Here is a 456,817-nt window from a genome sequence, read left to right as displayed (position 1 = left end):
CAGAACTGGGGCGCCGGCGACACCATCAAGTCGGTGGCGCCGAGCCAGGCCGCGAACACTGAAGCGATCGCCCAGATCGCGAAGTTCGAGCGGCTGTCGAGCAGTCCGGGCGCAATCCGCACCCTGCTGACCCTCAACCGCGAGATCGACGTCACGACGATCCTGCCGATGCTGCAGGTGCCGACCCTGGTCCTGCATCGCACCGGCGATGGCCGCGTTCCCATCGCGCTTGGCCGCACTGTCGCGGATCTCATCCCCGGCGCCAAATGGCAGGAATATCCCGGCCGCGATCACTACTACTGGGTCGGCGAGAACGAGACGATGCTGGGCGATATCGAGGAGTTCGTCACCGGTCATCGCGACGATGCGCAGGGCGAACTCGAGCGCGTGCTCGCGACCGTGCTGTTCACCGATATCGTCGATTCCACCCGCAACGCCGCCGCGATGGGCGATCAGCGCTGGCGGCGGCTGCTCGATGATCACGACGAGCTCGCCCAGCAGATGGTCGACCGGCATCGCGGCCATCTGGTGAAAAGCACCGGCGACGGCATTTTGGCGACCTTCGACGGTCCCGGCCGCGCTGTGCGCTGTGCGCTGGCGTTCGGCTCCGCCGCGCAGCAGATCGGCCTGCCGGTGCGCGCCGGCCTGCACACCGGCGAGATCGAGGTGCGGGGAACTGACATCGGCGGCATTGCCGTGCATGCTGCGGCGCGCGTGATGTCGCGCTGCGGCTCCAACGAGGTGCTGGTGTCGCGGGTGGTGACCGACCTGGTCGCCGGCGCCGGCCTGAAATTCGCCGAGCGCGGCGCGTTTGAACTGAAGGGCCTGCCGGGCAAGTGGGAACTGTTCGCGGCGAGCGGCTAGTAAGTGCTATCCGTCATTCCGGGGCGGCGCAACGCGCCGAACCCGGAATCTCGAGATGAGATGCGACCGTGCCCGCCCGATCGAGATTCCGGATCGACGCGCGATGCGCGTCGTCCGGAATGACGGAGAGGGGCTACAGCAAATCCCCGCCCGCCGCACTCGCCGTGGTGCCGTGCTCGCGGAACGCCTTGATGACGTTCTTGCCGATCTTCCACTTGTGCACCTCGTCGGGCCCGTCGACCAGCCGCTGCGAGCGCACCTGGGTGTACCATTTCGCCAGCGGCGTATCCTGGCTGAAGCCGAGCGCGCCGTGCAGCTGGATCGCGGTGTCGATCACCTTGTGCACCATGTGGGCGTGGAAGATCTTTGCGATCGAGTTCTCCTGGCGGATGTCGAGGCCCTTCTCGGCCTTGTAGGCGATGTGCAGCAGCATCAGGCGGCCGATATAGAGCTCGCTGGCGCAGTCCGCGAGCATGAACTGCACCGCCTGGCGGTCGGCCAGCAGCTGGCCGAAGGTCGAGCGTTTTGTCACGTGGGCGACCGCCATGTCGAGCGCGCGCTGCGCCTTGGCGACGTTGTGCATGCCGTGGCGCAGCCGGCCGTAGGCGAGGCGGTGCTGGCCCATGTTGAAGCCGTTGCCCTCGCCGCCGAGCAGATTGTCGGCCGGCACCTTCAGATCCCTGATCTCGATCTCGGAGTGGCCGCCATGGATCACGTCGTCATGCGGTCCCTCGATCGCCATGTTGGCGACGTTGCGCTTGATCTTGTAGCCGGGGTTCGGCAGCTCGACGATGAAGGTCGAATACTGCTTGTGGCGCGGCGCGTTCGGGTCGGTCTTGGCCATCACCAGCGCGAGATCGGCGACGCTCGCCGACGACGAGAACCATTTCTCGCCGTTGAGGATGTAGTTCTCGTTGCCGTCCTTCACCGCCGTGGTCTGCATGCCGGTGGCGTCGGCGCCGGCGGCCTTTTCGGTCATCGAGAAGCAGATCCGCTTCTCGCCGTTCAGCAGGGGTTTAAGGAACTTCTCCTTCTGGTACTCGGTGCCGTGCGCGAGGATCGTCATCATCGAGGCGTCATCCGGCCCCTGCGTGTTCAGCGCCAGCGCGCCGAGCATGCTCTCGCCGAGCTCCATCTGCACCAGCGCGTTGGCGAGCGGGCCGAGCCCCATGCCGCCATATTCCTTCGGCACGAACGGACACCACAGCCCCTGCGCGCGGGCCTTCTTCCGCAAGGGGCCGAGCACCTCGGGCAGCGGCTTGGTATCCAGTTCCTTCTCGGCGGGAATGCACTCGTCGTGGACGAATTTGCGGACTTTTTCGCGGATCGCCTTGGCCTCGGCCGGAATCTCGAAATCGATCGACATGGCACTTCCTCGTTTCATGTTGTTGTTGGCAGGACTTGAGGATGGCATAAACCTCGCCCAAGCCTGCGGCAACGCCGAACAAAGTTTGAAGCAGGGGCAGGGAAGGAGCCATCGATGCCTGATCTCGCCGATCTTTTTCCCGGCTATGCGTCGGAATGGATCAACACCGCGCAGGGCCGCATCTTCGCCCGCGTCGGCGGCAAGGGCCCGCCGCTATTGCTGCTGCACGGCTTCTCGTCGACGCATGTGATGTGGCACACCGTGGCGCCGAAGCTCGACGACGCCTTCACGCTGATCATCCCCGATCTGCCCGGCTACGGCTGGTCCGACATGCCGCGCAGCGATGCGAACCACACGCCCTACACCAAGCGCGCCTGGGCGAAGACCATGGTCGAGGCGATGGAGCAGCTCGGCCATGTCCATTTCGCGCTCGCCGGCCATGACCGCGGCGGCCGCGTCTCGTACCGGCTGGCGCTCGATCATCCCGGCCGGCTGTCGAAGCTCGCGGTGCTCGATATCGCGCCGACCTATGACTACTGGCAGAAGCTGAACCGGCTGTCGGCGCTGAAAATCTATCACTGGGCATTCCTGGCACAGCCCGCGCCGCTGCCGGAGACGCTGATCTCCGCGCAGGGCGAATTCTTCCTAAGAGAGAAGATGGCGAGCCAGACCAAGAGCGGGACGCTGGAGGCCATCGATCCGCGCGCGCTGGACCATTATCTCGCGCCGTTCCGCGATCCCGCCCGCATCCACGCGATGTGCGAGGACTACCGCGCCGGCGCCTATGCCGACTACGAGATCGACAAGGCCGACGTCGACGCCGGCAACAAGATCACGATCCCGATGCTCGCGCTGTGGGGCGATGCCGGTGTCGCCAGCGCCGCGACCACGCCGCTCGATACCTGGAAGAAATGGGCCACCAACGTCAGCGGCGCACCGGTGGATTCCGGGCACTTCCTCCCAGAGGAAGCGCCGGATGCGACGGCGAAATTGCTGCGGGAGTTTTTCCTGGCGGGGTGACTCGGCTCTCGTACCGTCATCCTGAGGTGCGAGCCTCTTCGGCGAGCCTCGAAGGATGAATCGGCCCGGCTCGTGGCCGTCGACCCTTCGAGGGCCGCTGAAGAAGCGGCCACCTCAGGGTGACGGGGATAGACTTATTACGCAGCGAGGCTTTTCCCGGATATCGCTGCGCTTCATCCGGGCCCGGCCTCACCGCCGCTCCCTGAAAAATTCGCGCAGCAGCCGCGCGGCCTCGGTCTCGCCCACCGCGCCGTAGATCTCCGGCACGTGGTGGCAGGTCGGCTGTGCGAAAAACCGCACGCCGGATTCCACCGCGCCGCCCTTGGGGTCGGCGGCGCCGTAATAGAGCCGGCGGATGCGGGCAAAGGAGATCGCGCCGGCGCACATGGTGCAGGGCTCAAGGGTGACGTAGAGGTCGCAATCGACCAGCCGTTCGGTGCCGATGGCGTCGGCGGCCTGCCGGATCGCGAGGATTTCCGCATGCGCCGTCGGGTCGCGGTCGGTCAGGGTGCGGTTGCTGGCCGTGGCGATCACCTCGTAACCCCGCACAATCACGCATCCGATCGGAACTTCGCCCGATTTTCCGGCATTTTCGGCGGTTTTCAGCGCCAAATCCATGAAAGAAGGGGCTGACATGCCTCGTATCATCCCAAGAAACCTGCTACTAGCGTCGCCTTCAGCACAAGTGGATGCCGGTTTTGTGCCAGCGCGCCTCGCATGGCGCGCGGATCGCCGGTTGCCCTGCACCCTCAATTGAACGCCCAGGCGAGAAATATTCATGCCCCGCGACAGCGACAAAAACAACGATTCCCGGCGCGGCCGGGGTGACCGGGGTGGCCCCGGCAAGGGCCGCCCTGGTGGCGCGCGCGGGGACAAGCCGTTCGGCAAACGCAGCTTCGGTAGCAAGGATCGCGATAAGGGCGATCGCGACAAGCGCTCCTTCGCCGGCAAGAGCGAGGGCCGCGCGTTCCGTCGTCGCGAAGATACAGATAGCCCGCGTCGGGATGGCGACCGGCCGCGCTTCAAGCGCGACGACCGCGAGGGCGGCGACAAGCGCCCGTTCAAGCCGCGCGGCGAGCGGCGCGATTTCGACAAGGGCGACCGGGCTCCGCGCGGCGACCGCGGCGATGCGCGTCCGGCGGGCCGGTTCTCGGACCGCAAGTTCGGCGAAAAGCGTTCGTACGGCGATCGAGAGAAGCGCACCTATGCGCCGCGCGGCGAACGCGCCGAGCGCAAGTTCGACGACCGCAAGTTTTCCCGTGGCGATCGCGACAAGGGTTCGTTCCGCGACAAAGGCGAGGGCCGTTCGTTCCGCCGCCGCGAGGATGGCGACGCACCGCGACGCGATTTCGGCGATCGTCCGCGTTTCAAGCGCGATGATCGCGGCCGCGATCGGGATTTCGGCGGCCGCGACCGCGGCGACGAAAAACCGTGGCAGAAGCGCGAGCGCACGCCGCGCGGCGACTACAAGTCGCGCGACGACCGCGAGGGCGGCGACCGTCCGCGGTTTTCGCGGCCGCGCGAGGATCGCGAGCAGGGCGATCGTCCGTTCCGCGAGCGGCCGAAATTCAGCCGGCCACGCTGGGAGAAGAACGAGGACGGCGATCGCCGCGACACCCGCCGGCGCGAGCGCCCCGAGGGACGCACCGACTGGCAGGAGCATCCGCGCAGCGAGGGCCGCTTCTCTGACCGGCCGCGCCGCGACAACGAGGACGACAGCCAGATCTTCGCCAAGCGACCGGCGTTCGGCGGCCGCGGCGCCTATCGCGAGCGATCCTACGATGAGAAGCGGACGCGCCCCGAGCCCGCGGCGCCGAAGAAGTCCGGCGAGCGCATCGCAAAGGTGCTGGCGCGCGCCGGCCTCGCCTCGCGCCGCGATGCCGAGGAGATGGTGACGCAGGGCCGCGTCACCGTGAACGGGCGCGTGATCAATTCGCCGGCGCTCGACGTCACCGCCAGTGACGTGGTGGCGGTGGACGGCACGCCGTTGCCGCCGCGCGAGCGCACGCGGCTGTTCCTGTATCACAAGCCGCGCGGGCTGATGACGACGCATGCCGATCCCGAGGGGCGGCCGACCGTGTTCGACAATCTGCCCGAGGGCCTGCCGCGGCTGATCTCGATCGGCCGGCTCGACTTCAACACCGAGGGCCTGCTGCTGCTGACCAATGACGGCGGGCTCGCGCGCACCCTGGAATTGCCCGACACCGGCTGGCTGCGCCGCTACCGCGTGCGCGCGCATGGCGAGGTGACGCAAGGACAGCTCGACGAGCTGAAGAAGGGTGTCGAGGTCGACGGCGTCAAATACGGCCCGATCGATGCGACGCTGGAGCGCGACCAGGGCGCCAATGTCTGGGTCGAGTTCGCGATCCGCGAGGGCAAGAACCGCGAGGTGCGCAACGTGATGGCGCATCTCGGCCTCGAGGTGAACCGGCTGATCCGGATTTCCTACGGCCCGTTCCAGCTCCGCGAGCTCGAGGAGGGCAAGGTCGAGGAGGTCAAGACGCGGGTGCTGCGCGAGCAACTCGGCGAAAAGGTCGCGAAGCTGGCCGGCGCCGATTTCGCGCCGCCGGAACAGCGCGACGCCGGCGACGGCGACGGTGCGCCCAGCAAGAAGCCGTTCAAGGCCAAGCGCGAAACCATCAACGACCGCAAGGGCCGCCGCGTGCTGGTGCAGCGCACCGGCAGCGAGGAGGCGCGCGAGCGCAACGAGGACGAAGCCAGCGGCTACGGCCCGCCGCGCCGCCCCAAGCGCGGCTATCACGGCAAGCGCGATCTCAAGCCGCGGGATGAGTAACGATCGATGCGTGTCGTCGGGGGCAGGCTGAAGGGCCGCAATCTCGCCTCGCCATCGGGGCGCGAGATCCGGCCGACCGCGGACCGCTTGCGCGAGTCCGTGTTCAACATCCTGATTCATGCCTACGACAATCCGATTGAGGATGCGCGGGTGCTCGATCTGTTTGCCGGCACCGGCGCGCTCGGCATCGAGGCGGTCTCGCGCGGCGCAAAATTCACGCTGTTCGTCGACAATGGTGCCGAGGCGCGGGCATTGTTGCGCAACAATGTCGAATCGCTCGGGCTCGGCGGCGTGACAAAGGTCTATCGCCGCGATGCCACCGATCTCGGACCTGCGCATCCGGTCGAGCCCTTCGCCCTGGTGTTTCTCGATCCGCCCTACGGCAAGGGTCTCGCCGACAAGGCGCTCGCCTCGCTGCGCGATGGCGGCTGGCTGACACCGGGCGCATTGCTGGTGGTGGAGGAGGCGAAGGCCGCAGCATTCGCGGCGCCCGAGGGTTTCGAGGAGCTCGAGCGCCGCGCCTATGACGACACCGAGTTCGTGTTTCTGCGGAGCGCGTGACATCGTCACTCGCCCGGCCGAGCCGGGCGATGACGGGTGGATGTGCATACGCGCGCTGCGATAAGTCCCGTCATCCTGAGGTGCAAGCTCTTGCGAGCCTCGAAGGATCGACGGCCACCGGCCGGGCCGTGCATCCTTCGAGGCTCGCCGAAGAGGCTCGCACCTCAGGATGACGGGTTGGTCTGATTCAAGTGCCAAACAGCTTATTCGCTGTCATCGCCCGCGCAGGCGGGTGATCCGGTATTCCAGAGGCAGTAGTTATTGAGCCGAGAGGCCGCGACGTACTGGATCGCCCGGTCGAGCCGGGCGATGACACTGAGTTTGCGGAGTTACCGCCGCCCGAACAGCTTCTCGATATCGCTCAGCTTCAACTCGACATAGGTCGGGCGGCCGTGGTTGCACTGGCCGGAATTCGGGGTGTCTTCCATCTCGCGCAGCAGCGCGTTCATCTCTTCCGGCTTGAGGCGGCGGCCGGCGCGGACCGAGCCGTGGCAGGCCATGGTGGCGGCGACGTGCATCAGGCGGCGCTCCAGCGGCAGCGCCTCGTCCCACTCCGCCATGTGCTCGGCGAGGTCGCGCAGCAGGCCGGCGGCATTGGCCTTGCCGAGCAGCGACGGCGTCTCGCGCACCGCGATCGCGCCGGGGCCGAAGGAATCGATCGCGAGCCCGAACGACGCCAGCTCCTCGGCGCGATCGTGCAGTTTTTCCACGGTGGCTTCGTCGAGCTCGACGATCTCGGGGATCAGGAGGATCTGCCGCTGCACGCCGTTCTTCGCCAGCGAGGCCTTCAGCTTCTCGTAGACGATGCGCTCATGCGCGGCGTGCTGGTCGACCACGATCAGCCCGTCGCGGGTCTGCGCGACGATGTAGGTCTCGTGAATCTGCGTGCGCGCGGCGCCGAGCGGACGGTCGAGCAGGTCGGGCGACGGCGCCGCCTCGAAGCGCACGTCGGCGGTCGGCGCGCCGACATCGAACGCGGCCTGGCCGGGTTCGGCGAACGCGGTTGCCGCACCGTCGAACGCGCGCGCCGGATTGACCGGGAAGGTCGGCGAGCTGCGCCAGTCCCAATTGCCCGGGCGCGGCGGCGGCGTGAAGGCAGGGCGGAAGGCCGACAGCGTCGCGCCGTCGGCGGTGTTGGCCGCGGTGCGCCGGCCTTCGCGGGCGAGGCCCTCCTTCAGGGCGTGCACGATCAGCGCGCGCACCAGGCCGGCGTTGCGGAAGCGCACCTCGGTCTTGGCCGGATGCACATTGGCGTCGACCTCCTGCGGCGGACAGCTCACGAACAGCGCCACGACCGGATGGCGGTCGCGCGGCAGATAGTCGGAATAGGCCGCGCGCACCGCCCCGAGGATCAGCTTGTCGCGCACCGGGCGGCCGTTGACGAACAGATATTGCCCAAGCGCGTTGGCGCGGGTCAGCGACGGCGCGGCGGCAAAGCCCTCGACCACGACGCCTTCCCGCTCCGAACGCACCTCGATCGCCGAGCCGCGGAAATCGGCGCCGAGGATGTCGCCGAGCCGGGTCAGCCGGCCGGCGGCGCCGGGCAGCGCCGCGGCCCAGGTCACCGGCGCGCGCTCCTCGCCGGCCAGGGTGAAGGCGACGTCGGGCCGCGCCATCGCCAGCCGCCGCACCACCTCGCGGATCGCCTCGGCCTCGGTGCGGTCGGTCTTCAGAAATTTCAGCCGCGCCGGCGTGGCGTAGAAGAGATCGTTGACCTCGACGCGGGTGCCCTGGCCGAGCGCGGCCGGCATGATGTCGGATTTGGTGCCGCCTTCGACCGACAGCGACCAGGCATGCGGCTCGCTGGCGTGGCGCGTGGTGATGCCGAGCTTGGCCACCGCGCCGATCGAGGGCAGCGCCTCGCCACGGAAACCGAGCGTCCTGATGCGCAGCAGATCCTCGTCGTCGAGCTTCGAGGTGGCATGGCGGTCGACCGCGAGCGCGAGGTCGGCGCGCGTCATGCCGCTGCCGTCATCGGTGATGCCGATCCGGCGCCGGCCGCCGCCGTCGGTGAAGATGTCGATCCGGCTGGCCCCGGCGTCGATCGCATTCTCGACCAGCTCCTTGACCACGCTGGCAGGACGTTCGACCACCTCGCCGGCGGCGATGCGGTTGACGACCTGTTCGGGAAGCTGGCGGACGGGCATGGACACGTGTCGGGGCGATGATTCGGAACGGAACGTCATTCTAGAGGGCCAAGCGGGCAAATGCATGGGCTGGGACGTGGGTCCGCGCCCGGCTGGGGATTGCAGGCCTATCGCCTTGAAGATGCTGGGGCTTCGGCGGCGGGCCACTGGCGCCGTGCTATTGTGGGGCTGCACGCGGCGGTATATCGTTTAGAAAAACTATAAGTTCTCGCCGGAGGAGCCCCATGTGCCATTTGTTCGCGCATCAGCCGCAACGCGATTATGAATCGCAAACCAGATCGCTGCGGATCGACGGCCATTGCACCTCGATCCGGCTGGAAATGTCGTTCTGGGATACGCTGGAGGAGATCGCGGCCAAGGAAGGCATGACCCTGGCCAAGTTCCTCACCACTCTGCACAACGAGGTGCTGGACCATCATGGCGAGGTCAACAATTTCGCCTCGCTGCTGCGCTGCTCCTGTTTGATCTATCGCGCCAAGGCGAATGCGCCGGCGAGCGTGCCGGAGTATCGCGACAGCGCCGCCGCGATCATGGACGCGGCCGAGTAGGATCGGTCAATCCCGCAAGGAATAGCTGTCTCAAGCGGAATTCCCGTCATTGCGAGCGAAGCGAAGCAATCCATCTCACCGCCTATGCGGACCGATGGATTGCTTCGTCGCTATCGCTCCTCGCAATGACGGAGCCAGGTTCGGCGGCCCTGCCACACCGAAAGATCAGATCTCCTTGCGCTGCATCGCGCCGGCGATGTGGTCGGCCTGGCGGATCGCCAGCGACACGATGGTCAAGGTCGGATTGCAGGCCGCGCCCGAGGTGAACTGGCTGCCGTCCGAGATGAACAGGTTCTTGATGTCGTGGGTCTGACCGAACTTGTTGCAGACGCCGTCGCGCGGCTTCTCGCTCATCCGGTTGGTGCCCATGTTGTGGGTGCTCGGATAGGGCGGCGTCGGATAGGTGACGGTGGCGCCGACCGCCTCATACACCGCGGCGCCCTGTCTGTAGGCGTGATCGCGCATCGCGACGTCGTTCGGATGATCGTCGAAATGCACGCTGGCGACCGCCATGCCGAACTTGTCCTTGATCTTCGGGTCGAGCGTGATCCGGTTGGTCTCCTGCGGCATGTCCTCGCCGACCAGCCACATGCCGGCCATTCGCGGATAGCCTTCCATCGCGCTGGTGAAGGAGCGGCCCCAGGCGCCGGGATTGAGAAACGCCGCCATGAACGGCAGGCCGAGCGACAGCGTCTCCATCTCGTAGCCGCCGACGAAGCCGCGCTTCGGATCGTTCCGCGCCTCGTCGCGGATGATGCCGGCCATGGTGGTGCCGCGATACATGTGCACCGACTTCTCGAAGGTCGCATACACGCTGCCGGTCATGTGCCGCATGTAGTTGCGGCCGACCTGGCCGGACGAGTTGGCGAGGCCATCCGGGAACATGCTGGAGGCGCTGTTGAGCAGCAGCCGCGGGCTCTCGATCGAATTGCCGGCGACCGCGACCACGCGCGCCTTCTGGCGCTGCATCGCGCCGGTCGCGTCGGCATAGACCACGCCGGTGACCTTACCGGATGGATCATGCTCGATCTTGATCACCATGCTGCCCGGGCGCACTTCGAGATTGCCGGTGGCTTCGCCCTTCGGGATCTCGCTGTAGAGCGTCGACCATTTGGCGCCGGACTTGCAGCCCTGGAAGCAGAAGCCGATCTGCTGGCAGGAGCCGCGGCCGTCGCGCGGCTCGCTGTTGATCGCCATCCGTCCGGTGTGGACTTCCTTGTAGCCGAGCTTCCTGGCGCCGGCCTCCATGACCTTGAAGTTGTTGTTGCCGGGCAGGCCGGGGATGCCGTTGGTGCGGGTGACGCCCATCTTGTCCTCGGCCTTGGCGTACCACGGCTCCATCTCGGCGAGCGTGATCGGCCAGTCAATCAGATTGGCACCGGGGATGCCGCCATAGGCCGACTTGATCTTGAACTCGTGCTCGTCGAAGCGCAGCGAGGCGCCGGCCCAGTGCACGGTGGAGCCGCCGACCGCCTTGACGATCCAGGCCGGAATGCTCGGAAAGTCATGGGCGACGCGCCAGCTTCCCGAGGTGGTGCGCATGTCCGACCAGGCGAGCTGGCTAAAGCTGTCCCATTCGTCGTTGATGAAATCCTGGTTCTCGATGCGCGGGCCGGCTTCCAGGATCACGACCTTGACGCCCTTCTGTGCCAGCTCGTTGCCGAGCGTTCCGCCGCCGGCGCCGGAGCCGACGATCACGACAACGCCGCTGTCATTCAGATCGAATTTTGCCATTGTGTCCTCCCGACGTTGTCCGCTTCAGACCTTCGACAGCCAGTCGATGTCGGCAAAGCCGCGCTTGATGTAGCCGCCATGCTCGGCGGAGGAGCCCTCGTAGCCGAACCGCGGCCAGACCTCCTTGTTGTTGTAGAGCGAGACGATGAGGTCGCCGCGGACCTGCTGGAAGAACGCGCTTGCCTCGATCTTCTGCAGCAGCGCGACGCGGTCGTTCTCCCAGGCGACCTGGACGTAGGGCATCTTGTGGCGGTCGTTGGCCTCCTGGTCGAGCCGCGCGACGCCGTCGACGATCAGCGTCTTGACCGCCGGATCCTTCGCCGCCTTGCCGTCCCACGGCGTCACCGCCGCGATGTAGTAGCTGTCGCCGAGGAAATCGTGCGGATAGATGTCGCGCGCCATCTTGAGCAGCGTCTTCATCGTCGCCGGCGTCAAGGTCTTGGCATCCTCAGCCCAGGCGTCGGTGATGCCGAGCCCGGTCGAGGTCGCGATCGCGACCGCCGGTGCGGTTGCGGCTGCGCCTTTGAGAAACACGCGCCGGTCATACTTGCTGCGTCGATCGATTTCTCTCATGGGTTTCCTCCGTAGATTATTTTTGCAATTGAATTAGCCGAAGCGCCCGCCGCGCTGGATCACCTCGATCTTGTAGCCGTCGGGATCGGAGACGAAGAAGAAGCGCGCCAGCGTCTTGCCGTCATGCTTGAAGTCGCGCAGCGGCCCCGGCGACAGCTTCTCCGCCTCGAAGCGCGCGTGCTCGGCATCGACATCGTCGACCACGACGGCGAGATGGCCGTAGCCGTCGCCGAGCGCATAGGGCTCCTTGCGATCGAAATTGACCGTGAGCTCGACCTCGAACGGCGAGGACGGATGGCGCAGATAGATCAGCGCGAAATCGCCAAATCGCAGATTGTCCGCGATCTCAAGGCCGAACGCGCGGTGATAGAAGTCGAGCGCCTTGGCCTCATCGAGCACGCGGATCATCGAATGCACGAGTTTCGCCATTTCAGTTCAGCTCCTTCAGATAGGCGATGATCAGCGCGCGGGTTTCCGCCTTGCCCTGCCGGTAGGCCATCACGGCGCCGGGGATCACCGCTTGCGGATCGGCGAGCCACGCATCGAGATGCGCGTCGTCCCAGACGAAATCGGCCGTGGCGAAGCCCGCGGAATATTTGAAGCCGCTGGCCTTGCCGGCGTGGCGGCCGGCGATTTGATAGAGCGACGGTCCCTGCCGGACCGGATCGGATGTGTTGGTGGTGTGGCAGGTTCCGCATTGCTGCTTGAACAGCGTCGCGCCGTCGGGCGGCTTGGCGGCGGGCAAGGGCATCTGCGCCGCCGTCATGTGCACCGCGAGCATCGCGCTGCAACATCCCAGCCCGATGCTCCATCCTGCGCGCCGCATCGCCATGCTCGCTCCCCGTCGTGAACGGACTGTAGGGCGCGGCTATCAGGCGGTGGTAGTAGCCGGCTGTTTCACGAGAACAAACCGCAAGCCGCCTTGTCGATGGGACGACAAGAAGATGGCAGCCGGACATCATGACGCGATCGCTCAAGATCGCGTCGCGATCTCATCTCGTTGTTTGCATGTGAGCTTTCCGGAAAACCTGCTCGCGCCTGTGCGGGTCATGCGCGCGATCGTGCCGCATATGTGCAACGCAATTCCGCGAAATGGCCGCGAAAACCCTGCACGATCTCCACACGACGCAGCTTGCATGACGCAGGCGCCGTTTGCGACATCATCAATCCGCGCACGGGGCAGGTCCGGAGCAGGCGGCGCCGGGAACCCCGAACCGTCCCGCGCAAATCATATCCAGGAGCAATGGATGAAATTAGCGAAGACTTTCGCGATCGCGTTTGCTGCGTCGGCACTGCTCGCCGGCCCGGTGCTGGCACAGGGCACGTCGACCCAGAGCCAGACCGGCGCCGGCATGCAAGGCCGCGGCACGATGCAACAGGGCGCGCCGGCGGGCGGTGCCGACGAGGAACTCAACGCGCAGGGCGGCGCGGCGACCGGCAAGGGCGGCGTCGCCGCCAAGAGCGGTGCCAAGGGCACGGTCGGTGCCGGCAGCAGCACGCGCAAATCGACCGGGTCCGAGTCGGCGCCCGGTATGAAGAAGTATTGATCGCGATAGCCGGATGCAGCGCTCGCGCGCTGCATCCGTTTCCCGGATTCAATCGTCGAAGCGGCGGGCGCCGCGCCCCGCCTTGATGTCGCTGCGGCGCTTCTTGCCCTCGAGCCGGCGCTGCTTGGAGCCGAAGGTCGGCTTGGTCGGCCGCCGCGGCGTCGGCCGCACCAGCGAGGCTCGCAGCAATTCGAGCAAGCGCTCGATCCCGTCCGCCTTGTTGCGTTCCTGGGTGCGGAAGCGAAACGCCTGGATCACGATCACGCCGTCCTTGGTCATGCGGCTGCCGGCGAGGCGGACCAGCCGCTCGGCGGCATCCGGCGGCAGGGCGATCTTGCGCGTGTCGAAGCGCAGCTGCGCCGCGGTCGAGACCTTGTTGACATTCTGCCCGCCCGGACCCGAGGCGCGCACAAAGACGATCTCGATGTCGTTCTCGTCGATCGTGAGGTCGCGGGACACCCGCAGCATGGCAGCACCGGCGTGAGGAGGAATCGGCGGGGGCAATGTAGCGGGTTTGCGTGATGCGTGCTGCGTTGATGCAGCGTTGGATTACGTCTGCGGCCGGTGTGCGCGGCCACCCCTCTCCCCAACCCTCCCCCGCAAGGGGGGAGGGAGCCCATCCGCCGGTGCGTCCATTACTAATTCCGCCCACAATGAGCGTCGGAGTTGTTGACGATGTGAGGTGAGTACGCCTCTCAATTCTCAATGCGACGTGAGGTGAGCACGCCACTCAGGCTCCCTCCCCCCTTGCGGGGGAGGGTTGGGGAGAGGGGTGGCCACAGCGGCGGTGCGAGTAGGATGCGCAACAAACTGCGTTGAGCAGCGCCCCGCCTCAGTTCGCCTTCGGCGGGGCCGAGACCGGCTGCGCGGCGGCTTGCGGGGTGCGGCCGACGATGGCGGTGAGCAGGCCGTCGCCCCACAGCTTCCTGGCGACCCGCTTGGCATCGTCGAGCGTCACCGCGTCGACGATGGCGTTGCGCTTCTCGATGTAGTCGATCGGCAGCCTGTCGAGCTGGTACTGCAGCATCGCCTGCGCCAGCTTCGAGGAGGTATCGAGCGCCAGCATCTGCGAGCCCTTCAGATACGACTTCGCCTCGTCGAGCTCCTTCTGGGTCGGGCCTTCGTCGGCGATGCGGCGGATTTCCGCGTTGATCGCGTCAACCGTCTCGCCGGCGCGGTCGGCGCGGGTGCCGGTGTTGCCGATGAACAGCGCGGAGTGATCCATCCAGAGCAGCGCCTCATAGATCGAGTAGGCGAGGCCGCGCTTCTCGCGCACTTCCTTGTAGAGCCGCGACGACAGCCCGCCGCCGCCGACGATGTGGTTCACCACATAGGCCGCCATGAAGTCGGGATCGTGCCTGTTGATGCCGGGGCCGCCGAAGGTGACGACGGTCTGCGGCACGTCGAGCGGGATGAAGGCGCGCTGCGGCGGCTTGGCCGCGACGATATCGGGGACCGGCGTCAGCTCGGCCTTGGCCGGCAGGTCGCCAAAGGTCTTGTCGAGCAGCTTGCCGAGCGTATCGGGGTCGACGTCGCCGACCACGGCGATGCGCAGCGTGTCCCTGGCGATGTTGCGGCGGGCATAGTCCTTGAGGTCCGCGATCTCGATCTTCGGCACGCTGTCGAGCGTGCCGGTCGCGGGGCGGCCATAGGGATGATCGCCGAATGCGAGCTCGAGGAACTTGCGGCCGGCCAGCGACGACGGATTGGTCGATTCGCGGCGCAGATTCGCGATCACCTGGGCGCGGATGCGCTCGACGTCCTTGGGCTCGAATCGCGGCGAGGTCAGCGCCATGCGCAGCAGGTCGTAGGCTTCGTCCTTGTTGTCCTTGAGCATGCGCAGCGAGCCGCGGAATTGATCGCGGGTCGACTGGAACGAGAGCTCGATGGCGCGACGCTCCAACCGCTCATGGTAGGATTTGGAATCGAGATCGCCGGAGCCTTCGTCGAGCAGGTCGGCGACCATATTGCCGACGCCGGGCTTGCCGGGCGGATCCTGGCTGGCGCCGCCGCCGAAGGCATATTCCATCGCGATCAATGGCACGGTCGCATCCTGCACGAACCAGGCCTCGATGCCGCCGGGCGACACCAGCCGCTGGATCTTGGCCGCGGCCTGCGAGGGCGCGGTGGACAGCGCCAGCAGCGTGGCGCAGGCGCCGCCGATCAGCATTGTGCGACGCGTGAGAGTGCGGCGGGTGAGGGAATAGATCACGAGCGCTTCTCCTCGCGTTTCGGCGCAGTATCCTTGATCAAATAACCGGTCACCGACCGCTTCTTGTCCAGCCAGGTCGCCGCGGCGGATCGCACCTGCTCGGCGGTGACGGCGCGGATTCGATCGGGCCAGCTCCGGATGTCTTCGATGCTGAGCCCGGTGGTCAGCGCGCCGCCGTACCAGCGCGCCAGCGTCGCCTGGTTGTCCTGGGCGTAGATCGCTTCGGCAATCAGCTGGGTCTTGACCCGTTCGAGGTCCTCGGCGCGCGCGGTGTTCTGCGCGAGGTCGGCGATCACCTTGTCGATCGCATCCTCGATCTGCGCGAACTCGACGCCGGGCTTCGGCGTCACCGAGATCGAGAATTGCGACGGATCGAGCGCGGTGCCCTGATAGCCGGCGCCGGCCGAGATCGCGAGACCCTTGTCGATCACCAGCGAGCGGTAGAGATAGGAGTTGGCGCCGCCGCCCATCAATTGCGCGAGCACGTCGAGCGCCTGGCTCTCGCCTGCCGCCGCCGTGGTCGCCGAGGGCACCAGATAATAGCGGCGCAGCCCGGGCTGCTCGACGCGCGGATCCGACAGCGTCACGGTGCGCGGCGCGGCCGGCGTCGGCTCCTGCGGCCGCACGCGCTTCTCGGGGATCGCGCGCTGCGCCGGGATCGGGCTGAAATTCTTCTCCACCAGCGGCTGGACATCCTTGAGCTCGACGTCGCCGGCGATCACCAGGATCGCGTTGTTCGGCGCGTAGAAGCGCTTGTAGAAGGCGAGCGCGTCCTCGCGGTCGAGCTTCTCGATCTCCTGGTGCCAGCCGATCACCGGGCGGCCGTAGGGGTGGTTGAGATAGAGCGCGGCCATGATCTGCTCGGTCAGCCGAGCGTCCGGATTGTTTGCAACGCGCATGTTGAACTCTTCGAGCACGACGTCGCGCTCGGGCAGCACGTTCTCGTCCTTGAGGATCAGGCCGGTCATGCGGTCGGCCTCGAACTCCATCATGGTGGCGAGCTGCTCGCGCGGCACGCGCTGGAAATAGCCGGTGTAGTCGACCGAGGTGAACGCGTTCTCGTTGCCGCCGACCCGCAGCACGGTCTGCGAGAACTCGCCGGCCGGGTGCCTGGCGGTGCCCTTGAACATCAGGTGCTCGAGGAAATGCGCCAGCCCGGACTTGCCGGGCGTCTCGTCGGCGGAGCCGACCTTGTACCAGATCATCTGGGTGACGACCGGCGTGCGGTGATCGGGGATCACCACGACCTGCAGGCCGTTGTCGAGCGTGAAGCTGGCGGGGCGTTCCGAGGTGACGGTGGTCTGGGCGCGGAGGCTGCCGGCCGACAGCGGGATCGTGGAAACAAATGCGGCAATGAAAAGTGCGATCGATCGGCGTGCGGACATCACTATCCTTATGAAAGCCCGGACATGGCCGGGGCAGGAGACGCGGCATCGTACACGGTCGTTCCCGTGCCGGAGGTCACGAAGCGGAGAGACGTGAGCCGCCCCGCATTAAGCTTTGCTCATGTAGTTCTTTGTTCGAGCATGGTGTTTTCGGAACACCGCGTCGCGCTTGGCGTCAACGCGGCCCTCCGGGTTCCGGACCATGCGCGGCGGCCGACCCTACTGCACCGGCTTGCCGGTCTGGATGTCGTATTCGCCTTCCCTGACCAGCGGCTTCATCGGGCCCGTGCCATAGGCAAAATTCGACGACGGCGTCTGGTAGCCGGGGGGCGGCTCGGTCAGGGTTGCACGCGGCGGCTCACCCTTGAACGGCGAGGACTCGCTGCTGTTGCCCTTGAACATGCCGAGCAGGCCGCCGCTGTAGCCGAGCTGGTTCGGCATCAGCGAGGGATTGGTGGTGACGCCGGGCTCGATCGGGTCCTTGCTGTTGGTCGCGGTCTGCTGCTTGCGGCCGGCCTCGATCTCGGCCGGGGTCAGCGGCATGGCCTGCTGCCAGTGCTCCTTCTTGACTTCCTTCTTGCGCGCCTCGATTGCAGCCTTGCGCTTGGCGACATCGGGATCCTTCGGCCAGTTCGGTGCGTCGGCCTTGGCGGCGGAAGCCGGCGGCGGCAGGTCGAGCTTCGGCGGCACCACCAGCGGCGAGCGCTCGCGGTAATCGATGCCCTTGCTGGCCGCGCTCTTGGCGCCGAGGCCGGTCATCAAATTGTCGACGATCCGCTCTTCGAAGGTCAGGCCGTCGTCGTCATCGTCGTCGCCGGCACGCACCGGGCCCGCCGTCATGACGAGGCCGATACCGGCCGCGACAAACGCCAGGCGCAGGCCGCGCTGCAGCGCCGGTCGGGACGTCTCGATCAGGTAAAAGCGGGCTTTGGTAGTGCGCATCGCGCCATCCCCATTTCAGAAATTCCGCAAGGCGGTCACTGGCTTAGGCACAGTTCCGCCGGACGCAGGTCGACCGCCGACCGGCTCCTATCGGCCGGGATCAGGGCGCTTTTGCGGCGGGTGCCCCCAAGAGGGAATCATACAGGAGCGCCGCCACACCGGCAACGATGGCCACGTCGGCAAGGTTAAACACGTACCAGCTGAAGGTTTTTTCGCCGATCTCGATATGAAACAGGGCAAAATCGACCACCGCGCCGTAGGCGAAGCGGTCGATCCCGTTGCCGATGGCGCCGCCGATGATCAGGCCGAGCGACACCGTGGCGAGCCAGGTCCGCGACCGCGCCATCCAGATCGCGAGCGCGATCACGGCGGCCGCCTTGATCACCATCAGGGCGATCTGGGCCGCCGGGCTCTCGCTCTGGAACCAGCCAAAGCTGATCCCGGGGTTCCAGGCCAGCACCAGGTCGAAGAACGGCGTCACCCGTACGGGGGCGTGGCGAGCGATTTCCAGCACGTAGAGCAGCCAGAGTTTCGAGGCCTGGTCGGCGATCAGGGTGACGACCGCCGCCAGTACGCCGGCGCGCACGGGAGAGCTCAAGCCGTGACCCCCAGCGCCTTCCACTCCCGCAGCGCTTGTGCGTCACGCGGCGAGACATCGGGATACTCGGGGTCCTCGCCGACCGTGGGCAGGATCTTCCACGAGCGCGCGCATTTGATGCCGACCGCCTTCTCGACCACCACGGCAACGCCGGGCACGCCATCGAGACGGAACGCGCCCGCCGGCGCCTCGCCCTCGCGCACCTCGTAGCTCGAGGTGATGCAGATCTCGGCGAGATCGACGTCGAACAGCGTCGCCAGCATGGCCCGGTCGGCGATGTAGATCACCGGCGAGGCCTCCAGCGACGAGCCGATATTCTTGGCGGCGCGTTCCGGCTCCAGCGCGCCGGTGACGACGCGGCGGACATCGCGGATCCTCTCCCACTTCGCGGCGAGGGCATCATCGCGGAACTGCGCGAGACCCTCGGGGAACAAAGTGAGGTGCACCGAGGGCTCGGCGCCCGGCCGGTACATCCGCCAGGCTTCGTCTGACGTGAAGCTCAGGATCGGCGCCAGCCATTTCAGGATCGAATCGCACAGCAAGTCGATCGTGGTCAGCGCCGCCTTGCGCGCCACCGAGGACGGCGGATCGCAATACAGCGTGTCCTTGCGGATGTCGAAATAGAACGCCGACAGCTCGGAGTTCATGAATGCCGCAAGGCTCGCGACCACGGTCTTGTAGTCGAAATCGGCATAGGCCTTGCGGATGGTCTCGGCATGGCCGGCCAGTTCGTGCAGCATCAGCCGCTCGAGCTCGGGCATCTCGGCAGCGGCAACCTTCTCGGCTTGCTTGAAGTGATGCAGCGTGCCGAGCATCCAGCGGATCGAGTTGCGCAGCTTGCGATAGGTCTCGATGGTGTTCTTGAGGATTTCGGGCCCGATGCGCTGGTCGTCGGCATAGTCGGTGGCGCAGACCCACAGCCGCAGGATGTCGGCGCCGGAATCCTTGATCACCTTCTGCGGCTCGACGGTGTTGCCGAGCGACTTCGACATCTTGCGGCCGTTCTCGTCGAGCGTGAAGCCGTGGGTCAGCACGATGTCGTAGGGCGCGCGGCCGCGGGTGCCGGCGCTCTCCAGCAGCGAGGAGTGGAACCAGCCGCGGTGCTGGTCGCTGCCCTCAAGATACATCACGGTGTCGTCGCCGCCATCGATCTTGCGGACGATGTTGCCGAGCTGCGGAAAGTTCTGGCGGTCTTCCAGCACGAAGGCATGCGTGGAGCCGGAATCGAACCAGACGTCGCAGATGTCGTCGACCTTCTTCCAGTCCTCGGACGCGCGCTCGCCGAGGAAGCGCTCGCGGGCGCCGTCCATGTACCAGGCGTCGGCGCCTTCCTCCATGAAGGCTTCGGTGATGCGCTGGTTGACCACCTCGTCCTGCAGGATCTCGGCCGAGCCGTCGCCCTTCTCGCGCACGAACACGGCGATCGGCACGCCCCAGGCGCGCTGGCGCGAGATCACCCAGTCGGGACGATTGGCGATCATGCCGTTGATGCGGTTTTCGCCGGCCGGCGGCACCCATCGCGTCACCGAGATCGCGTGCAGCGCGCGGGCGCGCAGCGTGTCGCCCTTCTTGGCATGACCGTTATCCGCGATGGGCTTGTCCATCGCGATGAACCATTGCGGCGTGTTGCGGAAGATCACCGGCTTCTTGGAGCGCCAGGAATGCGGGTACTGGTGCTTGAGCCGGCCGCGCGCCAGCAGCATGCCTTTCTCGATCAGCGCCTTGATCACGGCCTCGTTGGCGTCGCCCTTCTCGCCCTTGTCGGTGATCACGCGCCTGCCGGTGAAGCCGGGGGCGTGGATTGTGAAGGCGCCGTTTTCGTCCACCGTGTAGGGGATCGCGGTCGGGATGCCGCGCGCGTCAAGCTCGCGCGCATTGGTCATCCAGACGTCGAAGTCCTCGCGGCCGTGGCCGGGCGCGGTGTGCACGAAGCCGGTGCCGGTGTCGTCGGTGACGTGGTCGCCCGCGAGCAGCGGCACGGTGAATTCGTAGCCGCCACTGAGGCCGCGCAGCGGATGGGCGCACTCGACGGCGTCCAGCGTGTCGCCGGGGATGTCGCGCACCTTCTCGAAAGCCGTGACGCGCGCCTGCTTGAACACTTCGGCGGCGAGCGCATCGGCGAGGATCAGCAGGTCGCCGGTTTTCGCCCAATTGTCCGCCGGCGCATCCGTCACCTTGTAGAGGCCGTAGGCGATCTTCGGCGAGAACGAGATGGCGCGGTTGCCGGGCAGCGTCCACGGGGTGGTGGTCCAGATCACGACCGAGGCATTGGCGAGCGCGCCATGCGCAGGCGAGGTGACCGGGAATTTCACCCACACCATGTCCGAGGTGTAATCCTCGTACTCGACCTCGGCCTCGGCGAGCGCGGTCTTCTCGACCACGCTCCACATCACCGGCTTGGAGCCGCGATACAGCGTGCCGTTGGCGGCGAACTTCATCAGTTCGCGCGCGATCGCGGCTTCCGCCGGATAGGTCATGGTCTCGTAGGGATGGTCCCAGTCGCCGATGATGCCGAGCCGCTTGAACTCCTCGCGCTGCACGTTGATCCAGTGCGTCGCATAGGCGCGGCATTCCTTGCGGAACGCCACCATCGCGGCGGAGTCGCGGAAGTCGGGCTTCTGCTTGCCCTTGGAGCGGTAGTTCTCCTCCTCGATCTTCCATTCGATCGGCAGGCCGTGGCAGTCCCAGCCCGGCACGTAGTTGGAGTCGAAGCCGAGCATCTGCTGGCTCTTGGTCACGACGTCCTTGAGGATCTTGTTCAGTGCATGCCCGATATGGATGTTGCCGTTGGCATAGGGCGGGCCGTCATGCAGCACGAACTTGGCGCGGCCCTCGGCGCTCTGGCGCAGCTTGGTGTAGAGGCCGATCTCGTTCCAGTATTTCAGGATTTCCGGCTCGCGCTGCGGCAGGCCGGCGCGCATCGGGAAATCCGTCTGCGGCAGGTAAAGGGTCTTGGAATAGTCCCTAAGGTCAGTCTTTTGGGCGTCGGTCTTTTGCGGCTTGTCGGACATGAAGGCTCTGATTTTGGCAGGTGCGGGCGCGGATACGCGATCAATCGCGGGTGAAACGGCAAGGTCCCGGTCTTGCGCCGAGCCTTGAGCTCAGGCGGAAGCCGGGCCGCTAATCCGTATGATGCGCCGCGAAAACATGGGGTTTCCCATAGCAGCCAGGCGGCGAAATCGCAAAGCCCCGATTGCCGGCGGACCGTGGGACCGTTCCCTGGAGCGCGATTAAGCCAGCTTGAAGCGGTTTACCGCGGGTTCGGTCCACCTCGCCCCGACGGGGAGAAGTCGACTTGAGCAGCAAGTCGGGTGAGGGCCGCGGCTCCAACGACAGACCGTAACCCCTGCACCGGGCGCATAGCTGAAACTTCGCTTCGGCGTCGCAACGTGTTCGCAACTACCGGAGTAATCCCGGGTGTTTCTGGAAAGGGTGATGGAATTCCGAAGGACTCGCAGCCAAATTAGGGAGCTTAGTCGGTTTGGGCGACAGGAGGTCGCCAAATGCGTGATTATCAGGCCTACATCATCGGCGATGATGGCCATATCGAACAGCGGATTGATCTTTGCTGCGCTGACGAAAACGCTGCCAAGGAACGGGCCAAATCCTTAGTAGACCGCAATTCCATTGAGTTATGGCAATCCGATCGCTTGATCGCGACGATTCATCCCGATCCGATCAAGACCAGCAGCGCCGCTGGCTGGATCAAGAGCTGGCTGCGGCCAGCGAACTAAGCGCCCGCTCTCCCGGCAACTTTTGCTGGAACATGGTGTTGAATCGCTATGCCTAGAGCTATCGTTATGCCTAGACCTATTGCCATTACGCTCATGAGTTTGGCCGCAGCCTGCCTGTCTGCGTTCGCAATCGCGGTAGCTCTTATGATCCATTGAGGGGCCGCCGGATTCCACCGGCGGCCCATCGGCTTGTTGAGGAGGTTGATGAACGCTGGATGAACGCCCGGCCGGCGTAATGGTTGCTGCGCCGCTGACGGGCGGCTGGTAGGCAATAATAATCAGAGCTAAAGTTTAGCGGTCGGCCAGATCCGACGTTCCGAGAGACAGGGAGTTTGCAATGGCAAGACCATCGACACTTCCACCTCAAGTCTTTGATCATGCGCCCGACCAGGCGCTGGCCCATCTTCCGACTGAGCTGCCTCCATCACCGACCAGTCCCGACGTAACCCTGCCCCAGCACGCGCTAGATGCGGTCGAGCACATAAATACGCTGGGCGTGAACCATCTGCCTGATTTCTTCTCCTGAATTTCGGCGACGGCTACGATCGAGGCCGCTCAGTTGATGACCTCTTTCATGTGGATGGCTTGCCGATGCGCGCTAAAGCGCGATGAGATTGGGTTGAATCGTCATCGCGCTTTAGCTCTTGTTTGAGCATGATCTTTTCGGAAAACCGCTTCACACTTTTCCGGATCATGCTCTAGGCAGCCCGTGGCCGAGCCGGGTTTCCCGCCACGGTCGCGCCGGGGGCGACGTCCCGCGTGACCACGCTGCCGGCCGCGACCAGGGCGCCATCGCCGATGGTGACGCCGGGTAGGATGATCGCACCGCCGCCGATCCAGACGTCGCTGCCGATCCGGATCGGGCGGCCGAATTCCAGCCCGGTGCGCCTTGTCTCGGCGTCGCGCGGATGGTCGGCGGTATAGATCTGCACCGCCGGCCCGATCTGGGTGCGGTCGCCGATCACGACCTCGACGACGTCGAGGATCACGCAATTGAAGTTGAGGAACACGCCGTCGCCGAGGCTGATATTGGTGCCGTAATCGCAGAAGAACGGCGGCCGGATCACCGCACCCTTGCCGACCTGCTTGAGACGTTCGCAGAGCAGGGCGTGCCGTTCGGCGATCGGCGATGCCAGCGCCGCGTTGTAGCGCGCCATCCATGCCTTGGCCGCGGCCTGATCGGCGGCGAGCTCATCGTCGGTGTAATAGAGCTCGCCCGCCAGCATTTTTTGCTTTTCGGTTTTCAATCAATCACTCCGAGCCGTGGGAACGCGCCAGGTGCTGCGGCGAGGGCCGCGCGCGCCCGCGCGCTGTCGTCATCCATCTGGCGTATCAACGCCTCGATGGTGTCGAATTTCAGCTCGTCGCGAATGAAACCGATGAAGGCGACGTCGAGCACCTTGCCGTAGAGGTCGCCCTTGAAGTCGAACAGGAACACTTCGAGCAGCGGCGCGCCGTTGTCGAAGGTCGGGCGGCGGCCGAAGCTCGCGACACCGTCGAACCGCTCCGAACCCAAGCCGACCCGCACCGCATAGATGCCGTGCTTCAACCCGCAATGCTTGTCGAGGCGGAGATTGGCGGTGGGATAGCCGAGATCGCGGCCGCGCTTCTCGCCGTGGATCACGGGGCCGGTGACGAACCAGGGACCGCCGAGCATCGCGGTGGCATCGGCGATTTCGCCCTCGGCGAGCGCCATGCGGATCGCGCTCGAGGACACCGGGCGCTCCGCGATGTCGACATGGGCCTGCACGTCGACCTCGATGCCGAGCCGCGGCGCCTCGCTGACCAAGAGGCTCGGCGAGCCGACCCGGCCCTTGCCGAAATGGAAATCGTAGCCGACCGCGATGCCGCTGATGCCGAGCCGGCCGATCAGGTCATGGTGAATGAAGTCCTGCGCCGTGGTGCCGGCGCGCGCCTTGTCGAAGGTCATGACCACGGCGCCGGCGAGCCCGGTGGCCGCCAGCAGGCGCAGCTTGTTGGTCTCGTCCGTGAGGCGGAATTGCGGGGTGTTCGGGCTGAAGAATTTGCGCGGATGCGGCTCGAACGTCACCGCCAGCGCCGGCACGCCGTGCGCCTTGCCCATCGCCAGCGCCGCGCCGATCACGGCGCGGTGACCGAGATGGACGCCGTCGAAATTGCCCATTGCGACCACGGCGCCCTTCGGAATGACGCTTGCGGGGGTGTTGTCGCGGATAACAGTAAAGCCAGTGCTCATTTCAGGCATTCTTCAAGGATTCTTAAGCATGATTGTCGCGCCGGACGGTGACGCGGCGGCGGATGATAAGTCAAGCGCGGCGAATATCGCGTCAAATCCGTAACAATCCGGCTCTTGCCGGTTAACGCGCTGTTTAACGCCAGCTGTTAGTGCTCTGCGGGAAAGCTGCGGCTCGCGCAGAAGCGTAATTGCAAGTGTGGTTTGGGGGAAAAGATGGCGGTTGATTTGTCCATGCCGGTTCTGGTGGTTGATGACTACAGCACCATGATCCGCATCATCCGGAATCTTCTCAAGCAGCTTGGATTCGAGAACATCGACGACGCCTCCGACGGTTCGGCTGCGCTGAACAAGATGCGCGGCAAGAAGTACGGCCTGGTGATTTCCGACTGGAACATGGAGCCGATGACCGGCTACGACCTGCTCAAGGAAGTCCGCGCCGATCCCAACCTCGCCACCACGCCCTTCATCATGATCACGGCGGAATCCAAGACCGAGAACGTGATCGCGGCCAAGAAGGCCGGCGTCAACAATTACATCGTCAAGCCGTTCAACGCCGCCACGCTGAAGACCAAGATCGAGGCGGTGTTCCCGGACATGGCGACGGCGTAAGACGCCCGTCCATCGCATCAGCTAGAGATCTCGTCATGCCCGGCCTGTCCCGGGCATTTGCGTTTGATCGCCCTTTCCGCTTGCGGCAGCGCTATCGCATGATGGAACTGGGTTGGGGAGAACGACGCTGCCATCACCGTCACCCTGAGAGATTGTGAAGCTTTGTCCTCATCTACCGTTGTCATCGCCCGGCCTGTGCGCAATTGCGCACATGGACCGGGCGATCCAGTACGCCGCGGCCTCTCGCTTCTATCACTGGCGTCTCTGGAATACTGGATCACCCGGTCAAGCCGGGTGATGACACCGAGCAAGCTGAGCAAACCATCACCGTCACCCTGAGGTGGCCGCTTCTTCAGCGGCCCTCGAAGGGTTGACGGCCCGGCTGGTGGTCGATTCATCCTTCGAGGCTCGCCCGGCAGCGCAGCTGCGCTGCAAGGCTCACACCTCCGGCGACAAAGGCAAAGCCTTTGCGCGGGGATGACGGGACGACGCTCCAGCGGTCTGCGCGATTTCGGAATATTGGAAGATTATCCCTGAGTTGCCCGACGTGTCAAGCGGCCTGATCGACCATGTCAGTAGCTCGTGATCTGTCGCCTGTTTGTAGCTCGTGAAGTGTCGTGTTTTTGGTGCCCCGGGACAAAGGGGGCACGATGGGCACGGCATCCATTCACGAGGGTGTACGACGGATGCGGTTTTCAGATTTGCTGGAACGGACGGAGGCGAGGGAACTGACGCAGGAGGGCGCTGCGGAGCTTCTCGGGGTCAGTGTTCGGACCTTCCAACGCTGGGCGGAGCGTTACGAGGCGGAGGGCGATGACGGGCTGGTCGACCGACGCATGGGACGGCGATCGCCACGGCGGGCGCCGGAGGAAGAGCTGGAGCGGATGCTGGGACTGTTCCGCGACAAATACGCGGACTTCACGGTGAAGCACTTCCACGAGCAGCTGCAAAAGCGGCATGACTATGTGCTGGGCTATACGGTGACGAAGCTCGCCCTGCAGGCGGCGGGCCTGGTACGGAAGGCGCCGAAGCGTTCGGCGCACCGTAAGAAACGCCCACGCCGGCCGCTGCCGGGGATGCTGCTGCACCAGGACGGGTCGCGCCACGTCTGGATCGAGGATCTGCCGGCGATGGACCTGATCGTGACGATGGACGATGCGACCAGCGAAGTCTACTCGATGCTGCTGGTCGAGGAAGAAGGCACGGCCTCGACGTTCCTGGCCCTGCGCGAGGTGATTGGCGAGCGTGGCTTGTTCTGTGCGCTCTACACCGATCGCGGCAGCCATTATTTCCTTACCCCGAAGGCTGGCGAGAAGGTCTCGAAGACGCAACAAACCCAGGTGGGACGGGCTTTGTCGCATCTTGGGATCGAGCATATCGCGGCCTATTCGCCGCAGGCGCGGGGACGCTCCGAGCGGCTGTTTGGCACGCTGCAGGACCGCCTGCCAAAGGAGCTGCGGCTCGCCGGGATCAAGACGGTCGAAGCCGCCAATGCGTGGTTGAAGGCGCATTACATCGCCGAACACAACGCCGCATTTGCGATCAAGGCCGAACAGCAAGGCACCGCCTTCGTTGCCGACCGCCACGAGGCCTGGCGCGAGGCGCTGTGCGTGATCGAGGAGCGAACCGTCGCCAACGACAATACCGTCGCATGGAAAGGTCGCCGGCTGCAGTTGCCGGAGAGCCGGCTGAGGCCTCACTTCGTCAGGGCCCTGGTGCGGGTGCATGAGTATCCCGATGGCACCGTCAGCGTGTTCCTCGGCCCGCATCGATTGGCGAGGTTTAGCGCCAACGGACAGCAGATCAGCCCCGACGCGCCTCAGCCTGGCAGCGTGCTCGGAGCCGTCAAGGACAAGCCCTGGCGGGCGCGCAAGCGCGCGTCCTTGACCGCTCCTGCGCGCGCCGCCGTCGAGAAAGCGCGGGTCGGGACGGAGAAACGGGCTTCAAATCGAACAAAGAAACCCGCCCGCAGGGCTGACCAGACCGCTCTATCCATGGCATGACAAACCCGGCGCTCCCGTCCACGCCTTCCGCGGGCGCCCAAAACTCCATAACGAAGGCGACAGATTACGAGCTACAAAAACACGACATCTTCACCCGCTACGGACAGCCGCCATGTCGAACGCCGGCAGCCGCGGCTACTTTGCATGGGTTGTTTTTCGGCATTTTGACAGGACGCCCCTGCGGCGGGGCGTTCTGCTAGGCGGATCGCATGCGACGGCGCCGCCGCCAGCGCCACAACAACGCAACGAGGACGACGACCACGAGACCCGCGGCGACCGCCTTGACGGTGAACCGCCCGCCGGGACGGTCGATGATGCGCGACCACAGCGAGGCGCCCTCGCCCGCGCGCGGCAGGCGGAATGCCACCACGCTGTCGCCGATCGAGGTGCCGGCCTCGGAATGGCCGCCGGCGCCGATCGCGACATACTGCTCGCCCTTCCAGAGATAGGTCATGGGGTTGGCGACGCCCGGCACCGGCAGCCGGCCGAGCCACAGCTCGCGGCCGGATCTGGCATCGAACGCGCGCAGATAGGCGTCCATCGCGCCGGTGAACACCAGCCCGCCCGCGGTGATCGCAACGCCATTGACCAGCGGCGTGCCGGTGCGGAGCGCGATGCCGAGCGGCGCCAGATCCTCGCTGGTGCCGACGGTCGAATGCCAGAGGATCTTGCCGGCCTTCAGGTCGACCGCCACCGTCTCGCCCCAGGGCGGCTGGTTGCAAAGCGAGCCGAGCGGCGACTTCGCCACTGCCCGCGTCATCGCAAACGGCGTGCCCTCCTGGCGGCCGAAATCATGGCCCGGCGGCGGATTGAAGCCCTTGGCCTGGTCGCGCGGGATCAGCGTGACGATCTGCACGGCGTGGCTGACATTGGCGTAGAGGATCTGGTTGACCGGATCGAACGCCGCGCTGCCCCAGTTCACGCCGCCGCCGGTCATCGGATAGATCACGGTGCCGCGCGTCGACGGCGGCGTGTAGAGGCCGTCATTGCTAGACTGTCCGAACAGCGTCTCGCAGGCCGGGCGCTCGAAGCCCGGCATGCCGGCCGCATCAGTCGCGCGGATGCGCTGCGTCAGCAGCGGCGGCACATGGGTCGGAAACGGCTGCGTCGGCGACAGCTTTTCGCCCTCGGCGCCGCTCTGCGGCACCGCGCGCTCCTCGACCGGCCACACCGGCTTGCCGGTGTCGCGGTCGAGCACGAACACAAAGCCTTGCTTGGTCGGCTGGATCACGACGTCGCGCATGCCCGCGCCGGTGTCGATCCGCGCCAAGGTCGGCTGCGCCGGCAGGTCGTAGTCCCAGACGTCGTGATGCACGGTCTGGAACGCCCACGCCAGCGCGCCGCTCTCGATCCGCAGCGCCACCACGGAATTGGCGTGCTCGTTGTTGCCGGGGCGCTGGCCGCCCCAGAAGTCCGGGCTCGGCGATGTCGTCGGCAAGAACACCAGCCCGCGCGCCTCGTCCACCGACATCGGCGCCCAGACATTGCTGTGGCCGGCGCTGATCCCGTCATGCACGAGCGGATCGAAGCTCCAGCGCTTTTCGCCGGTCCGCGCATCATAGGCGCGCACCGCGCCGAGCGGCGCATCGACCCTGCGATTGTCGGCGATTGCCGAGCCCACCACCACGACGCCGCGGCCGGTCACCGGCGCCGAGGTGATCTGGAATTCGCCGGGCCATTCCAGCTTCATCCCCGCGTCGATCCGGATCTCGCCGCCGTTGCCGAAATCGGCGCATGGCTTTCCGGTCCTGGCATCGAGCGCGATCAGGCGCACGTCGTTAGTGCCGGTGAAGATCCGCGAGCGGCACGCGGCGCCTTCCGCCGCGCGATCGTCGACCCAATAAGCGACGCCGCGGCAGACATAGCGGTTCGCCGGGCGCTGCGCGGTCGAGATTTTGGGATCGTAGCGCCATTTCTGCGCGCCGGTGCCGGGATCGAGCGCGATCACCTCGTTGAACGGCGTGCAGAAGATCAGGCTGTCCTCGACGAACAGCGGCGTCGCCTCGAACTTGGTGCGCTTCATAAGCTCGGGGGCGCGCGCATCGAGATCGCCGGTGCGGAAATCCCAGGCACGCACCAGCGTGCCGACATTGTCAGGGGTGATCTGATTCAGCGGCGAGAAGCGCGTGCCTTCGCGGTCGCCGCCCCAATATTCCCAGGCGAGCGCGGGCTCCGCGCACAGCAGCAGCACAGCGAGCAGGCGAACCAGCGATCGCATCGCATCCTCCACCCGATGCGATCATTCCAGCTGCACCGCATCACGAGTGAAGGATTTACGCGATCGCAGCCCTAGTATCTACCCCCGCGATAATTGTCGCCGCCATGATGGCCGCCGCGAAAACCGCCGCCGCCGAGGCCAATGCCGATCCCGATGCCGATCGGCGGTCCCACCGGCTCGTAGACCACGCGCGGCGGCGGACGGCGCTCGACCACGACCTCGTCCTCGACCACGACACGCGGCGGACGCCGCGTGGCGGTGCGGCGCGGCGGCGGATCAGGCTCGACCACGCGCTTCTTGGCGGGCGCATCAACCTTCTTCGGCTGCGGCGGCGCGGCGTTGCAGGGACAGGTCGGCCCAGCCAGCGCGACATTGGTCGGCGGCACGCTGGCAATAACCGGCCGGGTCTCGGGACGATAGCGCAGCCGCTCGACCAGCTTGCGCGCGGTCGCGGTGAGATCGCTGTCGGGATATTGCGCGAGGAAGAGATTGTAGGCCGCCGCGGTGTTGGCGAGCACGGCGTTATTCCACGCCACCATGCGGCGATGCCGGTCAAGCCAGTCGCGTGCCTGCAACCCGCGCTTGGTGCCGGCAAACAGGGTGGCGAAGGCCTCATAGGATTCATCGCTGCCGTCGGCCACCATCAGCTCGTTGGCGTCCTCGATCGGCTTGCCCTGCATTTCGCGTTTCCAGTCGTCGACACTGCGCCTGGCCGCGGCCGGCTTCGGCTCGGCCGCGGATGCCTGCGCCTGCGCCGGCGCCGCTGCCGGGCCGGCGATGAAGCGAAAATCCTCGGTCAGCGAAGAAGAATCCCACGGCGTCTGGCGGCCGTCGGTCGCCTTGTTCACGGCAAGGCGGACCCGCTTGAAGGTGTCCTCGATCGCAATGCCCGGCTGCTTCGCCGTGGCGAGCAGGGCCGTGGTGTATGGGCTATTGGAGCCGCTGCCATCCTCGGCTTCGGCGCCCGGCGAGGTCGAGAACGACACGAAGGTGCCGGGCGAGCCGACCTTGGCATCGACGATGGCAAGGCCGTGGCCCGCGGTCTTGTTGAGCTCGGGGAACGGGTTGTTGCGGCAGGCATCGAGCAAGAGGATGCGCATCCGGCTCGGCACCGAGGTCAGCGTGTTCAGAATATCGTTGAGGCGGACCGCCTGGATCGGAATGTCGGCCTCGCGCTTCGGGTCGACATCGACCGGCACCAGATAGTTCTCGCCGTCGATCTGCAAGCCGTGGCCGGCGTAAAACACCAGCGCCACGGTGTCGGCGCCCTTGGCGGCGACCTGGCCGGCGAAGTCGCTGATCCTGGCCCGCATCTCGTCCTGCGACAGGTCCGACGCCGAGGTCACCGCAAACCCGGCGTCGGTCAGCAATTGTGACATCGCCTTGGCATCATTGGCGGGATTGGGCAGCGCCGGCACCGACTTGTAGGCCGATTGCCCGATCACCAGCGCCAAGCGGCTCTCGGCGAGGGCCGGGCCGCCACCGAGCAGAATTGCGGCCGGAAGGATCAGACTGAGCAGCGAGCGAGCAAGCATGGCGACCTCCGGCAGTGATGTCGGAGATGGGTCTGATGGCTCGGGGCGCAGGTTCAGGCGGACGCCGCAAATCTGTGGCGCTGGTCACACAGGGTCAGCGGTCGAATTGTCGCAGGGATGACAGCGCCGCTCACTTCGGCTTCTTGGCGGCATCGGCCGGCTTGGTCACGCCCCAGGGATCGTATTTTTCCTTCGGCTCGGGAATCCGGTCGAGCGCGGCCTTATAGGCCTTCTCGTCGACCTTCGGCTTGGTGTCGGCCGCCTTGTCCTGTCCCCCACCCCCGCCGCGGCGCCCCTGGGCCAGCACAGGCGTCGCGATCAGCGCCAGAACCACGGCCGCCACCGTCATGCTGTTCTTCATCTCAGTCCCCTCTCCCCGCCCGGCCGCAGCAACATCCGGCAACACGCCGCTGATGCTAGCGCGTCCCGACATCATTGATCACGCAAATTCAATCCCACCAGGGGGGCGCAATCTGGGCGGCGGCATATTAAATCAATTCCATGGGACAGGGACTTATTTCAACCGCAGCGTTGCTGGCGGGCGCGACGCTTGTGCTGGGCGGCTGCGGGCTGGCCGACAGCCACGCGGTGTGGCCGGAGATCTTGAAGGTCAAGGCGACCGAGCCGGCGCCGCTCGAAGCACCTCCCAACGTCAAGCAACTGGTCGCGGGCAAGCTCGATTCGGTGTTCACCGCCGGCTCGCAGCCGACCCATGTGCGGGTCTCCGCGCCGGTGCACGATCCGCGCAGCACCGGCTGGACCGCCTGCGTCCGCGCCGAGCTGACCTCGGTGATCGGCAAGCCGCTCGGCACCCAGACCTATCGCGTGTTCTTCAACACCACCACGATCTTCGACCGCCGCCTCGCCGGCGAAGATGACAATTGCCTGACGGAAACTTTCGAGCCGGTCTAGCTGCGGCAAGTTTGGAGCACGGCGGATACAACAACGCGGATGCGCAGAGCGCACAACGTGCCATCCGTTTGCAACCGGTCCGCGCTCTCATGCGCTTCAAACGGTCATCCAACGACTGATTTGCAATTGCCGTGGCCGGCATTTGCGCGGCCGTGGCTTCGATACAATTCACGCGCTTCGCACGGAACCCAGGGAACTCTCGGAACCAATGCGCTCGCGCTGATTTGTCCCGCGCGGGCAGCATCGCTACGAGGAGGAAACATGAGGACGATTGCAATCGCAATTCTCGCAGGTGTCGGCGCACTGTCCGTCGGCAGCGCGGCCAAGGCATCCGACATCATCAGCTCGACGGAATATGCCAACCCCGATCTGGTGCAACAGGTTCGCATGATCTGCGACGAGGACGGACGCTGCTATCGCAGCCGCGGCGGCCGCACCATCGTGCGCGAGTCCTACGGCTACCAGCCGCGCGAACGCTACATCGAACGCCGCGTCTATCGCGATCGCGACTGGGATGACGGTCCGCGCGGCGGCGTCGGCATTCGCGCGCCCGGCGTCAGTGTTGGTGTCGGCGTCGGCAACGATCGCTGGTAACGCATCCGGCCACACGACGAGGCCGCCCGCCGCTGCGGCGGCCTCGTGATGCGCGGGAACGCCGCGCCGCCACGTTGAACGCATCGTTAACATTACCGCTCAAATTGCCTGATGGCCCCAACGGCATTCTCCATTTCTTTCCGTTAGCGTGACGGTGACGAACGCAGGCCGGCCGGGAAACGGCCCTGCACGGGGAAACTGTGACGTGGCCGATATTGCTGATCGGGCGATGATCCGCGGAGCATCTGATCGCGATGCCGCGGATGCGCGCGCGCTGCCGCCGCTGGCCGGCGCTCCGGTCGGCCCGTGGCGGGCGCTGGTCGAGCGCGCGATCGAGCCGAACGGCTACTACCAGCCCGATTGGGAATTGGCGGTGGATGCCTCCGCCCGCGGTCGCACCGACGCGTCGGTACTGAGCGCCAGCAATGATGCGGGCCAATTGATCGGCCTGCTGCCGGTCATCCCGATGCGGCGGATCTACAAGATTCCCCTGCCCGCGCTGGTCGGGGCCGAGCCCTATGGCACGCTATGCACGCCGCTGCTCGATCGCGACGCGGCCGAACATGCCATCGCAAAAATGTTCCAGCAGGCCCGCGATGCCGGCGCGCATGCGCTGATCCTGCGCACCATGTCGCTCGAAGGCGCTGCGATGGCGGCGATCCGCGCGGTGCTGGCGCGCGACGGGCTGCGGCCGCGCCTGCTGAGCGCCTATCAGCGCGCCGAGCTCGACGCGACGCGCGATGCCGACGCATTGCTGCGCGATGCGCTCGGCGCCAAGCGGCTGAAGGAGCTGCGGCGGCAGCGCAACCGCCTTGCCGAGCACGGCGTGGTGCGCTTCGACGTCGCGCGCACGCCGCACGAGGTCGCGGCCGCGCTGGAGACCTTCCTTGCGCTGGAAGCCGGCGGCTGGAAGGGCAAGCGCGGCACCGCGCTCGGCCAGCATCCCGGCGACGCCGCCTTCATCCGCCGCGCCACGGTGGCGATGGCAGAGGCCGGCCGCTGCGAGATCATCACGCTTTATGCGGGCGACACGCCGGTCGCCGGCGGCATCGTGCTGCGCCACCAGGACCGCGCCTTCTTTTTCAAGATCGGCATCGACGAGCGCTTCGCAAAATCCTCGCCCGGCGCGCAATTGACGCTGGAGCTGACGCGCCATCTCTGCGCCGATGGCGCGATCGCCTCGGCCGATTCCACGGCAGCGCCCGGCCATCCCATGATCGATCCGATCTGGCGCGGCCGCTTTGCGATCGGCGACGTGCTGCTGCCGCTGCGCCGGCACGATCCGCTGGTGCCTGTGATTCACGCAGCCGTGACGATGCGCGGCCTCGCCTACGAGGCCGCGCGTCGTGCCGTCGGGTTCATCCGCAACCGGCGCGGAAAGTCGGCTTGATCTCTCACTGCAATGGCGAGTGCGGCGCCGGCAGCATAATGGTGGAGTGCATCTCCTCGAGCAGCTGCGTGCCCTTGCCCAGAAATTCCTGCCAGGCCGGATCCTTCATCGCAGCGCCGCGTGCGGCGGCGCGGGCGTTGAGATCGGGATAGGCCCAGATGTGGCAAACCTCGTTCGGCTGCCCGGCGTCGGTGTACCAGAGGCCGACGATTTTCGAATATTTCTCGCGCGTCGGCATCACTCCGGTGAACAGCTCCTGCCATTGTTTGGAGGCGCCAAGCGGCTTGGCGCGGTAGTTGCGGAATTCGTAGACGTTGCCCGAGGTGGCCGGCGCGACCGGCGGGATGATCGCATTGAGCAAGCGAACCTCCTGGCGCACCAGGAACGGACGGATCGCCGGAATGTACTCGCCGGTCCAGCGCGAATTCTTCGCCAGCTCGGCACGCAGCCGGGTCCGTTCGTTGAGATCGGCGTAGCTCCACATGTGCATCACCTGGTTGAGCGGACCGATCTCGGTGATCCAGTAGCCCTCGAGCTTGCCAAAGTTGTCGCCGCGGATGTCGCGCGACAGCGTGCTCGCCGCCTTGACCACCTCGCCGACGGTGCCCGGGCGGGCGGTGTAAGTTCGCAGCTCATAGATCATGGTGGTTCCCCAAGTTTTTTGCTGGAGGTTTCAGAGTATCTGGTGCAGATCACGACGTCCTAGAGATCTTCATCCGGAATTTCGGCAAGCTTCGCCAGATGTCGCAAAAGACCCGTCTTTAGTGGCTTGTTGCCGTGGATCGGGACCAATGCTGCCTGGCTTTCCGTAGATGTGATGAATCCCGCTTACGCGTAGCAATGTCCAACCGTGGCGCTCGATGATCCGGGCAAACTCTCGGCCGGAGCAGGATTTCATGCCGGCAATTCCAGCATCCGTTCTACACCGCCCGGCTCCGGCGCCGCGACCTCGATGGACAAGCAGCCCTCGATCGCCTCCTGCAGGTTCTGCATGAGCTCGTCCATGCTCTCGCCCTGGCTGGCGCAGCCGGGGATCGCGGGGACTTCGGCCCAGAATCCCCCTTCTTCAGCCTCATGCACAACGATCTTGATCTTCATTGATGTCTCCGAAACGGATAGTCGCGCGTGCGTTCGACAATTACAAGCCGGCTACTCCGCCGCCTCGGCGTTAATCTCGGCGGAGACCCCGCGGATAGCGCGAGCAAGCTGCTCGGCCGGCTGGGCGCCGGAGACGGCGTATTTCTGCGCGAACACGAAGGTCGGCACGCCCGAAATGCCCTTGTCGGCGGCTTCCTGGGCCTGCGCCGAAACGAGGGCGACGTCTTCATCAGTGGCGAGGCGCCTGCGCACGTCGTCGGCGTCGAGCCCGACATCTTCAGCCGCCTGCACCAGCACATTGCTGTCGGTGAGATCGCCGCCGTCGCGGAAATACAATTCCATCAGCCGCTGCTTCATCTCGGCGGCCTTGCCCTCGGCCTCGGCCCAGTGGATCAGGCGGTGGCAATCGATGGTGTTGGGCTGGCGCTTGACCAACTCGGGGCGATAGCTGAGCCCCTCCTCATTGGCAGCCGCGACCACGCGGCCCGCGATACCCTTGTAGGCATCGACCGAGCCGAACTTGGCGGTGAGATATTCCTCCCGGCTAATGCCCTCGCGCGGCACCCAATTGTTGAGGAAGAACGGCCGCCAATGCACCTCGACCGGCACGTCAGGCACGAGCTTCAGCGCGTCCTCGATGCGGTGCTTGCCGATATAGCACCAGGGGCAGACGACGTCGGAGACGATGTCGAGGCGAAGCGGTTTCAGCGTGCTCATGAGACGTCCTCCCGGAATGAGGCCTGAAGTTAAGCCCCTCACCGGCCAAGACAAGGCCAGCGGCCGCATGTCACGCATCACATAACCTCGGCGGTTATTGTGGGACGACCGCCGGCTTTCTAGACATCGGCTTGCCCCAAGCCCAATGGAGACGCCGATGGCCGCCATTTTCCAGCCCGAAGGACCGCTGTTTCGCGCCACCGAGCACGCCGGCGGGCCATGGTCGCCGGACATGCTGCAGGGCAGCGCGACCACCGCGCTGATGACGCGCGAGGTCGAGCGGCTAGCTGACACCTCGGGGTTCGCGGTCCGCCGCCTCACCTTCGACCTGTCGCGGCCGGCGGGCCTGCGCGCCTTCGCCCTTGACACCGCCGTGCTGCGAGATGGCCGCAAGGCCAAGACGGTCCAGGTTCGCCTGCTCGACGGCGAGACCGTGATCGGCCGCTGCACCGCGCTGCTGGCGGCGCAAGGCCAGGACACGCCGCTCGATCCGTTCGCGCCTGCGGCAGGTGCGGACAAGGCACCCGAGGCGGGAACGCCGCCGCCGGCCTTTGCGCAGAAATGGAGCCGCTATTTTCAGAACGTCTCGGTGCGGCTGATCGAAGGCGCGTTGGAAAAGCCCGGACCCGCTGCCGCCTGGATGCGGCTCGACGTGCCGCTGGTTGCCGGCGAGGCCAACACGCCGCTGCTGCAGGCGGTGCAGGCCGCGGATTTCTCCAGCGGCGTCGCGCAGATCGTCGACATGCGCGAATGGACCTTCATCAATCCCGAGATCGGCCTCTACTTCTTCCGCCCGCCCGAGGGCGACTGGATCCTGATCCGCTCGCGCACCCGGGTCGGGGCCGGCGGCGCCGGGCTCACCATGGCGACGTTGAGCGATCGTGCCGGCCCGTTCGCCGAGGTGATGCAGGCGATGAGTTTTGAGCGCCGCGCGGCGCAGGCTCAGGCGTCCTGAGCGGCCAGCGCCGACAGCGTCGCCTCGGTGGCGCTGTCGGCCGGCATGAACATCTCGATGCGCAGCTCCTGCAGCGTGACGTCCTGCGGCGTGCCGAGCGTCAGCACGGTGCCGATCAGGCCGATGCCGACATCGCCCTTGCGCAGCCGCACCTCACACAGCGGCCCCGGCGTCTCGCTCTCGATCAATTGCGGCGCGGATACATCAGGCAGCTTCAAGAGCTCGCGCCAGGTCGATTGCAGCGCAAGGTCGAGCGGCGCGGCCATCGCCTCGTGCCGCGCCCGCAGCAGCAGCGCCGCGGCGAGCTGCGGCCAGTTCTCGACGAACGGCCTGAGTTCATCCGGCGCCAGGAACATCCGCATGTGGTTGAGCGGGCGCTGCATCCGCACCGGGCCCAGCAGCATCGTCATCAGCCGCGTCGCCGCGCGGTTCGCCTCGATCACATTCCATTGCCGGTCGGTGACGATGGCGGGGAATGGCTCGTGCCGGCGCAGCAGCAGGTCGATCGCCCGCCGCGCGCCGGCGATGTCGGGCGCCGACAAATCCCGCTCGCCATATTGTCGCGCAAAGCCGCCGGCCTCGAGCAGCGCGTTGCGATCGCGCAAGGATAGGCCGAGCGCAGCAGCGAGCTGCAGCAGGATCTCGCGGCTTGCGACCGCCTTGCCGGTTTCGACGAAACTGAGATGCTTGATGGAGATGCCGGCATCGAAGGCAAGATCGGCCTGACTCATGGCGCGCCGCCCGCGCCAATCGCGCAGGAGGGTGCCGACGGGATGCGGTCGTGTGCCGCGGCTAGGTGCCGTGTCCATGGCCGGATTATGCAGCGATGCCGCCTCCGCTGCAAAGGCTTCGCCGCTCAGCCCATGCTGGCGGCCATCTGCCGCATTCGCTCCGCGGTCAGTTCGTCGGCCGGAAAGAAGGTCTCCAGCGCCAGTTCCTGCAGCGTGATGTCGACCGGCGTGCCGAACACCATCGTGGTCGAAATGAAGCTCAGCACCTCGCCGTTAAGCCGCAGCTTGAACGGAAGCGCGACATTGTTGTCGGGAGTGAGCGGGGCCGATCGGGCCGGGATCGGATAGGATTTCAGGTCCTGGTACAGTTTCAGCAATTCCGGATCGGCGGTGGCCTCGCATTGCCGGTGCAGCCGCTCCAACAGATGCGCGGCCCATTCCGGCAGATTGACGGTGCGCGGCGCCAGGCCCTCCGGATGGAAGGCCAGCCGCAGGATGTTGAAGGGTTGGCCGAGCAGCCGCTCCGGCACGCCCTCCAGCAGCGGTGCCACCATGCGGTTGGCGGAGACCAGATTGTAGTGCCGGTCATAGGCCAGCGCCGGATGCGGCTCGTGCGCTTTCAGCACCAGGTTGATCGCCTCGCGTGCCGATTTCAGCGCGGGATCCTCCAGCGGGCGTTGCGGGAATGCGGGCGCGAAACCCGCGGCGACCAGCAGCACGTTGCGTTCGCGCAGGGGCACGTCTAATCGCTCCGCCAGTTTGAGGACCATATCGCGCGACGGCGCCGAGCGGCCGGTCTCGACGAAGCTCAAATGCCGCGCCGAGATCTCGGCCTCGACCGCGAGGTCGAGCTGGCTGAGATGGCGGCGCTGCCGCCATTCGCGCAGATGCGCGCCGATATGGACGGGTTTTGCGGGCTCGGCCCGCGCCGTGGATGCATGTGCGTTCATGCTGCAAAACCTACCACGCGAATTTCGCCCGTTCCATTACGCCTGAGGTAATCGAATTGGTGCGCGCGGCCGGTCCGTGGCTGATCCATCTGGCCACCTGGCTGGTCGCACGTTCGCTGAACATGCCCCAGCCGCTCGTGCACGACACCGTGTGTTCGTGTTCGCGCAGGTCTACGTGGTGGAGATGCGGATCGGCAGGGCGCTGTGTCCGCTCCGCACATTCCCGCGGGTTATCGTCTCCTGAAAACTTGCAATTGGACGCAAGGTCGGCGGCCAAGCTACGCCCACCGCGAAGCACGGCTGCAAAACCGTGATGGCCCGATCCATCGCCGCATGCTTCGACAGGGAGAAACACGTGTCAACTCACGCCCATGCGGAGGCCGCCGCGCATGCGCCCCGATCGCTGGAGGCGACGCTGAAGGCGATCGGCCTTCCCCTCGCCGTCGTCGTCGCCGCCGCCATCTGGCTCAGCCCGACCCCGGAGACGCTGTCCCTGCAGGGACACAAGGCGCTGGCGCTGTTTGGCGGCATTTTCGTGCTCTACCTGACCGAGGCGATCCCGCTCGCGATCGCCAGCCTGATGGTGGTGCCGCTCGCGGTGCTGACCGGAACGGCTCCGCTCCGGACCGCGCTCGACGGCTTCTCCGCCTCGCCCGTCTATCTCATCGTCGGCGCCTTCATCCTCGCGACCGCCATGGTGAAGACCCGGCTGGCCGAGCGCATCACCTACATCATCCTGGCGCGCTTCGGCAGCGCGCCGACGCGGATCACGCTCGGCGTGACGCTGGTCAATATCGCCCTTGCCTTCCTGGTTCCGTCGTCGACCGCGCGTACGGCAATCCTGCTGCCGGAATGCCTCAGCATCCTGACGATCTTCGGAGCCGGCGCCCGCTCGCCATTCGCGATCAACCTGCTGCTCACGCTGACGATGACCAACGCGACCATCGGCGCCGGCGTGCTGACGGCGACGGTGCCGAACCCCGTGACGGTCGAGTTCGTCGCCAAGACCAGCGGCCATACCATCACCTATGCCGAATGGCTGCTCTACGGATTCCCGCCGGCGCTGGCGATGACCATGTTCACCTGGTGGATCATCCAGCGCGTGTTCCCGCCGGAATTCGCGGCCGGCCATGAGCAGGCTACCGCGCGGATCGCGCAAAATCTCGCGGCGATGGGCCCGACGTCTTCCGCCGAATGGCGCGCCCTGAGCGTGTTCGTCCTGGTCACCTGCCTGTGGGCGACGCAGGGCCTCACCGGACTCGACACGACGGTGGTTTGCCTGACGGGAGCGTGCCTGCTGTTCCTGCCGCGCTTCGGCGTGATGGACTGGAGCGATGCCAACAAGGGCGTCTCCTGGCAGGTGCTGCTGATCGCCGGCGGCGGCGTTTCGCTCGGCGACATCCTGCTGAAGACCGGCGCCGCCAACTGGATGGCGAATTCGATCTTCCACGCCCTTGGCCTCGCCGGGGCCTCGGCGCTGGTCGTCATCGTGGTCGTGATGTTCATCGTGCAGTTCATGCACGTGATGTTCGTCGGCACGACCGCGATGGCGACCGCGCTGCTGCCGATCATCCTGGCGATGGCGACGACCGCGGGCGTCAACCCGGTCGCGCTGGCGCTGCCGGCCGGAATGATCATCGGCGGCTACCCGCTGCTGATGTTCTACAACACGCTGCCGAACATCCTCGTCTATGGCACCGGCCGGCTCCGCGTCGAGGATTTCCCCAAGGTCGGCGTGATCGTCTGCATCGTCGCCTGTCTGCTCTATGCCCTGTGTGCCGCGACCTGGTGGCACTGGCTCGGCCTGGTCTGATCTCACGCACACGTCATCCGGAGAACACCACATGACATTGCCCCTCGCCGGCATTCGCATCCTCGACCTGTCCAACGTGCTGGCCGGTCCCTTCTGCGGCTATCAGCTCGCGCGGCTCGGCGCCGAGGTCATCAAGATCGAGAATCCCAAGGGCGGCGACCTCGCGCGCCGGCTCGGCGCCGATCCGGCGATGGCGAAGAACCTCATGGGCCTGTCGTTCGTCGCGGTGAACGCGGACAAGCAATCCGTCGCGATCGACTTCAAGGCCGACGAAGGCAAGGAGATCTTCCTGCGCCTCGTCGAGACCGCCGACGTGGTGCTGGAGAATTTCCGCCCGAAAGTCATGGAACGGCTGGGGCTCGGCTACGAGGTGCTGGCCAAGCGCAATCCGCGCATCGTCTATTGCGCGATCTCGGGCTTCGGACAGGACGGCCCCTGGGCGGGCCGGCCCGCTTACGACCAGATCGTTCAGGGCCTTTCTGGCGTCATGAGCGTCACGGGCGATGCCGAAAGCGCGCCGCTGCGGACCGGCTTTCCGATCGCCGACACGATCGCGGGCCTCACCGCATCGTTTGCGATCGCGGCCGCCCTCGTCGAGCAGCGGCAGACCGGGCGCGGCCGGCAGATCGACGTCTCGTTGCTCGAATCGACCCTGGCCGCGATGGGCTGGGTCGTTTCCAACCACCTCAACGGCAATGTCGATCCGCAGCCGATCGGCAACGAGAATTTCACGGCGGCTCCATCCGGCACGTTCGCGACGGGCTGCGGACCGCTCAACATCGCGGCCAACGAACAGAAGCAGTTCGAAGCGCTTTGCGACATCGTCGGACGGCCGGAGCTGAAGACCGATCCGCTGTTTCGAGAGCGGCAGTCGCGCAAGGATTACCGCGTCGCGCTGAAGCGCGAGCTCGAGGCCGCCCTCGCCGCCAAATCCGCCGCCGAATGGGAGACGCTGTTCAACGCCAAGGGCGTTCCGGCGGGATGCGTTCTGAGCGTGCCGCAGGTGCTGAACGAGGCGCAGATCACCGGCCGCAAATTCGTCGAAAGCCTGAACGCGACGGTGACGGGGGGCCAGACGATGCGCGTCACCCGCCCGGGCTTCCGGCTCGAGAGCGATTATCCGGAGCCCCTGCCGCCACCCAGCCTCGGCCAGCACACCGAGAAATGGCTCCGACGACTCGGCTTCGCCGAAGGCGAGATCGAGGCCCTCGGCGCGCGCGGCGTCGTCGCCTTCGACAACCGGCCGACGGTGAAGGAGACCGTCAAGATGCCGGACCTGAAGGCGCGGGCCGAGACCTCAAGCACCTGACGGACAATCGAGGACGGATGCCATGACCGATCAAGCCACAGAGCTGTTGCACAAGGCCACCCAATGGTGGTCCACCGACATCATCGACATGAAGCCGGGCGTGATCCGCTTCCGCGGCTTCCCGATCGAGCAACTGATCGGCGTTGTGTCGTTCCCGCAAATGATATGGCTGATGCTGAAGGGCGATCTGCCAAGCGCCGAGCAGGGCGCGCTGCTGGAGGCCGCGCTGGTCGCGGCCGTCGACCACGGTCCGCAGGCGCCGTCGATCGCGATCGGACGGATGGCCGTGACCTGCGGCCTTCCCCTCAATGGCGCGATGGCTTCGGCCATCAACGTGCTCGACGACATTCACGGCGGCGCCGGCGAGCAATGCATGGAGCTGTACGCCGACATCGCGCGCGGTCAGGATGCGGGCATCGCGCTGAAGACCGCCGTCGAGCAGGGCCTCGACGCTTTCATCGCCGCGCACGGCAAGATCGTGCCGGGGTTCGGGCACCGCTTTCACCCGATCGATCCCCGCTCGCCCCGGCTGCTCGCGCTCGTCGACGCGGCGCGCAACAACGGCGTGGTCTCCGGTCGCTTCGCCGAGATCGGCCGCGGCATCGAACAGGTGATGGAAGAGCGCAAGGGCCGCAAGATCCCGATGAACATCGACGGCGCCACCGCCGTGATCTATTCGGAGCTGGGCTTTGCGCCGGCGCTGGGACGCGGCCTATTCATTCTCTCGCGCTCGGTCGGCATCCTGGCCCATGCGTGGGAGCAATCGCAGCAGGGCGGCCGGATCAAGGGCCCGATGCCGCCGGGCATCCCCTATCGCTACAGCGGCCCCGCGCCGCGGGATTTCGCCAAGTGACGTCCCAAGCCGCGAGCGCTGGCAACTATCTCGCCGTGCGGCCGGACTGGCTGGCGCGCGGCGTCGAAGCGGCACTCGATCCCGAGCTGCCGATCATCGATGCCCATCATCATCTCTGGGACCGGCCGAACTGGCGATACCTGTTCGACGAGTATCGCGCCGATATCGACGCCAGCGGCCATCACGTCACCGCGAGCGTCTTCATGCAGTGCCAAGCGATGTACCGCTCCGACGGGCCGGCCGCGATGCGCGTCGTCGGCGAGACCGAGTTCGTCAATGGTGTCGGGGCGATGAGCGCGAGCGGCCATTACGGCCCGCGGCGCCTCTGCGCCGGGATCGTCGGTCATGCCGATCTGCGTCTCGGCGACGCGGTGGCGCCGGTGCTAGAGGCCCACATCGCCGCCGCGCCCGGCCGCTTCCGCGGCATCCGGCACATCACCGTGTGGGATGCCGACCGAAGCTTGATGAATCCGCTGAGCGCCGGCCCGCCCGGCCTGCTCGGCGACGGCGCGTTTCGCGCCGGCTTTGCGCGGCTGGCGCCATTGGGACTCGTGTTCGACGCCTGGCTGTTCCACCCGCAAATCGGCGAGCTGACCGAACTCGCCCGCGCATTCCCGCAGACGACGATCGTGCTCGATCATCTCGGCGGAATCGTTGGGATCGGCGCCTACCGGGATCGGCGCGACGACATCTTCGCGGAATGGTCGCGCGCGATCCGCGCTCTCGCGCGGTGCGAGAATGTCTGCATCAAGCTCGGCGGTCTCGGCATGCGCATCAACGGATTCGGCTTCGAGACGCGGGACGTCCCGCCGCCATCGGCAGTCCTCGCCGCGGCCTGGCGTCCCTACATCGAGCTTTGCATCGAGGCCTTCGGCACGCAGCGCTGCATGTTCGAGAGCAATTTTCCGGTCGACAAGGGGTCCTATGGCTACGGCTCGGTGTGGAACGCGTTCAAGCGCCTGACGCGCCACGCCAGCACCAGCGACCGCATGAACCTGTTCAGTGGGACTGCCGCGCGCGTTTATGCGCTCGCTCTGCCCGGTTGACCACGATGGAGGGCATGGCTGCCGCGCCATCCGTCATGCCCGGCAGCGCGACCTGTTCGAAGAAATCGCGCCCCCTGGCTTTGAGCAGGCCAACGACCCGCTGCGCGGCGGGCGACAAATAGCCGTCGCGGCGGGTGACGAAGCCGAGCGGCCGCCGCATCGTGGTGGTGTCGATCATCAGCCGGTCGAGCTGGCTGCCCAATCGAAGCGGATGCAGGTTGCGCGTCGACGTGAAGCTGAGCAGCGCCGTATCGGCAATCAGCTTCGGCAACGTCGTGATCGAATTGGTCTCGATCTGGACATTGGGCGGCGGCAGGCCGTGCGCCTCGAAGACATTGTCGAGCCACTGGCGCATCGCGACGGTGCGGGCCGGCAGCACCCATTTCGAAGCGACCAGATCCTCGATGGCGAGCCGCCGGCCGCAAAGCGGATGGTCCTTGGCCGCGACCACGACGACGTCGTCGATGCCGAAGACCTCGTGAGTGAACTCCTGCTCGTCGGACGGCAGGATCGGGCCGATCGCAAGGTCGAGGGTCCGCTCGCGAAGCGCCGCCCTGACGACGCCGCTCATTCCGATCTGCACCTCGATCGCAAGGCCGGGCGCGTCGGCGATGATGGCGCGGCAGATCTGGGGCAGCAGGTACTCGCCCATCGTCGCGCCGCAGCCGATGCCGACCCGGCCGGCGGTGCCGGCGGCAAAATCGGTGACCTCGCGCAGCGATTCCTCCATCGCCTCGCGCATGCGCCGCGCGCGCGCCAACAGCACCTCGCCGACACGCGTGAGAGCGATCCCGCGCCCCGTCCGTTCGAACAGATCCGCCCCCACCGCTTCCTCGAGACGCTGGATGCATTTGGTCAGGGCGGGCTGGGTGCGGCCAAGCTTGTCGGCGGCCCGGCCCATATGCCCCAGATCGGCAATCACCTCGAAATAAGTGAGGTCGCGAAGGTCCACTTCTTCCTCCCGGTTATCGGTTCTTGAACATTAGCGATTGGACCGTTGTCCATCCGGTCTGGCATGTCTGAACCTAACACAGCCGGAACCCGTCGCGGAAACCGGCCAAAAAGCAAGGGGAGGATCGGCGTATGACCGAGATCACGGCCAACGGATCGTTGACGGAAGGCAGCCCGGATGCCGGGCTCGTCGCACGCGCCATTTCCAAGAATACCTGGCGCCTGGTCCCGCTTCTCGGCCTCGCCTATCTCTTCAACTACCTCGACCGCACCAGCGTCGGCTTTGCTGCGCTGCAAATGAACAAGGACATTGGCCTCAGCGCCACGCAATTCGGCTGGGGCGCCGGCATCCTGTTCTTCAGCTACTGCCTGCTGGAGGTTCCCAGCAACATGATGATGTACCGGTTCGGCGCGCGGCGCTGGCTGGCCCGCATCATGATCACCTGGGGGGTCGCCGCCGCGGCGACCGCATTCGCGACGGGACCGTACAGCTTCTACCTGATCCGTTTCCTCCTCGGTGTTTTCGAGGCCGGATTCTTCCCCGGCGTGATCTGGTACATCTCGATCTGGTTTCCCGAAAGGCACCGCACCAGCGTGCTGGCCCTGTTCATGGCCGCGACGCCGCTCTCCTCGCTGCTCGGCGGTCCGATCTCGGCCGCCCTGCTCGGGATGGACGGCTTCTGGGGACTCGCTGGCTGGCAATGGATGTTTCTGATCGAAGGCCTTCCGGCCTGCGTGCTCGGGGTTCTCTGTCTCGTCCTGCTCGCTGACACCCCGGAGCAGGCCCGGTGGCTCACGCCACCGGAGCGCCATGCGCTGCTGTCCGCGCTTGCCGGCGACAAGCATGACAAGCCCAAGAAGGACCTGTGGGCCGCCATGAAGGACACCCGGGTGCTGATGCTCACCGCGATCACCTTCGCCTTCACGATCGGCTCCTACGGCATCGGCATCTGGCTGCCTCTGATTCTCAAGGGCCATGGGCTCTCCAACATGGAAGTCGGGTGGCTTTCGGCCGTTCCGTACCTGTTCGCGACAATCGGCATGCTGCTATGGGCGCGCCTGGTCGATCGGAACGGGCAGAAGATCTACAACCTCATGGCCGCGCTGATCCTCGGCGCGCTGGGCCTTGCGCTCTCCGTCGCGTTCACCTCGCTGGTTCCGGCGCTGGCCTGCCTGACGCTGGCGCTGGTGGGCACGATCTCGGCGCGAACGGTGTTCTATACGATCCCGCAAAGCTTCCTGACCGGAGCCGCGGCCGCCGGAGGCATCGCGTTCATCAACTCCGTCGGCGCATTCGGCGGCTTCGTCGGCCCCTACATGGTCGGCTTCCTCAAGGACGCGACAGGCTCCTTCAACGCCGGCATGATCGGCATGACCGTGATCCTCGTCATCGCGACAGGAATTGCCGCCGCGCTTAAACTGGTTGTCGGAAAGAATTGAACCGTAGCGGGCGGCACGGAACGGTCACAGAGTGGCGCGCTGTTGCAACCGGGCCTGCTCGGGGCGCTTTTTCTTACGCCTGAGGTAATCGAATTGGTGCGCGCGGCCGGTCATCTTCAGCGGCACAGGAGATGACCATGCTGATGCTGACCCTCGTCCGAAGCTTCGCCGTCCTGATCCCGTGGCTGACCCATCTGGCCACCTGGCTGGTCGCACGTTCGCTGAACATGCCCCAGCCGCTCGTGCACGCGACCAGCGTGTTCGTGTTCGCGCAGGTCTACGCGGTGGAGATGCGGGTCGGCCGGGCACTGTGTCCGCTCCGCCTGCAGCGCCTGCTGCAGTCCTGGTTCCGCTGACAACCCATCCCCTAGGAGACCCTGCCATGATCCACTCATCCCAGCTGCTGCGCCGCGCTTTCATTGCCGACGCTGTCTTCAGCGGCGTGTCCGCTGCTGCCATGGTGCTCGACGCCGGCCCGCTGGCATCGTTCCTCAACCTGCCGGAGGCGCTGTTGCGCGAGACCGGCCTGTTCCTGGTTGCCTACGCCGCGCTGGTCGGCTGGCTCGGCGCGCGCGCCGCGGTGCCGAAGCCGCTGGTGCTGCTCGTGATCGTGGGCAACGCGGCCTGGACGCTTGCCAGCATCGCACTGCTGTTCTCGGGCGCGGTGTCGCCGAATCTGCTCGGCATCATCGTGATCATGGCGCAGGCGATCGCCACCGGCGTGTTGGCCGAGCTGCAATATGCCGGCATGCGCCGGAGCGAGGGTGTGGTGACGGCGTAACGCTCTCACAACGTCATTGCGAGCGAAGCGAAGCAATCCATTCCTCGACTCGGGGAGAGATGGATTGCTTCGTCGCGGAGCCTGTCATCGGGCGCGCGTTCGCGCGACCCGTTGGCTCCTCGCAATGACGGGGATAGAGCATTACCCTGTCGCCCCGCTCGCGTTCCTCCGAAACCTCTCGCCCACGCCCAGCATCACGCCCTGCCCGGTGGCGACGCCCATTTCGAGGCTTGAGGCGATGCGGCGGGCGCGCTCGACGAAATGCGTGGCAGCTACCGGCGAGCACAGCTCTTGCGCGGTCGCCTCGAACAGCGCGAGCCAGCGGTCGAAATGAGCGGCGTCGATCGGCAGCTTCATATGCTTGACCATCGGCGTGCCGTGATAGCGCCCGGTCATCAGCGCGACCGACGACCAGAACGCGCACATTTGCGCCAGATGCGGCGCCCAATCGCTGATCCTGGCCTCGAACACCGGCGCGAGGATCGGGTCGCTGCGGACTTTTGCGTAGAAGCCGTGCACCAGGCGCTCGATGACATCCTCGGTGATGCCGGTCCGCTCGATGATGCCGGCCGTGATCTGCTCGCGGCGCTCTGCCTCCGCCATCGTGGTCTCCATAAATAGGTATTTCAAATACCTATTTAGCACGCTATAGCAGATCCGCCAAGTTCGAATTGCGAGGGGCTACCATGCGCCTGACGTCGTTCACCGATTTTGCCCTGCGCGCGCTGATGCGGCTGGCCGGCGAGCCGGACCGATCGTTTGCCACCAGCGAGATCGCGGCCGAGTTCGGCATTTCCCGCAATCACCTCGCCAAGGTGGTGCGCGACCTCGCCGATGCCGGCTTCATCACGACCCAGCGCGGTGTCGGCGGCGGTTTCGCGCTGGCGCGGCGGCCCGAGGCGATCACGCTGGGCGCGGTGGTGCGCGCGCTGGAAGGCGACAGCGCGCTGGTCGAATGCTTCAGGAGCGATGGCGGCGACTGCGTGCTGTTGCCGCGCTGCCGGCTCAAGGCAAGGCTCGCGGCGGCGCGCGAGGCGTTCATGCGCGAGCTCGACGGAACGACGCTCGCCGAATGTGCCTACCTGCCGCGGCCCGCGCGCCCGGCGCGAGCGTTGTGACTGGGGTCGATCCGTGGAATTCGGCTGCGCAAGGCGCCACGCCCGCCCGACGAGATCGGGCTTGATTAGGCGTGCAGCGTCCGCGCCGACGCCCGCTTCGAAGCCTTGCCTGATGCCTTGGTCAGGCTGTAGCCGTTGAGGTGCTTGCCGTTCAGCATCTTGCCATTGGCCTTGACGCCGTTGGTCTTGACGCCATTGGTTTTGGCACCGTTGCTCTTCGCCTTTGCCCGTGCCTTGGCGCGCTCCTTGGCCCGTTCCTTGGCGAGCTTCTCGGCCTTCCGCTGCGCCTTGCGCTCGGCCTTCTCCTTCAGCCGCTGCCGCTCTGCCCGCGCCTCGGCGCGCTGCTTCTTGCGCTTCCGCTCGCAGGAATCGCACTTGCAGCCGATCGGCTTCAGATAGGCTTTGAAATAATCGGTGCCGTAGTCGTAGTTGATCTCGTCGCCCGGCTCGATGTTCTTGATGGCGCGGATGAACACCTTGCGCTTGCGCGGGCGAACGTCGGACTCCGCGTTCGGCCGGCACGAATGGTTGATGTAGCGGGCGATGTTCTCGCGGATCGAGCCGTCGATGGTCCAGCGGTTGGTGAGCTCGAACAGATACTTGTTCTCGATCTCGTCCTCATCCTTCTTTTTCGAGTCCAGGATCGGGCCGAAATAGCGGATGATCTTGTCACCCTTCTTGATCGGCTTGGTGGCGAAGAGGCCGAGGCCGGTGCGGGAACGGCCGACGCGATAGGGCTTGTTGGATGATATCGTGGGCATGATGATCGAGGCTACGGCACGCGGAAGCGCACGCGACAAAGTTGCGAAGCCGCCCTTCTAGGACGATTCCGCGCGCCTGTCAGGTGTTTCCGGCATGTCAGTTGAACCTTCCCCAGATTGCATATGTCAGACACAAAGTAACGTCCGGATCGCAGGTTTTCCCGATGAAATATCTCACAATTGCAACAACCGTTGCAGCGCTGGCCGGCGCAGGCCCCGGTCAGGCCGGCGCCGAGACGATCAGCAGCAGCTATTCATCGACGGCGCCGAAGGCCTGCCGCATGATCGGCAAGCCCAACGATGAGGACGGCAGCGCCACGCGGGTCTGCCCGGGGAAATACGGCCTCGTGGTGCTGATCAATGAGGGCGACCTGCGCGAAGTGGTATCGGTAGGCCGAAACCGCGAGGCCGCGGCCAAGGAACCGGCGGCGCAGGCCTGGTTCGGCCCGTTCAGCTCGACCGGCGATACCGTCGAATGGCGCGCGGCCGACAACAAGCCCTTCGCCATCATCCAGCGCTGGCTGATCGCCGACAACAGCGAGCAGGACAAAAGAGGCGGTCCGGTTTCGCGGGCGATGCTCGCGGTGACCCGGCTGCCGCCGGGCGCAGTGTGTCACATCGCCTATGTCGACGTCGCGGCCAATCCCAATGCCAACGCGCTGGCACGGCAGGCCGCCGACGAGTTCGCCCGCGATTTCAACTGCGGCAAGGATTCCGTGAAGACGATCGGCCAGAGCGGCCGCAGCACCGCGCTGGTCAAGCGGTAGGTCGCTCTCCCTCTCCCCGTTCTTACGGGGCCGCGACGAGCAAAGCTCGCGCTGAGAGGGCTGGGGGGCTGCCACCACATAACGTGGCGACCATTGGACTCGCGGAAGCTCCCCCTCACCCGGAACGCATCTCACGATGCGTTCCGACCTCTCCCCGCAAGCGGGGCGAGGTGGAGAGACCCAAGGCCGTTACGGCCGCGGCGGGCGGCCTGCGCTCAGCCGCAGCATCGCGGTCAGCAGCATTTCCGGCGTCGTGCCCTCGGGCAGCAGCTTCAGGATCTTGGAGAGACGTCCGTCGAGCAGCAGCATGGTGAAACCATGCACCAGCGACCAGGCCGATGCGATCGCGGCGGCCTGGTCCAGCGACAGCGATTCCTTGGAAATCTGCTCGCGCCGGCTTGCGCCGACGCCGCGGGCCAGCCCCGCGAACGAGGCTTCGGACGCCTCGTGCAGCGACGGCCGCGAATAATCCAGCCGCTCGCTGCGGAACATCAGCCCATACATGCCGGGATGCGCCTCGGCATACGCGACATAGGCCTTGGCGCTCGCCACGCCCTTCTCGGACGGCGTCGCCGCGGATGCATCTGCGGCCGCCATCGCCACGCCGAACTGCCGAAAGCCGATCGCCGCGAGTTCGCTCACCAGCCCGGTGAGATCGCCGAAATGATGCGTCGGCGCGGCGTGCGACACGCCGGCCTCACGCGCCACCGCGCGCAAGGTCAGCCCCGGCAACCCGTCACGCTCGAGCACCTGCTCGGCCGCCTTCAGCAGCGCCTCATGCAGATCGCCGTGATGATACGGCGCGTCGCTGCTGCGCCGCTTCGGCGCCGGACGATCGGCCGCAGCTCGCTTAACCCTGCGACTTCGCGCCGGTGCCGCGCGAGCAGCTTTGTTTTCGCGGGATAATCTTGCCATGGGTCACCTTATATGACGCAATTTTTACACTGTAAAGATTTTGCTTGACGATCGCCGGCAGCATCTCTACTGATATCTTTACGATGTAAAGATCAAAATGGAGGAGACGCGGAATGCTCGATCAGGTGACCATCAACGCCAAGCGGCCCAATCTGGCGCCGATACCTTTCGAGGCCGATGCGCCGTTCCTGAAGATTTCGGGCGAGCTGCCGCGCGAATTGAACGGCACGCTGTATCGCAACGGTCCCAATCCGCAGTTCGACGTGCCGGGCGCGCACTGGTTCGTCGGCGACGGCATGCTGCACGCCTTCCATCTCGAGGGTGGCCGCGCCAGTTATCGCAACCGCTGGATCCGCACCCCCAAATGGCAGGCCGAGCACGACGCCGGCCGCGCGCTGTTCGGCGGCTTCGGCCGCAAGCTGCCCAACACGCCGGAGACGATCACGACCGACGGCGGCGTCGCCAACACCAACATCATCTTCCATGCCGGCCGCCTGCTCGCGCTCGAGGAAGGCCATCTGCCGACCGAGATCGAGCCCGGCACGCTGAAGCGAACAGGCTATTGCGACTACAAGGGCGCGATCTCGGGCCCCTTCACCGCCCATCCCAAGATCGATCCGCTCACCGGCGAGATGCTGTTCTTCGGCTACAACGCCGCGGGCCCGCTGACGCCGCAGATCTCGTTCGGCGCGGTCAATGCATCCGGCGCGGTGACGCGGTTCGAGCGGTTCGAGGCGCCCTATGCCAGCATGGTGCACGACTTCATCGTCACCGAAAACCACGTACTGTTTCCTGTGCTGCCGATCACCGGCAGCATGCAGCGCGCGATGCGCGGCCAGGCGCCCTACGCCTGGGAGCCGGACAAGGGCGCCTATGTCGGCGTGATGAAGCGCAGCGGTTCGTCCAACGACATCGTCTGGTTCCGCGCCGAGTCCTGTTACGTCTTCCACGTCATGAACGCCTGGGAGGACGGCAACCGCATCATCGCCGACGTGATGCAGGCCGAGGAAGCGCCGCTGTTCAACCACCCGGACGGCTCGCCGACCGATCCGAACAAGAGCCAGGCGCGCTACTGCCGCTGGACCTTCGACCTTTCCGGCAATACCGACCGTTTCACGCAGACCTATCTCGACGATCTCTGGGGTGAATTCCCGCGCGTCGATGACCGCCGGGCGGGACTGAAGAGCAATCACGGCTGGTACGCCTGCGCCAATCCCGCGCTGCCGATGTTCGCGCTGTCGGGCATCGTGCATGTCGACGGCAAGGGCAAGCGGCTCGGCCACTATCTGCTGCCGGCCGGCGACACCATCTCCGAGCCGGTGTTCGTCGAACGCGGCAGCGATGCCGCCGAGGGCGACGGCTGGCTGGTCGCGGTGGTCTGGCGCGCCCGCGAGAACCGCAGCGACCTCGCCGTCTTCAACGCGCAGGATGTCGAGGCCGGCCCGACCGCGCTGGTGCATCTTGGCCACCGCGTCCCGGACGGATTTCACGGCAATTGGGTGGGCGCGGAGTAGCGGTCGGCGCCAACTCCGGCGCCAATGCCTCCCCATCGTCATGCCCGGCCTCGTGCCGGGCATCCACGTCTTTGCCGTTGGAAAGACGCGGATGGCCGGGACAAGCCCGGCCATGACGGCGGCGAGAAGGAGCACCCGCCCCGGCGCCTTGAAATCAAGCAATTGAAACTACTCGTATTTTCTCATTCGCTTCACGATTTTGACACTGTAAAGATTTCGCTTGACGACTCCACGCCTCACCCTTAGGGTATCTTTACGGTGTAAAGATTGGCTGATGAGGCTTCCGATGACGATCTTCCTGGTCCTCGCTCCCTACGGTGCCTTCGCCACCTTGATGCTGGTGACATCAGCCACCGTGAGCCTGCTCTGCGCCGCGCTGATTTGCCTTGGCGTGATCGCCTTCGACGTCGCGCGCCGCCGCAGCATCAAGATCCTCACCGTCGGCTCGGTGATCGTGTTCACCGCGGTCGGCAGCTACCTCACCTTCGTCGATCCGACGCCGAGCACGATCGCCGTGAAGATTGCCATCGACGCCGGCATGCTCGTGGTGTCGCTCGGCTCGATCCTGGTCGGCCATCCCTTCGCGCGGCAATATGCGGTGGAGCAGGTCGATGCCGAGATCGCGAAGCTGCCTGGCTTCACGCAAGCCAACTATCTGATCACCTGGGCCTGGACCGGCGCCGTGCTGCTGATGTTGATCGGCAACATCGCGGTGCTTTACGTGCCCGCCCTGCCGCTGTGGACCGGCCTCCTGGTCGCCTTCGCCGCGCGCAATGCCGCGGTCTGCTTCACGCGGTGGTATCCGCAGTATCGCAAGGCCAAGTACGGCGCGCCGCCGGCCCGCGCACTGCCCTCGCACTAAGACACACACACACAAAACCATAACGATCAGAGGAAACGGAAAGCACGACGATGAAGAGCGTACTGGCAAGGCTTGCGAGCGACTTCTTCTCCACCATCGTGTTCCTGGTGGTGTATTTCGCCACCGACAACGTGCTGCTCGCCACGGGCATCGCGGTCGCAGGCGCGATCGCCCAGGTGATCTTTATGCGCGTGAAGGGCGAGGCGCTCGGCTACATGACCTGGGCCAGCCTGGCGCTGGTGATCGTGCTGGGCGGGGCGACCCTGCTCACCCACGATCCGCGCTTCGTGTTGGCAAAGCCCGCGATCGGCCACGTGGCGATCGGCGCGATCATGCTCAAGCGTGGCTGGATGCTGCCCTATTTGCCGCCGATCGTGAAGCAGAACATCCCGGACCAGGCCATCCTCGCGGGCTACGCCTGGGCCGCCCTGATGTTCGTGCTTGCCGCCGGCACGGTCGCCGTCGCATCGACCGGCGACATGGGACTGTGGGCGTTCTACGTATCGGTGGTGCTGGTCGGCGCCAAGATCGCCGCCTTCGCGATCCAGTACGTCGTCTTCCGCATCGTGATTACGAGCCGGCTGCGCGCCGCTGCCGCCCGCGCCTGATCGCCGCAGGTCCTAAACCGTTAGGCTTGCGCGGCAGATTGGGCTATACCGCCTCGCACGCTTTGTTCAGACGCGTTTTCTTCACGCGAACCGGTATCCACTTCGCTTGAAAACGCTTTTACCTCGAGGGGAGACATTCATGGCGGTGGACGGAAACTGGAATCTCACGATGACGACGCCGATGGGCGAGCGCAAGGCGACGCTGTCGCTGACGAGCGCCGGCGGGACGCTCACCGGTACGCAGGGTGCCGACGGCAATTCGACCGATATCTTCGACGGCACCGTGAACGGCGACAGCGTCGCCTGGAAGGTTTCCATCACCAACCCGATGCCGCTGACGCTCGAATTCTCCGGCCAGATCTCGGGCGACGGCATCTCCGGCGAGATGGGCATCGGCCCGATGGGCAGCTTCCCCTTCACCGGCACACGGGCGTAAAGCCCGCGTCAACAGCAAGAGCTCAAGCGCGATGATGATCGAAACCTGATCTCATCGCGCTCTGGCCGCCTCCTGCGTCAGCGCCGCTCGTTGCGATAGGCCTTCTGAATGTTCTGGCGGTCGAGCTCCGCGGAAGCCGCGGCGGCCGCGTCGACCGATTTCTGGATGTTGCCCATGTTCGCGACCGCGGCAGCGGCCATCGCCGGATGGATGCGTCCCATCTCGTACGGCCGGCGCTGGAGCGTGGAGGAGATACGTTCCTGCATCGCGACGAGATAGAGGTCACGGATCTTGGGGTTGTCCGCCAGGTTCTTGGCGTAGTCTTCGGTTTTCCCCTTGGCGCCTTCCAGCTTCAGCTGGACACGGGTTGCGGCACCCTTCTCTTCCGAAGTGAGCTGAGCGGTGTAGCGGAACAGCTCCTCGCTCCGTCTGCGGACGATCCACACCACCTCGGTGTCGCTGCTGCGGACCGTGGTGTCGAGCTGCGCGCTTCCGAACACCATGGGCGGCAGCTCGGCTCTCGAGAGCTCCTGCCGCGCCTGGCCGATCGGCACGTTATAGACCGCGTTACCCTCGCCCGGATAGATGTAGTACAGGTAGCCCGCGACGCAGGCGACCAGGAATCCGCCAAACAACATCTTCATCGTCAATCTCCTTGCATGTCCGTGCCGGCCGATACGATCCGGCGCGAGCGATTAATCGTCGACGCGAAACACCACGCCTGTCGTGAGGCCGCCGCGCTGCACCTGGCAGACCTTGTCCCTTCCGGGTCCGACGCGCTGGACGTCGAATTTGCGACCTTCGAGAATTGCGGCGACCTGCTCCTGCACCGCAGGACGAAGCGGCTGGTCGAAGGCCGGCCGCTTGTAGAATTGCGAGCCGTCATACATCTCGCCGTTGCCGGCCGGCGGAATCCGGATCTCGACCTTGGTCTGCTTGTCCTTGTACGGCGTCAGCACGGCGGTGAATTGCACGACCTCGCGGCCGCTGCTGTGAACCTTCCAGGTGACCTGACGGTCGGGCACGCCCACCGGCGTGACATGGACCAGGATGCCGCACTGTTTGGCATAGACCATGTCGGCAAACTTGTCGGCGAACAGGCGTCGATACGCCTCGCTGACGCTGACGTCATAGACACCCGGCGGCCGCTCTTCCTTGCAGCCGGCCAGACCAAGGGCGCTGAGGACGAGCACTACCCATCCAATTTGCTTCATCGTCGAATCTTGCATGCCACCCGCCCCTGCTCGTTCTCCCGGCAGGATGGCGCGCAGCGTCGGCGAGAAAGATTAAGGCTCCTTGGCGTAAATCGGTTGCTTTGTTCGGCGACTGCAACCTAGCACGTGCCAAAACGTCGCACCCATTGCATCGTGGTTAACGCAAGCAATACGGCCGCCGGGCGCGGCTAGTACCAGATCTGCATCGGCAGACCGTGTGTGTCGCGCGGCGCTCGCCCGTTGGGGACGCAACCATGCGGCTCGTGCGCAGCCAGCGCGACGGCGCAGGCATCCAGCACGTCGTCACGCTTGGCGCCGCTGCCGATCCGCGCCTCGGTAAGCCAGCGGTCGAGCTCGCGGAAGCCGGCACGCTTGAGCAGCCTGCGGCGGAGGGCATCGCCCTCTTCCGATTTCTTCGGCGCCACCGGCCTGCCGCCGTTGAGCCGCAGGAACACCAGTTCGGGATGCACCTCGCGGATGTCGCGCGCCTGGTGCGCGCGCATGAAGGCGTCGACCTCCATGATCTTCTTGCCGATGTGCCAGAGCTGGCGCGACACCTTGGTCTGACCGCGGCGCTCTGCTTCCGCATTCGCTTTGTCGGCATCGGAAAACTCTTGCCACAGCCAGCGCCGCGCACCGGTGAAGACGCGCGAGGTGTGCGGCCGCAATCTCGCGCGCGCCGACAGATCGCAGGCACGCGTGCCATCGTCGGTCATGCCGATCGGGATATCGATGCCGGTGCGGTCGAACCGACGCGCCAGCGCGTCCGCAATGTCAGGATGGAAGGAAATCGTGCGTTGGTCGCCGTCAATTGCGACGGCGACCCAGCCTTTTGAAAATCCGTCGAGGCCGACCGCCCTCAACCCAGATTCAATTCCTTGAAGAAGTCGTTGCCCTTGTCATCGATGATGATGAAGGCCGGGAAGTCGACCACCTCGATGCGCCAGATCGCCTCCATGCCGAGTTCGGGATACTCGACCACCTCGACCTTCTTGATGCAGTGCTCGGCGAGGTTCGCCGCAGCGCCGCCGATCGAGCCGAGATAGAAGCCGCCGTGCTTCTTGCAGGCCTCGCGCACCGCGACCGCGCGGTTGCCCTTGGCGACCATCACCATCGAGCCGCCGGCGGCCTGGAACTGGTCGACGAACGAGTCCATGCGTCCCGCGGTGGTCGGGCCGAACGCGCCGGAGGCGTAACCGTCGGGCGTCTTGGCGGGGCCGGCGTAGTACACCGGATGGTTCTTGAAATAGTCCGGCAGCGGCTCGCCCTTCTCCAGCCGCTCGCGCAGTTTTGCGTGCGCGGAGTCGCGGGCCACGATCATGGTGCCGGTCATCGAGACGCGGGTCTTGATCGGATATTGCGCCAGCGTCGCCAGGATCTCCTTCATCGGCTTGTTGAGATCGATCTTGACCACCTCGCCGCCGAGCGACTGCTCGACCGCCGGCAGATACTGCGCGGGATTGTGCTCGAGCTCCTCGAGATAGACGCCGTCCTTGGTGATCTTACCGAGCACCTGGCGATCCGCCGAGCAGGAGACGCCGAGCCCGATCGGCAGCGAGGCGCCGTGGCGCGGCAGCCGGATCACGCGCACGTCGTGGCAGAAATATTTGCCGCCGAACTGCGCGCCGACGCCGAGCGATTGCGTCATCTTCAAAATTTCCTGCTCCATCTCCAAATCGCGGAATGCATTGCCGTCGGCCGAGCCGTGGGTCGGCAGCGCATCGAGATAGCGTGCGGAGGCGAGCTTCACCGTCTTCATGCAGAGCTCGGCGGAGGTGCCGCCGATCACGATCGCAAGGTGGTACGGGGGGCACGCCGCGGTGCCGAGCGTCAGCACCTTCTCCTTCAGGAACGCGAGCAGTCGATCCTTGGTCAGCACCGACGGCGTCGCCTGGAACAGAAAGCTCTTGTTGGCGGAGCCGCCGCCCTTGGCCATGAACATGAACTTGTAGGCGTCGTCACCCTCGGCGTAGATCTCGCACTGCGCCGGCATGTTGTTGGCGGTGTTCTTCTCCTCATACATCGACAGCGGCGCGACCTGCGAATAGCGCAGGTTGCGGCGCAGATAGGCGTCGCGGGCGCCCTCGGAGAGCGCGGCCTCGTCGTCGCCGTCGGTGATGACGTTGCAGCCCTTCTTGCCCATGATGATCGCGGTGCCGGTGTCCTGGCACATCGGCAGCACGCCGCCGGCCGCGATGTTGGCGTTCTTCAGGAAGTCGAAGGCGACGAACTTGTCGTTGTCGCTGGCTTCCTTGTCGTCGAGGATGTTGCGCAGCTGCTTGAGGTGGCCCGGACGCAAATAGTGGTTGATCTCGCCGAACGCCGCCTCGGAGAGCGCCCGCAGCGCCTCGCGCGACACCACGACCATATCCTTGCCCAAGACCTTCTCGACCCGGACGCCCTCGCTCGTCACCTTCTTGTAGGGCGTGGTGTCCGCACCAAGCGGGAACAACGGGGTGTGCTTGTAGGGCGGAACGGGCTTTTGCTGGTCGGGAAAGGCAGTGGGGGCGTTCATGAGCTGCTCATCGGTTCGAAAGGCCGATGCCGGCCGCGGTGCAGCCGGCAATGTAGAGCCGTTCTAAGCTTTTTCCCGACAAAAGGAAGGGAACACCGGCCACGATGAGCCCACGAAAACCCCATGCCTCCCGAGCGTCCGGCGCAACAATCCATGTGTGACACTTCACATGTATGTAATCACAGGTTGTGTAATAATAGGCTCCCATACACGACCAGGGGAGGCCACCATGAAGACCGGACTGTTCGTCTCGTTCGCCGCGCTGGCATTGCTGATCGCGATCCCCGCCGCCGCAAATGCCGCCGGCCAGAGGTGCGGCGGCATCATCCCGCTGCAGTGTGGCCCCGAGGAGTACTGCCAGTTCAAGGTGGGAACCTGCGGCCGCGGCGACCAGATGGGCATTTGCGCGCGCAAGCCGACCATCTGCACCCGGATCTTCAAGCCGGTGTGCGGCTGCGATGGCAAGACCTACGGCAACGATTGCGAGCGCCAGGCCGCCGGGGTCTCCAAGCTGCATAACGGCAAGTGCAAGAAGCCCGCCTATTAGCCAGCCCAATGATCACGCCCGCGGCCGCGCAAGATATTGACGCGGTTCGCGGGAGCCTGCATGAACCTTCGCGCATTTCATGCTGCGGGGGTATTCATGACCGGACCATTGCGCCGACGCTTGCCGCTCGGCATTCGCGCCACCTTGCCGGCCGCGCTGGCGCTCGTCACGAGCCTGGCCGCCGCGCCCGCGCACGCCGACCCCTGCGAGGACATCGCCAAGCAACTGGCCGGCCAGATCGACGGGCTGAAGGTCAATTTCACCGCGGCCAATATCACCTATCTGAAGCATCCGGCCGCCAAGGAATTGTCGATCGGCTGCCGCGGCAAGGACTATTCGACCGAGCTCTATGCCAAGACCGACCGCAAGATGAAGCCGGAGTTCTTCAACCTGGTCGGCTCGGCCACCGCGCTGATCTTCACCGTGCCGAAGGACGATGCCACCACCGGCACCTCGCGCTGCCTGAAGCGCATGGGCATCTTCCGCGGCAACACCATCACGATGCGCTATCGCCGCCTCAATCTGGAGTGCACCCGCACCCGGGCCGATGCCTCGATCACGGTTCGCCGCGGCAAGGACGAGTGACCGGCGTCACGCTTCCGCCGCCACCCGCCCGATCGCATCGACGATCCTGCCCCAGCCCGGGCTCATCATGTCGAACGCGAACTGGTTGCCCGGCATGACGAAGCCGTCGTGCACCATCTGAACATGGGTGCCGCCCTCGACCGGCGTCAGCCTCCAGGTGACGACCGAGTCGAGCTTTGAGCCGTAGTCCGGATTGGTGTCGGCGCCGCCCTTCCAAGAATAGCGCAACAGCCGCGGCGGCTCGCAGTCCAGCACTTCGCAGTGCACGACGCCGTCCCAGTCGCCCATCGGCTTGGTGCGGAAAATGAATTTGTGGCCGACCGTCGGCTGAAAGTCGTTCGGCATCAGCCATTTCACCAGCAGCTCGCTCGTCGTCAGCGTTCGCCAGATCCTGTCGGCGGGATAAGGCAGCACCTTCTCGACCGTGATCGCGCGCGTCTCAGCCATCACTCACTCTCCTTCAACAATTTCTCCAGGTTCTCGAAGCGCTCGGCCCAGAAGGTCTGGTAGTGACCGAGCCAGTCGAGCAGCGGGCCGAGCCCTTTGGGCGCCACGCGATAGTGGATGTGCCGGCCCTCGCGCCGCTCGGCGACCAGCCCGGCATCGCGCAGCGCGCGCAGATGCTGCGACACCGCCGGCTGCGACACCTTCGAACCCTGCACCAGGTAGGTCGCGGCGACCTCGCCTTCCCGCGCGATGCGCTCGAACACCGCGCGCCGCGTCGGGTCCGCGAGGGTTTTCAGGACGCTGGTGAGTTGCACGGTCGAGGCCATGAAAATATATAAGCAATTGCTTATATTAATGTCAAGGCGGAGAGTTCAACACCCGGCGAGCGCTGGAACGCCTCGCGCTTTCGGGGAGTTGATCGATGCCGCCGCACGTTCGCGGGAAAACATGCGATGCTGCCTCTGTTCGCATGGAGCCGCCGATGATCGCCAAGCTCCTCCTGCAAAACACGTTCTTCGTGATCGGCATGGGCGCGCTGCTGTTCGCCACCGCCGGCACGCTGCACTGGCCCGGCGCGTGGACCTATTTGATCGCCTCGGCGGTGATCGGCCCGGCCTGCGGGCTGTGGCTTGCCAGGATCGATCCCGCGCTGCTTGCCGAACGCATGCGGCTGACCGGACGCGAGGCGCAGCCTGCCGCGGACAAGGTGTTCATGCTGGCGCTCATCATCGTTGTCGTGTTGTGGTTCATCGCGATGGGGCTCGAACGCCGGTCCGGCGGCGCCGATGCCGGCGTCGCGCTGATGCTGCCCGGTCTCGCGCTGTATCTGCTCTCGATGGCTCTGATCATGTGGGTGTTCCGCACCAACTCCTTTGCCGTGCCGGTCGTGAAGCTGCAGGCCGAGCGCGATCATCGGGTGATCTCGACCGGGCCCTACGCCCTGATCCGCCATCCGATGTATGCGAGCATCATGCTGTTCTTCGTCGGCGTGCCGCTGCTGCTTGGCTCGTGGTGGGGCCTCCTCTTCACGCCGCTGTTCTTCGTGCTGTTTGCGATCCGCACGGCGATCGAGGAGCGCACGCTGCTTGCCGGACTAAAAGGCTATGCCGACTATGCGGCGCGGGTGCGCTATCGCCTCGTGCCCGGATTGTGGTGAGGGACGATCATGCCTGACAGCAAGACCTATACCGGCGGCTGCCATTGCGGCCAGGTCCGCTTCGAATGCACCACCGACCTGGCGATGGTGACGGCGTGCAACTGCTCGATCTGTACCAAGAAGGGCCTGCACTTCGTGTTCCTGCCGCCGTCGAGTTTCCAGCTGCGCGCCGGCGCCGAGAACCTGAAGGAATATCTGTTCAACCGCCACGCCATCCACCACCAGCTCTGCGTCGATTGCGGCGTCGACGTGTTCGCGCTCGGCACGAAGCCCGACGGCAGCGATGTCGTGGCGCTGAATGTGAGCTGCATCGACGGCATCGAATTGTCGAAGATCGCGATGACGCCGGTGGACGGGCGGAGTCAGTAGGCTTTTCACACGTGATCGCGGGGCGCGATGCGCGGCGCACACCACATCACTCCGTCATGCCCGGGCTTGACCCGAGCATCCATCCCGCAAAGACGCGGATGGCCGGGTCAAGCCCGGCCATGGCGAGAGCAACAACGTCGCGCGACGGTGTCTACAAATCCAGCGCCTTGTAGCGCCGGAAGATCCCCTCCTCGTTGAACGGAATTCGCCGCTCGCTGGCGAGGTACGCCTTGATGTTCGGCCGCTCGGCGACGCGGTCGCGCAGCGCGATCAGACGCGGGATATTCTTCTCGAACCTCGCCATGCGCTTCGGAAACGCATAGCGCAGGCCTTCCACGATCTGGAACAGCGACAGGTCGACATAGGTCAGGCGCCGCCCGGTGACGAAGGCGCCGCCACCGGCCCGCACCAGGTCCTCGAAATAGCCGAGATATTTCGGCACCCGCGAATTCCAGAACTCCTCGGTGCGCTTCTTCGCCGGCGCCTTCTGGTCTTCGTAATACAGCGACGGGCCGAGCGGGTGATGGGTGTCGTGAATCTCCAGCACGAAATCGGCGATGGTGAGCTGCAGCTGATGCACCCAGAGCTGCCCGCCCTCCGCCTTCGGCGCGAGGCCGTGGCGGGCGCCGAGATAAAGCAGGATGTTGGCGGTCTGTCCGATCATGAGCTTGCCGGCGGCAAGGAACGGCGGCGCGAACGGCGGCGTGCCCTTGTGCGTCTCCATCATCCTCATCATCGCGCCCATGCCGGCCTTGCCGCGCGCGACGTCGTCGTAGCGCGCGCCGGCGTCTTCGAGCGCGAGCCGGACATATTCGCCGCGGCCCTGGATCATCGGCCAGTAGTAGAGCTGGTACTGCATGCATTCACCTCCGCGGCGCGGTTCGCCGCACGTCTGCCGTTCGCTTTCGATCGTAGCCATGCTGCGGCCACGCCGTCCACCGTGTGCGGTCTGTCCGAACCATGCAGAGACTGCTAAGGTTCCAACGTCGAATCCTTCGATTGAGGAATCATCGCATGGCGGACAGCAAGAAGAAGCGGGGCGCTGCCGATCGCGCCCTGATTGCGTTGAGCGAGTCCTACGAGGTTGCCTACTGGTCCAAGAAGTTCAAGGTCACGCCGGCCAAGCTGAAGGCCGCCGTCAAGAAGGTCGGCCACTCCGCCAAGAAGGTGGAAGCCTATTTCGGGGAGCAGCGGCACAAGGCCGCCGACCGCGCGCGGATCGCTGTCAGCCAGCCCTACGAAGTGCGCTACTGGTCGAACAAGTTCAAGGTGACCCCCGCCCGGCTCAAGGCCGCGGTGGCCGAGGTCGGCCATTCCTCGAAGAAGGTCGGGGCCTACTTGGCGAAAAAGACCATGAAGAAGAAGGCCGCCCAGAAGCCGGTCAAGAAAACGGCGGCAAAGCGCAAGGCGGCTTAATCGGCCGCCGCTCTCTCCCCGTCATTGCGAGCGAAGCGAAGCAATCCATGGTCCCGCGTGCGCGGCACGATGGATTGCTTCGTCGCTATCGCTCCTCGCAATGACGAGGCGCAAAGGCGGCCTGACCGGCCGCTGCTCTCTCCCCGTAATTGCGAGCGAAGCGACGCAATCCATCGTGCCGCGCACGCGGAGAGATGGATTGCTTCGTCGCTATCGCTCCTCGCAATGACGGAGAGCTGGGACGCGCCTGCGCTTCCGCCCCTCAGTTCGCCGCAAAGCAGTACAGCAGGCCGTCGCCGCCGGTGCTCTTGAGGTCGGCCTGCGAGCAGCCGCCGTCGGGGCCGCGCGAGGGATGCGAGGAATTCCACGATTTCGAGGCGTCGTCGTCGCGCAGGCCGGTGCGGTCGGAGTGCCCGACCATCGCCGCGCCCTGCGTGCTGCTCGTCCAGTTCTTGCAGGTGCGGTCCTCGCCGGCGGCAAAGGCGGTGCCGTCCGCCTGCGATCCCGTCAGCACGTCGTGACGGGTCGGCTTGTCGCCGACACCATTGATCGGCTCGCCCTTCTCGGACAGCGAGTTCTGCTTGGTGAGATTGTTGCCGGCGCTGTGCAGGTCGGCGACATCCTTGGCGACCACCGTGCCCTTGACGTTCTTCCACGGTCCCTTGCCGATGCGGTCGCGCGCGTTCACCGCGGGCTGGCCGTCGGCCGCCTGGGTCGAGAGATAGGCCCGCCAGGTCTTCGGCGCGCCGAAGCCCGCGGCCTGCGCCAGCGTCTGGCAATGATTGTCGGCGCCGGCGAGCCCGCCGAGATTGCCGCCATTGCCGATGCCGTTGCTGGTGACGAAGAAGCTGGTCTCGGCGGTCTGCGCTTGCGCCGGCGGCGCAGCCATCATGGCCAATGCAAGGCAGGCAGGAACGGCAAGTCGAGCACTGATAGTCATGTCTTCCTCCCAACGGTTGTTATAGTTCGCTGACATCAACCCGCGGCTTCACCGGATATTCCGGCACCGCGACAGACAAATGAAGCGCTCAAAACGAAAGCGCCGCGGGGTGAGCCCGCGGCGCCTTGCATGTCTTGACTGGGCAATTGCTGGCCGGTCGATCAGCTGGTCTGCTGGATCGCCGAGAGTTCCCAATTGCCGCCGCGCTGGCGCACGAAGGTCCACACCTCCGTGACCTCCTGCGGCTGCTCGCTGCCGCCGACCAGGCGGCCCGTCGCGCGATCGAGCATGGTGTCGACCAGGGCGTAGCGCATCGCAACCGTCGCGTATTCGCTGTCGCCTTCGCGCCAGGCTTCCGCGAGGTCGCCCTGCAGCAGCTTCACATTGGTCACCTTGTTGGTGACGTTGCGCGCCTTGTTCTCCTCGAGATCCTTCGAGAAGTACGAGACCATCTCCGGCGTCGCCAGCGTGTGCAGCTTCGCGATGTCCTCGTTCGACCACGCGGTCTGCACCTCGCCGAGCAGCCGCTCGAACGCCTCATAGTCGGCCGGCGCGATCTCGACCGGCGCATTCGAACCGCCGATGCCGAAGCCGAAGCCCGAGCGATAGTTCGGCTGCGGGCCGGGGCCGACGTCGGGGCCGCTGGCGTAAGCCGGGGCCGGCGAGTTGCGCCGCTGCCACCACACCATCGCGAGCCGGACCACGAGCACGATCAAGCCGATCTGCAGCAGCAGGCCGAGGATCGACGACAGGCCGCCGAGGCCGGAGAACAGGCCGCCGCCGAACAGCATGCCGAACAGGCCGGCGCCGAGGAAGCCGGCGGCAAGGCCGCCGAGCAGGCCGCGGCCCATTCCGCCACGGCCGAACAAGCCACCGGAATTCGCCGCCGCCGGCGCACCCATGTTGGGGCTGCCAGGCTGGCTGAAGGTACGGTTCATCGGCGCGGCGGTGCCAGGCGCCGTGTTGGTCGAGGGCGGCGCGGAGAAGGTGCGCGAGCCGCGCGAGCCTCCGCCGCCGACGCGCGCGTCGGCCTCCGAAACGGTCATCACGACGGGCAGCGCCAGCGCCATCGCGACGGCGATCGCCCGTACAATTCCACGCGTGCGTTGCGAGAAATTCATGTTGGTTTCCTCAGGAATCCCCGGCATGGGGAAACGCCCCTAAGATGGGCAGGGACGGTTAAAAGTGAAGCCGGAAACCGGAACCGCGGCTGCGGCCCTCGGTCGCGGAGATGTGACACTATGGTCCTTGTGGGCGGGAGAACGTGCCCTAGGACGCATTGAGCCTGGATCGCGCGCGAGCAGCGCCGGCGGCTCAGCTCTCCCCGTCGGAGCACAGCTATCGCATATCAGGGTGCGATTTCGGAATATTGGAAGGGTATCCCTGAGTTGCCCGACGTGTCAAGCGGCCGTGTCGATCGAACACCGGCAGCCGGCCGGCTACTTTGCATGGGGTTGTTTTTCGAGATTTGGCACTGCGCCTCCGACGGCAGGCTGTCCCCTCCGCCCACGTTCCATAGCTCGTCATGCCCGGATATGCCTCACGAGTGGCACCAAATCGTCAGCGTCCTCCTGGCGGAAAGCCAGGACGACGGTCGAAACCGACCGCGCCTACTTCGCCGTCATGGTTTCCTTCACCGCGGCGACCAGCTGCGTCAGCGTGAACGGTTTTGGCAGGAACGCGAATTGCTGGTTCTCCGGCAGGCTCTTCTCGAAGGCGTCCTCGGCATAGCCGGAGACGAAGATGATCTTCAGCTCGGGACTGCGGCTGCGCATTTCCTTCAGCAGCGTCGGCCCGTCCATCTCCGGCATCACGACGTCGGACACGACCAGATCGACGGCGCCGTCCTTCTCGGCAAAAGCCTCCAGCGCCTCGACGCCGTTGGCGGCCTCGATCACGCTGTAGCCGCGCGAGCGCAGGCCGCGTGCATTCAGCGCGCGCAGGCCGTCCTCGTCCTCGACCAAGAGGATGGTGCCCTGCCCGGTCAGATCGGGCTTCGGCTTGGCCGCTTCGGCGCCAGCACCGGCCTCCTTCGCCGCGCCGTTGCCGGCATGGGCCTCCGGCGCATCCTCCTGCTCGGGCCGGTACCGCGGCAAATAGATGCGGAACGTGGTGCCTTCGCCGGGCACGGAATCGACGTAGACGAAACCGCCGGTCTGCTTGACGATGCCGTACACCGTGGAGAGGCCGAGGCCGGTGCCCTTGCCGACTTCCTTGGTGGAGAAGAACGGCTCGAAGATCTTGTCGATGATCTCGGCGGGAATGCCGGTGCCGGTGTCGGAAATCTCGATCTTGACATAGTCCGCCGCCGGCATGCCCTTGTTGGCGAGCTGCGCGGCCTCCTCGGTCGAGACGTTGCCGGTGCGGATGATCAGCTTGCCGCCGTCAGCCATCGCGTCGCGCGCGTTGACTGCGAGGTTGACCACCACCTGCTCGAACTGCGAGACGTCGACCTTCACCGGCCAGAGGTCGCGGCCGTGCACGAGGTCGAGCTTGACCTTCTCGCCGATCAGCCGGCGCAGCAGCATGGTGAGGTCCGACAGCGCATCGCCGAGATCGAGCACCTGCGGCCGCAGCGTCTGGCGGCGCGAGAACGCCAGCAGCTGCCGCACCAGCGTCGCGGCGCGGGTGGCGTTCTGCTTGATCTGCATGATGTCCTGGAACGACGGGTCGGTCGGCTTGTGCGCGTTCAGCAGGAAGTCGTTCGCCATCATGATGGCGGACAGCACGTTGTTGAAGTCGTGCGCGATGCCGCCGGCGAGCTGGCCGACCATCTCCATCTTCTGCGACTGGTTGATCTGGTTCTCCAGCGCGCGCCGCTCGGTGGTCTCGAGCATGTAGACGATCGCGGTCTCGGCGTCGCGCTCGTCCTTCTCCACCGTCGTGACGAAGAACTGGGCGAAGCGCTCCTTCGGCCCGTCGAGCATCACCTCGACCGGCGGGATGTCGCCCTGCCCCTCGGCGGCGTGGTTGATCGCCGCGATCAGGAGGCCGCGGTCGCGCGGATTGACGGCGCGGAAGATCGACTTGGCAGCGCCGCCCTCGCCGTTCAGGCTCTGCGCCAGCTTGGCGTAGCGCGCATTGGCGCCGACCACGTTGCCGCCGCGGTCGACGGTGGCGATCGCCATCGGCGTATGGTCGAAGAAGCGCATGAAGCGCACCTCGGCGGCGCGCTCCGGATCGGAATGCTCGTCGCGGGCGCGGCTGATCACCAGGGTGCGCGAGGCGCCCGCCGCGCCGTCGGCGCCGAAGGCGAGCTTGTGATAGAGCCGCACCGGCACGGTCTTGCCGCCGCGCATCCGCAGGTCGATGTCGAAGACCTCGGTCTTGACCTCGCCCGGCACCGGCTGGATCGCGGCGAGCAGCGCCGCGCCGTCGCCCGAGACGATGTCGGACAGCTTCAGCCCGCCCGAGCCGATCTCGGCTAGGTCGTAGTCGAGCCAGTTGGCCAGCGTCGCGTTGACATAGGCGATCTCGCCGGCCGGATTGACCGAGAAGAAGCCGCACGGCGCATGGTCGAGATATTCGATCGCGTGCCGCAGCTCCTGGAACACGTCCTCCTGGCGCTCGCGGTCGCGGGTGATGTCGGCGATCGACCACACCGCATATTTGGAGTCGCGCTTACCCTGGCCGAGCGGGCGCACCCGCAGCCGCAGCCAGCGGGCTTGTCCCCCTTGGCCGCCCTGGCTGCCGTCATGGCCGGCGACGCGGACCTCCTCGAGCTGCCGCTTGCCCTCGCGCGCCGCCTTGAGCAGGCGGAACACGGCCTCGGAGACGTCGGGGTTGCCGATGAAGACCCGCTCGACCGGGCGGACCTCCTGGGCCGAGGCCGCACCGGTCAGCGCCAGATAGGCGGCGTTGGAGTAGACCACGTGGCCGCGGGCGTCGGTGACGACCAGCCCCTCCTGGGCGTGGTCGGCGATCCGCCCCATCACGGGGTCGTCGGTGGCGCGGTCGGAGAAGCGGATGATGCCGGCGGCGAAGGCGAACAGGTTGAACAGCCCGACGGTGGCGAGCAGCGCCAGCACGCCGAGGATATAAGGCTGCGCCTGGGTGCGGCCGATGGTCATCAGCCAGACCGCCACCGCGACGATGCCGGCCGCGATCAGGAGCACCAGGAGGATGCTGCCGCCGCGCCGCGCCGGTCCGTGAGCCACGAACGGCTCAGTCGCGGATTGATCGTTGCTATCGGCGGTCATCTGGAGGGACATGGCTCGGCATCGTTTGGGCGAACCGTCCGGCCGCCCACTCCTGAGTGCCTGAATCGGACCCGAAAACGCAAGTCCATCAGGCGGCTATTTCGCAAGTAACGCGTATTTCAAGCGGATATCCCTCACCCGCGCAGCCCGGACAGGCCGCGTTTCAGCCGCATCACGTAGCCGATGATTTCGGCAACCGCGTGATAGTGCTCGACCGGGATCTCCTGGTCGACCTCGACGGTGGCATAGAGCGCCCGGGCCAGCGGCACGTTTTCCACGATCGGGATGTCGTGCGCCTTGGCGATCTCCCTGATCTTGAAGGCGAGGACGTCGGCGCCCTTGGCGACGCAGACCGGCGCCGTCATGGTGCGGTCGTAGGCCAGCGCCACCGAGAAATGGGTCGGGTTGGTGATGATGACCGAGGCCTTGGGAACCTGGGCCATCATGCGCTTCTTGGCGCGCTGCACCCGCAACTGCTTGATCCTGCCCTTGACGTGCGGGTCGCCTTCCGACTGCTTGAACTCCTCCTTCATCTCCTGCAGCGACATCTTCTGCCGCTCGAACCAGGTCCGGTACTGGAAGAAGTAATCGCCGATCGCCACCGCCGCGAGGATCGCGACAACCGCGGCCAAAAGATGCACCGTCATGCCGGTGATCGCCGGCAGCAGCTCGGCCGGATCGACGCGCATGAAGGATTCCATGCGCATCCGGTCCGGCCACAGCACCATGACCATCACGGCCCCGAGCCCGATCAGCTTGAACAGGCCCTTGAGGAAGTTCGCCAGCGCCTGCTTGCCGAACAGCCGCTTGAAGCCGGCGCCCGGCGAGATCTTGGAGAGTTTCGGCTTGAGCTGCTCGCCCGACCACACCAGGCGGTGCTGCACCATGTTGCCCGCGATCGCGGACAGCGCCAGCATCAGGAACGGCACGCCGACCGCAGCGATCACGACATAGCCGAGCGACTGAGTCAGATGCATGAGCCCGGCGCCGTCGGTGCGGAGCATCCAGGAATTGGCGATCAGATTGCGCAAGGGCATCATGATGCCGCCGCCGACCGAGCCGGAAAACGTCGACAGCACCAAGGTGGCGCCGGCGATGATGAACCAGGTGTTGACCTCCTGGCTCTTGACGACGTCGCCTTTCTCGAGCGCGTCGTCGAGACGTTTTTGCGTGGGGTCTTCTGTTTTGTCTTCGCTATCGTCGGCCATCTCTGCTCCCTAAAGCATGATGCGAGCAAATCGCATCATGCTTTTGGTCCTTGTTTTGATGCGTTTCTTCACGCGAACCGGTCTCCACTTCGCTCGAAAACGCTCTAGTTCATCGGAGCAAGCTGGCGCATGACGCCGAGGAAGTAGTCGAGATAGGTGCCCATCATCGCCGCGAGCACGACGCCGAAGATCACAAAGCCGATCATGATCGAGAGCGGCACGCCGACGAAATAGACCTGCATCTGCGGCATCAGCCGCGCCAGCACGCCGAGCCCGATGTTGAAGACAAGGCCGAACACCAGGAACGGCGCCGAGAGTTGCAGGCCGATTTTGAACGCCGCCGCGAACGCCGTGGTCGCAAGCTTGGCGACGTCGCCGGTCGGCATCACCTCGCCCGGCGAGAAGATCCGGTAGCTCTCGCTCAGCGCCGCGATCACCAGATGATGGCTGTCGGTGGCAAACAGCAGCGTCAGGCCGAGGATGGTGAGGAAGTTGCCGATGATCTGGCCTTGCTGGCCCTGGGTCGGATCGACCGCGGTGACGAAGCCGAGGCCGAGTTGCTGGGCGATCACCGAGCCTGCGACGTTGAGCGCAGAAAGCGTCACCCGCGCGGTGGCGCCGAGCACGACGCCGATGATCAGCTCATGCACCATCAGCACCCCGAGCGAGGAGATCGAGGTGACGTCGACATGATAGGCGTTGCGATGCAGCGGCAGGATGATCAGCGTCAGCAGCAGCGCGATCGACAGTTTCACCCGCGCCGGGATGTTGGTCTCGCCGAAGCCGGGCAGCAGCATCACCATCGCGCCCACGCGCGCGAAGACCAGCACGAAGATGGCGGCCAGCGCCGGCAGCACGGAGACGTCGATGCGCATGACCGGAGCATTACTGCCTCAACCGCCGATGATTCGCGACGAAATCCGCATCATGTGGCTGTGCAGCGAGTCCGCCATGAACGGCAGCGCCAGCAATAATGTGACGAAGATCGCCAGAATCTTCGGCACGAAGATCAGGGTCTGCTCCTGGATCTGGGTCAGCGCCTGGAACAGCGACACCACGACGCCGACCACGAGCCCGACCACCATCAGCGGCGACGACACCACCACGATGGTCCAGATCGCATCACGCGCCACGTCGAGGGTTTCAGGGCCGGTCATTGTTGTTCTCGCTGTTGTCTTGCACTGTCGGTCCGGGGCGATCCGAAGCATCGAACCCGGAACCTCGAGATTCCGGGTTCGATGCGCGCCCCGGAATGACGTCGCAAGCGACGTCAGATCGGCATCTTCATGATGTCTTCGTAGGCCTGGATCACGCGGTCGCGCACCGAGACCAGCGTCGACACGGCAACGTCGGTCTCCGCGACCGCCGTCACCACGTCCATCACATTCGCCTTGCCGGAGGCCATCGCGACGGTCTGCGCGTCGGACTTTTTGCCCGCCTCCAGCACGCTGCCAACCGAATCCTTCAGCAGCGCGCTGAATGAGGGGCCGGCCGTGGCCTGGCCCGCCTTCTCGGCGCCGCCGCGCTCCATCATCTTCTGGAGGCTGGCATAGGCGTTGGCGGCGACTGTCGGTGAAGCCATGATTTACGGTCCCTGTTTTTCTGTGCCGCGTCAGGATTTGAGGATGTCGAGCGTGCGCTGGATCATCCGCCGCGTCGCGCTGATGATGTTGAGGTTGGCCTCATAGGAGCGCTGGGCGTCGCGCATGTCGGTCATTTCGACCAGCGAATTGACGTTGGGATATTTGACGTTGCCCGCGGCGTCGGCCGCCGGGTTGCCCGGCTCGTATTTGACGCGGAAGGCGGACTGGTCGGGCCGCACCTTGCCGAGCGCCACCACCTGCGCGTCGAGCGTGCGGTCGAGCGTCGAGGAGAAGGTCGGCACCTTGCGGCGGTAGGGATCACCGCCGGCGCTCTGCGCGGTCGAATCGGCGTTGGCGATATTTTCCGAGATCACCCGCATCCGCCCGGCCTGCGCGCGCAGGCCTGACGTCGCGATCATCATCGAGCGGGCGAAATCACCTGGTCCGTCTGCCATGGTCTGGTCCTTCCGGCGCCTCAGCGCTTGCCGATCGCGGTCTTGAGCATCCCGAGGCTGCGGGTGTAGAGCGACGTCACCGCCGCGTAGTCCATCTGATTGGCGGAGACCTTCATCATCTGCTCTTCGAGATTGACCGCGTTGCCGGCCGGCCGGGTCTGGAACGCGCCCCTGCCGCGGTCATTATCGAAGGTGTCCGGCGCGCCCGCCGCCGCCATGTGGGTGGCGCTGGTCTGCATCATCGGCAGCGTCCCGAAACCGCCGCCGACCGTAGCGCCGGCCTTGTCGAACTTGGGCTCCACCAGGTCGTGGGGCCGGAAGTTCGGCGTGTCGGAATTGGAGATGTTCTCGGCGAGCACGCGCTGGCGCTCCTGGTGCCACTGCATCTTGGTGCGCAGCGCCGACAGGATCGGGAGATCGTTCATGGACATGGTGGCCGCGACTCCGTTAACCTCTCGGACGACCCGTGGGACGCCCGGAGGTAGGCAGAATTTGCCCGGTGTATGGTTAACGGCTGGTTAAAATGCCGGACTGATCCGTGGAGAACCTCTGCATTGCGGCTTGTGAGCGCATTTTCGCCACGAAAGCTGCGTTAACCAGGCCCGACCAAGAACAGCGTGGGGCGCTGAGAAGTCGTTTTGGGACAAGCGATTCTTGGTTTACAAATAGGACGGTCGGCGACAGAGCCGCCTGCGAATTAAGAAATAAGGCGAATCTCGGGCGCGATTCGCTTTGCGCAAACCCGCACTGTCAGTCCGCGCTCGCTGAAGGCGGAAGCTGAGGAAGGCCACATGGCCGGGGACTCCAATATGGGACTAACATTCGTCTTGGCGTTCGTCGCCGTGCTGGCGCTGATCATCCTTGCCGCATGGCTCGTGCGCCGCTTCGGCAGCAGCCGGCTCGGTGCCAGCACCAACCGCGGACGAATGCCGCGGCTGGCGGTGATCGACGCCGCCGCCGTCGACGGCCGCCGCCGCCTGGTGCTGGTCCGCCGCGACAACATCGAGCACCTGCTGATGATCGGCGGCCCGACCGACATCGTCGTCGAGCCCAATATCGTCCGCGCCATTCCCGGACGCGACCAGATGTCGAGCCGCCCGGCGGTCGCTCCCGACGCGGCGCCGCCGCGCGTCGCGCCGCTTCCGGACGCGGCCTGGAGCGACAGCGAAGCCGCCCGCCCCGACATGTTCGAGCCTTCGGAGCCTGAGCTGCCGCCGCCGCCCCCGCGGCCGTCGCGGCCCGCCTTCGAGGAGATGCGCCGGCCGGCGCCCGCCGCCGAGCGCCGCGGCGACCCGCTCGCCGGCTTCTCGCCCGAGCCGGTGACCGGGCGGCCCGAACGTGCCGAGCCGCGGCCCGATCCGATGCCGCCGCGGCTGCCGCGCGCCGAACCGCCGATCCCGCGTGCGCCGCGCGCCGCCGAGCCGCCCAAAATGCCGCCGCCGCTGCGCCCGACCGAGCGTGCCGTTGCACCGCCGCCGCCCCCTCCTCCGCCGCCGCAGGCCGCAACGCCGGCCCCGACACCACCGGCGCCACCCGCGCCGCCGCCGCAATCGAGCGCCGACGCCAATCTCGCTGAGATGGCGCAGCGGCTTGAGGCGGCGCTGCGCCGCCCGTCCGGGGGTGGCGAGACCGTCGCGCCGCCGGTTGCGCCCGATGCACCGCCGGTGCGTCCGCCGCGCAGCGAGCCGCCGCCCGCCGGCCCCGCCGCACCGAAGAGCGGGTTCGAGAATCTCGAGGACGAGATGGCCTCGCTGCTCGGCCGGCCGAAGACCCCTACGTGAGGTTCGGGTCGGTCCCGCGTAGAGTTTGTTTCATCGCTGTCCTGATTGCCGCCGGGTCCCTCGCCGACCCGGCGATGGCGCAGGACATCTCCATCAATCTCGGCGGCGGCAATGGCGGCGTCACCGAACGCGCGATCCAGCTGATCGCGCTGCTCACGGTGCTGTCGCTCGCGCCGTCGATCCTGATCATGATGACGTCGTTCACGCGCATCGTGGTCGTGCTGTCGCTGCTCCGCACCGCGCTCGGCACCGCCACGGCGCCGCCGAACTCGGTGATGATTGCGCTCGCGATGTTCCTCACCGCCTTCGTGATGGGGCCGGTGCTGCAAAAATCCTATGACGACGGCATCAAGCCGCTGGTCGCCAACCAGATCGGCGTCGAGGAGGCGCTGCAGCGCGCCTCGGTGCCGCTGCGCGGCTTCATGCAGAAGAACGTGCGCGAGAAGGACCTAAAATTGTTCATGGACCTATCCGGCGAGCCGCCGCCGGCGACGCCGGAGGAGATGTCGCTGCGTATCCTTGTGCCGGCCTTCATGATCTCCGAACTGAAGCGCGCCTTCGAGATCGGCTTCCTGCTGTTCCTGCCGTTCCTGATCATCGACCTCGTGGTGGCGTCGGTCTTGATGTCGATGGGCATGATGATGCTGCCGCCGGTCGTGGTCTCGCTGCCGTTCAAGCTGATCTTCTTCGTGCTGGTCGACGGCTGGTCCTTGGTCGCCGGCAGCCTGGTGCAGAGCTACGGGGGGTAGCCCCGCAGCGGAGCTTGCCCTCATACGGGCAAATGCAACCACCAGAGACCATCGCCCGAATTGACAACTAGGCGCGTCTCATTAGCATGCATGGCGTGAGGTGCGGGCCCAGCCGATGGAAATCTCGTTTCCAATAGAGTTTCTCGTGTACGGTACGCCCGTTTCGTTTCAAGCCAAGAACTCCGATGCGCGAGACGCCTGGAAAGACCGCGTGAAGGTCGCCAGCCGAAGTGTCATTCCTCAACCGCATTTTGCCTCTGATCAACGCATGGCCGTTACTCTCTACTACCTCCCGGACGAGCCCATGGCGGGAGACGTTGACAATATCGTCAAGCTTGTCTTGGACGCCCTTACCGCCCATATTTACCTGGATGACGGGCAGGTTGAACGTGTCGTGGTCCAAAAGTTCGAGCCCGGCAACGTTTTCAGCTTTTCAAACCCGTCGACAGCGGTCGTCGACGCGATCACTGGGACGAAACCAGTGCTGTATGTGCGGGTGTCCAACGACCCCTTCGAGGATTTGCGATGAGCAACACCGCGATTGAAGACCAGGTGCTACAACGCGAGATCACGCGGCTTGAGTCGGAAGGGTATGACGTATTCGTGCAGCCTCGCGCGCCCCTCGTTCCTGAATTTCTCGGCGACTACGTTCCGGATGCCGTTGCAACGGGCAACGGCAAGAAGATCGTCCTGGAGGTAGCGAGGTCATCCGGAAGCGAGAAGCTGAAAGAGGTCGCAGCGCGATTCGCCAAGCAACGCGAGTGGGAACTCAAGGTTCTACTCGTAGCACCTACATCGTCAGGCAAGACCGTCCCCGTGCAATCCCGTCAGGCGATCGACGGCGCGATTGAGGAGATCGAACAACTCGGGCAATTGAACGCTTTGCGCGCGGCGTTTCTGCTTGCGTGGGCAACGTTCGAAGCAGAAGGAAGAGCTTCGTTTGCGGAAACACTCGATCGGCCGCAAGCGCCAGCACGTTTGGTGCAGGTATTGGGTCAAGAAGGCGTGCTGACCCCCGCTGAGGCCGATCGGATGAGGGTTTTGTCGGACCAGCGCAATCAGCTCGTCCATGGCGATCTTGGTACGGAGATCAAGAGCGAAGACTTGCTTTGGCTGGTAGGCATCCTTCGAAAGATGGCGGCCATGGACCAAATGCCTGCCAATCCTCCCGTCCAATGACCGCCGTTAGATAGAGATCCACGGCCTGGTGCAGAGCTACGGGGGGTAGCCCCGCGCAACGCTCATGGCCTCTCCGCTGGATCGGCCACGGCGTTGCACTATCATGCGCGGCATCGCATCCGAGGATCCGCGTCCATGCAGCAGCCATTCGACCGTGCCGCAGAAGATCTCGGCAACGCCATCCATCTCGAGCATGTCAATGTGCAGGTGCCGGACCAGCGCCTCGCCACGCTGTTCTACGTTGCCGGCATCGGGCTGACGCGCGATCCCTATCTGATGGTCTCGGACAGCAACATGTGGGTGAATGCCGGGCGCAGCCAGTTTCATCTGCCGACCGGCCGGCCGCAGGTCTTGCGCGGGCACACCGGCATCGTGATTGCCGGGCGCGAAGCGCTGCTGGCGCGCCTCGCCGCGGTCGCACCCAGGCTCGAAGGCACCGCCTTCGCCTATCGCGCGCACAATAACCACATCGAGGCCACCTGCCCCTGGGGCAACCGGCTGCGCTGCTATGAACCCGACGCCGGTCGGTTCGGCCGCATCGCGCTCGGCATGCCCTATGTCGAGTTCGAGGTGCCGCGCGGCACCGCGGAGGGGATCAGCCGGTTCTATCCGCAGATCATGGGCATTCCGGCGAGCCTTGCCGATGGCGACGGCGTCGTGGCGCGCGCCAAGGTCGGCAAGGATCAATATCTGCAATTCCGCGAGAGCGACCACGTGCAGGGCGAGTTCGACGGCCATCACGTCCAGATCTACATCACGGATTTCTCGGGCCCCTACCGCCGGCTGCGCGAACGCAACCTGGTCTCGCGCGAGGACAATCAATACCAGTACCGCTTCTGCGACATCGTCGATCCCGCCGATGGCAGGCACCTGTTCACCGTCGAGCACGAGGTGCGCAGCGCCACGCATCCGATGTATCTGCGGCCGCTGATCAACCGCAATCCGGCGCAGACCAATCGCACCTTTGCCCATGGCTATGACCAGGCGCAGTGGGCGATGGGGCCGGATCAGTACGACGGATGACGGTCGGTCGATCCCTGCTCCACCATCTGCAACGTCCAGCAACGAGCCGACATGCTTCCATCCCAGCGCGACCTGTTCGAGATCCCACGCGAGGTCTGCTACCTGAACTCGGCGTCCTACAGCCCCTTGCCCCGGCGGACGCTCGAAGCCGGCCGCGCAGCGGTCGGGCGCAAGGGACAGCCCTGGACGCTGGATGCAGGCTTTGCCGGCCGCCAGCATGAGCGCGCCCGCACCGCGGCGGCGCGCCTGATCAATGCCGACGCCAACGATGTCGCGCTGATCCCGGCGATCAGCTACGGCGTCGCGACGATGGCGAAAGTGCTAACGATTCCCCGCGGCACTCGCGTGATCGTGCTGGAGAACGATCACTCCTCGCCGGTGCTGGAATGGCACGGCCGCGCCGAGGCGCAGGGCTTTGTCGTCGAGACCGTGCGCCAGCCTGCGGATGGCGACTGGACCTCGGCGGTGCTGGCGGCGATCGAGCGGCCGGGCGCGCCGCCGGTCGGCCTCGCCTCGATCTCGTCGGTGCACTGGTCGGATGGCGGCATGATCGACGTCGACAAGGTGCAAGCGGCGCTGCGGCGGCACGGTGCGATGTTCGTGATCGACGCGACGCAAGGCGCGGGCGTGCTGGCCATGGACGTCACCAAGCTCGATCCCGACGCCGTGCTGTTCCCAACCTACAAATGGCTGATCGGCCCTTACGGCCGGGCCTTCCTCTATGTGGCAAAACGTCATCACACCGGCGTGCCGCTGGAGCAGACCTCCGCCGGCCGCCGCAACGTCAACTCCGAGAACCCGGTCTATTTCGGCGATCTCGGCTATGTCGACAACGCCAGGCGCTACGACATGGGCGAGCGCGATCACTTCATCTCGCTGGAGATGGCTTCCATAGGCATGGAGATGATGGCGGAATGGGGCACCGCCGCGGTCAGCGCGCGGCTTGCGATGCTGACGCAGCGGATCGCCGACGGCGTCAGCGATCTCGGCCTCAACGTGCTGGCGCGCCATTTGCGCGCGCCGCACATCCTCAGCCTCGGCATGGCGGGCGGCATCATGAAGGATTTGATCGCGCACCTCGCCGCCGAGAACATCCACGTCGCGCTGCGGCTCGGCCGGATGCGGATCTCGCCGCACGTCTTCAACGACGAGGCCGACACCGATCGCTTTGTCGCGGTGCTGGCGAAGGCGTTGCGCGGCTAGCCGCGCCCGCGCCCCAGCGTGACGACGCCGACGAGCTCGATCGCCAGCGCGACGACCACCGCGGCGGCGCCGATCACGAACAGCAGCGCGTAGTCGCCGCCGTTATGCGCGTACAGATAGGACAGCCCGTAGGCGCCCGCGGCCTGGAACAACGCGAAGGCCGTGGTGGCCTGCGCCCACGCCGCCCGCTGGCTCGCCGCGGAATGCGGGATCAACTCGTGAATGCGGCCGATCACCAGCGGCACGATACCGGGCGTAAAGCCGCCGACGATGAGGCTCGAGACAATCAGCGCGGCGGGCGACGTCGTCACGGCGGGGATTGCAACCGCGACGGCTTCGATCAGGAAGGCGACGCGGAGCGCCGCGGCAAACCCTGCGCGATCGGCGAGATGGCCGGTCAACAGCGGGCCGACCACGGCGCCGAGGCCATAGAGCACCCAATAGTGCGACCCGGCAGCGATCCCCTGCCCAAGCCCGCGCGCGACGAAATCAACCAGAAACACCATGTGCGGCACCAGCGCCAGCGCGTTGAGGCCGTATTCCAGGCACAGCGCAATCACCAGCGGCGCGCGCACGCCATGCGCCGCGGCGTGATGCTGCTCGCCGCCATGCACTGCGGATGCGTCGGCCGGCCACGCCTTCCAGCTGATCACGGTCAGCACCGCCGACAGCACGCCGAGGCCGTACCAGGCCTGCTTGACGCCCTGCTGCAGCAACAGCGGGACCAGCGTGCCTGACGACGCGACGCCGAGCCCGACGCCGGCGAAGATCACGCCGCCGACCAGGCCACGCTTGTGTGGTGCGGTGTGCGGCAGGATCGCGGTTGCCGCCAGCACCATGATCACGCCGCCGCTGACGCCGGCGAGGACGCGGAAGCCGAAGAACCAGATGAACGAGATCGGCACCGCACAGGCGAAGCAAGTGATGGCGGCGAGCGCCATCATGCTGCGCAGTGCCCAGACCTGGCCGATGCGCGCGCCGAGATCGCGGGCGATCAGCGCACCGGCGAGATAGCCGGCCAGATTGGCGGCGCCGAGATAGACCGCCTCCGCCGGCGTGAACCATTTTGCGGCAATCAGCGCCGGGATCAGCGGCGTGTAGGCGAAGCGCGCCAGCCCGAGCCCGACCAGCGAGGCGCACAGTCCGGCGGCCGCCAGGAGCCACAGCGGCTGGCCCGCTTCGCGATGCCGCGCGGAGTGGTGATGATCGACATTGGCGGACATTGACATGGCAGTTAGGCTCTTGGGCAGTTCGCGAAAAATGATTTGTTGCGATCGCAGCGATCGTTGGCAGCGACGGCCGTGGAGCACCTCTCCCGATCGGGAGAGGTGCAGGACGTCAGGTGGCGGAGGTCGGCGGCGCTGCACGCGATGCGGCGAGCTTCTTGCGATACTCGAGCGCGGGCACTCCGCCCCAGCCCCAATTGTGGGTGTCGACTTCCTCGATGACGACGAAGGTCGATTCCATCGGCTTGCCGAGCACGTCGCGCAGCAACTCGCTGGCGCCCTTGATCAGCGCGGCCTTCTGCTCCCGCGTGGTGGACGACGCCCCCGGCGCCGTCCCCTCACGCGTGACCTGGTGACGATTGGCATGACACGCTCCTGATCGCGCTCTAGTGACCGGCGCTCTGGCCGCCGTCGACATGCAGGATCTCGCCGGTGACGAAGCCTGCGTTCTCCAGGAACAGCACGGCATCGACGATGTCCTTGGCTTCGCCCATCCGCCCGACCGGATGCAGCTTGGCGAGGAAGTCATGCGTCGCCGGCGCGTGCATCGGCGTCTTGATCACGCCGGGCGATACCGCATTCACGCGGATGCCCTTGGCGGCATATTCGATCGCCAGCGACTTGGTCGCCGCGTTCAGCCCGCCTTTGGTCAGCGACGCCAACACCGAGGGCACGTTGCTGTTGGCGTGGTCCACGAGGCTGGTCGTGATCTGCACGATATGCCCGGAGCCCTGCTTCACCATCTCCTTCGCCACGCGGCGGGTGATGTAGAAGAAGCCGTTGAGGTTGGTCGCCAACACCTTCGCATAGTCCTCGTCGGTGTAGTCCGTGAACGGCTTGGCGACGAAGATGCCGGCATTGTTGACCAGCGTATCGATGCGGCCGAAGCGGTCCAGCGTCTGCGCCACGATCCGCTCGGCAGTCGCCGGATCGGATATGTCGCCGGCAATGGCGAACACATCGCTGTCGGTCGACGGCTTGATGCTGCGAGAATTGGCCACGACGCGGTAGTTGCGGTCGCGATAACCCCTGACGATGGCCTCGCCGAGCCCCTGCGACGCGCCGGTGACGATGACAACTTTCTGCTCTGCACCCATGATTTCTCTCCATCTGTTGCTGAAGCGGCATCAGCACCGCCTCGATGGAGAGGAAGCTAGATACATCCGCGTTTCGTGCGAATGCCCGCTATTCGGCAGACACTCTTCCGCGCGGCGAACGAATGAAATTGATCCGGAAACGGCTCGAATGGTGCCAAAGCGCGACGATGCTTATCGCGCCTTGGCAGCCGCGCGATTGGCCTCGCGCGACAGCTGCTCGAAATAGCGCTTCAGCCGCGGCGTCGCGAAATCGACGAAGGCGCGCACCTTCGGCACGTCGAAGCGCCCCTGCGGCGCCAAGAGATGCACCGGCAGCGGCGGATGCTCGTCCTTGCCGAGCAGGATCCGCAGCCGCCCGTCGCGGATCTCCTCGGCGATGTGATACGAGAACAGCCGCGTGACGCCGTGCCCTTCCGCGGCCGAGGCGACCGCCGCGCGCACCGTGTTGACCACGAGCCGCGGCGCGAACTGGATGGCGCGCGCAACCTTCGACTTCGCCGCCGGCGGAAAGCTCCAGGAGTCGATCCCGAAATGCGTCATCGCGATGATCTGGTGTTTGACGAGATCGGCCGGCTCGTTGATGGCGGGGTGTTTCGCGAGATAGCCGGGTGATGCCGCGACGACGCGGCGCACCTCGCCGAGCTTGATCGCCACGAAGTTGGAATCGGCGAGATGGGCGATGCGCAACGCGACGTCGATGCCCTCGTCGATCAAATTGACGGTGCGGTCGAGCATCACCAGCCGCACCGTCACCGCCGGATATTCGCTCATGAAGGCGTCGAGCACCGTCCGCAGCACGTCTTCGCCCACCACCACCGGCGCAGTGATGGTCAGCGTGCCGCGTGGCGCGGTGCGCTCGCCGCCGGCTGCGATGTCGGCTTCCTCGAGCTCGGTGAGGATGCGCCGGCACGCCGTCGCATAACGCAGGCCGGTCTCGCTCAGCTTCAGCGACCGTGTGGTCCGGTGCAGCAGCTCGGCGCCGACGTGATGTTCGAGGAACGCGATCGCGCGGCTGACCGCCGCCGGCGAGCGCCGCAAACGCCTGCCCGCCCCGGCAAGGCTGCCCTCGTCGACCGCCGCGACGAAGACCTTCATGGCGTCGATGCGGTCCATCGCTCCCCCGCTGCGCCGCCGCCCGCTAGCCCTTCACGTCAAACTGCTTGCTGAGATGGTCGCCGATCTGCACCAGCATGGCGACGCATTCGGGATAGCCGGGCTTTGCGATCGTGGCCTCGTCGGCGCTGGCGCGGAATTCCCAGCTGTCGCCGTCGCGCAGCACCGAGATGTTGATGCCGTCCGGGCAATCGGAATGCACCTTCAGCTCGGCCCGCGCCATCGCGATGAGTTCGGCTTCGGTCTTGATCGATTTCGACATGGTGACGGCGTCCTCCCGGCTGGCAATCGCCGCAAGGTTGCCGGTTCGGCAGCCGTCTGTCGAGGGGTGTTACTGTGACGCGCTGGCGCGCCGCTCGCCCTTGATCGTGGGCAGCGCGCTCACCGGCTCGACCTTCGGCTGGTCCGGCAGCGATCCGGTCGTGACCGGATCGGCCAGCGGCGCGCGGGCGGTGGTGTCGCCGAAGCGGGACTTCATCTCGCGGATGAAGCCGTCCAGCGTATCGACGCTGGCGGCCATCCGCGCGATCTGGGCGAACTCGGCGCTTGAGGTCGCCACCGGCTTGCTGGCGGCGTCGAATGCCAGCTTGTCGGCATCGCCGGACATCAGCGGCGCGTATTTCTCGCGGAACCGCGACAGTCCGATGGTGTCTTCGGCCAGCGCGTAGCCGACCACGGCGCGGATGACGTCGGCCTTCTCGCCGGCATTGAGCGGAGTGAAGTCGCGCCAGCGGTCGGCGTAATAGAGTTCGATCTGCTCGGAGGCCTCGCGCCAGTGTCGCGATGCCCAGTAGATATCCGAGCGCAGGCGGACCGCCTCGCGCCCGGTGATGTTGGAGATGATGTCGAGCGCAAGGTCGTGCCGGCCGACATCGCTCTGCGCCCGCGCTTCCAGCAGCAGCCGCTGCTGTCGCAGTTCGCCGGAGAGGTCGGCGATCCGGGTCGAGCGCAGCGCGGCGATGGCGCGGTCCGGCTTGCGGTTCATCAGATAGACCATCGCCAGCCGCGCCGCGACCTGGGCGCGCGCCGCGCCCTCGAGCCGCTTGTCGACCTGGTACTGCAGGAGATCGGCGGCCTGGTCGAGCAGGTCGACGCCGACCAGGCGGTCGGAGAGCCGGCGGATCATCTCGTCGCCGCGGCGGCCGATCGGGGTCAGCTCGCGATATTCATAGAAGGTGCCGAGCGCATCGATCGGCGACATCTCGTCGCCCTTGGGGCCGAGGAACAGCTGCACGAACAGCGCCGAGGCGGCATCCTGCGCCTGGCGCGATTCCGGCGCGTTCGGCTGCAGGCGGGTCGCCGCGCGGGTCACCGCGAAGGCGTCGGCGTAACGGCCGGTCTCGGCATAGATCTTCGACAGCACGTACAGCGTCTTCAATTCGATGGAGTCGCCACGCCACATCATCGACAGCAGCTCGAGCTCCTTCAGCACGTCGTCGCGGCCGATCTCGCCGCGCTTCTGCCGCAGCAGGGTTTCGAGCAGCTTGCCTTCGGCCGCGGCCTGGCGATCGGCCGAATTCGCGGCGAACTTGTAGGCGTCGAGCGCATCCTTCTCCTGGCCGAGCGCTTCGGCGAGCCGTCCCCGCAACACGGCAACCGCCGGCTTCAGCTCGGCGGGGACGCCGACCACGTCGAGGTCGCTCTTGCGCCGCGCCGCGCCGGCATAGTCCTTGACCTCGAGCGCGGCCTTCATCGAATCCATCGTGATGATGCGCTGCAGGTCGGGCGGCAGCGTCGCCACCGCGAACTCGGAATTCTTGAACTTCTCCCGCGCCTCCGCCCATCTGCCTTCGCGCGCGAAGGCGAGCCCCTTCCACAATTGGGAATCATAGCCGTTGCCGATCACGGGATTGGCGAGATCCTTGACGCCCTGCGCCGGGCGCCCGATCAGGATGCTGGCGACCGCGTGGATCATCACGACCGAGGCAAGCTCGCTGCCGCGCTTGCTTTCGGACAGGATCAGATTGGTGACGCCGTGAGCTTCGTCATACAGGCCGTGCGCCATGTAGAAATCGGCGAGATCGCGCCGCGCCTCGGGGAGCTGCTCGGCATTGGCCGCCGCGGCAGCCGCAATCAGGCTGTCGAGCCGCTTGACGAAATTCTCCGATTGGTTCTTGCGCCACTCATCGGTATCGAACAGCGGCTTCACCGCGGCGGTGGCGCGTTCGGCGGCGACGTCGGCCGATGACAGCGTCAGCCCGCCGGGCCGCCCCAGCATCACCTTGTCGGCGCCGACCTCCGCCTTGACGTCGTCGGCGTTCGGATGGACCACGACGCCGTGGATCGATTCCAGGAGCGACAGCTCGACGAAATCCTGCCGCTTGATGACGCCGCGGGTCGGCGGCGGCGCGGTGACGACCCAGAGTGTGTCGCCGGCATCGGGATCGACCAGTTTGTGCAGTTCGCCGGGATTGGCCAAGGGCACGCTGACATTGGCGAGCGCCGGCTCGCTGATGTTGCGGACCACGGTCAGCGGCAGCGGCGGCTTCTGCACCCGGTCGGCGAAGGTCAGCGTCCAGCTGATGCCGCGCGAGCGGTCGTCGCTCTCGAGCGCAGGCATCTGCGGCCGGTTGAGGCGGAAGCGGACCGCCTGGCCCTTCTCCAGCGCCATCCGGGTGACATCGGAGATCAGCGAGCCGGCCTTGGCGCGGATCGGTTCGATGTCGATCGCATCAGGCGTGTCGAACACCATCCACACCGTGTCGGCGCGGCGGAACAATGCGGACGGCGTCGCCGCTGGAAATGCGAAGGTCACGCGCAACCCGTCGCTGTCGCGCTGGGCTTCGACCGCGGACTTGGCGGCGGCGCGAACCTCGGCCGGCGGCGATGGCGCCGCGGCAGGCTTCGGCTGCGCCATCGCCGGCGCCTCCGCGACAGGCGACGGAGGCTTCATCGTCTCGCTGACAGCCGCCTTGGTCTCCTCCACCGCTGTCCCAGCGCTGCCTTCGCGCGGCGCCGCCGGCATCGGGACGCTTTCGGCGGCCGGCGCCTTTTCTGCAGGTGCGGCTGCCATCTTCGGCAGCTCCGACCTTGGTTGCTCCGATTTGGGTTGCTCCGATTTAGACGGCGCGGCTGTCGGCGGCTCAGCGCTGCCCTGCTCGGGCTTTGCGGGTTCAGGCTTTGCGAGTTCAGGCTTGGCGGCCTCGGATTGCGGCTCCGCTTTCGCCGGCTCGGGCTTGATCTCGATCTTGGCCTCGCGCGCAATATTCTCCGATGTGACGGGCACGGCCGCGGCCGGCATGCCCTTTTGCTTGCCGCGCGGCATCGGCATCAGCGAACTGATTGCGCCCTTCGTCGTCGACTGCTGCTCGTTCTGCTGGATCGCGACGTCGACGATGTAGTTCTTCTCATCGCGGAACGAATGCACGTCGGCATCGCCGATCAGCGTCATGTCGACCGCCGACGTATCGGCATCGGCGCGCGCGCTGATCGATGCGACGTTCGGCGGCGCCGCGACCTTGGCATCCGCAAGGTCGAAGCTCAGCACCGTGTTGAAGGACAGCGTCAGCTTCTGCTCGTTCAGCACCGAGGAGACGCCGACGCCGTCGGGCACCTCGAACACGAAGCGTACGAAAGTCGGCTGCACCAGCGCGCGGACCCGCATCGGCGGCTTCTTCTTCGCGGCATCGGCGGCGCGCTGCGCGCGCAGCAACCGCTCGGCGGCGCGGGCGCGCTCGGCCAGCTCGCGCACCACCTCCTGCGGCAGCGGCGGCGGCGGGCCGGTCCAGCCGTCGGGCAGGAAGTCGACGAAAATGCGCTCGGCCGCGGTCATGGTGTTGACGGTGACGCGGCGCGCCAGTGACAGGCGGATCGCCGTACCATCGGGATCGCGCCGCGCCGCGCCGACATAGTCGGGCACCGCATCGCCCAGTTTCTCGACCTGGATATCGACCGGGCGCTTGAAGCGGATCAGGATGATCGAGCCGGCGGTCATCACCTCCGACTCGACGTCCTCCTTCAGTTTCAGCACCAGCCGGGCATAGCCATTCGCCGCGGAGAATGTGGCCTCACCCGGCACCGGCGAAAGGGTGTCCTGGGCGCGTATGTCAGTCGGGTATGTGCCGGCTGTGAGCGCAAGGCCGCTGACAAGCAGGCACAGACGCGCAGCCCGCGTAAAGGCGCGGCCTAGCGACCATGTTCCAGCGGCAGCCGTTCGCGCCATCTCGAAACGTCTTCTCGGGACCTCAGCCATACCAAACGCGCAGCGCCCTCGCTTAACGCGTCCCGATCTTGGATTGGCGGCGTTAAGGAGCTGTTAACGTCAACGGATTGCGAACGCCGCAGGCAAGCATTATCAAGGCGCTTGAGGCCGATGGGCGAGCCAGGCCAGCCGAAACGGCGGCCACTGACGGGAATTTCCAATGCGGCATTACATCGCGCTGATCCATAAGGATCCCGACAGCGACTTCGGGGTCTCATTTCCCGACCTACCCGGCGTAATCACCGCGGGGACCGACATGGACGACGCCCGTGCGATGGCGGCTGAAGCTGTGGCTCTTCATCTCAAAGGATTGGCCGAAGACGGTGAAGCGATACCTGAGCCCTCTTCTCTCGACGCAATCATGGCCTGTATCGAGAACCGGGACAGCGTCTGTAGCGTAGACATACCGATGCAAGCGCTCGGCGAATGACGTCCAGCGAGCGACCCATGGCACTCAAGACGACCAAATTCGACATTCAGGATCATCTCAACACGCTTGAACAGCAGGCCGCTTACCTCGAAGCGGCGCTGACCGAGAACGATCCATCTTTCATTGCAACAGCGATCAGTGATGTAATCCGAGCCCGAGGCATAGCCTCCGGACGTGGACGTGGCAGCAGCAAGGATCGCTGCTGACGCCGCCCCCTCAATTGGTCTTCGGCGCCAGCATCTTGCCTTCGATCTTCGGGAGTTCTTCCGTCGAGGCCGACTTGTCGCCGCTGGCTCTGCGGGCGAGTTCGACGGTGAGGCGTTCGGCGGCCTCGGGCTGCATCAGGCCGAGGATGTCGGACATCTTGCGCGGCTGGATCTGCGAGGCGATCTGGTAGAGCACGTTCATTTCCAGCCGGTCGAACACCTTTGCGGCGTCCTTCGGCTTCATGTTCTCGTACATGGTGACGATGCCCTTGAAGCGCGCGGCCTCGGCCGCGGCCTTTTCCGCCGCCTCGGCACTCGCCTTGGCGTCGTTGGCCTTGGCCTCCTCGACCTTGGCCTCGATGCGCTTCTCGGCGGCCTTCAGCAGGCCCTCGCGGATATCGACTTCGCGGGCACGCTGCTCGAGCTCCTGGCGGCGCGCCTGCAGCCGTTCCAGGATCGCGCGTTCGGATGCCGACACCGGCGGCGGCTGGTTCAGGTTGACCACGACACCGTCGGGCTTGGGCGGCTCGGCGGCCGGCGCAGCCGGCTGCGGCGCCTCCTCCTTCTTCGCTTCCTTTTTCTCGACCGACCCGGTGATGTCGGCGGGATCGCCCTTGAACTTGCTATCGGCAGCGACCCTGCCGGCGCCAGGGAAGTTGAAGTTCTGCTGCGCCCAGGATGGCTGGGCGGGCCCGGCCGGCCGGGCATCGTCGGCAAACACGTAGCCGCCATCGAGCACGAGGCCGGCGATCTTCAGCACCATCAGGCCGAAGACAGCGACCAGCACCACAGGCATCACTCTGATGTCACGAAACGACTTCATGCAGCGAGGCCGCCGGCCCTCCTGCGCTCGGTGAAGGCTTCAGCCGCGGCAGCAACCGCGCGCGCCGCCGAGAGCCTGGGCGCCGCGACCGCCGGTGCGGCGACCGGCGCAGGCGCTGATGCCGGCGCGGGGTCCGCGGGCCGTGCCGCTTGCGCGATCTTGGACAGGCGGCGCACCACATTGTCGCCCTCGGCGAGCTGGTTGCGCAGCAGCGCCGACATTTGCGTCGCCGCGTCGAGCTGGTTGCCGAGGTTCTCGTTGACGTCGCGCACGGCGTGCTTCAGCCCGCCGATCGCGCGCTCGGCGATCTCGGTTGCGGTGATCAGCTCCGCGATCGTCGCCTTCAGCGAATGCTCGTCCGCCTTCAGCCGCTGCAGGCGCTTGTTGAGCAGCCAGCAATAGCCGATCGTCAGCATCAGCAACACGGCCACCAGACTCTCGATTGCTAATCCAAGCACATGACTCATGGTGCCTCCATCATTTTGGTCCGCTCGTCCGCCTGCTCGAACATTGCGAAGGTGGTTTGGGGTTTACGCAAATTCTTGGTGACGCGGATCGCGACGCGGTCGCCGACGCGGCCCATCCGCCCCTCGGTCAGGGTGACGTTGCCGCAGCGCACCGAGACCAGCGCGTCGGAACGGATGTCGAGCGGCAGGGTGTCGCCGACCTTCAGCTTCATCAGTTCCTTGAGCGGAATGTCGGCCTCGTAGAGCACGGCGTCGACCGCGATTTCGGCCTGCGCCACCTCGGTGGCGAAATGGCCTTCCCAGATCGGGTCGCGGCCGAATTTTTCGCCCATGAACATCTGCAACAGCACGTTGCGGATCGGTTCGATGGTCGCATAAGGCAGCAGCAATTCGACATTGCCGCCGCGGTCTTCCATGTCGATACGCAGCCGCACCAGGATCGCGGCATTGGCGGGGCGGCTGATCGCGGCGAAGCGCGGGTTGGTCTCCAGCCGGTCGATCGAGAACGTCACCTGCGACAGCGGGCGAAACGCCTGCTCGGCGTCGGCCAGCACCACCTCGACTAGCCGCTTGACGAGATTGGTCTCGATCGTGGTGTAGGGCCGGCCCTCGATCCGCAGCTGGGTCTGGCCACGGCGGCCGCCGAGCAGCACGTCGATCATCGAATAGATCAGGCTGGAGTCGACGGTGGCGAGGCCAAAGTTCTCCCACTCCTCCGCCTTGAACACCGACAGCACCGCCGGCAGCGGGATCGAGTTCATGTAGTCGCCGAACCGCACCGAGGTGATGCGGTCGAGCGAGACTTCGACGTTGTCGGAGGTGAAGTTGCGCAGGCTCGTGGTCATCAACCGCACCAGGCGGTCGAACACGATTTCGAGCATCGGCAGACGCTCGTAGGACACCATCGCGGAATCGATGATGGCGCGGATGCCGGAGTGATCGTCGAGGCTGACATCGCCGACGGTGAAGCCGAGGAGATTGTCGATCTCCTCCTGCGACAGCACGCGCTCGCCATTGTTGTTCTTGCCGCCGAAGTCGCGGCTGCCGTCCTCGACCATGGCGGCCCATTGCAGCGCCATGCTCTCGGTGAGTTCGTTCTTGGCGGCCTCCGCGGCGGCGGCGGCCGGATCCTCGGAATCGAGCGAGGCCTCCCACTGCGCGGCAATGGCGTCCTGGTCCATCTGGTCGTTGCCGGCCATGGCTTTACATCCACCCCGTCACTGGATCACGACTTCCTTGAACAGCACCGCGTTCACCTGGTTGGGCGCCAGCGCCAGATTGACGCGCTTGGTCAGCTCTTCCTTGAGACGGAACAGGCCGGCGGAGCCGTTGAGGTCGCTCGGGCGCAGCTCGCGCATATAGGTCTGGAACAGGTCGGTGACGCGCGGCAGCGCCGGCTTGATCGCCTCGACCTGCTTCTCCTCCTTGACCTCGAGCACCAGCTTCAGCTTCAGATACTGCACGCGCTCGCCGGGGGCGCCGACCAGGTTGACCAGCATGTCCGGCACGTCGACGAAGGACGGCGGCTTCGGCGGCGGCGCTTCGGCGTGCTGCTCCTCGCCGTGGCCGCGCATGAAGAAGAACCAGCCCGCAGCGCCCCCGCCGACCACGACGAGGAAGCCGACGACGGCAATGATCAGCTTGAGCTTGCCCTTCTTCGGAGCGGCCGCGCCCTCGCCGCCTTCCGTCTTGTCCTCGTCCGCCATCGTCCGCTCGCTTCATCCGAAGGATGCGAACGCGATTTGCCCCAGCCTTGGCAGGAAGACGCGATACAAATGCCGCCGGCGCACACGCGCCCCAATGCCGTCAACGCTAGGGTAACAATGGTTAACGGAAGCTTAGGATTTAGCTTCGACTAGGAAAAAACTGCCGGGCAAACATGGTCAACAAGACCTTTCTGCCGCCCCGCGCCGGGCCCGGACGGAGACCTAACACATTGAAGTAAAGCCATATTTCAAGTTGGCACGGCTTTCGCTGAGAGGACGGCGTGACCTCGCGCGCTTGGGAGAGCCTGCGAGGTGACGACAGGTCCGAAGTTTAAGGTTTGGGAGAACCTGACGCATCGGATCGCCTCACAGGGGAGAACCGCCGATGCAGAATACGCTTCTGGTCGGACTATCGAAGCAGGTGGTGCTGGAACGGCAGATGGATGTCGTTGCCAACAACCTCGCCAACATGAACACCAACGGCTACAAGGCCGACCGGTCGCTGTTCGAGGAATATCTGCGCTCGAACGCGCACGAGGACAATTTCGCGTCGTCCGACCGCCGCGTCTCCTTCGTGCAGGACCGCGCCACCTTCCACGACTTCGCGCAGGGCCCGACCGAGGAAACCAAGAACCCGCTCGACGTCGCGATCGACGGCAAGGCCTTCCTGGTGGTGCAGACGCCGGCCGGCGAGCGCTACACGCGCGACGGCAATCTGCAGATCAACAACCGCGGCCAACTCGTCAACGCCGCGGGCTATCAGGTGCTCGGCACCGCCGGGCCGATCACCTTCCAGCAGACCGACCACGACGTCGCGATCGCCCCCGACGGCAACATCACCGTGCTCGAGGGCACCTCCCGGCTCGACTCGATCCGCGGCAAGCTGCGCCTGGTCTCGTTCGCGCAGGCCCAGAGCCTGCTGAAGGACGGCTCCAACCTCTACTCGGCGGGCGAAGGCGCGGCGCCGCTGGCCGACACCAAGTCGGTGATCCGCCAGGGCTTCATCGAGAAGTCGAACGTCAATTCCGTCACCGAAATGAGCCGCATGATCGAGATCACGCGGACCTACACCCAAATTGCCTCGCTGCTGCAGCAGCAGAGCGACCTGCACAAATCGGCGATCGAGAAGCTCGCCGACGTGCCGGCCTGATCGGGAGACTGACCGATGCGCGCACTCTACACCGCTGCGACCGGAATGGCGGCACAGGAACTCAGCGTTCAGGTGATCTCCAACAACATCGCGAACCTGCGCACCACCGGCTACAAGAAGCAGCGCGCCGCGTTCCAGGACCTGATCTACGACCATGTGCGCCGGGTCGGCGCCCAGGCCTCGGACCAGAACACCATCCTGCCGATGGGCATCGACCTCGGCGGCGGCGTCAAGACCGTCGGCACGCCGCGCATGATGACCCAGGGCACGCTGTCGCCGACCGGCAACGATCTCGACATCGCGATCCGCGGCGAAGGCTTCTTCAAGATCCTGATGCCGGACGGCACCTTCACCTACACCCGCGACGGTTCGTTCCAGATGGACAACCAGGGCCGCATCGTCAACGCGCAGGGCAATCTGCTGCAGCCGACCATCACGATCCCGCAGAACGCCTCCGGCCTCACCATCAACGCGCAGGGCCAGGTCTCGGTGACGCTGCCGGGCCAGACCGCATCGACCAATATCGGCCAGATCGGCCTGACCCGCTTCATCAACAAGGCCGGCCTGATGCCGATCGGCGACAATCTGTTCCAGGAGACGCCGGCCTCGGGCCAGCCGCAGGACGGCATCGCCAACACCGACGGCTATGGCGACATGCAGCAGAGCAACCTCGAACAGGCCAATGTCGAAGTGGTCTCGGAAATCTCCGACCTGATCGCGGCGCAGCGCGCTTACGAGATGAACTCGAAGGTGATCTCGGCGGCCGACCAGATGATGCAGTCCACCGCCAACCTGTTCCGCTGAGGATGATGCCGATGATCGCCCGCTCACTCCGCATCGCCGCCGCCCTGCTCGCGCTCGCCGCCGCACCGGCCGCCGCACAAAGCGGCGGCGCGGCCATCGCGGTGCCGACGCTGCGCGCCAGCGTCACGGTCGCGGACGACATCGTGCGGGTCGGCGACCTCATCGACAATGCCGGTGCCGCCGGCAGCATCGCGATCTACCGCGCCCCCGATCTCGGCACCACCGGCACGCTGCCGGTCGCGCAGGTGCTGAGCACGCTGCGCGCCCGCCAGGTGATCGGCGTCGACACCCGCGATCTCAAGGAGATCACGGTGACGCGGCTGGCGCGCACCATCGATACCAAAGAGATCGAGCAGCAGGTGACGCGGGCGCTGGAGAACCGCCATGGTCTCGGCCGGGCCGGCAACATTGCGGTGACGTTCGACCGCGATCCCGGCGACATCAGGCTCGAGGCCACCAATTCCGGCGCGATGCAGCCGGTCGCGGTGCGCTACGAGCCGCGCTCCACGCGCTTCGACGTCACCTTCGAGATTACCAATGAGGCCGGCAGCGCGCCGACCAAGCTGCGCTTCACCGGGACAGCGATCGAGACCATCGAGGCCGCCGTGCTGACGCGCAATGTCGAGCGCGGCGACGTGCTGAAGGCCTCCGACGTGTCGGTCGAGCGCCGTCCGAAAGCCGATGTCGGCAACGACGCGGCGGTGCGCGACGCCACCGTCGGCATGCAGGTGCGCCGCGCGCTGCGCGCCGGTCAGGCGCTGCGCGTCGCCGATCTGGCGAAGCCCGATCTCGTCACCCGCGACCAGAGCGTGACGCTGATCTACCGCGCCGACGGCCTCTACCTCACGATCCGCGGCAAGGCGATGGATGGCGGCGCCGAGGGCGACGTCGTCAGCGTGATGAATCTGCAGTCCAAGCGCGTCGTCTCCGGCGTCGTCACCGGACGCGCCGAGGTTTCGATCGCGGTCGCGAACCCGCGGCCCGCGCCGACCTCCGATGCCACCGAACCCAATTCCGCCCCCGTCAAGCTGAGTTCAGTCGCTCCAAACGCCGAGTAAAAGTTCATGTCCCAGTACCGTAACAACCGCCTTACCCTGGCCGGTGCGCTGCTCGCACTCGGGACGGTCGCCAGCGGCTGTTCGTCGATCGACCGCCTGTCGCAGATCGGCGAGCAGCCAAAGCTGTCGTCGATCGACAATCCGACCACCCAGCCCGGCTACAAGCCGGTGCAGATGCCGATGCCGAAGCCCGAGGTCGCCTCCTACAGCCCGAACTCGCTGTGGCGCAACGGCTCCCGCGCCTTCTTCAAGGACCAGCGCGCCGCCCGCGTCGGCGACATCCTCACCATCTCGGTGAACTTCACCGACAAGGCGGCGATCGCCAACGAGACCCAGCGCAGCCGCACCAATTCGGAAGATTCCGGCGTCACCAATTTCCTGGGTTCGCAGACCATCACGCAGGCCAACAAGATCCTGCCCGGCCGTATCCTCACCGCGGATTCCACGGCGTCCAGCGACGGCAAGGGCTCGGTGAACCGCCAGGAAGCGCTGCAGACCAACGTCGCCGCCGTCGTCACCCAGGTGCTGCCGAACGGCAACCTCGTGGTCGAGGGCAAGCAGGAGATCCGCGTCAACTTCGAGATCCGCGAGCTGGTGGTGGCCGGTATCGTGCGCCCGGAGGACATCCAGAGCGACAACACCATCGACTCCTCGAAGATCGCGCAGGCCCGCATCGCCTATGGCGGCCGCGGCCAGATCACCGACGTGCAACAGCCGCGCTACGGTCAGCAGGTGCTGGACGTGCTGCTGCCGTTCTAGTCAACTGTCCAAGAGCTCCCACATCTCGTCGCGAACCTAGGCGCGGCGCGATGTACCAACACGGCCTCCGTTAGCTCCCCTGACGGAGGCCGTGGCATTTTGTGACAGTTGCGTGCGCGTGCGATCGGCCCGGCGCCAGCCCGTTACCGCCTCGCGCAAGTTGTGCGATCGGCTTCCCGGTTCGTTAACCGTCGCAGCAACGCATAGTAGCAGCCGCCACGCTTGCAACGTAGGGAGAGGACAACGCAGGGTTTGCAGTTCGTGACTTCCATGCAACGAGACGGTCAATATGCGGCCTGGTTCCGGACGCCGCGCGGCGAAGGCACCGGAATAGTCTATCTCGCAAACGGCAGGATCTCCGGCGGCGACTGCATGTTCGTCTATGGCGGCAGCTACGAGCTCGACCAGGACCGCTTCACGGCGACCTTGACGACGCGCCGATACGCCGACGGCCCGACCACCGTGTTCGGCTGCGACGAGATCGAGGCGCAGATCACCGGCACGTTCAACGGCAAGCGCGCGGTGTGCACGGGGACGGCCAGGCAGGCGCCGGGCGTGCCGTTCGAGGCGACGCTGTTCCTGCAGGAGCAGGAGGCGGAGCCCACACCCAGCCGCAAATCCACGGCCGCGCCTGCCGATCCGGCGAGGCTGGCCAAACTCCCCAAGCGCCGCCCGGCGTTCGTGGCCAAGCGTTTCGGCTGAGCCGGCGCGATGCCGATGGCGTCGCCGCCCGCACCGGCGTAGCATCTGTGCCTGCGCGAAGCGCAGCCCGATCGATACAGCCGGAAGGAGCAGCCAATGTATGCCGCCATCCGTCAGGCCAAGGCGAAGACTGGCACCGCCGAAGAACTCGCGCGCCGGATCAAGGACGGCGCGATCCCGATCATCAGCGACGTCGAAGGTTTTATGGCCTATTACGTGGTCTATGCCGGCGACGACACGGTGACCGCGATCAGCGTCTTCAACAACTACGCCGGCGCCGAGGAAGCCAACCGCCGCGCGCTGGCCTGGATCGACGACAATCTCGGTCCATTGCTGGTCGGACAGGCCACCGCAGTTGCGGGCCCTGTGATCGTGCACACCAAGGCGTAGTCGCCCGCGCGCGGCAAACTTCACCCGGCAGAAGCTGCCTGCCGCGCGCTGAACACGCGCGCGGAGCGTCGCGATGTGTTTGAAATTGCAGCAGCCAGCCGATGGCATGCGATTTGCCCCGCCATTGCAGCATTTGCAATGGGGGAAGCGCGTGCAGACGACGTCGATCTCGGCCTACGGCTCGCTCGTGGCCAGCATGAAGAGCGGATCGTTGAAGAAACCGCAGGACGCCAACGCCGGCGCGTCGGGCCAGGCCGCCTCGGGCGGTCTCGCCGGCGACAGCGTCGAGCAGCAGTTTCTCAAATTCGCGCAGATGAGCCCGATGGACCGCATGCGCGCCAACATCCTCAAGAGCATGGGCCTGACCGAGGAAGACCTGAAGAACATGACGCCGGAACAGCAGAAGGCGGTCGAACAGAAGATCAAGGACCTGATCGAGCAGGAATTCCAGAAGAACGCCGGCAAGACCGGCCAGGCGGTCGACATCTCGGCGTAGTCCATCGCCGCACATGACGGCGATCCAGCCACTGTTCCGCATAACCGGATACTCACCGCTGTAACCGGGTCTGTCGGCCGTTCTGTGGATCGCCACCGTGGACGATTTCATCAACTGCGCGAACTTGCCGGCAATCCCGGATATTGAACGCTGATCCTGACGCGCATATGCACGGCGGCGAGGCGTGCCGCCGCACGCGGCCAGCCCGAAAGTCGCCATCCTTGTCGCGGAGGCTCACGGCTGCATCCGCGTTGCGGCATTGGCCGGTCTCTATCACCCGAGCAATGGGAGGAGAGCAATGGGATTGTCCTGGCAACAAGGTCCGCTCGCGACCGGCGCTATCGGCCGGTTCCTCGTGCCCGAACCACTGCCCAAGCGATTGCTTTATGTCGAGCGGCTGCGCCGGCGGATGCGGGTGCGCTTCGGCGGTGCCTTTATCGCCGACAGCGAAAACGTGCTGCTGCTGTTCGAGCCGGCCCGCTACCCGGTCGCCTACTTCCCGGAGGCCGACATTGCGCCGGGCGTGCTGGAGCGCGCCGAGCAAATTACGCAACACGCCGATCTCGGTCCCACCTCCTGGTACAGCGTCCGCGCCGATGCGCAGCACGTCGCGGCGCGCGGCGCCTGGCAGCACACCGGCCTGCCGGCCCACGCCAGCGATCTGCAGGGGCGCATCGCCTTTGCCTGGCGCCTGATGGATGCGTTCTATGAGGAAGACGAGCGGATCGTCGGCCACGCCGCCGATCCCTATCACCGCATCGATATTCGCCAGGCTTCGCGCAATCTCGTGGTCCGTCACGGCGACCGCGTCGTCGCCGACACCAAACGGCCGCTGGTGCTCTACGAGTCGGGCTTCGCGCCGCGCTGGTACGTTCCGCGCGACGACATCGACGAAGCCGCGCTCACGCCGGTCAAGCTGCAGACCTTCTGTCCGTACAAAGGGCTGTGCAGCTACTTCTCGATCGGCGACGCGCGCCAGGCGGCCTGGTCGTATCCCGATCCCTATCCCGAGGTGCACCGCATCGCGGGCCTGGTGTCGTTCGAGCCCGACATCGTCACGGTCCATCTCGACGGCGTTCAGCTGCGTCTCGAGCCGGGCCAGTCGGTGGTGCCGCACGGTCCCGACCGCAACCTCGATGTCGAAGAGTTCGCCCGCGCGTAAGGAAAAGCGGAGCCGGACATGGCGCGCCTGCTGTCGGTGAATGTCGGACTGCCGCGCGACATTGCGTGGAAGGGCCGCACGGTGCACACCGGGATCTGGAAGGATCCGGTGGCCGGCCGCTGCAAGGTCGGCCGGCTCAACCTCGCCGGTGACGGCCAGGGCGACCTCGCCGGTCACGGCGGCGAGATGCGCGCCGTGTTCGTCTACCAGATCGAATCCTATCGCCACTGGCAGGATCAGTTGCAGCGGACCGATTTCGTCCACGGCCAGTTCGGTGAAAACTTCACCATCGAAGGCTTGCCGGACGATGCCGTGTGCATCGGCGACCGCTACCGGATCGGCAGCGCGCTGTTCGAGGTCACGCAGCCGCGCGTGACCTGTTATCGCGTCGGCATTCGCGTCGGCGAGCCGCGGATGCCGGCCCTGCTGACGGCGAGCGGACGGCCCGGCTTCTACTTCCGCGTCCTCGCCGAGGGCGAGGTCGGCGCCGGCGATGAGATCGTCAAGGTCGGCGAAGCGGACAAGCGCATGACCGTCGCCGAGATCAACGCCCTGCTCTACTCGTCGGAGCATCCGCGCGATCGCCTGGAGCGCGCGCTGCGCATCGCTGCGCTGTCGCCGGGATGGCGCTGGTCGTTCGAGGCCCTGCTGAAGGGACAGGCAACCGGCACCGGCGGCAATGCCGGGCTCGCGCCGGCCTCGGCCGCGCATCCAGTTGCACCGGGATTTCGCCCGCTTGCGATTGCCGCGATCGAACAGGAATCCGCCGACGTGCTCTCGCTGACGATGCGCGATCCGGACGGCCGGAAGCTGCCGCCGGCGCTGCCCGGCCAGTACATCGTGCTGCGGCTGCGGCCGGCCGGCGATCGGCCGCTGCTGCGCAGCTACTCGCTGTCCGGTCCGCCGTCGACCGAGCAGCACCGCATCAGCGTCAAGATCGAGCCGGATGGCGCCGCCGGAAACTATCTGCGCGACCACATCAGGGTCGGCGATCTCATCGACGTCAGCGCGCCGCGCGGCAGCTTCATCCTGCAATCCGGCGAACATCCGGTGGTGCTGCTCAGTGCCGGGATCGGCGCGACGCCGGTGCTGGCGATGCTGTCGGCGCTGGCAGCGGCGCGCGCGCCGCGAAAGACCCTGTGGCTGCATGCGGCGCGCGACCGGCAGCACCATCCCTTTGCCGCCGAGGTCCGCCGCCTGATGGGCGCGCTGCCGCAAGCGCGCAGCTACGTCTGCTACAGCCGGCCGGACGCGCAAGACAAGCTCGGCGAGGATTTTGATGCGGCCGGCCATCTGTCGCGTGCGGTGTTCGATGCGATCGGCCTGCCGCGCGACGCCGACGTCTACATCTGCGGACCCAACCGCTTCATGGCCGACATGAAAACGGCGCTGGCCGCCTATGGCGTGGCGCCGGAGCGGCAGCATCTCGAGATCTTCAACGGCGGCGAGGCGCTCAATCCCGGCATCGTCGGGTCGGCACCGCGCGCGCCGCATCCGCCCGCGGAGGATGCAGGCACCGGCCCGATGGTCTCGTTCGCGCGCAGCGGCGTCGCCGCGCACTGGAACGCGTCGGCCTATCAAAGCATTCTGGAGCTCGCCGAAGCCTGCGACGTGCCGGTGCGCTGGTCGTGCCGGACCGGCGTCTGCCACAACTGCGAAAGCGGCCTGATCTCAGGCGCGGTCGCCTATGGCCCGCAGCCGCTCGACATGCCGCCCGACGGCAACCTTCTGATCTGCTGCGCGCAGCCGACGGGCGACGTCGTCATCGATCTCTGAATTCGGAGCACGCAAGCGCCATGACCGAAACCAGCACGGCGATGAAATTCGCGGTCGAAGTGGTCATCCTCCCGGTGAGCGACGTCGATCGCGCACTGCGCTTCTATGTCGATCAGGTCGGCTTCGCCCTCGACGTCGACTACGCACCGAACGCCGCCTTCCGCGTCGTGCAGCTCACGCCGCCGGGCTCGAGCTGCTCGATCCAGATCGGCAAAGGCATCACCACGGCGCCAGCCGGATCGGTGCGCAACATCCATATCGTCGTGACCGACCTCGAGGCCGCGTGCAACCGGCTGCGCGAATGCGGCGTCGCCGTCGCCGACATCAGGCACAAGACCCCGATCGACGCCTGGGACGGCAGCTTCGCGCCCGGCCTCGATCCAGCCCGCAAGGACTACGCCAGCTTCGCCGGGTTCTCCGATCCGGACGGCAACAGTTTTGTGCTGCAGGAGCGCGGCTATCGGAAGTGAAGCCGTAGCCCGCATGAGCGGAGCGATATGCGGGACCTTCGCATGTCAGGATATCGCTCCGCTCATCCGGGCTACGATCATTGCCGAGCATCGCGCGCATGCATCTCACGCCTTCTTGCTCTTCTTCGCCGGCGCGCGCGCCGTGGCTGTCTTCTTGGCCGTCTTCGCCGGCTTCTTCTTCGCCTGGTTGAACGCGATCGCGGCGCGAATCATGGCCTTCAGCGCCCGCTCGTTGACCTTGTCGCCCTCGAACAGATCGATCGCGCGCCGCTCATTGCCTTCGAACCCCGTGTTGAACAGTTTGTCGGGGTCCGGCAGCTTGGCGCCGTACATGAAGGTCAGCTTGACCTTGCCCTTGTGGGCATTGCCGACCGCGATGATGCCGTCGCGCTCCCACACCGGGCTGCCCATCCACTTCCATTCCTCTGTTATCTCGGGATCGGCGGCAAGGATGCTCTTGCGCAGGCTGGCCAGCGTCTGGCCGCGCCAGTCGGCGATATCGGCGATCATTTGGTCGATGCGTTGCGATGGAGTCATGGCGGCCTCGTGGTCTCATTCGGCCGCATGCAATCACATCCGGGATGCCGCGGTCGAGCCCTGACGCATCCGCCGCGGCGCCAGATAGGGCAACGCGAACAGATAGAGGCCGGTGAGCAGCAGCAGGATCAGCGGGAACAACGCCAGCAGGCCGATCCAGACCGCCTGTTGCTGCTGCATCATCGCGACCATGTTGACGATGACGGCCAGCGTGAAGGCGATCGACGTCCAGCGGTGAAACTGCCGGATCCAGCTATTCCAGTTCATTGAGATCTCCTGTTGAGACGCTATCAAAAATGCGAGGCCGTCATTGCGAGGCGCGTAGCGACGAAGCAATCCATGCTTCCGCATATGCTGCACGATGGATTGCTTCGCGGAGTCTGTCATCGGGCGGCGCTTCGCGCCGACCCGTTGGCTCGCAATGACGGGGATGGTGCTGCGCTACGCCGCGCGGCTCACCCCTCGCGCACCAGCAGCTGATCGAGCTTGTCGAAAAACTGCTTCCACCCGGCGTGGGCGCCGCCATAGGCCTGCTTCTGGTGCGGCTGGAAGCCGGCCTGCTCGACGCGCAGATGCGTGCCGGTGGCGGTCGGCGTCAGCGTGAAGGTCACGACGCTCTCGAGGTTGAAGGCGGCATCGTCATGCGCGAAATTCCAGGTGTAGGACAGCGTCCGGTTCGGCTCGACGGTCAGCACCTTGCAGTCCAGCACGCCGCCCCACTCGCCGCGCAGATTGAAGCTGTGCCCGACCACGGGCTTGAAGTCGTTCTTCATCAGCCACTCCTCGATCAGATGCGGTTGGGTCAGCGCGCGCCAGAGCTTTTCCGGCGGATGCGGAAATTCGCGCTCGACAATCGCGGAACGTGTTTCGGTCGCTTGCATGATCATTGGTCCATTCGCTTGAGGAGATCTTCGAGGTGGTCGAACCGGTTCTGCCAGAAGCCGGCCATCCGGCTGGTCCAGTCGATCAGCGGCGCCAGCGCGCCGAGCTGTGCGCTGTAATGGGTCTGGCGGCCCTGGTGACGGTCGCGCACCAGCCCGGCCTGCTTCAGCACGCCAAGATGTTTTGACACCGCCGGCTGCGAGATCTTGGCGTGGGCCGTCAGGGCCCCGACGGTCTGCTCGCCGTCGCGGCACAAACGCTCGAAGATGGCGCGCCGGGTCGGATCGGCGAGCGTTCGAAACAGCATGTCGTGGGCGGCGTTCATGTCGAATTGATAACCCGTTGGCTATAGGTTTAATTCATAACCGTAGAGTTATGGGTGTGTCAAGCTCCGAACTTGAAACTATTTGGCGGATCGATCGCTGCTGTTCCTGCAGCGTCGTCCCTACCGAGCGCGCGGTGCCGGCTGCGACAAACTGACCCGACGGGCAACTCACGCCAAAAAACCTGTCAATCCCCGCGCGCAAAAATATTTCGCTTTATCCGAAGAGCAACTCAGGTGTATGGTCCGCCCGTCTCACCCGATCGAGGGGCGCTTCGCGAGTCGTCACAAGTGTTGCGGTGAGATGCGGTGGACGCCTGGCGTGTAACTGACGAGAGCACGCAAGGCGGACGGTGAAGTCGTGCAGGCCTGACGCCCTAGTGGCAGGTGTCCTCTCGCAAAACGCGAACGCGTTTTTGCGAAAGCGGTGACAAAAAAGCCCAGTCTCGCCGGGGAGAGCACGTATAAGCCGTAACCCATCGCGCAGGGAAAGCCGGGTTGTTTCCGGTTACACCTGTGGTCCTACCCCGGTGCTTTTTGTTGCACCGGGCCCATGGGTGCGAACCGGCACCCGGCTTTCCCTGCGCCCTCTGCGAAAGCGGAGGGTCAATCGACACAAAAGCTCGGGCGCGTTGCGCCGCGAGAATACAATTTTACGTCGTGTTGTCATTGCTCGTTGTTCCCTCCGTACTACTATTGCGTCCTCACCATTGTGCCCGCCGATTCTTGCTCACGGAGAATGTTTCATGTGCCAGCTTTGCGACGTCGCCCATTTTGCCCGCTCCTCCCGGCGCCGCTTCATGATCGGCGCGGGCGGCCTTGCCGCCAGCCTCGCACTCGGGGCACAGGCCTTCGCCAAGGAAACCAAACCGCCGCCGAAGCCGCAGAACGTGCTGTCGCCGGATGCGGCGCTGGACCGGCTGATCAAGGGCAATGCCCGCTATGTCGACGGCGTGTCGCGCCGGCATGACTTCAAGCACGAGCGCGAGGCGCTGGTCGGCGGGCAAAATCCGTTCGCCGGCATCCTGAGCTGCGCGGACTCGCGGATTGCGCCGGAATATGCCTTCGACAGCGGCCGCGGCGACCTGTTCGTCTGCCGCGTCGCCGGCAATTTCGCCAGCGACGAGACCATTGCGAGCCTGGAATACGCGGTCGCCGTGCTCAACGTGCCGCTGTTCATGGTGCTCGGCCATGAGAGCTGCGGCGCGGTCGACGCCACCATCAAGTCGCTGAAGGACGGCACCACCCTGCCCGGCCATCTGCCCTCGCTGGTCAGCGCGCTCGCGCCGGCGGTGAAGGCGAGCCAAGGCAAGTCCGGCGACCTCCTGGCCAACGCGACCCGGCAGAACGTCATCGACAACATCGGCAAGCTGAAATCGGCGACGCCGATCCTGAGCGCCGCGGTCGATCAGGGCAAGCTCAAGGTCGTCGGCGGCATCTACCGCCTCGGCGACGGCAAGGTCGAGATGGTGGTGTGAATCGTTCGGTAGCCGCCGTCATTGCGAGGAGCGACGCGACGAAGCAATCCATCTTTACCGACGCGGAGAGGTGGATTGCTTCGCTTCGGTCGCAATGACGGCGAGACAACGCTACGTAAACGTCGCCTCGACCTTGCCGAGCCCGTCGAGCTCCATCAGGACGCTGTCGCCGGCCTTCAGCCACACCGTCTTGATCAGGCTGCCGGTCAGCACGATCTGGCCGGCATGCAGGCCGCGGCCCTCGGCGGCGAGATGATTGGCGAGCCAGGCCAGCGCATTGTGCGGATGGCCGAGCACGTCGGCGCCGGTACCGCGGCTCTCCTCCTTGCCGTTGATGATCGCGCGGCCGGTGACACGCAGCAGGTCGGGCGCGGTGTTGCGCGGCACCGCCTCGCCGAGCACGCAGCCGGCGGCGAAGAAGTCGTCGGCGATCAGCGTCGGCGCGCCCAGCGTCTCCCATTTGACGTAGCGGTCGTCGACGATCTCGATCGCGGGATAGTAGGCCTCGATCGCCTCGCCGACCCATTCGGCGGTGAACGGCGCTTCGCTGGCGGCGAGATTGCGCGCCAGCCGCACCGCGATCTCGCACTCGACGCCGACATGGACGTAGTCCGCCGCGGCGAGTTGCACGCCACTGTCATGCACGACCTTCTCGAACACGCCGCCGCCGCAGGGATGGTCGATGCCGATATATTCCTGCATCACCGCGCTGGTGCAGCCGATCTTGTAGCCGACGAGGCTGCCGACCTGGGCTTGCAGCAGATCGTGCAGCGCGCGCTGCACCTGATAGCCCTCGGCCTCGTCGCGCGGCACGGCGTCTTTGGCGAGCGCCTTCAACGGCGCTCGGCTACGGCGTGCGCTGGCGATCGCCTTTGCGGCGGCCAGGATCCTCTCCATCGGCGCAGCCTCCTTGTGCTTCCGTTTGCCCGGGGCACCTCAGCACTCGCCAACGCCGCTGGCAAGCGCGCCGGATGGCGCGGCAAGTCAAGTCTTAACCAAGTTGAGCCTGATCAGGCTCTCGGCGGTCGCGACGATCATCTCCTCATTGCCGCGCGGACGCCAGCCGAGCAGGTTCTGCGCCTTGGCGCTGGTGGAACGGCGCACCTTGCCGAGCAGCGGCAGGGTCGCGCGCGCCACCGGGTTGCGCAGCGCGGCGATCCGGATCAGCCAGTCCGGCGCCTGGAACCGCGGCACCCGCCGCGCTTTGCTGCCGAGCTTGGCGCGCAGCACGCGGCCGATTTCGAGCATCGACATGGTCTCGCCGGCGACCGCGACGAAGCGCTCGCCGCTCGCCCTGGGCGAGGTCATCGCGCGCAGATGCAGGTCGGCGACGTCGCGCACGTCGACCAGGCCGAAATGGATCCGCGGCACCGCCGGCACCGCGCCGTCGAGCAGCGCCTTGACGATGCCGATCGACTGCGAGAAGTCCGCACCCAGCGCCGGGCCGAGCACGGCGGTCGGATTGACCACGGCAAGCTCGAGGCCACCTCCCTCGCGCGCGACAAAATCCCAGGCGGCGCGTTCGGCCAGCGTCTTGGATTTCGGGTAGGCCTGGACATCGCTGTCATCGATGTTGGACCAGATCGTCTCGTCGAACGGCGTCGCGCGCGGCGGATGGCCATAACCGATCGCCGCGAACGACGACGTCAGCACGACGCGCTTGACGCCGGCGTCGCGCGCCGCGCGCAGCACCCGCAAGGTTCCTTCACGCGCCGGGATGATCAGCTCGTTTTCATCGTCGGGCACGCGATCAATCAGTGGCGAGGCCACATGCAGCACGTAATCGCACCCGGCCGCCGCTTCGCGCCAGCCGTCGTCGCGCAAGAGATCGGCGGCGACGAAGCCGACTGTGTCGGGCGCGTCAGCGCCGCCCTCGCGCAGCATCGCGATGACGTCAGCAGCCCGATCGATGTTGCGCACCGTAGTCCGCACCGCGTGGCCGGAGGCAAGCAGCTGCAGAATGGTGTGCACGCCGATGAAGCCGGAGCCGCCCGTGACCAGAACCGTGCTCATGGTGTCAGCTCACTCCATCGTCGCGAATGGTTGCGGCATCGGCACTGCACTCCCTCTCCCGCTTGCGGGGGAGGTCGGGGTGGGGGTGTCTCCACGAGTCACGTCGTGGAAAGAGCCCCCACCCGGATCGCATCTTCGATGCGACATAGCCGAAGCTTTGCTTCGGCGTCACTTAGAGACGGCCGCCGAAGGCGGCCTATGCCTCCCCCGCAAGCGGGAGAGGCGGAGCCAGTTCGTGGAAGTGCCGCCTCACCTCATTCCAAGCGCATTCCGGATCGCGATCTCGACCGGCGAGTACGCGCCGTCGCCGCGCTCGAGCCGGTACGGCTCGCCGGCGCCGAGCGCCGGCTGGGCCATGAAGCGCGGCGTGCTTCCCCGATGCTTCTGCGCCGCATGGATGAGGAAAGGATGACACAGATACACCGTGCCCGCCTGCCCCGTCGCCAGCGCGACCTCGCAATCGGCGCCGACCTCGTCCAGCACCATGCGGGCCCGTCCGGCCTCGCCGGCCGGCGCGAGGTAGCGGGCCATCGGAGCATGCGAGCCGATCCTGATCCGGGTCGGCGCATCGTCCACGCCGACGTCGGAGAACAGGAACAGCATCAGCAGCGCCCGGCCGCGCGAGACGATGTTGACCCGCCAGGCCGAAAAATCGAGCCGCTCATTCGGGTCGCAATCGTCGCCGGGAAAGCTGACATCGACATGCCAGCCGGCATCGCCGGGATCGCCCGGATGCGGAAAGCGCACCGGAAAGGTTCCGATGTGGTCCCGCGGAAGCCAGCGGCCCGGACCTGCGATCTGGTCGAAGGCCCGGTGCAGCAGCGGCGTGTTGATCACCTGCCGGAACGGCTCCCCGCCATATCCCGGCAGCCGGATCACCGGCCGCGTCCAAGTCGCCGGATCGTGCTCGCTGCACGGCAGATCGCGCCACATGATGGCGCGGCCCTGGTCGGCAAGCTCGCGGGGAAAGGCGTTGTCGATCCTGACAAAGCCCTGCGCGATGAATTGCTCGATTTGCGCGTCGTCAAGCGCACGCGCGTCGTGTCGATGGGTCATGATTGGCTCTCAAACTGCCGCCAGCCTTCAGTGGTCCGCGTTGCGCGGAACCCGGCCGGCTCATTCGGTTCACTGGAGTTCCGCGAAGCGCGATGCCCCGCGGAGTGGATCAGCGCTTCCCCAAAGGAAGCGGAATCAGCCCAGGAAGAAGACCGAGGCGATGTTGAGAGTACGTGTCATCATGGCGGCGCGACCCTACAGGCGGTGCGCGCCGGAGGCAATGCGTGGCGATCCGCCGCCACTATTCGTCGCGATAGACCTTCTCGCGCTTCTCGTGGCGTTCCTGCGCCTCGACCGACAGCGTCGCGATCGGGCGGGCTTCGAGCCGCTTCAACGAGATCGGCTCCCCGGTCTCTTCGCAATAGCCGTAGGTGTTGTCCTCGATGCGCTGCAGCGCCGCGTCGATCTTGGAGATCAGCTTGCGCTGACGATCCCTCGCACGGAGCTCGATCGCGCGATCGGTCTCCGAGGAGGCGCGGTCGGCGAGATCGGGATGATTGACGTTCTCTTCCTGCAGCGTTTGCAGCGTGACTTTCGATTCGCGGAGGATCTCGTCCTTCCAGGACAGCAGCTTGGCGCGGAAATATTCGCGCTGCCGCTCATTCATGAAAGGCTCTTTTTCAGTCGGCCGGTAGTTCTTCAGCTTTTCCAAAGGCAGCCATGTCCCTGTCTGGCGGTGGGAACAGGACCCCTCCGCGCGGCGCCTTATATAGCCACGACATGTGACAGACAATATCTGCCACCAGCAATAGCGGGCTGCCCCCAAGGCCTTGCACAGGCAAACTTATCCGGCCCGGCCGGAGGCAGCCCGGCGGCCTCAATAACCGACCGTAAAGCGCCGGCGCAGGTGCGCCGGACGCTCGATTTCGTCGGCGAGTGCAACTGCGAAATCCTCGAACGAGATCCAGCTTTTTCCGTCCGTCCCGGTCAGCAGCTGGTCGGTCCCGAGGCGGAACTTGCCGGTCCGCTCCCCGGCCACGAACAGCGCCGAGGGCGACAGGAAGGTCCAGTTCAGCTCCTTCTCCTGGCGCAGCAGGTCGAGGAAGTCGGCCCCTTTCTGGGCCTCGGCCTTGTATTGGGGCGGAAAGCCTGGGGTTGTCACCAGGCGGACGCCGGGCGCCACTTCGAGGCTGCCGGCCCCGCCGACCACGAGGTAGCGGCCGACCTTGGACTGTTTGGCCGCCCCGATCAGCTTGGCCGGGTCGCTATCCAGGAAGTGGATCGAGCTGATCGCAGCATCATGGCCGGCCCACAGCGCAGTGAGGCCAGCCTGGTCGTTCACGTCACCCCTGACGGCGGTGACGTTGGGCAGTGCAGCGATCTTCTCCGGGTTGCGGGCGATGGCGGTGACGGTATGGCCGCGGCGGGCCAGTTCCGCGGTGAGGCGCGAGCCGGCCTGGCCGGACGCGCCGGCGATGGCGATCTTCATCTCAAGTCTCCGATGGATGGTTTCCAATGGTGACTAGATAGCGAAACGGATGTAGGTGTGAAGAACGCACTTTTGCCTCACCTGATTACGCCGGAGTGACCGCGATGAAAGCCTCGCACCTGAAACCGGACGCCTATGCCGCCGGCTGCCCGACCCGCCAGATCCTCGACCGGATCGGCGACAAATGGGCCGTGCTGATCCTGTTGCTGCTGCGCGGCGAGCCCATGCGCTTCAATCAGTTACGGCGCGCAATTGAAGGAATCTCGCAGAAGATGCTGTCGCAAGTTCTCAAAAGCCTTGAACGCGACGGGCTGCTCCGCCGCCGTGCGATTGCGACGGTTCCGGTGACGGTGGAGTATTCGATCACGCCGCTGGGACTGACGCTCGCCGAGGCGGTCGATCCGCTGCGCGACTGGGCCGAACAGAATTTGAAGGAGGTGCTGGCGGCACAGCGCCGCTACGACGCGCAGCGCAAGGCGCTGGCGGCCTGAGCTACTTGCGGCCTGAGGTGAGCTAGCGAAATGCCAGAGGGATCAGAATTGCCCGGCCTTGGCGAGCTCGACCTCGACGCGCAGCTCGATCTCGCCGAGCACGGCATCGAGGCCGGGGTCGCCGGAAGATTCCTTCAGGCTCGCCGCGGCGCTGCGCAGTCGGTTCACGGTCGAGGCATCGAAATTGCCGGAGAGCAGTCCGAGCTTGAGATCGTCGAGCACGTCGAGCGCACCCCGGCCGCGAGCCACCGAGCGCTTGCGGCGTTCGGTCGGGTCTTCGACGCCCTGCAGCGCGAGCAGCCCGTCAATGCCGGCCGCGGCCTTCGGTGCGGCGGTGGAACGGACCTCCTCCTGCGCCGACGTGGTGTCGGGCAGCGAGAAGCCGCCCGACGAGGTGCGGCGCGTGGCGCTGGTGGGCGCGCCAAGTGTGGTGCCGTTCGGTCCGTAAATGCGCATCGCCATGATCCCGCGGGCCTGAGTGCCGCAAGCTTCGCCGCCTTATGGTTAACGGCGCGTAAACGACCCGGCAATTTCTGCCGCCGCGCGGCAGTTTCGCGCGGGGTGGCGAACCGGAGCAAAACGGCGCGCCGACAATTTCGATAAAGCTATCAACACATTGCGCCGGAGAAACCCGCTGGCACGAGGCTCGCATGGTTAATTGCGGATCGCCGTCATGGGAGCGTCGCGCGATCCACGAGTTAAGTTTGAGGGGAGCATCGGGATGCCCGGCATCCGCACCGCAAGACACTTCGTCATGACCTGCGCCGCGCTGCTGGCGCTGGCGGCATCGGTCATGCCCGCTGCGGCGACGTCGCGGATCAAGGACCTCGCCAATATCGAGGGCGTGCGCCAGAACCAGCTGATCGGCTACGGCCTCGTGGTCGGCCTCAACGGCACCGGCGACACCCTGAACAACATCCCCTTCACCAAGCAGTCGCTGCAGGCGATGCTTGAACGCATGGGTGTCAACATCCGCGGCGCCACCATCCGCACCGGCAACGTCGCCGCGGTGATGGTGACCGGCAATCTGCCGGCCTTCGGCACCCAGGGCACGCGGATGGACGTCACCGTCTCGGCGCTCGGCGACGCCAAGGATCTGCGCGGCGGCACCCTGCTCGTCACCCCCCTGCTCGGCGCCGACGGCAACGTTTACGCCGTGGCGCAGGGCACGCTGGCGATCTCGGGCTTCAATGCCGAGGGCGAAGCGGCAAAAATCGTGCGCGGCGTGCCGACCGTCGGCCGCATCGCCAACGGCGCCATCATCGAGCGCGAGATCGAGTTCGCGCTCAACCGCCTGCCCAACGTCCGCCTCGCGCTGCGCAACGCCGACTTCACGACGGCCAAGCGGATCGCCGCCGCAGTGAACGACTATCTCGGCGTCAAGACAGCCGAGCCGCTCGATCCCTCCACCGTGCAGCTTTCGATCCCACCGGAGTTCAAGGGCAACGTCGTCGCCTTCCTGACCGAGATCGAGCAGCTGCAGGTCGACCCTGATCTCGCGGCCAAGATCGTGATCGACGAGCGTTCCGGCATCATCGTGATGGGCCGCGACGTTCGCGTCGCCACCGTCGCGGTGGCGCAGGGCAACCTCACCGTCACGATCTCGGAGAGCCCGCAGGTCAGCCAGCCCAATCCGCTGTCGCGCGGCCGCACCGTGGTGACGCCGCGTAGCAGCGTTCAGGTCACCGAGGACGGCAAGAAATTCGCGGTGGTCCGCAACGGCGTGTCGCTGCAGCAGCTGGTCGACGGCCTCAATGGCCTCGGCATCGGACCGCGCGATCTGATCAGCATCCTGCAGGCGATCAAGGCTGCCGGCGCGATCGAAGCCGACATCGAGGTGATGTGATGGCAAGCCTGATCAACTCCACCGCGGGCAGCATGCCGAACAAGGCCTTGATGCCGATGTTCAACGGCCGCCCCGATCCGGTGCTGCAGGAGGCGCTGCAGAAGGTGTCGCCGCAGGCGCAGGCCAAGGCCAAGGCGACCGCGACCGATTTCGAATCGATGTTCCTGAACACGATGTTCTCGCAGATGACGACCGGGCTGAAGGGCGACGGCCCGTTCGGCGACACCGTCGGCACCGGCCCGTGGCGATCGATGCTGACCGACCAGTATGCGAAGAATTTTGCCAAGTCCGGCGGCGTCGGCATTTCCAATGAAGTGTTCCGCTCGCTGATCCTGCAGCAAGCGAACAAGAGCTAATTCGGTCTCGAGGAGCAGCGCGATGAACCAGCGTCCCCAGCAGCGGTCCGCCTCCGCCCCCGCCGCGCGGCCGGCACATCCGACGCCGCCCGACGTCGCGCGGCTCGCCAACGAGCTGACGGAGGTGATGAGCGCGCTGCTCGCCGTGGTCGAGCAGGAAACCGAGTTCGTGCGCGCCGGCAAGATCCGCGAGGCGATCCGGCTCGAGACCGAGAAGTCGGAGCTGTCGCGGCGCTACATGCTCGCGGTCGAGCATCTGAAATCGATGCAGAAGATGCTGACGCAGACCGATCCCGAATTGCTGGCGACGCTGCGGCGCCATCACGACACCTTCCGCGCCATGCTGCAGGTCAATCTGACGGTGCTTGCGACCGCGCATGCGGTGTCCGAAGGCATCGTGCGCGGCGTCAACGCCGAGGTGCAGCGCCGCAACATCCCGAACACCTACACCGCGAACGGCCAGCGTGCCGCGCCCGGTCCGCGCAACATGCGGCCGATCGCCGTCAGCCGCTCGCTCTGAGGCGATCGCCTACAATTTTCATCAATTCGCCGCGCCCAGGTCAGCGCGGCGTTCAGCGTGTTCTCTAACAGCCTGTTGAGAGGTTCCCCGTAGAGTTGCGGAACAGGAGGGGTTGGGATTTGACTCAAGCAAACTAGTGCTTTCGCACTATGAGGCTGCCATGAGTACGGATTTCAACATCAAGCCGGTGGGGGCACCGGTTGCGGCGCCGATACTCCCGCCCGCGAGCGAGACGGCGCAGAAGGCAGTTCCGACCGAGCTGCCGGCGAGCCAGAGCGTCACCGCTCCGGAGCCGGTCACGCGCGTCACCATCGATCCGAACGCAGTCAATGCGTCGCTGTCCAATCAGGCTGCATCCGCGTCAGTCACCAACCAGGTCATCATCGACCGCGATGCCCGCGCCGTGGTCTACCAGGTGGTCGACAATCGCACCAATCTGGTGGTGAAGCAGTATCCGGAAGAAGCGGTGCTGCGCCGCCGCGCCTATTTCCACGCCCTCGACCTCAGCAAGGATGCGCCGACGCGGCTGCGTGCCACTGACCGCCGCGCCTGAGCGGAAGCTCTCAGGTCTTCTGCGTGGCGTAGGCCTTGTCGAGGTAGGTCGATCCGGTGGCGGGATCGGTGACGACATTGGCGATCAGCGCCGTGCCCTTCTGCACCAGCGAGAATTTGGTATCGCCGATCCGGAACGCGCTGTCCTTGATCAGCACGTCCTGATACTTGCTGGTCCCGTCGCTCTGGTAGTGCACCTTGGCGCGGAAGCCGTCGACATTCGACACGGTGACATTGAACGACTTGTTGTTGGCGTACTTGCCGCTCCAGCTACCCTCGTAGAGCGTCGGATCGACCGCAACATAGGGCGTCTTGGACGGAACCGACAGCCCCACCGCCTTGTAGTTGGCCGACAGGATGCTCATCAGGTCGGCCATGCCGGAGGCTCCGCCGAAAAACGATCGATCAGGCGCGGCCGGACAGGCCGGCGGCGAGATTGCAGTTGATGTCGATCAGCGACTTCAGCTTCGCTGGATCGGGATTCATCTGGATGTCGACGGTCTGCTTCATGACGAAGACGCCGATATTGGCGATGTTCTGCCGGACCTCGAGCGGCTGCGGATTGTCGTCGCCCTGCGCTGCGCTGAGGAAGATCGACCACAGGCGGCGGTTGAACAGCAGTGCCTGATCCAGTGCCTTGTCGGCACCGTTCCAATTGGTCTGGACTTCCTGCAGCTGCCGGGCGGCCTTTAACAGAGCCTGCGCTTCGATTTCACGGGGCGACGCCGTCACGGTGGACGTGCGTGCGTAGGCCTGGGCTGCATTCGACATTCAATGACCTCGATGGGAAGCGGATTTCTCGAGCCGCGGGGACGCAATTCTAGCGCCCGATATTTATGCATCCGGCGCCTTTAAATATGGTTAGCAGCCGTTACGAAATGCGTCCTTCTCGCGGCACCGTAGTTTAGCTGGAGCAAACAAAAACGGCGGGGTTTCCCCCGCCGTTTCGAAGCCATCCGGCACCGCGCTTAGCGGAGCAGCTGCAGCACGCTCTGCTGGCTCTGGTTGGCCAACGCCAGCGCGGACACCGCGATCGACTGGCGGGTCGACAGCGCCTGGCTGTTGGCCGCTTCCTCGTTGGTGTCGGCCAGCGTCAGGTTGGACGAGCCGGTCTGCAGCACGTTGATCAGGTTCTTCGAGAAGTCCTGACGGATCTGCACGATCGACAGGTTCGAGCCCAGCGTCGAGGCCTGGCTGCGCAATGCAGAGCTCGCCGAACTCAACGTCGAGATCACCTTGTTCGCCGAGTTGTTGTCGAGGAAGTCGGTGCCCGCGGTCAGCGCATTGAGGCCGAGGCCGGCGGCATCGAACTTGACGCCGGTGATCGAGAGCGTCGACTTGCCGGTCTCGTTGAAGGTCAGCTTCAAGCTGTCGCCGCTCAACAGGTTGACGCCGTTGAACGATGCATCCTGCGCCGTCGTCGTGATCTGCGCGATGGTGTTGTTGTACTGCGCCACCAGCGCGGCACGGGCCGACTGCGAGGCCGCATCAGCAACCGGAGCCGTGCCCGCCGCACCAAACGTGGCGGTGCCGCCGCCGGTGTTGGTGAAGGTCACCGCTCCGATGGTCGAGGACGCCGCATCGTTCGTCGTGGTGATGACGAGCTTGTTCGAGCTGTCGAGGGTCGCCGACAGGTTGCTGGCCGAAAGCGCCGTGTTCAATTGCGCCAGCGACGTGCTGGCACCGAACGTGAAGCTGAAGGCAGGCTGGCCGGCCGAGGCCGCGATCGCCAGCACGTCACCGCTCTTGATGGTGGTGCCGTCGACCAGGTTCGTCGCCGTTCCGCCAAGCGCCGCCACCGAGCTGACGCTCGAGCGGGCGGAGTAGCCGGTCGGGCTCTGCAGCACCTGGTTGGCGATCGACTTCGCGGTATCGACCAGCTTCTGCAGCGAGGTGATGCCGGTGTTGGCAGCCTGCAGCACCTGCACACCGTTGCCGATGCCGTCGAGCAGGTTGTTGATGTCGCTGGCGCGGTTGTCCAGCGATTGCGCGGTGAAGAAGTTGGTCGGGTTGTCGAGCGCCGTGTTGACCTTCTTGCCGGTGGCAAGGCGGTTCTGCGTGGTGGAGAGCAGATCGGCGGTGGACTGGAGGGAGAGCAGGTTCTGACGAACCGAGGCGGAGAGGACGATATCGGACATTTTCATACCTTTCTGGTGTGAAACTGAGGGAAAAAGCCGCTCCAATCCTTTCTGATCGGGCGGGTGTTCCGATCGTGGCGGGCAGCCGCGAAGGAAAACAAAATCTCCGCAACGGCATTTGAGACAAATGCAGAAGAATAAAATTGCCGCGACAGGACGAGCTTCGTCCCGAAAACTACTGAGGCGACTGATACTTTCCGCGCAGCGCCACCGGCTGCGGGTGCGCTTCGTTCACCAAGCGTTAACCATCATGGGAAAGGATCGCTGTCGCATCGGCCCTCCGCCGCGTCAGTGGCTGCTAAGCAGTGCCGAACTCAACTTCGATCTGCGACAACGACGTCCGCGCGAGCCGGCAAAGGAGAACGAGCATGGCCCTGAAGGTCGAACTCAAACCGAACGAGCGCATCATCGTCGGCAGCTGCGTGATCACCAACACCGATCAGCGCGCCCGCCTCTTGATCGACGGCGACCGCATCCCGATCCTGCGCGAGAAGGACATCCTGACGCCGGAGACCGCCGATACGCCGGCGAAACTGATCTATCTCGCCGTACAGCTGATGTATCTGTCGCCGGATCCGATGGCGCACCACCCGACCTATTTCAGCCTGGTGCGCGACATCATCACGGCGATGCCGAGCGCCTGGCCGTTCATCGAGGGCATCAACAACTTCATCCTCAACGGCGATCTCTATCATGCGCTGAAGGAATCCAAGAAGCTGATCGCCCACGAGGAGAAGCTGCTGGAAAGCGCGCGAAGCCTGAAGGCGGCCGATCAGGACGACGCGCGCAAGAGCGCGTAGGCGTTCCCTGCCCCAACGGCAAAAAGGCCTCCGCGTGGAGGCCTTTTTCTTGTCCGCGGCTTCGATCAGCCGATCGGCAGATATTTCAGCAGCGTCGTCTGATACAGCATCGACGTGGTCTGGTACGACGCCTGCAGGCTGGTCTGCAGCGCCAGGATCTTGGTCGCGACCTCGTCCTGGTTCACGCCCTCGACCGAGTCGAGCATGGTTTCCGCCATGCCCTTGAGCTGGGTCTGGCGGTCGGTCGCCGCCTTGGTCGCGGTCTGCGCGCCGGCGAACTCGGCCTGCACGTCCTGGATCTGCTGCTGGCCGTTCTGCGGCGCGAGGTTCGCCGAAATTCGCTGCGCCAGCGCGGTGACCTGCTGGCTCGCATTCGGATTGCTGGCATTGGCGGTGACCGCGGCATAGGCCGCAACGTTCTGCAGCAGATAGCGGAACGACTGTTCGTTGGCGCGGGCGCCATACTGCACCGAGATCGACTGGTCGACCTGCGCCACCGCAGTGCCGCGCGCCGAGCCCGGACCGTTCTCGCCGGTGTACCAGTAGACCGTGTTGGCCGGCGTGCCCGCGACCAGATTGGAAGCGGTGTCGAACGGCGGGCCGCCGACCCTGAGCGGCGCCGGGTTCGCGGTGGTGTTGTTGGCGATGCCGAGCGCGCCGAGCGCCGCCGCATTGGAGCTCGAGATCGACAGGTCCGCGCCGTCGGCGCCGTGCAGCGTGATCGCGCCGTTGCTGATGGTCGACGCGTTCTTGGTGCCGCTGATCTGATCGATCTTCGCCATCAGCGTCTGCACGCTGTCGGTAATGTTGAGCTGGTTGCCGGTCGCGCCAGACGCCACGAAAGTGATCTGGGTGCCGTTCACCGTAATGGTGTCGCCGGCCGCGAAGCTTGCCGACAGCGAGTCGGTGCCGGGCGCGCCCGACAGCGCCGTGGCGCCGGTGATCGGCGCCGGCGGTGTGTTCCGGTTGTTGACCGCGGCGCCCGAAATCGTCGCCACCGGATTGAAGAAATTGTTCGATGCCGCGATCGCGGAGGCGGCGACCAGCGAGGTGTCGCTCAAGGTCTTGATCGACGCGGTCAGCGTCGTCTGCAGGTTCGCCGACGTCGCCGCGCTGTTGGCGCCGATCAGGAACGAGCCCCCCGGCGGTGGGTTCGTGGTGGTCGCCGTCAGTTCGATCGCTTCCGTCGTGCCGTCGGGCAGCGTGAAGTTGAACTTGATCTTGTCGCCGTCGTTCGGATTGACCGGACCGAGATCGACCGAGGCCGACTTCGGCGTGCCGGTCGGCTGCGTCACCGTAGCGCCGGTCAGCGACGACTGCACCGACAGCAGCTTGAGGCCGAACGCCGAACCGTCCTCGGCGACGCTGGTCACCGTCGTCGGCGCCGGCGGCGACGACACGGTCAGGCGGCCCATGCCGTTAGTGCCCTGATCGGCCTGCTTGCGCTCCTTGATGAGCTGGGTGAGGCCGGCCTGGGTCGCCGTGCCGTAGAGCATGGTGTCGGCGGAAACGGTGGCCGGCGTGTCCATGGCGCGGCCGGAGAACAGATAGCGGTCGCCCGACTGGCTGTTCAGCATCGACACCGCGTTGGCGAACGCGGCCTGCGCGGTGATCTGGCCCGAGGTCTGACCGCTGTCGTTGAGCGTCAGCGTCGCCGTGGTCGCCGCGTTCTTGACCTGGGCATTGATGTCGGACAAGCCCTGCAGGGTGAGATTGGCGACGCTCAGGCGGGTGTTGAGGTTGGTCGCGGTGTCGGAAAACGCGTTGATGCTGCTGATCTGCGCACGCAGGCTGAGCGCGAAGCCGCGGTCGAGCCCCTGCCCTGCATAGGTCGTCGACACCTTGCCGGTCGCAAGCTGGGTCGTCAGATCGTTGAGCTGATTGCGCAGATTGACGATCGTCGTGCCGATATAGGAAGTCTTGCCGCTAACGCCGCTGATCGTCATGTTATCCTCCCGCGATCTGCAGCAGCGTGTCGTACATCTGCTTGATCGACGACATCACGCGCGCATTGGCAGAATAGGCATTCTGCAGCGCCAGGAGATGCGCCATCTCCTCATCCATGTTGACGCCCGAAACCGAGTCCATCTTGCTCTGCAGCGTGTTCAGCACGACGTCCTGACCATCGGCCAGCTGCTTGGCGGCGGTCGCCGCCTCGCCCTGCTGGCTGATGAACTGTTTCGTGAAGTTGAGCAGCGTTCCGGTGAACGGTGCGCCGGTGGTGCCGAGCCCGGTCTGCGGCGAATAGCTGAAGGAAGCCGTCGACAGCTGGTTCAGAATGAGGTTGGCGCGCGTGGTGTCGCCGGCGGGCGTCTGCGGATTGGTCGCGAAGATCACCATCCGCGAGGGATCGCCGATCAGGGCGGTGTTGACGCTGATCCGTGCGGCAAGGCCGGTGGTCTGCGAGCCGCTCGCGTTGATCGCGCCGGTGTAGAGGCCGCCATTGTCGGTGAACAGCGGCAAATGCGGATCGCCCGATGTCAGCGACGACACCGTCGTGGTGACCGATGCCGCGGTGATGTCGGAACGGTTGGTGGCGCCGTCGTCGACCACCCGCAAGGTCGAACCCGAGGGATTGGAGAACTGCAGGCCCGCGGTGGAGCCCAGCGCGCCGTTGAGCTGCGCCAGCACCGAGCTCATGCCGCCGGAGAAATCGACCCCCAGCACCTCGTCGTTCGGATCGACGGTCGTGGTATTGCTCAGCGGCAGCACGCTTGGATCGTCGACCCGGATGATCGACAGATTGTGCGTGACGCCGGTGGCGTTGTCCTTGTAGGTGAGATGGATGGTGTTGCCGCTCTGCAGCCCGGACAGATCGATGTCGAAGCCGGTCTGCGCGCCCGCCGTGGCTGCGGTGCCGGCGGTGGTCTTGTCCGACAGCGCGCTCGACATCGAGGCCGCCAACTGGTCGATCTGCGTCTGCGCCTGCACCAGCGTCTTGTCGCGCAGCTCGAGATAGGCCGCGATCTTGCCGGAGCGGATCGAGTTGGTCGACACCAGGTCGTAGCTGCCGCCATGCGGGAAATTGATGGTGATGGTGCCGACGGTGCTCTTGGTCGGGTCTGGGTTGGACAACGCGGTGGGCGTCATCGTGCCCTGGGCGTTGAAGCTGAGCGTCGCCGCCTCGGAGCCGACCAGTTGCACGCCGGAGTTGGTGAACACGGTCACCTGGTTCTGGCTGTTGGTGACGGTGCGGATGTCCATCAGCTGCGACAGCTGGGTGATGTAGCGATCGCGCTCATCGAGCAAGGCCCCGGTCGAGGCGTCGCTGGTGCCGGTGGCGGCCTGCAGCTGGACATTGATGCGCGCGATCTGCTGCATCGCATTGTTGGCGGTGCTGACGGAATCGCTGATGCCGGCCTCGGCATTGGCGCGCAGGGTCTGGATTCCCTGCGAGGTCGCGTTGAGCTGCTGCGCCAGCGACTGCGCGGCGTTGACGGCGCTGATGCGCGCCGACTGCGATTCCGGGCTGGTCGACAGGCCCTGCAGCGCGGTGAGAAACTTGTTGTAGGCGTCCTCGATCGTGCCGGTGGAATCCGGATTGCCGTAGACGCCTTGCAGGTTGGTCAGGAAGTCCGAGCGGACGTCGGCATAGGCCGCGCCCGAGGTCTCGGTGCGCAGCTGGGCCTGCAGGAACTCGTCGAGCTGGCGATTGACGCCGGCGATCAGGACGCTCGAGCCGAATTCGCCGGTGGTGCCGGCGACCTGGTTCAACGTCTTCCTGACGTAGCCGGGCGTCTCCGCATTGGCGACGTTCGACGACACCAGCGACAGCGAGGCCTGCGTGGCGCGCAGGCCCGACATCGCGGTGGAAAGGGCTTGGCTCAAACCCATGTTCTGTTACTCGCCTTTACTCTTGCCCGCATCACCGATGCGATCACCGCACCACGTTCAGCAGGTCCTGCACCATCGAGTTGGTGGTGGTGATCACCTTGGTGTTGGCCGAATACGCCTGCTGGGTCACGATCAGCTTGGTGAACTCGTCGGCGATGTCGGTGTTCGAGCTTTCCAGCGACGAGCCGACGATGGTGCCGGACTTGCCGAACAGCGCCGCGCCGGATTCGTCGGTCGCCTCGAACGCGCCGCCGTCGATGCGCTTGAGGAAATTGGTGCCGTTGAAGGTCGCGACCGAGATTTCGGCAAGGTCGATATTGCGGCCGTTGGTGTAGTTGCCGACGATGCGGCCGTTGGTCGAGACGCTGACCGATTGCAGCTGGCCGGCGGGGAAGCCGTCCTGCTGGATCTGGTTGACCTGAACGTTGCCGTTGGAGTCCGCGAACTGGGTGACGCCGCCGGTGCCGAAATTGATCACGGGATTGCCGAGCGACACGCCGTTGACGACGGCATTGTTCAGCGTCACCGAGGCGATCGCCGGCGACATCTGTCCGTTCGCACCGAAGGTGAAGTTGATGTTGACGTTCTGCCAAGCGACGTTGGTGCCGGTGGCATTGGGATCGACCTGGTAGAACAGGTTCCAGTTGTCGGTATGGCCGGCGCCGAGCGAGGCGCTGTCGGTCTTGGCCCAGCGGAATTGCAGGTTCACCGGCGCGCCCGACACGTCATAGGCGGTCACCGAGCCGCCGGCGATCGATTCGTCGCGGAACGTCGTGGCGTCGTTGCCGATCACCTGACCCGTGCCCACGGTGCCGCCGCCGCCGCGGTTCGCAACCGCCGAACCGGTGAAGCCGAGGGCCTGCAGCGCGGTGGTGTTCGAGCTCTGGATCAGGAGGTCGGCGTTGGTGCCGGAGTGCAGCGTGATGGCGCCATTGGCGGCGATCGAGGACGCGGGCGAGGAGTTGGTGATGCCGTTGATGGTGGTGAGCAGCGTGCCGATGGTGTCGGTGACGTTGAACTGGTTGCCGGTCGCACCGGACGCCACGAAAGTGTAGACGGTGCCGTTGATCGTGATGGTGTCGCCGGCGACGAAATTGGAGGAAATCGAGTTGGTGCCCGCGGCACCGCTCAGCGCGGTGCTGGCGCTGTTGGCGACCGATGGCGTCGCCTTGTTGCTCTGCGCGGTGCCGGTGACCGCAGCATCGGTATAGGGCGCGGCCGGCGTGCCCAGCACCACCGGGTTGTGTCCGGAGCTGAACGAGCCGGGCCGCAGCAGTTCGGAGCCCGGAACCGAGGTGTCGTGCTGCGTGGTCAGCGGATAGGCCGCGAGGTTGGCGCGGTAGTCGATCTTGGTGGTCTGCTGCGCCGGCAGGAAGTCGTTCTTGAAGCGCAGCACCTCGGGCGAAGAGCCGGCCGGGTTGCCGGTGGTCGGGTCGATCGGCACGCCCTCGAGATAGTAGCCGGCGCCGTTGACCAGATAGCCGTCCTTGTTGAGCTGGAAGTCACCGCGGCGGGTGTAGCGGTCGACGCCGTCGAACACCGGGGAGCCGTCGGTGAAGGCGCCGGGCTTCTGCACCGCGAAGAAGCCGTTGCCGTTGATCGCCATGAAGGTCGCCACCGACGCCGCTTGCACGTCGCCCTGCACCGAGTTGGTGGAGCGGGACTGCGCGGTGACGCCGCCGGCGAGCTGCGCGGTCAGCGCCGTCTGCGGCACCAGGTCGAGGAACGAGGTATCGATGCGCTTGAACGCCGTGGTCTGCGAGTTGGCGATGTTGCCGGAGATGTTTTCCAGTGCATACGACCCTGCGCGCAGGCCGCCGACCGCGGTCGTAAGAGCGCCGAAGATACCCATGACATGTTCTCCAATTCGATTTCCGGCGGCTGGCGATCAGAACAATGGCCGCATCGGCGGAGCATGTCGCAAGGCTCGTGCCAGGAAACAAAATGCAACAAAATCATGCGCTTGAAAAAGAAGCCCCGGTCGTTGGACCGGGGCACAATTGCCGGGCAGGCAACAATTGCCGGGAAGGAGCGTCAGGTCGCCGACGGCGTCGCCGGGTGGAACACCAGCGCCAGACCGTCCATGCAGTAGCGCAGTCCGGTCGGCTTCGGGCCGTCGTCGAAGACGTGGCCGAGATGGCCACCGCAGCGCCGGCAATGTACCTCGGTGCGCACCATGCCGAAGCTGCGGTCGGAGGTGGTGCCGACGGCGTTCTCCAGCGGCTGATAGAAGCTCGGCCAGCCGGTGCCGCTCTCGAACTTGGTGTCGGACGAGAACAGCGGCAGGTCGCAGCCGGCGCAGGCGAAGATGCCCTTGCGATGCTCCTTGAGCAGCGGGCTCGACCACGGCCGCTCGGTGCCCTCCTTGCGCAGGATCTCGTATTGCTGCGGCGTCAGCTGCGCGCGCCATTCGGCGTCGGTCTTCTCGATCTCGAATTTCTCGGCGGCCTTCGCCGGCGTGGCGCGCAGCCAGCGGAAGCCGGCGAAACTGAACAGGCCGGCTGCGGACGCCAGCAGGATACGGCGATCGATCATCAATCTTCTCCGATGCACAAGGCCCAACAGGTCGAGCAAGAGGTCGAGATGGGTTCGAGATCAAGTACGAACACCGCTGGAAGACGTTACATCCCAGCGCCAGGGATCCTCTCACTTTCTTGCGAGGGCCCGCGATAGGGGTCCCCGCCCTCCTCCGCCACCGCGGGCGCGGGCGGCGGCACCGGCCGCACGGCGCCGGGCGGACGGCGGGGCGGCGGCCCCCGGGTTCCCGCCTTGAGATTGGCCTCGGCCAGCCGCGCCTCGCGGCGGCGCTCCTTCGCACGTGCACCCTCGCGGTAGCGCGCCAGGACGCCGGCGGCGGAGGAGGCGCCCCTCGACCACAGGCTGATGAAATGGCCGGCGACGCGGCCGGTGGTGCCGCCGGCCCAGACCAGCTCGAACGGCGAAAACAGCCGCCAGCGGTCGTCGCCCCAGAGAATGCTGCGCGCGATCAGCTGGCCGGCCAGCGCCGAAGTGTTGAGCCCCTGCCGGCCAAACCCGCTCGCCACCCAGAGGCCTTTGCGCAGCTGGCCGATCTGCGGCATGCCGTGGACGGTGACGCCGACCGCGCCGCCGAACACATCTGATATCGGCACCTTGCCGAGTTGCGGAAACACGGTGGCGATCCGGCGCTGCACCGCGGCGCCAAAACGCTTCGGCCGCGCGCCCCAGGTGGTTTCCGGACTGGCCCAGAGCAGGCGATCGCCGCCGACGATGCGAAAGTGGTCGATGCCGTCGCTGTCGGTCACCGACCCCGGAAACGCGATCGCCTCGCCAAGGCCCGCGCCGAGCGGCTCGGTCAGCGCCGCATAGCGCCAGACCGGCAGCAGCGTGTCCGACAATCGCTTCAGCGGCGCGCCGAGATGGATGTTGCCGGCGAGCACGATATGGGTGGCGCGCAGCCGCGCCGACGGCGTCACGATGCGCTTGCGGATGCCGGAGAAGTCGATGCTGACGACCGGCGTCTCCTCGAAGATCCGCGCGCCCGCCCGGGTCGCGAGCGCCGCAAGGCCGTGAACATATTTGCGGCCGTCGATCTGGAACGCCTTCGGGAAGTAGATGCCGTGGAAATAGCGGCCGGTCCGGAGCACGCTGCGGACATGGTCGACGTGCCAGCCCTCGACCTCGGTGGCAAAATCCTCGGCCAATATCTGCAAGCGGCTGACCAAGCTCTCGCCGGCATCGACATTGGAAACCTCCAGCGCGCCCTCGCTCATGGCGATGCCCGGGATCAACTCCTCGGTAGCCGTGGCGCGGACGTAATCGGCGCCGAGCTTCGACAGCGCCCACAGCTCGCGGGCGTCATCGAGGCCGACGCGCTCGATCACGTCTGATATCGGCAGGCCGAAGCCCGGCAGCACGGTACCGAGATGGTGGCCGGACGCGTTCCAGCCGACCTGGCGGCCCTCGAGCACGGCAACGCTCGCCCCGAGCCGCGCCGCCTCGCGCGCCACCGTCAGGCCGGCAAGCCCTGCCCCGACCACGCAGATGTCGACGTCGAGGTCGAACGCCAGGCGGTTGCGGAACGGCGTGGCCGCATCGAGGCCGTCCGCCGCACTTGTGGAAGTCTCGCTCATGGCGTTTTCTTACGAACCGCCGCGGCGCTTGTCACCTTGTCCAGGGCATGAGCCTGTAGAATTAATGCCACCTGACCGAATCGAGACCGATATCCATGCGCCGTTTGCTGCTGCTGCGTCATGCCAAGACCGAAACCGATTCGCCTTCGGGGCACGACCAGGACCGTCGGCTCGACGAGCGCGGCCACCGCGACGCCGCGGAAATCGGCGGCTGGCTCGCCGACCATCCGCCGTTTCCCAACCGGGCGCTGGTGTCGCCGGCGGTCCGCACCACCCAGACCTGGGACATCGTGCGCGACGCGATCAAGGAGGCTGGACCGGCGCCGAAGGTCGAATTCGTGCCGGAGCTCTATGGCGCCGATCCGACGCTGTTGCTGACCACGATCCGGATGGCCTCGGTCACCGATCCAAAGCGGCTGATGCTGATCGGGCATAATCCCGGCATGCACGAGCTGGCGCTGACCCTGACCGGCAGCGGCGACGAGGCGGCGAAGCGCGCGCTCAGCCACAATCTGCCGACCTCGGGGCTCGCCATCTTCGACTTTGCGATCGACGACTGGAATGAGGTGTCGTTCCGGCGCGGCAAGCTCGTGCTGTTCGTCAGTCCGAAACTGTTGAAGCAGGCCTCCCGCAACTGACGCGAGCGGACAGCGCCGTTCCGTCATGTTATATTCGCATCGCGCGACAGGGGACTGGTTCGCGTCAACGATCCAAGAAAAAGAGGGCGCGCGTTCTCGCCACGGGGACAAGACGGCTCCAGACCAATCGCGGACAGGAGGCGCCGATGTACAAATCCATTCTCGTGCCGATCGATCTCGCCGATACCGATCTGGCGAAACCGGCGATCGCAACCGCCGCGACGCTGTCGCACACCTGGAGCGGCTCGGTCCGCCTGCTCAACGTGCTGCCGATGACGCCGGTGATGCTCGCCGAATATGTGCCGGCGGATTTCGACAGCCAGCAGCGCGAGACGTCGGAAGAGGCGCTGGCCATCGTGGCGCGCGAATCCGGCATCGAGCCCGAACGCATCTCGGCCGTGGTGCGCCAGGGCGGCATCTATCACGAGATTCTCGAAGAGGCCGCCGCGATGAAGGCCGACCTGATCGTGATGACCTCGCACCGGCCGGCGATGCGCACCTATTTCCTCGGCTCCAATGCCGGCCACGTCGTGCGCTACGCCAAATGCTCGGTGCTGGTGGTACGGCACTGAGGTCGGATCAACTGCGGGTGACGGAGGAGGAACTCACCGCCGTGGGTGCGTGCTGGCAAAATGCCGAAAAACAACCCCATGCAAAGTAGCCGGCGGCCGCCGGGGCGCGACAAGACTTGACACGTCGGGCAACTCAGCGATACTCTTCCAATATTCCGAAATCGTACCCGGCTACCGAAGGTAGCGTACGCCTCCCCCGCAAGCGCGAGGGAGGGCAGGTTCTTAGCGGGTGCAATTCAACCTGGCGTCATCATGGCTCCAAGCGTCAGCGCCGCACCCCTCGCCTGTCAGCGAATGCGCGCCAGCTCGAAGTCGAGGTCGCCGGTGACCGCGCCTTCGATATGGCAGCGCGAGAGGCCGATGTCGCGCAGCGCACGGTCGTCGAGCTCGCGCAGCGTCTTGATCGCCTCGCGGCGCACCCAATAGGTGGCCAATGCATCGATCCCAACTCGGATCAATCGGAGCAATCCACCCGAGATACTGGACCGAGCGGGTGGCACCGCGGCTGAGGACATCGTGGTCATTGTCATCTCCTTCGGACGCCCGTGCGGCAAGGCTATGCCGTTGACGCAAATGCCGTTTTGGCATCTGCGCCTTCAATGGCTGAGGATTGCTTGCGCCCCCTCAGGACAATCGCGGGCTTGTTTCTGCAAAAATGATCCGATACATTGCTCGGAGCAAGGAAAACATTGCTCTCGGTGCAATAATGTCGAGATTCGAGTATCTGAAGCTGGCGGACACGGTGGCCGCCGAGATTGCCAGCGGCGCGCTGAAGGCCGGCGACCGGCTGCCGCCGCAGCGCCATTTCGCCTATGAGCGCAAGATCGCGGTGTCGACCGCGAGCCGGGTCTATACCGAGCTGTTGCGGCGTGGCCTCGTGGTTGGTGAGGTCGGCCGCGGCACCTTCGTGTCCGGCGAGGCTCGCCGCGCCACGCCGCCGAACGAGCCGCGCGGCGCCCGCATCGACCTCGAATTCAACTATCCGCTGCTGCCGCACCAGGCGACGATGATCGCCAAGAGCCTCGAGGGACTGGAGCGGCCCGAGGTGCTGGAAAGCGCGCTGCGGCCGGCGACCAGCTTTGGCACGCGCCCGGCGCGAACCATTTCCGCCGAATTTCTCGCACGCAAGAGCTGGCAGCCCAATCCCGACCAGATCGTGTTCACCGCCAATGGCAGGCAATGCATTGCCGCGGCACTTGCCGCCGTCGTGCCGCCCGGCGGGCGCTGCGGCGTCGAGGCGCTGACCTATCCCTTCGTCAAGGGCATCGCGGCGCGGCTCGGCGTCACGCTGGTGCCGCTCGCGATGGACGAGCACGGCGTGCGGCCGGACGCGATACAGAAGGCGCACCGCGAGGCGCATCTGTCCGCAATCTATGTCCAGCCGACGATCCAGAACCCGCTCAGCATCACGATGCCGCCGGAGCGCCGCGCCGAGCTGCTGCGCCTCGCCGACAAGCACGACCTGACGATCATCGAGGACGCCGTCTACGGCTTCCTCGACGACGAGATGCCGCTGGCGGCGCTGGCGCCCGACCGCTGCATCGTGCTCGACAGTCTGTCGAAGAAGGTGGCGCCGGGGCTCGCGCTCGGCTTCCTCGTCGCGCCGCCGCGGCTGCGCGAGAGCATCATGGCCGCGGTGCGCTCAGGCGGCTGGACGGCGTCGGGCTATGCCTTCGCCGCCGGGCAGCGGCTGATGGCCGACGGCACCGCCGCCGAATTGTCGCGGCTGAAGCGGATCGATGCCGGCCGCCGCCAGCAGATCGCAGCGAAGCATCTCGCCGGCTTCGAGGTGCAGACCAACCCGAAGTCGTATCACCTCTGGCTGACGCTGCCGCAGCACTGGCGCTCGCAAACCCTGGTCGCAGCCGCGGCGCGCCGCGACATCGCGCTGACGCCGTCGACGACGTTTGCCGCCACGCCGGGGCACGCGCCCAACGCGGTGCGGCTCGCGCTCGCCGCGCCACCGCTGGAGCAGCTCGACATCGGCCTGCGCACGCTCGCGGGCATGCTGAGCGCGACCGAAGAGGATTTTGATTCGACGGAGTGACGTAGCGTTTGCGGTTCGGCAGCTTGAATCACGCTGATGCCGGTGCTCGCAACGTCGACTTCAGGTCCGAGATGCGCCGGATAGAGGACATATCGTCGGTATGACAAAATCGGGCGCAGATGACCCGGAGCCGACATCGGCCTGGCCATTTGGCAAGGGGTAGTTCTGGCTATACCCGCCCTTCCAGAATTGTGGCCTGACCCTATAAGATGCGCCTCCTGACCCCCAGGGTAAGATATGGCGCGGCCGTCAAAAACGAGAGGCAAGAGGAGCGCGGCGAAAACCCGCAAGGCGAACTCTATGGGCGACCACAAAAAGCCCATTAAAAATAAGCGCCGCATTTCTCCGATCTCCGATGTGACCAAAGAGTTGCAGGAGGCCCGCGAGCAGCAAGCGGCTACGGCCGAGATATTGAAGGTCATCGCCAGTTCGCCTGGCGAGCTTGGGCCGGTGTTCGAGGCCATGCTGAAAAATGCCGTGCGCATCTGCAGCGCCAGTTTTGGCACGCTGCTCCTATACGAAGGCGACAGGTTGCGGCGGGTAGCGCGAATGGCCGCGCAAAACGTGCCGCAATCGTATGCGCCCGACCAGGAAACGCCGCCACACTTCATCGCGCCGTTTGATGGGGTGCCTTCGCTGGGGCGCCTCGTCGAGACCAAGGCGCTGGTTCACATTGCCGATATTGCCACCGAGCATCCCGACGATCTCATCTACAAGGTCGCCGCAGCCCGCACCGTTCTGATTGTGCCGATGCTCAAAGAGAGCGAGCTTGTCGGCGCCTTTGCCGTCTACCGCAAGGAGGTGCAAGAATTCAGCGACAAGCAGGTCGAGTTGCTGGAAAATTTTGCGGCACAAGCCGTGATCGCCATCGAGAACACGCGGCTGCTCAAGGAACTGCGGGAGCGCACAGATCAAGTAGCCGAGCTTAATCGGGGCCTCGAAGCGCGGGTCGCCGAGCAAGTCGAGGAATTGGGCCGCATCGGACGTCTGAAGCGCTTCCTCGCTCCACAACTGGCCGAACTGATCGTCTCGCAGGGAAACGAGAAGATCCTCGAAAGCCACCGCCGCGAGATCGTGGTCGTGTTCTGCGATTTGCGCGGCTATACCGCCTTCACAGAGACCGCCGAGCCAGAGGAGGTGTTGAATTTCCTGCGCGAGTATCACGGCGCGCTCGGGCCGCTCGTCAGCCAGTTCGAGGGGACGCTCGACCAGTTCTCAGGCGACGGGATCATGGTGTTCTTCAACGACCCCGTACCGATCCCCGACCCGGCTCAGCGCGCAGTCGATATGGCCGTCGCGATGCGCGAGGCTGCGTCGTCGCTGACCGCAGCCTGGCGCGAGCGAGGCCGTGAGTTGGGATTTGGCGCCGGCATCGCCCAGGGTTACGCGACCTTGGGCCAGATCGGATTTTCCGAGCGCTTCGGATATACTGCGATTGGCACCGTGTGCAATGTGGCGGCACGGCTGTGCGCCGAGGCTAAGGACGGCCAAATTCTGCTCAGCCAGCGCGTCAACGTGGCTCTCAAAGGAAGCGTAGCGACTGAACATCTTGGCGCACTTTCGTTGAAGGGTCTCACCCAGCCGATCGTGACCTACAACGTGCCGCTCACGGCTAGCCAACCGGCGCTCCGTGTTATCGATGGGGGTAATCATTGAACGGCCAGTCAGCGGGGGAGTCCGGCCTTGGCCCTTTTCGGACGTTGTCCGGTTTGAGTCCGCAAAGCGCCTGATAGCGGACATGGGTGAAGTCGTGCTCGCGAGCCTACAGCTTATGAGTACACACGCTAGGCGACCGGCCATTCCGCAATAAAGCCCCTTGCCTTGTACGGCTCGATCTTGTCCCATTCGTGCAGCACACGGCGGCGGAATTCGGCGTCGGTATGCCAGCGCACGCGGGGCGTGGCAAAGCTGTCGACCGTGACCAGCATCTTCTCGACCTCCGGCCAGTGCCGTTGCAAGGTCATCGGGTAGCGCCGCGCGGTCCAGGTGTTGCCGAGGCAGATCACGCTTTTGATGTTGGCAAGGCCGAGCGCGGCGTCGAGCACCGGCAGCGAGAAGATCACATTCTCGCCGGTGTTTTGCGCGCGGTGCTCTTCGAGGATCCGGGTCGCGGGCACGCCGCGCGCGACCATCGCCGCCTTGATGATCGCGCATTCGCTGCGGTCATCGCCCGGCGTCACGCCGCCGCTCACGATCGCCCAGCGGGCAAAACCGCCGCGCCAGAGCCGCACGGCCGCATCGACCCGCTCGGCGACGTCGGCGCGGGTGCCGAACACGAACAGCAGATCGGCGGGCTTGAGCGGCGTCTCGATCAGGTGCCGCGCGTTGATCGCGGCGATCTCCGCCTCTGACGGCATCCGCAGACTTCGGTCTTCCACGCCCTGCTCCCCAGCCGCAACATTGCATTCCGACGATGCCCTGCGCAGCCACGGTCACGAAGTCACGTTTCATTGCGCTTGGTTGCGGCGGGAAGCAGCGCCTCGGGCAAATCGTCGAAGCTGTAACGGCGCGGCCGGTTGCGCGTGATGAAGCCGCCGATCTGCCAGGCGAACAGCGCGGCAAAGCCGACCAAAAACAGCGCGCCGGTCCATTCGGCGGTGAGCAGCGCGCGCAGCAGCAAGCCCGCCATCGAAACGGCGAGCACCGCGAGCAGCGCCAGCGCGGCGGTGTAGGTCTTGGGCCCGAGGCCGCCGACCAGCGCGGCCCTGCTGCCCGCCGCCTGCATCCGGCGGTGCAGTTCGACGATGAAGTCGCGATAAAGCTGGCCCTGCGGCGCCACCAGCGTCGCGGTCTGCCAGGTCGTCGAAAGGATCGCGATCCGGCCGCCCTTGGCGTTGTCGATGTCCGCCCGGAACCGCTGCTGCTGCATCGACACCGGACGATACGACAGCTTGATGGTGGAGATGTCCCGATAGTCCCACACCCCCGAGCGGCCGGCGATCCGCCACGACAGGCCGGCATCGGTCAGCTCGAACTGATGCGCCGAACCGATCAGGGAGGCCTTGTACGCATAGCGCACCGCGGTCCCCTCGCCTGCCTCCGGCCGATCCTGCAACGTTGTCGGCAATCGCCCATTCCACTTGTTCAAACGCCTGGAGCCTCTCCCGTTCCGATCGATCGGAACGGGGCTCCAGATTCTGGTCTTGACGCGTTTTCTTCACGCGAACCGGCATCCACTTCGCTCGAAAACGCTCTGCCGCATGCTTGCGCGGCACATGGCGGCTATCCTACAAGCGAGACATGCCCGAGACGACCTATTTTCCCCGTTACCTCATCCTCGGCGGCGCGATGATAGCAGGCGTGCTGCTGGCGCTGGCCGTGCACATGCTCGGCGCGCGCTACGGGCTCGATCTCGGCGGCCTGTGGCGGTCCGACACCCACGAATTCATGCCCGCGGGAGCGGCGATTGCCTGGTGGCTGATCGCCTCGGTCGGATTTTCCGGCGGCTACTTCACCGCCAATCTGATGCACCGCGCGGTGGCCGGCCAGATCCCGCAGCGGATGCGGAACTTCCTGATCGTGATCGGCGTCCTGATGCTGGCCGGTGCCGGCCAGACCGCGTCGGCGCCGAGCACGGTCTCGACGATTTCGGCGGTTCTCGCCGGTCTCGCCGCGCTGTGCCTCGGCGCATCGATGGCGTTTTGCGGGGCCTATTTTGCCTTGAGCAAGTCGTAGGCGGCGGTCGGTGTCATCACCCGCGCATGCGGGTGATCCAGTATTCCAGAGGCAGTGGTGAAAGAACCGAGAGGCCGCGGCGTACTGGATCGCCCGGTCAAGCCGGGCGATGACAGCGGTGAGTGAAAAACGAAGCTTCACACCGTCTCATGTGCGCAATTGCGCACAGGCCGGGCGATGACAGCGGTGAATGAGGACATAGCCTCACATCCTCTCAAGCCACCGATCGTTCCGGCGCCTTGTACAGCATCTTGGCGACGTCGGCGGCCGGCCGCGGCGGGCTGAACAGATAGCCCTGCGCCTGGGTGCAGCCTTCCTGACGCAGCAGGTCGAACTGGGTATCGGTCTCGACGCCCTCGGCCGTGGTCACGATGCCCAGGCTCTTGCCGAGCCCGGTGACGGCGCGGACGATCGCCATCGACTCCTCGCGGGTCGCAAGATCGGTGACGAAGGAGCGGTCGATCTTGATCTTGTCGAACGGGAAGCTGCGCAGATAGCTCAGCGACGAGTAGCCGGTGCCGAAATCGTCGAGCGAGATCCGCACGCCGAAGCCGCGCAGCTCGTGCAGCACCGCAAGCGTCGCCTCGCTGTTCTGCAGCAGCACCGATTCGGTGATCTCCAGCTCGAGGCGATCCGCCGCCAGGCCGGAAGCCTCGAGCGCCGCCTTCACCGACGCCACCAGGTTCGGATTCTTGAACTGCACCGGAGACAAATTGACGGCGACCGCGATGTCCTCGGGCCAACCGGCGGCATCCATGCAGGCCTTGCGCAGCACGATTTCGCCGAGCGGCACGATCAGCCCGGTTTCCTCGGCGACCGGAATGAAATTGTTCGGCGCGATCAGGCCGCGCAGCGAGTGGTTCCAGCGCGCCAGCGCCTCGAAGGCGACGATGCGGTCGCCGGCGAGGTCGCGGATCGGCTGGTAGTAGACGGCGAACTCGTCGTGCTGCAGCGCCAGCCGCAGGTCACGCTCGAGCATGCGGCGGGCCTGCGCGCGGGCGTCCATGCCGGTCTCGAAGAAGCGGTAGGTGCCGCGGCCGTCGGCCTTGGCGCGGTACAGCGCGAGATCGGCCTTTTGCAGCAATTCGTCGGGATCGAGGCCGTCCTCGGGCGCCAGCGAGATGCCGATGCTGACGCCGATCACGAGCTGATGGCCGCCGATCTCGTAAGGCGCGGCCAGCCGCTCGACGACCTGGCTCGCCAGCGCCGGCACCACGGTCGGTTCGCAATTGCTGCAGAACTGCACGATGGCGAATTCGTCGCCGCCGAGCCGCGCCACGGTGTCGTGCTCAGTGACGCATTCGCCGAGCCGGCGCGCGACCTCGCGCAGCAGCGCATCGCCGATCGGATGTCCGAGCGTGTCGTTGATTTCCTTGAAATGGTCGAGATCGAGGCAGAGCACCGCCAGCTGGTCGCTGCGCTTGGCGAGGCGGAGCGCCTTCTCGAGCTGCTCGCGGAACAGGGTGCGGTTCGGCAGATTGGTCAGCGCGTCATGCCGCGCCATGTGCGAAATCTGCTCCTGGGCCTGCTGCCATTCGGTAATGTCCTCGAAGGTGGCAACCCAGCCGCCGCCCTTCATCGGCTGGTCGACGACGCGGATCGCGCGGCCTTGGCGGCTGATGATCCGGGTCGCGTTGTTGCCCGCCCTCGCCTCCGCGATCAGGCCGGCGCACAACTCCTCGGGGTCGCCGTCCCACTCGCCGATCGAGCGGAGGTCCTGCAACACGTCGATCAAGAGGCGTCCCTGCAGCGGCACGGCGCCGCGGCCCATCATCTCGCCGTAGCGCTCGTTGAACAGCATGATGCGGCCGTCGGCATCGAACATGCACAGTCCCTGCGACATGTTCTCGAGCGCGGTATCCAGCACCAGCTTCTGCTTGTGCAGCTCGGTCTTGGCGCGACGATCGAGGATAGAGGCGATCAGCGAGATGCCGAGGATGGCGAACGCCGCAACCGCGGTCATGAACGAGAGCACGCGCGGCGAGAGCGACAGCCCGTCGGGAACGATGGTCGGATCGGGGACCAGCGTCACCGCGCCCATCGCGGTGAAATGATGCGAGACGATCGCGACGGTCATCAGACCGGTCGCCGCCGCAGTGTAGCCAAAGCGTTCGCTGCGCGTGGCGACGACGAGCGCGAGCGCGCCGAACAGGCTTCCGAAGGCGATCGAGACCGCCACGATGCCGGGCGACCAGACGATACGTGCCGGCAGTTCCAGTCCCAGCATGCCGGTGTAATGCATCGCCGCGACGCCGAAGCCGACGATCGCGCCACCGGCTGCGACGGTGGTCCAGCGCGCATCGAGCAAGGCGACGGCAAGTCCGACGGCCAGGATCGCGACCGCGAGCACCAGCGACAGCAGCGTGATCGGGATGCTATAGCCGGCCTCGATGCCGGGATCGTAGGCCAGCATGGCGACGAAATGCGTGGCCCAGATGCCGCAGCCGCCGACGGCCGCATCCAAACCAATCCAGATCTCGCGGGAGCGGCCCTGCGCGGCGCGGGCGCGGTGAAACAGGCTGATCGCGACGGCGCTGGCCAGCATGCAGATGACGCCGCCAAGGACGACCAGGCGCCAGTCATGCTCCAAAGTGAGACAGGTTAGAACGCGATACATATAGGCCCCCTTTATGGACCCATAAAAACGACCGCATTCGTGTACGAACGGTAACCGCCGTCCAACCTGGTTCCACGGATGGTGAAGAAGCCTTCAACGCCGCGCGAATCCGCCCGACGGCTGCCTTGGAAAGCAGCAGTTTCGTATGACCTGACATCACAGAAGCTAACCGCGCAGGCCCGGTATCAACTCCCCTCCGGTCTCGACTTTCAGCGACGAGCCGGCAAAATCATTCCCGATCGGCTGGCAGCGGCCGGCGAGATGTTTGGCGAGAAACGCTTCGGTCACGCCGTAGAAAGCGAGCCGGTTCTCGGGGCGGACAAATCCGTGCCCCTCGTCGGCGAATGTGATGTAGGTCACCGGTACACCGCGCTGCTTGAGCGCGGTGACCATCTGCTCGGACTCGGCGGCGACCACCCTCACATCGCGCATGCCCTGCGCGATCAGGATCGGCTTGGTGGCGCGGTCGATATGGGTCAGCGGCGAACGCTCGACCAGGAAGGCGCGGCCGGCCTCGGTGTCGGGATCGCCGAGCCGATTCTTCCAGACGCTGATCCATGGGCCCCAATAGGGCGGGATCGTCGCCATGAAGGTGACGAGGTTGGAAATGCCGAACAGGTCGACGATGCAGGCGAACACGTCGGGCGTCCTGGTCGCCGCGGTCAGCGCCGAATAGCCGCCATAGCTGCCGCCGAAGAAGCCGATGCGCGCGGGGTCGGCGATGCCTTGCGCGATCGCCCAATCGACCGCGTCGATCAGGTCGTCGTGCATCTTGCCGCCCCATTCATGGTCGGCGGCGGTGACGAAGGCTTTGCCGAAGCCGGTCGAGCCGCGATAGTTGACCGCGAGCACCGCATAACCGCGGCTGGCCAGCCACTGGTGGGTCGGACTGAAGCCCCAGGTGTCGCGCAGATACGGCCCGCCGTGGATCACCAGCACCAGCGGCACGCGGCCGGCCGCGGCCTCGATCGGCCGCGTCAGATAGCCGTTGAGGCGCAGGCCGTCGCGCGCGGGAATGACCACCGGCTCCAGCCGGCGCAGCGCGAGGCCGTCGAGCGCGCGGCGCTGGGTGAACAGTTTCGTCACCTCGCGCGTCTTGCGATCGAGCAGCGCGTATTCGCCGCTTTCGGCGTCGCGCTCGAAATAGATGCTGCCGAGCCGAAGATCACTGCTGTTGCTGACGAAGGTAATGTCGCCGCCGCCGTGACGGCTCAGATCGGCGAGATCCTGGGCCACCGATTGATCGACGGCATGCCAGCGCCGGCGATCGGTCGTGGCCATCGCGGCCAGCGGCCGGCGCTCCTCGTCGAAGATCGCGAGCGTGATGTCGGCCTCATCGTCGGCGGCGAGCAGCGTCGCCTGCCGCGTCGTCATGTCGAAGGCGAACAGCGCCGCCTTGTCGCGGCCGCGCGAGTCCGTCAGATAGAGCGTGTTGCCGTCGGCGCTGAAGTCCAAAAGATGCGTGGTATCGGTGTCGGCAATCGGCACCGTCATGAACGGCGCCCAGCTGCCGTCGGCGCGGCGCTCGAACGCCTCGGCCGAGCCGTCGGCGGTCAGGCGCGACGCCAGCCGCAGCCGGAACGCGCTGTCGGTGATCAAACCGATATAGTCGTGGTTCTCGTAGACGAGCTCGCTGGCGCCGGTCACGATGTTGATGCGGAACAGGTCGAAGTAGCGCTTGTCGCGCGCATTGTGCCGCAGCAGCATCTCCTCGGGAAACTTGCGGTCGACTTCCTGCAGGAACGACTTGACGCCGGTCTCCGGCGTCAGCGGCACGATCGCGCCGCTCACGATGTCGACGCTGGCGGCGCGAAAGTTCTCGTCGCCGTCGCGTTCGCGGAAGAACACCACGTGGCGGTTGGTGTGCGCCCAGTTGTGATAGTTCGAGATGTTGCGGTCGGTGACGCGGGTGAGCGGCCGCGCCGCCCTGGGATCGGCCAGCGGCGCGACCCACAGATTGTTCACGCCGTCGAGCGGCGCGACATAGGCGAGATGCGTCCCGTCCGGACTGAGGCGGACATTGATGTAGTCGGGATTGTCGAAGAATACTTTGCGCGCGATCAGCTCCGGCGCCTGGCCGCGCACTGAGCTGGTCAGGCCGGCAAATGGCAACGACGCCGCGAGCGCAGCGGCACCGCGCACGAAAACTCGTCGGTCGATTGGCGCAGCCATCTGATCGGCCCCCCGTCGGCGGCACAACGTTAGATGGGGGCCCGCCGCCGCGCAATCACCGGCTTCGTTCATTGCCGCGCTTGTGATGACGCCCCGATCCGGATCAGCGCGCCGGCCGCAAGCAGCACGCCCGCCGAGATTACGAGCGAGGCGTGCAGGCCGCTGATGAAGGCCGAGGATGTGCTGATCAGCGAGCCGAACAGCGCGACGCCGAGCACGCTGCCGGTCTGCCGGGTCGCATTCAGCACCCCGGCGGCGATGCCCGCGCGCTCCGGCGCCGCGCTGCCGAGCAGCGTCGACGTCAGCGGCGGCACCAGGAGGCCGAGGCCGCCGCTCATCGCGATCATCTGCAGGCAGAGCGCGAGATAGCTGGTGCCGCGGTCGATGCCGAGCGTTGCGAGGCAGCCGGCCGCGGTGATCGCGGCGCCGACCGCAATCGTTGCCGGCGCGCCGATCCGTTCGGCGACGCGCGGCGCGATCAGGTTGGCCGGCAGCACCGCGGCCAGCATCGGCACGAAAGCAAGCCCGGTCTCGAACGCCGACAGGCCGTTGACGCGCTGGAAGTAGAGGCTGAACACGAAGATCAGCCCGTAAAACGCGACGTTGACGAGCAGGCCGACCAGCGCGCTCAGCGCGAACAGCCGCTCGCCGAACAGCGACAGCGGCAGCATCGGCTGCGGCGCGCGCGCCTCGCGCCACACGAACAGCACCGCGAAGGCCGCCGCCAGCACGAAGCCGGCCAGCACGAACGGACTGCTCCAGCCGAGCGCGCCGCCCTCGATCAGCGCACCGGCCAAGGTGCCGAGCCCGGCGACCGCGGCGAGCTGGCCCGGCATATCGAGCTCGTGCTGGCGATGCCGCGTGGTCTCGCCGGCAAAGCGCCAGGCCAGCCACAGGCCGGCCAGGCCGATCGGCAGGTTGACCAGGAAGATCGCGCGCCAGCCGACCAGCGCGATCAACCCGCCGCCGACGAACGGGCCCGCGGTCAGCGCAAGGCTGGCGCCGGCGGCCCAGACGCCGACCGCGCGGCCGCGCGCCGTCTCGTCGGCATAGGCATGACGCAGCAGCGCCAGCGAATTCGGCACCAGGATCGCCGCGGCCAGTCCCTGCACGCAGCGCGCCGCGATCAGCGTCACCGCGTCCGGCGCCAGGGCACAGGCCAGCGAGGCCGCGGTGAAGATCGCAAAGCCCGCCATGAAGACGCGTTTGGCGCCGATGCGGTCGCCCAGCGCGCCCGCGGTCAGAATGAAGGCGGCAAAGGCGATGGTGTAGGCGCTGACCACCCATTGCAGCTCGGCAACGCCGCCGCCGAGCGAGCCGCCGATCGCATCGAGCGCGGTGTTGACGATGGTGACGTCGAGCTGCACCACGCCGTAGCCGAGGCTCATCGCGGCAAGCGTCAATGTCGTCGCAAGCCCGCCGGGCGCCGCACGGAACGCAGCGGATTGATCCGGCACCGGCCGGAGGTTCGACGATGTCTGTTGCATGAGTTGATCCCTCGCTTTGGCGACCAACGCGAGACATAGGCGTCCGCTCCGATATGACACTTCACTACAGATCGAAGTGTCATCGTGCGGCGTCGCGCGGGGCGTGCCGGCCACGGCCCGCTGCGCGGCGTTTTGCCTCAATAGACCTAGGAATTGGCTCAAGGCGCGCTTGAGCCCTCCAAGACCGGCAGATGCCGGCATCGACTTGATGCTTTGGTAAACGCAGGTCACGGGGGACGGCGCCCCCTCGTGGATGCATATCGTCCATTCGCATAATGGCGTGCGGCCGCGGAGCGACGACATCATGGCAAAATCGGGGAAAACGCTGCTGAAACCTGCCGGAACAGCGCAACGTTCGCTGTATCCGCAGTATTGCGGGGTAGTCGGCCACGACTCACAATCCGCAAGCGGAAACATATGTAGGCCGTATGACAATGAGGACGGACGGGGGACGAAGCTTGGCTTGTCAAGGGCTGCACAACGCGCCGATTTTGCCTTATGGGTCATCGCGCACGGTGCGTTTGCCCGTCGCCCGTCGCCGTCCGTGACCGGGTCCCATTGAAATCGCCGCCCCGCCGGGAGGATGAATGCATCGGCTGCTGACCACGCTCGGGCGTGGCTTCAAGGAAAAGATCGGCTGGAAACGGCTCGGGATCGCTGCCAGTCTGCTCATCATCGTGTTCGCGATCACGACGTTGGTCCGCACGCTGAAGGGCGTGGATACCGCCGTCATCCTGACCGCGCTGACCGACATCGCTCCGCACCGGATCGCGCTGGCGGCGCTGTGCGTGGTCGGGGCGTTCTGCACCCTGACCTTCTATGACTTCTTCGCGCTGCGCACGATCGGCAAGAACCATGTACCCTACCGCATCGCAGCGCTGTCCAGCTTCACCAGCTACACGATCGGCCACAATATCGGCGCCACCGTCTTCACCGGCGGCGCGATCCGCTTCCGGATCTACTCCGACTACGGCCTGACCGCGATCGACGTCGCCAAAATCTGCTTCCTGTCCGGGCTGACGTTCTGGCTCGGCAATCTGTTCGTGCTCGGGATCGGCATGGCCTGGCACCCCTCCGCGGCGTCGGCGATGGACCTGCTGCCGCCGGCGATGAACCGGCTGATCGCGATCGGCTGCCTGACCGGCATCGGCGCCTACTTCGTCTGGCTCCTGACCGGCGAGAAGCGCCGCGAACTCGGCCAGAACGGCTGGAAGGTGATCCTGCCCTCGGCCCGGCTGACGCTGCTGCAGATCCTGATCGGCGTGGTCGATCTCGGCTTCTGCGCGCTGGCGATGTATCTGCTGATGCCGACCGAGCCGCATATCGACTTCGTCTCGCTGGCGGTGGTGTTCATCCTCGCCACCCTGCTCGGCTTCGCCAGCCACGCCCCCGGCTCGATCGGCGTGTTCGACGCGGCGATGCTGGTGGCGCTGCCGGAGTTCAGCAAGGAACAGCTGCTGGCCACGCTGGTGGTGTTCCGCATCCTCTATTTCCTGATCCCGTTCGGGATTTCGATCTCGATCATGGGCATGCGCGAGCTGTGGCTCAACGTGGTGCAGCCCTGGCAGGAACGAAAGCGATTGAGCCAGGCCTGCACGGCCTCGGCGACCGTGCGGCAGCCGATCGAAAGCCGGCAGCAGCGGGTCCGGCGGATGAAAGGTTAATCGCGACGTTCCCGCCCCGCTTGCTGCGGTTTTTCGATCCCTCAAACCCCATTCTCTTATTTTCGCCGTACCGCTAACGTCAAACGCGCCATGCTTGGTCCTTTGGCTCGATTTTCGTTTCGTTCGACGGTGTGCGGTGTGCTGCTCTGCAGCGCGCTCACGGCAATGCTTGCCTCGGCCGCCGAGGCGCAGGACGCACCACTGCAGATCTCCTGGGAGGTGCGCAACCGCTTCCGCCTGTTCCGCGAGGAGCGCGACTTCCGCCTGCATGTTGAAAGCGAGCTCGGCCGCAGCGTGCTGGCCTCGGAGCAGGCGCTGGAAGTGCAGAGCGACGGCCGCGGCTGGGCGCGCAACATGGTCAACCGGCTCTGCATCGACCTGCAGGGCCGGGTCAACGAGCCGTGCAACCGCGACAACGTCAAGGAAAGCTATCTGACGCCGATCGACCACCCGATCGTCGTCCGCCTCACCGGCGCGGTGCCGGTCGGCGCCACCTGCGCCTGGTCGTTCGACGACGGCGACGGGCCGCAGACCTCGACCTTCGACTGCAACGAGCCGATCAATCTGCGGGTCCGCTACGGCCGCACCACGGTCACCACCGTCGACGTCGCGAGCGGCGCCGCGGCCAACCAGCGCGTCACCACCGAGATCGCGGTGCGCGATGTCTTCATCGCCGGCCTCGGCGACAGCATCGCATCCGGCGAGGGCAATCCGGATCGCGCGATTGCGCTGTCCGACGAGGGCTTTTGCTTCCGCTCCTATCTCGGCGGCGCACAGTATTACCGGCCGAGCCGCGCCGGCTTCAAGGGCGGGCGGGCCTGCGAGGCGCCGGACACCCTGGCGAACTGGCAGCGCCACAGCGCGCTGTGGCTCAACTCGGCCTGCCACCGCTCGCTCTACAGCTACCAGACCCGCACCGCGCTGGCGCTCGCCGTACAATACCCGCACATCGCGGTGACCTACCTGCCGCTGGCCTGCACCGGCGCCACCATCGCCGACGGCCTGCTCGGCTCGCAGCAGGCGCGCGAATGCCTGCCGACCAAGTCCGCCAGCAGCTGCTCGGGTTCCGTCAACGGCCAGATTGCCGAGCTGCGCACCGCGCTCGCAGCCGCCAAGCGCCGCCAGCCGGAGCGCACGCTCGACCTCGTGCTGCTGTCGATCGGCGCCAACGACATCTATTTCTCCGGCCTCGTCGCCAACGTCATCGTCGACACCCCGACCGAACGCACGCTGTTCAGCCAGGGCGGCTCGCTGGCCAGCGTCGAGGATGCGCGCGCGGAGCTGACCCGCGACCTGCCGTCCGGCTTCGCCAAGCTGCGCGAGGCGCTGAAGCCGCTGGTCGGCGGCGACCTCTCCCGCGTGATCTACACGGCCTACGCCAATCCGGCGTTGAGCAACGGCGGCACGCCCTGCCCCGGCGGCCGCGCCGGCTTCGAGATCCATCCCTCGTTCAATGCCGATCCGAAGCGGCTCGCCCAGGTCTCGAGCTTCGTGCAGAACGAGTTCCTGCCGCAGCTCAAGGGCATCGCGCAGTGCCAGTCCGGCATCATCTGCCGCGATCCGCAGACCGACCGCATGACCTTCGTTGACGCGCATCAGGACGCGTTCGCAAGCCACGGCTTCTGCGCGCGCGCGGCCAGCGATCCGGAATTCGACCGCGACTGCTTTGCGGCCAATGGCGACAGCTTCGTGTCCGACATCGTCGCCGCCGCCAGCCAGCCGCTGAAATGCGGCCGCAGCGCCGGCGAATACCGCCCCTATCTGCCGCGGGCGCGCTGGATCCGCGACGCCAACGACAGCTATTTCGCGGCGATGACCTATCCGCAGGGCCTGCCGTCCTCGATGCAGCCGAGCGATATCCACGACGCCACCTGGGGCATCCTGTCGGCGGTCTATGGCGGCGCGGTGCATCCGAGCGCCGAAGGCCACGCGGCGATGGCCGATGCCGTCGTGCCGGCCGCAGCCGGCCTGCTGCAACTCGACACTGCCGTCGGCGAGGTGACGTCGCAACCGGTTGCGCCGCTGCAGCTCTCGCCGCAGCAGCGCTGAAAACATGATGAGATTAGGTTGGGTTGGAGCGGCAGCGGAGGTCTACCTCTCCCTTGGGAGAGGCATAGGCCGCCTTTCGGCGGCCGTCCTTGAGAATGCCGAAGCAAGCTTCGGCTTTCGGCGCAGTGCCGGGTGAAGGGTGACGCTCTCTCGCGGGAGCTGCGGCCCCTCACCCGATTTGCTTACGCAAATCGACCTCTCCCCGTCGGGGAGACGTGGACCGAACCAGCGTACTCATAAATTCATCGCGTCCGCTCTTGTCGCGGAAGCTGACGTTGAAGCCGACCTCGCCGCATGTCTGCCTCGGGCCAATTGCAGACCTCATCGTGCTGTCAAAGGGAGATCTCGCCGCATTGGCAGCGTTGGCGGCGAGGAGTATTGTTCGACAAACTGTGTGCCGAGCCGGATACTCTCTACGAGGCAATTGATACCAGCACTGACGAACGGGCCAAGTCCAGTTTAGGTGTCTTATGGCTGCACCGGAAACTCATTACGTCAAGAGCGATGACGTTCATATTGCCTATCAGGTCATTGGAGATGGGTCATTAGACTTAGTATTCGTCCCGGGCTTCGTGTCGCACGTGGAGGCGACTTGGCAGGTACCGGGACGCAGCGCGTTCTTCCGTCGACTGGCATCATTCTCCCGCCTTATCCTTTTCGACAAGCGCGGCACCGGAATGTCAGACCGCGGGTCGCAGATCTTCACCCTTGAGCAGCGCATGCACGACGTGCGCGCGATTTTGGACGAAGTCGGCTCAGAGCGCGCAGTTCTGTTTGGCGTATCCGAGGGCGGCCCGATGTCCTTGCTTTACGCCGCCACGTACCCTGAACGCACGTCGGCGCTGATCTTGTACGGCTGCTACGCTAAGGCCTGTTGCGCGCCAGACTATCCTCTCGGCTGGTCCAATGAGCAATGGCAGCGCTTCGCTGAAAATAGTGTGCGCAATTGGGGCACACCACAGGGAACTGGCATGGAAATATTTGCGCCGAGCCTTGCCCGCGATCCGAGTGCCGCCGAACGCGCCGCTTCCTATTTCCGGACAGCGGCAAGTCCCGGAGCGGCCGCCACAATTTTAAAGATGAACAGCGAAATTGATGTGCGACACGTCCTGCCTGTGATCCGCGCTCCGACCCTCATTTTACATCGCATTGGAGACCAAATGCTCGAGATCGAGCACGCGCGCAGACTAGCTCATGGAATTCCGGGAGCCCAACTGGTCGAGCTGCCTGGGAATGATCATCTATTTTGGGTGGGTGACGCCGGTCCGTTGCTGGACCATGTCGAGCAGTTCTTGACGGGCAAGCACCATGTGCAGGACTGCGACCGGGTCCTCGCTACGGTTCTCTTCGCCGACATCGTGGGATCCACGGAGCGGGCTGTCGCGATTGGTGATCGTTCATGGCGCGAATTGCTCGTGGCATTCCGTGCAAAGGTCCAGGAGACGCTGCGGAATTTCAACGGGCGCGAAATCAATACCGCGGGCGACGGCTTCCTGGCGGCCTTCGACGGCCCAGCGCGAGCGATCCGCTGCGCAGGTGCGATCCGTGAGGCAGCGCGTTCGCTCGGCCTCGAAGTCCGTTGCGGACTTCATACGGGAGAATGCGAGCTGGTCGGTGAAGACCTGGCCGGAATCGCTGTGCACATTGGCGCGCGCGTCGCAGCACTGGCCGCGCCGGGTGAAGTACTCGTTTCCCAGACTGTTCGAGACCTGGTGGCTGGTTCAGGATTAGCGTTCGTAGAACGCGGCATGCACCCATTGAAGGGTGTGCCAAGCGAGTGGCGTCTGTTTCATGCCGTCGTGGATTAACCAACGCTTTACTTGCGGAACGGAACCACAGGGCGATCGATCCGCGACCCGCCATGACCGCTCAGGGGTCAATCGCGTCGGTTTTGCCCAATCTCTATTCGGTCCGGTCTACCCCCTGAGAGCTGACATGCAGGCGACGGGCGGATTTGGTCGCCAAGGGCCAATAGCAGAAGTCGCCGATCAGCTAAGATCACAGGATAAGGGATGACCCAGCCTACTCTTCGGCAAAGGAATCCAGGAGTGACCGAAACCGCTTTCTGATCTCGTCGGCCTGGTAGACGTACTTGCGATTGAAATCCAATGTGAGAACGCCCCATTGGGCTCCGGTCCGATCCGCTATCGTGCAGTCAGATCTCTTGTCCGTGACCTTTCTGCAAACGAAAATCAAAGGGCCTTCAGGCGTATCCTTTAGGTACAGATCAGAATTGGCCGCCTCACATAATTGGTATCCGGACTCGACCGTACGAAAAGCGCCCGAGCCTTTCTCCTCGCACCAACGATTCCATAGAAGCCTCCGTTCGGACCAGTTCAATTCCTCCTGCCCACCGCGGATCGTCGCAACTACCTGATCTCCGTATCCGCCGTCGAACGGGCTCTTTACGAATCTATCGGCGTTATTCGCGGTCCTGGGCTCCAGATTGGGAAGCAGAACGTAAATCTCGAACCTAGTCTCTTTTGGATCACCACTTGATCGATTCAGATCCACCAAATAGTTGCGCGGAATCTTGTAGATCTTGTCGCCAAAAGCGATCGGAATCGTCGTCGTGTCGAGAGACGGATAATTTTGCCGCAGCTCCTCAACAGAGGCACGCCTTTGCAACTTCTCCTCAAAGGGCTCGTGCTTCAGCAGCGGGTCGACAGGTTGATAAAGCATCTTGTAGCTCAGGAAGGAGCCTGCGATCAGCGCAATCGCAACGACCAAGCGGACAACCCACTTCGTCCAGTCGGAAGTTTCTGCGCCGGAGGAGATGCTGGTCGTGTAATCTTGCCTTCGTCCAAACTCAGCCATGTCCCCAGTCCGCTTGCCGCTTCAGGCATCCCTCTTTTGGGTTGTATTATCTATGTTCGTCAACCGTTGGCGCGGCGAGTGCTGAATTTTCGGTGAACGGAAGAGGTCTGCTAGGGCTAAAGCGGCTTCAATCCCAATCCATCCCGGCAGTGACGCCAAGAAACCAGCCGCTGGAGAAAGAGGCACCAAGCATCATGAGATCGGTCGTTGCGGAGAGACCAAGCTTGTCTTGAACATGATTAGATCCGAACAGCACCAGCAGCGTACAAATTGCAGCGCAGAGTGCGGGCCAGAGTGCCCGCCGCTGCGCTACGAGCCGCTGGGCCGGGGCAGCCCACTGAGCGTTGCGTGATAGATTCCGGGATCGACGAAACGATACCTCGAAACTCAAGACGATCACGATCAGACACGCGGTGAGGACGTACATGGACATAATCTTTCGTGCCTGAAGGTTTATCGGCTCGTTCCAAAGAAAGACTTGCCGAGCAGATCGAAGTTTATCAATTGCGATATTGGTTCCGTAACTGGACGCGATGCGCACGAAGTCTGCTATGGGTCAGTCGCGTCGTTTCGGCTTGGTCAAGGCCGTGTCCGGTCTCCCCCTCATTGCCGACAACAACGCGCCGGTCGAGTTTGTCGCGATGGGCCTAATCCGGACTCCATCATGCTCACGGTTCCTACCGTCAAATGCGACGAACAATTGGGACAAGGGGCCAACCGGGACTCGTCACTTGATCGTGTTGGCGCGAGCAATCTGGCCTTGGGCGTCGGCCGGAAGGCGACTCCGCAACCGCGCCTTGACTATGTCGATGCTGTCCGCCGACAACAGCAGACGCCTAAGCAGCGTCGAGGTTGGGTTCTCACACAGCCTGGGCCCCGCCAACTTGGCGGCGTGAATTTGTGACGTTCGCTATTCCGGCTGTCGCGACAACAGGAATATTAGCGGTCCTGTGCGAGCGAACGCCCAAAACTACGATTGCAACGGCGCTCGCCGCCTCTTACCCTTGTCGAGAAAACAACCGGGGAGGATACACCATGGAAATCCAGGCCTTCGGTTATCTCGGCGTCGGCGGGTCGAACCTCGATGATTGGGCCGCATTCGCCACATCAAACATTGGCATGCAGGCCGTGGACCGCGCCAGCTCGATGCGTGCCTTCCGTATGGACGACCGCAAACAGCGCCTGTTCATCGACCGAGCCATTGAGCCGGGCGCTCAGGTCTTCGGCTGGGAAGTCGCCAATGCCGCGGCTCTCGACTCACTCGCTGCCCGCCTCGAAACCGCTGGCGTCGCCGTGAAGCGCGAACCCGCAGAGCTCGCGGACCAGCGCTGTGTGACGGAGTTGATCTCCTTTGCTGATCCAGCCGGCAATCGTTTGGAAGCTTTCCACGGCGCCCAGGTAGCTGACACGGTCTTTAAGCCTGGCCGCGAGATCTCCGGCTTCCGTACTGGCCCGCTAGGCATGGGCCACACCCTTCTGACTTTCCCAGACATCGATGTCGCCCTGGCCTTCTACAAGGACCTGCTGGGGTTTCGCATTAGCGACTTCATGGTTGCCCCGCTGAAGGCTTACTTCATGCATGTCAACTCACGCCACCACAGCGTGGCTCTCGTCGCCGCGCCAGTGCGCAGCATGCATCACCTGCTTGTCGAATATTATCTGCTCGACGACGTCGGTCAGGGGTATGACCTGCTACAGGGTAGCCCGGAGAAAATTGTCGCCACTCTCGGCCGCCACCCGAATGATCTCATGACGTCGTATTACATGCGCACTCCGTCAGAGATCTACGTGGAGTGCGGCTGGGGCGGCAAGGAGGTCGACGACACGACGCCGCCGATGGAGATGACCAGTGTCGGTAGCTTCTGGGGCCACAAGGGCCTATTTGAAGATATTGGCGCGGCTCCCTCGGCCGCGCCGGAAATCGGCCCACGGCGCGCCCCTGTTCAGGTGATGGAAGGCAACTACGAACGCATGGCGGGCACCTGTCCGTGGTGGGATGCGATGCGCGGCAAGACCCGCTAACGCCATGTCCGGCGCTGAAAGCATTGCGGACCTCGACGTCTCAGTCGGGTCAAAAGGACTCAGGTCGAGCATGTTTGATCGGCTCCGCCGCGATGAGCGGACAACTGAGGACTGCGCCCGAAATCCATTCAATCGCAGTTACTTGGATGCCCGCGCAAGTTGCAGGCGAGGCCCAACTGCCATTGGATGAATTGCGGCGAACCTGACCCGGCACAATATTGATCCGGATCGCCGCGACGTGCATCTTGCGCTCGACGTGCCGCGAGTGGTCAACTCAATGATCACTCCTCCTGTTGGGGACAGGCATGATGTTCAGGACGATTGCGATCGCTGTTGGTTTGGGGCTTGCACTTTCCGCTACGGCGGAGGCGCAGACCCCGCGCAAGGGCGGCACCATCAGAATGACGGCGCCCTACGGTTCAAGCTTCACCAGCATGGACATTCATACCTCCCCGCGTGCCCAGGACGAGATCTACGCCAAGGCGCTGCACCGGTCGCTCTACATCTGGAACTCCGCCGAAGGCAAACCGGTGCTGGAGCTTGCCAAGGAGGACATCGTCTCCGGCGGCGGTCTCGTTCATACCTTCAAGCTGCGCGACGACGTCTACTTCCACCATGGCCGCAAGATGACGGCCGACGACATCATCTGGACCTACAATCGCATCGTCGACGGCAGCAAGGCGTATCCCGGCGCGCGCTTCGTCCGCGTCATCGAGGGCGCCGCCGCAGTCGAGAAGGGCCAGGCCAAGGAAATCTCCGGCCTGAAGAAGATCGACGACTTCACGCTGGAAATGAAGCTGACCGAGAAGGTCGACCCCGGCTTCTACTTCTTCAACGCCATCACGTCGATCTATCCCGCTGACGAAGCCGCCAAGGAGAGCTTCATCCAGAAGCCGATCGGCCTCGGACCGTTCAAGTTCGTCGAGCACGTGCCGGGCTCGCGCGTGGTGCTGGAGCGCTGGGAGAAGTTTTACAAACCCGGCAAGCCCTACGCCGACAAGATCGTGGTGTCGCTGATGGCCGAAGCCGCGGCGCGCGACGTCGCCTTCCGCAACAAGGAGATCGACACCTCGGTGCTCGGACCCGCGCAGTACCTCGCCTATCAGGCCGACCCCGCCCTGAAGAGCAGCATCGTCGAGGTCGCCGAAGTCTTCACCCGCTACATGGGGATGAACCCTTCGTTCAAGCCGTTCGCCGACAAGCGGGTCCGGCAGGCGATCAACCATGCGATCGATGCCGACCTGATCATCAACAAGCTGGTCAAGGGCAAGGCCTATCGCGCCACCAGCTGGCTGCCGCTGACCTCGCCCGCTTACGACAAGACCATGAAGCCCTACGCCTTCGATCCGGCCAAGGCGAAGCAGCTGCTCGCGGACGCCGGCTATCCCACGGGCTTCGAATTTGAGTGGACCACCAGCCAGAATGAGAGCTGGGGCCTGCCGATCGTCGAGGCCATCATCCCGATGCTGGACAGAGTGGGCATCAAGGTGAAGGTCAAGCAGGTCGAGACCGCGGTGCTGGCGGAGGTCATCCGCAAGGGCGAATTCCAGGCCTACATCTATTCCCAGGCGACCGGCCCGGATCCCCAGGCGGCGCTGAAATGCTTCCACTCGTCGACGCCGCAATCGGCCTGCAACTACATGAACTTCAAGAACGCCGACTTCGACAAGCTCCTCGATCAGGCCGGGCAGGCTGACGATGGCGAAAAACGCATCGAGCTGCTGCAAAAGGCCAATGCGCTGCTCCAGGAAGAAGCGCCGGTCTGGTTCTTCAACTACAACAAGGCGGTGATGGCGGTGCAGCCCTGGCTCAAGGGCATTCAGCTGAACGCGACCGAGCTGACCCATCAAAACGTCGAAGACCTCTGGGTCGACGAGACCTCGCCGGCGAAGTGACAGGCTCTCGCCCTGCCTCGATCGCACGGGCGATCGAGGCAGGGAGGAACAGTTCCGATGCTCTCCTTCCTGATCCGTCGCATCCTGCAGACCGTTCCGATCGTGCTGGCCGTCGTGCTGGTGATCTTTGTGCTGTTCAGCGTCGTTCCGGGCAGCATCGCATCGACCGCCGATGACGGCCGGGGTCCGACCGACCCGCAGGTGGTCGAACGCATGAAAAAGCAGCTCGGCCTCGACGATCCCGTCTACCTTCGCTTCGGCAAATACATTGCAAGCCTCGCCCAAGGCGATTTCGGCACCTCGTTCCGCACCCGCGAGCCGGTCACCACCATGATCGCCAAGCGGATGTGGCCGACGCTGCAGTTGATCTTCGCCGCCATCGTTTTTGCGATCGTGATCGGCGTCCCGCTCGGTTTCATTGCCGCGCTGCGGCCGGGGGGCGTCGTCGACACCGTCTCGATGGTCGTCGCGGTGTCGGGCCTCTCGATCGCAAAATTCTGGCTCGGCCTGCTCTTGATGTACGTGTTTGCGCTGAAGCTCGGCTGGCTGCCGAGCTTTGGCTATGGCGATGGCGGACTCAAATACCTGATCCTGCCAGCCGTCTCGCTCGGGGTCTCGCCGATGGCGCTGCTGGCGCGGACGACGCGGGCCGCGGTGCTCGAGATCATGACCGCGGACTTCGTGCGGACCGCGCGCTCGAAGGGCATGAGCGAGACCCGGGTGGTGCAGTGGCACGTGATGCGCAACGCGCTGGTCCTCATCCTCACCACGGTCGGCCTGCAGTTCGGCGCGCTGATGGGACAGGCGGTCGTCGTCGAAAAACTATTCTCCTGGCCGGGCATCGGCTCGCTGCTGGTCGACAGCGTGCTGCAGCGCGACATCCCCGCCGTTCAGGGCTCCATTCTCGTCGTGGTGCTGTTCTTCCTGGCGATCAACACCTTGATCGACGTGCTCTATGGCGTGATCGATCCCAGGATCAGATACGCATGAGCGTCGGTAGGCTTGATCACGCCCGGGTACGATTGATTGCGCCGCCTGGCGCGGCGGAGCGGCCACGATGAAGCTCGGAACCAGTCTCATCATCGGCGGATTATTATTTGCGCTGGCGATTGTCGTCGGCCTGCTCGCGCCGTGGCTGGCGCACACCGATCCAGTGATGGACGCCAATTTGATGAATGCGGAGGAACCGCCGAGCTGGCTCTGGTGGTTCGGCACCGACGCGCAGGGCCGCGACATCTACTCCCGCGTCGTCTACGGCGCGCGCATCTCGCTGACGGTCGGCATTGTCTCGCAATTGGTCAACAGCGTGATCGGCGTGACACTGGGCCTGAGCGCGGGCTATTTTGGCGGCTGGTGGGACGACATCGTCAATGGGCTGACCAACCTCATGCTCGCGATCCCCTCGCTGATCTTCGCGCTGGCGATCATGGCGGTCCTTGGACCGGGCCTGACCAGCCTCTTGATCGCGCTCGGACTGACCAACTGGTCGTTCACCTGCCGGATCGCGCGGGCCTCGACGCTGTCGCTCAAGAGCCAGGGCTATGTGCAGGCGGCTAGGGTGCTGGGTTACGGCGATCTGCGCATCATGATCACGCAGCTTTTGCCGAACATGCTCGGGCCGATCATCGTGATCGGCACGCTCGGCATGGGCAGCGCGGTGCTGGCCGAAGCCTCGCTCTCGTTCCTCGGCCTCGGCATCCGGCCGCCCTTTCCAAGCTGGGGCAGCATGCTGTCGGAGGCGCGCGACCAGATCACCACGGCGCCCTGGCTGTCGGTTTTCCCGGGCCTTGCCATCTTCCTCACCGTGCTCGGCCTCAATCTGCTCGGCGACGGCCTGCGTGACATTCTCGATCCACAGTCGCGGAGCCGGCGCACATGACGACCGCTCCGCTGATCGAGGTCGAGGACCTGCGCATTGATCTCGACGGCAGATCGAGCCGCGTCGCGGCGGTCGAGGACGTTTCGTTCCGCATCGAGCGCGGCGAGACGTTCGGCCTGGTCGGCGAGTCCGGCTGCGGCAAGAGCATCACCGCGCTCGCGCTGATCGGCCTGCTGCGCCGGCCGCTGTCAGTCGCCTCCGGCGCCATCCGGTTCGAGGGCCGCGAGATTCAGAGCCTTTCCGCGGCTGAGCAGCGCGACCTGCGCGGCGACCGCATCGCCATGATCTTCCAGGAGCCGATGACGGCGCTCAATCCGGTCTCGCCGGTCGGCCGGCAGATCGCGGAGATGTTCGTGCTGCACAAGGGCAAGAGCTGGCGCGAAGCCAACCAGCTCGCCGTCGAGGCGCTGGCGAGCGTCCGCGTCCCCGCGCCGGAGCGACGGGTCAACGACTACCCGCACCAGCTTTCCGGCGGCATGCGCCAGCGCGTGATGATCGCGATCGCGCTGGCCTGCGGGCCGGATCTGCTGATCGCCGACGAGCCGACCACCGCGCTCGACGTGACGGTGCAGGCGGAAATCATCGAGCTGATGCGCAATCTCTGCGCCGAGCGCGGCACGGCCATCCTGATGATCAGCCACGACCTCGGCCTGGTCGCCAATGTCTGCCGCCGCGTCGCCGTGATGTATGCCGGCCGCATCGTCGAGCAGCGCGGCTCCGACGAGATCTTCCGCGCCTGCGCGCATCCCTATACGCAAGGCCTGGTCGACTCGCTGCCGCGGCTGGGGACGCGCGCCGCACATGGCCGCAGCAGGCTCAGGGAGATCGCGGGCGTGGTGCCGGCGATCGCCGACTTCCCGAGCGGCTGCCGCTTCAATCCGCGTTGCGCGCAGGCGACCGAGATTTGCCGGACCACCGCGCCGGAGACGACCTGGCTCGATGCAGGCGGCCTCGTCAGGTGCCACCACCATGCATGAAGCTGCTATGAGGCCCGGCGACGATGTGATCCTCAGCGTCCAGGATCTCGCGGTGCATTTCCCGATCGGCGGTAGCCTGCTCGGTCACGGCCAGCGGCTGCTCCGCGCGGTCGACGGCGTCGATCTCGAGCTGAAGCGCGGCGAATGCCTTGGCCTAGTCGGCGAATCCGGCTGCGGCAAGTCGACCGTGGCGCTGTCGCTGCTCGGGCTGCTGACGCCGACGCGCGGCCGCATCGTGATGGACGGGCAGCCGGTAAGCGGCAAGCAGTCGGGCGATCGCAAGGCGTTGGCCCGGATCGTCCAGATGGTGTTCCAGGATCCCTACGCCTCGCTCAATCCGCGGCAAACCGTTCGCCGCACGCTCGAGGATCCGCTGCGGCTGCACGGCGTGACGGCCAGGAGCGAGATCGAGGGGCGCCTCGAGGCCATGCTCAAGCATGTCGGGCTGCGGCCCGAACAGGCCGGCCGCTACCCGCATGAATTCTCCGGCGGCCAGCGTCAGCGCATCGGCATCGCCCGCGCGCTGATCCTCAATCCCAAAATCGTCATCTGCGACGAGCCGGTCTCCGCGCTCGACGTCTCGATCCGCGCCCAGATCATCAATCTGCTGCTGGAGTTGAAGGAGACGCTCGGCCTCTCCTACATCATGATCAGCCATGATCTCGGCGTGGTCGAGCATATGAGCGACCGGGTCGCGGTGATGTATCTCGGCCGCATTGTCGAGACCGGCGGCTGGCGCGAGATCTTCGAACGGCCGGCACACCCCTACACGCGCACGCTCATTGCCGCGATTCCCGATCCGCTGCGCCGCGCCCCGCTCGCGACGACGAAGGGCGAGCTGCCGAATCCGCTCAATCCGCCGGACGGCTGCGCGTTCGCGCCACGCTGCCGTCATGCCGAAGCGGTGTGCCAGCGCGCGCCCGTGCCGTCACTGGAAACGCGTCCCGACGGGCACGCGGTGCGATGCTGGCGCGCTGACGACATCGCCGGTGAAGCCTTCGCCGACGCCGCCCTCACCTAGTGCCGACGACGCCACGCGCGCGTCGAAGCAAGCTTTGGCGCGAGAGAGGCGCAATTCGAACCGGGATGAGAGGACCTAGGTACTCATGAAACTGGGACGTCCGCTTTCGGGTGCGAAGCGGACATGCGACTTGACTTCGGCAATATCGTCTTGTCACCCATAGCGGACTTAACGACCCAAGCCATCGTCGGCGGGCGTAGAGCTATTTCAGGTGGCCTCGAGCACACCAATTAATCCGTTACCGGGATAGCTTATCTCTCCGGGCGTCCAGCCGGCCAGCCGTAGCAGATCGTTGTATTCGGTTTGCGAACGCTCCCTTCCTTTGCCCCAGACCATCATGTGAATATCGAACAGCTTGGATAGGTGAGCCGCATCGGGCCCCGGCACGATATGCTCGATGATGTACAGCCGCGCACCGACTTTCGCGGCCTTGCGCACGTTGGAGAGTATCCTCACGCAGTCGCTGTCCGACCAGTCATGCAGGATCATCTTTAAGCTGTAAGCATCGGCCTTCGGGACTGCCGTAAACATGTCTCCGCCGACATAGGAGCAGCGACCCTCGACCCCGAGCCTCTCGGCCCATGGTTCGCCGCGGTCCGCAATCACATCAGGCAGATCGAAGACCACTCCCGACATGTGTGGAAATTCACGCAGGACCGAGCATGTTAGATGGCCATGGCCGCCGCCGATATCGCAGAACGTCGAGATTGAACTTGGTGCACGCTGTCGCAGGACGCCAATCGCGAGAGCCGACTGCACTTCCGAATAGCTCGACATACCCATCCTGAAGCGGCTGGCATAATCGGCGTCCCGCCGGGCGTGTTCGAAGGCTCCGTAGCCGAACTCGCGCTCGAACGCGTCCTGCTTCCCGTCCCGCACAACGTCCGGCAAATGCGACCATATGGCGTAATGTTGCGGACCCTCGGCAAGCCGCGCCATGTGCTTCAGGGAAGGTTTGGCGTCGTCGCGCAACAGAGCCCCCGTGGCGCTCAACATGAAGCTTCGTTTGTGATCTTCAATCAGCAGGCCAAGCGCTGCCTGGGCGCGCATCAGGCGATACAGGAGGTCCGGGGCGAGTCTCAGGGTGTCCGCCAGCTCTGTCGGCGATATCCAACGATCGGATTGGATGTGGTCGAAAATGCCAAGCTCTACGCCGGCATAGAGGATTTGGCTCCGCCAACGTCCGAAGATAAGGTTCATGACCTGCTCGACAGCATCGCCCATGGGCGCCTCCCGCTCGCTTTGTGCGCAGACAGTAGAGCCTCGCCGAACACCGGACATTACTGTAATCTTCGATCGTTCTTTGTTTTGCTTTCATTTTTCCTTCGGATAGCTCAGGTCAGATGTCCGGGACAACCTATTCCTTCGCGGGATTTACCATCGATACCAGGCTGCGCGAGCTCACGCAGGGCGGCCGCACCATTTCCATCGAGCCCAGCGTTTTCGATCTGCTAGTCCATCTCATAGTTAATAGGCAGCGGGTCGTTTCGCGAGATGAGCTGCTCAGATCCGTCTGGCAGGGCCGCTTCGTTTCCGACTCCACGATTGCCGGACGCATCAATGCGGCGCGCCAGGCCGTTGCCGACACTGGCAAGCAGCAGCACATCATCCGGACCTATGCCAAGAACGGCTTTCGCTTCGTGGCGCAAGTCACCGTTTCCGAAGTGCCGGCCGGACAGCCGCCGTCAGCGATCGGACCTCCCAAGCCGATTGTGTCCTTCGTTGAGGTGAGGGACGGTACGAGGCTTGCCACAACGGTCGTCGGCAGCGGCCCAGTGCTCGTTCGCGCCGCCCATTGGTACAATCATATCGAGGCCGAATGGGACAATCCGCTGACTGCGCCCTTGCTTCACGAGTTGGCCGGGCACTTCAGGCTAGTGCTCTATGACGGTCGGGGCGCCGGCTTGTCGGACCGTGACGTGAAAGACATGTCGTTTGCGAATTATGTCAGCGATCTGACGGACGTCGTTGACACGTTGCAGCTCAGGCGTTTCGCGTTGCTTGGTATGTCGGGCGGGGCAGCAACCTCCATAGCTTTCACTTGTGAGCAACCAAAGCGCGTCACGCGGCTGGCGCTTCATGGTGGGTATGCGGAGGGGCGGAACGAGCGTGCATCATCGCAAACAGAGGCTGAAGCTCAGGCATTTCTCACGATGATACGCTCCGCCTGGAACAGGCTGGATGCCCCATTCTGGCGCGCATTCTGCTCGTTCTTCCTGCCCAGGGCCACGCCGGAGCAGCTTCGGCTATTCAGCGACCTCCACTCGAAGGCCCTGTCGCTCCAGAGCGGCATCATGGCGCGAACGGCCGTTGATGCAATTAATGTGCGCCTACTACTCGATAAAGTCACAGTCCCCACCATGATTTCCCACTGCGTCAATGATCAGCTTGTTCCATTCGAGCAGGGACGTCTGCTGGCGAGGGCGATCAAAAACGCCGTGCTTGTGCCACTCGAAAGCGAAAACCATTTGCCGGTGTTCGAGGAAGATGCGGCCAAGCTCTGGTCCCGCGAGCTGGTGTCGTTCCTGTCGCAGCAATAGCGGGCTGGAGAGGCGCATGTCCGGTATTGGCCGTAGCCGAAGGTCCACTCGTTCGTCAGCAGGTCAGCTCATTTGGACGGAGCGGACACTGCGCGGTTGGCCGGAATCGACGGCTTGTGACCCAAACCGGACTTCCTTCTCAACGCAGCTGGTCGCAATCAGTCGTTCCTGGTTTGAGTGTGAATAAGCCTCGAACATTGCCCCCTCCATCGTTCGTGGAATCAACGAGTAGATCGGCCTTGAGACCCCACGCCGATCACCGTAGAGTTGAAGACCAGCAGGCCAGCGACGCGTTGCGAGCTCAGCGTAGGGAAATTACTCGCGTCTAAAACCGAGAACAGCTCTTCCTATTGGCCCCTTGAACAGGTGACGTCATCATGAGCATGGGTTTAGACCGCAAGCCGCAGGTACGCCGGACGACGCCGCCGTCGGAAAGTGTCGTTGCGAGCTGGTACGAGAACGCCAGTTTGCTCGATAGCTACAGCATTGACTTGCGTGCATCGGAACAGTCGAGCATGCGCGAGCTGGCGACGCGGACGCTGGTCAATCCACCCGCGTGGCAAAAGGCGTTGATCGCGCTGCGCGACGCCATGGTCACGCCCTTCGGCATCAAAACCTCCGATACGGTCAGGACGTCCCCGGACAGCCTTGAACGGGTGGACTTCTTCCCGGTGCACTGGGAGGGCAAGGACGAAATCGTGCTCGGTGCGGATGACCGACACCTCGACTTCCGGCTGTCTCTGCTCCGACGTCATTCTGCAATGGGCACGTTGCTGATCGCGACAACCGTCGTGCATACCCACAATGCCCTGGGCTTCACCTATCTCAACGCGATCAGGCCTTTTCATCACCTCGTGGTCAGGGCCAACCTGGCGCGCTGTGCACAAACACAACTGCAGTAGAGCTGCAGAAACCTCGAATTTCGAAAAAAGACCCGGCGATCAAGGGGCGGTACGGACCGAACGGCGGAGGAAGGGCGATGGGCAGCGCGCGACCTTTGATGGCGGCAATCGGCATCTCGTTGTTCATTGCCGCAGGGTTTCCGGCCCGGCAGACCGTGGCACAGCAAGCCACGGCATCGACGGCGGAAACACTTGCCAGGCTCTCGACAACAGTCGCCGAACAATACCCGTCGGCCAGGGCGCTGGTGCTGGCGCGCGGCAACTGCATCGTTCATGAATATTACGCCTCCAATCCGCCCGATGCGCAATGGCCGGTGCATTCGGTGACGAAGAGCGTGTTGTCGATTGTCGTCGGCATTGCCATCGACAAGGGTTTGTTGCGGCTGGATCAGAAGCTGCCCGAACTGGTTGCCGAAGCGACGGAAGGGACCATCGATCCGCGCGCCGCCGATATCACGCTGCGCGACCTCTTGACGATGTCGTCGGGCTTCGCTCCGCACCAGATGGCGGAGGTATCGGGCGTCTGGAATTCCAGCGTCTGGATGATCGGGCGCACGGTCACGCACCCGCCGGGCACTCATTTTGACTACGACAATGAGGGGACCAATCTGATCGCGATCATCCTGAGGCGTGCGGTCGGCGGCAACATTGCGGAGTTTGCCAAAAATCAACTCTTCGCCCCGCTACGGATCGATCACTATCAGTGGGCGGTCGATGGGAACGGAAATCTGCCCGGATTTAGCGGACTGCGATTGACCGGCAGGGACATGGCGAAGATCGGCCTGCTTTATCTTCAGCAAGGCCGGTGGCGGGAGCGGCAGGTGGTCTCGCAGGCCTGGGTCCTCGATTCCACGCGCAAGCACAGCGACGGCGGCGAGCCGGCCGACGCCGCCTACGGATACCTGTGGTGGTCAAAGCAGATCGGCGACGGGTCGCCGGCCTATTTTGCTGCCGGCTTTCAGAGCCAGCTCATTTTGAACCTTCCGGACCGCAACCTCGTGATCGCGCTGGCATCCGCCTCCTCGCTTCCCGGAGGGGTCGCGAAGTTCGTCAACGAGGTTGCGCTGCCCGCAGAGGCGGCGCTGCCGGCGGAAGCCGCGTGTGTCGGGCGGTTGGATCAGTGACGACCTAGCGCTTTTTCGGCACCGGTGCAGGTGCCGGTGCAGGTGCGGCTGGTGCGGCCGGTTTCGCTGCGACGGCCTGCGCCGGAAGATATTTGGCGACCACCGCGGGATCGACCTGGGCCATCGCAGTATCCGGCAGCCGGGTCCAGACCTCGTCCTTGCCGAACAGCGAGATGCCGAGATAGCCGCGCAAGGTCAGCGTCTGGCCGTCGGCGCTGAGCGTCATCTTGGCCTTGTAGACCTTGCCATCGCGCGGATCGAGCACGTTGCCGTTCTCGTATTTCAAACCGTCGCGCTTCATGTCGCGGATGAAGGACAGCCCGAGCCAGGGCGCGTTCTTGCGATCATCGGTGCACTTCGAGCAGATCGGATTGGGAGATTCGCCGGGTTCGGAAAATATCTTGGCGAACGCGCCCTCGAAGACGCCGTTATGGTCGACGATCAGAAACCAGCCGCTGGTCTTGCCGTCCTCGACCTTCTGCCAGAGACCGGCAGCCGACGACAGATCGACCGCCGAGGCCGAAAGCGGGGCCGCGACCACAAACGCCGTCGCGATCGCGAAGATCAGCCGAAGTCTGGATAGCGTCCGCATCGTCATCACCTGATCAATCGACCACCGAAGTCGAAGTTTACGGCCATTTCGCAGCCCGTTCCAGTGCCTGCGCCACGCCGTAAATATCCGGTGGCGCGGGCATTGGTCTCAATTCCGCTCGATTCAGTTCACTCCCAGCTTCTTCTGCAGACTCGATGACGAAGTCGTGTACTGGAACACCAGCCGCTTGTCCGGATAGACGTAGCGGTGCGCCTTCTGCGCCATCAATGCGCCCTCGTGGAAGCCGGAGAGGATCAGCTTCAGCTTGCCCGGATAGGTGTTGATGTCGCCGATGGCGAAGATGCCCGGCACGTTGGTCTCGAATGCTGCGGTGTCGACCGGCACCAGATTGTTCTCCAGCGCAACGCCCCAGTTCGCGACCGGGCCGAGCTTCATGGTGAGCCCGAAGAACGGCAGCATGGTGTCGCAATCGACCTTGCTCATCGCATTGTCGTTGCCCTTGACGTGGGCCCCGGCGAGCTTGCCGCCCGCGCCTTCGAGCGCGGTGACCTGACCGATCCGCAGATCCATCTTGCCGTCGGCGACCAGCGCGCGCATCTGCTCGACGCTGTGCGGCGCCGCGCGGAAATCGTCGCGCCGGTGCAGCAGCGTGATGCGCTTGGCGATCGGATGCAGGTTGAGCGTCCAGTCCAGCGCGGAGTCGCCGCCGCCGACGATCAGGATGCTCTTGTCGCGGAACTGCTCCATCTTGCGCACGGCGTAGAACACCGAAGAGCCCTCATAGGCCTCGATGCCCGGCACCGGCGGCCGCTTCGGCTGGAACGAGCCGCCGCCGGCGGAGATCACCACGACCTTGCACTCGAACTCCTTGCCGGCATCGGTCTTCACCCGGAACAAGGGATCGCCGATCTTCTCGATCGTCTCCACCATCTCGTTGAGATGGAACGTCGGGTTGAACGGCTTGACCTGTTCCAGCAGCTGATCGGTGAGGCCCTGGCCGGTGACGAAGGGAATGCCGGGGATGTCGTAGATCGGCTTCTCCGGATAGAGCTCGGCACACTGGCCGCCGATCTTGTCGAGGATGTCGACCAGATGCGTCTTCATGTCGAGCAGGCCCAGTTCGAACACGGCGAACAGTCCGCAGGGGCCCGCGCCAATAATCAGCACATCGGTTTTGATCGCTTCGCTCATATCCGCTTCTTTTCAGTTGAAATCGGCCGGACGGCTCCTCGCCTGTCCAGCCGGAGGGGGTGCCGGATTGGCATGCATAATAGGGACAGAGGCTGGCGCGGCAACCCCTTGCCGAGGCTTAACAAGTCGGCTGTATGGGCAGGAAACCGACGGAGATCCCCCTCGTGAACGCCCCTGTCCGTGCCGACGATACGCTGCGCCTGGAAGACTTCCCCTATCGCCTTTCGGACAATGTGCGGTTTGCCGATCTCGATCCCAACGGGCACGTCAACAACGCGGTCTATGCCAGCTATTTCGAGACCGGCCGCGTCACGCTGGTGAAGGACCGCAGCAACGGGCTGCTGCCGCCGGGATTAGGCTGGATCATGGTGCGGCTCGACATCCATTTCCGCGCCGAGTTGCATTGGCCGGGCCAGATCGAGCTCGGGCTCGGCCTCGTGAAATTCGGGAGGACGTCGACCACCTTCGATCAGGTGGTGTTCTCTGAAGGCAGATGCGTGGCGTCGGCGAAGGCGGTCACCGTCATGATCGACGAAGCCACCCGCAAGCCGACGCCGCTGCCGGTCGAGGTCAAGGAGAATTTCCGGCGCTGGGTTCGCCGCGGCGTGAACCCCGACGGGGATTAGGCCTGACGCTCCGGCGTCGACACGGTGAGACCGTCGAGTTCGTCGGTGACCTTGATCTGGCAGGACAGCCGCGAGTTCGGCCGCACGTCGAAGCCGAAGTCGAGCATGTCCTCTTCCATTGGCGAGGGCGCGCCGACCTTCTCGCGCCAGGCTTCATCGACATAGACGTGGCAGGTCGCACATGCGCAGGCGCCGCCGCATTCGGCCTCAATGCCGGGAATGGCGTTGCGGATCGCCCCTTCCATGACGGTCGCGCCGTTCTCGATCTCAACAGTGCGCTTCTCGCCGGAATGGTCGATAAAGTGGATTTTGGCCATGATTGCTCGTGGTGCCGGAATAAGCCGGACGATGGATGGAAAGGTCCCGGCAGTCCTATAACGGGTCGACCAGCACAGCGCTAGCGCCCGGGACCGAAAACCTGCCGGCCGGTTCGGACAGGTCGGGAGACCGTCCGTGGGGGCCGCTGAAGGTCGCTAGCGGCGCAGAATCAGTTCGATCGCGGTGCGGGCTTCCGCAATCGCGGCGCCGAGCGCGGCGAGCGGCTGGGCCGGGTCGGAACCGCCGGACAGCGCGGTTTCAAGCTTTGCCGCGGCATCGGCCACGGCAAAGGCCCCGATCGCGCGCGCCGACCCCTTCAGGGTGTGGGCATGGGTGGCCGCCTCGGCCGGCAAGGCCGCGAGCTCGCCGAGGATCCTGGCCGACTGGGCCGAGAACATGGTCAGGACCTCGCGTTCCAGGGCGGGGTCGCCGAGCGTCATGCGCTTGAGATGGTCGACATCGATCGGGCCGTCGCCCGGCGCCAAGGGCGGCGATTGCGTCCATTCAACCCGTTCGGCATGAAGCGGCATGAGCTGTCCCCGTCGCGCGCCGGGCCACGCGCCGGGGCGGATTGTTGAGGCCAGCCAATCACGAAACTGGTTAACGGATTGTTGTCGGGATCATCTGCAAATCTGCCCGATTTTGGACAATATCCGGACACAATCGGCGGCTTATGGCGGGAATTTCGAGTACCCATAAGGCCTTATGGCGCAAAGCTGTTAACGATGATTAAGAAAGTATTAATCGCAAGCATTTCATTCGCATCGCTCAGCCAATAGGATGTTTGCGGATGTAGCGGACAAGCCGCCGAGGGGGGCCGCTTGCGCTCCGCTCATGGGCACCGGCTTCGAGCTTGCGGGGGGACGATCGCATGCTCGCCGAAGCGTAAAATAGTGAGAGGGCTCGGACTGAACATGGCGAACACACCAAAGAAGGTCAAAGATCCCACCGAAGTCGCGCTTTCTGCCATTCAGGAGGCCCTCAACATCAGCGAACAGAGCGCCGAGAGCCGCAACGCGGCCAACGAGAGCGCAGCGTCGCCGAACCTTCCGCCGGAATCTCCGGATTTTTCCGCCACGCAGTTCGAAGCCCGTGCCAACGCCGACCGTGCGGCCTTCGAGCCGATCGAGGAGCCGCGCAGCCCGCGCCGCGCCGCCAATGACGATCGCGAAACCATCGGTCAGCTGTTGCAGGCCCTGCAGCGCGGCCGCCCTGCCCGCAATTCCTTCACGCTGTTCGCGGTCTGCTCGGGCGTCTGGCTGCTCGGCTGCGCCATCCTCACGGTTGCGTTCTGGCCGTCGCTGCAGTCCGCGATGGCGCAGGGCACCGGTGTGCTCGTGCTTGCCGGACTTGCCGCGCTGTTCGTCGCGCCGGTGCTATTGTTCTTTTTCCTGTCGCGTCTCGCCGCGCATGGCCAGGATATGCAGTTGATCGCGCAATCGATGGCGCAGGTCGCGATGCGTTTCTCGGAGCCGGAGAACGCCGCCGCCGAATCGATGGTGACGGTCGGCCAGGCGATCCGCCGCGAAGTCGCCGCGATGGGCGACGGCGTCGAGCGCGCGATCGCGCGCGCCGGCGAGCTCGAGACCCTGGTTGCCAACGAGGTCGCCGCGCTGGAGCGCGCCTATTCCGACAACGAAGTGCGGATCCGCGCGCTGCTGCAGGACATCGCCCATCAGCGCGACAACCTGGTCGGCCAGGCCGAGCAGGTGCGCAGCGCGATCTCCGGCGTGCAGATCGACCTGCGCCACGACATCGCGCTGATCTCGGATGCGATCGCCTCGCGCGTCGACGAGGTCGCCAAGAGCATCACCGGCGCGCTGGAAGAGCGCGGCCAGCACATCACGACCGCGCTGAGCCATGCCGGAGACAACATGATCCTGGCGCTCGGCGAGCGCGGCGGCGACCTGCTCGACCGCCTCGAGGAAGCCAGCGCCGAGACCACGCGCGCCGTGCTCGACGCCTCCGAGCGGCTGACCACCAGCCTCAACTTCAAGACCGGCCACGTCCATGACGAGTTCGTCGATCTGGCCGACCGCGTCCACGAGATGCTGAACGAGCGCATCGACCGCATCGCCGGCGAGTTCGAGCAGCGTTCCTCGGCCATCATCGACGGCATCACCGACCGCACCGAGCAGGTCCACGACTCGCTGAAGAACTCCGGCGACTCGCTGCTGCTGGAGCTCGAGCTGCGCAGCAACGACCTGATCGGCAAGATCGACGATGCCGGCAACCGCCTCGCCGGCCAGATCATGAGCTCGGGCGACAAGGCGAGCGAAGCGCTCGATGTCACCGTCAATTCGCTGGTCGCCAAGGTGGTGGGCCAGACCGAGACCGCGCACGACTCGCTGTCGCTGCAGATGAGCGCGTTCGACGACCTGGTGAAGAACCACGGCAGCGAGCTCGCGGAAAAGTTTGCTCGCGACTCCGGCACGCTCGGCGCGCTGATCACCCGCCACATCTCTGAATTCGATCGCACCGTGAAGACCTTCGGCGGCGACATCGTCGAGCGCATGGGCCAGCGCACCCAGGACATCGCTGAAAGCCTGAAGACCTATGTCGACACCTTCGATCACCGCGTGACCTCGAACAGCGGCCAGATCACCGCCACGCTCGACCAGCGCCTGCTGCAGTTCGAGACCACGCTCGGCAGCCGCGTCACCCATCTCGACGCCTCGCTGAACGACAAGCTGTCGACCTTCGACTCCTCGCTCGCCACCAAGATCGGTTCGCTGGATAGCTCGCTCGCCACCAAGATCGGCACGCTGGACAGCGCGCTCGCCGACAAGATCGGCACGCTCGACTCCTCGCTCAGCGGCCATCTGTCGACGCTCGACTCCTCGCTCGACGGCCGCCTGAAGACGCTCGAAGTCACGTTCGAGAACCGCGCCAAGTCGGTCACCGAGACCATCGACGGCCGTCTCGGCACGCTCGCGAGCTCGCTGACCGAGGGCGCCGCCCAGGCGATCCAGTCGATCGACTCGCGGCTCGGCCTGCTGACCACGACCCTGACCGAGGGCACCGTGCAGGCGATCGCCGCGGTCGACCACCGCATCAACAACGTCACCAAGACCATCGACGGCCACAGCATCCGCCTCGCCGACACCATCAACGGCCACAGCGCGAACCTGACCGATGCGATCGCGGCGCGCTTCGCCGACGTCCAGCAGGGCATCGAGAGCCGCGTCGGCGTGATCGCGAGCGACATCGATACCCGTGTCGCGCAGTTCGAGGACCTGCTCGGCTCGCGCGTCGAGGCCGTCGCCGGCCGCATCGAGAGCTCGGGCCGCCAGGCCAGCGAGGACCTGATGTCGCGCGCCGAACTGCTGTCGTCGAGCATCAAGTCGCATGTCGAGGACGCCGAGCGCTCGTTGACCAACCTCGTGGTCAACACCAGCGAGACCATCCAGACCGGCGCGCGCACCGCGCAGCAGGCGCTGCTCGCCGTATCCACGGATGTCGGCGCCCAGCTCAAGCTGACGTCGGCCGAAGTCGAAGGCGTGCTGACCGCGGTCGGCGGCAGCGCCGCCAATTCGATCCTCTCCAGCGCCCGCGACGCGCAGGCTTCGCTGGTCGCCGCTTCCGGCGACGTCGTCTCCCAGATCAAGTCGCTGTCGGAGGACGTCGAGCGCACGCTGCAGGCGGCCGGCACCGCCACCGCAGCCTCCGTGCTGTCGGGCGCCCGCGAGGCGCAGACCACGCTGGTCTCGGCCTCCGCCGATGCCGCGAGCCAGGTCAAGTCGCTGGCCGCCGACGTCGAGCAGTCGCTGTCGATGTCGGGCACCGCCGCCGCCGAAGCCATCATGACCGGCGCCCGCGAGGCCCAGACCACGCTGATCTCGACCTCGACCGACGTCACCGGCCAGGTCAAGTCGCTTGCCGGCGACATCGAGCGCTCGCTCTCGGTCGCGGGCTCGGCCACCGCGGAAGCCGTCGTCGCCTCGGCCCGCGAGGCGCACAGCACGCTGGCCGCCGCCTCCACCGAGGCCGCCAACCTGGTGCGCACGCTGTCCGCCGACATGCAGCACTCGCTGTCGACGGCGGGCAACGCCACTGCGGAATCCATCGTCGCCTCGGCTCGCGAGGCCCAGAGCACGCTGGCCGGCGCCTCCACCGAGGCCACCAATCTGGTGCGCACGCTGGCGGCCGACATGGAGCGCTCGCTGTCGATGGCCGGCGCCGCCACCGCGGAATCGATCACCTCGGGCGCGCGTGAAGCCCAGACCACGCTGGTCAACGCCTCCACCGAGGCTGCGACCAAGGTGTCGGCGCTCGCCGCCGACATCCAGCGCGCGCTGTCGATGGCCGGCAACGGCACCGCCGAGGTGCTGACGGCCGGCGCCCGCGAGGCGCAGAACACGCTGATCTCCGCGTCGACCGACGCCGCCAACCACGTCAAGTCGCTGGCGGTCGACGTCGAGCGCGCCCTGACCGCGGTCAGCACCAACACGGCGCAGTCGATCCTCGGCAGCGCGCGGGAGGCCCAGACCTCGTTCGTGGCCACCTCAACCGAGGCCGTCGGCCAGATCCGCGAGCTATCCGCCGAGATCCAGCGCTCGCTGACCTCCGCCGGCGCCGAGACCGCGCAGTCCATCCTCGGCAGCGCACGCGAGGCCCAGACCTCGTTCGTGTCAACTGCCACCGAGGCCGCCGAAGAAATCCGGATGCTCTCCGCCGACATCGAACGCTCGCTGACCTCGGTCGGCGCCGAGACCGCGCAATCGATCCTCAGCAGCGCCCGCGAGGCCCAGACTTCGTTCGCGGCGACCTCGACCGATGCGGCAGGCCAGATCCGTGTGCTCTCTGCGGACATCGAGCGCACGCTGATCGCGGCCGGCGCGGAGACCGCGCAGGCCATCCTCAGCAGCGCCCGCGAAGCGCAAACCTCGTTCGCCGCGACCTCGGCGGATGCCGCGAACCAGATCCGCTCGCTCTCGGCCGACGTCGAGCGCGCGCTCGGCGCGGTCACGGCCAAGACCACCGACAACATCCAGACCTCGGCGCAGACCGCGCAGGCGGCGCTGATCACGATGTCCAACGAGGTCTCGACCAAGGTCAAGACGACCTCGGCCGACATCGAACGCTCGGTGCTGTCGGCCTCAAGCGCATTCGGCTCGGCGATGACCGGCAAGACCGACGAGATCGTCACCTATGTGCAGCAGCAGGCCGAGCGCCTGTCGCAGCTGGTCGACGGTCGCCGCGGCACCCTGGTCGAGGCGCTGACCGTCAAGACCACGCAGCTTGCGACCGACATCGATCGCGCCACCGCGGATGCGCTGAAGGCGATCGAAACCCGCGGCCTCGCCTTCTCGCAGTCGATGGCGGCGCACGGCAGCGACGTCGCGCGCAACATCACCTCGGCCGGCGACCAGGCGACCGGCGCGGTGGCGAAGTCGCTCAAGGACCTCGAGCAGGCTTCGCGTGCGGCGATCGACCAGTCCCGCCAGGTCTCGATCTCGGCGGTCACCGAAATGCAGGAGACCAGCAAGATCCTGCGCACCGACACGGTGGCGCTGTTCGAGCGGCTGCGCGAGGGCAACATCCTGCTCCAGGAAGTGCTGACCGGCGCCCACGACAACCTCAACTCGCTGGAGCGCGCGCTGGTGACCCGCGTGGCCGACTTCGTGTCCGCCATGAACGACGTCACCTCGCGCAACGGCGTGGCGACCCAGACGCTGGAAGACCAGCTCACGGTGTTCAACAGCAAGACCGGCAAGGCGCTGGAAGACCTCGGCGAGCTGTCGAGCCAGTTCGAGACCCATGGCAAGGCGCTGATCGAGGCGGCTGCCGTGGTCGAGCAGGCCAACCGGTCGACCACGGCCTCGGTCGGCGAACGCAAGGCGGCGCTGGAATCGCTGGTCACCACCATCGACCTGCGCACCACCGATCTCGACCAGCGGCTGTCGCGCTTCACCGGGCTGCTCGATGAATCGCTGGCCGCGGCCGAGGAGCGCGCCCGCGACATCGCCCGCGTGGTGGCGGAGACCGCAGGCGCCGGCTCGGCGGCGATCAGCCGGCAGTTCGAGGCAGTGCGGCTCGCCGCCGAGAACGAGCGGCAGCAGACCGTCGACGCCATGAACGAGCTGTATCAGCAGAGCAACGCCGAGACCGATGCGATGTTCAAGGAATCGACGGAGAAGTTCTCCGCGATGGTCACGGCGATGAAGCAGATGGCGAGCGAGATGCACAGCGAGCTCGAGGCCACCCGCAACGAGCTGCGCCGCGGCGTGCTCGAAATGCCGCAGGAGGCCGCCGAGAACACCGCGCAGATGCGCAAGGTGATCGTCGACCAGATCGAGGCGCTGGCCGAGCTGAACCGCATCGTCGCGCATCACGGCCGCGGGCTCGACGTGGTCAGCGCCGGCCGCTCCAGCGCCCGCCAGGAGGAGGCCGTGATGGCCGCCGTCGGCGGCCGCGGCGGCGACGTGCGGATGCGCGACAGCGGGGTGCGCGACAACGGCATGCGCGACAACGGCATCCGCGACAATGGCAACAGCGCCTCGACGCTGCCGCCGCCCGATCTCGGCATGGCGAGCTCGCGCCGCACCGAGGCGCCGCCGGTCAGCCCGGCGAGCTCCGACAACGGCCGCGACGGCTGGCTGTCCGACCTGCTCAATCGCAGCGACGCGCCGCCGCCGGCCCCGCCGAGCCGCGAGGCCCCGCGCCCGCGTCCGCAGCAGCAGGCCGCTTCCAATCCGCTGGAGTCGCTGTCGCTCGACATCGGCCGGCTGATGGACCGCAGCCTCGCCGCCGAGATGTGGGACCGCTACCAGCGCGGCGAGAACAAGGCGTTCTCGAAGCGCCTGTACACGCCGGCCGGCCAGAAGGCGTTCGACGAGGTGGCACGCAAGTACCGCGCCGACCGCGGCTTCAAGCAGACGGTCGACCGCTACATCGCCGAGTTCGAGCGCGTGCTCGACGAGGTCGCCCGCGACGGCCGCGGCCAGCAGGAGCTGCGCAGCCACCTGATCTCGGAGACCGGGCTGGTCTACACCCTGCTCGCCCACGCGGCCGGTCGGCTGGGGTAATCGGATCGGCGAATAGCGAGTAGCGAATAGCGAATAGCGAATGGAAACGGAGGCCGAACGGCCTCCGTTTTGTTTCGGGCTAACGCGAACGGAGCCGCGGGCTCTGTATCGGCAATCGCGCGACGGCGTGACCACACCGTCATTGCGAGCGAAGCGAAGCAATCCATCTGTCAGCGCACGCGGAACGATGGATTGCTTCGTCGCTTCGCGGGTCTGGCAGCAGAGGAAAGGCTACTCGCTATTCGAATAGCGAAATGGAAAACGGAGGCCGAACGGCCTCCGTTCTTGTTTGGATTGTGTGCGTCCGGATCGCGCGGCGGGGTTTGCGTCTCGGCTTTAGCCACCATCATTGCGAGGAGCGAAAGCGACGAAGCAATCCATGCTTCAGCGAGTGGAGAGATGGATTGCTTCGCTGCGTTCGCAATGACGGCTTTGGCGAGAGCGAACCCTATTCGCTATTCGCCACTCGCCATTCGCAGCATCAGCTCACTGCCGCCGTCGCGGCCCGGGCGCAGGGGCCGGCGCCGGCGCGGGCTCCGGTGCCGCATTGTTGCTGCCGCCAAAGATCACGCGGCTCGGGTTGCGATCAAAATTGTTCACGGCGCGGCTGATGTCGGACAGCGTCCTGCGGCCGTCGGTGATCAGCGCGGTGGAGCGCTTGTCGAGATCCTCGGCCAGCTCCCGGATCGACTTCACCATCAGATTGAGCTCGCCGCCATTGTTGCCGCCGGCAATCGCGTTGAGCCCGAGCATCAAGCTGTCGGCCTTGCCCATCACGCCGTCGACCTTGAGCATGACGTTGTCGATCTTCTCGGAGTTGCGCGCCAGAGCCTGGGTGAAGGTCTCGAGGTTCTTCAGCGAGTTCTTCACCGACTGCTGATTGTCGGCGACGATGCGGTTGACGTTCTGCAGGGTGGCGCGGATCGCCTCGGTGACGTCCTGCAGGGCGTTGGGGTCGGCGGTCAGCACCGGGATGCCGTCCTCGTCGAGCGGCACCGGCGGGGCCGCCTCCTCGCCGCCCTTCAGCGAGATCGCGGCGACGCCGGTCAGGCCCTGGAATTCGAGACCGACCACGGTGTCCTTGCGGATCGGCGCATTGTTCTCGATCATCGCCAGCGCGACGACGCGCCGCGGGTTGTCGAGCTTGACCGAGATGACTTCCCCTATCCGGATACCGTTAAAATTGACATTGCCGCCGTTGCGCAGGCCGGATGCCGGGCCCTCGAAGATCACCCGCAACGGGCTGCGCAGCTTGGTGGTGTGCAGGCTCTGGAACCAGAGCACAAAGCCGAACGCGGCCGCGATCACCGCCAGCGTGAAGGCCCCGATCAGGACGTAGTTCGCCCGCGTTTCCATCGATTGCTTCTCAGGCTCTCGCGCGGCTCAGCCGCGCGAAAGCCCGTCGAACTCCCTGTTGGCACATGATCTGGTCCGAAAACCGGCCTCCGCGATGGGGGATCATGCGCTATGCCACAACGGCGCGGGCGCGCTTGCCGTTGAAATATTGCTGCAGCCACGGATGCTGCGATGCCTTCATGTCGGCGATCGATCCTGCAGCAATGATCTTACCGTTCCCTAAAACGGCTATACGGTCGCACGCGGTGTAAAGACTGTCGAGGTCGTGGGTTACCATGAAAACGGTCAGCCCCAAAGTACGCTGCAGCGTGCGCACCAGCTCGTCGAACTCGCCGGCGCCGATCGGATCGAGCCCCGAGGTCGGCTCGTCGAGGAACACCAGTTCCGGATCGAGCGCCAGCGCGCGCGCCAGCGCGACACGCTTGATCATGCCGCCGGACAATTCCGACGGATAGCGGTCGGCGACCTCCGGCTTCAGCCCGACCATCGCGAGCTTTGCCACCGTGATTTCGTCGAGCAGCCGCTGCGAGACGCGCAGATATTCGCGCACCGGAAACTGGATGTTCTGCCGCACCGTCAGCGAGGAGAACAGCGCGCCCTGCTGAAACAAAATGCCCCAGCGCCGCTCCACGGCCTGGCGCTGCGCGGAATTCGCGGCATCGAGGTCGACGCCGAACACCTCGATACGGCCGGCGACCTTCGGCACCAGGCCGATGATGGTGCGCGTCAGCACCGACTTGCCGGCGCCGGATGGGCCGACGAAGCCCAAGATCTCCCCGCGCTTGACGTCGAGGTTGAGGCCGTCGAGCACGCGCGTCTTGCCGAATTGCACGGTGATGTCGCGGACCCGGATGATGGCGTCGACCTCCTGCTCCGCCATGATCACATCCCGATCGAGGCGAAGAAGATCGCGAACACGCCGTCCATCACGATCACGAAGAAGATTCCCTTCACCACCGAGGCGGTGGTGTGCTGGCCGAGCGATTCCGCCGAGCCCTGCACCGCGAGCCCCTCGACGCAGGCGACGATGCCGATCACCGCGGCCATCACCGGCGCCTTGACCAGGCCGACGATGAAATGGTCGATCGATATGGCGTCACGAAGGCGGAGCAGAAAGGCTTCCGGATCGACGCCACCGTAGAGCCAGGCCACCAGCCCGCCGCCATAGAGCGCGGCCATCGCGCCGAGGAAGGCGAGGATCGGCAGCGCCAGCACCAGCGCGAGCATGCGCGGCAGGATCAGGACCTCGATCGGGTCGAAGCCCATGGTGCGCAGCGCGTCGATCTCCTCGCGCATCTTCATCGAGCCGAGCTCGGCGGTGTAGGCCGAGCCGGAGCGCCCCGCGACCATGATCGCGACCAGCAGCACGCCGATCTCGCGCAGCACCAGCACGCCCAGCATGTCGACCACGAAGATGTCGGCGCCGAACCTGCGGAAGTGGAAGATGCCCTGCTGCGAGATGATGCAGCCGATCAGGAAGGTGATCAGCACCACGATCGGCACCGCGCGCCAGCACACCTGCTCGAGGTGATGCACCGTCGAGGTCAGGCGGAAGCTGCGCGGCCGGATCAGCACCTTGGCGGCGGCGGCCAGCACCGCGCCGAGCATGTCGATCAGGCCGATGATGGTGCCGCCGATCCCGACCACGGTGCGGCCGATCTGCTCGAACATGCCCGAGATCGACAGCGCCTCGGTGGCCGCCCTCGGCGCCGCGCCGACGCGGCTGACCTCATCCACCAGGCTGGAATAGTTGGCGGAGAGGCCGGCGATCTTTGCCTCCGCCGAGGCGTCGCTGAGGCTGCGGCGCAGCCGCTCGATCAGCCAGGCGCCGAAGGTATCGAGGCTTGCAACCTGCGAGACATCGATGAAGATATGCGGGCGGCTGCCGCGCAGCTTCTCCGCATCGGATACGATGCGCTCAAGCGCGGGGGCAAAGCGGGCGGTCCAGTTGCCCGCCGCGCACAATGCCAGTCCTTCGCCTTGGGCTATCCGCTCCAGTGTCGGGTCGCCGCTCAATTTTGCCTACCCCTCAGCCGGTTGGCGGGTTCGAACCGGTACCCGGTGCCGCCGGACCGGCTTGTCGAATCTGTCACTAACCAGCCATAGTTGGTTGCGCCTCGCAAGCTACGGTTCAGGAAATAGTAGACTTTAAAATGACTTCCAGCCCATCCCGGAGTATTTCCCTGAGCGCGCGGATCGAGCGCTGGCCGATCGCGGGCAGCTTCACGATCAGCCGCGGCGCCAAGACCGAGGCCGTCGTCGTGGTGGCCGAGGCGAGCTGCGGCGGCGCGACCGGCCGCGGCGAATGCGTGCCCTACCCGCGCTACGGCGAGACGCCGGAGGCGACGCTGGCGGCGATCCAGGCCATGCAGGCGGCGCTGGCCGCCGGCATGGACCGGATCGCGCTGCAGGCCGCCATGCCCGCCGGCGCGGCCCGCAACGCGCTCGACTGCGCGCTGGCCGACCTCGAGGCCAAACTGGCCGGGACACGCATCTGGAACCTGCTGGGGCGGCCGGCGCCGACGCCCTGCACCACCGCCTACACGATCTCGCTCGGAACGCCCGAGGCGATGGCCGAGGCCACCGCGAAGGCCGCGCACCGGCAGCTGCTCAAGGTCAAGCTCGGCGGCGACGGCGATGGCGCGCGCATCAAGGCGGTGCGCAAGGCGGCGCCGGCCTCCGAGCTGATCGTCGATGCCAATGAGGCCTGGACCGAGGCCAATCTTGCGGCCAACCTCGCGGCCTGCGCCGAGGCCGGCGTCACGCTGATCGAGCAGCCGCTGCCAGCGGGCAACGACGCGGCGCTGGAGCGGATCGAACGACCGGTGATGGTCTGCGCCGACGAGAGCGTGCACGACCGCGCCTCGCTCGCGGCGCTGCGCGGCCGCTATGACGCGGTCAACATCAAGCTCGACAAGACCGGCGGCCTCACCGAGGCGCTGGCCATGGCGGACGCCGCCGGCGCGCTCGGCTTCGAGATCATGATCGGCTGCATGGTCGCGACCTCGCTGGCGATGGCGCCGGCGATGCTGATCGCGCCGGCCGCGCGCTTCGTCGATCTCGACGGCCCGCTGCTGCTGGCGCGCGACCGCGACCACGGCCTGCGCTACCAGGGCAGCCTGGTCTATCCGCCCGACGCCGCGCTCTGGGGGTGATGCCTCTTTCCTTGACGCGTTTTCTTAACGCGAACCGGTACCCGCTTCGCTTGAAAACGCTATGAAGCGGCGCCGCGACAGCCACATCACGAGCCCGCCCGTACCCGCCATCGCCGCCATCATGTAGTACGCCCCGAGCCCGTAGCGCGCATAGACCATGCCGCAGAGTATAGACGTCGTACTGGCGACGATGCCGCCGCAGGCCGTCAGGTAGCCCTGCCCGCGCGCCATGATGTGGCTCGGCACGTGATGCACCATCAGCCCCATGATGCCGACCTGGGTCAGCCCGAACGACAGCGCGTGCGCGAGCTGAACCACGGCGAGGATCGGCAGCGGCGGATCCTGCGCGGTGATCGCCCAGCGCGCCGCAGCGCTGACCGCCGCGATCACCACCAGCGTCTGCGGCCGCAGCGTGAAGTGCGGCGACAGCGCGAACAGCACGATCTCGGCGATGACGCCGAGCACCCACAGGCCCGCAATCGTCAGCCCGCTGAATCCGGCCTGCTGCCAGGCGATCGATGCGAAGATGTAGTAGGCCGAGTGGCTGCTCTGGATCAGCGCCGCCGCGAAGATGATGGCGAGAAACCCGCGATCGCGCAGCAGTTTTCGCGCGCCGGCTGCAGCGGCCGAGGCCGCTGGCGGACGTTCCAGCGGCCGCAGCGTCAGGGCGACCAGCGCGCCGACGACGGTCATGAAGGTGATGATCCAGATCAGATGGACGGCGGCGACATAGCCGAGCAACGCCCCGCTCGCGAGCGCACAGACCGCAAACGCCGCCGACCCCCACAGCCGCAGCGGTCCGTAGTTGAGGCCGTATTGCCGCACGCCGCGCAGCGCATAGGCATCGGTCAGCGGCACCATCGGCGTCCAGACGCAGCAGGTCAGCGCATAAAACACGAGCACCAGAAGCGGCTGGTGCTGGGTGCCGATCAGGCAAAATCCGAACGCGGTGGCAAAGCTCGTGGCGATGATCGCGCCGCGCAGCATCTGGCGCCGCTCGGCGCCGGCGGTGACCAGCGGCAGCACGGTGAAGCGCGTCACCGGCGGCACCGCCGTGATGATGCCGATCCAGGTGGCGTCGATCCCGATCGCCTTCAGCCACACCGTGAAAAACGGCAGGTGAACCCCGGTCATGCCGAACAGCGTGGCATAGAATGCGGCGAGCCGGGCCGCGAATCGCCGCGATGCAAGCTTTGCTGCAATGGGGATTTGTGATTCGGAAGACATCAATTCAATTGCGATTCGCGCGATATCGTGGTGATCGTTAGCGTAACGCGCAGTGATTTGCGCGGAGAGATTGTGATGGCCGAAGAAGCATTCGCCCTGTCGCCGATTTCCGCCCGCGCGGCCCTGCCGAGCGAGGAGGACTATGCCGCGATCAGCGAGGCCTTCATGGAGACCTCGCGCGGCCGCTGGTTCCTCGGCGAGTATGCCAAGCGCAACCGCAATGCCGATACCAGCAAGGTGCTCGACGCAGTGGCGCGGATCGAGGAAAGCCTCAGCGCGCAGCGGCAGGCGACCGTCCAGGCGATTCGCGACGAGCAGCTGGAACAGGTGCTGGCGGCCCTGCGCGGCGCGGTCGAGGCGACCCAGGCCTCGGCCATCGCGGCGCTCGACGGTCTCAGCCTCGAGCAGACGCTTGCGCCGGTGCGCAAGGGCGTGCGGGTGATCCGGGAAATCTCCTGGCGGCTGCGCGAGATCGGCAATGACGGCCGGATCTGCGACATCATCGATTCGCAGGCCAGCGCCATCGAGGCCGGCGCCGCGCAGCTCTCGATGGACGACGCCAAGGCCGTGCTGGACGCTGCCTTCGCCGCGCTGGCGCGCCGGCTCGGCGAGTTCGATTCGAATAAGCCGGCCGCGCCAGTGGCCGAGGCACCGGTCGTGGAACCGCCCGTAGCAGCCGCCGCGTCGGAGCCGGTGGCCGAAAGTGCCGCGCCTGTTGCCGCAGCGACTGCCGAGCCGCCACCCGCTGAGCCGGCTGCCGTAGCGCCGCAAGCCGAGGCCGCCGCACCCGCAACGCAACAGCTGAATGAAGCCGCATTGGCCCAGGCTGAGGCCGCGCTGGAAGAGGCCGAGGCGGCCGAGCTCGCCCGCGCCGCCGACGAAGCGGCCGCGGACGCGCATGACGAGGCCGTGCTCGACATCATCGCCATGGAGATGGGCGCCGCCGATCCGATCGACGAAGAGTTGATCGCCGAGGAGATGCGCGCCGCTGAGGCCGAGGCGATGGCGGCCGAACCTGAGATGGCGGCGCCGGAGCCTGAGCCTGTGCGGGTCACTGAGCCGGTGGTCGCGCCGCCGCCAGTTGCCGCCGCGCGGACCGTGCAAGCGCCGGTGCCTCCGCCGCATCCGCACGCCGTCGTCGAAGCTGCGCCCGAGCCCGCAGAAATCTCGCTCGGCTCGACCATCATCGCGAACGGCCTGGTGAAGCGGCCGAGCCCTGCGGCCAACGATCCGCTGGCGCCGATCCGCCGCATGAGCCAGACCGAGAAGATCGCGTTCTTCTCGTAAACGTCAGCGCTCGTCATTGCCAGGCTCGACCCGGCAATCCATCAAACGTGAAGCGCTTTTCTCATGATGGATGCGCGGGTCGAGCCCGCGCATGACGAGTTGAATATGCGATCGCCTCAGGCCACCAGCCTGGCAAACAGCTCGGCGTCGACATTGCCGCCCGAGAGCACGATGACGACGTTCTTGTCCTTGACGTCGATCCGTCCCGCCAGCAGCGCGGCGAGCCCGATCGCGCCGCCGGGCTCGACCACCAGCTTCAACTCGCGATAGGCGAAGGCTACGGCGGCACCGACCTCCTCGTCGGATGCGGCGACGCCATTGGCCAAGAGCTTGCTGTTGATGGCGAAGGTGAGCTCGCCCGGCATCATCGCCATCAGCGCATCGCAGATGGTCCGCGCCGCGACCGGATGCGCTTCGCGGTGCCCGGCCTTGAGCGACAGCGCGTGATCGTCATAGCCCGCGGGCTCGGCGACGATCACCTGGGACTGCGGGAATTTCGCCTTCACCGCGGTGGCGACACCCGCGATCAAGCCGCCGCCGGAGGCCGGCGCCACCACGATGTCTGGGGTCAGCCCGAGCGCCGCCATGTCCTCGGCGATCTCGCGGCCGGCAGTGCCCTGCCCTGCGATCACGAAGGGATCGTCATAGGGCCGCACCAGGGTCGCGCCGCGCTTGCCGGCGATGCCGTTGGCGATCGCCTCGCGGTCGTCGCGGTCGCGGTCGTAGAGCACGACCTCGGCGCCATAGGATTTGGTGCGCTCGCGTTTTGTCAGCGGCGAGTCCGCAGGCATCACGATGGTCGCCTGCATGTTGAGGATTTTTGCCGCGGCCGCGACGCCCTGGGCATGGTTGCCCGAGGAGAACGCGACCACGCCGCCGCTCCGCTGCGCTTGCGGGATCGAGGCGAGCTTGTTGAAGGCGCCGCGGAACTTGAACGATCCGGTCCGCTGCAGCATCTCGGGTTTCAGGAAGACCTTGGTGCCGACCCGCTCGTTGAGAACGGGGAATGTCAGCAGCGGCGTGCGCACCGCGAACGGCGCGACCACCCTTGCGGCGGCATCGATGTCCGCGGCAGCGACGGGTGGAATTTGGGCGTTGTCCGTCATCCGCAATTTCTATCGCGGCCGACGGCGGCCGGGCAAGACGCTTTAGCGTGAGGCTAGCGCGAGGTCGGCTGGCTGGCCGGCAGGGCCGCGAAATGACGGTTTTCGCCAACAAATTCGGCCGCCCTGTCCTTGTCATCCGGCAACACCGGCCGGACGTTCATGGCGCGGTCGATGAAGACCCGGGCCGAGGCCTGCCAGGTGTGGAGCGCGGCGAAGTCGACACAGGCCTGCCGCGGAATGCTCAGCGCCTCCAGGCAGGCATGGCGCAGATCGTCGTCGAGCACGCCGACCGGCGCGGCGCCGATCACGTCGCGCGGGCCGGTGACCGGAAAAGCGGCAACCGGCAGACCGCTGGCCAGCGCCTCGAGCAGCACCAGACCGAAAGTGTCGGTGCGGCTCGGGAATACGAATACGTCGGCGGCCGCATAAATTTCGGCCAGCTCCTCGCCGTGGCGGGCGCCGAGGAACACGGTCTCACGATATTTCCGCTCCAGCGCTGCGCGCGCCGGGCCGTCGCCGACCACGACCTTGGTGCCGGGCAGATCGAGCTCGAGAAACGCCTCGAGATTTTTCTCGACCGCGACGCGGCCGACGCTGAGATAGACCGGCTGCGGCAGGCAGAGGTCGACATCGCGCGGATGGAACAGCGCGGTATCGACGCCGCGCGACCACAGCACCACGTTGCGGAAGCCGCGCTGGCGCAGCTCGCTGGCCAGCGCCGGCGTCGCCGCCATCACCGCCTGGCTCGGCCTGTGGAACCAGCGCAGCGCGCGCCACACCCAGGCCTCCGGGATCGGCGTCCGCGCCGAAACATATTCGGGAAAGCGGGTGTGAAAGCTTGTCGTGAACGGCAGGCCGCGCTTGCGGCAATAGCGGCGGACCGCGAGCCCGATCGGGCCTTCGGTCGCGATATGGATGCTGTCGGGCTTTGCGGCTTCGATCAGGCTGGTGACCTTGGCCTGGTACGGCAGCGCCAGCCTAAGATCGCGGTAGCTCGGCATCGCAAAGGTGCGGAACGAATCCGGCGTCAGGAAACTCACCTCGACGCCGAGCGATTTCGCCGCCTGCGCCATCATGGTCAGCGTGCGGACAACCCCGTTGACCTGGGGATGCCACGCATCGGTCGCGACCAGGATTTGCGTCATGCAGCGCGTGCCGTGACCCGCGGAACCGGCGCCGCACTGCGCACCGGGTCGGTCCAGGTGATGATCTCGAAGCGGCCGTCTTCGTGCTCGGCGAGCGCGGTGCAGCTCTCCACCCAGTCGCCGCAGTTCATGTAGCGGATGCCGTGCTCGTCATGAATCGTCGCGTAGTGGATGTGGCCGCAGATCACGCCGTCGCAGCCGTGGCGGCGCGCCTCGCCGGCCAGCGTCGCCTCGAACGCGCCGATGTAGTTCACCGCCTTCTTGACCTTCAGCTTGGCCCATTGCGACAGCGACCAGTACGGCACGCCGAACATCTTGCGGAAGAAGTTGACGAAGCGATTCATCTGGATCGCGAAGTCGTAGGCCTTGTCGCCGAGATGGGCGAGCCAGCGCGCGTTCTGTACCACGAGATCGAAGATGTCGCCGTGGATCACGAGATAGCGCTTGCCGTCGGCGCCGGCGTGGACGGTGTTCTCCACCACGTCGATGCCGCCGAAATGCGTGCCGTAATATTTCCGCAGGAACTCGTCGTGGTTGCCTGGGACGTAGATCACCTTGGCACCCTTGCGCGCCTTGCGCAGCATCTTCTGCACGAAATCGTTGTGGGTCTGCGGCCAGTACCAGTTCGACTTCAGCGCCCAGCCGTCGACGATATCACCAACGAGGTAGATCGTGTCGGCATCGTGAGAGCGGAGGAAGTCCAGCAGACGGTCGGCTTGCGAACCGCGGGCTCCGAGATGGACATCGGAGATAAACAAAGTGCGAAAGCGCCGCTCCGGGCTTTCTTCACTCAAGGAGTCACTTCCCATGCCGGTGCACCTAACAGATTCCTGTGACAAGGCGATGACGATCCCCGCGACCCGAGGCCTCACAATCAATTAACGAGAATCAGTTGCACGCCCCTTCCCTGCGGATAACAGCGCCATGCGACAATCTGGCGACACGAGCGGCGCGAGCTGTGCGGAACATGGCGATGTGTTGCCGGTGTATCGCGGTGGAACAAGGTCTGAGCCCCTCGTCATTGCGAGGAGCGGCAGCGACGAAGCAATCCATTGCTCCGCATACGCGGTGACATGGATTGCTTCGCTTCGCTCGCAATGACGGAATGTGCAGCTGCGTAGCCCGGATGCAGCGAAGCGTAATCCGGGGTCTGCATCCGCGGCTGCAGCGGCCCCCGGATTTCGCTGCGCTTCATCCGGGCTACGGTGGCCTCAGTAATATTTGTGGAAATGATGCACGGGCGAGTGGCCGTGGCCGACGGCGAAGCGATCGGCCTCAGTGATCGCCTGCGTGATCCAGGCCTTGGCGTTGCGCACGGCGGTCTCCATGTCCTCGCCCCTGGCGAGGCCGGCCGCGATCGCCGAGGACAGCGAGCAGCCGGTGCCGTGCGTGTTGGATGTCGCGATCCGCGGCGCTGCCAGCGCGATGCTGCGTTCGCCGTCGATCAGATAGTCGACGCTCTCGGCGCCATGGCCATGACCGCCCTTGACCAGCACCGCGCGACATCCCGTCGTCGCCAGCAGACGCTTCGCCTGACGCTCGGCATCGGCCTCGCTCTCGGCGATCGGCTCGTTCAGCAGCGCCGCCGCCTCGGGCAGGTTCGGCGTGATCAGCGATGCCAGCGGAAATAGCCTGGTCTTCAGCGCATCGACGGCCTCGGCCGCGAGCAGCCGGTCGCCCGAGGTCGCAACCATCACCGGGTCCAATACAACGTGCCGCGGCGCCCAGCGCGTCAGCCCGTCGGCGATCGCCGCGATGGTCTCGACCTGCGCCACCATGCCGATCTTGACCGCGCCGACGGCAAGGTCGGAGAACACCGCATCCATCTGCGCGGTGACGAATGCGGCTGGCACCGCATGAATGCCGCTGACGCCCGTGGTGTTCTGCGCGGTCAGCGCGGTGATGACGGAGGCGCCGTAGACGCCGAGCGCGGCAAAGCTCTTCAGGTCGGCCTGGATGCCGGCGCCGCCGGAGGAATCCGAGCCGGCAATGGTGAGCGCGACGGGCGTCATCGGAGGACACAAGGGGTTGATCGGAACGGGACCATGCCCTGTCCTAGCGCGCCGGCCGATTGGCGGCAAGTTCGCGTGGTTTTGCCGCGACTTGGGCGTGACTTGGCCGTGACTTGGGGCCTGAACCGGCCTTGCCACGGCGGCCGGTTTTTGGCCTATTGTCGGCAATTTCCCGGAGACAAAGCGATGGTTCCCTTCTTCGTCCAGATCAAGTGCAAGCTCGGCCAGTCCTACACCGTCGCCAACGCGCTGGCGGAGGCCGAGATCGCATCGGAGATCTATTCCACCGCGGGCAACTACGACCTCCTGGTCAAGTTCTACGTCGACAACAACACCGACATCGGCCACTTCATCAACGAGAAGGTGCAGGTGATCCCGGGCATCCAGGACACGCTCACGATCATCACCTTCAAGGCGTTCGGCGCGCGCTAGCTGCTTCTTCACCTCTCCCTATGGGAGAGATGAAGCACTGCCGTTGCGCGATGACTTCAAGCCCATCATCGCGCCTAGGATTCCTTCTCCTTCTTTTTCGGCCGCGGCGGTCCTTCGACCGGCGGCAGCGACTTGATGTACTCGGCGATCGCCTCGCGATCGGTTGCCGGGAGCTGCGAGGTGTTGCGGATCACGCGCACCATCGCGCCGCCGGCGCTGTCGCCGTCCGGCGTCTGACCGGTCTCGAGGAAGTAGGAAATATCCTTCGCGCTCCAGTCCAACAGCCCCTTCTGGGTGATGTTGGGCACCCATCCCTCGCCCTCCGGATTCGGCCCACCGGCGAAGCGCTGCGCGCTGATGATGCCGCCGAGGAAATTGCGCGGGCTGTGACACTCGGCGCAATGGCCAAAGCTGTTGGCAAGATAGGCGCCGCGATTCCATTGCGCCGAGCGGCCGCTATCGGCCACGAACGGCTTGTCGTCCATGAACAGGAATTTCCAAACGCCGATATTGCGGCGGATGTTGAACGGAAACGGCACGTCGTGGTCGCGCACACGGCCGGCGACCGGGGCAAGGGTCTTCAGATAGGCAAACAAGTCGCGCACGTCGCTGACCCTGGCGTGCGTATAGGAGGTATAGGGAAACGCCGGGAAGAAATGCGTCCCCGCCGGCGAGGTGCCTTTCATCACCGCGGTGACGAAGTCGGCCTCGCTCCAGCGGCCGATGCCGTCGTTCGGATCGGGCGAGATGTTGGGCGCATAGAAGGTGCCGAACGGCGAGCCGATCGCAAGCCCGCCGCCAAGCTTCAAGCGGTCATCCTGCTTCGGCACGGCATGGCAGGAGGAACATCCGCCTGCATTGAACGTTATGAGCCCGTTCGCGAGATCAGGCTGGTAAGCCGGCAGCGCGCTTGCTGCAACGGTCGCCGGGATGGTCACCCACCAGAACACGCCAAAGCCGGCAAGGCAGGCCAGGATGGCCAGAACAACAATTCGTCGCAGCATTCACCGATCCGTCGCTAGAGCGTTTTCCCGCGAAGTGGATACCGGTTCGCGTGAAGAAAACGCGTTAAAACAGGAATCTAGAGTTCGAAGCCTATCAACCCAGTATGGTGGCAAGCGGTCGCCTGCGCTCGCATCAAATTTCGCGCCTTCACGATGATTTTGGGAATAATTCCGCAAAGCCGCTGTTTGAAGACTGAAACCGTCCTGTGACGTCAAAGGGGAGAGAACCATGTCGAACAAGACCTTGCTTGCCACGTTGACGCTCGGCGCCGCGCTGGCGCTGGCCGGTCCCGCCTTCGCCCAGAAGTTCAAGGTGGCGCTGGACAGCAAGTCCGAGGTGCCGCCGAACAGCAGCGCGGCGACCGGCACCGCCGACATCGACTACGACGCCGCCAGCAAGAAGCTGAGCTGGAAGGTGACCTATTCCGGCCTCTCCGGCCCCGCCACCGCGGCGCATTTCCATGGCCCCGCCGAGAGCGGCAAGAATGCCGGCGTCGCGGTTGCGATCCCGAACGCAACGTCCAGCCCGGTCGAAGGCAGCGCGACGCTGACCGACGCGCAGGCCGCCGATCTCCTTGCCGGCAAGTACTATGTCAACATTCACACCGCGGCCAACCCGGGCGGCGAAATCCGCGGCCAAGTCACCAAGTAGCCATTCACGAACACCAACAAGAAACGGCCGACACAAAATGGGCGGACGCCGCGGCATCCGCCCTCTTCAACTCGTCCCGTTCCTTGCGCCTACGCGCCGCTGCCACAGGTATCGCGCCCCACGGAATCACTTCAGCTTGACGCGATACACCTCGTGGCAGTCCGTGCAGCGGTCGTTGATTGACTTGAAGGCAACCTTGAGGCCATCAAGGTCCTTGATCTTGCCCTTGACGTCCGCGATGGCCTTCGACACCGGGGGCACCTTGGAGTCGAAATCGGCCTTGTTCTTCCAGATTTTCGGCGACGATCCATAGGTCGCGTTTTTGACATCTTCCTTGGGATTCGTCGCGAACACCGTCGGAATCTTCGGCACGCTCGCTTCAAGGTCGGCAATCGCAGCATCCACCGCCGCCTGGTCGTAGGGAATATCGCCCTTCACCATCTTGCCGATCACATCGTACATGCTCTTCGCTTGGCCCCGCATCAGGTTATCCTGCTCGACAGCGATCTTCTGATCGGCCATCACGGCACCTGCGCCGAGCAGCAGACCTCCCACGACAGCAACAATCCGTTTCATCAGTGAATTCTCCGTCCTGCAAGCGTTTGGAAGCGACGCCGTGACCCACGCACCGGCGTCACGGCTTCTCGATAGGAACCCGCGTGCGACGTTTTATTCCCGCGCGGATTCGCGTTACAGAGTATGGCGGCGCTCGGCCTCGCGGATCGCGATCCAGACCCGCTCGGGCGTGGCGGGCATGTCGATGTGGTCGATCTTGTACTCGCGATACAGCCCCTCGATGATCGCATTGACCACCGCCGGGCACGAGCCGATCGCGCCGGCCTCGCCCGCGCCCTTCACGCCGAGCGGGTTGGTCGTGCAGGGCACGTTGTGGGTCTCGAACACGAAGGACGGCCCGTCGGAGGCGCGCGGCAGCGCGTAGTCCATGAACGTGCCGGTGACGAGCTGGCCGTCGGCCGGGCTGTACACCGCGCGCTCCATCAGCGCCTGGCCGATGCCCTGCATCGCGCCGCCATGCACCTGGCCCGCCAGCATCAGCGGATTGAGCGTGACGCCGAAATCGTCGACGATCACGTAGTTGACAATCTTGATGATGCCGGTAGCGGGATCGATCTCGACCTCGGCAAGATGGGTGCCGTTCGGATAGGTGCCGTCGGCGCTGGCAAAGGTCGCGCTCGCATTCATCTTGGCGGAATCGCCGCCGGGGCGCTTTGCCAGATCGGCGAAGCTGATCGAGCGGTCGGTGCCGGCAATGCGGATGCGGCCGTCGGCGATTTCGAGGTCGCCGGCGCCGGCCTCCAGCGCCTGCGCCGCCAGCTCCTTCAGCTTATTGCCGAGCTCGTGCGTGGCGCGCTGCACGCTGACGCCGCCCGATGGAATGGACGCCGAGCCGCCGGTGCCGAGACCGGTCGCGATCTTGTCGGTGTCGCCCTGCAGCACATGAACGCGCTCCGGCGGCACGCCGAACTGCTCGGCGACGATCTGCGTATAGGCGGTCTGGTGGCCCTGCCCGCTCGACTGCGTGCCGATCAGGATCGAGATGTCGCCGTTGGGATCGAGCGCCACATTGGCGGTCTCCTCGCCCATGGTGCCGCAGACCTCGACATAGCTCGCCATGCCGATGCCCCGCACCAAGCCTTCCTTCTTCGCGGCCTTGGCGCGTTTCGGAAACTCCTTCCAGTTGGCGATCTCCATCGCGCGCTTCATATGCGCGACGAAGTCGCCGGAGTCGTAGACCTTGCCGGTCGCGGTCGTGTAGGGCAGCGATTTCGGCGGAATGAAATTCTTCCGCCGGATCGCATCCGGCGTCATGCCGAGCTTGCGCGCGGCGGCGTCGACCAGGCGCTCGATCACGTAAGCCGCTTCCGGACGGCCGGCGCCGCGATAGGCGTCGACCGGCACCGTGTTGGTGAAGATGGTGCGGACGCGGCAGTGGAAGGCCTGGATGTCGTAGAGGCCCGGCAGCATGCCGGCGCCGCCATGCGGGATATAGGGCGCGAAGGTCGAGAGATAGGCGCCCATGTCGCCCATCAGGTCGACGTCCATGCCGAGGAATTTGCCGTCCTCGGCCAGCGCCATCTTCGCCGTGGTGACGTTGTCGCGGCCCTGCGCGTCGCCCATGAAATGGTCGGAGCGCTCGGCGGTCCACTTGATGGACTTCTTCAGCTTGCGCGCCGCGACCGAGATCAGCGCATACTCCCGGTACGGAAACAGCTTGGTGCCGAAGCCGCCGCCGACGTCGGGACAGATCACCCGCATCTTCTCCTTCGGCATCTTCAGGACCATGTCGCAGAGGATCTCGCGCAGGCGGTGGCTGCCCTGGCTGCCGATCGTCAGCGTCAGGTGATCGTGCTTGGCGTCGTATTCGGCGACCGCCGCGCGCGTCTCCATGAAGTTGGTGATGACGCGCGGGTTGACGATGGTGATCTCGGCCACCGCATGCGCCTTGGCGAAGGCGGCATCGGCGGCGCCCTTGTCGCCGATCGAGACGTCGAACAGCACGTTGCCGGGCTTGTCCGGCCAAACCTGCGGCGCGCCCTTCTTCACGGCATTGGCAAGGCCCGCCACCGCCGGCAGCGGCGTCCATTTGACGTCGATCGCCTCGATCGCGTCGCGGGCATGATCGACGGTGTCAGCGACCACGAAGGCGATGGCATCGCCGACATGGCGCACCTCGTCCTTGGCGAGGATCGGATAAGGCGGCGCGGTGAACGGATCGGTCTCGAGGTTGAACAGGCACGGCAGACCGCCGAGCTCGGCGACATCTTCAGCGGTCAGGATCAGCGCCACCCCCGGCATGGCGCGGGCCTTGCCGGTGTCGATGGTGTAGGTCGCGTGCGCATGCGGCGAGCGCAGCACCAGCGCGTGCAGCGCGGGAGACGGAGCAACGTCGTCGGTATAGCGGCCCTTGCCGCGAATCAGAGCGTCATCCTCCTTGCGCCGCACGCTTTGTCCGACGCCGAATTTGATGGGGGCTGCCATAGTGTCTCCGGTTGCAGTCTTCTTGTTCCAACATATTGGCGTGGTTGTCGGCGAAGCGCAAACGGCTTTCTCGGGGCATTTCGGCACTTGCGAAGCCCGCCGCAATCACTAAAGCGGGATCGGACGGAGCGGCCCTGGCTGGACGGTCTGCCGGTAAAATTTGATCGCCCGCGCCGCGCGCCGAACTCGCCGCGCAGCGTGCCTGCGATCGACTTGCAGACGATGCCGGGATGCATGGGCCGGCGCTGGTTGTCGGTCGCAGGATTCACGAAAACTATACCAAGTCTGCGGACGAACCCCAGATTGTTGTCGCCTTCGCTCCAAGGTAAGGTTGTCGCGCTATAGACTGGCGGTGAGCTGCGTGATTGTGCGTTGGCGATTTGGTTTGGGGACCGATGACCGCTGGCAAAGTGTCGCAAGGACAGGCCCCCATGGGGCTAGCGCGTCGCCGGTGGCATGAGGAACGCTCGCTACGCTGTGCCATCAGGCTGGCCCGGATGGGCTACTGGGAGTCGCAGGGCGCCGCTGCGAGCGACCTCTGGATATCTCCCGAGCTTGCCGCCTACTACGAATTCGAAACGGTCGACGGCTTCATCCCCATCGCCACGGTGCGCGAGCGCTATTTGCCGGAAAGCCGCAAGCTGCTGGAGGCGCATTACGCGGCCTGCTGGGCGGAGGGAAAGCCCTTCGCGGTACAGACGCGGCTGCGCCGCTCCGATGGTCGCGTGCTCGACTGCGTCGAGCATGGCGAGCCGGAATTCGACGCGAACGGTCAGGTCCGGCGCGTGTCCGGCATCGTCCGCGACGTCACCGAGGAGACCTCGGCGCTGCGGCGCCTCGCGGAGAGCGAGCAACGGCTGGCCGATTTCGTCAGCACCGCCTCGGACTGGTGCTGGGAGAGCGACGCCGCGCATCGGCTATTGCCCTATCCCAAGTCGCTCGCCGGCAATGCCGCGTTCCAGACCGTTGCCGCCGGCGGAAAGGCGCGCTGGGAATTGGCGTATGCGCCCGAGGACGCCGAGGCGATGGCGCGGCACCGGGCCGACATGGAGGCGCATCGCTCGTTCCGCGACTTCATCTATACGCTGATCGGCCAGGACGGCTCGCGCATCAGCATCTGCACCAGCGGCAAGCCGATCTTCGCCGACGATGGCAGCTTTCTCGGCTATCGCGGCACCTCCAGCGACATCACCCAGCTCAGGGCGGCGAAGGCGCTGCTCGACCAGCGCACGCGGGCGCTGGAGGAAGCCCATCAGCTCGGCAAGATCGGCACCTGGAGCTACCGGCTGGACATCGGCCGCACGGTGTGGGCGCCCGAGCTGTTCCAGCTGCTCGGTTTCGACCCCAACGCGTTCGAGCCGACCTACAAGAACATCAAGCCCTATTTCCTGGGCGACGACGCCGACCGCCTCGGAGAGGTGCAGAAACGGGTGCTGCGCACCCGCAGGACCGAGGCCACCGATCTGCGCATCCTGCACGCGGACGGCACGGCCCGCGATCTCGCGGTGATCTGCAAGGCGGAGGTCGCCCATGACAAGGTCATCGGCATCATCGGCACCGTGCAGGACGTCACCGAGCGCAAGGAGGCCGAGCGCCAGCTCGAGCAGCTCGCCTACAGCGATCCCCTGACCGGCCTTGCCAATCGCGCGCTGTTCAAGCGTCAGCTCGCAGCCCTGATCGAAGGCTGCGCCCGCGATGGAAGGAGCAGCGCACTGCTACTTATCGATCTCGATCGCTTCAAGGAGGTCAACGATTCCCTCGGCCATGCCGCCGGCGACGAATTGCTGATCCGCGTCGCGGCTGCGCTGCGCCAGGAGCTCGGACCGCGCGCCTTCATCGCCCGGCTCGGCGGCGACGAATTCGCCGTGCTGGCGGAGGGATCCGGCATGTCCGACGCCGCGCTGACCGAGCTTGCCGATCGGCTGATCGCGAGGCTGTCCGGTCCCGTCGATCTCACCGAGGGCGAGGCCTTCGTCGGCGCCACCATCGGCATCGCCCGCCTGCCGGAGCATGGCGCGACGGCGGAGACCGCCGTGCGCAACGCCGACCTCGCGCTCTACATGGCCAAGGAGGCCGGGCGCGGCCGGGCGCAGCTGTTCGAGCCGGTCTATGCCCAGGCGGTCGATCAACGGCTCGATCTCGCCCGGCATCTGCGCCATGCGGTGGAGACCGGCGCGCTCGAGGCGCATTACCAGCCGCAGGTCGACCTCAAGAGCGGCCGCGTCGCCGGCTTCGAGGCGCTGCTGCGCTGGACCCATCCCGAGCGCGGGCCGATCTCGCCGGCGGAGTTCATCCCGATCGCCGAAAGCTCCGGGCTCATCGTCGATCTCGGCCTGTGGGTGCTGCGCGAGGCCTGCCGGCAGGGCCGCGCCTGGCTCGATGCCGGATTGCCGCGGCGCTCGGTGTCGGTGAACGTCTCGCCGGCGCAGATCTGGAGCGTGGATTTCGAGGCGGCGGTCTCGGCCGTGCTGGCGGAGACCGGCTTCCCGCCGGAGCTGCTCTGCCTGGAGCTGACCGAAAGCCTGTTCGTCGATCATACCGAGCAGCGGATCAATCGCACCCTGACCGCCCTCTCCGCTCTCGGCGCCCGGCTGGCGCTGGACGATTTTGGCTCGGGCTATTCGTCGCTCGGCTATCTGACGCGCCTGCCGTTCGACCGGCTGAAGGTGGACCGCGCCTTCGTGGATGGCATCTCCACCGCGCCGGAGAAGCGCAAGCTGCTCGGCGGCATCATCGCGCTGTCGCATGGGCTCGGCATGACTGTCGTGGCGGAGGGCGCCGAGCTGCCGGCCGAAGTCGACGTGCTCGGCGGGCTCGACTGCGACCTGGTGCAGGGTTTCGTGTTTTCCCAGCCCATCGCCGCCGACGAAGCGCCGCTGGTGGCCGCCCGCATCGAGCGCGAGGCGAGCCGGATTGAGCCAAAACGGAACCGGCTCTAGGCACGCGCACAAATACCGAAAAACAACCCCATGCAAAGTAGGATTTGGGGTAATATTTTACCTATACGCGGCGGAGCGCGAAAATCCAGCCGCGGCCGAACAGCGTGAGGATCGAGAAGGCGTAGACGAAGATGCCGACCGCGATCAGCAGCAGCAGGATCAGTTCGTCGCGGAAGATCTGCATCGGTGCGAACCAGACCCAGGCGAAATGCGAGGTCAGCCACAGCGCGACCGCGACCAGGATGCCGCAGACCGCAAAAGTGCCGAACGAGCGCAGCAGCGCGCGATCGAGCACGAGGAAACCGCGGCGCACCGCAAAGAACAGCACCAGCAGCAGATTGACCCAGGCGCCGACTGCGGTCGCCAGCGCGAGGCCGACCTGGGCCAGCGAGGAGACCAGCGCGATCTTCAGCGCGACGTTGACGGCAACGCCGGTGAGCGCCGCCTTCACCGGGGTCGCGGTGTCCTTGCGGGCGTAGAAGGTCGCGACCGCGCTGCGGATCATCACGAAGGGGATCAGCCCCACCGCGTAGGCCGCAAGCGTGGCGCCGGCGGTCGCGGCATCGGCCTTGGAGAAGGCGCCGCGCGCGAACATCGCGCGCATGATCGGATCGGCGACGGTGAGGAACGCCGCCACGAACGGCACCGAGAACAGCAGCGTGAAATCGAAGGCGCGGCGCTGCGCCGCCATGGCGCCGGCGTGATCGTCGGCGGAGAGCCGCCGCGACATCTCCGGCAGCAGCACGGTGCCGATCGCAATCCCGATCACGCCGATCGGGAGCTGGTTGAGGCGGTCGGCGTAATACAGCGCCGACAGCGCGCCGGCGGGCAGGAAGGTCGCGATGATGGTGTCGGCGAACAGCGCGACCTGGGTGCCCATCGAGCCGAGCGTCGCCGGCCCCAGCGCGCGGAAGAAGCCGCGGACGTCCTCGTCGAGCTTGAGCGGCGCGAAGCGCGGCAGCCCGCCATGGCGCGACAGGTCGCCGGCGAGCAGGAAGAACTGCAGGAAGCCGGAGATCAGCACGCCCCAGGCCGCGGCGTGGCCCGCGCTCGGGAAGAACGCGGCCAGCGCCAGCGTCATCATCATCGCGAGGTTAAGGAAGATCGGCGCCGCCGCGGCGCTGGCGAAGCGGTGCATGACGTTGAGCATGCCGCCATAGAGCGTTACCAGCGTGATCAGCAGTAGATAGGGAAAGGTGATCCGCGTCAGCTCGATCGCGAGCTTGCGCTGCGCGACATCCTCAGTGAAGCCGGGCGCGAGGATGCTCATCGCCTGCGGCATGAACGCCATCGCGGCGACCAGCAGGATCACCTGCGAGGCGAACAGCAGCGTGAAGATGCGGTCGGCGAACAGCCGCGCCGACGCCTCGCCGCGCTCGCCATGAACGTGGGCATAGGCCGGGACGAACGCCGCATTGAAAGCGCCCTCGGCAAAGATCGCGCGAAAATGGTTGGGCAGCCGCAGCGCCACGAAGAACGCGTCGGCGACCGGCCCGGCACCGAGGATCGCCGCGAGCATGATGTCGCGCGCGAATCCGGTGACCCGCGAGAGGAGCGTGTAGCCGCCGACGGTGAAGATGCGCCCTAACATGCGCTGCTTCTAGCGCATGATCCCGTTACGTCAAAATGACGGATCAGGCCGCTAACAGTTCAGGCATGATCCAATCCGAAAACCGGACCCCACTTTTCGGGATCATGCCTGAAGCGCGCCGCGCACGGCCTGGATGACGCGGTCCTGGGTCGCCTCGTCGAGATAGGCGTGCACCGGCAGGCTGATGACGTCCTCCGACAGGCTCTCGCTGACCGGCAAGCCGCCATCGGCGACCGGGAAGTTGCGGTACGCCGTCTGCTGATGCATCGACTTGGCGTAGTAGATCGCAGTCGGCACCCCCTGCGCCTTCAGCGCCGCCGCGAAGGCGTCGCGGTCGGTACCCTTGGGCAGGCGGATGGTGTAGCAGGCCCAGATCGAGCTGCAGCCTGCGGCGAGCCGCGGCACGGTCACGACGTTGCCGAGCCCGCGCGCATAGCGCTCCGCCACCACATTGCGTGCCGCGATCTCGTCGTCAAAGATCTTCAGCTTCTCGATCAGCACCGCGGCCTGCATGGTGTCGAGCCGGCCGGTGAGACCGAGGCGGACATTGTCGTATTTGTCGGAGCCCTGGCCGTGCACGCGGATGCTGCGCAGCGTGCTCGCGAGTTCGTCGTCATCGGTGAAGATCGCGCCGCCGTCGCCGAAGCAGCCGAGCGGCTTGGCCGGGAAGAAGCTGGTCGCGGTCGCGAGCCCGAAGGTGCCGAGCTTGCGGCCCTTGTAGCTGGCGCCAAATCCCTGCGCGGCATCGTCGAGAATGAACAGGCCTTCGGCCTTGGCAACCGCCGCCACCGCATCGTGATCGGCGCTCTGGCCGAACAGGTCGACCGGAATGACACCGACCGGCTTCAGGCCGCGCGCTCGCGCGGTCGCAATGCCGCGCTTCAGCGAAGCCGCGTCGATGTTGAAGGTCGCCTCGTCGACGTCGACGAAAACCGGCGTCGCGCCGGTCAGCGCCACCGCTTCGCCGGTCGCGCAAAAGGTGAAGGACGGGCACAGCACGGCATCGCCCGGGCCGACGTTCTTCGCCATCAGCACCATCAGCAGCGCATCGGTGCCGCTCGCGCAGGTCACGACGTGCTTTGCGCCGCTGTAATCGGCCAGCGCTTTCTCCAGCACGGTGACCTCCGGGCCGTTGATGAACTGGCAATGCTCGAGCACGCGAGCGACCGCATCATCGATCGGCTTGCCGATCCGCCGGCGCTGCGCGGCGAGATCGATGAAGGGAATGGGTTCAGGACGCATATGCTGGTTCATGAGGCTCTTCGCGCGTGAAGTGAGATGACGTCAGCCGACAACGCGGCGCGGTCCCTTGCGTGCCGTCGAGGCGGCGGGCCGGGCGGGCGATTCCAGGCAGCGGATCGCGATCTCGAGGCTCGCCACGCCCTCGTCGCCGGACACTGCCGGCAGCTTGCCGGTGCGCACGGCATCGAGGAAGGCGATCAGTTCGGCGCGCAGCGGCTCGTCGTGACCGACCGGCAGATGGCGCATCGAATAGCTGCCGTCCGGCTTGAAGCCGAAGCATTCGGTGACCTGGCGGGTCAAGAGATCGCCCATGACATATTTGCCGCGCGTCGCCACCGTCACGCTGCGCGCTTTGAACGGCGTCAGCCAGTTGGTGTTGATGTGGGCGAGCACGCCGGAGGCGGTGCGGAACTGGAGCAGTGCGATGTCCTCGCGCTCGGCGACCGCGCTCGACAGCTGCGGCTGCACCTCGACGATGTCTGATTCGGTGAACCAGCGGATCAGGTCGATGTCGTGCACGGCGAGGTCGATCACGACGCCGACATTGGACATTCGCGGCGGGAACGGGCCGACGCGGGTGATGCCGATCGACAGGATGTCCTCGCCCGAGATCGCCTGCTTGATCGCGGCGACCGCCGGATTGAAGCGCTCGACATGGCCGACCATCAGCGTCACGCCGGCGCGCTGCGCCGCCTCGACGATCTCGCGGCCCTCCTCGACGGTCGAGGCGACCGGCTTCTCGACCAGGATGTGGATGTTGCGCGCGATGCAGGTGAGCGCGATCTCGTGATGCAGATGGGTGGGAGCTGCGATCGTCACCGCATCGACGCCCTCGCCGAGCAGCTCGTCGAGGCTCTCGAAGGCGCGGCAGCCGACCAACTCGGTGGCGCGCGTGCGGTGTTCCGGCAGCGGGTCGACGATGCCGACCAGCACCACACCGGGCAGTCCGGCCAGCACGCGGGCATGGTTGCTGCCCATCACGCCGGCCCCGATCACGCCGACGCGCAACGCGCGCTGGATGTCGGCCTTCGCGCCCGATGCGGACACTTTTGCGTTCATTTCATTGACCCCAAGTGACGTATTCAGTGACGTTTTTCAGTGACGTTTTTGAAGCGACGTTTTTGAAGTTTTGGCGGTTGTCCCGGCTGCTCAGGAAGCCCACCCCCGGCCTTCCCTCGGGGAATCAGCGCGAACGCTACCCCCGTTTGCGCTGTGGCGCGAACCACGACCCGCTTCGTTGGCAGCCGCTATAGCACGGCGCCACAAATGTGGCGAATGCCAAGGACGATATCCGGACACGTTTTGATTCAAAGAGTTACATCGTCCGATGACTCATTTTTGAGCATGGGCACCCAGCCCGGCGGAGGTTCATCGCGAAAGATTGCGCCAGCATGACGTCCACTCGTCATCATGAGGAGCGCCCGCAAAGCAAATGCACGCGGGCCGCGTCTGGACCGATCCTCACAGGATGACGGGTCTAGCAGCGTACTCCTCATTACCGTCACCCTGAGGTGGCCGCTTCTTCAGCGGCCCTCGAAGGGTCGACGGCCCGGCTGGTGGCCGATTCATCCTTCGAGGCTCGCCGAAGAGGCTCGCACCTCCAGCGACAAAGGCGAAGCCTTTGCGCGGGGATGACGGGTTTTCAGCCTGCTCGGTGTCATCACCCGCGCATGCGGGTGATCCAGTATTCCAGAGACGCTGGTGATAGAACCGAGGGGCCGCGGCGTACTGGATCGCCCGGTCCATGTGCGCAATTGCGCACAGGCCGGGCGATGACAGCGGTGGGTGAGGACAAAGCTTCACAATCTCTCAGGTGCGCTGGTAGTCATCCTCGATGCGGATGATGTCGTCCTCGCCAAAGTAGCTGCCGGTCTGCACCTCGATCAGTTCGAGCTGGATCTTGCCCGGGTTCTCCAGCCGGTGCACCGCGCCGATCGGGATGTAGATCGACTCGTTCTCGTGCACGGTCTTGATCAGCTCGTTGACGGTGACCTGCGCGGTGCCGCGCACCACGATCCAGTGCTCGGAGCGGTGGTGATGCTTCTGCAATGACAGCCGCCCGCCCGGCTTGACGACGATCCGCTTGACCTGGTGGCGGTCGCCATTGTCGACCGACTGGTAGGAGCCCCAGGGACGATGCACCTTGATGTGGCTCTCGGTCACCTCGGGCGCCGTCACCTTCAGTTTGGCGACCAGCCGCTTCAGTCCGTTGGCGTCCTGCTGCCGCGACACCAGCACCGCGTCCTGGGTCGCGATCACGACGAGATCGTCGACGCCTTCGAGCGCGACCAGCGCGCGGTCGGTGGTGACGTTGCAGTTGCGGGAATCCTCGAACACCGCCATGCCGCGCGAGGCGTTGCCCTGGCTGTCCTTCTCGGAGAGCTCCCAGACTTGGCGCCACGAGCCGATGTCGGACCAGCCGCAGGCCACCGGCACCACTGCCGCACGCGCAGTCTTCTCCATCACCGCATAGTCGATCGAGATCGCCTTCGCCGCGGCAAAGGACGGCGTATCGAGCTTGACGAAGCCGAGATCGCGCTCGGCGTTGGCAACCGAGGTCTCGACGGTGGCGACGCTGTCGGCATCGACATTGCGGTATTCATCGAGCAGCACCGCGGCGCGGAACATGAAGTTGCCGCTGTTCCAGAGATAGCCTGAAGCGATATAGCCGGCCGCGGTTGCCGCATCCGGCTTCTCGACGAACTTGGCCACCGCCCTCACCTCGCCGGCGACGGTCTCGCCCGGGTTGATGTAGCCGTATTCGGTGGCGGGCCGTTCCGGCCTGACGCCGAAGGTGACGATGCGGCCGCGCTCCGCCGCGGCCAATCCCTCGCGGCAGGCGGCGACGAAGGCCGGCGTATCGCGCACCAGATGATCGGCGGCGAGCGCCAGCACGATCGCATCGGCATCCCGCGTTTGCGCGAAGGCGGCGCCGGCGGCGATCGCCGGACCGGAGTCGCGGCGCATCGGCTCCAAGAGCACGTCGGCCTCGCGGCCGATCTCGGCAAGCTGTTCCAGCACCATGAAGCGATAGGCCTCGTTGGTGATCACGATGGGACGGTCGAACAGGGTGGCGTCGGAGACCCGCAGCAGCGTCTCCTGGAAGGTCGAGCGCGCCCCGAACAGCGACAGGAACTGCTTCGGATGCACCTCGCGCGAGGCCGGCCACAGCCGCGTGCCCGCGCCGCCGCACATGATCAAGGGGATAATTCGTCCGTCCATCGATGCCTCACGTCCTGTCGTATCAGCGGCTGGCACATCAAAATTGCGCGAAGGCCGTCGCGATCGTTGCTCGGGAAGCCGTTCCCCAAGCAGTATCACGCCAAGCCGCGTGTCCGGGCCCGGATTATTCCGGTATTGTAACCCCCCGGTTTATGACAGGCGTTCCCCCCGTTCCGGCCTCTTTAACCGCCCCGTCGCGCCGGCCGCAATAGGGACCGGACGGCTATTGCCAGATCGTTGCGGAAACCATACCAAGGCGGCGAATTTGGGCGCGCGAAGGCGTTTTGCGCTGTTTTTGACACATTCTGAACCGGGCCAGCGCGGGCGAAATGCGCCGAATCCTGCTTTCCACCTCCAAGATCCTGATCTCGGCTGCGCTGCTGTATTTCTCGCTGCGCAAGGTCGACCTGCATGATCTCGCCTCCCGCATCCAGATCGGCAGCCTCGGCTGGCTGGGGCTGGCGATGGCGGTCACCTTCCTGCAGATCTTCCTCGGGGTGTTGCGCTGGCGCGAGATCGGCACGGAGTGCGGCGCGCCGCTGCAGACCCGGCAGGCGATGCGCTACAATTTGATCGGCGCGTTCTTCAACCAGACCCTGCCGTCCTCGATCGGCGGCGACGCGGTGCGGCTGTGGCTGGTGGCGCGCGGCGGCGCCGGCTGGCGCGCGGCGACCTACTCGATCTTCGTCGATCGCGCGGTCGGGCTGATCGCGCTTGCCGTCGTCATCGCCGCGACGCTGCCGTGGAGCTACCGGCTGATTTCCGACCCCAATGGCTGGACCGCATTGCTGCTGCTGGATCTCGCCGCGCTCGGCGCCGGGTTCGGCTTCCTGCTGATCGGCGTGCTGCCGTGGCCCTGGCTGAGGCAGTGGTGGGCGACGCATCACATCCACGCCTGCGCCGTGATCGCGAACCGGGTGTTGTTCAGCCGCGCGCATGGCCTGAAGGTCGCGGTGCTGTCGGTGCTGATCCACGTCGTGACCGTCGTGACCGCCTGGTGCGTGGTGCAGGCGATCGCGGCTCCAGTCACCTTTGGCCAGATCTTCCAGCTGCTGCCGCCGGTGATGCTGATCACGATGATGCCGATCTCGATCGCGGGCTGGGGCGTGCGCGAAGCCACCATGGCGCTGGCCTTCGGCTACGCCGGACTGGTCGCCAACGAAGGCGTCAACATCTCGCTGCTGTTCGGCGCGGTGACGTTCGTGGTCGGCGTGTTCGGCGGCCTGGTGTGGATCCTGAGTCCGGAAAAGGCCGCCAAGGGCACCGCCCCGATCGAAGTCCCCGCATCCCAGTAGCCGAGCAGATGAGCAGTTTCGAAATCCTCCTGTCGTTGGTTGCAGCGGCGCTGGCCGCAACGATCTCAGCGATCCTGATCCAGGCGACGCGGCCGATGCTGCTGCGCGTGGCGCTGGCCAAACCCAATGCGCGCTCGTCGCACAAGGTGCCGACGCCGCAAGGCGGCGGCATCGCGGTGACCGCGGCAACGCTGCTCGCCGGCGGCATCGTGATCGTAATGGCCGGATCGCCGAACCTGACGATCCCCATCACCGTGTTCGCGGCCACCCTGTTCATCGCGCTGGTCGGTTTCGTCGACGACGTCCGCCCGCTGCCGGTCGCGCCGCGGCTGCTGCTGCAGGCCGCTGCCGTCGCCGTCGTGGTGTTTGCCGCACCAAGCGATCTCAAGATCGTTCAGGCCTGCCCGCTCTGGCTCGAACGCGGGCTGCTGCTGATTGCCGGATTGTGGTTCGTGAACCTCGTCAACTTCATGGACGGGCTCGACCTGATGACGGCATCGGAGGCGGTGCCGATCGCGGCCGCGGTCGCCCTGCTCGGTAGCTTCGGCCATGTCCCGCCGGCGGCGACGCTGGTCGCCGCCGCGCTCGGCGGAGCGCTGCTCGGCTTCGTCCCGTTCAACCGGCCGGTCGCAAAGATCTTCCTCGGCGATGTCGGCAGCCTGCCGATCGGCCTGCTGCTGGGCTGGTGTCTGCTGGAGCTCGCATGGCATCAGCAATTCGCCGCAGCGCTGCTGCTGCCGCTGTACTATCTGGCGGACGCGACGGTGACGCTGCTGCGCCGCATGGCGCGGCGCGAGGCGTTCTGGGCCGCGCACCGCTCCCACTTCTATCAGCGCGCGACCGACAACGGCTTTTCGGTGTGGCGCGTGGTCGGCGAGGTGTTCGCGCTCAACCTCGTGCTGGCGCTGCTTGCAATCGTCTCGGTCGCGGTGAATTCGCTCGCCGCCGACATCGGCCTGCTGGCGGCCGGCGGTGTTGCCGTCGCGACCTTGCTGCGCCGGTTCTCCCGGCCGCGCGGCGCCTGAAGCGGCGCGATCCGCGCGCGGCGGATCAGCCGTGATCCAGCGCGAGCTTCAGGCCTTCGTCGAGGCTGACCGGCGGCTGCCATCCGCTCGCGGCGGCCTTCGAGAGATCAAGCTCGAGCGAGCCGAGCAGGCTGTCATCGATCTCCTTGCGTCCGCTGAGCCTGAACAGCGTGCTCAGCACCGGCTTCGGCAGCGAGAACAGCCGCGGCGCGGTCTGCGCCGCCCGGGCGAGGCGCTCGATGAACTGCGGCGTCGACACCTGCTCGCTATCCGCGACCAGAAATACGTCGAAATCCGCCCCCGGATTGGTCAGCCGGAACAGGACGAACGCGGCGAGGTTCTGCACCGACAGGAACGCACGGCGGTTTTGGATATTGGCGAGCGGCAGCGGAATGCGGCGCTTCACCGCCTTCTCGAGCAGCGCGAAGTTGCCCTTTGCGCCGGCGCCGTAGATCAAGGGCGGACGGATCACGGTAACCCGCATGCCGCTGCCCGGCACCAGCTCGCGGAGGCCGCCTTCGGCGGCGGCCTTCGACATTCCGTAGAGGCCGCGCGGTGTCAGGACGTCGTCCTCGCGAAACGGCGGACGTCCGTTGTTGCTGCGGCCATGGACCAGGATGGTGCTGATGAAGATGAAATGCTTGACGCCGGCCGCGACCGCGCCGCGCGCCAGATGCAGCGTGCCGCCGACATTGACGTTGTGGTAGAGCTCGATCGCATGCTCTTCGTCCTGGTGATGCACGCGCGCGGCGAGATGAACCACGGCGTCGACGCCGTCGAGCGCGGCGCCCCAGTCGGTGGCGGGGCCGAGCGTTCCGATCTCGACGTCGTTGGCGTCGCGCGGCGGATGCCGCACCGCGCGCCGCACCACCCAGCCGTTGCTCGCCAGCAGCGGCACCACGTGGCGGCCGACGAAGCCGTTCGCACCCGTCACCAGAACCGTCGGTCGACCGTCCGTCATGCCGTCCGCTCCACGTCGCGATTGCCGAGTAATTCGCCGACCAGCGCGGCATAGCTGCCGAGCGCCCGTTCGGGGCTGAAGGTCCGCGCCGCCGCGACCGCCCGCTCGGCCATCGCGGCGCTCTGCGCTTCCGAGGCCAGCGATCCGGCGGCCAGGCGGATGGCATCGGCGAGTTGATCCGGCCGGCTCGGGGTCACGACCCAGCCGAGCTGGTTTTCCTTCACCGTGAGCGCGGCCTCGGCCTCCGCCTCGGAGACCAGCATGACCGGCCGGCCGATCGCAAGCAGATTGTAGAACCGGCTCGGCACCGACACGCCGGCGACGTTCTTGCGATAGGGAATCAGCCAGACATCGGCGCTGGAGAGCAGCGCTGCCAGTTCGTCATCGGCGACGCGCTCGACCAGCGTGACGTTGCCAAGCTGTGCTGCCGCCTGCATCTCCTTGAGGCGGTCAAAGCCGATGCCCCAGCCCGAGAGCAGGAAATGGATATCGCGTTCGCCCTGCAGCAGCCGCGCCGCCTCGAACACGATGTCCGGATCGTGGGTGAAGCCGAGATTGCCCGACAGCCCGACGACGAAGCGGGCGGCGATCGCCTTGCGAAACGGATTGTCCGGGCTGACCGGACGGTAGCCGGGCGCGAGCGTGGTCCAGTTCGGAATGAACCGGATCTTGTCCTGGGTCATGCCGCCGTAGCGCAGCAGCAGCTTCTCGGCGTCGCGGCCGATCACGATGACGGCGTTGAGGGCGCGGAACATCAGCGCGTTGATCGCGCGCAGCGCCCGCGCCGCAAGCGAGGACGGCTGCAGCAGCCCGGCCATCACCAGCACGTCGGGAAACAGATCGTGCAGGATCAGCGCCGACTTCGCGCCCTTCAGCCGCGCCGCCGCGGCAACCGCATAGGGCAGCACGAACGGCGCGGTCACCGTCAGCGCCACGTCGCCGCGCTTCAGCTGAGTCAGCAGCGCGAGGAAGATCCGCGCGGTGAACAGCGTCTCGGCCAGCGCGCGCTTGAGCAGCGCCGCCTTGCCCGGCAGCCAGTTCTTGATCTCGACGACGACCGGCCGTCCCGGCGCGGCCGGCTGCGCCGAGCCCGGCATGCCGGAGACCACCACCACCTCGGCATCGTCGGCGATCCGCTCGGCGATCGCGGCCATGATCGCGGCGGTCGTCGAGTGATCCGGCGGATAATGCTGGCTGACGACGACGACTTTGCGGGGCTTGCGCATCGGTGGCTCTCGAACGGTCAGGCCGCGCCGCGCGCGACGGCGCGATCAGGCGGCATTCGAGCCGAATTCGGGCACGGCGTCCTGCAGCACGGCGCGGATGGTGACGCGGTCATCGCGCTCGATCGCCTCCTGCAGCGCCGCCAGCCATTTGCGCAAGGTCGACATCGGCGGCTGGTTCGGCTTCGCCGCCATCATGCCGTCGACGCCGATCTCGATGGTCGGCTCCTGGCTTGCGAACAGGATCTCGTTGAGCCGCTCGCCGGGACGGATGCCGCTGAACACCACCTCGACGTCGACGCCGGGCTGCAGGCCGGACAGGCGGATCATCCGCTCGGCGAGATCGACGATCTTGACCGGCTGGCCCATGTTCAGCACGTAGACCGAGACGTCGGGCCGCGCCGGCGTCATCGCATGCGTCGCCGCCGTGATCACGAGGTCGCAGGCCTCGCGGATCGTCATGAAGTAGCGGACCATGTCCGGATGGGTCACCGTGATCGGGCCGCCGGCCTCGATCTGCGCCTTGAACTTCGGCACCACCGAGCCGTTGGACGCCAGCACATTGCCGAACCGCACCGAGATCAGCCGCATGTGCGGCTTGCTGCCGGCCTCTGCTGCCAGATCGTGGTCGAGCGCCTGGCAGTACATTTCGGCAAACCGCTTGGTCAGCCCGAGCATCGACACCGGCTCGATCGCCTTGTCGGTCGAGATCATCACCATGGCGCTGGCGCCGGCGGCGCGCGCGGCGTCGGCGACGTTCACCGAGCCGAAGATGTTGGTCTTGACGCCCTCGCTCCAGTCGCGCTCCAGGATCGGCACATGCTTCAGCGCCGCGGCATGGAATACGATGTCGGGCTTGAACTCGCCCATCAGGCGGATGATGCGCTCTCGATCGCGGATGTCGGCGATCCGGCCCTCGATCACGGCGCCGGTGTCACGGGCGGACAGCGCCTCGGTGACGGCATAGAGCGCCGGCTCCGAATGCTCGATCACCAACAGGCGCGCCGCGCCGAAGGTCGCGACGCGGTCGCAGATCTCCGCGCCGATCGAGCCGCCGCCGCCGGTCACGATCACCGACTTGCCCTTCACCAGCGCCTCGAGCCGCGCGTAGTCGATCTTCTGGGTCGGGCGCAGCAAGAGGTCCTCGACCGCGACATTGGTGAGGCGCGGCGCGTCGCCGCTCTCCAGCGACGGCAGCCGGCTGACCATCATGCCGAGCCGCTTGGCGCGCATCAGCACGCTTTCCGGATGCGCCTCCGGCTCGAACGCCGAAGGCGTCATGACCACGCGCTTGATCGGGCGCTGGCGGGTTTCGAAATCGCGAATCACCGCCTCGATGTCATCGACCCCGCCGACCACGGGAATGTTGCGGATCAGCTGCCCCTGGTCGGCCGGCGACGGCGACAGCACGCCGACCGGCCACAGCCGCTTGATGGCGCCGTTCTCGATGCCGCGCAGCACGACCTCGGCGTCGGCGGCGCGCCCGACCAGCAGCGCCGGCGCGGCACTGTCGGAGCGGGCGTGCAGCCGCGTGCGCGAGTAGCGGAAATAGCGATAGCCCAGCCGCAGCGCGCTCAGCGCGAACACTTCGAGGAAGAAGAACAGGATGATGGTGACGCGGCCGAGGAAGACGAAGGTGCGCGAGCCGGTGAAGAAATAGACATAGTCGAGCACCACCAGCGCCAGCGTCAGCACCGCCGCGACGCGCAGGATGTTCAGCGCATCCGGCAGCGACGTGAAGCGCCATTTCGCCGTGGTCAGGTTGCTGAAATAGCTGACCACGATGCTGAACAGCACGAACCAGGGCAGGATGTGGATCAGCTGCGGCCAGCGCTCCGCGAGCAGGCTGCCCTCGAACCGCAGGTAAAAGCTCGCCAGCAGCGCGAACGTCGTCGCGAGCGCGTCATGGACCAGAATCAGGAAGTTGCGCAGGGTGAATTGTGAGAGGCGCGTCATGTAGCGGCGGGGTTAGCGACAACCGGGAACTTTGCAAGTACGAAGGCTGATAGCGTATCTGCCGGGCTCATGCCAGCGATCATGGACTGATTGGACGTTCAGGTTCCGTGCTCGCCGGTGACCGCCCCTTCAGCGCCATGCCGCCGGCAACGCCGACGCCCAGCACATACATCCAGCCTTCGTGGAAATCGAAGATGTGTGAATTAAACAACGATGAAAAAATATTCTGCACCACGACGAGAAGCCCGATCCAGTTGACCAGCCCGCCGCCGCGGAACAGCAGCAGGTGCAGGATCCACATCGCATACAGCAATGTCACGCCGATGATGCCCCACTGGACGGCGACATTCAACGTTTGATTGTGCGGATTTCCGATCACCTCGCCTGAGGCCTTGGTCACCCCGCCGGTCGCCACCCGTTCGAACAGGCCACGCGTGGCGCCGGTGCCGTGGCCGATCAGCGGCGCCTCGGCGAAGAAGCCGAGCGACTTGCGCCAGAATTCGAGCCGCAGCCCGATCGAGGTCGGGGCATTGCGCTGCATGTAGAGCTGGTAGTCGCGGTTGAACGAATCGGCGGTCCGGCGCAATTGCGGCGAGGCATGCCACGCCACCACGGCGAGCGCGGCGGTCGCGCACAGGATCAATGCGATGCTGCGCCAGCGCAGATGCAGCAGCGCAAACACCGCGAACATGATCGGGACCGTGACCAGCGCGGTCCGCGACACCACCACGAACGCCATGTTGGCGAAGAAGCTCACGGCGATCGCGGTCAGCAGCGCGGCCAGCACGAAACGCCGTGACTTCAGCAAGATGACGATCGGATAGGCCAGCGCGACCGCGCACAGGGTGAATTCCTGGCTCTGGTTGATGTGGTCCTTGACGAAGATGCCGCGCTCGGCGGTGTTCGGCGGCTTCAGCGAGAGGCCGGGATACAGCAGCACCAGCCACGACATCAGCATCAACAGCGTGCAGGAGACCAGGAACGCGACGAACACCCAGGTGCCGCGTTTCGAGCGCTGGAAATGATACAGCAGGACCGGCAGCACCAAGAGCTTCGCGGTTGGCTCGACCGCATAGAACCGCGCCCGCCAGGCGGCGTCCGACCACAGCGTGCCGATCAGCGCGAGGGCGAATAGCGCGACCGGGACCGCGCAGATCGGCCGCTTCAGCAACGTCGAGAATGCCTTGAGGTCGAGGGTCGGCGCGATCGCGACCAGCAGCACGACGCCGAAGATGCCGACCAGCGAGGTCGACCACGGCAATGACAGCGCAATCAGCACCGCGACCACGTCGGCGGTGGTCTCCCAGCGCGCCGGATCGCGCCAGGCCGGGCATGCGGCGGCGGGCGTAGCGGCCATGCTCGCGCTCACGCCTTGCCCCCGCGCGCCCGGTCGACCAGCGACGTCGTGCTGTGGCCGGGCAGGATGTCGACCAGCACGACCTCGCCGCCGGCCGCCTCGACGATCTCGTGGCCGACCACCTGCTCGCGGGTGTAGTCGCCGCCCTTGACCAGCACGCTCGGCCGCACCCTGGTGATCAGGTTGATCGGGGTGTCCTCCTCGAAGATCGCGACCAGGTCGACGGCTTCCAGCGCCGCCAGCACCTCGGCGCGGGCGCGCTCGTCCTGCACCGGACGCCCCTCGCCCTTCAGCCGCCGCACCGAGGCGTCGCTGTTCAGCCCGACGATCAGGCGGTCGCAGGCGCCGCGCGCCGCGGTCAGCACCTTGACGTGGCCCGGATGCAGGATGTCGAAGCAGCCATTGGTGAAGCCGATCCGCAGATCCTGCGCGCGCCATTCGGCGAGATGCGCATCGATGTCGCCGCCCGCCGCGACGATCTTGTCCTCGGCCGCCAGCGACGCGTGCGGCAGGATTTTGCGGCGCAATTCATCCGGCCTGACGATGGCGGTGCCCGTCTTGCCGATCGTCACCGCGGCCGCAGCCGAGGCCAGGCGGAGCGCGACGTCCCAATCGGCTTTGGCAGCCAGCGCCAGCGCCAGCATCGCCGCCACGGTGTCGCCGGCGCCGGAGACGTCGCGCACCTTCACCGGCAGCGCCGGCACATGGATGGTGCCGCCGTCGCGCAGCGCCAGCGTCATGCCGTGCTCGCCCTGCGTCACCAGCATGGCCGCGCAGTCGGCGAGCCGCATCGCGTCCTGCGCGGCGGCGGCGATCGCGTCATCCGAATCGGCGCGGCTGCGGGTCGCTTCGGCGAATTCCTTGCGGTTCGGCTTGATCAGCGTCGCGCCGCGATAGATCGCAAGGTTGAGGCTCTTGGGATCGACGATGACCGACTTGCCGAGCTTGCGCGCGGCATCGATGGTGTTGCGGATCACCCGCGCGGTCAGCACGCCCTTGGCGTAGTCCGACAGCAGCACGATGTCGGCGCGCGCAAACTGCGGCAGGATGGCGTCGATCAGCTGCTGCTCGACCTCGCCCGAAGCGGGCGCCGCGTGCTCCCAGTCGGCGCGCAGCATATGGGTCGAGAAATGATCGGACACAAAGCGCACCTTGCGCGTGGTCGGCCGGCTCGCATCGCGCACCAGGACGCACTCGATCCGGCTTTCCTGCGCCAGCACGGCCTCGAGCCGCGCGGCGGCATCATCCTCGCCGATCAACCCGACGAAGATGCAGCGTCCGCCGAGCGAGGCGACGATGCGCGCGGCATTGCCGGCGCCGCCGATATTGATCTCGCTGCGCTTGGCCGCGATCACCGGCGCCGGCGCCTCCGGCGAGATCCGCGACACCTCGCCATAGACGAACTCGTCGAGCATGAGGTCGCCGACGCAGAGCACGGTCTTGCCGGAGATCGCCTGCGAGATGGCTTCAAAATCGAACATCTGTGCCCATAACCCGCATCAGCGATAGCGATCGGCGCGGTTGAGGAAGCCCTTCACATAGGCCCCGACCGCGTCTTCCAATGGAGTAAAGCCGCCATTGTATCCGGCTCGCCCGAGACGATCGACCACGCTCTGGGTAAAATACTGGTAGCTGCCGCGAATCTGCTCGGGCATCTCGACATAGTGGATATTCGGCGGCAGGCCGAGCGCGGCATAGGCCGAGACGATCAAATCCTTGAAGCTGCGCGCGGTGCCGGTCCCGACATTGAACAGCCCGCTGACTTGCGGCGTCGCCAACAGCCACATGATCACGCGCACGACGTCATCGACATAGATGAAATCGCGGCGCTGATCGCCGTCGGCGATGCCCTCGCGATGCGACTTGAACAGCTGCACGGCGCGGCCCGACCTGATGTCGTCGAAGCGGCGCGCGAGCACGCTCATCATCGTCCCCTTGTGATACTCGTTCGGGCCGAACACGTTGAAGAATTTCAGCCCCGCCCATTGCGGCGGCAGCCGGTCGCCGCGCGTCACGCGCTCGGCGACCGCGAGATCGAACAGCTGCTTGCTCCAGCCGTACAGGTTCATCGGCCGCAGCCGCTTCAGCGCCGCGACCGACGCATCGTCGTCAAAGCCCGCCTCGCCGTCACCATAGGTCGCCGCCGACGAGGCATAGATGAACCGCGTGGTGTTGGCCGTGCACCAGTCGAGCAGCCGCAGCGACAGGCGGAAATTGGTCTCGATCACGAGGTCGCCGTCGGTGGCGGTGGTCTCCGAGATGGCGCCGAGATGAATGACAGCCTCCAGGCGTCGCCCCTTCAGCCAGTCGGCAAGCTCGGCCGGCGGCACGACGTCGGCGAGCTGGCGCTTGGCCAGGTTCCGCCACTTGCCGTCGCTGCCAAGGATATCAGAGACCACGACGTCGCTGTGACCGGCGTCGTTCAACGCGGCCACGACGTTCGACCCGATAAAACCGGCACCCCCGGTTACCAGAAACATTGCGAAACCTTATCTAAGCCCCAGTGCGACGCCAGCTTTGCCCCACTCCCGTGCCGCAGGCAACGACGGCTTTACCTATTCCCACGAACCGTTTACCGACGGGGCCGCAACCGACCGTGCCCGGCTCATTTAGATATGAACTTTGATTCAGTGTTAGGGATCGAGACCCAGGATAGCGCGGATACGAGCCCGATCCTGGTGGTTCCCTATGTCTGGATCGGCGACTTCGTACGCGGCCACACCGTGGTCCGGGTGCTGAAGAAGCGCTGGCCGAACCGGCCGGTCGACCTTCTGGTCACCCGCCAGTGCGCCCCGCTTGTGGATTACATGCCGGGTGTTCGCGCCGGTATTGTGTCCGACCTGCCGCGCAGCCGGCTGGCGCTCGCCCGGCAATGGGCGCTGGCGGCCGAGCTCAAGGCGCGGAACTATGCCACCGCCCTGGTGCTGCCGCGGACCTGGAAGGCCGCCATCGCGCCGGTGCTGGCCGGCATCCCGGAGCGGGTCGGCTTTTTTGGCGAGGCCCGATTCGGCATGATCAACGCGATGCGCTGGGGCGAAAGGCAGCTGCCGCGCTTCATCGACAAGAACGCCGTGCTGGCGCTGCCTGCGGGCGCCGCGCGCCCCGCCGAGTGGCCGGTGCCGCAGCTGCGGGTTCCCACTGAGGAGATCGGTCGATGGCGGCAGGCCAACGGGTTGGGCAGCGGCCCCGCAATTGCGCTCGGGCCGGGCTCGGTCGGCGAGTCGAAACGCTGGACCTATTACCCGGAGGCGGCGCGGCTGTTCGCCGAACGCGGCTTTGACGTCTGGGTGGTCGGCGGCCCCGCGGAAAAGGCGGCGGCGCAGCAAATCGTCGCCACCGGCGGGCCGCGGGTCCGTGACCTCACCGGCACCGACCTGCGCAACGGCATTCTGGCGATGGCCGCGGCCAGCGTCGGCATCTCCAACGATTCCGGGCTGATGCACATTGCGGCTGCGATCGGCACGCCGACCATGGGCATATTCGGCCCGACCGATCCCTATCTGTGGGCGCCCCTCAACGGCCTCGCCTCCACGGTGCTGCAGACCAAGAGCAAGCTGCCCTGCCAGCCGTGCCAGCGCACGGTCTGCACCATGAACGACCATCGCTGCATGCGCGACATTGCGGCCGAAGAGGTCGTCGACATCGCCGAGCGCGTGCTGGCTCAGATCAGCGTGCGATAGACCGCGGCGATCGCGTTCGCCTCGGCATCGAGGCTGAACTTATCCACAACTTGCTGCCGCGCCCGCGCACCCATCGCGGCAGCTGCGGCCGGATCACGCAGCAGCGGTTCCAGCGCCGCCACCAGCGCATCAGTGTCGCCGGGCGGGATCAGCACGCCGGTGACGCCGTCCTCGACGACGAACTCGGCTGCGCCCGCGCGCGCGGCCACCAGCGCCGCGCCCGCCGCCATCGCCTCGATCAGGGTCAGGCCAAATCCCTCGTTGCGCGAGGTGAAGGCGTAGATCGCAAGCCGCTGGTACCAGCGCACGACATCGTCGATCGCAAGCTCGCCGGTGATGATGATGCGCGACTGCAGGCCGGCGGCCTCGATGCGCCGCTTCAGCTCGTTGGCAAAGCCCTGCTGCTCCGGCACCACCGCGCCGACGATCACCGCGGTGAAATCGGGATAGCGCGGCAGCAGCCGGCACATCGCCTCGACGAACACGTCGCTGCCCTTCTGCGCACGCACCCGGCCAAAGCATCCGATCGCATAGCGGCCCGGCAATCCGCTTTCGGCAAACGCCACCGCACGATCGGCCGGCGGCGCATAGCGGTCGGTGTCGACGCCGTGCATCACCACCGTCGCGTCGCGCTTCAGGTAGGACGCCGACAGCGGGCTGGTCGCGATGATCGCGTCCATCTTGCCGATCAGCCAGCGCGTCAGCCAGGTGTGATGCCGCTGCGCCGCCGAGGTGAAAAGAAGTTTGAGCGGCCAGCCGAGTGAGCGCAGCACCAGCCCCGCGATCATCTCGTCATTGCGCCGCGCATGCCAGATGATCGGCGTCGCGCGCCGCCACAGCCGCATCAGGTCGAAGAAGCCCAGCGCGGCGATGCCGTCGGGCCGGTGCGGACCGAGCCAGGCCGCGCGAAACATCTTGGCAAACTTCGGCGCGACCATCCGGTTGGTCGCGGTGACCCCTGAATAGCGCCTGTGCAAATTCGGCACGATGAGCACGAGCTCGCCGGCGGGCATGTTCTCGATCGGCACGCAAGTCTCCGTTTCGCGCCAGTTCCTATACGCAACATTAAGCATAGTGGCCAGTTCGGCCGCGGCGAAACCCCCTCTTCACCGTGCGATCGCTAGCATCTCCGGCCAAAGCTATCTGGAGAGCTCTAGCCATGACGGTGCTCGTGACCGGCGGTGCCGGCTATATCGGAAGTCACATGGTTCACGCGCTGGCCGATGCCGGCGAGAGCGTCGTCGTGATCGACAATCTCTCCACCGGCTTCTCGGCGTTCCTGCCCGAGAGCGTGCCGCTGTTCATCGGCGATGCCGGTGACGAAAATTTGGTCGAGGGCGTGATCGCCCAGCATCAGATCGACAGCATCATCCATTTCGCCGGCTCGGTGGTGGTGCCGGACTCGATGCGCGATCCGCTCGGCTATTACCGCAACAACACCATGACGACGCGAAGCCTGCTCAACGCCGCGGTGAAGGGCGGCGTCAGCCGCTTCATCTTCTCCTCGACCGCAGCGGTCTACGGCAATCCGGACCAGGTGCCGGTGCCCGAGATCGCGCCGACGCGTCCGCTGTCGCCCTACGGCTCGTCGAAGCTGATGACCGAGATCATGCTGCATGATGTCGCCTCGGCGCACGGCATGGGCTATGTCGTGCTGCGCTACTTCAACGTCGCCGGCGCCGATCCGCAAGGCCGCTGCGGCCTCGCCACCGTCGGCGCCACCCATCTGCTCAAGATCGCGGTCGAGGCCGCGACCGGCCAGCGCGCCAAGATCGACGTGTTCGGCACCGACTATCCGACGCCGGACGGCAGCTGTGTCAGAGACTTCATTCATGTCAGCGACCTCGTCGAGGCGCATCGTTCGGCGCTGTCCTATCTGCGCGGCGGCGGCCAATCGGTGACGCTGAACTGCGGCTATGGCCGCGGCTATTCCGTGCTCGAGACCATCGAGGCGGTGCGGCGGGTCTCGATGCGCAATTTCGCCGTCGCCTATGCGGCGCGGCGGCCCGGCGACATCACGGCGATGGTTGCCGACACCGGCCGGCTGCGCTCGCTGCTCGACTGGACGCCGCGCTTCGAGGATCTCGAAACCATCGCAAGCCATGCGCTGGCCTGGGAGGAGAAGCTGTTCCGGGAGCGCGGCGGCCTGCCGCGGCAGGCGGAATCGGCCTGAAATCAAGCATTTATTGGACTTGAAAAAGCCCCGCCAAGCGGGCAAGGAGTCTCCGCAACCCTGACGGCCGGCAGAAGCCGCCCGTCAATGGAACGCGAATGGCTCAGTTTCCAAAGAAAATCACCGACGATCCCTATGGCGCGGCGATCCTGATCCGCCGCCTGGTCATGGAACAGGGGATCATCTTCTGGCGGCGCTATCTGATGGCGTTCGGCCTGATGGCGCTCGCCGCAGGCTCCACGGCGGCCGCAACCTATGTGCTCGGCCAGGTCATCAACCAGGCCTATGTCGACAAGAACATCCCCGGCATCGCGATGTTTGCCGGCGTCACCTGTGTGCTGCTGTTCATCAAGGGCGTGGCAACTTACGGCCACATGGTGATCCTCAACAAGATCTCCAACGCCATCCTCGCTAACAACCAGCGCCAGCTGTTCGCCAAGCTGATGAGCGAGAGCATCGGCTTCTTCTCCGAGCGGCATTCGTCGGAATTCCTGGCGCGGCTCACCGCCGGCGCCAAGTCGATCACCGACGTGCTCAACATGCTGGTCAACGCGATCGGCCGCGACTTCCTGATGCTGATCGCGATGGTCGCGGTGATGGTGTGGCAGGATCCGCTGATGTCGTTCATCGGTCTCGTCGCGGTGCCGCCGGCGATGCTGGTGCTGCGCAAGCTGGTGAAGCGCATCAAGGGCCTCGCCTACAACCAGTTCACCGGCACCGCCGACATCCTGGAGACGATGCAGGAATCGCTGCAGGGCATCCGCACCGTGAAGGCGTTCACGCTGGAAGGCACGATGCAGGCGCGCATCGACCAGAACATCGCGACCGTCGAGCAGAACGCCAACAAGATGGCGCGGATCGCCAACCGCTCCAATCCGCTGATGGAGATGCTCGGCGGCTTTGCGGTGGCCGGCTGCCTGCTCTATGGCGGCTACAGCGTGGTGGCGCTCGGCGCCACGCCGGGCCAGTTCTTCTCCTTCCTGACCGCGTTCCTGATGGCGACCGAGCCGGCCAAGCGGCTGGCGCGGCTCAACATCGACCTCAACAGCCAGCTGGTCGGGGCGCGGATGCTGCTCGAGGTGGTCGACAGCCCGGCCAGCGAGCAGAGCGACGACGACAAGCCGGCGCTAAAACTCTCCGACGCGCGGATCGAATTGCGCGACGTCAGCTTTGCCTATCGGCCCGGTGAGCTGGTACTGAATCGCATGAGCTTCGTCGCCGAGCCGGGCAAGGTCACCGCGCTGGTCGGCCCCTCCGGCGGCGGCAAGTCGACAGTGCTGGCGCTGCTGCTGCGCTTCTACGAGACCACGGCGGGCCAGATCCTGATCGACGGCCAGTCGATCTCGGCCGTATCGCGCAAATCGCTGCGGCAGCAGACCGCCTATGTCGGCCAGGACGTCTATCTGTTCCGCGACACCATCCGGAGCAACATCGCCTTCGGCAAGCAAGGCGCCACCGAGGCCGAGATCGTCGAGGCCGCGAAGGCGGCCTGCGCCCACGACTTCATCATGAGTTTTCCGCTCGGCTACGACACGCCGGTCGGCGAGCACGGCACCCAGCTCTCCGGCGGCCAGCGCCAGCGCATCGCGGTGGCGCGCGCGCTGATCAAGAACGCGCCGGTCATCCTGCTCGACGAGGCCACCGCCGCGCTCGACTCCGAATCGGAGAAGCAGGTGCAGGAGGCGATCGAGCATCTCTGCCAGGGCCGCACCACGATCGTGATCGCGCATCGCCTGCACACCATCATGCACGCCGACGCCATCCTGGTGGTCGAGGGCGGCGAGATCGTTGAGCGCGGGCGCCACGACGAGCTGCTGCGCCGCGGTGGCCGCTACGCCTCGTTCTTCCGCCTGCAGCACCACCACGACCCGAGCCCGCTCGCGCTGGCGCCGATCAGCGCGCGGGCGTGACGGAGATCAGAGCTCTAGGAGCGCGGGAGGTTCACCTCTCTCTTGGGAGAGGTCGATTTGCGCAGCAAATCGGGTGAGGGGTTACGCTCGATCGGGAGAGCAAGACCCCTCACCCGGATTGCTTCGCAATCCGACCTCTCCCCGCCGGGGAGAGGTAACTCGACCGCGGCAGCCACCCAATTAACAAAGCCTCACCCCTTCGGAACCAGTCCTGCGCGCAGCACGCGCAGGACGTTGCCGCCCATCACCTTGCGGATGTCCTCTTCGGAGAAACCAGCGGTCAGCAGCGCCTGGGTCACGGCGACGATCTCGCTTGCATCAAATCCTGTGGTGGTCGAGCCGTCGAAATCGGAGCCGAGCCCGACATGGTCGATGCCGACGAGATCGCGGACATGGGCGATCGCGCGCGCGACGCTTTTCGGCTCGAGCGAGCAGACCGCGCCCTGCCAGAACCCGATCCCGATCACGCCGCCGGTGCGCGCCACGCCCTTGACCTCGTCATCGGTGAGATTGCGGTTGACCTTGCAGGTCGCCTGCACGCCGCCATGGCTGGAGACCACCGGACGCGTCGCCATCGCCAGCACGTCGGCGACCGCTTCGTGGCTGGCATGCGCGATGTCGACGATCATGCCCTTGGCTTCCATCCGTTGCACCACCTGCCGGCCGAGCGGCGTCAGCCCGCTTTTCGCCGTGCCGTGCATCGAGCCGCCGATCTCGTTGTCGAAGAAATGCGTCAGCCCGGCCATCCGAAAGCCCGCGGCATAGAGCAAGTCGAGATTGTCGATATTGCCCTCGAGATTGTGCAGCCCCTCGATCGACAGCATGCCGCCGACCACGGATGCGCCGCCCTTGCGGTCGGCCAGCAGGCGGTCGATGTCGGCGGCTGTCGTAACCACGCGCAGCCGCCCGCCGGACTCCGCGGCAAAGCCGTGCAATTTCTCCGCATGCCATAGCGAGCGCTGCAGCAGCGAGGACCACGTCCGCGGCGGCTGCTGGTTGACGATGGCAAGGTTGGTGATCGTGTCGGTGTCGGACGGATTGGAATCGTAGTTCTGTCCCTTCGGCGACTTGGTCACCGACGAGAACACCTGCAGCGCGTAGCGTCCTTCGAGCAGGCGCGGCAGGTCGATGTGGCCGCGGTCGGAGCGCGCGATCAGATCGCGCTTCCACAACAGGCTATCGGCGTGCATGTCGGCGACGTCGAGCGTCGCCTGCAGCGCCTGCGCCGCCGGCGTGATGTCGATCGCGACGCGCTGGACCTTGTTCTGGGCCCGGTCGATCTTTTCCGGGCCGAAGGCGAAGACCGTCGCGCCGCCGGCGACCAGGACCGCGGCGACCACGGCGAGGCCGATCAGGAGCCATTTCCTCATCGACTGCGCCGTTTCCGCCGGCAGGTCGCGGCCGGGCTCATCCGAAAGGAGGCCTCACATCTGCGCCCCGCGTGGCCGCAGCCCCTAGCCCGGGACGCCGCCGCCCTGTAAATACGGTCCGCGCTCCCTCCTGCAACCTTCCGGGACCCCTTCATGAACGCTGCCTCCACCGTCATCCCGCTTCCGCCCCAGCCTTCGCTTCCCGTCGTCGGCGAAACCGGCGTCTACCCGGTCCGCCGCATCTGGTGTGTCGGCCGCAACTATCTCGAGCATATCAGGGAGATGGGCAATGACGAGCGCGCGCCGCCGTTCTTCTTTGCCAAGCATGCCGACATGCTGGTGGCCGATGGCGCGACGATTCCGTATCCGCCGCTGACCAAGGACCTGCATCACGAGGTCGAGCTGATCGTGGCGATGAAGAGCGGCGGGCTGAACATCCCGGCCGAGAAGGCACTCGATCACGTCTACGGCTACGCGGTCGGCATCGACCTGACCCGCCGCGACCTGCAGCTCGCTTCGCGCAAGAAGGAGCGACCCTGGGAGATCGGCAAATCGTTCGACTATTCGGCGCCCTGCTCGGCGATCCAGCCGGCGTCCAAGATCGGCCACCCGACCGCGGGCAAGATCTGGCTCACCGTCAACGGCAAGGAAACCCAGAAGGGCGACCTCACCGAATTGATCTGGAACGTGCCGGAAATCATCTGGCAGCTCTCGCAGCAGGTGAAGCTCGCCGCCGGCGACATCATCATGACCGGCACGCCGGCCGGCGTGTCGCAGCTGCAGGTCGGCGACAAGCTCGAATGCGGCGTCGACGGTGTCGGCACGCTGAAGGTTTCGATCGGCGAGCCGGAGTAGCTCAGCGCGGCCCACGCGTAGCCCGGATGAAGCGAAGCGAAATCCGGGAACGCTTCACCCCGTCGCACTGTCCCGGATTGCGCGGAGCCTGTCATCGGGCGCGCGTTTGCGCGACCCGTTGGCTGCATCAGGGCTACGCATCGACGTTCAACAAGCGGCCCCGGACATCGCGTCCGGGGCCTTTTGCTGTGATCAGTGGGCCGTGCCGGGCAGGCAGGGCGGCGCCGCATACGGCGCCGTGGCGTAGGCGCCGACATTCGGCGCGCGCACGCAGTCGCCGGCGAAGCTGCCGGTCGTTGCCTGCGCGTGGGCTTGGCGCGATGCGGCGGCGTTGCGGGTGGCGGCAGAGGCATCGGTCGCGAAGACGGCTGCTGCGATCAGCGCGGCCGCGATGAAGATCGATTTGGTCATGGTTTTCTCCCGACGATGAGAGAGCCGAGCAAACCCGGCTCCTATGACCAGATACGACCTGCGCGCCGGTTTATTTCATCACGCGCGATCACCGGCGCGCGACCGCCTCATCGCGGCAACGCCCTTAGCCCTTCGCGCGCTGATACGGCGCGTAGCGCGGCGTCCACATCTTGGCGCGGATGCGCGCTTCGATCTGGTCGAGCGGGATATCCTTGACCTGCCCTTCCTTGTGCGCCTGCAGCGCCACGGCAAGCGCGACCGTCAGCGCGACGTCGCGCAGCGCGCTGACGGGCGGCAGCAGATTGTGCTTCGGGTTGTTGCGCGCCGGCGAGGAGCTCGCCAGCGCCTTGGCCGCGGCCATGAACATCCCGTCGGTGACGCGGGCGGCGCCGACCGCGAGCGCGCCGAGGCCGACGCCCGGGAAGATGTAGGAGTTGTTGGTCTGGTCGACCTTGAAGCGGACGCCGTCACGGGTGATCGGCGGGAACGGGCTGCCGACGCCGATCAGCGCCCGCCCCTCGGTCCAGGCCTCGATGTCGACCGGCGTCGCCTCGGCGCGCGAGGTCGGGTTCGACAGCGGGAAGATCACCGGCCGCTGGTTGGCTTCGGCCATCGCACGCACCACCGGCTCGGAGAACGCGCCGGCCTGGCCGGAGACGCCGATCAGCACGGTGGGCTTTGCGTTGCGCACCACGTCGAGCAGCGCAACGCGGTCGGGATGGTCGAGCTTCCAGTTCGCGATCGCCGCCTTGTTCTGCAGGAACGGCATTTGGAACGGCGCCAGCCCGCTCATGCCTTCGACCAAAAGCCCGTCACGGTCGACCATGAAGAAGCGGGTCGCCGCCTCGCTCTCCGACAGGCCGGCGTCGCGCATCGCGGCGCGGATCAGGCCGGCGATGCCGCAGCCGGCCGAGCCGGCGCCGAGCACGGCGACGCGCTGCTCGGTCAGCGGCACGCCGGTGACGTTGATGGCCGACAGCAAGGTGCCGGTCGCCACCGCCGCGGTGCCCTGAACGTCGTCGTTGAAGGTGCAGAGCCGGTCGCGATAGCGATCCAGCATGCGTGTCGCGTTGTTCTTGGCAAAATCCTCCCACTGCAGCAGCACGCGCGGCCAGCGCTTCACCACCGCGGAGACGAACGCCTCGATGAAGTCGTCATACTCCTGGCCGCGGACGCGCTCGTTGCGCCAGCCGATATAGAGCGGATCGGCCAGGCAGTCCGGATTGTCGGTGCCGACGTCGAGCAGGATCGGCAGCGTGGTCGCCGGATGCAGCCCGCCGCAGCCGGTGTAGAGCGAGAGTTTTCCGATCGGGATGCCCATGCCGCCGGCGCCCTGGTCGCCGAGGCCGAGGATGCGCTCGCCGTCGGTGACGACGATCGCCTCGACCGCGTCGAAGCGCGGATGGGCGAGGATGCGATCGATCCGCGCCTGGTGCGGGATGCTCAGAAACAGGCCGCGCGGCTTGCGGAACAGGCGGCTGAAATGCTGGCAGCCGGCCCCGACCGTCGGCGTGTAGACGATCGGCAGCAGCTCCTCCAGATTGCCGACCAGCAGCGCATAGAACAGCGTCTCGTTGGTGTCCTGCAGCTCGCGCAGGAAGGCGTAGCGCTCGAGATCGGTCTCGTAGCCGCGCAGCGCCTGCAGGCGGCGCGACACCTGCTCGTCCAAGGTCAGCACGCTGGGCGGCAGCAGGCCGTGCAGATCGAACGCATCGCGCTCGGCCTCCGAGAACGCCGTGCCCTTGTTGAGCTGCGGATCGGCGAGCAGCTCATAAGCGCTCAGCGCGGTGGTGATGGAAGCTCCAGACGTCTCGGACATGACAAGGTCCCCTCAATGCAGAATGCCGGACCGGAACTGTAGCACCTCGGTGCGACGGATCGGAGCGCGAAGGCACGCGGTCGGTAAAATTGAAGTCGATTGACAAAGTAAAAGCCCCGGACAATGCGTCCGGCGCCCGCGCGCTGAAAACGCTACACCTTCGGACAGAGATCACCATACCTTGGTATGATCTCCCCGATCCCTTTTCATGCTCTCACGCTTACGCTCGTATAATTGAGCCATTGAGCGCGATTCCTATACTCGCAACTGCTCCTGACGGATGCACAACGGCTCAGAACCTCGCTCTACGGAGGCGCGACTAACGAATCCTCGTTCTATAGCGGGCGCGTTGTGAGTTGTGTTCCGATTTGTGATCAGAATCACAGCCTAGGGAGTGAATCGTAAGACGAGACCGAAGTGGTTGCTGTATGCGGGTTTCTTCGAGGAACGCTCACATGATCGTCAACATTCAGAAGCTCAATGGCCTTTGGCACCTCATCGTCGGATCGTGCCAGATCCGAACGCCGTTCCTGGAGACTCAGGACCGCGAGTGGGTTGTCGCCTACGCAAGGCGAGTCTACCCGGGCGCCAAGGTCTTCGAGCGCGACTGACTTTCAGCGGTTACGCCTCGCGACCCGCAAATTCGACCGCAGCAATCCCGACTGGCGATATCACCTGATCGCCGATATCACGATGAGGCCGAGGATCAGCGCGGTCGCCGAATATTTCAGCGTGTAGTAGACGTTGCGGTTCCACTCCTTGACCTTGCGGCTGGCGAGGTGGACCTCGTAGAGCTTGCCGAACACCTTGTTGAGCGCGCCGACATGCTCGCCGTCGACGTTCTGGGTCGCCGACGCCTTGACGATGTTGTGGCTGACCCAGCGGTTCATCCGGGTCATGAAGCCGTATTTCATCGGGCGCTCGACGTCGCAGAACAGGATGATGCGGTTGACGTCGGTCTTGTTCTCGGCGCTGTGGATGAAGGTCTCGTCGAACATGAAGGCCTCGCCGTCGCGCCAGACGCACTCGACGCCGTCGACGAGAATCCGGCACTGGTTCGAGTTCGGCGTCACCAGGCCGAGGTGATAGCGCAAGGAGCCTGCGAAGGGATCGCGATGCGCCCCTAACTTGCCGCCGGGCGGCAGCATCGCGAACATCGCGCCATGCACGTTCGGGATCGAGTTCAAGAGCTCGACCGTCTTCGGGCACAGCGTGCGCGCCGACGGCAGAAAGTCGTCGTACCATTTCAGATAGAAGCGCTTCCATCCGCTCTTGAAGAAGGAATAGAAGCCCCAGTCGTTGTTCTTGGCGGCGGCGCGGATGAAGCCTTCGTCGAACAGGCGCGTGGCCTCGTCGCGGATCGTCTCCCAATTGTCCGAAAGCTTCTTCAGCTCGGGAAACTGCTCGACCGGGATCACCGGCGTGTTGGGCACCGCGGAGCCGGCATACATCAGCACGTTGTAGGGTGCGAGGTAGGTCGAGTGGTCGCCGAGCTGGCGCGCGAAGCGCAGCCGTTGCTTGCCGCGGAAGTGAACGTAGAGCGTGGAAGCCACCAGCACGTAGAGAATGACGAGCTGCGGCGCGAAGAGCTGTCTCAACATGATCGATCTATGATCGCGGCCCCTCGACGCCCGCCACACACCGCCTAGCGCAAGCACAGATCCCTCGACGGGTGGCTCGGCATCGGCAGAGGCGGCGCCGTCCGCGAAAATTCCCCTTGTTTCGTCGCTGCTTGGCTCCGCCGCCGGATATTCCAGCACTAAGGCCGGAAGCCCTGCCGAGGACCATCGCGAATGGCTTTGTAAGCATTCGCTCACTGAAAGTGAAGGGTTGCGCCATTCGAGCTTCCGCCTTGTGACCTCCCCGCATCATTCGCCATTGACAAATCGATTAGATAATTACTAATCAGGCGGTGACCCGCCCGAGAACGCGGACATCAAGAGGAGGAACGATGAGACAGGTTTTGGCGGCAGCCATGATTGCGGCGATGACGACGGCCGCCCACGCCCAGGTATCCGACGACGTCGTGCGCATTGGCGTGCTGACCGACCTGTCGAGCTGGGGCCGCGACAATTCCGGTCCGGGATCGGTCGAGGCCGCCAAGATGGCGGTCGAGGAGTTCGGCTTCACCGTGCTCGGCAAGCCGATCGAGATCATCTCGGCCGATCACCAGATGAAGACCGATGTCGGCGTGCAGATCGTGCGCGGCTGGTTCGACAACGGCAAGGTCGATGCGGTGGTCGACATTCCGAACTCCGGCATCGCGATCGCCGTGCACAACATGGTGCGCGAGCGCAACAAGATCGCACTGCTGTCCGGCCCCGGCGCGAGCTCGCTGACCGATGAATTGTGCAGCCCCAACACGGTGCATTTCGCCTACGACACCTACGCGCTGTCCAAGGTGACGGCCTCGGCCGTGATCAACGAGGGCGGCAAATCCTGGTTCTTCGTCACCGCGGACTATGCCTTCGGCCAGCAGCTCGAGAAGGACGCCACGCGCTTCATCAACGAGATGGGCGGCAAGGTGCTCGGCAATGTCCGCCATCCGACCAACACCGCCGACTTCTCCTCCTTTGCGCTGCAGGCGCAGAGCTCGAAGGCCGACGTGGTCGCCTTCGCCAATGCCGGCCAGGACACCGACAATGCGATCAAGCAGTCCGGCGAGTTCGGCCTCGTGCAGGGCGGCCAGAAGCTGGTCGGCCTCCTGATGTTCGATACCGACGTGCATGCGATCGGGCTCAACGCGGCGCAAGGCACCTACATGACGACGGCGTCCTACTGGAACATGGACGACAAGACGCGGGCGTGGTCGAAAAAATTCCTCGCCCGCGCCAATGTGATGCCGACCATGATCCATTCCGGCGTCTACGGCTCGGTGCTGCATTATCTCAAGGCGATCAAGGCCGCCGGCACCGACGATCCGAAAGCGGTGATGGCCAAGATGCGCGAGCTGCCGATCGAGGACACTTTTGTGCACGGCGGCAAACTGCGCGAGGATGGCCGCGTCATCCGCGACATGTATCTTGCGAAGGTGAAGAAGCCGTCGGAATCCAAGGAGCCGTGGGACTATCTCGACATCGTCAAGACCGTGAAGGGCGAGGACGCCTATCGTCCGGTCTCCGAGTCGAAATGCCCGCTCCTGAAGCATTAGGATCGATCGCGTGGCCAACGAAGAGACCTATGAATGCGATGCGCTGGTCGTCGGCTCCGGCTGTGCCGGGCTGTCGGCGGCGGTCACCGCCGGCCATCACGGCCTCAAGGTTCTGGTGGTCGAGAAGGAGCCGAAGTTCGGCGGCACCACCGCCCGCTCCGGCGGCTGGCTGTGGATTCCCGGCACCTCGCTGGCGAAGGCCTGGGGCATTCAGGAGAGTCCCGATCAGGCCAAGACCTATCTGCGCCACGAGGCCGGCAACAGTTTTGATGCCGCCCGCGTCGATGCGTTCCTGACCGAAGGCCCGAAAGCGGTCGACTTCTTCACGTCCAATACCGCGGTGCGCTTCGACATGCCGCTGACCTTCCCGGACTATCATGCCGAGGCGCCCGGCGGCGCGCAGGGCGGCCGCTCGATGGTGACGCGGCCGTTCGACGGCCATGAGCTCGGCGATGCCATCAAGGACCTCGGCAGCCCGCTGCCCGAGCTCACCGTGTTCGGCATGATGCTCGGCTCCGGCAAGGAGATCATCCATTTCATGCGCGCCACCAAGTCGCTGCCCTCGGCGTTCTATGTCGCCAAGCGGCTGTCGCGGCACGCCATGGACGTGGCGCGCAACGGCCGCGGCATGACGCTGACCAACGGCAACGCGCTCGCCGGCCGGCTGGCGAAATCCGCCTTCGACCTCAAGATCCCGCTCTGGCTGTCCTCACCGGTACGCGAGTTGATCGTCGACAACGGCGTCGTGCGCGGCGCGGTGGTCGTGCGCGAGGGCCGCACCATTCGCGTCAACGCCAGGCGCGGCGTCGTGCTGGCTTGCGGCGGCTTTCCGCATGACGTCGCACGGCGGCAGAAGATGTTTCCGCATGCGCCGACCGGGAAAGAGCATTACTCGCCGGGTCCGACCGGCAACACCGGCGACGGCTTGCGCCTGGCGGAATCCGCCGGCGGCCGGGTCGAGGACGCGCTGCCGAACGCGGCGGCCTGGGTGCCGGTCTCCGTCACCACACGCAAGGACGGCTCCAAGGGCGTGATGCCGCATTTCATCGATCGTGCCAAACCCGGCGTGATCGCGGTGATGCGCGACGGCAAGCGCTTTGCCAATGAAGGCAACTCCTACCACGACTTCGTGCAGGAGATGATGAAGGCCGCAAAGCCCGGCGAGGAGATCGCGGCGTATCTCGTCTGCGATCACCAGACCCTGCGCAATTACGGTCTCGGCTGCGTGCCGCCGCGGCCGATGCCACTCGGCCATCATCTGAAGACCGGCTATCTCAAGCGCGGCGCGACGCTCGCGGAGCTCGCGGCGCAGACCGGCATCGACGCCAAGGCGCTCGAGGCCACCGTCGCCGAATTCAACACCACCGCGGCAGAGGGCCGCGATCCCGCCTTCGGCAAGGGCTCGCGCGCCTACAACCGCTACCAGGGCGACGCGCTGCACGGGCCCAACCCGTGTGTCGCGCCGATCCAGCATGGACCGTTCTACGCCATCAAGATGGTGATCGGCGACCTCGGCACCTATGCCGGCATCCGGACCGACGCCAATGCCCGCGCGCTCGACGCCGACGGCCACCCGATCCAGGGCCTCTATGCCGCCGGCAACGATATGGCGAGCATCATGGGCGGCAACTATCCCGGCGCCGGCATCACGCTCGGGCCGGCGCTGACCTTCGGCTATATCGCGGGCAAGCACCTCGCCGGCGCGGCGCAGGAAAGAAGCGCGGCATGAGCACGATGGCCACCCTGCTCGCCGGCAAGCGCGCGCTGGTGACCGGCGCCGCGCACGGCAACGGCCGTGCCATCGCCGTTGGACTTGCCGCGCATGGCGCCGACGTCGTGGTGACCGACATCGACCTTGCCGGCGCCGAGCGAACCGCGGGCGATATCCGCGAGCGCGGCCGCGCCGCCTGGCCGTTCGAACTCGACGTCAGCGATGCCGAAGCATGTCACGCCCTCGCGCAACGAACGGCGCGCGAGATCGGGCCGATCGCGATCCTGGTCAACAATGCCGGCATCATCATCCGTGAAGGCATCGACTCGCCGCGCGCGCAAGACAACTGGCGACGGGTGCTCGACGTCAACCTGACCGGAACGTTCAACGTCACCCACGCCTATCTGCCGGCGCTGCGCGAGACGCGCGGTGCCATCATCAATCTCGGCTCGGTCGCCTCCTTTGTCGGCGTCGCCGATACGCTCGGCTATGCGCCGTCGAAGGGCGGCGTGAAGCTGTTGACCCAGGCGCTCGCCCGCGAGCTTGCCGCCGACGGCATTCGCGTCAATGCGATTGCCCCCGGCGTGATCGCAACCGCGATGACCGAAGCGACCCGCAACGACCCTGCCCGGCTTGCCGGCTTCATCGGGCGCACCCCGCTCGGCCGCGTCGGGCAGCCGGAGGAGTTGGTCGGGCCGGTGGTGTTCCTGGCGTCCGAGCTTGCATCCTATGTGAACGGCGTGACCATGCCGGTCGACGGAGGGTTTCTCGCCGTATAAGGACGTTGTCGGAGAGCTGGCAAGATTCCATGACGGCCACATGACCAGAGAAAGCCGCGGCATACAGTCGATCGAGGTCGGCGGCGAATTGCTCCGCGCGCTCGCCCGCAGCGGCGAACCGATGATGCTGCGCGACCTCGCGCGCGAGGCGGGCATGCCGCCGGCCAAGGCGCATCCCTACCTGGTGAGCTTTTCCCGCATCGGCCTGATCGAACAGGACGAGACCACCGGCCGTTACGAGATCGGCGCGCTGGCGCTCGAGCTCGGCCTGATCAGCCTGCGCCGGCTCTCCGCGGTGCGGATCGCGACGCCGCGGATCGCCAGCCTCGCCGACGGCATCAATCACGCGGTGTCGCTGTCGGTCTGGGGCACCCACGGGCCGACCGTGGTGCGGCTCGAGGAGCCGAGCCACCCCGTGCACATCGCGATGCGCGTCGGATCGGTGGTGGCGCTGCTGGAGACCGCGACCGGCCGCGCCTTCGCCGCCTTCATGCCGCCGAACGCGGTCAAGACCGCGCTCGACAGCGGCCTCGACCGGCTCGGCGTCGGCTACAATCCGAAGCGCGCACCTGCCAGCGCGAAGACCACGGAGATGCTTGCCGAGGTCCGCAGCCGGGGCCTGGCGCGCGCCATCGGCGATCCGCTGCCGGGCGTCAACGCATTCGCCGCGCCGGTGTTCGATCACGCCGGCCACGTCGCGCTGGTCATCACCGCGATGGGCCCCGAGGGCACCTTCGACGTCGGCTGGGACAGCGCGATCGCGGCCGCGCTGCGGGGTTGCGCCGGCGAGATTTCGCGGCAGCTCGGCCACGGCACGGTGCAGGAGCCGCGGCCTGAAAGCAGATAACGACCGAACACCCGCAGGATCGGTAGAGCGTAGCGAAACCCATCGATTTGCATCCGCGGTGAGATGATGGGTTTTCGCTACGGACTGCGTTCCCACCCACCACTGTCATCGCCCGGCCTGTGCGCAATTGCGCACATGGACCGGGCGATCCAGTACGCCGCGGCCTCTCGGCTCAATCACCGGCGTCTCTGGAATACTGGATCACCCGCCTGCGCGGGTGGATGACACCGAACGAGCTGTTTGACGGTTGAATCAAACTGTCACCGTCATCCTGAGGTGCGAGCCTTGCAGCGCAATTGCGCTGCAGGGCGAGCCTCGAAGGATGAATCGGCCCGGCTGGTGGCCGTCCATCCTTCGAGGCTCGCAAGAGCTCGCACCTCCAGCGACAAAGGCGAAGCCTTTGCGCGGGAATGACGGGTTTGATAGCGCGACGATGCATCTCAAGCAAAAGGCCCCGGGCGATCCGGGGCCTTTCACTTCACTCATCGCAACCGCGACAGATCAGTAGCGGTAGTGATCGCTCTTGTAGGGGCCTTCCTGCTTGACGCCGATGTAGTCGGCCTGGTCCTTGCGCAGTTCGGTCAGCTTGACGCCGATCTTGGCGAGGTGCAGGCGGGCGACCTTCTCGTCCAGCGTCTTCGGCAGCACGTAGACCTTCTTCTCGTACTTGCCGCCCTTGTTGTTGGCGAACAGCTCGATCTGCGCCAGCGTCTGGTTGGTGAACGAGGCCGACATCACGAAGGACGGATGGCCCATCGCATTGCCGAGATTCACCAGGCGCCCCTCCGACAGCAGGATGATGCGGTGCTTGTCCGGGAATTCGATCTCGTCGACCTGCGGCTTGATGTTGGTCCACTTCAGATTGCGCAGCGATGCAATCTGGATCTCGTTGTCGAAGTGACCGATGTTGCAGACGATGGCGCGATCCTTCATCGCGCGCATGTGCTCGATGGTGATGATGTCCTTGTTGCCGGTGGCGGTGACGAAGATGTCGGCGCGCGGCGCCGCGTCTTCCATGGTCACGACCTCATAGCCTTCCATCGCCGCCTGCAGCGCGCAGATCGGATCGACCTCGGAGACCATGACGCGGCAGCCGGCCTGGCGCAGCGAGGCGGCCGAGCCCTTGCCGACGTCGCCGAAGCCGGCGACCATCGCGACCTTGCCCGACAGCATCACGTCGGTGCCGCGGCGGATGCCGTCGACCAGCGACTCGCGGCAGCCATAGAGGTTGTCGAACTTCGACTTGGTGACGCTGTCGTTGACGTTGATCGCCGGGAACAACAGCGTGCCTTTGTTGGCCATCTCGTACAGACGATGCACGCCGGTGGTGGTCTCTTCCGAAACGCCCTTGATGTTCTTGGCGATCTCGGCGAACCAGCCCTTCGGCTTCTCCTTCAAGAGGCGCTTGACCAGCGCGTAGAAGATTTCCTCTTCCTCCGAGGTCGGCTTGTCGAGGAAGGCGGTATCGCCCTGCTCGGCGCGGTAGCCGGCATGCACCAGCATGGTGGCGTCGCCGCCGTCATCGAGGATCATGTTCGGCGTGCCGCCGCCGTGCCAGTCGAACAGTTTTGCGGTGTAGTCCCAGTACTCGGTCAGCGTCTCGCCCTTGACGGCGAACACCGGGATGCCGGCGGCGGCGATCGCGGCCGCGGCGTGGTCCTGGGTCGAGTAGATGTTGCAGGAGACCCAGCGGATGTCGGCGCCGAGCGCGGCCAGCGTCTCGACCAGCACCGCGGTCTGGATCGTCATGTGCAGCGAGCCGGCGATGCGCGCGCCCTTCAGCGGCTGCTTGGGGCCGTACTCCTCGCGGGTGGCGATCAGGCCGGGCATCTCGGTCTCGGCCAGCGAGATTTCCTTGCGGCCGAAATCGGCGAGCGAAATGTCCTTGACGATGTAGTCGGTGAAGACGGGCTTGGTGGGGGCGTTCATGTCTGTTTCCTAAATCGGTCAATCGGCGTGTCAGTAACGAAGCAGGCCGAACGCCCTGCGGCGCGGCCCTCTCCCTCGCCCCGCCTGCCGCGGGGAGAGGGTTGGGGTGAGAGGCTCTATCCGCGCAACGAACTCGCGGAGAGTCCCCCTCACCCGCCGCTTCGCGGCGACCTCTCCCCGCAAGCGGGGCGAGGTAAGTGGATCAGAGCGCGCGCTTCAGCGGCTCGACGAGATCGGTCTTCTCCCAGGAGAAACCACCCTCATTGTCCGGCGTGCGGCCGAAATGACCGTAGGCCGAGGTCCGGGCGTAGATCGGGCGGTTGAGGTCGAGATGGGTGCGGATGCCGCGCGGCGTCAGATCCATCGCCTTGGCCGCCGCCTGCTCGAGCTGATCCTCCGGCACTTTACCGGTGCCGTGGGTGTCGATGTAGATCGAGAGCGGACGCGCCACGCCGATCGCGTAGGCGAGCTGCAGCGTGCAGCGGTCGGCGAGACCGGCAGCGACGATGTTCTTGGCGACATAGCGCGCGGCATAGGCCGCGGAGCGGTCGACCTTGGTCGGGTCCTTGCCGGAGAACGCGCCACCGCCATGCGGCGCGGCGCCGCCATAGGTGTCGACGATGATCTTGCGGCCGGTGAGGCCGGAGTCGCCGTCCGGACCGCCGATGAAGAATTTGCCGGTCGGGTTGATGTGCCAGATCGTCTTGCCGTTGATCCACTCCTTCGGCAGCGCCTCGCGCACATAGGGCTCGACGATGTCGCGGATCTGGTTCGACGAGAGATCCTCGACCAGATGCTGGTGCGAGACCACGATCTCACGGACGCCGACCGGCTTGCCGTTCTCGTACTGCACGGTGACCTGGCTCTTGGAGTCCGGGCCCAGCACCTTCTCACGGCCGGAATGGCGCGCCTCGGAGATCAGGCGCAGGATCTTGTGGGCGTAGAAGATCGGCGCCGGCATCAGGTCCGGCGTCTCGTTGGTGGCGTAGCCGAACATGATGCCCTGGTCGCCGGCACCCTCTTCCTTGACCTCGCCGGGCTGCAGCGCGTCGACGCCCTGCGCGATGTCGGCCGACTGCGGATGCAGCAGGATCTCGATATCGCAGGTCTTCCAGTGGAAGCCGTCCTGCTCGTAGCCGATGTCCTTGATCGCGCCGCGCACGACGTTCTCGATCTGCTCGTTGGTGACCGAAGCGGGCCCGCGGGTCTCGCCGGCGATCACCACCTTGTTGGTGGTCGCAAGCGTCTCGCAGGCGGCGCGGATGGCCCACGGATCGATGCCGGCTTTCGGCCCTTCCCGGTAGAACAGGTCAACGATCTCGTCGGAGATACGGTCGCAGACCTTGTCGGGATGTCCTTCGGAGACCGACTCGCTGGTGAACAGATATGACGCGCGCATCAAGCAAACCCCTTGTTTCGTCGTACTTTGACGTTTCGTTGGTGAATGTGTCCCTGGAATGTCACTCGCGTCGCCGCGAGATGACGTAGGATTCGTCGTAGAACCAAAGCCCGTTGTGTTTGCGGAGAACGTCGCGCGTGGCCTCGAGTGTCCGCGCGCTTTCGGCCATATCGGTCAACCGGTCATCCTCGATCTGGGCGACATACACCGCCGCGTTCCACGCTGCAAAGGCGGTCGACGTCCCGATCGTGCCCGTCACCTCATTGGGCAGCGCTTCCATATCATAACGGAAGATCGAACGATTGTCGGCGTAGGCGTTGAAGTTGAGATCGCGCCCGGCCGCGCCCAGCTCGTATTTCACGGCGCGCAGTATCTCATGACGGCTGACGGCGAAAGGATTTTCTCCGGGCCACACCGACTGGATGATTTCCAATCCCGGATCGTGCCCGTAGGAGTGAATGCCGATCAGGCGGCCGCCGGCGCGCAGGGCGCGCGCGAGCGGCGCGATGATGCGCTTGGCACGGAAATTCACCGAGGATTTCGCCCGGTAGGGCTGCGAGGCGATCACAAGATCGAAATTGGCCTCGGTGCGGCCGGCCCGCGGGATGATGGAATCGAGCAGGAACCGGTGGTCGTCCCGGTACAGCACCAGGGCAACCGGCCGCTCATAGATGGGCATGGCGGTTCGTGGGCTGACGTTGGCGCGCCAGTTCTGCTCGAGAAATGGGGCAAGTTCGGCGATCTGGGTCTCGAATTCGCCCGAGGCGGTCCCACGCAGCGGCACCTCATGCCAGATCATGCTGGCGGCGGCCGCGTTTGCCCGCGGCGTCAGCCAGGGCGCCTCGGCGTAATACATGTTGGTGAACACGAACACCGTCGCCGGATGCTCGACCAGGCGGTCCGGCACCTTGTCCAGCGTCAGGCGGATGTCCTCGACGCTCAGTTCCTTGCCAGCGACATAGAACGGCATATGCGGGAAGCGGCCATGCATGGCGCGCAGCACGCGCGCCAGCACGGTTCCGTCGCCCATGCCGGCGTCGAACACCCGGAGCGCCGGCGGCCGCGGCTGGATTGCCGACAATTCCAGCGCGACCCGATCGGCAACCACCCGCTTCTCGCTGCAGGTGTGGACGAAGAGCAGATAGCGCTGGCGGTTCTCGAAGAAGCGGAAATTGCCCCTGGGGTCGCGCTTCTCCGGCGGCACCACGAGGCCGCGCGGCGGCGGCACCCCGCCCGGCGTCGACGCCGCGATGAAGGCGTTGATGCGGTCGAGGGTGTCGATGGTGATGCGCTTGCCCTCGCGCAGCCGGTGCACCAGCTTGCCGTCGTTGACCGCACGGCGGCCGAACGTCGTCTCCGCCATGTCGGAGTCCCGGCAGAAGTCCGAGATTTGACTGAGGATTTCGTCGTTCTTCATCAGGACGGTGGGCAGGCGCCGGCGTTGGGACGAGAGTGGGCAGAACAAGATCGGACCAACTCAGTATCACCGATTGCCCAACATGAAAACCCCGCTGCGCCGCAGGATCGCCTGACATTTTCGTGGGCAACCGGGTCCCGCAGCACGGCCGGTCGCCGGCCATGAACGCCAAAGGCCGGCCCGGAGGGTCCGGACCGGCCTTTGCGAGACTGGATCCGCGATGCCCTGCACTGCAGGACATCGCGGCATCAGGTTGTCCTTACACGACCAGGAAGTCGTGCGCGGTCAGGGTTGCCGGATGCGTCGTGGTGCCCAGCGTTGCGAACTGGACCGCGGCGCCGGCACCGCTGCCGTCGGCGTCGTAGAACACGGCGCCGGTGCTGGCATTGTAGACGAACCGCGTCGATGCGGTCTCCGCTGCCAGCGACGAGGCGAATGCCGTATCCGCCAGCGGGCCGGTCCCGATCGCCGAGAAGATCGCGTGATCGAGCACCAGCCTGTCGGTGCCGGACGTGAAGTCGGTGATCGTGTCGACGTTGTTGGCACCGAGCGCCGTGTTGAACACGAACAGATCGGCACCGGCACCACCGGTCAGCGTGTCGTTGCCCGCCAGGCCGTTGATCAAGTCGTTGCCGGCGTTGCCGACAATGACGTTGGCCAGTTCGTTGCCGACACCGATGTGGTCATTCGAACCGATGAAGGTGAGGTTCTCGACATTGGCCTGCAGCGCGTAGACCGACAGGAATGTCTGCACCTGATCGGTGCCTTCATTGGCGAACTCGACCACCGAGTCGAGGTTGGATTGAACGGCGTAGATGTCGTCGCCGGTTCCGCCCTGGAAGGTGTTCGATCCGCTGCCGTCGATGAACGTGTCGTTGCCGTCGCCACCGATCAGGTAGTCGTTGCCTAGACCGCCGGTCATCACGTTGTTGAGCGCGTTGCCGATACCGGTGAAGGCAAGGTTTCCGGTATGGATAAGGTTCTCGACGTTGGCCCCCAGCGAGTAGGCAGCCAGCTTCCCGGTGAACACCGTGTCGGTCCCTTCGTTGGCGTTCTCGGTCACGACGTCGCCGGTGTTGTCGACGATGTAGGTGTCGTTGCCGGCGCCGCCGATCAGCGTGTCGGCGCCGAGACCGCCATCCAGCGTGTCATTGCCGGCGTTGCCGGTGATGACGTTGGCCAATGCGTTGCCGGTGCCGGTGTGCGCATTGCTGCCGATGAAGGTCAGGTTTTCGACGTTGGCCGAGAGCGTGTAGCTCGACAGGAACGTCTGCACCTGATCGGTGCCTTCATTGGCGAACTCGAACACGGTGTCGAGGTTGGATTGCACGGCGTAGATATCGTCGCCGGCGCCGCCCTGCAGCGTGTTGAGGCCGTTGCCGTCGATCAGCGTATCGTTGCCGCCGTAACCGACCAGGTAGTCGTTGCCGAGGCCGCCGATGATGACGTTGTTGTCATCGGTGCCGAGGCCGGTGAAGTCGGCGCTGCCGGTGTGGGTCAGGTTCTCGACATTGGCGCCGAGATGATAGGCACTGAGCGCGGTGGTGACCGTGTCGATGCCTGCGTTGGCCTGCTCCAGCACCACGTCGCCGACGTTGTTGACGGTGTAGGTGTCGTTGCCGGCACCGCCGTCGAACCGGTCGGCTCCCGCCGTTCCGGTAAAGGTGCCGTCAACGGCGGCTGCGACGTTGACGATAACCTGCATATTGCCGGTATTGACCCCGTCGGTGTAGCTGAAGTTCAGCGTCACCGTCTCAGGCGATGCATCGCCGGTGACCGGAGCGAGATAGGTCAGGTTCTGCATGTCGGCTGCTGACAGATCCTGCGAGCCCAGAACGACCGCCACGCCATTGAGCATCACCGTTCCGGCCTGATGGCCGGCCGTCGGCTGCACGGTGTCGAGATGGAACGCGAGGGTATCGCCTTCCGGATCGACCGGCAGTGTCAGGTTCAACGGCGCGTCGTTGGGATCCGACAGCTTGGCCTCCGTCACGCCGGACTCCACGTTCACGTTCGACAGCGCAGGAGAGACAGGCGGCAGATTGGCGTCGATGATGCTGACCGCCGTCGCCTGGGTCACCGAATGTCCGGCAGTATCGGTGATCTTGACGTTGAAGCCGTACGACGAGTGCAGGTCGAAGTTGAGAGCTCCGGCCACCGCGATCGTCGCCGACACGCCGTCCGCATTCTTGGTGATCGAGAACGGGCCGCTGAAGGCATTGCCCGAACCGTCCACCAGGGTGAACGTCAGCACGTCGCCGGCGGCGATGTTGTGGTCCGCGGCCGATACGGTGGCGATCGCAGTGCCGTTGATCGCCGCTTCGCTCACAGCCACCGTGCCGGCGTTGTGGTCCTCGTCGGTTCCGGTCTCGGCGACGCCCGTGATGGTCGGCGCGAGCGAGACGATGGTGTCGGGATCCGAGGTCACGCTCACCACATTGCCGTTGAAGCTGAACTTCTCGACATTGACGACCGTATCGGTCTCGCCGCCCTTGACGATGGTGTAGGTGCCGCCCGAACGGGTGATGGCGTAATCACTCCATGCCCCGCTCAGCACGTAGGTGTCACCCGTACCGGCGCCGCCGTCGATGGTGTCGTTGCCGGCACCGCCGTCGATGGTGTCGTCACCGGCGCTGCCGATCACCTTGTCGTCGCCGCCGCCCGCGTTGATGGTCAGCGGTCCGCTGACATACTCGCCGTGGATGGTCTCGGCGACATCGCTGCCGGTGATGGTCTGCCCGGCCGGACCGTTGGCATAGATCGTGATCGGACGAGCCTGGTCCTCGAAGGTGTTGTCGTGGACGAAGCTGCCGATGTCCGCCGACACGAACGGCAGCGGTGCGATGTGGGCACCCGGATCGACAGCCCCCGCGCTCGAGAAGGTGTTGAACGCGATCTGGGTGTCGACGGATTCGCTGACGACGCCGTTGCCGTTGTCGGTGAAGACGTTGTGGTCGATCGAGCCCGTGGTCCCGATCACGATGTAGGCACCTTCGGCCCAATCGTGGATCGCGTTGCCGGTCACCGAGAGCCCGGTGGTGCCTGCGACGGTGCCGAACGGGCGGGTGTCGGAAGCGAACGTCGCCGTGCCATCGAAGGTCGAGTTCTTGATGGTGACGTTGTCGGCGCCGACCACGATGCCGTAGGCACGCTCGGTGCCGCCGGCCTGCACGGCGCCGGTGACTTCGATGCCGTCGATGACGACGCCGTCCGCGGTGATGTAGAGGCCGCCGTTGATGACGGATTCCGCCCCCGCGTGGTCCGCGCCGGCGACGCCATGCTGGGCGCCGACGATCGTGACCTGCTTGTTGACGGTGACATCGCCGGTCAGCGTAAGGCCGCCCGGCACATAGATGGTGTCACCGGCCTGGGCCGCGTTGATCGCGTCCTGCAGCGTGGCGAAGCCGCCGCTGCCGACCAGGAGGATGCGGCCCGCTCCGCTACTGACGACCTCGACGCCGACCAGGGTGTCGGTGCCTTCGGTGCCGCCGGTGGTGACGGTCCAGCCGGACTGATTGCCCGCCGTCACCGGATCGAGGTCGGCAACTGCGGTCAGCTTGTCCAGCGTGATGTTGGTCGTAAACAGCGCGGTGTCGGTGCCAGCGCCGCCGACGATCAGGTCGGCTCCGCCGCCGCCCTTGAGCACGTCGTCGCCGCCATTGCCGAACAGATTGTCGGCGCCTGCCGAGCCGGTGATGTGATCGCCGACCGTGCTGCCGAGAACCTGAATCACCGTGCCGCCCTGCGCAACGTTGCCGCCCGAGGACGTCTCGTTGGTCGCCGTCAGGTCGACGGTGACCGGCGTCGTCAGGTTCTGGAAGTTGAAGTCGTCGTTGACCGACTGGAAGTCGTTGTCGTGGATGCCGGTGTAGTCGTTGGTGACGGGAATACCGACCGAGATGGCGGTGCCCGCCGAGACGAACGTGTTGCCCGACACGTCATGGGTCGCGTCGTTGTAGCCATCGAGGTTGATGGCGCTGCGAACGTTGGAGAACGCGTTGCCGGTGATGTTGAGCTGGTGCTCGGCGCCGTCCGACCAGATGCCGCGTTGCCAGTTGGCCCCGCCGAACAGGTCGGTGTTGGAGACAGGACCCGCGAACAAGTTCGAGTCGATGTTGATGGTGCCGGTCGCCGTGGTGTCGAGTTGGATCGCGGTTGCCTCGACATTGCCGCCGACGAAGTTGCTGTAGAACACCGAGTTGTGCACCGTGTAGGTGCCCGACCCGTGCAACTGCAGCGCGGCGTTGCCGTGTCCGGTGGTGCCGGTGGTCGCATCGGCGAGGAATTCAAGACCGTTGAATTCCACCGCCTTGCTGCCGGTGACCGAGATGTGGCCCTTGATGATGGATTCGGCGCCGCGCGCATCAGCACCCGCGGTGTCGAGATTGGCGCCGGCGAAGGTCAGCTGCTTGTCGGTGACCGTGACGTTCTCGGCATAGGTGCCCGCCGCGAGCAGAATGGTGTCGCCATCGGCCGCCGCATTGACCGCGTCCTGGATGGTGGCAAAGCCGCCGCTGCCGACCAGCAGGACGTGGCCCGTGCCGCTGCTGACGATCTCGACGCCAGTGAGCGTGTCGGTGCCCTCGGCCCCGCCGGTGGTGACGGTCCACCCCGACTGGTTACCTGCCGTAGCCGGATCGATATCGAGCACCGCGGTCAGCTTGTCGAGCGTGATGTTGGCCGAGTAGACCGCCGTGTCGGTGCCGGCACCGCCGACGATCAGGTCGGCGCCGCCGCCGCCCTTGAGGACGTCGTTGCCGTTGTTGCCGAAGATGTTGTCGGCGCCTGCCGAACCGGTGATGTGGTCGTCGACCTTGCCGCCGAGGATCTGCAGCACGCCGCCGCCCGCCAGCGGATCACCACCCGAGGAGGTCTCGGGGTTCGCGGTGAGGTCGAGCGTCACCGGCGTGGTCACGTTCTGGAAGTTGAAGTCGTCGCCGACCGCCTGGAAGTCGTTGTCGTGGATGCCGGTGAAGGTCGATCCGGTCGGAGCGCCGACCGAGATGCCGCTGCCCGCCGAGACAAACGTGTTGTCCGTCACGCTGTGGGTCGCATCGTTGTAGCCATCGAGATTGATGCCGCTACGAACGTTCGAGAACGTGTTGTGGTTGATATCGAGATCGGAGCTGGTGCCGTCGGACCAGATGCCGCGCCCCCACGACGCCGTGCCGAAATTGCCGACCGACGCGCCGGTGAACGCGTTGTGGTCGATCGTCACCGCGCCCGACACGGAGGTGTCGAGGCTGATCGCGCGCGCGTCAACGCCGTTCGCGCCACCCGCGGTCTGGTTGTAGAACACCGAGTTCTCGACGTGATAATTGCCGGTGCCGTGGAAACCGAGCGCCGGATTCGACGGACCGGTGGTGCCGGTGGTGGCAGTGGCCTTGAACTGGAGGCCGTCGAACGTGACGTCCTTGCCGCCGCTGACCTGTACCTGGCCGATAATGACCGATTCAGCGCCACGCGCGCCGCTCGCTCCATCGACGCCATGGTTGGCGCCGACGAAGGTCAGCTGCTTGTCGGTGACCGTCACGTTGCCGACCCAGGGCCCGGCCGCGATCAGGATGATGTCGCCGTCGTGGGCCGCGTCGACCGCAGCCTGGATGCTGGCGAAGCCGTCGCCGCCGACCAGCAGGATGCGTGCGCCGCCCTGCCCGCCGCCGTCGACTTCCTCGATGCTGGTGAGGGTCTCGACGCCTTCCGTCCCGGCATTCACCGTCCAGTGGCCGGACGCGAAGGAGAGATCGTTGACCGTCAGCGCCGCGGTATAGACCGCGGTGTCGATGCCGGCGCCACCGTCGAGGAGATCCGTGCCGGCGCCGCCGATCAGGATGTCGTCTCCGGCGCCGCCCTCGAGCTTGTCATTGCCATCAGCACCGATCAGCGTGTCGTTCGGATTGGAATTGGCCTGGAAGCTGTAGATGGCGGTGATGTAGTCGTCCTGGTCGGTACCGGTGACGGTCTGCCCGTCGCCGTCGTTAAGGCCGTCGCCGTACAGATAGATTCCGACCTTGCGACCGCTGCTGTCATACTCGTTGGTGCCGAAGTAGTTCTGAACGTTTTCGACGTTGTCGAACACGCCGTATCCGACCGCCGACGAGCTCGACGCGCCGAAGTGGTTGCCGTCGATGAAGGTGCCCGGCGCCCAATCGTCACCGACGAAGCCATTGAAGTTGCCGCTGGCATTCGTGAAAGTGTTGTTGGTCATGTGGAACTGGGTCGACGGATTGAAGTAGCCGCCTGAATCCCAGCCGTTCACCAGATTGTGGTCGATGTTGAGGTTGGAGACGTTGCCGCCGTACGGGGTCAGGAAGCCGTAGTCCGCGGGACTGTTGCCGGCATCGATGATGGTGTGAGAGATCGTGACGTTGTTGTGGTCGACATAGATCGCCGAGGAATTGCCGGCGTTGATCGCACCGCCGACGACCTCCATGCCGTCGATGGTCACCTTGTCGGCGGAGATGTACAGCCCGCCGTTCAGGACGGATTCGTGGCCTGCATTGCGCGTACCGTCGGCGCCGTCGACACCGTGGTAGACGCCGAGAATGGTGAGCTCCTTGTTGACGTTGACGCTGCCGGCATCGGCCAGCGTTTCGCCGGCGACTAGAATGGTGGCGCCGGCGCTGGCGGCGTTGATCGCGGCCTGCAGCGTGCCGTAGCCATTGCCGGCCAGGTAGAAGGTCTGACCGTTGGCATCGACGATCTTCTCGACGCCGCTGAGACGGTCGATGCCGTCGGTACCGGCGTCGACCACCCACTGATGGTTGACGGAGTCGTAGGTGATGTTGGCGGCGGTCAGCGCCACGTCATAGGTCGCGGTATCGAGCTCGTTATGGCCGGTGAAGGTGTCGCCGCCGGCGCCGCCATGGAACACGATCGCGCCGGTCGAGCTGTTGCTGGACGCGACGACGTCGGCGTCCGCGGTGCCGTTGAACGTCATCACCGACTGCGTCACGTTGGCGATGTCGCCATGGGTTGCGTTATGCTGCGCACCGTCGATCGTCACATTGGTGACGGTGACAATCGGGCCGGTGTTGCTCTTCGTCGGTTCGCCGGCCTGAATGCCGGTCGACGTATGACCATCGATCGTGCCGTCATGAATGTCGACCGCACCGTTGAAGGTCGCGGGAGCAGCGCCATAGGTGCTTCCGTCGTTACGAGCTTCAACGACGATTGCGCCACCATTCGGGTGTCCGCCGGCGACCACGCCGTCCGACGCGCCGACGTCGTGCAGCGTGAAATTGTCGATCTCGACGTTGGAATACGTGCCGTTCTTGAGGTTCAGATCAATACCGTTGCCGGCGACACCATTTGCGCCGAAAGCCGGTCCGCCGCCGTACTGACCGACGTTGTCCATCGTGATGTTGGTGATGTGCGCGTTCGACAGGGTCTCGGCGTAGATGCCCTTCTGGGTGATATCCGCGAACGACGTTCCGTCGATGACAACGTGATCGGCATTGCCGACGGCCGATTGGCCGGCAGTCGTGTTCTTCTGGAAATAGACACCGATGTAGCTGTCGGTAATCGAACCGTCGTTGAGCGTCAGACCGCTCACACCGGCGGCCGATCCCTTCCAGTATCCGTTCACGGAATCGCTGATCGCGACATCGGTGAAGGTAGCGCCCGAGACGTTCATGTTGTCGGCGAATTGGACGCCGTTCAGGAAGCCGTCGATGTGCAGGCCCTGAATGGTGACGTTGTTGGCCGAAATCGTCAGGCCGCTGCCGGCCGCACCGCTATAGCTCGCCGCGGTCTGCAGGAAGGTCGCCACGCCGCCATCGGCAATGGTGTTGTCGCTCTTGAAGGTGCCGTGCAGCACGACATTGCCGACGGCCGCGATGGTCAGACCCTCGACGTCGACATTGACGTTCTCGGTGTAGGTGCCCTGCAGGACGACGATGGTGTCACCGGCATGCGACGCGTCGATCGCGGCCTGGATGGTCGAATATTGACCGCCGGAGCCGACCACGAGGACATTGTGGTCGTTGAACTGCATGGTTTCGACGCTGTCGAGCGTGATGGTTTCGCCCGCAAGGGTGACCGCGATCGAACCCGGGGTTGCTCCCGCCGCGAAGGTCGCGCTGCCGACATTGCCGTCGAAGATCGCCTTGTCGAGCCCGGCACCGCCGTGCACGACGTCACCGGCGTGCAGATTGACGAAGGAGTCGGCGCCGCCGCTGCCCGTCAGCACATTGGCTCCGGTGCTGCCGGCGATGTAGTCGTCGCCGGAGCCGCCGATCGCGTTCTCGATCGAGGTGATGCTGGCATTGACCGCGCCGGCCACGAAGCCGCCGTCGAGATCGATGAAGACCGACGTCGAGGCGCTCGCGGCGTCGTAGGTGTCGCTGCCGCCGCGGCCGTCGATGGTGTCACCACCTGCCGTGGCAAAGAAGGTGTTGGCGTTGCCGTCGCCGATCAGATTGTCCCTCGCGGAGCTGCCAAGGACGTTCTCGATGTGGGCCAGCGTATCGATGCCGGTTTCGGCCGAGATCGCGAGGCCAGTCGTCAGATTGACGAACGCGCCGCTGGCCGCGCCGGACATGTCGATCGTATCGCTGCCGCCGAGACCGTCGATGTGATCGATGCCCGCTCCGCCGTGGATGAGGTCGTCGCCGGCGGTGCCGTTATAGGTGTTGCTGCCGGTGGTGACGGGGGTCGTGCCGAAATCCTCGATGCCTTCGCTGGCATTGTTGATGGTATTGCCGGAGACGGTAACGCCGGTGGAATCCTGCAGATAGACGAAGAGGTCGTTGGTGTGGGTGCCGTCGTAGGTATTGCCGGAGACATTGAGGCTGCCGTGGCTGTCGAACACCATCACGCCGACGACCTCATTGGTATCAGGCGTGAAGCCGATGCCGGAGATGTGGTTTCCGGTCACGCTGCCGGTCGAGCCGGACGACAGCTGAATGCCGTTCTGCGCAATGACGCCGTGCGGCCCGCCGCCGTCGATGTCGTTGTTGGTCACCGTCGCGATCGTGTTGCGGGCGATGATCGCGGTCTTCTGATAGTCCTCGACCGAGGAATTGCTGACGGTGAAGGCCTGCGGAGATCCGACGGTGTTGCTGATCACGATGGCGTTGCCGCGCTGAACGCCGCTGAGGTCGCCGCCGATCAGGGCGTCCCGGATGCCGCTGACGTCCACATGGTCGATCGTGCCGGTCGAGTTCGCGACCGCGATACCGACGAAATCGTTGCCGCCGGCGACGTCGTTGCCGCGACCGGCGCCGTCGACCGACAGGTCCTTGATGGTGACGTTGGAGGAATTCGATACCGCGATCAGCGCATCCTGCAGCCGGCCCGTGGTGGCGTCGGTGGCGTTCTGCTGGAGCAGCGAGACCGGCGCCGTGATGATTACGCCGCCTTCGCTCTCGCCCTGCAGGGTGATGCCGGTCTTGCCCGCGATGCTGATCTGTTCGCTATAGGTGCCGTTCTCGATGAAGATCGTGTCGCCGCTGCTGGCACTGTTGATCGCCGCCTGGATCGAGCTGCCCGCATGAACGATAATCGTCGCCATCTGATTGTCTCCTCGATGTCACACAACCCGCATTGACGCGGGCAATAGGTTGCTGTTGCGGGAAAACGGCGCGAACAGCCGCTTCCTCCGCAGGGTTCAAAGATTTGTGGATGTCGGTGGGACCTGGGGGTCCGCCATCGTCAGACGGGCGGCACGCTTGCGGTATTCCAATTCACAGCATTCGCAATCATTCCACCCATCGTCGCCGTTCTTCCCGGACGCTTCCCGAAAGCCCGTCGGAGATGGTCTTAAATTCCTGACCGGCCTACTTGGCCGCCCCTCAAAAGACTCCTGTTGACGCAACTACCCTGTCTCGCCTCGTCCTCTACGGGACATCTGGCGATTTCAAAGAAACCTCGACGGAAAAGTTAACTCAAACTTAACCATGACTAGTAGGGGAAGTCCGTGCGGTCGGCAAGTTCGACCTTAGACGCTGCGCGGTCATGCGGATGTTTAGGTTAATATCCGCACCGTTTTACCGTCGGCTTATCTTTGAAGTTCGCGAGCTGTCGTGCAGTATATCTGCGCTGATCGAATATAGATTTCATCGTGTGACGCCGATCATTATGTAATACATCAATAATGGACTGCCAGTTTTACGCGTTCTGGTAGAGTTGGTCTTGCCTCGCAGCATTTAACCGCCCGTGGAATTACTGGATGCGGTGTTTGAACGCAGGGCGAAATGTTGAGCAATGTTTGCTGCACCCAATGCGAATGCGATGCTCGATTTTTGATCGCCCTCACCCGCTGCCTGTGAACGCGCTGCACCCGCGTGCTTAACATCACGCTAAGCAGCGGCGCAAAATTTTGACGTTAAGAAACGGTACTCGTCAACCATTCGTTGCTTAACGAATAGTATTGGTTTGCTGATATTCAATATTGGTCAATCTTAATCGACTGCAATTTCAAGTATTCTCTTAAGCCGCGATTCAGCAGAACTTCAGCCACAAGTTCCCTTAACTACGCGAATTAGCCTGAATTAACTGCCCCGCCCGTACATCTGGCCCCAACAAAAAGACGGGGACGGCGGATGACCACGGCAAGTAATTCTATTTTGGATACTGGGGACGTATCCGAAATAGATAGACTAGATCTTGAAATACAGTCGATGAGCTTGAGCTCGACGGCGCTTGCGACAGCATCGGCGCCGCTGCTCTGGCATCTCGGCAGCAGCGTGATTGGCGGCGCCGATTTTCTCGGCGCCTGGGCCCAGAACGACGCCAGCGGCATCGTCATCAGTGTCGTCGATGAAGGCGTGAACTACCTTCATGCCGATCTCGTGGGCAGCTACGACACCAGCATCGACTACGACCCCCGCGACAGCGGCGACAACGACGCCATGCCGGATACGGCTGCCCAGCACCATGGCACCATGGTCGCGAGCCTGATCGCCGGCAACATCAACAACAGCCTCGGCGCGGTCGGCGCGGCGCAAGGCGCGACCATCACCGGCAGCTACATGCGCTTCGGCGTGCTGTACGACCAGAACGAGCTCGCTGGCCTCGTCGCGCATCAGCAGAACTACGACGTCAGCAACAACAGCTGGGGCTTCACGGCCTCGTTCGCCGACAATTTCCAGACCGCGCCGTTTACCGCGGCGGCCGCCGCCCTGCAGGCCGACGTCGCCAACGGCCGTGATGGCCTCGGCACCGTCATGGTGTTCGCCGCCGGCAACAGCAAGATCCAGACCGCCAGCGGCAACGTCGGCGATGACGCCAACTTCCACAACTTCAGCAATTCGAGGTTCACCATCACGGTCGGCGCCCATGATCGGGATGGCACGCCCGCGGTGTTCTCGAACCCCGGCACCTCGGTCCTGCTGACGGCGCCGGGCGTCGGCCTCGTGGTCGATGACGGCAACGCCGCCGGCAGCACCAATACCAGCTACGCCTCCGGCACCTCCGCCGCCGCGCCGCTGGTCTCCAGCGCCGTCGCCCTGATGCTCGCCGCCAATCCGGATCTCGGCTATCGCGACGTGCAGGAGATTCTGGCGATCAGCGCGACCTCGCGGCTCGACGGTCATTCCACGGCGAACGGCTTCGACGGCTACAACGGCGGCGGCCTGATGTTCGACCGCAACGGCGGCTTCGGCATGCTCGACGCCAGCGCCGCCGTCGCGCTGGCGCGCAACTGGTCGTACACCTCGACCTACGCGAATGAGAAGGAGCTGGATTTCTCGTTCGCGCCGGCCAGCAACCTCGATCCCACCCAGTCGTCGCTGTCCTTCACGCTGACCCCGACCGACGCATCGATGGCGAAGTTCTCGACCAGCCGCGTCGATATCGACCTTTCGATCAGCGACGCCGACCTGAAGGATCTGCAGATCAACCTGGTCTCGCCCGACGGCACCGTCTCGGAGCTGGTGGAGAATTTGAGCCAGCTCGGCAGCAAGACCACGCTGAGCTTCACCTTCGATTCCGTGCAGTTCATGGGCGAGAACCCCTACGGCACCTGGACGCTGCAGTTATCCCATGCGACGCCGGGCGCAACCTTCGCGGTCTCCCAGGCCGACGTCCATGTCTATGGCGACGTCCGCAGCGAAGACGACACTTATTACTATACTTCGAGCTATGCAGCGCTGGCCGCCGCCGATCCGACCCGCACCCACGCGGTCGACAGCGATGGCGGCAACGACACGCTGAATTTCGCCGCCGGCGACCAGGCCGTCACGCTCGACCTGTCGGGCGCGACCGCAAGCTCGTTCCAAAATACCCCGGTGATTCTCGACGGCAGCTTCGAGAACGCCATCGGCACCATGTACAACGACGTCCTGACCGGTTCGGACGCGGCCAACAGACTGGTCGGCGATTTCGGCAATGATCTGATCTCGGGCGGCGCCGGCGACGACATCCTGCTCGGCGGCGCCGGCGACGACGTGCTGAACGGCGGCACCGGCTCGAACACGATCGACGGCGGCGCAGGCCTCGACTGGGTCGTGCTGGCGGGGGTCTGGTTCGACTACGACATCACCTACGATGCGGCCACCAGCTCGTATCACGTCGCCCATCACGGGACGTCGGATGCCGACACCATCACCAACGTCGAGGTGTTCGACTTCCTCGGGCTCGGCATCGGCTCGCAGGTCGATGCGATCGACGTCATCGAGGCCGCGCCGACGGTGGTCTCGGTGGCGGCCAGCACGTCCTCGACCGCCTTGCAGGGCGCCGCCAAGTCGATCGCGGTGGTGACCGCGGCCGACGCTAATTTGGCGCTCGGCGACCAGCTCACGTTCAGCCTGACCAATGCCGACGGCTCGGACTACCACGGCAGCTTCCACATCGCGCAGACCAGCGCGACCACGGCGGTGATCTACGCCAACGATGCTTCGGTCGACCTCGACGCCAGCGTGATCGTGAAGATCAGCGATCTGGCCGGCCACACCGTGACCCAGTCGGTGGATCTGTCGGATTTCGCTGCGCCGCCGACGGTCGGCGGTCAGGACGTCGACCCGTCGACGATCGAGACGGCGCTCGGCTCCTACACGCTTGCCGCCGACGCGCACAATCTGACCCACACCGGAAGCAGCGACTTCGTCGGCATCGGCAACGACCTCAACAACGTCATCATCGGCGGCACCGGCAACGACTACCTGATCGGCGGTATCGGCAACGACACCCTGATCGACGGCAACGGCCTCAACACGCTGCAGGGCGGCGCCGGCAACGATATCTACGCCGTGCAGTCCAACCTCGACACCGTGTTCGAGTTCGCCAATGAGGGCACCGACCAGGTGCAGACGTTCCTGACGTCCTATCATTTGTCGCCGAACGTCGAGAACCTGACCTTCATCGGCGGCAACGCCCACACCGGCATCGGCAACGAGCTCGCCAACGTCATCACCGGCAACACCGGCAATGATACGCTCGACGGCGGCCTCGGCGCCGACACGCTGATCGGCGGCGCCGGCAACGACACCTACATCGTCGACATCGCCGGCGACGTCGTGACCGAGAACGCCAACGAAGGCACCGACACGGTCAAGACCGACGCGCTGTCCAGCTACACGCTGGGCGCCAATGTCGAAAACCTGACCCACACCGGCAGCAATGATTTCGTCGGCGTCGGCAACGCGCTCGACAACACCATCATCGGCGGCACCGGCAACGACTATCTGTTCGGCGGCGATGGCAACGACACCCTGATCGACGGCAGCGGCCTCAACACGCTGCAGGGCGGCGCCGGGGACGACATCTACGCGGTGCAGTCGAACTACGACACCGTGTACGAGGTCGCCGGCGAGGGCACCGACGAGGTGCAGACCTTCCTGTCGGTCTACGGGCTGTCGGCCAATGTCGAGAATCTCACCTTCATCGGCGCCAATGCCCATACCGGCGTCGGCAACGCCGAGAACAACGTCATCGTCGGCAACGACGGCGACGATCTCTTGAACGGCATGACCGGCAACGACACGCTGACCGGCGGCGCGGGCGCCGATCTGTTCGTGTTCTCCACCGCCATTGCCGGCGGCAACAATGTCGACACGATCACCGACTTTGCCGTCAATGTCGACCGCATCGTGCTCGACCATTCGATCTTCTCCGCCATCGGCGCGACCGGCGTGCTGGCCGATGCGGCCTTCAGCTTGGGCAGCGAAACCGCGGATACGCGGATCATCTACGACAACGAGACCGGCGCGATCTCGTACGATGCGGACGGCAATGGCGCCGCCGCGGCGGTCCAGTTCGCAACCGTCGGGGCGCATCTCGGCCTGAGCGCCCACGATTTCCTGGTCCTCTGAGGCAACCGTGACAGGCCCGCGTCCTGCCGCCTCGGGCGGCAGGGGCGCTACTAGCAAATACCGAAAAACAACCCCATGCAAAGTAGCCGGCGGGCCGACGGCGACACGACAGCTTGACACGTCGGGCAAATCACCGGTATTATTCCAATATTCCGAAATTGTGCAGCGTCACCCCCGCCCCCTCGGGTGGGAAGTCGCTGGCCGACCCTCGCCGACGCGCTGATCCGGCGGCCGCCTTGAACCATCGGCCCACCGGCGGCAACAAACCCCTGGTCATCCCCCTCAAGGCCAAGGCCGAATCCGATGCGCCGCTCGATCCTGCTGCTCACCCTGCTCGCCGCCGCGCTGTGGGCGGCACCCTGCTTCGCACAATCGCGCGCGCAGCTCGGTCCGCTCTGCACGACCGAAACCACACCGGCCGACCAGATGATCAGCGCCTGCACCAAGATCGTCGGGCTCAAAGTATTTTCCGGCGAGAAGCTCGCGACCATCTACTTCTGGCGCGCGGTCGGCTGGAACAAGAAGGGCAACTATGCGCAGGTGATCGCCGATGCCACCGAGGCGATCCGCCTGCACCCCGGCGTCGCGATCTACAATCTGCGCGGCTCGGCGTATTACGACAAGGGCGAATACGACATCGCGATATCAGACTTCAACGACGCGCTGCGGATGGGGCCGCCGAGCGGCATCATCTTCCACAACCGCGGCAACGCCTATCGCAGCAAGGGCGACTACGCCAGGGCGATCGCCGACTATGACGCCGCGATCAAGGCCGGCCCGAAGTCGGCCTTCTCCTATCAGAACCGCGGCGGCTGCAAGCAGGCGCTGGGCGATCTCGACGGCGCGCTGGCCGACATCAACGAGGCGATCCGCATCGATCCGTCGCTGCCGCAGCCGCTGATCAACCGTGGCGTGATCTGGCGCGCCAAAGGCGACATCGACCGCGCGATCTCGGACATCACCGAGGCGATCCGGCTGGCCAAGGCGAAGGCACCCGCCAACATCATGACACCTCCCGGCAGCGTCCTGATCTCCGCCTACACGCAGCGCGGCCTTGCCTATGAGGCGAAGGGCGACCGCGAGCGCGCCAGGCAGGATTATGCCGCCGTGCTCGAGGGCCAGGCCTCCGATGCCGCCAGCAAGGCCAGCCAGGCCACCGCCAGGGTGCGGCTCTCGCTGCTGCAGGACGCGGCCGTCGCGCCGCCCAAGGCGGCCGCGGCGCCGGCCCGCGAGCAGGCCGGTCCAGGCGCTGCCCCGCCCGCCCAGACCGCAGAACCAGCCGCGCCCGCTGCCGCCCCGGCGGCGCAGGCGCAGGCCGCAACCAGCCGGCGGGTCGCGCTCGTGATCGGCAACGGCACTTACGCCCATGTCAAGGCGCTGCCCAATCCGCCCAACGATGCCCGCGCCATCGCCAAGTGCCTGCGCGAGATCGGCTTCACCGTGTCCGAAGGCCTCGACCTCGATCGCGACGCCATGCAGAAGACGATCCGCGACTTCCTGCGCGAGGCCACCCGCGCGCAGATCGCCGTGGTCTATTATGCCGGCCATGGCGTGCAGATCGACGGCCGCAACTACCTCGTGCCCGTCGACATCGAGTTCAAGGCCGGCGGCCGCGTCACCGACGCGATGGTCGACATGGACACGATCATGGCCGGCCTCGACGACCAGATCCGCACCAACATCCTGATCCTCGATGCTTGCCGCAACAATCCGATGGCGCCGCAGGTGGCATCCGCCGGTCCGAGCCGCGGCGTCGAGGCCGGCGCGGGCCTCGCCGCGCCCGCCTCGCTCGGCTCCGGCTCGACGCTCGGCGCCGGCACGCTGATCGCGTTTGCGACCGCGCCGGGCCAGGTGGCCCTCGACGGCGAAGGCGCCAACAGCCCGTTCTCGGCGGCGCTGTCGCGCCATGTCGGCACGCCGGGGCTCGAAGTGCAGCAGATGCTGACGCGGGTCCGCGCCGAGGTTGTGGCCGCGACCAAGGGCAAGCAGGTGCCGTGGTCGAACTCCTCGCTGCTCGGCGAGGTCTATCTGGCGGAGAAGTGACGGCGCGTTTGGCGCGAACCTCAGACGCGCAATTGCGCGTCGGGAATCTCAAGATCCTCAGGATGTCGGGTTGGTTCAACTTGCTCGATGTCATCACCCGCGAAAGCGGGTGATCCAGTATTCCAGAGGCAGTGGTGATTGAACCGAAAGGCCGCGGCGTACTGGATCGCCCGGTCCATGTGCGCAATTGCGCACAGGCCGGGCGATGACAGCGGTGGAAGGATGTCGGGTTGGTTGGTTCAACTTGCTCGATGTCATCACCCGCGAAAGCGGGTGATCCAGTATTCCAGAGGCAGTGGTGATTGAACCGAAAGGCCGCGGCGTACTGGATCGCCCGGTCAAGCCGGGCGATGACAGCGGTGGAAGGATGTCGGGTTGGTGGGTTCAACTTGTTCGGTGTCATCACCCGCGAAAGCGGGTGATCCGGTATTCCAGAGGCAGTGGTGATTGAACCGAAAGGCCGCGGCGTACTGGATCGCCCGGTCCATGTGCGCAATTGCGCACAGGCCGGGCGATGACAGCGGTGGAAGGATGTCGGGTTGGTGGGTTCAACTTGTTCGGTGTCATCACCCGCGAAAGCGGGTGATCCAGTATTCCAGAGACGGCGGTAATAGAATCGAGAGGCCGCGGCGTACTGGATCGCCCGGTCTATGTGCGCAATTGCGCACAAGCCGGGCGATGACAGCGGTGGATGAGTACAAGGCTCCGCGCGCCCCGGAATGACGCTAGCGCGTCACTTCCCCCACACCTCGTTCGCGACCTCGACGGCGAGCCGCAGCTTGGCCCACTGCTCTTCCTCGGAGAGGATGTTGCCTTCCTCGGTGGAGGCAAAGCCGCATTGTGGCGACAGCGCGAGCTGTTCGAGCGGCGCGAATTTCGCCGCCTCCTCCAGCCGCCGCTTGATGTCGTCCTTTTTCTCGAGCTCGCCGAACTTCGAGGTGATGACGCCGACCACCACGACTTTGTTGCCCTTCGGCAGGAAGCGCAGCGGCTCGAAGCCGCCGGCGCGGTCGGAATCATATTCGAGGAAGTAGCCGTCGTAATTGGTGCCGGCGAGCAGGGTCTCGGCGACCGGCTCATAGCCGCCCGACGAGATCCAGGTCGAACGGAAATTGCCGCGGCAGACATGGGTGGTGATCACCATGTCGGCGGGCCGCTCGGCGATGGCGTAGTTGATGACGCGGGCGTAGATCTCCTGCAGGCCATCAGGGTTGTCGCCGCGCTCGCGCGACTTCTGCAACTCCTCCTGCGAGCACAGATAGGCCCACACGGTGTCGTCGAACTGCAGATAGCGGCAGCCGGCGTCGTAGAACGCCTTCACCGCCTTGCGGTAGGTCTTGCCGAGGTCCTGATAGAACGCCTCGAGGTCCGGATAGACCTCCTTCGAGATCAGCTTGCGGCCGCCGCGGAAGTGCAGCACCGCCGGCGACGGGATCGTCATCTTGGCGGTGACATGGGCCTGGTCGGCGTATCTCTTCAGGAAGCGGAAGTGATCGAGCATCGGGTGGCGGTCGGGGAAGTCGAGCTTGCCGATCACCCTGATCGCATCATGCCGGGTCTGCACGCCCGCGAACTGGATGCCCATGTCGGGATGGAACAGCTCGCAGCCGGTCAGATGGCTGAGGAAGTCGAAATGCCACCAGGAGCGGCGGAACTCGCCGTCGGTCGCCAGCTTGAGGCCAAGCGAGGCCTGCTTGTGCACGACCTTCTCGATCTCCATGTCCTCGATCTTGCGCAGCTCGTCGGCCGCAATCTCGCCCTTCTCCAGCCTGGCGCGGGCTTCCTTGATCTTCGGTGGGCGCAACAGGCTGCCGACCTCGTCGGCGCGGAACGGAGGCTTGGTTCGCTGCATGGTCAACTCCCGGACGTTTCTAATGTGCGTCTAATGTGCCTCTAGTGCACCTTGGCCCCGGCGACGCCGAGATGGCGCTCCAGGACGGACGGATCGGCCTTCAGCGCGCTGCTGGCGGCATCATGCACGATCGTACCGCGCTCCAATATCACAACGCGATCGGCCAGCCCGAGAATCTTTTGTGCATTCTGCTCGACGATGATTGAGCAGATGCCGCCCGCGCGCGTGATGCTGCCGATCGCCTTTAACAGTTCCTCAACGATGATCGGCGCCAGTCCTTCGGTCGGCTCGTCGAGCAGCAGCACCTTCGGGTTCAAGGTCAGCGCGCGGCCGATCGCCAGCATCTGCTGCTCGCCGCCGGACAGCTGGTTGCCGAAATTGCCGCGGCGCTCCTTGAGCCGCGGAAACATCTCGTAGACCCGCTCGACCGTCCACGGCCCGGGCTGCGCCACCGCCGTCATGTTCTCTTCCACGGTCAGCGAGCGGAAGATGTTGCGCTCCTGCGGCACCCAGCCGATCCCGGCGCGGGCGCGCTGGTCCGGCCGCAGCGCGGTGATGTCGCGGCCGGCGAGCGCGACGCTGCCACTGAGGCGCCTGACGATGCCGACGATCGAGTTGATCAGCGTGGTCTTGCCGGTGCCGTTACGGCCGAGCAGCGCCAGCACCTGGCCCTCGGCGAGCGACAACGACATATCGGGCAGCACCACCGCCTCGCCATAGCCGGCGCGCAGGCCCTGGATCGCGAGCAGGTCAGGCATCGGCGGCCTCGCCGAGATAGACCGCCTTGACCTGCGGATCGCGCGCGACCTCGTCCGGCGCGCCTTCGGTCAACAGCCCGCCATTGACCAGCACGGAGATGCGGTCGGCGAACGAGAACACCAGGTCCATGTCGTGCTCGATCAGCAGCACGGTGACGTCGCGCGGCAGGGCTGCGACCGCGGCCAGGATATCGTGGCGCTCGCTTTCCGGCACGCCGGCGGCGGGCTCGTCGAGCAGCAGCACGCGCGGCTTGGCGGCGATCGCAACCGCGATCTCGAGCAGGCGCTGCTTGCCGTAGGGCAGCGTCGCGGTCGGCTCGGTCATCACGTCGAGCAGATGGAAGCGCGACAGGATCTCGGCGATCTCGGCATTGACGTCGTCGCGCGTCCCCATCCGCCGCCACCAGTCGCCGCCGCGGCCCATCCGCTCGGAGACTGCAAGGCCGATGGTTTCGAGCGGGGTCAGATCGGCATAGAGCTGGTTGATCTGGAAGGTGCGCGCCAGCCCGCGCAGCACCCGCTTGTGCACGGAGAGATCGGTGATGTCGCTGCCCTCGAGCAGGATGCGGCCGCTGTTCGGCCGCAGCACGCCGGTGAGCTGATTGATGACAGTGGTCTTGCCGGCGCCATTCGGCCCGATCAGCGCATGGCGGGCGCCCTGCGCTACCTTCAGCGAGAGGTCGCGGGTGACGCGAAGGCCGCCGAACGACTTTTCGAGGCTGCGCGTTTCGAGTGCGACCGTCATGACGCCTCGCTCTCGGGCACCGCAACGACCGCCTTGCGTCCGGCGAACTGCCGGATCACCAGGTTCGGCACGAACAGCACCCAGCGGTGGATGCGCGCCCGGCCGACCAGCACGATCACCACCAGCACGAGGCCGATCCAGAACAGCCAGTATTGCGGGGTGATGGTCTGGAACAGCTCCTGCAGCATCTTGAACACGACGGCGCCGATCAGGCCGCCATAGAGATAGCCGGTGCCGCCGATCACCAGCACCAGCATCAGGTCGGCGGAGCGCTCGAAGGCGAACACGTCGAGCGAGGCCAGCGCCGTGGTCTGGGTGAACAGCGCGCCGGCGATGCCGGCATAGAACGCGGCGAGCGTATAGACCGCGATCAGGCGGCGGTTGACCGGGATGCCGATCGCGGCGGCGCGCAGCGGATTGTTCCTGATGGCACGCAGCGACAGCCCGAACGGCGAATGCACCACGCGGCGCGCGAGCAGAAACAGGATGAACAGCACGATCAGCGAATAGAACAGGCCGGTCTTGCCGAACATGTCGAAGGCGAACAGCCCGAAAATCGGCTGCATCTCGATGCCTTGCAGGCCGTCGGTGCCGCCGGTGATGTTGGAGAAGCGCTCGGCGAGCGCCTCCAGCAGCAGCGCGATCCCGAGCGTCACCATCAGCCGGGTCAGGTCGACGCCGCGGATGACCAGAAAGCTGGTCAGGAAGCCGACCACCGCCGCGACGAGACCGGCGACGAGCAGCGCGATGACCGGTTCGTTGACGATGCCGTGCAGCGCCATCAGCCCGGCCGCATAGGCACCGACGCCGAAGAAGGCGGCGTGGCCGAGCGAGACGATGCCGGCATAGCCGAGGATCAAATCGAGCGACAGTGCGAACAGCGCGAGCCGCACGATGTCGGTCATGATCAGATAGCGCGACGGGAACAGCAAGGCGCAGGCCAGCACCAGCACCCAGAATGCGATCTCGCCGATCCGCCAGCGCGCGCTGGCGATGGCATGGGAGGAGACGTCTGTTAGCGCGGTCATGGCGCCCTCACCGCGCCGCCGTGCGGCCGAACAGGCCGTTCGGGCGCCAGAGCAGGATCACGATCATCACGGTGTAGATCACGAACGGCCCCATCTTCGGCACGTAATATTTGCCGGCGACATCGGCGATGCCGAGCAAGAGCGAAGCGAGGAACGGCCCGGTGATCGAGGAGGAGCCGCCGACGGTCACCACGATCAGGAAGTAGATCATGAATTTCAGCGGAAAATACGGATCGAGCCCGAGGATCTCGGCGCTCAGCGCGCCGCCGAGGCCGGCGAGCCCGCAGCCGAACGCGAAGGTGAAGGCGAACACCTGCGGCACGTTGATGCCGAGCCCGATCGCCGCGCGCGGATCGTCGACCGCGGCACGCAGCCGGCTGCCGAACCGCGTCTTGGCCAGGATCAGTTGCAGCGCCAGCGTCAGCAGGCCGCAGATCACGACGATCATCAGGCGGTAGCGGCCGATGCCGACGCCGAACAGGTCGATCTGCCCTTCCAGCGCCGCCGGCAGCTTGATGAAGACCCGCGACGATCCCATGATGTAGTCGACCGCCGCCACCGACATGAACACGAGGCCGATCGAGAACAGCACCTGGTCGAGATGGCTGCGGGTGTAGAGATGGCGGTACAGCGTGCGCTCCAGCGCGACGCCGATCGCGGCGCTGGCGACGAACGCAAGCGGCAGCGCGGCAAAGAACGGCCAGCCGGAATTGTTGACCAGCACCGCGCAGATGTAGCCGCCGGCCATCGCGAAGGCGCCATGGGCAAGATTGACGAAGTTCATCAGCCCGAGCGTCACCGCAAGCCCGCAAGCGAGCACGAACAGCAGCATGCCGTAGGCGACGCCGTCGAACAGGTTGGTGAGGACCGAGGCCATGGAGTCAGCTTAACCGAGAGGATGCGACAAGCACCACGTTACGAATATCCAGCACTCTGTCATGGTCGGGCTTGACGCAGAGGGAGCAGCGCGCCCCACGATGTGCAATTTTCACATCGGGGATGACGCGCTTTCGCGCGTCACTTCTTGGTCTTGCCGGAATCCTTGACGGCCTCGAAGGTCGCGAACTCGACATTGTAGAGTTCGCCGTCGACCTTCTCGACCTTGCGGATGTAGATGTTCTGCACGATGTCGCGGGTTTCCGGATCGATCGAGATCGGGCCGCGCGGGCTTTCCCACTTCATGCCCTTCATCGCCTCGATCAGCTTGTCGCCGCTGGTATCCCCGTTGGTCTTCTTCAGCGCCTCGTAAATCAAATGGATGCCGTCATAGCCGCCGACCGCCATGAATCCCGGACGATTGCCGAACGCCTTCTTGTAGGCGGCGACGAAGTCCTTGTTCATTTGCGAGGGATGCGCCGCGGAATACAGATGCGCCGTCACCGCGCCGAGCGCCGCATCGCCCATGCCGTTGAGCAGATCGTCGTCCATGACGTCGCCGGGCCCGATCACCTTGATGCCGCTCTTGTCGAGCCCACGTTCGGCATACTGCTTCATGAAGTTGCCGCCCTGCCCGGCCGGCACGAATACGAACATCGCGTCGGGCTTGGCGTCCTTCATGCGCTGCAGGAACGGCGCGAAGTCGGGATTGGCGAGCGGCACGCTGACCTCCTCGACGATCTCGCCGCCGCCGGCCGTGAAATGCTGCTTGAAGGACGCGAGCGCGTCCTTGCCCGGCGCGTAGTCCGAGGTCAGCGTCGCGACCTTCTTGATGCCGTTCTTGATCGCCCAGTCGCCGATGATTGTGGATGATTGCGCCAGCGTGAAGCTGGTGCGGACAATGTAAGGCGAGCGCTCGGTGATGATCGAGGTGCCGGCCGCCATCACGACTTCCGGAATCTTCGCCTGCGTCGCCAGCGGCGCCGCGGCCAGCGCGGCCGGCGTCACGCCGAAGCCCGCGATGAAATTGACCTTGTCGTTGACGATCAGTTCCTGCGCGATCCGCTTGGTGTTATCGGGCACCGCGGCGTCGTCCTTCAGGATGACTTCGATCTTCTTGCCGGCGACGGTGTCGCCATGCTGCTGCATATAGAGCTTGACGGCGTTGTCGATCTGCTTGCCGGTCGAGGCCTGGCCGCCGGTCATCGGCACGATCAGGCCGATCTTCACGGTGTCCTCCGCGCGCGCCGGCGCAGCCGCGCACAGGGCGGCGATGGAGGCCGTCGTGGCGGCCCACAGCAACATTTTACGACGATTGAAATCCATCGATGTCTCCCCCTTCCGGTCTGCTGCGGCGAACCGAGTCCCCGGCCCTTGCCCGCCATTAGCTCACATTCTCTCCGGCCAGGCCGCAAGGCGACATGGCGTCTCCCGCCGCCCCATTGTCAATCGGACGATGGGCGAGTTTCCTGCGCGAAACGGTCACCCGGCCGACGCTATGCGGTATTTTAATACCGGGATCGCGCGACGAAATCCACTGCCCATGAGAACGGATTTCGCCTGGCCAAGACTCCGCTGGCCGGAATTGACCATCGCGCGATTTGTACGTTCGTACAAACGAACCGCCGATGTCAACAAACAAGCACAATTGCAGCCGAACGGTCGCGCCCTAAATCCATCATCGTTAAAGGTTAGGACTGTATCGTTCGCCAATGCCGATCATCTCCCGCCATATTCCTGTCCTGACCGTCCTCGTGCTGGCGGCGTGCGCGCTCGGCGGATGCAGCACGGTCAACGAGAAGCTTTCGGCCGGCATGGCCGACTACATTCCGGCCTGGGCCGGCGGCCTCCCCGCCGACGCGCCGCCCCGCGCGGGCACGCCGGAATACGACGCGTTCATGAGGGAACGGGAGCGCAAGCGATTGCTGCCGGCGTCCGAGCGCGGCGATGACGCCAAGGACGCGAGCAAGCCGGCGGCATCGAGCGCGCAGGGCGCCGCCAAGCAGCAATGAGATCGGGTTGATTTCGGGTCCCGGAAAGCGTCCTGCGCTTTCCGCATCACGCCCTAGTCGACGAACACCACGGTCTTGCGGCCGTTCAGGATGACGCGGTCGGCCAAGTGATAGCGGATCGCGCGCGCCAGCACGCGGCGCTCGATGTCGCGGCCCTTGCGCACGAGATCGTCGGGCGTGTCGCGATGGCTGATGCGCTCGACGTCCTGGTCGATGATCGGGCCCTCGTCGAGATCGCGCGTGACGTAATGCGCGGTGGCGCCGATCAGCTTGACGCCGCGCTCGTGCGCCTGGTGGTAGGGCTTTGCGCCCTTGAAGCCCGGCAGGAACGAGTGATGGATGTTGATGCAGCGGCCGCTGAGCCGCGCCGACATCTCGTCGGAGAGGATCTGCATATAGCGCGCCAGCACCACGAGATCGGTCTTGGTGTCCTGCGCCAGCTGCCACACCGCGTCCTCCTGCTGGCGCTTGGTCTCCTTGGTCACCGGCAGATGGTGGAACGGGATGTCGCCGAAATCGAGCGAGCCGTAGACCTCGCGCGGGTGGTTGGAGACGATCGCGGTCGGGATCATCTCGAGCTCGCCGGTGCGCCAGCGATAGAGGATGTCGACCAGGCAGTGATCGGACTTCGACACCAGCAGCATCACCCGGCGGCGGGTGGCGCGGTCGCGCATCTGCCAGTCCATGGCAAAACGATCGGCGATCGCGGTAAAGCCGGTCTGCAGCGCCGCGAGCTCGACCGCGAGGTCGGCCGCGGTGAACACCACGCGCATGAAGAATTTGCCGGTCTCGATGTCGTCGAACTGCTGGGCGTCGAGAATGTTCTGCCCGTTATGGGCGAGGAAGGTCGAGACCGCGGAGACGATCCCCGGGCGATCCGGACAGGACAGGGTCAGAACGAATTGATGGTCGGGCATGCCAATTGACCAAAGCTTGAGCAGGAACGTGCGAAGTGGCGATTTTTTCGGCCCCGTCTAGCACCGCGCGCGCCCTTGCGCCAATCCCGCGCAAGGTTCAAATCGAACCAATGACGGCAATATTTGTTGGGACATCATCATGGCTGACCGGCTGAACGGCTACCGCATCCTGATCCTGGAGACCCGCGAGGAGGCGCAGTTCTCCCGCCTGCTCACCGAGCAGGGCGCGGACGTGCTGCAATGCCCGATGTTCACCATTCACGACGCGCCGGATCCGGCCCCGATCGAGGCCTGGATTCGCCGCGCCGTCGAGCGGCCGCTCGACGATCTCGTGCTGATGACCGGCGAAGGCCTGCGCCGTCTGATGAAGGTGGTGCGCCGGATCGGGCTGGAGGCGGAGTTCGTCGGCAACCTTGCCAAGGCGCGCAAATTCGCCCGCGGCCCCAAGCCCGGGCGAGCGCTACGTGAGATCGGGCTGGAGCCGCAGCTGACGACCGAGAAACCGACCTCGGAGGGCGTCGCCGAGATGCTGTCGAAACTCGACCTGAAGGGCCATCGCCTCGGCCTGCAGCTCTATCCGGACAAGGACCATTCGACGCTGATCGGCGCCATCACGGCGCGGGGTGCCGACGTCGACACCGTGCTGCCCTATGTCTATGACGCCGAGGCCGCCGACGCCAACATCGTCACCGCGATCGAGGAGATGGCGCAGGGCCGCATCGACGCGGTCGCGCTGACCAGCTCGGGCCAGGTCCGCCGATTGATCGATGTGGCCAAGGCGCATGGCCGCGAGGTGCAATTGCGCGATGGATTGCAGCGCACGCCGATCGCCTCGGTCGGGCCGGTGGTGTCGGACGAGCTGCAGGCCTATGGCCTGCGCACCGACATCTATCCGGCGAACGATGCGTTCTTCATGAAGCCGCTGATCTCGGCAATGGCGGCGGCGCTGGCGAAGAATCCGCCGCGGATGGCGGCGAAGTAGCCGCAACCGCCGTCATTGCGAGCGCCAGCGAAGCAATCCATGCTTCAGCACGTGCGGAGGGATGGATTGCTTCGCCGCGCTCGCAATGACGGGGAGAGGACCCTACTCCGCGGCCTGCTTGGTCTCGCTGAGAAAAGCCTGGTAGGCGAGCCGGATGCCGTCCTCGAGCGGCGTCGTCGCGCGCCAGCCGAGTTTTGCCAGCCGGCTGACGTCGAGCAGTTTGCGCGGGGTGCCGTCTGGCCGCGACGTATCAAAACTGATCTCGCCGCGATAGCCGACGGTGGCTGCAACCACGCGGGCGAATTCGGCGATGGTGATGTCCTCGCCGGTGCCGATGTTGACCAGTTCCGGCGAGGAATAGGTCTTCATCAAATGGATGCAGGCGTCGGCCAGATCGTCGACATAGAGGAACTCGCGCCGCGGCGTGCCGGTGCCCCACACCACGACGTTGCTGGCGCCCGACAGCTTGGCCTCGTGGAAGCGGCGGATCAGCGCCGCGACGACGTGGCTGTATTCGGGGTGATAATTGTCGCCGGGGCCGTACAGATTGGTCGGCATCACGCTGATGAAGTCGGAGCCGTACTGGCTGCGATAGGCTTCCGCCATCTTGATGCCGGCGATTTTGGCGATCGCGTAGGGCTCGTTGGTCGGCTCCAGCGGGCCGGTCAGCATCGAGTCCTCGCGCAGCGGCTGCGGCGCCAGCCGCGGATAGATGCAGGACGAGCCGAAGAACATCAGTTTCTCACAGCCATTGGCGTGCGAGGCCTGGATCACGTTGGTCGAGATCGCCAGATTGTCGTAGAGGAACTCGGCGCGCAGCGTGTTGTTGGCGACAATGCCGCCGACCTTGGCCGCGGCGAAGAACACCGCCTGCGGCCGCTTCGCGGCGAACCAGGCATCCACCGCGGCCTGGTTGCGCAGGTCGACCTCGCTGCGCGAGATGGTCAAGAGGTCCGCCCCCTCGCGCGCCAGCCGGCGCAGCAGCGCCGAGCCGACCATGCCGCGATGGCCGGCGACGAAAACCGTCTTGCCCTTCAGTTCAAACGGAGCGTTTGCCATTGGCGGCGTCCTGTCTGGCTTCGGCGAGATCGCCGGCGACCATTTCCTTCACCAGCTGTGCGAACGACGTCTTCGGCTTCCATCCGAGCTTGGCGCGCGCCTTGCTGGCGTCGCCGATCAGAAGATCGACCTCGGTCGGGCGGAAATAGGTCGGGTCGATGCGCACCACGGTCTTGCCGGTTGCCTTGTCGATACCGACCTCGTCGACACCCTTGCCGCGCCATTCGACGCTGCGGCCGACCTCGGCAAACGCCAGCTCGATGAATTCGCGCACCGAGCGGGTCTCACCGGTCGACAGCACGAAATCGTCGGGGCTATCGGCCTGCAGGATCATGTGCATGCCCTCGACATAGTCGCGGGCATGGCCCCAGTCGCGCTTGGCCTCGAGATTGCCGAGATAGATCGTCCTCTCCAGGCCGACCTCGATGCGGGCGACGCCGCGGGTGATCTTGCGGGTCACGAAGGTTTCGCCGCGAATCGGGCTCTCGTGATTGAACAGGATGCCGTTGCAGGCGAACATGTTGTAGGCCTCACGGTAGTTCACCGTGATCCAGTAGCCATAGAGCTTGGCGACGCCATAGGGCGAGCGCGGGTAGAACGGGGTGGTCTCCTTCTGCGGCACTTCCTGCACCAGGCCGTACAGTTCCGAGGTCGAGGCCTGGTAGAACCGGGTCTCCTTTTCCATGCCGAGGATGCGGATCGCCTCCAGGAGGCGCAGCACGCCGATCGCGTCGGCGTTGGCGGTGTATTCCGGGCTCTCGAAGGAAACCGCGACGTGGCTCTGGGCCGCCAGATTGTAGACCTCGGTCGGCCGGATCTGCTGCATCAGCCGGATCAGATTGGTCGAATCGGTCATGTCACCGTAGTGCATCAGGAACGGCACATTGCCGACATGCGGGTCCTGATAGAGGTGGTCGACGCGCGCGGTGTTGAACGAGGACGACCGCCGCTTGATGCCATGCACGGTGTAGCCGAGACCGAGCAGGTACTCGGCGAGGTAGGCACCGTCCTGCCCGGTGACACCGGTGATCAGCGCCACGCGCCGCTTCGAATCCTGAACTGCCATATTGTCTCCAGAGGGCGCGAACCCCGCGCGGTCCCAACTCGGGCCGGTCTGTAGCATCCGACCCGGCCCAAGTCTAATGCCCCGCCCCCCGAATCAGGACCCAAAATCCCACAAAATGCCTCCGTTTTGGGCCCGGGGCGGTCACTCGCCGTAGTGGCGGAGTCGTTCCAGGTCGACGATGGTCACCCCACCATATTCGAGCCGGAGCAGGCCCTCCCGTTCCAGCCGTTTCAGGCACTGGTTGGCGTTCTGCCTGCTAATCCCGGACAGCGCGCCGATCTCCTCCTGGGTGATCTCCAGGTGCCGCGTCAGGTCGGGATAGAGGATCGGATTGAACAGCGAGGCGATCGAGCGGGCCAGCCGCGCGGTGGCATCGAGGGTGCGGCCATATTCGAGCAGCGCGATGAACTGGCCGAGCCGCTCGTTGAGCTGTCCGACCAGGAAACGGTTGAAGCCGACGCTGTTCTCGAACAGCCAGACGAAGGTCCGGCGGTCCATCATCGCCAGCCGCGTGTCGCGCAGCGCGACCACGTCGTAGCGCCGCAACTCGTTCTTGAGCACGGTGCCCTCGCCGAACCACGCGCCGGCGGTGAGGCCGGCAAAGCTCGCCGCCTTGCCGCCGCGCGAGACGATGCCCATCCGCGCGAGGCCGGTGACGATGCCGGTCCAGTACTGAAAATTATCGCCGCGCGCGAAGATGAATTCGTTGGCGCGGTAGGATTTCTCGGAGACGCCGGCGCGCGCGATCTCGATTTCCGCCTCGGTCAGTTCGCGCGACCACACCGCGATGCGCTTCAGGTAATCAGCAGCAATCATTCGAGCGACGGCACCCCACCCCAGCTATATTGCACCGCAACAGGCCGCAGCAACCAGTCCAGGAACCGGCGCCTTTGGAATGCGAGCAAAAATTCCTGCCCAATTGTCCGGCACATGACAATTCAACCTAACGCTTTCCCGTATTGAGAACCACCTCGCGTAACGCCGCGCGCGCTCCGACCGGATCGCAAATGGCAGATGACGCGAGGCTGGGACAGGTGGGTGCGGCGTTACCGCGCATCATGTCGGTGAACGGCAAGCGACGCTTCCGGCTCCGGCATCAGTCGGATGGTCACCCCACAGCGGCCCATGTAAGATCGAAGCGTAAGATCGACGTGTAAGATCGAAGTCGTGCTTTCAAGCGAAGATAAAGAGCGCGCCAAGCGCCTTATCTGGAGGGAACAGGGTGGCCGATAGTCTTGAGGTGCGCGGAGTCTCATTGCGCTTCGGCGGCGTGCGTGCGCTGACCGACGTGAGCTTCGGCGTCAACGAGGGCGAGCTGTTCTCGATCATCGGCCCGAACGGCGCCGGCAAGACCTCGATCGTCAACTGCATCTCCGGCCGCTACCGGCCGACCGAGGGCCAGCTGTTCTGGCGCGGCCAGGACATCACCGGCCTCAATCCGAACGCGCGGCCGGCGCTCGGCATCGGCCGCACCTTCCAGAATCTCGCGCTGTTCCACCATATGAGCGTGCTCGACAACATCATGGTCGGCCGCCATCACCTCCTGAAGAACAACTTCATCACGGGATCGCTGTACTGGCTGACCGGCGCCCGCCGCGAGGAGCTGGAGCATCGCCGCAAGGTCGAGGAGATCATCGACTTCCTCGACCTGCAGTCGGTGCGCAAGGCGACCGCCGGCACCCTGCCCTACGGCCTGCGCAAGCGGGTCGAGCTCGCCCGCGCGATGGCGCTGGAGCCGCGGCTGATCCTGCTCGACGAGCCGATGGCCGGCATGAACTTCGAAGAGAAGGAGGACATGGCGCGCTACATTGTCGATCTCAACGAGGAGTTCGGCATGACCGTGATGATGATCGAGCACGACATGGGCGTCGTGATGGACATCTCCCACCGCGTCATGGTGCTCGACTTCGGCCGCAAGATCGCCGAGGGCGACCCGGCGGCCGTGCTGGCCGATCCGCATGTCAAGCGCGCCTATCTCGGCGAAGAGGACGAGGTGCTGGTCGACCCCGACGACAAGCCGGCGGTGCGGGAGAGCGCGGCATGATGGACTACGCCGGTCGCGCCGCGCAGGCCGACACCTTCCCGAAAATGCTGCGCCTGAACGCGAAGGAGCACGGCAAGGAGATCGCGCTGCGCGAAAAGGACTTCGGGCTGTGGCGCGAATTCACCTGGAACGACTACCAGACCCGCACCCATGATTTCGCGCTCGGCATGGTCGAGCTCGGGCTCGGCCGCGGCGACGTGATCGGCATCATCGGCGACAACCGGCCGGACTGGGTCGCCGCCGAGATCGCGGCCCACGCCATCGGGGCGATGAGCCTCGGCCTTTACCGCGACGTGCTCGACGAGGAAGCCGCCTATCTCCTGAGCTACGGCGAGGCCAAGCTGGTGTTCGCCGAGGACGAAGAGCAGGTCGACAAGCTGCTCGGCCTCGCCGATCGCGTGCCCCAGCTCAAGCACATCGTCTATTCCGATCCGCGCGGCATGCGGAAGTACGACGACCCGCGGCTGATGGAGGCGAGCAAGCTCGTCGCCATGGGCCGCGACCGCGCCGCGCGCGAGCCCGGTCTCTACGACAGCTTGGTCGACGCGACCTGTGGCGAGGACGTCGCGATCCTCTGTACGACCTCGGGCACCACGGCCAATCCGAAGCTTGCGATGCTTGCCGCGGGCCGCGTGCTGCGGCATTGCGCGACGTATCTCGCCTTCGATCCGAAGGGCCCGGACGACGAATACGTCTCGGTGCTGCCGCTGCCCTGGATCATGGAGCAGGTCTACGCGATGGGCAAAGGGCTGCTTTGCCGGATGAAGGTCAACTTCGTTGAAGAGCCCGACACCATGATGCACGATTTCCGCGAGATCGCGCCGACCTTCGTGCTGTTCGCGCCGCGGGTCTGGGAATCGATCGCCGCCGACGTCCGCGCCGGCGTGATGGATGCCTCGCCGTTCAAGCAGCGGCTCTACGATCTCGGCATGAGGACCGGTCTCGCCGCGCTGGCCGAGGGCAAGCGCTCGATGTTCGCCGACCAGCTGCTGTTTCGCGCGCTGCGCGACCGGCTCGGCTTCACCCGGCTGCGCTCGGCGGCGACCGGCGGCGCCGCGCTCGGGCCGGAGACCTTCAAGTTCTTCCAGGCGATGGGCGTGCCGCTGCGCACGCTGTACGGCCAGACCGAGCTGCTCGGGGCCTACACGCTGCATCCGGCAGGCAAGGTCGACCCCGATACCACGGGCGTCCCGATGGACGACACGATCGAGATCCGGGTCGACAATCCCGATGTCAACGGCGTCGGCGAGATCGTGGTCCGTCACCCCAACATGTTCCTCGGCTATTACAAGAACCCCGAGGCCTCGGTCGCCGACATCAAGGATGGCTGGATGCATTCTGGCGATGCCGGCTACTACAACGACGACAAGCAGCTGGTCGTGATCGACCGCATCAAGGATCTCGCCGAGACCGCGCGCGGCGAACGCTTCTCGCCGCAATATATCGAGAACAAGCTGAAATTCTCGCCCTATGTCGCCGAAGCCGTCGTGCTCGGCGCCGGCCGCGACGCGCTCGCGGCGATGATCTGCATCCGCTACTCGATCATCTCGAAATGGGCGGAGAAGAACCGGCTCTCGTTCACGACCTACACCGACCTCTCCTCCCGCCCCGAGGTCTATGCGCTGCTCCGGAAAGAGGTCGAAACCGTCAACGCCACGCTGCCGCCGGCGCAGCGCATCTCGCGCTTCCTGCTGCTCTACAAGGAGCTCGACGCCGACGACGGCGAACTGACCCGCACCAGAAAAGTCCGCCGCGGCGTCATCAACGAGAAATACGCCGACATCATCGAGGCGATCTATCGCGGCAAGGCCAACATCCCGGTCGACACCGTGATCCGCTTCCAGGACGGCACCACCCAGCGCGTGCGCACCACGCTGCAGGTCGTCGATCTCGGCCGCGCCGTGACCGCGGAGGCCGCGGAATGAGGTCGTTGCCCGAACAGAGCGCGATGCGCGTTGATGTGCCCTCTCCCCTTGTGGGAGAGGGCTACACCTGCGGTCGACGCGCACTCGCTCCGGTGAGGCGTCCTCTCTCCACGATCCCGATGCGGAGACAACCCCTCACCCGGCTTCGCTTCGCGAAGCCACCCTCTCCCACAAGGGGAGAGGGTGCTGCCGCCGTCGGGAGCCACTGCACCCCATGAACACCGCATTCCTGATCCAGCTCATCGTCAACGGTCTCGTGGTCGGCACGCTCTATGGCGTGGTCGCGATGTCGTTTGTGCTGATCTACAAGGCGACGCAGGTCGTGAATTTCGCGCAGGGCGAACTGCTGCTAGTCGGCGCCTGGGTGTGCTGGGCGCTGCTGACCAAGTATCAGCTGCCGTTCTGGATCGGCATGCCTGTTACGCTGGTGTTCATGTTCATCTTCGGCATCGCGATCCAGGTCATCGTCCTGCGGCCGATGATCGGCGAGCCGATCATCTCGGTCATCATGGTGACGATCGGGCTGTCGACCGTGTTCCAGGCCGCGCTGAAGTGGATCTTCGGCGTCAACCCGCAGCCGTTCCCGCGGGTGTTCGAGAGCCAGTCGGTCAATCTGTTCGGGCTGCAGATCCAGACCGTCTACGTCATGAGCCTCGTGGTGTCGCTCGCCATGATGTTCGGCATGGCCTGGTTCTTCCGCGCCTCCAAATACGGTCTGGCGATGCGCGCCACCGCCTTCAACCAGCAGGTCGCGCAGTCGCTGGGCATCTCCGTGAAGAGCGTATTCGCGATGGCCTGGGCGATCTCGGCCACCGTGTCGGCGGTCGCCGGCGTCGTGGTCGCCGTGGTCAACGGCGTGTCGTCCGGCCTCTCCGCCTACGGCATCAAGGTGTTTCCGGCGGCGATCCTCGGCGGCCTCGACTCGGTCGGCGGCGCCGTGCTCGGCGGCATCATCATCGGGCTCTTGGAGAACATCGCCCAGTATGTCGACAGCCAGTATCTGCACCTCGGCAATCTCTACGAGATCGCGCCGTTCTACGTCTTGATCATCATCCTGATGATCAAGCCTTACGGCCTGTTCGGCACCAAAGACATTGAGCGGGTCTGATCGATGGCAATGAGCACCCTGATTCCGTCCGGCGATTTCCGCACCAGCTACGCGGCCGACACCACGATCTTCCCGACATCGACCAGCCGCAACTTCGCGCTGGTCGGCATCGCGCTGGCCTGCTTTGCGCCGATGCTGCTCAGCAACTACTGGCTCTCGATCGCGATCCAGATCGGTATCTTCGCGATCGCAGCGCTCGGCCTCAACGTCCTGGTCGGCTTCACCGGCCAGATCTCGATCGGGCACGCCGCATTCTTCCTGCTCGGCGCCTTCACCTCGGCCTATATCTCCAACAACGCGCCGATCCCGGTGTTTTTCGCCATTCCGCTGGCCGGCCTGATCACCGCGCTGGTCGGCCTGATCTTCGGCGTACCGGCGGCGCGGCTGAAGGGGCTCTACCTCGTCATCGCCACCCTCGCCGCGCAGTACATCCTGCTCGACTTCTTCTCGCGCGCCGAATGGTTTTCCGGCGGCTCGGTGCCGGCCAGCGCCAACCCGTTCTCGATCTTCGGCTACACCTTGCGCGGCGACCGGCAGTATTTCTACGTCGTGCTGGCCTACATGGTGGTCAGCTATCTGCTCGTCACCAACCTGATGCGCACCCGCGACGGCCGCGCGCTGGTCGCGATCCGCGACCATTATCTCTCCGCCGAGATCATGGGCATCAACCTCACCAAGTACCGGACGCTGTCGTTCGGGCTGGCAGCCTTCTTCGCCGGCATCGCCGGCGCGCTCTACGCCCACTACCAGCTCGTCGTCTCCCAGGAGGGTTTCGGCATCGAGCGCTCGGTGCTGTTCCTCGCCATGGTGATCATCGGCGGCACCGGCTCGGTGATGGGCACGCTGATGGGCACCGCCTTCGTGGTGCTGCTGCCGGAATCGATGGAATGGCTGAGCGCGTGGCTGAAGGGCGGCGCGATCGACAAGGCGCTGCAGCTCAACAACAACATCACCTTCCTGCGCGAGATCGCGATCGGGCTGATCATCATCGGCTTTTTGATGTTCGAACCGGACGGGCTCGCGCACCGCTGGCGGCAGATCAAGGCTTATTGGAAACTCTACCCGTTCTCGCACTGAGGCAGGCGCGGGATATTACGCACAAGATCGTTCAACGAAAAACCGGAGGAAACAACAATGACGATGAGATCCCTTTTGAGCTCGGTCTCGCTGGCGCTGCTGATCGGCAGCGCCGCCACCGCCGCGCAGGCCCAGATCGCGATCGGCCATCTGCAGGACCTCTCGGGCGGCACCTCCGACGTCGGCACGCCCTACGGCCAGGCCGTCGTCGACACCTTCGCCTGGGTCAACAAGAACGGCGGCGTCGGCGGCAAGCAGCTCAATGTCGACAGCAACGACTACGGCTACCAGGTGCCGCGCGCGATCGCGCTGTACAAGAAGTGGTCGGCGCCCGACGGCAAGGTCGCTGCGATCATGGGCTGGGGCACCGCGGATACCGAGGCGCTGACCGGCTTCCTCGCCCAGGACAAGATCCCCGACATCTCCGGCTCCTACGCCGCAGCCCTGACCGATCCGGAGGGCAGCAGCGGCAAGGCCAAGCCCGCGCCGTACAATTTCTTCTACGGCCCGAGCTATTCGGACTCGATGCGCGCGATGCTGACCTGGGCGGCGGAGGACTGGAAGGCCAAGGGCAAGTCGGGCAAGCCGAAGTTCGTCCATATGGGCGCCAACCACCCGTATCCGAACGCGCCGAAGGCCGCCGGTGAAGCGCTGGCGACCGAGCTCGGCTTCGAGGTGCTGCCGCCGCTGGTGTTCGCGCTGACGCCAGGCGACTATTCGGCGCAGTGCCTGAGCCTGAAGAGCTCGGGTGCCAACTACGCCTATCTCGGCAACACCGCGGCCTCCAACATTTCGGTGCTGAAGGCCTGCAAGACCGCCGGCGTCGACGTCCAGTTCCTCGGCAATGTCTGGGGCATGGACGAGAACGCCGCCAAGACCGCGGGCGATGCCGCCGACGGCGTGATCTTCCCGCTGCGCACCGCGGTCGCCTGGGGCGGCAACGCGCCCGGCATGAAGACGCTGATGGAAATCTCCAAGATGTCCGATCCCTCGGGCAAGGTGTATCGCCCGGTGCACTACATCGCCGCGGTGTGCAGCGCGCTGTACCTGAAGGAAGCGCTCGACTGGGCCGTCAAGAACGGCGGCGCCACCGGCGAGAACGTCGCCAAGGGCTTCTACCAGAAGAAGGATTGGGTGCCGGCCGGCATGGACGGCGTCTGCAATCCCTCGACCTGGACCGAGAAGGATCACCGCCCGACCATGAAAGTCGATCTCTATCGCTCGAAGATATCAGGCGCGACCGATGGCGACCTCAACGACCTGATGGGCAAGGGCACGATCAAGCTCGAGAAGGTGAAGACCGTCGAACTGCCGCGCAAGCCGGAATGGTTCGGCTGGTGAGGCTCGTGAGGCTGCCGACAGCGCAGCCCCACCATAACTCGTCATCCCCCGCGAAAGCGGGGGATCCAGTACGCCGCGGCTTCTCGGTTGATCGCTGGCGTCTCTGGAATACTGGGTCACCCGCTCTAGTGCGCAGTTGCGCACGAAACGCGGGTGACGACAGTCGAAGGTGATCGAAGCATGACTGACACCGCAACAGCCACCATGCGCACCGTGCCGACGGCGGTCCCGCCGCCACCGCTGCTCAGCGTCAACAACATCGAGGTCGTCTATGACGACGTCATCCTGGTGCTGCGCGGGCTGAGCCTCGAAGTGCCGAAGGGCGCGATCGTGGCCCTGCTCGGCGCCAACGGCGCCGGCAAGTCGACGACCTTGAAGGCGATCTCCGGCCTGCTCAAGACTGAGGACGGCGAGGTCACCCGCGGCGAGATACTGTTCGAGGGCCAGCGCATCAACGGCATCGATCCGGACAAGATCGTCCGCCGCGGCATCTTCCAGGTGATGGAGGGCCGCCGCATCGTCGCCGACATGACGTCGCTGGAGAATTTGCGGCTCGGCGCCTTCACCCGCCGCGACAACGAGGTTTCCGCCGACATCGACATGGTGTTCAAATATTTCCCGCGCCTGAAGGAGCGCACCGGCCTTGCCGGCTATCTCTCCGGCGGCGAGCAGCAGATGCTGGCGATCGGCCGCGCGCTGATGGCGCGGCCGAAAATGATCCTGATGGACGAGCCGTCGATGGGATTGTCGCCGCTGTTGGTCAAGGAAGTGTTTGCGATCATCAAGGAGATCAACCGCGATCTCGGCGTCACCATCCTCTTGGTCGAGCAGAATGCGCGCGCCGCGCTGTCGGTCGCCAGCCACGGCTACATCATGGAACAGGGCAAGGTGGTGCTGGACGGCTCCGCCGACGAGTTGCGCGACAACGAGGACGTCAAGGAATTCTACCTCGGCGGCGCCGGCGACCAGCGCAAGAGTTTCAAGAACCTGAAGAGTTTCAAGCGGCGCAAGCGCTGGCTCTAGAGCATGATACCGCGTCACGACAACCGGGCGGCGTCAGCCGAGCACTTGCTCCGCTTCGGTGATCGCGCAGAGCACATGGTAGAACGACGACGCAGGAATGGTGGCGACCAGCGAGTTGCCCTCGCGGTCGAACTGGTCGTACCAGCCGCCGGCCACGGGATGGCCGAGATAGTGCCGCTCGAGCAGCACGAGCGCCGCGCGCGCCTCGTCCGCTGCACCGCTCTCGCCCGACTCGGCCTGCGCGATCCACGCTTTCGCCAGCTCGGTCTGCGGCCACAGCCGCCGCGTGTGACGGCGGATGTTGCCCTCGGCGTCGCCCTCGTCGATCAGGCAGCCGGTCGCATCGCGATAGCGCAGCGCCGACGCCAAAAGTTCGCCGCGCGGACGCCCGGTCGGGCAGCCGGTGATGCGCTCGAATCCCTTCAGCAGCCAGATCCACTCCGCAAGATGCCCGGGCTCGACGCTGACCGGGGGAATCTTCGACCAGTCCTCCTCGAAATATTCGCCGAGCACGCGCGTCTGCTTGTCGTAGAGGCTCGCGAGGAACAGCGCGAAGAACTCGCCGGCGCGGTTCTGGAACGACAAATCGTGGGTGGCATCGAAGCAGGCGATCATCGCCTCGAACAAATGCATCTGCGGGTTCTGCCGGCGCGGCATCGCGGGCGGCAGCCCCTCCAGGAAGCCGCCATGCGGCGAGCGCAGCTTGCTGTCGAGGAACGCCAGCAATTCGTCGATCTCGGCGCGGACCTGGGCGTCCTGGTCGAGGCCGTAGACCGTCGCCAGCGCGAGCAGCACGAAGGAATGGCCATAGGTGTCGCGCAGCGGGTCCGCGACACCGCCGTCCGGCGTCAGGCCGTAGACAAAGCCCGGCCGGCCGTCCGGCGCCTTGGCCTTGGCGAGCAGATACTCCAATCCCTTGAGCGCGATCGCGCGGCCTTCCGGGTACCAGCCCATCTGCGCCGCCTTGGCGTAACAATAGATTTGCCGTGCCTGCACGACCACGCGGCGCGGCGCAGCGCGATCGGCGCTGCCATCCTGGTGCAGCCGTTCGATGAACCCACCGGTCGCAGCATCCCAGCCCACGGTCGACCACAGCGGCAGCGCCTGCTCGATCATGTGGCGCTTCAATCTCGCGACGACGCCCGCCGCTCCGTCCTGTGCTTCAGTCATCGCGCTTCCTGGAACCATCCCGATACAAGCGATCACCGTCTGATAGCACGCGCAAGGCCGCGTGCCACCAGCGCAATCCGTCCCAAGGACCCGCCATGACCGAACACTACGACGCCCTTGAAACGCGCGACCCGGCCGAGCGCGAAGCAGACCTGTTCGCCCGGCTGCCGGAGGTGCTGCGCCAGGCGATGGCGGCGCCGGCCTACGCCAATCTGCTGCGCGGAACCGATCCGGCGTCAGTGACGAGCCGCGACGCGCTGGCGCAGCTGCCGGTGCTGCGCAAGTCGGACCTGCCCGCTCTGCACAAGGCCGCCCCGCCGTTCGGCGGCTTCGTGGCCGACAAGCCCGGGTCGTTCGCCCGCCTGTTCACCTCGCCCGGACCGATCTTCGAGCCGGAGGGCCGCGAGGCCGATCCGTGGCGCGGCGCGCGCGCGCTGTTTGCGGCCGGCTTTCGCCCGGGCGACGTGGTGCTGAACACCTTCAGCTATCACCTCACCCCCGGCGGCTTCATCTTCGACGCCTCCGCGCGCGCGCTCGGCTGCGCGGTGATTCCTGCTGGCCCTGGCAACACCGAGCAGCAATTCGAGCTGATCGAGGCCTACCGCCCGGTCGGCTACAGCGGCACCCCGGACTTCTTGAAGATCCTGCTCGACGCCGCCGCCAGCGCGGGGCGCGACGTCTCCTCGATCAAGCGCGCGCTGGTGTCCGGCGCGGCGTTCCCGAAATCACTGCAGGAGGAGATGAAGTCGCGCGGCATCGAGGCCCGCCAGGCCTTCGGCACCGCCGATCTCGGCATGGTCGCGTTCGAGACGCCGGCGGGCGACGGCATGACGGTCAACGAGGATTTGATCCTCGAGATCGTGAAGCCCGGCACCGGCGATCCGGTCGTGCCGGGTGACGTCGGCGAGATCGTCGTCACCTCGCTCGATCCGCATCATCCCTGGATCCGGCTGGCGCTCGGCGACCTCACCGCCGCGTTGCCGGGCAACAGCCCGTGCGGACGCACCAACATGCGCATCAAGGGCTGGATGGGCCGCGCCGATCAGACCACCAAGGTCAAGGGCATGTTCGTCCGCCCCGAGCAGATCGCGGAAATCGGCAAGCGGCATCCCGAGCTTGGACGGCTGCGCCTCGTTGTGACGCGCGCGGGCGAGTCCGATGTGATGACGCTGCGGGCCGAATGCGCCGCGCCGCGCGATGCGCTGCAAAGCGAGATTGCGGCAACGCTGCGTGCGGTCACCAAGCTCGGCGGCGCCGTGGAACTGGTCGGCGCAGGCCAGTTGCCGAACGACGGCAAGGTGATTGCCGACGAGCGTTGAGCCAGCGCCGCGCCGCGGCTTCACTCCCGGCGGCGACTTTGCTCGTTGGGCAGGACGGCCCAATAGTTCCGGCCATTGTCGTTCGGGTCGGTGTTGTCGCTGGCCGAGAACGCCACGCCGCTGCGCCAGTGCGCGTAACGCCCTGCTCCGAGCCGCGCGATATCGCCGAACGTATTGTGGGCGGGTCCGAGCGGAACGCCATCCTCATAGACAATGATCGGCGACTGCTGCGTCTCGACCTTGTCGTCGTCGGCCCATGGCGCCAGCTTGCTCAGCACGTCCTGACGGCTGACGGCGGCGTGGTCATGGGCCTCAAACGGCTTGCTCAGCCTGATCACAATCGTGCCCTTGGGCACCGGATCGACATAGCGGTGGTTCATCCACGCTGCGAGCGGCAGGTAGATAGCGAACAGCGCTGCAACAGCAGCGCTAAACCTGACCGTTAACGCAGGATGATTGATCAACCGCACCGATGCAACTCGCATTCCACATTCCATCATCGGGCGCCGCGGTCTTCGCAAGTTGTCTTGGCAAGCTGTCTCGGCAACCTGGCTTGGCAACCTCGGCTGTGGCGATGCTAGCATAGCCGGTAGGGGATGTTTAAGGCCGAATTTGGCCGGCTCCGAAGTCCTCTCGATAGCCATAATGCAGTTGAGGACTGCTTCGCGATCCCATACAGAGCGGTCTTCAGATCGAGGCTACACCAAACGAAAGCATTTTCATTAATGCCGTCCGAGTTCGAAAAGCCGCGCCGCCGGGAGACGTTCAACAGGGTCGTGCTGGCCACCCAGTATTATCCGCCCGACCCCACATCGACGGCGACTTATATCGGCAAGATCGCCGAAGCCTTCGCCGTTGACACCGAGGTCGTGGTTTTGTCCGCGACGAAGCAATCGGCGAGCCCACCGGATGGCCCGCGCACCAATCCGTTCGTGATCGAACAGATCATCCCACGAGCGAAAAAGACGGCCGTCGTCTCGCGGGCACTTTCCGTCCTCGCGCTTTCCATCTCGATGTTCTTCGGTGTGCTGAAACATGCCCGCAAGAACGACCTCGTGTTCTGCGTGACGAATCCGTTCACCCTGCCCTACGCCGTCGTCCTCGCAGCCAAGTTGCGCGGCGCGGCCACCGAACTGCTGATCTACGACGTATACCCTGAAGCGCTGGTGGCAGCCGGCTTCATCGGCTCGGGGTCGCCGCTCAACAAGATGTTGCGCCTCCTGAACGGCATCATGTTCCGCGCGCTCGACAGCATCGTGGTCGTCGGCCGCGACGTGCCTCCCCTGCTCACGAAGTATCGCGGCGTGAAGGCGGAGAAGCTTCACTTCATCCCGAACTGGACCTTTCTGCCGATCGGATATCGCGACCTGGCGCCGTCAAATCGGTACAGGCCACGCGACGCGCATCTGGTGGTCGGACTGTCGGGCAATCTCGGCTTTACCCACGATCCCGCCACCGTGTTCGCAGCCGCAAGGATTCTGCGCAACGAAGCCGGCATCCACTTCCTGTTGTCCGGGTGGGGGATGGGCTGGAAACAGCTCAACGCTCTTCAATCGGCGGAACAGCTGCCCAACGTCACGCTGATCGAACCCGTGCCGGCCGAGCATCTGGTCGAGTTCCTGTCCGCCGCCGACGTCTGGGCGATTCCCTATCGCCGCAACATGGCGGGCGTGTCGATCCCCAGCCGTCTCTACAATCTGCTGGCGATCGGACGCGCCGTCATCGCGTGCTCCGAAGACCATTCCGAGGCCGCCATCGAGGTGGCCGGGGAAAACATCGGCTGGGTGGTCCCGCCCGAGGACCCTGATCGCCTCGCCGAGGCGATCCGCGCCGCCGCGGCCAACCCGGATCAGGTCGTGCAGATGGGCCGGTCGGCAACCGTCGCCGCCGAGAAATTCACCGAGGATGCCGCGCTCGCGCGCTACCGCGACATCGTCGCGGAAATCAGGGCCGGCCGCTAAGCGCGATGAGATTCGGTTGAATCGTCATCGCCCTTTGGCCGTTTGTTTGAGCATGATCTTTTCGGAAAACCGCTTCGCACTTTTCCGGATCATGCTCTAAAACTTCCGAACCAGCTCGATCACCTCGTCCTGCTGCTGGCGCGTGATCTCGGCGAACATCGGCAGTGAGAGGATCTGTCCCTGGTCGCGATGCGCGTTGGGGAACTGCTCCGGCTGGTGAGCGAACCGCGCATAGGCCGCCAGGAACGGCAGCGCCGTCGGATAGTTGATCGCGGTCTGCACGCCGTTGGCGCCAAGATGCGCCGCCAGCGCGTCGCGGCGCGGATGGCGGATGGTGTAGAGATGGTAGACGTGGCTGCGCGCCGGCGCGACCTCGGGCACCACGACGTCCTCGATCTGGTTGAGGCCGGCGTCGTAGACCTTCGCAGCCTCTTGCCGCGCCTCGGTCCAGTCCGCGAGATGCGGCAGCTTGGCCGACAGGATCGCGGCCTGCATGCCGTCGAGCCGGCTGTTGATGCCCTCCATGCGGTGCTGGTGCTTCACCAGCCCGCCATGGCGCGCCAGCATCGCCATGTGCTCGGCGAGCGCGGCGTCATTGGTGACGACGGCGCCGGCATCACCCATCGCGCCGAGATTCTTGCCCGGATAGAACGAATAGGTCGCGGCTTCGCCGAACGTGCCGACCATCCGGCCCTTGTAGCGCGCGAGATGGGCCTGGGCGCAATCCTCGATCACCCAGAGCTTGTGCTTCTGCGCGATCGCCATGATCGCGTCCATGTCGGCGGGCTGGCCGTAGAGATGCACCGGGATGATGCCGACCGTGCGCGGCGTGATCGCAGCCTCGATCGCCGCCGGATCGATCGTGAATGTCGCATCATCGGTGTCGCAGAACACCACGGTGGCGCCGGAGTGCGTGATCATCGAGGCGGTCGAGATCCAGGAATGCGCCGTGGTGATCACCTCGTCGCCCGGCTTCACCTTCAAGGCGCGCATCGCGAGGTAGAGCGCGTCGGTGCCGTTGGCGCAGGACACGCAATGGCTGACCTCGGCGGCGGCGGCAAACTCGCGCTCGAAGGCGTCGACATAGCTGCCGCGGATGAACGCGTTGTCGCGGATCACGCCGGCGATTGCGGCATCGATCTCGCCCTTGATGTTCTGATACTGCAGCTGCAGATCGGCATACGGCACCGGCATCTGATGTCCCCTATTGGCCCGCCAACAGCCGGCGCGCCGGATTGCCGGCGTAGGTGCCGGGCGTCGTGATATCCTTGGTCACCACCGATCCGGCGCCGATGACGACGTCGTCGGTGATCCTGACCGGCATGATCGTCGCGTTGGAGCCGATCGAAACCCGGTTGCCGATCACGGTCTCGCGCCACAGTTCCTTGCGTCCGCGCGCCGGGCCGCCGGTCGAGAACGTGTCGTTGACGAACATCACGCCGTGCCCGACGAAGCAGTCCTCGCCGATCGTGACCAGCTCGCAGACGAAGGCATGCGACTGCACGCGGGTGCGCGCCCCGATCACGACGCCCTTCTGGATCTCGGTGAAGGGGCCGACGAAGCAGTCGTCGCCGAGCTTGCAGCCGTAAAGGTTGCACGGCTCGACGATCTTGACGCCGGTCCCGAACTCGACGTCGCGGACATCAGCCTGATGCACCTGCGGCTGGTTCACGAGACGACACCCAGCCGGCTCAGCCGCGGCGTGAAGCGCAGCGCGACTTCCGCGCCGGTCTCGATCGATTCGTAGAGCGCCGAGATCAGCTCCAGGCTCTTGCGGCCCTCGAGGCCGTCGACCAGCGCGGCGCGCTGGTTCACCAGGCAATCGATCACGTGGTGGTAATAGGCCTGATGGCCGAAGCCGTAGACGTTGGGCGGATTGACGGAAAACTTCTCCACGACGTCCTTGTCCGACGGCAGTTCGTCGAGAAAGCGCCAGTGCCGGATCTGGTTGACGGCGAAACCGGAGATCTCGATCGTGCCCCGCTCGCCGAGGATCGACAGCGAGCCCTCGAGGTCGGTCGGGCGCGCCGCGGTGGTCGCCTCGATGATGCCGAGCGCGCCGTTGCGGAATTTCAGCGTGGCGACGGCGGTGTCCTCGGTCTCGATTCGGGCGAGCGCGGTGGCCGCGCGCGCGTGGACGCTGACGACATCGCCGAAGAACCACTCCAGCATGTCGACATGGTGGCTCGCCTGATTGGTCAGCACGCCGCCGTCATAGGCCCAGGTGCCGCGCCAGTCGTCCTGGTCGTAATAGGCCTGATCGCGGCACCAGCGCACGCGCACGGTGCCGAGAATGAGCTTGCCGAAGCGGCCGGCATCGAGCGCCTCGCGCGCCTTGGCCACGGGCACGTTGAAGCGGTTCTGCTTGACGATGAACATCTTGACGCCGGCCTCGTCGCAGGCCCGGATCATGTCGTCGGCGTCCTGCAGGCGGAGCGCCATCGGCTTCTCGACCACGACATGCTTGCCGGCCTTGGCGCAGGCGATCACATGCGCGGGGTGCAGCCCGCTCGGCGTCAGCACCGCGACCGCATCGATGTCCTTGCGCGCCAGAAACTCGTCCATGTCGTAGTGGGCCGCAACGCCGAACTTGCCGGCGATCGCATCGGCGCGCGCGCGAATGGGGTCGCAGACCGCAACCAGGCTCGCGCCCTCGATGTGGTTGCCGCCGAGGAGGTCGGAATGACGCTTGGCAATGCGCCCACAACCGAGCAGGCCGAATCTGATCATGCACAGGCCCTATCTTGTCTGATCGCCGGCCGCAGCAAGTCAGCCGAAGAGCCGAGGGAACAAGCGGCCTTGCGGGCCGCACGACACCGTCCATTACTCGGAAAACTCGGGCCAAGGCAAGGGTATCGGCCCGGTTTGAGCGGCCGCACGGCCGCCAAAGTCCCGGCCCCCGGGCGGCTACGGGTCCACCGGACGGGCGCCCTCGCCTGGCGCCACAGCGCGCATGCGGGGCCAACGCAGCTCTCGCGGCGTTTGGCCCGATGATCGATCTCGATCGACAACGGGGGCACCGACGCGTCGAACGATCGTGCGCCGATCCTTTCACAGGATTTCGCCGATCTCGGCGGTGGCCACGGCCGCCTGTTCTGCCGCCAGACAATCGTTCAACCTTTGGTAGAACGAGGTCGACGCCTGCGGCACCGCTGGCAGCCCCGCAGCGATTTCAAGCTGCAGCGACAGGCAGATAGCCTTGCCCGGGGCCGGACCATGGGGTATTCAGCCGAAGGTTTTTCGGGGAAGGATTTGATTTGATGTCGGGAACAGGACAGGCACTTTACCGGCGCGCCCGCAAGGTGATTCCCGGCGGCACCCAGCTGCTCTCCAAGCGGCCGGAAATGTTCCTGCCGGAGCAGTGGCCGAGCTATTTCAAGTCGGCCAAGGGCGCCGAGGTCACCGACCTCGACGGCAAGACCTATCTCGACATGAGCTATTGCGGGATCGGCGCCACCATCCTGGGCTTCGCCGATCCCGACGTCGATGCGGCGGTGAAGGCCGCCATCGACATGGGCTCGATGTCGACGCTGAACTGCGCCGAGGATATCGAGCTCGCCGAGCTGCTGGTCGAGCTGCATCCGTGGGCGGACATGGTGCGGTTCGGCCGCGCCGGCGGCGAGGCGATGGCGATCGCGGTCCGGATCGCGCGCGCCGCGACCGGCCGCGACATGGTGGCGTTCTGCGGCTATCACGGCTGGCACGACTGGTATCTCAGCGCCAATCTCGGCGAGACCACCGCGCTCGACGGCCATCTGTTGCCGGGCCTCGACACCAAGGGTGTGCCGCGCGGCCTCGCCGGGCTGATGCAGCCGTTCCACTTCAACAAGCTCGACGAGATCGAAGCGATCGTCGCCGAACATGGCGAGCGGCTCGCCGCGATCGTGATGGAGCCGGTGCGCTCGAGCGAGCCGGAGCCGGCCTTCATCAAGGGAATTCGCGCGCTCGCCGACCGCTGCGGCGCGGCCTTGATCTTCGACGAAGTGACCTCGGGCTTCCGCATCAATTCAGGCGGCGCCCATCTTGCCTACGGCGTCGACCCCGACATCGCGGTGTTCGCCAAGGCGATCGCCAACGGCTTTCCGATGGCGGCGATCGTCGGCCGCGCCTCGGTGATGGATGCCGCGCAGGAGACCTTCGTCAGCTCGACCGCCTGGACCGAGCGCGTCGGCCCGGTCGCCGCGCTTGCCACGCTGCGCAAGCATCGCGAGCTGAACGTCGCCAGGCATCTGATGCGGATCGGCACGCGCGTGCAGAAGGGCTGGGCCGAGGCGGCGCAGGCCACCGGCATGCCGGTGCACATCTCGGGCATCTCGCCGCTCGGCCATTTCGCGTTCGAGCTGCCGGAGGCGCAGGAAACCCGCACGCTGTTCACCCAGATGATGCTCGACCGCGGCATCTTCGCCACCGGCTCGTTCTACGCGATGTGGGCGCACACCGACGCCCATGTCGACCGCTATCTGGAGGCGGTGGGCGAGGTGTTCCGCGAGCTGCGCACCGCGGTCGACCAGAAGGCGGTGAAGCAGTTGCTGCGCGGCCCGGTCGCCCATTCCGGGTTCAAGCGGCTGACCTGACCGGCGCGCGCCGCCGGACGCTGTCCGGCTTTGCCGGCAGATTGGCCGTCCCGCTTGCGGGACGGCCAACCCTGGATCGACACTCAGAAGAAGAAGTCGTTCGCATCGACGGCGCCCGCCGAGACGCCCTGCAGGAACACGGCGTCGCCGCCGGGAATGCCGACCACCACGCCGCCGCTGACGGTCGTCACCGCAAGCGAGGCAAAGTTCAGGCCGCGTCCCGTCAGGTCGATATGATCGTGCTCGGCCGCGTTGGCGTTGTCGGCATTGAAGTCGGTCACGATGTCGAGCCCGTTTCCTGACGTGCGGAAATTGTAGGTGTCGGTGCCGCCCGCACCGGTCCACACATCCGTGCCGGCCCCGCCGGTGAAGGTATTGGCAATGGAATTGCCGACGCCGGTATGGTCGATGCTGCCGATGAAGACGAGCTGCTCGACATTGGCCGCCAGCGTGTATGACGACAGGAAGGTCTGGACTTGATCGTTCCCTTCGCCGACGAACTCGGTGACCGTATCGGCGTTCGACTGCACCGCGTAGATATCATTGCCGGTGCCGCCCTGGAACGTATTGGCGCCTGCGCCGTCGATAAACGTATCGTTGCCGCCGAAACCGACCAGGTAGTCGTTGCCGGAGCCGCCGGTCATGATGTTGTTCAATCCGTTGCCGACACCGGTGAAACCGCTGCTGCCGACCTTGGTGAGATTCTCCACATTGGCGGCGAGCGTGAAGGACGTCAGCGTGGTCTGGACGCTGTCGGTGCCCTCGTTGGCAAACTCGACGATCGTGTCGCCGGCCGCCTCCACAAAGTAGGTGTCATTCCCGGTGCCGCCCTGCAGCGTATTGGCAGCCCCCTCGCCGCCGAGCAATTTGTCGTTGCCTTCGCCGCCGATCAGATAGTTCGACACCGTGTTGCCGTGGAGCGTGTCCCAGCCGCTGCCGCCGACCACGTTCTCGATATTGAGGATCGTGTCGAAACCGGCGCCGCCGGTGTTCTGCGCCGTCGTGATGTTGAGATCGACATTGACGTCCCGGCCGAGCGAAGCAAAGTTCAGTTCGTCGACGCCGGCTCCTCCGTTCATGAAGTCGTCGCCGTCATTGCCGAAGAACTTGTCGGCGCCCGAACCGGTGACGAGGATGTCGTTGCCGTCGCCGCCGAAGATGCGAAATGCCTTCGTGGCGGTCGATGCTGACACCGAATTGTCGTTCCCGTCCCCCCAGAACGTGATGGTCTGGAGATCACTGCCGACGCTGGCCCCGACCACAAGGTTGTCATTGCCGTCGCCGCCGTGAACGTCCAGGTTCTGAATCCATTGGTTGACCGTGACTGTCTTCGGACCGCCCAAGTCGTTGGCCGTGAACAGGAAGCCGAAGCCATTGAAGGAACCAACGGTGAATTGCTGGCCGAGTTCGTTACCCAGCACGTCGAGCACATTGTTTTGCGGACCACCACCATCAATGGTGTCGCTGCCATCGAACATGTCCCAGTGGAACACGTCATTCCCGCCGCCCCCGTTCGACGTGTCGTTGCCGCCCTTGAGCTCGATGACATCGTTGCCGGCAGTGCCGTCGAGCGCGTCAGCCCCGCCCGTTCCGACGATGATCCGTCCGTGGGCGGCGTTGCCGGGATCGAACGTATTGATGAACATCCGGTAGAACCCCAGATCGGAGCCCGGACTGTTCACCGAGCCGGTGCTGGCTCCCGAATTGTTGGGATCGGTGACCGTGGTGTCGAGGTCGGACACGAAAACCGTGTAGGTCTGGGTCGTCCCGGTGACGTTGGTGAACGTCAGGAAACTGTCGAGCCCGTCGTCGTCGTCGTTACTGGCGACTTGTGCACCGGCGCTGTTGAAGATCTGCACAAATGGATCGAAGCTTTCGCCGTTGTGCAGACCGAACGCGCTCGCATCCATATCGATGCTCACGCTCCAGCCGGCGGCCAATTCGAAACGGAACCCGTCGTGGTCGCCTGACGTCAGGCCAAATGGCCCGTCGCCGATAAAGCCATTCGCCTGCACCGTGCCCGCAACGCCCGCAGAGAGGCCGGTCCAGTTGGCGCTGAAGATCGAGCCGTCGTCCTCCGCTTGACTGATTTCGGGGACGACCGAGGTGCGCGTAATAAGGTCGGTTTGCTGAATGGGCATGCAATATCTCCTGTTGGTACAATTGAAAAACGGCGAGAGCTAACGGCAACAGCCTAGGTTAGTCCGAAGGCATCAGGGCGGGTTCAATGGACGAGGCGGAACTGCCTCATCCCAGGGTCGCTTACGATAATGGAGAGCGCCGATCTGATGAGGCAACACCCTCGCTAATCCGCTGTTCGACAACGCAAACCTCGATGATCTTCCGGGCATTGCGGCGCGTCACGACGCGGCTGCGACAAGTTGCCACCGCATCACCTATGTTACTGTTTCGGCGTGAGGTTCCACCGTGATGCCGCACTTGGTCGCGCCCATCCGGGATAGCAACCGAAGGCATTACGCTAGGCCAAGCACAATCTTAGCATGTGGTAGGGGCCGGTGCAGGGTGCTGCGCGGGCTCGACCGCTTCGCGCATTCCACGTTCAAGCGGCCGACCTGATCGGCACGCCAACCAGACGCAGATCGGGCCGCCCCGCGTGCGGGACGGCCCGGTCCTGGGATCGGCCAATCAACCGATCTGCGATGATCGATCGCTAGAAGAAGAAGTCGTTGGCGTCGACGGCGCCGGCTGAGACGCCCTGCAGGAAGATAGCGTCGCCGCCGGGAATGCCGACCACCACGCCGCCGCTGACGGTCGAGACCGCAAGCGAGGCGAAGTTCAGACCCCGTCCCGTCAGGTCGATGTGATCGTGCTCGGCCGCGTTGGCGTTGTCGGCATTGAAATCGGTCACGATGTCGAGCCCGTTTCCTGCAGTGCGGAAATTGTAGACGTCGTTGCCGCCTGCACCGGTCCACGTCTCCGTGCCGGCGCCGCCGACAAAGGTATTGCCGATGCTGTTGCCGACACCGGTGTGGTCGCCGCTGCCGATGAAGACGAGCTGCTCGACATTGGGCGACAGCGTGTAGGACGACAGGAAGGTCTGGACTTGATCGAACCCTTCAGCCGCGAACTCGGTGACCGTGTCGGCGTTCGACTGCACCGCGTAGATATCATTGCCGGTGCCGCCCTGGAACGTATTGGCGCCCGAGCCGTCGATGAAGGTGTCGTTGCCGCCGAAACCGACCAGGTAGTCGTTGCCGGAGCCGCCGGTCATGATGTTGGCCAGTCCATTGCCGACACCGGTGAAACCGCTGCTGCCGACCTTGGTTAGGTTCTCCACGTTGGCGGCCAGCGTGAAGGACGTCAGCGTGGTCTGAACGCTGTCGGTCCCCTCGTTGAGGAGCTCGACGATCGTATCGCCGGCCGCTTCCACGAAGTAGGTGTCGTTCCCGGTGCCGCCCTGCAGGGTGTTGGCGGCCCCCTCGCCTCCAAGCAATTTGTCGTTGCCGGCGCCGCCGATCAGATAGTTGGCGACCGTGTTGCCGTGCAGCGTGTCCCAGCCGCTGCCGCCGACCACGTTCTCGATATTGAGGATGGTGTCGAAACCGGCACCGCCGGTATTCTGCGCCGTCGTGATGTTGAGATCGACATTGAGATCGCGGCCGATGGCAGCATAGTTCAACTCGTCGGTGCCGAGGCCTCCATTCATGAAGTCATCGCCGTCGTTGCCGTAAAACGTGTCGGCAGCCGAACCGGTCACCAGAGTATCGTTGCCGTCGCCCCCGAAGATGCGAAATACCTTCGCAATACCCGATGCCGCAACCGAATTGTCGCCCGCATCGCCCCAGAACGTGATGGTCTGGAGGTCGCCGCCAGCGTTGTTGACAGCAAGGCTGTCATTGCCATCGCCTCCGTGAACGTCCAGGTTCGTAATCCATTGCTGGACCGTGACGGTCTTCGAACTGTTCAGGTCGTTGGCGGTGAACAGGAAGCCAAAGCCATTCCAGGCACCAACTGTGAATTGCTGATTATTCTGGTCACCGAGAACGTCAAGCACATTGGCTTGGAACGGGCCGCCACCGTCAATGGTGTCACTGCCATCGAACATGTCCCAACGGAACACGTCGTTACCGCCATTCCCGTTCGATGTGTCGTTGCCGCCCTTGAGCTCGATGACATCGTTGCCGGCAGTGCCGTCGAGCGCGTCGGCTCCGCCTGTTCCAACGATGATCCTCCCCTGGTTGACGTTGCCGGGATCGAACGTGTTGATGAACAGCCGGTAGAAGCCCGTATCGGTGAGCGGATTGGTTACCGGTGCGGTGCTGCTTCCCGAATTGTTGGGATTGGTGACCTGGCTTTGCAGATCGGACAGGAAAACCGTGTAGGTCTGGGTCGTCCCGGTGACGTTGGTGAATGTGAGAAAGCCATCGAGCCCGTCGTTGTCGTCGGCATTGGCGACTTCGGTGCCGGCGCTGTCGTATAGCTGCATATATGAATCGAACGAGGCGCCGTTGTGAGTCCCGAACGCGATCGCATCGACATCGATACTCACGCTCCAGCCCGCGGCCAGCTCGAAACGAAAGCCGTCATGGTCGCCCGACGTCAGGCCAAAGGGCCCGTCGCCGATAAAACCGTTCGCCTGCAGCGTGCCGGCAACGCCCGCCGACAGGCCGGTCCAGTTGGCGTTCGCGATCGAACCATCGTCTTCCGATTGAACGATCTCGGGCAGAGCTGAAGTGCGTGTGATCGAATAGGGGCTTTGCTCAATAGGCATTAAAATAGATCCTCATGTGACTATGCATCCCCTGGAGCTTCTGTCGAAAGCACGCCGCTCAGGTTCAAATGAGGAGGTAAATAATCTTACCGTCGAAATGTAAGCGGATGTGAGTGAGCGCATCGATGCCGATACCGATCGCCGCCAGGCGACGCGGCAGAAAGCTTCTATCGGGGGCGAAGGAGGCCCCGCCGGTCGGGGCTTTTGCCGGCCTGAACCGCGGCGCCGAGCGCGGTCTTGCCGGTCACGCGGCGGTCTATTCGCCGAGGCAAGTCTTGCCGCGGCGGACGCGCCGGTACAGCGCGATCGACAACGGCGGAACGAAGGTGTCGAACGCCGACTCCGAGACCCGCTCGAAGCATTTCTCCAGACCGGTCCTCACGAGCGCCGCATCGGGAGCCCAGATCAGCCAGTCAGGTGCCGGAACGACCGGCCTCCGCTGCAGGATCAGCCAGTCGCCACTCTCCTGCATCCACTCCTTTGCGATCGTATCGGTCCACCCGGTGAGCTGTTTCATCTCTGCGGTCGCCTGCGCCGCCTGCTCGGGAGTCAAATCCTCGTTCAGCTTGCGATAGTTCGAGGGCAAGGTGAGCGTGATCGGCGGGATCTGGATGCCCGCCTGAACCAGCGCCAGCGGGATGCGCAGGTCACTGCCGACGAATTCAGCCTTCGTACCAGGCGGCAACAGCGTCCGCATCGTCTCACCGGCGAGACGCACCTCCTCCGGAAGCGAGCTCGCACGATTGCGGATCGATGGCAGCTGATACGGACCGACCAGATTCCAGGCTTGTACCGCGGCCAGCGCGAGCGAAGCGAAAATCGTCCCGATCGCGATGCCGCCGGCCAGCCGATCGTTCGAGGCCGTCTGCATCAATCCATGCAGCGCAAGTCCGCCGGCCAGGGCGGCGAGATAGTCGACGTAGTTCGCGTAGGCCTGGATGCAGGTCGGGCAGATCGATTGCAGCCCGAGATGGTGGAAAACCAGCAGCGCCCAATAGGAGGCCGCAAACAGCCCAGTCCAGCCGCGATTGGGGATCGGCCGCAGCGCGGCAACGATCGTCGCGGCCAGGGCGCTTGCCAACGGGACGCCATGGTGATTGAGCAGATAGTGCCCCATGATGTCCCAGCCGAAGGCGTATGCCAGCATGTCGCGCAGCGTCGACGGATGAGGCACGCCAAGCGCCTGGCTGCTGTGACTGAGCGCGAACGAATAGAGGTTCGGCAGCACGCCCGCCTGAATCAGCCAGTCCGTCATCCCGGGAAGCCACAGCGTGACGTAGACGAACCGCGGCCCCCAGAGCAAAGCCAGCAAGGACCACGTCGTCAGGAATATCGCAGCCGAGCAAAAATAGACACGCCAGCGATCCCGGCCGGCTCGCACCCAGGCGATCCCGAGGCTCAATGCGATAAAGGCGACCGCATTGATCCGAAGCAGGTAGGCCATGGTCAACACGGCGCCCAACGCGACGGCGGTGGCGAGACTGGCCTGCCGGCGCATTCCCAGCAGCAGATGCAGCGCGATCAGCTGCACGCAAACGAAGTAAGCGTACGGCGTTGCGCTGCTGAAATAGAAGATCCCGTCTTCGCTCAGGACGAATACGACGACCGCGAAGGCGACCGGCCACGCGGTGCAGCCGAGCCGGCGCAACAGATACCCCAGCAAGGCAATGTCGATCGCCGTGATCAGCACGGAGAGCAGGCGCGACGACACGACGCCGTGGCCGAACATCCACTGCCAGGATCCCATGACATAGTAGATCAGCGGCTGATACCAGGTCGTATCCTCGGCGGTATATGGCTTGACCGCACCGCTGACGTACCACCACGACTTGATGATATAGGCCGTTTCGTCCGGCCAGGTGCCCTCGCGCAGCGCAGCCGCAACCGAGAGTGCGATCCAGCAAGCGAGGATGGCGAGCAGGATGCCGACGCCGGCGGCGCGATAACGCATCTTGCCCTTCGAAACATCCATAACGATACCTGCTCTGCCGCGCCGATCCGGCGATAGCTGTCTTGCAGCATCGCCGGACGATTTCAAGTCGCGCCATTAACCACGGCGCAATGCCTGCGCGCGATCGAATGACAGCGCTGCCGGTTTACGAAGCCTTGCGGGCGATCATGACAAAGTGGTCGTACGGAACGCGCAGCAAGTCGTTCCAGGTGATGGTTTCGACCTCGAGCCCCATGCCGCTCAACAATCCGAGATACCCCTCCGGGGTCCTGATGTTGACGCCGGAATCCAGCGTGTTGATCAACTTGACCGCGGCGCGCTGCCTCGGCAGCCAGACATTGTCGATGGTGACAATTCGCCCCTCTGGCTTGAGCAGGCGCGTCAGCGAAGCAAGCAGCGAAATGGCTTCCTTGTCGGCAAGATGATGCAGCAATGCGGAGACATTGATGAGATCGAATGTCGCCTCCTCCTGCTTCAAATCCTCGGCGGCATTCCCGACAAGAAAGCGGCCACGGTCGCCGTGCCGCTCCCGGGCGTAGGCAATGTGCTTCTCGTTCATGTCGATGCCGGTATAATCCAGCGCCGGCAGGTAGGACAGCACGTTCGCAGGTCCGCAGCCGACGTCGAGCATCTTCAGACCGGGACTTGGCCGCAACGCCTCGTTGACGTAGCGCGCGATGGCGTTATCGGCGCCAAGCGAAAACATCAGTCCCTTGTAGATCGACGGAATCGTAATCAGCCGGTAGATGCCCGAAATTCGTTGCCCCATGTCAGGCCCTCAATTGCTGCGCGATGCGCCGGGTTGTGCGCAAGGTTTTTCGCCAAATCAAATCCCGAAAATATCGCTGATGACGTTGCGTTCGGTGCGCGACCGCCCGGCCTTCGGATAGATGCCGTGCAGGATGCTGTCGGCGGCAAGCTCGCCGCCGTCGATCACGATCGCGCCGGTCGATACGAAGGTGTTGTCACCCACGGCGGTCTTGCCGATGATCCGGCTGCCGCCATACATCACGATGCCGCGGCCGAACGACGGATAGTCGTTCTCGAGGTTCGCGCCGACCGTGCAGTTGTGATAGCAGATGAAGTAGTCGGAGTAGCTGGCGCGGCCGAGCACGGTGCCGACCGGATGCTGCACCGCGAACACGTCGGGCAATTCGACCTCGTAGAACGCATCGAGCGCATGCAGCGCCTTGTTCAGCGCGTAGGCCTTGTCGGCGATCGGATGGCCCGGCTTCTCGCGGAACGCGGTGTTGGCGAGGTAGTACAGGAAGATCGCGTACTGGTCGCAATGCCAATGCGAGAACCGCGCCTCGCCGTTTGCGAAGAATCCCTTCAGCCGGACGCGCGAAAAGCAGTGTTCGACCCGGCCCAGCGCCTTGTCGACGAAGCCCGGCAGGTCGCCGAGATCGGCGCCGTCAGGAAAGAAGGTCTCGAACTGCTTCTGCACATAGCGGGCGAGTTCGTTGCGGCCAAGCGAGAGCTGCATGGTGCTAGTTCCGGCTTGAGGAGCTCGAGCGCACGTCGAGGCCGCGCGAGGCGAGATGGCTGCGCAGCTTGATCGGGCTGTGATCGGTGAACAGGAACATCGAGGAGATCGCGACCGCGGAGGCGCCGGCCTCCAGCGCGTCGATCGCATGCTGCAGCGAGCCGCAGCCGCCGGACACGATCAGCGGCACGCTCAGCACGCGCGAGGCCTGGTGGATCATGTCGAGGTCGTAGCCCGACATGGTGCCGTCACGGTCGATCGAGCCGAGCAGCACCTCGCCGCAATGCAGGTCCTCGCAGCGCCTCGCCCATTCGATCGGGTCGAGCGCGACGTGCTCGCGGCCGCCGTCGATGAACACGGTGGCGTGGTGGGGACTGATCCGCTTGTAGTCGATCGACACCGTCATGCACTGGTCGCCGAAGGTGCGCGCCGCCTCGCGCAGGAACTCCGGCCGCCGCACCGCCTCGGAGTTGACCGACACCTTGTCGGCGCCGGCGCGCAGCAGCATGTTGACGTCCTCGAGCGTTTTGACACCGCCGCCGACCGTGAACGGCATGAAGATCTCTTCCGACATCCGCTCGATGATCTCGACGACGCGGCTGCGCGAGGCTTCGCTCGGCACGATGTCGAGCACGATCAATTCGTCGACGCCGTAGTCGTTGTAGACCTTCGCCGTCGTCACCGGATTGCCGGCGGCGCGCTCGTTCTCGAAGAAGCGGACGTATTTCACCAGCCTGCCGTCGCGCAGCAGGAATTTTGGGATCAGGCGCTTCTTCAACATCGCTTGTGTATCTTCAGGGATTCCAGCGCAGGAAATTGCTCACCAGCTCGATGCCGCTGTCCTGGCTCTTCTCGGGATGAAACTGGGTCGCCACCACATTGTCGCGCGCGATGATCGCGGTGACCGGCTGGCCGTACTGGGCGTAGCCGACCACGTCAGCTTCCGCATTGCAGCGCATGGCGAATGAATGCACGAAATAGAACGCCAAATTGCTCTCGCGGATATTGGCGAGGATCGGGTGGCTGCGCTCCTTCGCCACCATGTTCCAGCCCATATGCGGGATCTTCAGCGCCGGATCGTTGGGCAACAGACGCAGCACGTCGGCGTCGAACCAGCCGAGCCCGCGATGCGGCACGCCGTCATCGGCATGCTCCTCCGATGTCTTGGCGAGTAGCTGCATGCCGAGGCAGACCGCGAGGAACGGCTTGCCCTTCTCGCGGACGTGGCGCTCCAGCATCGCGTCGATGCCGCGCTCGCGGATGTTGCTCATGGCGTCGCCGAACGCGCCGACGCCGGGCAGGATCACGTGCGAGGCGTCGGCGATCGCGTCTTCGTCATGGGTCACGATGGGGTCGAAGCCGCAATATTCGACGGCATTGCGCACCGAGCGAACATTGTTGATGCCGTAATCGACGATCGCAACGCCTGACATTGCCTGCCCCCGTCTCCGACCACCTCTCCCCGCAAGCGGGCGAGGTGAAAGACTACTCCTTGCCGCCGCCAATCTCGACACCCGGATGGTTCGGCCACGGCACGTGGGTGTTGTTCCACTGATCCATGTCGGGCATGCGCCGGCCTGGCTCGACCTTGTTCGGCGAGAACTGCCACGGACTGACCTCGTGCTTGATCGCAATGCCGAGGAACTGCTCCTCGGTGAGCTGCAGATAGTCGAGGAACAGATCGAGGCTCGGCGGCCGCTTGCCGTCGAATTCGCGCACCAGCGCCTCGCCCTCTTCGCGGGTCATGCGCTTGTTGCGGATGTCGATATTGGCGAGGTGGTTGGTCCGCCCCATGCCGCGCTTGATGTATTTCAGGTAGTCGCGGACGCCCTGGAAGAAGCACTCGATCTTCTCGTAGTCGTACTCCGGCGGAATGCCCTCGACCTCCTGGCCCTTCCAGCCGAGCTCCTTCTTGATGATCTCGACGTGCTTCTTGGTGTCCCACTTGATGTAGCTGCCGAGGCAGATCGAGCGGCACTTGATCCGCATCAGCTCCTTGCGCGGCGGATACACGAACGGATAGAGGTCGCGCTTGGCGACGCGGCCGCCGAGGAATTCGTACATGTCGTCGGCGGTGATGCCGAGATTCATGGCGCGGTTGAACCGCTTCTCGTCGACCTCTTCCATCTCGTCGTAGGAATAGAACGACTGGTATTCCGCGAGGCTCTCGCCCCAGAACAAGAGCGGCGTCTCGTAGCGGATCGCGATCTGCATGGTGTGGGCGTAGATGCCGGTGTGGCAGTGCCAGCAGAAGTCGCCGCGGCGCTTCAGCGATTCCAGCATCAACTCGCGAACCACATGCCAGTTCGGCGTGAAGTTCAGCACGTCGACGCCAAGCTGCTTGAACACCGAGGTATTGTTTTCCTCGATCAGCGGGCGGTAGAACCAATGGTCGAAGCGCACCACCAGCGGCTTCAGGCCGAGCTTCTTGACCACGTACCAGAGCTGGAAAACGCTGTCCTTGCCGCCCGAATACGGCACGATGCAATCATAGAGGCCTTTGTCGCGGTATTGCGCGACCAGCTCCATCATCTGCTGGTGCCGCTCGTTCCAGTCGATCTGGGTGTCGCGGACCTCGATCTGGCGGCAAACGCTGCACGATCCTTCGTCGTCGAACGACGTCGCCTCTGCCGTTTCAGGCAATAAGCACTTGCTACAGCTCAACATTTTGGAGATTCCTGCAATTGCATGATTTTGGACGGCTTACCACGCCGTCCAGCCCCCGTCGACCGCAATGCACTGGCCGGTGACATAGGCCGACAAATCACTCGCCAGATAGGCCACGGCACCCTTCATATCGTCTTCACGCGCCATCCGTGCAAGCGGCGTGCGAGCCACGTAACGGCTCAGGAACGGCTCGGGCGTGGCTCGAAACACGCCGCCCGGCGCCACGGCGTTGACCCGGACCCGCGGCGCCATGGTGGTGGCGAGCCAGCGGGTCATCTGCAGCAGGCCGCCCTTGCTGGCGGCATAGGCCGCCGGATTGCCCAGCGCGGTTCCCTCGTAGAGCCGCCAATCCGGCCCGGCGAGCCCATAGATCGAGGAGATATTGATCACGCTGCCATGCCCGGAGGCGGCCAGATCCTCGGCCGCCGCCTGCACCAGGATGAACGGCGCGGTCAAATTGACCTCGAGCGCCCGCCGCCAGGTCGTGTCGGACTGCTGCGCGAACGGCACTGCCCAGCCCTGTAGGCCGCTGGTGCCCACAAACGCGGCACAGTTGACGATGACGTCGATGCGGCCGAATTTCTCCCGCACCCGCCGCGGCAGGTCCTGCACGGCGGCGGCCTGCTCGAAATCGCAGGCGAAGGCCTCGGCGCTGACCGACCAGCTCTCGGTCAGTTTTGCGGCGGCCTCCGTGCCGGCGGAGGCGTCGATGTCGACCAGCGCGATGTTGGCGCCGAGTTCGGCAAGGCCGTTGGCAAGCGCCCGGCCGATATGGCCGGCGCCGCCGGTGACGAGCGCGACGCGCCCGGCGAGCGACATCATGGTGCGAAGCGAGCGCTCGGTGCTCATCCGAAAATCCTCTGGAATTCGTCGGAGGCGCGCTGCAGATCGTCGAGACGGCCGACGTCGATCCAGTACTCGCGCAACGGAAACACCACCGATTGCTGGCCGCCGGCAATGGTCCGCTCGATCAGCGTCGGCATGTCGATGGCTTCGTTGCCCTGGAGATGATCGAGCACACCGGGATCCAGCAGATAGACGCCGGCATTGACGAAGAATTTCTGGGTCGGCTTCTCGCGGATGCCGACCAGGCGGTGATCGTCGAAATCGATCACGCCGAACGGGACCGTGACGGAATGCTCGCGGACACAGACGGTGGAGAACGCCTGATGTTGGTGATGATATTTCAGCATCTGCTCGAAATTCACCGTCGTCAGCAGGTCGCCGTTCATGACGAAGAACGCCTGCTTCGGGCGCTCGGGCAGCAGCGACAGTGCGCCGGCGGTGCCGAGCCGCTCGGTCTCCTGCAGATAGCTGATCTCGACGCCCCAGGCCGAGCCGTCGCCGAAATAATCCTGGATCATCTCGGCCTTGTAGTTCACCGAGATGAAGAACTTGCCGAAGCCGGCCTTGATGAAGCCGCCGAGCACGGTCTCCAGGATCGGCTTGTCGCCGACGCGGATCAGCGGCTTCGGAACGTCGTCGGTCAGCGGCTTCAGCCGCGAGCCGAGGCCGCCGGCCATCAGCACCACCCAGTGATCGGACTGCTGTGCGAGCGCGAGGTCGTCGATCAGCTTGACCTCGACCACGCGGCCGTCGGGATCGACGATCGGCAGCTGGTGGATCGAGTGCTTGCGCATCAGATTGAGCGCCGCCGGATTGGAGATACCGAGCGGCGCGGTGATCGGCGTGCGGTTCATCACCAGTTCGACCGAGGCATCGAGCCCGACGCCGCCGAGCAATGCGCGCCGCACGTCGCCGTCGGTGACGGTGCCGACGATCCTGCCGTCGCGCTCGACCACGGCGAGTTGCAAATGTCCCTGATCGATCCGCCGCAGCGTCTCGATCAAGGGCGTATCTTCATTGACGACAAATATCTCTTTCATAACAACCTAATCCCGGCCGCCGCCGGCGAATCCGCCGGCCTCGACATTCCTTGCGACCACAGCGCCGGCGGCAACGATCGCTCCCGCCCCGACGCTGACGCCAACCAAAATCACTGCTCCCGCGCCGATATGCGCGCCCTCGCCGATCGAGACGCCGCCGCACAGCACCGCGCCCGGGGCGATATGCGCGTGATCGCCGACCACGCCGTCATGCTCCACCACCGCGCGCGTGTTGATCAGGACGTTGCGGCCGATCCGCGCCGCCGGCTGGATCACGGCGCCGGCCATCACCTGCGCACCGTCGCCGAGCACCGCATCGGATGCGATCACCGCAGAGGCGTGTGCGATCACCGGAAAGGTGTAGCCCAGCGCGGTGAAACGCTCAAACAGCGCGCGCCGTCCCGCCAATCCGGAATCCGAACGCGAGGCGCGGTTGCCGAGGCCGTTGGCCAGCGTGACCGACGCAGTGTCCATCTTCAAAATATCGTCGTCCGGCCCCGTGATCGGAATGCCGCCGATGGTCTCGCCGATCCGCGACGCGTCGCGATCGGTCACGGCCGCAGGCCGCGTGCCGCGGCTCAGCAAGGCCTCAATGACGACCTTGGCATGGCCGCCGGCGCACAGCACGATCAGGCTCATGGCTCGAGCGCCTCATTGGCCGCGTAGTCGCGTTGCGCGGTGCGGCCGAGATAGCTCCAGTATTCGATCGGCGCAATGCCGTTGCCGGGGCGCTTGACGCCGAGATTGTCCGCGGTGAAGCGCTCGCCGCTTTTGATCGGACGGATCGCGACGAGGCTCCGGCGCGCCACCGCACGGTTCGGCACCTCCTCCGGCGCCGGCACCTTGCGGCCGTCGCCGAGCGCGGCCTCGATGTCGCGGATCGAGGCGATCATCGCGGCCATCTCGTCCGGCTCGATCGAGGCGCGGTGATCGGGGCCGGGCAGATTGCGGTCGAGCGTCATGTGCTTTTCGATCACGGTCGCGCCGAGCGCCACCGCGGCAGCCGCGATATGAATGCCGCGGCTGTGATCGGAAAAGCCGACCGCAAGCCCGAACGCATCGCGCAACGTCGCCATCGCGCGCAGATTGATCGATTGCGGATCGGCGGGATATTCGGTCGTGCAATGCAGCAGCGTGACCTTGGCGCGCAGCTCGTCCCAGGCCGCGCGGTCGAGCAGGACTTTTGCGAGATCGGCCGGCGTCGGATTGGCGGCGGCATCGCCGAGATAGCCGAAGGCGATGACGCCGAGCGCCTGCTCGACCTCGGCCAGCGTCGCCATGCCGGTCGACAAAATGATCGGCAGCTTGAAGCGCGCAAGGTGCAGCAACAGCGGCGCGTTGGTGAGATCGCCGGAGCCGACCTTCAGCGTGCCGACACCGATGCGGCGGACCAGATGGGTCGCGCTGTCGGCGTCGAACGGCGTCGACATATAGGTGATGCCGGCGGAGCGGCAGGCGGCGGCGATGCGCTCCTCGTCGTCGCCGCTGAGCTCGAGCGCGCGCAGCATCTCGAGCTGGGACTGCTCGCTTCCGGTCGTGGCCTGCTGATAGCTCGCCTTTGCCGCCGCGCCGGTCGCCAGCTTGTCGGCGCGAAACGATTGAAACTTGACGATGTCGGCGCCGGCCCGCGCGGCAGCCTCCACCAGCGCCAGCGCCCGCGCGGGGTCGCCGTTGTGGTTTACGCCAGCCTCGGCAATGATCAGGGTTCGGCGATGCATCGGGTTTCGTCGGAGATGCGGTGGGTAACCGAAATCACCCGCCAATCAAGCGGTTGTCTTAGTCGAGTACACTGGTAAAAGCAACGCGAGCGGGCGGCTTGCGGTGTGTTCCACAGCCTCCTGACCACGTTGACTTTTGCGCTCGTTTCCCGGGCGTAACGCATGGGGCTGTCGAGCAAATGGCTGATACGGCGCAGATCCTGTTTCTATTGGTGGGCCGCGGCGGATCCAAGGGATTGCCGGGCAAGAACCTGCGCGAGATCGGGGGCCTCAGCCTGGTCGGCTACAAGGCAAAGGCGGCGCGGCAGTCGCGCTATTGCAGCCGCCTGATCGTGTCCAGCGACAGCGAGGCGATTCGCGCCGAGGCTATCCGCCACGGCGCCGAAATGCTGTTCGAGCGGCCCGCCGAGCTTGCGACCGATACCGCCTCCTCCAACGACGTGGTGCTGCACGCCATGGACTGGATCGAGGCCCACGAAGGCCGGCGCTACGATGCGATCATGCTGCTGGAGCCGTCTTCGCCGTTCGCGCTCCCCAAGCATTTCGACGAGGCGGTCGAGTTGTTCATGGCGCGCAAGGCGAGCCTCGTGGTCGGCATGCGCGAGACCGAGGTCGCCTCGATCTTCGTCGGCACGCTCGGGCCTGACGGCTCGATCGGCGGCATCGTCGACAAGATGCTGAAGACGCCGGCGCAGCGCCGGCAGGACCAGGCGCCGGAGGTGACGATGAACGGCGCGCTCTACCTCGTCGGCTGGGACGCGATGCGCAAGCATCGCAAGATCTATGCCGACCCGTCCGCGAGCTACGGCATCATGATGGACCGCATGCACTCGATCGAGATCGAGAGCGCCGCCGATCTCGCCTACGCCTCCTACGTCATCGAGCATGGCATGCTCGACGCCGCGCCGTGGCGGACATCGCCATGACCGCCGCCCCCCGCCGCATCGCCGTCGCCACCGGATCGCGGGCCGATTACGGATTGCTGCGGGGGATTTTGACGCGGCTCAAGGCTGCGGATGACGTCGCGCTCAGCGTGATCGCCTGCGGCATGCATCTGGTGCCGCGCTTTGGCGAAACCTGGCGGGCGATCGAAGCCGACGGCTTTCCGCTGGCGGCGAAGATCGACCTCAAGCTCGACGACGACCGCGCCGAGACCGTGGCGCGCGGCACCGGCATCGGGGTATCCGGCTTCGCCGACGTGCTTGCAGAGCTCAAGCCCGACGTTCTCGTCGTGCTCGGCGACCGCTACGAGATCATGGCGGCAGCGGTCGCCGCGACGCTGCTCAACATCCCGATCGCGCATATTCATGGCGGCGAGGTCACGGCTGGCGCCTTCGATGACGCCATCCGCCATGCCATCACCAAGATGGCCTGCATTCATTTCGTCGCCGCCGAGCCGTATCGGCGCCGCGTCATCCAGATGGGCGAGAATCCGGACTTCGTCTTCAATGCCGGCGCGCCCGGCCTCGATGTTGCGACCACCGCGCCGGCGCTGACCCGTGGCGAATTGTTTGCCCAGCTCGGCATCACAGGTCCGGAACGCTTCCTGCTGATCACGCTACATCCGACCACGGCGCAGCCGGAAGCCGATGCCGTCAACATCGCCGCGCTGCTCGGCGCACTGGAAGCGGTCGACGATCGCAGCTTTATCTTCACCGGCGTCAACGCCGATCCCGGCTATCGCGCGATCGACGATGCGATCCGCAGCTTCGTGACGGCGCGGCCGGACCGGGCACATCTGTTCACCTCGCTCGGCAGCAACCGCTACTGGGCCGCGCTGCGGCTGACCGATGCCGTGGTCGGGAATTCGTCGAGCGGCATCCTCGAGGCGCCGGCCGCCGGCGTGCCCTCGATCAACATCGGCGATCGCCAGCAGGGCCGGCTGCGCGCCGTCTCGATCATCGATTGCCCGGCGGATTCTGCGGCCATTCGCGCCGCCCTCGACAGCATCTTCGCCGGCCGCTTCACCCCCGATCCGTCCGCTGTGCCGCCGTACGGCCGTGGCGGCGCTTCGGAGCTGATCGCGGGAACCCTGCGCGGGATCGACCTGCGTCGGGCTTTCCCCAAGCATTTCCATGACTTGCCGGACACGCCGGGCGCCGCGAATCCGGCCGCATAACCTTTCGGCCCGGTTGCCTGTGCAACAGCGCAGGTTGTATAGATCGCCGCCTGGATGGGTCCATGCGCTGCGGGGGGGAAACGCAACATGACAAGAACCGGCCGACTGTCCGATGCGGCACTGAATGCGCCTCATCGCGGCACGCCTGCATGCGCGCCAGCCGCATGATCAGCGCATCAGGTCCGGCTTGCGGACATATCGAAAGCGCAACGTTCGTCCAAGGCGTCCTTCACGGCGCCCTGCAACGCGCCCTTCAAGGTTTCCTTGGCTAGAAGATTGGCACTGATTTCAAATGCTGTTCAATTCGCTGCAGTTTCTTCTTCTGTTTCTTCCGATCACTTGCGCCGGCTTTCTGGTCTGCCGCCGCTTCGGCAACATCCAGTGGGTGTTCATCTGGCTGTTCATCTGCTCCGCCACCTTCTACGCCGCATGGGAGCCGAGATATCTGATCCTGCTGTTCGGATCGATCGCAGGCAACTATGCCGCCGCCCTGCATATCGCCCGCCAGAAGTCGAAGCTGGTGCTCGGGGCCGCGATCGCCGCAAACCTCGCGGTGCTGGGCTATTTCAAGTACACCAACTTCATTCTTCAGACCCTCGCCTACCTCTTCCACATCGAAGTGCCGGCGGTCGCCATCGAACTGCCGCTCGGCATCTCGTTCGTCTCGTTCATCCAGATCGCCTTCCTGGTCGATGTCTACCGCAACCGCACCGATGACCTCGGCCTGCCGAAATATGCGCTGTTCGTCTCCTATTTCCCGCATCTGATTGCGGGGCCGATCATTCACCACAAAGAGGTGATGTCGCAGTTCACCAATGAGCGGCTGAAGTCGATTTCCTATGCCGAGGTCGCGACCGGCGTCGCCTACATCCTGTGCGGATTGTTCAAGAAGGTGATCATCGCCGACACGATGGCGAGCTACGCCGCTCCCGGATTCCGCCTTGCCAACCAGGCGCAACCGATCAGCTTTTTCGACGGCTGGGGCGCTGCGCTGGCCTTCACCTACCAGATCTACTTCGACTTCTCGGGATACAGCGATATCGCGATCGGCCTGTCGCTGCTGTTCGGGGTCAGGCTGCCGGTCAATTTCGACTCGCCGTACAAGTCCGCCAGCATCATCGATTTCTGGCGGCGCTGGCACATTACGCTGTCGCGCTTTCTCAGGGACTATCTCTACATTCCGCTCGGCGGCAACCGCGACGGCTGGGTCCGCCGATACGTCAACCTGATGATCGTGATGCTGCTCGGCGGCCTGTGGCACGGAGCGAGCTGGCTTTTCGTCGTGTGGGGAGGACTGCACGGAATCTACCTCATCATCAACCATCTGTTCCGCTATCTGAGGGAGCGCTTTGCCCCGACGTCGCGCATCGTTGCCGGCATCGCAGCGCTGTGCTCGCTGCTGGTTTTCCCCGCGGTGCTGCTCTCCTGGGTGTTCTTCCGCTCGGAATCGTGGATGGGCGCCAAGATCATGCTCAAGGCCATGATGGGAGGCTTCGGCATTCTCGTTCCGGAGCAGTATCAGGCCATGCTGGGCTCGTTCGCACCATCCGTGATGCGGACGCTGCACATGCAAACCGGAAATCTGGTGACGTTCGGAAGCGAAACGGCGGTGCTGTGGCTGGTGCTGGTGACGCTGTTCGTGTTCATCCTGCCGAATTCGCAGCAGCTTCTGCTCGGAACCTACGACGACAAACCGGGTCACCCGGTTCGAAGAGGACTGGCCCGCGCACTCGCCTTCCGGCCGACCCCGATATCGGCAATCGCGGGTGCCTTCGTCGGAGTTCTCGTGCTCGCCATCATCTATCTCGGAGTGCCCAGTGAGTTCATTTACTTTCAGTTCTAAGCACTGGCTCTATCTGTTTCTCTCCATCGTCGTGACCGTCGTCGTGACGTTCGGGGTCGCATCCGAGCGGCTGCTGCGCATCTACATTACGCCGATCGACAATTACGAGTGGATCGCATCGCTGCTGGTCTCGTCCAGCCAACCCAATGCGGCGTTCGGCGATTCCCACATCGCTGCCGTCCCCGACTACAACAAGCCTGATTTCATCAACCTCGGGATCGGCGGCACCACCATCCGCAAGATGAACGACCGCGTGCGCTACTATTACCGGAACCTGCAGCCGGGTCAGGTCATCATCCAGGCCGATCCGCACTCATTCGCCGAGTATCGTCTCGAGGCGCAGGGCAGCTACGTGCCCGAGGTCTATTCCGCCTACCGGCTGAGAATCCTCGACCCAAGGCATCGCGGCTTCATGCTCGAATATTGGAAGCGGTTCCTGTTGACGGGCAATTTGCGCGGTCAACAGCAGCCCGGCTACGACCAGCTCTGGGAGAGCGTCGGCAACATCCTTATCGGCCAGCCGAAGCCGCAGGAGGCATCGACCGAGCACACCAGCGCGCCGGCCGAGACCATCGTCGAGCAGAAAACGAATTCGGCTGCTCAACCCGCATCGGGCTCGCCGTCGCACACAGCGAGCAACACGGCAAAGGTCGAGGCCGAGTCGGCAGCGGCAAGTCCGGCACCTGTCACAGCGGCAAATGCAGCACCGGCGCCAGCCGCAAGTCCTGCACCCGCGGCAGCTGCAAATAATGCACCCGTGGCAGCTGCAAATGCCGCCCCCGCGGCATCGGCCAATCCAGCGCCCGGGGCAGCGGCCAATGCAGCGCCGGCGGCAACGGCAAATCCAGCACCCGTGACAACGACGAATCCAGCGCCCGCGGCGACGGCAAATCCAGCGCCCGTGATAACAACGAATGCAGCACCCGCGCCGGCGGCCAACGCAGCGCCCACGGCAGAGACGAATCCTGAGATGCTCGCCAAGTTCAACGCGTTCATGGATTACGAGGTCAACACCCACACGCCCGTTGCGAATTTCCGCGAGCGGGACGAGGCCCGCATCTATCGCGACTTGATTGCCTTTCTGGTCGCGCGAGGCGCCAAGGTGTGCCTGGTCAATTACCCGGTGGACACGTTCTACCGCGAACGTGCCGATCGGATCCCGGCGTTCGCCGAAACGCGCAAGTTCTATCAGGAGGTCGCCCGGGCCAACGGCATCCCTTACGTGAGTTTCTGGGATCGCTTCGACGACCCCGCGATGTATCAGAACACGGACCACGTGAACGAGAAGGGCTCGCCCATCCTCGCCCGGGAAGCGCGCGAGAAGTGCTTTGGAAAGGCCGGACCCGGATGAGCGTTGCCGCGGTCGCCTTTCCGCCACGGCCAGCATTTGCGACGGTCTGGCGTCAGCCCGGTAGCGGCCCCGCGGCCTGGAACCTCTCAAGACGCTGGCACCAGCCGGATTTTCGTAAAGTATTTCATGCGCTTAATGCCGACATCGAACACGGCACATCCCGACGCATAATGTCTCGGGCCGGTTGCCTGTGCGACGCCGCAGGTTGTATAGATCGGGCGAACCTGGATCGTCCCGTGCACGGGCGGAGAACGCGACATGACGACAATCGACTCCCTTTCCGACGTGGCGCCGACCGCGCGTGCCGCCAATATCGGTGAGCTGCCGATCCCGCCCTATCGCGGCACCACCCTGCCCGAGATCGACTATGACGCGCATCCCGCCTATGGCGGCATGCTGCCGAAGCCGACGCTGAGCGAACGGCTCTATGCGCTGAAGATCTTCGTGAAGACCTTCGCCTTCGTCACCATCCGCCGCATCGTCGATTACGAAAACATGCCGCTGCTCTCCAAGGAAGCCGGCTTCAGCGGCCTGAATTTCTCGACCGCGATGCGCTACATCGGGATGTACAGCCGCATCCGCCTCAGCCGCATGATCGGCACGCTGACCGGCGCGCGGCGTCCGGCGATGCCCGCCAATCCCGCACTGCTGAACAAGATCAAGTCCGACGGCATCGTCTGCCTGACCTTAACGCCTGAGGAGATCGAGCAGATCCGCAGCGTCACCGACCCGGGATTTGCCAAGCTCGACGAGCGCCGCGCCAGCATTCCGCCGGAGAAGCGCAAGTTCGACGACAACGTCTACTGGTGCACGCGCTCGGCCGATCCGGCGGCGTTCGCATCGGTCGAGAACATCTTCAAGCGCTACGGCATCATCGAGGCCGCCAGCGCCTATCTCGGCCGCCCGGTCGGCGTGAAGCACGTCAATGCGCAGATCAACGACCAGGATCTCGCGTTCTGGAAGCGGGTGTTTCCCGACACCCAACTCGCCGATCCCTGGGGCAGCTACCTGCACATCGACGCCACCTACGGCATGCTGAAATGCGCGATCTACGTCCATGAGATCGGCCCGGACGGCGGCCCGTTCTGCTACATCCGCGGCAGCCAGAACGCGAAGATCGGCTGGTTCGAGGGCATGGTCCGCCGCACCAACGACTTCTCGGGCTTCTCGGGGCGCCGCCCCGACGCGCGCAAGAAGTTCATGGCGCTGCCGGCGCTCCTGCGCAAGAAGGCCGATTTCGGCGGCGACCTGTCCGACAACTCGCCTGACGTCGCGCGGCTGCGCGAGGGCCATTTCCCTGCCACCTCGAACTACGGCAATTGCGTGCTGTTCGACGGCAACGGCATGCATCGCGGCGGCATGGTCAACAAGGGCGAGCGGCGCTGCCTGTTCATCCTGCTCGCCGAGCTGTGATCGGTGCCCGCCGCTGGCAGGAGCCTGCGGCGATCAGCCTTTGGAGCCGCGCAGCTTGCTCGGCCGCTTCAGATAGCCGGCGAGTTGATCGGCGCTGAAATAGGCCGACTGGCTGCGCAGCTTGCTGTCCTTGCGCACCAGCGCAAGATCGATCTGCGCCAGCGCGCCGTCGAGCGCGCGCATGTGGCCCTCGAGCACGTCGTAGACGGCAAAGCCCGCCTCGTCGCAGAACCGCACGATGTCGGCAAACACCGGGATGCCGTGGCGCATCGGCATCATCGTGGTCTCCAGGATCAGAAGATCGATCTCCGCGATGCGCGAGCCGAGCCCCTTGAGCACTTCGAGCTCGGCGCCCTGGGTATCGATCTTCAGAAAGACCGGATGCTCAAGCTTCTCCGGCAGCAGCGAATCCAGCCGCCGCATCGGGGTCGACCGCGCCTCGCCGTCGAGCGCCTTGCCCTCGACCTGGGTGAAGATGCTCGAGCCCGAGATATCGTCGTGCACATTGATGGTGACCTCGCCGTTCTCGGCGCCGGCCGCGACCAAAAAATATTCGGCGTTGAGACGCTGCTTGAGCCGCTCGAGAATCGGCCGGCATTCTTCGACCGGCTCGACCAGGAAGTAGCGGGCATGCGGAAACGCGTCGTAGATCGGCGACGTGCCGAGCGCGACACCGACGTCGATCACCGTCTTCACGTCGAAGTCGAGCGACTTGAGATGCTTGAAGAACAGGCCGAAGTTGCGCACCGGCGCGTCGGTGCGCATCAGGCGTAGGCCGAACGGCTCCAGCACGAGGTTGACCGCCTGGAACACGGCCGAAAGTGATGCCTTCATTGAGCGAACGCCGGTTGTGCCTGAACGTTGCGACGGAAGCGGTTGGCCGTAAAATCCGCCTGCTGCAAGGGTTTGACTGCGGTTTGCAATCGATGGGTCGGTTTGGTAAATCAGCGCGGCAGACCGGTCAAGCGACCGCTTTTTCCTCGAAAATAGCCAAATTCGCATGAAAGTTTTTGTGACCGGCAGCTCCGGCTTTATCGGTACGGCACTCGCGCAGCGATTGAAGGCCGAGAATTGCGAGGTTGTGGGTCTCGACAGGCATCCGGGTCCGGCCACCGACATTGTGTGCGACATCCTCGACGCCAAGGCGTTGCAGGAGGCCGTTCAGGCCACAACGCCCGATGCGCTGGTGCATCTCGCGGCCCGTATCGACATCGACGAGAACGCCGACGTTTCGGCCTATCCTGCCAATGTCGAAGGCGTTCGAAACGTCATTGAGGCGGTTCGCCGCACCCCCTCGATCAAACGGACGATCTGGACTTCGTCGCAGCTGGTCTGTCGGGTCGACTATCTTCCCAGCAGCGACACCGACTACAATCCGGATTCGTCCTACGGCCGCAGCAAGGTTCTGACCGAGCAGATCGTTCGCGAGCAGGATGGCGGCAGCAGCGAGTGGTGTCTGGTCCGCCCGACCACGGTGTGGGGGCCGGGCATGAGCGCGCACTATCAGCGCTTTCTTCGCATGATCCAGCGCGGATATTACTTCCATGTCGGAAGCGCGCCGCTGCTCAAATCATTCAGCTATGTCGGAAACATCAGCTATCAGTACCGGCAGTTGCTGCGGGCGTCCCCGGAACAGGTGCATCGCAGGACGTTCTACCTGGCCGATTACGAACCGCTCGACCTCGTCGCCTGGGGGGATGCATTCCAGCGCGCGCTGCATGCGCGCCGGATTCCCAGAATGCCGGTGTTTCTGGCGCGGGCGCTGGCGCACTCCGGCGATGCGGCGATTGCGCTCGGTCTCAAGCAGTTTCCGCTGACCTCGCGCCGGCTGAAGAACATCCTGACCCAGTATCAGTTCGACCTGACCGCAACCGAGGCGGTCTGCGGGCCGCTGCCGAGCAATTTCGGCGAAGGCATCGAACAGACGGTCGAATGGTTCAACAGCCTGTCGCAGCCGAAGACGTAGCGCGATCGGTCACGCAGCAACCGGATCGGTGCGCTTGGCAAATCTGGGCGAGCCGTCGACGACCAGCCCGACCACAAGCATCGAAACGAGAATGAGCGCCGCATTGGCGACGCCGAGCGGCCCCTGAACCGGGCTGAGAAGGATGCTGGTAATCACGAAGATCAGCAGCAGTTGCGGCGTCAGCAGGTCCGAGCGCCTTGCACCGGTCGCGCTCCAGCCTGCAATGCCGCCCCAGATCAGGATGTAGACGATTGCACCGATCATCCCGAAATCGATGAAGGCCGCGAGCCAGGCCGTCGGAAAGAAGCCGTAGATTCCGGTCGCCTTCAGCTCCGCCTCCATGACGGACACCTGCTGGACCTGCGGGAAGAACACCCGCAGGATCGGCGACAGAATGCCGACCTCGTAGACGCCCCATTGCGGGGAGAACTTGTCGCGTGCCTGCCAGGCAATATCGATCGTGCGCACGCCATGGGTCAGATAGAAAAAGGTGCTGAGCCCGATCAGCGCAGCGCGCGGCGACAAATAGCCGGCGTTGAGCGCGGTGGTGACGTAGCCGCGCGGCTTCACGTTCCAGGCTTCCAGCATGATCGCCAGCACGGCGTCAGCCGTGTTCGTCTCCGATGTCGCCTTGGGCGCGACAGCCGCCGCCTCGGCCATCTTCTTGCTGAGGTCGGTCCCGGAGATCCCCTCACCCGGGGGCGGAGGAGCGACCGGGCCCTGTGCGGCCGGCGGCGGGAGCGGCGGACTCGGAGCCTGCTGGACCGGAGCGGCCGGCGTTTGTTGGCCGGGGCTGGGCACCCCACTTGCCTGGCGCTGCTTCTCCTCCAATTCACGGATCAACGGTGTGAGCTGGATGCAGAAGTTCTGCCGGCTTGACCACACCCAGCTCGAATACAGGGCAAACAGCCCGAGCGCGATCAACACCTTGAGGAGCAAATGGTGCCCGGCCGGCAACGGCCGCCGCCCCTGGCTGACGCGGATCAGCATCGTGGCGATGATCAGCAGCATGGCGAGCAGGATCGGGAAGCGCCCGGAATAGAGCACGGCGTAACCCACCGGCGAGACGATCGACAATTGCGCGAGCGCCGCCGCCCAGCCCCTGATGACCTCCCCCTTCAGCAGGAACAGGATCACGGAGACGAAGCCGAACGAGAATGTGACGTAGCCGAGATACAGGATCGGCGTCCGCTTGATCTCGATGAAACTGATCAGCCCCGGGGCGCAGCGCAGCAGCTCGGAATAGCTGCTGTTGTTCACCCCGCTGAGCACGATGCGATCGAACGCCATCAGGCCGATGCCGGCAATTCCGGTCAGCGAGGTCGCGGTCACGGTGCGATTGAGCATCGACACCGAGGGCGCCGGCATCTCATGACGGCGGGCGAAGCCCGCCTCGAACAGGACGGAGCCGCCGCGATACGCCAGCAGAAACGCCGCAAGGCAGGTACCGACGATGGCGAGCACAGCGGGCGATGGTTGTCCCGGAAAATCGATCGGTCCGACGGCGACCAGCGCGAGCGCCACGCACCAGATCAAAACGATGAGAATCGCGGGCGACGAGAGGCCGCCTGCCAGCTGAACAAATCGTTGCATACTGCCCCGTTAAAAAAATCGTACCGAAGGGGACCGCTGTGTACCAATACCGCCCGGGCCCCGCAATCCGTGTGCCCGCGCAATCTCAGGGGTAGAGCATATCGGGATCGGTGGGAAGACCGGCCGATGCGGATGCGCCATGTTCCCTGCCGTTCTCGCGCAGTTTACGCAGGGCGAAACCCGCCAGGGAGAAAAACAATGCGGCACTGGCAACGCCGCTGGCCAGCGCCGCGCCAAGGATGCCAAGTCGCGGAACCAGCACGAGATTGAGCACCGTCGACACCACCGCGGATCCCAGATTGCAGGCCAGCAGGGATCTGTCGGATCGCGCGGCATAAACCGCGTATGACGGCACGTCGGACATCATGCGCAGGAAGATTCCCGGCAACATCGCATAAAAGACCGAAAGACCGGAGGCATAGGCGGACAGTCCGAGCATCGCCAGCATCGGTCCCATGGCAACGCCGCAGAGCACGGTGGTGCCCGATGCCAACGCTAACATGGTCCAGAAGAACGGACGCAACGCCGCGCGATAGGCCTCACCGCCCTTGTTATATCCGGCAATCACCTTGGGCAGGAATTGGTGCGAGAGCGACCCGCCGAGCGACCACAGCCCGATCAGGATCGTCGAATAGAACGTATAGATGCCGAGCGCGTCGCGCCCGACGAATTGATCGATCACGAAGCGGTCGACATAGGAAATGACCAGCGCGCCGCCCGCGGTCAGCATAAAGGGACGCGCGGTCCGCAAGCCGGTGCGGATCGCCTCCCAGTCGGGGCGATATCCGCGCAAACTTCGCCACGGCAGGTCGGACAGCGCAAGGGCCGAAAAGCCGATCGCCGCGATGCCGCCGAGCGCCCACCAGACCAGCACGGTTTCGAGCGTGCGCGTTGAGGGCGCCGCGAACATCAGCGCCGCGATCACATAGACCCAGATGCCGCCGCGCAGGAACACCCCGACATAGGCCCGGACCGGCCGCGAGGTGATGATCAGAATTCGCGTCGCCTCGAGCGAGGCATGCTCGGTGATGAGAATGATCAGGAACCAGGGCGCCAGCCGCGCCGGAAAGCTACCGGCCACGACCAAGCCGCCCAGGACCAGACCGACCGCAAACAGTGCCAGCGCGCCGAGCGTGAACTGGTTGGCGATGATCCTGGTCCGCCCCTCCGGGCTCGCCGGCACCATCTCGCGGTAGGTGTAGGAATAGAACTCGAGCCCGACCGCGAGCAACGCGAACGCCAGCGCGGCGGTCAGCAGGCCGTATTCCCCCATCTCCGCCGGCGACAGCATCCGCGCCAGCAGCAGCGACAGCAGGAACCGGCTTCCCAGCGTCAGCACCCGCAGAATGAGGGTTGCGACCAGGGCGGCGACTGCGGGGCGCCTCAGCAGATCAACCACACGAGATCGCATCATGCTGTTCCATCACCGCCGGTCATCGACACTGCGTGGCAGACATTGCGAGACAAGTCACGCCGCGGTTCTGCAGGACTTCAGGAATTGCGGCAGATACGCGTTCAGCGAGCGCGCCAGCGGCTCGACCGACTTGCGCGCAGCCTCGTTCTCGGGATCGAAGTTGCGCCAGCCGAAATAATCGCCTTCGACGCTGACCGCCGCGAGATGCCGCATGATCTCGCGCTGCGTGGCCGCCAGATCTCCGGGCACCTGCCAGCGCGCGAGCTTTTCGGGCAGGCTCTCGATCTCGTCGACGTCGCGAATATGAAGGAAATGTTGCTCGGTGGCATAATACGGTTCGGTTGCAACGGAACACAGCCCGGCCAGCGCCGCCTGGAAGCCGATCGTACCGGTGAAGGTGACCGACACCGCGCATTTGCCGATCAGGAGATTGGCCGGAACGTCATAAGGAACCAGCGTGACATAGGGCAGCTTCGCCAGCCGCTGGAACAGCTCGCGCTGGCGGAAGCCGAACTGCAGCGGATGGTCCTTGACGAAGATGCGATAGCCGGCGCCGCCCAGCACCTCGCAATAGCGCACCACCACGTCGTCATGCGCCAGCATGCGCTGCGAGGTCAGCCAGTAATCCATCGAGGCTTCCGGGAACAGCTGCAGGCCGAGGAACACGCGCTTCTCGCGCGGCAGTTCGGCGAGGCGCTTGTCCCAGTCATGGTCGAGCAGCGGCAGCACCGCGACGTCGCCGGGGCGCACCTTGTGCTTCAGCCGCTTCAGCGCATCGAGGTAGTGGCAGTTGTAGCGGTCGCGCTTCACGAAGCGCCAGAGGTTGAAATAGGCGCCGCGCAGCGCGTAGTAGCCGAACACGCGCCAGAATTTTCCGAGCGAGAAGCGCTTGGCGTCGCGCACATAGGCCGGCGCGAAGTCGCCCTTGCAGAGCAGCTCGACCGCCGAATCGACCGCGGCGCTCGACGGCTCGTGCAACCGGACCGGCCGGCCGCGGCGCATCAGCATGACCTGGTCGGGAATGATCGAAGTGGTCATCTCGAGGAAGTCGATGCCGCGCCGGTCCGCGATCCGCGCCATCACGTCCATGACATAGCGGTCGATGGTGAAGGTCATGACCAGCTCGGGCGCGAGCTTGTCGAACGCGCGCTCGATCGCCTGGGTCATGCCGCCGATCATCCGCAGCGCCTGGCCGCGGTCGATGCTTCTGAGCACGCGGCAGCGCAGGATGATGTCGGCGCAGCCGTCCTCGCCGAACCGGGCGATCGCGGCCTTGTCGGCATCGCCCTTGTCGATGAAGCGATAGAAATCGTCGACCAGCGAATAATCGCCGTCGTCGCGCAGATCGCTCAGCACGGTGACGTCGGCAAACTCCAGCCGCGAGCCCAGATATTTCCACCAGGCCGTCGTGCTGTGAATGGTGAAGAAGACGATGCGGGACATCAGCGCTGGTTCGCGTTCGTCCGACCGGCTTCGGCAAGGAACGGACTGCTCGGCAGGTTGATGCAGCGCGCAGACATGTCCTCCGCCACGGCGAGCGGCGCGCGCGGGCAATCCCGGTACATCGGCAGCATGTGCATCGGCGTCCACAACGGCCGGGCGCGAATGCCGTGGCCATGCAGCGCCGCCAGCAACCGGTCGCGCTCGGCGGCATAGTCGCGATCGAGCACCAGCGTGTTCAGCCAGTAATTGCTCTGCGCGCCCTTTGGCTCGCGATAGATCTTCGCCCACGGAAAGGCGCTGAAGGCCTGCAGATAGCGCTCGGCCAGCTCCCGCTTGGCGGCGACCATCCCCTCCAGCCGTTCCATCTGGGCGCAGCCCAGCGCGGCATTGATGTTGGGCAGGCGGTAATTGTAGGCCACCTCGTCATGCTCGAACGCCCAGGCGTGCGACTTCTTCGCGGTCGAGGTGAAGTGCCGCGCGTGGCGGGCGTGATCGTCGTCGTCGGTCAGGATCATGCCGCCGCCGCCGGTGGTGACGATCTTGTTGCCGTTGAAGCTGAGCACCGCGGAATGGCCGAAGGTGCCGCAGCCCTGCCCGTTCCAGGTCGAGCCGAGCGACTCGGTGGCGTCCTCGACGACCACGAGGCCGTATTTCGCCGCCACCGCGCCGAGCGCGGCCATGTCGACCGGATGGCCGAAGATGTGGACCGGCACCACCGCGCGCAGCCGCCGGCCGGTCTGCCGGTTCACCCAGCCGCCGTCGCGCTGCACGGCGATCGCCTCGAGATGCTTGTCGAGCGCGACCGGATCGATCCCGAGCGTATCCCAGGTCGAATCGACGAAATGCGGGACGGCGCCGGCGTGGCTCACGGCATTCGCGGTCGCGACGAAGGTGATCGCGGGCAGCAGCACCTCGTCATTCGGCTTGACGCCTTCGAGCAACAGCGCCGCATGCAGCGCGGCCGTGCCGTTGACGATCGCCACCGCGTGGCGGGCGCCGGCCACTTTCGCGACCATCTGCTCGAATCGGGTCACGTATTGCCCGGCCGACGACACCCAGTTGGTATCGATGCAATCGAGCACCAGCTCGCGTTCGCGCGCACCGAACCGCGGCTCATGCAGCTCGACCGGGCGCGGCTGCGCGCCGAGCACGGCATCGACCGCGGCGAGCACGGGCTGCAGGTCGACTGCGGCGGAATTGATATCGCTGGCTTGGGCGGACAAAGCAGTCATGAAAAATCACAAAGTGTATGCATTGGCGCGATAGCGGGACAGGTTCTCCTGCTTGGTGAACCAGGCGATGGTCTGCTCGAGGCCCTTGCGCAGCCCGTCGACGCCGCCGAAGCGCGGCGACCAGCCAAGCAGCTTTTGCGCCTTGGCGTTGCTGGCCCACAGCCGCTCCACCTCGCTGCGGTCGGGACGGACGCGGACGTCGTCCTGCTCGATCTCGATCTCGACCCCCATCAGCCCGGCGATCAGCTGCGCGGTGTCGCCGATCGAGATCTCGAACCCGCTGCCGATATTGACGACCTCGCCGATGCCGGCCCGCTTCTCCAGCGCCGCGAGGAAGCCGCCGACGGTGTCGCCGACATAGTTGAAGTCGCGGGTCGGGTGAACGCTGCCGAGCTTGATGCGGCGGCGTCCGGCTGCGATCTGGGTGATGATGGTCGGGATCACCGCGCGGGTGGATTGCCGCGGTCCGTAGGTGTTGAACGGCCGCACCACCGTCACCGGCGTGCCGAACGACTTCTCGAACGACAGCGCGATCTGGTCGGCCCCGATCTTGGTCGCCGAATACGGCGATTGCCCCTGCAGCGGATGCTCCTCGGTGATCGGGACGAACTGCGCGGTGCCGTAGACCTCGCTGGTCGAGGTGTGCACGACATGGCCGACGTCGAGATCACGCGCCGCCTGCAGCACGTTCAGCGTGCCGCGGATGTTCGTATCGAGATACGTATCCGGCGAATGGTACGAATAGGGAATGGCGATCAGCGCGGCGAGATGCAGCACCGCATCGCAGCCCTTCATCGCGGTGCGCAGCCCGTTCGGGTCGCAGACATTGCCGGCAAACACGTCGATCTTGTCGAGCACGTCGGCGGGCAGCGTATCCAGCCAGCCATACGACCCCATGCTGTTGTAGTGCACGAAGGCGCGCACGCCGAACTGTCGGCGCACCAGTTCCTCGGCAAGATGCGAGCCGATGAATCCACCTGCGCCCGTCAGCAATACCTTTTGCAAGCCCCAAATCTCCCAAAATGCCGGCACCCTCCGGCAACACGGCCGCTTCTAGCCACTCCGGCGGCTGGAAACCAGATGGAAAGTGCCGAAAGGCCGGCGAAACTGCCGCCACGTGATATTAAGTCATTGAATTTACTACAACAATCAAGCAACCGCCACGCGGAGCTGATTTGCGCGGATTGCCCGTGGCCCGGCCCGCCGGCAAAGCAACCGGCGCACGCTCGATCCGCGCGAATCCCGATGACAAAACCGGCCAGTCCAGGGATCGAATGCGCATGCGCGCGTGCGCGATGGCTCATGGAACAGCACTCGCCGGGGAACACGCGGTGTCCGCGTCGGACGCGGCGCCTGCGCAGAGTTGTCCGGGCGTTTCGAATGGGGTATCGGACGGACTGCTACTGCCAAGCGTTGCTGGAGAATACCAAGTGGGTGGGATCGGTCGCGGCCTGATGCCGGAGAGCTACAGGCTGCCGCTCCTGGTCTTCATTCATGTCGTGGTGACCTGCGTCTCGCTTGGCTGCGTCGCGCAGCTCTATCCCGAGTACCATATCTTTTTCCGGCCGAGCGACCTGGCTTCGACCATCGCGGTCGTCGCGCTGTTCTCGACGGTTGCGATCCTGTTCGTTTACGCCGAGTTCAGCTTCGGCTACTTCGTCGGCTTCTACCTGTTCACGATGATCCTGGGCTATCTCTGGCTCAATCAGTTCTCGGACTTCATCTACAATCATTCGTTGACCAGATTGTCCGCGGCGGCATCGGCCATCGCGTTCCTGTTGCCGGCGCTGCTCATTCGATCGCCGCTGCCGCAATTCTGGACCCTGTCGCCGAGGGCGCTCGACCGCCTGATCGACGTCATCCTGGTGTTCGGCGCCGTGGTGGTGTCGATCGGCGCGTTCTACGACTTCCAGCTGGTGTCGATCGAACGCATCTACGACTACCGCGAATCGCTGCGGGCGCCGCGAGGGCTCAACTACCTGATGGCGATGGCGAGCGGCGCCTTGCTGCCGTTCGCCTTTGCATGCTGCATCGAGCTGAAGAAGAAATGGCGCGCCCTGACGGCGCTGCTGATCCTTTTGGCGTTCTATCCGGTGACGGTGAGCAAGATCTCGCTGCTCACGTCGGCCTGGCTGATCGTGATGACGGTGCTGTCGAGGATTTTCGAACTCAGGATTGCCGTCGTCGTCTCCCTGCTCGTGCCGGTGACGCTCGGGATCTTCCTGTTCACGCTGTTCCAGTTCAACTGGATCCCCTATTCGACGGGCATCCCGTATTTCGGCCTGGTCAATTTCCGGATGGTCGCGATCCCGTCGCTGGCGATGGACTACTACAACGAGTTCTTTTCGAAGAATCCGCTGACCTACTACTGTCAGATCGGGGTGCTGAAGTCGGTGATGTCCTGCCCGTACAACGAGCAGCTCTCCGCGATCATCTACAAGGCATTCGGGATCGGCGGATACTTCAACGCCTCGCTGTTCGCGACCGAGGGAATTGCGTCGATCGGACCGGTGCTGGCGCCGATCTCGGCATTTGTCTGCGGACTGGTGGTCGCGCTGGGGAACCGGGCCTCGGCCAATCTGCCGCCGCGCTTTGTCCTGATCTCCGGGGCCGTGCTGGTGCAGCTGATCGTCAACGTTCCCTTCACCACCGTGTTGCTGACCCACGGCGCGGTCCTGCTGTTCCTGCTCTGGTACATCGCGCCGTTCCGCGTCGAACGCAGGCCGGCGCAGGGTCAACCCGCCGCCAGTTTGCCGGCATCCCCCTGAACGGCCTGGCGCATGGTGGCGGCAAAGCTCGCCGCGAAAGCGCTGACACTGTCGTCGTGACCCGGGATGATGCTGCGCACCACGAGCCCGCTGGCCTGCTGTGAGGCCTGCATCAGGTGATCCGCGAGCGCTGCCGGATCATCGACGCCGACATAGCGCGCGCGACCTGCGGTCTGCTCCCGGTGCACGTCGATGTCGGACAGGATCATCGGAACCCCGAACGATTTCGCCTCCTCCACCGTGGTGCTCCATCCCTCGAAACGTGACGGGTTGACCAGCGCGGTCGCGGCCCGCAGCAGCGCATAGACGTGGGACAGCGGAATGGTGCCGACGTGGCGGAAGTTCGCGGAGAGGCCGCGCTCCTTGAGCTGCGCACTGACGCGCTCGTAGTAGCCCGGCTCGCGCGGGTCGTCGGTGCTGCCGGACGCGCACACCACCACATCGGCGCCGCGTTGCTTCAGGATCGCCAGGGCGTCGACCACCAGCTGGTGGTTCTTGTGGCGGTAGAACTGATTGGGCAGATAGAAATAGCTTTGCGGCAGTCCGTAGGTGGCGATGACCTCCGCCGGATCCGTGTTCAGCAGCGCCGCCGGCGGCTGGGTCGCGAAGCGAACCACGCAGACCTTGTTTCTGGCGCGCGGATAGCAAACCTTGAAATCACGCAGCGCGCTTTCGCTGCTGAGCATGATGGTCCGGCTCGAACCGATCTGCATGCGAAAGCCGAACTCGCGGCGCCAGCGCGCGGCCCTCGGAAACAGATGCGGCAGGGAGCGATGCTGCAGGTCGGGGATCCAGGCCACCGCCGGGATCGGCAGCCGCCAGCCGAAGAAGCGCGCCGACTCGACCACCGCATCGATGCCGGCCGAGCGAAACGACGCCGCGGCGCGTTGGGCGAGGCCGAGCGCGACCGCCGCCGGCAATTCCGGCTGCCCGTCGAATGCCTCTGCGCGCACGATCTCGACGTCCGGGATCGCGGCAAGGTCGGCTAGTTCGCTCGCGTCGCTCTGCTTGCCGGCAAACACGACCGGGGCGAACTCGCCGGGCCGGAATCGGGCCAGCGCCGCGAACAGGTTACGCTGATAATTGTACCCGCCGGCCCATTGCCGACGCGAGATGGAGTTGAACGCGATACGCATCGGGGAAGACACTGTCATGCGGCCTGCTGCCTGAACCAAGCCACGTAGTCGGCAAGACCACGATCGAGCGGAATCCGCCAGTCGAACCCGATGCGGCGCAGGCTGGCATCGTCGGCCAGCAGGCTCGCGGGATCGCCGGGCCGGGCAATCCCGGAATAGCGCACGGGGGTGCTGCCGCCCCACTGCCGCACCAGGCCGGCGGCGATATCGGCAACGCTGGTGCCGCGGCCCGAGCCGCCGTTGATGACGCGGAACGCGTCCTGCGGCGACGGTTCGGCGACATCAGTCAGCAGCCTTGCGACATCGCGCACGTCGGTCCAGTCGCGGATCTCGGCGCCGGTGCCGCCGAGATCGAGCGACGGCTGCCCGGCGTTCAGCCGCGAGCAGATGTCCCAGAGCAGTTGCTTGCGCAGATTGGGGCCGTAGACCGAGAACAGCCGCACCACCGTGCAGTTGATGCCGTAGGAGCGCGCATAGCTGGCGCACAACTGCTCCATCATCAGCTTGTGCTGGCCGTAGGGCGACATCGGTGTCGGTGCGGCGCTCTCGGGAATCGGACCGGGGTGATCGGCGCCGTAGACCGCCGCGCTCGACGCCGCGATGACGCGACAATTGGGCGCCGCGCCGCGCAGCCATTCGAGCAGCCGGGCGGTGCTGGTCACGGTGCGCGAGAAATCTTCGAACGGCCGCTCGATCGAGACCCCGACCGACGATCCGCCGGCCAGATGATAGATTTGCGCCGGCAATCCATGCGCCGCCGCAAGCGCGTTCAGATTGGCAGCATCGATCTCGCCGTTGATCCAGCTCTGCAAGCCGAGCCGGCCGGCCTCCGCCGCATCGAGCGCGCCATGGCCGACGCCATGCACCGCGCGGCCCGCCGCCGCCAACGCATGGACGAGATGGCGGCCGATGAACCCGTTCGCGCCGGTGACCCAGACCGTCATCGCTCAAGCCTTGTGACAGACGAAGGAGTACAGCCGTCCCGGCCGATTGTCGAAACGTTCGGCAAGCGAGAGCAGCGAGACGAACACGCCATGCGATGCGAACGCAGCGCGCCACAGCGGCGCCACCGGAATCTTCTGCGTCAACTTCGCCACGATCGCCGCTTTTAGGGTTTCCGCCGTATAGGGAAACAGGTTGATCGGGCTCTGCAGCGGCGCCAGCGTATCGATCGCGGAAAATCCGGCGGCGCTCAGCGCACCGGTGTAGCGATCGAGCAGATAGGCGTGTTCGCCGCCGTAGAGATGGTGCAGCGGATGCTGCGCGAGGAATTGCGGGAGGTCGGCTTCCTTGCTGATGACGTGCTCGCGCGCCGCGATCAGTACCCCGCCGGGCCGCAGCACCCGGAACATCTCCCGGCACGCGCCCTCGAGGTCGCTGGTGTGATGCAGCACGGCGCGGGCGAACACGACATCGAACGTCGCGTCGGCAAACGGCAACCGCTCGGAAAATTCCTCGACCACCTGGATCGGCAGCTGAGCCTCCGCAGCCAGCGCGCGGATCGCCGCCCCTCCCACGATCGGGCTCGGGTCAGGTTCGAGCGCGGTCACGGCAAAGCCGCTGCGGGCCAGCGCATAGCTCGCAATGCCGCGCCCGGCCCCGACGTCGAGCGCGGTGCCGGTCCGCCCGGCCAGCAGTGCGGCAACCGCCTGCCATTCGCTGCTCTGGAAATAGCGCTCGGCGGCCTCCACGAGCGGATCGTCGTAGAATGCATCGAGCACGAGCTGGCGCTGCGCCGGCTGATTGCGCAGCCAGACCACGGCTTCTTCCCAGGTCGTAAACTTGCGCTCACCGTTCATCGGGCCCGAGCTCCCTGACGACCACGGCGGGATTGCCCGCCACGATCGAAAACGCCGCGACATCCTTGGTCACGACCGCGCCGGCCGCGACGATCGCGCCCTGCCCCACCGTGACGCCGCGCAGCACCATGGCGCCGGCGCCGATCCAAGCGTCATCGCCGATCCGCACCGGGCTCTCGTCGAGCGAGATGTCGCGCGGATGACCGCGGGTGAAAATCGCCTGCACCTGCCGGTGCCGCTCCGCCGCGCGCAGCGGATGGGTGAGATTGTCGAACACATTCGCCGAATGCGAGATCAGGACCCGGTTGCCGATCTCGATGGAGGCCGCCGACCAGATCCGCGTCCCCTCGCCGACATAACACCACTTGCCGATCCTGATCTCGCCGCCATGTGCGAAGGTCAGGAGCTCGCCGAGGATATGGCTGTTGCGGCCGACGACGATCTTGGCGGAATCGCCGCGGATGTTCCTGATCCTGGCGTAGCGGCCGAGCACCGCGTCGGGCTCGAGCCGGCAGGTAGCGCGGCCGATCAGGCGCTGGATCAGGTAATCGGGGTTCATGCCGTCAACTGCAGGCAGGCGATGGCGCGCGACGATGCCGCAAGGTCGTCGGCCCGCCCCTTGCCGGTATGGATATCGTGGACGGTCGCACCCGCAAGCGCCGCGGCACTCTGGCGCGACCAGCCGTTCCGCGAATAGCCGAAATAGTCGACCTGGCTCGAGGTCGGGCCGAACGCCTCGATGATGCGCTCGATCATCGGAAGGTCGAACACCTGATACCAGCCGAGATTGTCGCGCTTGCCGAACGGCACCGAGATTAGACAGGTGCCACCCGGCTTGAGAATGCGCTTGTACTCCTGCACCGCAGGAACGAAGCCTTCGCGGTCGGTTTCCGCGTCGCGCGGATCGCCGGTGTACAGCATCTGATTGTCGAGGCCGATGTGCTCGATCGTCGAAATGCTGGCGACGGTGTCGAACACGTGGTCGCCGAACATGGTCTTCCTGAGGTCGCCGAACACGTAGGAATAGCCGTCGCGCCAATAGCATCGCCGTTCGGGCGCCAGCGTCATGATGGTGAGATCGGCGCCGCGCAGCGGCGCGCGCTGCAGCAGGAAGTCGTGATTGAAGGTCGAGCCCGCGTCGAGCATCTTGCCGACCTTGTCCAGCCGGCCATAGACCCAGGGATACTCCACGACGCGCTCGTCCATGGCGATGCCGTAGCCCTGCGGCAGCTGCTTGTCGCCCTTGAGCAGGCCGGCATCGATCGCCGCGGTGATGGTGTCCCGCTTGACGGTCTGATAGCCCGGGCCGAACGGGCGCGGCCGCACCCTGAACAGCGGCACGGCGAGGCCGTCGGCGGCCCATTTCAGCTGATGGATCAAATCACCCGCAGACATCATCACTACCCGATATCACTACCCGATCGCCCGCCCCATGGCCGGCCTTGCGCTCCGTCTAGAGCTATTTCCGTTCCGATGGAATCGGAACGTAGCTCTAGATTCTTGGTTTGACGCGTTTTCTTCACGCGAACCGGTATCCACTTCGCTCGAAAAACGCTCTAGCACGGCTTAATCCGCCCGACGAGATCGAGAAAATGCGCCCATTGCGAGGCTTTGCCGTAGATCTCCTGGAGGCGCCTCTTGCCGGACGCAGCGACCCCGGCCGATTGCGGCCAGTCCCGCAGGCACTCGACGATCGCCGCAGTGGCCTGTTCGGGCGTCGCATAGGCTCGCATCGTGACGCCGTCGTCCATCCCCTCCGGATATCGTCCCGCATCCGAGACCAGCAGGGCCCCGCACCCCATCGCCTCGAAGCAGCGCATGTTGCCGCGATCGTTGCCGGCCATGTCGATGGCGCCGTTGAGCACGATCTTCGCCGATCCGAGCAGCGCGTAGAGGTCGCGGCCGAACACCGGCTGCCGCGCGATGCGGGCGATGGCGTCGGGCCGCCGGTGCTTGCCTAGCGGCAGCATGCGGCCGAGCACGCTTTCGGAAAGCCGCGTCAGGCGCGATGCGTCGAGGCAGAACACGATCTGATAATCGGCGGCGAGCGCGGCGACCTGTTCCAGCGTCCGGCCGCGCGCGCTGTGATGCCGCGAATAGCCGCCGACGAACGCGACGTCGATCGGCCGCTCGCTCTGGCCGTATTCGTCCATCACGGGGTCGACCGCGGGGAAGAACAGCTCGGCCCGGCAGCCCTTGCTGCGCCATGACTCCAGGATCGACGGAAAATTGCCGAGCACCGCGCCATAGGCGGTGAGATCGGCATTGCCCGACGGCGCCGCGCGCCAGGCCAACGTCGTCTTCACGCAGCCCGGCAGCTTGGCGACGAACGCGCTCGGATAGCGCACCGGATCGAGATTGTAGAACACCTCGGTCCGGTGATGCTCGATCTGCGCGAGCAGGATCGCCTCTGATGTCGGCGTGCCCGACATGCCCTGCGCGCGCGCCCACTGCCGCTGCAGCACCTCGTCGTCGCCATTGGTGAAGAACGCGTCGGGCGAGCCGTCGAGCACGGGCTTGAGGAAATGCGGCGCGCCGAAGCGGTCGTGCAGGAACACGTCGCGGCGCGCCTCGAAACGCGTTGCGTTCGCGGCGAGTTGGTTCAGGCGCGGCAGATAGGACGGATAGAGGCCGCTATTCTGGAACAGGCGCATCGCTCACGCGTACCTTGCCAGCATCCATTTCATGTTCAGATACGGCCAGATCCGGCCCACGCTCTCCCAATCCCAACTCTGCTGTGCCGTCAAGCGGCCGACGGTCTCGCGCAGCGGCGCTTCATCGACGATCTCGGCAAAGGCCGGAACCTTGCGGTCGAGCAGTTCGGCGGTCCAGCCCGCAAGCGGCCCGTTCAGCCATTCCGGCATCGGCGAGTTGAAGCCGACCTTGCGGCGCGCGGTGCGAATGCTCTCGGGCATCAGCTTCTCCATCGCCCGCCGCGCCACCACCTTGGTGATGCCGTCGGCCGCCTTGCTAGTCTCCGGCAACGCCATCGTGTAGGTCACCAGCCGCCAGTCCATGAACGGCATGCGCACCTCGATGCCGTGCGCCATCGACAGCCGGTCGAAGTTGCGCAGGATGGTCGGCAACGTGGTCGAGTGGAACATGCGGTAGAGCCGCCGGTTCAGCGCGCCCCAGCCGCTCGGCAATTCGTCATCCTCGGCGACCAGCGGCAGCGGCGCCGGAATGCCGGCAAGCCCGCCGCGCAGGAAATAGTGGCCCTGGCGGCGGATCATCTGCGCCCGCAGCAGGTCGACGCCGCGCTGCGCGAGCGGGACGCGCGAGGTGAGCGCGGCGGCGGCGTTGCGGATCCGGAATGCGGCCGACTGGCCCTCCTGCATGTAGGCGCCCATCAGCTCGTCGGCGCCGTGGCCATCGAGCGACACCGTGACGTTCTGGCGGCGCAGCTCGCGATAGATCATCCAGGCCGCGCTCGGCAGCCCGATATAGACGTCGTCATTGTCGTCGAGGATGCGGTCGATGTCGGACAGCGCATCGTTGCGCCCGATCTCCAGGAATGTCGGCTTGACCTCGGCCCAGGCCGCCGCCTCCTCGGCCGCCGGCCGCTCGTCGTTGCTGGCGCCGGGAAAGGTCGCGACAAAGGCGTGGCGCCAGGCCGTCGAGTCGCGCGGTCCCATGCCGGCCTTCTCGTGCGAGGACATCGCGCAGATCACCGCCGATGAGTCGAAGCCGCCGGACAGGCAGGTTCCGATCGGAACGTCGCTGCGCATGCGCAGCGCCACGGCATCCTGAAACAGCTCGCGGAAGCGCGCCACGCGGCCGGCTTCGTCGCGCGGCACCTCGGGCAGCCGGTCCACGGTGCGCCACCAGCGGCGCACCTCGACGCGTCCGTTGCGCAGCCACATGCAGTGGCCGCCCTGCAGCCGGCGCACCTGCCGGAACAAGCTGCGCTCGCTGCCTTCGATCCCGAACGGATCGAGCAGCAGGCGCCGCGCCACGTCGACGTCGATGGCCGCATCGACCAGCCCGCTGCGCGCCAGCGCGCGCTGTTCGGACGCGAACACGAAGCGCTCGGACGTCAGCGCATATTGCAGCGGCTTGATGCCGAAATGATCGCGCGCCAGGAACAATTCGTCCGTGGTGGTGTCGTAGATCGCCAGCGCCCACTCGCCGTTGAAGCGCGCCAGCATGTCCTCGCCCCAGGCCTGCCAGGCGGCAAGGATCACCTCGGTGTCGGACTGGCTGCGGAACGTCGCGCCCTTGGCCTCGAGCTCGCGGCGCAGCTCGAGGAAATTGTAGATCTCGCCGTTGTAGACGATGACGTGACGGCCATCGCCCGACGTCATCGGTTGCCGGCCGCCCTCGGTCGGATCGATCACCGCGAGCCGGCGGTGACCGAAGGCGAGATTGCGGCGGGCATTGAACCAGCTGCCCTCACCGAACGGACCGCGATGCGCGATCAGGCCGCGCAGCCGTTCGATCTCGGCCGGTTCGACCGGATTGCCCCGAAGATTGACGATGCCTGCGATCCCGCACATGTCTAGACGGCCTTCAACGGCAAGAAGCGAACGACGATGGCGCGGAGGTCCCGCCAGCAGACGGCGCGATAGGGTCCAAGTTGGGAAGCGGCGACGGCAGCAACGAAGATCGCCGCCGCCGACACCGCGTAGAGCGACACCACATACCACCATGACGGCGCCTGGTCGAATGCGGCATAGCCGAGCCAGCCGCGCAGCGCCAGCGCAACCGCGATCCCGACGCCGAGCGGAAGCAGGACAAAATGCGCGACGCGCGACCCGATGCCCGGAAGGTTGAAGGTCCGCCGCAGCAGGAACACCGTGGTCAGCATCTGCGCGACCATGCCGACGCAGGAGCTCCAGCCGGCCGCCTGCCAGCCGAAATACGGCAGCGCGACGGCGCTGGTCGCCAGCGTGAAGACGCCGGTCAGCAGCGAGATCAGCGCGTTGGAGCTGGAGCGCCCCTGCGACAGCAGATAGAACGCAAACACATTGGCGCTGGAGCCGAGGATGCCGCTGATCGACAGCACCACCAGCACCAGTTCGGCCGCAGCCGCCACCTCGGCGCCGGTCCAGCGGTAGAGCAGCGCGCCGGCGACCGGGATCACGCCGCCCAGCGCGCTCGCGGCGAGCACGTTGAGGATCCAGGACGAGCGCAGCAACAGGTCGACCTTGCGGTCGTCGGCCTCCTTCTGCAGCGTGCTGAAGAACGGGAACAGGATCTCGCCGATCTTCAGCACGCCGATATAGACCGCCTCCTCCAGCCGCTGTGCGACGCTGTAGAAGCCGACGAATTGCGGCTGCAGCAACACGCCGAGCAGATAGCGGTCGGCCTGCCCGGCAAACAGCGCGCCGCTTTGCGCCGCGAGCTGCCAACCGCCCAGCCTGACCAGTGCATGCAGCGCGGCACGATCGAGCGCAGGCGGCGCCAGCCACTCGCCGATCGTGCGCCGCGACCAGTACACGGCCATCACGAGATTGGTGACAAAACCCAGCGCCTGGCAGCCGAGGAAGGTCGAGGCGCGCGGCGAAAGCGGGATCAGCGGCAGCGTCGCCAGCGCCGCCACCAGCGTGCCGGCGATGCTGATGGCGGCGATCCGCCGATAATCCTGCCGCGCCGTGAACAACGCCAGGAACACCGCGAACACGCACTGCGACAGCCAGCCCGCGCTGGCCAGCGCAAAGGCCAGCTCCAGGTCGACGGCGGCAGGTCCGCCGAGATGAAATCCAAGCCGTGCCAGCGGTGCGGCGGCGAAGCCGAGCAGCGCCGCGATCAGGCCGCCGACGGCGATGGCGAGCAGCAGCGCGGTCGCGAAGAACCGCCGCGCCTCGTCGCGATCGGCGGGCGCCAGCCGCTGCGCGAGCTCGCGCGCGGTCGAGAGCCCCAGCGCGCTGCTGAACATCAGCGCCGGCGCGACGCAGGCGGTGACGAGGCCCGCGACGCCGAACGCGGGCAGCCCGAGGCGTAAGATCACGAATGGCAGGATCGCGAGGTTGGGCAGCACTGCGACCGCAAAGGCGATCGCATTCCATGCCGAGTTACCGAGCAGATCGGACGGACCCTTTTTCAACGCCATCCTCTATCTCAGTACAGGCCAGCTCTCGGACGATCGCGTCGATGCGCCCCAAGTGCCTCGTCCCTCAAGGCAAAACCGCTTTGCATCGGGACCGGGCTAGCAGGGCGCAGGGTGATTGTCGAGGGTTGCCGGCGTCCTCTCTTGCGGGCGCCAATTGGCCGTTGATTCTGCGCCCGGAAACCGCCTATCTGACGTCATCCTCGAGGCGATTCCGCCGCCATCCCAAAGGCCTGAAAGCAGCACCGTGGCCATCGATCCGATTCCGTTCAACCGGCCCCACGTCACCGGGAACGAGCTTGACCACATCGCCGAGGTGCAGCGCGCCTTGCATTTGTCCGGCGACGGCAGCTTCACGGCGCGTTGCCATCGCTGGATCGAGCAGCAGACCGGCTGCGCCAGGGCACTGCTGACCCACTCCTGCTCGTCCGCGCTCGACATGTCGGCGCTGCTGCTCGACATCGCGCCCGGCGACGAGATCATCATGCCCTCGTTCACCTTCGTCTCGACCGCGAACGCGTTCGTGCTGCGCGGCGGCGTGCCTGTTTTCGTCGAAATCCGCGAGGATACGCTCAACCTCGACGAACGGCTGATCGAGGCCGCGATCACGCCGCGCACCCGCGCGATCGCGCCGGTGCACTATGCCGGCGTCGGCTGCGAGATGGACACGATCATGACGATCGCGCGACGCCACGGGCTCGCGGTGGTCGAGGACGCGGCCCAGGGTGTCGGAGCCGACTACAAGGGCCGCGCGCTCGGCGCGATCGGCGACCTCGGCAGCTTCAGCTTCCACGAAACCAAGAACGTGATCTCGGGCGAAGGCGGCGCGCTGCTGGTCAATGACGGCGCGCTGGTGCAGCGCGCCGAGATCATCCGCGAGAAGGGCACCGACCGCGCCCGCTTCTATCGCGGCGAGATCGACAAATACACCTGGCAGGATGTCGGCTCGTCCTATTTGCCGAGCGAGATCATCGCCGCGTTCCTGTGGGCGCAGCTCGAACAGGTCGAGCGCATCACGCGCGAACGGCGCGCGCTGTGGCAACGCTATCATGCCGGGCTCGAGGCGCTGGAGAGCCGCGGCCTGCTGCGCCGGCCGATCGTGCCTGCGGACTGCAGCCACAACGGCCATCTCTATTACGTGCTGCTGGCGGACGGCATCGATCGCCAGGCGGTGCTGCGGAAACTGAAGGAGAACGGCGTCGCCTCCGTCTTCCATTACGTGCCGCTGCATTCGTCGCCGGCCGGCCTGCGCTTCGGACGCGCCGACGGCGAGCTGAGGCTAACGACACGGCTGTCCGAACGCCTGATCAGATTGCCGATGTGGGTCGGGTTGAACGAAAGCCAGCAGCAGCGCGTCTGCGAGCTGCTCGGCACGATCCTCGCCGCGTGAACGCCCGCGTTACAGCCCGTCCGACTCGCCGTTCTTCGGCGTCGAGCGCGGCGTGAACGGCGCATAGGAGCCGTCGAGCGCGCCGGGCACCAGCTGCGGCTGCGGCACCGCCAAGCCGGCCACGGGTGGCAGCGGCGGGCCACCCAACGGCGCCATCCCTGCCCCCTCCGGGCGTTGCAACGCCAGAACCTCGCTGCGGCCGGCTCTCTCGAAGGTGACCTCGCGGCCCTGCACGGCGCTGAGCTGCCATCCGGCATGGGTGTCGCCCTGGCGCAGGCGAATGGTCTTCTGCGTCGTGCGGTCGAGGAACACCGCGATGGCGTCGTTGTCACCGACCACAGCCCCGATCAACGCCAGCGCCGGACGCTCGGGCTCGGCGGCGACCGGCGCCGGCGCGGCGACGGGTTCGACCGGCGGTCCGGCCACCGCACCCTGCGGCGGCCGCCGCGAGGCCGAGAAGAGCGGCCGGCCGACGGTGGCGGTCAGCGCCGACAGCGGCACCGACCACAGCGGATTGCCGCTCGGCAGCGCCTTGACCGGTTCCCGAACCGGTTCCGCCAGCGGCTTCAGGCCACCGACGTCGACGGAATCGGAACCATCGCGTTCGACGGGCAGCACGTCGATCGTCGACGTCGTCGCGGCCCATAGCTGCGGGCCAACGCCGACCGACATCGTCGCGCCGAGCAACACCAGGACCGACAATTTTGGCCGCTTGACCATTCTGATTCAGATACCTGCCGTGCATGCGGCCGCGCCGCAATCAATCGGTCGCAGCCTATCCAGCGGGCCCCGTTCCAGCAACCGCAACGACACTACTTGCCGCCCTGCCATTGGCCGGAGACGCCGAGCACGACGCGGATGCGGCCCGAGCCGCCGGCCTCGCCGGTCGCGGTCAGCTGCGGCACCTGGACGTCGAGCTGATCGACGAACAGGAAGGGCATGCCGACCTCGAGGTCGTACAGCAGCTTTTGCAGTGCCGGCTGCTCCATCTCGCAGCTGACGACGAGGCCGACGAAGCCGTCCTTGGCCTGCGTGCCCAAAACGTCGACCTGCGAGGACTGCACGGTGCCGCCGACATTGCCGACCGCGCTGGCCACCCGCTGCAGCAGCGCCGCGCCGGCGACCGTCACCGTCGGCCCCTCCAGGAACGGCGTGCCCGGATGCTCCGCCGACAGCGCCGCCGGGTTGCGCGGCTTGCGCCCGCGCAGCTGCTCGAGCAGGTCGGAGGTCTGCGCCAGCGCGCGCTGGTGATCGAGAATGCCGGCGATCGCGAGCCCGCTTGCGGCGACCAGTCCGCCGAGCACCGCGAGATAGAGCACCACCGCGATCAGCGGCGACTGCGCCAGCGCGCGCGTGATGATGTTGCCCGCCGCGCTCATGGCGTCCCCGCGCTGAGCGTGTTCTTCGGCTCGACCCGCGTCTCGATATGGAAGCGCTCGCCGGGATCGGACGGCGCGCGGGTGGTCGGCGCGTAGAAGGTGGCGCGGGTGAAGTGCCGCGACTGCTCGATCAGCGGGATCAGCGACGGCGCGTCGCTGGTGATGCCGGAGATCTGCAGCTTGTTGCCGGCGAGATGCAGCTCGGTGACGTAGGTGTGGTCGGGCAGCACCCGGCTCAGCATTTCCAGCACGATCACGCTCGCCGGCGTCTCGTATTTGCGCCGCTCCAGTGCGGCGAGCGGCGAGCGGTCGCCGCCCTCGCCACCGGCGCGGATCGCGGCGCGCCGTGCCGAGATCTGCCGCGCCACCTCCTCCTCCTGCGCGCCGAGGCTGCTGCCGACATAGGTGGAGACGGCGGTCGAGAGCACCGCGATCACGGCGGCGGCGCCGAGCACCAGCTGCAGCGCACGGCCGAGCCGCACCGCGTCGAGATGGCCGCGCGCGCTCTGCTCGAATACCTTGACACGGTCGGCACGGCCCTCGACGTCGGTGCAGACCGCAACCGCCGACGGATGGAAGACGGCGACCGCCTGGGTGTAGCCGGTCGCGACCTTGCGGGTGGTCGCGGCGATCATGGTGCTGATCGTGTCGCCGTTGCCGGCCACCGGCGCGGTGCAGCCGAACACCGCCTCGGCCGCGGTCCACGGCGTCAGCCGATCGATCTGCGCGCGCACGATGCCGTCGACGAAGTCAGCCGCGCGCGCCGGCAGCTCCAGCGGCCGGAACAGGAAGCGCTTCGGCTGCAGCACGATCTCGACCCGCTTGCCGCGGAACAGCGGCGCGAGATTGGGCGCCTCCAGCGCACCGTCGGCGAACGCGATGCGCGACGGCAGATTGTCCGCCTTGGCGGTGGTCTCGACGGCAAAGCCGCCGTCGTCGGCCTCGACCAGGCGGACCACCCGCGGCGAGACGATGCGGTTGATGCACCCGATGATGGCGCCCGCGACGCTTCCGGTCCAGGCGCTCAGGATCGCACCGAAGGTCGAAACCAGGCTCATCTCGAAGAGGTCCTTTGCGGCGCCGTGCTGCCGTCGGAATTGTTGCGCCACGACAATACACGATAGGGCTCATCGCCGCTTTCGAGAAGCAGGATCACCACCTCGCTGCCGCGCCGCCGGCCGTCGCCGAGCTCGGCCTCGACGGAGACGCGATAGGCCTTCGACGCCGCAAGCGTGGTGCCCTCGCCGCCGGTCATGCCGATCAGAACGCGCGGATCGACCGTCGGATCGGCGCGCTGCGCCAGCACCGCCTGCAGCGTCTGCGGCGTCATGTTCGGCAGCGCCGCCAGCACCTGCGGCGCGGCGTCGCGCACATTGACCTGCGCCAGATTGCTGAACACGGTGACGAAGGGCAGCATGCGCTCGATCACGGTCGCGGGGATGCCGTTGACCAGCCACAGCTCCTCCGGCACGGGAAACGGCGCGTGGCGCGGCGCATAGGCAAGGCCGGCGGCCTTGTAGAATGCGGTCTCGGGATCGTTGTCGCCAAGCTCGGTCGGCGCCCGCCAGGCCAGGATGCGGTCGGCATAGGAAGCGGCATTGTCGGCGCCGACGCCGAGCCCGATCATCAGGCCGGCCAGCAGGCTCTTCGGCGCGCCGTTCAGATCGACCCTTGCGGCCTCGGAGCGGAAGGTCACGAACACCCGGCCGGGACCGACCCGGGCGTTGAAGGTTCCGCTGGTCGGCCGCTCGTTCTCGTTGGCGCCGGAGAGCTGCAGCGCCGTCAGCTCGAGGCCGGCGGTCACCATCGCCTCGGCCTGGACCCGGTCGGCGCTGCCGGCGACGATCACGGCGGTGTTGGTGACATAGGTCAGATAGATCAGCACCAGCGCCGCCAGCGAGGCGAGGATCCACAGCACCGCGATCACGATGAAGCCGCGCTGCGCGCGCGGCGGCGGCGCCGTATCGTGAGCAGCTTCCATCACAGCTGCTCCTCCTTCTTGTCCGCGGCGGGATTGCTGCGCCCGGCGAGGCAGGTCACGGCGTTCTTGGCGCGGGCGCAATCCGCCGGCGCGTTGACATACACGATCGCGGCGCTCGAGACCGCCAGCACCTGCCCGGTGGTGGCGTCGCGCACGGAGACGCGGACCATGCTCGGCAGCTGAGTCTGGCCACTCCAGGTCGGCTGCCATACCTGGTCCGGCCCGGCATAGGCGAAGCTGACGCGGTACGGCGCGCGGACCAGCACCACCTGATCGGCGAAGCGGATCTGCGCATCCGATGGCATCGGGCGGAACGGCGCGCGCTCGCGCACCAGCGCGAGCCCCTCGGCGTCGGCCTTCTCGATCAGGCGGATGATCTCGAGGCCGGGACGGCTGCTGGGCCCGACCGCGGTGCGCACGAAGGTGACGGAAAGCTCATTGCCCTCGAACAGCGGCCGCTTGGCGTCGCCGCTGATCGGCACCATCTCGGCGACCGCAAGATCGGCGAGCGCACGCTCCAGCCCGATCGCCAGCCGCTCGGCGCGCTGCACATGGGCCATGCCGCGGTTCCAGTTCGGCAGCCATTGCGCGGTGACGGTGGCGAGCCCGGCCAGGATCACCGTCATCAGCAGCGTCGCCAGCAGCACTTCGAGCAGCGTGAAGCCGGCCTCGTCGCGCCAGGAGTTACGCTGTGTCCGCTGCCGTCTCATTCGGCCACCTTCGGCACCAGGCGGACGGTGGTGACCTGGATCTGCGCCCCGCCCGGCCCCTGCATCCGCATGTTGACCGCCAGCGGCACGAATCGGCTCGGCGGCGTGTCGGGCGCGGCATTGATCGGCGCGACGTCGATGCGCCAGCGATGGCCGGCGAGCGTGCCGTTCTGCCGTCCGACCCTCAGCGCGTTGCGCGGCGGCAGCGCGGCGAGCACGCTCTCGGCGGCGCCGCTCAACGCCAGCTTCTGGTCGATCGCGCGGGTGCCGCGCACCGTGGTGCCGATCACCGAGCCGATCGCGCCCAGCACGGCCGCGATGATCGCCAGCGCCACCAGCGCCTCGATCAGCGTAAAACCCCGAGAGCGTTTACGAGCGAAGTGGGCACCGGTTCGCGTGAAGAAAACGCGTCCAAAAAAACCAATCGAGCCCGGTTCTGATGTCACCAGAACCGAACGGGCTCGCTCAGAGCAGCTTTTGCTTCTGCGCGACAATATCCACCCCTCCGGTCAGCCAGTTGACGCGGATCTCATATCCCATGCCGGGCCGCGCCAGCGCGATGGCGCCGCCGCAGGACATACCGGTCGGAAAGAAATCGATCGAGCGCCCGGCGCTGCGGTCGGCGCAGCGCGTCGCCAAGGTCGCGCCGACGGTGACGTCGCTCGGCAGCCGCACGATGCGGCCGGTGGCGCCGGAGCGGATCGCGCGCGCCTCGGCATCGACCAGCGTCGTGATCTGGACCTGCCGGCGCAGCGCGGCGCTGCGGTCGGCCTTCAAGAGCGCCGCGGTCTCGACCGCATAGCTCTCCAGCCGCGCCCGCGTGGTGGCGCGCGGAATCGACGGCAGGATGATCGCGGCCAGCATGCCGGTGATCGCCAGCACGCAGAGGATCTCGATCAGCGCGAAACCCGCCTCGCCTTGCGCGGCCTCAGCGCGCGGCGCTGGTGATGTCAGCTGCCGTGCCACTGCCGCCTTCCTGGCCGTCCGATCCGAGCGAGATGATGTCATAGGGCGCGCGCTGGCCGGGCGCGCGGTAGATGTAGCCGTGGCCCCAGGGATCGTTGGGCACGACGCCGCCGCGCAGATACGGGCCGTTCCAGCCCGGCGCGTTGTTGCTGCGGGTCAGCGCGGCCAGCCCCTCATTGCTGCTCGGATAGCGGCCGAGGTCGAGATAATAGAGATCGAGCGCGCTGGAGAAGCTCTCGATCTGGATCTTGGCCGCCTTGGACTTGGACTCGCCGAGATAGTTCAGCACCCGCGGCCCGACCAGCGCCATGATCAGGCCGATGATGGTGATGACCACGAGCATCTCGACCAGCGTGAAGCCCGCTTCGGATCTGCGCCGGCGGCGCGCCGGCCTGCTCTGAAACATCTTCATCTTGAACAACCTCAATTAACGATCTGGCTGACCGACATCAGCGCAGTCATGACAGACACAATCAAGCCTCCGACCACGACGCTGATCACGATGATCGCGGCCGGACCGGCAATACCGACCACGCGATCCAGCGTGCGCTGCAGCTTGGCCTCGTAGAACTCCGCGACCCGGCCGGCCAGCATCGGCAACTGGCCGGTCTCGTCGCCGAGCCGCAGCATGCGCACCGCCATCGCCGGCAATGCCTCGGTGGCGGCCAGCGCGTCCGACAATTTTGCGCCATGCCGGACCCGGTCGGTGGCGTCGGTCCACACCGCCGACGAGCCGATCGAGGCCATCATGTCGACCAGGATGCGCAGCGTCGTCGTCAAATTGACGCCACTGCCAAGCAACAGGCCGAGGTTCCGGCAGAACAGCGCGGTGCGATAATATTTCATCACCTCGCGGATCGCCGGCAACCGCGTCAGCGCGGTCATCAGGCCGCGGCGCACCCGCTCCTGCCTGAGCAGCATCCAGGCGCCCAGCAGCACCACGACGAGGATCGCCAGCACGGTATCGGAGTTGGCGCGCAGGAAGGTCGAGAGGTTGAGGAAGCCGAGGATGAACGGATCCACCTTGGCGCCGAAATCCTGCAGGATGCTGGCGAACTGCGGCAGCACGAATGTGAGAAAGAACAGCAGCACGCAGCTCGCCGCGCCGAGCACGAACAGCGGATAGCGCACGGCATCGCCGAGCCGGCGCTTCAGCGCCTCGGTGCGAGTGCGCTCGTCGGCCAGCACCTCGAGCACCTGGTCGAGCGAGCCGGAGGCCTCGCCGACCCGGATCAGCGCGACATACATCGGCGGAAACAGGCCCTGGTGCCGCGCCAGCGCCTCGGCAAAGCTCTCGCCGGCCACCACGCGGGCGCGGATGTCGGCGACCACCGGCCGCAGCCGGCCGAAATCGCGGTCGGCGGCGAGCAGCTCGAGCCCGTCATTGATCCGCGCGCCGGCGCGCAGCAGCAGCGCGAGGTCGCGGGTGAAGATCGTGACGTCCTCAGCCTTCGGCGTATTGAACAGGCTGAAGGCGCGGCGCCCCTCGCCGCCGTGCTCTAGCGTGACACTGTCGACCAGCACGAGGCCGAGCCGCTCGATCCGCGCCGCGACGTCGCCGGGCGCGGGCGCGGCGATCGCGCCCGAGACCAGTTCGCCTTCGGAATTCATCGCGCGGTAGCGGTAATTCGGCATGCCATCACCGCACTGTCGTGACGCGGAATACCTCGGGCACGGTAGTGACACCGGCCCGGCATTTTTCCACGGCGTCGGCCAGCATCGTGGTCATGCCGCCGGCCATCGCCGCCTGATCGATCGAATGCGAGTCGGTCTGCGGCCCGACCAGCTTGCGCACGCCCTCGCTCATTTCGAGGATCTCGAACACGCCATTGCGGCCGCGATAGCCGGTGCCGCCGCAGCGCTCGCAGCCGCCGGCCTCGTGCACCACCTCGCCGGCGGCAAAGCCGATCATGCCAAAGCGCGGATCGTTGGCGACATCGGTGGCGGACAGCGTGTGCGACACCTTGCAGCGGTCGCACAGCACGCGCACGAGCCGCTGCGCCACCACCGCGCGCAGCGTCGAGCGCAGCAGAAAACTCTCGACGCCGAGATCGATCAGCCGCGGCACCGCCGCGGCCGCGGTCTCGGTGTGCAGCGTGGTCAGGACCAGATGGCCGGTCAGCGCGGCGTGGATCGCGATATGCGCGGTCTCGGCGTCGCGGATTTCGCCGACCATGATGACGTCGGGGTCCTGGCGGACGAAGGAGCGCATCGCGGAGGCAAAGGTCAGCCCGATCGACGGCTTGACCTGCGACTGGTTGATGCCGGGGATCTCGTATTCGACCGGGTCCTCGATGGTCAGGATCTTGCGGGTCGGCTCGTTGAGGATCGAGAGCATCGTCGCCAGCGTCGTGGTCTTGCCGCTGCCGGTCGGCCCGGTCACCACGATCATGCCGTGCGGCAGAGTCAAGAGCCGCGACATGATCCTCTCGTCGCGCGCGGCAAGCCCGAGCTTGCTCATCTCAAGAAGACCGCGGTCGCGCGGCAGCAGGCGGATCACGGCGCTCTCGCCGGCCTGGGTCGGCATCGTCGCGACGCGGACGTCGAGCTCGGCGCGGCTGACGCGAACCCGCGCGGCGCCGTCCTGCGGCAGCCGCCGCTCCGCGATGTTGAGGCCGGCCAGAATCTTCACCCGCGAGATCAGCGCCTGCGGCGGCACGCCCAATGGCGAGGGGATCGCGCGCAGCAGCCCGTCGACGCGCAGGCGGACCACGAGGCCGGTGCGGAACGGCTCGATATGAATGTCGCTGGCGCGCAGCTCGACCGCGCGCTCGAGCAGATCGTTGAGCGCCCGCACCACCGGCGCGCCGCTGGCGAGATCGCGCAGGCTCTCGATGTCGTCGTCGGATTGCTGACTCGCGGCCCTGAGCGCGTCCTCGGCGCCGGCGCCATCGGCGTCGATGCGCTGGTCGAGCACGGTCGTGATGTCCTCGTAAGAGGCGACCGCGACTTCGACCATGTCGCCGAACACGATCTCGGCGGCGCGAATCGCCGCGGTGTCCGAGGGGTCGGCGACCGCGATACGATAGCCGCCGTTCGGGGCGCGGAACGGAAACACGGTGGACTCGCGCAGGAAGCGCCGCGAGAAGCCGTCGAGGCATGGCGTCGCCGACAGCAGCTGCGGCAGGCCGAGCCGCACCACGCCGAAATAGTCCGAGACCTCGTCGGCGAACTCGGCGGCGGACAGATCGCTCGCCTCCCACAATTCGCGCAGCGGACGGGTCAGGGTCGAATTGGCGGCAGGTTCGGTGCGGGCATGCACGCGTCGTGGCAGAGCGTATTTCTCGAGGAGATGCTGCCGGAAGGTCTCTGCGGACAGGTCGCGCATCGAAGTCCTACCGTTCACAATGTTACCCGAATACAACAGCTTGCACGTGCACAACCCAGCCCTTGGCGCTTGACTCTTTTAGCATCAAAAACATAATTGTGATTGCAAATTTACCAGCGTTCGAGCCGAGGTGGCTCGGACGTAATTCCAGTTTCAACAGTAGTTAGTTGGTAGGCGTCTTTTGTTCAAAGTGGAGCATCCGCTTTCGCGCCTGCGTTCAGTGTTGGCTGGACCGCTCGTTCTATTTTTGTCCGCGTTCGCGCTGACCGCCTGCATCGTCACCGCCGACCAATCGATCGAGACCAATCCGAAGGATCCTCGCGCGCAGGATATCGTCGAGAAAGTGAATTCGATCGACCTCTTGCCCCGTCAGACTACGGATACGCAGACCGGCGGGTTGCGCCAGCAGAACGCCTCGCGTCCGGCGATCTATCTCAGCGATGGCACGCCCGCAGGCGGAGCGCTCGCCGAGCGTGACGGCAGCGGCAACGGCTACGACCTCAATTTCGAGAACGCGCCGGTCGCGACCGTGGCGAAGGTCATTCTGGGTGACGTTTTGCAGGTCGGCTACACCATCGACCCGCGGGTGCAGGGCACCGTGACGCTGGCCTCGGTGCGACCTGTGCCAAAGCAGGACGCGATCTACGTTCTGGAGAACGCGCTCAAAATGTCCGGCGTCGCGCTGGTGCGCGACCGCGGCGGCAGCTACCGCCTGCTGCCCGCGGCCGAAGCCGGTCCCGGCAGCATCGACCGTGCCGGCATCGAGGCGGGCCAGGGCATCAGCGTGGTGCCGCTCCGCTACACCTCGGCGCAGACCATGTTCAAGCTGCTCGACGGATTCGGCGTCAAGGCCACCACCTTGCGGCCGGACAACGGCCGCAACACCCTGATCGTCACCGGCAGCGGCTCGGAGCGCGCCGCGGCGGTCGACACCATCATGAGCTTCGACGCCGACTGGATGCGCGGACAGTCGGTCGGCATCTTCCCGGTGCGCAACTCCTCGCCCGAGCCGCTGATCGCCGAGCTCGAGAAGATCATGGATACCGGCGACGGCGGCCTCAGTAGCAACGTCGTCAAGCTGCAGGCGATCAACCGCCTCAACGCCATCCTCGTGGTCAGCCAGAAGCCGGAATATCTGAAGCGCGCCGGCACCTGGATCGCGCGGCTCGACCGCTCCGACACCGAGGCGGTCAATCTGAAATCCTATCCGCTGCGCTACGGCAATTCGCGCGTGGTGGTGGCGATGCTCAACGAGATGCTGGTGGCGCCCGGCACCGGCTCGTCCAACCTGCTCGACAACGGCCCCAACCAGATCGCGCCGGGCTCGGGGGTGTCGCTGTCGTCCTCATCGCCGACCTCATCCTCATCGTCCCCCTTCAGCAACCCGGTCGCCTCGCTCAGCGCGCTGCCGACCGCGGGCGCCGGCGCATCGACGCCGGTCACCGGCGTGGGCGGCGCCCCGCTGAGTGCGCGCCCCGCGACCGCACCCGCTGCCGATCAGACGCCCAGCAGCGCCGCCGGCCCGGGTGGCAAGCCCGGCGGCCCGAGCTTCCTGCCCAATGTGCGCATCACCGCCGACGTCACCAACAATGCGGTGCTGGTCTATGCCAATGCGGAATCGCAGCGCATCGTCGAGCAGACCATCCGCCAGATCGACCGGCCGCAGCGCCAGGTCGCGATCGAGGCGACGATCGCCGAGGTCACGCTGAACAACGATCTGAACTACGGCGTGCAGTTCTTCCTCGCGAGCAAGCAAGGCTCGATGGTCAACACGCTCTCGAACGGATCGAGCACCTCGACCAACGCGGTCGAGCCGCCCAACAACGCGGTCAACGCCGCGGCGGGTGCCCTGATGGGACGCGTGCTGCCGGGCTTCAATCTCCTGGTCGGCGCCGAGAACTCGCCGCGCGTCATCCTCGACGCGCTGCACGGCATCACCGACGTCAAGGTGCTGTCGAATCCGTCGCTGGTCGTGCTCGACAACCAGGCGGCGACCCTGCAGGTCGGCGATCAGGTGCCGTTTTCGACCGGCACCGCGACGGTGCTCACCGCCAACAACACGGTGGTCAACACCATCGACTACAAGAACACCGGCATCATCCTGCGCGTGCTGCCGCGCGCCAATGCCAATGGCAACATCGTGCTCGATATCGAGCAGGAGATCTCCAGCGTCGCCAGCGCCGGCGCCAACGGCCTGACGCCGACCATCTCGCAGCGCCGCGTCAAGAGCTCGATCGCGGTCACGTCCGGCCAGACCGTGCTGCTCGCCGGCCTGATCAGCGAGACCGAGACCAAGGGGCGACAGGGCATTCCGGTGCTCGACCAGATCCCCGGCGTCGGCGACGCCTTCGCGCACCAGACCAACAACCGCAAGCGGACCGAGCTGATCCTGTTCATCCGCCCGACGCTGATCAGGGACAATGTCGACGCCCATGTGATCGCCGAGCAGATGCGCAGCAAGATGAACAGCCGCTTGGTCGGGACCAGCAATCCCGTCGTCGTGACGACCCCGCCCGGAACGCCTCTGCGCTAGCGCGAAGTGTGATCAAGTCGATTTGGCGACAGTCTCTCTGCACCTCTCCCGCTTGCGGGGGAGGTCGGCGCGTAGCGCCGGGTGGGGGCTCTCTCCACGATGTGACTTGTGGAGCTAACCCCCACCCGCCCTCCCCCACAAGCGGGAGAGGGAGCCCAACCACCGTTCGTGATGTTGTGACGACATACGACCTGCTCCCCCAGCTCTGCCTCGCCATCCTGCTGCTGGCGGTGGTCGCGGCGAGCCTGATGGCTGCCCCTGGCCTCGACGGGGTGCTGGGCGCGCTGCTGGGCGCACTGATGCTGGCGATCGCCACGACCGACGCGCAGCGCTACATCATCCCCAACGAACTCGTGGGCGCCGCGGCGGCGCTGGCGCTGCTCCGCGCCGCTTCCATGGCTCCGGACGCCGGCTGGTACGCCGCGCTCATTGCGGCCGCACGGGGGATCGCGGTGGCGCTGCCCTTCCTCGCACTGATGGCCGGCTACCGCGCCTGGCGCGGCCGCGACGGCCTCGGGCTCGGCGACATCAAGCTGGCTGCGGTGGCCGGGGCCTGGCTCAGCCTGGTCACGGTGCTCGCCGTCATCGAAGCCGCGACGCTGGCGGCGCTCGCCGCCTATATCGCGCACGGCGCGTTGCGGCGGCGAAAACTGCGATCGACCGCGTACCTGCCGTTCGGCCTGTTCCTGGCGGCGGCGATCTGGTTCGGCTGGCTGGCCGAGGCGCTGCTGAACCAGGGTGCGTACTGACCAGATTGCAAGACGGCAGCATCCCTCATAGGATTGCCAGCATCGAACCGACCGAGAGGTCAGGCATGACAGGCGTTGTGGAATGCGCGGTCCGCCAATCCGGTTTGGTCGACGACCTGATCGCTCACGCCGTTGCCAGCATCGAGTCGTCTGATTACTCGCCTGATCCCTTCCCCCACATTGTTTTCCGGAATTTCTTCCCGGAAAGCTTTTATCAGGACCTCATCAGAAGCGTTCCCACCAAGGGGTACGATCCGATCACCGGCACGGGCACCCGCATGGCGCTCAGGCTCTATGGGGATCATATCAAGCACGTTGAGGAGCCGGTTCGCCCCGTTTGGGAAGCTGCATCGGTGATGCTTACCTCGAAGGCAATCGAAGACGCGATCAGGAAGCGGCTTCACGACGGGCTCGAGATTCGCGCCCGGGGCGACAAGGTCGCGGACGCCCGTTCATTGAAGCTGGTGGCAAAGCCCGTGCTCTACAGCGACCGCAATGGCTACCGCATCAAACCGCATCCCGACACGCGGAAAAAAGTCGTGACAATGCAGCTCTATTGTCCGCCGGATGCCAGTCAGGAAAGCCTCGGCACCACACTGTACAAGGCTTCGCTCAAGGGCCTGTTGCATGTCGGTTCATACTGCCTGGAGCCGGTGAAGACCATTCCGTTCCTGCCCAACCTCGGGTATGCCTTTGTGGTCCTGAAGGCATATCACTCGCTCAAGAACATGAGCTGGCACGGCCGCCCGCCGATCGAGACCGATCGAAATCGGATCTCCATCCTAAATACCTTCTACATGGACGAACACGTGGGTTTCTGATCGGACCTTCCGCGCTTCGGCATGACGTCTGGCCGCGGACTTTTGCTTCGGCCGCGTCAGCGAAAGTGCCGCGCCTCAATGCTCCCGCACCGGCGCCCATTCCAGCGCGCGCAGCCGGGCCTCGGCGATCTCGCCGCGCGACATCTTGCTGGTGACGGCATCGCGGATGCGCTGGCGGGCGTCGCGCGTCCGCGGCGGCGCGGCGGCGACCGAAAGATTGAGCCACTTGCTGGCCTCGACGATATCGCGCGGCACGCCCTGCCCGCGGTCATAGAGCAGGCCGAGCGAATATTGCGCCAGGCTGTCGCCTTGCTCGGCGGCGCGGCGATACCACATCGCGGCTTCGGTATAGTTTTGCGGCACGCCGCGGCCGGTCTCGAACAGGAAGCCGAGATAGGCCTGCGCGGCCGCGTTGCCGCGCTCGGCCAGCGGAATGAAGATCCGCGACGCCCGCTGATAATCCTGACGATTGACCGCCGCGATGCCCTGGCGCAGCGACTGCGCGGATGCCGGCGTCACGATCGGCAGCGCCAATATGACAATGGCAAGACCGATGACAGCGGCAAGACGGCGCAGCCGCGGTCGCAGACGGCGTCGCGCGACCGTATCGGATACGGTGTCATCCAGTTTCGGATCGATGTCTGTCAGCTTCATCATGCCGCCCTGCCTTGCCGTCAGCGCAGCACCCTATTCTGCCGGCAACGGAGAATCCATAGCAGAGCGCGCGTCGGAAATGTGCGCATGGCCGCGCCGCGCCGACAGGAACCGTGCCGCCTGTCGATAGACGTCGCCTCGCGCTCGCGCGAGGGCATTGTCCGTACACGCGCCAGCACGCGCTTTGCACGAGGTGGGCGCGACGGTGCGGCAATCCGACCCGACGGGCAAGTCAGCCAAAAACCTGTCAAGCCCTCGCGCTCAAAATAATTCTGTTTACACGAACGGAAAATTATCCTATGATGCGCCCATCTCATCCGATCGAGGGGCGCTTCGCGAGTCGTCACAAGTGTTGCGGTGAGATGCGGTGGCCGCTGCGGCGCACGAGACGAACGTGCCGAAGCGGACGGTGAAATCGTGCAGGCCTGACGCCCTCGTGGCAGGTGTCTCCTCACAAGACGCAAGCGTCTTCGCGAGTGACGGTGACAACAAAGCCCAGTCTCGCCGGGGTGAGCACGTATAAGCCGTAAAACCATTGCGCAGGGAATGCCGGAGTGTCTCCCGCTGAACCTGTATGCTCGTGTGCGCTTCTCTTCTCTACCCTTGCACGCGAGACCGCGGGTGCAGCGCGCACCCGGCATTCCCTGCGCCCTCTGTCTTTTGCGAGAGGGCGGAACGACCAGCAAAGCTCGGGCAATCATGTCGCGAGAATGAGAATGCACGCTCAAACCCATCACCGTCATCCTGAGGTGCGAGCCTTGCAGCGCAATTGCGCTGCTGGGCGAGCCTCGAAGGATGAATCGGCCCCGCTGGTGGCCGTGCACCCTTCGAGGCTCGCAAGAGCTCGCACCTCAGGATGACGGGTTGAATAGCGGCGCTACAAATGTCGCCCTGGCTTTCGCCAGGACGACGCGTGGAGAGAGCTGCGCCGCTTGCGCTACACCGCCCGCCCGACCACGACGCGGCTGCCACCGGCGGGCCAGCGCAATCCGGCCAGCGTCATGCGGACCTCGGCGCGCAGGATCGCCGTCAACGGACCATTGACCCGCGGGTCCAGCGTGAACTCCCGCTCGACATCGTCATTGCTGTCCTTGCCGCGGCCCTTGAGGCGGCTTGCGATCATCAGCGGCAACAGCAACGAGGTGTAGGATGTCGAGAACAGCACCTCAAAACCGTTGCGGCGAAGCTTGGTTTCGACTTCGCCGCGGCGGTAGCGCCGCTGGTGATAGGCGACGTCGTCGGCCCGGCTCCACAGCCAGGGATGCTGGGGGACCGCGATGATGATGCCGCCTCCGGTCTGCGTCGCAGCGCGCATCCCGCGCAGCACGCCCTCGTCGTCGGCGATATGCTCGATGACGTCGAAGGCGCCGGTGAGATCGAAGACACCGGCCGCCGGGATGTCCCGCGCGTCCATCTGGACGAACTCGACGCCGTCGGGCAGGCGCTGCCGCGCATGCGCAAGCCCCGAGGGGTGCAGCTCGGAACCGACCAGACGCTCCCAGCGCCGCGACCGCGCCAGCGCGCCGAGCACCGTGCCGGTGCCGCAGCCGACCTCGATGAACCTGCGGGCCTGCGGAAAGAACTTGTCGGCAAGGCCGACGATCAGCTCGCTGCGCGGAACGAACCAGAAGTGCCCGGCCTCGACCTTGGCCAGCAGCTCAAAGCCCTTGGGATCGACGCCGCTGACGGTGTCGGCGAGGCTGGGAGCGAACATCGGAATGCCGCCATCCTGCGCGACCGCGGCGCCGCAGGCGGAACAGCGCCATCCGAGCGGCCACAACGCCCCATCGTCGGCCACCGCCTCGACCGCGCTGCAGGCAAGGCAGCGCCGTCCCGATCGCTGTGGAGAGCTCATGTCGGACGCGCACCCAGCCGGCCGCGGCCACGCCGCTCAACGATATCTCGTGCTTTCAGCATGCCGCGACTATAAACACTTACCAAACCGCTGGCCAGCAACCACCCCTGCCCTGGCCAGCGCCCTCACCGCGTCCCTGGCGTCAGACCCGGACGCCGTATCGATCCCGACCGGACAAGAGCAGTCACGTGCGCGTTAGCATCATCCAATCCTGTTACATCCCCTGGAAAGGCTTTTTCGACCTGATCGGGCAGTGCGACGAATACGTCGTGTTCGACAGCGCGCAATTCACCAAGCGGCACTGGCACAACCGCAACCGCATCAAGACCGCCAACGGGCTGGTCTGGCTCACCATCCCGGTCGTGACCAAGGGACGCTTCGAACAGCCGATCGACGAGGTCGAGATCGAAAAGCCCTGGGCGGAAAAGCACTGGCGCGCGATCGAGCTGGCCTACAAGCCTGCGCCGTTCTTCGATCAATTCGCGCCCGCCATCCGCACCTGGTACGAGCGCGCCGATGCGGAGACCAAGCTCACCGCGGTCAACGAGCTGTTCCTGCGCGGCATCGCCGATCTGCTGGGCCTCACGACCCGCATCGTCAGGGACAGCGCCTATCCCGCCGAGGGCATCAAGACCACGCGGCTGCTCAACATCGCGCGGGCCGCGGGCGCCGACCGCTACCTCAGCGGCCCGGCCGCGCGGGCCTATCTCGATGAAGCCGAGCTCGCGGCCGCGGGGATCGCGACCGAGTGGATGAGCTACCAGGGCTACAGCGAATATCCCCAGCTGCACGGCGGCTTCGAGCATGCGGTCAGCGTGCTCGATGTGCTGTTCAACACCGGCGCGGAGGCGCCGCGCTTCATCAGGCGGGCGGCAGCGCAATGAGCGGGCAACCGGCGCGCCGTTTGCGGCCTGCAAAAAAATCCCGGGACGATGTCCCGGGATTTTGTGGTCGTGATGGTCGGGCGATCCGCCGGCCGGTCGCCGGCGATGCAGCAGGAGGCTTATTGCTCGCCGAGGTTGCTGACGGCGGCGCCGGCGGCCGTCGGCGACGTTCCGAGCGAGGTGTTGCCGAGCATCCGGTTGTTGCCGTAGGTGATCGCCGCACCACCGGTGAAGCCCGTGGTGTTGAACGAAACGTCGGAGTTCGACAGGCGGATATTGCCACCGGCCTGCACGCCGACCGTGTTTGCCGTAATCGAGGTGTTGTCGAGATTGACCGAGCCGCCCGCGTCGGTCTCGACGCCGGTGCTGTTGCCCGCAAACACCGAACGGGTCACCATCGCGCTGTTGTTGTTTCCGGCTGCTATGCCGAACGAATTGCCGATCGACTGGGTTCCTTCGATCGAGACCCGGTTCGCAGCCGTCGCACCCAGGCCGATACCGGTCGAGCCATTGTAGCTGATGATGGAGTCGCGAATGAACAGCGTGGTGTTGCCGGTGGTTCGCGCATCGCTGATGCCCTGCTGGGAGAACTGCTCGATGATGCAGCTTTCGATCGAAACGGACTGCGCCGTGTTGATCTTGACCCCGACGAGACCGGGCGAGGCGACGCCCCGCAGGCCCTGCAGGTGAAGATTGCGGAGGACGACCCGGTCGGTGGCGCCGGCGCTGATGTTGATGGCGTTGCTACCGGCGGCCACGATGGAGCCCAGCGTACCGGCACAGTTCAGCGTGATGGACTTGGTGATCGTCACCGCGCCAAATCCGCCGGGATCAAGGCAGTTGATCTCGCCGAATGCAGCCGTCTTGGAGATCGCGCCGGCAAACGTCTTGCAGGGCGCCGTGCGGCTGCACGGATTGACGTCATCCCCCACACCCGACACCCACGTGCGGTTCGCTTGCGCGTGAGCCGGGGCCGATGCCAGGAACGGCAGGAACATTCCGATAGCTAGTGCCAGTAGAGACAAACGACGGCGCATTATTGAACCCTCCTGTAAAATGACCGGAATTTCGTTCCAGCCCACTGAAATGATTGCAGTATTCGTCTCTCCAGGAAATTACCTGGCACAGCATCGAACCCCGGAACCGGGGGTCATATTTCAGAAATGGACAAGCGCCGCAACCGCCTCCCGAGATTGTGGCCTGTCAGCGAACCGGACCAACTTTCAAACACAGGCTGAGCCCAAGCAACCTCTGCTAGAAAGACAAGGAACTGCACACGGACATTTGTCCCGCAACTACGACGCTGGTTCAACGCGAATCTCGCGCTCAGCTGAAAAGAAAATTCCGCAATTTTCACACTGTTTGCACACTCAAACCCATTCGCCTATGAAGGGGCTCCGCGGCGCCGTTTCCGCCCCCGTTAAGATACTGCAGAACCAAGACGAATCTACGAGTTCCCAGAGATGACGATGCAAGCGATAGAGCTGTTGGCCGAAGTCCTCCGAAGCAGCGTTTCCGTTGCAAGCCACGACGTGCCGCTTGCCGAGCTCGATGGATGGGATTCGCTGAAAGGCGTCCGGCTCGTACTGCGCCTGGAAGAGATCGTCGGCAGGGAGCTCTCGGAAGACGACATCGAGCGGTTACAATCGGTTGGCGACGTCGATCGGATATTGAAGGCCTCGTGAATCATGATGGCGGCGAATGACAGCTGGATTGTCATCTCCGGCGCAGGCGGCGCGCTGGGGCGTGCGCTTGTGTCGCATTTCGCCGCCAAGGGTCCCGTTCTGGCGCTTGACCGGCACTTCGATGCGGAAGCTCCGCCGCCGCAAGCGGTCCAGCGAACCCTCGATCTCGCCGACGAAGCCGAGGTGCGGCAGGCGCTTGCCGAAGCGATCCCCGCAAGCGCATCGATCGCGCTGCTGGTCAACGCCGTGGGTTTGATCTGGAACGAGCCCACGCTCGCGCTGAAAGGCGCGCGGCTTCACACCCATGACCTGAAATCCTGGCGCGACGTCATCGAAGCCAACCTGACCGCGCCGTTCGTGGTCGCTACCCAGGTCGCAGCGCGGATGGTCCGCCGCGGCGGCGGCGCCATCGTCAATTTCTCCTCGATCGCAAGCGAGGGAAACCCGGGTCAGGCCGCCTACAGCGCCGCCAAGGCAGGCATCGAAGGACTGACCCGGACGATGGCGATCGAGCTCGGTCCGCTCGGCGTGCGCGTCAATGCGCTGGCACTCGGCTTCATCGATGTCGCCACCACGCGGGAGGCCGTCGCCGAGGAGCGCCTGCAGGGCTACGTCAAGAAGACGCCGATCGGACGCCTCGGGCAACGCGAGGACGTCATCAATGCGATCGAGTTTTTCGCGAGCAACACGTTCGCCAACGGCACGATCGTGAAGCTGGACGGAGGCTTGCGCCTCTGATGACCGACCTTTGGACCGCCTTCGCAAAGATCGCGGATTCCGCCCCCGCCGCGCCCGCGCTCGTCCTCGGCGAGACCATCTGCAGCTTCGGCGATCTGAAGCGGCTCGCGGAGCACGGTTCGACAATTCTGGCCTCTCATGGCGTGGCCAAGGGCGACGTGGTGGCGCTGCAGCTTCCCAAGCGCCGCTTCACCTACGCACTCCTGCTCGCCTGCCTGCGGCTTGGCGCGCCCTACGTGTTCATCGATCCGAAGAATCCGGCGGAGCGCACCCAACGCATCGTGGCGCGGCTTGGTCCCAAGCTGCTGGTCTCGATGTCGGGCACCGACAATCCGTTCGGTGCGAAGCTGACCTTGTCCGACGGCAGCGACGAGGCCTGGCTCTCCGAGCGCGGGCGCGTCGCCGTCCATGCACCGGTCGCCGGCACCGATCCGGCCTACATCATGTTCACGTCCGGCTCGACCGGCGAGCCGAAGGGCGTGGTGATTCCGCACCAGGGCGTGCTTAGCCTGATCGAATGGGCAAGAGGCATGGTGCCGGCCTCGCCGCGCGAGCGCTTCACCAGCATCAACCCGCTGCACTTCGACAATTCGGTGTTCGACATCTACTGCGGCCTGTTCAACGGCGCCGCGCTGGTTCCGGTCGAAACCTCCGAGATCGCCAATCCCGCACGCTGGGTGAAGATCATCCGTGCCGGCGGAGCCAGCGTGATGTTCGCGGTGCCCACGCTGTTCCTGATCCTCGACCAGCTCGGCCTCCTGACCCCGCAATCGCTGCCCGACATTCGTACATTCCAGTTCGGCGGCGAGGGCTATCCAATCGGCAAGCTGCGCGAATTCCATGGCCGCTTCGCCGGACGAGCCAGGCTGATCAACGTCTACGGTCCGACCGAGACGAGCTGCATCTGCTCGAGCATCGAGGTTACGCCGGACATGCTCGGCGCGCCGGACAGCGAGTTTCCGCCGCTCGGCGGCATGCACCCGGACTTCACGCACGCGATCCTCGACGACCAGCAGCGGCCGGTGCCGCGGGGCGAGCCCGGCGAATTGTGGATCGGCGGCCCCTGCGTGGGCCTTGGCTATTACGGCAATCCGGACGAGACCGCGGCGCGGTTTCGCCAGGACCCGCGGCAGGATCGCTATCGCGCGATCTTCTACCGCTCCGGCGATCGGGTCCGGGAAGACGCGAACGGCGCGCTGTGGTTTCACGGCCGGGTCGACAATCAGGTCAAGATCCGCGGCCATCGAATCGAGCTCGAGGAGATCGATCTCGCGGTGCAGAGCCTCGCAGGCGTCAGGCGCGCAATCGCGGTGGTGGTGGGCGGCGCTGACGGCGACGAGATCGCTGTCGCCTACGTTGCCGATCGCGTCGTCCAGTCAACCGAGGTGCGGGACCGCTGCCGCGAGACGCTGCCGGCCTATATGTGCCCGGCGACGACGATCCAGCTCGACGAGCTGCCGCGCAACGCCAACGGCAAGGTCGATCGCAAGGCCGTGCGCGCGTTTCTCGAGCAAATGGCCTAAGCGATGAAGCTCTCGATCGTGACCACACTGTACAGGTCAAGCGCCTATGTCGAGGAATTCCATCGCCGCGCGACCGAGGCGGCGCGCCGGGTCACCGACGACTACGAGATCGTCATGGTCGATGACGGCTCGCCCGACAACTCGCTGCAGCTCGCCTGTGCGATCGCCGATGCCGATCCGCATGTTCGCGTGGTCGAGCTGTCGCGCAATTTCGGCCACCACAAGGCGCTGATGGCCGGGCTCGACCACGCGCAGGGTGCGCTGTGCTTCCTGATCGACAGCGATCTCGAGGAGGATCCGGCGCTGCTTGGAAGCTTCCTCGACAAGATGACTGCGACCGACTGCGACGTGGTCTACGGATTTCAGGAACAACGCAAGGGCGATGCGTTCGAGAGTGCCGGCGGCCGGATCGCCTGGTACTGGATCAGCAAGCTCTATTCGATCGACATCCCGCGCAACCAGTGCACGGTCCGCCTGATGCGGCGGGAATACGTCGATGCCCTGCGACTGCACCGCGAGAGCAATACCGTGATCGGCGGCCTCTGGGTCATCACCGGATTCCGGCAGATCGGAGCCGCGATCATCAAGGGGCACCGCAGCGGCACGACGACCTACTCGCCGCGCCTGCGCCTCGGTACGCTGATCAACGGCATCACGTCGTTCAGCACGGTGCCGCTGAACCTGATGGTCATGTTCGGCATGGCGACCGCGCTGACGTCGTTTGCTCTTGGCATCGTCGTCATTCTGGAAAAGTTGATCCGCAACACCTCCGCCGGCTGGGCCTCCCTGATCGTCTCGATCTGGCTGATGGGCGGCATCATCGTGTTCTGTCTCGGCGTCATCGGCATCTACGTGTCGCGGATCTTCGTCGAGACCAAAAATCGTCCCTATGTCATCGTCCGACGGGTTCATCAGCGAGCTGCACCATGACCACCGAGAAGATCGATCCCGCGCGCGCGGCCTACCAATCCAGGGAAGAGCAGCATTGGGCGGAGCTCAAGAGCATCCTCGACGACGGGCAGATCTCGCTCGCCGAGACCCTGATCAATTATCCGGCTTTCGTGCGCCGGCGCGAGATGACCCGCCTGCTGGCCGATTACGATCTGTTCCGGATGATCCAGGACATCCCCGGCTCGATCGCGGAGCTCGGCGTCTTCCTCGGCGCCGGCCTGTTCACCTGGTCCAAGCTGCTCGAGACGTTCTTCCCGGGTGACCGCTCCCGCAAGGTGTTTGGCTTCGAAAGCGGCGGAGGCTACCAGGATTTTGCGCCCGAAGACGGCGATCCCCGCCCCTGGATCGAGAGCGTGGTCGGCCGCAAGCAGGTCCCCGACGGCTATCTCGATCGCATGGTGAAGCTGACCAATCAGGACAATCTGCTGCCGGGCGTCGAGCGCTGCCGTGTGATTTCCGGCGACATCCTGCAGACCGTCCCGGCATTTGCCGCGGGCAATCAGGGCACGCGGCTGTCGATGATCTTCCTCGACGTCAACCTGTACAAGCCGACGCTGGCCGGATTTCGCGCGCTCTATCCGCTGCTGGCTCCCGGCGGCGTGGTTGCGATGAACGGCTACGGCACGCCGCCCTGGCTCGGCGAGACCGCGGCCTTCGAGCACTATTTCAAGGAAATCGGGCAGCCCCTGCCCCGCGTTCGCAAGCTGTCATACTCAATCAGGCCGGGCGGCTATTTCATCAAGGAATAGTCATGACGACGAAGGTACTGCTGTTCACCTCGCAGGACATCGGCAACGATGTGTTCTCGTACCTGCACGCGCGAGCCGATATCGACCTCGTGGTGGTCACCCAACGCACCCAGCGCGACGAGATCTACGGCTATCGCGCGACGCTCGATCTGTGTCTCGAGAAGGGCGTGCGGACATTGACACCGAAGGTGATCGACAATGCGTTTCTGACCGAGGTCGAAGCGATGGCGCCGGACCTGATCGTCTGCGCCTACTATCCCCGGATCTTCCCGCGGCGGTTGCTCAGGATCCCACCGCTTGGCTGCATCAACGTGCATCCCGGCCTGCTGCCGCAGTATCGCGGCACGTTTCCGACGCCGTGGTGCATTCTCAACAATGAGACGGAGATCGGCGTCACCCTGCATTACATGGACGAGGGCATCGACACCGGCGACATCCTGATGCAGAGGACCTATCCGATCGGTCCCGATGAAACCGGACATGAGCTCTACCGCCGATCGATGAAGCTGTGCGCCGACCTGCTGATCGACAATTTCGATCAGCTGCTGCGCGGGCAGCTGACGGCGAGAAAGCAGCCTGCCGGCGGTTCCTATTACAACAAGATCGCGCCGCAATACCGCATCGACTGGCACCAGCCGCGCTCGGAAATCCGCAACCAGATCCGGGTCCACGCCAAACCCTATTTCCCGGCCTATTGCTTCCTTCTGAACAAGTGCGTGACCATCAACAAGGCGTCCTTCATCGAACTCGAGGGATACCGCGCCCAGGGATCCGGCACGATCTGCAAGGTGTTCGACGACATGAAGTTCGTCGTCTCCTGCGTCGATGGCTGCCTTCTGATCGAGGACTACGACATGTTTCCGTTGCTGCGACCCGACGATATCGCCCTGCACATCCGGCTCGGCAACCGGTTCTGACGTCCCCCATGGCTGATCAACCGAACAATACTCCCGCCGCCATCGACGGCACCTACGGCGCCTTCTACCAGAAGCGCAATCCGGTGCATGTCTATCCGGTGGAATTCGTCGTCCGCGCCTTCCTCGGCAACTATCCGCGGCACAAGACCGATGCGGCGAGCTACCGGGGAAAGCGCGTGCTCGATCTCGGCTGCGGCGACGGCCGCAACATGCCGCTGCTGCATAATCTCGGCATGGAGATCCACGGGACCGAGATTTCGCAGGAGATCTGCGACCTCACCGCAGCGCGGATGCAGAATCTCGGCATCAGCGCCACGCTCGAGGTCGGACGCAATCATGCGCTGCCCTATCCCGACGGCCATTTCGACGTCGTGCTGGCCTGCCACGCCTGCTACTACATCGATCCCGGCACGCGCTTTTCCGACAATGTCAGCGAGATCGCCCGCGTGATGCGCGGCGGCGGCTCCCTGATATTTTCGGCTCCGATCGGAACGACCTACGTGTTGCGCGGAGCCAAGGATCTCGGCGATGGCCACATGGAGATCGCCGACGACCCCTATGGTTTGCGGAACGGATACGTTCTAAAGAAGTTCGACAACGAAGCCGAGATCGAGGCGGCGCTGCGGCCGGCCTTTACGCACTTCGAAATCGGCTCGTGTCGCAACGATTTCTGGGGTATCGAGGAGCATGTCTGGACGGTGGCCTGCCGAAAGGCCGTCTGATCGCGGGACCTCTGAACATGGCGTTATATTTGGGTGAAGACCGGCCGCGCCGCATCGTGATCTTCGGGACCGGCCGTGGCGCCGATACCGCCAGACGCTACTTCGAGTGGGACACGCCGCACGAGGTCGCCGGCTACATCGTCGATCGCGAGTTCCTTGGCGCAGGCGAATTCAACGGCCGTCCGGTGGCGCCGGTCGATGAAGCCCTCGCGCGCTTTTCGCCCGACGAATTCCTGGCCTTCGTCCCGCTCGGCTCGGCGCGCATGAACCTGGTGCGCACGGAGAAATACCAGCTGCTGAAAGCAATGGGATATCGCTTCATCACCTATGTTCACGGCTCGAACAGGCTCGCCGGTCATTGCGAGATCGGAGAGAATTGCTTCATCCTCGAAAATCAATCGGTGAACTTCGATGCCGTCATCGGCAACAACGTCGTGATATGGAGCGGCTGCCAGATCGGCGACCGCAGCCGTGTCGGCGATCACGCCTTCCTAGCGGCGCATGTCGTGCTCAATGGCGACGTCACGATCGGCGAATATGCCTACCTCGGCAGCAACTGCAACATCTCGAATAGCGTCCATGTTGGCCGGCAATCGTTCATCGGCGCCAACGCGCTGATCACGCAGGATACCGCGGAACGCGCCGTCCATATCGTCGAAGCAACTCCGGCCGCGGGACTGGACAGCCTGCGCTTCGTGCGCCTGCTCAAGGACCATCACTAAGACAGGACATTCATGCCCGAACATTTCGAACGACTGGGACTCGTCTACGGCCCGACCGGCGCGGCCTGGCATCGCTCGCATTGCCAGAACCCGTTCGTGCAGCAGCTCTCGGCGACGCGCTATCGCGTGCACTTCGCCGCGCGAGACGACAAGAACCGTTCGCAGGGCGCCTGGGCCGACGTCGAGCTGGAAAATTCCGGGCTGGTCGTGAAGGAGGCGGCGACCGCGCCCTCGCTCACGCTCGGCAGGCTGGGCGCGTTTGATGATTGCGGCGCGATGCCGGGGAGCATCGTGACGCATCGGGGACGGCTCCTCATGTATTACACGGGCTGGACGCTGGCGCGCGCGGTGCCGTTCACGTTCTTCATCGGGGCGGCCGAATCCCGCGACGGCGGCAAGACATTCGAGAAGGTCTCCGAGGCGCCGGTGCTTGGGCGCAACCATCATGACCCGTTTCTGACCGGCGCGCCCTGGGTCATCGAGGAGGATGGCCGATTGCGCATGTGGTATATTTCGGGGACCGAGTGGGTGCCGGGGGCGACCGAGGGCGAGGCGCCGACCCATTACTACTCGATCAAGCACGCGGTGAGCGTCGACGGCATCAGCTGGCAAACCGACGACCGGCTGTGTCTGCCCTATCTCGAGAACGAGCACGCCATCGCGCGGCCGGTGGTGATGAAGGCCGATGGCGGCTATCGCATGATCTATTCCGCGCGCCGGCTGGGCGAGACCTATCGCATCTACAGCGCGACCTCCGGCGACGGGCTGTCCTGGGAGCGCGATACATCGCCCCTGATCGAAGTCGCCGCCAGCGGATGGGATTCCGAAATGGTCTGCTACGGCAGCCGGCTCGAGACAGCCGGCGGCGATTTTCTGCTCTACAATGGCAACGCCTACGGCAAGGACGGCTTTGGCGCCGCGCGCTGGCGCTGATCGACGCCAAGCGGCCCAATTTCTATTGGCATCACACCAGATGCCAATGATCGAGATGCAAGGCCGCGAGAAGATCGGCGGATGTCGCGGAAGCGAGCTCGTCGCTGCTGGTCGCGGTCGAGGCCGCTGACGCCAGGGTCTGGGCTCCGGTGCTGCCGTCGCCGTTCAGATCCTGATGGAAAATCGCCTCGTAGGACTTCAAGGTGGCGCTGCTGCCGGACACCGCCCCGGTCAGATAGCTCGTGAAGTTGCCGTTGCTGTCGGTCGCCCAGATCGAGAACTGATCCGACGTCGTGTTCTTCCAGGCGACATCATAGCCGGTCGCGGTCTGCTCGGCGGCAACCGGCGTCCATGGTGTCGCCGCACCGGCCACCACGGGCGAGCCGCCAAATTTGAGAGTCGGACCGCTGGTGGTGCCGCTCGCATAGAGAGCGTAGCTGTTGCCCACCTGAGTGAACGTGGTCGAGCCCGCCGACTCGAGCGTGACCGGCACCGGTATGCCGATCGTCCCGTCGCCGTTCAGATCCTGATGGAAGGAGCCTTCCAGATTTTCCAGCGTCGTGCTGCTGCCGGACACCGCCCCGGTCAGATAGCTCGTGAAGTTGCCGTTGCTGTCGGTGCTCCAGATCGAGAACTCACCCGACGTGGTGTTCTTCCAGGCGACATCATAGCCGCTCGCAGTCTGGTCTGCGGCAACCGGGATCCATGGTGCCGCCGCACCGGCCACCACGAGGGCGCCGCCATATTTGAGAGTCGGACCGCTGGTCGTGCCGTTTGCGTAGAGAGCGTAGCTGTTGCCCACCTGCGTGAGCGTGGTCGAGCCCGCCGACTCCAGTGCGACCGACACAGGTACGCCGATCGTCCCGTCGCCGTTCAGATCCTGATGGAAGGTGTTTTCGAGATTTTCCAGCGTCGTGCTATTACTGGACACCGCCCCGGTCAGATAGCTCGTGAAGTTGCCGTTGCTGTCGGTGGTCCAGATCGAAAACTGATCCGACGTCGTGTTCTTCCAGGCGACATCATAGCCGCTCGCAGTCTGCTCTGCGGCAACCGGAATCCACGGTGCCGCCGCACCGGCCACCACGAGGGAGCCAAATTTCAGCGACGGCCCCGTTCCGCCGGCCGTCGGATTGAGGAAGTAATTCGAACCGACCTGCGTCAGGCTGGTGGTGCCGGTGGATTCAATGACCGTGGTTACGGCGACCGCTCCCACCAGGTCCGTCAAGCTCAGTGCAATATTGCCGGTGAAATCGATCGCAAAGTCGGCGATGCCGTCGCCATTGATGTCGCCTTGCAGCGTCGTCACGCCGAGCGCGCCGTTGTAGCTGTAGTCCAGCTCGTCGGCGCTGTGGCCGAAGGCCGACGAGCCGAGGAAGTTGAATGAGCCGAGGCTGCTGAGATCGATCAGGTCGACGCCCGATACGAAGTCCTTGATCAGGTCGTGAGTCCCGCCCGGTGCCGTCAGGTCGCCGGCGGCGAAGACGAAGGTGTCGGCGCCGCCGCCGCCGGTCATGTTATCGGCACCGGAGCCCGCGACCAGCCGGTCGGTCCCTGCTCCGCCGATCAGCGTGTCGTTGCCGGCGCCGGCTATGAGGGTGCAGCCGAAGTCATTGGCGATCATCGTGTCGTTGCCGGAGCCGCCGATCGCTCCCTCGATGATGGTGTTGGTCGCGATCCCGATGTTGTGGACCAGCCCGCCCACCGAGGAGAACGCTCCCGGATGCAGATCGATCGTCTGTGCGACGCCATATCCGGAGCAGTCGAGCGTATCGACGCCGCCGCTATCGTAGATCGTCAGCGCCGGCGTCGGGTTGAAGTTGCTGAAATCGTAGACCCCGCCTGCGTTGCTGCTGAAGCCGTAGACGGTATTGTCGGTTCGCGTCGCGGTCGCCGCGCCATAGATCAGGCCCACGGCATAGATGTCGGCCATTTGCGGCGTGATCACGTAGCGATAGCTACTTCCGGAATAATTGTCTTCCGCGAAGTACGACATGATCGAATATTGCCAGGTATCGTTGGCGTAGGTCGCGTTGGCCGAATAGGTCGCGCTGCCGTTATAGGGCCCCTGGTGACCGAGCCCGAGCGCGTGGCCGATCTCGTGGATGTAGGTCTGGTATCCGTAGCTATCGAGCCCGGTCTTGCCGTCACGGGCGCCACCGTCGCTGGTGATCCAGTCCGAGCTGATGTCGACAGTCGCCGAGGTCATGATGCCGGCGCCGGTCCAGCTGGCGTTGGTCACGGCCGTCATCGTGCCGGTGTGCACGAACGTGATGTTGGCGGAGCCGGTGGTCTCGACGAAGTTGACATTGGCGACGTCGTGCCAGGCTGCAAGCGCCGCGCGCGCGAGAGCCTGCTCGGCGCTGTTCAGTCCGTTGAGATTGTAGGTGATCGTGTTGGAGCCCCAATGATGGGGCAGCGCGTTGTTGTACGCCCAAAACCCGCTGACCAGATAGTTGGCAAGCTGGCTGATCGTCGCCACCGGCTTGACGCTGGTTCCGGAGTTCATAACGGTGGACGTTGAACCGGCCGCAAGCGGATATGGATCGCCGCCGTCCTGCAGTGGATTGGAGTCCGCCGCCGCGCCCATTGCGGGGGTCGACGGCGCCCCTGCAAGCACCGAATCATCCCAGCCGTCGAACAGGTGAACCGTTCCGAGATCATCGGAAAGCCAGTAGCCTTTTCGCATCAAACCGACCGTACCTGGGGGTTATTATCCTGGATGAATCGCCCGACAGCCCATCATGGCATCGCCAAACGACACGCCGTTTACCGTGATGGTGAAGCAACGTTATTGGCACATCATTAAGGCGATCGAGAGAATCGCGGCCAAGGCCTGGAAAAAATCCGAATGCCAACCGGGCGCCTCGCATTCGCATGGAATCCCGTAGTCGACCGCGTGCGTTCCAACGCGGAACCGCTATTCGGAAATGCCGACCGCCGACGGCCATTTCCGGCGGGCTGACGGTTGGAAAGGCGAGCCAAATTGGCTAAGGCTGAAACAGGCCCAGGGCCCGCAGTGGCCGCCGAACAAGAGGTGTTTCAATGCCCTTCCCCCGCGCGTCCCAAGCCCTGTCCCGTTTCACCGTGCTGGATCTGACCCGGGTCCGTTCGGGACCGACCTGCGTGCGGCAGCTTGCCGACTGGGGCGCCAACGTCGTCAAGATCGATGCGCTGCTGGAGGACGGCGGCGGCGAGCAGCCGGGCGGTCCGCGGAGCGGTTCCGACTTCCAGAACCTGCACCGGAACAAGCGCGCCATGACGCTGAACCTGAAGGACCCCAGGGGGCTCGAAGTGTTCAAGCGGCTCGCCGAGCAGGCTGACGTCGTCGTCGAGAATTTTCGCCCGGACGTCAAGGCGAAGCTCGGCATCGACTATGAGAGCATCCGCAAGATCAATCCGCGGATCGTCTATGGCAGCATCTCGGGCTTCGGCCAGGACGGCCCCTATCACAAGCGCCCCGGCTTCGATCAGATCGCCCAGGGCATGGGCGGGCTGATGTCGGTGACCGGCGCGCCCGGCCAGGGGCCGATGCGGGTCGGCATTCCCGTGGCGGACCTGACCGCCGGGCTGTTCTGCGCGCTCGGCATCCTCACCGCGCTGCTGGAGCGCGACGTCTCCGGCGAAGGCCAGTGGGTGCAGACCTCGCTGCTGCAGGCGCAGATCTTCATGCTGGATTTCCAGGCCGCGCGCTGGCTGATGGAAAAGGAAGTGGCGAAGCAGGCCGGCAACAACCACCCGACCTCGATTCCGACCGGCGTGTTCAAGACCTCCGACGGCTACATCAACATCGCCACCACGGGCGGGCGGATTTGGGAACGCTGCGCGCAGGCGATCGGCGCGCCGGAACTGGTCGCCGACCCCGACTACGCCACCGCCCCGGCGCGCTCGAAGAACCGCGACGCGCTGAATGCGAAGATCAACACGCTGACCGAAAAGAAATCGACCGAGACCTGGGTGCAGGAACTCAACGCCGCCGGCGTGCCGTGCGGGCCGATCTACTCGATCGACCAGATGTTCGAGGATGCCCAGGTCAAGCATCTCGGCATGGCGCAGCACGTGCCCAATGACGAGAACCGGCACATCCAGCTGGTCAGCCAGCCGGTGACGCTGTCGCGGACGCCGAGCAGGATGGCGGCGCGGCCGCCGGAGTTCGGCGAGCAGACCGAGGAATTGCTGGCCGAGTTCGGCTTCGACAAGGACGAGATCGCCGACCTCAGGCAGCGCAAGGTGGTCTAAAACCTCACGCCTACGCCTTTGCCGGCCGCACCATGCGTATGGCGCCGCTAAAGGCCCGGTCGATCACCGGCCAGAACAGCAGCAGGATCGCCAGCGTCGTGATCGTGCCGACGAGGCCGTTCGACCAGAACACCTTCATGTCGCCGCCGGACCCGATCATCGACAGGCGGAACGCGTCCTCGGCGCGGTTGCCGAGCACCAAAGCGAGCGTGAACGGCGCGAGCGGGATGCCGATCTTCTTGAAGACATAGCCGACGACGCCAAAACCCAGCATCAGCCAGATATCGAACATCGCATTCTGGATCGCGTAGGCGCCGATCGCGCAGGACACCACGATCATCGGCGCGACCGCCGCGAACGGCACGCGCAGGATCGAGGCGAAGATCGGCACTGTGGTGAGCACCAGCACGAGGCCGACGACGTTGCCGAGATACATCGAGGCGATCAGGCCCCAGACGAAATCCTTGTGCTCGACGAACAACAGCGGGCCCGGATTGAGGCCCCACACCATCAAGCCGCCGAGCAGGATCGCCGCGGTGCCGGAGCCGGGGATACCGAGCGCGAGCATCGGCAGCAGCGCCGAAGTGCCGGACGCATGCGCAGCGGTTTCCGGCGCGAACACGCCCTCGATGCGGCCCTTGCCAAAGCTCTCCTGGTCGTTGGAAAAGCGCTTTGCCAGATTGTAGCCCATGAAGGAGGCGGCGATCGCGCCGCCTGGCGTAATGCCGAGCCAGCAGCCGATCACCGACGAGCGCAGCAGCGTCACCCAGTATTTCGGCAGGTCCTTCCACACCGAGAGCACGACGCGCAGGCTGATCGCGGCGGCGTGGCCGCGCAGCGCCAACCGCTCCTCCATCGTGAGCAGGATCTCGCTGATGCCGAACAGGCCGATCACCGCGACCAGGAAGTTGATGCCGCGCAGCAGTTCCGCCGAGCCGAACGTCATGCGCAATTGCCCGGACACCGTGTCCATGCCGACGCCGGCGAGCAGCAGCCCGAGCGACATCGAGATCACCGTCTTGTGCTTGGCTTCGCGGCCGAGGCCGACGAAGGAGCAGAAGGTCAGGAGATAGACCGCGAAGAACTCCGGCGGACCGAACTTCAGCGCGAACGACGAGATCATCGGCGCCAGGAAGGTGATCAAGAGCACGGCGACGAACGAACCGATGAAGGACGAGGTGAAGGCCGCGGTCAGCGCCTCCGCCGCCCGGCCCTGCTGCGCCATCGGATAGCCGTCGAAGGTGGTCGCGACCGACCAGGCCTCACCGGGGATGTTGAACAGGATCGAGGTGATGGCGCCGCCGAACAGCGCGCCCCAGTAGATGCAGGACAGCATCACGATGGCCGAGGTCGGGTCCATGGTGAAGGTCAGCGGCAGCAGGATCGCAACCCCGTTCGGGCCGCCGAGTCCGGGCAGCACGCCGACGAAGATGCCGAGCACCAGGCCAACCATCATCAGGAGCAGCGTCTTGCCGGTGAGCAGGACGGCAAAGCCGTGCAGCAGGAGACCGAAGGCTTCCATGTCTTGAATTCCTGTCGGCTGGCTAGCGGCCGAGAGCCGCTTCGAGCGGCCCCTTCGGCATGATGACGTCGAACACGATGTCGAAGGTCACGAACATCACGGCGGTGAAGACGAAGGCGGTGAGCAACGACTTCCACAGCGCGATCTTGCCGATCAGGCGCATGAAGCCCGCGATCAACAGAAAGCTCGCGACATAGAGCCCGAGATACTGGGTGACGAGGCAGAACAGCAGGGTCGGCACGAACACCGCCATCACCCGGCGCAGCTGGGCGCGGGTAACAAAAACTTCTGCCGCCTCCCGGCGCGAGACGAAAGCGGCGACGAGACCGTAGAGGCTGGCGGCGCCGAGGATCACCGCGAGATAGAACGGAAAGTAGCCCGGCTGCGGCCCGGTCGAGTCCCACGAGGCGCCGGTGCGCCAATTGTCCCAGCCGAGGGTGACGGCCAGCGCGAGCAGCAGCAGCGAGACGACGACATCGACGATGCGGTTGCTGACGACCGCGGGCGAGTTGTCTTCGGGCGCAGTCGGATCGTCGACGACGATCTCAATATCGGTATTGGACATGGATGAGATGATCTGGGTTGCGAGGGCAACGATTGGGATAGCGCGCAGGCGCGATCCGCGTCAATGCAGCCCTTCAGCCGGCCTTCCTTCAGCCGGCCTTGGAACGCTCGGGAAACGCGCTCGCAAGTGCAGCACGATCCGCCCGGAGCACGCCGCGCTCGGTGATCAATCCGCTCACCAGCCGCGCCGGCGTCACGTCGAAGCCGAAATTGGCGGCCGGCGATCCCTCCGGAACCACGCGCACGGTCTCGATCCGCCCGTCCGCGGTGCGCCCGGTGAGATGCGTCACCTCGCTGGCGGCGCGCTGCTCGATCGGGATCTGCCTGACCCCGTCATCGATACTAAAGTCGATGGTCGGAGACGGCAGCGCGACGTAGAACGGCACGCCGTTGTCGTGCGCCGCGAGCGCCTTCAGATAGGTCCCGATCTTGTTGCAGACGTCACCATTGGCGGCGACGCGGTCGGTTCCGACGATTGCCAGATCGACCATGCGATGCTGCATCAGATGGCCGCCGGTGTTGTCCGGGATCACCGTATGCGGCACGCCGTGATGGCCGAGCTCCCAGGCGGTGAGCGAAGCGCCCTGGTTGCGCGGCCGCGTCTCGTCGACCCAGACATGGACGGCAATGCCGCGATCATGCGCCTGGTAGATCGGCGAGGTCGCGGTGCCCCAATCCACGGTTGCAAGCCAGCCGGCATTGCAATGGGTGAGAACGTTGACCGGCTCGCCCGGCTTCTTGGTCGCGGCGATCTGCGCGATCAGGTCGAGCCCGTGGCGGCCGATGTCGCGGTTGATCGCGACATCCTCCTCGGCGATTTCGCGGGCGCGGGCATAGGCCGCCTCCGCACGCGCCGAGGCCGCAAGCGGCGCCAGCACGCGCCGCATCTCGTCAACAGCCCATTTCAGGTTGACCGCGGTCGGCCGGGTCGCGAGCAGCATTCTTGCCGTGCGATCGAGAGCCGCATCGGAGGCCTCACTGCGCATCGCGAGCGCCATGCCATAGGCCGCGGTGGCGCCGATCAGCGGCGCGCCGCGCACCAGCATCGAGCGGATCGCCTCGCCGGCCTCGTCCGCGGTCGTGATCCTGGTGACGATGAACTCATGCGGCAGCCGCCGCTGATCGATCGCGGCGACCGACCAACCGTCGGGCTCGAGCCAGATGCTGCGGAAATGCCGGCCATCGACTTTCATGTTCTACGCCCTTCGCGTCCGCGCTCCCTCGAGGACTTTTTCACGACCGCAACACCCGTCCGGCGACGGCATCGAGCTTGGCAAGAAGCTCGGGATCGCGGGCCGCCGGCGCCGTGATCAGCGCGGTATCCAGTGCGCGATCCGAGCCGATCGGGCAAGGCTCGTGCTCGCGCGGAAAATCCCGCGCCAAACGCGCCACCAGCGCCTTTGCCTTTTCGGCGTTCGAGTTCAGCACGCGGATGATGTCCTGCACCGTCACGGCATCGTGGCCGGGGTGCCAGCAATCGAAATCGGTGACCATCGCCACGCTGGCGTAGCAGATTTCAGCCTCGCGGGCGAGCTTGGCCTCCGGCATGTTGGTCATGCCGATCACCGAATAGCCCTGCGCCTTGTAGGTCAAGCTTTCCGCGAGCGAGGAGAATTGCGGTCCCTCCATGCAGAGATAGGTGCCGCCGCGGGCAAAGGCGATGCCCTCGGCTTCCGCCGCGGCAGCCAGATGCGCCGCGAGCAGCGGCGACACCGGATGCGCCATCGAGACATGGGCGACGCAGCCTTTGCCGAAGAACGAGCTCTCGCGCTTGTAGGTGCGGTCGACGAACTGATCGACCAGCACGAAGGTGCCCGGCGAAAGCTCCTCCTTGAACGAGCCGCAGGCCGACAGCGCGACGAGGTCCGTGACCCCGGCCCGCTTCAGCACGTCGATATTGGCGCGGTAGTTGATGTCGGAGGGCGACAGCGCATGGCCCGGCCCGTGCCGCGGCAGGAACACGATCGGCAATCCGGCCATCTCGCCGCGCCGCAGCGGTGCCGACGGCTCGCCCCAGGGGCTCGCGAGCGCCTCCTCCCGGACGTTTTCCAGGCCGGGCAGGTCATAGATGCCGGATCCGCCAATGATCCCCAGAACGGCTTTGGTCATGATCGCTCCTCACGGTCGCGTGACGGCGACGGAGGGGCGCGCCGGACCACACTGCGGCGCTATAATCACCGCGGGTTGGGCGGTTGCAAGACCATTTCGAGCGGAAGGTAAAGACGTGAGATACGGGGCGCGAGGCGAGCTTCTCAAAGACACATCGCTCGCTGCACATTTCGCCTCGTCATTCCGGGGCGATGCGAAGCATCGAACCCGGAATCTCGAGATTCCGGGTTCGCGCTTCGCGTGCCCCGGAATGACGATGCGTGAAACCGCGACCGGCTACTTCGCGACAAAGCCCGCTTCGTTCATCAGCGTGGCGTTCTGCTTGTCGTCCTCCTCGAGGAATTCGATCATGTCCTTGCCGGTGAGGAAGATCGGCTTCAGCGCCTGCTTTTCCATATAGTCCTTGTATTCGGGCGTCTGCGTCACCTTCCGGAACAGATCGGCGTAGAACGCCTGCTGCTCCTGGGTGACCTTGCCCGGCAGGAACATCGCGCGCAGCATCAGATACTGCACGTCGAGCCCCTCCTCCTTGCAGGTCGGGATGTCGTTCCAGGACTGCGTCTCCGTGACCTTGGTCTTGTAGGAGATGCGCTCCTTGTCGAACACGCAGAGCGCGCGGACTTGGCCGGCGCGCCAGACCTCGAGGTTCTCGCTCGGGTTGTTGACGTTGGATTCGGTGTGGCCACCGACCAGCTGGGTCGCAGCCTCGCCGCCGGACTTGTAGGGCAGATAGGAGAATTTGGCGCCGGTCTTCTGCTCCATGAACACGGTGAGCACGTGGTCCTCGCGCTTGGAGCCGGTGCCGCCCATCTTGAACGGGCTGCTCGCCGCCTTCGCGGCGGCGATGAAGTCCTTGACGGTCTTTGGGCCGTTGGCGTTGTCCCACAGCACGAACTGGTCGAGCGCGATCACCGACACCGGCGTGAGGTCGCGCCAGTTGAAGGGAATCTTGGCCGACAACGGCAGCATGTAGATCAGCGAATAGGCGATCAGCACCTTGTTGGGATCGCCCTCGCTGGACTTCATGTACATCAGCGCTTCCGCACCCGATGCGCCGCCCTTCAGCGACACCACCATCGGCTGCTTCATCAGATTGTTCTTCTGGATCGCGGCCTGCATCATGCGCGCCATCTGGTCGGAGGCGCCGCCCGCGCCGGCGGCAACCACGATCTCGACCGGCTTGCTGGGCTCCCAGGCGGCGAAGGCCGGTGCGCTGACGAGCATGGCCGCGATGGCAGCCGCGGCTTTCACAATCTGTCCCACGAGTTTCTTCCCTATCTACTTGTTCCGCTTGGCAAAAAGGCGCGTAGCCCGCCGGTCGCCGTCATTGTGCGGATAATGCCGGTGAGTTCAAGGTGTGAACTGTCACATGGTGTATGACTTTGGAATGAGACGCGTGGCCGCTGAAACAAAAAAGCGCGGGCTCGATTCGAGCCCGCGCTGCTAAAGACCGATCCGCGCTTGGCAGAACCGCTACACGACCAGAATGTCGTGCGGGTTCAGCACCGCGCCGGCCTGCACGCTTGCGACCGTGATGGCGGACGCCTGCGTCCCGTCGGCGCTGAAATACAGCGTCTGGTTGGCGGTATCGAAGTGGAATTGCGCCCCGGAGCCCGAGAACTGGTCGTCGCCCGACGTCTCGAAGGTTGACGACACATCCATCCCGGCGCTGAGGCCGCCACCGAAGCCGCTTGCGGAAATCGCGATCCGGTCGTGCTCGGTGGTGTTGTTGAAGTCGGTGATCGCGCCCGGCCCGTCCGTCGTGGTCAGGAACGCAAAGATGTCGTTACCGCTGCCGCCGGTCATCGTGTGGCTGCCGGCATTGCCGATCAGCACGTCATTGCCGGCCCCGCCGTCGAGCGTTTCGGTGCCGTTGGTGGCGATCACGATGTCATCGCCACCGGTGCCGGTCAGCGTCGTCGCCGACACCGCATTGTTGATGACGGTCGCCGTCGCCTGGTTGCTGGTCAAGACGCCGTCGGACGAGGTGTAGGTGAACGAGCCGCCCGGAGTTGCGTCGTCGAAGAAGAACACGTCGGAGCCGCCGAACACCGCGGCACCACCGGAGCTCGAACCGACGCCGTTGACGAACAGATGGTCCGCCGTATCCGGGTCGGTGTCGTTTGCCGCCAGTGCCCAGGCCGGGATGTCGACCACACCGCTGGCATCGACGTCGGTGACGACGGTCTCGCCGACCGCGGTCGGCGCATCGTTGGTGCCGATCAGGGTGACGGCAACGTCCTGCACCATCGAGCCGCCGTGATTGTCCGACACCGTGACCAGATAGTCCTGGGTCAGGGTCTGGCCCTGGGCCAGGAACTGGATGTCCGCATTGTTGACGGTGAAATGCCAGCCGACCGATCCGGTGCCGGATGTCTCCGTCACCGGATCGAGCGTGAAGGTCCCGACATACCCCCCGTCCAGCGGCGCGAAACTGGCCGTGTGGGTGTCGGCGGTCTCCACGTCGGCAAACGAGACCGTGCCCGACGTCGACTCGGTCGGCGGACTTGTCGCCGCGGTGACATTCACGGAATCCAGGATCATGCCGTTGGCATCATCGGCGTAGGTGAATTGCAGCGACGTGCTGGAGGCCGTGGCATCGCCTGCGACTTCGAAGGCGTAGTGATTGAGCCCGAAAGGAACGCTGCTGAGCGACAGCAGGGTGATGCCGTCCCATGTCACCGTAAACGGCGTGTTATCGGTTTCCGGATCGCCGAGCAGGTCGAAGGTAATGAAGTAGTTCTGGCCCGGCGTTGTCGCGACGTCCTGCGCCAATGTCTCCAAGACATTGGTCGGCGCCAGGTGCACCGAGTAGTGCCCAAAGGTGCCACCGAGTTCGAACTGCTGGACCTCGATGTGCGTGCCGGTGGTGGTCCAACCGGCGAGGTTGCCGGTCTCGAAATCGCCGTTGACGAGAACCGGCGGACCGGCGTCCTCGGTCACCGAACCGGTGACGTTGCCGCCGGTGGCGGTCGGATTATCGTTGGCGCCGGCAATATTGAAGGTCAGCGTCGTCGTGGTCTGATGACCCTGGCCGTCGTCGACCGTGAAGTTGAACTGGTCGGTGACGTTGTCGCCATCCCGCAGGACATCGACGGCCGAGTTCGCGGCGTAGAAGTAGTTACCATCGCTATCGAGAAAGAGCGACCCATAGGTACCGGCCACCGCCGTACCGACATTTGCGGCGCTTCCATTGACATCCACAATGGTCCGATGCGAGCTCAAATCGACGGCATGCGCCAGATAGATGACGCTACCGGCTGCCAGCACGTTGCCGGCATCCCGATCGGCGCTATCGGAAATATCCACCGACGTCGGGGTCACCACCACGGTGTCCGACGCGCCATCGATGGTGATCGTAACGGTCTGCGTGGAGCTGGTCGAACCATCGGAGACCGTGACGTCGTAGCTGACCGTCAAAGTCTCCCCGAGGCTCAGGAAGTCCAGATCGCGATCCGGGATGCTGAACGTCCAGTCGACGCCGCCGGATCCCGTGCCCGTCGAGTCGTGCAGCGCCGTCGCAAGCGCGCCCTGCAGATCGGCAAAGACGTCGCCCGGCAGGAAGTCCGGATTCGCGGACCAGGTCGCGGAATTCAGCGCGACGCTGACGGTGTGGGCGTCCGACAGGTCGACGTCCGTGAAATCCAGTGTCCCGGTCGGCGTGGTATCGAGCGCGCCGGAATCGGTCACGCCGGGCTGTTCGGCGAGCGACGCGGATCCCGGCCCGCTGCTGATCGCCACCGCGTCGTTGGCGCCGGTGATGCCGACCGAAACGATCTGGGTCGAGCTTGTCGAATTGTCGCTGACCTTGACGTCGTAGTTGACGGTGAGCGTTTCGCCGGCGGCGAGGTAGTCGAGATCGCTATCGGGAATGGCAAAATTCCAGTCGATGCTGCCGCTGCCGGTTCCGGTGGAGTCGTGCAGCGTGGTCGTCAGCGCCGCCGCAAGGTCGGCCTGCGTCGCAGCCGGCACGGTGGCTCCCGAGGTCGAGGCCAGCGTCACCGCAACCGCGTGCGTGTCGCCGGTGTCCTGATCGGTGAAATCGAGCGTTCCGGCAGGCACGGTCGGCGTCGTGTCGAGGGTCCCTGAACCCGTGGTATCCGCAAGCTCCGACACCGTGGAGGATTCGGCCGCGCTGGTGATGACGACAGGATGATTGGTGCCGAGGATCGTGATGGTGACGTCCTGCGTGTCGGTTGCGCCGGACGGGTCCTCGACGGTGACGTGATAGACCAGCGTCAGCGTTTCGCCGCCGCTGAGGAAGCTCGCGTCCGCATTTGGCAGCGCAAAATTCCAGGAGACGTCGCCGAGCAGATGCCCGGTCGAATCCGGCGTGAGGCCGGTCATGAACGCCGCCAGCAAGGCCGCGTCGCCGAGCGGGATCGCACCGCCTCCGGAGCGGGTCGCAGTGACCGTGGTCGAAACGGTGTGAGCGTCGAACAGGTCGATATCGCCGAACAAGAGATCGCCATGCGCCGTCAGATCGCCTGCGGGACTGACGTTCTGGTCCTCGACGAGGTGAGCCTCCTCCGGAGGCGACAGGAGGACCGGCTTGTCGTTGGTGCCGACCACCGTCACCGTGACGGTTTGCGTCGATACGCCGCCGGCGTGATCGTCGAGCTGAACGGTGTAGGTGATGTCGAGATGTTCGCCGGCCGCGAGATAGTCAAAGGCGAGGTCCGGCGCCGCGAAGGTGGTGTTGATGGTGCCGGCGCTCGAGCCGGACGTCTTGATGACGTTGTCGACATGGTAGAACGACATCAACTCGGCGGTGCCGAGCGATCCGGGGAGCAGACCTGAGGTGTTGCCGTCCGCGCTGGCGGCGATGACGGTCGCGGTATGGCCGGTGTTGGTGAGATCCTCGTCGGTGAAGTTCAGCGCGACATGAACCGTGTCGGGCGTGATCGAAAGCGTCTGATCGACCTGCTCGGTGACCGTCGCAATGGTCGTCATGTTGATGACCGGCTTGTCGTCGGTGCCCGTGACGGTGACCTTGACCGTCTGGATCGCCGTGCCGCCGTGGTTGTCCGACACGGTGATGTCGTAGGTCAGAATCAGCGACTGATTCTTGGACAGGAAATCGAAATCGTCGTCGGGATCGCTGAATGTCCATTTCAGTGAGCCCGCGCCATTGGAATCGCTAGTAATCTGCGACGTCATCGCGGTCTGAAAGTGCGCCAGCGACGCAGCGGGGATGATGGATCCGCTCGAAAGCACGGCGGAATGAAGCGTGGCCGAGGTGGTGTGGGTATCGCTCCGATCTGAGTCCCTGAAACTCATCGTGCCGGTCAGCTGGTGCAGCGTGGTCGAGTCAGTGGTGTTGGCAAATTCCGCGAAGCTGCCCGACGCGGAGGACGAGGTAAAAGTCGGAGTATGATTGGTCATGGAAAACCCCTGCATGCGTTGCGACATGCGCCGCAGCGTTTCGCTGCAGCGAAATGAGGATCGGCCCTGGCGTGCTCGCAAACCGCGTTCGGCGTCGGAAAATGAACGTTGGCAATGGGTGCCGGCGCGGTTGCGGCGTAGAAACTAACGGTGTCGCTTCTCAGTTTGATGACGCGTTGTTGCGGCCGCAGTCATGAGAGGTCGGAAGCCGTCGAAAAATTGTCGGTGGGGATAAAAGACCGCGGACAACAACCAGAACGATCATAAGTCTCAGGTTGTGAAATCGTCAATATGAACGTGAATTGACGTTGAACCTTCGGCGCGCTGTGGGCACCAAGACTAGGGTAATCAGGTGAACAACCGGAGGATGCCGCGGGAACTTTTTCGATTCGCCGGCGCAACAGAGCATCGGGATCGCTGGAACCGCACCTCTGCACGAAGGCAGTTCCGCGACAATACCTGCAGAGCCGCCGTGCAGCCCTGCCGCGGTCGTCGCGCGCTATTTGCCCTTGAAGTTGGGTGAGCGCTTGTTGAGGAAAGCGTCCATGCCCTCGCGAAAATCCTCGCTCATATAGGCGCGCAGGATCAGGTCTTCGCCCTCCTCGCGCGACAGCGTGCGGCGGATGCGGCGCACCGCCTCCTTGGTCACCTCGAGTGTGATCGGTGCGTGACCGGCGACCAGCTTTGCGGTCTCTTCGGCGCGGCGCTGCAGCGTCGCCACGTCGGGCACGACCTCGTTCAACAACCCGAGCGCCAGCGCTTCCGGCGCTTCGACCAGGCGTGCCTTGAAAATCAGATCCTTGGTTCGCGCCGGTCCGATCAGCGATACCAGGCGGGAGATGTTGGACATCGAGAGGCAGTTGCCGAGCGTGCGCGCAATCGGGAAGCCGATCCGCGTCGCCTCGGTGCCGATGCGGATGTCGCAGCATGCCGCGATCCCCGCACCGCCGCCGGTGCAGGCGCCGGCGATCGCCGCGATGACAGGCACCCGGCATTGCTCGAGCGTGCCGAGCACGCGGTCGATCCGCGCTTCATAGTCGAGCGCATCTTGCGCGGTCTTGAAGGCGCGGAACTGCGATATGTCGGTGCCCGAGGCGAACGCCTTGTCGCCGGCGCCGGTCATGATCAGCGCCTTGATCTGATGGTCCTGGTTGATGCTCTCGCAGATCGCCGCCATCTGCTCGTACATCGCGAAGGTCAGCGCGTTGCGGGCCTGCGGACGGTTGAACGTGATGCGCGCGATCCCGTCTTCGACGGAGTAGATCAGGTCTTCGGTCGGTGCCGCTGGCGCGTTCATGGCTCGCTCTTTCTGTTCTTGAGGAGTTTCGTTTCAGGCGACCGCAGCCTTGGGCGCCTGCGCGGCGTCGCGGCCCTTCAGGACCTCCATCGCCGCCAGCACACCGCCGGCGCGATGCGGCACCTTGGCGAGATCGAGGCCCATCTCGACGCCCGACAGCGTGCCCATCAGCATGAGGTCGTTGAAGTGGCCAATATGTCCGATGCGGAACACCTTGCCCTTGACCTTGTTCAGGCCGGTGCCGAGCGACATGTCGAAATTCTCCAGCACGATCTTGCGGAAGGCATCGGCGTCGTGGCCGTCGGGCATCCGCACCGCGGTCAGCGCCGGCGAGTGCGCGCCCTGCTCCTGGCACTGCGTCTCCAGGCCCCACACCTTGATCGCCGCACGCGTCGCCTCGCTGTGGCGCTTGTGACGGGCGAAGACGTTGTCGAGACCTTCCTCCTCCAGCATCTTCACCGCCTCCTTCAGACCGAACAGCAGGTTGGTCGCGGGCGTGTAGGGCCAGGTACCGGCCTTGTTGATGTTGATAACGTCCTGCCAGTCCCAATAGGAGCGCATGCCCGGATTGGCCTTGGCGACAGCCAGCGCCTTTTCCGACACCGCGTTGAAGCCGAGGCCCGGTGGCAGCATCAGCCCCTTCTGGGAGCCGGCGATGGAGACATCGATGCCCCAGGCATCGTGCTCATATTCCAGCGAGCCGAGGCCGGAGATGGTGTCGACCATCAGCAGCGCCGGATGCTTGACGGTGTCGAGGATCTTGCGCACGTCGAGCGGATAGGTGACGCAGGCGGTCGAGGTCTCGTTGTGGACCATGCAGACGGCCTTGATCTTGTGCGCCTTGTCCGCGGACAGTTTTGCCTCGATCTGCTCGAGATCGGCGCCATGGCGCCAGTCGCCCGGAATGAAATCGACGTCGAGCTTGAACTTGTCGGCAATGCCGCGCCACAGGACAGCGAACTGCCCGGTCTCGCACATCAGGACCTTGTCGCCCGGCTGCAGCGTGTTGACGATCGCGGCCTCCCAGGCGCCGGTCCCGGACGAGGGATAGATGATCACCGGCTGCTTGGTGCGGAATACGCGCTGCATCGCGGAAAGCACCGCAAAGCCGATCTCCGCGAACTCCGGGCCGCGATGGTCCATGGTCGGCATGTCCATAGCCCGCAGCACCCGGTCCGGCACATTGGTCGGTCCCGGAATCTGCAGAAAATGCCTTCCAGTGTGCACGGTCATCGGCGTCCTTCCCGGTCTTGCTTCGGCTTCACGAGCCGCTCGCATATCACTATTTGACCGGCTTGTCCCCCGCCCGGCGGGGGTCCGTCATGCATATCCGACGGCGCTCCCGCAGCCCGTGCAGGCGCTCATTCGGCGGCCACCACCTTTCCCGGCGGGACCAGTCCCTCCGCCTCCTCGAAGGGACGTTCGGGGTGCATCAGCAGCGCCGAGAAGCCGCCGAGCAGCAGAAGCCCCATCGACATCAGAAACGGCAGGTACCAATTGCCGGTGGCGTCGATGACGAAACCGGCGACCAGCGGCGAGACGATGGCCGCCAGCGCCGAGCCGGTATTCATGATTCCCGCTGCGGTGCCGGAATGTTTCGCCGCGATGTCCATCGGTATCGACCACATCGGGCCGATCACGAGCTCCGCGCAGAAGAAGCCGGCCGACAAACACAACGCGACCACCGTGATGTCGCGAACGAACAGGATCGGAAGCAGCGACAACAACGCGCCCGCGAACCCCACGATGGTCACGCTGAGCCGCGCCAGGCGCACATTGCCGGTCCGCTCGAGGATACGGTCGGAGAGGACGCCGCCGACGCTGTCGCCGATGACGCCGGCAAAGAAGACGCCGGATGCGAACAGCGCCGAGTTCTTGATGTCGAGGCTGTAGGTGTTCTTGAAGAACAAAGGCAGCCAGTTGAGGTAGAGCCACAGGCACCAGCCGTAACAGAAGTAGGTCAGCGTCACCGGCCACATCCGTTGCAGCAGCGGGCCCCACGGCACTTTCGGCCTCGCGCCTTGCGGCCGCGCCGGCAGGGTCGCAAGCTCTTCCGCCGTGATCGAGCGGTGGTCCTTCGGCTCGTTGCGGAAGTACCAGACCCAGGCGATGCCCCACAGCAGGCTGACGGCGCCAAGCACGACGAACGCGCCGCGCCAGGTCAGCCAGAGAATCAGCAGCGCGACCACGGGCGGGGTCGCGGCGTTGCCGAGCCGCGCGAACGAATGCGTCAGGCCCTGCGCGAAGCCGCGCCGGCTCGCAGGCGTCCAGTACTGCATGGCGCGGGTCGCGGTCGGAAAGGTCGCGCCCTCGCCGAATCCCAACGCGAAGCGCGCGACGAACAGCGCGGCGAGGCTGCCGACAAACCCGGTCATGATGGTCGCCGCGGCCCAGATCATGCCGCACCAGAACAGGGTCTTGCGCGGCCCGAAATGATCGCCGACCCAGCCGCCGATCACCTGGAACAGCAGGTAGGGATAAGCGAAGGCCGAGAACACCAGACCGAGCTCGGTGTTGGACAGGCCGAGCTCTTTCTGGATCTCGCTCGCGGCCGTGCCGATGTTGACCCGATCGACATAGGTGATGAAATACATCACGCAGAGCATGGCCAGCACGACATGCGTGGCCTTGAACCGAACCTTCATAGCCTCCCCTCCCTGGTGCGCGATTTTGTTTGAGCCGGCGTTCGCGATGGCGAAGTCGCCGCTATGTGGCGACTACCTTCAGATGAGGCGAGTTGCGCGGGCCGCGCTGCTCCAGAAGCCGCATGGCGGCCTCGACGCCACCCGCACGGTGTGGGACACCGGCGACCGACAGGCCCATCTCCACCCCGGTCAGCGCGCCGAGCAGCGTCAGTTCGTTGCACTCGCCGAGGTGACCGATTCGGAACACCTTGCCGGCGACCTTCGACAGGCCGGCGCCGAGCGACATGTTGAAATTGTCGAGCACGATCTTGCGAAACTGATCGGCATCGTGGCCGGGGGGCATCAACACCGCGGTCAATACCGGTGAGAACTCCGAAGGCTCCTGGCAGAGCACCTCGAGCCCCCAATGCGTGACAGCAGCGCGGGTGGCGGCGGCCAGCCGCTGGTGGCGGGCGAACACGTTGTCGAGCCCCTCCTCGAGCAGCATCGCGATGGCCTCGCGCAGCCCGTAAAGCAGGTTGGTCGCCGGCGTATAGGGAAAGAAGCCCTTGGCGTTCGGCTTCAGCATCTCTTCCCAATCGAAATAGGAGCGCGGCATCCTGTTGCTGCGCGATGCAGCGCGCGCCTTCTCCGAGATGGCGTTGAAACCGAGGCCGGGCGGCAGCATGAAGCCCTTTTGCGAGCAGCTGACGCTGACATCGACCTTCCACTCGTCATGCCGGTAATCGACCGAGCCGAGCGAGGAGATGGTATCGACCATCAGCAGCGCCGGATGGGCGGCGCGATCGATGGCGGCACGAATGTCGGCGATGCGGCTGGTCGCGCCGGTCGAGGTCTCGTTGTGCACGACCATCACCGCCTTGATGGCGCGCGCGGTGTCGTCCTTGAGCCGCGCCTCGATCTCGGCGGGGTCGGCGCCGCGGCGCCAATCGCCGGGGACGAAGTCGACCTCGATGCCGAACCGGCCGGCCATCTGGCGCCACAGGGTCGCGAAATGGCCGGTCTCGACCATCAGGACCTTGTCGCCGGGCGATAGCGTGTTGACGATCGCGGCTTCCCAGGCGCCCGTTCCCGACGACGGGAAGATCACCACCGGCCCGGCGGTCTGGAACACTTTGCGGCTGCCATCGAGCACCGCCAGGCCGAGTTCGGCGAATTCAGCGCTGCGGTGGTCGATGACGGGCATGTCCATCGCGCGAAGAACGCGATCCGGGACGGGGCTGGGCCCGGGAATCTGGAGGAAATGGCGTCCTTGATGCATGACAACCTCCCAATCGGCGCAGCGCCGGGCTATCGGCAACCAATTTTGCATTCATTTTTTGTCTTTTCAATCGAATTTTGGTATTCGATCGAAGACATCGACGCGACCGCGCTGGCAACTTATTGTCCGAGATTATGAAATCCGCGATTCCCGAGACCGGGGTTCCGATCACCCAACCTGCCACCGGCCAGGGCGGCGAGCGCCAGGAGGCCTCGCTCCACGGCGAGATCCTGCTGCGGCTGCGCGACCACGTCGTGGAAGGCAACATCCCCGACGGCGCCCGCGTTCCGGAACGCCAGTTGTGCGAAATGCTGGGCATTTCCCGGACGCCGCTGCGCGAGGCACTCAAGGTGCTGGCCGCCGAGGGGCTGATCGAACTCTTGCCCAATCGCGGCGCGCGGGTGCGCCAGCTCGGCCAACGCGACATCGAGGAGCTGTTCGACGTGATGGCCGGGCTTGAGAGCCTCGCCGGGCGCCTCGCCTGCGAAGTCATCACCGACGAGGAAATCACCGCGATCGAGCGGCTGCACTACGACATGTACGGCCACTATCTGCACCGCGACATGCACGGCTATTTCCAGATCAATCAGCGCATCCACGAGAGCATCGTCGCGGCCGCCCGCAACGAGACCCTGCGCACGGCCTACGCCAACTTCGCCGGCCGGATCCGCCGTATCAGGTACTCCGCCAATTTCGCCCGCAAGCGGCAGCGCTGGGCCGAAGCGATGCGCGAGCACGAGGCGATCCTTGACGCCCTGCGCCGCCGCGCCGGCAGCGAGCTGAGCGACGTCCTGTTTCAGCACCTGCGCAACAAGCGGACCGCAGCCATCGAGCACCTGGCCGAAGTGCAGGATGCTGCGCCTGAGACGGCGTCGCAGGACGGCTAGCTTGCTCATTATGAATTCATAATGTAACTCTCTAGCCAACAGAATGTATAATCCACCGGACGCCGGTGCCGCCGTCGTTTCGTGGATCACACTGGATCTGGGATGAAGAACGCCTCATCGCTCGAACAGCGTCTGCGGTCGAACCTGACCGGCGACGTCTTCTTCGACGCCTTCAATCGCGGCCGCTATGCGACGGACGCCTCGTTCTACCAGATCATGCCGGCCGGCGTGGTGGTGCCTCGAACCATCGACGAGGCCTTGCGAACGCTCGCGATTGCCCGCGACGATGGCCGCATCGTCACCCCGCGCGGCGGCGGCACGTCGCAGTGCGGGCAAACCGTCAACGACGGCATCGTGGTCGACTTCTCAAAACACGTGAACCGGATCGTCTCGCTGGACGTCGCCAATCGCTCCTGCGTGGTCGAGCCTGGCATCGTGCTCGACGATCTCAACCGCCAGCTCAAAAAGCACGGGCTGTGGTTTCCGGTCGACGTCTCGACCGCATCGCGCGCGACCATCGGCGGCATGGCCGGCAACAATTCCTGCGGCGGCCGCTCGCTGCGCTACGGCACCATGCGCGACAACACGCTGTCGATGGACGCAGCGCTGGCCGACGGCACGCTGCTGCATTTCGGCGAGGTGCCGCGCGATCTCACCCGGGTCAATTCGCCTGAAAGCGGCCTAAAGCTGTTTCGCGACATGCTCGATCTCGGCGAGCGCGAGGCCGCCGAGATCGCCGAGCGATTTCCCAAAGTGCAGCGCCGGGTCGGCGGCTATAACCTTGACGCGCTGGTGCCGCGCAACGCGCCGAACAATCTGGCGCATCTGTTGGTCGGCTCCGAGGGCACGCTGGCCTTCACGACGCAGGTCGAGCTCAAGCTGTGGCCGGTGATCCGCAACAAGGTGCTCGGCGTCTGCCATTTCGGCAGCTTCTATGAGGCGATGGATGCAGCCCAGCATCTGGTCAAGCTGCGGCCGATCGCCGTCGAGCTGGTCGATCGCACCATGATCGCGCTGGGCCGCGATATCGCGATGTTCCAGAGGATCATATCAGCGGCGGTGCGCGGCGATCCGGATGCGATCCTGGTGGTCGAGTTCGCCGAAGAGGACCAGGCCGACAATCTCGCCCGCCTCAAGCAGCTCGGCGAGCTGATGGCCGACCTCGGCTTCGGCTGGGACAAGCCGCAACGCAAATGGGGCGGCGTGGTCGAAATCGTCGAGCCGGCGCTGCAGAGCGGCATCGCCGATTTCCGTGCCGCCGGCCTCAACGTCATGATGTCGATGAAGCAGGAGGGCAAGCCGGTCTCCTTCGTCGAGGATTGCGCGGTGCCGCTGCCGCATCTTGCCGACTATACCGAGCGGCTCAACGCCGTGTTCGCCAAGCACAGCACGCGCGGCACGATGTATGCGCACGCCTCCGAGGGGTGCCTGCATGTGCGCCCGGTGCTCAACCTCAAGCTCGACAAGGACGTCAAGGCAATGCGCGCCATTGCCGAGGAAGCCTTCGAGATGGTGCGCGAATACAAGGGCTCGCATTCCGGCGAGCACGGCGACGGCCTGGTGCGCTCGGAGTTTCACGAGGCGATGTTCGGGACGCGCATCGTCGCCGACTTCCGCGAGGTCAAGCAGCGCTTCGATCCCGACAACACGCTCAATCCCGGCAAGATCGTCGATCCGCCGAAAATGGACGACCGCTCGCTGTTTCGCTACCGGCCGGATTATCGCGTCGGCGAATTGAAGACCGTGCTCGACTGGTCGGCCTATCCCGGCGCCGGCGGCGGTTTTCAGGGCGCGGTCGAGATGTGCAACAACAACGGCGCCTGCCGCAAGCTCGAGGGCGGCGTGATGTGTCCGTCCTACCGCGCCACCCGCAACGAGAAGGACGTCACGCGCGGCCGCGCCAACACATTGCGGCTCGCGATCTCCGGTCAGCTGGGTCCGGACGCGCTGGCGTCCGACGAGATGGCGGAGACGCTCAAGCTCTGCGTGTCCTGCAAGGCCTGCCGCCATGAGTGCCCGACCGGCGTCGACATGGCCAAGATGAAGATCGAGGTGCTGGCGGCTCGCGCCGCAAAGCGCGGCCTGTCGCTGCGCGACCGGCTGGTCGGCTACCTGCCCCGCTATGTGGATCTTGCGTCCCGTTTTGCTCCGCTGGCGAACCTGCGCAACCATAGTCCGCTGCTGCGCGCGCTGTTTGAAAAGTTCGCCGGCATCAGCGCCAGGCGTGCGTTGCCGGCATTCCGCCGCGATCCGTTCCGGCCCGACGCCGAGGCGCTTGGCCCGCCGGATGGGCGCGAAGTCGTGCTGTTCGCCGACACCTTCAACCGCGCTTACGAGCGCGAGAATCTGGATGCCGCAATCGAGGTGCTGGTCGCCGGCGGCTATCGCGTACACCTGCCGAAGCCGTCGGATAGCGGCCGGCCGCTGTGCTGCGGGCGGACGTTCCTGTCTGCCGGATTGGTCGAACAGGCTCGCAGCGAGTTGAACCGGCTGGTCGCGGCCTACGCTCCGTTCGCGGCCCGCGGTGTGCCGATTATTGGGCTCGAGCCGAGCTGTCTGCTGACGCTGCGGGACGAGCTGCTTTCGCTACGCGCCGATGAGACCGCGAAGAATATCAGCGCGCATGCGCTGTTGTTCGAAGAATTCCTGGTGCGAGAAGCCGAGGCCGGCCGCCTCAGCCTGCCGCTTGGCCCAGTCGGGGCAAAGGCGATGGTCCACGGTCATTGCCACCAAAAATCCTTTGGCGCCTTCAAACCCGTGGAGAAAGTCCTCCGCCTGGTGCCCGGCCTCGATGTCAAAACCATCGAATCGAGCTGCTGCGGCATGGCCGGCGCCTTCGGCTATGGCGCTGAGACCTATCAGGCCTCGATCGAGATGGCGGAGCTGTCGCTGCTGCCGGCGGTGCGCGGCGCGGACCAGGACACGCTGATCGTGGCCGACGGCACCTCGTGCCGGCACCAGATCAGGGACGGCAGCGGGCGCACGCCGCTGCATGTCGCCAGCGTATTGGCGATGAGCCTGAAGTGTGCGAAGTCCAGTTCCGAAACGATATCGCCGATAAAGGAAGAGGCCCATGGCTGAGCTTACCCTCGAAATTGCCCGCAAGATTCTCGATGCCGCCCTGGCCAAGGGGGTCGAGAAGAAGTTCAAGCCGCTGGTCATCACCATTCTCGACGCCCGCGGCGCCGTGAAGGTGACGGCGGCACAGGACGGCACCAGCCTGATGCGGGCCGAGATCGCCCACGGCAAGGCCTATGGCGCGCTGGCGCTCGGAATGGGATCGCGAGCGCTGTTTCAGCGCGCGCAGGAGCAGGCCTACTTCATCGACGCGGTGAACACGCTGGCCCAGGGCCGCATGGTGCCGGTCCCGGGTGGCGTGCTGATCCTCGACGGCAGCACCCTGCTCGGCGCCGTCGGCGTCAGCGGCGATACGTCCGACAATGACGAGATCTGCGCGCTGGCCGGCATCGAGGCAGCCGGCCTGAAAGCGAATGCGGGCTGAGGCGCTCCCCGATTAACGTCCCGTCCATGACGGCTTGCGCTTCTCGCCGAATGCCTTGAGGCCTTCCTTCGCATCCTCGGTCATCGCGAGCAGCGCGATCTGGCTTTCGGTGTAGGCGATGCTTTCGTCAAACGACATCGAGGCAATCGCGCGCATCGCATACTTGCCGCGACGAATTGCGGTCGGTGATTTGTCGACGATGCGGCCGATCAGCCAGTCGACCTTGGCGTCGAGCTCGGCGCTAGGCACGACGTAGTTCAGCAGTCCCGCCGCCTGTGCGGCGCGGGCATCGAACGGCTCGCCGGTCAGCGCCCATTCATTGACGAGGCGCGGCGGCGCGATCGATTGCAGCAGGCTCATCACCTGCATCGGAAACACGCCGACCTTCACCTCCGGCAGCCCGAACACGACGTGATCGGCTGCGACGGCCATGTCCGTCATGCACAGCAAGCCCATGCCGCCGGCCATGCAGACGCCGCCGACGCGCGCGATCGCGGGCTTGGTCGCGTCCTGCGACAGCCGCAACAGGTCGGCGTAGTCGACATTGGGGCGTGAAAAATCCATCGAGAACGCCGCGCCGCTGTTCTGCAGATCGGCCCCGGCACAGAACGCCTTGTCGCCTGCGCCCGTCAGCACGATGACGCGCACGTCCTTGTCGTCATGGGCGTCGCGATAGCCCTTGGCAATGCCCGCGATCACGCCGGCATTGAGCGCGTTGCGCTTGTCCGGCCGGTTGATGGTGATCCAGAACGCCTGCCCGCGTTTTTCGAGAATGACGCTGTTGTCAGTCATATGTGCCGCCTGTACGCTGTTGCCAGAGCACATTTGCGGCCGGATCGGCGCCGACTGCAAGCAGGATTTACGCGGCGGGCAAGGCCTTCCTGACCCAGACCTTGTTGTCGTGGAACGCAGCACCGCCGACGGGTGCGACCACGTCGGCCCCGGTCAGCGTGTTGATGCCGCGGCCGCCGATGTGCGCCTTGTTCGGGTGGATCGACTCGGCGATCAAAACGCCGCGGCGTACGCCGTCGAACAGCTTCGCAGTCAGCGTGGTTTCGCCGCGCATGTTGCCGAGCGTCACCGCGTCGCCGTCGGCGATCGTGAGCGCCGCCGCGTCTTCGGGATGGATCATCACGGTCGGCACGCCCTCGCGCGCCTGCGATCCCGGCGTTTCGTTGAAGCTGGTGTTGAGATAGCTGCGCGATGGCGAGGTCGCGAGCCGGAACGGATGCTGCGCGTCGGCTTCCTCGATGATGGTCCAATGGTCCGGCAGCCCCGGCATCTGGTCCCAGGGGCCGAGGCCGGGATTGCCCCACGGCGGATTGGCCCAGTCGGCCTTGAAATGGAATTTCTTGTCGGCGTGGGCGAAGCCGTCGAGGTAATGCGAGGTGCGGAAGTCCGGCTGCAGATCGCGCCAGATGTCCGCCTCGAGGTCCTCGATGCCGCCGTGGCCGCTCTTCTGCAGCGTCACGTCGATCAATTCGCGCGGCGACATCTCGAAACCGGGATGCACCGCGCCGAGGCGCCGCCCGAGTGCCTGGATCACCTGATGGTTGGAGCGGCATTCACCGGGCGGATCGATCAGCTTGGCCCCGACCGAAATGTGCTGATGGCCGCCGCCGTAATAGAGGTCGTCATGCTCCATGAACATGGTCGCGGGCAGCACGATGTCGGCCATCCCTGCGGTCTCGGTCATGAACTGCTCATGCACCGCGACGAACAGATCCTCGCGGGCAAAGCCCTCGCGGACCAGCGTCTGCTCAGGCGCCACCGTCATCGGATTGGTGTTCTGGATCAGCATCGCCTTGACCGGCGGGCCACCCTTCAAGGACTCGGCGTCGCCAGTCAGGATGCGTCCGATCTTCGATTGGTCGAGCCAGCGCGTCGCGTGATCGATCGCATCATGGCCCTCGATCACGGCTTCATTGAAGCGCCAGATCGCGGCATTGTTGAAGAAGGCACCGCCGCCTTCATATTGCCAGGCCCCGGTTACCGCCGGGATGCACAGCGCCGCGTGCATCTGCGCCGCGCCGTTGCGGCTGCGGGTGAAGCCATATCCGAGCCGGAAGAACGAACGCTTGGTCTGGCCGACCAGACGCGCGAACGCCTCGATCTCCTCGACCGGCACGCCCGAGATCGCCGAGGCCCATTCCGGGGTCCGGGTCTTGAGATGGGCTTCGAGTTCGTCGGGACAGTCGGTGTATTTGTCCATATAGGCGCGATCCGCAAGACCTTCGCGGAACAGGACATGCATGACGCCGCAGGCGAAGGCAGCATCGGTGCCGGGACGCAGGATGATCTTGATGTCGGCCTGCTTCACGGTGTCGTTGTTGTAGATGTCGACCGCGGCGATCTTGGCGCCGCGTTCCTTGCGTGCGCGCATCGCATGCGTCATCACATTGACCTGGGTGTTCACCGGGTTGGTGCCCCAGATCACGACCAGATCGGAAACGCCCATCTCGCGCGGATCGACACCCGCGATCTTGCCGGTGCCGATCGAAAAGCCGACGCGCGCGATATTGGCGCAGATCGTCGAATAGAAGCGGGAGTATTTCTTGACATGCGACAGGCGGTTGATGCCGTCGCGCATCACCAGCCCCATGGTGCCGGCGTAATAATAGGGCCAGACCGACTGCGCGCCGAACTCGCGCTCGGCCGCGTCGAAGCGCGCCGCGATCTCGTCCAGCGCCTCGTCCCAGGAAATCCGCGCAAACTGGCCGGAGCCCTTCGGCCCGGTCCGGCGCATCGGGTAGAGCAACCGATCGGGATGATGGATCCGCTCGGCGTAGCGGGCGACCTTGGCGCAGACGACGCCGGCCGTGTAGGTCTGCTGCTTGGAGCCCCTGACCCGGCCGATCGAGCGGCCATCAATGACCTCGATGTCCAGCGCACAAGCAGACGGGCAGTCGTGCGGACAGGTGGAATGGCGGATGTCGATCTTGGCGTGCTGGTTCATGTCAAATAGGTAACATCAAATGACCTTTCCGCCGAGAGGCATTTTCCGCCCGGCTCGTGCGCAAGCCGGGCATGAGCCATGCTTCGGGCGGGCTAAGCAAGGCCGCCGCAAGGACCACCTTGCCGTTGACGCAGCGCACAGCGCTTCAGGGGAACCGGAGGTTGTGGCGGCCTCCGCGGCCGGCGCTTTGCACCGAGATCGTCTGATGGATCAGATCGCGCCTCGATTCGCGCAGTTCTTTCGTATGACGCGCAACGCACCGCAGATGCGAAGATCGGGAATGCCGGGTTGAATTTCACACAGCCGTCAAGGCACAACCACTAATTGGTAGGTGTCGACAAAGCTGCTACGATCGCTCCACACCGCAGTTGTCCATTGCGACAACTAAGGAGGTTGCTCATCGGCCTCCCTTCATTGCGGCTCTGCGCCAGACAGCGCCACCGGCATTTTGGGAGTTGGAAAATGTACATCGAAGGAACCGACGGCCCCGACAATCTCAACGGCACCGACTCAGATGACCAGATCGTCGGGAAAAAGGGCGATGATTTCCTGTTCGGCTTCGGCGGCGCCGACCTCTTCACGTACTCCACAGGGCATGACGTCGCCAGCAGCGACGGTAGCGACGGTAGCGACGGCGGAACGGGCAACGACACATTTCAGGCCAACGTCGATTACGTCACGTTCTTCAGCGGCCGGAACGGCTACGTCGGACCCACCTACTACAATCTCGGTGCAGGCAGCGAAGGTTCCGCTGTGTTCACGCTGTCGCAGGATTGGGCGAATTTCAACACCGCGACCGGTGGCACCTACCAGTCGACCGTCACGCTGAAAGGCGTCGAGAATTTCACCTTTAGCGCCACGCATGATCCGGCGCCGCCATCCAGCTACCCGGTTCTGTACTCGACGGATGATCGTGTGACCGTCGGCGATCTGTCATCGGCCGGGCTGACCGGTCAGATCATCTTCTACACCGGCTCAGGCAACGACAATCTGGACGCGCACGCGGCGACGACCCCGATCATCGCAGTGGGAGGATCGGGAGACGACACGCTGACCGGCGGTTCCGGCAACGACACGCTCTATGGCCAGGATGGCAACGACATATTGACCGCGGGCGGCGGATTGGACACGCTCGTCGGCGGCACTGGCGACGATACCTATTACAGCAACAACAACCCCAACACGATCCTCGAGCAATCGAACGAGGGCTACGACACCCTCTACACGACCGACACGTATGTGCGGCTCGTGAACAACGTCGAGAAGCTGCAGTACACCGGTAGCGCGGATTTCATTGGCCTCGGCAACGCTGGTGACAACTGGATTCAGGGCGGTAACGGAGCGGACTATCTCATTGGCCTTAATGGCAACGACACGCTTTACGGAACGGGAGGCCTTTCGAACACGCTTCAGGGCGACACCGGAGACGACACCTATATCGTCGAGAATCCCGGCGACACGCTCGTGGAGTTCGCCAACGAAGGCCACGACACCGTTCTCACCACGCTCACCCAACTGACGTTGCTGCCCAACTTCGAGGATCTGCGATATTCCGGCACGGGTAATTTCACCGGCACTGGCAACGATGCCGACAATTCAATCCGTGGCAACGTCGGCAGCGACCACCTTATCGGCCTCGGCGGCAACGACACGCTCGATGATGGCGGCGATGGGGTGAATTTGCTTGAAGGCGGCAAGGGTGACGACCTGTACATCGTCGGAAGCTCTGCCGACACCATCACCGAATTCGCCAATGAAGGCCACGACACGGTGCAGACGACGCTGTACTCGTTCGCCCTGCCAAGCAATGTCGAAGACCTCACCATTCAAACCGGCATGGGACCATTCACCGGCAACGATCTCGCCAACGTCATCCGCGTCCTTGGTGCGGCCTCGAGGGTCGATGCCGGCGGCGGGAATGACACGGTGATCGGCGGCACGGGCAACGACCTCCTCTATGGCGGCGCCGGCAACGACACGCTGACCGGCGGGCTCGGCGGCGATGAATTGACCGGAGGCAGCGGTGCCGATCATTTCGTGTTCACGACCGCCAACGATGCCGTCGACCTCATCCACGACTTCAGCCGCGCCGAGGGCGACAAGATCGACGTCTCGCAATTGCTCAGCTCACTCGGGCCGGTCGGCGCCGATCCCTTCACCAACGGCGTGCTGACGTTTCAACCTATTGCCGCATTTGGCAGCACAGGGGCACCCGCGACACGCGTGCTGCTCGACGTCGACGGGTCGGTCGGTCCGGCAGCGCCGAGCTCGCTGTTCGTCGCACTCGGCGGCACCGCCGTGTTCGACCACAGCGATTTCATCGTGTAGTCGCCAGCCGGGCACGCACCATGCTCAAGTGATTGCCACGATCCTCTCCGCCAGCACCTCACGATGAGGAGCCCGGCAGGACGAGATCGCGGCAATCAGACGCGAAAAATGCGCGTGTACCGCGACTTGATCGATTCCCCTTCCCGCTCCACCGCTGCGGCGTCGTCCTTCATTGTCTTGATGTCCTTCAGCGGCTTGCGTCCCGGCTTTTCCTGGGCCTGTGCATGCACGGAGCGCAGGCCGCCGATATCGACGTTGAGCTGCTGCCCCTCGCGCCCGAGCGCGAACGCCTGAAACAGCCTTGCGGCGCTGGGATGCGGACAGTCCTTGAAGACACCGTTCGGTCCGACGATCATCGGAGAGCCTTCGCTGGCATAGACCGGCTCGACCGGCCGCCCTGCCTCCTTGATCTGGAAGATGTTGTATTCGTTGCCATCGGCCATCACCGCCCGCTCGCCGAGATCGAGCTTCTTCGGCGGATCGGTCGAGGACTGCACCTGCATGATGTTCTGCTTGGCGAGCTTCTCGAAATAGCCCCAGCCGAGATCGCGCTGCATCTGATAGGTCGCGGTCATGATGGTGCCGCTGTAGCCGGGATGCGCCTTGACGATCTTGCCCTTCCATTTCGGATCGAGCAGATCGGCAAAGCTCGTCGGCGCCTCCTCGGCCTTCACCAGATTGGTGTTGTAGGCGATGATCGACAGCCAGACCCGGAAGCTCGCGAACTGGCCGTCCGCATCGCGATGCTCGTCCGGATAGTACTTTGCGACCTCCTCGGGAACGTAAGGCGCAAGCAGGCCGTCGCGCTTCCAGACGATGAAATGCGCGGCATCGGAGGAGTTGACGACGTCGACAGCATGAATGTTGCTGGCGTATTCCTGGCCGACCCGCTGGAACACGCGCTCGGCGCCAGTACGCTCGACGCGCACGGCGATCCCCGGATATTTCGCCTCGAACGCCCTTGCCAGTTTCTCGGCGACCGGCAGATCGGTCGAGGTGTAGTAGACAACCTGTCCCTCTTTCTTCGCGGCCTCGATCAGCGCAGGCGTCACCGGCTCGGCCGGAGGCGCAGCGGCCATCACCCGCGTCGAAAAGGCGGCACCCGCCAGCACCGCGCCGGACGCCTTCAGCACATCGCGGCGCGACAATCCCGAATGTTTCCTCATGTGTTCCCCCGCACGTGATGGCGAAGTTGATACACCGCCCTGCCGATCTTATTCCGACGCAAGAGAATGAGTCTGTCGTCGACAGCGGCTTCAGGTTGCAGCTAGACTTGTGATTAAGAAACAAGACTAAAGTCGGGGGAGAGCAATGGCGAGCGTACGGAACGTCTTGGTGCTCGTCGTGCTGCTGTGCATCTTGATGGCCGGCACGCATGCAGGCGCCGAAGATTATCCGGTGCGCCCGGTCAGGATCGTCGTTCCGTTTGGTCCCGGCGGCCCAGCCGACGTCGTGGCGCGACAGATCGGCAGCATTTTGCAGGAAGGCCTCGGCCAGCCCTTCGTGGTCGAGAACCGGACCGGCGCCGGCGGGGTGATCGGCACGCTCGAGGTCGCGAAGGCGCCGGCCGATGGCTACACCCTGCTCATGATGTCGAACACCCAGACCGCAAATGAATCGCTGGTACCGCAGCGCAAATACGAGCTGATGCGCGACCTGGCGCCGATCGCACCGCTGAACTCTTCCGATCTCGTGATCGTGGTCAGCCCCGCCGTGCAGGCGAAGACCCTGCAGGAGTTCATCGCGCTTGCCAAATCGCAGCCGGGAAAACTGAACTATGCCTCGTCGGGTCAGGGCACGCCCTATCACATGGCGGGTGAATTGTTCAAAGCCATGGCGGGGATCGATATCGTGCACGTGCCCTATCGCAACAGCGGCGAAGCCCGGAGTGGCGTCATCGGCGGCCAGGTGCAGATGATGATCGATGCCGTTCCCGCGATGGCCCCCAACATCGCCGAAAACCAGGTCCGCGCTCTCGCAACCACAGGCAAGATTCGCTCGGCGGTGCTGCCCAGTGTTCCAACGGTCATCGAGGCCGGCGTTTCCGGTTATGAGGCGACGATCTGGCTTGGCCTGATGGCGCCCGCCGGTACACCGAAGCCGATCATCGACAGACTGAACCAGGCCGTGAATGCGGCGATCAAGCGGCCGGAGGTCGGAAAGCTCTGGGCGGCCCAGGGTGCGCTGCCGATGGCGATGACGCCGGAGCAGTTCGACGCATTCCTGCGCGGCGATATCGTGAAGTGGGCCGATGTCGTCAAGAAGTTCGAGAAGCCCCAGTAAGCGCGGAGTAGAACCGTGGCCATGGAATAGAGCGTATGAAGAACTTGAACATCCTCAGCGGCGGCGCGGCGCAGGGCCTGGTGGGCAGCCTCGCGCCGGCGCTCAAGGCCGAAACCGGCTTCGACATTGCCGGCGAGTTTGGCGCAGTCGGCGCCATGGCCGAGAAGTTGCGCGCCGGCGCACCGGCCGACATCGTGATCCTCACCGCGGCCCTGATCGGAATACTCGCCGACGAAGGACTGGTCGAGCGCAGTTCGATCGCCGACATCGGCCGGGTTGCAACTGCACTTGCCGTTCGCGCCGGCGACCCGCTCGTGCGCGCCGAGGACGCCGCCAGCCTGCGCAGCACCCTGCTCGCTGCGGACGCGATCTTTGTGCCGGACACCAAGGCATCCACGGCGGGAATTCATGTCGCCAAGGTTCTCGCGCGACTCGGCATCGAGAGCGACGTCGCCGAGCGGCTGAAGGTTTTTCCAAACGGCACGACCGCGATGCGGCATCTGGCCGATTCCGACGCGCGGCGGCCAATCGGCTGCACGCAATCGACCGAGATCATCAGCAACAGCGGCGTGGTGCTGTCAGGCGCGTTGCCGCCGGGATTTGAGCTTGCGACCATGTATACGGCCGCCATCGCAACACGAGCATCGGCCGTATCGCAGGCGCAACGTCTCATCGAGTCGCTGACGTCGTCAGGCGCAGCGGAGTTGCGTAGCCGCGCCGGCTTCGTCTCCGAATCTGGATAGCGAATGCCGCGGCTTAACGCGCCAGTTGCGTCAGGCCCGTCGGCGGCCCGTCGACCGCGGTCCAGCCGCCATCGACGAACAGCGTGCTGCCACTGACATAGCTTGCGGCGTCCGATGCCAGATAGGCGACGGCGGTCGCGACCTCATCGGCACTGCTCCAGCGGTTGAACACGGTGTGTCCGGCATAGAGGTTGTAGATATCGGGCCGTTGCTTGAACGGTCCGGTCAGCGCGGTTTCCGCGATGCTTGGTGCAATCGCGTTGACCCGGACACCAGCCCGTCCAACCTCGGACGCAAAGCCCTTCACCAACAGCCCGATCGCCGCCTTGGTCGATCCATAGACCGCAAGCCCCGGCTCGATCGTCACCGCACGCACCGAAGAGCAGGCAATGAGGCTGCCGCCCCGCTGGCTGACCATGATGCGGCCGAACGCCTGGAAGAACCACACCGTGCCCTTGATGTTGAGATTGATGACGCGGTCGAGATCCTCCTCGGTGTAGTCGAGGATGGTCTTGCGGATATTCAGCCCCGGCGTGGTCACGGCGATGTCGATGCGCTGAAATTCCGCGAGTGCTTTCGCCGCCAGTGCCTTGACATCGGCGCGGTCGGCTGCATCGCAACTGGCCGCCGTCGCCGATCCACCCTGCTGACGGATCGCAGCGGCGGTCGCGGCCGCGCCCTCCTGCGTTCGATCGGCGCACAGCACCCGCGCACCCAGCGACGCCAGCGCCTCGGCCGAGGATTTTCCGATGCCCGAGGCCGCGCCCAGCACGACGGCCGTCTTGCCGGTGAGATCAAACAGCTTGCGATAGTCGGTCACACGAAACTCCCTTCAGTGGCGGACGCCAGATCCTACCCGTTCCAATTGCTTTCAGGTCCAGCTTCATATACTAATATATCAGATTTCAGGCCGGAAAAATGCCCGCTCGCGCGCAGAAGAAATCCGAACTCCGTGCCTTGGCCGGCGCGAGACGTGCTGGCCGGCCCCGAACCGCCACCGCGGCCGCCCGGATTCATGCCGACCTGCGCGCCGAACTGGTCTCGTTACAGCGCCGGCCAGGCGATCCGATACCTGAAACCGAAATCGCCCTCTCCTATGGCGTCAGCCGAACGCCGGTGCGCGAGGCGATCTTGCGGCTGGCTGACGAAGGCCTGGTCGAGATCTTCCCGCAATCCGGCATCTTCGTGTCGCGCATCCCGCTCGCCGCGCTCCCCGAAGCGATCATCGTCCGCAGGTCGCTGGAAGAGACCACGACCCGGATGGCGACCGAGCGCGCCAGTTCCAGCCAGATCCTCGGCCTGCATTCCATCCTCGAGCGTCAGCGCGAGGCCGATGCGGCTGATGATCGTGAGGCATTCCATCAGGCCGACGAGGCCTTTCACGCCAGCATTGCCGACATCGCCGGACATCCCGGCATCTGGAAGCTGATTCTTCAAGTCAAGGTCCACGTCGATCGCTTTCGACGCCTCACCCTGCCGCAACGCGGGCGAATGGCCGAGGTCATCGCCGAGCACGAGGCAATCATGGCCGCGATCGAGGCGCGCGATCCCGTATCTGCCGGAGCTGCGATGGTCAGGCATCTCGAACGGCTGCTGGCCGATATCTCCGCCACCCGGCACAATAATCCGGAGTTCTTCGACCAACAAAGCTAGCGACCGCGGCCAAAAACCAACGAGCCCGGCATCAGGGAAGGAAACGACATGGACGATACACGTCGATCGCATCAGCGCCTGGCGCAGCTCAACCGTCGCGACCTCATCAGACTGGGCGCCGGTCTTGGCGCCGCCGTCGCGACGTCAACGTCGGCAACGCATGCCCAGTCGAAAGCGGTGTTCAAGGCCTCCGACGTGCAGCCTCCGGGCTACCCGACCGTGGCGGCGACGGAAAACCTCGGCAAGAAGCTCGCGGCCGCAACCAACGGCCGCCTCTCGCTGCAGATGTTCCCTTCGATGCAGCTTGGCGGCGAGAAGGAGACCATCGAGCAGACCCAGATCGGCGCGATCCAGATGCTGCGCGTCAGCGCCGGATCGATCGGGCCGATCGTCGACGACATCAACGTCGTCAACATGCCGTTCCTGTTCAAGAACATGGCGCATGCCGAAAGGATGATGGACGGTCCCCTCGGGCAAGACCTGCTCGACAAGATTACCGCCCACCCGAACGCCGGACTTGTCGCGCTGTGCTGGATGAATTCCGGCGCACGCAGCCTCTACAACACCAAGCGCGCGATCAAGACAATCGCAGACGTCAAGGGCCTCAAGTTCCGCGTGATCGGCAACCCGATCTTTGTCGACATGATGAACGCGCTGGGCGGCAATGGCGTCGCGATGGGCTACGATCAGGTGTTCAGCGCGCTGCAGACCGGCGTGATCGACGGCGCTGAGAACAATCCGCCGAGCTACGTCTTCAGCAACCATTACACGGCGGCGAAACACTTTTCGCTCACCGAGCACCTGATCGTTCCCGAGGTGCTGGTGTTCTCGAAGCGGACCTGGTCGACCCTTACGGCCGATGACCAGACGCTGATCAAGAAGCTGGCGCGCGAGGCGCAGATGGAGGAACGCGTGCTCTGGAACGAATATGAAAAGCAGGCGATGGAAAAGGCCAAGGCCGCCGGCTGCGAGATCGTCGAGATCGCCGACAAGGCTCCGTTCCAGAATGCGGTCAAGCCGGTATGGGACAAGTATGGTCCGAAGTACCAGGACATGATCGCGCGTATCCAGTCGGCCTGATCCGGCATCGAGATGGCTCGATCATATCGCCGCGCAATGGACATTCTGTATCAGGCTTGCGTCATCACCGGCTGCGTAGCCCTGGTGCTGATCTCGGCCGTAATCCCCTGGGCGGTGTTCACGCGCTATGTCCTGAACAGCGCCGCGTCCTGGCCCGAGCCGCTTGCGGTTCTCCTGACCATCGTCGTGACCTTCATCGGCGCGGCGGCGGGCTATCGGCTCAACCTGCACATGAATGTCGGCTATTTCGCCGGCAAGCTGCCGGACCGGCTCCGCTTCCTCGCCGAACTGGCCGTGCAGCTGCTGATGGGCCTGATCGCGCTGTTCATGATCATCTGGGGCTGGCGGCTCGTCGAAGTGACCTGGCACAACACCATCGCAGACTTTCCATTCCTTTCGGTCGGCGTCACCTATTTGCCGATCCCGGTCGGCGGCCTTTGCCTGCTGCTGTTCATCATCGAGCGGATTTTCCTCGGGGTTCCGCCCGACCCGATCGGACAGCATGGCGAAGTGCCCCTCGACTGACGGCGCGAGGACAGACATGGATATCTTCATCCTGCTCGCGACGATGCTGATCTGCTTCCTAATCGGGATGCCGATCGCCTACTCGCTGGCGATGGCGGCGATCGTCGGCGCGCTGTCGATCGGGATTCCGCTCGAGGCCGTGATGCTGAAGATTTCGGACGGCGTCAGCAAGGTCGCGATGCTGACGATTCCGTTCTTCGTGCTGGCCGGCGCCATCATGGCCGAAGGTGGCATGGCGCGACGCCTGGTGGCGTTCGCCGACGTGCTGGTCGGCCTTACCCGCCTGCGGGGCGGGCTCTCGATCGTCAATGTGCTCGCGACGACATTCTTGAGCGGCATTTCGGGCTCGGCCGTCGCCGATACCTCCGCGATCGGCTCGGTGATGATCCCGCAAATGGAAAAGAACGGCTATCCGCGGGTGTTCGCCACCAACCTGACGATCACCTCGTCGGTGCAGGCGCTGCTGGTGCCGCCGAGCCACAATGCGGTGCTTTATTCGCTGGCCACCGGCGGAACGATTTCAATCAGCGCCCTGTTCATGGCCGGCGTGTTCCCCGGTCTCCTGCTCGGCTTCTCGCTGGTCGTGCTGTGCCTTGCGATCGCCTACCGCGAGAAACACCCGCATGGCCAGGCCGTACCGGCCAAGGACGCGATCCGGATCGCGATCGATGCGTCCTGGGGGCTGATCACGCTCGTGATCATTTTGGGCGGCATTCTCGGCGGCATTTTCACCGCAATCGAGGCCGGTGCCGTCGCCTGCATCTGGGCCTTCTTCGTCACCATGTTCATCTATCGCGACTACCGCTGGCACGACCTGCCGGTGCTGCTGCACCGCACGCTGCGGACGGTTGCGATGGTGATGACACTGATCGCCTGCGCCTCCAGCGTCGGCTACATCATGGCGCTGACCCAGATGCCGGCCAAGATGACGGCCTTCTTCCTGTCGATCTCGGACAACAAATACGTCATCCTGTTCCTGATCAACGTTCTGCTGCTCGTGCTCGGCACGCTCGTCGACATGGCGCCGTCGATCCTGATCGCAACACCGATTCTGTTGCCGGTGATGAAGAATTTTGGCGTCGATCCGGTCCATTTCGGCATGATCATGCTGCTCAATCTCGGCATCGGCCTGTGCCATCCGCCGGTCGGCGCGATCCTGTTTGTCGGCTGCGCGGTCGGCAAGGTCACGATCGAGCAGGTGATGCGCAAGATCTGGCCGTTCTACGCAGTGATGTTCTTCGTCCTGATGTGCGTGACTTACCTGCCGGAAATCTCGCTGTGGCTGCCGCGGCAGCTCCAGGTCCTTCACTAAAGCGATGCACGCATCTTGCGGAGTTGCGGCAAACGCGTCAGCATTGCGCCTAGAAGCGCGCCTGCGCCAGCTCCGTCAAGAAAGGGCACCCGCTGTGAGGATCGTCGACCTGAGCCGAGAGCTCTATCACCGCACCCCGAGCTACCCCGGCCATCCGCCGATCATACACGGCATGTGGAAGACCCACGAAGAGGCCTACGCAGAATCGAGAAACGTCTACGGCTTGGCGTCGATGTTCATCTCGATGGCTGATCACGGCGGCACCCACATCGATGCGCCCCGGCATTTCGGGCCGAACGGCATATCGATCGATTAGTATCCGCTGGAAAAATGCATCGTTCCGGGTATCTGCCTCGACCTGCGTCATATCGCGCCGCGCGCCGAGATTACGCCGGCCGATCTGGAGGCGGCCGTGAAGACAGCCGGGGTGCCGGTACCGAAGGCCGGCACCGTGCTGCTCTGCACCGGCCACCATGCACGGACGTTTCCGCGCAAGGAATACTCCACCGACAATTCCGGCGTGAACGTCGCCGCTACCGAATGGCTCGCAGGGCATGGCATCGTTCATTTCGGCATTGACTCGATGCGTCCGGGCCCCGAGAGCGACGTGAACCTGCTGGTTCACAAGGCCTGCCTCAATCTCGACATCACCCACATCGAAAGCCTGTGCAATCTCGAAGCGTTGCTTGGCCAGGGACAGTTCACCTTCATCGGCCTGCCGATGAAGTGGCGCGAGGGAACGGCCTCCCCGATCCGCGCGGTGGCAGTATTTGACCTGTAAGACCTGATGCGGCTGAGGGACATCGGATGACGGGCAACAGAACCAACCTTCTTTCGCGCCGCGCAATCCTGGCAGCGGGTGGCGCAGTCGCGATTGCCGGCGTTGCAAGACAAGCGAGAGCGGCCGGCTATCCGGAACGACCGATCAAAATCATCGTGCCGTTCGCGCCGGGCGGACCGACCGACATCATGGCCCGCATTCTCGGCACCCATCTCGGAGAGGCACTCAGCGGCACGATCGTGGTCGAGAACCGCGCGGGCGGCGGCGGCAATATCGGAATCGGCATTGCGGCGCATGCCGAGCCGGACGGCTATACGCTACTGATCACGTCGAGCGCCTATGTCGTCAATCCCGGCCTTTACGCCAAGATCCCGTACGATCCGGACAAGGACTTTGCGCCGATCGCTGAGCTCGGCACCTCGCCCAATGTGATCCTGGTCAACCCGAAGCTCGGGATCAACTCGGTCGCAGACCTGATCGCACGCGCGAAGGCCAATCCGGACGAGCTGAACTATGCCAGCCCGGGCCTTGGGACGACGCCGCATCTGGCCGGCGAGCTGTTCAAGATCGTCGACAACATCCAGATGACGCACGTCCCGTTCTCCGGCGCCGGTCCGGCGATCCAGGCGATCCTGGGCGGCACCACCCAGGTTGCCTTTGCGGCACTGCCGCCGGCACACCCGCACATCGCGTCAGGGGCGTTGAAGGCGCTTGCCGTCACCGGAGCCCACCGCTGGTTCGACCTGCCCGACGTGCCGACCATGGTCGAGCTCGGCTACAAGGATTTCATCTCCGACACCTTCCAGGGATTTCTCGCGCCGGCCCAGACGCCGGCTTCCGTCGTCGAGCTGCTGTCGGCGAAATCGATCGCAATTCTGAAGACGCCGAAGATCGCCGACCAGTTGCGCAATGACGGCTTCGAGGTGCTCGCCAACGGGTCCGACGGCATGCGCAGGCGCATCACGGATGAAGTTCCGAAGTGGCGCAACATCATCGCGAAGGCCGGGATCAAGCCGGTCTGATCAAGATTGCGCGACACGCACAGCGTGCAGCTTGCGAGTGCTCACCGGTATCCATACGCTGCCCCACAACAAGAACAAACATAGGGGAGGCGATCGTCATGGCCACAAGGCGGGATTTCCTGAAGGCGGGAGCAACGGCGGCGGCCGGCATCGTGTTCTGCAGCTGCGGGCTCGTGCACAATGCAGAGGCGCAACAATCGCGCCAGAAATTGCCGGTCTCGGTCAGCGGCAAGCGCGTCAAGACCATCGACATCCATTCGCACTGCCATTTTCGCGAAGCGGGCGCCCTGCTCGGTTCCAATGCCGACAAGGTGCAATTGCCGCCGGTCAATGGCGCGGCCGAGGCCTTCATCGAAATCGACAAGCGGCTTGCCGCGATGGACGCACAGGCCGTCGACATGGAGGTGCTGTCGATCAACCCGTTCTGGTACGATCGGGACCGTGACCTTGCCGGGCAGATCGTGAAGGTCCAAAACGAGAAACTCGCCGAACTCTGCGCCTCGAAGCCCGACCGCTTCGCCGCGTTCGCTTCGCTGACGCTGCAGGCACCCGATCTTGCCGTGCAGGAGCTGGAGACGGCCGTGAAGAAGCAGGGGTTGAAGGGTGCGGCGATCGGCGGGGTCGTCAACGGTGTCGAATTCTCCGACCCGAAATTTCATCCCGTCTGGGCCAAGGCCGAGGAACTCGGCGTTCCCCTGTTCATCCATCCGCAGGGCGTGCCGGAGCTCAACAAGCGGCTCTCGGGCAATGGCTGGCTCGGCAACACGATCGGCAATCCGCTGGAGACCTCGATCGCGCTCTCGCACCTGATCTTCGAAGGCACGTTCGACCGCTTTCCCGGGCTGAAGGTCATTGCCGCGCATGGCGGTGGCTATCTGCCGTCGTACGCCGATCGCTCGGACCATGCCTGCCTGGTTGGACCGAAGGGATGCAATCCCGACATCCAGCTCAAGAAGGCGCCGACGGAATATCTCAAGCAGATCTATTTCGACTCGCTGATCTTTACACCCGCTTGGAAGCGACTATCCCTATCCATGGCAATTGAGCCCGGTCGACCACATCTTCGCCTGCTCCTCGCTAAGCGACGACGACAAGGCCAACATTCTTGGCGGTACCGCAGCAAAGCTGCTCGGCGTCGCTGCATGAGGAAGCCCGCAGCGATCTGGCGCCGTCGTCGCGCAGCTGAACGCGACGACGCGTGGGCGGTCAGTAGACGTTCACGGTCCGAATTGCGTTGCTCGGCTGGGCGTTTTGCGCCGGCCGTGCGCTGTCAGGCAGCAGATCGGTGGCAGCGTAGGATCCGGTAAACTCTGCTTGCGCCGCATCGGCGATCCATTTGACCACCGCCGGACGACTGACCACCATGCCGATCAATGCGACGATCACGAGCAGCGGCAAAGCGATGAGCTTGATGCTGAAGCTCTGGTAGTTGCGTTGCGCGTCCTGCTGTCGCTTGTCGAAAGGGCCATGCATGGATTCCTCCACGGTGCAGATGTGTGCTCCACCGAGGCCTCACTTACTGCACTGCACGCGCGACCGCTGTGAATGATTTCACAGGATTAAATCAGTTCACCTTTTCGTGAGAGATCGGGCTTGCTGCAGTCGAAGCGACTATTCGCTGTCGCTTGATCCAGCCTCGACCAGTTCCTGCAGCGCTTCCGGCTTCAGCACGACAATCGCACCGTGCTCGAGCCTCACCAGACCACGCGTCGCCCAGACACGCAGTTGCTTGTTGATGCTCTCCCGCGTCATGCCGACCATCTCGCTGATCTCCTGCTGGGTAATCGAGATGGTACGCCCCTGCGGCTCGCGCTTGTGCTTGTCGCTGAGACGCAACAGCGCACTGGCAAGCCGGCCAGGCAAGTCTTGCAGGATGACCTGCTCGACCTGATCGCTAGTCCAGCGCAATCTCGCGCACAGCAGTTCGATGAACTTCATCGCCAGGGTCGGCTGGCTGCGTACGAACGGAATGAATTCGCGGCGGTCGATCACGAACAGTTCGCAATTGGTGTTGGCGGTGGCATCGGCCGTGCGCGACAAGCCGTCGAGCAGCGCGATCTCGCCGAAGATCTCTCCGGCCCCGATCAGGTTGAGAATCGCATTGCGGCCATCCGGCGACGAGATGCTGATCTTCACCGTGCCGGAGATCACTGCGATCAGGCTCGTGCCCGGATCGCCTTTGGAAAAAATCGCCGTCCCCCGCTTCAGCGTGATGTGCTTGGCATAGCGGCAGAGCTGGTCGAAAGCCTCGGGCTCAAGATCGGCGAAATAGGGATGCTTGCGCAGCACCGACAGCTTGCTGCTGGAAAACGGCGGCGTCCCGGCAGTTCTTTCTATCGTCGCACCGGTCATCGTCATCCAGCAAGATTTGTGTTTGCGTGGCCCGCCGCCAGGAGCGGACGCAGACAAAGCCATCGATCAATGAAAGCAGTTGCTAGTATAGCTCCGGCCAAGGCCTACAGCAACCTGAAGACCGCACCGCACCATCGGGAGTGGAAGCCAACTGAGAGTACAATTTTTGATAAGCGAAATGTCACTCGCGAGGGCACTTGATCGCCGCAGCACGCCCGGCCAAATCTCATCGAACAAGCCGCCTTTCCGCATCTCCGTCGTTTCAGCGCCTTCGGTTCCGCGGCCGGAAATCGCGGTTCAATCGCGTGAAAATCGCCCCTTTCGGGCAAAGGCTGCGGTCCGGTGACGGGTCACCTGATATTCGCGGCTATTGCTCCGCCATTTGCTTAACCATCAACAGCACCTTGCGTGCTGTCCTGCGCGGGTGATCAAACGCGGCAACCCGCTATTCATCAACTTCGGCGAGCTTCCCCTCAAACAGGGAGTGCAGAAAGTGCCACAGATTTGGATGACTTATCGCGAAATTGCTGAAATGTTGGGCTGCGACGCGGACGCGGCGCGCGCCACAACCATTCAGCGCGAGCTGGACCGGAAGAAGAGCCGCGATGGCCTGACTCGCGTCAAGCTCGATCCCGAATTGACCGCGAGGTTTATTTCCATGATCCGGAACGCCGACGCCGCCCTCAACCAGGCTGTCCAGGAGCTCCGCAACATGCATGAAATGATGGCGCGCAGGGCCCGGTCCGGCGGGCATTCCACGATCTACGACGATGGCGGGTTTGCCGTCTCGGGTTGATCGCGCCGAACAACCTCACAGCAGCCTGCCGTCCGGCCCAAAGAATGGATGCGGCCCGTCGAACTGCCCAATCGGAACCTGGTGGGTCACTAACTGCCCGAGTTCCTGACCGGGAAACCAGGCATGGACGTGAAACGCAGGCGGCTCCACCTTGAAGGACGGCACTCGGAGCTGCGCAAGGTCGAGATCCACGGCGTGGTTCGGCGCCGGACATATCGTCACGGGAATTCCGGCGAAGGTGGTCAGCATGGCACGATGAACGTGCCCGCATCCGATCAGCTGCGCGCGCGGGTGGCGCCTGACGATCCCGGCCAATTCGTCGGCATTGAACAGATCCTGTCGATCCATGTGCCAGATACCGCCCTTGAACGGCGGGTGATGCAGGAAAATCAGAGCTGGTCGATCGATCGCCGCCGCCAGCGTGGTGTCGAGCCATTGCAGCGTGGACGTCTCAAGCGTGCCATGCGGTTTGCCGGGAACGCTTGAGTCAAGCAGCAGCAGATCGAGGCCGTGTACCTCGATTTTCTGGTCGAGCGGACCGGCGGCATGGACATAGGGCGCCGCCGGAAACGCCGCACGCATCAACTCGCGCGAGTCGTGATTGCCCGGGATGCCGGCAAACGGAAGCCGAAGCGGCGCCAGCAATCGTTTGAGATGATCGTATTCCTCGGCGGTTGGTGTATCCACCAGATCACCCGAGATCACCACGAAATCGGGCGCAGGTTCGAATGCATTCAGCGTTGCCACGCATCGTTCAAGCGCCTTGGCGGTATCGACACGGCCATAGGCGAGCGCCCCCAGCGGCTTGATATGGAGATCGGATATCTGGGCGATCAGTATTGGTTTCGTCGACATCGATTTTCTCAATCTTCGGATGGCAGCACACGAACGGCCTCAGCGGCGATCGAAAGTCCGATCCGGTCGCCTGCCCTGGCTTGAATTGTGTTGGGAGCATCGACGTTGAGCGGCCTGGTGGAAGCACCACTCACGACGAGCCGCTGTCGGTCACCGACGAAGCTGACGGTGTCAATGATGCCGGAAAGCGGTCCACGCCCGGGTTCGACCACCCGAATGGTTTCAGGACGGATCATGGCGATTGCCTTCGCGACCGACGTCTCGCCGCTGACCGGCAGTCGTCCACCCGGCAGGACAAGGTCTCCGCCTTCCATGGGAGCTTCGACGATGTTGGCCGCGCCGATGAACTCCGCGACGAAGCGATCCTTTGGCGCGAAATAGACGTCGCGCAGAGTCCCGATCTGGGCGATCGCGCCCTTCCGCATCACCACGATGCGGTCACCCAATTCCATCGCCTCGGCCTGATCATGCGTGACATAGATCGTCGTGATGCCGAGCGCGCGCAGCAGCCGGTTGAGCTCGCTGCGCAGCCGATCCCGCAAGGCGGCGTCGAGCGCGGTCAAGGGTTCATCCAGCAGCAGGATGCCCGGCCGGATTGCAACCGCGCGAGCCAATGCAACGCGTTGGCGTTGACCACCGGAAAGCTGATCGATGCGACGGTTCTCCAGCCCCGAAATGTTGGTCAGAGCCACCAGTTCGGCAACGCGCGCGCTGCGCTCATTCCTGGCGACACCGCGAATCTTGAGGCCGTAGCCGATATTCTCCGCCACCGTCATATTGGGGAACAGGGCGTAGGACTGAAATACCATCCCGACATTGCGTCGCTCGATCGGAACGGACGTCACGTCCTTGCCGTCGAACAGAACCTTGCCGCCGGCGTCCGGCAGCTCGAGACCGGCAATGATGCGCAGCATCGTGGTCTTGCCGCAGCCGGACGGCCCGAGCAGCACCAGCGTCTCGCCGCGCGCAATGTCTAGGGTTGCGGGGTCCAGCGCGCGTGTTCCGTCGGCAAATGTCTTGCCGCAGCTCTCGATCCGCACCGATGCGCCGTGCCCGGCCACATTCATCGCTTGTGATCCCTGTCAGCCAGCAGCTGCATGGCGACCAGCAGCGGAATGATCATCACGAAGAAGATCAAGGTGTAGGCGGAAGTCACCTCTAACCGCATCGAGGCGTAGCTGTCGGCAAGTCCGACCGGCAGCGTCTTCGTCAGCGGCGTGTGCAGCATCCAGGTGAGGTTAAACTCGCCGAGCGAAAGCGTCACCACCATCAACGCGCCGGCGAGAATTCCCGGCACGGCATTCGGGACGATCACATCGCGGAATCGCCGCCATGGCGATGCGCCGAGTGAGGCGGCGCCCTCGTCGAGCGTTCTGATGTCGACGGTCGCAAACACCGCCATCACCGACCGCACCATGAACGGCATGGTGAAGACAACGTGGCCGACCAGGATGAAGAGCCAGGAACGGCGGAAGCCGCCGAAGCCGCCATAGGTCAGCAGCAGCGCCAGTGCGATCGCCAGCCCCGGGATCGCCAGCGGCAGCGTGATGATCTCCTCGACGATCCGCGCAAGCCGGCCTCCCCGCACATGCAGTGCATAAGCCGCCGGCACGCCGGCGAGCAGCGTGACCGCGAGGGTCGCGAATGCAATCACAAAGGACAGCAGGATCGTTCCGGCATAGAGGTCCCAGACCTGCAGCACCCATTGCAGGGTCACGCCGGACTGGATGCCCCGAAAATAGTTGACGGTGACGCCGGCGGAGATCGAAAGCGCCGCGGGCACCACCAGGAACGCCGCGACGAGCAGCGTAAAGACGAACTGGCCGGTGAAGATCAGGCGATCGCGCATACGTCACCCGGCCGCCGCGACCGCGCTGCCGCTGAAGGAGCGGGCAAGCGCGAGGATCAACCAGGTGATCAGGCCGAGCCCGACGGAAAGTGCCGCTGACGTGGCAAAATTGGCGGCCAGCGTGAACTCCGTGTAGATCAGCATCGGCAGCACGTCGATGTTGGTCGCCAACGTGAAAGCGGTGCCGAACGCTCCCATCGCCGTCGCAAACGCGATCGCGCCGGACGCGACGAACGCCGGCGCCAGCGCCGGCAGCACGACATCGCGCTGGACCGCCCACGGGCTCGCGCCAAGCGAGCGTGCAGCCTCCTCCAGGCCGACATCCAGCTTCTGCACGGCGGCCATGATGGTGAGAATCACACGCGGGATCGAGAAATAGAGATAGCCGAGGAAGAGCCCATAGATCGAATAGGCGAAGACGAATTTTTCGCCGAACACGCGGTTCGACAGATCGCCGATCAGCCCCTGTCGTCCCGCCAACAGAATGATCATGAAGCCGACCACCACGCCCGGAAAGGCCAACGGAAAGGTCAGCAAGGCGATCAGCACGGCGCGCCCGGGAAAGCGGTGCCGCTGCAGAAACATTCCGGCAATCGTCGCGACGATCAACGTGACGATCGTGGTCGCGGCGGCCAACAGCACCGTATTGATCAGCGTCGCCCGATAGCGGCTTTCCGCAAGGATGGCGAGATATCCGGCGAGCCCGTGCGGACCTTCGGCGCCGACGACCACAAGCCGAGCCATCGGCAGCAGGAAGAAAGCCGTCGTCACGACCGCGAGCGGCAGCAGGCAGAGCCAAACAAAGGACTTTTGCGACATCGTGAGAATGGTGCCCGGCGAGGGGCACCATATTGCCTCAGCGGACCTCGGCGAGATAGCGGTCGACGAAGCCTTTTTGCACGTTTTCCATCTCACCCCAGTCGACGCTCTTGGCGCGGGCATAGTCGCTGTCCGGGAGGAATTTGCCCTTCACCGCGGCCGGCAGTTCGATCGGACGGGCCGGACGCAAATAGGCGTTAGTCCAGATCGCCTGCCCCTTGTCGGATAGAAGATAGTCCATCACCTTCTTGGCCTTGTCCTTGTCCGGCGCGTTCTTCACCAGACCAACGACATAGGGAAACACCACCGATCCCTCGCAGGGAATAACAAACTCGAAGCTGCCCTTTTCTGAATATTTCGCGCGGTAGGCGTTGAAATCGTAGTCGAACAGGATCGGCATCTCGCCTGAGACGACGCGGGCATACGCCGTCTGCTTGGGCACGATCGGATCGTTCTTGCGCAGTTCCTTGAAGAAGCTGATCGCGGGATCAAAGTTGGCGGGCGAGCCGCCCAGCGCCAGATTGATCGCCACCGCGCCGACATAACCAACCGCCGCTGACGACGGGTCGAGATAGCCGACCATGCCCTTGTAGTCGGGCTTCAGAAGGTCCTTCCAGCAGGCCGGCACCGGCTTGCCGCCCAGCGCGTCCTTGTTCACGAACAGGCCGAGCGTGCCGGAGTGGATCGTGGTCCAGTAGCCGTCCGGATCCTTGAGGCCGGCCGGCACCTGGTCCCAATGGACGGGCTTATAGGGCTCGAGCGCATCCTGCGCCTTGGCCTTCATGCCGAAAGTCACGCCGAAATAGCCGATATCGGCGACCGGGTTGCTCTTCTCGGTCAGGATCTGGGCCAACGCCTGGCCGGAATTCTTGTTGTCATGCGGGATGTCGTAGTTGAGATCGGCCTTGATCGCCTTCAGCATCGAGCCCAATCGGCCCATTCCGGCGGGCAATTGTAGCAGATCACGTCCGCTGCCTTGGCGGATTGCCACGGCGCGATCAGCGTCAGCGCCAACACGGCAAGGACAAGGCGGACGGTCTTCATGGGAGGCTCCGGGTCGGCAGGGAAATGAGGACGACAACATCAACCGCGCGATCAAGTATAGACCACGTATGAAGCTTTTGCGACGCGTCTGCTGCTGTGCAGCAAACACCGGAGATGGATGCCAACGATCGGGGCGCTCGCGCCGAGCAAGCGTCTTGCGCTAGGCTGTCGATCAAAAAGAGGAAGCGCCCATGTATCAGCCCGCCGGCGTCAAAACATCGCCCGACCTTGCCATTCCCGATCTGATGAAGGCCTGGGTGCTTGGCGATCCCGATCAGCTTTTCTTGCGCGAAAAGCCGACGCCGGTCCCATCGCGGGCCGAGGTACTGGTCCGCATTGACGCGGTCGCAATCTGCGCGACGGATCTCGAGATCATTCATTCGGGCTCACCGGCAAGCATTCACGGCGGCCTGCCCTTCAACAAGAGCTTTACGCCGGGCCACGAGTATATGGGCACGGTCGCCGCGCTCGGACCCGACGTTGACGAATTCAGGATCGGCGAGCGGGTCAGCGTTGAAATTCACGCCGGCTGCGGCCAATGCAAGCGCTGCCGACAGGGCATGTACACCTCGTGCCTGAACTACGGAAAGCCCGAGAAGGGGCACCGGGCCAACGGCTTTACGACCGATGGCGGATTTGCCGAGTACGCCGTCAATCACATCAATACGCTGGCGCGCGTTCCGGACGGCATGAGCGACGCCGAAGCCACGCTCGTGGTGACTGCCGGGACGTCGATGTATGGCTTGACCGAATTGGGGGGATTGGTGGCCGGCGAGAGCGTCGTCGTGATCGGTCCGGGCCCGATCGGACTGCTTGCGGTCGCGGTGGCCAAGGCGCTGGGCGCAAGCCCGGTGATCCTGACCGGGACCCGCAAGAAGCGGCTGGCGATCGGCCAGGAATTAGGTGCCGATCGCGTCATCAACATCAATGATGAGGATGCGGTCTCAGTCGTCAAGCAACTGACCAATGGGATTGGCGCGGACTACGTTGTCGAATGCGCCGGGACCGAAGCGACGCTCAATCAGGCGATCCACATGACCAACCGCGGCGGCAAGATCTGCCTTGCCGCCTTCCCGCACGAGGCCGCAACGCTGGACATCGCACATCTCGTGCGCAACAACATCTATGCCTACGGCATCCGTGGCGAGGGCCGCAGCGCGACCCACCGTGCGATGGAATTGATGGCCGCGAAGCGGTTCGACGCGACCAAGATCCACACCCACACATTTCCGCTGGCTGACCTGCCGACGGCGCTGAGGTATGCGCGGGATCGCGTGGACGACGCGATCAAGGTCGTCGTTACCAATCGAAAGGCTGAGGCAATCGCAAGCGCTGCAGAGTAGAACGCGCTCCGGCTTGCCCGCGATGCGGAGCCAGCGTCTTCACACCGAGCAGTAACGTTCCTTGATCTCATCATCCGCGAGCAGGTCCTGTGCCGATGCCTGGTGCACCACGGCCCCCTGATCCAGCACATAGGCGCGATCGGCGATATCGAGCGCGAGTTCGACATTCTGCTCGACCAGCAATACCGTCGTCCCCTGCGCCTTCATGCTGCGGAACAACTCGAACATTTCGTCGACCAGCACCGGCATGATGCCCTCGGAGGGCTCGTCCAGCATGATCAGGTCGGGCTTTGCGATCATGGCGCGCGCGATCGCCAGCATTTGCTGCTCGCCGCCGGACATCGTGACGGCCTCCTGATCCATACGCTCGGCCAGCCGTGGAAATATCATCGCGATCTCGCCAATCAGCTCAGCTTCCCGCTTCTTTTCGGCCGAGGCGACCAGGCCGAGCCGCAGATTCTCCCGTACCGATAGTCCCTGCACGATCCGCCGTTCCTCCGGCACATAGGCGAGCCCCAGCGCAAAACGGATGTGCGCCGGCTGCTGCAGCAACTCCTTGCCCTTGAAGATCACCGAACCCCGCGTTCGGTCCATCAGCCCCATGATCGACTTCAGCGTGGTGGTCTTGCCGGCTCCATTGCGGCCGATCAGGCAGACGATTTCACCCCGGGCCACCTCCAGACTGATGTCCTGCAACGCGTGGCTTGCGCCATACCAGGCATTGAGCTTGCTGATCTGCAGCATCCGGTCAGTGCTCCCGCTGCCCGAGATAGACGCGCTTCACCGCCTCGTTCTGTCGCACCTCCTGTGGCGTTCCCTCGGCCAGCAGTTCGCCATGATGCAGCACCAGGATGCGGTCGCTGATGCCGAGCACCAGCTTCATCTTGTGTTCGACCAGGATGACCGTGCGCTCTTTGGCGAGCTTCACGATCAAATCCATCATGGTCCGGGTCTCTTCCGGGCTCATGCCCGCCGTCGGCTCATCGAGCAGCAACAACCGAGGCTGGCTGGCGAGCGCCATGCCGATCTCCAGCGCCCGCTGCTCGCCGTGCGCCAGCGTCTTGGCGGCACGCTCCCGCGACTCCCACAATCCCACCAGGACCAGCAACTCATCTGCCCGTTCGACCAATTCGCCCAAGCGGGCACGTGGGCGCCAGATGTCGTATCTGGAGACCAAGGCTTGCAGGCCAACCCGGATGTTCTCACGCGTCGTCAGCTGGGGAAATACGCTGGTGATCTGAAACGACTTAGCGATCCCCATGTGTGCAAAGCGATGCTGCGGGAGTCCCGTGACATCCTTGCCCTCGAATTCAACGCTGCCGCGCGAGGGCGGAAAGGCGCCGCACAGCAGGTTGAAATAGGTGCTCTTGCCCGCGCCATTCGGCCCGATGATGGACGTGATCGCGCCCTTCGAAAACTCCGCGGAGATATTGTTGAGCGCGACAAACTTCCCAAACGTCTTGCCGACGCCCTTGGTGCGCAGGATGATTTCGCCCGCCTGCCCTGCCATGGCCGTCATCGCCGCCGCCTCGCTATCAGCGTGCCCCAGATACCGGCTGGGAAGAACAGCACGCACGCAATGAAGATGGCCCCGACGATCAGTTGCCAGTGAACCGTCCACACCGAAACAACGTTCTCCAGAACCAGGAAGACCGCGGCGCCGATCATCGGCCCGAAGAATGTCCCCATGCCGCCCAACAGCGCGACCATCACCACCAGGCCCGACGTCTCATAGTGCAGGATCTCGATCGGAACGATCGAAAGATGAAGCGCCTGCAGTGCACCCGCGAGGCCACAGAAGCCGCCCGACAGGACAAACGTGAGCAATCGGGTCACGGTGACGTCATAGCCCGATGCACGCGCGCGCATTTCGTTCTCCCGCACGGCTTCGATGACAGCCCCGAAGGGAGACGCAAGGATGCGTGACATCACAAAAAAAGCGGCAATCACGAAAGCAGCGATGACGTAGTAGCGGATCATCGGATTGATGAAATCGATCCGCAAACCGAACAGATCGATGGTCCGGACATTGATACCACGGAGGCCGTTCTCGCCCCCGGTCCAGTCGACGGCCTGATAGAACAGGTAGTAGACGCACTGCGAGAGCGCCATCGTCACCATCGCAAAGTAGATGCCGCGGGTCCGGATCGCGAGCACACCGATCAACAGCGCCATCAACAGGCCACCACCAACGCCTGCCGCGATCGCCACATACCACGGCCAGCCGAAATGCACGATGGCAATGCCGCAAAGATAAGCGCCGGTTCCGAACAGCGCGGCATGACCGAACGAGAGCAGCCCGAGATAGCCGAACACCAGATTGAACCCGAGCGCATACAGCCCGTAAATCAGGATGTTCACCGCCAGGGCGGTAAACGGCATCACCAGAGGGAAAATCAGGATCACCGCGGCGGCGAGGCTGGCGCGATGCCGCGTCGCGAAATCGTACCAGCTGATGGTGGCTGCGTTCGGATGCTTGAAGGATTCGGCGGCTTCGGTCATGCCCGGCTCAGCTCAACAATCCAGCGCGACCGAAGAAGCCCTGCGGGCGCACGATCAGGACGATTGCCATCAGGGCAAAGATCGACACCTTGGCCATTTCGGGCGCAAACAGCGACGTCATGCTGACGACGACGCCGACCAGGAGGCCCGCCAGCACCGCACCGCCGATCGAACCCATGCCGCCGACCACCGTCACCACAAAGGCTTCCGCGAGAATGGTGCCACCCATCTCGGGAATGACGCCCTGCAGCGGGGCGGCGAGCAGGCCGGCGAAGCCGGCGATCGCCGTTCCAATTCCGAACACGATCAGCCAGACCCGAGATACGTCGACGCCAAGGACGCGAACGATTTGTGGATCGCGCGCCCCGGCACGGATGATGAGACCGAAGCTGGTTCTCTCCAGGAATAGCCAGAGCGCCAGCAGCACGGCTGCCGTCGCACCGATCACGAACAACCGGTAGAGCGGAAAGTATCCGACACCAATATTGACGGCACCTTGCAGAATCTCGGGCGTGTCGAAGGGATAGCCGGTCTTGCCGAACGCAATGCGCACGCATTCGACCATCACATAGCTCAGCCCAAAGGTCAGCAGCAGCGGGTAGTCAATCCCGCGACCATACAGCGGCCGGATCAACACTCGCTCGACCGCAAGACCGAACAACCCGATCAGGAGCGGCACCGCCACCAGGCAGAGCCAGAAATTGCCGCCGATCGAGATCAGGTAAAGCCCGACATAGGCGCCGACCATGTAGAACGCCCCATGGGCGAAGTTGACGACGGTCAGCATCCCGAAGATCAGCGAAAGTCCGATCGCAAACAACACGTAGATTGCGCCGAGCGCCAGCCCGGCGAACAATTGCAGCGCGATCAGATCAAAGCTCAAACCCGCCATTCATCCTCCCAAAGCGGCGCGCACCGCCATTGGCGCGCGCCATCTCGTGAACTCAGCTCTTGTGGCCGAGCAATTCACAGGTACGCAGGTTCTTTTCGTTGGGCTCTTCGGTCGCAAGGACTTCGAACACATCCGAGTCGTTCCTCATGTCCTTCGACTTCGATTTGATCACGAGCACCGACTGCACCGACTGATGATCGCATTTGCGATAATATTGCGGGCCCTTGTAGTAGTCGTACTTCAGGGCCTCGAGCGCTGCGACGACCTTGTCGGTCTCGACGCTGCCCGCGGCCTTGACCGCCGCGAGCACGGTCCGGACGCCGCCATAGCCGAGCGCGCCGTAGTCGGTCGGCAACTTGCCGTCATACATCTTGCGGAACGCCTCATTGAACGCCTTGGTCGAGGCGAATTTGTCCTCGATGCCCCAGTAGAACGAGCAACCGCCGACCACGCCTTCGAACGCCTGCGCGCCTGCGGCCACGCGGCTGGCGTGCGAGAGCAGCGGCGCAATGATCTGGATCGACTTTTTGATGCCGAAGTCGGTTGCCTGCTTCAGCGCGATCTGCTGGTCCCGGCCAAAATTGCTGATGCACAGGATGTCGGGCTTCAGCGCCTGAAGGCGCGGCAGCAGGGTCGAGAAATCGGACGTTCCCAACGGATGACGAATATCGCCGAGGTTCTCGATGTTGAATTCCTTGCCGACCTCGAGGAAGCCGCGAACCATTTCGTGGCCGTAGGCGTAATCGGCGGTCAGGAAGGCAACCTTCTTGCCAAACTTGGAGAAAGCGTAGCGGCCGACCGCGCCGGAGGTCATGTGCGGATTGAGGGCCTCGTGGAACGTGTACTTGCTGAAGTCGGCGGCCTCGTTGATGGCGTCGGACTGGCTGATCGAATTGAAGATGATGCCGCGCTCTTTGGTGACGTTGTTGATCGCGAGTTGGACGGCCGCGGAGAGGCTGCCGACCACAAAATTGACTTTCTCCTTCTCGACCAGCTCCAAAGTCCGCGTCGCAGCCTCGCCCGGATTCAGCTTGTCGTCGCGCACGACAAGCTCCGCCTTGCGGCCATTGAGGCCACCGGCCTCATTGAACTGGGCCACGGCCAATTGTCCGGCACGAACCTGGTCCTGCGCCTCGGCGCCATAGGGACCAGTCAAAGGAACAGGGAAGCCGATCTTGATCGGCGCTTCCTGCGCCTGGAGGAGATTGATGCGAAAGGGTGAGACGGCGAGAACGACGCCGGCGCTCGCTGTCGTCAGTAGCCGCCGGCGTGACATCCATCCAGCTTTGGTGGCCCTCTTCGTCATGGCTATCCTCCCCAAGAATTGTCTGTTTGGTTATCGTATTCGCGTTGCCTGGAACGTCTCCGCCTCAGATCCGTCCCAAGGCGGTCAGGATAACCTGAGGCGTCAGTGGAATCTCGGTAATAATTGCCCCGAACGGCCGGAGCACATCATTGACGGCGTTGGCGACCGCTGCCGCCGCGCCGGCCGTGCCAGCCTCGCCCGCTCCCTTGGCACCCAGCTCGGTTTCCTGCGTCGGCGACACCACATGACCGACCTCGATATCTGGCATCTCACCGGACATCGGGACCAGGTAGTCAGCCATATTGGCGTTGGTGAGCTGACCGCGCTCGTCATAGATGCACTTCTCGAACAAGGCGGCGCCCAGCCCTTGCACGACCCCGCCCCGGATCTGCTCGTCGACCAGCTGCGGATTGATGATCGTGCCGCAATCCTCAACCACCCAGTGCTTCAGCAGCTTGATGAACCCGGTCTCGGTGTCGATCTCCAGCCATGAGGCCTGGACGCCGTTGGTGAAGGCGAAGGGATATTGGCGCGGGACAAAGTGTCGGGTTGCCATCAGCTCGGGCTGAATGCCTGGCGGGAGGGTATCCGGCCGGAAATAGACGATCCGCGCCAGTTCGTTCAGCTCGATCCTCGGCGTAGCGTCGCTGGCGCTGACGATGCTATTGCCGGCAATGTCCAGCTCGGCCGGCGTCGATTGCAGGATGGCGGCGGCGACATCCAGAATATTCTTGCGCAAGGCCTTGGCAGCCTGCAGGGCGGCTTCGCCGCCAATGCCGGCACCACGAGACGCCCATGTACCGCCGCCATAGGGCGTGTTGTCGGTATCCCCTAATGTCACGCGCACCCGTTCCATCGAGACGCCGAGCACGCTGCCCACGATCTGGGCGGTCAGTGATTCCGATCCTTGTCCCTGCTCCGTGATGCTGGTCTGGCAGATCACCGAGCCCTGCGCATCGAGCCGAACTGCGACCCCGTCCTGTGACGAAATCTTCGCACCACCGACGCCGTAGAAGGCTGCGCTTGGATTGGTGACCTCGATGAAGCTCGCGATGCCGATCCCGCGGTGGATGCCCCTCAATCGCAATGCCGTCTGCTCCGCGCGCAGCGCATCGTAGTCCATCATCTGAAGCAGCTTTGCCAATGAGGCGTGATGCGACAGCTGCTCGAACTTCATGCCCGAGGGCGAGGCGCAAGGATAGCCATCGTCCGCGATCAGGTTGCGACGTCGGATCTCGACCGGATCCATCCCGATCCTGGCAGCGGCCAAATCGACCAGACCTTCGGTCACCGAACAGGCGATCGGATGTCCAACCGCCCGGTACTGGCACATGACGTTCTTGTTCTGGAAGACGACCCGGGCCCGTGCGCGATAGTTCTGTGCAACATATGGCCCGCCGACCAGATTGACCACCTGGTTGGCCTCGATGGCGCTGGTCCGCGGATACATCGAATAGGGGCCGATCCCGGTCAGATCGTCGATCTCGAAGGCAGTAATCGTACCGTCCTGCTTGACACCGATCCGTCCCTTACAGCGATGATCGCGGGCATGGATGTCGGTGTTGAAGCTTTCGACACGGTCGGCGACGAACTTGATTGGCCGACGCAGCAGCTTGGATAGCGCGTAGGTCGCCATTTCATCGGCGTAGATATGAACCTTGATGCCAAAGGAGCCGCCGACATCCTTGCAGACCACACGAACCTGCGATTCCTTGAGCCCAAGGTGCAGGGCCGCGATGTTCTGCACCATGTGGGGCGCCTGGGTGCCCTGATAGATCGTGAGCCGCGCCTCCGCTGCATTCCAGTCGGCAACCACCGCCCGTGGTTCGAGCGTCACACCGGTGTGACGGCCGAACACGAATTCGGATTCGATCACCGCGTCGGATTCGGCAAACGTCCGATCGACGTCGCCCGCGTGGTAAGCTCGCTCGAAGGCAAGATTGTCGCCGAGCGAGGCGTGAATGACGGGAGTGGACGGATCGAGCGCGGTGCGCATATCCGTGACCGCCTCGAGTTCCTCGTAGTCAACGGCGATATGCTCCATGGCATCTTCAGCAACCGCGCGGCTGGTCGCCACAATCGCCGCGACCGCCTCGCCCTGCCAGCAAACCTGCTCAACCGCGATTGCGCGTTGCGGCGCCGACTTCAATCCCTTCAAGTGCGAGAGGACACCGACCCAGGGCGTGATGACGGCCTCCAACTCGCGACCGGTAACCACCGAAATCACGCCCGGCAGACGCTTCGCAGCGGTGGCATCGATCGCGACAATCCTGGCGTGGGCATGCGGTGACCGCAAGAAAACCACGTGGGCCATCCGCGGCAATTCGAGATCGCTGACATACTGCCCACGCCCCTGCAGCAGCCGGTCGAGGTTTGGCCGCGGCACCGTCTTGCCGATATAGGAATTCGGGCGGTCGAGCACCGAAAGCGAATCTGCTGTGGGACGCGTCATGCAGCTTGCTCCGCGCGCGTCTTGGCCGTCGCCTCAACGGCGTCCACGATGGCCTGATAGCCCGTGCAGCGGCAGTAATTACCGGAGAGATGCTCCCGGATGGCCGCGCGATCGGGTGTGGGCGATTGCCTGAGCAGATCCTGGGCTGTGATCAGCATTCCGGGCGTGCAGTAGCCGCACTGCAGCGCGTTGCGCGCGCGAAACGCCGCCTGGAGATCGGCAATTTCGCCGCTGTCGGAGAGCCCTTCGATCGTTTCGACCGACGATCCCTGTGCTTGCACCGCCAGCAACAGACAGGAGCGAACGATCTCGCCGTCGACCCGGACCGTGCAGGCACCACAGACGCCGTGCTCGCAGCCAACATGCGTCCCTGTGAGCTTCAAAGTCTCTCGGAGGAAATCGGCGAGGTTGAGCCGCGGCGCGACAAGGGCCTCGATGGGCTCGCCGTTGACCAACAATGAGACCGGTATTGGAGCAATCACCAGGCGCCTCCCGTCTCCAATTCGGGCCGCTCAAGCAACGCGGCTACGCAGCGGCGCATCAATACCGTCGCGAGGTGTCGACGCATCGCCGGGGAAGCTTGCTGATCCTCCTCCGGATCGAGCTCCTCGGCTAGAGCCGCCGCCGTTTCGGCAAGCAGGGCGGGCGTAACGGACACATTGATCAACTTGCGCGCGGCATCGGCGAGCAGGGGCCGATCGCCGACGGCAAAGAATCCCAGCCGAAGGTCCGTGAACTGGCCACCTCCGACAAGCGCACGCGCGGCGAGACCAACGATGGCGTAGTCGCCGTGCCGCCGGGCATACTCCTGAAAGAAGAACCTCGCACCTTCGCCCGAGAGCGGCAGCTCGACAGCAACGAGCAGGTCCTGCGGCGATAGCGCGGTCTCGTAGATCCCCCTGAAGAACTCGGCTGTGGCGATCCGACGCTCGCCTCCCGGACCGCGAACGACGATCGTGGCGTCAAGCGCCGCCATGCAGGCGGGAATTTCCGATGCAGGGTCGGCGTGCGCAAGGCTTCCTCCGACCGTTCCGCGATTGCGAATGGCCGGATGGGCGACATGGGCCACGGCGTCCCGCAACAATGGCGCGTGCGCTGCAACCTCCGGCGATCTGAGCAAATCAACATGGCGGGTGAGCGCGCCGATGGCCAGTACGTCTCCGCTCACCGCAATGCCGCGCAATTCGGTGAGGCCGCCGATATCGACCACAATGTCCGGGGAGACCAGCCGCAGGTTCATGGCCGGCATCAGGCTCTGGCCTCCGGACAGAACCTTCGCCTTGTCACCGTGCGCAGCCAGCAGCTCCAGCGCGTTCACGACGCTGGTCGCACGAGCATACGTGAAAGCCGCAGCTTTCATGTGGGCGTGGCCTCCCGGGCCGGATTTTTCGCTTTCCGGGATTAGAGGGTCCCGCAATTCAAAGGTCAAGCTTGTTTATCGAGTGATTATTTATTCGATGGGGCTTGTCTTCGCGGTACGGAGGTCGCAGGTTCCTCACCAACCAAAAAAGCCCGCCCGCGGGGAGCAGCAGATCATGAAGCTCGGGTTCTTTACGATGCCCATCCATCCTCTCGAGAAGGATTGGCGGCAATCGCTCCGGGAGGATCGTGAAGCCTTCCTGCTCGCGGATGAGCTCGGATTCACCGAGGCCTATGTCGGCGAGCATGTCACCGACCGCGCCGAGAATATCACCTCAAGCATCGCCTTCATCGCCTGGATCGCGGCCGCCACCAAACGGATCAAGCTTGGAACCGGCACGATCAACATGCCGAACACGCATCCGGCAGCGGTCGCCGCATCGGTCGCGATGCTGGATCACATGCTCGATGGCCGCTTCATTCTAGGTATCAGCCCCGGCGGATTGCTCTCGGACGCAGAGGTGTTCGGCAATCTCGATGCCGATCGCAACGCGATGTTTCTCGAGGCGATCAATCAGGTTCTCGATATCTGGGCCGGCAAGCCGCCCTATGACTTGCAAGGCAAGTACTGGAATATTTCGATCAACAAGACGCTGATCGAAGACATCGGCCAGGGATTTATTGCCCGTCCTCTGCAGGCCCCTCACCCACAGATCGTCGTGACCGCTGTTGCTCCTTTCTCAAAGGGCGTCACGGAGGCGGCGGCGCGCGGCTGGGATCCGATCTCGGCGAATTTCCTGATGCCGGCCTGGGTAAAGAGCCATTGGCCCAAATATGTCGAAGGTTGCGAGCGCGTGAAACGCGTTGCGAACGCGGCCAACTGGCGCGTCGCCAAGAGCGTGTTCGTTGCCAAGGACGCGTCAACGGCAAAGGCCTATGCCACGGGGCCAGACAGCCCCTATGTGTATTACTATCATCAGTTGTTCACGAAGCTGAAGCGCGGCGGCCGGCTCGAGTTGTTCAAGACGCGGCGGGAACAGCCGGACGCTGAGGTCACGCTGGAATCGATCTGCGACAAGCTCATCATTTATGGCACGCCGGAAAGCGTGGCCGATCAGCTGTTGGCGCTCCAGCAGGAGGTCGGCGAGTTCGGCACCTTGCTTTATGCCGGCAAGGATTGGAAGGACCGCGAACTCGGCCGCCAATCGATGATCTTAATGGCTGAGAAGGTCCTGCCCCGGATCAATGCAGCCGCGGCCGGACCGGCAAATTAATCAAGGAGCTCGATATGGCCTTCAGCGATCGCATTCCGTATCAGGCTCTGGTTGATCGACCGAAACTGACCCTGCCTGGCGGCAAGAAGCTTGCCGTATGGGTCATCCTCAATGTCGAGGAATGGCGCATCGAAAATGCGATGCCACGCACCGTGCTTAGCCCGCCGATGGGCCAGCCTCTGCTGCCCGACGTGCCGAACTGGTCCTGGCATGAATACGGCATGCGCGCCGGCTTCTGGCGACAGTTCATGGCGCTCACTGAAAGGAACATACCCGTGACGCTGGCTATAAACGCCAACGTCTGCAACACCTATCCGCGCGTGGCATCGGCGGCGCTCGAGGCCGGCTTCGAGTTCATGGGACATGGCTTTATTCAGGGCCCGATGCACAGGGTCGAGAACCAGGCGGACGCGATCAGGCGCTCGGTCGACACCATCGCGAACTTTACCGGGAAACCGCCGCGGTCGTGGGAAAGTCCGGGCCTGACCGAGACTGAAGAAACGCTCGATCTGCTGCGCCTCAACGGGATCGAGTACGTCGCCGACTGGGTGATTGACGATCTTCCCCAGGACATCACGACGCCGCACGGCACCGTGACGACGATCCCCTATTCCGTCGAGACCAACGACATCGTCATTCACGCGTTGCAGCACCTTCCGTCCGAACAATTCTTGAGGCGCTGCACCGATCAGTTCGATCGGCTCTATCTCGAAGGCGCGGACAATGCGCGGATCATGGCCATCTCGGTACACCCCTACATCACGGGGGTGCCGCATCGAATCAAGTACCTGGAGGCCCTGCTCGACTACGTCATCGGCCATGACGGCGTGGCAATGATGACGGCAAGCGAGATTGGGGATTGGTATCGGGGCGAGATGGCGAAGTAGTGCGGCTCAGCCAATGACCTTGATCGGCACCCGCCGGCGATCGGCGGAATTTTCCGCGATCTTCTCAAATCCGGCGAGGAAAATATCCAACGCGTCGCTGATCATCTGCGCCTTGTCTTCAAGAACGGGCGCATCATAGATGTATTTTCGCACTCCGTAGTAGAAGATGCCGCCGTGAAACACCCACGCCAACTCCAACTCGGCGGCGCTCGGCCTGCTCTGCACTGCCAATCCGGCCTCATGGCGGCATTCTCGCAGGATGCGGGTCAGGATCTTGTCCTTGACCATGCCAACGTACCAACGGTTGATGTCGAGGCCCTTTAGACCCGAATAGAGGTAAATCCGCAGCCATTTGCGGGTGAAGATCGCGTCCGTGTAGATCTCGTAGAATTCCTGCAGCCGCACGCGGAGCGGACGTGACCGATCGGAAAGCAGTTTCTCCCACCCGATTTCGAGCGGTTCGAGGTATACCTTGCGGTAAACTTCCTTGATGAGGTCATCCTTGCTTGGAAAGTAGCGGTAAAGCAGCGGTTGGGTCACACCAAGCTTGCGCGCCAACGCGCGGGTTCCGCCGGCAAATCCTTCTTCCGCGAAAAGCTCGGTCGCCTTGGTGACAAATTCGCTGCGGCGATCGTCGGCCGACAACCGTTTCTGCTTGGCGCGCGTTCGCCTGTTGGGTGCCTTTCGATTCATCAAGCTTTGCCAACGTCCCCAGCAAGAAATCGGCCAAAACCGCCTTGCGCGAACAACAGCGGCTCCCTCCGGTTATGAGCGTACGCCTCTACCGCACCGAGAAAAATAACGTGATCCCCTCCGTAGTAGCGGTTGGCGGCACGGCATTGAAAACTGGCGACAACGTCGGCAAGCACCGGCGCGTTGCCGAGCCCTGGTGTCCAGCTGACGCCGGCGAACTTGTCACTGGAGGACCTGGCGAACTGCTGAGCAAGCTTCTGCTGTGATGCCGCTAGCACATTCACCGCAAAATGGCTGGCGTTTTGGAAGATCACGAGCCCCTGCGAAAAAACGCCCAGGCTCCATAGCACCAACGGCGGATTGAGCGACACCGAGGCAAAGGAATTGCACGTGATCCCGTACGGCTTTCCTTCCGCCGACATCGCGGTGACAATCGTCACCCCAGTGGCAAACGTACCGAGCGCATTGCGAAAGTCGCGAGGATCGATCGCCGAATTGTCGCTTGCGAGCTCGTTGGCCGGGTCCTGCGGATGTTTGGGTGAGTCAGACATCCAGCAAGCCTCAAAGCGTCAGGTTCTCGGACGGCAGACCAAGCACGACCCGTCCGTAGTTGGTTCCCGCCGCATCAAAATTGAACGCGAGGTGCGAGTTCACCGCGTGCGCATCGCGAAATTGGCGCTGCAGGGTTCCCGAGGTGAACAGGCTGCGAGCTCCGCTGGCCGTGAACAGGAGAGACACGGCGTCGGTACAGAGGTTGACCGCGAACGCGCCATCGCGCCGCAGCTTCGTCTTCGCCGCCATGTTCGGAATATGGCCACGCCTGGCGTCCGCGAGTACCTCTATACAGTTGGTGCGCATGATCAGGCGCGCGGCGTCTGTCTTTGCCGAAGCCTCGGCGATCTTGATCTGGGTGCTCTGCAAATCCCCGATCTTGGCCCTGTTGTAGGTTGAGGCGCGATGTCGCGCGATCTCCACATAGTCGTCGAGGCAGGCCTGAGCATTCCCCAATCCGACTCCGGAGAGCACGTATGGAAATAACGAGAACACCGGAAGCGCATAGAGCGCATTCGGATTGACAACGCTGCCCGGTGTCGGTCCACCCGCCAGGTCCGCGACCGCAACCGTCATGTGCTCAGGGACAAATGCGTCCGTCACCTGAACATCGTTAGATCCCGTTCCGCGCAAGCCGGTCGCGTTCCAGGTGTCCTTGACGCTGTAATCCAGCTTGTTCAACAGGAACAGCCGGTATTCGACGCCATCAGCCTCATCGTCGGATGCAACGATGCTGGCAAGCATGTTCCACTCGCATGCCTCCACACCGGACGAGAACGGCCAATGGCCGCTCAGGATATATCCGTCATCCACCTTTCTGGCGCGACCGGCCGGGAAGATGAAGGACGATGCGATCAGCGTATCCGGATCCTTGCCCCACACCGCGTTCTGCGCCTCAGGCGCGAACATCGCCAACATCCAGTGATGGCTCGCCAGATTGGCGAAATTCCAGGAGACCGACGCGTCGCCCTGCCCCAAGGCGTCAGCACAATCGACCAGAGCGACATAGTCGAGTTCGCTGCCCCCGACGCGCCTGGGCTGCAGGATCCGAAACAGCCCGGCATCATGGAGGTCGCGCTCAGTCTCCGGCGGCAACCGTCGCAGATCCTCGGTCCGCGACGCCCGCTCACGCAATACGGGAACCAGCGCCCGGGCCCGCGCGATCATCACCGAGTAACTATCCGAACCGGGCCCCGCTGCCGTAGCCGCGTCTGGCCCGCCGCCAACCTGAACCATTGACGCTCCCTCGCTCGATGCCCTTGTGTTCAAGGTACGGTCGAAACGCGGATCAGTTTATCGAGTGATCACCGGAGATCAAGGCACGTGAGGCAATTTCTCGAGCGCAGTCTCGCAACCATCGGCGTGGATTCGCCAGTCCCCGGATGCCAATGGTCTGCCGTTGCGTAGCGCTGACTACCCGAAAACGCAAAGAAGGCCCGATGGCTGTTCAGCCACCGGGCCTTCTTGTCGTTGAAATACTAGCGCCGGCTTCTGTCTTGATCGAGGCGCGGGTCAACCTCACGGTTTCTAGATCAGCGCCTTCCGCCAATACAGCGTATGCGGCCATGCCCAGGGTAGCGCCGGCTCAAAGAGCCGGTATCCCTGTCGGATGAAGTTGTTTGCTGAGATCACACGGTCCGTCGTGTCAGAAACAATCGCGCTCCAACCGACTCTTCGCGCTCGCGCTTCGAGCGCGCGGGTGAGCCGCACTTGCAAGCCGTGACCACAATGTTGCATCACGACGCCGACGCGGCAAAGATATCCTGCATTCGCGACGTGCGTCGATGGGACAACGCCCGCGAATGCAACCGGTTTCGCTCCATGGAAAGCTATCCACCAATACCCCTGCTCGAAATCGGGCACACGAGTCCCGTCGCAGAATGTCACTTGGTGAAGTTCGTCGAGCGTCTCTGCGATCTCATCGTCCTGTGGATCAACTTCGCGTATACGGTACATGGCCAAGCCTCAAAGCTTCAAACTATCCAGCGACTCCTCCCTGGCTGACGGAAGGCAGTTACGCTGTGATCACTTCCCAAGCGTAGCCTTGATGCCCAGCCATACGGCTCCGATAAAGCCTGTAGCAATCACGGTAATGACCGCTTTGAATGTGTAACTTTGCGCCTGCTCCACACTTCTCCGCCATCGCCGCAGGTGTTGGAAATCCGCACGCAGCTCTTTCCGATCACCTTCCTCTATGCCGAATGAGGTCAAGATGGTTGCAATCGTCTTGACGACGACCGCGTCGATGTCACTTCGGCGGACTCGCTCCTGCTCAATCAGTGTTTCCATCACGATCGCCTTAACGTCCGCTTCATTCATTGGAGTCACCGCTTGATAACGCATGCCCCGGAAGATGATCGCGCCATCGCCCGGCGTCGCAATCTTGTCCGAATAGAGCTTGAAGCCCGCGCCGACACCGAGCGAAGCGATCTTGCTCTCGACCAGCCGCTTCGAGGACTGCGCCAGCGTGCGCTGCGCCTCGCGGATACAAACCGCCAGCGTGCCGCGCTCGGCCTGGCACATCTCGACCAGCAGTTCGCCGAAGAAGTGCGACTTGCCCGATCCCCTGCCGCCGAACGCACCCTTGTAGCGCGCAGGCTGCAGCAGCGGCTCGAACACTTTTGCAGTTGGAATTTTCAGGATCGACAAGGCTGCTCTCAGTAGGGGCAAATCGGGTATTGCGGCCGCTGTCAGGCTTGAACCGCTATCGGCGACGGCGTGCCCCGGTGTGTCCGGCAAGCCAGTCATCGATACTCGTCTTCGGTGCGTCCGGAACGCCAAGTACAGACGGCAGATATTGCACCGGTTGTCCGCTGAACGGGCTCAGCGATCTCGTCGCGACCGAAGGTGTGGGCGCAAAAGCCGCGAAGCGCTCGTCGAACAACGCGGACTGGCCGGGAGGCGGCTCGGAGCCGGCTGCCGAATGAGAAACGGCCGGTCCAGCCGCACTAAGCGAGAAGGATTTCCGGAGCCTGCGGTGCCATTAGCCCCCCATCGAGACGCACGCCGATTAACCACCAGATCGAATCAAACGCCGCAAGGAGCGGTATTATGCCCAGTCCCCAGAACGCACGAAGACGTCGATCGGCCACGCTAGTTCTCCCGTGATGCAACGCAAGGACAGAAGAGCAGTTCGCGATCCACATGGGCCTTCTACCCGGAGCACGTTGCTCCGACACGCTGTCATAGATATCACCGTGACTAGCGCTCTGATAGAGTGGTTCGGTAAGACGAGGCACACAAAGTCGCGAGCGTCGTCCGCGGCGTCAGGATCGCTGAAGGGTAAGAGGGGCGAGCGACATCGCCCAGTCAAACCGATCAATCGGACGGGCCGCGCCCAGTGCCGCTCACGTCTCTTCACCCTCAAGGCTCTCCGGCTCCACGATAATCCGCTCGATGCGGTGCACAAGTTCGAGCGCGCCGTCGCCGTTCTCGATCGCCTGCGACGCCTTGCCCCAGCCGCGATCGAGGATGGCGTTGGCGGCAGACACGCGGGCCGCCGGCGTCGCGCTTGTGGATCGCATCACCCCGACAAGCACGTTGATGGCCGTCCTGGTGTGGCTGCGCGCGAGCGATCTGATCTGGGTGATCGATTTCGCCACCTACTTCTCCTCCCAGTCGGACGGGAGATATTCGCTCGGCGCGGTATCGACGTGGTCGATATCGCGATCGGGCACGGCCGTGCGAAATGCGATGGTTGGAAAATCCGTCTGCGCGCGATCCTGGCGCGGCCGCGGAATGAACTGGATAATGTCTGCGCTCATGCGAACTGGTCCCACACGGCAATGGCAATCAAGCCCGCAACCGCGAGCGATATCAGATAGGCGGTCATGCGACCTCGTTGATCGGCCGGCTGCACGCGGCACCGGCGATTGAAGAAACGTGCGGCAGATCGCGCGATCGGCTGCGATCTTTTGGGGCGCGAACCTTATCCCTGACGAGTGGGGCCGCGGGCGGCGCCGGCTTTCGCCGCGCCGCAGGACCGGCGCGTTCGCGCGCGCCGGCCAATTCGTGCTGGTTTCAAAGGGTTCGGACGGCGGCGCGCTGACGACGCTCGGAGCGACGGCGAGGGAGATGTGGCGTCGTGACGTGCGGCCGCCGTCCGATTGGTGAAACGGCAAACAAAAAGCCCGCCGCGGAGCTCTCCGCGCGGGCCTTCGACAATTTCGGAATGATGGAATTATGCAGGTGACTTGCCCGACGTGTCAAATGTTTTGATTGAGCGCGCGATCGAAAAAGTGCGACCCGTCGATACGTTGCCCTCGGGCGAACCCTCGCGCGTCGTTCGCTAGCGTTCCGTCCTGTCCCAGCGGGCCCGCCTGCGTTTTGCGGCCGTCCATCCCTCGCTACCTGTCGCCGCATCCTTGTTCGGAAAATCGAAGATTGGGGGCGGGAATGGCCAGTCCGGCATTGGGGTGCCACTGACAATTCCGAGCGGCCTAGTGCCCGGCGACCCAACGCCGTCCGCCGAAAGTGAGATCAACTGAAGAGGATTACGCCAAACACATCAGCCGCCTCGGATAACCTTGGCAAGTGCATCTGAGTACTTCAGCACCAGTCCAATATTGGACTTGTACTGCACGGCTGGCATTACAAATTGCAGGTCGTCTTTGAGATCGGCGATCCTCTCCGCCTTATCGGCGGAAGACATCTTCTTGTCTGAACGAGCGCGGGCAATTTGCGCTCGAATGACGGCTTCGCTTCCAACATATCGGTTCGTCACCGGATCGATACCGGCTGACACGAGCCCGATATTCTCCGTGACAACCTTGTATTCTTCATAGTTGGCAAATCCGCGCTTACCCACGAGGGCATCCAGTTTCGCGATCGTTTCAGGAGTTAGCTTGTTGATACTTTCCGGTGCGTTGTCGGTGACGTCATAGACTCTCCCCGTTAGCGCCAAGACACCCAGGACTTGCGCCTCGGTCAACGGCATCTGCCTCACGGCAACCACGTGCCGAGCAGGCTTTTGAACGGGCGGCGAAGCTTGCTTGCTTTGCTCGACGGCTCTGCCATCTTCGCAAAACGCTGCCGACCAGGCCAGAATCGAAGCCAAAACGACGAAACGTGAATACCTGATAGCAGCCCCCGCGGATGCCTCGCCCTTGCGCCGATCAGATGTGCTTCTGCCCCGGAGCCGTCGAAATCTCGCGATTGATGATTGCGTACATGATCGCGCTGCGCAAGGAGAAGGTGACAAGGCGCAACACGAAGAGCGACGCGCAAATCCGGTATGGATCCCTCGTTGATCGGCCGGCTGCACGCGGCACCGGCGATTGAAGAAATGTGCGGCAGATCGCGCGATCGGCTGCGATCTTTGGGGCGCGAACCTTATCCCTGACGAGTGGGGCCGCGGGCGGCGCCGGCTTTCGCCGCGTCGGCCAATTCGTTCCGGTTTCAACGGGTTCGGACGGCGGCGCGCTGACGACGCTCGGGGCGACGGCTGGGGAGATGTGGCGTCGTGACGTGCGGCCGCCGTCCGATTGGTGAAACGGCAAACAAAAAGCCCGCCGCGGAGCTCTCCGCGCGGGCCTTCGACAATTTCGGAATGATGGAATTATGCAGGTGACTTGCCCGACGTGTCAACCGTTTTTCCGAAAATCGAAGAAAACGGTAAAATTGGAGGGTTCGGCTTCGACAGCGAGAAACTGCCTTCGGCGAAAATCCGGGTCAAAACCCTCAATCGCAACATGAATTTCCAACGGGCGCCGTATGCTTGTTGCGATGATGTCATTGTGCAGGTGAGTTGCCCGACGCGTCAAGCCGGCCGATGGGCGTCGTTCCGACCGACATCAGGACAAGTTTGGCGGGCGCAGGCCGGTTTGGCCGCGCCGTACTCACATCGCAAGGAGGCGTCCATGTATTTCGTTGCGGCCGTGCTCGCGGTCTTGTCGGGCCTGTTCTATGCCGCAGGCCATCATCAGATCGGTTCGCTCGGCGGCACCATGTGCAGCTACGGCGGGATGTTCTGCGACAATCCGGTCCTTGTTCTGGTCGGCGCCGCGCTCGCAGCGGCCTGGGGCAAGTTCGTCAGCGTGCGTTGATTGCCTTCGACCGTCTGTTTTCCGGGCGCGCTGCCGGATTTGGCCGATTCAATTTTCTTGTCCTATGGCGCGCACCCATAAAGCCTGCACATCTATTGCGGCGCGTTCGGATTTGCCGGATGAACCGGCTTTGGGCCCGGCGGATCGGGTTCGAGCGGGGCCTTGGGCTCGGTCGGCAACACCGTTGCGCCGGCGGCACGCGCAGCCTCGCCAGTCGTCGAGTAGTTGGCATGCGCGGCGGGCTGCAGCTTCGGCTTGTTCCACGGACCATGGTCGACGATCAGCATGCCCAATACGCCGAAGGCCGCCACGACGGCTGCCACCACAAGCGGTGTGCCGCCGTGCCGCTTTCGCTCGTTGATCGCGCTTCTCTCCTTGATCGCGCTCGCATCGGTCATGGCATAGGGCCTGCACTGCAAGTGTCGTTATTGAACAAGCCTCGAGCCGGTCAAAAGTTTCCGGTTCCTGCGGTGCGAAATCCAGCCATGTCCGCGGAACCAATCGACGGCCGCGGCATTTTCACAGCGTGTGGCCGTCACCCGCCGTTCATAACGGCGCCTGTCGCGGATAGCCAAAGGTCATCGACCCGCTGTTCAGAACACGCGCACGCGCGGATAGCCAAAGGTGACGGCCACCTGACCTTCAGCCAAATTGCGGCACGGCATGAGCTTTGAAACACCGGAATCCCCGCTGCAGCCCACGCTTGGTGAGCGCGCGATCGACACCGCGACCGACGTTTCGCGCACCATCACCGAGGTGTCGGACGGGCTGCGGTCCGCCGTCGACCGGCTCAGCCGTACAATCGCGGCGTCACGCCGGCCGGGCGGAACACTCGCCACCGTGAGCGCGGTCACGCGCGAAGCGCCGCTTGCCAGCCTGTTCGTCGCCTTCCTGCTCGGCATTGCCGTGGCCCGGCGGCGCTAGGCGCGCTGCCACGCAGAACGATCGATCCTAGAACTTGCCCTTGGTGGCATCCTTGGTGGCGGACATCACGCTTCCCGTGATCTGCCGCATATGCTCCCCGGCATTGGTGAACTGGCTGCGCAAAAATTCCGACTGGATCTGCATCGCCTGCTGCAGATCGGTCGCATGCACCAGCTTCCGCGCATGCTCGAACGCCGCCCGCATGTTCTGCTCGGTGAACGACAGCGCCTGTCGGGAGATCTCCGTGCCCGGCACCGCCGTCATCGACTTGCCGGCAGCATCAAAAAAAAGGCCGAAGGCTTGCTCGGCCTGGTCGATGGTCTTTTCCGCGAGATCGCGCAGTTCGGCAGGAACTTCAAGCTTCGGCTCGATCATGATCGCCCCCTGAAATTATGCTCCGGGGCGACGTTAGCACAGATCGCGACGGCGTCAGCCTCACATGTTGAGGCGCCGGGCGCCGTCCGGCCCCTCGCCCGCACGCCCTCCGAGGTGACACGCGACAGTAACGCTGCCGTGGAAAATCGAAAAATGGACGGGGTCCGGGGCGGCCCCCCGGATGAGCGGATATCGTCTACCCGTCCCGGCCGGCGCTGGTCGCGGTCAGGTCATGTCGGTGCAAGACCATCGGCTCCGACCGGCATGATCTTCAACGGCTGGCGCTTCGCCGCCTTCGACGACTCCAGCGCGACGTCCTCTGCCACAACGACAATGGGTCAATGTCGATCAAGCGGATCGCGATGAGCAGCGCATCCCCTGCAGTTCCAGCGCGGAACTTGCCTGATCCCGTAACCGCGCCGATTCCAATCGTGTCAGCACTGTGGCATAGTGATTCGGAATTTCGTCGGTGGCGTTTGCGTCTCTGGGGACATGGGGACTTCGATGCTGCGCACCTTTCGGCCGACTCCGACCTGCACGCGGTTCAAGACCAGCATAGAGATGCCGTGCATGAGATGCGGCGCGCAGATGCGGCTCGCGCTGATCGAGCCGCGCGATCAGGTCTATGACGTGCTGACCTATCAGTGCACGCCCTGCAATTCCGGCGAAAGTTTTCTGAAGGCCCGCTAGTCGGCGCATTCGGATCAGCCGCTCAGCACCGCAGCTCCCGAAGGGGTCAGCGTCGGCTCGTCGTCGTGCAATTCGATCAGACCGAGCTCGATGAGCACGGCCAGATCCTCGTCGCCCACCGGTGACAGTTTGAGCCGGCCGGCCTGGATATCCCGCAACGCCCAGCGCAAGCCGATCGCTCGCTCCAGGGAAAATTCAGCGAATGGATTGTCTGCCATTCGCCTCGACTAGTGCGGCATTTCGATCAGACTTTGGCCTTGCCGCGGCGTCTTCATGGACACCACGGCGTGACGCGACCAGGTATGATCGCATCAGCCTCGCAAGCCGTTCAATAGCGGTAGGGCTCGATATCCAGCAGCGGAAATGCGCTGAACACGCTCGGCGGATTGGTTGGCAGCGCCGGATGCAGGTAGGATTTGTCCAGCTCGGCAAAGCTCGTGACACCGAGCAGCCCGAGGCAGCGGATCACCTCATCCTCGAGCAGTTCGAGCATGCGCACAATGCCCGCCTCGCCTGCCGCGGCGAGCGCGTAGCACTGCAGACGGCCGATGCCCACAAGGTCGGCTCCCGAAATGATCGCCTTGACGATGTCGGTGCCGCGGCTGAACGATCCGTCGACCATGATCTTGGCGCGGCCGGCGACCGCCTGAACGATCTCGGGCAGCACATGCATCGAGCCGCGGCCGTGGTCGAGCTGCCTGCCGCCATGGTTCGACACGTAGATCCAGTCGACCCCGTGATCGAGGGCGATCTTGGCGTCTTCCGCCGTCGCGATACCCTTGAGGATCAGCGGAATTTTGAACTTGTCCTTGATCAATTTCACCGTCCGCCATTCCAGTCCCTTCTGGAAGTCACCGCCGGTCGCGCGGATCCGGCTCTCGCGCACATAGCGTTTGGCTATATCGCGCTCGCGCCGGCTGTAGTGCGCGGTGTCGACGGTGAGGCAGAAGGCGGCGTAGCCATTGGCGATCGAGCGGCTGACCACGTCCTCGACGAACGCGTCATCGCCGCGCACATAAAGCTGAAAGATGCGCAGCGCATCCGGGGCCGCCTTTGCCGTGTTCTCCAGCCCTGGCTCCGACACCGAGCTCAGCATATGCGCCGCACCGAACGTTCCGGCTCCGCGCGCGACCGCCGCCCCCGATTCCGGGTCGAAGATTTCGAGCGCACCGACCGGGGCGATCATGACGGGAAGCCGGAGCCTGCGCCCGAATAGCTCGACCGACGGATCGACATGCACGACATTGCGCAGGACGCGCGGCCGGAATGCGATCTCGTCCAGCGCCATCCTGTTGCGACGCATCGTGGTCTCGGTTTCTGCGGCGCCGACGATATAGTCCCAGGCATTCTGGTTCAGCTTGGCGCGGGCCTTGCGCACGAACTCGTGCAGGTTCTGGAATTCCTCGCCGCTGGCGCCGAGTTCAACATTGCGCGCCGACCGAATGGGGGTCCCGTCATTCATGGTGTTTCTTCTCCCGATTTGGCGGCACATTAGCCGCAGACAAACCGGAAAAGCTACCGCCTGAACGGCGAATTCCGCCAGCGAAGGCCAGCTATTCGCTCGCGGGATGGATCAGCTTCGACACCAACATTGCCTGGCGGGCGCATCGCGCGCGGCGGCCGAGCTAGCTGCCGGAAAACCGGTTTCGGTACTCGGTCGGAGATACGCCGAGGTGGCGCAGGAAGGCCCGGCGCATGCGCTCGTCATCGCCAAACCCTGCGCGCTTGGCGACCTCGACCACGCCGCCGATCTGGCGGCTCTCGAGCAGCAGGCGCGCCGTCTCGACACGCAGCGCCTCGACGCCGCTCGCCGGCGTCATGCCGGTGCGGCTGACGTAGGTTCGCGCGAATGTCCGCGGCGTCATCCCGGCTTTCTCCGCCAGCGTCTCGACCTTGAGATCGCTGGCGATGTTCTCGATGATCCAGGCGTGCAGCGCACTGAAGCGTCCCTCGACGTCCGATGCCTGGGCTGCAAGGACCGTTGAAAATTGGCTCTGGCCGCCCGGCCGCTTCAGGAACACCACCAGCCTGCGCGCAACGTCGAGTGCGATGGTATGGCCGAAATCCTCCTCGATCATCGCGAGCGCGAGGTCGATGCCGGCGCTGACGCCGGCCGACGACCACACCCGCCCGTCCTTGACGAAAATCGCATTCGGCTCGACGCGGATCTTGGGGAAATTGTCCTGCAGCCTCGGACAATAGCGCCAGTGCGTCGCAGCACGCTTGCCGTCCAGGATGCCGGTCCAAGCCAGCGCGAACGCCCCGAGGCAGACCGAGGCGACCCGGCGTGCCTTCGGCAGCGCCTCGGTAATCCAGTTCATCATTTTGGCGTCGCTGCGGATCTTCCAGATGCCCGGACCGCCGGGGATCACCAGCGTGTCGATCTCGCCCGGTGCGACACTTTCGATCGGTGTGGTGTCGATCATCATGCCGACATCGGTCGGCACCAGCCCCCCGGCGGGCGAGAGATAGGACAGCGAATAGTCCGGTCCGGGCAGCTCGATCGCGTCCAGTTCCGCAAACACCTGCGCCGGCCCCGAGATGTCGAGCAGGGTCACGCCGGGGAACGCGACCATCGCGATTAGCCGCGTGGATGTCCTGTCGGGCGGCTCCGGCCGGGGTTTGGCAGGTTTCGAGGGCATATTGTCCTTTAAGCCATTCGAGGCCCCCCTGTATAGCTCGCGATGGAAGGCTGGAGTTCTGCGATGTCGCGAAATCTGGGTGGCCGATATGAGGCGATCAAATCGCCTTGGTCGGATTACGCGATCTACAGTTTCCCAGACGCCTCGCAGATCGAAGCCTGCGACCGGCAGCCGCTGATGGATGCCATGAACGGCATCATTGCCATCAACTGGCAGGCCACCGAGCCGCACTGGACTGCGTCCTCCTCACCGTTCGAGCCGAAATACAGCCTCATCCTGGTCTATGACGGCTCGGGCCTCGTGGCCTTCTCCGTCTACCGCGTCCTGCAGATGTCGGCCGGGCTCGGGATCTACCGCAGCGGCACCGAGGTATTGCCGGTCCACCAGGGTCGCGGTCTTTACGGTTTCTTCACCACAGAAGTTCTCAAGCGTTCGGGCGCCACTGACAGGACCGAGGGCTCTGTGCTCTACGGTTGGCGGACCCGCAATCCGATCGTTTGGGCCGCCAACGCCAAGATTTGCGAAAAGGTCACGCCGTCGCTGCTCGACGACGCACAGGATCCCGCATTACAGGCGGCGTGTGTCGAGATGTGCAGATCGCTTTATCCGGGCAAGCCGCTTGAAGTGCCGGACATGATCATGCGCGGCGCCTACGGCCACATTAAGCATCATCGGCAGGCCTATCACGGCACCGCATCGCTGGTCGATGCCGCGATGTCGCGCAAGATCCCGGATTCTGCGGACGCCCTCTTCTCGGTCGGTTACGCGAGGGTGTGATGTCGATGCTCGGACAACAGGCCGTATTTACCCCGACGTCGCGCCTGACCGATCGCGCCTATCTGGCCTGGTCCGCGGTGGCGATCGCCTATGCCATCGCATTCCTGCAGCGCGTGTCGCCGCAATCGATCACCCAGGGCTTCATGCTCGACTTCAACACCGACGCGGCCGGTGTTGCGATGCTCGCTTCCAGCTACTTCTGGGGCTACACGCTGATGCAGATCCCGGCGGGCCTGCTGGTCGACCGGTTCGGCGTCAAGCGGGTCGTGCTGGTCAGCATGGTCGCCTCGTCGCTCGGCAGCGCGGCGTTCGCGCTGGCGCCCAATCTGCTCGACGTGTTTGCCGCGCGCCTGATCGTCGCCTGCGGCGATGCGCTGGTGTTCACCGCGCTGCTCAAGCTCGTCGCGCAAAGCTTTGCCGACGAACGCTTCGGAATGATGTCGGGCATTTCGCAGGTCTCCGGCTATGTCGGCGGCGTGATCGCGACCACGCCGCTGGCGGCTGCGGTCTCCGGCTTCGGCTGGCGGGCCTGCTTCCTGTTCATCGCCTGCGTCGGCCTGGTCAATCTTGCCTTCGCCAAGGTTGCGCTCAAGCCGGATCCGATCTCGCACAGCAACAAGACGTTGAAGGGCGTCGTCATCGCCGCGCGGCAATCGCTGGCCCATGTTGCGAACTGGGGCTGCGCAATGACGTTTGCCTCGCACTTCGCGGTCGTCACGACGCTGTCGGGCGTCTGGGGCATTCCGATGGTCGCACATTTCTTCCACATCTCCCCGACCGCTGCGGGCACGCCGCTGCTCGCCTTTATGATCGGCAACGCGCTCGGTTCGATCTTCCTGGGACACGCCGCCGATCGGGCCGCGGGCAACCTCGATCGTGCCCTGATCCGCATCTGCCTGCTGCGCATGCTGCTGATCGCCATGCTGCTGCCGGCGGTCGCGCGCACATTTGGTTTCGTCTACGTCACCGTCGTGTTCACTGCGCTGGGCCTCGTCGCCGGCGGCACCGTCCCGCTGGTGCTGAAATGCGTCAAGAAGCTCTACACCGCCGACCTCATTGGTGTCGGCGCTTCGGTGAACACCACCGCCGCCGGCATCTTCGCCGGCATCGCGCAGCCGATCATCGGCTTTGCGATGCTCGCCGCCAGCCAGGTCTCCGGAACCGACGCCGTGCACAACAGCGCGGCGATCGGCGATGCCGGTTACGCCGCCTTGATTGCCATTCTGCTGCTCATGTCGCTGCCCGGTATTGCCGGTCCGCTACTGATGAGGAGCAAGTTGATAGCTCGTTGAGTCTAGTTGTGAGTGAAGGGGGTGTTATGGAGCGCTTGTTTTTGAAAAAAGGCGAAGTTGCCTCGAACTTTCCAGTAAGCAGCTGGCAAAGTGTGATGTTTTCCGAGTTTGAAGCGCAAATGAGCAGCGAGGCGAGACCGTTCCCCTGCGTGTTCGGGGTGACCGGACACCGCCAGGACCAGTTGCGCTATCTGTTCCTTGATCCGTACGACGTCGCAGTGCTGGGCGAACAGCTCGCGCAGTATGTCGCGCAGTCCCGCTCGTTCGGTCCCAATACCTCGTTGATCGTGTTCACGCGACCGCGTCCCGTGCAGACGCTCGACGCCTATTATCGCAAGATGTGGCTGACGCTCGACCAGCTCGCTCGCCTCGACAAGAGCCCGTGGCCTAGCGAGATTCCGGAACAGATCGACCATCCGATGTGGGAGTTCTCGTTCGCCGGCGAGCCGATCTTCGTGGTGTGCACCACGCCCGCGCATGTCATGCGCCAGAGCCGCCGCTCCAGCGCCTTCATGCTCACCTTCCAGCCGCGCTGGGTGTTCGAAAAGATTCTCGGGACCGAGAAGGCGGCAAACGCCGCATTCGCCGAGGTGCGCAAGCGGCTGGTCCCGTATGACAGCGCGAGCCCCTCGCCGCTGCTCGGCCGCTATGGCGCGGCCGACGGGCGCGAGTATCAGCAGTACTTCTTGCACGACGACAACAACGCGAGCACCGGCTGCCCGTTTGCCAAGCTCGCGCAGAACAAGACGCCGCCGATCGCAGACAAGGAGCAGGCAGCATGACCCAGATCATCGCAGGCACAAAGACCAAGTTCGCCATCGATGCGGAGATCCTGAACCTGCTTCCGGCGCAGGGCTCGGTGGAGCTGCAGCACGATGCGGCCGGCAAGGTGCATGCCTTCCACACCCACCCGGTCGATGAAATCCTGATGATCATCAGCGGCCGGCTGAATTTCACCTGGGATGGCGGGGAGCAGATCGTCGGCGCCGGCGACACCATCCTGTTGCCCGCCGGTACGCGTCATCAATCGGAAGCCCTCGACGGCGGCGCAATCTACGTGATCGCGACGCAGCCGCCGGCCAAGCCAATCAGCAATTGAGATTTGAGGACAACATGAAGCCCTCAGGACAATGAGGGATCGCCCGGCGGCTGAGCCGCCAAACGTTCGACCAGCTCGATGACCTCGGAACGCTGGTCGGGCGCAAGCCGAAGGAAGGCCTTCAACAGTCGCAGGCTTTCCAATGTTTCACTCGATGGAGCTCCGAGCTTCTTCTGTAGCTCTGCAACATAAGTGGGATTTTTCATCTCGCACCGTAAGTGAGGATCACGAATGGCATATCCAGGTAAACGTGACGGTTTGGCCCAGAAGGTCGAGACCGCAGCTCAAGAGGCCGAGCGTCTTGGCCTGACGACCGCAACTCTAATTCTTCGGATGGCACGCCTCGAAATTGACCGGGCGGAGCCCGAAGAAGTTGAAAGTATGCCAAGGAACAACCTGCGCAGCAAGCCGAACTGAGGTCCCGAAACGGGCCTATTCCGGTCGCCGGCGCCGTCAACCAGGCGCCGGGCAGTCGGCAACGTCCGCACCGGATAGGGGCGAACGGCCTTATGCTCGTCGACGGTCAGATGACCTAGCTTTCGGGGAGCACCCTTTGCGCAGCTAGCCCGGTGTTGCCTGCCTTGCCGAAGGCTCCCGCCTCGGCCAGTGCGGCAACGCGCCGGTCGTCATAGCCGAGCGTCGTGCGCAGCACGTCGCTGGTGTGCTGACCAAGCAGCGGAGCGGCGACAGGATCGACCGTCGGCGTTAGGCTCATGGTGACCGGGGACTCGATGTTCGGCACCGAGCCGGCGGTCGGATGGGGAATCCGGCTCAGGCGCTGCCGGTCGCGCACCTCGGGCGCATTGAACCCCTCCTCGACCGTGCGCAGATAGCCGACCGGAATGTTGGCCTTCTTCATCTTCGCCATCCAGTGCTCCAGCGTGTCGCTTGCGAACACGCTGGCGATGATGGCGCGCAGCTTCTCCCTGTTGGCGGTTCGTGCCTTGCGATGCGCGAACTCGGGATCGGTGACGAGATCGGGACGCTCCAGCACCTCGGTCACCAGCCGCCGGTAGAGGCGGTCATTGGCGCAAGCCATATAGAGCGGCCCATCGGACGCCCGGTAGACCCCGACGGTCGGCGAACCGTTCGGCGAGTTGCCGAAGCGGCCGGGATTGTTGCCGTTGATCAGATAGGCCATGCCGTAAAAGCCGGTCATCGATACCGCACTGTCAATCAAGGCGACCTCGACCTGCTGGCCGCGGCCAAGCCGATCGCGCGCAATCAGCGCCAGCAGAATGGCGTTGCAGGCCGACATGCCGGTCGCCATGTCGACGATCGGCGGACCGGTGCGCACCGGCTCGCCGTCCGGGAAGCCATTGAGCGACATGAAGCCGCTTTCGGCCTGCGTGATCGGATCGAAACCGGGCCGCAGCGCGAAATCGCCCTTGCGGCCATAGGCCGAGATCGAGCAATAGATCAGCCGCGGGTTGCTCGGCGCCACCGACGCATAGTCGAGGCCGAACTTCTTCATCACGCCGCCGGAAAAATTCTCGACCACGACATCGGCCTTCGCGATCAACTCGCGCGCCACCTCGAGTGCGGCAGGGTTGTTGAAGTCGAGCGCAATGCCGCGCTTGTTGCGGTTGAGGCTGAGATAGGCGGCGCTCTCGCCGCCGATCTCGGCATGCTCGTAAGCGCGCGTGTCGTCTCCGCCGTCCGGATTCTCGATCTTGATGACGTTGGCGCCGAAATCCGCCAGCGTCTGCGTGCAGGCGGGGCCGGCCACGACGCGGGTAAAGTCGACGACCAGCAGGCCATCGAGCGCCGTCGGGATCCCCTCTCCGCGCGACGCGCGCTCCGGCAGTTCTGGTCGGGTCATGATCGGGCGTTTCCTCTGCTTGTTTTGTCAGGCGAAATTCGGCAAATCGCCAGTGGAGGTGCTGCAACCGCCTTTTAGCGGAAGCCCCTCACCAAGACCAATTCCGGATTTTGCAGGGCGGGATCGTCATCTGACATGGCTGTCGCGGCCAGGATGCCGGAAAGCGCGCCGTCACCGTCGCGTGACGCACGACAAAGGAAGCCAGCCAATTCCGGCTCGCGGACGTCGGACCGCGGCAGAAACATCGCGAACGGCATGGCGCCTGCGCCATGCCGTTCGCACGCCAAACAGCTACTCGGCCATCATCTCGCCGGAGCCGCCGAACTCGGCGGGAAAATCCTTCAGCTTCGGCAACCCGTCGCGGATCGGCAGCACGGCCTCGGCATAATTGACGTGGACGCCGGGAGCGAATTTGAGCGTCGGAATCGTCGCGGAGAACACGTCGACAAGCCCGAGCGTCGGATGGTTGGTCATCAGATGACCGCCGCACTTAGTGCAATATTGGCGCTGGCTCATCGCGGTCTTCTCGAAGGTCCCGATATTGCCGGCCCCCTTTGTGACCTCGACGGCCTCGGGCTTCCAGAGGCTGAACGCATTCACCGGACCGCCGGACCAGGATCGGCAGGAGCGGCAGTGGCAGTAGCCCATCGCTGCCGGCTCGCCGGTGACCTGCAGTTCGACGGCGCCGCAAAAGCAGCTTCCAGTATGCTTCATAAGTCGGTTCTCCCTGAATGATTTGATTGGTTTCTTGCGTTGGCATCATAGCCTGTCCGCATTGCCGGGCAGAAGGAGAAACTCGCCACGGAATTGTGATCGGAAGTGTGAGCACCGGCACAGTGCTCGTCCCGAATCTGTGCCTGCCGCCGCGCGAAAATATCCGCGCGGCGACGGGCACCCACATCAGTTCAACGTCAGCATCGTTACGCCTTCACAGCAGCCCGATGCGGCGTGGCAAAGCCGTAGATCAGGGCCAGCCGGTCGAGGCATTCCCTAAGACGACGGGAGAAATAGTCCTGCCAGCGCTGGGTTCGCAATCCGCGCCGCTCCCCCACCTGCTCCATGGTCATGCCGAGGATCAGGACCTCGTGCACCAGCATCGAACCGTCGGCGCCGAGCTCATGCTCGGCGCGATTCAACCGAAGGGCCGCCTCACGCTGTCCCTCGGTGATCGGCTCGCGTTGCAGGCCCCCGTCGACATATTCGCGCGTGGTATCCACCGCGCGCGGGCCGCGCTCGGCCTTTTCCCAGTCGCCCTGGAAGGCACGGCCGCCCCGATATTGCGAATCGTCGATCTGACGGTGCGCATGCAGGCGGCCGAGCGGATCGTTGCGGACCGAACGAAGCGCAATGATCTTCTCGCCCGGCTCCAGCGCGAGGGGATCGTCGACCTCGACGGTCGCCATCTCGGCGTTGTAGGGCAGATCCTGGGAACGGCGGTCGTGCGCCCCGGCCGGATCGTGCGGCTTCCGGCGTCTGCTTCGCGGCATTGGTGATCTCCGTAATGTCTGATGATTGGGCGCGCGGATCCCTCCGCGCGCGGTTGCGACCGCGGGCCAAAGTCCCATGGTCAGGAGGTGAAGCGCGTCAGTCCGCCCCGACGGCCTGAAGCCAGCCGGCGCTCAAGACCGGCTTCGCCGACAGCTCGGGGTTGCGGCTCAGACGGAAATGCGGCGCGCAGTAGCTCGACCCCGGCCGGCGCCGATGACCGCAAAAGGTGATCGGCTCATTCTCGCCGTCGCCCCCGTATGGATACCGGCAGTCGCGGGGTCCGAGTTCGACGAGGGAAAGGTGGCGCGGCGAGACGCCGGCGCAGCGAAGCTCGGGTAAATCCGTCTTTCCAAAGAAGAATTTCGGCCAGCGGAGCACCTCAATTCGTGCGTCTGGACGAACCTCCCGTGTCCGATCGATACTCGGGCGCAGCGCCGGAATGGGTGATTCGGGTCGGTCGGGGAGAGCCGGCAGGGACGGCTCGGGCCGGTCGAAGCAGCCCAACCCCATGCGCTGCCCCCGGCTCAACGCCGCGCTTCGCGTATAGGCGGTGTTGAACCTTGCGTTGATGGTGGCGGCAATCATCCCATATGACATGCCGCGGACGCGCAACTCCCGTAACGCCGCCGAATGTTCCGGCGGCCAGTTTGTCGATTCCATTCCAAAATTCCCATTTCCTGTCATTCCGCCGGCGCCGCGCCTAACTTCCGATATTCGGAAAAAAAAGTCAAGCTTGTTTTCCGATTATCGGAACGGTATGGATATGCGGGGTTCAGGAGAGGTGATTCATGCTGGATGCGACACTGATTGAGCGGGCATTGGAACGGACCGGCAAGTCCAAGGGCGGGCTTGCCAAGGCGATGGGCGTGCGGGCGGGGGCGGTGTCCGAGATCCTCTCGGGAATCCGGCTGATCAAGGCCTCCGAGATCGACGCCATCGTCGAATATCTCGAGCTGAGCACGGTGCCGGTCATGGGCCGGGTCGGCGCCGGCGCCTCGATCGAGCCGGAGCACGAGCAGGTGCCGCCCGAAGGCATCGGCGAGGTCGAACTCCCATTCCCGATCTGGGAGGAGACCATCGCCTTCGAGGTATCGGGTGATTCGATGCTGCCGAAATACGAGAACGGCGACGTGATCGTGGTCTATCGCGAGCAGCGCCATCCGCTCTCGAGCTTCTACGGCGAGGAAGCCGCAGTCCGGTTGAAGAGCGGCGAGCGGTATCTGAAGACGATCGAGCGCGGCAAATCTCCGGGCGTGGTCAACCTGACGAGCTTCAACGCCAAGCCGATCAACGGCGTGAAGCTCGAATGGGTCGGCGAGATCTGCGTCACCCTGCCGCGCGGCCAGATCCAGCGGCTGCGGGGCAAGACGGCGTCGAAGGGCCGCAAGGCCGGCAAGGGCCAGGCCTCGGAAAAATAGCCTCGCGCAGCGGGTCATCAGTCGATTCCACCGGCCGAGATCATCGCGATCTCGGCCACATTCTCATTATCAGAAATAATACTTGACTTCATTCCGATTCTCGGAAATAATGCCGGCTGACAGTCAGGGCACGATTTTTCGAGCATGCAGTACTTCGTCGTCATGATCGATTACGGCCGCCGCGGCCGTGAGGCGATCGTCGACCCCGAGCTGACGCGGCGCGAGGTGGTCGCCCGGGTCGCATCCGGGGAATACGCCAACATCAGCTTCATCCATGAGATCGCGGAGTCCTCGGTCGAGGACATCACGGAGGATGTTTTGGCCGAAGCCGCCCTGCCCGAGCTCGGCTTGACCGGCGCGGACCTGCAAGCCAACACCTTCGATCACGCCCGTGACCTGCGCAAGCATGAGCCGGTGTGAGTTCGCGGTCGCTCACGCGCTGATTTCGAAAATGTGATATTTCGCAGCTTCGGCCACTTGGCCCGAACTGGAAGCAAACTAGATATTGCTCACGCAAAGTCTATTCGGACCCGGCGTGGTCTCGCACTAGATTCGGGCCTCGATTCGCGGACCGGTAAAATTCTGCTTTGAAATGAATCCGACAACATGCGCCGAGGTCCCGGCGGCCAATAGCGATCTCAGGATTGCGCTGCTGCTAGGCATCGCCAACTGGTTTCTGTTCCTGGACCACATTCCGCACAACGCAGTCAGTGCACTGACCTTGCACAACTTCGGCTTTAGCGGCGCGACCGACCTGTTCGTGTTCGTCGGCGGCTACGCCGCGGTGCTGATCTCCGCCAGGATGTCGTTGGAGCGGGGCTATGTAGTGGCGGCAACCCGCATCTTCAAGCGCGTGTGGCAGCTGTATGCGGCCTATATCGTGCTGTTCGTGATCTATGTCGAGTTGATCAGCTACGTCGCGACGCGGACCGCGGCGCCGGAGATCATCAGCGAGTTCAACATTACCGGCTTCATCGACCACCCGATCCGGACGCTGATCTATGGCCTGTTCCTGCAGGCCAAACCGCTCAATCTCGATGTCCTGCAACTCTTCATTGTCTTGATGGCCGTCCAGCCCGTCGTCCTGCTCGGGCTGCTGTATGTGCCGAACGCGACGCTGGCCGCCGCGGTGACGCTCTACGTCGCCGCCCGCGTGTTCGACTGGAACCTGGCATCGTATCCGGACGGCCGCTGGTACTTCAACCCGTTCTGCTGGCAGCTGCTGTTCGTAATGGGCGGCTGGTGCGCGCTGCTCGGCAAGCGGTATGCCCATGTGATCCGCGCCCTGCAGGCGATCCCTGCCCTGCGCGCCGCGGCGCTGTTGTACCTGCTGTTCGCGGTGACCGTCGTCGCCAGCGGCAATATCCCGGCGCTCGGCAAAATGATGCCGACCGCACTGATCGATACGTTCCTACCGGACGACAGAGAGGACATCGCGCCGCACCGCATCCTGCATTTCCTGGCGCTGACATTCCTGTTCACCTTGCTGGTCCCCCGCGACTGGGCGCATCTGCGGGCTCACGCCTTGCAGCCGATCGTGAAGTGCGGCGAGGAGTGGCTGGCGGTGTTCTGCGCCGGCGTGTTCCTGTCCTTTGCGGCGCATTTTATCCTGATCACCGGACCGAACTCGCTGGCGATGCAGATTGCAGTCAGCGTCGCCGGCCTCGCCGCGATGACGGGAGTGGCCTACTACGTCTCGTGGTCGCGGCATCAGGACTACAAATCGGCGGTCGGAGCCCGATCGTGAAGCAAATAGCCTAGTCAACCATCCGCGCTCGCCTCAGCCGCGTCTCGCTCGCGCGCAGCATGGCGATATCGAGCGCATTGCGCTCCGCTGCGTCGGAGGCGCAGGCAAACAGGCGGTAGAACTGCAATCCGTCGTAAGCGACCAGCAGCAGATCGACGCCGGCGTTCAGCGCCTCCACGACCGCGGTGCAGACGTTGTGCTGATAGATCGCTCCCATCACCAGATCATCGGTCATCACGATGCCCTGGTAATTCCACCGCTTCCGGATAAGTCCATCGATCACCGCCTTTGAATGCGACGCAGGCCGCCCTGGATCGAGCGCGCTGACCGCGACATGCCCGACCATCAGCCGCGCGTTGGTCGTCGACAGCACGTCACGGAACGGGCGCCAGTCGGTCGCCTCGAGTTCGTCCACCGGCGTATCGAGGTCGGCGCGGAAATGATGCGTGTCGGCCCGCACGCGGCCGAGCCCGGGAAAATGCTTCACGGTTGCACCGATGCCTGCGGATTCGAGGCCGCGAATATAGGCGCTCGCGATCGTGCCGACCTTGGCGGGATCATCCGAGATCGCACGCTGGCTGATCAGCGTGTTGAAATCGAGCCGGTTGCGTTTTGCCTCCGGCCGCAGGTCGAGCACCGGCGCGAAATTGACATTGATGCCGAGCGACGCCAATTCCTGCCCGTGAATGCGTCCGAACTCCTCGGCCTTCGCCTTCTGCTGGTCCTCGCTCAATTCGGCCAGCGACGCCAGCGCCGGCAGCCTCGTGAGTGGCAGCGCCAAATGGGAGACGATCCCCCCTTCCTGATCCGCGGCGACGACCAGCGGCGGCAGACCCGTAGCCCGCCGCTTGTCCTGCAGCGCCGCGATCTCCGCCTTCAATTCGTCGGCCGTTCGGCCGGCGAGATTGTGCCGCGTGACATAGACGCCTGCGATCAACCCGCGCTCGGCGAGACGCGCCACCTCGTCGAACGATGAATAGCCCACGATGAAATGCTGCCCGAGCGTGCGCGCCAGCGCCGGCTCGGCCTCAAGAATGCTGCGCTCGCGCAGCACGAGCGTCGCACGCGAGACGGTGATTCCGAGCAGCGGCAGACACCACAACACAATCAGCAGCCTGCCGCTCCATCCGCGCCGGCTCAAGAAGTCGCGGCGAAGCAGCATCAGTACCGCGGCCGCACTTGCGGCCACCAGCAGACAATTACCCGCCCCGCGCAGCGGGACGAGATAGGGATCGTTGTTGTTGATGCCGGCGAAGACGAACACAGGCCCGGCGATCCAGAGCAGGACGACGCCAATGCGCTTGACGATTTGCATGGGACCACGCGCGATGGAAGAGAGCGACCGGCATCGTCCGTAGCAGAGCAAACTTGTTGGCGCGAGCGGGGAAGCCGCCTCTGCACACAATCTGCGGAAGAATCCTGAACTCCTGCTGATCGCATTCTCACGGCTTGCACGCGCACGGTCGAAAGTTCGACAGGGGCAGGCCGGAGCACGTTCGCATGGCGCGGACGAGCCGGCGTGCGCTGCACTCAGACATCGCTTCAATTGAGAGGTCATGATGACAAGCCTTGCGCCGCCGCAGACCGAGACCCAACCGATTGCCCCCGGCCTTCCGCCGGCCAAGGGCGCAGCGACACTGGCGCTAGCTGCACTGGCCGACTGGCTGTTCTTCGGCCAGCAGCTTGGAATCTCCGTCGTGATTTTCGCGATTGCGCTGACCGGCGCAGCGCTGGCGGCCAATTTCGGACAGCTCGATCACCGTCGGCTGCTGCTGGCTGGACTGATCGTCGTGGCGGGGCTGCTGCCCGCCGTGGAGGAGGTCAATGCCATCTCGCTGACCATCGCCGTTCTGGCGCTCGGCATTGCGCTGGCGCTGACCACCAATCCTTATCTCGACGGTCTCGCCGAGGGGGCGGCGTCCCTGCTCGATTTGTTCCTGACCGGTCCATTCAGATTTTTCCGCGATGTCGTCAGCGCGTTCAACCTGCCGGCAGTCACCAGGGGATTTGCCCTGTGGCTCGTCCCATTGCTGCTCGGCAGCCTCTTCGTTGCTCTGTTCGTGGCGGCCAATCCGCTGCTGGAGAAGTGGATCAGCCAGCTCAACCCCGGCAACCCGGCGTCCTATCTCAGCGTAAGCCGCACGCTGTTCTGGATCGCGGCGCTGGCGGCGGTCTGGCCCTTCATCCAGGTCGGGTGGCGTCGCGGCTTTCTGACGATGGCCGACACCATCGAATTTCCCGCAAGCGATACGATTGAGCCTGTCAACGCGATGGATTTTCTCGGCGCCGGCACCATCCTGCGCTCGCTGATCCTGTTCAACCTGCTGTTTGCGATCCAAACCATCCTCGACGCGATCTATCTCTGGGGCAACGCCGCACTGCCCGCCGACATCACCTATGCCGCCTATGCACATCGCGGCGCCTATCCCCTGATCGTCACGGCGCTGTTGGCTGCAGCCTTCGTCCTGGTCGCGATGCGGCCGGGCGGTCCCGCCGAGCACTCACGGGTGATACGTCCCCTGGTCTACCTCTGGGTCGGACAGAACGTGCTGCTGGTGATCTCCTCGATGCTCCGGCTCGACGCCTACGTCCAGGTCTACCTCCTCACCTACTGGCGCATCGCCGCCTTCGTCTGGATGCTGCTCGTCGCGGTCGGCCTGGTCCTGATCCTCGCCCGCATCGTGCTGCGGCGCTCGAACCAATGGCTGATCCAGGCCAACCTGCTTGCGTTGACATTCGTGGTCTACGCCTGCGCCCTGATCAACCTCGCCGCCATCATCGCCGACTACAATGTCAGCCACAGCCGTGAGGCGTCCGGCAAGGGGGTCAATCTCGACATGGACTACCTTCTCCAGCTCGGCCCGCAGGCCCTGCCTGCCATCGACAGGGCTTTCCAGCTCCGCTACGCCAACCCGGTCCTTGTCTCCCGCCGTAATTGCCTTGTAGAACAGCAACACCGGCAGATGGCCGCTTGGCGCAGCTGGGGCTTTCGCGGCTGGCGGCTGCAGCGCCTGCTAGACGAGCGCGAGAAAGCCACCGCCGCGAGCTAGCCAGGACGCCGGATCCGGAGAGCCCAATTGACCCACCGCATCCTCGTTGTCGACGACGACCCGCATATCCGCGAGGTGATCCGCGTCGCCCTCAAGAAGGCCGGCATGAGCGTGACCGAGGCGCGCGACGGCAAGGAGGCGCTAGTCCGCTTTGCCGGCGACCGGCCGGACCTGATCGTGCTCGATATCGGCATGCCGGAATTCGACGGCCTCGACGTCTGCCGCGAGATCCGCAAATCGTCCGACGTGCCGATCCTGTTCCTGTCCGCCCGCGATGAGGAGATCGACCGCGTCCTCGGGCTCGAGATCGGCGGCGACGACTACGTGACCAAGCCGTTCAGCCCGCGCGAGCTGGTCGCGCGGGTCAATGTCATCCTGCGGCGGCTGACGCCGCGCGCCGCCGCGGCGAAGCCGGATGCGAGCGTGCTGTCCCGGGGGCATCTCTCGGTGGATCCCGAGCAGCATGTCGCGACCTTCGCAGGCGCAGCGCTTCGCCTCACCGCCATCGAGTTCGGAATCCTGCGCGCCTTCCTGACCCGGCCGACTTCGGTGTTCAACCGCGAGCAGATCATGAGCGCGGCCTACCAGCTCAACATCCAGGTCTCCGACCGCACCATCGACAGCCATATCCGCAACATCCGCGCCAAGCTTGCCGCCGTGAAGTGCGACAACGTCATCGAGACCGTGCATGGCGTCGGCTTCAAGCTCGGCCGGTGCGAGCCGCAGGCATGACGTCGTTTCGCGCCCGCCAGAAGTGGCGCCCCTCGCTCAGCCTGGTCATTTTCACCGTGCTGGCGCTGGTCGCGGTGCTGCCGCTGATGGGGTTGTTCTTCTTCCGCCTCTACGACAACCAGCTGATCCACCAGACGCAGGCCGAGCTGATTGCGCAGAGCCGCGTGCTGGCCGCGATCTATGCGCAGGAGGTGCAGGCGCGGCTCGGCAATGCAATCCCGCTTGGCGCGACGCTGCCGCCGGAGGCGCTGCCCGACCCCGGGGACCGGTTGACGCCGATCCGGCCCGCGCTCGATCTCGCCGGCAACGATCTGCTGCGGCGGCGGCCCGATGCGTTGCCGGCCGCAAGGCCGGCGGATCCGGCCTATGTCGAGATCGGCGCGCGGTTGACGCCGATCATCCGCGAGACCCAGAAGGTGACGCTGGCGGGCTTCCGGATTCTCGACCCGCAGGGCGTGGTGATCGCCGGACGCCAGGAGGTCGGACAGTCGCTCGCCCATATCGAGGAAGTCGCGACCGCGCTGCGCGGCCAGTACAGCGCCGCGCTGCGCATCCGCATGCCCGACAAGCCGCCGCCACCGATCTATTCGATCAGCCGCGGCGTCGGGGTCCACGTGTTCTCGGCGATGCCCGTCATCGTCAACGACCGCGTCGCCGGCGTGATCTACACCTCGCGGACGCCGAGCAACATCTTCGATCATCTCTATCAGGAACGCGGCAAGTTCCTGCTCGCCGCCCTGGCCGTGGTGCTGGCGACGATCGCGATCGGCCTGGTGTTCTCGCGCACGGTCACGCGACCGATGCGCGAGTTGGTCGATCGCGCCGTGCGCATCGGCCGCGGCGATCGCGACGCGTTTCGGGCGCTGAAGCATTACGGCACCCGCGAGCTCGCCCAGCTCTCCGACAGCTTTTTCGACATGGCCCACCAGCTCTCGCGCCGCTCCGACTATATCGCGACGTTCTCCGCGCACCTCACGCATGAGCTGAAATCGCCACTGACCTCGATCAAGGGGGCGGCCGAGCTGCTGCAGGACTCGCTGCAGAGCAAATCGGATGCGCTGACGCGGACCGAGCAGAAGAACTTCATCTCGAACATCCTCGGCGACGTCGAGCGGCTGGACGCCATGAGCCAGCGGCTGCGCGAGCTGGCCCGCGCGGAAAGCGCCCCGCAGAACGAGCAGACGCAGCTCGCTCCCGTCATCGACGATTTGAAGAGCCGCTTTGCGGCCCGAACAATCACCGCCGGCGGGTGCCTCGAGCGCTCGATCGGAATGTCCGGCGAAAAGGCGCTGATTGTGCTGGCCCACCTCGCCGACAACGCCTTCCGTCACAACGCAACGCACCTGCAGATCGAAGCGACCGCCGAAGCATCCGCGATCCGCATGACGGTCAGCAACGACGGCGATCCGATCTCGGACGCCAATCGCGACAAGATCTTCGACGCCTTCTTCACCACCCGCCGCGATTCCGGCGGCACCGGAATGGGATTGGCGATCGCGCAAGCCGTCATGGTGTCCCATGGCGGCTCGATCCGTCTCCTGCCGTCCAGCCGGGGCGTCGCCTTCGAGCTGGAGTTCCCCGCTGTCTAACTTCAGACGCGCTCGATGATGATCGCCGGCGCCATGCCGCCAGCCGCGCACATCGTGACCAAGCCGCGCTTGAGGTCGCGGCGTTCGAGCTCGTCCAGCACCGTCCCGATCAGTATCGAACCGGTGGCGCCGATCGGGTGGCCGAGCGCGATCGAGCCGCCATTGACGTTGACCTTGTCGCGATCGAGCTTGAGGTCGCGGATGTATTTCTCGGCGACCACCGCAAAGGCCTCGTTGATCTCGAACAGATCGATGTCGTCGAGCGTCAGCCCGGCCTTGGCGAGCACCTTGCGCGTCGCCGGGACCGGCGCATTAAGCATCAAGGTTGGCGAGTCCCCCATATTGGCGGTCGCAACCACGCGGGCGCGCGGCTTCAGCCCGTGCTTGCGCGCGTAGTCCGGCGACGCCAGCAGGATCGCCGCCGAGCCATCGACCACGCCCGAGGAATTTCCCGCGTGGTGGACAAAGTTGATGTCGAGATCGGGATACTTGTCCAGGATCAGCTTCCGGTAGGTCGTGCCCTTGTCGTCAAGCGCGTAGTCGGCAACGGCGGGGAAGGCCGGCTTCAGCGCGGCAAGACCTTCGAGCGTCGTCTGCGGCCGCGGATACTCCTCGCGGTCGAGCGCCAAGGTGCCGTCCTCGCGGTGGACCGCAACCAGGCTCTTGTCGAAATGGCCGCCGGCAATCGCCGCGGCCGCGCGCTTCTGGCTCTCGTAGCCGAGCGCGTCGACATCTTCGCGAGAAATCCCCTCCATGGTCGCGATGGCATCGGCGCAGACGCCCTGGTGGGATTGCGGGTGGCGGGCGCGCAGGCGCAAATTGCCATTGTCCATCATGAACGGCCCCTCGCCGCGGCGGCCATCCATCGACATCATTTCCGTGCCGCCGGCGATCATGAGGTCCTCGGAGCCTGCCATGATGGCATTGGCGGCCATGTTGACGCTGGTGATGCCGGAGCCGCAGAACCGATCGAGCGTGACGCCCGAGGCGCGCACGTCATAGCCGGCATCCAGCGCCGACATCCGGCCGAGATCGCCGCTCTGCGGGCCGCGCTGCGAGCTTGTTCCCCAGATGATGTCGTCGACATCGGCGGTGTTGATGCCGGTTCGATCCGCCAGCGCCCGCAGCACGGTAGCGCCGAGTTGCTGCGGATGGATGCCGGCGAGCGCGCCCTTGCCGGCCTTGCCGATGCCGCGCGGCGTCCTGCATGCATCGATAATCAGCGCGTCAGCCATGGTGGTTTCCTCTCGTCACTTTTGGTTTGAGGCATTTGCCGCCGAACCGAGCGCATTGTCAATTCGCGGCGACCGCCCTGCAACGGCATGCCCCCGCGTATACGCCGAAATACAATCCGGCCATCTAGCGTCCCTTGTAGTTGGGCGTTCGCTTCTCGACGAACGCATTCAGCCCTTCCTGGCAGTCTTCCGTCGAGGCGACCACCACAAAACTCTCGGCGGCGTTCTCGACCGAGCGGCGGAAATCGGCGTCGACCGCGCGCATGAAAGCGTCGCGGCCGATCTTCATCACGACCGGCGATTTCGCCGCCAGCTTTCGCGCGATCTCCCGGGCGCGATCGAGCGCGGTGCCCTTCGGCACGACTTCGCTGAGCAGGCCCATGCGAAAAGCGGAGGCGGCGTCGAACGGCTCGCCGAGGAATAACGGGCCGAATGCCTGGTGCCTCCCGACCAGCCGTGGCAACTGCACGAAGTGGATCGCCGGGATCAGGCCGACATCGATCTCGGGATAGCCGAAGGTCGCGCCGTCGCCCGCGATGATCATGTCGCAGGAGATCGCGATCGTCATGCCGCCGGCGCGCACCGCGCCGTCGACCGCCGCGATGGTCGGCTTGCCCATCCGATACTGGGTGTCGTTCAGCGCGAAGTAGAGCCGCTCGAGAAACCCCTTGACCTCGATCGCGGGCTTGCCCCTGATGATATCGAGGTCGAGGCCGGCGCAAAACACCTTGTGGGCGCTGTGGATGATGACGGCGCGCACCGCCGCATCGTCGCGCGCTTTGGCCAGCGCCGCCAGCAGCGCATCGATCAAGGGGATGCTGAGCGCATTGACCGGCGCGCGGTCCAGCACGATCTCCGCAATCTGGTCGGCAATCGAGTAACGAACGAGGTCCGTCATGATGTTCTCCCGCTATTCCTTGGCTTGCCGCACCGCGCCGGATTGCAACAGGTCGTCGATCTCCGCCGCGCCAAATCCGGCTTCGGCCAGCACCGCACGGCTATCCTGCCCAACATCCGGCGCGGGACACAGCCGATCCTCCGACAAGCTCGCGATCCCGGGCGTCCGCGGCGTGTAGACCGCACCGACACCTGGCGTATCCTGGCACACCGATGCCTTGGTCTCTTCGACATGGACGTTGCGCAGCCATTCGCCGGGATCGAGGATCCGCTCGGCGATGATATCGGCGGCATACAGCCGCGCCAGCCAGGCCTCGGTCGGCTGGGCCAAAAACACCTCGCGCAGCTGCGGGATCAGCGCGTCGGCGGCATCGGCCCGCCGGGCGAAGTCGGCGAAGCGCGGATCGCTGGCGAGATCCTCGCGCCCGATCGCAGCGCAGAGGCGCTTGTACTGCGGCTCGTTCACCAGCGTCACCATCATCCAGCCGTCCTGCGTCTGGTAGGTGCCGGCCGGCACGTTGAGCGCGCGCGGCGCGCCGCCCTCGAGAATGAACTCCGCCACCTTGTGGCCGAGCAGCGCCGCTGTCGACTGGCAGAGATTGACGTCGATCCAGCGGCCGGTGCCGACCGTCGCACGCGCAAACAGCGTCGTGGCAATCGCCTGGAACGCATAGACGCCGGTGACGACGTCGGAGATCGTGGTGCCGACCCGGTGCGGCACGCCATCGGTGCCGACATTGATGGAGACCAGTCCGGAAAACGCCTGCGCGACCGAATCCGAACCCGGCCGTTTCGCATACGGCCCGCTCTGCCCAAACCCGCTGACGGAGAGATAAACCAGGCCGGGATTGTCGCGCGACAGGCTCTCGTAGCCGAGCCCGAGTCGCTCGGCGACGCCGGGCCGGAATCCTTCGATCAGCACGTCGGCTTCTCTCGCGAGCCGCTGCGCGATCGCAATTCCGTCCTTGTGCTTCATGTCGAGACACAGGCTGCGCTTGCCGCGGTTATAGACCGCCGACAGCGTCGTGTGATTGCCGTAGGTGGTGCCGAGGTAGCGCGACCAGTCGCCCTCCGGCGGCTCGACCTTGATGACGTCGGCACCGTAGACCCCGAGCAGCATCGCGCAATAGGGCGAGGCGATCCCCTGCCCGAAATCGAGCACCTTCAGGCCCCGATACGGCGCCTCATGCGTCGGCGTCAGTTTGCCCGCCATTGGTCCTCCCGGCTTGCGAAGAGCCCTCCGGAACTCACAGCGCCAGGTAGCGCTGCCGGATGTTGTCGTTGGCCTTCAGCTCTTCGATGGAGGATGTGTAGACGATCTGGCCCTTGTCGATAACCGTCGCGTGGCTCGCAAGGCCAAGGCAAAAATGCATGTTCTGCTCGGCGATCAGGACCGTGGCGCCGGTGCCGCGGAGCTGCCGCAGCAGCTCGCCGATGCGCTGCACGATGATCGGCGCCAGCCCCTCGCTCGGCTCGTCGAGCAGCAGCAGCGCCGGATTGCCCATCAGCGTGCGGGCGATCGCCAGCATCTGCTGCTCGCCGCCGGAGAGCCGGCCGGCGATCCGGTTGCGCAACGGCTCCAGCAGCGGAAACACGTCGTAGACCCGGCGGATCGACCACTCGTCCTCGCCATCGGGCCCCTTCTTCTGGCCGATCACGAGATTGTCCTCGACGGTGTGCTCGGGAAAGATCTGCCGGTCCTCCGGCACGAAGCCGAGCCCGGCGCGGGCGATGTGGTGCGGCTTCATCCCCGACACCTGCCGGCCGCGCAAGGTCACCTTGCCGCGTCGCGCCGGCGCCAGTCCCATGATGGCCTTCATGGTCGTCGATTTGCCGGCGCCGTTGCGGCCGAGCAGCGCCATGGTCTCGCCCTGCCGCACCGACAGGCCGACACCGAACAGGATCTGGCTGGTGCCGTAGTAGACGTCGAGATCCTCGACCTGCACCACCGGCTGCGCGCTCATGCGACCGCTCCCGCGTGGTCCTCGCTGCCGAGATAAGCCTCGATCACGGCATCGTTCTTGCGGATCGCGTCCGGCGTACCGGTGGCCAGGATCCGGCCGTAGCACAGCACCACGATCTTCGGCGCGATCTTGAACACGATGTCCATGTCGTGCTCGATGAACACCACCGTGATCTTCTGTGTCTCCCAGAGTTCGCGCACCTTGTCGATCATGCGCCAGCGCTCCTCGGTGCCCATGCCGGCGGTCGGCTCGTCCAGCAGCAGCACCTTGGGATCAAGCACCAGCGCGAGCGCGATATCGAGCAGTTTCTGGTCGCCGTGCGACAAGGTCGCGGCGGTGCGGTTGCGCTTATTGGCGAGCCCGAGCAGTTCCATCGCATGCTCGGCGCGGTCGCGCGTTTCCGCCAGCGGAAAACGGCGATGCATCACACCGGCGCGGCGCTGATCGGCGCACACCGTGGCCAGCATCGTCTCCTCCACCGTCAGCGACGGGAAGATGCTTGCAACCTGGAAGGCGCGGCCGATGCCGTGGCGGACGATCTCCGGCGGCGTCTTGCCCGCCAGGTCGGCGCCGTTGAGCAGGATCTGGCCGGCGTCCGGCTTCAACGCGCCCGTGATCAGATTGAAGAACGTGCTCTTGCCCGCGCCGTTGGGACCGATCACGGCGGTGAGCGAACCGTCGGCGAAGTCGAGCGAGACATCGTCGGTCGCCTTGACGCCGCCAAACGATTTCGAAAGTCCGCGGATCTCCAGCATGGCTAGCCGCCCGCCTTTCCGCGACGCTGCGCGATCCACTCGACGACGAAATCCATCAGGCCTTTCCGAAGGCCGATGGCAAAGAACAGGATCACGATGCCGAGCACGATGCCGTGATACTCGGTCAGGCGGGTCACGGTGTCGTTGAGGATCAGCAGGAGCACCGTGCCGACCATCGGCCCGAGGAAGGTGGTGACGCCGCCGAGCATGTTGATGAAGATGCCCTCGCCCGAGATCGTCCAATAGGCGAATTCCGGATAGGCGCCGGAGACGAACAGCGCCATGATCATGCCGCCGGTCGAGGCGAACAGCGCCGCCAGCACGAAGATTGTCAGCTTCGCCCGCCACACGTTGATGCCGATAAAGCTCGCCCGCGTGGCGTTGTCGCGGATCATGCGCAGCGTGTAGCCGAACGGCGATTGCGCGATCTGGCGCATCAGCAGCAGCCCGATCACCAGCAGCGCGCAGCTCATGATGTAGAGATGCAGGTGGTTCGAGAGGTCGATACCGAGGAACGGCGGCCGCGGAATGCCGCCGCGCAGCCCCTGGTCGCCGCCGGTCAGCGACTGCCACGACAGGATGGTGGAGTGGATCAGCATCTGGAACGCCAGCGTGACGAAGGCGAAGTAGATTTCCTTCAGCCGCACGCAGACCGCGCCGATCACGACGGAGACGACGAAGGTGATCGCCAGCGTGGCGACGAAGGCCACCGGGATCGCGACGCCGGTCTTCTGCATCATCAGGCCGAAGCCATAGGCGCCGAGGCCGAAGAACATGCCGTGGCCGAACGAGATCAACCCGGTGTAGCCGACCAAGAGGTTGAGCGAGGTCGCGAACAGTCCGTAGGCGGCGCAGCGGATCACGAAATCGAGCAGTTGCTTGCTGCCGAACAGCATCGGCAGCAGCGCCAGCACGATGAAGGCCGCGAGTGCGATCAGCACGTCGCGATAGCGCTGCGGCCGGGCGTCGATCCGGGGTACCTCGATGGGTTGCGCACCCTGCCCGGCCTGCAGCTCGGTCATGCGACCTCCTTGCCGAACAGGCCGGTCGGGCGCGACACCAGCACGATCACCATGAACAGATACATCAGGCCTTCGGTGAACAGCGGGAAGCCGAGCGAGCCGAAGGAGCGGATCAGGCCGATCAGGAGCGCGCCGATCAGCGCGCCGAGAATCGAGCCCATGCCGCCGATCACGGTGACGATGAAGGACTCGATCAGCACCGAGAAGCCCATGCCCGGCGTCAGCGAGCGCACCGGCGCGGCCAGCGCGCCGGCCAGCCCCGCCAGCATGCCGCCGAGCGCGAACACGCCGCCATAGATCAGCCCGGTGTTGATGCCGAGCGCGGAGACCATGCCGGGATTATGCGCGGCGGCGCGGATCACCTTGCCGATCCGCGAGCGCGCCAGCCCCAGCCCGAGGATCACGGCGGCGACCAGCGCCACGCCGATCAGCAGCAGATAATACGGCGGCACCACGCCGCCGGCGATGAACAGCGGCGGCACCTGGAACGCCGCCGGCATGCCCATCGACTTGAATTCCGGTCCCCAGATCATGCGGACGACGTCGTCGAAGATCAGCACGAAGGCGTAGCACACCAGCAGCTGCATCAAGACGTCGGCGCCGTAGACCCGGCTCATGAAGGCGCGCTCGAAGATCAGGCCGAGCAGTGCCGTGCCCGCGGCGCCGCACAGCATCGCCAGCGCGAAGCTGCCGGTGAGCTGATAGGCGGTCATCGCAAAATAGGCGCCGAACATGTAGAAGGCGCCGTGGCTGAAATTGACCACCTTGAGCACGCCGAAGATCAAGGTCAGCCCGACCGCGACCAGAAACAGCAGCATGCCGATGATGAGGCCGCTGGTGGTTTGCGTCACCAGGCAGGCAGGACTGGTGAGACAGCCGGCGAGCGCGTCGAGGTCCACGAGAGATCATCCACTCCAGCGAGCCGCGATTTTCGGCGCGCAACAAACAGTATGCGACGGGCGGAAAGCGGCAGGCGCCGCCTCACGCCGTCGACGGATCAGGTGTAGCCCTTGCTCTTCTTCCACTCGGCCTCGAGCTCGAAGATGGTCTTCCAGTCGCCGGCCTTGACGTCGGGCACGTAGGGCTCCTGCGGGATCGTGGTGCCCCAGCCGATCGCGTAGCCGACCAGCGTGCGGTCCTCGGCGCGCATGGTGACGGTGCCGTCGGCGCCGAACGGACATTTGATGGTCAACCCGGTCAGGGCCTCCGCGATCTTCTTGCCGTCGGTCGAGTTGGCCTTCTTCACGGCCGCGTCGAGGAACATCACCGCGGTCGCGTTCTGCCACGACCAGTTGGTCGGATACTCGTTGTACTTCGCCTTGTAGGCATCGCCCCAGGCGGCATTCTCCGGCGTCGCCGGGAACGTCTTGATGTAGCGGTCGCCGGAGTGGATGCCCTTCGGCAGGTTCTTCACCACGGTGAGCGCGGTGTAGTCGGCCATGTTGACCGCGAACACCTCCATCTGGCTGAACATCGCGTAGATGTTGGCCTGATCGATGTAGGAGGTGAGATCGCCGCCCCACAGGCAAGAATACAGCGCCTGCGGCTTGGCCTGCAGGATCTTGGTCACCACCTCGGTGTAGTCGGGCTGGAACAGCTTTGGCCAGGACTCGCTGATGATCTCGACATCGGGCGCGAACTTCTTCAGGTACAGCACGAACTCGGCGGTGGTGTCGCGGCCATAGGCGTAATCAGGCGAACAGGTCGCCCACTTCTTCAGGCCCTTGGCCTTCGATATCTGCGCCGCATAGCTGGCGCCGACGATCGAGTCATGGATACCTTGGCGGACGCAGCGGAATGCGTTCGGAATGTGCTGCTTGGGATCGGCCGTCAGCGACGACGCTTCCGAGCAGGTGTGGATGCAGAGCACGCCGAGGTCGCGCGCCACCTCGTGAACCGCGAACGATCCCGACGACGCCTCGCCGTCGAACAGCAGCTCGCAGCCGTCGGTGTTGACGAGTTCGCGCGCGATGCGCGCGGCTTCCTGCGGCTGCCCCTTGGAATCGCGGATCACCATCTCGATCTGCCGTCCGGCGAGGCCGCCTGCGGCGTTGATCTTCTCGACCTCCAGCATCACCCCGTTGCGCGAGGAGGTGCCGAGCTGAGCGACGCGGCCCGACAGAATGGTCGGCATGCCGACCTTGATGGTCTTGGCCTGCGCGCGCGCCACCCATGGCGCGGCAACGTTCACGGCGCCTGCGCCCATCAGCGCCAGAGTCGCGCGCCGGCTGATGCCCGGTTTACGGGTTCTCGTCATTTTCCTCTCCCTGTCGGATTCGCGTTCCCAAATCCCTCTCGGAGATCGTGCCGTCTCCGTGCCCACAATGTTTTCAGAGCAAGGGGGGTGACGTCAAGCCAAAGATGAATTACGAGTCATAATTCATCCAGGGAGGAGACGGCGCCGGAAACCGGCCCGATGGGCGGCGAATGATCAATCTCTCCAGCTTCATCGCGTTTCATGCCAGGCGGACCCCGGACCGCTGTGCGCTGAAATATCGCGGCGAAGACATCTCCTATGCGGATTTCGACCTGCGGATCCGGCAGGCCGGCGGCTGGCTCGCCGGACAAGGCATCGGTCCCGGCGATGTCGTCGCCGTCCTGATGAAGAACAGCACGGCGTTCCTCGAACTGGTGTTCGCGACCAGCCACATCGGCGCGGTGTTTCTGCCGATCAACTACCGCCTGTCGGCGGACGAGGTCGGCTACATCGTCGGCAATTCCGGCGCGCGGCTGCTGATCGCCGACGAGGAGTTTGCGGAGATCGTGGCCGGCGGCGCGCCGACGGTGCTGCTCGACGAGGTCGCGCAATCCGGCGTCACCAATCTGGCGCCCGATATCGCGCGCGCGCCGATGCATGTGCGCCAGCCGCGCGACTTGATGCGGCTGATGTACACCTCGGGCACCACCGACCGCCCCAAGGGCGTGATGCTCAGTTACGAGAACATCTACTGGAAGTCCGCCGACCAGACGCTGGTGCTCGGGCTGAATGCCGACACGCGGCTGCTCGTCGTCGGCCCGCTCTATCACGTCGGCGCGCTCGACCTGCCCGGCATCGCCGTGCTCTGGCACGGCGGCATGCTGTGCATTCATCGCAGCTTCGAAGCCGAGCCGGCGCTGGCCGCAATCGAACGCGAGAAGCTGAACGCCGCGTGGTTCGCGCCTGTGATGACCACGGCCCTCCTGACCTGCCCGAACCGCGAACGCTACGACGTCTCCAGCCTGCAATGGGCGATCGGCGGCGGCGAGAAGACGCCGGAGGTCCGCATCCACGCCTTCTCGGAGTATTTTCGCAACGCGCGCTACATCGATGCCTACGGCCTCACCGAAAGCTGCGGCGGCGACACTTTTATGGAGGCTGGCCGCGAGATCGAGAAGATCGGCTCGACCGGCCGCGCCATCGCCCATGTCGAGATCGAAATCCGCGACGAGGCCGGCAAGCGCCTGCCCGCCGGGCAGAACGGCGAGATCTGCTTGCGCGGCCCGAAGCTGACGCTGGGCTACTGGAACGATCCGGAGAAGACCGCATCCGCCTTCTTCGGCGACTGGTTCCGCACCGGCGATATCGGCTATCTCGACGCCGACGGCTTTCTGTATCTGACCGACCGCAAGAAGGACATGATCGTCTCGGGCGGCGAGAACATCGCTTCCTCCGAGGTCGAGCGCGTGATCTACGAAATGCCCGACGTACGCGAGGTCGCGGTGATCGGGCTGCCGGACGCGCGCTGGGGCGGGAGGCCGGTCGCGGTCGTGGTGCCGGCGAACGGCGCGAGGCTCGATCTGCAACAGCTGACCGATCATTGCCGCACCCGCCTCGCCGGCTTCAAGGTGCCGAAGCAGTTGATCATCCGCGACAGCCTGCCGCGCAATCCGTCCGGCAAGGTGTTGAAGCGCGTGCTCCGCGCTGAACTCGAGGCGACGACATGACGCAAGCGACATCCGCCAAAGTCACGAAACTCAACCGGGTCGAGCGCAACGCCTGGACCAAGCAGAGAATTTTTGACGCCGCGACCAAGATGGTCGGCAAATACGGCTACGCCGAAGCCTCGGTCGCCCGCATCACCGAAGCGGCCGGCGTCGCGCAGGGCACCTTCTACAATCATTTCGAGAACCGCCAGGAACTGCTCGACCAGCTGCTGCCGAAGATCGGCCTCGACATGGTCCGCTTCATCCGCGCGCGCACCGGCACCGCGGATGCCGCGCGCCAGGAGATCGCGCGCTTCGGCGCCTTCTTCGATTTCATCCGCGAGGTGCCGGAGTTCTTGCGCATTCTCAACGAAGCGGAGTTCTTCGCGCCAATCGGCTACCAGAAGCACCTCGACAACATCTCGAGTGCCTATGTGCGCATCCTGCGCCGTGCCCGTACCGCGGGCGCTATCACCGATTACAGCGACGACGAGTTCGAGGCGATTGTCCATGTGCTGATGGGGGCGCGCGGCTATCTCAGCCGCCGCTACTCCTACTCCGAGCAGGGCGTCACTGCCGTGCCGGACCATGTCATCTCGGCCTACCGGAAGCTGATCACCCGCGGCCTGTTCGGCGCCGGTCACAAGGATACCTCCCATGAGCGCTGACGGCACCATTCTTGTCACCGGCGGCAGCCGCGGCATTGGTGCGGCGACGGCATCGCTGCTCGCCGATCAGGGCCACCGCGTCGTGATCGTCGATATCGCGCCAGAACCGTTGGCCGGAACCAATGCGATCCTTTGGCCGGCGCCGTTCGACGTCGCGAGCGAAGCCGCCGTCGTCACCGGTGTCGCCGACATCGAGAAGGCGCACGGTCCGATCACGGGTCTCGTTAACGCCGCCGGCGTGTTCGGCAAGATGCATCCGATCGAGCGGGTGCGGATGGAGCAATGGGACCGCGAGGTCAACATCGACCTGCGCGGCACCTTCCTGGTCGCGCGCAGCGTCGGCGTCGCCATGGCGAAGCGGCGGCATGGCGCCATCGTCAACGTCGCCTCGGTGGCCGGCATGACGTCCGGACCGATCCACGCCTACACCGCGGCGAAGGCCGGCGTCATCCAGATCACCCAGACGCTGGCCGCCGAATGGGGCCGCGCCGGCGTCCGCGTCAATGCCGTGTCGCCCGGCTTCACCCGCACGGCGATGCTCGAGGCCGGCATCGCCTCGGGCGCGCTCGACAAGGAGATGCTCGCGCGGCCGACCGCGATGAACCGGCTGGTTGAGCCGATGGAAGTGGCGCAGGCGATCGCCTGGCTGCTGTCGCCACTGAGCAGCGGCGTCACCGGCATCAACCTGCCGGTCGATGCCGGCTACATCGCCGGCACCAGTTGGGCCGCCTATGGCGGCCTGCCGGATGCACCAGCAAACTGAGGACACCGCATGAATATCGAGCTCTCGCGCAAGCCCCTCGATCTGGCCTCCGCCGTCGCGGAAGGCGACATCCGCGTGCTGCTGATGGTGCTGGTGCACATGACCGGCGACGAGAAGTGGCTCGAGCCGCCCTACAAGCCGAAGCGCGACGTTCGCCTGATCCCCGATCCCGACGCCGGCGTGCCGAAGGAGATCCAGGACGAGGTCCGCGCCGCGGTCCTCAACCTGTTCGCCAACGGCCGGCCTGCACCCGTCATCACCGATCCCGGCGACGAGCTGATGCTGCGGATGATGCGCGCGACGCTGGGCGAGCCTGTCGCGCCGGAATATGCGCCGCTGATGCGCGAGGAGATGGGTTTTATCCCGCGCGAGGCGCGCTGGCACGCGCGTCCCTCCGGCGGGACCCTGGCGCAGCAGCATGTGCTGATCGTCGGCGCCGGCGTCTGCGCGATCGCGCTCGCCGTTGCGCTCGGGCGGCTCGGCATCCCCTATACGATCGTCGAGAAGAACGACGAGATCGGCGGCACCTGGTACGTCAACCGCTACCCCGGCTGCGGCGTCGATACACCGAACCACTCCTATTCCTTCTCCTTCGGCGCGCGCAATCCGTGGACGCGCTATTTCGCGCAGCGCCAGGAACTGCTGGACTATCTGCTCAAGGTCGTCCGCGAGCACGACATTCGCGGGAATGTCCGCCTCAACACCGAGCTGATCGCCTCGCGCTGGGACGAGGGCAAGCGGCGCTGGATCTCGACCCTCAGGACGAAGAGCGGCGAGGAGACCTTTGAATCGACCGCGCTGGTCAGCGCCATCGGCCAGCTCAACGACCCCTTGCCTGCCCGCTTCAAGGGAGATGAAGAGTTCGCCGGCCTGAAGCTGCATTCGGCGCTGTGGTCCGACGACATCAAGCTCGACGGCAAGCATGTCGCTGTGATCGGCACCGGCGCGACCGCGATGCAGCTGGTGCCTGCGATCGCCGATCGCGTCGCCTCGGTCACCGTCTATCAGCGCACCGCGCAGTGGGCGCGGCCGGTGAAGGGCTATTCCGACCCGATCACCGAGGGCGCGCAATGGCTACTGGCGCATCTGCCGTTCTATGTGCAGTGGTACCGCTTCAACATGTTCTGGCGCTACGGCGACGGCTTGCTGCCGTTCCTGCGCAAGGACCCGGCCTGGCCGCATCCGGACCGCGCCGTCAACAAGGGCAATGACCGGCATCGCCAGGAGCTCACCGACTTCATCTTGTCGGAGCTGAAGGATCGCCCCGACCTGATCGAGAAATGCGTGCCGACCTATCCGCCCTACGGCAAGCGCATCCTGCTCGACAACAACTGGTTCAGGACGCTGACCCGGCCGAATGTCGAGCTGGTCACCGATCCGATCGATCGCTTCGCGCCGGAAGGAATCGTCACCGCCGACGGCAAGCTGCGGCCGCACGACCTCATCGTGATCTCGACCGGCTTCAAGGTCACCGAGATGGCGGCGCGGCTCAACATCACCGGACGCGACGGCAAGAACCTGAAGCAGGTTTGGCGCGACGACAACCCGACCGCCTATCTCGGCCTCACCGTGCCGGACTTTCCCAATCTGTTCGTGATGCTCGGGCCGAACTCGGGGCCCGCGCATGGCGGCAGCGTGATCTTCCAGTCGGAATGCCAGAGCCGCTACATCTCCGCCTGCCTGGTCGCGATGATCGAGAACGATATCGCCGCGATCGATGTGCATCGTGACGCGCACGACGAGTACATCAGCCGGGTCGATGCCGAGCATGAGCAGTTGATCTGGACGCATCCGGGGATGACGACCTATTACCGCAACAAGCGCGGCCGCGTGTTCTCGGCGATGCCATGGCGGTTCGTCGACTACTGGAAAGTGACGCACGATCCTGATTTCAGCCACTATCGCCAGACCAGGGCCGGACAGGAACGCTGACCTGAATTGGCCTTTCGGTAACTTGACAGACCGCGATATCTGCCGCAGCATTTCGATGACTGCACCTGTTGGGGTGAAGGAGCGCAGCTCCCCGCATCGCAGGAATTGACGGGCGATTATGTCGTCGACCGCCACGCAGAAAAAAGCGGACAGATGTCCGTCGGCCCACCCTTGGAGAGGAGCATGACGCCACCGGCGAAAGCCAGCGACCTTGCTCAACGGCAAGGTCACGGTGCACGTTGAGGCGAACAGCAGCTGCTAGCCGCGTGTACTGCCGACAATCTGACCATATCCGCAGGACAGGAGCGCAAAGGCCACGCGCTCTCAGGTCCCGAAACACCACTGGTGTGTACCAGATATCCTTCGCTAAAACGAAGTAGCAGGGCCCCGCTGATGCTTGAATGCACCGGGGCCCATTCGTTTACCCGCCGTCTGCTCATCGTCGCATCGTTGCGTCACCGCTCCGGATCGGAAACAATCGTCCGGCCAGGTGAGGAATGACGATGGAAAAGCCGATTGTACGCATCTACACCGACTACAAGAGCCCCTACGCCTTCGTTGCCAACAAGCGGCTGTTCGAGCTGGAAGACCACGGTGTCGCGTTGGAATGGCTGCCCTACACGCTGCGCATTCCCGAATTCATGGGTACGGTCGAGGAGCGCACGCCGCATTTCTGGCGCAAGGTGCGCTACCTCTATATGGACGCGCGGCGCTTCGCCAACGCGCAGGGGCTCACCATGAAGGGCCCGCGCCGGATCTATGATGCATTCTATTCCAGCGCCGGCATGCTGTTCGCGCAGCGCCACGGGCTGTTCCGTCCCTATCACGACACGGTGTTCCGCCGGTTCTGGAACCACGAGCTCGAGATCGACGAGCTGTCGGAAATCTCCGGCGTGATATCGTCGATCGGCGGCTCCGCCGACGACTTCGAGGCCTATGTGCACGGCCCTGCCCGCGCCGAGCACGACCGCATCATCGACGAGGCCGAGGCGCTCGGCGTGTTCGGCGTGCCCAGCATGGTGTTCAACGGCGAATTGTTCTGGGGCGGCGATCGCATCGACATGCTGATCGAGCGGATCAAGCATCCCGAGACGATCGCGGCCGCGCTCGGCAGCCGGCACCGGAAGGAGGCGCCGACGCATGCGCCGGCTCGTCCCGGATCCTGACATCGGACCGGCCGCGCGGCCAATGTCGCATTCCGATTTTGCCCGCCAGACCCGCAAATAAGCCGACACCGCGCGCGTTGCCGTCCTGCGGTTTCTGCTATCTTGCGCGCCACGAGCCGGCCTTCGACCGGTAGACATCATCCAGGAAAGCACGCCATGAATCCTCCCGTCAGCTCGCCCGCGATCAAGGTCGTCAAATCCGTCCGCGAGCAGGTGAGCGCGGAGGAGTGGCAGGCCCGCGTCGATCTCGCCGCCTGCTATCGCCTCACGGCGATGTACGGCATGACGGAGATGATCGCGAACCACATCTCCTGCCGCGTGCCCGGCACCACCGACCAGTTCCTGATCAACGCCTACGGCATGCTCTACGAAGAGATCGACGCCTCCTCGCTGATCAAGGTCGACGTCGCCGGCAACACGCTGCTCAATGCCTCCGACTACGACGTCAACGTCGCCGGCTTCGTCATTCACAGCGCCATCCACATGGCCAAGCACGATATCGACTGCGTCGCGCACACCCACACGCCGGCCGGCATGGCGGTCTCGGCGATGGAATGCGGCCTGCTGCCGATCGCGCAGACATCGATGCGCTTCCTGCACATCGCCTATCACGATTTTGAAGGCATCGCCGACAATGTCGACGAGCGCGAGCGCCTGGTGCGCGACCTCGGCGACAACGAAGCGATGATTTTGCGCAATCATGGTTTGCTGGTCGTCGGTCAAACCGTGCCGGCCGCCTTCAACGTGCTGTTCCGGCTCGAGCGCGCCTGCCAGACCCAGGTGATGGCGCTGTCCTGCAACACCAAGCTGATCTATCCGCCGCAAAGTATCCTCGAAGACACCTACGAGCGGATGCTGCCAAAACCCGGCCGCGCCGCCCGCAACGGCGAACTCGCCTGGCCCGCGCTGCTGCGCAAGCTCGATCGCGCCGATCCGTCGTATCGGAATTGAGGCGGGACGCCTCGCACAATGACGGCATCGTCCCCGCGAAGGCCGGGACGACACCGAGCGCGTCGCGCCGCTGTTGATTCCGTCATCCCCGCGCAAAGGCTTCGACTTTGTCGCTGGAGGCGCGAGCGCTTGCGAGCCTCGAAGGATCGACGGCCACCAGCCGGGCCGATTCATCCTTCGAGGCTCGCCAAGCGGCGCAAGCGCGCCGCAAGGCTCGCACCTCAGGATGACGGGTAGTATGATTCACGCTCGCTGCGCTCCACCGATCCTACGGGCCTCACCGCGATCGGTGCCGAAAGCCGCGATGCGGAGCAACGCCAGGCATTTCCTCATAAGCCCTGTTGGGCCCAAACCAGGGAGCCGCGCCGCCGGGCCGTTCCAGGCCCATTCTGCCTGCCGGCGTTAGCTCGCAATCGTTCAACACACTCCGGTCGGGGTATTGTGCATCAAAAGACGCCGGATTATCCGTCGCCCAGGTCGGGCACTGGGCGCTTGCAGAGCTCATCAGGCCAATCGACATCATCGCAGCAACAATCGAAGTCTTGAATCCAATCATCGTCGTACTCTGAACGGTTCGTGTTTTGGCGCGGACCACGCGCGCGCCATCGCTGCTCCGTTGAGAGCGTTTCCTCTGAATTTCGTTGGACAATGGTTAGGTAGGTATGCGCGCGAGATAAGACACGCCGTAAAAAATCACGGCTGCGCGAACGGCGGGTCGAGACGCTCACCATCGCGTGACCCGCATTTCCGTATGTCGGAAGTTGGCTCGCGCATCTGCAGAATCCGCCCCGGCATCGATTGCCGAGCGCGGCTCGCAATGCGCGGTTAGCGCAGCGTCCGGAAGAACTTGCGAACGTCGCCGACGAACAGCTCGGGCTGCTCGAACGCGGAGAAGTGGCCGCCCTTCGGCATCTCGCTCCAGTGCCGGATGTTGCTGAAGCTTGCCTCCATCCATTTGCGGACGGGGGTGACGATCTCCTTGGGGAAGACCGCGACGCCGGTCGGCACGCTCACCCGGTGCACGGTGCGCTTCCTCGCTCCAAAACTTTCCCAGTACAGCCGCGCCGACGACGCAGCCGTCGCGGTGACCCAGTACAGCATGACGTTGTCGAGCAGCTCGTCGCGGCTGAGGATGTTTTCCGGATGGCCGTCGCAGTCGGTCCAGGCCCAGAATTTTTCCAAGATCCAGGCCGCCTGCCCGCTTGGCGAATCAGTCAGGCCGTAACCCAGCGTCTGCGGCCGGGTCGATTGCTGCTTGGAATAGCCGGAGTCCCAGTCGGCATAGTATTTGATGCCGTTGAGCGCCCGCGTCTCCTCCGGCGTCGGCTGGCCCTCGACATTGGGCCGGGTCGACATCGCCAGCGTGATGTGGATGCCAGCGCAGTGCGCGGCGTCGAGGCCGCCGATCGCGGTGGTGACCGCCGAACCCCAATCGCCGCCTTGCGCGAAATAGCTGCCATAGCCGAGCCGCGCCATCAGCACGGCCCAGGCGCGCGCGATGCGGTCGACGCCCCAGCCTGTCGTGACCGGCTTTGCGGAGAAGCCAAAGCCCGGCAACGACGGGCACACCACATGGAACGCGTCGGCCGTGCTGCCGCCATGCGCGGTCGGGTCGGTCAGCGGCTCGATCACCTTGTGGAATTCGACCACCGATCCCGGCCAGCCATGGGTGATGATCAGCGGCCTGGCTTCCGGATGTTTCGAGCGGACATGGATGAAATGGATGTCGAGCCCATCGATCTCGGTGGTGAACTGCGCAAAACGGTTGAGCTGCGCCTCGCGCTTGCGCCAGTCGTAGTCCTCGGCCCAGTAGCGGCAGACGTCCTGGATCCATTGCAGCGGCGCGCCCTGGCTCCAGTCGTCGACCAGCTCGGCCTCGGGCCAGCGCGTCCGGCGCAGCCGGGTGCGGAGATCGTCGAGGACATCATCGGTGACGGCGATACGGAACGGGTTGATGACGGCGGTCATGGCATCTCCCTCGGCGCGGAACGTGCCTAAGATAGACACGGACCATCGATCGATCAAATCCACTGCCTGCACGCCCCCTGCACGACAAAACGCAAACTCTGCACAGTCGCTGCTGCGCCGCTGCAAGGCAGGGTGCCACAACAGTTCGGCATGAATCGCGGAGCGGCGGAAGCGGCGGAGCCACCGGATATCGGCTGCGACGGCTTGCACTTCAGCCGAACCGGCCGATCGATTCGGAATCGAAGGAGCACGCTGTGATCTTCTCACTGACCAACGACCCGCACGACCTTCTGTTGAAACTGGCGCTGCCGCCGATCGTCGCGTTCCTGGCCGGATGGATCATCATCAGCGCATGGGCGAACAGACAGGATGCCGAAGCGACAGGATTCTCGCCGGCGGTCGCGTCCGCCTTCTTCACCCCTGCAATCTTCATCACCTATCTGCTGTTTCCGCCTCAGTTCTTCACGATGAGCAGTTCGTCCGCTGTCTTGACCATCGTTCTCATCCCCACCGTTTGCGGCCTGCTTTTCGCGCCGACATTTTTTCTGTTGCTGCCGTTCGGCATCAAGTCGCTCGCCAGAGTGCAAGAGCAGATGCCGGCATTCTCAGGCGGGCTGCTCTTCACCGTATTTGCAAGCTGGCTGATCACGCAGGCGGGTTGGCTTGCTTTCCTCGTCTACGCGCTGGCGCACGCCCTGTGATCCGCGGGCGGCGGACTATTTGCCGAGCGCCGTCTCCAGCAGCGCCTGCGCCTGCCTGGTCGCCTCGGCGAACGCCGGCTGTTGCGGCGCGCGCTCGGTAAAGCAGCGCTTGAAGGCATCCTCGCCCTGCTGGCGCAGGTCGCCGAGCTTGTCATAGGCCTTGCGGGTGATCTGCTTGCGCTCGAGCTTCTCGGCGGCTTCATCCGCCTTCTTGTTGAACTCGGCACGGATCGCGGTGCAGGCCGGCACCTGCACGGTCGGCGCGAGTTCGCCATAGGCGATGTACATTTTACCGCCGGCGAGCGCTGCGACGAACACCTCATCGGCGGCGTCGGGGAAGGAATCCTGGGTGCGGCCGCCGAGGAAGCCGTAAGTCACGGTGGCCGACGCCGGCTTGGCGATCGGCAGCTCGTGGAAATTGATCACGGCGGCATCGGTCGAGATCGCCTGGGTGTAGAGGCCCTCGAACCTCAAGGCAGCATCGACCTGCTGCGGGACGTTCTTGCTGCCCTTGTCCCACCAGGTCTTGTGTCCGCTCAGCCAGCGCGTGAACAGGGTTTCGGTGGTGACGATGATGTGGGCTTTCGGCTCGACAAAGCTGCCGTCGTGGCGCTTCTCGCCAATTTTTCCGCCGTCCCTGCCGGTGTCGGCATCGAAGCGCAGCCCGTCGAGCAGACCGAACCCCATATCGCCTTTATATAAAGTGTCGAGATTGAGCTGGGCCGGGGCAAAGCCCGGACGGGCGGGCTCGGGCAGGATGGCGGTGAGCTGCGCCTTGAGCTCATCGCGGGCCGCGGCTTCCGCCTTGTCGACGGCGTCGCCAGTCTTGCCGTCCTTCTCCAGCTTGGCGAATTTGGCGATCGCAGCGTCACGCATGGCGATGTAGCGGTCCTCCGGCGACGCCGCATTGGCGTGCGACAGAGCCAGCACCGGGGCAGCAACGAGGGCAAAGCGGGTGAACAAATGCATGCCCTGTGGTCGTCCGCAGGGCATGCAAGGTTCAAGGTCACGGGGTAGTTCATTGCAGGCATCCAGCGCCGGCAACGGCTCGCCGGCCGGCGCTGGATCTCGTCAGGGCTGAGCCCGTCAGGCGGCCTCGATCAAGCCGCCTTGGACTTCGCCACGTGGGTGGCAATCGCATCCATCAGCGGCGGTGACAGGCAGTCATAGGGTTCGAGCCCAAGCTCCTTCAGGCGCGACCTGATCCCGGCCATGTCGGCCGGCTTGACGCCGGACTCGATCACCGACGAGACGAACGCGGCAAAGCCGGGCGCCGCCGAGCCGGACTCCTGGAACAGCTCGGGATGGATGAAATCGAGGCCGTAGAACGGATGGCCCTTGTTCTCGATCCGGCCGTACATATGCGTGCCGCAGCCGGTGCAGGCATGACGCTGGATCACCGCGGCGGCATCCACGATCTTCAGCTTGTCGCCGTTCTCCAGCACGGTGACGTTCTCGCGCGGCACCACCGCGACCACCGAGAAGATTGCGCCCGAGGGCTTCCAGCACTTGGTGCAGCCGCAGGCGTGGTTGTGGGCGACGTCGCCCTTGATGCCGACCTTGACCGGCTTGCTTGCACATTTGCAAACCAGCGTGCCGCCGGCGAAGCTGCCGGAGCCCTGTTTGACGCCGTTGTCGACCGATGGGTGGATATGAACAGTCATGGATCTATCCTCCTAGTGCTTGGTGTTTTGATTTCAGAATACGACGACCGAGCGGATCGATTTACCCTCGTGCATTAGATCGAAGCCCTTGTTGATCTCCTCGAGCTTCAGCACGTGGGTGATCATCGGATCGATCTGGATCTTGCCGTTCATGTACCAGTCGACGATCTTCGGCACGTCGGTGCGGCCGCGCGCGCCGCCGAAGGCGGTGCCCTTCCAGACCCGGCCGGTGACGAGCTGGAACGGCCGGGTTGCGATCTCCTTGCCGGATTCCGCAACACCGATCACGACCGAGACGCCCCAGCCGCGATGGCAGGCCTCCAGCGCCTGGCGCATCACATTGGTATTGCCGGTGCAGTCGAAGGTGTAGTCGGCGCCGCCGTCGGTCAGGCCGACCAGATGCTGCACGATGTCGCCGCCGACCTTGGTCGGATTGACGAAGTGCGTCATGCCGAACTGCTTGCCCCAGGCTTCCTTGGAGTCGTTGATATCGACGCCGATGATCTTGTCGGCGCCGACCATCTTGGCGCCCTGGATCACGTTCAGCCCGATGCCGCCGAGACCGAACACCACGACGTTGGCGCCCGGCGTCACCTTGGCGGTGTTGACCACCGCGCCGACGCCGGTGGTGACGCCGCAGCCGATGTAGCAGCTCTTGTCGAACGGCGCGTCCTCGCGGATCTTCGCCACCGCGATTTCGGGCAGCACGGTGAAGTTCGAGAAGGTCGAGCAGCCCATGTAGTGATAGACCGGCTTGCCCTTGTAGCTGAAGCGCGAGGTACCGTCGGGCATCACGCCCTTGCCCTGGGTGGCACGGATCGCGGTGCAGAGATTGGTCTTCTGGCTCAGGCAGCTTTTGCACTGGCGGCATTCGGGCGTGTAGAGCGGGATCACGTGATCGCCGGGCTTGACCGAAGTCACGCCGGCGCCGACCTCGCGCACGATGCCGGCGCCCTCATGGCCGAGGATCGACGGGAAGATGCCTTCGCTGTCGAAGCCGTCGAGCGTGTAGGCGTCGGTGTGGCAGATGCCGGTCGCCTTGATCTCGACAAGGACCTCGCCGGCCTTGGGGCCTTCCAGATCCAGTTCGACGATCTCCAGCGGCTTCTTTGCCTCGAATGCGACTGCGGCGCGCGTTTTCATCTTGGTCTCCAAATCACGTTTCTAAAGTTGTCGTTCGCGCCGGACACGCTCACTTCTTGCTGTCGTTGCCCATGCAGGCGTCTTCCGCCTTGGTGTAGGCTTCCGACTTGTTTTCATGCTTTGCCGGCCGAACACGTCCAACCGCACCATTGGCGCGGGCGCGCAGGTAGACATAGAGGTCGTCCATGTAGCAGGCAACGTTCGGATTATCGCCGAACGCCGGCATCACGTTCTCCTGCGCCGTGTTGACGTTCTTGCGCCCGCTCGCGACCACGCCGAGGAAATCCCCGTAGCTCATCGTCTTCAGCGATTCCGTCAGCGCCGGAGCGTAGGTCGATCCCATCCCGTCGGGACCGTGACAGACGTGGCACTCCGAATGGTAACGGCGGTATCCGGAGTAGGCGTACCAGTCCGTCGTACCGTCGGGCGCGACCTTGAACGTCGGGTTGCCATCCTTGTCGAGATACTTGCCGTCTTCGGACTTGACGGCGGTCGGATCACCCGCGTCCTCCGCGAAAGCAACTCCTCCCATTGCCACGACAAAGATCGCAGCACTCACAAACCAGATCTTACGCAAGAGCCTTGTCCTCGTAGTAGAGTTTGAAGACGCACCGGCGCATGGAGGTCACCCCATGCGCCGGAACGAGGTGGTCAGCTCATTGCTGCGGCAGCGAGAACACGGTGAGCGTTCCGCCGAGCGCGGTGTAGTTGCTCAGCGCGGCATAACCGCCAACCGCGCCGAGACCTGCCGTCGGATCAGTCAGACCGGCCGCGAGGCCGATGCCTGCCCAACCGCCGACACCTGACAGCACTGCGACATACTGCTTGCCATTGTTCTCATAGGTCGTGACGTTGCCGATGATGCCGGACGGGGTCTTGAACTTGTAGAGCTCCTTGCCCGTCTTGGCGTCGACAGCCTTCAGGTAGCCTTCCAGCGTGCCGTAGAACACCACGCCACCGGCGGTCGCGAGCGCGCCCGACCAGACCGAGAACTGCTCCTTGTTCGACCACACGATCTTGCCGGTCTTGCCGTCCCAGGCGATGAAGTTGCCCATGTGGGTCTCGCCGGGAGGCGGATACATCGACAGCGTCGCGCCGACATAGGGCTGACCTGCGGTGTAGCTCACCTTGAACGGCTCATAGTCCATGCAGACGTGGTTGGTCGGCACGTAGAACAGCTGCGTATCCGGCGAGTAGGCTGCCGGCTGCTCGTCCTTCGAACCGAGCGCCGCCGGGCAGATGCCCTTGACGTTGACGTCCTCACCCGCCTTGTCGGTCGACGCGGCATCGAGGACCTTCGGACGTCCGTAGGTCGGCGAGTCCTTCTTCATGTCGACGCCGGAGGTCCAGTTCACCTTCGGATCGTACTTTTCGGCGACCAGCAGTTCACCGGTGTTGCGGTCGAGCGTGTAGCCGAGGCCGTTGCGGTCGAAGTGGGTCAGGAGCTTGCGATCGGCGCCGCCGATCTGCTGATCGGTGAGGATCATCTCGTTGACGCCGTCATAGTCCCATTCGTCGTGCGGGGTCATCTGGTAGACCCACTTGGCCATGCCGGTGTCCGGATTGCGCGCGAAGATGGTCATCGACCACTTGTTGTCGCCCGGACGCTGCTTCGGATTCCAGGTCGAGGGGTTGCCCGAGCCGTAGTACATCAGGTCGAGCGAGGGATCGTAGGCCAGCCAGCCCCACGTGCAGCCCCCGCCGATCTTCCACTGGTCGCCCTGCCAGGTCTTGATGCTCGAGTCCTTGCCGATCGGCTTGCCGAGATCGGTGGTCTTGGCGGGATCGACCATGATCTGGTCATCCGGACCTTCGGAGAAGGCGCGCCACACCTGCTTGCCCGACTTGATGTCGTAGGCGGTAACGTGGCACTGCACGCCGAACTCGCCGCCAGAGATGCCGATCAGGACCTTGTCCTTGACCACCATCGGCGCCGAGGTGCCGGTCGAGCCCTTGCTGGGATCGCCGTTCTTGGTCTGCCACTCCACCTTGCCGGTCTTGGCGTCGAGCGCTACCAGCGTGGTGTCGGCCTGATGCAGGAAGATCTTGCCATCGCCATAGGCCACGCCACGGTTCACCGTGTCGCAGCACATTACCGGAATGACGTTCGGATCCTGCTTCGGCTCGTATTTCCAAATGATCTTGTTCTCGTTCGAAAGGTCAAGAGCATAGACCTTGTTGGGGAACGGGGTATGCACGTACATGACGTTGCCGACGATCAGCGGGCCGCCTTCGTGGCCGCGCAGAACGCCGGTCGAAAACGTCCAGGCGACCTGCAACTTTCCGACGTTCGAGGCGTTGATCTGATTCAGCTTCGAAAAGCGCGTATTGGCGTAGTCCCCGGTGGGCATGACCCAGTCTTTCGGGTTCTGCGCCATCTTGTGGAGTTCGTCATTGGCATTGGCAGCCCCGGCGGCGAACACCGCCATTGCCCCAAGACCGGTCGCGTAGAGCAACTTGCGCATCGTGGATTCCTCCCAGTTTAAGAGCTCAAGGGTTTCCGTCGAAACGGCCCACTTCTTCCATTTTGGTTCCTTAGCCCTACCCCCATTGGCCATGGCCGACTTGCCCAAAAGGGAAGAGCCGTTTGCTCGACAGCGAAACTCGGTAAGATTTTTCCTGTATCTCTTGCGTGCGCCCCAGGAAGGCTGCGCCATGTTGCAGAGCATCCAGCGCGCCGCGGCCACCTTGGGGCCTCGCGCCCTTCAAGGTTGAGCTTGACGGCGCAAGAACTTAGACGGAGGATTGCCCGACATTGACCGGGAGGAAATCCCGCCGCCTTCCCTCGACCTCGCGAAAATCCGCGGGAAACGGCGCAATCTCGGGCCAGGCTTTGCGCGACGAACAGTCACGCTGGGGGGATCGAATCGGTGGCTGAAAAGATGTCCGATACAGTCCATTCACTCAGCACGAACGGATTGACGCCCCGGCGGCAGATCCAGCGCTGGTCAGATGCGCTGACCGATCTGTGCGGTCAGTTCGACGTCGATCCGCTGGAAGGATCCTCGCTCGAGGGCCGGATCAATTTCACCACGGTCTCGCGGCTGAAGCTCTGCCAGATCGAGGCGAGCCAGCATCGAATCGCGCACACCGTCTCGCGCATCAAGCTGTCCGAGCACCCCTACATCAAGATCGTGTTCCAGACCCACGGTGTCTCGCATTTCGAGCAGGACGGCCGCCACTTCGACATCATGCCCGGCGACTGCTTCGCCTATGACGTGTCCTGCCCGCACACCATCATCAGCCCGTCGCTGACGCGCCATGAGGTGGTGATCGTGCCGAAGGACCTGTTGAAGGAGCGCGGCTTCCAGCTCTCCAAGATGGCGCCGTGCAAATTGTCGGCGCGCAACGGCACCGGCCGCATCGCCTACGACTTCGTGCACGCCGCGTTCGGCGAAGCCTCGAAACTGTCGCCGGTGAATGCGGTGGGCGTCGCCGATTCGCTGATCGACCTGTTGCTGCTGCCGCTGCGCGAGACCGGCGCGATGTTCGATCGCGGCAGCGCCGAAGCCACCTATGTGCGCGCCCAGGGCTATATTCGCGAGCACCTGCGCGATCCCGATCTCTGCATCGACCGGATCTCGGCGGCGCTCGGCTGCTCGAAGCGCTACCTGCACATGCTGTTCAGCGATCGCGGCATGACGGTCAGCGACTACATCTGGAAGGCCCGGCTGCAGCATTGCCGGGCCGAGCTGGAAAGCCAGAACGGCAAGACCATCACCGACGTCGCGTTCTCCTGGGGCTTTTCCAGTTCCTCGCATTTCAGCCGCGTGTTCCGGAAATATTTCGGCATCGCGCCGTCGTCTGTGCACAAGGCCCAGCACGGCATCGCGGTGGACGTGGTGCTGGAATAGCGCCTGCGCCCGGCGTGCGTGCACGCGGGCGGCATCGCTTTGTCATGCTCTCCAGCATCAAGATTTGGGCGCGCAATCTCAAGCGGGACAGCTACGCGCTCTACCTCGCCGCGCGCGATCCGCGCGTGCCCTGGTACGCCAAGGCGCTCGCGGTTGCGATCGCGGCCTATGCGCTCTCGCCGATCGACCTGATCCCGGATTTCATCCCCGTGCTCGGCTATCTCGACGATCTGATCCTCGTGCCGGCAGGCATCTGGCTGGCGATCCGGCTGATTCCCGATGACGTGATGACCGAGTGCCGCGCCAGCGCGAGCGCCGCGCTGCAGCGCCCGACCACCCGCGCCGGCATGATCGCGATCATCCTGCTTTGGATTGCCGGTGCGCTCGCACTGGCCTGGCTCGTCTTCACCCGCTGGGCGCGATCGGCCGCCTAAGCCTGCGCGGCTTTCGGAACCAGCGCCTCGACCGTGACGCCGTCATCGCCGGAAGAAATGTTGAGCGTCCCGCCGAGCGCAAGCAGCCGCTCGCGCATCCCGGTAAGGCCGTGGCCGAGCCGATAATCCGGCCGCAGCCCGCCGCCATTGTCGCGCACCCGCACCAAAGCGCAGCCGCGGCTGCCATGCACGCCGATCGGCCGCTCCGCAGGTTCGACCGTGATATCGACCGCGGTGGCGCCGGCGTGGCGGAACACATTGGTCAGCGCCTCCTGGACGATGCGGTAGATGGTCAGATCGGCCGTCTCGCCGACCTCGCCGAGCGCATCCGAAATGCGGCTCTCGATCTCGACCTCCGGGTGGGTTTCGCTCCACATCCGCACCAGCGCGCCGAGCGCTTCGCCCAGCCCGAGCTCGGCCAGCCCGACCGGCCGCAGCCGTTCGAGGATCCGGCGGGTGAATTGCTGCAGTGCGTTGACCTGTTCGAGGATGGCATTGCCATGCTTGCGCAGCGCCGCGGGATCGGCCTTGTCGAGCTCCGAGAGCCGGGACAGGGCGCCGGCATGCGCGCGCAATGCAAACAGATAGGGCCCGAACTCGTCATGCAGTTCACGCGCGATCTCCTTGCGCTCGGAATCCTGCAGCGACACCGCGCGCTCGGCGAGCTGCCGCTTGCCCTCCACCGCGTCGCCCAGGGTCGCCGCCAGATGGTTCAGTTTGGCACAGATTGCCGCCAATTCCGGCGAGCCGCCGGGCTCGACCCGCGCGTCGTAATCCCCCGCCTCGATGCCGCTCATCGCCTGCGACAGCGCCTGCAGCGGCGCCAGCGCGCGGCCGACCACCAGCATGGTCACCAGCAGCAGTGCGACCGTGATCGCCGAGCCGACCTCGAGCTGGGTGACGATGCCGTCCCAGATCTCGGCCATTTCGTCGTCAGGATGCGAGGTGATGACGAGCGATTGCGGCTTGCCGTGGATCGAAATCGGCACCCGCACCGAGGTCTGCTCGGGATGCACCAGCGCGACGAACCAGGCCGGCGCCCGCGGCTCGCCGGCATCCCCGGAACGCGCCGGCAGCGGCGCAGCCGCGTCGTCCTGCCGCGTGATGCTGACATGACGCAGCTTGCTGAGATCGCGGACGATTTGGTTGAGCCGCGCATCCGGGTCCGCGGCCTCGTTGAGATCGGCAACGATTGTGGTGACGAACTCGCGCGCAAGGCGGATCACGCTCTGGTCCTCGGCCTGGACGCGCGGCCCGGCCTCGAGCACCAGCCGCGCGATGTTGATGCTCAATCCGAGCAGCAGGATCAGCGCCAGCAAGAGGTTGATCCGTGCGCGCAGAGATAGATTTCGCCACATTGCGTTGCCCCCGACCGCGAACCATCCTCCCAGAGGATCGTTGACAGCCAAATTTGCCCGGCTATCTAATCCGACCCTACTGCAATCTCCCACGAGGTGCACAACGGTTCGGAACCGTTGTGCACGCGACGAGATGAAGGGAGCGACGCCGGTCGACGGGACAACGCCATGCGCATTCTGATCGTTGATGACCATCCGATCGTCGCTTCCGGTTGCCGCACCGTGTTCGCCGATGATCCCGAGATCGCGCTGCTCGAGGCCGCCGACGCCGAGAGCGGCGAGCGCGCCTTCGTCGCCGACAAGCCCGACATCTGCGTGATCGACATCAACCTGCCGACGGTATCTGGCTTCGAGCTGGCGCGCCGCATCCTGGCGCGCGATGCCGACGCCCGCATCATCATGTTCAGCATGAACAGCGACCCGGTGTTCGCCGCCCGCGCCATCGACATCGGCGCCAAGGGCTACGTCTCCAAGACCGGCGATCCCAACGATCTGGTCGAAGCAGTGCGCGAGGTCGGCAATGGCGGCGTCTATCTGCCGCCGGCGATCGCCCGCAACGTCGCCTTCGCGCGGCCGGCCTTTGCGCAGAATCCACTGTCGAAGCTGACCTCGCGCGAGATGGAGATCCTGCGCCTGCTCTCGTCCGGCAAGAGCCTGTCGGAGATCGCCTGGCTGGTGCATTCCTCCTACAAAACCGTCGCCAACACGTCATCGATCATGCGCCAGAAGCTCGGCGTGCGCACCTCGGCGGAGCTGGTGCGATTGGCCATCGAGAGTGGCGTCGCCTGAAGCCGCGCTCAGCAACCAGGAACATCACGATGCAGACCGTTTCCCAGAACAAATCGCATGGCGGCACGCAGGGTGTGTACCGGCATCCGAGCCGCGAGACCAAGACCGACATGACGTTCTCGGTGTTCGTCCCGGAGCACGCACCCGGCACCAAACTGCCGGTCGTCACCTGTCTGTCGGGCCTGACCTGCACCCATGCCAACGTCACCGAGAAGGGCGAGTACCGCGCGGCCTGCGCCGAGCTCGGCCTGATCTTCGTCGCGCCCGACACCAGCCCGCGCGGTGAAGGCGTGCCCGGCGATCCCGCCAATTCCTACGATTTCGGGCTCGGCGCCGGCTTTTATGTCGATGCAACCGAAGCGCCGTTCGCGACCAATTACCGGATGTGGAGCTATGTCACCGAGGAATTGCCGGCGCTGATCGCCGCAAACTTCCCGGTCGATACCAACAGGCAATCGATCCTCGGCCACTCCATGGGCGGCCACGGCGCGCTGACGGTGGCGCTGCGCCATCCCGACCGCTACCGTGCGGCGAGCGCGTTCGCGCCGATCGTGGCGCCATCGCAGGTGCCGTGGGGCACCAAGGCGCTCGGCGGCTATCTCGGCGGCAACAAGCAGGCGTGGCGCAAGCATGACACCGTCGCGCTGATCGAGGACGGCGCGCGCTTCTCCGGTCTCCTGGTCGATGTCGGCGATGCCGACCAGTTCCTCGCCGAGCAGCTGAAGCCCGAGCTACTGAAGGCCGCTTGCGAGAAGGCGAACATCCCCCTCACCCTGCGGCGCCAGCCCGGTTACGACCACAGCTACTACTTCATCTCGACCTTCATGGCCGACCACCTGCACTGGCACGCCGCGCGGCTGAAGGCGTAACGTTTCCCCGCGCCAAAGGCGGCGCGATGCCAATATGGCCAAAACAACCCCATGCAAAGTAGCCGGCGGCGGCCTCGACGAGGCCGCTGACGAGGCCGCTTGACACGTCGGGCAAGTCAGGGGTATTCTTCCAATATTCCGAAATTCGCCAGCCGTACGCTCGCCCCTAGGCGATCGCTTATGGCGCGCCGCCTCACTTGGGAAAGCAATCCGCGCATCTCAGTCCCGTCACCCTGAGGTGGCCGCTTCTTCAGCGGCCCTCGAAGGGTCGACGGCCCGGCTTTTCGCGCGGATGTAGCCTGGCCGATTCATCCTTCGAGGCTCGCAAGAGCTCGCACCTCAGGATGACGGAATTAGATTGGTGTATGCAAATCATTGCGCCTGCGGCGCGCCGTAATTCGGCGCGAGCAGGCGGTTGCGTATGAGGTAGCCGGTGGCGCGCGACCAGGATTCGTCGGTGTTGCCGCGCATGTCGGCGCTGGCGGCCGCAAGCAGCTGGCCGGTGTGCACGTCGCGCAAATAGAGATTGATGTTGAGGATCAGGTTGGAGACCTTCTGCACCACGCCGGTCATCACGAGATCGGCGCCGATCTCGCCGGCCAGCTTGACGTCGCAGCCGCCGCAGGCCTGAAGGTTGCTGCCGTGCGCCGCAGCATTGACCGGCGCGATGTCGAGTACGCGGAACTTGCCTGACTCCGCCAGCGCCTTGCGCACCTGATCGCCGGTGCGCGCGAGCCGCGCCTGCTCGTCGGCCTGCGCCCCGTTCACCTCGCCCTGCAGGCTGGTGTCGATCATCTCGAGATCGAACACCGCGACCTTGGGCGGCTCGGCACGTGCCGCGGCCGACATTGCAAACATCGCCAACATGACGATGACGAACGATCTCATGATTGTGAACCGATCAAATTGGTAACCTCGCACGGACAAAAAGCGGGGTTGCAAGCTAGGCCAATTCGGTCATCTTGCAAGTCACTGCATGATCCCGAAACGATCATGCTCAAGCAATGAGAAGATGTAACGGGAGGACTTATGTTCCGATGGCTGGTCGGCGCGATCGCACTCAGCCTGTTCGCGAGAGCGGCGCTGGCGGCCGATCCAGTCGAGATCCGTATCGGCTATCTCGGCCATGCCGGCGTCAAATCGTCACTGTCGCTGGTCGAGCAGCCTGCCGAAAACAACGGCATCGCCGGCGCGCGGCTGGCGATCGAGGACAACAACACCACCGGAAGATTCCTTAACCAGCGCTTTGCGCTCGATGAGGTCAGGCTCAAGGACGGCGACGACGTCGCCAAGGCCGCGACCGATCTGGCCGCGCGCGACAGTTTTATCATCACCGATCTGCCCGCCGACGCGTTGCTCAAGGTTTCTGACGCGCTGCGCGACCGCGGCACCATCCTGCTCAATGCCGGTGCGATCGACGACCGGCTGCGCGAGCAGGACTGCCGCGCCAACGTCATCCATGTCGCCCCGACCCGCAGCATGCTGGCCGATGCGCTGGCGCAGTACCTGGTGTGGAAGCAGTGGAAGCGCTGGCTGCTGATCACCGGCTCGCACGACAAGGACAAGCTCTACGCCGATGCGCTGCGCCGCGCCGCCACGCGGTTCGGCGCCAAGATCGTCCAGGAAAAGACCTTTGAGGATACCGGCGGCGCACGGCGCACCGACTCCGGCGTCACGCTGATCCAGCGCCAGATGCCTGTGTTCACCCAGCAGATGCCGGCCTATGACGTGCTCATCGCCGCCGACGAGAGCGAGGTGTTCGCGGACTATTTGCCTTACCACACCTGGGATCCACGGCCGGTAGCCGGCTCGGCCGGCCTGGTGCCGACCAGCTGGGACGCCGCGCATGATCAATGGGGCGCGGTCCAGATCCAGAACCGCTTCGTCAAGCTCAACCAGCGCCGCATGACCGCGCTCGACATGCAGGCCTGGACAGCCGCACGGATGATCGGCGAGGCAACATCGCGCACCAATTCGGGCGATCCGGCGAAAGTCATCGCCTTCCTCAAGGGGCCGGATTTCTCGATCGCCGCCTTCAAGGGCACCCGGCTGACCTTGCGGGACTGGAATTGGCAGCTGCGCCAGCCGATCCTCCTGGCCGACGGCCGCATGGTCGTCTCGGTGTCGCCGCAGGAAGGTTTCCTGCACCAGGTCTCTGAGCTCGACACGCTCGGTGTTGACCGGCCCGAGACGAAATGCAAGCTGCAGTGAGGGAGACGAAACGCATGTGGCGCCAAAGCCTGATCACCGGAATGTTCGCATGGCTTGCCGCCATCGCACCGGCGTCCGCGTTCGTTGCCTACGTGTCCAACGAGAAAGGCAACACCGTCTCGGTGATCGATACCACCAGTTGGACGGTCACAAAAACCATCAAGGTCGGGCAACGGCCGCGCGGCATCGAGTTCTCGCGCGACGGCAAGTTCGTAATGGTCGCGGTCGGCGACGACGACACCATCCAGGTGATCGACACCAAGACCAACGAGATCGTCGACACCCTGCCCTCCGGCCCCGACCCTGAATTGTTCACTCAGGATGCCGCCGGCAAGACCATGTATGTCGCCAACGAGAACGACAACACGGTCACCGTGATCGATCTCGAGAAGCGCGCCCGGATCGGCGACATCCAGGTCGGGGTCGAGCCCGAGGGCATGACGATCAGCCCGGACGGCAAGATCCTGATCAACACCTCCGAAACCACCAACATGGCGCATTTCATCGACACCGCGACGCGCCAGATTGTGGCCAACGTGCTGGTCGACTCGCGGCCGCGCTTTGCCCAGTTCAAGCATGACAGCTCGGAATTGTGGGTCTCCTCGGAGATCGGCGGCACCGTGTCGATCATCGATCCTGTCAAGCGCGAGGTCACCGGTAAGATCAGCTTCGATATTCCGGGCCTGCGCAAGGAAGCGATCCAGCCGGTCGGCATCGGCATGACCAAGGACGGCAAGACCGCGTTCATCGCGCTCGGTCCTGCCAACCGCGTCGCGGTGGTCGATGCGGTCAGCCACAAGGTGATAAAGTATCTCTTGGTCGGCCAACGGGTCTGGCACATGGACTTCACGCCGGATGAAAAATATCTGCTGGTCACCAACGGCGTCTCGAACGACGTCTCGGTGATCGACGTTGCCGCCCAAAAGGTGATCAAGACCATCCAGGTCGGCGAACTGCCCTGGGGCATCACGATCGCGCAGCCATGACCGCAACCGACAGGCACATCGCGAACCAGACCGTGCCGGACACCGCGTCCGGGCCTGACGCTGCCGTGCAGCCCGCGCTGTCGATCGGCCATGTCAGCCACGCTTACGGTCCGCGCCGCGCGTTGATCGACGTCAACTTCACCGTCGCGCCGGCAAGCTTTACGGCGCTGCTCGGCCTCAACGGCGCCGGCAAGAGCACGCTGTTCTCGCTGGTGACGCGGCTGTTCGGCATCCAGACCGGCCGGATCAGCATTTTCGGCCATGACATCAGCCGGACGCCGGGCGAAGCGCTGCGGCTATTGGGCGTCGTGTTCCAGCCGCGCACGCTCGACCTCGACCTGTCGCTGACGCAGAATCTTTTGTATCACGCCGCGCTGCACGGCATCTCGCGGCGCGAGGCAAGGCTGCGCAGCGCCGAGGTGCTGGAGCGCATCAGCCTCGCCGACCGCGCCGGCAGCAAGGTGCGCGACCTCTCGGGCGGCCAGATGCGGCGGCTCGAGATCGCGCGCGCGTTGCTGCACCGGCCGCGGCTGTTGCTGCTCGACGAGGCCACCGTCGGGCTCGACGTCAAGGCGCGCGCCGACATCCTCGATCATGTCCGCCAGCTGGTCGCCGAACAGGGCATCGGCGTGCTCTGGGCGACCCACCTGTTCGACGAAATCATGCCGAGCGACGACCTCGTCGTGCTGCATCAGGGCAAGATGCTGGCCCACGGCCCGGTGTCGCGCGTCATCGCGGAGGCCGGCGCGCAGGACGTCAACACCGCGTTCATGCGCCTGACCGGGGCCGCCACGCTCGCAGGAAAGCCGCCGTCATGAGCAGCACCACCGTCACACCAGCGAGAAGCGGCTTCGCGCTGTCGGAATACATCATTTGCCTGAACGGCATCGTGTGGCGCGAGGCGCTGCGCTTCCTGCATCAGCGCGAGCGCTTCGTCTCGGCGCTGGTGCGGCCGCTGGTCTGGCTGTTCATCTTCGCCGCCGGCTTCCGCCAGGTGCTCGGCATCTCGATCATCCCGCCCTACGAGACCTACATCCTCTACGAGGTCTATATCGCGCCCGGCCTGATGGCGATGATCCAACTGTTCAACGGCATGCAGTCCTCGCTGTCGATGGTCTATGACCGCGAGATGGGCAACATGCGCACGCTGCTGGTGAGCCCGCTGCCGCGCGGCTATCTCTTGTTCTGCAAGCTCTTGGCCGGCACTGCGGTGTCGCTGCTGCAGGTCTATGCCTTCCTCGCGATCGCCTGGTTCTGGGACATCGCACCGCCGCCGATCGGCTATCTCACGGTGCTTCCGGCGCTGGTGCTGTCCGGGCTGATGCTCGGCGCGCTGGGCATGCTGATCTCGTCCGGTATCAAGCAGCTGGAGAATTTCGCGGGCGTGATGAACTTTGTCATCTTCCCGATGTTCTTCGCATCGTCGGCGCTCTATCCGCTGTGGCGCGTCCAGGAAGGCAGCCCGATGCTGTATTATATCTGCCAGTGGAATCCCTTCACACATGCGGTGGAGCTGATACGGTTTGCGCTGTATAGCAAGATGAACTGGGTTTCGCTCGCGGTGGTCGGCGGCTGCACGGTGGTGTTCATGATCGGCGCGATCCTGGCTTACGATCCATCGCGCGGCCTGGTGCGCCGCGGGCCCGGCGGAGGCGACGCATGATCAAGTCCTTGATCAGGCCATGGTGCATCGGGATCGGCGGTCTGCTCGCGGCTGCGCTGTCAAACCAGGCCGCGCTCGGCGCCGACCCGCGCTATCCGGACTGGCCGTGCACCCAGGCCAAGGTGCCGGAGATCTCGCTGGCCGCGGTCTGGGCCGGGCCGCCGCTCGACGACGCCGCGACCAAGTGGAAGGACGATCCGAAGATCAGCGCGCTGGTGGCCAAGCTCGCCGCGCGCCGCATTCCGCTGGAGCAGGCGCAGAAGGAGATCAGCGAATTCCTCACAGCGTCCGCCGCCGACAAGACCAATGCGGGAAAGCTGCTGTTTGCCGGCCTGTTCGATGCGCTCAACGCGCAGCGCGCCTCGGTGATGAACGGGCTCGAGCGCGTGATGCGCAAGCAGCGCGAGGCCGCGGAAAAGATCCGCGCCGATACGCTGGCGCTGCAGGCAGTGCAGGACGCCTCGCCGCCGGATCAGGCCAAGATCGACGAGCTCGGCAATCAGCTGGTGTGGGAGACGCGCATCTTCGAGGACCGCAGGCGCGTGGTCAAATTCGTCTGCGAGGTGCCGACCGCGATCGACCAGCGCCTGTTCGCGCTCGGCCGCACCATCCAGCAGGAGCTGGACTGACGGCTGCGGCCACCACGGCGTATGCACATCGCGAGGCGTATGAGGGGCAGCGGGAAGCGCAACATCGCCACTGTCGTCCCTGCAGAGGCAGGCAACTGTTATGTCGGCTTTCGCCGGGACGACACTGATATGCTGCACCGCTGACAAACCCGTCATCCCCGCGCAAAGGCTTCGCCTTTGTCGCTGGAGGTGCGAGCCTCTTCGGCGAGCCTCGAAGGATGAATCGGCCACCAGCCGGGCCGTCGACCCTTCGAGGGCCGCTGAAGAAGCGGCCGCCTCACGGTGACGGTGATAGGATCGAGCGCACAATCTCTCCACCGTCGTCCCGGCGAAGGACCCAGAACCACCAGCTTCAATTGCGCTGACGAGATATCGCCCCCGACCGCCTCAAATCGAGAGGCCGCGGCGTATGGGTCCGTGCTTTCGCAGGGACGACGGCTTTATTGTGGCTCGGACCTTCTCACTTCGTCACCAAGCGGCGAACCGCCGCGGAACCAATCGCGCCGCTCGCCCGTTGCCTCCAACTTACCTGCGAATTGGGAGGCCTCGATGCGAGCAGCCAAGATCGTCCTGACCAGCCTTGCGGCCGCGAGCCTGGTCACATCAGCGGCTTTGGCCGAGCAATCCTCGGGAATGGTCACCAAAATTGACCGATTGAGCGGAACCATCACCATCGCGCCGGTCCAGGCCGGCACGGTCGGCGCGGCCGGCGGTGCCGGCCAGGAATACAAGGTTCCGAAAAGCCAGTCGCTCGAGGCTTTCCACGCCGGCGACAAGGTGACCTTCACCGCCAGCGAAAGTGGCGGCAGCAAGACCATCGATAAGCTCGACAAGCAGAAGCCGTAAACCTCTCACGGATCGCGCGGTGCGGGGATCACCGCTCCCCGCCCTCGCGCGGCTCCGGCTCCGCAATCGCCAGCGGCAGATTGGCGCGCTCCCAGCCGTCCGTTCCATCCGGATACCACGCGACGTTGCGGTAGCCGTAGGACAGCACGCGCTTGGCCGCGTTCCACGACATCCAGCAATTCTCCTGGCAGTAGATCACGAGCAGCGTCGCGACGTCGCCGCCGGTAGCGCGGGCGAGCCCATGCTTGAGATAGTCCTCGGTCGATGCCGCGAGCCGACCGTAGCCGGTATCGGGCAGCCAGATGCTGCCGGGGATGTTGCGATGAGGCCGCTCGCGCCACACCGTGCCTTCGGGCAGGTTCGGCTTGGGCGCGCGCGGCAGCACGTCGATGAACGCGCCGGACTTGTCGCGCCAGATCTTTTCCGCCTCCGCGGTCGAGAGCACGCGCGCACCGGCGAGCGTCACCGGCACCGGCGACCGATAGTCCTCGGTGCGATAATCTGCGGGCTCTTCGGGCTTGTCCTGCGCGCGAACCGGCGCCGCCGTCAGCAGCGTCGACGCGATCGCGGCCGCGAGCAGCCTGATCATGGCGACTTGTTTGCGTTCTCCGGGCCGATCGGCCGATCGCTCTCGTCGAGCAAGGGAACGCCGAAGTCGAGCAGGATCTTGTTGATCGCCGGCTGGTTCTCCTGGATCAGGCGATTGAGCTGCCGCTTCCAGGCCTGGTCGGCGTTACGCACGCCCATCGCGATCCGGTAGACGAGCTTCGGTCCGGTGGTCTCCTTGACCAGCGGCGTGACATGCAGCGGCGGATTGGACTTCTTGGCATAGAAGCCGGCCATCGGTCCCCACAGCACCCCGGCATCGATCTCGCCCTTGTTCAGGTCGTTGATCATCGCCTCCGCCGAGGAATCGTAACGCGTATCGATCATCAGTGGATACGGCTTCGCGTTCCCCATCAGGCCGGCGATCGCCATGTTGGTCGCGGGCGGCGTGCCGGCGACGATGCCGATATGCTTGCCCTTCAGCCGCTCGTCCTCCAGCAGCGTGACATCCTCGAGGCCGCTGCCCGGCTTGACCACCAGCGCGTAGGCCGTGCGGTAATAGGGATTGGTCGCCTGCGCGAGATCATCGCCCTGCGGAAAACCCATGATCACGTCGCAGCGATGCGATCCGAGCGTCACCCGCACGAAGCCGGTCGCCTGCGGGAAGAACATGTAATCGAGCTTCTTCTGCAGCTTCTCGGCGAACAGCTCGCCGATCTTGTTCTCAAATCCCTCGCCCTTGTCGTTGGAGAACGGCAGGTTGCGCGGATCGGCGCAGATGCGCAGCACTTTTGGATCGACCAGTTCGATCGACAGCTCGCCCTGATCGTTGACCTGCGCGCGCGCGGCATCGCGTCCGGCGAAACAGGCGATGAAGAGAACAAGCGCAAGCAGCGCGGGACGGCATCCGAACATTCTCATCACGCTCTCCTCTTGATCGGACCGTGCGCCGCCAGCCATGGATTGCTCGCCACACCCCGACGTGCAACAGGAATAACCCGCGCGACGCTGTCGCGTTTCTTGCTGCACCGCAAACCGGACCATCGCGCGATCGGTTACGCGCGCCGGTGAAACTGAGGCGGAAACATGGCTCATTGGGTTGCGGGGTTAGCGCTGCTCCTGACGCTCGGGGCATCGACCATAGCGCGGGCGCAAGAGCGCGAATTGCCTGTGAGCGAAGTCGCTCCCGGAATTTTCGTGCATGGCGGGGTGACCGCATTGATGACGCGCGAGAATGACGGCGGCATCGCCAATATCGGCTTCGTGGTCGGCGACAGCGCCGTCGCGGTCATCGATAGCGGCGGCAGCGTCCGCGAAGGCCGGCAATTGCTGGCGGCGATCAAGCGCCACACCGACAAGCCGATCCGCTATGTGATCAACACCCACGCCCATCCGGACCACAGTTTTGGCAATGCGGCTTTCGTCAAGGACGGCACCAGTTTCGTTGGCCACAAGAGGTTGCCGCGCGCGCTGACCGCGCGCGGACAATTCTATCTCGACGGCTTTCGCCGGACGATGGGCGATGCACTGATCGACGAGGTGCGAATCATCGCTCCGACCGTGCTGGTCGAGGACACGCTGAAGCTCGACCTCGGCGGACGAACACTGGCGTTGAAGGCGTGGCCCGCCGCCCACAGCGACAACGACCTCACCGTGCTCGACGAACGGACGAGCACCCTGTTTGCCGGCGATCTGGTGTTTCTTAACCATATCCCCGTGGTCGACGGCAGCCTCAAGGGCTGGCTGCGCGCGCTTGACGCGCTGGCGGCGATCCCGGCGCAGCGCGTGGTTCCCGGTCACGGAGCCGTGAGCGAATGGCCCGCGGCGCTTGCCGACGAGCGGCGCTATCTGGAGACGCTGGCCGCGGATGTGCGCGCGCTGGTCGCCAGCGGCAAGCCGATTACCGCGGCGGCCGAACGGGCCGCCGCGTCGGAACGGCCGCGCTGGCAGCTGTTCGACGACTACAACGCGCGCAACGCAACCGCAGCATTCTCCGAGCTTGAATGGGAGTAGCCGTGTCCTATAGTGGCGCGGCGCACAAGGATCTCGCGACCATGCTCCGACATCGCGTCCGTCTGCTTACGATTGCCAGCGCGCTCTGCGTCGCCAGCCTGCTCTCGATCACGCTGGGCACATCAGCTGCGCCCGCCGCTGAGGCGTATGATCCGTGGCCGGGGCTGGTGCAGGACATCTTCAACAACCGCCCGATGAATGACGGCAACGATGTGATCGGCATCGAGATGCCGACGCGCGCGGAAGACGCCGCAATCGTCCCGGTGACCTTGCGCACCAAGCTGTCGCCCGGCGACAGCCGCCGCATCACCGCGATCACGCTGGTGATCGACGAGAACCCGGCGCCGATGGCCGCGAAATTCACGCTCGGGCCGGACGCCAACGTCACGGAGATTTCGACCCGCGTCCGCGTCAACAACTACACCAATGTGCACGCCGTCGCCGAGCTCAGCGACGGCAAGCTCTACATGGCGAAGACGTATGTGAAGGCGTCGGGCGGCTGCTCGGCCCCGGCGGGCAAGAATGTCGAGGAAGCCAACAGCCGGCTCGGGCAGATGCGCTACCGGCAATTCGCCAAGCCGGAGCAAGGACCCGCGACCACGACGCGCGAAGCCCAGATCATGATCGGCCATCCCAACAATTCCGGCCTGCAGATGGACCAGGTCACGCAGCTCTACATCCCGGCGTTCTTCATCAACCAGCTGCAGCTCTGGCAGGGCGACAGCCCGGTGCTGGCGATGGAGGGTGGCATCTCGATTTCCGAGGACCCCAACATCCGCTTCACCTTTGTCTCGAACGGCGCCAAGCAGATCCGCGCCGAAGCCAGGGACACCGACGGCCACGTCTTCCAGCACGAATGGAAGGTCGACAATCCCGGGACTTGACGCCGGCACGGCGGGACAATCGCTAAGCGCGATCGGATTAGGCTGGTCTGGAGCGACATCGGAAGTGCCACCTCTCCCTTTGGGAGAGGTCGATTTGCGCAGCAAATCGGGTGAGGGGTTGCGGTCTATCGAGCGAGCAAGACCCCCTCACCCGGATGGCACCGGACGATGCTTCGCATCGCCGAGCGCAATCCGACGTCTCCCCGTTGGGGAGAGGTGAGCCGAAGCTAGAAACATCTCACCTCGGCTTCGGCCTGCGCGCGGCGGAGGTCGTTGAGCGCGTTGGCGGCCTGCTCGGACGAGCGGAACTGGCCGCCGAGATTGCCGCGCACCTGCGACATGCTGAGCACGGTTTCGGCCGTGACATAGCGATCATAGGGGATGATCGACGCAACGACGTCGATCGAGCAGGAGCACTGCTCGATCGACTGCCGGCTCTCGCCATTGGACTTCATGCAGCCGAACACATATTCGGCCCGCGCCGAGGTCGGATAGTCGTTGATCTCCTGCGCCTGCGCGCGCATGCATGTCGCAGCGAGCGCCGCAAGGGCGACAATCGGTCCTAGCATGCCAGCTCGTGCCATGGTCCTGCTTCCTCTTCTTGTCTCGCAGGCTATGCTATGGGTGTAACTGAGAAAAGCAAACTTTCGGGACGAGCGCTCACGAGACCATGATGGGTTCTGTTCGCACCATGCTGGCGGCGGCCGTTCTCGCCGTGATGCAAATCGCGACCGCCTGCGAGGCGGAGACGATCCGCATTGCATCGCAGAAGACGGGGACGCTGGCCTGGGAACTGGCTGTTATCCGCGCCCATGGTCTCGACAAGAAGGCCAATCTCAGCATCGACGTCGTCGAGCTGGCCAGCCCCGAGGCCGGCAAGATCGCGCTGCGCGCCGGCAATGCCGACGTGATGGTCTCCGACTGGCCATGGGTGTCGCGCGAACGCTCGCTCGGCGCCAAGCTGCAGTTCTACCCCTATTCCAGCGCGATCGGCGCCGTGATGGTGCCGGCGGCCTCGCCGATCAAGACGCTGGCCGACCTGAAGGGGCGCAAGCTCGCGGTCGCCGGCGGCGCGATCGACAAGAGCTGGCTGTTGCTGCAGGCCGCGCTGAAGCAGGACGGCATCGACCTGAAGTCGCAGTCGACCATCGTCTACGGCGCGCCGCCGCTGCTCGCGGCCAAGACGCAGGGCGGCGAGATGGACGCCAATCTCAACTACTGGAATTTCTGCGCCGCGCTGGAGGCCAAGGGCTTTCGCCGCCTCGCCGGCATGGAGGACGTGCTCGCGAAGCTCGGCAGCAAGGGCCGCATTGCGATGATCGGCTACGTGTTTGACGAGACCTGGGCCGATGCCAACAAGGATGCCGTGGCCCGCTTCATCGCGATGACCCGCGAGGCCAAGCAGATCCTCGCCACGTCGGACACCGAATGGGATGCGATTGCTCCACTCACCGGCGCTCCCGATGCCGCCACCCTGCGCGCCTATCGCGACCGCTATCGCGAAGGCATCCCGCGCCGGCCGATCGCCGACGAGGAAGCCGACGCCCGCGTGCTCTACCGGGTGCTGGCCCAGGTCGGCGGCCGCGAGCTGGTCGGCAGCGCGACCGAGCTCGATCCCGGCACCTTCTATCAAGCCATCCCCGGAGACTGAGGTGCTGCGTCTCGTCTCATTCGCGCTGTTCATCGCCACCTGGTGGATCGCCTCGCTCCTGATCGGCGACGCCAAGCTGCCGCCGCCGCCGGTGGTGCTGGCGGCGATGCTCACCGAGGCCAAATCCGGCGCGCTGTTCGTCAATCTCGGCGCGACGCTGGCCCGCGTCGCGCTCGCCTTCACGCTGGCGATGGCGCTGGGCTCGGCGATCGGCTATCTGATGGGCCGGATGCCGCTCGCCAACCGGCTCGGCGATCCCTGGCTGATCCTGCTGCTCAATTTGCCGGCGCTGGTCGTCATCGTGCTCGCCTACATCTGGGCCGGGCTGACCGAGGTCGCGGCGATTGCGGCGATTGCCATCAACAAGCTGCCGACCGCCGTCGTCACCCTGCGCGAGGGCGCGCGGGCGCTCGACCCTGCGCTGGACGAGATGGCGACGGCCTTTGCGTTTCCGCCGGCGCGCACCTTCCGCCATGTGATCCTGCCGCAGCTTGCGCCCTATATCGCGGCGGCGGCGCGCTCCGGGCTGTCGCTGGTCTGGAAGATCGTGCTGGTCGCCGAACTGCTGGGCCGGCCGAACGGCGTCGGCTTCGAGATCGGCGTCGCCTTCCAGCTGTTCGACATCCCGCTGCTGCTCGCCTATTCCTTGAGCTTTGCAGCCGTCGTGCTCGTGATCGAAACCCTGCTGGTGCAGCCGTTTGAAACCAGGCTATCGCGGTGGCGGCTCCGTGCAGCTTGAGGTCAATATCACCGGCAAGAGTTTTGAGAACGCGGCCGGCAAGCGTCACGACGTGCTCGCCGCCATCAACTTCACGCTGAACGCCGGCGAGGTCGGCGTGGTGTTCGGACCGTCCGGCTGCGGCAAGAGCACGCTGCTGAAGATCCTCGCCGGGCTCGACCACAATTATCAGGGCCGCGTCGTGCGCCCCGGCGTGCGGCTCGGCATGGTGTTCCAGGAGCCGCGGCTGTTGCCCTGGCGGACGGTCGAGGAGAATGTGCGCCTCGCCGCGCCTGACGTCGATGAGGCGAGGATCGCCGCGCTGTTCGACGTGCTGGAGCTTACCGCGCACCGCCATCACTTTCCCGGCGAACTGTCGCTCGGCCTCGCCCGCCGCGTCGCGCTGGCCCGCGCCTTCGCCGTCGAGCCGAATTTTCTGATCCTCGACGAGCCGCTGGCCTCGCTCGATAATGCCCTGGCCGGGCGGCTGCGCGAGCAGATCGCCACCTTAGTGGCGAGCCGCCGGATGATGACGCTCTTCGTCACCCACGATCTCGACGACGCGGTCCGGCTCGGCGACCGCCTGTTCTTCCTGTCGGCGCGGCCGGCCCGCATCATTCACGTCGAGACCATCGCCGCGCTGCGGGCGAAGCGCAGCGAGCAGGACATTGCCGACATCAAGGCGCGGCTGGCGCAGTTGGACCTTGCAAATATGTGAGACGCGGTCATCCTTTAAGAAAAGTATCGGAGGTGTTTCAATGTCGCGGGCGTGGATCGTCGTTGCTGTCGCATTGCTCGCGCTGCCGGGCGCAGCGCTGGCGCAGAGCAAGGGCAAGGGCATTCGTCTGTGGAATCTGACCAGCGCGACAATTTCGAGCTTCGAGCTGTCACCGGCCGGCAAGAACCAATGGGGCCCCAACCAGACGCTCAACGACAAGGACAAGGAGGTCGATCACGACGAGCGGCTGCGCATCACCGGCGTCGAGCCCGGCCGCTACGACGCCAAGGTCGGCTACAGCGGCGCGAGGCAGTGCTTCGTGCGCGACATCGAGATCAAGGCCGATGCGGTGTTCTCGGTATCCGACAAGGACCTGAAGGACTGCAACAAGTAGTCCTCACCCCGCAGGCGCCTCGCCGCCGGTGCTGGCGCGGTCATTGGGGTGCGGATATTCGCAGCGCCATTTCACCGCGGTCCATTTCGGGTGCTCGCCGATCCATTGCGCGATATAGGGCGGCGCCGCCATCGCACATTGTTGCGGCGAGCCGCTCCAATTAAACAACAGGTGCTGTTCTTCGCAGGTGGCGGGCGACAGCACCGCACAAACGGTGAGTACAAGATCGATCATGCGCAATCCTTAAGCGTGCCCTCAAAATAGATAACACGGCGAAATACGTATCAGGCAAGACGCGGTTTCACAGCCCCGTGAGGGCCACCGGAACCAAGCCTCAAGCGAGATGCGATCATCGCGCTCCAGGCTCTTGTTTGAGCGTGATCTTTCGGAACGACGCCCTAGAAATTGACGCCGAACACCAGCCTCGCCTGATGGCGCTCGAAATTAACCAGGTCGAGGTTGCCGCTGCCGCCGGCGCGCTGCCCCCAGGCCTGGACGCCCCAGGTCGCGGTCAGGCGCGATTTCTCGGAGAGCTGGAAATAGGCGGTCGGGCCGATGAACAGCGCCTGCCCGGCGAGTTCGTCGAGGCCGATCCCTTCATATTTGCGGAAGTAACGCGCTTCGCCGCCGATCAGGATGTCGGGCCGCACTTTCGCCATCAGCCCGAACGCCATGCCGAGCGTCGCCTCCTGCTCCGCGGCGCCGGTGCGCGGCAGCCGCGTCCATTCCGGCTCATAGCTCAGGTTGACGGCGGCCAGAACGAAATCGGGAATCACCTCGCGGTCGAACGCCAGCGTGAGCTCGGTGCCGTGGCTGCGGACCACGGCCGCGCTGGTCTCGTCGACGCGGTCGGCGTGCGTCTCCAGCGCCAGCGTCACGCCGAACGGCGCCGCCTCGCGATCGAGCAAGCGGTAGCGAAGATCGACCGAGACGCCCTGCCATGACAATTGGCGGCGGTCGTCAAAGCCGGGAACGCGGTTGATGTCATGCGCCATGAACGTCGTGCCGAGCTCGACGCGGAAATCCCGCATCGGCACGAACTCCGCCTCGAGCTCCTGGCCGACGGCCCGATAAGTACCGCCGCTCCTCGCGAAGCGCCCGGTGGTCTGGCTCTGGAATTCGCGCTCGCCGACCGTGCCGACATCGGTGCCGATCATGAAGCCGAAGATGTGCTCGGTATCAAAGCCCTCGCCACGCGCGGCAAGCGGCAGCACCGCGGCGGCCATGGTGACCGCGCACAGCGTCTTCAGCCAAATGCGTTTGATTCCTGCACCCATGAGCGGCACCCTACGGCAAGCCGGTGCCGGTCGGCAAATCGGGTGCGCTTCGCGAACGCTGGCGTTCGCGCGCGACGGTGCGATGAATTTTCTGAACAGCAGCTGCAGCGCGAGGATCGTTGCCGCCGCGCCGATCGACGCCCGCCGCGGCTCGACGCAGCAAACTGCGCGAGCCGGGCAGAACGCCGTCAATCACTTGCGCGCTGCGCAGGCGTACATGTTGATTTCCATGCCCACCGGCACTTCGACGATCTTCGGGGTTTTCCAGGTCATTTTCGTGCTCTCCCAAGTAAAGGCTGGCGCGAGGCTTGCACCGCGCGCAAGCTAGGACCGCCCCAAACGCGGCGCAAGCAGGCCGGATTCCGGCCGACTTCGCTGCTGGACATGCCGGCAGCGGACGGGTTTTGCAATGGCTGCGGAGATTCGGGCCGGCTGGGAAAATCGGACATTGTTCTGTCAGGGATTTTCCCGCTTCCACGGGGCAACGTGCCAACCAGCAGACCTGATCATGCCGGTTGAGTCTTGCCCAGGAGTGCAATCGCAACTTTTTTTCTGATGTGCCGGATCGGGGCCCGAGCCCCGGTTGCCGGCCCACCGGCATTTTCCGCCGAGCGCCTATTTGAGCAGGCGCAGCAGGGCCCGGCCGGCGCGCGAATTCAGCTCTTTCGCATCCAGTGTTCCGTCGTTGTCGGGATCGGCAGCCTTGAAGCGCTGCTCGACCACCGCAAGGTATTCGTCGAGCGTCAGGGTGCCGTCGTGGTCGGGGTCCGCCGCGGCCAATTCCTTCGCCGTCAGGCGCCCGCGCAATTCGCGCGCGTCGAGCGTGCCATCGTGATCGGGATCCAGCTTCGCGAACAGATCGGCGGCCGCCTTCTTTGCCTCGGCAAGGTCGACCGTACCGTCATTGTCGGGGTCGAGCATCTTGAGCACACTCTTGCCGCCGGAGGCCGCGAGGGCGGGACCTGACAGCGCTGCCACGGCCAAGGCCAAGGTCGAGATCAAGGCGAGCGATCGGCGCGAAATCATCATTGGTCTCTCCTCACGTGCCACTCC

417 protein-coding genes and 3 pseudogenes (1 of these 420 only partly in view) are annotated in these 456,817 nt (G+C 65.1%); 179 read left to right on the top strand and 241 right to left on the bottom strand.

Annotated features, from left to right (window positions below; all coding sequences use genetic code 11):
* Positions 1-864, top strand: partial view of an adenylate/guanylate cyclase domain-containing protein gene (locus CI41S_RS34340; protein WP_139863432.1) — the 3' portion only. It extends 462 nt beyond the left edge of the window; only the last 864 of its 1,326 coding nucleotides appear in the window; its start codon lies off the left edge, out of view; the stop codon is at positions 862-864.
* 133 nt (positions 865-997) lie between these two features.
* On the opposite strand, the gene CI41S_RS34335 is transcribed toward CI41S_RS34340, so the two are convergent.
* Positions 998-2,230 (bottom strand): acyl-CoA dehydrogenase family protein, encoded by a 1,233-nt coding sequence (locus CI41S_RS34335; protein ID WP_139480969.1) that lies wholly within the window; start codon positions 2,228-2,230, stop codon positions 998-1,000.
* A 114-nt stretch (positions 2,231-2,344) separates the two neighbouring features.
* On the opposite strand from CI41S_RS34335, the gene CI41S_RS34330 reads away from it, so the two are divergent.
* Positions 2,345-3,250: an alpha/beta fold hydrolase gene (locus tag CI41S_RS34330; RefSeq protein WP_139863431.1), complete on the top strand. Its 906-nt coding sequence runs from the start codon at positions 2,345-2,347 to the stop codon at positions 3,248-3,250.
* 189 nt (positions 3,251-3,439) lie between these two features.
* Here the strand turns inward: CI41S_RS34330 and CI41S_RS34325 are convergent, their stop codons facing one another.
* The gene (locus CI41S_RS34325; RefSeq protein WP_139480992.1) at positions 3,440-3,898 is read right to left on the bottom strand and encodes a nucleoside deaminase; all 459 of its coding nucleotides are present in this window, start codon (positions 3,896-3,898) and stop codon (positions 3,440-3,442) included.
* Between the two features lie 130 nt (positions 3,899-4,028).
* Here CI41S_RS34325 and CI41S_RS34320 point away from each other — a divergent pair, with 130 nt between their 5' ends.
* Complete coding sequence (locus tag CI41S_RS34320) at positions 4,029-6,044, top strand: pseudouridine synthase (RefSeq protein ID WP_139863430.1); 2,016 nt, start codon at positions 4,029-4,031, stop codon at positions 6,042-6,044.
* 6 nt (positions 6,045-6,050) lie between these two features.
* The gene (gene rsmD, locus CI41S_RS34315; protein ID WP_139480966.1) at positions 6,051-6,605 is read left to right on the top strand and encodes a 16S rRNA (guanine(966)-N(2))-methyltransferase RsmD; all 555 of its coding nucleotides are present in this window, start codon (positions 6,051-6,053) and stop codon (positions 6,603-6,605) included.
* A 329-nt stretch (positions 6,606-6,934) separates the two neighbouring features.
* Here the strand turns inward: rsmD and mutL are convergent, their stop codons facing one another.
* Positions 6,935-8,752 (bottom strand): DNA mismatch repair endonuclease MutL, encoded by a 1,818-nt coding sequence (gene mutL, locus CI41S_RS34310; protein ID WP_139863429.1) that lies wholly within the window; start codon positions 8,750-8,752, stop codon positions 6,935-6,937.
* A 224-nt stretch (positions 8,753-8,976) separates the two neighbouring features.
* On the opposite strand from mutL, the gene CI41S_RS34305 reads away from it, so the two are divergent.
* Entirely contained in the window at positions 8,977-9,300 is a 324-nt protein-coding gene (locus CI41S_RS34305) for a ribbon-helix-helix domain-containing protein (RefSeq protein WP_139863428.1), read from the top strand.
* A gap of 165 nt (positions 9,301-9,465) precedes the next feature.
* On the opposite strand, the gene CI41S_RS34300 is transcribed toward CI41S_RS34305, so the two are convergent.
* Genes CI41S_RS34300 through CI41S_RS34285 form a run of 4 tightly spaced genes read right to left on the bottom strand, consistent with a single transcriptional unit; the run spans position 9,466 to position 12,358 of the window.
* A complete protein-coding gene (locus tag CI41S_RS34300; RefSeq protein WP_139863427.1) occupies positions 9,466-11,034 on the bottom strand; it encodes a GMC family oxidoreductase in 1,569 nt (522 codons plus the stop codon).
* A 24-nt stretch (positions 11,035-11,058) separates the two neighbouring features.
* The gene (locus CI41S_RS34295) at positions 11,059-11,607 is read right to left on the bottom strand and encodes a gluconate 2-dehydrogenase subunit 3 family protein (RefSeq protein ID WP_139863426.1); all 549 of its coding nucleotides are present in this window, start codon (positions 11,605-11,607) and stop codon (positions 11,059-11,061) included.
* Positions 11,608-11,640: 33 nt separating this feature from the next.
* Complete coding sequence (locus tag CI41S_RS34290) at positions 11,641-12,036, bottom strand: VOC family protein (RefSeq protein WP_139863425.1); 396 nt, start codon at positions 12,034-12,036, stop codon at positions 11,641-11,643.
* 1 nt (position 12,037) lies between these two features.
* The gene (locus tag CI41S_RS34285; protein ID WP_347339279.1) at positions 12,038-12,358 is read right to left on the bottom strand and encodes a c-type cytochrome; all 321 of its coding nucleotides are present in this window, start codon (positions 12,356-12,358) and stop codon (positions 12,038-12,040) included.
* 496 nt (positions 12,359-12,854) lie between these two features.
* Here CI41S_RS34285 and CI41S_RS34280 point away from each other — a divergent pair, with 496 nt between their 5' ends.
* Positions 12,855-13,154: a hypothetical protein gene (locus CI41S_RS34280; protein WP_139480960.1), complete on the top strand. Its 300-nt coding sequence runs from the start codon at positions 12,855-12,857 to the stop codon at positions 13,152-13,154.
* Between the two features lie 48 nt (positions 13,155-13,202).
* On the opposite strand, the gene arfB is transcribed toward CI41S_RS34280, so the two are convergent.
* From arfB to ileS, 6 genes are all read right to left on the bottom strand, one after another.
* Entirely contained in the window at positions 13,203-13,622 is a 420-nt protein-coding gene (gene arfB, locus CI41S_RS34275; protein WP_139480959.1) for an alternative ribosome rescue aminoacyl-tRNA hydrolase ArfB, read from the bottom strand.
* Between the two features lie 364 nt (positions 13,623-13,986).
* Positions 13,987-15,324: a M16 family metallopeptidase gene (locus tag CI41S_RS34270; protein WP_172628308.1), complete on the bottom strand. Its 1,338-nt coding sequence runs from the start codon at positions 15,322-15,324 to the stop codon at positions 13,987-13,989.
* Positions 15,325-15,362: 38 nt separating this feature from the next.
* Positions 15,363-16,751, bottom strand: coding sequence for a M16 family metallopeptidase (locus CI41S_RS34265; RefSeq protein WP_139863424.1), 1,389 nt, complete (start codon positions 16,749-16,751; stop codon positions 15,363-15,365).
* A 219-nt stretch (positions 16,752-16,970) separates the two neighbouring features.
* Positions 16,971-17,693, bottom strand: a complete 723-nt coding sequence (locus CI41S_RS34260; RefSeq protein WP_139863423.1) for a hypothetical protein — start codon at positions 17,691-17,693, stop codon at positions 16,971-16,973.
* A 100-nt stretch (positions 17,694-17,793) separates the two neighbouring features.
* Positions 17,794-18,291 (bottom strand): signal peptidase II, encoded by a 498-nt coding sequence (lspA, locus tag CI41S_RS34255; protein WP_172628294.1) that lies wholly within the window; start codon positions 18,289-18,291, stop codon positions 17,794-17,796.
* On the bottom strand, positions 18,288-21,302 hold the full coding sequence (ileS, locus tag CI41S_RS34250; protein ID WP_139863421.1) for an isoleucine--tRNA ligase: 3,015 nt from the start codon (positions 21,300-21,302) through the stop codon (positions 18,288-18,290). The genes lspA and ileS overlap by 4 nt, the downstream gene beginning before the upstream one ends.
* A 492-nt stretch (positions 21,303-21,794) precedes the next feature.
* Between ileS and CI41S_RS34245 the strand changes: the two genes are divergently transcribed.
* A complete protein-coding gene (locus CI41S_RS34245) occupies positions 21,795-22,025 on the top strand; it encodes a hypothetical protein (RefSeq protein WP_139863420.1) in 231 nt (76 codons plus the stop codon).
* Between the two features lie 698 nt (positions 22,026-22,723).
* On the opposite strand, the gene CI41S_RS34240 is transcribed toward CI41S_RS34245, so the two are convergent.
* Together CI41S_RS34240 and CI41S_RS34235 are read right to left on the bottom strand one after the other, a co-directional pair.
* A complete protein-coding gene (locus CI41S_RS34240) occupies positions 22,724-23,251 on the bottom strand; it encodes a sugar O-acetyltransferase (protein ID WP_139480989.1) in 528 nt (175 codons plus the stop codon).
* A 17-nt stretch (positions 23,252-23,268) separates the two neighbouring features.
* Entirely contained in the window at positions 23,269-24,240 is a 972-nt protein-coding gene (locus CI41S_RS34235; RefSeq protein WP_139863419.1) for a bifunctional riboflavin kinase/FAD synthetase, read from the bottom strand.
* A 213-nt stretch (positions 24,241-24,453) separates the two neighbouring features.
* On the opposite strand from CI41S_RS34235, the gene CI41S_RS34230 reads away from it, so the two are divergent.
* Positions 24,454-24,849, top strand: coding sequence for a response regulator (locus CI41S_RS34230; RefSeq protein ID WP_016844467.1), 396 nt, complete (start codon positions 24,454-24,456; stop codon positions 24,847-24,849).
* Positions 24,850-25,535: 686 nt separating this feature from the next.
* Entirely contained in the window at positions 25,536-26,852 is a 1,317-nt protein-coding gene (locus tag CI41S_RS34225; protein WP_172628293.1) for an ISNCY family transposase, read from the top strand.
* 196 nt (positions 26,853-27,048) lie between these two features.
* Here the strand turns inward: CI41S_RS34225 and CI41S_RS34220 are convergent, their stop codons facing one another.
* From CI41S_RS34220 to CI41S_RS34210, 3 genes are all read right to left on the bottom strand, one after another.
* Positions 27,049-29,070 (bottom strand): pyrroloquinoline quinone-dependent dehydrogenase, encoded by a 2,022-nt coding sequence (locus CI41S_RS34220; RefSeq protein ID WP_139863417.1) that lies wholly within the window; start codon positions 29,068-29,070, stop codon positions 27,049-27,051.
* Between the two features lie 71 nt (positions 29,071-29,141).
* The gene (locus CI41S_RS34215; RefSeq protein ID WP_139863416.1) at positions 29,142-30,605 is read right to left on the bottom strand and encodes a caspase family protein; all 1,464 of its coding nucleotides are present in this window, start codon (positions 30,603-30,605) and stop codon (positions 29,142-29,144) included.
* 130 nt (positions 30,606-30,735) lie between these two features.
* Positions 30,736-30,966 (bottom strand): hypothetical protein, encoded by a 231-nt coding sequence (locus CI41S_RS34210; protein ID WP_244626764.1) that lies wholly within the window; start codon positions 30,964-30,966, stop codon positions 30,736-30,738.
* A gap of 140 nt (positions 30,967-31,106) precedes the next feature.
* Here CI41S_RS34210 and CI41S_RS34205 point away from each other — a divergent pair, with 140 nt between their 5' ends.
* From CI41S_RS34205 to CI41S_RS34195, 3 genes are all read left to right on the top strand, one after another.
* On the top strand, positions 31,107-31,517 hold the full coding sequence (locus CI41S_RS34205; protein WP_139863415.1) for a hypothetical protein: 411 nt from the start codon (positions 31,107-31,109) through the stop codon (positions 31,515-31,517).
* 261 nt (positions 31,518-31,778) lie between these two features.
* The gene (locus CI41S_RS34200; protein ID WP_139863414.1) at positions 31,779-32,111 is read left to right on the top strand and encodes a hypothetical protein; all 333 of its coding nucleotides are present in this window, start codon (positions 31,779-31,781) and stop codon (positions 32,109-32,111) included.
* Between the two features lie 205 nt (positions 32,112-32,316).
* Positions 32,317-33,501 carry a GNAT family N-acetyltransferase gene (locus CI41S_RS34195; RefSeq protein WP_139863413.1) on the top strand — a complete coding sequence of 395 codons (1,185 nt, stop codon included), beginning with the start codon at positions 32,317-32,319 and terminating at the stop codon, positions 33,499-33,501.
* Between the two features lie 4 nt (positions 33,502-33,505).
* Here CI41S_RS34195 and CI41S_RS34190 read toward each other — a convergent pair whose 3' ends face one another.
* The 3 genes from CI41S_RS34190 to CI41S_RS34175 all read right to left on the bottom strand — a co-directional run bounded on the left by CI41S_RS34190 (position 33,506) and on the right by CI41S_RS34175 (position 35,316).
* Positions 33,506-34,144, bottom strand: coding sequence for an NIPSNAP family protein (locus CI41S_RS34190; protein ID WP_139863412.1), 639 nt, complete (start codon positions 34,142-34,144; stop codon positions 33,506-33,508).
* A 251-nt stretch (positions 34,145-34,395) separates the two neighbouring features.
* Positions 34,396-34,599, bottom strand: coding sequence for a type II toxin-antitoxin system HicB family antitoxin (locus CI41S_RS34180; RefSeq protein ID WP_139863411.1), 204 nt, complete (start codon positions 34,597-34,599; stop codon positions 34,396-34,398).
* A gap of 51 nt (positions 34,600-34,650) precedes the next feature.
* Positions 34,651-35,316 carry a DsbA family oxidoreductase gene (locus tag CI41S_RS34175; RefSeq protein ID WP_139863410.1) on the bottom strand — a complete coding sequence of 222 codons (666 nt, stop codon included), beginning with the start codon at positions 35,314-35,316 and terminating at the stop codon, positions 34,651-34,653.
* 157 nt (positions 35,317-35,473) lie between these two features.
* Between CI41S_RS34175 and CI41S_RS34170 the strand changes: the two genes are divergently transcribed.
* The gene (locus CI41S_RS34170; RefSeq protein ID WP_139863409.1) at positions 35,474-36,271 is read left to right on the top strand and encodes a thioesterase family protein; all 798 of its coding nucleotides are present in this window, start codon (positions 35,474-35,476) and stop codon (positions 36,269-36,271) included.
* Here CI41S_RS34170 and CI41S_RS34165 read toward each other — a convergent pair.
* Entirely contained in the window at positions 36,259-37,080 is an 822-nt protein-coding gene (locus CI41S_RS34165) for a helix-turn-helix domain-containing protein (protein WP_139863408.1), read from the bottom strand. The two genes, CI41S_RS34170 and CI41S_RS34165, sit on opposite strands and share 13 nt — an antisense overlap.
* Positions 37,081-37,127: 47 nt before the next feature.
* Positions 37,128-37,952, bottom strand: a complete 825-nt coding sequence (locus CI41S_RS34160) for a helix-turn-helix domain-containing protein (RefSeq protein ID WP_139484746.1) — start codon at positions 37,950-37,952, stop codon at positions 37,128-37,130.
* A 355-nt stretch (positions 37,953-38,307) separates the two neighbouring features.
* Between CI41S_RS34160 and CI41S_RS34150 the strand changes: the two genes are divergently transcribed.
* From CI41S_RS34150 to CI41S_RS34135, 4 genes are read left to right on the top strand one after another with little or no spacing between them, the layout of a single operon-like run.
* A complete protein-coding gene (locus CI41S_RS34150; protein WP_244626762.1) occupies positions 38,308-39,765 on the top strand; it encodes an SLC13 family permease in 1,458 nt (485 codons plus the stop codon).
* Between the two features lie 31 nt (positions 39,766-39,796).
* Complete coding sequence (locus CI41S_RS34145; RefSeq protein ID WP_139863406.1) at positions 39,797-41,074, top strand: CaiB/BaiF CoA transferase family protein; 1,278 nt, start codon at positions 39,797-39,799, stop codon at positions 41,072-41,074.
* Between the two features lie 22 nt (positions 41,075-41,096).
* Positions 41,097-41,927 carry a citryl-CoA lyase gene (locus CI41S_RS34140; protein ID WP_139863405.1) on the top strand — a complete coding sequence of 277 codons (831 nt, stop codon included), beginning with the start codon at positions 41,097-41,099 and terminating at the stop codon, positions 41,925-41,927.
* Positions 41,924-42,973, top strand: a complete 1,050-nt coding sequence (locus CI41S_RS34135; RefSeq protein ID WP_139863404.1) for an amidohydrolase family protein — start codon at positions 41,924-41,926, stop codon at positions 42,971-42,973. The genes CI41S_RS34140 and CI41S_RS34135 overlap by 4 nt, the downstream gene beginning before the upstream one ends.
* Here the strand turns inward: CI41S_RS34135 and CI41S_RS34130 are convergent.
* A complete protein-coding gene (locus CI41S_RS34130) occupies positions 42,927-43,925 on the bottom strand; it encodes a LysR family transcriptional regulator (protein ID WP_139863403.1) in 999 nt (332 codons plus the stop codon). The genes CI41S_RS34135 and CI41S_RS34130 overlap by 47 nt on opposite strands.
* A gap of 131 nt (positions 43,926-44,056) precedes the next feature.
* Between CI41S_RS34130 and CI41S_RS34125 the strand changes: the two genes are divergently transcribed.
* The 3 genes from CI41S_RS34125 (at position 44,057) to CI41S_RS34115 (ending at position 46,145) form a co-directional block, all read left to right on the top strand.
* Positions 44,057-45,364, top strand: a complete 1,308-nt coding sequence (locus tag CI41S_RS34125; protein WP_139863402.1) for an MFS transporter — start codon at positions 44,057-44,059, stop codon at positions 45,362-45,364.
* A 131-nt stretch (positions 45,365-45,495) separates the two neighbouring features.
* A complete protein-coding gene (locus CI41S_RS34120) occupies positions 45,496-45,720 on the top strand; it encodes a hypothetical protein (protein WP_139863401.1) in 225 nt (74 codons plus the stop codon).
* A gap of 26 nt (positions 45,721-45,746) precedes the next feature.
* On the top strand, positions 45,747-46,145 hold the full coding sequence (locus CI41S_RS34115) for a hypothetical protein (RefSeq protein ID WP_139863400.1): 399 nt from the start codon (positions 45,747-45,749) through the stop codon (positions 46,143-46,145).
* A gap of 141 nt (positions 46,146-46,286) precedes the next feature.
* On the opposite strand, the gene CI41S_RS34110 is transcribed toward CI41S_RS34115, so the two are convergent.
* Positions 46,287-46,748 carry a group III truncated hemoglobin gene (locus CI41S_RS34110; RefSeq protein WP_139863399.1) on the bottom strand — a complete coding sequence of 154 codons (462 nt, stop codon included), beginning with the start codon at positions 46,746-46,748 and terminating at the stop codon, positions 46,287-46,289.
* An 83-nt stretch (positions 46,749-46,831) separates the two neighbouring features.
* Between CI41S_RS34110 and CI41S_RS34105 the strand changes: the two genes are divergently transcribed.
* Positions 46,832-47,263 carry an RrF2 family transcriptional regulator gene (locus tag CI41S_RS34105; RefSeq protein WP_139863398.1) on the top strand — a complete coding sequence of 144 codons (432 nt, stop codon included), beginning with the start codon at positions 46,832-46,834 and terminating at the stop codon, positions 47,261-47,263.
* A 65-nt stretch (positions 47,264-47,328) separates the two neighbouring features.
* Here the strand turns inward: CI41S_RS34105 and CI41S_RS34100 are convergent, their stop codons facing one another.
* Positions 47,329-48,024, bottom strand: a complete 696-nt coding sequence (locus tag CI41S_RS34100) for an SET domain-containing protein (RefSeq protein ID WP_139863397.1) — start codon at positions 48,022-48,024, stop codon at positions 47,329-47,331.
* A gap of 164 nt (positions 48,025-48,188) precedes the next feature.
* On the opposite strand from CI41S_RS34100, the gene CI41S_RS34095 reads away from it, so the two are divergent.
* Complete coding sequence (locus CI41S_RS34095; protein WP_139863396.1) at positions 48,189-48,791, top strand: hypothetical protein; 603 nt, start codon at positions 48,189-48,191, stop codon at positions 48,789-48,791.
* 189 nt (positions 48,792-48,980) lie between these two features.
* On the opposite strand, the gene CI41S_RS34090 is transcribed toward CI41S_RS34095, so the two are convergent.
* The gene (locus tag CI41S_RS34090) at positions 48,981-49,706 is read right to left on the bottom strand and encodes a TetR/AcrR family transcriptional regulator (protein ID WP_139863395.1); all 726 of its coding nucleotides are present in this window, start codon (positions 49,704-49,706) and stop codon (positions 48,981-48,983) included.
* Between the two features lie 113 nt (positions 49,707-49,819).
* Between CI41S_RS34090 and CI41S_RS34085 the strand changes: the two genes are divergently transcribed.
* From CI41S_RS34085 to CI41S_RS34070, 4 genes are all read left to right on the top strand, one after another.
* Positions 49,820-51,220, top strand: a complete 1,401-nt coding sequence (locus CI41S_RS34085) for a carotenoid oxygenase family protein (protein ID WP_139863394.1) — start codon at positions 49,820-49,822, stop codon at positions 51,218-51,220.
* Positions 51,221-51,506: 286 nt separating this feature from the next.
* Positions 51,507-52,082 (top strand): hypothetical protein, encoded by a 576-nt coding sequence (locus tag CI41S_RS34080; protein WP_172628292.1) that lies wholly within the window; start codon positions 51,507-51,509, stop codon positions 52,080-52,082.
* 50 nt (positions 52,083-52,132) lie between these two features.
* A complete protein-coding gene (locus CI41S_RS34075) occupies positions 52,133-52,690 on the top strand; it encodes an inner membrane-spanning protein YciB (protein ID WP_139863392.1) in 558 nt (185 codons plus the stop codon).
* A gap of 139 nt (positions 52,691-52,829) precedes the next feature.
* Positions 52,830-53,126, top strand: a complete 297-nt coding sequence (locus CI41S_RS34070) for a hypothetical protein (protein ID WP_139484735.1) — start codon at positions 52,830-52,832, stop codon at positions 53,124-53,126.
* A 77-nt stretch (positions 53,127-53,203) separates the two neighbouring features.
* Here the strand turns inward: CI41S_RS34070 and CI41S_RS34065 are convergent, their stop codons facing one another.
* The 4 genes from CI41S_RS34065 to CI41S_RS34050 form a co-directional block, all read right to left on the bottom strand.
* Positions 53,204-53,770, bottom strand: a complete 567-nt coding sequence (locus CI41S_RS34065) for a hypothetical protein (RefSeq protein WP_139863391.1) — start codon at positions 53,768-53,770, stop codon at positions 53,204-53,206.
* A gap of 51 nt (positions 53,771-53,821) precedes the next feature.
* Positions 53,822-54,319: a hypothetical protein gene (locus CI41S_RS34060; protein WP_172628291.1), complete on the bottom strand. Its 498-nt coding sequence runs from the start codon at positions 54,317-54,319 to the stop codon at positions 53,822-53,824.
* Between the two features lie 209 nt (positions 54,320-54,528).
* Positions 54,529-55,203, bottom strand: coding sequence for a DUF429 domain-containing protein (locus CI41S_RS34055; protein ID WP_139863389.1), 675 nt, complete (start codon positions 55,201-55,203; stop codon positions 54,529-54,531).
* On the bottom strand, positions 55,200-56,855 hold the full coding sequence (locus CI41S_RS34050; RefSeq protein WP_139863388.1) for a fumarate hydratase: 1,656 nt from the start codon (positions 56,853-56,855) through the stop codon (positions 55,200-55,202). The genes CI41S_RS34055 and CI41S_RS34050 overlap by 4 nt, the downstream gene beginning before the upstream one ends.
* Before the next feature lie 229 nt (positions 56,856-57,084).
* Here CI41S_RS34050 and CI41S_RS34045 point away from each other — a divergent pair, with 229 nt between their 5' ends.
* Both CI41S_RS34045 and CI41S_RS34040 read left to right on the top strand, forming a co-directional pair.
* Complete coding sequence (locus tag CI41S_RS34045; RefSeq protein ID WP_139863387.1) at positions 57,085-57,402, top strand: Kazal-type serine protease inhibitor family protein; 318 nt, start codon at positions 57,085-57,087, stop codon at positions 57,400-57,402.
* Positions 57,403-57,498: 96 nt separating this feature from the next.
* Complete coding sequence (locus CI41S_RS34040; protein ID WP_139484854.1) at positions 57,499-57,987, top strand: hypothetical protein; 489 nt, start codon at positions 57,499-57,501, stop codon at positions 57,985-57,987.
* 6 nt (positions 57,988-57,993) lie between these two features.
* On the opposite strand, the gene CI41S_RS34035 is transcribed toward CI41S_RS34040, so the two are convergent.
* Positions 57,994-58,434 (bottom strand): SRPBCC family protein, encoded by a 441-nt coding sequence (locus tag CI41S_RS34035; RefSeq protein WP_139863386.1) that lies wholly within the window; start codon positions 58,432-58,434, stop codon positions 57,994-57,996.
* A complete protein-coding gene (locus CI41S_RS34030) occupies positions 58,434-58,760 on the bottom strand; it encodes an ArsR/SmtB family transcription factor (protein ID WP_139484856.1) in 327 nt (108 codons plus the stop codon). The genes CI41S_RS34035 and CI41S_RS34030 overlap by 1 nt, the downstream gene beginning before the upstream one ends.
* A 155-nt stretch (positions 58,761-58,915) precedes the next feature.
* Between CI41S_RS34030 and CI41S_RS34025 the strand changes: the two genes are divergently transcribed.
* Positions 58,916-59,590: a methyltransferase family protein gene (locus tag CI41S_RS34025; RefSeq protein WP_139484857.1), complete on the top strand. Its 675-nt coding sequence runs from the start codon at positions 58,916-58,918 to the stop codon at positions 59,588-59,590.
* Between the two features lie 9 nt (positions 59,591-59,599).
* Positions 59,600-59,959 (top strand): GFA family protein, encoded by a 360-nt coding sequence (locus CI41S_RS34020; RefSeq protein ID WP_139863385.1) that lies wholly within the window; start codon positions 59,600-59,602, stop codon positions 59,957-59,959.
* Positions 59,960-60,110: 151 nt separating this feature from the next.
* Here CI41S_RS34020 and CI41S_RS34015 read toward each other — a convergent pair whose 3' ends face one another.
* On the bottom strand, positions 60,111-60,818 hold the full coding sequence (locus tag CI41S_RS34015) for a glutathione S-transferase (protein WP_139484859.1): 708 nt from the start codon (positions 60,816-60,818) through the stop codon (positions 60,111-60,113).
* 155 nt (positions 60,819-60,973) lie between these two features.
* Between CI41S_RS34015 and CI41S_RS34010 the strand changes: the two genes are divergently transcribed.
* A complete protein-coding gene (locus CI41S_RS34010; RefSeq protein ID WP_139863384.1) occupies positions 60,974-61,375 on the top strand; it encodes a DUF3606 domain-containing protein in 402 nt (133 codons plus the stop codon).
* 262 nt (positions 61,376-61,637) lie between these two features.
* Here CI41S_RS34010 and CI41S_RS34000 read toward each other — a convergent pair whose 3' ends face one another.
* The 9 genes from CI41S_RS34000 to flgB all read right to left on the bottom strand — a co-directional run bounded on the left by CI41S_RS34000 (position 61,638) and on the right by flgB (position 70,191).
* Positions 61,638-62,315 carry a lectin gene (locus CI41S_RS34000; protein ID WP_139863382.1) on the bottom strand — a complete coding sequence of 226 codons (678 nt, stop codon included), beginning with the start codon at positions 62,313-62,315 and terminating at the stop codon, positions 61,638-61,640.
* A 161-nt stretch (positions 62,316-62,476) separates the two neighbouring features.
* Positions 62,477-63,463: a Tim44 domain-containing protein gene (locus CI41S_RS33995; protein ID WP_139863381.1), complete on the bottom strand. Its 987-nt coding sequence runs from the start codon at positions 63,461-63,463 to the stop codon at positions 62,477-62,479.
* Between the two features lie 462 nt (positions 63,464-63,925).
* Positions 63,926-66,514: a cell cycle histidine kinase CckA gene (gene cckA, locus CI41S_RS33990; protein WP_139863572.1), complete on the bottom strand. Its 2,589-nt coding sequence runs from the start codon at positions 66,512-66,514 to the stop codon at positions 63,926-63,928.
* Between the two features lie 134 nt (positions 66,515-66,648).
* Positions 66,649-67,722, bottom strand: a complete 1,074-nt coding sequence (gene flhB / locus CI41S_RS33985; RefSeq protein ID WP_139863380.1) for a flagellar biosynthesis protein FlhB — start codon at positions 67,720-67,722, stop codon at positions 66,649-66,651.
* Between the two features lie 104 nt (positions 67,723-67,826).
* Positions 67,827-68,597 (bottom strand): flagellar biosynthetic protein FliR, encoded by a 771-nt coding sequence (gene fliR / locus CI41S_RS33980; protein ID WP_139484864.1) that lies wholly within the window; start codon positions 68,595-68,597, stop codon positions 67,827-67,829.
* Positions 68,598-68,615: 18 nt separating this feature from the next.
* On the bottom strand, positions 68,616-68,879 hold the full coding sequence (gene fliQ, locus CI41S_RS33975; protein ID WP_139484865.1) for a flagellar biosynthesis protein FliQ: 264 nt from the start codon (positions 68,877-68,879) through the stop codon (positions 68,616-68,618).
* A 113-nt stretch (positions 68,880-68,992) separates the two neighbouring features.
* Positions 68,993-69,304, bottom strand: coding sequence for a flagellar hook-basal body complex protein FliE (gene fliE, locus CI41S_RS33970; RefSeq protein ID WP_139863379.1), 312 nt, complete (start codon positions 69,302-69,304; stop codon positions 68,993-68,995).
* 30 nt (positions 69,305-69,334) lie between these two features.
* On the bottom strand, positions 69,335-69,760 hold the full coding sequence (flgC, locus tag CI41S_RS33965) for a flagellar basal body rod protein FlgC (protein ID WP_139863378.1): 426 nt from the start codon (positions 69,758-69,760) through the stop codon (positions 69,335-69,337).
* Between the two features lie 20 nt (positions 69,761-69,780).
* The gene (gene flgB / locus CI41S_RS33960; RefSeq protein WP_139863377.1) at positions 69,781-70,191 is read right to left on the bottom strand and encodes a flagellar basal body rod protein FlgB; all 411 of its coding nucleotides are present in this window, start codon (positions 70,189-70,191) and stop codon (positions 69,781-69,783) included.
* A 360-nt stretch (positions 70,192-70,551) separates the two neighbouring features.
* Here flgB and CI41S_RS33955 point away from each other — a divergent pair, with 360 nt between their 5' ends.
* From CI41S_RS33955 to CI41S_RS33930, 6 genes are all read left to right on the top strand, one after another.
* The gene (locus CI41S_RS33955; RefSeq protein WP_139863376.1) at positions 70,552-71,541 is read left to right on the top strand and encodes a flagellar biosynthetic protein FliO; all 990 of its coding nucleotides are present in this window, start codon (positions 70,552-70,554) and stop codon (positions 71,539-71,541) included.
* Positions 71,538-72,290 (top strand): flagellar type III secretion system pore protein FliP, encoded by a 753-nt coding sequence (fliP, locus tag CI41S_RS33950; protein WP_139863375.1) that lies wholly within the window; start codon positions 71,538-71,540, stop codon positions 72,288-72,290. Before CI41S_RS33955 ends, fliP begins: the two co-directional genes overlap by 4 nt.
* Positions 72,291-72,405: 115 nt before the next feature.
* Positions 72,406-72,819 carry a RusA family crossover junction endodeoxyribonuclease gene (locus CI41S_RS33945; RefSeq protein ID WP_139484936.1) on the top strand — a complete coding sequence of 138 codons (414 nt, stop codon included), beginning with the start codon at positions 72,406-72,408 and terminating at the stop codon, positions 72,817-72,819.
* Entirely contained in the window at positions 72,816-73,469 is a 654-nt protein-coding gene (locus CI41S_RS33940) for a hypothetical protein (protein ID WP_139484871.1), read from the top strand. The genes CI41S_RS33945 and CI41S_RS33940 overlap by 4 nt, the downstream gene beginning before the upstream one ends.
* A 135-nt stretch (positions 73,470-73,604) precedes the next feature.
* On the top strand, positions 73,605-74,492 hold the full coding sequence (locus CI41S_RS33935) for a hypothetical protein (protein WP_139863374.1): 888 nt from the start codon (positions 73,605-73,607) through the stop codon (positions 74,490-74,492).
* 51 nt (positions 74,493-74,543) lie between these two features.
* Positions 74,544-75,695 (top strand): aminotransferase class V-fold PLP-dependent enzyme, encoded by a 1,152-nt coding sequence (locus tag CI41S_RS33930; RefSeq protein WP_139863373.1) that lies wholly within the window; start codon positions 74,544-74,546, stop codon positions 75,693-75,695.
* Here the strand turns inward: CI41S_RS33930 and CI41S_RS33925 are convergent.
* The 6 genes from CI41S_RS33925 to CI41S_RS33900 form a co-directional block, all read right to left on the bottom strand.
* Positions 75,692-76,924 (bottom strand): YbfB/YjiJ family MFS transporter, encoded by a 1,233-nt coding sequence (locus CI41S_RS33925; RefSeq protein WP_244626761.1) that lies wholly within the window; start codon positions 76,922-76,924, stop codon positions 75,692-75,694. The two genes, CI41S_RS33930 and CI41S_RS33925, sit on opposite strands and share 4 nt — an antisense overlap.
* A gap of 109 nt (positions 76,925-77,033) precedes the next feature.
* Positions 77,034-77,339, bottom strand: coding sequence for a tautomerase family protein (locus CI41S_RS33920; RefSeq protein WP_139863372.1), 306 nt, complete (start codon positions 77,337-77,339; stop codon positions 77,034-77,036).
* Positions 77,308-78,018: an SDR family NAD(P)-dependent oxidoreductase gene (locus CI41S_RS33915; protein WP_139863371.1), complete on the bottom strand. Its 711-nt coding sequence runs from the start codon at positions 78,016-78,018 to the stop codon at positions 77,308-77,310. Before CI41S_RS33915 ends, CI41S_RS33920 begins: the two co-directional genes overlap by 32 nt.
* Positions 78,019-78,189: 171 nt before the next feature.
* Positions 78,190-79,131, bottom strand: a complete 942-nt coding sequence (locus tag CI41S_RS33910; RefSeq protein ID WP_139863370.1) for a LysR family transcriptional regulator — start codon at positions 79,129-79,131, stop codon at positions 78,190-78,192.
* A gap of 25 nt (positions 79,132-79,156) precedes the next feature.
* Positions 79,157-79,393 carry a hypothetical protein gene (locus CI41S_RS33905; protein WP_139863369.1) on the bottom strand — a complete coding sequence of 79 codons (237 nt, stop codon included), beginning with the start codon at positions 79,391-79,393 and terminating at the stop codon, positions 79,157-79,159.
* Between the two features lie 69 nt (positions 79,394-79,462).
* Positions 79,463-83,293: a tetratricopeptide repeat protein gene (locus tag CI41S_RS33900; protein ID WP_139863368.1), complete on the bottom strand. Its 3,831-nt coding sequence runs from the start codon at positions 83,291-83,293 to the stop codon at positions 79,463-79,465.
* 199 nt (positions 83,294-83,492) lie between these two features.
* On the opposite strand from CI41S_RS33900, the pseudogene CI41S_RS33895 reads away from it, so the two are divergent.
* Both CI41S_RS33895 and CI41S_RS33890 read left to right on the top strand, forming a co-directional pair.
* Positions 83,493-83,732: pseudogene (locus CI41S_RS33895) on the top strand (type II toxin-antitoxin system HicB family antitoxin); the annotation flags it as partial.
* A gap of 47 nt (positions 83,733-83,779) precedes the next feature.
* Entirely contained in the window at positions 83,780-83,968 is a 189-nt protein-coding gene (locus CI41S_RS33890) for a helix-turn-helix domain-containing transcriptional regulator (RefSeq protein ID WP_139484881.1), read from the top strand.
* Positions 83,969-83,978: 10 nt separating this feature from the next.
* On the opposite strand, the gene CI41S_RS33885 is transcribed toward CI41S_RS33890, so the two are convergent.
* From CI41S_RS33885 to fliL, 4 genes are read right to left on the bottom strand one after another with little or no spacing between them, the layout of a single operon-like run.
* The gene (locus tag CI41S_RS33885; RefSeq protein WP_139484882.1) at positions 83,979-84,791 is read right to left on the bottom strand and encodes a MotE family protein; all 813 of its coding nucleotides are present in this window, start codon (positions 84,789-84,791) and stop codon (positions 83,979-83,981) included.
* Positions 84,788-85,258 carry a DUF6468 domain-containing protein gene (locus CI41S_RS33880; RefSeq protein WP_139484883.1) on the bottom strand — a complete coding sequence of 157 codons (471 nt, stop codon included), beginning with the start codon at positions 85,256-85,258 and terminating at the stop codon, positions 84,788-84,790. The genes CI41S_RS33885 and CI41S_RS33880 overlap by 4 nt, the downstream gene beginning before the upstream one ends.
* Positions 85,255-86,457 (bottom strand): flagellar motor switch protein FliM, encoded by a 1,203-nt coding sequence (gene fliM / locus CI41S_RS33875; protein ID WP_139863367.1) that lies wholly within the window; start codon positions 86,455-86,457, stop codon positions 85,255-85,257. The genes CI41S_RS33880 and fliM overlap by 4 nt, the downstream gene beginning before the upstream one ends.
* Positions 86,458-86,475: 18 nt before the next feature.
* On the bottom strand, positions 86,476-86,964 hold the full coding sequence (fliL, locus tag CI41S_RS33870) for a flagellar basal body-associated protein FliL (protein ID WP_139484885.1): 489 nt from the start codon (positions 86,962-86,964) through the stop codon (positions 86,476-86,478).
* A gap of 385 nt (positions 86,965-87,349) precedes the next feature.
* Between fliL and flgF the strand changes: the two genes are divergently transcribed.
* The 10 genes from flgF (at position 87,350) to CI41S_RS33820 (ending at position 95,731) form a co-directional block, all read left to right on the top strand.
* The gene (flgF, locus tag CI41S_RS33865; protein ID WP_139863366.1) at positions 87,350-88,114 is read left to right on the top strand and encodes a flagellar basal-body rod protein FlgF; all 765 of its coding nucleotides are present in this window, start codon (positions 87,350-87,352) and stop codon (positions 88,112-88,114) included.
* A gap of 15 nt (positions 88,115-88,129) precedes the next feature.
* Positions 88,130-88,918: a flagellar basal-body rod protein FlgG gene (gene flgG / locus CI41S_RS33860; RefSeq protein ID WP_139484887.1), complete on the top strand. Its 789-nt coding sequence runs from the start codon at positions 88,130-88,132 to the stop codon at positions 88,916-88,918.
* A gap of 2 nt (positions 88,919-88,920) precedes the next feature.
* Positions 88,921-89,976 (top strand): flagellar basal body P-ring formation chaperone FlgA, encoded by a 1,056-nt coding sequence (gene flgA / locus CI41S_RS33855; RefSeq protein WP_139863365.1) that lies wholly within the window; start codon positions 88,921-88,923, stop codon positions 89,974-89,976.
* Between the two features lie 6 nt (positions 89,977-89,982).
* On the top strand, positions 89,983-90,735 hold the full coding sequence (flgH, locus tag CI41S_RS33850; protein ID WP_139863364.1) for a flagellar basal body L-ring protein FlgH: 753 nt from the start codon (positions 89,983-89,985) through the stop codon (positions 90,733-90,735).
* Between the two features lie 270 nt (positions 90,736-91,005).
* Positions 91,006-91,437: a hypothetical protein gene (locus CI41S_RS33845; RefSeq protein ID WP_172628289.1), complete on the top strand. Its 432-nt coding sequence runs from the start codon at positions 91,006-91,008 to the stop codon at positions 91,435-91,437.
* A 96-nt stretch (positions 91,438-91,533) separates the two neighbouring features.
* A complete protein-coding gene (locus CI41S_RS33840) occupies positions 91,534-91,827 on the top strand; it encodes an antibiotic biosynthesis monooxygenase (RefSeq protein WP_139484891.1) in 294 nt (97 codons plus the stop codon).
* A 151-nt stretch (positions 91,828-91,978) separates the two neighbouring features.
* Positions 91,979-92,323 carry a hypothetical protein gene (locus CI41S_RS33835; protein WP_139863362.1) on the top strand — a complete coding sequence of 115 codons (345 nt, stop codon included), beginning with the start codon at positions 91,979-91,981 and terminating at the stop codon, positions 92,321-92,323.
* A gap of 298 nt (positions 92,324-92,621) precedes the next feature.
* Entirely contained in the window at positions 92,622-93,485 is an 864-nt protein-coding gene (locus tag CI41S_RS33830; RefSeq protein WP_139863361.1) for a DUF427 domain-containing protein, read from the top strand.
* A gap of 18 nt (positions 93,486-93,503) precedes the next feature.
* Entirely contained in the window at positions 93,504-95,261 is a 1,758-nt protein-coding gene (locus CI41S_RS33825) for an MOSC and FAD-binding oxidoreductase domain-containing protein (protein WP_139863360.1), read from the top strand.
* 20 nt (positions 95,262-95,281) lie between these two features.
* On the top strand, positions 95,282-95,731 hold the full coding sequence (locus CI41S_RS33820; protein ID WP_210242726.1) for a VOC family protein: 450 nt from the start codon (positions 95,282-95,284) through the stop codon (positions 95,729-95,731).
* Positions 95,732-95,836: 105 nt separating this feature from the next.
* Here the strand turns inward: CI41S_RS33820 and CI41S_RS33815 are convergent, their stop codons facing one another.
* The 4 genes from CI41S_RS33815 to CI41S_RS33800 form a co-directional block, all read right to left on the bottom strand.
* Positions 95,837-96,268: a DUF1801 domain-containing protein gene (locus CI41S_RS33815; protein ID WP_139863359.1), complete on the bottom strand. Its 432-nt coding sequence runs from the start codon at positions 96,266-96,268 to the stop codon at positions 95,837-95,839.
* Between the two features lie 33 nt (positions 96,269-96,301).
* Entirely contained in the window at positions 96,302-96,535 is a 234-nt protein-coding gene (locus tag CI41S_RS33810; protein WP_139863358.1) for a hypothetical protein, read from the bottom strand.
* Positions 96,536-96,723: 188 nt separating this feature from the next.
* Entirely contained in the window at positions 96,724-97,155 is a 432-nt protein-coding gene (locus tag CI41S_RS33805) for an SRPBCC family protein (protein WP_139484897.1), read from the bottom strand.
* A complete protein-coding gene (locus tag CI41S_RS33800; RefSeq protein ID WP_139863357.1) occupies positions 97,152-97,475 on the bottom strand; it encodes an ArsR/SmtB family transcription factor in 324 nt (107 codons plus the stop codon). The genes CI41S_RS33805 and CI41S_RS33800 overlap by 4 nt, the downstream gene beginning before the upstream one ends.
* A gap of 743 nt (positions 97,476-98,218) precedes the next feature.
* On the opposite strand from CI41S_RS33800, the gene CI41S_RS33795 reads away from it, so the two are divergent.
* Entirely contained in the window at positions 98,219-98,950 is a 732-nt protein-coding gene (locus CI41S_RS33795; RefSeq protein ID WP_139863356.1) for a carbonic anhydrase, read from the top strand.
* Positions 98,951-99,061: 111 nt separating this feature from the next.
* Here the strand turns inward: CI41S_RS33795 and CI41S_RS33790 are convergent, their stop codons facing one another.
* From CI41S_RS33790 to CI41S_RS33770, 5 genes are all read right to left on the bottom strand, one after another.
* Positions 99,062-99,847 (bottom strand): 2-keto-4-pentenoate hydratase, encoded by a 786-nt coding sequence (locus CI41S_RS33790; RefSeq protein ID WP_139484900.1) that lies wholly within the window; start codon positions 99,845-99,847, stop codon positions 99,062-99,064.
* Between the two features lie 87 nt (positions 99,848-99,934).
* The gene (locus CI41S_RS33785; RefSeq protein WP_139863355.1) at positions 99,935-100,963 is read right to left on the bottom strand and encodes an SDR family oxidoreductase; all 1,029 of its coding nucleotides are present in this window, start codon (positions 100,961-100,963) and stop codon (positions 99,935-99,937) included.
* 249 nt (positions 100,964-101,212) lie between these two features.
* Positions 101,213-102,019, bottom strand: coding sequence for a phytanoyl-CoA dioxygenase family protein (locus tag CI41S_RS33780; protein WP_139863354.1), 807 nt, complete (start codon positions 102,017-102,019; stop codon positions 101,213-101,215).
* A gap of 241 nt (positions 102,020-102,260) precedes the next feature.
* Positions 102,261-102,626 (bottom strand): RNA polymerase-binding protein DksA, encoded by a 366-nt coding sequence (gene dksA, locus CI41S_RS33775; RefSeq protein WP_210242725.1) that lies wholly within the window; start codon positions 102,624-102,626, stop codon positions 102,261-102,263.
* Positions 102,627-102,836: 210 nt separating this feature from the next.
* Positions 102,837-103,448 carry an NAD(P)-dependent oxidoreductase gene (locus tag CI41S_RS33770; protein ID WP_139863352.1) on the bottom strand — a complete coding sequence of 204 codons (612 nt, stop codon included), beginning with the start codon at positions 103,446-103,448 and terminating at the stop codon, positions 102,837-102,839.
* Between the two features lie 104 nt (positions 103,449-103,552).
* On the opposite strand from CI41S_RS33770, the gene CI41S_RS33765 reads away from it, so the two are divergent.
* Positions 103,553-103,939, top strand: coding sequence for a winged helix-turn-helix transcriptional regulator (locus tag CI41S_RS33765; RefSeq protein ID WP_172627016.1), 387 nt, complete (start codon positions 103,553-103,555; stop codon positions 103,937-103,939).
* 42 nt (positions 103,940-103,981) lie between these two features.
* On the opposite strand, the gene CI41S_RS33760 is transcribed toward CI41S_RS33765, so the two are convergent.
* On the bottom strand, positions 103,982-104,395 hold the full coding sequence (locus CI41S_RS33760; protein ID WP_139863351.1) for a flagellar assembly protein FliX: 414 nt from the start codon (positions 104,393-104,395) through the stop codon (positions 103,982-103,984).
* A 298-nt stretch (positions 104,396-104,693) separates the two neighbouring features.
* On the opposite strand from CI41S_RS33760, the gene CI41S_RS33755 reads away from it, so the two are divergent.
* The 4 genes from CI41S_RS33755 to CI41S_RS33740 all read left to right on the top strand — a co-directional run bounded on the left by CI41S_RS33755 (position 104,694) and on the right by CI41S_RS33740 (position 107,214).
* Complete coding sequence (locus CI41S_RS33755) at positions 104,694-105,785, top strand: flagellar basal body P-ring protein FlgI (RefSeq protein ID WP_229177098.1); 1,092 nt, start codon at positions 104,694-104,696, stop codon at positions 105,783-105,785.
* Positions 105,785-106,141 carry a flagellar assembly peptidoglycan hydrolase FlgJ gene (gene flgJ / locus CI41S_RS33750; protein WP_139484907.1) on the top strand — a complete coding sequence of 119 codons (357 nt, stop codon included), beginning with the start codon at positions 105,785-105,787 and terminating at the stop codon, positions 106,139-106,141. Before CI41S_RS33755 ends, flgJ begins: the two co-directional genes overlap by 1 nt.
* A gap of 22 nt (positions 106,142-106,163) precedes the next feature.
* Positions 106,164-106,661, top strand: a complete 498-nt coding sequence (locus tag CI41S_RS33745) for a hypothetical protein (protein WP_139863350.1) — start codon at positions 106,164-106,166, stop codon at positions 106,659-106,661.
* Between the two features lie 160 nt (positions 106,662-106,821).
* Positions 106,822-107,214, top strand: coding sequence for a hypothetical protein (locus CI41S_RS33740; protein ID WP_139863349.1), 393 nt, complete (start codon positions 106,822-106,824; stop codon positions 107,212-107,214).
* Positions 107,215-107,224: 10 nt separating this feature from the next.
* Here the strand turns inward: CI41S_RS33740 and CI41S_RS33735 are convergent, their stop codons facing one another.
* From CI41S_RS33735 to CI41S_RS33725, 3 genes are all read right to left on the bottom strand, one after another.
* The gene (locus CI41S_RS33735) at positions 107,225-107,590 is read right to left on the bottom strand and encodes a hypothetical protein (RefSeq protein WP_139863348.1); all 366 of its coding nucleotides are present in this window, start codon (positions 107,588-107,590) and stop codon (positions 107,225-107,227) included.
* A 28-nt stretch (positions 107,591-107,618) separates the two neighbouring features.
* Complete coding sequence (gene flaF, locus CI41S_RS33730; protein ID WP_139484911.1) at positions 107,619-107,984, bottom strand: flagellar biosynthesis regulator FlaF; 366 nt, start codon at positions 107,982-107,984, stop codon at positions 107,619-107,621.
* A gap of 197 nt (positions 107,985-108,181) precedes the next feature.
* Positions 108,182-109,351: a flagellin N-terminal helical domain-containing protein gene (locus CI41S_RS33725; protein WP_139484912.1), complete on the bottom strand. Its 1,170-nt coding sequence runs from the start codon at positions 109,349-109,351 to the stop codon at positions 108,182-108,184.
* Between the two features lie 368 nt (positions 109,352-109,719).
* Between CI41S_RS33725 and flbT the strand changes: the two genes are divergently transcribed.
* On the top strand, positions 109,720-110,151 hold the full coding sequence (flbT, locus tag CI41S_RS33720; protein ID WP_139863347.1) for a flagellar biosynthesis repressor FlbT: 432 nt from the start codon (positions 109,720-109,722) through the stop codon (positions 110,149-110,151).
* Positions 110,152-110,216: 65 nt separating this feature from the next.
* Here flbT and CI41S_RS33715 read toward each other — a convergent pair whose 3' ends face one another.
* The 5 genes from CI41S_RS33715 to CI41S_RS33695 all read right to left on the bottom strand — a co-directional run bounded on the left by CI41S_RS33715 (position 110,217) and on the right by CI41S_RS33695 (position 118,097).
* A complete protein-coding gene (locus tag CI41S_RS33715) occupies positions 110,217-112,097 on the bottom strand; it encodes a flagellin family protein (RefSeq protein ID WP_139863346.1) in 1,881 nt (626 codons plus the stop codon).
* Position 112,098: 1 nt separating this feature from the next.
* The gene (gene flgK, locus CI41S_RS33710) at positions 112,099-113,985 is read right to left on the bottom strand and encodes a flagellar hook-associated protein FlgK (RefSeq protein ID WP_139863345.1); all 1,887 of its coding nucleotides are present in this window, start codon (positions 113,983-113,985) and stop codon (positions 112,099-112,101) included.
* Positions 113,986-114,028: 43 nt separating this feature from the next.
* A complete protein-coding gene (locus CI41S_RS33705) occupies positions 114,029-115,837 on the bottom strand; it encodes a flagellar hook-basal body complex protein (RefSeq protein WP_139863344.1) in 1,809 nt (602 codons plus the stop codon).
* Positions 115,838-116,019: 182 nt separating this feature from the next.
* The gene (gene msrB, locus CI41S_RS33700) at positions 116,020-116,520 is read right to left on the bottom strand and encodes a peptide-methionine (R)-S-oxide reductase MsrB (RefSeq protein WP_139484917.1); all 501 of its coding nucleotides are present in this window, start codon (positions 116,518-116,520) and stop codon (positions 116,020-116,022) included.
* Positions 116,521-116,606: 86 nt separating this feature from the next.
* Positions 116,607-118,097, bottom strand: coding sequence for an NAD(P)/FAD-dependent oxidoreductase (locus CI41S_RS33695; protein ID WP_139863343.1), 1,491 nt, complete (start codon positions 118,095-118,097; stop codon positions 116,607-116,609).
* Positions 118,098-118,192: 95 nt separating this feature from the next.
* On the opposite strand from CI41S_RS33695, the gene CI41S_RS33690 reads away from it, so the two are divergent.
* Complete coding sequence (locus tag CI41S_RS33690) at positions 118,193-118,735, top strand: SixA phosphatase family protein (protein ID WP_139863342.1); 543 nt, start codon at positions 118,193-118,195, stop codon at positions 118,733-118,735.
* A gap of 146 nt (positions 118,736-118,881) precedes the next feature.
* Positions 118,882-119,307 (top strand): universal stress protein, encoded by a 426-nt coding sequence (locus CI41S_RS33685; RefSeq protein WP_139484920.1) that lies wholly within the window; start codon positions 118,882-118,884, stop codon positions 119,305-119,307.
* Positions 119,308-119,594: 287 nt separating this feature from the next.
* On the opposite strand, the gene CI41S_RS44725 is transcribed toward CI41S_RS33685, so the two are convergent.
* Positions 119,595-119,741, bottom strand: coding sequence for a YjiS-like domain-containing protein (locus CI41S_RS44725; protein WP_244622379.1), 147 nt, complete (start codon positions 119,739-119,741; stop codon positions 119,595-119,597).
* Positions 119,742-120,013: 272 nt separating this feature from the next.
* Here CI41S_RS44725 and CI41S_RS33675 point away from each other — a divergent pair, with 272 nt between their 5' ends.
* Both CI41S_RS33675 and CI41S_RS33670 read left to right on the top strand, forming a co-directional pair.
* Complete coding sequence (locus CI41S_RS33675; protein ID WP_139863341.1) at positions 120,014-121,354, top strand: aminotransferase-like domain-containing protein; 1,341 nt, start codon at positions 120,014-120,016, stop codon at positions 121,352-121,354.
* 300 nt (positions 121,355-121,654) lie between these two features.
* Entirely contained in the window at positions 121,655-123,010 is a 1,356-nt protein-coding gene (locus tag CI41S_RS33670; protein ID WP_244622380.1) for an adenylate/guanylate cyclase domain-containing protein, read from the top strand.
* Positions 123,011-123,138: 128 nt separating this feature from the next.
* On the opposite strand, the gene CI41S_RS33665 is transcribed toward CI41S_RS33670, so the two are convergent.
* Together CI41S_RS33665 and CI41S_RS33660 are read right to left on the bottom strand one after the other, a co-directional pair.
* A complete protein-coding gene (locus CI41S_RS33665; protein WP_172627018.1) occupies positions 123,139-123,732 on the bottom strand; it encodes a YdcF family protein in 594 nt (197 codons plus the stop codon).
* Between the two features lie 62 nt (positions 123,733-123,794).
* On the bottom strand, positions 123,795-124,421 hold the full coding sequence (locus CI41S_RS33660; RefSeq protein WP_244626760.1) for a hypothetical protein: 627 nt from the start codon (positions 124,419-124,421) through the stop codon (positions 123,795-123,797).
* Positions 124,422-124,594: 173 nt separating this feature from the next.
* On the opposite strand from CI41S_RS33660, the gene CI41S_RS33655 reads away from it, so the two are divergent.
* Positions 124,595-125,029, top strand: coding sequence for a hypothetical protein (locus tag CI41S_RS33655; RefSeq protein WP_139863339.1), 435 nt, complete (start codon positions 124,595-124,597; stop codon positions 125,027-125,029).
* 214 nt (positions 125,030-125,243) lie between these two features.
* Here CI41S_RS33655 and CI41S_RS33650 read toward each other — a convergent pair whose 3' ends face one another.
* The 3 genes from CI41S_RS33650 to CI41S_RS33640 form a co-directional block, all read right to left on the bottom strand.
* Positions 125,244-127,646, bottom strand: a complete 2,403-nt coding sequence (locus CI41S_RS33650) for a bifunctional diguanylate cyclase/phosphodiesterase (RefSeq protein ID WP_139863338.1) — start codon at positions 127,644-127,646, stop codon at positions 125,244-125,246.
* 165 nt (positions 127,647-127,811) lie between these two features.
* Entirely contained in the window at positions 127,812-129,818 is a 2,007-nt protein-coding gene (locus tag CI41S_RS33645) for a S9 family peptidase (RefSeq protein ID WP_172628288.1), read from the bottom strand.
* Positions 129,819-129,886: 68 nt separating this feature from the next.
* Positions 129,887-131,305: an MFS transporter gene (locus tag CI41S_RS33640; RefSeq protein ID WP_139863336.1), complete on the bottom strand. Its 1,419-nt coding sequence runs from the start codon at positions 131,303-131,305 to the stop codon at positions 129,887-129,889.
* A 587-nt stretch (positions 131,306-131,892) separates the two neighbouring features.
* Here CI41S_RS33640 and CI41S_RS33635 point away from each other — a divergent pair.
* The 3 genes from CI41S_RS33635 to CI41S_RS33625 all read left to right on the top strand — a co-directional run bounded on the left by CI41S_RS33635 (position 131,893) and on the right by CI41S_RS33625 (position 136,826).
* The gene (locus CI41S_RS33635; RefSeq protein ID WP_139484926.1) at positions 131,893-132,969 is read left to right on the top strand and encodes a lysylphosphatidylglycerol synthase transmembrane domain-containing protein; all 1,077 of its coding nucleotides are present in this window, start codon (positions 131,893-131,895) and stop codon (positions 132,967-132,969) included.
* A 165-nt stretch (positions 132,970-133,134) separates the two neighbouring features.
* Positions 133,135-135,018 carry an SGNH/GDSL hydrolase family protein gene (locus CI41S_RS33630; RefSeq protein ID WP_244626774.1) on the top strand — a complete coding sequence of 628 codons (1,884 nt, stop codon included), beginning with the start codon at positions 133,135-133,137 and terminating at the stop codon, positions 135,016-135,018.
* A 470-nt stretch (positions 135,019-135,488) separates the two neighbouring features.
* Positions 135,489-136,826, top strand: coding sequence for an adenylate/guanylate cyclase domain-containing protein (locus CI41S_RS33625; RefSeq protein WP_139863334.1), 1,338 nt, complete (start codon positions 135,489-135,491; stop codon positions 136,824-136,826).
* A 214-nt stretch (positions 136,827-137,040) separates the two neighbouring features.
* Here CI41S_RS33625 and CI41S_RS33620 read toward each other — a convergent pair whose 3' ends face one another.
* Together CI41S_RS33620 and CI41S_RS33615 are read right to left on the bottom strand one after the other, a co-directional pair.
* A complete protein-coding gene (locus tag CI41S_RS33620; RefSeq protein ID WP_139480711.1) occupies positions 137,041-137,835 on the bottom strand; it encodes a hypothetical protein in 795 nt (264 codons plus the stop codon).
* A 127-nt stretch (positions 137,836-137,962) separates the two neighbouring features.
* Complete coding sequence (locus tag CI41S_RS33615; protein WP_139863333.1) at positions 137,963-138,262, bottom strand: hypothetical protein; 300 nt, start codon at positions 138,260-138,262, stop codon at positions 137,963-137,965.
* 608 nt (positions 138,263-138,870) lie between these two features.
* Here CI41S_RS33615 and CI41S_RS33610 point away from each other — a divergent pair.
* The 6 genes from CI41S_RS33610 to CI41S_RS33585 all read left to right on the top strand — a co-directional run bounded on the left by CI41S_RS33610 (position 138,871) and on the right by CI41S_RS33585 (position 145,629).
* Entirely contained in the window at positions 138,871-139,857 is a 987-nt protein-coding gene (locus tag CI41S_RS33610; protein ID WP_139863332.1) for a VOC family protein, read from the top strand.
* A gap of 305 nt (positions 139,858-140,162) precedes the next feature.
* The gene (locus CI41S_RS33605; RefSeq protein WP_139863331.1) at positions 140,163-141,752 is read left to right on the top strand and encodes an ABC transporter substrate-binding protein; all 1,590 of its coding nucleotides are present in this window, start codon (positions 140,163-140,165) and stop codon (positions 141,750-141,752) included.
* 57 nt (positions 141,753-141,809) lie between these two features.
* The gene (locus CI41S_RS33600; protein WP_139863330.1) at positions 141,810-142,742 is read left to right on the top strand and encodes an ABC transporter permease; all 933 of its coding nucleotides are present in this window, start codon (positions 141,810-141,812) and stop codon (positions 142,740-142,742) included.
* 67 nt (positions 142,743-142,809) lie between these two features.
* Positions 142,810-143,631 carry an ABC transporter permease gene (locus tag CI41S_RS33595; RefSeq protein ID WP_139863329.1) on the top strand — a complete coding sequence of 274 codons (822 nt, stop codon included), beginning with the start codon at positions 142,810-142,812 and terminating at the stop codon, positions 143,629-143,631.
* Positions 143,628-144,608 (top strand): ABC transporter ATP-binding protein, encoded by a 981-nt coding sequence (locus tag CI41S_RS33590; protein ID WP_139863328.1) that lies wholly within the window; start codon positions 143,628-143,630, stop codon positions 144,606-144,608. The genes CI41S_RS33595 and CI41S_RS33590 overlap by 4 nt, the downstream gene beginning before the upstream one ends.
* On the top strand, positions 144,601-145,629 hold the full coding sequence (locus tag CI41S_RS33585) for an ABC transporter ATP-binding protein (RefSeq protein ID WP_139863327.1): 1,029 nt from the start codon (positions 144,601-144,603) through the stop codon (positions 145,627-145,629). Before CI41S_RS33590 ends, CI41S_RS33585 begins: the two co-directional genes overlap by 8 nt.
* A 207-nt stretch (positions 145,630-145,836) precedes the next feature.
* On the opposite strand, the gene CI41S_RS33580 is transcribed toward CI41S_RS33585, so the two are convergent.
* Positions 145,837-146,853: a methyltransferase gene (locus CI41S_RS33580; RefSeq protein WP_139863326.1), complete on the bottom strand. Its 1,017-nt coding sequence runs from the start codon at positions 146,851-146,853 to the stop codon at positions 145,837-145,839.
* Between the two features lie 119 nt (positions 146,854-146,972).
* Between CI41S_RS33580 and CI41S_RS33575 the strand changes: the two genes are divergently transcribed.
* The 3 genes from CI41S_RS33575 to CI41S_RS33565 all read left to right on the top strand — a co-directional run bounded on the left by CI41S_RS33575 (position 146,973) and on the right by CI41S_RS33565 (position 150,195).
* Entirely contained in the window at positions 146,973-148,169 is a 1,197-nt protein-coding gene (locus CI41S_RS33575) for an alpha/beta hydrolase (RefSeq protein WP_139863325.1), read from the top strand.
* 377 nt (positions 148,170-148,546) lie between these two features.
* A complete protein-coding gene (locus tag CI41S_RS33570; protein ID WP_139863324.1) occupies positions 148,547-149,071 on the top strand; it encodes a DUF2867 domain-containing protein in 525 nt (174 codons plus the stop codon).
* A 77-nt stretch (positions 149,072-149,148) separates the two neighbouring features.
* A complete protein-coding gene (locus CI41S_RS33565; RefSeq protein WP_139863323.1) occupies positions 149,149-150,195 on the top strand; it encodes a serine hydrolase domain-containing protein in 1,047 nt (348 codons plus the stop codon).
* Positions 150,196-150,199: 4 nt separating this feature from the next.
* Here CI41S_RS33565 and CI41S_RS33560 read toward each other — a convergent pair whose 3' ends face one another.
* The gene (locus CI41S_RS33560) at positions 150,200-150,787 is read right to left on the bottom strand and encodes a DUF2147 domain-containing protein (protein ID WP_139863322.1); all 588 of its coding nucleotides are present in this window, start codon (positions 150,785-150,787) and stop codon (positions 150,200-150,202) included.
* Between the two features lie 123 nt (positions 150,788-150,910).
* A complete protein-coding gene (locus CI41S_RS33555; RefSeq protein WP_139863321.1) occupies positions 150,911-151,939 on the bottom strand; it encodes an NAD(P)/FAD-dependent oxidoreductase in 1,029 nt (342 codons plus the stop codon).
* 164 nt (positions 151,940-152,103) lie between these two features.
* On the opposite strand from CI41S_RS33555, the gene CI41S_RS33550 reads away from it, so the two are divergent.
* Positions 152,104-152,565, top strand: a complete 462-nt coding sequence (locus CI41S_RS33550) for an acyl-CoA thioesterase (protein ID WP_139863320.1) — start codon at positions 152,104-152,106, stop codon at positions 152,563-152,565.
* Here the strand turns inward: CI41S_RS33550 and CI41S_RS33545 are convergent.
* Positions 152,562-152,882, bottom strand: coding sequence for a 2Fe-2S iron-sulfur cluster-binding protein (locus CI41S_RS33545; protein WP_139485185.1), 321 nt, complete (start codon positions 152,880-152,882; stop codon positions 152,562-152,564). The two genes, CI41S_RS33550 and CI41S_RS33545, sit on opposite strands and share 4 nt — an antisense overlap.
* A 156-nt stretch (positions 152,883-153,038) precedes the next feature.
* Complete coding sequence (locus tag CI41S_RS33540) at positions 153,039-153,413, bottom strand: Hpt domain-containing protein (protein ID WP_139863319.1); 375 nt, start codon at positions 153,411-153,413, stop codon at positions 153,039-153,041.
* A gap of 384 nt (positions 153,414-153,797) precedes the next feature.
* On the opposite strand from CI41S_RS33540, the gene CI41S_RS33535 reads away from it, so the two are divergent.
* Positions 153,798-159,911: an apolipoprotein A-IV repeat region-like domain-containing protein gene (locus CI41S_RS33535; protein WP_139863318.1), complete on the top strand. Its 6,114-nt coding sequence runs from the start codon at positions 153,798-153,800 to the stop codon at positions 159,909-159,911.
* Positions 159,912-160,397: 486 nt separating this feature from the next.
* On the opposite strand, the gene CI41S_RS33530 is transcribed toward CI41S_RS33535, so the two are convergent.
* The 3 genes from CI41S_RS33530 to CI41S_RS33520 form a co-directional block, all read right to left on the bottom strand.
* Positions 160,398-161,267: an MlaD family protein gene (locus CI41S_RS33530; protein WP_139485182.1), complete on the bottom strand. Its 870-nt coding sequence runs from the start codon at positions 161,265-161,267 to the stop codon at positions 160,398-160,400.
* Positions 161,268-161,376: 109 nt separating this feature from the next.
* A complete protein-coding gene (locus CI41S_RS33525) occupies positions 161,377-162,147 on the bottom strand; it encodes an ABC transporter ATP-binding protein (RefSeq protein WP_139863317.1) in 771 nt (256 codons plus the stop codon).
* Positions 162,148-162,149: 2 nt separating this feature from the next.
* Positions 162,150-163,283, bottom strand: coding sequence for an MlaE family ABC transporter permease (locus tag CI41S_RS33520; RefSeq protein WP_139485180.1), 1,134 nt, complete (start codon positions 163,281-163,283; stop codon positions 162,150-162,152).
* A 137-nt stretch (positions 163,284-163,420) separates the two neighbouring features.
* On the opposite strand from CI41S_RS33520, the gene dgcA reads away from it, so the two are divergent.
* Positions 163,421-164,422, top strand: coding sequence for an N-acetyl-D-Glu racemase DgcA (dgcA, locus tag CI41S_RS33515; protein ID WP_139863316.1), 1,002 nt, complete (start codon positions 163,421-163,423; stop codon positions 164,420-164,422).
* Positions 164,423-164,446: 24 nt separating this feature from the next.
* Here dgcA and CI41S_RS33510 read toward each other — a convergent pair whose 3' ends face one another.
* A complete protein-coding gene (locus CI41S_RS33510; protein ID WP_139863315.1) occupies positions 164,447-165,649 on the bottom strand; it encodes an MFS transporter in 1,203 nt (400 codons plus the stop codon).
* 75 nt (positions 165,650-165,724) lie between these two features.
* Here CI41S_RS33510 and CI41S_RS33505 point away from each other — a divergent pair, with 75 nt between their 5' ends.
* Entirely contained in the window at positions 165,725-166,936 is a 1,212-nt protein-coding gene (locus CI41S_RS33505; RefSeq protein ID WP_139863314.1) for a hypothetical protein, read from the top strand.
* Positions 166,937-167,052: 116 nt separating this feature from the next.
* Here the strand turns inward: CI41S_RS33505 and CI41S_RS33500 are convergent, their stop codons facing one another.
* The 4 genes from CI41S_RS33500 to thiD all read right to left on the bottom strand — a co-directional run bounded on the left by CI41S_RS33500 (position 167,053) and on the right by thiD (position 171,199).
* A complete protein-coding gene (locus tag CI41S_RS33500) occupies positions 167,053-168,042 on the bottom strand; it encodes a threonine/serine dehydratase family protein (RefSeq protein ID WP_139485176.1) in 990 nt (329 codons plus the stop codon).
* Positions 168,043-168,095: 53 nt separating this feature from the next.
* Complete coding sequence (locus tag CI41S_RS33495; RefSeq protein ID WP_139863313.1) at positions 168,096-169,187, bottom strand: glycosyltransferase family 4 protein; 1,092 nt, start codon at positions 169,185-169,187, stop codon at positions 168,096-168,098.
* Positions 169,184-169,996: a UDP-2,3-diacylglucosamine diphosphatase gene (locus tag CI41S_RS33490; protein WP_139863312.1), complete on the bottom strand. Its 813-nt coding sequence runs from the start codon at positions 169,994-169,996 to the stop codon at positions 169,184-169,186. The genes CI41S_RS33495 and CI41S_RS33490 overlap by 4 nt, the downstream gene beginning before the upstream one ends.
* Positions 169,997-170,398: 402 nt before the next feature.
* The gene (gene thiD, locus CI41S_RS33485) at positions 170,399-171,199 is read right to left on the bottom strand and encodes a bifunctional hydroxymethylpyrimidine kinase/phosphomethylpyrimidine kinase (RefSeq protein WP_139863311.1); all 801 of its coding nucleotides are present in this window, start codon (positions 171,197-171,199) and stop codon (positions 170,399-170,401) included.
* A gap of 186 nt (positions 171,200-171,385) precedes the next feature.
* Here thiD and CI41S_RS33480 point away from each other — a divergent pair, with 186 nt between their 5' ends.
* Positions 171,386-171,631, top strand: coding sequence for an Lrp/AsnC ligand binding domain-containing protein (locus CI41S_RS33480; protein WP_139863310.1), 246 nt, complete (start codon positions 171,386-171,388; stop codon positions 171,629-171,631).
* Positions 171,632-171,705: 74 nt separating this feature from the next.
* Here CI41S_RS33480 and CI41S_RS33475 read toward each other — a convergent pair whose 3' ends face one another.
* Complete coding sequence (locus tag CI41S_RS33475; protein WP_139863309.1) at positions 171,706-172,635, bottom strand: c-type cytochrome; 930 nt, start codon at positions 172,633-172,635, stop codon at positions 171,706-171,708.
* A 229-nt stretch (positions 172,636-172,864) separates the two neighbouring features.
* On the opposite strand from CI41S_RS33475, the gene CI41S_RS33470 reads away from it, so the two are divergent.
* Positions 172,865-173,287, top strand: coding sequence for a CHRD domain-containing protein (locus CI41S_RS33470; protein WP_139863308.1), 423 nt, complete (start codon positions 172,865-172,867; stop codon positions 173,285-173,287).
* A gap of 126 nt (positions 173,288-173,413) precedes the next feature.
* Here the strand turns inward: CI41S_RS33470 and CI41S_RS33465 are convergent, their stop codons facing one another.
* A complete protein-coding gene (locus CI41S_RS33465) occupies positions 173,414-173,863 on the bottom strand; it encodes a c-type cytochrome (RefSeq protein ID WP_139863307.1) in 450 nt (149 codons plus the stop codon).
* 114 nt (positions 173,864-173,977) lie between these two features.
* Entirely contained in the window at positions 173,978-176,287 is a 2,310-nt protein-coding gene (locus CI41S_RS33460) for a xanthine dehydrogenase family protein molybdopterin-binding subunit (RefSeq protein WP_139863306.1), read from the bottom strand.
* Between the two features lie 497 nt (positions 176,288-176,784).
* Between CI41S_RS33460 and CI41S_RS33455 the strand changes: the two genes are divergently transcribed.
* The gene (locus tag CI41S_RS33455) at positions 176,785-179,226 is read left to right on the top strand and encodes a bifunctional diguanylate cyclase/phosphodiesterase (protein ID WP_139863305.1); all 2,442 of its coding nucleotides are present in this window, start codon (positions 176,785-176,787) and stop codon (positions 179,224-179,226) included.
* A gap of 61 nt (positions 179,227-179,287) precedes the next feature.
* On the opposite strand, the gene murJ is transcribed toward CI41S_RS33455, so the two are convergent.
* The 4 genes from murJ to CI41S_RS33435 form a co-directional block, all read right to left on the bottom strand.
* The gene (gene murJ, locus CI41S_RS33450; protein WP_139485166.1) at positions 179,288-180,817 is read right to left on the bottom strand and encodes a murein biosynthesis integral membrane protein MurJ; all 1,530 of its coding nucleotides are present in this window, start codon (positions 180,815-180,817) and stop codon (positions 179,288-179,290) included.
* Between the two features lie 102 nt (positions 180,818-180,919).
* On the bottom strand, positions 180,920-182,071 hold the full coding sequence (locus CI41S_RS33445) for a DegT/DnrJ/EryC1/StrS family aminotransferase (protein WP_139863304.1): 1,152 nt from the start codon (positions 182,069-182,071) through the stop codon (positions 180,920-180,922).
* 30 nt (positions 182,072-182,101) lie between these two features.
* Positions 182,102-183,118 carry a Gfo/Idh/MocA family protein gene (locus CI41S_RS33440; RefSeq protein WP_139485164.1) on the bottom strand — a complete coding sequence of 339 codons (1,017 nt, stop codon included), beginning with the start codon at positions 183,116-183,118 and terminating at the stop codon, positions 182,102-182,104.
* Positions 183,119-183,868: 750 nt separating this feature from the next.
* Positions 183,869-185,281, bottom strand: coding sequence for a mannose-1-phosphate guanylyltransferase/mannose-6-phosphate isomerase (locus CI41S_RS33435; protein WP_139485163.1), 1,413 nt, complete (start codon positions 185,279-185,281; stop codon positions 183,869-183,871).
* A 329-nt stretch (positions 185,282-185,610) separates the two neighbouring features.
* On the opposite strand from CI41S_RS33435, the gene CI41S_RS33430 reads away from it, so the two are divergent.
* Both CI41S_RS33430 and CI41S_RS33425 read left to right on the top strand, forming a co-directional pair.
* Positions 185,611-186,576 carry a lysylphosphatidylglycerol synthase transmembrane domain-containing protein gene (locus CI41S_RS33430; RefSeq protein WP_139863303.1) on the top strand — a complete coding sequence of 322 codons (966 nt, stop codon included), beginning with the start codon at positions 185,611-185,613 and terminating at the stop codon, positions 186,574-186,576.
* Between the two features lie 8 nt (positions 186,577-186,584).
* Complete coding sequence (locus CI41S_RS33425; RefSeq protein ID WP_139863302.1) at positions 186,585-187,601, top strand: MraY family glycosyltransferase; 1,017 nt, start codon at positions 186,585-186,587, stop codon at positions 187,599-187,601.
* 25 nt (positions 187,602-187,626) lie between these two features.
* On the opposite strand, the gene CI41S_RS33420 is transcribed toward CI41S_RS33425, so the two are convergent.
* The 6 genes from CI41S_RS33420 to rfaD all read right to left on the bottom strand — a co-directional run bounded on the left by CI41S_RS33420 (position 187,627) and on the right by rfaD (position 195,578).
* Positions 187,627-188,562, bottom strand: coding sequence for an NAD-dependent epimerase/dehydratase family protein (locus tag CI41S_RS33420; RefSeq protein ID WP_139485160.1), 936 nt, complete (start codon positions 188,560-188,562; stop codon positions 187,627-187,629).
* Positions 188,559-189,788 carry a glycosyltransferase family 4 protein gene (locus CI41S_RS33415; protein WP_139863301.1) on the bottom strand — a complete coding sequence of 410 codons (1,230 nt, stop codon included), beginning with the start codon at positions 189,786-189,788 and terminating at the stop codon, positions 188,559-188,561. Before CI41S_RS33415 ends, CI41S_RS33420 begins: the two co-directional genes overlap by 4 nt.
* Positions 189,789-189,833: 45 nt before the next feature.
* Positions 189,834-191,741 carry a nucleoside-diphosphate sugar epimerase/dehydratase gene (locus tag CI41S_RS33410; RefSeq protein WP_139485158.1) on the bottom strand — a complete coding sequence of 636 codons (1,908 nt, stop codon included), beginning with the start codon at positions 191,739-191,741 and terminating at the stop codon, positions 189,834-189,836.
* Between the two features lie 79 nt (positions 191,742-191,820).
* The gene (locus tag CI41S_RS33405) at positions 191,821-193,098 is read right to left on the bottom strand and encodes an O-antigen ligase family protein (RefSeq protein ID WP_139485157.1); all 1,278 of its coding nucleotides are present in this window, start codon (positions 193,096-193,098) and stop codon (positions 191,821-191,823) included.
* Positions 193,099-193,106: 8 nt separating this feature from the next.
* On the bottom strand, positions 193,107-194,579 hold the full coding sequence (gene rfaE1, locus CI41S_RS33400) for a D-glycero-beta-D-manno-heptose-7-phosphate kinase (protein ID WP_139863300.1): 1,473 nt from the start codon (positions 194,577-194,579) through the stop codon (positions 193,107-193,109).
* 18 nt (positions 194,580-194,597) lie between these two features.
* Complete coding sequence (rfaD, locus tag CI41S_RS33395; protein ID WP_139485155.1) at positions 194,598-195,578, bottom strand: ADP-glyceromanno-heptose 6-epimerase; 981 nt, start codon at positions 195,576-195,578, stop codon at positions 194,598-194,600.
* 135 nt (positions 195,579-195,713) lie between these two features.
* Here rfaD and waaF point away from each other — a divergent pair, with 135 nt between their 5' ends.
* Positions 195,714-196,778, top strand: a complete 1,065-nt coding sequence (gene waaF, locus CI41S_RS33390) for a lipopolysaccharide heptosyltransferase II (protein ID WP_139863299.1) — start codon at positions 195,714-195,716, stop codon at positions 196,776-196,778.
* Here the strand turns inward: waaF and CI41S_RS33385 are convergent.
* On the bottom strand, positions 196,760-197,800 hold the full coding sequence (locus CI41S_RS33385; RefSeq protein WP_172628306.1) for a glycosyltransferase family 4 protein: 1,041 nt from the start codon (positions 197,798-197,800) through the stop codon (positions 196,760-196,762). The genes waaF and CI41S_RS33385 overlap by 19 nt on opposite strands.
* A gap of 137 nt (positions 197,801-197,937) precedes the next feature.
* Between CI41S_RS33385 and galE the strand changes: the two genes are divergently transcribed.
* Both galE and CI41S_RS33375 read left to right on the top strand, forming a co-directional pair.
* The gene (gene galE, locus CI41S_RS33380; protein ID WP_139863298.1) at positions 197,938-198,951 is read left to right on the top strand and encodes a UDP-glucose 4-epimerase GalE; all 1,014 of its coding nucleotides are present in this window, start codon (positions 197,938-197,940) and stop codon (positions 198,949-198,951) included.
* A 98-nt stretch (positions 198,952-199,049) separates the two neighbouring features.
* The gene (locus CI41S_RS33375; protein ID WP_139863297.1) at positions 199,050-200,861 is read left to right on the top strand and encodes an ABC transporter ATP-binding protein; all 1,812 of its coding nucleotides are present in this window, start codon (positions 199,050-199,052) and stop codon (positions 200,859-200,861) included.
* 191 nt (positions 200,862-201,052) lie between these two features.
* Here CI41S_RS33375 and CI41S_RS33370 read toward each other — a convergent pair whose 3' ends face one another.
* The gene (locus tag CI41S_RS33370) at positions 201,053-202,231 is read right to left on the bottom strand and encodes a dipeptidase (RefSeq protein ID WP_139863296.1); all 1,179 of its coding nucleotides are present in this window, start codon (positions 202,229-202,231) and stop codon (positions 201,053-201,055) included.
* A 153-nt stretch (positions 202,232-202,384) separates the two neighbouring features.
* Here CI41S_RS33370 and CI41S_RS33365 point away from each other — a divergent pair, with 153 nt between their 5' ends.
* Complete coding sequence (locus tag CI41S_RS33365; protein ID WP_139485150.1) at positions 202,385-203,086, top strand: fumarylacetoacetate hydrolase family protein; 702 nt, start codon at positions 202,385-202,387, stop codon at positions 203,084-203,086.
* A gap of 192 nt (positions 203,087-203,278) precedes the next feature.
* Here the strand turns inward: CI41S_RS33365 and CI41S_RS33360 are convergent, their stop codons facing one another.
* On the bottom strand, positions 203,279-203,497 hold the full coding sequence (locus CI41S_RS33360; RefSeq protein ID WP_139863295.1) for a hypothetical protein: 219 nt from the start codon (positions 203,495-203,497) through the stop codon (positions 203,279-203,281).
* Between the two features lie 124 nt (positions 203,498-203,621).
* A complete protein-coding gene (locus tag CI41S_RS33355; protein ID WP_139863294.1) occupies positions 203,622-205,316 on the bottom strand; it encodes an NAD-dependent malic enzyme in 1,695 nt (564 codons plus the stop codon).
* Positions 205,317-205,771: 455 nt separating this feature from the next.
* Between CI41S_RS33355 and CI41S_RS43855 the strand changes: the two genes are divergently transcribed.
* Entirely contained in the window at positions 205,772-205,927 is a 156-nt protein-coding gene (locus CI41S_RS43855; protein WP_172628286.1) for a hypothetical protein, read from the top strand.
* Positions 205,928-205,987: 60 nt separating this feature from the next.
* Here CI41S_RS43855 and CI41S_RS33350 read toward each other — a convergent pair whose 3' ends face one another.
* Positions 205,988-206,917 (bottom strand): aspartyl/asparaginyl beta-hydroxylase domain-containing protein, encoded by a 930-nt coding sequence (locus CI41S_RS33350; protein WP_139863293.1) that lies wholly within the window; start codon positions 206,915-206,917, stop codon positions 205,988-205,990.
* A 350-nt stretch (positions 206,918-207,267) separates the two neighbouring features.
* Between CI41S_RS33350 and CI41S_RS33345 the strand changes: the two genes are divergently transcribed.
* The 4 genes from CI41S_RS33345 to CI41S_RS33330 are packed head-to-tail and all read left to right on the top strand — an operon-like array spanning position 207,268 to position 211,804.
* The gene (locus tag CI41S_RS33345; protein WP_139863292.1) at positions 207,268-208,467 is read left to right on the top strand and encodes an ABC transporter substrate-binding protein; all 1,200 of its coding nucleotides are present in this window, start codon (positions 207,268-207,270) and stop codon (positions 208,465-208,467) included.
* 10 nt (positions 208,468-208,477) lie between these two features.
* Positions 208,478-210,196, top strand: coding sequence for an FAD-dependent oxidoreductase (locus CI41S_RS33340; RefSeq protein WP_172628285.1), 1,719 nt, complete (start codon positions 208,478-208,480; stop codon positions 210,194-210,196).
* Positions 210,193-210,957: an SDR family NAD(P)-dependent oxidoreductase gene (locus tag CI41S_RS33335; RefSeq protein ID WP_139485144.1), complete on the top strand. Its 765-nt coding sequence runs from the start codon at positions 210,193-210,195 to the stop codon at positions 210,955-210,957. The genes CI41S_RS33340 and CI41S_RS33335 overlap by 4 nt, the downstream gene beginning before the upstream one ends.
* 40 nt (positions 210,958-210,997) lie before the next feature.
* Entirely contained in the window at positions 210,998-211,804 is an 807-nt protein-coding gene (locus CI41S_RS33330; protein ID WP_139863290.1) for an IclR family transcriptional regulator, read from the top strand.
* A 501-nt stretch (positions 211,805-212,305) separates the two neighbouring features.
* Here the strand turns inward: CI41S_RS33330 and ahcY are convergent.
* The 4 genes from ahcY to CI41S_RS44710 form a co-directional block, all read right to left on the bottom strand.
* A complete protein-coding gene (gene ahcY / locus CI41S_RS33325; RefSeq protein ID WP_139863289.1) occupies positions 212,306-213,733 on the bottom strand; it encodes an adenosylhomocysteinase in 1,428 nt (475 codons plus the stop codon).
* Between the two features lie 202 nt (positions 213,734-213,935).
* Entirely contained in the window at positions 213,936-215,132 is a 1,197-nt protein-coding gene (metK, locus tag CI41S_RS33320) for a methionine adenosyltransferase (protein ID WP_139485141.1), read from the bottom strand.
* A gap of 61 nt (positions 215,133-215,193) precedes the next feature.
* Positions 215,194-216,549, bottom strand: a complete 1,356-nt coding sequence (locus CI41S_RS33315) for a hypothetical protein (protein WP_139485140.1) — start codon at positions 216,547-216,549, stop codon at positions 215,194-215,196.
* A 259-nt stretch (positions 216,550-216,808) separates the two neighbouring features.
* Complete coding sequence (locus tag CI41S_RS44710) at positions 216,809-226,063, bottom strand: hypothetical protein (RefSeq protein WP_139863288.1); 9,255 nt, start codon at positions 226,061-226,063, stop codon at positions 216,809-216,811.
* A 1,108-nt stretch (positions 226,064-227,171) separates the two neighbouring features.
* On the opposite strand from CI41S_RS44710, the gene CI41S_RS45090 reads away from it, so the two are divergent.
* Both CI41S_RS45090 and CI41S_RS33300 read left to right on the top strand, forming a co-directional pair.
* A complete protein-coding gene (locus CI41S_RS45090) occupies positions 227,172-230,801 on the top strand; it encodes a S8 family serine peptidase (protein WP_172628284.1) in 3,630 nt (1,209 codons plus the stop codon).
* Positions 230,802-231,104: 303 nt separating this feature from the next.
* Complete coding sequence (locus CI41S_RS33300) at positions 231,105-232,844, top strand: caspase family protein (RefSeq protein WP_139863286.1); 1,740 nt, start codon at positions 231,105-231,107, stop codon at positions 232,842-232,844.
* Between the two features lie 733 nt (positions 232,845-233,577).
* Here the strand turns inward: CI41S_RS33300 and CI41S_RS33295 are convergent.
* The 6 genes from CI41S_RS33295 to CI41S_RS33270 all read right to left on the bottom strand — a co-directional run bounded on the left by CI41S_RS33295 (position 233,578) and on the right by CI41S_RS33270 (position 239,429).
* Positions 233,578-234,696, bottom strand: coding sequence for a cobalamin-independent methionine synthase II family protein (locus tag CI41S_RS33295; RefSeq protein ID WP_139863285.1), 1,119 nt, complete (start codon positions 234,694-234,696; stop codon positions 233,578-233,580).
* 41 nt (positions 234,697-234,737) lie between these two features.
* Entirely contained in the window at positions 234,738-235,454 is a 717-nt protein-coding gene (locus CI41S_RS33290) for an ABC transporter ATP-binding protein (RefSeq protein WP_139863284.1), read from the bottom strand.
* A complete protein-coding gene (locus CI41S_RS33285; RefSeq protein WP_139863283.1) occupies positions 235,447-236,199 on the bottom strand; it encodes an ABC transporter ATP-binding protein in 753 nt (250 codons plus the stop codon). The genes CI41S_RS33290 and CI41S_RS33285 overlap by 8 nt, the downstream gene beginning before the upstream one ends.
* The gene (locus CI41S_RS33280) at positions 236,196-237,227 is read right to left on the bottom strand and encodes a branched-chain amino acid ABC transporter permease (RefSeq protein ID WP_139863282.1); all 1,032 of its coding nucleotides are present in this window, start codon (positions 237,225-237,227) and stop codon (positions 236,196-236,198) included. Before CI41S_RS33280 ends, CI41S_RS33285 begins: the two co-directional genes overlap by 4 nt.
* A gap of 7 nt (positions 237,228-237,234) precedes the next feature.
* On the bottom strand, positions 237,235-238,104 hold the full coding sequence (locus CI41S_RS33275) for a branched-chain amino acid ABC transporter permease (RefSeq protein WP_139863281.1): 870 nt from the start codon (positions 238,102-238,104) through the stop codon (positions 237,235-237,237).
* A 140-nt stretch (positions 238,105-238,244) separates the two neighbouring features.
* Positions 238,245-239,429 carry an ABC transporter substrate-binding protein gene (locus CI41S_RS33270; protein ID WP_139485131.1) on the bottom strand — a complete coding sequence of 395 codons (1,185 nt, stop codon included), beginning with the start codon at positions 239,427-239,429 and terminating at the stop codon, positions 238,245-238,247.
* A 386-nt stretch (positions 239,430-239,815) separates the two neighbouring features.
* Here CI41S_RS33270 and CI41S_RS33265 point away from each other — a divergent pair, with 386 nt between their 5' ends.
* On the top strand, positions 239,816-240,115 hold the full coding sequence (locus CI41S_RS33265) for a hypothetical protein (RefSeq protein ID WP_172627032.1): 300 nt from the start codon (positions 239,816-239,818) through the stop codon (positions 240,113-240,115).
* Between the two features lie 53 nt (positions 240,116-240,168).
* Here CI41S_RS33265 and purU read toward each other — a convergent pair whose 3' ends face one another.
* On the bottom strand, positions 240,169-241,032 hold the full coding sequence (purU, locus tag CI41S_RS33260; protein ID WP_139863280.1) for a formyltetrahydrofolate deformylase: 864 nt from the start codon (positions 241,030-241,032) through the stop codon (positions 240,169-240,171).
* Between the two features lie 139 nt (positions 241,033-241,171).
* Between purU and CI41S_RS33255 the strand changes: the two genes are divergently transcribed.
* Positions 241,172-242,014, top strand: coding sequence for a uroporphyrinogen-III synthase (locus CI41S_RS33255; RefSeq protein ID WP_139863279.1), 843 nt, complete (start codon positions 241,172-241,174; stop codon positions 242,012-242,014).
* Between the two features lie 102 nt (positions 242,015-242,116).
* Here CI41S_RS33255 and fcl read toward each other — a convergent pair whose 3' ends face one another.
* From fcl to CI41S_RS33240, 3 genes are all read right to left on the bottom strand, one after another.
* Positions 242,117-243,073 carry a GDP-L-fucose synthase gene (gene fcl / locus CI41S_RS33250; RefSeq protein ID WP_139863278.1) on the bottom strand — a complete coding sequence of 319 codons (957 nt, stop codon included), beginning with the start codon at positions 243,071-243,073 and terminating at the stop codon, positions 242,117-242,119.
* The gene (gmd, locus tag CI41S_RS33245) at positions 243,054-244,139 is read right to left on the bottom strand and encodes a GDP-mannose 4,6-dehydratase (protein WP_139863277.1); all 1,086 of its coding nucleotides are present in this window, start codon (positions 244,137-244,139) and stop codon (positions 243,054-243,056) included. Before gmd ends, fcl begins: the two co-directional genes overlap by 20 nt.
* 141 nt (positions 244,140-244,280) lie before the next feature.
* Positions 244,281-244,955 carry a Crp/Fnr family transcriptional regulator gene (locus CI41S_RS33240; protein ID WP_139485126.1) on the bottom strand — a complete coding sequence of 225 codons (675 nt, stop codon included), beginning with the start codon at positions 244,953-244,955 and terminating at the stop codon, positions 244,281-244,283.
* 406 nt (positions 244,956-245,361) lie between these two features.
* Here CI41S_RS33240 and CI41S_RS33235 point away from each other — a divergent pair, with 406 nt between their 5' ends.
* The 6 genes from CI41S_RS33235 (at position 245,362) to CI41S_RS33205 (ending at position 252,657) form a co-directional block, all read left to right on the top strand.
* Positions 245,362-246,183 (top strand): ABC transporter ATP-binding protein, encoded by an 822-nt coding sequence (locus tag CI41S_RS33235; protein ID WP_139485125.1) that lies wholly within the window; start codon positions 245,362-245,364, stop codon positions 246,181-246,183.
* Complete coding sequence (locus CI41S_RS33230; protein ID WP_139863276.1) at positions 246,180-248,108, top strand: long-chain fatty acid--CoA ligase; 1,929 nt, start codon at positions 246,180-246,182, stop codon at positions 248,106-248,108. The genes CI41S_RS33235 and CI41S_RS33230 overlap by 4 nt, the downstream gene beginning before the upstream one ends.
* Before the next feature lie 214 nt (positions 248,109-248,322).
* Positions 248,323-249,216 carry a branched-chain amino acid ABC transporter permease gene (locus CI41S_RS33225; protein ID WP_139863275.1) on the top strand — a complete coding sequence of 298 codons (894 nt, stop codon included), beginning with the start codon at positions 248,323-248,325 and terminating at the stop codon, positions 249,214-249,216.
* Between the two features lie 3 nt (positions 249,217-249,219).
* A complete protein-coding gene (locus tag CI41S_RS33220; protein ID WP_139863274.1) occupies positions 249,220-250,293 on the top strand; it encodes a branched-chain amino acid ABC transporter permease in 1,074 nt (357 codons plus the stop codon).
* Positions 250,294-250,350: 57 nt separating this feature from the next.
* A complete protein-coding gene (locus CI41S_RS33215; protein ID WP_139485120.1) occupies positions 250,351-251,634 on the top strand; it encodes an ABC transporter substrate-binding protein in 1,284 nt (427 codons plus the stop codon).
* Positions 251,635-251,814: 180 nt separating this feature from the next.
* On the top strand, positions 251,815-252,657 hold the full coding sequence (locus CI41S_RS33205) for an ABC transporter ATP-binding protein (RefSeq protein WP_139863272.1): 843 nt from the start codon (positions 251,815-251,817) through the stop codon (positions 252,655-252,657).
* 33 nt (positions 252,658-252,690) lie between these two features.
* Here the strand turns inward: CI41S_RS33205 and CI41S_RS33200 are convergent, their stop codons facing one another.
* Positions 252,691-253,827, bottom strand: coding sequence for an AGE family epimerase/isomerase (locus tag CI41S_RS33200; RefSeq protein WP_172628283.1), 1,137 nt, complete (start codon positions 253,825-253,827; stop codon positions 252,691-252,693).
* Positions 253,828-253,922: 95 nt separating this feature from the next.
* Here CI41S_RS33200 and CI41S_RS33195 point away from each other — a divergent pair, with 95 nt between their 5' ends.
* On the top strand, positions 253,923-255,146 hold the full coding sequence (locus CI41S_RS33195; RefSeq protein WP_139863270.1) for a phenylacetate--CoA ligase family protein: 1,224 nt from the start codon (positions 253,923-253,925) through the stop codon (positions 255,144-255,146).
* A 20-nt stretch (positions 255,147-255,166) separates the two neighbouring features.
* On the opposite strand, the gene CI41S_RS33190 is transcribed toward CI41S_RS33195, so the two are convergent.
* Positions 255,167-255,631, bottom strand: a complete 465-nt coding sequence (locus tag CI41S_RS33190; RefSeq protein WP_139863269.1) for a hypothetical protein — start codon at positions 255,629-255,631, stop codon at positions 255,167-255,169.
* Positions 255,632-255,871: 240 nt separating this feature from the next.
* Here CI41S_RS33190 and CI41S_RS33185 point away from each other — a divergent pair, with 240 nt between their 5' ends.
* The gene (locus CI41S_RS33185; protein WP_172628282.1) at positions 255,872-257,107 is read left to right on the top strand and encodes a glycosyltransferase family 4 protein; all 1,236 of its coding nucleotides are present in this window, start codon (positions 255,872-255,874) and stop codon (positions 257,105-257,107) included.
* Between the two features lie 96 nt (positions 257,108-257,203).
* Here the strand turns inward: CI41S_RS33185 and CI41S_RS33180 are convergent, their stop codons facing one another.
* Genes CI41S_RS33180 through CI41S_RS33170 form a run of 3 tightly spaced genes read right to left on the bottom strand, consistent with a single transcriptional unit; the run spans position 257,204 to position 259,837 of the window.
* A complete protein-coding gene (locus CI41S_RS33180) occupies positions 257,204-258,301 on the bottom strand; it encodes a DegT/DnrJ/EryC1/StrS family aminotransferase (protein ID WP_139863267.1) in 1,098 nt (365 codons plus the stop codon).
* A gap of 10 nt (positions 258,302-258,311) precedes the next feature.
* Positions 258,312-258,779 (bottom strand): acyltransferase, encoded by a 468-nt coding sequence (locus tag CI41S_RS33175; RefSeq protein WP_139485113.1) that lies wholly within the window; start codon positions 258,777-258,779, stop codon positions 258,312-258,314.
* Positions 258,776-259,837, bottom strand: coding sequence for a Gfo/Idh/MocA family protein (locus tag CI41S_RS33170; RefSeq protein ID WP_139863266.1), 1,062 nt, complete (start codon positions 259,835-259,837; stop codon positions 258,776-258,778). The genes CI41S_RS33175 and CI41S_RS33170 overlap by 4 nt, the downstream gene beginning before the upstream one ends.
* A gap of 530 nt (positions 259,838-260,367) precedes the next feature.
* Between CI41S_RS33170 and CI41S_RS33165 the strand changes: the two genes are divergently transcribed.
* Complete coding sequence (locus CI41S_RS33165; protein WP_139863265.1) at positions 260,368-261,681, top strand: aminotransferase class III-fold pyridoxal phosphate-dependent enzyme; 1,314 nt, start codon at positions 260,368-260,370, stop codon at positions 261,679-261,681.
* A gap of 83 nt (positions 261,682-261,764) precedes the next feature.
* Here the strand turns inward: CI41S_RS33165 and CI41S_RS33160 are convergent, their stop codons facing one another.
* The 12 genes from CI41S_RS33160 to neuB all read right to left on the bottom strand — a co-directional run bounded on the left by CI41S_RS33160 (position 261,765) and on the right by neuB (position 276,121).
* On the bottom strand, positions 261,765-263,822 hold the full coding sequence (locus CI41S_RS33160; RefSeq protein ID WP_139863264.1) for a beta strand repeat-containing protein: 2,058 nt from the start codon (positions 263,820-263,822) through the stop codon (positions 261,765-261,767).
* Positions 263,823-264,352: 530 nt separating this feature from the next.
* Positions 264,353-266,413, bottom strand: coding sequence for a beta strand repeat-containing protein (locus CI41S_RS33155; protein WP_139863263.1), 2,061 nt, complete (start codon positions 266,411-266,413; stop codon positions 264,353-264,355).
* A 256-nt stretch (positions 266,414-266,669) separates the two neighbouring features.
* Entirely contained in the window at positions 266,670-268,385 is a 1,716-nt protein-coding gene (locus tag CI41S_RS33150) for a cytochrome d ubiquinol oxidase subunit II (RefSeq protein ID WP_139863262.1), read from the bottom strand.
* 124 nt (positions 268,386-268,509) lie between these two features.
* Complete coding sequence (locus tag CI41S_RS33145) at positions 268,510-269,133, bottom strand: class I SAM-dependent methyltransferase (protein ID WP_139863261.1); 624 nt, start codon at positions 269,131-269,133, stop codon at positions 268,510-268,512.
* A 57-nt stretch (positions 269,134-269,190) separates the two neighbouring features.
* Entirely contained in the window at positions 269,191-269,850 is a 660-nt protein-coding gene (locus tag CI41S_RS44115; RefSeq protein ID WP_210242724.1) for an LbetaH domain-containing protein, read from the bottom strand.
* 4 nt (positions 269,851-269,854) lie between these two features.
* Positions 269,855-270,631, bottom strand: coding sequence for an imidazole glycerol phosphate synthase cyclase subunit (locus tag CI41S_RS33135; protein ID WP_139863260.1), 777 nt, complete (start codon positions 270,629-270,631; stop codon positions 269,855-269,857).
* Positions 270,632-270,644: 13 nt separating this feature from the next.
* A complete protein-coding gene (hisH, locus tag CI41S_RS33130; RefSeq protein WP_139863259.1) occupies positions 270,645-271,283 on the bottom strand; it encodes an imidazole glycerol phosphate synthase subunit HisH in 639 nt (212 codons plus the stop codon).
* A 52-nt stretch (positions 271,284-271,335) separates the two neighbouring features.
* Positions 271,336-272,517, bottom strand: a complete 1,182-nt coding sequence (locus CI41S_RS33125) for an N-acetyl sugar amidotransferase (RefSeq protein WP_139485103.1) — start codon at positions 272,515-272,517, stop codon at positions 271,336-271,338.
* A 36-nt stretch (positions 272,518-272,553) separates the two neighbouring features.
* Positions 272,554-273,366, bottom strand: coding sequence for an SDR family oxidoreductase (locus CI41S_RS33120; RefSeq protein WP_139863258.1), 813 nt, complete (start codon positions 273,364-273,366; stop codon positions 272,554-272,556).
* Positions 273,363-274,403 carry a nucleotidyltransferase family protein gene (locus tag CI41S_RS33115; protein WP_139863257.1) on the bottom strand — a complete coding sequence of 347 codons (1,041 nt, stop codon included), beginning with the start codon at positions 274,401-274,403 and terminating at the stop codon, positions 273,363-273,365. Before CI41S_RS33115 ends, CI41S_RS33120 begins: the two co-directional genes overlap by 4 nt.
* A gap of 6 nt (positions 274,404-274,409) precedes the next feature.
* Positions 274,410-275,042, bottom strand: coding sequence for a NeuD/PglB/VioB family sugar acetyltransferase (locus tag CI41S_RS33110; RefSeq protein WP_139863256.1), 633 nt, complete (start codon positions 275,040-275,042; stop codon positions 274,410-274,412).
* On the bottom strand, positions 275,039-276,121 hold the full coding sequence (neuB, locus tag CI41S_RS33105) for an N-acetylneuraminate synthase (RefSeq protein ID WP_139863255.1): 1,083 nt from the start codon (positions 276,119-276,121) through the stop codon (positions 275,039-275,041). The genes CI41S_RS33110 and neuB overlap by 4 nt, the downstream gene beginning before the upstream one ends.
* A gap of 179 nt (positions 276,122-276,300) precedes the next feature.
* On the opposite strand from neuB, the gene CI41S_RS33100 reads away from it, so the two are divergent.
* The 5 genes from CI41S_RS33100 (at position 276,301) to CI41S_RS33080 (ending at position 282,847) form a co-directional block, all read left to right on the top strand.
* Positions 276,301-277,047, top strand: coding sequence for an acylneuraminate cytidylyltransferase family protein (locus tag CI41S_RS33100; protein WP_139863254.1), 747 nt, complete (start codon positions 276,301-276,303; stop codon positions 277,045-277,047).
* Positions 277,044-278,240, top strand: coding sequence for a UDP-N-acetylglucosamine 2-epimerase (gene neuC, locus CI41S_RS33095; protein WP_139863253.1), 1,197 nt, complete (start codon positions 277,044-277,046; stop codon positions 278,238-278,240). The genes CI41S_RS33100 and neuC overlap by 4 nt, the downstream gene beginning before the upstream one ends.
* Positions 278,241-278,532: 292 nt before the next feature.
* Positions 278,533-280,083: an MBOAT family O-acyltransferase gene (locus CI41S_RS33090; RefSeq protein ID WP_139863252.1), complete on the top strand. Its 1,551-nt coding sequence runs from the start codon at positions 278,533-278,535 to the stop codon at positions 280,081-280,083.
* A 31-nt stretch (positions 280,084-280,114) separates the two neighbouring features.
* Entirely contained in the window at positions 280,115-281,434 is a 1,320-nt protein-coding gene (locus tag CI41S_RS44055; RefSeq protein ID WP_139863251.1) for an SGNH/GDSL hydrolase family protein, read from the top strand.
* 258 nt (positions 281,435-281,692) lie between these two features.
* Entirely contained in the window at positions 281,693-282,847 is a 1,155-nt protein-coding gene (locus CI41S_RS33080) for a phytanoyl-CoA dioxygenase family protein (RefSeq protein WP_139863250.1), read from the top strand.
* A 33-nt stretch (positions 282,848-282,880) separates the two neighbouring features.
* On the opposite strand, the gene CI41S_RS33075 is transcribed toward CI41S_RS33080, so the two are convergent.
* Positions 282,881-283,681, bottom strand: coding sequence for an FkbM family methyltransferase (locus CI41S_RS33075; protein ID WP_172628281.1), 801 nt, complete (start codon positions 283,679-283,681; stop codon positions 282,881-282,883).
* A 166-nt stretch (positions 283,682-283,847) separates the two neighbouring features.
* Here CI41S_RS33075 and CI41S_RS33070 point away from each other — a divergent pair, with 166 nt between their 5' ends.
* A complete protein-coding gene (locus CI41S_RS33070) occupies positions 283,848-284,813 on the top strand; it encodes an NAD-dependent epimerase/dehydratase family protein (protein ID WP_139863248.1) in 966 nt (321 codons plus the stop codon).
* Between the two features lie 9 nt (positions 284,814-284,822).
* Here CI41S_RS33070 and CI41S_RS33065 read toward each other — a convergent pair whose 3' ends face one another.
* The 5 genes from CI41S_RS33065 to CI41S_RS33045 all read right to left on the bottom strand — a co-directional run bounded on the left by CI41S_RS33065 (position 284,823) and on the right by CI41S_RS33045 (position 291,500).
* Positions 284,823-286,406 carry a hypothetical protein gene (locus tag CI41S_RS33065; RefSeq protein ID WP_139863247.1) on the bottom strand — a complete coding sequence of 528 codons (1,584 nt, stop codon included), beginning with the start codon at positions 286,404-286,406 and terminating at the stop codon, positions 284,823-284,825.
* 85 nt (positions 286,407-286,491) lie between these two features.
* Positions 286,492-287,817, bottom strand: coding sequence for a lipopolysaccharide biosynthesis protein (locus CI41S_RS33060; protein WP_172627028.1), 1,326 nt, complete (start codon positions 287,815-287,817; stop codon positions 286,492-286,494).
* Between the two features lie 57 nt (positions 287,818-287,874).
* Positions 287,875-289,263 carry a hypothetical protein gene (locus CI41S_RS33055; protein ID WP_139863246.1) on the bottom strand — a complete coding sequence of 463 codons (1,389 nt, stop codon included), beginning with the start codon at positions 289,261-289,263 and terminating at the stop codon, positions 287,875-287,877.
* Complete coding sequence (locus CI41S_RS33050) at positions 289,263-290,495, bottom strand: LegC family aminotransferase (RefSeq protein WP_139863245.1); 1,233 nt, start codon at positions 290,493-290,495, stop codon at positions 289,263-289,265. The genes CI41S_RS33055 and CI41S_RS33050 overlap by 1 nt, the downstream gene beginning before the upstream one ends.
* A 6-nt stretch (positions 290,496-290,501) precedes the next feature.
* On the bottom strand, positions 290,502-291,500 hold the full coding sequence (locus tag CI41S_RS33045) for an NAD-dependent 4,6-dehydratase LegB (protein ID WP_139863244.1): 999 nt from the start codon (positions 291,498-291,500) through the stop codon (positions 290,502-290,504).
* Between the two features lie 425 nt (positions 291,501-291,925).
* Here CI41S_RS33045 and CI41S_RS33040 point away from each other — a divergent pair, with 425 nt between their 5' ends.
* Positions 291,926-293,263, top strand: coding sequence for a hypothetical protein (locus CI41S_RS33040; protein ID WP_139863243.1), 1,338 nt, complete (start codon positions 291,926-291,928; stop codon positions 293,261-293,263).
* Here CI41S_RS33040 and CI41S_RS33035 read toward each other — a convergent pair.
* The 8 genes from CI41S_RS33035 to CI41S_RS33000 form a co-directional block, all read right to left on the bottom strand.
* Positions 293,230-294,417 (bottom strand): glycosyltransferase family 4 protein, encoded by a 1,188-nt coding sequence (locus CI41S_RS33035; protein WP_139863242.1) that lies wholly within the window; start codon positions 294,415-294,417, stop codon positions 293,230-293,232. The genes CI41S_RS33040 and CI41S_RS33035 overlap by 34 nt on opposite strands.
* Positions 294,414-295,343, bottom strand: a complete 930-nt coding sequence (locus CI41S_RS33030) for an NAD-dependent epimerase/dehydratase family protein (RefSeq protein WP_139863241.1) — start codon at positions 295,341-295,343, stop codon at positions 294,414-294,416. The genes CI41S_RS33035 and CI41S_RS33030 overlap by 4 nt, the downstream gene beginning before the upstream one ends.
* Before the next feature lie 3 nt (positions 295,344-295,346).
* The gene (locus CI41S_RS33025) at positions 295,347-296,198 is read right to left on the bottom strand and encodes a class I SAM-dependent methyltransferase (protein WP_139863240.1); all 852 of its coding nucleotides are present in this window, start codon (positions 296,196-296,198) and stop codon (positions 295,347-295,349) included.
* Positions 296,188-296,757 (bottom strand): acyltransferase, encoded by a 570-nt coding sequence (locus CI41S_RS33020; protein ID WP_139863239.1) that lies wholly within the window; start codon positions 296,755-296,757, stop codon positions 296,188-296,190. Before CI41S_RS33020 ends, CI41S_RS33025 begins: the two co-directional genes overlap by 11 nt.
* The gene (locus CI41S_RS33015) at positions 296,754-297,593 is read right to left on the bottom strand and encodes a methyltransferase domain-containing protein (RefSeq protein ID WP_172628280.1); all 840 of its coding nucleotides are present in this window, start codon (positions 297,591-297,593) and stop codon (positions 296,754-296,756) included. Before CI41S_RS33015 ends, CI41S_RS33020 begins: the two co-directional genes overlap by 4 nt.
* 161 nt (positions 297,594-297,754) lie before the next feature.
* Positions 297,755-298,852 carry a glycosyltransferase family protein gene (locus CI41S_RS33010; RefSeq protein ID WP_139863237.1) on the bottom strand — a complete coding sequence of 366 codons (1,098 nt, stop codon included), beginning with the start codon at positions 298,850-298,852 and terminating at the stop codon, positions 297,755-297,757.
* 3 nt (positions 298,853-298,855) lie between these two features.
* Positions 298,856-300,694 carry an asparagine synthase (glutamine-hydrolyzing) gene (gene asnB, locus CI41S_RS33005; protein ID WP_139863236.1) on the bottom strand — a complete coding sequence of 613 codons (1,839 nt, stop codon included), beginning with the start codon at positions 300,692-300,694 and terminating at the stop codon, positions 298,856-298,858.
* A gap of 2 nt (positions 300,695-300,696) precedes the next feature.
* The gene (locus CI41S_RS33000) at positions 300,697-302,250 is read right to left on the bottom strand and encodes a lipopolysaccharide biosynthesis protein (RefSeq protein ID WP_139863235.1); all 1,554 of its coding nucleotides are present in this window, start codon (positions 302,248-302,250) and stop codon (positions 300,697-300,699) included.
* Between the two features lie 244 nt (positions 302,251-302,494).
* On the opposite strand from CI41S_RS33000, the gene rffA reads away from it, so the two are divergent.
* Positions 302,495-303,637: a dTDP-4-amino-4,6-dideoxygalactose transaminase gene (gene rffA, locus CI41S_RS32995; protein ID WP_139863234.1), complete on the top strand. Its 1,143-nt coding sequence runs from the start codon at positions 302,495-302,497 to the stop codon at positions 303,635-303,637.
* A gap of 9 nt (positions 303,638-303,646) precedes the next feature.
* Here the strand turns inward: rffA and CI41S_RS32990 are convergent, their stop codons facing one another.
* The 10 genes from CI41S_RS32990 to CI41S_RS32945 all read right to left on the bottom strand — a co-directional run bounded on the left by CI41S_RS32990 (position 303,647) and on the right by CI41S_RS32945 (position 312,001).
* Entirely contained in the window at positions 303,647-304,357 is a 711-nt protein-coding gene (locus tag CI41S_RS32990; RefSeq protein WP_244626759.1) for a hypothetical protein, read from the bottom strand.
* A gap of 92 nt (positions 304,358-304,449) precedes the next feature.
* On the bottom strand, positions 304,450-305,016 hold the full coding sequence (gspM, locus tag CI41S_RS32985; RefSeq protein ID WP_139863233.1) for a type II secretion system protein GspM: 567 nt from the start codon (positions 305,014-305,016) through the stop codon (positions 304,450-304,452).
* Positions 305,013-306,074 carry a PilN domain-containing protein gene (locus CI41S_RS32980; RefSeq protein WP_139485075.1) on the bottom strand — a complete coding sequence of 354 codons (1,062 nt, stop codon included), beginning with the start codon at positions 306,072-306,074 and terminating at the stop codon, positions 305,013-305,015. The genes gspM and CI41S_RS32980 overlap by 4 nt, the downstream gene beginning before the upstream one ends.
* The gene (locus tag CI41S_RS32975) at positions 306,071-306,997 is read right to left on the bottom strand and encodes a type II secretion system minor pseudopilin (protein ID WP_139863232.1); all 927 of its coding nucleotides are present in this window, start codon (positions 306,995-306,997) and stop codon (positions 306,071-306,073) included. The genes CI41S_RS32980 and CI41S_RS32975 overlap by 4 nt, the downstream gene beginning before the upstream one ends.
* The gene (locus CI41S_RS32970; protein ID WP_139863231.1) at positions 306,997-307,707 is read right to left on the bottom strand and encodes a prepilin-type N-terminal cleavage/methylation domain-containing protein; all 711 of its coding nucleotides are present in this window, start codon (positions 307,705-307,707) and stop codon (positions 306,997-306,999) included. Before CI41S_RS32970 ends, CI41S_RS32975 begins: the two co-directional genes overlap by 1 nt.
* Entirely contained in the window at positions 307,704-308,153 is a 450-nt protein-coding gene (locus CI41S_RS32965; protein WP_430650054.1) for a prepilin-type N-terminal cleavage/methylation domain-containing protein, read from the bottom strand. Before CI41S_RS32965 ends, CI41S_RS32970 begins: the two co-directional genes overlap by 4 nt.
* 19 nt (positions 308,154-308,172) lie before the next feature.
* Positions 308,173-308,673, bottom strand: a complete 501-nt coding sequence (locus CI41S_RS32960) for a prepilin-type N-terminal cleavage/methylation domain-containing protein (RefSeq protein ID WP_244626758.1) — start codon at positions 308,671-308,673, stop codon at positions 308,173-308,175.
* Complete coding sequence (gspG, locus tag CI41S_RS32955) at positions 308,636-309,085, bottom strand: type II secretion system major pseudopilin GspG (RefSeq protein WP_139485070.1); 450 nt, start codon at positions 309,083-309,085, stop codon at positions 308,636-308,638. Before gspG ends, CI41S_RS32960 begins: the two co-directional genes overlap by 38 nt.
* Positions 309,086-309,096: 11 nt before the next feature.
* The gene (locus tag CI41S_RS32950) at positions 309,097-310,308 is read right to left on the bottom strand and encodes a type II secretion system F family protein (protein WP_139863229.1); all 1,212 of its coding nucleotides are present in this window, start codon (positions 310,306-310,308) and stop codon (positions 309,097-309,099) included.
* 4 nt (positions 310,309-310,312) lie between these two features.
* A complete protein-coding gene (locus CI41S_RS32945; RefSeq protein WP_139863228.1) occupies positions 310,313-312,001 on the bottom strand; it encodes a GspE/PulE family protein in 1,689 nt (562 codons plus the stop codon).
* A gap of 220 nt (positions 312,002-312,221) precedes the next feature.
* Here CI41S_RS32945 and gspD point away from each other — a divergent pair, with 220 nt between their 5' ends.
* The 3 genes from gspD to CI41S_RS32925 all read left to right on the top strand — a co-directional run bounded on the left by gspD (position 312,222) and on the right by CI41S_RS32925 (position 316,104).
* Positions 312,222-314,534 (top strand): type II secretion system secretin GspD, encoded by a 2,313-nt coding sequence (gene gspD, locus CI41S_RS32940; RefSeq protein WP_244622395.1) that lies wholly within the window; start codon positions 312,222-312,224, stop codon positions 314,532-314,534.
* A gap of 176 nt (positions 314,535-314,710) precedes the next feature.
* Positions 314,711-315,283 carry a prepilin peptidase gene (locus tag CI41S_RS32930; RefSeq protein ID WP_244626757.1) on the top strand — a complete coding sequence of 191 codons (573 nt, stop codon included), beginning with the start codon at positions 314,711-314,713 and terminating at the stop codon, positions 315,281-315,283.
* 65 nt (positions 315,284-315,348) lie between these two features.
* The gene (locus tag CI41S_RS32925; protein ID WP_139863226.1) at positions 315,349-316,104 is read left to right on the top strand and encodes a hypothetical protein; all 756 of its coding nucleotides are present in this window, start codon (positions 315,349-315,351) and stop codon (positions 316,102-316,104) included.
* A gap of 75 nt (positions 316,105-316,179) precedes the next feature.
* Here the strand turns inward: CI41S_RS32925 and CI41S_RS32920 are convergent, their stop codons facing one another.
* Both CI41S_RS32920 and CI41S_RS32915 read right to left on the bottom strand, forming a co-directional pair.
* On the bottom strand, positions 316,180-316,761 hold the full coding sequence (locus CI41S_RS32920; protein WP_244622393.1) for a tetratricopeptide repeat protein: 582 nt from the start codon (positions 316,759-316,761) through the stop codon (positions 316,180-316,182).
* Between the two features lie 934 nt (positions 316,762-317,695).
* On the bottom strand, positions 317,696-318,613 hold the full coding sequence (locus CI41S_RS32915; RefSeq protein ID WP_139485062.1) for a class I SAM-dependent methyltransferase: 918 nt from the start codon (positions 318,611-318,613) through the stop codon (positions 317,696-317,698).
* Positions 318,614-318,801: 188 nt separating this feature from the next.
* Between CI41S_RS32915 and CI41S_RS32910 the strand changes: the two genes are divergently transcribed.
* Complete coding sequence (locus CI41S_RS32910; protein WP_139485061.1) at positions 318,802-319,497, top strand: WbqC family protein; 696 nt, start codon at positions 318,802-318,804, stop codon at positions 319,495-319,497.
* A gap of 119 nt (positions 319,498-319,616) precedes the next feature.
* Here the strand turns inward: CI41S_RS32910 and CI41S_RS32905 are convergent, their stop codons facing one another.
* The gene (locus tag CI41S_RS32905; protein WP_139485060.1) at positions 319,617-320,579 is read right to left on the bottom strand and encodes a right-handed parallel beta-helix repeat-containing protein; all 963 of its coding nucleotides are present in this window, start codon (positions 320,577-320,579) and stop codon (positions 319,617-319,619) included.
* 381 nt (positions 320,580-320,960) lie between these two features.
* Between CI41S_RS32905 and CI41S_RS32900 the strand changes: the two genes are divergently transcribed.
* The 9 genes from CI41S_RS32900 to CI41S_RS32860 are packed head-to-tail and all read left to right on the top strand — an operon-like array spanning position 320,961 to position 328,437.
* A complete protein-coding gene (locus CI41S_RS32900) occupies positions 320,961-321,182 on the top strand; it encodes an acyl carrier protein (RefSeq protein ID WP_139485059.1) in 222 nt (73 codons plus the stop codon).
* Positions 321,183-321,188: 6 nt separating this feature from the next.
* The gene (locus CI41S_RS32895) at positions 321,189-321,920 is read left to right on the top strand and encodes an SDR family NAD(P)-dependent oxidoreductase (RefSeq protein ID WP_172628279.1); all 732 of its coding nucleotides are present in this window, start codon (positions 321,189-321,191) and stop codon (positions 321,918-321,920) included.
* Positions 321,920-323,443 carry an amino acid adenylation domain-containing protein gene (locus tag CI41S_RS32890; protein ID WP_139863224.1) on the top strand — a complete coding sequence of 508 codons (1,524 nt, stop codon included), beginning with the start codon at positions 321,920-321,922 and terminating at the stop codon, positions 323,441-323,443. The genes CI41S_RS32895 and CI41S_RS32890 overlap by 1 nt, the downstream gene beginning before the upstream one ends.
* A 3-nt stretch (positions 323,444-323,446) precedes the next feature.
* Positions 323,447-324,373 carry a glycosyltransferase family 2 protein gene (locus CI41S_RS32885; RefSeq protein ID WP_139863223.1) on the top strand — a complete coding sequence of 309 codons (927 nt, stop codon included), beginning with the start codon at positions 323,447-323,449 and terminating at the stop codon, positions 324,371-324,373.
* Positions 324,370-325,143, top strand: coding sequence for a TylF/MycF/NovP-related O-methyltransferase (locus CI41S_RS32880; protein WP_139863222.1), 774 nt, complete (start codon positions 324,370-324,372; stop codon positions 325,141-325,143). The genes CI41S_RS32885 and CI41S_RS32880 overlap by 4 nt, the downstream gene beginning before the upstream one ends.
* 2 nt (positions 325,144-325,145) lie before the next feature.
* A complete protein-coding gene (locus tag CI41S_RS32875) occupies positions 325,146-326,060 on the top strand; it encodes a methionyl-tRNA formyltransferase (RefSeq protein ID WP_139863221.1) in 915 nt (304 codons plus the stop codon).
* Between the two features lie 8 nt (positions 326,061-326,068).
* Positions 326,069-326,782 (top strand): class I SAM-dependent methyltransferase, encoded by a 714-nt coding sequence (locus CI41S_RS32870; RefSeq protein ID WP_139863220.1) that lies wholly within the window; start codon positions 326,069-326,071, stop codon positions 326,780-326,782.
* Positions 326,783-326,799: 17 nt separating this feature from the next.
* Positions 326,800-327,504, top strand: a complete 705-nt coding sequence (locus CI41S_RS32865) for an acetyltransferase (RefSeq protein WP_139863219.1) — start codon at positions 326,800-326,802, stop codon at positions 327,502-327,504.
* A 12-nt stretch (positions 327,505-327,516) separates the two neighbouring features.
* Positions 327,517-328,437 carry a glycoside hydrolase family protein gene (locus tag CI41S_RS32860; RefSeq protein WP_139863218.1) on the top strand — a complete coding sequence of 307 codons (921 nt, stop codon included), beginning with the start codon at positions 327,517-327,519 and terminating at the stop codon, positions 328,435-328,437.
* Positions 328,438-328,468: 31 nt separating this feature from the next.
* Here the strand turns inward: CI41S_RS32860 and CI41S_RS32855 are convergent, their stop codons facing one another.
* Complete coding sequence (locus CI41S_RS32855; RefSeq protein ID WP_139863217.1) at positions 328,469-331,123, bottom strand: M10 family metallopeptidase C-terminal domain-containing protein; 2,655 nt, start codon at positions 331,121-331,123, stop codon at positions 328,469-328,471.
* Positions 331,124-331,479: 356 nt separating this feature from the next.
* Between CI41S_RS32855 and CI41S_RS32850 the strand changes: the two genes are divergently transcribed.
* Positions 331,480-332,673 carry a CaiB/BaiF CoA transferase family protein gene (locus CI41S_RS32850; protein WP_139863216.1) on the top strand — a complete coding sequence of 398 codons (1,194 nt, stop codon included), beginning with the start codon at positions 331,480-331,482 and terminating at the stop codon, positions 332,671-332,673.
* Positions 332,674-332,683: 10 nt separating this feature from the next.
* On the opposite strand, the gene CI41S_RS32845 is transcribed toward CI41S_RS32850, so the two are convergent.
* The 10 genes from CI41S_RS32845 to CI41S_RS32800 form a co-directional block, all read right to left on the bottom strand.
* Positions 332,684-334,195: a tripartite tricarboxylate transporter permease gene (locus CI41S_RS32845; protein ID WP_139485048.1), complete on the bottom strand. Its 1,512-nt coding sequence runs from the start codon at positions 334,193-334,195 to the stop codon at positions 332,684-332,686.
* Positions 334,196-334,217: 22 nt separating this feature from the next.
* Positions 334,218-334,760: a tripartite tricarboxylate transporter TctB family protein gene (locus CI41S_RS32840; RefSeq protein WP_139863215.1), complete on the bottom strand. Its 543-nt coding sequence runs from the start codon at positions 334,758-334,760 to the stop codon at positions 334,218-334,220.
* Between the two features lie 88 nt (positions 334,761-334,848).
* Positions 334,849-335,952: an S-methyl-5-thioribose-1-phosphate isomerase gene (mtnA, locus tag CI41S_RS32835; protein WP_139863214.1), complete on the bottom strand. Its 1,104-nt coding sequence runs from the start codon at positions 335,950-335,952 to the stop codon at positions 334,849-334,851.
* A 40-nt stretch (positions 335,953-335,992) separates the two neighbouring features.
* A complete protein-coding gene (locus tag CI41S_RS32830; protein WP_139863213.1) occupies positions 335,993-336,868 on the bottom strand; it encodes an S-methyl-5'-thioadenosine phosphorylase in 876 nt (291 codons plus the stop codon).
* Between the two features lie 276 nt (positions 336,869-337,144).
* Positions 337,145-338,092, bottom strand: coding sequence for a Bug family tripartite tricarboxylate transporter substrate binding protein (locus CI41S_RS32825; RefSeq protein WP_430650061.1), 948 nt, complete (start codon positions 338,090-338,092; stop codon positions 337,145-337,147).
* A gap of 249 nt (positions 338,093-338,341) precedes the next feature.
* Positions 338,342-342,253 (bottom strand): beta strand repeat-containing protein, encoded by a 3,912-nt coding sequence (locus CI41S_RS32820; RefSeq protein WP_172628278.1) that lies wholly within the window; start codon positions 342,251-342,253, stop codon positions 338,342-338,344.
* A gap of 499 nt (positions 342,254-342,752) precedes the next feature.
* The gene (locus CI41S_RS32815) at positions 342,753-343,550 is read right to left on the bottom strand and encodes an enoyl-CoA hydratase/isomerase family protein (RefSeq protein WP_139863210.1); all 798 of its coding nucleotides are present in this window, start codon (positions 343,548-343,550) and stop codon (positions 342,753-342,755) included.
* 33 nt (positions 343,551-343,583) lie between these two features.
* A complete protein-coding gene (locus tag CI41S_RS32810; RefSeq protein WP_139863209.1) occupies positions 343,584-344,783 on the bottom strand; it encodes a pyridoxal-phosphate-dependent aminotransferase family protein in 1,200 nt (399 codons plus the stop codon).
* 128 nt (positions 344,784-344,911) lie between these two features.
* Positions 344,912-346,195: an MFS transporter gene (locus tag CI41S_RS32805; RefSeq protein ID WP_139863208.1), complete on the bottom strand. Its 1,284-nt coding sequence runs from the start codon at positions 346,193-346,195 to the stop codon at positions 344,912-344,914.
* 61 nt (positions 346,196-346,256) lie between these two features.
* On the bottom strand, positions 346,257-347,456 hold the full coding sequence (locus CI41S_RS32800; RefSeq protein ID WP_172628277.1) for a pyridoxal-phosphate-dependent aminotransferase family protein: 1,200 nt from the start codon (positions 347,454-347,456) through the stop codon (positions 346,257-346,259).
* A gap of 134 nt (positions 347,457-347,590) precedes the next feature.
* On the opposite strand from CI41S_RS32800, the gene CI41S_RS32795 reads away from it, so the two are divergent.
* The 3 genes from CI41S_RS32795 to CI41S_RS32785 all read left to right on the top strand — a co-directional run bounded on the left by CI41S_RS32795 (position 347,591) and on the right by CI41S_RS32785 (position 351,845).
* Positions 347,591-348,343 carry a GntR family transcriptional regulator gene (locus CI41S_RS32795; protein WP_139863206.1) on the top strand — a complete coding sequence of 251 codons (753 nt, stop codon included), beginning with the start codon at positions 347,591-347,593 and terminating at the stop codon, positions 348,341-348,343.
* Between the two features lie 102 nt (positions 348,344-348,445).
* A complete protein-coding gene (locus CI41S_RS32790) occupies positions 348,446-351,424 on the top strand; it encodes an FAD-binding and (Fe-S)-binding domain-containing protein (protein WP_139863205.1) in 2,979 nt (992 codons plus the stop codon).
* Positions 351,417-351,845, top strand: coding sequence for a GlcG/HbpS family heme-binding protein (locus tag CI41S_RS32785; RefSeq protein ID WP_139863204.1), 429 nt, complete (start codon positions 351,417-351,419; stop codon positions 351,843-351,845). The genes CI41S_RS32790 and CI41S_RS32785 overlap by 8 nt, the downstream gene beginning before the upstream one ends.
* A 12-nt stretch (positions 351,846-351,857) precedes the next feature.
* Here the strand turns inward: CI41S_RS32785 and CI41S_RS32780 are convergent, their stop codons facing one another.
* Positions 351,858-352,637 (bottom strand): enoyl-CoA hydratase/isomerase family protein, encoded by a 780-nt coding sequence (locus CI41S_RS32780; RefSeq protein ID WP_139863203.1) that lies wholly within the window; start codon positions 352,635-352,637, stop codon positions 351,858-351,860.
* A 67-nt stretch (positions 352,638-352,704) separates the two neighbouring features.
* Positions 352,705-354,801, bottom strand: coding sequence for a molybdopterin oxidoreductase family protein (locus CI41S_RS32775; RefSeq protein ID WP_139863202.1), 2,097 nt, complete (start codon positions 354,799-354,801; stop codon positions 352,705-352,707).
* A gap of 393 nt (positions 354,802-355,194) precedes the next feature.
* On the opposite strand from CI41S_RS32775, the gene CI41S_RS45085 reads away from it, so the two are divergent.
* Positions 355,195-357,129, top strand: a complete 1,935-nt coding sequence (locus CI41S_RS45085; RefSeq protein ID WP_139863201.1) for a calcium-binding protein — start codon at positions 355,195-355,197, stop codon at positions 357,127-357,129.
* 95 nt (positions 357,130-357,224) lie between these two features.
* On the opposite strand, the gene CI41S_RS32765 is transcribed toward CI41S_RS45085, so the two are convergent.
* Positions 357,225-358,295 (bottom strand): ABC transporter substrate-binding protein, encoded by a 1,071-nt coding sequence (locus tag CI41S_RS32765; RefSeq protein WP_244626756.1) that lies wholly within the window; start codon positions 358,293-358,295, stop codon positions 357,225-357,227.
* Between the two features lie 145 nt (positions 358,296-358,440).
* Here CI41S_RS32765 and CI41S_RS32760 point away from each other — a divergent pair, with 145 nt between their 5' ends.
* On the top strand, positions 358,441-359,412 hold the full coding sequence (locus tag CI41S_RS32760) for a tripartite tricarboxylate transporter substrate binding protein (RefSeq protein WP_139863200.1): 972 nt from the start codon (positions 358,441-358,443) through the stop codon (positions 359,410-359,412).
* Between the two features lie 35 nt (positions 359,413-359,447).
* A complete protein-coding gene (locus tag CI41S_RS32755) occupies positions 359,448-360,155 on the top strand; it encodes a molybdate ABC transporter substrate-binding protein (RefSeq protein ID WP_139863199.1) in 708 nt (235 codons plus the stop codon).
* 13 nt (positions 360,156-360,168) lie between these two features.
* Here the strand turns inward: CI41S_RS32755 and CI41S_RS32750 are convergent, their stop codons facing one another.
* Entirely contained in the window at positions 360,169-360,975 is an 807-nt protein-coding gene (locus CI41S_RS32750) for an SDR family NAD(P)-dependent oxidoreductase (protein ID WP_139863198.1), read from the bottom strand.
* 98 nt (positions 360,976-361,073) lie between these two features.
* Between CI41S_RS32750 and CI41S_RS32745 the strand changes: the two genes are divergently transcribed.
* From CI41S_RS32745 to CI41S_RS32710, 7 genes and pseudogenes are all read left to right on the top strand, one after another.
* Entirely contained in the window at positions 361,074-361,808 is a 735-nt protein-coding gene (locus tag CI41S_RS32745; RefSeq protein WP_139863197.1) for a GntR family transcriptional regulator, read from the top strand.
* 48 nt (positions 361,809-361,856) lie between these two features.
* Positions 361,857-362,888, top strand: a complete 1,032-nt coding sequence (locus CI41S_RS32740) for a TRAP transporter substrate-binding protein (protein ID WP_139863196.1) — start codon at positions 361,857-361,859, stop codon at positions 362,886-362,888.
* A gap of 36 nt (positions 362,889-362,924) precedes the next feature.
* Positions 362,925-363,413: a TRAP transporter small permease gene (locus CI41S_RS32735; protein WP_244626755.1), complete on the top strand. Its 489-nt coding sequence runs from the start codon at positions 362,925-362,927 to the stop codon at positions 363,411-363,413.
* 16 nt (positions 363,414-363,429) lie between these two features.
* The gene (locus CI41S_RS32730; RefSeq protein ID WP_139863194.1) at positions 363,430-364,725 is read left to right on the top strand and encodes a TRAP transporter large permease; all 1,296 of its coding nucleotides are present in this window, start codon (positions 363,430-363,432) and stop codon (positions 364,723-364,725) included.
* A 4-nt stretch (positions 364,726-364,729) separates the two neighbouring features.
* Positions 364,730-365,506, top strand: a pseudogene (locus CI41S_RS32720) (cyclase family protein).
* Positions 365,507-365,532: 26 nt separating this feature from the next.
* Entirely contained in the window at positions 365,533-366,528 is a 996-nt protein-coding gene (locus tag CI41S_RS32715) for a Bug family tripartite tricarboxylate transporter substrate binding protein (protein ID WP_139485025.1), read from the top strand.
* Entirely contained in the window at positions 366,486-367,835 is a 1,350-nt protein-coding gene (locus CI41S_RS32710; RefSeq protein WP_244626754.1) for an amidohydrolase family protein, read from the top strand. The genes CI41S_RS32715 and CI41S_RS32710 overlap by 43 nt, the downstream gene beginning before the upstream one ends.
* On the opposite strand, the gene CI41S_RS32705 is transcribed toward CI41S_RS32710, so the two are convergent.
* Both CI41S_RS32705 and CI41S_RS32700 read right to left on the bottom strand, forming a co-directional pair.
* The gene (locus CI41S_RS32705) at positions 367,735-368,001 is read right to left on the bottom strand and encodes a hypothetical protein (RefSeq protein ID WP_139485023.1); all 267 of its coding nucleotides are present in this window, start codon (positions 367,999-368,001) and stop codon (positions 367,735-367,737) included. The genes CI41S_RS32710 and CI41S_RS32705 overlap by 101 nt on opposite strands.
* Before the next feature lie 138 nt (positions 368,002-368,139).
* Positions 368,140-368,880, bottom strand: coding sequence for a Crp/Fnr family transcriptional regulator (locus tag CI41S_RS32700; protein ID WP_139863564.1), 741 nt, complete (start codon positions 368,878-368,880; stop codon positions 368,140-368,142).
* A 424-nt stretch (positions 368,881-369,304) separates the two neighbouring features.
* On the opposite strand from CI41S_RS32700, the gene CI41S_RS44050 reads away from it, so the two are divergent.
* Entirely contained in the window at positions 369,305-369,676 is a 372-nt protein-coding gene (locus CI41S_RS44050) for a hypothetical protein (RefSeq protein ID WP_175607169.1), read from the top strand.
* A 15-nt stretch (positions 369,677-369,691) separates the two neighbouring features.
* On the opposite strand, the gene CI41S_RS32690 is transcribed toward CI41S_RS44050, so the two are convergent.
* The 5 genes and pseudogenes from CI41S_RS32690 to CI41S_RS32670 form a co-directional block, all read right to left on the bottom strand.
* On the bottom strand, positions 369,692-370,531 hold the full coding sequence (locus CI41S_RS32690) for a phosphodiesterase (protein ID WP_139863190.1): 840 nt from the start codon (positions 370,529-370,531) through the stop codon (positions 369,692-369,694).
* A gap of 8 nt (positions 370,532-370,539) precedes the next feature.
* A complete protein-coding gene (locus CI41S_RS32685; protein WP_139863189.1) occupies positions 370,540-371,598 on the bottom strand; it encodes an ABC transporter ATP-binding protein in 1,059 nt (352 codons plus the stop codon).
* On the bottom strand, positions 371,595-372,380 hold the full coding sequence (locus CI41S_RS32680; protein WP_139863188.1) for an ABC transporter permease: 786 nt from the start codon (positions 372,378-372,380) through the stop codon (positions 371,595-371,597). The genes CI41S_RS32685 and CI41S_RS32680 overlap by 4 nt, the downstream gene beginning before the upstream one ends.
* A gap of 3 nt (positions 372,381-372,383) precedes the next feature.
* Complete coding sequence (locus tag CI41S_RS32675) at positions 372,384-373,199, bottom strand: ABC transporter permease (RefSeq protein WP_139485020.1); 816 nt, start codon at positions 373,197-373,199, stop codon at positions 372,384-372,386.
* A 37-nt stretch (positions 373,200-373,236) separates the two neighbouring features.
* Positions 373,237-374,243, bottom strand: a pseudogene (locus CI41S_RS32670) (ABC transporter substrate-binding protein).
* Between the two features lie 191 nt (positions 374,244-374,434).
* Between CI41S_RS32670 and CI41S_RS32665 the strand changes: the two are divergent.
* Complete coding sequence (locus CI41S_RS32665; RefSeq protein WP_139485019.1) at positions 374,435-375,586, top strand: zinc-dependent alcohol dehydrogenase; 1,152 nt, start codon at positions 374,435-374,437, stop codon at positions 375,584-375,586.
* A 39-nt stretch (positions 375,587-375,625) separates the two neighbouring features.
* Here CI41S_RS32665 and CI41S_RS32660 read toward each other — a convergent pair whose 3' ends face one another.
* The 8 genes from CI41S_RS32660 to CI41S_RS32625 form a co-directional block, all read right to left on the bottom strand.
* A complete protein-coding gene (locus CI41S_RS32660) occupies positions 375,626-376,330 on the bottom strand; it encodes an ABC transporter ATP-binding protein (protein ID WP_139485018.1) in 705 nt (234 codons plus the stop codon).
* A gap of 4 nt (positions 376,331-376,334) precedes the next feature.
* Positions 376,335-377,105: an ABC transporter ATP-binding protein gene (locus CI41S_RS32655; protein ID WP_139863187.1), complete on the bottom strand. Its 771-nt coding sequence runs from the start codon at positions 377,103-377,105 to the stop codon at positions 376,335-376,337.
* Positions 377,102-378,088, bottom strand: a complete 987-nt coding sequence (locus CI41S_RS32650) for a branched-chain amino acid ABC transporter permease (protein WP_139863186.1) — start codon at positions 378,086-378,088, stop codon at positions 377,102-377,104. Before CI41S_RS32650 ends, CI41S_RS32655 begins: the two co-directional genes overlap by 4 nt.
* Positions 378,089-378,095: 7 nt before the next feature.
* Positions 378,096-378,980, bottom strand: coding sequence for a branched-chain amino acid ABC transporter permease (locus CI41S_RS32645; protein ID WP_139485016.1), 885 nt, complete (start codon positions 378,978-378,980; stop codon positions 378,096-378,098).
* Positions 378,981-379,032: 52 nt separating this feature from the next.
* Entirely contained in the window at positions 379,033-380,286 is a 1,254-nt protein-coding gene (locus CI41S_RS32640) for an ABC transporter substrate-binding protein (RefSeq protein WP_139863185.1), read from the bottom strand.
* A 64-nt stretch (positions 380,287-380,350) separates the two neighbouring features.
* Positions 380,351-382,738: a xanthine dehydrogenase family protein molybdopterin-binding subunit gene (locus CI41S_RS32635; RefSeq protein WP_139863184.1), complete on the bottom strand. Its 2,388-nt coding sequence runs from the start codon at positions 382,736-382,738 to the stop codon at positions 380,351-380,353.
* On the bottom strand, positions 382,735-383,220 hold the full coding sequence (locus CI41S_RS32630) for a (2Fe-2S)-binding protein (RefSeq protein WP_139863183.1): 486 nt from the start codon (positions 383,218-383,220) through the stop codon (positions 382,735-382,737). The genes CI41S_RS32635 and CI41S_RS32630 overlap by 4 nt, the downstream gene beginning before the upstream one ends.
* The gene (locus CI41S_RS32625; protein WP_139863182.1) at positions 383,217-384,098 is read right to left on the bottom strand and encodes an FAD binding domain-containing protein; all 882 of its coding nucleotides are present in this window, start codon (positions 384,096-384,098) and stop codon (positions 383,217-383,219) included. Before CI41S_RS32625 ends, CI41S_RS32630 begins: the two co-directional genes overlap by 4 nt.
* A 175-nt stretch (positions 384,099-384,273) precedes the next feature.
* Here CI41S_RS32625 and CI41S_RS32620 point away from each other — a divergent pair, with 175 nt between their 5' ends.
* Positions 384,274-385,371: an LLM class flavin-dependent oxidoreductase gene (locus CI41S_RS32620; protein ID WP_139863563.1), complete on the top strand. Its 1,098-nt coding sequence runs from the start codon at positions 384,274-384,276 to the stop codon at positions 385,369-385,371.
* A gap of 14 nt (positions 385,372-385,385) precedes the next feature.
* Positions 385,386-386,258 (top strand): polysaccharide deacetylase family protein, encoded by an 873-nt coding sequence (locus CI41S_RS32615; RefSeq protein WP_139863181.1) that lies wholly within the window; start codon positions 385,386-385,388, stop codon positions 386,256-386,258.
* 6 nt (positions 386,259-386,264) lie between these two features.
* Here CI41S_RS32615 and CI41S_RS32610 read toward each other — a convergent pair whose 3' ends face one another.
* The 8 genes from CI41S_RS32610 to CI41S_RS32580 all read right to left on the bottom strand — a co-directional run bounded on the left by CI41S_RS32610 (position 386,265) and on the right by CI41S_RS32580 (position 392,559).
* Positions 386,265-386,951 (bottom strand): TetR/AcrR family transcriptional regulator, encoded by a 687-nt coding sequence (locus tag CI41S_RS32610; RefSeq protein ID WP_139485010.1) that lies wholly within the window; start codon positions 386,949-386,951, stop codon positions 386,265-386,267.
* Positions 386,951-387,502, bottom strand: a complete 552-nt coding sequence (locus CI41S_RS32605) for a flavin reductase family protein (protein WP_139863180.1) — start codon at positions 387,500-387,502, stop codon at positions 386,951-386,953. The genes CI41S_RS32610 and CI41S_RS32605 overlap by 1 nt, the downstream gene beginning before the upstream one ends.
* Positions 387,503-387,512: 10 nt before the next feature.
* Positions 387,513-388,739, bottom strand: a complete 1,227-nt coding sequence (locus tag CI41S_RS32600) for an acyl-CoA dehydrogenase family protein (protein WP_139863179.1) — start codon at positions 388,737-388,739, stop codon at positions 387,513-387,515.
* Between the two features lie 291 nt (positions 388,740-389,030).
* Positions 389,031-389,459, bottom strand: a complete 429-nt coding sequence (locus CI41S_RS32595; protein ID WP_139863178.1) for a GNAT family N-acetyltransferase — start codon at positions 389,457-389,459, stop codon at positions 389,031-389,033.
* Positions 389,460-389,528: 69 nt separating this feature from the next.
* Complete coding sequence (locus tag CI41S_RS44680; protein WP_229174572.1) at positions 389,529-390,251, bottom strand: phage terminase large subunit; 723 nt, start codon at positions 390,249-390,251, stop codon at positions 389,529-389,531.
* 599 nt (positions 390,252-390,850) lie between these two features.
* Positions 390,851-391,105, bottom strand: a complete 255-nt coding sequence (locus CI41S_RS32585; RefSeq protein ID WP_139863177.1) for a hypothetical protein — start codon at positions 391,103-391,105, stop codon at positions 390,851-390,853.
* Positions 391,106-391,267, bottom strand: a complete 162-nt coding sequence (locus tag CI41S_RS43820; protein ID WP_172628274.1) for a hypothetical protein — start codon at positions 391,265-391,267, stop codon at positions 391,106-391,108.
* 743 nt (positions 391,268-392,010) lie between these two features.
* Positions 392,011-392,559 (bottom strand): hypothetical protein, encoded by a 549-nt coding sequence (locus CI41S_RS32580; protein WP_139863176.1) that lies wholly within the window; start codon positions 392,557-392,559, stop codon positions 392,011-392,013.
* A gap of 802 nt (positions 392,560-393,361) precedes the next feature.
* Here CI41S_RS32580 and CI41S_RS32575 point away from each other — a divergent pair.
* Positions 393,362-393,547 carry a hypothetical protein gene (locus tag CI41S_RS32575; protein ID WP_139484964.1) on the top strand — a complete coding sequence of 62 codons (186 nt, stop codon included), beginning with the start codon at positions 393,362-393,364 and terminating at the stop codon, positions 393,545-393,547.
* Between the two features lie 92 nt (positions 393,548-393,639).
* On the opposite strand, the gene CI41S_RS32570 is transcribed toward CI41S_RS32575, so the two are convergent.
* Positions 393,640-393,945: a hypothetical protein gene (locus tag CI41S_RS32570; protein ID WP_139863175.1), complete on the bottom strand. Its 306-nt coding sequence runs from the start codon at positions 393,943-393,945 to the stop codon at positions 393,640-393,642.
* A 265-nt stretch (positions 393,946-394,210) separates the two neighbouring features.
* Between CI41S_RS32570 and CI41S_RS32565 the strand changes: the two genes are divergently transcribed.
* Positions 394,211-394,471 carry a hypothetical protein gene (locus tag CI41S_RS32565; protein ID WP_139484962.1) on the top strand — a complete coding sequence of 87 codons (261 nt, stop codon included), beginning with the start codon at positions 394,211-394,213 and terminating at the stop codon, positions 394,469-394,471.
* 27 nt (positions 394,472-394,498) lie between these two features.
* Here the strand turns inward: CI41S_RS32565 and CI41S_RS32560 are convergent, their stop codons facing one another.
* The 4 genes from CI41S_RS32560 to CI41S_RS32540 form a co-directional block, all read right to left on the bottom strand.
* Positions 394,499-394,846 (bottom strand): phasin, encoded by a 348-nt coding sequence (locus CI41S_RS32560; protein ID WP_139863174.1) that lies wholly within the window; start codon positions 394,844-394,846, stop codon positions 394,499-394,501.
* A gap of 704 nt (positions 394,847-395,550) precedes the next feature.
* Positions 395,551-395,754, bottom strand: coding sequence for a hypothetical protein (locus CI41S_RS32550; protein ID WP_139484960.1), 204 nt, complete (start codon positions 395,752-395,754; stop codon positions 395,551-395,553).
* A gap of 110 nt (positions 395,755-395,864) precedes the next feature.
* The gene (locus CI41S_RS32545) at positions 395,865-396,998 is read right to left on the bottom strand and encodes an alpha-hydroxy acid oxidase (RefSeq protein ID WP_139863172.1); all 1,134 of its coding nucleotides are present in this window, start codon (positions 396,996-396,998) and stop codon (positions 395,865-395,867) included.
* Between the two features lie 163 nt (positions 396,999-397,161).
* Positions 397,162-398,178 (bottom strand): GlxA family transcriptional regulator, encoded by a 1,017-nt coding sequence (locus tag CI41S_RS32540; RefSeq protein WP_139863171.1) that lies wholly within the window; start codon positions 398,176-398,178, stop codon positions 397,162-397,164.
* A 63-nt stretch (positions 398,179-398,241) separates the two neighbouring features.
* Between CI41S_RS32540 and CI41S_RS32535 the strand changes: the two genes are divergently transcribed.
* The 4 genes from CI41S_RS32535 to CI41S_RS32520 all read left to right on the top strand — a co-directional run bounded on the left by CI41S_RS32535 (position 398,242) and on the right by CI41S_RS32520 (position 401,346).
* Entirely contained in the window at positions 398,242-398,955 is a 714-nt protein-coding gene (locus CI41S_RS32535; protein WP_139863170.1) for a hypothetical protein, read from the top strand.
* Complete coding sequence (locus CI41S_RS32530; RefSeq protein WP_139863169.1) at positions 398,955-400,247, top strand: MFS transporter; 1,293 nt, start codon at positions 398,955-398,957, stop codon at positions 400,245-400,247. Before CI41S_RS32535 ends, CI41S_RS32530 begins: the two co-directional genes overlap by 1 nt.
* A 119-nt stretch (positions 400,248-400,366) precedes the next feature.
* Entirely contained in the window at positions 400,367-401,029 is a 663-nt protein-coding gene (locus CI41S_RS32525; protein ID WP_229174019.1) for a YqcI/YcgG family protein, read from the top strand.
* Positions 401,026-401,346, top strand: a complete 321-nt coding sequence (locus CI41S_RS32520) for a cupin domain-containing protein (protein WP_139484954.1) — start codon at positions 401,026-401,028, stop codon at positions 401,344-401,346. The genes CI41S_RS32525 and CI41S_RS32520 overlap by 4 nt, the downstream gene beginning before the upstream one ends.
* Before the next feature lie 23 nt (positions 401,347-401,369).
* Here CI41S_RS32520 and CI41S_RS32515 read toward each other — a convergent pair whose 3' ends face one another.
* On the bottom strand, positions 401,370-401,552 hold the full coding sequence (locus CI41S_RS32515; RefSeq protein ID WP_139484953.1) for a hypothetical protein: 183 nt from the start codon (positions 401,550-401,552) through the stop codon (positions 401,370-401,372).
* Between the two features lie 25 nt (positions 401,553-401,577).
* On the opposite strand from CI41S_RS32515, the gene CI41S_RS32510 reads away from it, so the two are divergent.
* A complete protein-coding gene (locus CI41S_RS32510; protein WP_139484952.1) occupies positions 401,578-401,763 on the top strand; it encodes a hypothetical protein in 186 nt (61 codons plus the stop codon).
* Between the two features lie 115 nt (positions 401,764-401,878).
* Here the strand turns inward: CI41S_RS32510 and CI41S_RS32505 are convergent, their stop codons facing one another.
* From CI41S_RS32505 to CI41S_RS32485, 5 genes are all read right to left on the bottom strand, one after another.
* Positions 401,879-403,171 carry a CaiB/BaiF CoA transferase family protein gene (locus CI41S_RS32505; protein ID WP_139484951.1) on the bottom strand — a complete coding sequence of 431 codons (1,293 nt, stop codon included), beginning with the start codon at positions 403,169-403,171 and terminating at the stop codon, positions 401,879-401,881.
* Between the two features lie 71 nt (positions 403,172-403,242).
* Positions 403,243-403,425, bottom strand: a complete 183-nt coding sequence (locus CI41S_RS32500; protein ID WP_139863168.1) for a hypothetical protein — start codon at positions 403,423-403,425, stop codon at positions 403,243-403,245.
* A gap of 34 nt (positions 403,426-403,459) precedes the next feature.
* Positions 403,460-403,882 carry a GFA family protein gene (locus CI41S_RS32495; protein WP_139484949.1) on the bottom strand — a complete coding sequence of 141 codons (423 nt, stop codon included), beginning with the start codon at positions 403,880-403,882 and terminating at the stop codon, positions 403,460-403,462.
* 206 nt (positions 403,883-404,088) lie between these two features.
* On the bottom strand, positions 404,089-404,655 hold the full coding sequence (locus tag CI41S_RS32490; protein WP_139485191.1) for a DUF6456 domain-containing protein: 567 nt from the start codon (positions 404,653-404,655) through the stop codon (positions 404,089-404,091).
* Between the two features lie 97 nt (positions 404,656-404,752).
* Positions 404,753-405,316, bottom strand: coding sequence for a GcrA family cell cycle regulator (locus CI41S_RS32485; protein ID WP_139863167.1), 564 nt, complete (start codon positions 405,314-405,316; stop codon positions 404,753-404,755).
* Positions 405,317-405,444: 128 nt separating this feature from the next.
* Here CI41S_RS32485 and CI41S_RS32480 point away from each other — a divergent pair, with 128 nt between their 5' ends.
* The 3 genes from CI41S_RS32480 to CI41S_RS32470 all read left to right on the top strand — a co-directional run bounded on the left by CI41S_RS32480 (position 405,445) and on the right by CI41S_RS32470 (position 407,821).
* Complete coding sequence (locus CI41S_RS32480) at positions 405,445-406,074, top strand: LexA family transcriptional regulator (RefSeq protein ID WP_139484947.1); 630 nt, start codon at positions 405,445-405,447, stop codon at positions 406,072-406,074.
* A 144-nt stretch (positions 406,075-406,218) separates the two neighbouring features.
* On the top strand, positions 406,219-406,494 hold the full coding sequence (locus tag CI41S_RS32475) for a hypothetical protein (protein WP_139863166.1): 276 nt from the start codon (positions 406,219-406,221) through the stop codon (positions 406,492-406,494).
* A 172-nt stretch (positions 406,495-406,666) separates the two neighbouring features.
* Entirely contained in the window at positions 406,667-407,821 is a 1,155-nt protein-coding gene (locus CI41S_RS32470; protein WP_139863165.1) for an OpgC domain-containing protein, read from the top strand.
* 10 nt (positions 407,822-407,831) lie between these two features.
* Here CI41S_RS32470 and CI41S_RS32465 read toward each other — a convergent pair whose 3' ends face one another.
* Complete coding sequence (locus CI41S_RS32465; RefSeq protein WP_139863164.1) at positions 407,832-409,136, bottom strand: glycoside hydrolase family 3 N-terminal domain-containing protein; 1,305 nt, start codon at positions 409,134-409,136, stop codon at positions 407,832-407,834.
* Positions 409,137-409,377: 241 nt separating this feature from the next.
* On the opposite strand from CI41S_RS32465, the gene CI41S_RS32460 reads away from it, so the two are divergent.
* Genes CI41S_RS32460 through CI41S_RS32450 form a run of 3 tightly spaced genes read left to right on the top strand, consistent with a single transcriptional unit; the run spans position 409,378 to position 413,192 of the window.
* The gene (locus tag CI41S_RS32460; RefSeq protein WP_347339278.1) at positions 409,378-410,871 is read left to right on the top strand and encodes a DUF4153 domain-containing protein; all 1,494 of its coding nucleotides are present in this window, start codon (positions 409,378-409,380) and stop codon (positions 410,869-410,871) included.
* 27 nt (positions 410,872-410,898) lie between these two features.
* Positions 410,899-411,603, top strand: a complete 705-nt coding sequence (locus CI41S_RS32455; protein WP_139863163.1) for a response regulator transcription factor — start codon at positions 410,899-410,901, stop codon at positions 411,601-411,603.
* A complete protein-coding gene (locus CI41S_RS32450; RefSeq protein WP_139863162.1) occupies positions 411,600-413,192 on the top strand; it encodes an ATP-binding protein in 1,593 nt (530 codons plus the stop codon). The genes CI41S_RS32455 and CI41S_RS32450 overlap by 4 nt, the downstream gene beginning before the upstream one ends.
* Before the next feature lie 2 nt (positions 413,193-413,194).
* Here CI41S_RS32450 and CI41S_RS32445 read toward each other — a convergent pair whose 3' ends face one another.
* The 8 genes from CI41S_RS32445 to CI41S_RS32410 form a co-directional block, all read right to left on the bottom strand.
* Positions 413,195-414,427, bottom strand: a complete 1,233-nt coding sequence (locus tag CI41S_RS32445) for an acetyl-CoA C-acetyltransferase (RefSeq protein ID WP_139863161.1) — start codon at positions 414,425-414,427, stop codon at positions 413,195-413,197.
* A gap of 124 nt (positions 414,428-414,551) precedes the next feature.
* Positions 414,552-415,325: an enoyl-CoA hydratase/isomerase family protein gene (locus CI41S_RS32440; RefSeq protein WP_172628273.1), complete on the bottom strand. Its 774-nt coding sequence runs from the start codon at positions 415,323-415,325 to the stop codon at positions 414,552-414,554.
* Between the two features lie 12 nt (positions 415,326-415,337).
* Positions 415,338-416,537 carry a CaiB/BaiF CoA transferase family protein gene (locus tag CI41S_RS32435; RefSeq protein ID WP_139863159.1) on the bottom strand — a complete coding sequence of 400 codons (1,200 nt, stop codon included), beginning with the start codon at positions 416,535-416,537 and terminating at the stop codon, positions 415,338-415,340.
* Between the two features lie 34 nt (positions 416,538-416,571).
* Complete coding sequence (locus CI41S_RS32430) at positions 416,572-417,288, bottom strand: ABC transporter ATP-binding protein (protein WP_139863158.1); 717 nt, start codon at positions 417,286-417,288, stop codon at positions 416,572-416,574.
* Positions 417,285-418,043, bottom strand: a complete 759-nt coding sequence (locus CI41S_RS32425) for an ABC transporter ATP-binding protein (protein ID WP_139863157.1) — start codon at positions 418,041-418,043, stop codon at positions 417,285-417,287. Before CI41S_RS32425 ends, CI41S_RS32430 begins: the two co-directional genes overlap by 4 nt.
* Positions 418,044-418,045: 2 nt before the next feature.
* Positions 418,046-419,065, bottom strand: a complete 1,020-nt coding sequence (locus tag CI41S_RS32420) for a branched-chain amino acid ABC transporter permease (protein WP_139863156.1) — start codon at positions 419,063-419,065, stop codon at positions 418,046-418,048.
* The gene (locus tag CI41S_RS32415) at positions 419,062-419,964 is read right to left on the bottom strand and encodes a branched-chain amino acid ABC transporter permease (RefSeq protein ID WP_139485474.1); all 903 of its coding nucleotides are present in this window, start codon (positions 419,962-419,964) and stop codon (positions 419,062-419,064) included. Before CI41S_RS32415 ends, CI41S_RS32420 begins: the two co-directional genes overlap by 4 nt.
* A gap of 98 nt (positions 419,965-420,062) precedes the next feature.
* Positions 420,063-421,322, bottom strand: a complete 1,260-nt coding sequence (locus tag CI41S_RS32410; protein WP_139863155.1) for an ABC transporter substrate-binding protein — start codon at positions 421,320-421,322, stop codon at positions 420,063-420,065.
* 170 nt (positions 421,323-421,492) lie between these two features.
* On the opposite strand from CI41S_RS32410, the gene CI41S_RS32405 reads away from it, so the two are divergent.
* The 6 genes from CI41S_RS32405 (at position 421,493) to CI41S_RS32380 (ending at position 428,448) form a co-directional block, all read left to right on the top strand.
* Positions 421,493-422,989: an AMP-binding protein gene (locus CI41S_RS32405; protein ID WP_139863154.1), complete on the top strand. Its 1,497-nt coding sequence runs from the start codon at positions 421,493-421,495 to the stop codon at positions 422,987-422,989.
* On the top strand, positions 422,986-423,636 hold the full coding sequence (locus CI41S_RS32400; protein WP_139863153.1) for a TetR/AcrR family transcriptional regulator: 651 nt from the start codon (positions 422,986-422,988) through the stop codon (positions 423,634-423,636). The genes CI41S_RS32405 and CI41S_RS32400 overlap by 4 nt, the downstream gene beginning before the upstream one ends.
* Entirely contained in the window at positions 423,626-424,399 is a 774-nt protein-coding gene (locus CI41S_RS32395; RefSeq protein WP_139863152.1) for an SDR family NAD(P)-dependent oxidoreductase, read from the top strand. Before CI41S_RS32400 ends, CI41S_RS32395 begins: the two co-directional genes overlap by 11 nt.
* A 9-nt stretch (positions 424,400-424,408) precedes the next feature.
* Positions 424,409-426,331 carry a flavin-containing monooxygenase gene (locus tag CI41S_RS32390; protein ID WP_139863151.1) on the top strand — a complete coding sequence of 641 codons (1,923 nt, stop codon included), beginning with the start codon at positions 424,409-424,411 and terminating at the stop codon, positions 426,329-426,331.
* A 503-nt stretch (positions 426,332-426,834) separates the two neighbouring features.
* Complete coding sequence (locus tag CI41S_RS32385; RefSeq protein ID WP_139863150.1) at positions 426,835-427,497, top strand: 2-hydroxychromene-2-carboxylate isomerase; 663 nt, start codon at positions 426,835-426,837, stop codon at positions 427,495-427,497.
* A 156-nt stretch (positions 427,498-427,653) separates the two neighbouring features.
* Positions 427,654-428,448: a class II aldolase/adducin family protein gene (locus CI41S_RS32380; RefSeq protein WP_139863149.1), complete on the top strand. Its 795-nt coding sequence runs from the start codon at positions 427,654-427,656 to the stop codon at positions 428,446-428,448.
* 825 nt (positions 428,449-429,273) lie between these two features.
* On the opposite strand, the gene CI41S_RS32370 is transcribed toward CI41S_RS32380, so the two are convergent.
* Positions 429,274-430,416, bottom strand: a complete 1,143-nt coding sequence (locus CI41S_RS32370; RefSeq protein WP_139863148.1) for an epoxide hydrolase family protein — start codon at positions 430,414-430,416, stop codon at positions 429,274-429,276.
* A gap of 254 nt (positions 430,417-430,670) precedes the next feature.
* Between CI41S_RS32370 and CI41S_RS32365 the strand changes: the two genes are divergently transcribed.
* Positions 430,671-431,117 (top strand): hypothetical protein, encoded by a 447-nt coding sequence (locus CI41S_RS32365; protein WP_139863147.1) that lies wholly within the window; start codon positions 430,671-430,673, stop codon positions 431,115-431,117.
* A 15-nt stretch (positions 431,118-431,132) separates the two neighbouring features.
* On the opposite strand, the gene CI41S_RS32360 is transcribed toward CI41S_RS32365, so the two are convergent.
* The 5 genes from CI41S_RS32360 to xoxF5 form a co-directional block, all read right to left on the bottom strand.
* Positions 431,133-432,086, bottom strand: a complete 954-nt coding sequence (locus CI41S_RS32360; RefSeq protein ID WP_139863146.1) for a hypothetical protein — start codon at positions 432,084-432,086, stop codon at positions 431,133-431,135.
* 131 nt (positions 432,087-432,217) lie between these two features.
* Complete coding sequence (gfa, locus tag CI41S_RS32355) at positions 432,218-432,781, bottom strand: S-(hydroxymethyl)glutathione synthase (RefSeq protein ID WP_139485463.1); 564 nt, start codon at positions 432,779-432,781, stop codon at positions 432,218-432,220.
* A 33-nt stretch (positions 432,782-432,814) separates the two neighbouring features.
* The gene (locus CI41S_RS32350) at positions 432,815-433,924 is read right to left on the bottom strand and encodes an S-(hydroxymethyl)glutathione dehydrogenase/class III alcohol dehydrogenase (protein ID WP_139485462.1); all 1,110 of its coding nucleotides are present in this window, start codon (positions 433,922-433,924) and stop codon (positions 432,815-432,817) included.
* A gap of 49 nt (positions 433,925-433,973) precedes the next feature.
* Positions 433,974-434,456 (bottom strand): c-type cytochrome, methanol metabolism-related, encoded by a 483-nt coding sequence (locus tag CI41S_RS32345; RefSeq protein WP_172628302.1) that lies wholly within the window; start codon positions 434,454-434,456, stop codon positions 433,974-433,976.
* Positions 434,457-434,580: 124 nt separating this feature from the next.
* Positions 434,581-436,389 carry a lanthanide-dependent methanol dehydrogenase XoxF5 gene (gene xoxF5 / locus CI41S_RS32340; RefSeq protein ID WP_139485461.1) on the bottom strand — a complete coding sequence of 603 codons (1,809 nt, stop codon included), beginning with the start codon at positions 436,387-436,389 and terminating at the stop codon, positions 434,581-434,583.
* Positions 436,390-436,806: 417 nt separating this feature from the next.
* Here xoxF5 and CI41S_RS32335 point away from each other — a divergent pair, with 417 nt between their 5' ends.
* The gene (locus tag CI41S_RS32335) at positions 436,807-437,778 is read left to right on the top strand and encodes a helix-turn-helix domain-containing protein (RefSeq protein WP_139485460.1); all 972 of its coding nucleotides are present in this window, start codon (positions 436,807-436,809) and stop codon (positions 437,776-437,778) included.
* Between the two features lie 44 nt (positions 437,779-437,822).
* On the top strand, positions 437,823-438,212 hold the full coding sequence (locus CI41S_RS32330) for a YkvA family protein (RefSeq protein ID WP_139863145.1): 390 nt from the start codon (positions 437,823-437,825) through the stop codon (positions 438,210-438,212).
* Here CI41S_RS32330 and CI41S_RS32325 read toward each other — a convergent pair.
* On the bottom strand, positions 438,209-439,570 hold the full coding sequence (locus CI41S_RS32325; RefSeq protein ID WP_139863144.1) for a histidine kinase: 1,362 nt from the start codon (positions 439,568-439,570) through the stop codon (positions 438,209-438,211). The two genes, CI41S_RS32330 and CI41S_RS32325, sit on opposite strands and share 4 nt — an antisense overlap.
* Before the next feature lie 168 nt (positions 439,571-439,738).
* Between CI41S_RS32325 and CI41S_RS32320 the strand changes: the two genes are divergently transcribed.
* Both CI41S_RS32320 and fghA read left to right on the top strand, forming a co-directional pair.
* Positions 439,739-440,359 carry a response regulator gene (locus CI41S_RS32320; RefSeq protein ID WP_139863143.1) on the top strand — a complete coding sequence of 207 codons (621 nt, stop codon included), beginning with the start codon at positions 439,739-439,741 and terminating at the stop codon, positions 440,357-440,359.
* A 23-nt stretch (positions 440,360-440,382) separates the two neighbouring features.
* Entirely contained in the window at positions 440,383-441,228 is an 846-nt protein-coding gene (gene fghA / locus CI41S_RS32315) for an S-formylglutathione hydrolase (RefSeq protein WP_139863142.1), read from the top strand.
* Positions 441,229-441,600: 372 nt separating this feature from the next.
* On the opposite strand, the gene CI41S_RS32310 is transcribed toward fghA, so the two are convergent.
* Positions 441,601-442,116, bottom strand: coding sequence for a DUF3280 domain-containing protein (locus tag CI41S_RS32310; RefSeq protein WP_430650053.1), 516 nt, complete (start codon positions 442,114-442,116; stop codon positions 441,601-441,603).
* 141 nt (positions 442,117-442,257) lie between these two features.
* On the opposite strand from CI41S_RS32310, the gene CI41S_RS32305 reads away from it, so the two are divergent.
* From CI41S_RS32305 to CI41S_RS32280, 6 genes are all read left to right on the top strand, one after another.
* Positions 442,258-443,439, top strand: a complete 1,182-nt coding sequence (locus CI41S_RS32305) for an ABC transporter substrate-binding protein (protein ID WP_139863141.1) — start codon at positions 442,258-442,260, stop codon at positions 443,437-443,439.
* A 14-nt stretch (positions 443,440-443,453) separates the two neighbouring features.
* Positions 443,454-444,425, top strand: coding sequence for a YVTN family beta-propeller repeat protein (locus tag CI41S_RS32300; protein WP_244626753.1), 972 nt, complete (start codon positions 443,454-443,456; stop codon positions 444,423-444,425).
* Entirely contained in the window at positions 444,422-445,243 is an 822-nt protein-coding gene (locus tag CI41S_RS32295; RefSeq protein ID WP_244626752.1) for an ABC transporter ATP-binding protein, read from the top strand. Before CI41S_RS32300 ends, CI41S_RS32295 begins: the two co-directional genes overlap by 4 nt.
* The gene (locus CI41S_RS32290) at positions 445,240-446,088 is read left to right on the top strand and encodes an ABC transporter permease (protein ID WP_139863139.1); all 849 of its coding nucleotides are present in this window, start codon (positions 445,240-445,242) and stop codon (positions 446,086-446,088) included. Before CI41S_RS32295 ends, CI41S_RS32290 begins: the two co-directional genes overlap by 4 nt.
* On the top strand, positions 446,085-446,717 hold the full coding sequence (locus CI41S_RS32285; protein WP_139863138.1) for a hypothetical protein: 633 nt from the start codon (positions 446,085-446,087) through the stop codon (positions 446,715-446,717). The genes CI41S_RS32290 and CI41S_RS32285 overlap by 4 nt, the downstream gene beginning before the upstream one ends.
* A gap of 549 nt (positions 446,718-447,266) precedes the next feature.
* Complete coding sequence (locus CI41S_RS32280; protein ID WP_139485451.1) at positions 447,267-447,563, top strand: copper-binding protein; 297 nt, start codon at positions 447,267-447,269, stop codon at positions 447,561-447,563.
* Between the two features lie 28 nt (positions 447,564-447,591).
* Here the strand turns inward: CI41S_RS32280 and CI41S_RS32275 are convergent, their stop codons facing one another.
* Positions 447,592-448,152 carry a PQQ-dependent catabolism-associated CXXCW motif protein gene (locus CI41S_RS32275; RefSeq protein WP_139863137.1) on the bottom strand — a complete coding sequence of 187 codons (561 nt, stop codon included), beginning with the start codon at positions 448,150-448,152 and terminating at the stop codon, positions 447,592-447,594.
* On the bottom strand, positions 448,149-449,024 hold the full coding sequence (locus CI41S_RS32270; RefSeq protein WP_430650060.1) for a substrate-binding domain-containing protein: 876 nt from the start codon (positions 449,022-449,024) through the stop codon (positions 448,149-448,151). Before CI41S_RS32270 ends, CI41S_RS32275 begins: the two co-directional genes overlap by 4 nt.
* A 171-nt stretch (positions 449,025-449,195) precedes the next feature.
* Between CI41S_RS32270 and CI41S_RS32265 the strand changes: the two genes are divergently transcribed.
* Both CI41S_RS32265 and CI41S_RS32260 read left to right on the top strand, forming a co-directional pair.
* Positions 449,196-450,122, top strand: coding sequence for a quinoprotein relay system zinc metallohydrolase 2 (locus CI41S_RS32265; RefSeq protein WP_139863135.1), 927 nt, complete (start codon positions 449,196-449,198; stop codon positions 450,120-450,122).
* Positions 450,123-450,163: 41 nt separating this feature from the next.
* Entirely contained in the window at positions 450,164-451,006 is an 843-nt protein-coding gene (locus CI41S_RS32260) for a quinoprotein dehydrogenase-associated SoxYZ-like carrier (RefSeq protein WP_139863557.1), read from the top strand.
* 227 nt (positions 451,007-451,233) lie between these two features.
* Here the strand turns inward: CI41S_RS32260 and CI41S_RS32255 are convergent, their stop codons facing one another.
* Positions 451,234-451,590, bottom strand: a complete 357-nt coding sequence (locus tag CI41S_RS32255; protein ID WP_139863134.1) for a hypothetical protein — start codon at positions 451,588-451,590, stop codon at positions 451,234-451,236.
* Between the two features lie 107 nt (positions 451,591-451,697).
* On the opposite strand from CI41S_RS32255, the gene CI41S_RS32250 reads away from it, so the two are divergent.
* From CI41S_RS32250 to CI41S_RS32235, 4 genes are read left to right on the top strand one after another with little or no spacing between them, the layout of a single operon-like run.
* On the top strand, positions 451,698-452,657 hold the full coding sequence (locus tag CI41S_RS32250) for an ABC transporter substrate-binding protein (protein ID WP_430650059.1): 960 nt from the start codon (positions 451,698-451,700) through the stop codon (positions 452,655-452,657).
* A gap of 1 nt (position 452,658) precedes the next feature.
* Positions 452,659-453,396, top strand: coding sequence for an ABC transporter permease (locus CI41S_RS32245; RefSeq protein WP_139863132.1), 738 nt, complete (start codon positions 452,659-452,661; stop codon positions 453,394-453,396).
* Positions 453,386-454,093: an ABC transporter ATP-binding protein gene (locus tag CI41S_RS32240; RefSeq protein ID WP_139863131.1), complete on the top strand. Its 708-nt coding sequence runs from the start codon at positions 453,386-453,388 to the stop codon at positions 454,091-454,093. The genes CI41S_RS32245 and CI41S_RS32240 overlap by 11 nt, the downstream gene beginning before the upstream one ends.
* 40 nt (positions 454,094-454,133) lie before the next feature.
* The gene (locus CI41S_RS32235; protein ID WP_139863130.1) at positions 454,134-454,487 is read left to right on the top strand and encodes a hypothetical protein; all 354 of its coding nucleotides are present in this window, start codon (positions 454,134-454,136) and stop codon (positions 454,485-454,487) included.
* A gap of 3 nt (positions 454,488-454,490) precedes the next feature.
* Here the strand turns inward: CI41S_RS32235 and CI41S_RS32230 are convergent, their stop codons facing one another.
* The 4 genes from CI41S_RS32230 to lanM form a co-directional block, all read right to left on the bottom strand.
* On the bottom strand, positions 454,491-454,727 hold the full coding sequence (locus CI41S_RS32230; RefSeq protein ID WP_139485442.1) for a hypothetical protein: 237 nt from the start codon (positions 454,725-454,727) through the stop codon (positions 454,491-454,493).
* 158 nt (positions 454,728-454,885) lie between these two features.
* Entirely contained in the window at positions 454,886-455,764 is an 879-nt protein-coding gene (locus tag CI41S_RS32225; RefSeq protein WP_139863129.1) for a DUF6662 family protein, read from the bottom strand.
* A gap of 192 nt (positions 455,765-455,956) precedes the next feature.
* Positions 455,957-456,037 (bottom strand): pyrroloquinoline quinone precursor peptide PqqA, encoded by an 81-nt coding sequence (gene pqqA / locus CI41S_RS32220; protein WP_035721241.1) that lies wholly within the window; start codon positions 456,035-456,037, stop codon positions 455,957-455,959.
* Positions 456,038-456,379: 342 nt separating this feature from the next.
* Positions 456,380-456,790 (bottom strand): lanmodulin LanM, encoded by a 411-nt coding sequence (gene lanM / locus CI41S_RS32215; RefSeq protein ID WP_139863556.1) that lies wholly within the window; start codon positions 456,788-456,790, stop codon positions 456,380-456,382.
* Positions 456,791-456,817 lie beyond the last annotated feature (27 nt).

Origin of the sequence: Bradyrhizobium ivorense (assembly GCF_900696085.1) — a bacterium.
GTDB lineage: Bacteria > Pseudomonadota > Alphaproteobacteria > Rhizobiales > Xanthobacteraceae > Bradyrhizobium > Bradyrhizobium ivorense.
Note: the sequence above shows the minus strand (reverse complement) of the source record. Positions and strands in the feature narration are given on the sequence as shown.

Bases quoted from the DNA above. Each gene is read 5' to 3' on its own strand.
- CI41S_RS33090 (WP_139863252.1), top strand. From the start codon at position 278,533: ATGCTGTTCAATTCGCTGCAGTTTCTTCTTCTGTTTCTTCCGATCACT.
- CI41S_RS33920 (WP_139863372.1), bottom strand. From the start codon at position 77,339: ATGTCGACGGCGGCCAGAGCGCCGGTCACTAGAGCGCGATCAGGAGCG.
- CI41S_RS32765 (WP_244626756.1), bottom strand. From the start codon at position 358,295: ATGAGGAAACATTCGGGATTGTCGCGCCGCGATGTGCTGAAGGCGTCC.
- CI41S_RS32810 (WP_139863209.1), bottom strand. From the start codon at position 344,783: ATGACCGTGCACACTGGAAGGCATTTTCTGCAGATTCCGGGACCGACC.
- CI41S_RS33195 (WP_139863270.1), top strand. From the start codon at position 253,923: ATGACCGAACACTACGACGCCCTTGAAACGCGCGACCCGGCCGAGCGC.
- CI41S_RS34325 (WP_139480992.1), bottom strand. From the start codon at position 3,898: ATGATACGAGGCATGTCAGCCCCTTCTTTCATGGATTTGGCGCTGAAA.
- CI41S_RS33410 (WP_139485158.1), bottom strand. From the start codon at position 191,741: ATGACGCGCCTCTCACAATTCACCCTGCGCAACTTCCTGATTCTGGTC.
- CI41S_RS33615 (WP_139863333.1), bottom strand. From the start codon at position 138,262: ATGTACGTCCTCACCGCGTGTCTGATCGTGATCGTCTTGAGTTTCGAG.
- flhB (WP_139863380.1), bottom strand. From the start codon at position 67,722: ATGGCCGACGATAGCGAAGACAAAACAGAAGACCCCACGCAAAAACGT.
- CI41S_RS33840 (WP_139484891.1), top strand. From the start codon at position 91,534: ATGTATGCCGCCATCCGTCAGGCCAAGGCGAAGACTGGCACCGCCGAA.
- CI41S_RS33810 (WP_139863358.1), bottom strand. From the start codon at position 96,535: ATGAACTGGAATAGCTGGATCCGGCAGTTTCACCGCTGGACGTCGATC.
- CI41S_RS32545 (WP_139863172.1), bottom strand. From the start codon at position 396,998: ATGAATGACGGGACCCCCATTCGGTCGGCGCGCAATGTTGAACTCGGC.
- CI41S_RS32385 (WP_139863150.1), top strand. From the start codon at position 426,835: ATGGAAAAGCCGATTGTACGCATCTACACCGACTACAAGAGCCCCTAC.
- CI41S_RS33890 (WP_139484881.1), top strand. From the start codon at position 83,780: ATGGCACTCAAGACGACCAAATTCGACATTCAGGATCATCTCAACACG.
- CI41S_RS33495 (WP_139863313.1), bottom strand. From the start codon at position 169,187: ATGACGCAAATCCTGGTCGCGACCGATGCGTGGCATCCCCAGGTCAAC.
- CI41S_RS33685 (WP_139484920.1), top strand. From the start codon at position 118,882: ATGTACAAATCCATTCTCGTGCCGATCGATCTCGCCGATACCGATCTG.
- CI41S_RS32335 (WP_139485460.1), top strand. From the start codon at position 436,807: ATGTCCGATACAGTCCATTCACTCAGCACGAACGGATTGACGCCCCGG.
- CI41S_RS32570 (WP_139863175.1), bottom strand. From the start codon at position 393,945: ATGACCGATGCGAGCGCGATCAAGGAGAGAAGCGCGATCAACGAGCGA.
- asnB (WP_139863236.1), bottom strand. From the start codon at position 300,694: ATGTGCGGGATCGCAGGCATCGTCAATCTTCGGGGCAATCCGGTCGAA.
- CI41S_RS33115 (WP_139863257.1), bottom strand. From the start codon at position 274,403: ATGAAAGAGATATTTGTCGTCAATGAAGATACGCCCTTGATCGAGACG.
- CI41S_RS33465 (WP_139863307.1), bottom strand. From the start codon at position 173,863: ATGAAACGGATTGTTGCTGTCGTGGGAGGTCTGCTGCTCGGCGCAGGT.
- CI41S_RS33695 (WP_139863343.1), bottom strand. From the start codon at position 118,097: ATGAGCGAGACTTCCACAAGTGCGGCGGACGGCCTCGATGCGGCCACG.
- CI41S_RS32860 (WP_139863218.1), top strand. From the start codon at position 327,517: ATGCCCGAACATTTCGAACGACTGGGACTCGTCTACGGCCCGACCGGC.
- CI41S_RS32525 (WP_229174019.1), top strand. From the start codon at position 400,367: ATGAGCAGCGAGGCGAGACCGTTCCCCTGCGTGTTCGGGGTGACCGGA.
- flgH (WP_139863364.1), top strand. From the start codon at position 89,983: ATGTCCCAGTACCGTAACAACCGCCTTACCCTGGCCGGTGCGCTGCTC.
- CI41S_RS34090 (WP_139863395.1), bottom strand. From the start codon at position 49,706: ATGGCAAGATTATCCCGCGAAAACAAAGCTGCTCGCGCGGCACCGGCG.
- CI41S_RS33480 (WP_139863310.1), top strand. From the start codon at position 171,386: ATGGTTCCCTTCTTCGTCCAGATCAAGTGCAAGCTCGGCCAGTCCTAC.
- CI41S_RS33415 (WP_139863301.1), bottom strand. From the start codon at position 189,788: ATGCGCAAGCCCCGCAAAGTCGTCGTCGTCAGCCAGCATTATCCGCCG.
- CI41S_RS34285 (WP_347339279.1), bottom strand. From the start codon at position 12,358: ATGCCCTTGCCCGCCGCCAAGCCGCCCGACGGCGCGACGCTGTTCAAG.
- mutL (WP_139863429.1), bottom strand. From the start codon at position 8,752: ATGCCCGTCCGCCAGCTTCCCGAACAGGTCGTCAACCGCATCGCCGCC.
- CI41S_RS32865 (WP_139863219.1), top strand. From the start codon at position 326,800: ATGGCGTTATATTTGGGTGAAGACCGGCCGCGCCGCATCGTGATCTTC.
- CI41S_RS34050 (WP_139863388.1), bottom strand. From the start codon at position 56,855: ATGAACGCCCCCACTGCCTTTCCCGACCAGCAAAAGCCCGTTCCGCCC.
- CI41S_RS33525 (WP_139863317.1), bottom strand. From the start codon at position 162,147: ATGGCGGAGCAGGAGGTCGACGCCATCATCCGGGTCCGCGACATCACC.
- CI41S_RS33050 (WP_139863245.1), bottom strand. From the start codon at position 290,495: ATGACTGCTTTGTCCGCCCAAGCCAGCGATATCAATTCCGCCGCAGTC.
- fliL (WP_139484885.1), bottom strand. From the start codon at position 86,964: ATGGCGGACGAGGACAAGACGGAAGGCGGCGAGGGCGCGGCCGCTCCG.
- CI41S_RS32635 (WP_139863184.1), bottom strand. From the start codon at position 382,738: ATGACGCGTCCCACAGCAGATTCGCTTTCGGTGCTCGACCGCCCGAAT.
- CI41S_RS32745 (WP_139863197.1), top strand. From the start codon at position 361,074: ATGCCCGCTCGCGCGCAGAAGAAATCCGAACTCCGTGCCTTGGCCGGC.
- CI41S_RS32410 (WP_139863155.1), bottom strand. From the start codon at position 421,322: ATGACGAGAACCCGTAAACCGGGCATCAGCCGGCGCGCGACTCTGGCG.
- CI41S_RS43820 (WP_172628274.1), bottom strand. From the start codon at position 391,267: ATGAGCGCAGACATTATCCAGTTCATTCCGCGGCCGCGCCAGGATCGC.
- CI41S_RS33290 (WP_139863284.1), bottom strand. From the start codon at position 235,454: ATGCCTGACCTGCTCGCGATCCAGGGCCTGCGCGCCGGCTATGGCGAG.
- CI41S_RS33600 (WP_139863330.1), top strand. From the start codon at position 141,810: ATGCTCTCCTTCCTGATCCGTCGCATCCTGCAGACCGTTCCGATCGTG.
- CI41S_RS34220 (WP_139863417.1), bottom strand. From the start codon at position 29,070: ATGCGATCGCTGGTTCGCCTGCTCGCTGTGCTGCTGCTGTGCGCGGAG.
- flbT (WP_139863347.1), top strand. From the start codon at position 109,720: ATGGCCCTGAAGGTCGAACTCAAACCGAACGAGCGCATCATCGTCGGC.
- CI41S_RS34245 (WP_139863420.1), top strand. From the start codon at position 21,795: ATGCGTGATTATCAGGCCTACATCATCGGCGATGATGGCCATATCGAA.
- CI41S_RS33590 (WP_139863328.1), top strand. From the start codon at position 143,628: ATGACGACCGCTCCGCTGATCGAGGTCGAGGACCTGCGCATTGATCTC.
- CI41S_RS34240 (WP_139480989.1), bottom strand. From the start codon at position 23,251: ATGCTGGCGGGCGAGCTCTATTACACCGACGATGAGCTCGCCGCCGAT.
- CI41S_RS34320 (WP_139863430.1), top strand. From the start codon at position 4,029: ATGCCCCGCGACAGCGACAAAAACAACGATTCCCGGCGCGGCCGGGGT.
- CI41S_RS32620 (WP_139863563.1), top strand. From the start codon at position 384,274: ATGAAGCTCGGGTTCTTTACGATGCCCATCCATCCTCTCGAGAAGGAT.
- CI41S_RS34225 (WP_172628293.1), top strand. From the start codon at position 25,536: ATGCGGTTTTCAGATTTGCTGGAACGGACGGAGGCGAGGGAACTGACG.
- CI41S_RS33760 (WP_139863351.1), bottom strand. From the start codon at position 104,395: ATGCGCATTTACGGACCGAACGGCACCACACTTGGCGCGCCCACCAGC.
- CI41S_RS33455 (WP_139863305.1), top strand. From the start codon at position 176,785: ATGGGCTACTGGGAGTCGCAGGGCGCCGCTGCGAGCGACCTCTGGATA.
- CI41S_RS32275 (WP_139863137.1), bottom strand. From the start codon at position 448,152: ATGATCAGGCTGCTCGCGGCCGCGATCGCGTCGACGCTGCTGACGGCG.
- CI41S_RS33370 (WP_139863296.1), bottom strand. From the start codon at position 202,231: ATGAGGAAATGGCTCCTGATCGGCCTCGCCGTGGTCGCCGCGGTCCTG.
- CI41S_RS32615 (WP_139863181.1), top strand. From the start codon at position 385,386: ATGGCCTTCAGCGATCGCATTCCGTATCAGGCTCTGGTTGATCGACCG.
- CI41S_RS33820 (WP_210242726.1), top strand. From the start codon at position 95,282: ATGACCGAAACCAGCACGGCGATGAAATTCGCGGTCGAAGTGGTCATC.
- CI41S_RS32700 (WP_139863564.1), bottom strand. From the start codon at position 368,880: ATGACCGGTGCGACGATAGAAAGAACTGCCGGGACGCCGCCGTTTTCC.
- CI41S_RS32610 (WP_139485010.1), bottom strand. From the start codon at position 386,951: ATGAATCGAAAGGCACCCAACAGGCGAACGCGCGCCAAGCAGAAACGG.
- CI41S_RS33330 (WP_139863290.1), top strand. From the start codon at position 210,998: ATGACCAGAGAAAGCCGCGGCATACAGTCGATCGAGGTCGGCGGCGAA.
- CI41S_RS34330 (WP_139863431.1), top strand. From the start codon at position 2,345: ATGCCTGATCTCGCCGATCTTTTTCCCGGCTATGCGTCGGAATGGATC.
- CI41S_RS32425 (WP_139863157.1), bottom strand. From the start codon at position 418,043: ATGCTGGAGATCCGCGGACTTTCGAAATCGTTTGGCGGCGTCAAGGCG.
- CI41S_RS32715 (WP_139485025.1), top strand. From the start codon at position 365,533: ATGACGGGCAACAGAACCAACCTTCTTTCGCGCCGCGCAATCCTGGCA.
- CI41S_RS33200 (WP_172628283.1), bottom strand. From the start codon at position 253,827: ATGACTGAAGCACAGGACGGAGCGGCGGGCGTCGTCGCGAGATTGAAG.
- CI41S_RS34025 (WP_139484857.1), top strand. From the start codon at position 58,916: ATGATCGCCAAGCTCCTCCTGCAAAACACGTTCTTCGTGATCGGCATG.
- CI41S_RS33815 (WP_139863359.1), bottom strand. From the start codon at position 96,268: ATGACTCCATCGCAACGCATCGACCAAATGATCGCCGATATCGCCGAC.
- CI41S_RS33575 (WP_139863325.1), top strand. From the start codon at position 146,973: ATGTCCGGGACAACCTATTCCTTCGCGGGATTTACCATCGATACCAGG.
- CI41S_RS32235 (WP_139863130.1), top strand. From the start codon at position 454,134: ATGTCGCGGGCGTGGATCGTCGTTGCTGTCGCATTGCTCGCGCTGCCG.
- CI41S_RS32645 (WP_139485016.1), bottom strand. From the start codon at position 378,980: ATGGCGGGTTTGAGCTTTGATCTGATCGCGCTGCAATTGTTCGCCGGG.
- CI41S_RS32515 (WP_139484953.1), bottom strand. From the start codon at position 401,552: ATGAAAAATCCCACTTATGTTGCAGAGCTACAGAAGAAGCTCGGAGCT.
- CI41S_RS33345 (WP_139863292.1), top strand. From the start codon at position 207,268: ATGAGACAGGTTTTGGCGGCAGCCATGATTGCGGCGATGACGACGGCC.
- CI41S_RS33755 (WP_229177098.1), top strand. From the start codon at position 104,694: ATGACCTGCGCCGCGCTGCTGGCGCTGGCGGCATCGGTCATGCCCGCT.
- CI41S_RS32380 (WP_139863149.1), top strand. From the start codon at position 427,654: ATGAATCCTCCCGTCAGCTCGCCCGCGATCAAGGTCGTCAAATCCGTC.
- CI41S_RS34145 (WP_139863406.1), top strand. From the start codon at position 39,797: ATGACATTGCCCCTCGCCGGCATTCGCATCCTCGACCTGTCCAACGTG.
- CI41S_RS32880 (WP_139863222.1), top strand. From the start codon at position 324,370: ATGACCACCGAGAAGATCGATCCCGCGCGCGCGGCCTACCAATCCAGG.
- CI41S_RS33705 (WP_139863344.1), bottom strand. From the start codon at position 115,837: ATGGGTATCTTCGGCGCTCTTACGACCGCGGTCGGCGGCCTGCGCGCA.
- CI41S_RS32390 (WP_139863151.1), top strand. From the start codon at position 424,409: ATGAATATCGAGCTCTCGCGCAAGCCCCTCGATCTGGCCTCCGCCGTC.
- gfa (WP_139485463.1), bottom strand. From the start codon at position 432,781: ATGACTGTTCATATCCACCCATCGGTCGACAACGGCGTCAAACAGGGC.
- CI41S_RS32845 (WP_139485048.1), bottom strand. From the start codon at position 334,195: ATGGAAGCCTTCGGTCTCCTGCTGCACGGCTTTGCCGTCCTGCTCACC.
- CI41S_RS34010 (WP_139863384.1), top strand. From the start codon at position 60,974: ATGGCGGACAGCAAGAAGAAGCGGGGCGCTGCCGATCGCGCCCTGATT.
- CI41S_RS33265 (WP_172627032.1), top strand. From the start codon at position 239,816: ATGCCGATCATCTCCCGCCATATTCCTGTCCTGACCGTCCTCGTGCTG.
- CI41S_RS32450 (WP_139863162.1), top strand. From the start codon at position 411,600: ATGACGTCGTTTCGCGCCCGCCAGAAGTGGCGCCCCTCGCTCAGCCTG.
- CI41S_RS32575 (WP_139484964.1), top strand. From the start codon at position 393,362: ATGTATTTCGTTGCGGCCGTGCTCGCGGTCTTGTCGGGCCTGTTCTAT.
- ahcY (WP_139863289.1), bottom strand. From the start codon at position 213,733: ATGAACGCCCCCACCAAGCCCGTCTTCACCGACTACATCGTCAAGGAC.
- CI41S_RS32870 (WP_139863220.1), top strand. From the start codon at position 326,069: ATGGCTGATCAACCGAACAATACTCCCGCCGCCATCGACGGCACCTAC.
- CI41S_RS33910 (WP_139863370.1), bottom strand. From the start codon at position 79,131: ATGGACCGCATCGACGCCATGAAGGTCTTCGTCGCGGCGGTCGACGAG.
- CI41S_RS33150 (WP_139863262.1), bottom strand. From the start codon at position 268,385: ATGGATGTTTCGAAGGGCAAGATGCGTTATCGCGCCGCCGGCGTCGGC.
- CI41S_RS34235 (WP_139863419.1), bottom strand. From the start codon at position 24,240: ATGAGCACTGGCTTTACTGTTATCCGCGACAACACCCCCGCAAGCGTC.
- CI41S_RS32895 (WP_172628279.1), top strand. From the start codon at position 321,189: ATGGCGGCGAATGACAGCTGGATTGTCATCTCCGGCGCAGGCGGCGCG.
- CI41S_RS33125 (WP_139485103.1), bottom strand. From the start codon at position 272,517: ATGTTGAGCTGTAGCAAGTGCTTATTGCCTGAAACGGCAGAGGCGACG.
- CI41S_RS33905 (WP_139863369.1), bottom strand. From the start codon at position 79,393: ATGTCGAAATCGATCAAGACCGAAGCCGAACTCATCGCGATGGCGCGG.
- CI41S_RS33825 (WP_139863360.1), top strand. From the start codon at position 93,504: ATGGCGCGCCTGCTGTCGGTGAATGTCGGACTGCCGCGCGACATTGCG.
- CI41S_RS33790 (WP_139484900.1), bottom strand. From the start codon at position 99,847: ATGGAGAGGATCCTGGCCGCCGCAAAGGCGATCGCCAGCGCACGCCGT.
- CI41S_RS32675 (WP_139485020.1), bottom strand. From the start codon at position 373,199: ATGTCGCAAAAGTCCTTTGTTTGGCTCTGCCTGCTGCCGCTCGCGGTC.
- CI41S_RS32270 (WP_430650060.1), bottom strand. From the start codon at position 449,024: ATGTTCGGATGCCGTCCCGCGCTGCTTGCGCTTGTTCTCTTCATCGCC.
- CI41S_RS32740 (WP_139863196.1), top strand. From the start codon at position 361,857: ATGGACGATACACGTCGATCGCATCAGCGCCTGGCGCAGCTCAACCGT.
- CI41S_RS33945 (WP_139484936.1), top strand. From the start codon at position 72,406: ATGGAAATCTCGTTTCCAATAGAGTTTCTCGTGTACGGTACGCCCGTT.
- CI41S_RS33490 (WP_139863312.1), bottom strand. From the start codon at position 169,996: ATGGGAAGTGACTCCTTGAGTGAAGAAAGCCCGGAGCGGCGCTTTCGC.
- CI41S_RS34265 (WP_139863424.1), bottom strand. From the start codon at position 16,751: ATGTCCGCACGCCGATCGATCGCACTTTTCATTGCCGCATTTGTTTCC.
- CI41S_RS33610 (WP_139863332.1), top strand. From the start codon at position 138,871: ATGGAAATCCAGGCCTTCGGTTATCTCGGCGTCGGCGGGTCGAACCTC.
- flgG (WP_139484887.1), top strand. From the start codon at position 88,130: ATGCGCGCACTCTACACCGCTGCGACCGGAATGGCGGCACAGGAACTC.
- CI41S_RS33460 (WP_139863306.1), bottom strand. From the start codon at position 176,287: ATGGCAGCCCCCATCAAATTCGGCGTCGGACAAAGCGTGCGGCGCAAG.
- CI41S_RS32890 (WP_139863224.1), top strand. From the start codon at position 321,920: ATGACCGACCTTTGGACCGCCTTCGCAAAGATCGCGGATTCCGCCCCC.
- CI41S_RS32560 (WP_139863174.1), bottom strand. From the start codon at position 394,846: ATGATCGAGCCGAAGCTTGAAGTTCCTGCCGAACTGCGCGATCTCGCG.
- flaF (WP_139484911.1), bottom strand. From the start codon at position 107,984: ATGTCGAATGCAGCCCAGGCCTACGCACGCACGTCCACCGTGACGGCG.
- flgB (WP_139863377.1), bottom strand. From the start codon at position 70,191: ATGTCCATGAACGATCTCCCGATCCTGTCGGCGCTGCGCACCAAGATG.
- CI41S_RS32625 (WP_139863182.1), bottom strand. From the start codon at position 384,098: ATGAAAGCTGCGGCTTTCACGTATGCTCGTGCGACCAGCGTCGTGAAC.
- CI41S_RS33900 (WP_139863368.1), bottom strand. From the start codon at position 83,293: ATGGCGCGAACGGCTGCCGCTGGAACATGGTCGCTAGGCCGCGCCTTT.
- CI41S_RS45090 (WP_172628284.1), top strand. From the start codon at position 227,172: ATGAGCTTGAGCTCGACGGCGCTTGCGACAGCATCGGCGCCGCTGCTC.
- fliE (WP_139863379.1), bottom strand. From the start codon at position 69,304: ATGGCTTCACCGACAGTCGCCGCCAACGCCTATGCCAGCCTCCAGAAG.
- CI41S_RS33785 (WP_139863355.1), bottom strand. From the start codon at position 100,963: ATGAGCACGGTTCTGGTCACGGGCGGCTCCGGCTTCATCGGCGTGCAC.
- CI41S_RS33800 (WP_139863357.1), bottom strand. From the start codon at position 97,475: ATGAACGCCGCCCACGACATGCTGTTTCGAACGCTCGCCGATCCGACC.
- CI41S_RS32970 (WP_139863231.1), bottom strand. From the start codon at position 307,707: ATGAGACGGCAGCGGACACAGCGTAACTCCTGGCGCGACGAGGCCGGC.
- CI41S_RS32535 (WP_139863170.1), top strand. From the start codon at position 398,242: ATGTCGCGAAATCTGGGTGGCCGATATGAGGCGATCAAATCGCCTTGG.
- CI41S_RS33100 (WP_139863254.1), top strand. From the start codon at position 276,301: ATGGCTGATACGGCGCAGATCCTGTTTCTATTGGTGGGCCGCGGCGGA.
- CI41S_RS33670 (WP_244622380.1), top strand. From the start codon at position 121,655: ATGGGCGACCACAAAAAGCCCATTAAAAATAAGCGCCGCATTTCTCCG.
- CI41S_RS32690 (WP_139863190.1), bottom strand. From the start codon at position 370,531: ATGTCGACGAAACCAATACTGATCGCCCAGATATCCGATCTCCATATC.
- CI41S_RS33805 (WP_139484897.1), bottom strand. From the start codon at position 97,155: ATGATCATGCAAGCGACCGAAACACGTTCCGCGATTGTCGAGCGCGAA.
- CI41S_RS33145 (WP_139863261.1), bottom strand. From the start codon at position 269,133: ATGGGGCAACGAATTTCGGGCATCTACCGGCTGATTACGATTCCGTCG.
- CI41S_RS32795 (WP_139863206.1), top strand. From the start codon at position 347,591: ATGAAATCCGCGATTCCCGAGACCGGGGTTCCGATCACCCAACCTGCC.
- CI41S_RS32760 (WP_139863200.1), top strand. From the start codon at position 358,441: ATGGCGAGCGTACGGAACGTCTTGGTGCTCGTCGTGCTGCTGTGCATC.
- CI41S_RS32260 (WP_139863557.1), top strand. From the start codon at position 450,164: ATGCTCCGACATCGCGTCCGTCTGCTTACGATTGCCAGCGCGCTCTGC.
- CI41S_RS34335 (WP_139480969.1), bottom strand. From the start codon at position 2,230: ATGTCGATCGATTTCGAGATTCCGGCCGAGGCCAAGGCGATCCGCGAA.
- CI41S_RS33215 (WP_139485120.1), top strand. From the start codon at position 250,351: ATGACGATGAGATCCCTTTTGAGCTCGGTCTCGCTGGCGCTGCTGATC.
- CI41S_RS33440 (WP_139485164.1), bottom strand. From the start codon at position 183,118: ATGAACGCAAAAGTGTCCGCATCGGGCGCGAAGGCCGACATCCAGCGC.
- gspG (WP_139485070.1), bottom strand. From the start codon at position 309,085: ATGAAGATGTTTCAGAGCAGGCCGGCGCGCCGCCGGCGCAGATCCGAA.
- CI41S_RS32445 (WP_139863161.1), bottom strand. From the start codon at position 414,427: ATGGCTGACGCGCTGATTATCGATGCATGCAGGACGCCGCGCGGCATC.
- rfaE1 (WP_139863300.1), bottom strand. From the start codon at position 194,579: ATGTTCGATTTTGAAGCCATCTCGCAGGCGATCTCCGGCAAGACCGTG.
- CI41S_RS32300 (WP_244626753.1), top strand. From the start codon at position 443,454: ATGTGGCGCCAAAGCCTGATCACCGGAATGTTCGCATGGCTTGCCGCC.
- msrB (WP_139484917.1), bottom strand. From the start codon at position 116,520: ATGATCGATCGCCGTATCCTGCTGGCGTCCGCAGCCGGCCTGTTCAGT.
- CI41S_RS33690 (WP_139863342.1), top strand. From the start codon at position 118,193: ATGCGCCGTTTGCTGCTGCTGCGTCATGCCAAGACCGAAACCGATTCG.
- CI41S_RS33545 (WP_139485185.1), bottom strand. From the start codon at position 152,882: ATGGCCAAAATCCACTTTATCGACCATTCCGGCGAGAAGCGCACTGTT.
- CI41S_RS33295 (WP_139863285.1), bottom strand. From the start codon at position 234,696: ATGCAGCGAACCAAGCCTCCGTTCCGCGCCGACGAGGTCGGCAGCCTG.
- CI41S_RS33725 (WP_139484912.1), bottom strand. From the start codon at position 109,351: ATGTCCGATATCGTCCTCTCCGCCTCGGTTCGTCAGAACCTGCTCTCC.
- waaF (WP_139863299.1), top strand. From the start codon at position 195,714: ATGAACTTTGATTCAGTGTTAGGGATCGAGACCCAGGATAGCGCGGAT.
- CI41S_RS34160 (WP_139484746.1), bottom strand. From the start codon at position 37,952: ATGAACGCACATGCATCCACGGCGCGGGCCGAGCCCGCAAAACCCGTC.
- CI41S_RS33505 (WP_139863314.1), top strand. From the start codon at position 165,725: ATGGCCGAAGAAGCATTCGCCCTGTCGCCGATTTCCGCCCGCGCGGCC.
- CI41S_RS34070 (WP_139484735.1), top strand. From the start codon at position 52,830: ATGGCGGTGGACGGAAACTGGAATCTCACGATGACGACGCCGATGGGC.
- CI41S_RS32225 (WP_139863129.1), bottom strand. From the start codon at position 455,764: ATGGGTGCAGGAATCAAACGCATTTGGCTGAAGACGCTGTGCGCGGTC.
- flgK (WP_139863345.1), bottom strand. From the start codon at position 113,985: ATGGGTTTGAGCCAAGCCCTTTCCACCGCGATGTCGGGCCTGCGCGCC.
- CI41S_RS32925 (WP_139863226.1), top strand. From the start codon at position 315,349: ATGACAGGCGTTGTGGAATGCGCGGTCCGCCAATCCGGTTTGGTCGAC.
- CI41S_RS32855 (WP_139863217.1), bottom strand. From the start codon at position 331,123: ATGCGAAAAGGCTACTGGCTTTCCGATGATCTCGGAACGGTTCACCTG.
- CI41S_RS33535 (WP_139863318.1), top strand. From the start codon at position 153,798: ATGGCGAACACACCAAAGAAGGTCAAAGATCCCACCGAAGTCGCGCTT.
- CI41S_RS43855 (WP_172628286.1), top strand. From the start codon at position 205,772: ATGATCGTCAACATTCAGAAGCTCAATGGCCTTTGGCACCTCATCGTC.
- CI41S_RS34170 (WP_139863409.1), top strand. From the start codon at position 35,474: ATGGCCGCCATTTTCCAGCCCGAAGGACCGCTGTTTCGCGCCACCGAG.
- cckA (WP_139863572.1), bottom strand. From the start codon at position 66,514: ATGACCGCCGATAGCAACGATCAATCCGCGACTGAGCCGTTCGTGGCT.
- CI41S_RS33715 (WP_139863346.1), bottom strand. From the start codon at position 112,097: ATGACGATCAGCGGCGTTAGCGGCAAGACTTCCTATATCGGCACGACG.
- CI41S_RS34125 (WP_139863402.1), top strand. From the start codon at position 44,057: ATGACCGAGATCACGGCCAACGGATCGTTGACGGAAGGCAGCCCGGAT.
- CI41S_RS33925 (WP_244626761.1), bottom strand. From the start codon at position 76,924: ATGTCAATGTCCGCCAATGTCGATCATCACCACTCCGCGCGGCATCGC.
- CI41S_RS32320 (WP_139863143.1), top strand. From the start codon at position 439,739: ATGCGCATTCTGATCGTTGATGACCATCCGATCGTCGCTTCCGGTTGC.
- CI41S_RS32730 (WP_139863194.1), top strand. From the start codon at position 363,430: ATGGATATCTTCATCCTGCTCGCGACGATGCTGATCTGCTTCCTAATC.
- CI41S_RS34075 (WP_139863392.1), top strand. From the start codon at position 52,133: ATGAAGAGCGTACTGGCAAGGCTTGCGAGCGACTTCTTCTCCACCATC.
- CI41S_RS33770 (WP_139863352.1), bottom strand. From the start codon at position 103,448: ATGAAGATCGCCATCGCCGGCGCGTCCGGCCAGGCCGGCTCGCGCCTC.
- CI41S_RS32250 (WP_430650059.1), top strand. From the start codon at position 451,698: ATGCTGGCGGCGGCCGTTCTCGCCGTGATGCAAATCGCGACCGCCTGC.
- CI41S_RS32490 (WP_139485191.1), bottom strand. From the start codon at position 404,655: ATGCCGCGAAGCAGACGCCGGAAGCCGCACGATCCGGCCGGGGCGCAC.
- CI41S_RS33475 (WP_139863309.1), bottom strand. From the start codon at position 172,635: ATGCTGCGACGAATTGTTGTTCTGGCCATCCTGGCCTGCCTTGCCGGC.
- CI41S_RS32705 (WP_139485023.1), bottom strand. From the start codon at position 368,001: ATGCATGGCCCTTTCGACAAGCGACAGCAGGACGCGCAACGCAACTAC.
- CI41S_RS32785 (WP_139863204.1), top strand. From the start codon at position 351,417: ATGGCTGAGCTTACCCTCGAAATTGCCCGCAAGATTCTCGATGCCGCC.
- neuB (WP_139863255.1), bottom strand. From the start codon at position 276,121: ATGCATCGCCGAACCCTGATCATTGCCGAGGCTGGCGTAAACCACAAC.
- CI41S_RS33620 (WP_139480711.1), bottom strand. From the start codon at position 137,835: ATGGCTGAGTTTGGACGAAGGCAAGATTACACGACCAGCATCTCCTCC.
- CI41S_RS33155 (WP_139863263.1), bottom strand. From the start codon at position 266,413: ATGCCTATTGAGCAAAGCCCCTATTCGATCACACGCACTTCAGCTCTG.
- fcl (WP_139863278.1), bottom strand. From the start codon at position 243,073: ATGGCAAACGCTCCGTTTGAACTGAAGGGCAAGACGGTTTTCGTCGCC.
- CI41S_RS33635 (WP_139484926.1), top strand. From the start codon at position 131,893: ATGCATCGGCTGCTGACCACGCTCGGGCGTGGCTTCAAGGAAAAGATC.
- CI41S_RS33300 (WP_139863286.1), top strand. From the start codon at position 231,105: ATGCGCCGCTCGATCCTGCTGCTCACCCTGCTCGCCGCCGCGCTGTGG.
- CI41S_RS34045 (WP_139863387.1), top strand. From the start codon at position 57,085: ATGAAGACCGGACTGTTCGTCTCGTTCGCCGCGCTGGCATTGCTGATC.
- CI41S_RS32330 (WP_139863145.1), top strand. From the start codon at position 437,823: ATGCTCTCCAGCATCAAGATTTGGGCGCGCAATCTCAAGCGGGACAGC.
- CI41S_RS32290 (WP_139863139.1), top strand. From the start codon at position 445,240: ATGAGCAGCACCACCGTCACACCAGCGAGAAGCGGCTTCGCGCTGTCG.
- thiD (WP_139863311.1), bottom strand. From the start codon at position 171,199: ATGACGCCCGTCGCGCTCACCATTGCCGGCTCGGATTCCTCCGGCGGC.
- flgJ (WP_139484907.1), top strand. From the start codon at position 105,785: ATGGCAAGCCTGATCAACTCCACCGCGGGCAGCATGCCGAACAAGGCC.
- CI41S_RS32945 (WP_139863228.1), bottom strand. From the start codon at position 312,001: ATGCGCGACCTGTCCGCAGAGACCTTCCGGCAGCATCTCCTCGAGAAA.
- CI41S_RS32460 (WP_347339278.1), top strand. From the start codon at position 409,378: ATGATGACAAGCCTTGCGCCGCCGCAGACCGAGACCCAACCGATTGCC.
- CI41S_RS32885 (WP_139863223.1), top strand. From the start codon at position 323,447: ATGAAGCTCTCGATCGTGACCACACTGTACAGGTCAAGCGCCTATGTC.
- galE (WP_139863298.1), top strand. From the start codon at position 197,938: ATGACGGTGCTCGTGACCGGCGGTGCCGGCTATATCGGAAGTCACATG.
- CI41S_RS34085 (WP_139863394.1), top strand. From the start codon at position 49,820: ATGCTCGATCAGGTGACCATCAACGCCAAGCGGCCCAATCTGGCGCCG.
- CI41S_RS32550 (WP_139484960.1), bottom strand. From the start codon at position 395,754: ATGGCAGACAATCCATTCGCTGAATTTTCCCTGGAGCGAGCGATCGGC.
- CI41S_RS32755 (WP_139863199.1), top strand. From the start codon at position 359,448: ATGAAGAACTTGAACATCCTCAGCGGCGGCGCGGCGCAGGGCCTGGTG.
- CI41S_RS33675 (WP_139863341.1), top strand. From the start codon at position 120,014: ATGTCGAGATTCGAGTATCTGAAGCTGGCGGACACGGTGGCCGCCGAG.
- CI41S_RS33120 (WP_139863258.1), bottom strand. From the start codon at position 273,366: ATGAGCACCGAGCGCTCGCTTCGCACCATGATGTCGCTCGCCGGGCGC.
- CI41S_RS32325 (WP_139863144.1), bottom strand. From the start codon at position 439,570: ATGTGGCGAAATCTATCTCTGCGCGCACGGATCAACCTCTTGCTGGCG.
- CI41S_RS33230 (WP_139863276.1), top strand. From the start codon at position 246,180: ATGATGGACTACGCCGGTCGCGCCGCGCAGGCCGACACCTTCCCGAAA.
- CI41S_RS34305 (WP_139863428.1), top strand. From the start codon at position 8,977: ATGTGCCATTTGTTCGCGCATCAGCCGCAACGCGATTATGAATCGCAA.
- CI41S_RS33655 (WP_139863339.1), top strand. From the start codon at position 124,595: ATGCCCGAGACGACCTATTTTCCCCGTTACCTCATCCTCGGCGGCGCG.
- CI41S_RS33405 (WP_139485157.1), bottom strand. From the start codon at position 193,098: ATGGCCGCTACGCCCGCCGCCGCATGCCCGGCCTGGCGCGATCCGGCG.
- arfB (WP_139480959.1), bottom strand. From the start codon at position 13,622: ATGCTGCGGGTGTCCCGCGACCTCACGATCGACGAGAACGACATCGAG.
- CI41S_RS32530 (WP_139863169.1), top strand. From the start codon at position 398,955: ATGTCGATGCTCGGACAACAGGCCGTATTTACCCCGACGTCGCGCCTG.
- CI41S_RS32265 (WP_139863135.1), top strand. From the start codon at position 449,196: ATGGCTCATTGGGTTGCGGGGTTAGCGCTGCTCCTGACGCTCGGGGCA.
- purU (WP_139863280.1), bottom strand. From the start codon at position 241,032: ATGCCCGACCATCAATTCGTTCTGACCCTGTCCTGTCCGGATCGCCCG.
- hisH (WP_139863259.1), bottom strand. From the start codon at position 271,283: ATGTCAGGCGTTGCGATCGTCGATTACGGCATCAACAATGTTCGCTCG.
- CI41S_RS33605 (WP_139863331.1), top strand. From the start codon at position 140,163: ATGATGTTCAGGACGATTGCGATCGCTGTTGGTTTGGGGCTTGCACTT.
- CI41S_RS32520 (WP_139484954.1), top strand. From the start codon at position 401,026: ATGACCCAGATCATCGCAGGCACAAAGACCAAGTTCGCCATCGATGCG.
- gspM (WP_139863233.1), bottom strand. From the start codon at position 305,016: ATGAGCGCGGCGGGCAACATCATCACGCGCGCGCTGGCGCAGTCGCCG.
- CI41S_RS33880 (WP_139484883.1), bottom strand. From the start codon at position 85,258: ATGAGTCATGTGCTTGGATTAGCAATCGAGAGTCTGGTGGCCGTGTTG.
- CI41S_RS33565 (WP_139863323.1), top strand. From the start codon at position 149,149: ATGGGCAGCGCGCGACCTTTGATGGCGGCAATCGGCATCTCGTTGTTC.
- CI41S_RS32255 (WP_139863134.1), bottom strand. From the start codon at position 451,590: ATGGCACGAGCTGGCATGCTAGGACCGATTGTCGCCCTTGCGGCGCTC.
- CI41S_RS32440 (WP_172628273.1), bottom strand. From the start codon at position 415,325: ATGACGGACCTCGTTCGTTACTCGATTGCCGACCAGATTGCGGAGATC.
- CI41S_RS32305 (WP_139863141.1), top strand. From the start codon at position 442,258: ATGTTCCGATGGCTGGTCGGCGCGATCGCACTCAGCCTGTTCGCGAGA.
- CI41S_RS33940 (WP_139484871.1), top strand. From the start codon at position 72,816: ATGAGCAACACCGCGATTGAAGACCAGGTGCTACAACGCGAGATCACG.
- CI41S_RS33035 (WP_139863242.1), bottom strand. From the start codon at position 294,417: ATGACAGTGTCTTCCCCGATGCGTATCGCGTTCAACTCCATCTCGCGT.
- xoxF5 (WP_139485461.1), bottom strand. From the start codon at position 436,389: ATGCGCAAGTTGCTCTACGCGACCGGTCTTGGGGCAATGGCGGTGTTC.
- metK (WP_139485141.1), bottom strand. From the start codon at position 215,132: ATGCGCGCGTCATATCTGTTCACCAGCGAGTCGGTCTCCGAAGGACAT.
- CI41S_RS32950 (WP_139863229.1), bottom strand. From the start codon at position 310,308: ATGCCGAATTACCGCTACCGCGCGATGAATTCCGAAGGCGAACTGGTC.
- CI41S_RS33060 (WP_172627028.1), bottom strand. From the start codon at position 287,817: ATGCGATCTCGTGTGGTTGATCTGCTGAGGCGCCCCGCAGTCGCCGCC.
- CI41S_RS34165 (WP_139863408.1), bottom strand. From the start codon at position 37,080: ATGGACACGGCACCTAGCCGCGGCACACGACCGCATCCCGTCGGCACC.
- CI41S_RS33650 (WP_139863338.1), bottom strand. From the start codon at position 127,646: ATGTATCGCGTTCTAACCTGTCTCACTTTGGAGCATGACTGGCGCCTG.
- CI41S_RS33025 (WP_139863240.1), bottom strand. From the start codon at position 296,198: ATGAACGGTGAGCGCAAGTTTACGACCTGGGAAGAAGCCGTGGTCTGG.
- CI41S_RS33560 (WP_139863322.1), bottom strand. From the start codon at position 150,787: ATGCGGACGCTATCCAGACTTCGGCTGATCTTCGCGATCGCGACGGCG.
- CI41S_RS33375 (WP_139863297.1), top strand. From the start codon at position 199,050: ATGGCTCAGTTTCCAAAGAAAATCACCGACGATCCCTATGGCGCGGCG.
- CI41S_RS34290 (WP_139863425.1), bottom strand. From the start codon at position 12,036: ATGGCGAAACTCGTGCATTCGATGATCCGCGTGCTCGATGAGGCCAAG.
- CI41S_RS33830 (WP_139863361.1), top strand. From the start codon at position 92,622: ATGGGATTGTCCTGGCAACAAGGTCCGCTCGCGACCGGCGCTATCGGC.
- CI41S_RS32345 (WP_172628302.1), bottom strand. From the start codon at position 434,456: ATGGGAGGAGTTGCTTTCGCGGAGGACGCGGGTGATCCGACCGCCGTC.
- CI41S_RS32370 (WP_139863148.1), bottom strand. From the start codon at position 430,416: ATGACCGCCGTCATCAACCCGTTCCGTATCGCCGTCACCGATGATGTC.
- CI41S_RS33225 (WP_139863275.1), top strand. From the start codon at position 248,323: ATGAACACCGCATTCCTGATCCAGCTCATCGTCAACGGTCTCGTGGTC.
- CI41S_RS33220 (WP_139863274.1), top strand. From the start codon at position 249,220: ATGGCAATGAGCACCCTGATTCCGTCCGGCGATTTCCGCACCAGCTAC.
- CI41S_RS32680 (WP_139863188.1), bottom strand. From the start codon at position 372,380: ATGCGCGATCGCCTGATCTTCACCGGCCAGTTCGTCTTTACGCTGCTC.
- CI41S_RS32475 (WP_139863166.1), top strand. From the start codon at position 406,219: ATGCAGTACTTCGTCGTCATGATCGATTACGGCCGCCGCGGCCGTGAG.
- CI41S_RS32820 (WP_172628278.1), bottom strand. From the start codon at position 342,253: ATGACCAATCATACTCCGACTTTTACCTCGTCCTCCGCGTCGGGCAGC.
- CI41S_RS33135 (WP_139863260.1), bottom strand. From the start codon at position 270,631: ATGTTGAAGAAGCGCCTGATCCCAAAATTCCTGCTGCGCGACGGCAGG.
- CI41S_RS32350 (WP_139485462.1), bottom strand. From the start codon at position 433,924: ATGAAAACGCGCGCCGCAGTCGCATTCGAGGCAAAGAAGCCGCTGGAG.
- CI41S_RS32975 (WP_139863232.1), bottom strand. From the start codon at position 306,997: ATGGAAGCTGCTCACGATACGGCGCCGCCGCCGCGCGCGCAGCGCGGC.
- CI41S_RS33255 (WP_139863279.1), top strand. From the start codon at position 241,172: ATGGCTGACCGGCTGAACGGCTACCGCATCCTGATCCTGGAGACCCGC.
- CI41S_RS32825 (WP_430650061.1), bottom strand. From the start codon at position 338,092: ATGCTCGTCAGCGCACCGGCCTTCGCCGCCTGGGAGCCCAGCAAGCCG.
- CI41S_RS34295 (WP_139863426.1), bottom strand. From the start codon at position 11,607: ATGAGAGAAATCGATCGACGCAGCAAGTATGACCGGCGCGTGTTTCTC.
- CI41S_RS32665 (WP_139485019.1), top strand. From the start codon at position 374,435: ATGTATCAGCCCGCCGGCGTCAAAACATCGCCCGACCTTGCCATTCCC.
- CI41S_RS33765 (WP_172627016.1), top strand. From the start codon at position 103,553: ATGAAAGCCTCGCACCTGAAACCGGACGCCTATGCCGCCGGCTGCCCG.
- CI41S_RS33030 (WP_139863241.1), bottom strand. From the start codon at position 295,343: ATGACGGTCTGGGTCACCGGCGCGAACGGGTTCATCGGCCGCCATCTC.
- CI41S_RS34000 (WP_139863382.1), bottom strand. From the start codon at position 62,315: ATGACTATCAGTGCTCGACTTGCCGTTCCTGCCTGCCTTGCATTGGCC.
- dksA (WP_210242725.1), bottom strand. From the start codon at position 102,626: ATGAATGAGCGGCAGCGCGAATATTTCCGCGCCAAGCTGCTGTCCTGG.
- CI41S_RS32640 (WP_139863185.1), bottom strand. From the start codon at position 380,286: ATGACGAAGAGGGCCACCAAAGCTGGATGGATGTCACGCCGGCGGCTA.
- CI41S_RS32840 (WP_139863215.1), bottom strand. From the start codon at position 334,760: ATGTCCAATACCGATATTGAGATCGTCGTCGACGATCCGACTGCGCCC.
- CI41S_RS32660 (WP_139485018.1), bottom strand. From the start codon at position 376,330: ATGCTGCAGATCAGCAAGCTCAATGCCTGGTATGGCGCAAGCCACGCG.
- CI41S_RS33935 (WP_139863374.1), top strand. From the start codon at position 73,605: ATGCAGCAGCCATTCGACCGTGCCGCAGAAGATCTCGGCAACGCCATC.
- CI41S_RS33500 (WP_139485176.1), bottom strand. From the start codon at position 168,042: ATGACGGACAACGCCCAAATTCCACCCGTCGCTGCCGCGGACATCGAT.
- CI41S_RS33055 (WP_139863246.1), bottom strand. From the start codon at position 289,263: ATGTCCCGCATCGTCTTCTTCACCATTCACAGCACGACGGCCTGGTGG.
- CI41S_RS33555 (WP_139863321.1), bottom strand. From the start codon at position 151,939: ATGAGCGAAGCGATCAAAACCGATGTGCTGATTATTGGCGCGGGCCCC.
- CI41S_RS33510 (WP_139863315.1), bottom strand. From the start codon at position 165,649: ATGTCTTCCGAATCACAAATCCCCATTGCAGCAAAGCTTGCATCGCGG.
- CI41S_RS33160 (WP_139863264.1), bottom strand. From the start codon at position 263,822: ATGCCCATTCAGCAAACCGACCTTATTACGCGCACCTCGGTCGTCCCC.
- CI41S_RS33000 (WP_139863235.1), bottom strand. From the start codon at position 302,250: ATGGCGTTGAAAAAGGGTCCGTCCGATCTGCTCGGTAACTCGGCATGG.
- CI41S_RS34190 (WP_139863412.1), bottom strand. From the start codon at position 34,144: ATGATCTATGAGCTGCGAACTTACACCGCCCGCCCGGGCACCGTCGGC.
- CI41S_RS32600 (WP_139863179.1), bottom strand. From the start codon at position 388,739: ATGGTTCAGGTTGGCGGCGGGCCAGACGCGGCTACGGCAGCGGGGCCC.
- CI41S_RS33335 (WP_139485144.1), top strand. From the start codon at position 210,193: ATGAGCACGATGGCCACCCTGCTCGCCGGCAAGCGCGCGCTGGTGACC.
- CI41S_RS32480 (WP_139484947.1), top strand. From the start codon at position 405,445: ATGCTGGATGCGACACTGATTGAGCGGGCATTGGAACGGACCGGCAAG.
- murJ (WP_139485166.1), bottom strand. From the start codon at position 180,817: ATGTTAGGGCGCATCTTCACCGTCGGCGGCTACACGCTCCTCTCGCGG.
- flgF (WP_139863366.1), top strand. From the start codon at position 87,350: ATGCAGAATACGCTTCTGGTCGGACTATCGAAGCAGGTGGTGCTGGAA.
- CI41S_RS32405 (WP_139863154.1), top strand. From the start codon at position 421,493: ATGATCAATCTCTCCAGCTTCATCGCGTTTCATGCCAGGCGGACCCCG.
- CI41S_RS33795 (WP_139863356.1), top strand. From the start codon at position 98,219: ATGTGCCAGCTTTGCGACGTCGCCCATTTTGCCCGCTCCTCCCGGCGC.
- CI41S_RS34260 (WP_139863423.1), bottom strand. From the start codon at position 17,693: ATGCGCACTACCAAAGCCCGCTTTTACCTGATCGAGACGTCCCGACCG.
- CI41S_RS34100 (WP_139863397.1), bottom strand. From the start codon at position 48,024: ATGCCCACGATATCATCCAACAAGCCCTATCGCGTCGGCCGTTCCCGC.
- CI41S_RS32915 (WP_139485062.1), bottom strand. From the start codon at position 318,613: ATGAGCTCTCCACAGCGATCGGGACGGCGCTGCCTTGCCTGCAGCGCG.
- lanM (WP_139863556.1), bottom strand. From the start codon at position 456,790: ATGATTTCGCGCCGATCGCTCGCCTTGATCTCGACCTTGGCCTTGGCC.
- CI41S_RS34270 (WP_172628308.1), bottom strand. From the start codon at position 15,324: ATGCTGATCGGCGGCGCCTGCGCCACGCTGCTGGCGCTGTCCACCGCG.
- CI41S_RS33075 (WP_172628281.1), bottom strand. From the start codon at position 283,681: ATGAAGGCATCACTTTCGGCCGTGTTCCAGGCGGTCAACCTCGTGCTG.
- CI41S_RS33205 (WP_139863272.1), top strand. From the start codon at position 251,815: ATGACTGACACCGCAACAGCCACCATGCGCACCGTGCCGACGGCGGTC.
- CI41S_RS33285 (WP_139863283.1), bottom strand. From the start codon at position 236,199: ATGACGGTCGCACTCGAAACGCGCAGCCTCGAAAAGTCGTTCGGCGGC.
- fliR (WP_139484864.1), bottom strand. From the start codon at position 68,597: ATGCGCATCGACGTCTCCGTGCTGCCGGCGCTGGCCGCCATCTTCGTG.
- CI41S_RS33360 (WP_139863295.1), bottom strand. From the start codon at position 203,497: ATGACCAAATCGATCTTCATCGCGGCCGCGCTGATCGCAGCAGCCGTC.
- CI41S_RS34020 (WP_139863385.1), top strand. From the start codon at position 59,600: ATGCCTGACAGCAAGACCTATACCGGCGGCTGCCATTGCGGCCAGGTC.
- CI41S_RS33070 (WP_139863248.1), top strand. From the start codon at position 283,848: ATGAAAGTTTTTGTGACCGGCAGCTCCGGCTTTATCGGTACGGCACTC.
- rfaD (WP_139485155.1), bottom strand. From the start codon at position 195,578: ATGTTTCTGGTAACCGGGGGTGCCGGTTTTATCGGGTCGAACGTCGTG.
- CI41S_RS34065 (WP_139863391.1), bottom strand. From the start codon at position 53,770: ATGAAGATGTTGTTTGGCGGATTCCTGGTCGCCTGCGTCGCGGGCTAC.
- CI41S_RS33915 (WP_139863371.1), bottom strand. From the start codon at position 78,018: ATGGGTGCAGAGCAGAAAGTTGTCATCGTCACCGGCGCGTCGCAGGGG.
- CI41S_RS33780 (WP_139863354.1), bottom strand. From the start codon at position 102,019: ATGACCCATCGACACGACGCGCGTGCGCTTGACGACGCGCAAATCGAG.
- CI41S_RS33995 (WP_139863381.1), bottom strand. From the start codon at position 63,463: ATGCCGGGGATTCCTGAGGAAACCAACATGAATTTCTCGCAACGCACG.
- CI41S_RS34180 (WP_139863411.1), bottom strand. From the start codon at position 34,599: ATGAAGATCAAGATCGTTGTGCATGAGGCTGAAGAAGGGGGATTCTGG.
- CI41S_RS33280 (WP_139863282.1), bottom strand. From the start codon at position 237,227: ATGACCGCGCTAACAGACGTCTCCTCCCATGCCATCGCCAGCGCGCGC.
- CI41S_RS32920 (WP_244622393.1), bottom strand. From the start codon at position 316,761: ATGATGAAGCTGACAGACATCGATCCGAAACTGGATGACACCGTATCC.
- CI41S_RS32465 (WP_139863164.1), bottom strand. From the start codon at position 409,136: ATGCAAATCGTCAAGCGCATTGGCGTCGTCCTGCTCTGGATCGCCGGG.
- CI41S_RS32420 (WP_139863156.1), bottom strand. From the start codon at position 419,065: ATGACCGAGCTGCAGGCCGGGCAGGGTGCGCAACCCATCGAGGTACCC.
- CI41S_RS32430 (WP_139863158.1), bottom strand. From the start codon at position 417,288: ATGAGCGCGCAGCCGGTGGTGCAGGTCGAGGATCTCGACGTCTACTAC.
- CI41S_RS32360 (WP_139863146.1), bottom strand. From the start codon at position 432,086: ATGCATTTGTTCACCCGCTTTGCCCTCGTTGCTGCCCCGGTGCTGGCT.
- CI41S_RS33110 (WP_139863256.1), bottom strand. From the start codon at position 275,042: ATGAGCCTGATCGTGCTGTGCGCCGGCGGCCATGCCAAGGTCGTCATT.
- CI41S_RS34200 (WP_139863414.1), top strand. From the start codon at position 31,779: ATGAGGACGATTGCAATCGCAATTCTCGCAGGTGTCGGCGCACTGTCC.
- CI41S_RS32685 (WP_139863189.1), bottom strand. From the start codon at position 371,598: ATGAATGTGGCCGGGCACGGCGCATCGGTGCGGATCGAGAGCTGCGGC.
- CI41S_RS33365 (WP_139485150.1), top strand. From the start codon at position 202,385: ATGAACGCTGCCTCCACCGTCATCCCGCTTCCGCCCCAGCCTTCGCTT.
- CI41S_RS32850 (WP_139863216.1), top strand. From the start codon at position 331,480: ATGCCCTTCCCCCGCGCGTCCCAAGCCCTGTCCCGTTTCACCGTGCTG.
- CI41S_RS34110 (WP_139863399.1), bottom strand. From the start codon at position 46,748: ATGGCGGAGGCAGAGCGCCGCGAGCAGATCACGGCCGGCATCATCGAG.
- CI41S_RS33885 (WP_139484882.1), bottom strand. From the start codon at position 84,791: ATGAAGTCGTTTCGTGACATCAGAGTGATGCCTGTGGTGCTGGTCGCT.
- CI41S_RS33190 (WP_139863269.1), bottom strand. From the start codon at position 255,631: ATGCGAGTTGCATCGGTGCGGTTGATCAATCATCCTGCGTTAACGGTC.
- CI41S_RS32565 (WP_139484962.1), top strand. From the start codon at position 394,211: ATGAGCTTTGAAACACCGGAATCCCCGCTGCAGCCCACGCTTGGTGAG.
- CI41S_RS32495 (WP_139484949.1), bottom strand. From the start codon at position 403,882: ATGAAGCATACTGGAAGCTGCTTTTGCGGCGCCGTCGAACTGCAGGTC.
- CI41S_RS33530 (WP_139485182.1), bottom strand. From the start codon at position 161,267: ATGGAAACGCGGGCGAACTACGTCCTGATCGGGGCCTTCACGCTGGCG.
- CI41S_RS32790 (WP_139863205.1), top strand. From the start codon at position 348,446: ATGAAGAACGCCTCATCGCTCGAACAGCGTCTGCGGTCGAACCTGACC.
- CI41S_RS33595 (WP_139863329.1), top strand. From the start codon at position 142,810: ATGAAGCTCGGAACCAGTCTCATCATCGGCGGATTATTATTTGCGCTG.
- CI41S_RS44710 (WP_139863288.1), bottom strand. From the start codon at position 226,063: ATGGCGACGATTATCGTTCATGCGGGCAGCTCGATCCAGGCGGCGATC.
- CI41S_RS33570 (WP_139863324.1), top strand. From the start codon at position 148,547: ATGAGCATGGGTTTAGACCGCAAGCCGCAGGTACGCCGGACGACGCCG.
- fliM (WP_139863367.1), bottom strand. From the start codon at position 86,457: ATGGCCGGCAACGACCAGATGGACCAGGACGCCATTGCCGCGCAGTGG.
- flgC (WP_139863378.1), bottom strand. From the start codon at position 69,760: ATGGCAGACGGACCAGGTGATTTCGCCCGCTCGATGATGATCGCGACG.
- CI41S_RS34115 (WP_139863400.1), top strand. From the start codon at position 45,747: ATGATCCACTCATCCCAGCTGCTGCGCCGCGCTTTCATTGCCGACGCT.
- flgA (WP_139863365.1), top strand. From the start codon at position 88,921: ATGATGCCGATGATCGCCCGCTCACTCCGCATCGCCGCCGCCCTGCTC.
- CI41S_RS33745 (WP_139863350.1), top strand. From the start codon at position 106,164: ATGAACCAGCGTCCCCAGCAGCGGTCCGCCTCCGCCCCCGCCGCGCGG.
- CI41S_RS33165 (WP_139863265.1), top strand. From the start codon at position 260,368: ATGTCGGGAACAGGACAGGCACTTTACCGGCGCGCCCGCAAGGTGATT.
- CI41S_RS34140 (WP_139863405.1), top strand. From the start codon at position 41,097: ATGACCGATCAAGCCACAGAGCTGTTGCACAAGGCCACCCAATGGTGG.
- CI41S_RS33430 (WP_139863303.1), top strand. From the start codon at position 185,611: ATGCGCCGAATCCTGCTTTCCACCTCCAAGATCCTGATCTCGGCTGCG.
- CI41S_RS33185 (WP_172628282.1), top strand. From the start codon at position 255,872: ATGCCGTCCGAGTTCGAAAAGCCGCGCCGCCGGGAGACGTTCAACAGG.
- CI41S_RS44115 (WP_210242724.1), bottom strand. From the start codon at position 269,850: ATGCAGCTCTCGCTTGGCCGCAACGAACTCGCCCGCTATGTGCAGAAG.
- CI41S_RS33355 (WP_139863294.1), bottom strand. From the start codon at position 205,316: ATGTCCGAGACGTCTGGAGCTTCCATCACCACCGCGCTGAGCGCTTAT.
- CI41S_RS33065 (WP_139863247.1), bottom strand. From the start codon at position 286,406: ATGCAACGATTTGTTCAGCTGGCAGGCGGCCTCTCGTCGCCCGCGATT.
- CI41S_RS34040 (WP_139484854.1), top strand. From the start codon at position 57,499: ATGACCGGACCATTGCGCCGACGCTTGCCGCTCGGCATTCGCGCCACC.
- pqqA (WP_035721241.1), bottom strand. From the start codon at position 456,037: ATGACCTGGAAAACCCCGAAGATCGTCGAAGTGCCGGTGGGCATGGAA.
- CI41S_RS32655 (WP_139863187.1), bottom strand. From the start codon at position 377,105: ATGACGGCCATGGCAGGGCAGGCGGGCGAAATCATCCTGCGCACCAAG.
- CI41S_RS32780 (WP_139863203.1), bottom strand. From the start codon at position 352,637: ATGACTGACAACAGCGTCATTCTCGAAAAACGCGGGCAGGCGTTCTGG.
- CI41S_RS32980 (WP_139485075.1), bottom strand. From the start codon at position 306,074: ATGAGCCTGGTTTCGACCTTCGGTGCGATCCTGAGCGCCTGGACCGGA.
- CI41S_RS33645 (WP_172628288.1), bottom strand. From the start codon at position 129,818: ATGGCTGCGCCAATCGACCGACGAGTTTTCGTGCGCGGTGCCGCTGCG.
- CI41S_RS33020 (WP_139863239.1), bottom strand. From the start codon at position 296,757: ATGAACCCCGATTACCTGATCCAGCGCCTGATCGGCCGCGCTACCTGC.
- CI41S_RS32400 (WP_139863153.1), top strand. From the start codon at position 422,986: ATGACGCAAGCGACATCCGCCAAAGTCACGAAACTCAACCGGGTCGAG.
- CI41S_RS32540 (WP_139863171.1), bottom strand. From the start codon at position 398,178: ATGCCCTCGAAACCTGCCAAACCCCGGCCGGAGCCGCCCGACAGGACA.
- CI41S_RS32800 (WP_172628277.1), bottom strand. From the start codon at position 347,456: ATGCATCAAGGACGCCATTTCCTCCAGATTCCCGGGCCCAGCCCCGTC.
- CI41S_RS33180 (WP_139863267.1), bottom strand. From the start codon at position 258,301: ATGCCGGTGCCGTATGCCGATCTGCAGCTGCAGTATCAGAACATCAAG.
- CI41S_RS34120 (WP_139863401.1), top strand. From the start codon at position 45,496: ATGACCATGCTGATGCTGACCCTCGTCCGAAGCTTCGCCGTCCTGATC.
- CI41S_RS33625 (WP_139863334.1), top strand. From the start codon at position 135,489: ATGGCTGCACCGGAAACTCATTACGTCAAGAGCGATGACGTTCATATT.
- CI41S_RS32280 (WP_139485451.1), top strand. From the start codon at position 447,267: ATGCGAGCAGCCAAGATCGTCCTGACCAGCCTTGCGGCCGCGAGCCTG.
- CI41S_RS32830 (WP_139863213.1), bottom strand. From the start codon at position 336,868: ATGACCAAAGCCGTTCTGGGGATCATTGGCGGATCCGGCATCTATGAC.
- CI41S_RS33955 (WP_139863376.1), top strand. From the start codon at position 70,552: ATGGCCGGGGACTCCAATATGGGACTAACATTCGTCTTGGCGTTCGTC.
- CI41S_RS34300 (WP_139863427.1), bottom strand. From the start codon at position 11,034: ATGGCAAAATTCGATCTGAATGACAGCGGCGTTGTCGTGATCGTCGGC.
- CI41S_RS33270 (WP_139485131.1), bottom strand. From the start codon at position 239,429: ATGGATTTCAATCGTCGTAAAATGTTGCTGTGGGCCGCCACGACGGCC.
- CI41S_RS33845 (WP_172628289.1), top strand. From the start codon at position 91,006: ATGCAACGAGACGGTCAATATGCGGCCTGGTTCCGGACGCCGCGCGGC.
- CI41S_RS33015 (WP_172628280.1), bottom strand. From the start codon at position 297,593: ATGTCTGCGGGTGATTTGATCCATCAGCTGAAATGGGCCGCCGACGGC.
- CI41S_RS33470 (WP_139863308.1), top strand. From the start codon at position 172,865: ATGTCGAACAAGACCTTGCTTGCCACGTTGACGCTCGGCGCCGCGCTG.
- CI41S_RS34230 (WP_016844467.1), top strand. From the start codon at position 24,454: ATGGCGGTTGATTTGTCCATGCCGGTTCTGGTGGTTGATGACTACAGC.
- CI41S_RS33930 (WP_139863373.1), top strand. From the start codon at position 74,544: ATGCTTCCATCCCAGCGCGACCTGTTCGAGATCCCACGCGAGGTCTGC.
- CI41S_RS33640 (WP_139863336.1), bottom strand. From the start codon at position 131,305: ATGCAACAGACATCGTCGAACCTCCGGCCGGTGCCGGATCAATCCGCT.
- CI41S_RS32470 (WP_139863165.1), top strand. From the start codon at position 406,667: ATGAATCCGACAACATGCGCCGAGGTCCCGGCGGCCAATAGCGATCTC.
- CI41S_RS34035 (WP_139863386.1), bottom strand. From the start codon at position 58,434: ATGGCTGAGACGCGCGCGATCACGGTCGAGAAGGTGCTGCCTTATCCC.
- dgcA (WP_139863316.1), top strand. From the start codon at position 163,421: ATGACTTCCAGCCCATCCCGGAGTATTTCCCTGAGCGCGCGGATCGAG.
- CI41S_RS33445 (WP_139863304.1), bottom strand. From the start codon at position 182,071: ATGAACCAGCATATGCGTCCTGAACCCATTCCCTTCATCGATCTCGCC.
- CI41S_RS32805 (WP_139863208.1), bottom strand. From the start codon at position 346,195: ATGAAGGTTCGGTTCAAGGCCACGCATGTCGTGCTGGCCATGCTCTGC.
- rsmD (WP_139480966.1), top strand. From the start codon at position 6,051: ATGCGTGTCGTCGGGGGCAGGCTGAAGGGCCGCAATCTCGCCTCGCCA.
- CI41S_RS32485 (WP_139863167.1), bottom strand. From the start codon at position 405,316: ATGGAATCGACAAACTGGCCGCCGGAACATTCGGCGGCGTTACGGGAG.
- CI41S_RS32435 (WP_139863159.1), bottom strand. From the start codon at position 416,537: ATGGCGGGCAAACTGACGCCGACGCATGAGGCGCCGTATCGGGGCCTG.
- CI41S_RS33420 (WP_139485160.1), bottom strand. From the start codon at position 188,562: ATGACGGACGGTCGACCGACGGTTCTGGTGACGGGTGCGAACGGCTTC.
- CI41S_RS34030 (WP_139484856.1), bottom strand. From the start codon at position 58,760: ATGGCCTCGACCGTGCAACTCACCAGCGTCCTGAAAACCCTCGCGGAC.
- CI41S_RS33740 (WP_139863349.1), top strand. From the start codon at position 106,822: ATGAGTACGGATTTCAACATCAAGCCGGTGGGGGCACCGGTTGCGGCG.
- CI41S_RS32735 (WP_244626755.1), top strand. From the start codon at position 362,925: ATGGACATTCTGTATCAGGCTTGCGTCATCACCGGCTGCGTAGCCCTG.
- CI41S_RS32295 (WP_244626752.1), top strand. From the start codon at position 444,422: ATGACCGCAACCGACAGGCACATCGCGAACCAGACCGTGCCGGACACC.
- CI41S_RS32900 (WP_139485059.1), top strand. From the start codon at position 320,961: ATGACGATGCAAGCGATAGAGCTGTTGGCCGAAGTCCTCCGAAGCAGC.
- CI41S_RS33580 (WP_139863326.1), bottom strand. From the start codon at position 146,853: ATGGGCGATGCTGTCGAGCAGGTCATGAACCTTATCTTCGGACGTTGG.
- CI41S_RS33435 (WP_139485163.1), bottom strand. From the start codon at position 185,281: ATGGACGGACGAATTATCCCCTTGATCATGTGCGGCGGCGCGGGCACG.
- CI41S_RS33080 (WP_139863250.1), top strand. From the start codon at position 281,693: ATGACGACAATCGACTCCCTTTCCGACGTGGCGCCGACCGCGCGTGCC.
- fliQ (WP_139484865.1), bottom strand. From the start codon at position 68,879: ATGACCGGCCCTGAAACCCTCGACGTGGCGCGTGATGCGATCTGGACC.
- mtnA (WP_139863214.1), bottom strand. From the start codon at position 335,952: ATGAAAGTCGATGGCCGGCATTTCCGCAGCATCTGGCTCGAGCCCGAC.
- CI41S_RS33275 (WP_139863281.1), bottom strand. From the start codon at position 238,104: ATGGCCTCGGTCCTCACCAACCTGTTCGACGGCGTCGCCTACGGCATG.
- CI41S_RS33735 (WP_139863348.1), bottom strand. From the start codon at position 107,590: ATGGCCGACCTGATGAGCATCCTGTCGGCCAACTACAAGGCGGTGGGG.
- CI41S_RS33010 (WP_139863237.1), bottom strand. From the start codon at position 298,852: ATGCGCCTGTTCCAGAATAGCGGCCTCTATCCGTCCTATCTGCCGCGC.
- CI41S_RS33350 (WP_139863293.1), bottom strand. From the start codon at position 206,917: ATGTTGAGACAGCTCTTCGCGCCGCAGCTCGTCATTCTCTACGTGCTG.
- CI41S_RS32815 (WP_139863210.1), bottom strand. From the start codon at position 343,550: ATGAACGCGCCAGCGGCACCGACCGAAGACCTGATCTACTCCGTCGAA.
- CI41S_RS34095 (WP_139863396.1), top strand. From the start codon at position 48,189: ATGAAATATCTCACAATTGCAACAACCGTTGCAGCGCTGGCCGGCGCA.
- gmd (WP_139863277.1), bottom strand. From the start codon at position 244,139: ATGGCAGTTCAGGATTCGAAGCGGCGCGTGGCGCTGATCACCGGTGTC.
- CI41S_RS34105 (WP_139863398.1), top strand. From the start codon at position 46,832: ATGCGCCTGACGTCGTTCACCGATTTTGCCCTGCGCGCGCTGATGCGG.
- ileS (WP_139863421.1), bottom strand. From the start codon at position 21,302: ATGTCCGACAAGCCGCAAAAGACCGACGCCCAAAAGACTGACCTTAGG.
- CI41S_RS32875 (WP_139863221.1), top strand. From the start codon at position 325,146: ATGACGACGAAGGTACTGCTGTTCACCTCGCAGGACATCGGCAACGAT.
- CI41S_RS32285 (WP_139863138.1), top strand. From the start codon at position 446,085: ATGATCAAGTCCTTGATCAGGCCATGGTGCATCGGGATCGGCGGTCTG.
- CI41S_RS32650 (WP_139863186.1), bottom strand. From the start codon at position 378,088: ATGACCGAAGCCGCCGAATCCTTCAAGCATCCGAACGCAGCCACCATC.
- CI41S_RS34210 (WP_244626764.1), bottom strand. From the start codon at position 30,966: ATGAAGAACAGCATGACGGTGGCGGCCGTGGTTCTGGCGCTGATCGCG.
- CI41S_RS33315 (WP_139485140.1), bottom strand. From the start codon at position 216,549: ATGAAGAACGACGAAATCCTCAGTCAAATCTCGGACTTCTGCCGGGAC.
- CI41S_RS34015 (WP_139484859.1), bottom strand. From the start codon at position 60,818: ATGCAGTACCAGCTCTACTACTGGCCGATGATCCAGGGCCGCGGCGAA.
- CI41S_RS34280 (WP_139480960.1), top strand. From the start codon at position 12,855: ATGAAATTAGCGAAGACTTTCGCGATCGCGTTTGCTGCGTCGGCACTG.
- CI41S_RS34205 (WP_139863415.1), top strand. From the start codon at position 31,107: ATGGGACAGGGACTTATTTCAACCGCAGCGTTGCTGGCGGGCGCGACG.
- CI41S_RS32605 (WP_139863180.1), bottom strand. From the start codon at position 387,502: ATGTCTGACTCACCCAAACATCCGCAGGACCCGGCCAACGAGCTCGCA.
- CI41S_RS33540 (WP_139863319.1), bottom strand. From the start codon at position 153,413: ATGCCGCTTCATGCCGAACGGGTTGAATGGACGCAATCGCCGCCCTTG.
- neuC (WP_139863253.1), top strand. From the start codon at position 277,044: ATGACCGCCGCCCCCCGCCGCATCGCCGTCGCCACCGGATCGCGGGCC.
- CI41S_RS32395 (WP_139863152.1), top strand. From the start codon at position 423,626: ATGAGCGCTGACGGCACCATTCTTGTCACCGGCGGCAGCCGCGGCATT.
- CI41S_RS33170 (WP_139863266.1), bottom strand. From the start codon at position 259,837: ATGATCAGATTCGGCCTGCTCGGTTGTGGGCGCATTGCCAAGCGTCAT.
- CI41S_RS34080 (WP_172628292.1), top strand. From the start codon at position 51,507: ATGACGATCTTCCTGGTCCTCGCTCCCTACGGTGCCTTCGCCACCTTG.
- CI41S_RS34215 (WP_139863416.1), bottom strand. From the start codon at position 30,605: ATGCTTGCTCGCTCGCTGCTCAGTCTGATCCTTCCGGCCGCAATTCTG.
- CI41S_RS32775 (WP_139863202.1), bottom strand. From the start codon at position 354,801: ATGAACCAGCACGCCAAGATCGACATCCGCCATTCCACCTGTCCGCAC.
- CI41S_RS32310 (WP_430650053.1), bottom strand. From the start codon at position 442,116: ATGAGATCGTTCGTCATCGTCATGTTGGCGATGTTTGCAATGTCGGCC.
- CI41S_RS34175 (WP_139863410.1), bottom strand. From the start codon at position 35,316: ATGAGCACGCTGAAACCGCTTCGCCTCGACATCGTCTCCGACGTCGTC.
- CI41S_RS32595 (WP_139863178.1), bottom strand. From the start codon at position 389,459: ATGTACCGTATACGCGAAGTTGATCCACAGGACGATGAGATCGCAGAG.
- CI41S_RS33585 (WP_139863327.1), top strand. From the start codon at position 144,601: ATGCATGAAGCTGCTATGAGGCCCGGCGACGATGTGATCCTCAGCGTC.
- CI41S_RS33425 (WP_139863302.1), top strand. From the start codon at position 186,585: ATGAGCAGTTTCGAAATCCTCCTGTCGTTGGTTGCAGCGGCGCTGGCC.
- CI41S_RS44680 (WP_229174572.1), bottom strand. From the start codon at position 390,251: ATGACTGGCTTGCCGGACACACCGGGGCACGCCGTCGCCGATAGCGGT.
- CI41S_RS32990 (WP_244626759.1), bottom strand. From the start codon at position 304,357: ATGGTCAAGCGGCCAAAATTGTCGGTCCTGGTGTTGCTCGGCGCGACG.
- CI41S_RS33630 (WP_244626774.1), top strand. From the start codon at position 133,135: ATGCTTGCCTCGGCCGCCGAGGCGCAGGACGCACCACTGCAGATCTCC.
- CI41S_RS33240 (WP_139485126.1), bottom strand. From the start codon at position 244,955: ATGATTGCTGCTGATTACCTGAAGCGCATCGCGGTGTGGTCGCGCGAA.
- CI41S_RS32510 (WP_139484952.1), top strand. From the start codon at position 401,578: ATGGCATATCCAGGTAAACGTGACGGTTTGGCCCAGAAGGTCGAGACC.
- CI41S_RS32500 (WP_139863168.1), bottom strand. From the start codon at position 403,425: ATGCCGTTCGCGATGTTTCTGCCGCGGTCCGACGTCCGCGAGCCGGAA.